General features: G+C 40.8%; 401 protein-coding genes, 16 tRNA genes, 5 rRNA genes, 14 pseudogenes, 9 riboswitches and 1 other annotated feature (2 of these 446 cut by a window edge). Of the genes and pseudogenes, 132 read left to right on the top strand and 304 right to left on the bottom strand.

What is annotated here, in order from left to right:
* Both NYE65_RS16990 and queG read right to left on the bottom strand, forming a co-directional pair.
* Window positions 1-18: the beginning of an amidase domain-containing protein gene (locus NYE65_RS16990; RefSeq protein ID WP_445670421.1), read on the bottom strand. 840 nt of this gene lie to the left of the window's left edge; only the first 18 of its 858 coding nucleotides appear in the window; the start codon lies at window positions 16-18; its stop codon lies beyond the left edge, outside the window.
* 192 nt (window positions 19-210) lie between these two features.
* Entirely contained in the window at window positions 211-1,350 is a 1,140-nt protein-coding gene (gene queG / locus NYE65_RS16985; protein ID WP_096340264.1) for a tRNA epoxyqueuosine(34) reductase QueG, read from the bottom strand.
* A gap of 105 nt (window positions 1,351-1,455) precedes the next feature.
* On the opposite strand from queG, the gene NYE65_RS16980 reads away from it, so the two are divergent.
* On the top strand, window positions 1,456-2,124 hold the full coding sequence (locus tag NYE65_RS16980) for a B3/B4 domain-containing protein (RefSeq protein ID WP_057275618.1): 669 nt from the start codon (window positions 1,456-1,458) through the stop codon (window positions 2,122-2,124).
* 1,154 nt (window positions 2,125-3,278) lie between these two features.
* Here the strand turns inward: NYE65_RS16980 and NYE65_RS16975 are convergent.
* The 4 genes from NYE65_RS16975 to mgtE all read right to left on the bottom strand — a co-directional run bounded on the left by NYE65_RS16975 (window position 3,279) and on the right by mgtE (window position 7,092).
* Window positions 3,279-3,352, bottom strand: a tRNA-Gly gene (locus NYE65_RS16975).
* Between the two features lie 191 nt (window positions 3,353-3,543).
* Window positions 3,544-3,957 (bottom strand): YbjN domain-containing protein, encoded by a 414-nt coding sequence (locus NYE65_RS16970; RefSeq protein WP_053533892.1) that lies wholly within the window; start codon window positions 3,955-3,957, stop codon window positions 3,544-3,546.
* Window positions 3,958-4,393: 436 nt separating this feature from the next.
* Window positions 4,394-5,422, bottom strand: coding sequence for an NADP-dependent oxidoreductase (locus NYE65_RS16965; protein ID WP_328176199.1), 1,029 nt, complete (start codon window positions 5,420-5,422; stop codon window positions 4,394-4,396).
* Window positions 5,423-5,733: 311 nt separating this feature from the next.
* A complete protein-coding gene (mgtE, locus tag NYE65_RS16960) occupies window positions 5,734-7,092 on the bottom strand; it encodes a magnesium transporter (protein WP_170956421.1) in 1,359 nt (452 codons plus the stop codon).
* Between the two features lie 268 nt (window positions 7,093-7,360).
* Window positions 7,361-7,526, bottom strand: a riboswitch (M-box (ykoK) riboswitch).
* Window positions 7,527-7,860: 334 nt separating this feature from the next.
* Here mgtE and NYE65_RS16955 point away from each other — a divergent pair.
* Complete coding sequence (locus NYE65_RS16955; RefSeq protein ID WP_328176200.1) at window positions 7,861-9,183, top strand: alpha/beta hydrolase family protein; 1,323 nt, start codon at window positions 7,861-7,863, stop codon at window positions 9,181-9,183.
* A gap of 82 nt (window positions 9,184-9,265) precedes the next feature.
* Entirely contained in the window at window positions 9,266-10,012 is a 747-nt protein-coding gene (locus tag NYE65_RS16950) for a 4'-phosphopantetheinyl transferase family protein (RefSeq protein WP_340861310.1), read from the top strand.
* A 405-nt stretch (window positions 10,013-10,417) separates the two neighbouring features.
* Here the strand turns inward: NYE65_RS16950 and NYE65_RS16945 are convergent, their stop codons facing one another.
* The 3 genes from NYE65_RS16945 to NYE65_RS16935 all read right to left on the bottom strand — a co-directional run bounded on the left by NYE65_RS16945 (window position 10,418) and on the right by NYE65_RS16935 (window position 16,951).
* Window positions 10,418-11,668 carry an MFS transporter gene (locus tag NYE65_RS16945; RefSeq protein ID WP_340861309.1) on the bottom strand — a complete coding sequence of 417 codons (1,251 nt, stop codon included), beginning with the start codon at window positions 11,666-11,668 and terminating at the stop codon, window positions 10,418-10,420.
* Window positions 11,669-11,692: 24 nt separating this feature from the next.
* Window positions 11,693-15,796 (bottom strand): non-ribosomal peptide synthetase family protein, encoded by a 4,104-nt coding sequence (locus NYE65_RS16940; RefSeq protein WP_340861308.1) that lies wholly within the window; start codon window positions 15,794-15,796, stop codon window positions 11,693-11,695.
* A 126-nt stretch (window positions 15,797-15,922) separates the two neighbouring features.
* Window positions 15,923-16,951 (bottom strand): hypothetical protein, encoded by a 1,029-nt coding sequence (locus tag NYE65_RS16935; protein ID WP_328176204.1) that lies wholly within the window; start codon window positions 16,949-16,951, stop codon window positions 15,923-15,925.
* Between the two features lie 1,373 nt (window positions 16,952-18,324).
* Between NYE65_RS16935 and NYE65_RS16930 the strand changes: the two genes are divergently transcribed.
* The gene (locus NYE65_RS16930; protein WP_258832991.1) at window positions 18,325-18,453 is read left to right on the top strand and encodes a hypothetical protein; all 129 of its coding nucleotides are present in this window, start codon (window positions 18,325-18,327) and stop codon (window positions 18,451-18,453) included.
* A gap of 294 nt (window positions 18,454-18,747) precedes the next feature.
* Here the strand turns inward: NYE65_RS16930 and NYE65_RS16925 are convergent, their stop codons facing one another.
* From NYE65_RS16925 to NYE65_RS16895, 7 genes are all read right to left on the bottom strand, one after another.
* On the bottom strand, window positions 18,748-20,247 hold the full coding sequence (locus tag NYE65_RS16925; RefSeq protein ID WP_340861307.1) for a sodium:solute symporter family protein: 1,500 nt from the start codon (window positions 20,245-20,247) through the stop codon (window positions 18,748-18,750).
* Window positions 20,244-20,444 (bottom strand): DUF3311 domain-containing protein, encoded by a 201-nt coding sequence (locus NYE65_RS16920; RefSeq protein ID WP_053344651.1) that lies wholly within the window; start codon window positions 20,442-20,444, stop codon window positions 20,244-20,246. Before NYE65_RS16920 ends, NYE65_RS16925 begins: the two co-directional genes overlap by 4 nt.
* A 12-nt stretch (window positions 20,445-20,456) precedes the next feature.
* Entirely contained in the window at window positions 20,457-21,644 is a 1,188-nt protein-coding gene (locus tag NYE65_RS16915) for a M20 family metallopeptidase (RefSeq protein ID WP_328176206.1), read from the bottom strand.
* Between the two features lie 176 nt (window positions 21,645-21,820).
* Window positions 21,821-23,119 carry a hypothetical protein gene (locus NYE65_RS16910; protein ID WP_328176260.1) on the bottom strand — a complete coding sequence of 433 codons (1,299 nt, stop codon included), beginning with the start codon at window positions 23,117-23,119 and terminating at the stop codon, window positions 21,821-21,823.
* Window positions 23,120-23,948: 829 nt separating this feature from the next.
* Window positions 23,949-24,182 carry a hypothetical protein gene (locus NYE65_RS16905; RefSeq protein ID WP_340861306.1) on the bottom strand — a complete coding sequence of 78 codons (234 nt, stop codon included), beginning with the start codon at window positions 24,180-24,182 and terminating at the stop codon, window positions 23,949-23,951.
* Between the two features lie 775 nt (window positions 24,183-24,957).
* Window positions 24,958-25,068, bottom strand: coding sequence for a YjcZ family sporulation protein (locus NYE65_RS16900; protein ID WP_340861305.1), 111 nt, complete (start codon window positions 25,066-25,068; stop codon window positions 24,958-24,960).
* A 137-nt stretch (window positions 25,069-25,205) separates the two neighbouring features.
* A complete protein-coding gene (locus NYE65_RS16895) occupies window positions 25,206-26,510 on the bottom strand; it encodes a hypothetical protein (protein ID WP_340861304.1) in 1,305 nt (434 codons plus the stop codon).
* 461 nt (window positions 26,511-26,971) lie between these two features.
* Between NYE65_RS16895 and NYE65_RS16890 the strand changes: the two genes are divergently transcribed.
* The 3 genes from NYE65_RS16890 (at window position 26,972) to NYE65_RS16880 (ending at window position 31,337) form a co-directional block, all read left to right on the top strand.
* Entirely contained in the window at window positions 26,972-28,516 is a 1,545-nt protein-coding gene (locus tag NYE65_RS16890; RefSeq protein ID WP_340861303.1) for an AbgT family transporter, read from the top strand.
* Window positions 28,517-28,636: 120 nt separating this feature from the next.
* On the top strand, window positions 28,637-29,896 hold the full coding sequence (locus tag NYE65_RS16885) for an amidohydrolase (protein ID WP_340861302.1): 1,260 nt from the start codon (window positions 28,637-28,639) through the stop codon (window positions 29,894-29,896).
* Between the two features lie 34 nt (window positions 29,897-29,930).
* The gene (locus NYE65_RS16880; protein ID WP_340861301.1) at window positions 29,931-31,337 is read left to right on the top strand and encodes a M20 family metallopeptidase; all 1,407 of its coding nucleotides are present in this window, start codon (window positions 29,931-29,933) and stop codon (window positions 31,335-31,337) included.
* A gap of 193 nt (window positions 31,338-31,530) precedes the next feature.
* Here the strand turns inward: NYE65_RS16880 and NYE65_RS16875 are convergent, their stop codons facing one another.
* The 9 genes and pseudogenes from NYE65_RS16875 to speB form a co-directional block, all read right to left on the bottom strand.
* Complete coding sequence (locus NYE65_RS16875) at window positions 31,531-32,052, bottom strand: topology modulation protein (protein WP_340861300.1); 522 nt, start codon at window positions 32,050-32,052, stop codon at window positions 31,531-31,533.
* Between the two features lie 141 nt (window positions 32,053-32,193).
* Window positions 32,194-33,240 (bottom strand): annotated as a pseudogene (locus tag NYE65_RS16870) (alkene reductase); the annotation flags it as partial.
* Window positions 33,241-33,442: 202 nt separating this feature from the next.
* Entirely contained in the window at window positions 33,443-34,870 is a 1,428-nt protein-coding gene (locus NYE65_RS16865) for an MDR family MFS transporter (RefSeq protein ID WP_340861298.1), read from the bottom strand.
* 61 nt (window positions 34,871-34,931) lie between these two features.
* Complete coding sequence (locus NYE65_RS16860; RefSeq protein WP_340861297.1) at window positions 34,932-35,504, bottom strand: TetR/AcrR family transcriptional regulator; 573 nt, start codon at window positions 35,502-35,504, stop codon at window positions 34,932-34,934.
* 613 nt (window positions 35,505-36,117) lie between these two features.
* Window positions 36,118-36,210 carry a putative holin-like toxin gene (locus tag NYE65_RS27270; protein WP_220126990.1) on the bottom strand — a complete coding sequence of 31 codons (93 nt, stop codon included), beginning with the start codon at window positions 36,208-36,210 and terminating at the stop codon, window positions 36,118-36,120.
* A 155-nt stretch (window positions 36,211-36,365) separates the two neighbouring features.
* Window positions 36,366-37,355: a D-2-hydroxyacid dehydrogenase gene (locus NYE65_RS16855; RefSeq protein ID WP_340861296.1), complete on the bottom strand. Its 990-nt coding sequence runs from the start codon at window positions 37,353-37,355 to the stop codon at window positions 36,366-36,368.
* Between the two features lie 89 nt (window positions 37,356-37,444).
* On the bottom strand, window positions 37,445-38,254 hold the full coding sequence (locus NYE65_RS16850) for a class II aldolase/adducin family protein (RefSeq protein ID WP_340862138.1): 810 nt from the start codon (window positions 38,252-38,254) through the stop codon (window positions 37,445-37,447).
* Window positions 38,250-39,689, bottom strand: a complete 1,440-nt coding sequence (locus NYE65_RS16845) for a sodium:solute symporter (protein WP_328176215.1) — start codon at window positions 39,687-39,689, stop codon at window positions 38,250-38,252. Before NYE65_RS16845 ends, NYE65_RS16850 begins: the two co-directional genes overlap by 5 nt.
* A gap of 99 nt (window positions 39,690-39,788) precedes the next feature.
* Entirely contained in the window at window positions 39,789-40,787 is a 999-nt protein-coding gene (speB, locus tag NYE65_RS16840) for an agmatinase (RefSeq protein ID WP_328176216.1), read from the bottom strand.
* Window positions 40,788-41,106: 319 nt separating this feature from the next.
* Here speB and NYE65_RS16835 point away from each other — a divergent pair, with 319 nt between their 5' ends.
* Window positions 41,107-42,510 carry a sigma-54 interaction domain-containing protein gene (locus NYE65_RS16835; protein ID WP_328109504.1) on the top strand — a complete coding sequence of 468 codons (1,404 nt, stop codon included), beginning with the start codon at window positions 41,107-41,109 and terminating at the stop codon, window positions 42,508-42,510.
* 225 nt (window positions 42,511-42,735) lie between these two features.
* On the opposite strand, the gene NYE65_RS16830 is transcribed toward NYE65_RS16835, so the two are convergent.
* The 3 genes from NYE65_RS16830 to NYE65_RS16820 all read right to left on the bottom strand — a co-directional run bounded on the left by NYE65_RS16830 (window position 42,736) and on the right by NYE65_RS16820 (window position 44,365).
* Entirely contained in the window at window positions 42,736-43,026 is a 291-nt protein-coding gene (locus NYE65_RS16830) for a hypothetical protein (RefSeq protein ID WP_328176217.1), read from the bottom strand.
* Window positions 43,027-43,267: 241 nt separating this feature from the next.
* Window positions 43,268-43,588, bottom strand: coding sequence for an antibiotic biosynthesis monooxygenase family protein (locus NYE65_RS16825; protein WP_340861295.1), 321 nt, complete (start codon window positions 43,586-43,588; stop codon window positions 43,268-43,270).
* A gap of 597 nt (window positions 43,589-44,185) precedes the next feature.
* On the bottom strand, window positions 44,186-44,365 hold the full coding sequence (locus tag NYE65_RS16820) for an IDEAL domain-containing protein (protein WP_034315231.1): 180 nt from the start codon (window positions 44,363-44,365) through the stop codon (window positions 44,186-44,188).
* A gap of 465 nt (window positions 44,366-44,830) precedes the next feature.
* Here NYE65_RS16820 and NYE65_RS16815 point away from each other — a divergent pair, with 465 nt between their 5' ends.
* Window positions 44,831-46,129, top strand: a complete 1,299-nt coding sequence (locus tag NYE65_RS16815) for an MFS transporter (RefSeq protein WP_048684312.1) — start codon at window positions 44,831-44,833, stop codon at window positions 46,127-46,129.
* 91 nt (window positions 46,130-46,220) lie between these two features.
* Here NYE65_RS16815 and NYE65_RS16810 read toward each other — a convergent pair whose 3' ends face one another.
* Entirely contained in the window at window positions 46,221-46,916 is a 696-nt protein-coding gene (locus tag NYE65_RS16810; RefSeq protein ID WP_340861294.1) for a YjjG family noncanonical pyrimidine nucleotidase, read from the bottom strand.
* Window positions 46,917-47,017: 101 nt separating this feature from the next.
* On the opposite strand from NYE65_RS16810, the gene NYE65_RS16805 reads away from it, so the two are divergent.
* Entirely contained in the window at window positions 47,018-47,437 is a 420-nt protein-coding gene (locus tag NYE65_RS16805; protein WP_340861293.1) for a hypothetical protein, read from the top strand.
* 189 nt (window positions 47,438-47,626) lie between these two features.
* Here NYE65_RS16805 and NYE65_RS16800 read toward each other — a convergent pair whose 3' ends face one another.
* From NYE65_RS16800 to NYE65_RS16760, 9 genes are all read right to left on the bottom strand, one after another.
* Window positions 47,627-48,349: an anti-sigma factor gene (locus tag NYE65_RS16800; protein ID WP_340861292.1), complete on the bottom strand. Its 723-nt coding sequence runs from the start codon at window positions 48,347-48,349 to the stop codon at window positions 47,627-47,629.
* The gene (locus NYE65_RS16795; RefSeq protein ID WP_268564265.1) at window positions 48,350-48,904 is read right to left on the bottom strand and encodes an RNA polymerase sigma factor; all 555 of its coding nucleotides are present in this window, start codon (window positions 48,902-48,904) and stop codon (window positions 48,350-48,352) included.
* A gap of 78 nt (window positions 48,905-48,982) precedes the next feature.
* Window positions 48,983-49,453 carry a COG4315 family predicted lipoprotein gene (locus tag NYE65_RS16790; protein WP_057275571.1) on the bottom strand — a complete coding sequence of 157 codons (471 nt, stop codon included), beginning with the start codon at window positions 49,451-49,453 and terminating at the stop codon, window positions 48,983-48,985.
* A gap of 22 nt (window positions 49,454-49,475) precedes the next feature.
* Window positions 49,476-50,213 carry an extracellular solute-binding protein gene (locus tag NYE65_RS16785; protein ID WP_445670456.1) on the bottom strand — a complete coding sequence of 246 codons (738 nt, stop codon included), beginning with the start codon at window positions 50,211-50,213 and terminating at the stop codon, window positions 49,476-49,478.
* A 433-nt stretch (window positions 50,214-50,646) separates the two neighbouring features.
* Window positions 50,647-51,753, bottom strand: a complete 1,107-nt coding sequence (locus NYE65_RS16780) for a GerAB/ArcD/ProY family transporter (protein ID WP_340861290.1) — start codon at window positions 51,751-51,753, stop codon at window positions 50,647-50,649.
* Window positions 51,754-51,853: 100 nt separating this feature from the next.
* On the bottom strand, window positions 51,854-52,963 hold the full coding sequence (locus NYE65_RS16775) for a GerAB/ArcD/ProY family transporter (RefSeq protein WP_340861289.1): 1,110 nt from the start codon (window positions 52,961-52,963) through the stop codon (window positions 51,854-51,856).
* A gap of 51 nt (window positions 52,964-53,014) precedes the next feature.
* Window positions 53,015-53,236 carry a hypothetical protein gene (locus tag NYE65_RS16770; RefSeq protein ID WP_340861288.1) on the bottom strand — a complete coding sequence of 74 codons (222 nt, stop codon included), beginning with the start codon at window positions 53,234-53,236 and terminating at the stop codon, window positions 53,015-53,017.
* Window positions 53,233-54,477, bottom strand: a complete 1,245-nt coding sequence (locus NYE65_RS16765; RefSeq protein WP_340861287.1) for a Ger(x)C family spore germination protein — start codon at window positions 54,475-54,477, stop codon at window positions 53,233-53,235. Before NYE65_RS16765 ends, NYE65_RS16770 begins: the two co-directional genes overlap by 4 nt.
* Window positions 54,474-55,997: a spore germination protein gene (locus NYE65_RS16760; RefSeq protein ID WP_340862137.1), complete on the bottom strand. Its 1,524-nt coding sequence runs from the start codon at window positions 55,995-55,997 to the stop codon at window positions 54,474-54,476. Before NYE65_RS16760 ends, NYE65_RS16765 begins: the two co-directional genes overlap by 4 nt.
* Window positions 55,998-56,438: 441 nt before the next feature.
* Between NYE65_RS16760 and NYE65_RS16755 the strand changes: the two genes are divergently transcribed.
* On the top strand, window positions 56,439-58,505 hold the full coding sequence (locus NYE65_RS16755; protein ID WP_340861286.1) for a Na+/H+ antiporter: 2,067 nt from the start codon (window positions 56,439-56,441) through the stop codon (window positions 58,503-58,505).
* A 72-nt stretch (window positions 58,506-58,577) separates the two neighbouring features.
* Here NYE65_RS16755 and NYE65_RS16750 read toward each other — a convergent pair whose 3' ends face one another.
* The 6 genes from NYE65_RS16750 to NYE65_RS16725 all read right to left on the bottom strand — a co-directional run bounded on the left by NYE65_RS16750 (window position 58,578) and on the right by NYE65_RS16725 (window position 63,586).
* Window positions 58,578-58,922 (bottom strand): hypothetical protein, encoded by a 345-nt coding sequence (locus NYE65_RS16750; protein WP_340861285.1) that lies wholly within the window; start codon window positions 58,920-58,922, stop codon window positions 58,578-58,580.
* Window positions 58,923-58,972: 50 nt separating this feature from the next.
* On the bottom strand, window positions 58,973-59,149 hold the full coding sequence (locus NYE65_RS16745; protein ID WP_340861284.1) for a hypothetical protein: 177 nt from the start codon (window positions 59,147-59,149) through the stop codon (window positions 58,973-58,975).
* Between the two features lie 280 nt (window positions 59,150-59,429).
* Window positions 59,430-59,915 (bottom strand): PaaI family thioesterase, encoded by a 486-nt coding sequence (locus NYE65_RS16740; protein WP_034305240.1) that lies wholly within the window; start codon window positions 59,913-59,915, stop codon window positions 59,430-59,432.
* 314 nt (window positions 59,916-60,229) lie between these two features.
* Window positions 60,230-62,020, bottom strand: coding sequence for a glycosyltransferase (locus tag NYE65_RS16735; RefSeq protein WP_340861283.1), 1,791 nt, complete (start codon window positions 62,018-62,020; stop codon window positions 60,230-60,232).
* Window positions 62,021-62,057: 37 nt separating this feature from the next.
* Window positions 62,058-62,381, bottom strand: coding sequence for a hypothetical protein (locus tag NYE65_RS16730; protein WP_134402175.1), 324 nt, complete (start codon window positions 62,379-62,381; stop codon window positions 62,058-62,060).
* 20 nt (window positions 62,382-62,401) lie between these two features.
* Entirely contained in the window at window positions 62,402-63,586 is a 1,185-nt protein-coding gene (locus NYE65_RS16725) for a glycosyltransferase family 4 protein (protein ID WP_340861282.1), read from the bottom strand.
* Window positions 63,587-64,023: 437 nt separating this feature from the next.
* Here NYE65_RS16725 and NYE65_RS16720 point away from each other — a divergent pair, with 437 nt between their 5' ends.
* On the top strand, window positions 64,024-64,860 hold the full coding sequence (locus NYE65_RS16720; RefSeq protein ID WP_057275561.1) for an RMD1 family protein: 837 nt from the start codon (window positions 64,024-64,026) through the stop codon (window positions 64,858-64,860).
* Between the two features lie 165 nt (window positions 64,861-65,025).
* On the opposite strand, the gene NYE65_RS16715 is transcribed toward NYE65_RS16720, so the two are convergent.
* The 6 genes from NYE65_RS16715 to NYE65_RS16690 form a co-directional block, all read right to left on the bottom strand.
* Complete coding sequence (locus tag NYE65_RS16715) at window positions 65,026-65,508, bottom strand: GNAT family N-acetyltransferase (RefSeq protein WP_340861281.1); 483 nt, start codon at window positions 65,506-65,508, stop codon at window positions 65,026-65,028.
* 2,014 nt (window positions 65,509-67,522) lie between these two features.
* Window positions 67,523-68,092, bottom strand: a complete 570-nt coding sequence (locus NYE65_RS16710; protein ID WP_340861280.1) for a YdhK family protein — start codon at window positions 68,090-68,092, stop codon at window positions 67,523-67,525.
* A gap of 257 nt (window positions 68,093-68,349) precedes the next feature.
* A complete protein-coding gene (locus tag NYE65_RS16705; protein WP_057275559.1) occupies window positions 68,350-68,973 on the bottom strand; it encodes a hypothetical protein in 624 nt (207 codons plus the stop codon).
* A 326-nt stretch (window positions 68,974-69,299) separates the two neighbouring features.
* Window positions 69,300-70,067, bottom strand: a complete 768-nt coding sequence (locus NYE65_RS16700; RefSeq protein WP_340861279.1) for an arylamine N-acetyltransferase family protein — start codon at window positions 70,065-70,067, stop codon at window positions 69,300-69,302.
* A 199-nt stretch (window positions 70,068-70,266) separates the two neighbouring features.
* The gene (locus NYE65_RS16695) at window positions 70,267-71,247 is read right to left on the bottom strand and encodes an NAD(P)H-quinone oxidoreductase (RefSeq protein ID WP_340861278.1); all 981 of its coding nucleotides are present in this window, start codon (window positions 71,245-71,247) and stop codon (window positions 70,267-70,269) included.
* Between the two features lie 180 nt (window positions 71,248-71,427).
* Window positions 71,428-72,273 (bottom strand): manganese catalase family protein, encoded by an 846-nt coding sequence (locus NYE65_RS16690; protein ID WP_034305265.1) that lies wholly within the window; start codon window positions 72,271-72,273, stop codon window positions 71,428-71,430.
* Between the two features lie 266 nt (window positions 72,274-72,539).
* Between NYE65_RS16690 and NYE65_RS16685 the strand changes: the two genes are divergently transcribed.
* The 3 genes from NYE65_RS16685 to NYE65_RS16675 all read left to right on the top strand — a co-directional run bounded on the left by NYE65_RS16685 (window position 72,540) and on the right by NYE65_RS16675 (window position 74,307).
* Window positions 72,540-73,058, top strand: a complete 519-nt coding sequence (locus NYE65_RS16685; protein WP_340861277.1) for a DUF2243 domain-containing protein — start codon at window positions 72,540-72,542, stop codon at window positions 73,056-73,058.
* Between the two features lie 46 nt (window positions 73,059-73,104).
* Window positions 73,105-73,830, top strand: coding sequence for a cytochrome c oxidase assembly protein (locus NYE65_RS16680; RefSeq protein ID WP_445670455.1), 726 nt, complete (start codon window positions 73,105-73,107; stop codon window positions 73,828-73,830).
* A 111-nt stretch (window positions 73,831-73,941) separates the two neighbouring features.
* Complete coding sequence (locus NYE65_RS16675) at window positions 73,942-74,307, top strand: carboxymuconolactone decarboxylase family protein (protein ID WP_034305272.1); 366 nt, start codon at window positions 73,942-73,944, stop codon at window positions 74,305-74,307.
* A gap of 57 nt (window positions 74,308-74,364) precedes the next feature.
* Here the strand turns inward: NYE65_RS16675 and NYE65_RS16670 are convergent, their stop codons facing one another.
* Complete coding sequence (locus NYE65_RS16670; RefSeq protein ID WP_340861275.1) at window positions 74,365-74,997, bottom strand: spore coat protein; 633 nt, start codon at window positions 74,995-74,997, stop codon at window positions 74,365-74,367.
* Between the two features lie 178 nt (window positions 74,998-75,175).
* Between NYE65_RS16670 and NYE65_RS16665 the strand changes: the two genes are divergently transcribed.
* Both NYE65_RS16665 and NYE65_RS16660 read left to right on the top strand, forming a co-directional pair.
* Window positions 75,176-75,319: a hypothetical protein gene (locus NYE65_RS16665; RefSeq protein WP_176548603.1), complete on the top strand. Its 144-nt coding sequence runs from the start codon at window positions 75,176-75,178 to the stop codon at window positions 75,317-75,319.
* Window positions 75,320-75,418: 99 nt separating this feature from the next.
* Complete coding sequence (locus NYE65_RS16660; RefSeq protein WP_063577312.1) at window positions 75,419-75,928, top strand: DUF3231 family protein; 510 nt, start codon at window positions 75,419-75,421, stop codon at window positions 75,926-75,928.
* An 86-nt stretch (window positions 75,929-76,014) separates the two neighbouring features.
* On the opposite strand, the gene NYE65_RS16655 is transcribed toward NYE65_RS16660, so the two are convergent.
* The 5 genes from NYE65_RS16655 to NYE65_RS16635 all read right to left on the bottom strand — a co-directional run bounded on the left by NYE65_RS16655 (window position 76,015) and on the right by NYE65_RS16635 (window position 80,533).
* Window positions 76,015-76,185 (bottom strand): hypothetical protein, encoded by a 171-nt coding sequence (locus tag NYE65_RS16655; RefSeq protein WP_153246124.1) that lies wholly within the window; start codon window positions 76,183-76,185, stop codon window positions 76,015-76,017.
* A gap of 22 nt (window positions 76,186-76,207) precedes the next feature.
* The gene (gene thiC, locus NYE65_RS16650; protein WP_053533829.1) at window positions 76,208-77,989 is read right to left on the bottom strand and encodes a phosphomethylpyrimidine synthase ThiC; all 1,782 of its coding nucleotides are present in this window, start codon (window positions 77,987-77,989) and stop codon (window positions 76,208-76,210) included.
* A gap of 135 nt (window positions 77,990-78,124) precedes the next feature.
* Window positions 78,125-78,239: riboswitch (TPP riboswitch) on the bottom strand.
* Window positions 78,240-78,355: 116 nt separating this feature from the next.
* Window positions 78,356-79,144, bottom strand: a complete 789-nt coding sequence (locus tag NYE65_RS16645; protein ID WP_063592066.1) for an HAD family hydrolase — start codon at window positions 79,142-79,144, stop codon at window positions 78,356-78,358.
* A gap of 151 nt (window positions 79,145-79,295) precedes the next feature.
* Window positions 79,296-79,841: a histidine phosphatase family protein gene (locus tag NYE65_RS16640; protein WP_268591560.1), complete on the bottom strand. Its 546-nt coding sequence runs from the start codon at window positions 79,839-79,841 to the stop codon at window positions 79,296-79,298.
* Between the two features lie 239 nt (window positions 79,842-80,080).
* On the bottom strand, window positions 80,081-80,533 hold the full coding sequence (locus NYE65_RS16635; protein ID WP_340861274.1) for a hypothetical protein: 453 nt from the start codon (window positions 80,531-80,533) through the stop codon (window positions 80,081-80,083).
* A gap of 418 nt (window positions 80,534-80,951) precedes the next feature.
* Between NYE65_RS16635 and NYE65_RS16630 the strand changes: the two genes are divergently transcribed.
* From NYE65_RS16630 to NYE65_RS16620, 3 genes are read left to right on the top strand one after another with little or no spacing between them, the layout of a single operon-like run.
* On the top strand, window positions 80,952-81,929 hold the full coding sequence (locus NYE65_RS16630) for a FecCD family ABC transporter permease (protein WP_225989166.1): 978 nt from the start codon (window positions 80,952-80,954) through the stop codon (window positions 81,927-81,929).
* Window positions 81,930-81,941: 12 nt separating this feature from the next.
* On the top strand, window positions 81,942-82,946 hold the full coding sequence (locus NYE65_RS16625) for a FecCD family ABC transporter permease (protein WP_371748484.1): 1,005 nt from the start codon (window positions 81,942-81,944) through the stop codon (window positions 82,944-82,946).
* 21 nt (window positions 82,947-82,967) lie between these two features.
* Window positions 82,968-83,882, top strand: coding sequence for an iron-hydroxamate ABC transporter substrate-binding protein (locus NYE65_RS16620; protein WP_340861273.1), 915 nt, complete (start codon window positions 82,968-82,970; stop codon window positions 83,880-83,882).
* 365 nt (window positions 83,883-84,247) lie between these two features.
* Here the strand turns inward: NYE65_RS16620 and NYE65_RS16615 are convergent, their stop codons facing one another.
* Window positions 84,248-85,387, bottom strand: a complete 1,140-nt coding sequence (locus NYE65_RS16615; RefSeq protein ID WP_328176243.1) for a zinc-dependent alcohol dehydrogenase — start codon at window positions 85,385-85,387, stop codon at window positions 84,248-84,250.
* Between the two features lie 159 nt (window positions 85,388-85,546).
* Window positions 85,547-86,476, bottom strand: coding sequence for a glycerophosphodiester phosphodiesterase (locus NYE65_RS16610; protein WP_445670420.1), 930 nt, complete (start codon window positions 86,474-86,476; stop codon window positions 85,547-85,549).
* Window positions 86,477-87,411: 935 nt separating this feature from the next.
* On the opposite strand from NYE65_RS16610, the gene NYE65_RS16605 reads away from it, so the two are divergent.
* Window positions 87,412-88,287, top strand: a complete 876-nt coding sequence (locus NYE65_RS16605; protein WP_340861272.1) for a HAMP domain-containing sensor histidine kinase — start codon at window positions 87,412-87,414, stop codon at window positions 88,285-88,287.
* A 61-nt stretch (window positions 88,288-88,348) separates the two neighbouring features.
* Here NYE65_RS16605 and NYE65_RS16600 read toward each other — a convergent pair whose 3' ends face one another.
* Window positions 88,349-89,182, bottom strand: coding sequence for an ABC transporter permease (locus tag NYE65_RS16600; RefSeq protein ID WP_445670419.1), 834 nt, complete (start codon window positions 89,180-89,182; stop codon window positions 88,349-88,351).
* 22 nt (window positions 89,183-89,204) lie between these two features.
* Window positions 89,205-89,972 carry an ABC transporter ATP-binding protein gene (locus NYE65_RS16595; RefSeq protein WP_340861270.1) on the bottom strand — a complete coding sequence of 256 codons (768 nt, stop codon included), beginning with the start codon at window positions 89,970-89,972 and terminating at the stop codon, window positions 89,205-89,207.
* A 381-nt stretch (window positions 89,973-90,353) separates the two neighbouring features.
* Here NYE65_RS16595 and NYE65_RS16590 point away from each other — a divergent pair, with 381 nt between their 5' ends.
* Both NYE65_RS16590 and NYE65_RS16585 read left to right on the top strand, forming a co-directional pair.
* Entirely contained in the window at window positions 90,354-91,343 is a 990-nt protein-coding gene (locus NYE65_RS16590) for an ABC transporter substrate-binding protein (RefSeq protein ID WP_340861269.1), read from the top strand.
* A 29-nt stretch (window positions 91,344-91,372) separates the two neighbouring features.
* On the top strand, window positions 91,373-92,266 hold the full coding sequence (locus tag NYE65_RS16585; RefSeq protein ID WP_340861268.1) for a TauD/TfdA dioxygenase family protein: 894 nt from the start codon (window positions 91,373-91,375) through the stop codon (window positions 92,264-92,266).
* A gap of 150 nt (window positions 92,267-92,416) precedes the next feature.
* Here NYE65_RS16585 and NYE65_RS16580 read toward each other — a convergent pair whose 3' ends face one another.
* A complete protein-coding gene (locus NYE65_RS16580) occupies window positions 92,417-93,004 on the bottom strand; it encodes a DUF6241 domain-containing protein (protein ID WP_340861267.1) in 588 nt (195 codons plus the stop codon).
* Between the two features lie 160 nt (window positions 93,005-93,164).
* On the opposite strand from NYE65_RS16580, the pseudogene NYE65_RS16575 reads away from it, so the two are divergent.
* Window positions 93,165-93,260, top strand: a pseudogene (locus NYE65_RS16575) (alpha/beta hydrolase); the annotation flags it as partial.
* A 124-nt stretch (window positions 93,261-93,384) separates the two neighbouring features.
* Here NYE65_RS16575 and clpP read toward each other — a convergent pair.
* The 3 genes from clpP to NYE65_RS16560 all read right to left on the bottom strand — a co-directional run bounded on the left by clpP (window position 93,385) and on the right by NYE65_RS16560 (window position 95,364).
* Entirely contained in the window at window positions 93,385-93,969 is a 585-nt protein-coding gene (clpP, locus tag NYE65_RS16570; RefSeq protein WP_034305312.1) for an ATP-dependent Clp endopeptidase proteolytic subunit ClpP, read from the bottom strand.
* 30 nt (window positions 93,970-93,999) lie between these two features.
* Window positions 94,000-94,707 (bottom strand): sigma factor, encoded by a 708-nt coding sequence (locus NYE65_RS16565; protein WP_340861266.1) that lies wholly within the window; start codon window positions 94,705-94,707, stop codon window positions 94,000-94,002.
* Between the two features lie 330 nt (window positions 94,708-95,037).
* On the bottom strand, window positions 95,038-95,364 hold the full coding sequence (locus NYE65_RS16560; RefSeq protein ID WP_340861265.1) for a hypothetical protein: 327 nt from the start codon (window positions 95,362-95,364) through the stop codon (window positions 95,038-95,040).
* Between the two features lie 358 nt (window positions 95,365-95,722).
* Between NYE65_RS16560 and NYE65_RS16555 the strand changes: the two genes are divergently transcribed.
* The gene (locus NYE65_RS16555) at window positions 95,723-96,244 is read left to right on the top strand and encodes a tyrosine-type recombinase/integrase (RefSeq protein WP_340862135.1); all 522 of its coding nucleotides are present in this window, start codon (window positions 95,723-95,725) and stop codon (window positions 96,242-96,244) included.
* Window positions 96,231-96,425: a hypothetical protein gene (locus NYE65_RS16550; RefSeq protein WP_053533812.1), complete on the top strand. Its 195-nt coding sequence runs from the start codon at window positions 96,231-96,233 to the stop codon at window positions 96,423-96,425. The genes NYE65_RS16555 and NYE65_RS16550 overlap by 14 nt, the downstream gene beginning before the upstream one ends.
* A gap of 128 nt (window positions 96,426-96,553) precedes the next feature.
* Here NYE65_RS16550 and glsA read toward each other — a convergent pair whose 3' ends face one another.
* Window positions 96,554-97,495: a glutaminase A gene (gene glsA, locus NYE65_RS16545; RefSeq protein WP_328176266.1), complete on the bottom strand. Its 942-nt coding sequence runs from the start codon at window positions 97,493-97,495 to the stop codon at window positions 96,554-96,556.
* A 479-nt stretch (window positions 97,496-97,974) separates the two neighbouring features.
* On the opposite strand from glsA, the gene NYE65_RS16540 reads away from it, so the two are divergent.
* Window positions 97,975-98,181 (top strand): hypothetical protein, encoded by a 207-nt coding sequence (locus NYE65_RS16540; protein ID WP_328176251.1) that lies wholly within the window; start codon window positions 97,975-97,977, stop codon window positions 98,179-98,181.
* A gap of 379 nt (window positions 98,182-98,560) precedes the next feature.
* Window positions 98,561-98,851, top strand: coding sequence for a hypothetical protein (locus NYE65_RS16535; protein WP_034305321.1), 291 nt, complete (start codon window positions 98,561-98,563; stop codon window positions 98,849-98,851).
* Between the two features lie 332 nt (window positions 98,852-99,183).
* Here NYE65_RS16535 and NYE65_RS16530 read toward each other — a convergent pair.
* The 19 genes from NYE65_RS16530 to NYE65_RS16440 all read right to left on the bottom strand — a co-directional run bounded on the left by NYE65_RS16530 (window position 99,184) and on the right by NYE65_RS16440 (window position 106,639).
* Window positions 99,184-99,264 (bottom strand) — tRNA-Leu (locus NYE65_RS16530).
* A gap of 8 nt (window positions 99,265-99,272) precedes the next feature.
* Window positions 99,273-99,346, bottom strand: a tRNA-Cys gene (locus tag NYE65_RS16525).
* A 9-nt stretch (window positions 99,347-99,355) separates the two neighbouring features.
* A tRNA-Gly gene (locus tag NYE65_RS16520) sits at window positions 99,356-99,430 on the bottom strand.
* A 3-nt stretch (window positions 99,431-99,433) separates the two neighbouring features.
* Window positions 99,434-99,508, bottom strand: a tRNA-Gln gene (locus tag NYE65_RS16515).
* A 35-nt stretch (window positions 99,509-99,543) separates the two neighbouring features.
* Window positions 99,544-99,619, bottom strand: a tRNA-His gene (locus NYE65_RS16510).
* Between the two features lie 17 nt (window positions 99,620-99,636).
* A tRNA-Trp gene (locus NYE65_RS16505) sits at window positions 99,637-99,710 on the bottom strand.
* A 10-nt stretch (window positions 99,711-99,720) separates the two neighbouring features.
* A tRNA-Tyr gene (locus NYE65_RS16500) sits at window positions 99,721-99,804 on the bottom strand.
* A gap of 16 nt (window positions 99,805-99,820) precedes the next feature.
* Window positions 99,821-99,896, bottom strand: a tRNA-Thr gene (locus NYE65_RS16495).
* A 7-nt stretch (window positions 99,897-99,903) separates the two neighbouring features.
* Window positions 99,904-99,979: transfer RNA gene (locus NYE65_RS16490), tRNA-Phe, on the bottom strand.
* A 12-nt stretch (window positions 99,980-99,991) separates the two neighbouring features.
* A tRNA-Asp gene (locus tag NYE65_RS16485) sits at window positions 99,992-100,067 on the bottom strand.
* Window positions 100,068-100,072: 5 nt separating this feature from the next.
* Window positions 100,073-100,146, bottom strand: a tRNA-Met gene (locus tag NYE65_RS16480).
* A 102-nt stretch (window positions 100,147-100,248) separates the two neighbouring features.
* Window positions 100,249-100,324, bottom strand: a tRNA-Val gene (locus NYE65_RS16475).
* Window positions 100,325-100,339: 15 nt separating this feature from the next.
* Window positions 100,340-100,414: transfer RNA gene (locus NYE65_RS16470), tRNA-Glu, on the bottom strand.
* A gap of 9 nt (window positions 100,415-100,423) precedes the next feature.
* Window positions 100,424-100,515 (bottom strand) — tRNA-Ser (locus NYE65_RS16465).
* A 5-nt stretch (window positions 100,516-100,520) separates the two neighbouring features.
* Window positions 100,521-100,595 (bottom strand) — tRNA-Asn (locus tag NYE65_RS16460).
* Window positions 100,596-100,604: 9 nt separating this feature from the next.
* A 5S ribosomal RNA gene (gene rrf, locus NYE65_RS16455) occupies window positions 100,605-100,720 on the bottom strand.
* A 119-nt stretch (window positions 100,721-100,839) separates the two neighbouring features.
* Window positions 100,840-103,772: ribosomal RNA gene (locus tag NYE65_RS16450) — 23S ribosomal RNA — on the bottom strand.
* 176 nt (window positions 103,773-103,948) lie between these two features.
* Window positions 103,949-105,499, bottom strand: a 16S ribosomal RNA gene (locus tag NYE65_RS16445).
* The 16S, 23S and 5S rRNA genes sit together here with 15 tRNA genes alongside, the layout of an rRNA operon.
* Before the next feature lie 264 nt (window positions 105,500-105,763).
* Window positions 105,764-106,639 (bottom strand): nucleotidyltransferase-like protein, encoded by an 876-nt coding sequence (locus NYE65_RS16440; protein WP_034305324.1) that lies wholly within the window; start codon window positions 106,637-106,639, stop codon window positions 105,764-105,766.
* 174 nt (window positions 106,640-106,813) lie between these two features.
* On the opposite strand from NYE65_RS16440, the gene NYE65_RS16435 reads away from it, so the two are divergent.
* On the top strand, window positions 106,814-107,167 hold the full coding sequence (locus NYE65_RS16435; protein WP_034305326.1) for a YgzB family protein: 354 nt from the start codon (window positions 106,814-106,816) through the stop codon (window positions 107,165-107,167).
* A 96-nt stretch (window positions 107,168-107,263) separates the two neighbouring features.
* Here the strand turns inward: NYE65_RS16435 and perR are convergent, their stop codons facing one another.
* The 6 genes from perR to NYE65_RS16405 form a co-directional block, all read right to left on the bottom strand.
* On the bottom strand, window positions 107,264-107,707 hold the full coding sequence (gene perR, locus NYE65_RS16430; protein WP_034305329.1) for a peroxide-responsive transcriptional repressor PerR: 444 nt from the start codon (window positions 107,705-107,707) through the stop codon (window positions 107,264-107,266).
* A 155-nt stretch (window positions 107,708-107,862) separates the two neighbouring features.
* Window positions 107,863-108,588, bottom strand: a complete 726-nt coding sequence (locus NYE65_RS16425; RefSeq protein WP_340861264.1) for a D-2-hydroxyacid dehydrogenase — start codon at window positions 108,586-108,588, stop codon at window positions 107,863-107,865.
* Window positions 108,549-108,806, bottom strand: coding sequence for a hypothetical protein (locus NYE65_RS16420; RefSeq protein ID WP_340861263.1), 258 nt, complete (start codon window positions 108,804-108,806; stop codon window positions 108,549-108,551). The genes NYE65_RS16425 and NYE65_RS16420 overlap by 40 nt, the downstream gene beginning before the upstream one ends.
* A 147-nt stretch (window positions 108,807-108,953) precedes the next feature.
* A complete protein-coding gene (locus NYE65_RS16415; RefSeq protein WP_340861262.1) occupies window positions 108,954-110,063 on the bottom strand; it encodes an aminopeptidase in 1,110 nt (369 codons plus the stop codon).
* 11 nt (window positions 110,064-110,074) lie between these two features.
* The gene (gene bcp, locus NYE65_RS16410; RefSeq protein ID WP_328176556.1) at window positions 110,075-110,545 is read right to left on the bottom strand and encodes a thioredoxin-dependent thiol peroxidase; all 471 of its coding nucleotides are present in this window, start codon (window positions 110,543-110,545) and stop codon (window positions 110,075-110,077) included.
* Window positions 110,546-110,607: 62 nt separating this feature from the next.
* Window positions 110,608-111,027: a potassium channel family protein gene (locus NYE65_RS16405; protein ID WP_340861261.1), complete on the bottom strand. Its 420-nt coding sequence runs from the start codon at window positions 111,025-111,027 to the stop codon at window positions 110,608-110,610.
* A gap of 236 nt (window positions 111,028-111,263) precedes the next feature.
* Window positions 111,264-111,455, top strand: a riboswitch (cobalamin riboswitch).
* Between the two features lie 149 nt (window positions 111,456-111,604).
* On the opposite strand from NYE65_RS16405, the gene metE reads away from it, so the two are divergent.
* Entirely contained in the window at window positions 111,605-113,914 is a 2,310-nt protein-coding gene (metE, locus tag NYE65_RS16400; protein WP_340861260.1) for a 5-methyltetrahydropteroyltriglutamate--homocysteine S-methyltransferase, read from the top strand.
* On the top strand, window positions 113,907-114,383 hold the full coding sequence (locus NYE65_RS16395) for an acyl-CoA thioesterase (RefSeq protein ID WP_063592101.1): 477 nt from the start codon (window positions 113,907-113,909) through the stop codon (window positions 114,381-114,383). The genes metE and NYE65_RS16395 overlap by 8 nt, the downstream gene beginning before the upstream one ends.
* Window positions 114,384-114,423: 40 nt before the next feature.
* On the opposite strand, the gene NYE65_RS16390 is transcribed toward NYE65_RS16395, so the two are convergent.
* Genes NYE65_RS16390 through NYE65_RS16380 form a run of 3 tightly spaced genes read right to left on the bottom strand, consistent with a single transcriptional unit; the run spans window position 114,424 to window position 117,061 of the window.
* The gene (locus tag NYE65_RS16390) at window positions 114,424-115,209 is read right to left on the bottom strand and encodes an ABC transporter permease (RefSeq protein WP_057278730.1); all 786 of its coding nucleotides are present in this window, start codon (window positions 115,207-115,209) and stop codon (window positions 114,424-114,426) included.
* Between the two features lie 4 nt (window positions 115,210-115,213).
* Window positions 115,214-116,005 (bottom strand): ABC transporter permease, encoded by a 792-nt coding sequence (locus tag NYE65_RS16385; protein WP_063596595.1) that lies wholly within the window; start codon window positions 116,003-116,005, stop codon window positions 115,214-115,216.
* Window positions 116,006-116,053: 48 nt separating this feature from the next.
* Window positions 116,054-117,061 (bottom strand): ABC transporter ATP-binding protein, encoded by a 1,008-nt coding sequence (locus NYE65_RS16380; RefSeq protein WP_057278728.1) that lies wholly within the window; start codon window positions 117,059-117,061, stop codon window positions 116,054-116,056.
* 151 nt (window positions 117,062-117,212) lie between these two features.
* Between NYE65_RS16380 and NYE65_RS16375 the strand changes: the two genes are divergently transcribed.
* From NYE65_RS16375 to NYE65_RS16360, 4 genes are all read left to right on the top strand, one after another.
* Window positions 117,213-117,542 carry a hypothetical protein gene (locus NYE65_RS16375; RefSeq protein WP_340861259.1) on the top strand — a complete coding sequence of 110 codons (330 nt, stop codon included), beginning with the start codon at window positions 117,213-117,215 and terminating at the stop codon, window positions 117,540-117,542.
* Between the two features lie 128 nt (window positions 117,543-117,670).
* On the top strand, window positions 117,671-118,960 hold the full coding sequence (locus NYE65_RS16370; protein WP_328176559.1) for a glutamate-1-semialdehyde 2,1-aminomutase: 1,290 nt from the start codon (window positions 117,671-117,673) through the stop codon (window positions 118,958-118,960).
* Between the two features lie 339 nt (window positions 118,961-119,299).
* The gene (locus tag NYE65_RS16365; RefSeq protein WP_340861258.1) at window positions 119,300-123,772 is read left to right on the top strand and encodes a glutamate synthase-related protein; all 4,473 of its coding nucleotides are present in this window, start codon (window positions 119,300-119,302) and stop codon (window positions 123,770-123,772) included.
* A 330-nt stretch (window positions 123,773-124,102) separates the two neighbouring features.
* On the top strand, window positions 124,103-125,194 hold the full coding sequence (locus tag NYE65_RS16360; RefSeq protein ID WP_340861257.1) for an FUSC family protein: 1,092 nt from the start codon (window positions 124,103-124,105) through the stop codon (window positions 125,192-125,194).
* A gap of 57 nt (window positions 125,195-125,251) precedes the next feature.
* On the opposite strand, the gene NYE65_RS16355 is transcribed toward NYE65_RS16360, so the two are convergent.
* Entirely contained in the window at window positions 125,252-125,710 is a 459-nt protein-coding gene (locus tag NYE65_RS16355; RefSeq protein WP_082196714.1) for a MarR family winged helix-turn-helix transcriptional regulator, read from the bottom strand.
* 326 nt (window positions 125,711-126,036) lie between these two features.
* Here NYE65_RS16355 and NYE65_RS16350 point away from each other — a divergent pair, with 326 nt between their 5' ends.
* The 5 genes from NYE65_RS16350 (at window position 126,037) to NYE65_RS16330 (ending at window position 130,456) form a co-directional block, all read left to right on the top strand.
* Entirely contained in the window at window positions 126,037-126,675 is a 639-nt protein-coding gene (locus tag NYE65_RS16350; RefSeq protein WP_057278723.1) for an HlyD family efflux transporter periplasmic adaptor subunit, read from the top strand.
* Window positions 126,676-126,730: 55 nt separating this feature from the next.
* Window positions 126,731-128,335, top strand: a complete 1,605-nt coding sequence (locus NYE65_RS16345) for a DHA2 family efflux MFS transporter permease subunit (RefSeq protein WP_371748515.1) — start codon at window positions 126,731-126,733, stop codon at window positions 128,333-128,335.
* Window positions 128,336-128,352: 17 nt separating this feature from the next.
* Window positions 128,353-128,883 carry an NAD(P)H-dependent oxidoreductase gene (locus tag NYE65_RS16340; protein WP_034305357.1) on the top strand — a complete coding sequence of 177 codons (531 nt, stop codon included), beginning with the start codon at window positions 128,353-128,355 and terminating at the stop codon, window positions 128,881-128,883.
* Between the two features lie 13 nt (window positions 128,884-128,896).
* Window positions 128,897-129,244 carry a hypothetical protein gene (locus NYE65_RS16335; protein ID WP_328176562.1) on the top strand — a complete coding sequence of 116 codons (348 nt, stop codon included), beginning with the start codon at window positions 128,897-128,899 and terminating at the stop codon, window positions 129,242-129,244.
* 294 nt (window positions 129,245-129,538) lie between these two features.
* Window positions 129,539-130,456, top strand: coding sequence for an EamA family transporter (locus NYE65_RS16330; RefSeq protein WP_048678324.1), 918 nt, complete (start codon window positions 129,539-129,541; stop codon window positions 130,454-130,456).
* 80 nt (window positions 130,457-130,536) lie between these two features.
* Here NYE65_RS16330 and NYE65_RS16325 read toward each other — a convergent pair whose 3' ends face one another.
* The 5 genes from NYE65_RS16325 to fabL all read right to left on the bottom strand — a co-directional run bounded on the left by NYE65_RS16325 (window position 130,537) and on the right by fabL (window position 134,816).
* Window positions 130,537-132,285 (bottom strand): ABC transporter ATP-binding protein, encoded by a 1,749-nt coding sequence (locus NYE65_RS16325; protein WP_328176563.1) that lies wholly within the window; start codon window positions 132,283-132,285, stop codon window positions 130,537-130,539.
* A 241-nt stretch (window positions 132,286-132,526) separates the two neighbouring features.
* Complete coding sequence (ntdP, locus tag NYE65_RS16320; protein WP_048685440.1) at window positions 132,527-133,057, bottom strand: nucleoside tri-diphosphate phosphatase; 531 nt, start codon at window positions 133,055-133,057, stop codon at window positions 132,527-132,529.
* Window positions 133,058-133,290: 233 nt separating this feature from the next.
* On the bottom strand, window positions 133,291-133,545 hold the full coding sequence (locus tag NYE65_RS16315; protein ID WP_048685443.1) for a YgaB family protein: 255 nt from the start codon (window positions 133,543-133,545) through the stop codon (window positions 133,291-133,293).
* Window positions 133,546-133,706: 161 nt separating this feature from the next.
* Complete coding sequence (locus NYE65_RS16310) at window positions 133,707-133,985, bottom strand: gamma-type small acid-soluble spore protein (protein WP_063592108.1); 279 nt, start codon at window positions 133,983-133,985, stop codon at window positions 133,707-133,709.
* An 81-nt stretch (window positions 133,986-134,066) separates the two neighbouring features.
* Entirely contained in the window at window positions 134,067-134,816 is a 750-nt protein-coding gene (gene fabL, locus NYE65_RS16305) for an enoyl-[acyl-carrier-protein] reductase FabL (RefSeq protein WP_340861256.1), read from the bottom strand.
* A 67-nt stretch (window positions 134,817-134,883) separates the two neighbouring features.
* On the opposite strand from fabL, the gene NYE65_RS16300 reads away from it, so the two are divergent.
* Entirely contained in the window at window positions 134,884-135,108 is a 225-nt protein-coding gene (locus NYE65_RS16300; RefSeq protein WP_034305377.1) for a hypothetical protein, read from the top strand.
* A 95-nt stretch (window positions 135,109-135,203) separates the two neighbouring features.
* On the opposite strand, the gene mutY is transcribed toward NYE65_RS16300, so the two are convergent.
* Window positions 135,204-136,319 carry an A/G-specific adenine glycosylase gene (gene mutY / locus NYE65_RS16295; protein WP_340861255.1) on the bottom strand — a complete coding sequence of 372 codons (1,116 nt, stop codon included), beginning with the start codon at window positions 136,317-136,319 and terminating at the stop codon, window positions 135,204-135,206.
* A gap of 208 nt (window positions 136,320-136,527) precedes the next feature.
* On the opposite strand from mutY, the gene NYE65_RS16290 reads away from it, so the two are divergent.
* On the top strand, window positions 136,528-137,505 hold the full coding sequence (locus tag NYE65_RS16290) for a metal-dependent hydrolase (RefSeq protein WP_340861254.1): 978 nt from the start codon (window positions 136,528-136,530) through the stop codon (window positions 137,503-137,505).
* A gap of 49 nt (window positions 137,506-137,554) precedes the next feature.
* On the opposite strand, the gene NYE65_RS16285 is transcribed toward NYE65_RS16290, so the two are convergent.
* Window positions 137,555-137,821: a YfhJ family protein gene (locus tag NYE65_RS16285; RefSeq protein ID WP_034305384.1), complete on the bottom strand. Its 267-nt coding sequence runs from the start codon at window positions 137,819-137,821 to the stop codon at window positions 137,555-137,557.
* A gap of 113 nt (window positions 137,822-137,934) precedes the next feature.
* Here NYE65_RS16285 and NYE65_RS16280 point away from each other — a divergent pair, with 113 nt between their 5' ends.
* Window positions 137,935-138,090, top strand: a complete 156-nt coding sequence (locus NYE65_RS16280) for a small, acid-soluble spore protein K (RefSeq protein ID WP_034305387.1) — start codon at window positions 137,935-137,937, stop codon at window positions 138,088-138,090.
* Window positions 138,091-138,131: 41 nt separating this feature from the next.
* Here the strand turns inward: NYE65_RS16280 and NYE65_RS16275 are convergent, their stop codons facing one another.
* Both NYE65_RS16275 and recX read right to left on the bottom strand, forming a co-directional pair.
* Window positions 138,132-138,443: a YfhH family protein gene (locus NYE65_RS16275; RefSeq protein WP_034305394.1), complete on the bottom strand. Its 312-nt coding sequence runs from the start codon at window positions 138,441-138,443 to the stop codon at window positions 138,132-138,134.
* 76 nt (window positions 138,444-138,519) lie between these two features.
* Window positions 138,520-139,317: a recombination regulator RecX gene (recX, locus tag NYE65_RS16270; protein WP_323602302.1), complete on the bottom strand. Its 798-nt coding sequence runs from the start codon at window positions 139,315-139,317 to the stop codon at window positions 138,520-138,522.
* A 126-nt stretch (window positions 139,318-139,443) separates the two neighbouring features.
* Between recX and NYE65_RS16265 the strand changes: the two genes are divergently transcribed.
* The 3 genes from NYE65_RS16265 to NYE65_RS16255 all read left to right on the top strand — a co-directional run bounded on the left by NYE65_RS16265 (window position 139,444) and on the right by NYE65_RS16255 (window position 140,831).
* Window positions 139,444-140,364, top strand: a complete 921-nt coding sequence (locus tag NYE65_RS16265; RefSeq protein ID WP_057278744.1) for a TIGR01777 family oxidoreductase — start codon at window positions 139,444-139,446, stop codon at window positions 140,362-140,364.
* Window positions 140,365-140,416: 52 nt separating this feature from the next.
* Window positions 140,417-140,539 (top strand): YfhE family protein, encoded by a 123-nt coding sequence (locus tag NYE65_RS16260; RefSeq protein WP_081088510.1) that lies wholly within the window; start codon window positions 140,417-140,419, stop codon window positions 140,537-140,539.
* A gap of 109 nt (window positions 140,540-140,648) precedes the next feature.
* Window positions 140,649-140,831 carry a YfhD family protein gene (locus tag NYE65_RS16255; protein ID WP_034306455.1) on the top strand — a complete coding sequence of 61 codons (183 nt, stop codon included), beginning with the start codon at window positions 140,649-140,651 and terminating at the stop codon, window positions 140,829-140,831.
* A 349-nt stretch (window positions 140,832-141,180) separates the two neighbouring features.
* On the opposite strand, the gene NYE65_RS16250 is transcribed toward NYE65_RS16255, so the two are convergent.
* The 5 genes from NYE65_RS16250 to NYE65_RS16230 form a co-directional block, all read right to left on the bottom strand.
* Complete coding sequence (locus NYE65_RS16250; RefSeq protein WP_340861253.1) at window positions 141,181-142,761, bottom strand: fatty acid--CoA ligase; 1,581 nt, start codon at window positions 142,759-142,761, stop codon at window positions 141,181-141,183.
* Between the two features lie 131 nt (window positions 142,762-142,892).
* Window positions 142,893-144,044: a thiolase family protein gene (locus NYE65_RS16245; RefSeq protein WP_340861252.1), complete on the bottom strand. Its 1,152-nt coding sequence runs from the start codon at window positions 144,042-144,044 to the stop codon at window positions 142,893-142,895.
* A gap of 25 nt (window positions 144,045-144,069) precedes the next feature.
* Window positions 144,070-145,215: an acyl-CoA dehydrogenase family protein gene (locus NYE65_RS16240; RefSeq protein WP_328176570.1), complete on the bottom strand. Its 1,146-nt coding sequence runs from the start codon at window positions 145,213-145,215 to the stop codon at window positions 144,070-144,072.
* A 70-nt stretch (window positions 145,216-145,285) separates the two neighbouring features.
* On the bottom strand, window positions 145,286-146,053 hold the full coding sequence (locus NYE65_RS16235) for a 3-hydroxyacyl-CoA dehydrogenase (protein WP_340861251.1): 768 nt from the start codon (window positions 146,051-146,053) through the stop codon (window positions 145,286-145,288).
* Between the two features lie 73 nt (window positions 146,054-146,126).
* Window positions 146,127-146,522 (bottom strand): MerR family transcriptional regulator, encoded by a 396-nt coding sequence (locus NYE65_RS16230; RefSeq protein ID WP_328176572.1) that lies wholly within the window; start codon window positions 146,520-146,522, stop codon window positions 146,127-146,129.
* Between the two features lie 118 nt (window positions 146,523-146,640).
* On the opposite strand from NYE65_RS16230, the gene NYE65_RS16225 reads away from it, so the two are divergent.
* The 3 genes from NYE65_RS16225 (at window position 146,641) to NYE65_RS16215 (ending at window position 148,689) form a co-directional block, all read left to right on the top strand.
* Window positions 146,641-147,114, top strand: coding sequence for a universal stress protein (locus NYE65_RS16225; RefSeq protein WP_328134204.1), 474 nt, complete (start codon window positions 146,641-146,643; stop codon window positions 147,112-147,114).
* 159 nt (window positions 147,115-147,273) lie between these two features.
* Complete coding sequence (gene cidR, locus NYE65_RS16220) at window positions 147,274-148,155, top strand: cidABC operon transcriptional activator CidR (protein ID WP_328176573.1); 882 nt, start codon at window positions 147,274-147,276, stop codon at window positions 148,153-148,155.
* A gap of 162 nt (window positions 148,156-148,317) precedes the next feature.
* The gene (locus tag NYE65_RS16215) at window positions 148,318-148,689 is read left to right on the top strand and encodes a hypothetical protein (protein WP_034305408.1); all 372 of its coding nucleotides are present in this window, start codon (window positions 148,318-148,320) and stop codon (window positions 148,687-148,689) included.
* Between the two features lie 63 nt (window positions 148,690-148,752).
* Here NYE65_RS16215 and NYE65_RS16210 read toward each other — a convergent pair whose 3' ends face one another.
* The 5 genes from NYE65_RS16210 to NYE65_RS16190 all read right to left on the bottom strand — a co-directional run bounded on the left by NYE65_RS16210 (window position 148,753) and on the right by NYE65_RS16190 (window position 153,906).
* Window positions 148,753-149,475 carry an amino acid ABC transporter ATP-binding protein gene (locus NYE65_RS16210; protein ID WP_048685484.1) on the bottom strand — a complete coding sequence of 241 codons (723 nt, stop codon included), beginning with the start codon at window positions 149,473-149,475 and terminating at the stop codon, window positions 148,753-148,755.
* Window positions 149,472-150,128, bottom strand: coding sequence for an amino acid ABC transporter permease (locus NYE65_RS16205; RefSeq protein WP_268592290.1), 657 nt, complete (start codon window positions 150,126-150,128; stop codon window positions 149,472-149,474). The genes NYE65_RS16210 and NYE65_RS16205 overlap by 4 nt, the downstream gene beginning before the upstream one ends.
* A 78-nt stretch (window positions 150,129-150,206) precedes the next feature.
* The gene (locus NYE65_RS16200; RefSeq protein WP_328176574.1) at window positions 150,207-151,028 is read right to left on the bottom strand and encodes a basic amino acid ABC transporter substrate-binding protein; all 822 of its coding nucleotides are present in this window, start codon (window positions 151,026-151,028) and stop codon (window positions 150,207-150,209) included.
* A 340-nt stretch (window positions 151,029-151,368) separates the two neighbouring features.
* A complete protein-coding gene (locus NYE65_RS16195; RefSeq protein ID WP_057278705.1) occupies window positions 151,369-152,388 on the bottom strand; it encodes an AI-2E family transporter in 1,020 nt (339 codons plus the stop codon).
* Window positions 152,389-153,675: 1,287 nt separating this feature from the next.
* The gene (locus NYE65_RS16190) at window positions 153,676-153,906 is read right to left on the bottom strand and encodes an excisionase family DNA-binding protein (protein ID WP_048687214.1); all 231 of its coding nucleotides are present in this window, start codon (window positions 153,904-153,906) and stop codon (window positions 153,676-153,678) included.
* 251 nt (window positions 153,907-154,157) lie between these two features.
* On the opposite strand from NYE65_RS16190, the gene NYE65_RS16185 reads away from it, so the two are divergent.
* A complete protein-coding gene (locus tag NYE65_RS16185) occupies window positions 154,158-155,084 on the top strand; it encodes a hypothetical protein (protein ID WP_340861250.1) in 927 nt (308 codons plus the stop codon).
* A 105-nt stretch (window positions 155,085-155,189) separates the two neighbouring features.
* Window positions 155,190-155,438, top strand: coding sequence for a hypothetical protein (locus NYE65_RS16180; RefSeq protein ID WP_328176577.1), 249 nt, complete (start codon window positions 155,190-155,192; stop codon window positions 155,436-155,438).
* A gap of 113 nt (window positions 155,439-155,551) precedes the next feature.
* Here NYE65_RS16180 and NYE65_RS16175 read toward each other — a convergent pair whose 3' ends face one another.
* The 5 genes from NYE65_RS16175 to NYE65_RS16155 form a co-directional block, all read right to left on the bottom strand.
* Entirely contained in the window at window positions 155,552-160,192 is a 4,641-nt protein-coding gene (locus NYE65_RS16175; protein WP_340861249.1) for a hypothetical protein, read from the bottom strand.
* A gap of 165 nt (window positions 160,193-160,357) precedes the next feature.
* The gene (locus NYE65_RS16170; RefSeq protein WP_340861248.1) at window positions 160,358-161,554 is read right to left on the bottom strand and encodes an MFS transporter; all 1,197 of its coding nucleotides are present in this window, start codon (window positions 161,552-161,554) and stop codon (window positions 160,358-160,360) included.
* Between the two features lie 486 nt (window positions 161,555-162,040).
* Window positions 162,041-162,835: a DUF4097 family beta strand repeat-containing protein gene (locus NYE65_RS16165; RefSeq protein WP_328144641.1), complete on the bottom strand. Its 795-nt coding sequence runs from the start codon at window positions 162,833-162,835 to the stop codon at window positions 162,041-162,043.
* Entirely contained in the window at window positions 162,828-163,382 is a 555-nt protein-coding gene (locus tag NYE65_RS16160; RefSeq protein ID WP_034305443.1) for an HAAS signaling domain-containing protein, read from the bottom strand. Before NYE65_RS16160 ends, NYE65_RS16165 begins: the two co-directional genes overlap by 8 nt.
* Window positions 163,379-163,699, bottom strand: a complete 321-nt coding sequence (locus tag NYE65_RS16155) for a PadR family transcriptional regulator (RefSeq protein WP_034305446.1) — start codon at window positions 163,697-163,699, stop codon at window positions 163,379-163,381. Before NYE65_RS16155 ends, NYE65_RS16160 begins: the two co-directional genes overlap by 4 nt.
* A gap of 232 nt (window positions 163,700-163,931) precedes the next feature.
* On the opposite strand from NYE65_RS16155, the gene NYE65_RS16150 reads away from it, so the two are divergent.
* On the top strand, window positions 163,932-164,990 hold the full coding sequence (locus tag NYE65_RS16150) for a DUF2157 domain-containing protein (protein ID WP_328176581.1): 1,059 nt from the start codon (window positions 163,932-163,934) through the stop codon (window positions 164,988-164,990).
* Entirely contained in the window at window positions 164,983-165,519 is a 537-nt protein-coding gene (locus tag NYE65_RS16145) for a GDYXXLXY domain-containing protein (protein ID WP_340861247.1), read from the top strand. Before NYE65_RS16150 ends, NYE65_RS16145 begins: the two co-directional genes overlap by 8 nt.
* Before the next feature lie 88 nt (window positions 165,520-165,607).
* Here NYE65_RS16145 and NYE65_RS16140 read toward each other — a convergent pair whose 3' ends face one another.
* The 4 genes and pseudogenes from NYE65_RS16140 to NYE65_RS16125 all read right to left on the bottom strand — a co-directional run bounded on the left by NYE65_RS16140 (window position 165,608) and on the right by NYE65_RS16125 (window position 168,940).
* Window positions 165,608-166,087, bottom strand: coding sequence for a C40 family peptidase (locus NYE65_RS16140; RefSeq protein WP_034305456.1), 480 nt, complete (start codon window positions 166,085-166,087; stop codon window positions 165,608-165,610).
* Between the two features lie 186 nt (window positions 166,088-166,273).
* Complete coding sequence (locus NYE65_RS16135; RefSeq protein WP_034305457.1) at window positions 166,274-166,546, bottom strand: phage holin; 273 nt, start codon at window positions 166,544-166,546, stop codon at window positions 166,274-166,276.
* Between the two features lie 262 nt (window positions 166,547-166,808).
* The gene (locus NYE65_RS16130) at window positions 166,809-168,002 is read right to left on the bottom strand and encodes an LL-diaminopimelate aminotransferase (protein WP_340861246.1); all 1,194 of its coding nucleotides are present in this window, start codon (window positions 168,000-168,002) and stop codon (window positions 166,809-166,811) included.
* 62 nt (window positions 168,003-168,064) lie between these two features.
* Window positions 168,065-168,940 (bottom strand): annotated as a pseudogene (locus NYE65_RS16125) (TIGR01777 family oxidoreductase).
* 519 nt (window positions 168,941-169,459) lie between these two features.
* On the opposite strand from NYE65_RS16125, the gene NYE65_RS16120 reads away from it, so the two are divergent.
* From NYE65_RS16120 to NYE65_RS16090, 7 genes are all read left to right on the top strand, one after another.
* The gene (locus tag NYE65_RS16120; protein ID WP_328176584.1) at window positions 169,460-169,873 is read left to right on the top strand and encodes a GNAT family N-acetyltransferase; all 414 of its coding nucleotides are present in this window, start codon (window positions 169,460-169,462) and stop codon (window positions 169,871-169,873) included.
* Window positions 169,874-170,417: 544 nt separating this feature from the next.
* Window positions 170,418-170,888, top strand: coding sequence for a DinB family protein (locus NYE65_RS16115; protein WP_340861245.1), 471 nt, complete (start codon window positions 170,418-170,420; stop codon window positions 170,886-170,888).
* Between the two features lie 604 nt (window positions 170,889-171,492).
* Window positions 171,493-172,077, top strand: a complete 585-nt coding sequence (locus NYE65_RS16110) for a YjgB family protein (protein WP_340861244.1) — start codon at window positions 171,493-171,495, stop codon at window positions 172,075-172,077.
* A gap of 249 nt (window positions 172,078-172,326) precedes the next feature.
* Window positions 172,327-173,901, top strand: a complete 1,575-nt coding sequence (locus tag NYE65_RS16105) for an S-layer protein (protein WP_340861243.1) — start codon at window positions 172,327-172,329, stop codon at window positions 173,899-173,901.
* Between the two features lie 280 nt (window positions 173,902-174,181).
* The gene (locus tag NYE65_RS16100; RefSeq protein ID WP_063595121.1) at window positions 174,182-175,006 is read left to right on the top strand and encodes an amino acid ABC transporter substrate-binding protein; all 825 of its coding nucleotides are present in this window, start codon (window positions 174,182-174,184) and stop codon (window positions 175,004-175,006) included.
* Window positions 174,990-175,694, top strand: coding sequence for an amino acid ABC transporter permease (locus NYE65_RS16095; RefSeq protein ID WP_328176745.1), 705 nt, complete (start codon window positions 174,990-174,992; stop codon window positions 175,692-175,694). Before NYE65_RS16100 ends, NYE65_RS16095 begins: the two co-directional genes overlap by 17 nt.
* A gap of 29 nt (window positions 175,695-175,723) precedes the next feature.
* Window positions 175,724-176,461: an amino acid ABC transporter ATP-binding protein gene (locus tag NYE65_RS16090; RefSeq protein ID WP_328176588.1), complete on the top strand. Its 738-nt coding sequence runs from the start codon at window positions 175,724-175,726 to the stop codon at window positions 176,459-176,461.
* A gap of 74 nt (window positions 176,462-176,535) precedes the next feature.
* Here the strand turns inward: NYE65_RS16090 and NYE65_RS16085 are convergent, their stop codons facing one another.
* Entirely contained in the window at window positions 176,536-177,711 is a 1,176-nt protein-coding gene (locus tag NYE65_RS16085) for an MFS transporter (protein ID WP_328176590.1), read from the bottom strand.
* 352 nt (window positions 177,712-178,063) lie between these two features.
* Between NYE65_RS16085 and NYE65_RS16080 the strand changes: the two genes are divergently transcribed.
* The gene (locus NYE65_RS16080) at window positions 178,064-178,774 is read left to right on the top strand and encodes a response regulator transcription factor (protein WP_262871096.1); all 711 of its coding nucleotides are present in this window, start codon (window positions 178,064-178,066) and stop codon (window positions 178,772-178,774) included.
* Complete coding sequence (locus NYE65_RS16075; protein WP_340861242.1) at window positions 178,771-180,159, top strand: sensor histidine kinase; 1,389 nt, start codon at window positions 178,771-178,773, stop codon at window positions 180,157-180,159. The genes NYE65_RS16080 and NYE65_RS16075 overlap by 4 nt, the downstream gene beginning before the upstream one ends.
* Window positions 180,160-180,214: 55 nt before the next feature.
* Here NYE65_RS16075 and NYE65_RS16070 read toward each other — a convergent pair whose 3' ends face one another.
* The 11 genes from NYE65_RS16070 to NYE65_RS16020 form a co-directional block, all read right to left on the bottom strand.
* Complete coding sequence (locus NYE65_RS16070) at window positions 180,215-180,568, bottom strand: YxeA family protein (protein ID WP_340861241.1); 354 nt, start codon at window positions 180,566-180,568, stop codon at window positions 180,215-180,217.
* A 5-nt stretch (window positions 180,569-180,573) separates the two neighbouring features.
* The gene (locus NYE65_RS16065; protein ID WP_340861240.1) at window positions 180,574-182,493 is read right to left on the bottom strand and encodes an ABC transporter permease; all 1,920 of its coding nucleotides are present in this window, start codon (window positions 182,491-182,493) and stop codon (window positions 180,574-180,576) included.
* Complete coding sequence (locus tag NYE65_RS16060; RefSeq protein ID WP_340861239.1) at window positions 182,480-183,247, bottom strand: ABC transporter ATP-binding protein; 768 nt, start codon at window positions 183,245-183,247, stop codon at window positions 182,480-182,482. The genes NYE65_RS16065 and NYE65_RS16060 overlap by 14 nt, the downstream gene beginning before the upstream one ends.
* A gap of 138 nt (window positions 183,248-183,385) precedes the next feature.
* Entirely contained in the window at window positions 183,386-183,676 is a 291-nt protein-coding gene (locus tag NYE65_RS16055) for a DUF3817 domain-containing protein (RefSeq protein WP_034305497.1), read from the bottom strand.
* Between the two features lie 234 nt (window positions 183,677-183,910).
* On the bottom strand, window positions 183,911-184,492 hold the full coding sequence (locus NYE65_RS16050) for an RraA family protein (RefSeq protein WP_340861238.1): 582 nt from the start codon (window positions 184,490-184,492) through the stop codon (window positions 183,911-183,913).
* A 184-nt stretch (window positions 184,493-184,676) separates the two neighbouring features.
* Window positions 184,677-185,975 carry a CitMHS family transporter gene (locus NYE65_RS16045; protein ID WP_340861237.1) on the bottom strand — a complete coding sequence of 433 codons (1,299 nt, stop codon included), beginning with the start codon at window positions 185,973-185,975 and terminating at the stop codon, window positions 184,677-184,679.
* A 71-nt stretch (window positions 185,976-186,046) separates the two neighbouring features.
* Complete coding sequence (locus NYE65_RS16040) at window positions 186,047-187,000, bottom strand: hydroxymethylglutaryl-CoA lyase (protein WP_328176596.1); 954 nt, start codon at window positions 186,998-187,000, stop codon at window positions 186,047-186,049.
* A 1-nt stretch (window position 187,001) separates the two neighbouring features.
* Window positions 187,002-188,210: a CaiB/BaiF CoA transferase family protein gene (locus NYE65_RS16035; RefSeq protein WP_328176597.1), complete on the bottom strand. Its 1,209-nt coding sequence runs from the start codon at window positions 188,208-188,210 to the stop codon at window positions 187,002-187,004.
* Between the two features lie 265 nt (window positions 188,211-188,475).
* Window positions 188,476-189,240 (bottom strand): IclR family transcriptional regulator, encoded by a 765-nt coding sequence (locus NYE65_RS16030; RefSeq protein ID WP_328176598.1) that lies wholly within the window; start codon window positions 189,238-189,240, stop codon window positions 188,476-188,478.
* Window positions 189,241-189,351: 111 nt separating this feature from the next.
* The gene (locus tag NYE65_RS16025) at window positions 189,352-190,416 is read right to left on the bottom strand and encodes a C45 family peptidase (RefSeq protein ID WP_340861236.1); all 1,065 of its coding nucleotides are present in this window, start codon (window positions 190,414-190,416) and stop codon (window positions 189,352-189,354) included.
* Between the two features lie 615 nt (window positions 190,417-191,031).
* Entirely contained in the window at window positions 191,032-191,997 is a 966-nt protein-coding gene (locus tag NYE65_RS16020; RefSeq protein ID WP_340861235.1) for a hypothetical protein, read from the bottom strand.
* A gap of 783 nt (window positions 191,998-192,780) precedes the next feature.
* On the opposite strand from NYE65_RS16020, the gene NYE65_RS16015 reads away from it, so the two are divergent.
* Entirely contained in the window at window positions 192,781-194,169 is a 1,389-nt protein-coding gene (locus tag NYE65_RS16015; protein ID WP_328176601.1) for a hypothetical protein, read from the top strand.
* A gap of 359 nt (window positions 194,170-194,528) precedes the next feature.
* Here NYE65_RS16015 and NYE65_RS16010 read toward each other — a convergent pair whose 3' ends face one another.
* From NYE65_RS16010 to NYE65_RS15945, 14 genes are all read right to left on the bottom strand, one after another.
* Window positions 194,529-195,281 carry a thioesterase II family protein gene (locus NYE65_RS16010; protein WP_328176602.1) on the bottom strand — a complete coding sequence of 251 codons (753 nt, stop codon included), beginning with the start codon at window positions 195,279-195,281 and terminating at the stop codon, window positions 194,529-194,531.
* Window positions 195,281-198,184 (bottom strand): non-ribosomal peptide synthetase, encoded by a 2,904-nt coding sequence (locus tag NYE65_RS16005; RefSeq protein WP_340861234.1) that lies wholly within the window; start codon window positions 198,182-198,184, stop codon window positions 195,281-195,283. Before NYE65_RS16005 ends, NYE65_RS16010 begins: the two co-directional genes overlap by 1 nt.
* Window positions 198,181-205,860 (bottom strand): amino acid adenylation domain-containing protein, encoded by a 7,680-nt coding sequence (locus NYE65_RS16000; RefSeq protein WP_340861233.1) that lies wholly within the window; start codon window positions 205,858-205,860, stop codon window positions 198,181-198,183. The genes NYE65_RS16005 and NYE65_RS16000 overlap by 4 nt, the downstream gene beginning before the upstream one ends.
* Before the next feature lie 79 nt (window positions 205,861-205,939).
* Window positions 205,940-210,658: an amino acid adenylation domain-containing protein gene (locus NYE65_RS15995; protein WP_340861232.1), complete on the bottom strand. Its 4,719-nt coding sequence runs from the start codon at window positions 210,656-210,658 to the stop codon at window positions 205,940-205,942.
* Window positions 210,659-210,684: 26 nt separating this feature from the next.
* A complete protein-coding gene (locus NYE65_RS15990; RefSeq protein WP_053533736.1) occupies window positions 210,685-210,951 on the bottom strand; it encodes a phosphopantetheine-binding protein in 267 nt (88 codons plus the stop codon).
* A 10-nt stretch (window positions 210,952-210,961) separates the two neighbouring features.
* Window positions 210,962-218,494: an amino acid adenylation domain-containing protein gene (locus NYE65_RS15985; RefSeq protein WP_340861231.1), complete on the bottom strand. Its 7,533-nt coding sequence runs from the start codon at window positions 218,492-218,494 to the stop codon at window positions 210,962-210,964.
* Window positions 218,495-218,506: 12 nt separating this feature from the next.
* Window positions 218,507-219,166: a hypothetical protein gene (locus NYE65_RS15980; RefSeq protein ID WP_340861230.1), complete on the bottom strand. Its 660-nt coding sequence runs from the start codon at window positions 219,164-219,166 to the stop codon at window positions 218,507-218,509.
* Complete coding sequence (locus tag NYE65_RS15975; protein WP_340861229.1) at window positions 219,157-219,867, bottom strand: 4'-phosphopantetheinyl transferase family protein; 711 nt, start codon at window positions 219,865-219,867, stop codon at window positions 219,157-219,159. The genes NYE65_RS15980 and NYE65_RS15975 overlap by 10 nt, the downstream gene beginning before the upstream one ends.
* A gap of 360 nt (window positions 219,868-220,227) precedes the next feature.
* Window positions 220,228-220,515 (bottom strand): transposase, encoded by a 288-nt coding sequence (locus NYE65_RS15970; protein WP_034305533.1) that lies wholly within the window; start codon window positions 220,513-220,515, stop codon window positions 220,228-220,230.
* An 88-nt stretch (window positions 220,516-220,603) separates the two neighbouring features.
* Window positions 220,604-222,196, bottom strand: coding sequence for a hypothetical protein (locus tag NYE65_RS15965; protein ID WP_340861228.1), 1,593 nt, complete (start codon window positions 222,194-222,196; stop codon window positions 220,604-220,606).
* On the bottom strand, window positions 222,171-222,887 hold the full coding sequence (locus NYE65_RS15960; protein WP_034305539.1) for an ABC transporter ATP-binding protein: 717 nt from the start codon (window positions 222,885-222,887) through the stop codon (window positions 222,171-222,173). The genes NYE65_RS15965 and NYE65_RS15960 overlap by 26 nt, the downstream gene beginning before the upstream one ends.
* A gap of 49 nt (window positions 222,888-222,936) precedes the next feature.
* Window positions 222,937-223,725 (bottom strand): ABC transporter permease subunit, encoded by a 789-nt coding sequence (locus NYE65_RS15955; protein ID WP_340861227.1) that lies wholly within the window; start codon window positions 223,723-223,725, stop codon window positions 222,937-222,939.
* On the bottom strand, window positions 223,722-224,627 hold the full coding sequence (locus tag NYE65_RS15950; RefSeq protein WP_340861226.1) for an ABC transporter ATP-binding protein: 906 nt from the start codon (window positions 224,625-224,627) through the stop codon (window positions 223,722-223,724). Before NYE65_RS15950 ends, NYE65_RS15955 begins: the two co-directional genes overlap by 4 nt.
* Entirely contained in the window at window positions 224,624-224,863 is a 240-nt protein-coding gene (locus NYE65_RS15945) for a PLD nuclease N-terminal domain-containing protein (RefSeq protein ID WP_034305547.1), read from the bottom strand. Before NYE65_RS15945 ends, NYE65_RS15950 begins: the two co-directional genes overlap by 4 nt.
* Window positions 224,864-225,269: 406 nt before the next feature.
* On the opposite strand from NYE65_RS15945, the gene NYE65_RS15940 reads away from it, so the two are divergent.
* Window positions 225,270-225,815: a helix-turn-helix domain-containing protein gene (locus NYE65_RS15940; protein ID WP_034305549.1), complete on the top strand. Its 546-nt coding sequence runs from the start codon at window positions 225,270-225,272 to the stop codon at window positions 225,813-225,815.
* 186 nt (window positions 225,816-226,001) lie between these two features.
* Here the strand turns inward: NYE65_RS15940 and NYE65_RS15935 are convergent, their stop codons facing one another.
* The gene (locus tag NYE65_RS15935) at window positions 226,002-226,562 is read right to left on the bottom strand and encodes a thioredoxin family protein (RefSeq protein ID WP_340861225.1); all 561 of its coding nucleotides are present in this window, start codon (window positions 226,560-226,562) and stop codon (window positions 226,002-226,004) included.
* Window positions 226,563-226,772: 210 nt separating this feature from the next.
* Between NYE65_RS15935 and NYE65_RS15930 the strand changes: the two genes are divergently transcribed.
* The 3 genes from NYE65_RS15930 (at window position 226,773) to NYE65_RS15920 (ending at window position 229,004) form a co-directional block, all read left to right on the top strand.
* Complete coding sequence (locus NYE65_RS15930; RefSeq protein WP_063592162.1) at window positions 226,773-227,624, top strand: GRP family sugar transporter; 852 nt, start codon at window positions 226,773-226,775, stop codon at window positions 227,622-227,624.
* An 18-nt stretch (window positions 227,625-227,642) separates the two neighbouring features.
* Window positions 227,643-228,428, top strand: a complete 786-nt coding sequence (locus tag NYE65_RS15925) for a glucose-1-dehydrogenase (RefSeq protein WP_340861224.1) — start codon at window positions 227,643-227,645, stop codon at window positions 228,426-228,428.
* 363 nt (window positions 228,429-228,791) lie between these two features.
* A complete protein-coding gene (locus tag NYE65_RS15920) occupies window positions 228,792-229,004 on the top strand; it encodes a hypothetical protein (RefSeq protein WP_034305596.1) in 213 nt (70 codons plus the stop codon).
* A 108-nt stretch (window positions 229,005-229,112) separates the two neighbouring features.
* Here the strand turns inward: NYE65_RS15920 and NYE65_RS15915 are convergent, their stop codons facing one another.
* From NYE65_RS15915 to NYE65_RS15905, 3 genes are all read right to left on the bottom strand, one after another.
* The gene (locus NYE65_RS15915) at window positions 229,113-230,462 is read right to left on the bottom strand and encodes an FAD-binding oxidoreductase (RefSeq protein WP_340861223.1); all 1,350 of its coding nucleotides are present in this window, start codon (window positions 230,460-230,462) and stop codon (window positions 229,113-229,115) included.
* Window positions 230,463-230,599: 137 nt separating this feature from the next.
* Window positions 230,600-230,770: a hypothetical protein gene (locus tag NYE65_RS15910; protein ID WP_340861222.1), complete on the bottom strand. Its 171-nt coding sequence runs from the start codon at window positions 230,768-230,770 to the stop codon at window positions 230,600-230,602.
* Window positions 230,771-230,834: 64 nt separating this feature from the next.
* Window positions 230,835-232,223 (bottom strand): amino acid permease, encoded by a 1,389-nt coding sequence (locus NYE65_RS15905; protein ID WP_340861221.1) that lies wholly within the window; start codon window positions 232,221-232,223, stop codon window positions 230,835-230,837.
* Between the two features lie 507 nt (window positions 232,224-232,730).
* Window positions 232,731-232,809: riboswitch (glycine riboswitch) on the top strand.
* A gap of 188 nt (window positions 232,810-232,997) precedes the next feature.
* Between NYE65_RS15905 and NYE65_RS15900 the strand changes: the two genes are divergently transcribed.
* The 3 genes from NYE65_RS15900 (at window position 232,998) to NYE65_RS15890 (ending at window position 236,291) form a co-directional block, all read left to right on the top strand.
* Complete coding sequence (locus tag NYE65_RS15900; protein ID WP_340861220.1) at window positions 232,998-234,338, top strand: amino acid permease; 1,341 nt, start codon at window positions 232,998-233,000, stop codon at window positions 234,336-234,338.
* A 277-nt stretch (window positions 234,339-234,615) separates the two neighbouring features.
* Complete coding sequence (locus NYE65_RS15895; protein WP_048685209.1) at window positions 234,616-234,816, top strand: DUF3311 domain-containing protein; 201 nt, start codon at window positions 234,616-234,618, stop codon at window positions 234,814-234,816.
* Complete coding sequence (locus NYE65_RS15890) at window positions 234,813-236,291, top strand: sodium:solute symporter family protein (RefSeq protein WP_096338936.1); 1,479 nt, start codon at window positions 234,813-234,815, stop codon at window positions 236,289-236,291. Before NYE65_RS15895 ends, NYE65_RS15890 begins: the two co-directional genes overlap by 4 nt.
* Before the next feature lie 706 nt (window positions 236,292-236,997).
* Here the strand turns inward: NYE65_RS15890 and argH are convergent.
* The 5 genes from argH to NYE65_RS15865 are packed head-to-tail and all read right to left on the bottom strand — an operon-like array spanning window position 236,998 to window position 243,616.
* Complete coding sequence (argH, locus tag NYE65_RS15885) at window positions 236,998-238,482, bottom strand: argininosuccinate lyase (RefSeq protein WP_340861219.1); 1,485 nt, start codon at window positions 238,480-238,482, stop codon at window positions 236,998-237,000.
* Window positions 238,483-238,497: 15 nt separating this feature from the next.
* On the bottom strand, window positions 238,498-240,186 hold the full coding sequence (locus NYE65_RS15880) for an ABC transporter permease (protein ID WP_340861218.1): 1,689 nt from the start codon (window positions 240,184-240,186) through the stop codon (window positions 238,498-238,500).
* Window positions 240,183-241,295 carry an ABC transporter ATP-binding protein gene (locus NYE65_RS15875; RefSeq protein WP_340861217.1) on the bottom strand — a complete coding sequence of 371 codons (1,113 nt, stop codon included), beginning with the start codon at window positions 241,293-241,295 and terminating at the stop codon, window positions 240,183-240,185. Before NYE65_RS15875 ends, NYE65_RS15880 begins: the two co-directional genes overlap by 4 nt.
* 15 nt (window positions 241,296-241,310) lie before the next feature.
* Window positions 241,311-242,390, bottom strand: coding sequence for an extracellular solute-binding protein (locus tag NYE65_RS15870; protein WP_098187097.1), 1,080 nt, complete (start codon window positions 242,388-242,390; stop codon window positions 241,311-241,313).
* Complete coding sequence (locus NYE65_RS15865) at window positions 242,390-243,616, bottom strand: ROK family transcriptional regulator (RefSeq protein ID WP_328176644.1); 1,227 nt, start codon at window positions 243,614-243,616, stop codon at window positions 242,390-242,392. Before NYE65_RS15865 ends, NYE65_RS15870 begins: the two co-directional genes overlap by 1 nt.
* Window positions 243,617-243,862: 246 nt before the next feature.
* Here NYE65_RS15865 and NYE65_RS15860 point away from each other — a divergent pair, with 246 nt between their 5' ends.
* Window positions 243,863-246,370 carry an NEW3 domain-containing protein gene (locus NYE65_RS15860; RefSeq protein ID WP_340861216.1) on the top strand — a complete coding sequence of 836 codons (2,508 nt, stop codon included), beginning with the start codon at window positions 243,863-243,865 and terminating at the stop codon, window positions 246,368-246,370.
* 243 nt (window positions 246,371-246,613) lie between these two features.
* Here NYE65_RS15860 and NYE65_RS15855 read toward each other — a convergent pair whose 3' ends face one another.
* The 4 genes and pseudogenes from NYE65_RS15855 to NYE65_RS15840 all read right to left on the bottom strand — a co-directional run.
* Window positions 246,614-247,348: an amino acid ABC transporter ATP-binding protein gene (locus NYE65_RS15855; protein WP_098187094.1), complete on the bottom strand. Its 735-nt coding sequence runs from the start codon at window positions 247,346-247,348 to the stop codon at window positions 246,614-246,616.
* Window positions 247,345-247,989: an amino acid ABC transporter permease gene (locus NYE65_RS15850; RefSeq protein ID WP_034305627.1), complete on the bottom strand. Its 645-nt coding sequence runs from the start codon at window positions 247,987-247,989 to the stop codon at window positions 247,345-247,347. Before NYE65_RS15850 ends, NYE65_RS15855 begins: the two co-directional genes overlap by 4 nt.
* 73 nt (window positions 247,990-248,062) lie before the next feature.
* The gene (locus tag NYE65_RS15845; protein WP_057278641.1) at window positions 248,063-248,839 is read right to left on the bottom strand and encodes a transporter substrate-binding domain-containing protein; all 777 of its coding nucleotides are present in this window, start codon (window positions 248,837-248,839) and stop codon (window positions 248,063-248,065) included.
* Between the two features lie 517 nt (window positions 248,840-249,356).
* Window positions 249,357-250,127 (bottom strand): annotated as a pseudogene (locus NYE65_RS15840) (YjiH family protein); the annotation flags it as partial.
* A 17-nt stretch (window positions 250,128-250,144) separates the two neighbouring features.
* Here NYE65_RS15840 and NYE65_RS15835 point away from each other — a divergent pair.
* Window positions 250,145-250,309 (top strand): annotated as a pseudogene (locus tag NYE65_RS15835) (nucleoside recognition domain-containing protein); the annotation flags it as partial.
* A gap of 151 nt (window positions 250,310-250,460) precedes the next feature.
* The gene (locus tag NYE65_RS15830) at window positions 250,461-251,513 is read left to right on the top strand and encodes a potassium channel family protein (RefSeq protein ID WP_340861215.1); all 1,053 of its coding nucleotides are present in this window, start codon (window positions 250,461-250,463) and stop codon (window positions 251,511-251,513) included.
* Between the two features lie 316 nt (window positions 251,514-251,829).
* Here NYE65_RS15830 and NYE65_RS15825 read toward each other — a convergent pair whose 3' ends face one another.
* The 6 genes from NYE65_RS15825 to NYE65_RS15800 all read right to left on the bottom strand — a co-directional run bounded on the left by NYE65_RS15825 (window position 251,830) and on the right by NYE65_RS15800 (window position 259,318).
* Entirely contained in the window at window positions 251,830-253,335 is a 1,506-nt protein-coding gene (locus NYE65_RS15825; protein ID WP_328176647.1) for a malate:quinone oxidoreductase, read from the bottom strand.
* A 595-nt stretch (window positions 253,336-253,930) separates the two neighbouring features.
* Window positions 253,931-254,851 (bottom strand): type I pantothenate kinase, encoded by a 921-nt coding sequence (coaA, locus tag NYE65_RS15820; protein ID WP_268590847.1) that lies wholly within the window; start codon window positions 254,849-254,851, stop codon window positions 253,931-253,933.
* A 95-nt stretch (window positions 254,852-254,946) separates the two neighbouring features.
* Window positions 254,947-255,240, bottom strand: a complete 294-nt coding sequence (locus tag NYE65_RS15815) for an RNA polymerase alpha subunit C-terminal domain-containing protein (protein WP_328176648.1) — start codon at window positions 255,238-255,240, stop codon at window positions 254,947-254,949.
* Between the two features lie 152 nt (window positions 255,241-255,392).
* Window positions 255,393-256,790, bottom strand: a complete 1,398-nt coding sequence (locus NYE65_RS15810) for an amino acid permease (protein ID WP_034305642.1) — start codon at window positions 256,788-256,790, stop codon at window positions 255,393-255,395.
* Between the two features lie 332 nt (window positions 256,791-257,122).
* A complete protein-coding gene (locus NYE65_RS15805) occupies window positions 257,123-258,082 on the bottom strand; it encodes an L-threonine 3-dehydrogenase (RefSeq protein ID WP_053533708.1) in 960 nt (319 codons plus the stop codon).
* A gap of 45 nt (window positions 258,083-258,127) precedes the next feature.
* Window positions 258,128-259,318: a glycine C-acetyltransferase gene (locus NYE65_RS15800; RefSeq protein ID WP_098864650.1), complete on the bottom strand. Its 1,191-nt coding sequence runs from the start codon at window positions 259,316-259,318 to the stop codon at window positions 258,128-258,130.
* A 374-nt stretch (window positions 259,319-259,692) separates the two neighbouring features.
* On the opposite strand from NYE65_RS15800, the gene NYE65_RS15795 reads away from it, so the two are divergent.
* The gene (locus tag NYE65_RS15795) at window positions 259,693-259,824 is read left to right on the top strand and encodes a hypothetical protein (RefSeq protein ID WP_340861214.1); all 132 of its coding nucleotides are present in this window, start codon (window positions 259,693-259,695) and stop codon (window positions 259,822-259,824) included.
* Window positions 259,825-260,340: 516 nt separating this feature from the next.
* Here NYE65_RS15795 and NYE65_RS15790 read toward each other — a convergent pair.
* Window positions 260,341-261,101 (bottom strand): annotated as a pseudogene (locus NYE65_RS15790) (SDR family oxidoreductase).
* A 194-nt stretch (window positions 261,102-261,295) separates the two neighbouring features.
* On the opposite strand from NYE65_RS15790, the pseudogene NYE65_RS15785 reads away from it, so the two are divergent.
* Window positions 261,296-262,200: pseudogene (locus NYE65_RS15785) on the top strand (3-hydroxyacyl-CoA dehydrogenase).
* A 171-nt stretch (window positions 262,201-262,371) separates the two neighbouring features.
* Here NYE65_RS15785 and NYE65_RS15780 read toward each other — a convergent pair.
* The 5 genes from NYE65_RS15780 to NYE65_RS15760 all read right to left on the bottom strand — a co-directional run bounded on the left by NYE65_RS15780 (window position 262,372) and on the right by NYE65_RS15760 (window position 266,512).
* Window positions 262,372-262,899: a YehS family protein gene (locus NYE65_RS15780; protein WP_034305651.1), complete on the bottom strand. Its 528-nt coding sequence runs from the start codon at window positions 262,897-262,899 to the stop codon at window positions 262,372-262,374.
* Between the two features lie 117 nt (window positions 262,900-263,016).
* The gene (gene rlmD / locus NYE65_RS15775; protein WP_057278632.1) at window positions 263,017-264,402 is read right to left on the bottom strand and encodes a 23S rRNA (uracil(1939)-C(5))-methyltransferase RlmD; all 1,386 of its coding nucleotides are present in this window, start codon (window positions 264,400-264,402) and stop codon (window positions 263,017-263,019) included.
* On the bottom strand, window positions 264,399-265,283 hold the full coding sequence (locus NYE65_RS15770; protein WP_106027551.1) for a DNA-3-methyladenine glycosylase family protein: 885 nt from the start codon (window positions 265,281-265,283) through the stop codon (window positions 264,399-264,401). Before NYE65_RS15770 ends, rlmD (NYE65_RS15775) begins: the two co-directional genes overlap by 4 nt.
* A gap of 122 nt (window positions 265,284-265,405) precedes the next feature.
* Entirely contained in the window at window positions 265,406-266,191 is a 786-nt protein-coding gene (pdaA, locus tag NYE65_RS15765; RefSeq protein ID WP_445670418.1) for a delta-lactam-biosynthetic de-N-acetylase, read from the bottom strand.
* A 135-nt stretch (window positions 266,192-266,326) separates the two neighbouring features.
* Complete coding sequence (locus NYE65_RS15760) at window positions 266,327-266,512, bottom strand: hypothetical protein (RefSeq protein ID WP_034306471.1); 186 nt, start codon at window positions 266,510-266,512, stop codon at window positions 266,327-266,329.
* A 111-nt stretch (window positions 266,513-266,623) separates the two neighbouring features.
* Here NYE65_RS15760 and NYE65_RS15755 point away from each other — a divergent pair, with 111 nt between their 5' ends.
* Window positions 266,624-266,761 carry a hypothetical protein gene (locus tag NYE65_RS15755; RefSeq protein WP_340861213.1) on the top strand — a complete coding sequence of 46 codons (138 nt, stop codon included), beginning with the start codon at window positions 266,624-266,626 and terminating at the stop codon, window positions 266,759-266,761.
* Between the two features lie 49 nt (window positions 266,762-266,810).
* On the opposite strand, the gene NYE65_RS15750 is transcribed toward NYE65_RS15755, so the two are convergent.
* Both NYE65_RS15750 and NYE65_RS15745 read right to left on the bottom strand, forming a co-directional pair.
* Window positions 266,811-268,379: a fumarate hydratase gene (locus NYE65_RS15750; RefSeq protein ID WP_034305659.1), complete on the bottom strand. Its 1,569-nt coding sequence runs from the start codon at window positions 268,377-268,379 to the stop codon at window positions 266,811-266,813.
* 291 nt (window positions 268,380-268,670) lie between these two features.
* Window positions 268,671-268,856, bottom strand: coding sequence for an SE1561 family protein (locus NYE65_RS15745; RefSeq protein ID WP_034305661.1), 186 nt, complete (start codon window positions 268,854-268,856; stop codon window positions 268,671-268,673).
* 150 nt (window positions 268,857-269,006) lie between these two features.
* On the opposite strand from NYE65_RS15745, the gene yfkAB reads away from it, so the two are divergent.
* A complete protein-coding gene (yfkAB, locus tag NYE65_RS15740) occupies window positions 269,007-270,134 on the top strand; it encodes a radical SAM/CxCxxxxC motif protein YfkAB (RefSeq protein WP_057278629.1) in 1,128 nt (375 codons plus the stop codon).
* A 33-nt stretch (window positions 270,135-270,167) separates the two neighbouring features.
* On the opposite strand, the gene NYE65_RS15735 is transcribed toward yfkAB, so the two are convergent.
* On the bottom strand, window positions 270,168-270,980 hold the full coding sequence (locus NYE65_RS15735) for a YfkD famly protein (RefSeq protein WP_034305665.1): 813 nt from the start codon (window positions 270,978-270,980) through the stop codon (window positions 270,168-270,170).
* 461 nt (window positions 270,981-271,441) lie between these two features.
* The gene (cax, locus tag NYE65_RS15730) at window positions 271,442-272,500 is read right to left on the bottom strand and encodes a calcium/proton exchanger (protein WP_262869818.1); all 1,059 of its coding nucleotides are present in this window, start codon (window positions 272,498-272,500) and stop codon (window positions 271,442-271,444) included.
* 189 nt (window positions 272,501-272,689) lie between these two features.
* Here cax and NYE65_RS15725 point away from each other — a divergent pair, with 189 nt between their 5' ends.
* Window positions 272,690-273,856, top strand: a complete 1,167-nt coding sequence (locus tag NYE65_RS15725) for an MFS transporter (RefSeq protein WP_340861212.1) — start codon at window positions 272,690-272,692, stop codon at window positions 273,854-273,856.
* Window positions 273,857-274,187: 331 nt separating this feature from the next.
* Window positions 274,188-276,107 carry a heavy metal translocating P-type ATPase gene (locus NYE65_RS15720; protein WP_328130042.1) on the top strand — a complete coding sequence of 640 codons (1,920 nt, stop codon included), beginning with the start codon at window positions 274,188-274,190 and terminating at the stop codon, window positions 276,105-276,107.
* 230 nt (window positions 276,108-276,337) lie between these two features.
* On the opposite strand, the gene NYE65_RS15715 is transcribed toward NYE65_RS15720, so the two are convergent.
* Both NYE65_RS15715 and NYE65_RS15710 read right to left on the bottom strand, forming a co-directional pair.
* The gene (locus NYE65_RS15715) at window positions 276,338-277,177 is read right to left on the bottom strand and encodes a YihY/virulence factor BrkB family protein (RefSeq protein ID WP_340861211.1); all 840 of its coding nucleotides are present in this window, start codon (window positions 277,175-277,177) and stop codon (window positions 276,338-276,340) included.
* 16 nt (window positions 277,178-277,193) lie between these two features.
* Window positions 277,194-277,586, bottom strand: coding sequence for a hypothetical protein (locus NYE65_RS15710; RefSeq protein WP_106027547.1), 393 nt, complete (start codon window positions 277,584-277,586; stop codon window positions 277,194-277,196).
* 230 nt (window positions 277,587-277,816) lie between these two features.
* On the opposite strand from NYE65_RS15710, the gene NYE65_RS15705 reads away from it, so the two are divergent.
* The 4 genes from NYE65_RS15705 (at window position 277,817) to NYE65_RS15690 (ending at window position 280,162) form a co-directional block, all read left to right on the top strand.
* On the top strand, window positions 277,817-278,041 hold the full coding sequence (locus tag NYE65_RS15705; protein WP_034305672.1) for a DUF1128 domain-containing protein: 225 nt from the start codon (window positions 277,817-277,819) through the stop codon (window positions 278,039-278,041).
* 97 nt (window positions 278,042-278,138) lie between these two features.
* Window positions 278,139-279,404, top strand: coding sequence for a molybdopterin molybdotransferase MoeA (locus NYE65_RS15700; RefSeq protein ID WP_340861210.1), 1,266 nt, complete (start codon window positions 278,139-278,141; stop codon window positions 279,402-279,404).
* Window positions 279,392-279,907 (top strand): molybdopterin-guanine dinucleotide biosynthesis protein B, encoded by a 516-nt coding sequence (gene mobB / locus NYE65_RS15695; protein WP_340861209.1) that lies wholly within the window; start codon window positions 279,392-279,394, stop codon window positions 279,905-279,907. Before NYE65_RS15700 ends, mobB begins: the two co-directional genes overlap by 13 nt.
* A 12-nt stretch (window positions 279,908-279,919) precedes the next feature.
* Window positions 279,920-280,162: a DUF2164 domain-containing protein gene (locus NYE65_RS15690; RefSeq protein WP_053533693.1), complete on the top strand. Its 243-nt coding sequence runs from the start codon at window positions 279,920-279,922 to the stop codon at window positions 280,160-280,162.
* A gap of 40 nt (window positions 280,163-280,202) precedes the next feature.
* Here the strand turns inward: NYE65_RS15690 and map are convergent, their stop codons facing one another.
* From map to NYE65_RS15670, 4 genes and pseudogenes are all read right to left on the bottom strand, one after another.
* A complete protein-coding gene (gene map / locus NYE65_RS15685; RefSeq protein WP_034305678.1) occupies window positions 280,203-280,949 on the bottom strand; it encodes a type I methionyl aminopeptidase in 747 nt (248 codons plus the stop codon).
* 106 nt (window positions 280,950-281,055) lie between these two features.
* Window positions 281,056-281,571, bottom strand: a complete 516-nt coding sequence (locus tag NYE65_RS15680; RefSeq protein ID WP_340861208.1) for a type 1 glutamine amidotransferase domain-containing protein — start codon at window positions 281,569-281,571, stop codon at window positions 281,056-281,058.
* A 261-nt stretch (window positions 281,572-281,832) separates the two neighbouring features.
* Window positions 281,833-282,625: pseudogene (gene motA, locus NYE65_RS15675) on the bottom strand (flagellar motor stator protein MotA).
* 384 nt (window positions 282,626-283,009) lie between these two features.
* On the bottom strand, window positions 283,010-284,107 hold the full coding sequence (locus NYE65_RS15670; RefSeq protein WP_340861207.1) for an AbrB family transcriptional regulator: 1,098 nt from the start codon (window positions 284,105-284,107) through the stop codon (window positions 283,010-283,012).
* Window positions 284,108-284,383: 276 nt separating this feature from the next.
* On the opposite strand from NYE65_RS15670, the gene mreBH reads away from it, so the two are divergent.
* The 5 genes from mreBH to NYE65_RS15645 all read left to right on the top strand — a co-directional run bounded on the left by mreBH (window position 284,384) and on the right by NYE65_RS15645 (window position 289,237).
* Window positions 284,384-285,391 carry a rod-share determining protein MreBH gene (gene mreBH / locus NYE65_RS15665; RefSeq protein ID WP_057278618.1) on the top strand — a complete coding sequence of 336 codons (1,008 nt, stop codon included), beginning with the start codon at window positions 284,384-284,386 and terminating at the stop codon, window positions 285,389-285,391.
* 265 nt (window positions 285,392-285,656) lie between these two features.
* Window positions 285,657-286,220, top strand: coding sequence for a tyrosine-type recombinase/integrase (locus tag NYE65_RS15660; RefSeq protein WP_063577433.1), 564 nt, complete (start codon window positions 285,657-285,659; stop codon window positions 286,218-286,220).
* A 52-nt stretch (window positions 286,221-286,272) separates the two neighbouring features.
* On the top strand, window positions 286,273-286,770 hold the full coding sequence (locus NYE65_RS15655) for a cation:proton antiporter regulatory subunit (RefSeq protein WP_034305691.1): 498 nt from the start codon (window positions 286,273-286,275) through the stop codon (window positions 286,768-286,770).
* 6 nt (window positions 286,771-286,776) lie between these two features.
* Window positions 286,777-288,003 (top strand): cation:proton antiporter, encoded by a 1,227-nt coding sequence (locus NYE65_RS15650; protein ID WP_063577434.1) that lies wholly within the window; start codon window positions 286,777-286,779, stop codon window positions 288,001-288,003.
* Between the two features lie 367 nt (window positions 288,004-288,370).
* Window positions 288,371-289,237 (top strand): YihY/virulence factor BrkB family protein, encoded by an 867-nt coding sequence (locus NYE65_RS15645; RefSeq protein ID WP_057278615.1) that lies wholly within the window; start codon window positions 288,371-288,373, stop codon window positions 289,235-289,237.
* Between the two features lie 48 nt (window positions 289,238-289,285).
* Here NYE65_RS15645 and NYE65_RS15640 read toward each other — a convergent pair whose 3' ends face one another.
* The 4 genes and pseudogenes from NYE65_RS15640 to ribE all read right to left on the bottom strand — a co-directional run bounded on the left by NYE65_RS15640 (window position 289,286) and on the right by ribE (window position 292,701).
* On the bottom strand, window positions 289,286-290,452 hold the full coding sequence (locus NYE65_RS15640; RefSeq protein ID WP_340861206.1) for a DHH family phosphoesterase: 1,167 nt from the start codon (window positions 290,450-290,452) through the stop codon (window positions 289,286-289,288).
* 405 nt (window positions 290,453-290,857) lie between these two features.
* On the bottom strand, window positions 290,858-291,328 hold the full coding sequence (ribH, locus tag NYE65_RS15635; protein WP_034305700.1) for a 6,7-dimethyl-8-ribityllumazine synthase: 471 nt from the start codon (window positions 291,326-291,328) through the stop codon (window positions 290,858-290,860).
* 77 nt (window positions 291,329-291,405) lie between these two features.
* Window positions 291,406-292,044 (bottom strand): annotated as a pseudogene (ribB, locus tag NYE65_RS15630) (3,4-dihydroxy-2-butanone-4-phosphate synthase); the annotation flags it as partial.
* 18 nt (window positions 292,045-292,062) lie between these two features.
* Window positions 292,063-292,701 carry a riboflavin synthase gene (gene ribE / locus NYE65_RS15625; RefSeq protein WP_034305702.1) on the bottom strand — a complete coding sequence of 213 codons (639 nt, stop codon included), beginning with the start codon at window positions 292,699-292,701 and terminating at the stop codon, window positions 292,063-292,065.
* A 146-nt stretch (window positions 292,702-292,847) separates the two neighbouring features.
* Window positions 292,848-292,979, bottom strand: a riboswitch (FMN riboswitch).
* Between the two features lie 202 nt (window positions 292,980-293,181).
* On the opposite strand from ribE, the gene NYE65_RS15620 reads away from it, so the two are divergent.
* Window positions 293,182-293,919, top strand: coding sequence for a TspO/MBR family protein (locus NYE65_RS15620; RefSeq protein ID WP_340861205.1), 738 nt, complete (start codon window positions 293,182-293,184; stop codon window positions 293,917-293,919).
* Here the strand turns inward: NYE65_RS15620 and megL are convergent.
* From megL to putP, 4 genes are all read right to left on the bottom strand, one after another.
* On the bottom strand, window positions 293,916-295,091 hold the full coding sequence (gene megL / locus NYE65_RS15615) for a methionine gamma-lyase (RefSeq protein WP_340861204.1): 1,176 nt from the start codon (window positions 295,089-295,091) through the stop codon (window positions 293,916-293,918). The genes NYE65_RS15620 and megL overlap by 4 nt on opposite strands.
* Window positions 295,092-295,313: 222 nt before the next feature.
* Window positions 295,314-296,450, bottom strand: a complete 1,137-nt coding sequence (locus NYE65_RS15610; RefSeq protein WP_057278610.1) for a DEAD/DEAH box helicase — start codon at window positions 296,448-296,450, stop codon at window positions 295,314-295,316.
* Window positions 296,451-296,497: 47 nt separating this feature from the next.
* Complete coding sequence (locus NYE65_RS15605) at window positions 296,498-297,565, bottom strand: ATP-binding protein (RefSeq protein WP_340861203.1); 1,068 nt, start codon at window positions 297,563-297,565, stop codon at window positions 296,498-296,500.
* Window positions 297,566-297,940: 375 nt separating this feature from the next.
* Window positions 297,941-299,410, bottom strand: a complete 1,470-nt coding sequence (putP, locus tag NYE65_RS15600) for a sodium/proline symporter PutP (RefSeq protein WP_034305814.1) — start codon at window positions 299,408-299,410, stop codon at window positions 297,941-297,943.
* 157 nt (window positions 299,411-299,567) lie between these two features.
* Here putP and NYE65_RS15595 point away from each other — a divergent pair, with 157 nt between their 5' ends.
* Entirely contained in the window at window positions 299,568-301,613 is a 2,046-nt protein-coding gene (locus NYE65_RS15595) for a molybdopterin oxidoreductase family protein (protein WP_340861202.1), read from the top strand.
* A gap of 312 nt (window positions 301,614-301,925) precedes the next feature.
* On the opposite strand, the gene NYE65_RS15590 is transcribed toward NYE65_RS15595, so the two are convergent.
* From NYE65_RS15590 to NYE65_RS15580, 3 genes are all read right to left on the bottom strand, one after another.
* Window positions 301,926-303,446 (bottom strand): aldehyde dehydrogenase family protein, encoded by a 1,521-nt coding sequence (locus NYE65_RS15590; protein ID WP_328176665.1) that lies wholly within the window; start codon window positions 303,444-303,446, stop codon window positions 301,926-301,928.
* A 215-nt stretch (window positions 303,447-303,661) separates the two neighbouring features.
* A complete protein-coding gene (locus NYE65_RS15585) occupies window positions 303,662-305,095 on the bottom strand; it encodes an aldehyde dehydrogenase family protein (RefSeq protein WP_034306540.1) in 1,434 nt (477 codons plus the stop codon).
* Window positions 305,096-305,113: 18 nt separating this feature from the next.
* Window positions 305,114-306,439 (bottom strand): aminotransferase family protein, encoded by a 1,326-nt coding sequence (locus NYE65_RS15580; protein ID WP_048685056.1) that lies wholly within the window; start codon window positions 306,437-306,439, stop codon window positions 305,114-305,116.
* A 382-nt stretch (window positions 306,440-306,821) separates the two neighbouring features.
* Between NYE65_RS15580 and rpoN the strand changes: the two genes are divergently transcribed.
* Entirely contained in the window at window positions 306,822-308,180 is a 1,359-nt protein-coding gene (gene rpoN / locus NYE65_RS15575) for an RNA polymerase factor sigma-54 (RefSeq protein ID WP_340861201.1), read from the top strand.
* 118 nt (window positions 308,181-308,298) lie between these two features.
* Here rpoN and bluB read toward each other — a convergent pair whose 3' ends face one another.
* The 3 genes from bluB to dacB all read right to left on the bottom strand — a co-directional run bounded on the left by bluB (window position 308,299) and on the right by dacB (window position 311,534).
* A complete protein-coding gene (bluB, locus tag NYE65_RS15570) occupies window positions 308,299-308,940 on the bottom strand; it encodes a 5,6-dimethylbenzimidazole synthase (RefSeq protein WP_063577443.1) in 642 nt (213 codons plus the stop codon).
* An 83-nt stretch (window positions 308,941-309,023) separates the two neighbouring features.
* Window positions 309,024-309,629 (bottom strand): uridine kinase family protein, encoded by a 606-nt coding sequence (locus NYE65_RS15565; RefSeq protein ID WP_340861200.1) that lies wholly within the window; start codon window positions 309,627-309,629, stop codon window positions 309,024-309,026.
* Between the two features lie 483 nt (window positions 309,630-310,112).
* On the bottom strand, window positions 310,113-311,534 hold the full coding sequence (gene dacB, locus NYE65_RS15560) for a D-alanyl-D-alanine carboxypeptidase/D-alanyl-D-alanine endopeptidase (RefSeq protein ID WP_445670454.1): 1,422 nt from the start codon (window positions 311,532-311,534) through the stop codon (window positions 310,113-310,115).
* Window positions 311,535-311,836: 302 nt separating this feature from the next.
* Between dacB and NYE65_RS15555 the strand changes: the two genes are divergently transcribed.
* The 5 genes from NYE65_RS15555 to NYE65_RS15535 all read left to right on the top strand — a co-directional run bounded on the left by NYE65_RS15555 (window position 311,837) and on the right by NYE65_RS15535 (window position 314,875).
* A complete protein-coding gene (locus NYE65_RS15555) occupies window positions 311,837-312,331 on the top strand; it encodes a PH domain-containing protein (protein WP_340861198.1) in 495 nt (164 codons plus the stop codon).
* Complete coding sequence (locus NYE65_RS15550) at window positions 312,331-313,803, top strand: PH domain-containing protein (RefSeq protein WP_340861197.1); 1,473 nt, start codon at window positions 312,331-312,333, stop codon at window positions 313,801-313,803. Before NYE65_RS15555 ends, NYE65_RS15550 begins: the two co-directional genes overlap by 1 nt.
* A gap of 199 nt (window positions 313,804-314,002) precedes the next feature.
* Window positions 314,003-314,290: a hypothetical protein gene (locus NYE65_RS15545; protein ID WP_340861196.1), complete on the top strand. Its 288-nt coding sequence runs from the start codon at window positions 314,003-314,005 to the stop codon at window positions 314,288-314,290.
* Window positions 314,287-314,649 (top strand): methyl-accepting chemotaxis protein, encoded by a 363-nt coding sequence (locus NYE65_RS15540; protein ID WP_340861195.1) that lies wholly within the window; start codon window positions 314,287-314,289, stop codon window positions 314,647-314,649. The genes NYE65_RS15545 and NYE65_RS15540 overlap by 4 nt, the downstream gene beginning before the upstream one ends.
* A 13-nt stretch (window positions 314,650-314,662) precedes the next feature.
* The gene (locus NYE65_RS15535) at window positions 314,663-314,875 is read left to right on the top strand and encodes a hypothetical protein (protein ID WP_340861194.1); all 213 of its coding nucleotides are present in this window, start codon (window positions 314,663-314,665) and stop codon (window positions 314,873-314,875) included.
* 50 nt (window positions 314,876-314,925) lie between these two features.
* On the opposite strand, the gene NYE65_RS15530 is transcribed toward NYE65_RS15535, so the two are convergent.
* Entirely contained in the window at window positions 314,926-315,432 is a 507-nt protein-coding gene (locus NYE65_RS15530; RefSeq protein WP_048685038.1) for a general stress protein, read from the bottom strand.
* Between the two features lie 163 nt (window positions 315,433-315,595).
* Between NYE65_RS15530 and NYE65_RS15525 the strand changes: the two genes are divergently transcribed.
* The 5 genes from NYE65_RS15525 to NYE65_RS15505 all read left to right on the top strand — a co-directional run bounded on the left by NYE65_RS15525 (window position 315,596) and on the right by NYE65_RS15505 (window position 322,055).
* Window positions 315,596-316,660 carry a M20 family metallopeptidase gene (locus NYE65_RS15525; RefSeq protein WP_340861193.1) on the top strand — a complete coding sequence of 355 codons (1,065 nt, stop codon included), beginning with the start codon at window positions 315,596-315,598 and terminating at the stop codon, window positions 316,658-316,660.
* A gap of 647 nt (window positions 316,661-317,307) precedes the next feature.
* The gene (locus tag NYE65_RS15520) at window positions 317,308-317,871 is read left to right on the top strand and encodes a 3D domain-containing protein (protein ID WP_063577450.1); all 564 of its coding nucleotides are present in this window, start codon (window positions 317,308-317,310) and stop codon (window positions 317,869-317,871) included.
* Between the two features lie 147 nt (window positions 317,872-318,018).
* Entirely contained in the window at window positions 318,019-318,939 is a 921-nt protein-coding gene (locus NYE65_RS15515) for a ketopantoate reductase family protein (RefSeq protein WP_340861192.1), read from the top strand.
* Window positions 318,940-319,157: 218 nt separating this feature from the next.
* On the top strand, window positions 319,158-320,426 hold the full coding sequence (locus NYE65_RS15510; protein WP_057278594.1) for a dicarboxylate/amino acid:cation symporter: 1,269 nt from the start codon (window positions 319,158-319,160) through the stop codon (window positions 320,424-320,426).
* Between the two features lie 210 nt (window positions 320,427-320,636).
* A complete protein-coding gene (locus NYE65_RS15505) occupies window positions 320,637-322,055 on the top strand; it encodes an NAD-dependent succinate-semialdehyde dehydrogenase (protein WP_340861191.1) in 1,419 nt (472 codons plus the stop codon).
* 55 nt (window positions 322,056-322,110) lie between these two features.
* Here the strand turns inward: NYE65_RS15505 and NYE65_RS15500 are convergent, their stop codons facing one another.
* The 9 genes from NYE65_RS15500 to NYE65_RS15460 all read right to left on the bottom strand — a co-directional run bounded on the left by NYE65_RS15500 (window position 322,111) and on the right by NYE65_RS15460 (window position 334,536).
* Window positions 322,111-323,217 carry an AI-2E family transporter gene (locus tag NYE65_RS15500; protein WP_063577452.1) on the bottom strand — a complete coding sequence of 369 codons (1,107 nt, stop codon included), beginning with the start codon at window positions 323,215-323,217 and terminating at the stop codon, window positions 322,111-322,113.
* A gap of 395 nt (window positions 323,218-323,612) precedes the next feature.
* Window positions 323,613-325,139, bottom strand: a complete 1,527-nt coding sequence (locus NYE65_RS15495; protein WP_034305854.1) for an acetyl-CoA hydrolase/transferase family protein — start codon at window positions 325,137-325,139, stop codon at window positions 323,613-323,615.
* Window positions 325,140-325,270: 131 nt separating this feature from the next.
* Window positions 325,271-325,921 (bottom strand): LytTR family DNA-binding domain-containing protein, encoded by a 651-nt coding sequence (locus NYE65_RS15490; protein WP_057278591.1) that lies wholly within the window; start codon window positions 325,919-325,921, stop codon window positions 325,271-325,273.
* 567 nt (window positions 325,922-326,488) lie between these two features.
* Entirely contained in the window at window positions 326,489-326,851 is a 363-nt protein-coding gene (locus NYE65_RS15485) for a P-II family nitrogen regulator (RefSeq protein ID WP_057278589.1), read from the bottom strand.
* Window positions 326,852-326,865: 14 nt separating this feature from the next.
* A complete protein-coding gene (locus NYE65_RS15480; RefSeq protein WP_230134450.1) occupies window positions 326,866-328,080 on the bottom strand; it encodes an ammonium transporter in 1,215 nt (404 codons plus the stop codon).
* 296 nt (window positions 328,081-328,376) lie between these two features.
* Window positions 328,377-328,580 carry a YbdD/YjiX family protein gene (locus NYE65_RS15475; protein ID WP_328176681.1) on the bottom strand — a complete coding sequence of 68 codons (204 nt, stop codon included), beginning with the start codon at window positions 328,578-328,580 and terminating at the stop codon, window positions 328,377-328,379.
* Between the two features lie 13 nt (window positions 328,581-328,593).
* Complete coding sequence (locus NYE65_RS15470; protein ID WP_057278586.1) at window positions 328,594-330,648, bottom strand: carbon starvation CstA family protein; 2,055 nt, start codon at window positions 330,646-330,648, stop codon at window positions 328,594-328,596.
* A gap of 374 nt (window positions 330,649-331,022) precedes the next feature.
* Window positions 331,023-332,813, bottom strand: a complete 1,791-nt coding sequence (locus NYE65_RS15465; RefSeq protein ID WP_340861190.1) for an ABC transporter ATP-binding protein — start codon at window positions 332,811-332,813, stop codon at window positions 331,023-331,025.
* Window positions 332,788-334,536: an ABC transporter ATP-binding protein gene (locus NYE65_RS15460; RefSeq protein WP_328176685.1), complete on the bottom strand. Its 1,749-nt coding sequence runs from the start codon at window positions 334,534-334,536 to the stop codon at window positions 332,788-332,790. Before NYE65_RS15460 ends, NYE65_RS15465 begins: the two co-directional genes overlap by 26 nt.
* Window positions 334,537-334,984: 448 nt before the next feature.
* Here NYE65_RS15460 and NYE65_RS15455 point away from each other — a divergent pair, with 448 nt between their 5' ends.
* Window positions 334,985-335,545 (top strand): nitroreductase family protein, encoded by a 561-nt coding sequence (locus NYE65_RS15455; protein ID WP_328176686.1) that lies wholly within the window; start codon window positions 334,985-334,987, stop codon window positions 335,543-335,545.
* Between the two features lie 412 nt (window positions 335,546-335,957).
* Here NYE65_RS15455 and NYE65_RS15450 read toward each other — a convergent pair whose 3' ends face one another.
* The 3 genes from NYE65_RS15450 to queF all read right to left on the bottom strand — a co-directional run bounded on the left by NYE65_RS15450 (window position 335,958) and on the right by queF (window position 338,202).
* Window positions 335,958-336,110, bottom strand: a complete 153-nt coding sequence (locus tag NYE65_RS15450; RefSeq protein WP_328176687.1) for a hypothetical protein — start codon at window positions 336,108-336,110, stop codon at window positions 335,958-335,960.
* Between the two features lie 41 nt (window positions 336,111-336,151).
* A complete protein-coding gene (locus tag NYE65_RS15445) occupies window positions 336,152-337,498 on the bottom strand; it encodes an aspartate kinase (protein WP_328176688.1) in 1,347 nt (448 codons plus the stop codon).
* Window positions 337,499-337,701: 203 nt separating this feature from the next.
* Window positions 337,702-338,202 carry a preQ(1) synthase gene (gene queF, locus NYE65_RS15440; protein ID WP_034305880.1) on the bottom strand — a complete coding sequence of 167 codons (501 nt, stop codon included), beginning with the start codon at window positions 338,200-338,202 and terminating at the stop codon, window positions 337,702-337,704.
* Between the two features lie 104 nt (window positions 338,203-338,306).
* Window positions 338,307-338,352: riboswitch (PreQ1 riboswitch) on the bottom strand.
* A gap of 130 nt (window positions 338,353-338,482) precedes the next feature.
* Here queF and NYE65_RS15435 point away from each other — a divergent pair.
* Window positions 338,483-339,340 (top strand): EamA family transporter, encoded by an 858-nt coding sequence (locus NYE65_RS15435; protein ID WP_230134444.1) that lies wholly within the window; start codon window positions 338,483-338,485, stop codon window positions 339,338-339,340.
* 247 nt (window positions 339,341-339,587) lie between these two features.
* Entirely contained in the window at window positions 339,588-339,722 is a 135-nt protein-coding gene (locus NYE65_RS15430; RefSeq protein WP_034305885.1) for a BA3454 family stress response protein, read from the top strand.
* A gap of 478 nt (window positions 339,723-340,200) precedes the next feature.
* Here NYE65_RS15430 and NYE65_RS15425 read toward each other — a convergent pair.
* The 8 genes and pseudogenes from NYE65_RS15425 to NYE65_RS15390 form a co-directional block, all read right to left on the bottom strand.
* Window positions 340,201-340,648: pseudogene (locus tag NYE65_RS15425) on the bottom strand (YfmQ family protein).
* 319 nt (window positions 340,649-340,967) lie between these two features.
* Window positions 340,968-341,252, bottom strand: a complete 285-nt coding sequence (gene qoxD / locus NYE65_RS15420) for a cytochrome aa3 quinol oxidase subunit IV (protein WP_034305888.1) — start codon at window positions 341,250-341,252, stop codon at window positions 340,968-340,970.
* Between the two features lies 1 nt (window position 341,253).
* Window positions 341,254-341,850: a cytochrome aa3 quinol oxidase subunit III gene (gene qoxC / locus NYE65_RS15415; protein WP_264640188.1), complete on the bottom strand. Its 597-nt coding sequence runs from the start codon at window positions 341,848-341,850 to the stop codon at window positions 341,254-341,256.
* Complete coding sequence (gene qoxB, locus NYE65_RS15410; RefSeq protein WP_340861189.1) at window positions 341,850-343,796, bottom strand: cytochrome aa3 quinol oxidase subunit I; 1,947 nt, start codon at window positions 343,794-343,796, stop codon at window positions 341,850-341,852. Before qoxB ends, qoxC begins: the two co-directional genes overlap by 1 nt.
* Window positions 343,797-343,869: 73 nt before the next feature.
* Window positions 343,870-344,793, bottom strand: coding sequence for a cytochrome aa3 quinol oxidase subunit II (qoxA, locus tag NYE65_RS15405; RefSeq protein ID WP_034305893.1), 924 nt, complete (start codon window positions 344,791-344,793; stop codon window positions 343,870-343,872).
* Between the two features lie 1,136 nt (window positions 344,794-345,929).
* Complete coding sequence (locus tag NYE65_RS15400) at window positions 345,930-346,244, bottom strand: hypothetical protein (RefSeq protein WP_057278575.1); 315 nt, start codon at window positions 346,242-346,244, stop codon at window positions 345,930-345,932.
* 255 nt (window positions 346,245-346,499) lie between these two features.
* The gene (locus NYE65_RS15395; protein WP_340861188.1) at window positions 346,500-347,735 is read right to left on the bottom strand and encodes a S1C family serine protease; all 1,236 of its coding nucleotides are present in this window, start codon (window positions 347,733-347,735) and stop codon (window positions 346,500-346,502) included.
* A 192-nt stretch (window positions 347,736-347,927) separates the two neighbouring features.
* Window positions 347,928-348,608 (bottom strand): hypothetical protein, encoded by a 681-nt coding sequence (locus NYE65_RS15390; protein WP_340861187.1) that lies wholly within the window; start codon window positions 348,606-348,608, stop codon window positions 347,928-347,930.
* Window positions 348,609-348,797: 189 nt separating this feature from the next.
* Here NYE65_RS15390 and NYE65_RS15385 point away from each other — a divergent pair, with 189 nt between their 5' ends.
* Window positions 348,798-349,154: a hypothetical protein gene (locus tag NYE65_RS15385; RefSeq protein ID WP_057278572.1), complete on the top strand. Its 357-nt coding sequence runs from the start codon at window positions 348,798-348,800 to the stop codon at window positions 349,152-349,154.
* A gap of 106 nt (window positions 349,155-349,260) precedes the next feature.
* On the opposite strand, the pseudogene NYE65_RS15380 reads toward NYE65_RS15385, so the two are convergent.
* The 3 genes and pseudogenes from NYE65_RS15380 to NYE65_RS15370 form a co-directional block, all read right to left on the bottom strand.
* Window positions 349,261-349,710 (bottom strand): annotated as a pseudogene (locus NYE65_RS15380) (helix-turn-helix domain-containing protein).
* Window positions 349,711-350,208: 498 nt separating this feature from the next.
* A complete protein-coding gene (locus NYE65_RS15375; protein WP_340861186.1) occupies window positions 350,209-351,192 on the bottom strand; it encodes a ketoacyl-ACP synthase III in 984 nt (327 codons plus the stop codon).
* Window positions 351,193-351,471: 279 nt separating this feature from the next.
* Window positions 351,472-351,822: a winged helix-turn-helix transcriptional regulator gene (locus NYE65_RS15370; protein ID WP_057278559.1), complete on the bottom strand. Its 351-nt coding sequence runs from the start codon at window positions 351,820-351,822 to the stop codon at window positions 351,472-351,474.
* 125 nt (window positions 351,823-351,947) lie between these two features.
* On the opposite strand from NYE65_RS15370, the gene NYE65_RS15365 reads away from it, so the two are divergent.
* A complete protein-coding gene (locus tag NYE65_RS15365) occupies window positions 351,948-352,571 on the top strand; it encodes a nitroreductase family protein (RefSeq protein ID WP_057278558.1) in 624 nt (207 codons plus the stop codon).
* Window positions 352,572-352,636: 65 nt separating this feature from the next.
* Here NYE65_RS15365 and NYE65_RS15360 read toward each other — a convergent pair.
* Window positions 352,637-352,958, bottom strand: a pseudogene (locus NYE65_RS15360) (ABC transporter permease); the annotation flags it as partial.
* Between the two features lie 317 nt (window positions 352,959-353,275).
* Here NYE65_RS15360 and NYE65_RS15355 point away from each other — a divergent pair.
* Window positions 353,276-353,806 carry an NAD(P)H-dependent oxidoreductase gene (locus tag NYE65_RS15355; protein WP_098184931.1) on the top strand — a complete coding sequence of 177 codons (531 nt, stop codon included), beginning with the start codon at window positions 353,276-353,278 and terminating at the stop codon, window positions 353,804-353,806.
* 71 nt (window positions 353,807-353,877) lie between these two features.
* Here the strand turns inward: NYE65_RS15355 and NYE65_RS15350 are convergent, their stop codons facing one another.
* The 6 genes from NYE65_RS15350 to NYE65_RS15325 form a co-directional block, all read right to left on the bottom strand.
* Complete coding sequence (locus NYE65_RS15350) at window positions 353,878-354,237, bottom strand: winged helix-turn-helix transcriptional regulator (protein WP_063595313.1); 360 nt, start codon at window positions 354,235-354,237, stop codon at window positions 353,878-353,880.
* Between the two features lie 292 nt (window positions 354,238-354,529).
* Window positions 354,530-355,534, bottom strand: a complete 1,005-nt coding sequence (locus tag NYE65_RS15345) for an ABC transporter permease (RefSeq protein ID WP_340861185.1) — start codon at window positions 355,532-355,534, stop codon at window positions 354,530-354,532.
* Window position 355,535: 1 nt separating this feature from the next.
* Window positions 355,536-357,038: a sugar ABC transporter ATP-binding protein gene (locus tag NYE65_RS15340; RefSeq protein WP_340861184.1), complete on the bottom strand. Its 1,503-nt coding sequence runs from the start codon at window positions 357,036-357,038 to the stop codon at window positions 355,536-355,538.
* Between the two features lie 56 nt (window positions 357,039-357,094).
* Window positions 357,095-358,207: a sugar ABC transporter substrate-binding protein gene (locus NYE65_RS15335; RefSeq protein ID WP_328176696.1), complete on the bottom strand. Its 1,113-nt coding sequence runs from the start codon at window positions 358,205-358,207 to the stop codon at window positions 357,095-357,097.
* A gap of 115 nt (window positions 358,208-358,322) precedes the next feature.
* A riboswitch (SAM riboswitch) is annotated at window positions 358,323-358,428 on the bottom strand.
* Window positions 358,429-358,522: 94 nt separating this feature from the next.
* Entirely contained in the window at window positions 358,523-361,264 is a 2,742-nt protein-coding gene (locus NYE65_RS15330; RefSeq protein WP_328176697.1) for a GTPase domain-containing protein, read from the bottom strand.
* A gap of 494 nt (window positions 361,265-361,758) precedes the next feature.
* On the bottom strand, window positions 361,759-361,932 hold the full coding sequence (locus tag NYE65_RS15325; protein WP_164468807.1) for a hypothetical protein: 174 nt from the start codon (window positions 361,930-361,932) through the stop codon (window positions 361,759-361,761).
* Between the two features lie 207 nt (window positions 361,933-362,139).
* Window positions 362,140-362,389 (top strand) — a binding site (T-box leader).
* 98 nt (window positions 362,390-362,487) lie between these two features.
* On the opposite strand from NYE65_RS15325, the gene brnQ reads away from it, so the two are divergent.
* The 4 genes and pseudogenes from brnQ to rluF all read left to right on the top strand — a co-directional run bounded on the left by brnQ (window position 362,488) and on the right by rluF (window position 366,737).
* A complete protein-coding gene (gene brnQ / locus NYE65_RS15320) occupies window positions 362,488-363,819 on the top strand; it encodes a branched-chain amino acid transport system II carrier protein (protein WP_095678684.1) in 1,332 nt (443 codons plus the stop codon).
* Window positions 363,820-363,911: 92 nt separating this feature from the next.
* A pseudogene (locus tag NYE65_RS15315) lies at window positions 363,912-364,866 on the top strand (aldo/keto reductase).
* Between the two features lie 148 nt (window positions 364,867-365,014).
* Window positions 365,015-365,914: a DMT family transporter gene (locus NYE65_RS15310; RefSeq protein ID WP_340861183.1), complete on the top strand. Its 900-nt coding sequence runs from the start codon at window positions 365,015-365,017 to the stop codon at window positions 365,912-365,914.
* Window positions 365,915-366,029: 115 nt separating this feature from the next.
* Window positions 366,030-366,737, top strand: coding sequence for a 23S rRNA pseudouridine(2604) synthase RluF (gene rluF, locus NYE65_RS15305; RefSeq protein ID WP_034305927.1), 708 nt, complete (start codon window positions 366,030-366,032; stop codon window positions 366,735-366,737).
* 179 nt (window positions 366,738-366,916) lie between these two features.
* On the opposite strand, the gene NYE65_RS15300 is transcribed toward rluF, so the two are convergent.
* From NYE65_RS15300 to NYE65_RS15230, 15 genes are all read right to left on the bottom strand, one after another.
* Window positions 366,917-367,219, bottom strand: a complete 303-nt coding sequence (locus NYE65_RS15300) for a hypothetical protein (RefSeq protein ID WP_340861182.1) — start codon at window positions 367,217-367,219, stop codon at window positions 366,917-366,919.
* A 56-nt stretch (window positions 367,220-367,275) separates the two neighbouring features.
* Complete coding sequence (locus NYE65_RS15295) at window positions 367,276-368,025, bottom strand: ABC transporter permease (RefSeq protein WP_340861181.1); 750 nt, start codon at window positions 368,023-368,025, stop codon at window positions 367,276-367,278.
* Window positions 368,026-368,787, bottom strand: a complete 762-nt coding sequence (locus NYE65_RS15290; protein ID WP_340861180.1) for an ABC transporter ATP-binding protein — start codon at window positions 368,785-368,787, stop codon at window positions 368,026-368,028.
* 197 nt (window positions 368,788-368,984) lie between these two features.
* The gene (locus tag NYE65_RS15285) at window positions 368,985-369,338 is read right to left on the bottom strand and encodes a DUF1048 domain-containing protein (protein ID WP_340861179.1); all 354 of its coding nucleotides are present in this window, start codon (window positions 369,336-369,338) and stop codon (window positions 368,985-368,987) included.
* Between the two features lie 66 nt (window positions 369,339-369,404).
* Window positions 369,405-369,725: a PadR family transcriptional regulator gene (locus NYE65_RS15280; protein ID WP_016131412.1), complete on the bottom strand. Its 321-nt coding sequence runs from the start codon at window positions 369,723-369,725 to the stop codon at window positions 369,405-369,407.
* 529 nt (window positions 369,726-370,254) lie between these two features.
* Window positions 370,255-371,223 (bottom strand): sugar phosphate isomerase/epimerase family protein, encoded by a 969-nt coding sequence (locus NYE65_RS15275; protein WP_278088478.1) that lies wholly within the window; start codon window positions 371,221-371,223, stop codon window positions 370,255-370,257.
* Window positions 371,224-371,244: 21 nt separating this feature from the next.
* Window positions 371,245-372,285, bottom strand: coding sequence for a Gfo/Idh/MocA family protein (locus NYE65_RS15270; protein ID WP_034305944.1), 1,041 nt, complete (start codon window positions 372,283-372,285; stop codon window positions 371,245-371,247).
* 17 nt (window positions 372,286-372,302) lie between these two features.
* The gene (locus NYE65_RS15265) at window positions 372,303-373,325 is read right to left on the bottom strand and encodes a Gfo/Idh/MocA family protein (RefSeq protein WP_063592249.1); all 1,023 of its coding nucleotides are present in this window, start codon (window positions 373,323-373,325) and stop codon (window positions 372,303-372,305) included.
* A gap of 13 nt (window positions 373,326-373,338) precedes the next feature.
* Window positions 373,339-374,067 carry a ThuA domain-containing protein gene (locus NYE65_RS15260; protein WP_328134283.1) on the bottom strand — a complete coding sequence of 243 codons (729 nt, stop codon included), beginning with the start codon at window positions 374,065-374,067 and terminating at the stop codon, window positions 373,339-373,341.
* 226 nt (window positions 374,068-374,293) lie between these two features.
* Window positions 374,294-375,328, bottom strand: a complete 1,035-nt coding sequence (locus tag NYE65_RS15255) for a LacI family DNA-binding transcriptional regulator (protein ID WP_328176705.1) — start codon at window positions 375,326-375,328, stop codon at window positions 374,294-374,296.
* A gap of 57 nt (window positions 375,329-375,385) precedes the next feature.
* Window positions 375,386-376,204, bottom strand: a complete 819-nt coding sequence (locus tag NYE65_RS15250) for a carbohydrate ABC transporter permease (RefSeq protein ID WP_057278543.1) — start codon at window positions 376,202-376,204, stop codon at window positions 375,386-375,388.
* Entirely contained in the window at window positions 376,204-377,064 is an 861-nt protein-coding gene (locus tag NYE65_RS15245) for a carbohydrate ABC transporter permease (protein WP_034305954.1), read from the bottom strand. The genes NYE65_RS15250 and NYE65_RS15245 overlap by 1 nt, the downstream gene beginning before the upstream one ends.
* A 148-nt stretch (window positions 377,065-377,212) precedes the next feature.
* A complete protein-coding gene (locus NYE65_RS15240) occupies window positions 377,213-378,502 on the bottom strand; it encodes an ABC transporter substrate-binding protein (protein ID WP_251542459.1) in 1,290 nt (429 codons plus the stop codon).
* Window positions 378,503-378,857: 355 nt separating this feature from the next.
* Entirely contained in the window at window positions 378,858-379,043 is a 186-nt protein-coding gene (locus tag NYE65_RS15235; RefSeq protein ID WP_034305959.1) for a hypothetical protein, read from the bottom strand.
* A 154-nt stretch (window positions 379,044-379,197) separates the two neighbouring features.
* On the bottom strand, window positions 379,198-380,037 hold the full coding sequence (locus NYE65_RS15230) for a YitT family protein (RefSeq protein WP_034305961.1): 840 nt from the start codon (window positions 380,035-380,037) through the stop codon (window positions 379,198-379,200).
* Between the two features lie 417 nt (window positions 380,038-380,454).
* Between NYE65_RS15230 and bioF the strand changes: the two genes are divergently transcribed.
* The 3 genes from bioF to bioC are packed head-to-tail and all read left to right on the top strand — an operon-like array spanning window position 380,455 to window position 383,211.
* A complete protein-coding gene (bioF, locus tag NYE65_RS15225; RefSeq protein ID WP_057278540.1) occupies window positions 380,455-381,654 on the top strand; it encodes an 8-amino-7-oxononanoate synthase in 1,200 nt (399 codons plus the stop codon).
* The gene (locus NYE65_RS15220; protein WP_340861178.1) at window positions 381,651-382,400 is read left to right on the top strand and encodes an alpha/beta fold hydrolase; all 750 of its coding nucleotides are present in this window, start codon (window positions 381,651-381,653) and stop codon (window positions 382,398-382,400) included. Before bioF ends, NYE65_RS15220 begins: the two co-directional genes overlap by 4 nt.
* Window positions 382,390-383,211 (top strand): malonyl-ACP O-methyltransferase BioC, encoded by an 822-nt coding sequence (gene bioC / locus NYE65_RS15215; RefSeq protein ID WP_340861177.1) that lies wholly within the window; start codon window positions 382,390-382,392, stop codon window positions 383,209-383,211. Before NYE65_RS15220 ends, bioC begins: the two co-directional genes overlap by 11 nt.
* A gap of 114 nt (window positions 383,212-383,325) precedes the next feature.
* Here the strand turns inward: bioC and NYE65_RS15210 are convergent, their stop codons facing one another.
* The 4 genes from NYE65_RS15210 to NYE65_RS15195 all read right to left on the bottom strand — a co-directional run bounded on the left by NYE65_RS15210 (window position 383,326) and on the right by NYE65_RS15195 (window position 387,258).
* Window positions 383,326-384,003 carry an ABC transporter ATP-binding protein gene (locus NYE65_RS15210; protein WP_057278537.1) on the bottom strand — a complete coding sequence of 226 codons (678 nt, stop codon included), beginning with the start codon at window positions 384,001-384,003 and terminating at the stop codon, window positions 383,326-383,328.
* Window positions 384,000-385,106 carry an ABC transporter permease gene (locus tag NYE65_RS15205; RefSeq protein WP_340861176.1) on the bottom strand — a complete coding sequence of 369 codons (1,107 nt, stop codon included), beginning with the start codon at window positions 385,104-385,106 and terminating at the stop codon, window positions 384,000-384,002. The genes NYE65_RS15210 and NYE65_RS15205 overlap by 4 nt, the downstream gene beginning before the upstream one ends.
* 98 nt (window positions 385,107-385,204) lie before the next feature.
* Window positions 385,205-386,584 carry a sensor histidine kinase gene (locus tag NYE65_RS15200; protein ID WP_328176712.1) on the bottom strand — a complete coding sequence of 460 codons (1,380 nt, stop codon included), beginning with the start codon at window positions 386,582-386,584 and terminating at the stop codon, window positions 385,205-385,207.
* A complete protein-coding gene (locus tag NYE65_RS15195; protein ID WP_053533625.1) occupies window positions 386,581-387,258 on the bottom strand; it encodes a response regulator transcription factor in 678 nt (225 codons plus the stop codon). Before NYE65_RS15195 ends, NYE65_RS15200 begins: the two co-directional genes overlap by 4 nt.
* A 314-nt stretch (window positions 387,259-387,572) precedes the next feature.
* Between NYE65_RS15195 and NYE65_RS15190 the strand changes: the two genes are divergently transcribed.
* Window positions 387,573-388,550 (top strand): bile acid:sodium symporter family protein, encoded by a 978-nt coding sequence (locus tag NYE65_RS15190; protein WP_340861175.1) that lies wholly within the window; start codon window positions 387,573-387,575, stop codon window positions 388,548-388,550.
* Window positions 388,551-388,820: 270 nt separating this feature from the next.
* Window positions 388,821-390,077 (top strand): DUF445 domain-containing protein, encoded by a 1,257-nt coding sequence (locus tag NYE65_RS15185; RefSeq protein WP_340861174.1) that lies wholly within the window; start codon window positions 388,821-388,823, stop codon window positions 390,075-390,077.
* A 192-nt stretch (window positions 390,078-390,269) separates the two neighbouring features.
* Here the strand turns inward: NYE65_RS15185 and NYE65_RS15180 are convergent, their stop codons facing one another.
* From NYE65_RS15180 to NYE65_RS15125, 12 genes are all read right to left on the bottom strand, one after another.
* Window positions 390,270-390,464 (bottom strand): hypothetical protein, encoded by a 195-nt coding sequence (locus tag NYE65_RS15180; RefSeq protein WP_340861173.1) that lies wholly within the window; start codon window positions 390,462-390,464, stop codon window positions 390,270-390,272.
* Between the two features lie 144 nt (window positions 390,465-390,608).
* Window positions 390,609-390,992, bottom strand: a complete 384-nt coding sequence (locus NYE65_RS15175) for a hypothetical protein (protein ID WP_328176715.1) — start codon at window positions 390,990-390,992, stop codon at window positions 390,609-390,611.
* Between the two features lie 55 nt (window positions 390,993-391,047).
* Complete coding sequence (locus tag NYE65_RS15170; RefSeq protein ID WP_328176716.1) at window positions 391,048-391,518, bottom strand: hypothetical protein; 471 nt, start codon at window positions 391,516-391,518, stop codon at window positions 391,048-391,050.
* A 601-nt stretch (window positions 391,519-392,119) separates the two neighbouring features.
* Window positions 392,120-392,356 carry a hypothetical protein gene (locus tag NYE65_RS15165; RefSeq protein ID WP_328176717.1) on the bottom strand — a complete coding sequence of 79 codons (237 nt, stop codon included), beginning with the start codon at window positions 392,354-392,356 and terminating at the stop codon, window positions 392,120-392,122.
* A 134-nt stretch (window positions 392,357-392,490) separates the two neighbouring features.
* Window positions 392,491-392,877 carry a hypothetical protein gene (locus NYE65_RS15160; protein WP_340861172.1) on the bottom strand — a complete coding sequence of 129 codons (387 nt, stop codon included), beginning with the start codon at window positions 392,875-392,877 and terminating at the stop codon, window positions 392,491-392,493.
* A 134-nt stretch (window positions 392,878-393,011) separates the two neighbouring features.
* A complete protein-coding gene (locus NYE65_RS15155) occupies window positions 393,012-394,034 on the bottom strand; it encodes an ADP-ribosylglycohydrolase family protein (RefSeq protein WP_264640157.1) in 1,023 nt (340 codons plus the stop codon).
* Window positions 394,035-394,360: 326 nt separating this feature from the next.
* Window positions 394,361-394,627, bottom strand: a complete 267-nt coding sequence (locus tag NYE65_RS15150; protein WP_328150884.1) for a hypothetical protein — start codon at window positions 394,625-394,627, stop codon at window positions 394,361-394,363.
* Entirely contained in the window at window positions 394,593-395,012 is a 420-nt protein-coding gene (locus NYE65_RS15145; protein ID WP_057278525.1) for a hypothetical protein, read from the bottom strand. Before NYE65_RS15145 ends, NYE65_RS15150 begins: the two co-directional genes overlap by 35 nt.
* Entirely contained in the window at window positions 395,012-397,138 is a 2,127-nt protein-coding gene (locus NYE65_RS15140; RefSeq protein ID WP_340861171.1) for a ribonuclease YeeF family protein, read from the bottom strand. Before NYE65_RS15140 ends, NYE65_RS15145 begins: the two co-directional genes overlap by 1 nt.
* Window positions 397,135-397,422, bottom strand: a complete 288-nt coding sequence (locus NYE65_RS15135) for a YwqI/YxiC family protein (protein ID WP_034306007.1) — start codon at window positions 397,420-397,422, stop codon at window positions 397,135-397,137. The genes NYE65_RS15140 and NYE65_RS15135 overlap by 4 nt, the downstream gene beginning before the upstream one ends.
* Entirely contained in the window at window positions 397,422-397,847 is a 426-nt protein-coding gene (locus tag NYE65_RS15130; RefSeq protein WP_063577498.1) for a YwqH-like family protein, read from the bottom strand. The genes NYE65_RS15135 and NYE65_RS15130 overlap by 1 nt, the downstream gene beginning before the upstream one ends.
* Window positions 397,848-398,082: 235 nt before the next feature.
* Window positions 398,083-399,486, bottom strand: coding sequence for a M28 family peptidase (locus tag NYE65_RS15125; protein WP_340861170.1), 1,404 nt, complete (start codon window positions 399,484-399,486; stop codon window positions 398,083-398,085).
* Between the two features lie 271 nt (window positions 399,487-399,757).
* Between NYE65_RS15125 and NYE65_RS15120 the strand changes: the two genes are divergently transcribed.
* From NYE65_RS15120 to NYE65_RS15110, 3 genes are read left to right on the top strand one after another with little or no spacing between them, the layout of a single operon-like run.
* Entirely contained in the window at window positions 399,758-400,906 is a 1,149-nt protein-coding gene (locus NYE65_RS15120; RefSeq protein ID WP_328110119.1) for an iron-containing alcohol dehydrogenase, read from the top strand.
* A 12-nt stretch (window positions 400,907-400,918) separates the two neighbouring features.
* Window positions 400,919-402,532, top strand: coding sequence for a GAF domain-containing sensor histidine kinase (locus NYE65_RS15115; protein WP_340861169.1), 1,614 nt, complete (start codon window positions 400,919-400,921; stop codon window positions 402,530-402,532).
* A 4-nt stretch (window positions 402,533-402,536) separates the two neighbouring features.
* On the top strand, window positions 402,537-403,964 hold the full coding sequence (locus NYE65_RS15110; protein WP_340861168.1) for a sigma-54-dependent transcriptional regulator: 1,428 nt from the start codon (window positions 402,537-402,539) through the stop codon (window positions 403,962-403,964).
* 42 nt (window positions 403,965-404,006) lie between these two features.
* Here the strand turns inward: NYE65_RS15110 and adhP are convergent, their stop codons facing one another.
* Window positions 404,007-405,020, bottom strand: a complete 1,014-nt coding sequence (gene adhP / locus NYE65_RS15105) for an alcohol dehydrogenase AdhP (protein ID WP_034306567.1) — start codon at window positions 405,018-405,020, stop codon at window positions 404,007-404,009.
* A 276-nt stretch (window positions 405,021-405,296) separates the two neighbouring features.
* On the opposite strand from adhP, the gene NYE65_RS15100 reads away from it, so the two are divergent.
* Window positions 405,297-405,596 (top strand): DUF3892 domain-containing protein, encoded by a 300-nt coding sequence (locus tag NYE65_RS15100; RefSeq protein WP_063577502.1) that lies wholly within the window; start codon window positions 405,297-405,299, stop codon window positions 405,594-405,596.
* An 82-nt stretch (window positions 405,597-405,678) separates the two neighbouring features.
* Here NYE65_RS15100 and NYE65_RS15095 read toward each other — a convergent pair whose 3' ends face one another.
* Both NYE65_RS15095 and NYE65_RS15090 read right to left on the bottom strand, forming a co-directional pair.
* On the bottom strand, window positions 405,679-406,491 hold the full coding sequence (locus NYE65_RS15095; RefSeq protein WP_340861167.1) for a hypothetical protein: 813 nt from the start codon (window positions 406,489-406,491) through the stop codon (window positions 405,679-405,681).
* A 104-nt stretch (window positions 406,492-406,595) separates the two neighbouring features.
* Window positions 406,596-407,117: a YbaK/EbsC family protein gene (locus NYE65_RS15090; protein ID WP_340861166.1), complete on the bottom strand. Its 522-nt coding sequence runs from the start codon at window positions 407,115-407,117 to the stop codon at window positions 406,596-406,598.
* 172 nt (window positions 407,118-407,289) lie between these two features.
* Window positions 407,290-407,334: riboswitch (PreQ1 riboswitch) on the top strand.
* 6 nt (window positions 407,335-407,340) lie between these two features.
* Between NYE65_RS15090 and NYE65_RS15085 the strand changes: the two genes are divergently transcribed.
* The 3 genes from NYE65_RS15085 (at window position 407,341) to NYE65_RS15075 (ending at window position 410,348) form a co-directional block, all read left to right on the top strand.
* Complete coding sequence (locus NYE65_RS15085) at window positions 407,341-407,826, top strand: QueT transporter family protein (RefSeq protein WP_034306030.1); 486 nt, start codon at window positions 407,341-407,343, stop codon at window positions 407,824-407,826.
* 123 nt (window positions 407,827-407,949) lie between these two features.
* Window positions 407,950-408,606, top strand: a complete 657-nt coding sequence (locus NYE65_RS15080; protein ID WP_328110112.1) for a TVP38/TMEM64 family protein — start codon at window positions 407,950-407,952, stop codon at window positions 408,604-408,606.
* A 116-nt stretch (window positions 408,607-408,722) separates the two neighbouring features.
* Window positions 408,723-410,348, top strand: coding sequence for a PAS domain-containing sensor histidine kinase (locus NYE65_RS15075; protein ID WP_098184966.1), 1,626 nt, complete (start codon window positions 408,723-408,725; stop codon window positions 410,346-410,348).
* Between the two features lie 59 nt (window positions 410,349-410,407).
* On the opposite strand, the gene NYE65_RS15070 is transcribed toward NYE65_RS15075, so the two are convergent.
* Window positions 410,408-411,901: a cadherin-like beta sandwich domain-containing protein gene (locus NYE65_RS15070; RefSeq protein ID WP_340861165.1), complete on the bottom strand. Its 1,494-nt coding sequence runs from the start codon at window positions 411,899-411,901 to the stop codon at window positions 410,408-410,410.
* A gap of 308 nt (window positions 411,902-412,209) precedes the next feature.
* On the opposite strand from NYE65_RS15070, the gene NYE65_RS15065 reads away from it, so the two are divergent.
* The gene (locus tag NYE65_RS15065; protein WP_340861164.1) at window positions 412,210-413,844 is read left to right on the top strand and encodes a copper resistance CopC/CopD family protein; all 1,635 of its coding nucleotides are present in this window, start codon (window positions 412,210-412,212) and stop codon (window positions 413,842-413,844) included.
* 18 nt (window positions 413,845-413,862) lie between these two features.
* Entirely contained in the window at window positions 413,863-414,525 is a 663-nt protein-coding gene (locus tag NYE65_RS15060) for a YcnI family copper-binding membrane protein (RefSeq protein WP_340861163.1), read from the top strand.
* Window positions 414,526-414,576: 51 nt separating this feature from the next.
* Here the strand turns inward: NYE65_RS15060 and NYE65_RS15055 are convergent, their stop codons facing one another.
* The 5 genes and pseudogenes from NYE65_RS15055 to NYE65_RS15035 form a co-directional block, all read right to left on the bottom strand.
* Window positions 414,577-415,575: a S8 family peptidase gene (locus tag NYE65_RS15055; RefSeq protein WP_340861162.1), complete on the bottom strand. Its 999-nt coding sequence runs from the start codon at window positions 415,573-415,575 to the stop codon at window positions 414,577-414,579.
* Between the two features lie 324 nt (window positions 415,576-415,899).
* Window positions 415,900-415,977, bottom strand: a pseudogene (locus NYE65_RS27265) (SEC-C metal-binding domain-containing protein); the annotation flags it as partial.
* A gap of 625 nt (window positions 415,978-416,602) precedes the next feature.
* A complete protein-coding gene (locus NYE65_RS15045; protein ID WP_328176728.1) occupies window positions 416,603-417,172 on the bottom strand; it encodes a nitroreductase family protein in 570 nt (189 codons plus the stop codon).
* A gap of 11 nt (window positions 417,173-417,183) precedes the next feature.
* The gene (locus NYE65_RS15040) at window positions 417,184-418,356 is read right to left on the bottom strand and encodes a toxic anion resistance protein (protein ID WP_340861161.1); all 1,173 of its coding nucleotides are present in this window, start codon (window positions 418,354-418,356) and stop codon (window positions 417,184-417,186) included.
* On the bottom strand, window positions 418,353-419,009 hold the full coding sequence (locus tag NYE65_RS15035; protein ID WP_328176730.1) for a 5-bromo-4-chloroindolyl phosphate hydrolysis family protein: 657 nt from the start codon (window positions 419,007-419,009) through the stop codon (window positions 418,353-418,355). The genes NYE65_RS15040 and NYE65_RS15035 overlap by 4 nt, the downstream gene beginning before the upstream one ends.
* 354 nt (window positions 419,010-419,363) lie before the next feature.
* On the opposite strand from NYE65_RS15035, the gene NYE65_RS15030 reads away from it, so the two are divergent.
* Window positions 419,364-419,696: a hypothetical protein gene (locus NYE65_RS15030; protein ID WP_034306570.1), complete on the top strand. Its 333-nt coding sequence runs from the start codon at window positions 419,364-419,366 to the stop codon at window positions 419,694-419,696.
* 544 nt (window positions 419,697-420,240) lie between these two features.
* Here the strand turns inward: NYE65_RS15030 and NYE65_RS15025 are convergent.
* Genes NYE65_RS15025 through NYE65_RS15015 form a run of 3 tightly spaced genes read right to left on the bottom strand, consistent with a single transcriptional unit; the run spans window position 420,241 to window position 422,192 of the window.
* Complete coding sequence (locus tag NYE65_RS15025) at window positions 420,241-420,468, bottom strand: hypothetical protein (RefSeq protein WP_340861160.1); 228 nt, start codon at window positions 420,466-420,468, stop codon at window positions 420,241-420,243.
* Between the two features lie 45 nt (window positions 420,469-420,513).
* The gene (locus NYE65_RS15020; RefSeq protein ID WP_340861159.1) at window positions 420,514-421,791 is read right to left on the bottom strand and encodes an ammonium transporter; all 1,278 of its coding nucleotides are present in this window, start codon (window positions 421,789-421,791) and stop codon (window positions 420,514-420,516) included.
* Window positions 421,788-422,192: a hypothetical protein gene (locus NYE65_RS15015; RefSeq protein ID WP_340861158.1), complete on the bottom strand. Its 405-nt coding sequence runs from the start codon at window positions 422,190-422,192 to the stop codon at window positions 421,788-421,790. Before NYE65_RS15015 ends, NYE65_RS15020 begins: the two co-directional genes overlap by 4 nt.
* Window positions 422,193-422,466: 274 nt before the next feature.
* Between NYE65_RS15015 and NYE65_RS15010 the strand changes: the two genes are divergently transcribed.
* The 4 genes from NYE65_RS15010 to NYE65_RS14995 all read left to right on the top strand — a co-directional run bounded on the left by NYE65_RS15010 (window position 422,467) and on the right by NYE65_RS14995 (window position 425,499).
* A complete protein-coding gene (locus tag NYE65_RS15010) occupies window positions 422,467-422,670 on the top strand; it encodes a DUF1657 domain-containing protein (protein WP_057278507.1) in 204 nt (67 codons plus the stop codon).
* Between the two features lie 513 nt (window positions 422,671-423,183).
* Entirely contained in the window at window positions 423,184-424,203 is a 1,020-nt protein-coding gene (gene spoVAD, locus NYE65_RS15005) for a stage V sporulation protein AD (RefSeq protein ID WP_063577515.1), read from the top strand.
* Between the two features lie 204 nt (window positions 424,204-424,407).
* Window positions 424,408-424,614, top strand: coding sequence for a DUF1657 domain-containing protein (locus NYE65_RS15000; protein WP_057278504.1), 207 nt, complete (start codon window positions 424,408-424,410; stop codon window positions 424,612-424,614).
* Between the two features lie 24 nt (window positions 424,615-424,638).
* The gene (locus tag NYE65_RS14995; RefSeq protein ID WP_268590917.1) at window positions 424,639-425,499 is read left to right on the top strand and encodes a DUF421 domain-containing protein; all 861 of its coding nucleotides are present in this window, start codon (window positions 424,639-424,641) and stop codon (window positions 425,497-425,499) included.
* 8 nt (window positions 425,500-425,507) lie between these two features.
* On the opposite strand, the gene NYE65_RS14990 is transcribed toward NYE65_RS14995, so the two are convergent.
* Together NYE65_RS14990 and rlmD (NYE65_RS14985) are read right to left on the bottom strand one after the other, a co-directional pair.
* Entirely contained in the window at window positions 425,508-426,032 is a 525-nt protein-coding gene (locus NYE65_RS14990) for a YitT family protein (protein ID WP_445670416.1), read from the bottom strand.
* Window positions 426,033-426,507: 475 nt separating this feature from the next.
* A complete protein-coding gene (gene rlmD, locus NYE65_RS14985; RefSeq protein WP_328176734.1) occupies window positions 426,508-427,878 on the bottom strand; it encodes a 23S rRNA (uracil(1939)-C(5))-methyltransferase RlmD in 1,371 nt (456 codons plus the stop codon).
* 189 nt (window positions 427,879-428,067) lie between these two features.
* On the opposite strand from rlmD (NYE65_RS14985), the gene NYE65_RS14980 reads away from it, so the two are divergent.
* Window positions 428,068-428,286, top strand: coding sequence for a hypothetical protein (locus tag NYE65_RS14980; protein ID WP_034306063.1), 219 nt, complete (start codon window positions 428,068-428,070; stop codon window positions 428,284-428,286).
* 43 nt (window positions 428,287-428,329) lie between these two features.
* On the opposite strand, the gene NYE65_RS14975 is transcribed toward NYE65_RS14980, so the two are convergent.
* The 16 genes from NYE65_RS14975 to NYE65_RS14900 all read right to left on the bottom strand — a co-directional run bounded on the left by NYE65_RS14975 (window position 428,330) and on the right by NYE65_RS14900 (window position 446,453).
* Window positions 428,330-428,905 (bottom strand): GNAT family N-acetyltransferase, encoded by a 576-nt coding sequence (locus tag NYE65_RS14975; RefSeq protein WP_340861157.1) that lies wholly within the window; start codon window positions 428,903-428,905, stop codon window positions 428,330-428,332.
* A 62-nt stretch (window positions 428,906-428,967) separates the two neighbouring features.
* A complete protein-coding gene (locus tag NYE65_RS14970; protein WP_034306067.1) occupies window positions 428,968-429,882 on the bottom strand; it encodes a diacylglycerol kinase in 915 nt (304 codons plus the stop codon).
* Between the two features lie 180 nt (window positions 429,883-430,062).
* Window positions 430,063-430,989, bottom strand: coding sequence for a hypothetical protein (locus tag NYE65_RS14965; RefSeq protein ID WP_340861156.1), 927 nt, complete (start codon window positions 430,987-430,989; stop codon window positions 430,063-430,065).
* Window positions 430,986-432,056 (bottom strand): hypothetical protein, encoded by a 1,071-nt coding sequence (locus NYE65_RS14960; RefSeq protein WP_340861155.1) that lies wholly within the window; start codon window positions 432,054-432,056, stop codon window positions 430,986-430,988. Before NYE65_RS14960 ends, NYE65_RS14965 begins: the two co-directional genes overlap by 4 nt.
* Window positions 432,049-432,516: a hypothetical protein gene (locus NYE65_RS14955; protein WP_187050405.1), complete on the bottom strand. Its 468-nt coding sequence runs from the start codon at window positions 432,514-432,516 to the stop codon at window positions 432,049-432,051. Before NYE65_RS14955 ends, NYE65_RS14960 begins: the two co-directional genes overlap by 8 nt.
* Window positions 432,513-433,055: an RNA polymerase sigma factor gene (locus tag NYE65_RS14950; protein ID WP_235568396.1), complete on the bottom strand. Its 543-nt coding sequence runs from the start codon at window positions 433,053-433,055 to the stop codon at window positions 432,513-432,515. Before NYE65_RS14950 ends, NYE65_RS14955 begins: the two co-directional genes overlap by 4 nt.
* Window positions 433,056-433,208: 153 nt before the next feature.
* Window positions 433,209-434,636: an Asp-tRNA(Asn)/Glu-tRNA(Gln) amidotransferase subunit GatB gene (gene gatB / locus NYE65_RS14945; protein WP_340861154.1), complete on the bottom strand. Its 1,428-nt coding sequence runs from the start codon at window positions 434,634-434,636 to the stop codon at window positions 433,209-433,211.
* Between the two features lie 12 nt (window positions 434,637-434,648).
* Window positions 434,649-436,109 (bottom strand): Asp-tRNA(Asn)/Glu-tRNA(Gln) amidotransferase subunit GatA, encoded by a 1,461-nt coding sequence (gene gatA / locus NYE65_RS14940; RefSeq protein ID WP_340861153.1) that lies wholly within the window; start codon window positions 436,107-436,109, stop codon window positions 434,649-434,651.
* A gap of 12 nt (window positions 436,110-436,121) precedes the next feature.
* A complete protein-coding gene (gene gatC, locus NYE65_RS14935; RefSeq protein WP_034306082.1) occupies window positions 436,122-436,412 on the bottom strand; it encodes an Asp-tRNA(Asn)/Glu-tRNA(Gln) amidotransferase subunit GatC in 291 nt (96 codons plus the stop codon).
* A gap of 370 nt (window positions 436,413-436,782) precedes the next feature.
* A complete protein-coding gene (locus NYE65_RS14930) occupies window positions 436,783-437,952 on the bottom strand; it encodes a CamS family sex pheromone protein (RefSeq protein WP_340861152.1) in 1,170 nt (389 codons plus the stop codon).
* A gap of 11 nt (window positions 437,953-437,963) precedes the next feature.
* Window positions 437,964-439,970: an NAD-dependent DNA ligase LigA gene (gene ligA / locus NYE65_RS14925; RefSeq protein WP_340861151.1), complete on the bottom strand. Its 2,007-nt coding sequence runs from the start codon at window positions 439,968-439,970 to the stop codon at window positions 437,964-437,966.
* 103 nt (window positions 439,971-440,073) lie between these two features.
* On the bottom strand, window positions 440,074-442,320 hold the full coding sequence (pcrA, locus tag NYE65_RS14920; RefSeq protein ID WP_034306090.1) for a DNA helicase PcrA: 2,247 nt from the start codon (window positions 442,318-442,320) through the stop codon (window positions 440,074-440,076).
* 61 nt (window positions 442,321-442,381) lie between these two features.
* The gene (locus tag NYE65_RS14915; RefSeq protein ID WP_096338804.1) at window positions 442,382-443,065 is read right to left on the bottom strand and encodes a heptaprenylglyceryl phosphate synthase; all 684 of its coding nucleotides are present in this window, start codon (window positions 443,063-443,065) and stop codon (window positions 442,382-442,384) included.
* Between the two features lie 220 nt (window positions 443,066-443,285).
* A complete protein-coding gene (locus tag NYE65_RS14910; protein WP_034306094.1) occupies window positions 443,286-443,600 on the bottom strand; it encodes a YerC/YecD family TrpR-related protein in 315 nt (104 codons plus the stop codon).
* Between the two features lie 26 nt (window positions 443,601-443,626).
* Window positions 443,627-444,664: a DUF3048 domain-containing protein gene (locus NYE65_RS14905; protein WP_340861150.1), complete on the bottom strand. Its 1,038-nt coding sequence runs from the start codon at window positions 444,662-444,664 to the stop codon at window positions 443,627-443,629.
* 43 nt (window positions 444,665-444,707) lie between these two features.
* Complete coding sequence (locus tag NYE65_RS14900; protein ID WP_340861149.1) at window positions 444,708-446,453, bottom strand: adenine deaminase C-terminal domain-containing protein; 1,746 nt, start codon at window positions 446,451-446,453, stop codon at window positions 444,708-444,710.
* Window positions 446,454-446,598: 145 nt separating this feature from the next.
* Between NYE65_RS14900 and NYE65_RS14895 the strand changes: the two genes are divergently transcribed.
* Window positions 446,599-446,865, top strand: coding sequence for a YgaP-like transmembrane domain (locus NYE65_RS14895; protein ID WP_328110096.1), 267 nt, complete (start codon window positions 446,599-446,601; stop codon window positions 446,863-446,865).
* Between the two features lie 45 nt (window positions 446,866-446,910).
* Here NYE65_RS14895 and purD read toward each other — a convergent pair whose 3' ends face one another.
* From purD to NYE65_RS14820, 15 genes are all read right to left on the bottom strand, one after another.
* A complete protein-coding gene (gene purD, locus NYE65_RS14890; protein ID WP_057278489.1) occupies window positions 446,911-448,185 on the bottom strand; it encodes a phosphoribosylamine--glycine ligase in 1,275 nt (424 codons plus the stop codon).
* 19 nt (window positions 448,186-448,204) lie between these two features.
* Entirely contained in the window at window positions 448,205-449,740 is a 1,536-nt protein-coding gene (purH, locus tag NYE65_RS14885) for a bifunctional phosphoribosylaminoimidazolecarboxamide formyltransferase/IMP cyclohydrolase (RefSeq protein WP_057278488.1), read from the bottom strand.
* Between the two features lie 18 nt (window positions 449,741-449,758).
* Window positions 449,759-450,334 (bottom strand): phosphoribosylglycinamide formyltransferase, encoded by a 576-nt coding sequence (gene purN, locus NYE65_RS14880; RefSeq protein WP_340861148.1) that lies wholly within the window; start codon window positions 450,332-450,334, stop codon window positions 449,759-449,761.
* Window positions 450,334-451,359, bottom strand: coding sequence for a phosphoribosylformylglycinamidine cyclo-ligase (gene purM, locus NYE65_RS14875; RefSeq protein WP_328176740.1), 1,026 nt, complete (start codon window positions 451,357-451,359; stop codon window positions 450,334-450,336). The genes purN and purM overlap by 1 nt, the downstream gene beginning before the upstream one ends.
* A gap of 42 nt (window positions 451,360-451,401) precedes the next feature.
* A complete protein-coding gene (gene purF / locus NYE65_RS14870; RefSeq protein ID WP_340861147.1) occupies window positions 451,402-452,817 on the bottom strand; it encodes an amidophosphoribosyltransferase in 1,416 nt (471 codons plus the stop codon).
* Window positions 452,802-455,021 carry a phosphoribosylformylglycinamidine synthase subunit PurL gene (gene purL / locus NYE65_RS14865; RefSeq protein WP_340861146.1) on the bottom strand — a complete coding sequence of 740 codons (2,220 nt, stop codon included), beginning with the start codon at window positions 455,019-455,021 and terminating at the stop codon, window positions 452,802-452,804. The genes purF and purL overlap by 16 nt, the downstream gene beginning before the upstream one ends.
* Window positions 455,005-455,691, bottom strand: coding sequence for a phosphoribosylformylglycinamidine synthase subunit PurQ (purQ, locus tag NYE65_RS14860; protein WP_048680628.1), 687 nt, complete (start codon window positions 455,689-455,691; stop codon window positions 455,005-455,007). The genes purL and purQ overlap by 17 nt, the downstream gene beginning before the upstream one ends.
* Window positions 455,688-455,942 carry a phosphoribosylformylglycinamidine synthase subunit PurS gene (gene purS, locus NYE65_RS14855; protein ID WP_034306118.1) on the bottom strand — a complete coding sequence of 85 codons (255 nt, stop codon included), beginning with the start codon at window positions 455,940-455,942 and terminating at the stop codon, window positions 455,688-455,690. The genes purQ and purS overlap by 4 nt, the downstream gene beginning before the upstream one ends.
* The gene (gene purC, locus NYE65_RS14850) at window positions 455,935-456,654 is read right to left on the bottom strand and encodes a phosphoribosylaminoimidazolesuccinocarboxamide synthase (protein WP_048680630.1); all 720 of its coding nucleotides are present in this window, start codon (window positions 456,652-456,654) and stop codon (window positions 455,935-455,937) included. The genes purS and purC overlap by 8 nt, the downstream gene beginning before the upstream one ends.
* 102 nt (window positions 456,655-456,756) lie before the next feature.
* The gene (gene purB, locus NYE65_RS14845; RefSeq protein WP_034306123.1) at window positions 456,757-458,049 is read right to left on the bottom strand and encodes an adenylosuccinate lyase; all 1,293 of its coding nucleotides are present in this window, start codon (window positions 458,047-458,049) and stop codon (window positions 456,757-456,759) included.
* Complete coding sequence (gene purK / locus NYE65_RS14840) at window positions 458,046-459,206, bottom strand: 5-(carboxyamino)imidazole ribonucleotide synthase (RefSeq protein ID WP_340861145.1); 1,161 nt, start codon at window positions 459,204-459,206, stop codon at window positions 458,046-458,048. The genes purB and purK overlap by 4 nt, the downstream gene beginning before the upstream one ends.
* A complete protein-coding gene (purE, locus tag NYE65_RS14835) occupies window positions 459,190-459,678 on the bottom strand; it encodes a 5-(carboxyamino)imidazole ribonucleotide mutase (protein ID WP_034306127.1) in 489 nt (162 codons plus the stop codon). The genes purK and purE overlap by 17 nt, the downstream gene beginning before the upstream one ends.
* Window positions 459,679-459,858: 180 nt before the next feature.
* A riboswitch (purine riboswitch) is annotated at window positions 459,859-459,960 on the bottom strand.
* 74 nt (window positions 459,961-460,034) lie between these two features.
* Window positions 460,035-460,235, bottom strand: a complete 201-nt coding sequence (locus tag NYE65_RS14830) for an NETI motif-containing protein (RefSeq protein ID WP_340861144.1) — start codon at window positions 460,233-460,235, stop codon at window positions 460,035-460,037.
* 475 nt (window positions 460,236-460,710) lie between these two features.
* Window positions 460,711-460,826: ribosomal RNA gene (gene rrf / locus NYE65_RS14825) — 5S ribosomal RNA — on the bottom strand.
* A gap of 64 nt (window positions 460,827-460,890) precedes the next feature.
* Window positions 460,891-461,373: ribosomal RNA gene (locus NYE65_RS14820) — 23S ribosomal RNA — on the bottom strand; it runs 2,450 nt beyond the window's last position.

The following is a 461,373-nucleotide window of genomic DNA, read 5'->3' as shown; positions in this document are numbered from 1 at the left end:
TTGCAATTGTTCCCTCAAGTTCATGCCCTCCTTCTTACCATCTATGCTAATGTGTATGTACGAGGGCATGGACAAAAACACAACTTCATAAATGTGGGAGTTTCAATGCTCCATAATGAAACTTTTTATAAAGATTTTCCTTGTAGCATCCGAAATATCTTAAGCAAAAAGCCGCCCCGTTATATTTACGAGGTGGCTGCATTTTAAATATTATTTTGTTTCCAAGGTAAACTGCAGTCCTTTCTCAATTTCCGCCAATACCTCTTCATCCTTTTCCTTCATTCGTGCTTCTTCCAATACGGAAACAGCCTGCTCCCGGCCAATTTTCCCAACTGCCCAGGCCGCCGTCCCCCTGATGACGGGTCGCGGATCATTCTTCATGACCTGTATCAATAGAGGCAATGCCGTTTCATCTTTGAAATGGGCCAGTGCTAAAATGGCATTTCGTTGGATTGGCTTTTTACCGCGCCAAGAGCCAGATACATGGCCGTATGTCTCTTTGAAGTCCCGATTTGAAATCGTAAGCAGGGGTTTTAACAGCGGTTTAGCCAGCTCGGGATCGGGTTCCATCTCTTCATGAAAATGAAAATCCATTCCTTTGTTTTTCGGACAAACGGTCTGGCATGTATCACATCCATACAAACGATTGCCTATTTTCGTCCTGAACTCATCCGGAAGGAAACCTTTTGTCTGTGTCAAGAACGCAATGCAACGCTTGGAATTTAGCTGCCCGCCCTGAACGAGCGCTCCAGTCGGGCAAACATCGACACATTTATTGCATGTCCCGCATTGATCTTCCATCGGTTGATCCGGTTCAAACGGCAGGTTGGTGATCATATCTCCCAAGTATACATAAGACCCGAACTCCGGTGTGATGATCATACTGTTTTTTGCACTCCAGCCAATACCTGCACGCTCAGCCACTGCCCTATCTGATAACTCACCCGTATCAACCATGGACTTCATCATTGCCCCTGGCACTTTATCTTTAATGAAATTCTCAAGTAACTGCAATTTATTACGGAGAACGGTATGATAATCCGTTCCCCAAGACGCCCGGCAAAAGATCCCGCGGCGTTCACTTTTTGTACTTTGCGGAGCATCCTTCAATTTCGAAGGATAAGCAAGCGCAATCGAAATGATGGATTGCGGTTTATCGAATATCAATTCAGGCCTTACCCTTTTTTCTATATCGGCTTCTTCAAACCCTGACTGGTAATCCAGTTCCTGTTGACGTATCAGCCGACCTTTCAGTTCGGTGAAAGCCGTAGCCGAAGTAAAGCCGATTTTATCGATGCCGATTTCCTTACTATATAAAATCACTTCTTGCTTGAATGAGTTCATATCCATATTAATCACCTACGTTCATTCAGTATTCCCATTGAAGCTTGAATCCATTTCAAACCATTGCTATCTATGATAAACTAATTGCAATCATTTTTGGAGGTGAAACGGTTGGAAATTACCGTATCAGCTAATCTTAGCAGTAAAATCCCTGAATTTAAAGTCGGGGTCATTACATATGAAAACATCGAAGTCGGTCCCTCCCCGCAAATGGTGAAAGGAAGACTTCAACTATTTCAGGAAGCTCTTTTCTTCGACCTTGAAGAAAAGGAATTGACCGACTTTTCCGGCATTAAAGTGTGGCGGGAAATTTTCAAGGCTACAGGAACAAACCCGTCACGGTATCGTCCCTCCGTGGAAGCCCTATACCGCCGCGTGAAAAAACAGAATTACTTGACGCCCATCCATTCGGCCATCGATTTGAATAACTTCTTCTCACTGTTATATGAAGTTCCGATCGGCATTTATGATGCTGAAAAATTAACGGGAGACATCTCGATTAAGATTGGCGAGGGGGCAGATGGGTATGACGGTTTGAACGGCCGCTTCAATTCCATGGAAAATATGATTACATCAGCCGATCATGCTGGCGCATTCGGAAGTCCCTACGTTGATTCAGAACGCACGAAAGTCACTGAGGAAACGAAAAAAGCCATCCAAATCATTTATTTACAACCCAATACTTCAACCACGGAAGCAAATCAGCTAACGAAATCCTTGATGGACATGTTCCTTGAAATCCACGGTGGTGAAGGGACTTACTCGATTATGGAAGGATAATTACGGAAATAATCCCTTTCCACAATCGGAAGGGGTTTTTTCATTATTGTTCCACTTAATAAAACCAGTCCGCGGTATTTTTTTATTTAACCGATCGATCCATACCCTGAAAAAGGTTCTTAAAATTTTCTTTTAGTCGATTCCAGAAATCCGCTTCCTTTCCGCCGACAGTCTGCCAAGCCTCCTCGACGTAAACGTCTCCGGGGTCTCGGCTAGCCAGTTACTCGGCAGGAGTGTCGCATATTTCTTCCATCCTTTAAGGATTATTGTAAAAAAACTCAAGGATCACATCGTAAACTTGGTTCGAGATGCCCAGCCTAAGGTTTTTTTCTTAATATTTCATTCCAGTCGATTCCAGAAATCCGCTCCCTTTCCACCGACTGTCTGCCGAGCCTCCTTGACGTAAACACCTCCAGGATCTCGGCTAGCCAATTCATCGGCAAGAGTGTCGCAAATTTTTTACATCCTTTATGGGTTACTGTAAAAAAACCTCAAGGATCACCTCGTCTTAAACTTTGTTCGAGATGAGTCTAGCCTTCGGTTTTTATTTATAAGAACGTTCCAGTTGATTGGAACGTAAGGTACGAGACTCCTGCGGGAAAAGCGGGGCCAAGGGAGACACCGAAGGCGAGAGCCAAGGAGGCTCCCGGACCGCCCGCGGAAAGCGAGTGCCTGTAGTGGAAATCAACGATCAGATTTGTTAACCCTCAAAAACACTTTCCGTTTTACCCCAGAAATTCATTCCCTTCCCTCCGACTGTCTGCGAGCCTCATCAAAGCAAACGTCTCCAGGGTCCCGGCAGCCGATTTGCAATGGTTACTTTCTGCCTTTCGATTGATAATCATCGATGCTACATAAGCCTGGTACGCCTTTCTCTTCCCCTTTAACAAAAAAAGCACAAACTTATTCAAACTGATTCTACTAACGTAGTTAAACATATTGACTAAGTTTGTGCTGCATCGAAATCCCCACACTCCCGGATGAAGGATTAATCAAAATTTTTTCGGGTATGACTACTGTATTACCGCTTCGATGAAATGCAGGGAATTTGGACAATAAAAAAATCCCACTGTAAACAGTAGAATTCTTGTAATAATATTTAAACGCAAAGCTTCGTTCTCCAGGTAACGAAACCCTACGTTATGAGTATGTATTGGAGCGGGTGAAGGGAATCGAACCCTCATCATCAGCTTGGAAGGCTGAGGTTTTACCACTAAACTACACCCGCATATTCTTGTAGAAGTTTGTCGAATTACCAATCAACAAAATTAATTATATAGTTTAATGTGAAAAAATGCAATAGTTTTTTTAAAAAAAATTAATAATTAGCGTATTGTAACGTTAATATATTCATTCACTCTAGTAAGTATGTTAAAAAGTCCTCTGATTCAGAGAACTTTTTTCATCCTATATGATGATTTAAGACCAAATGACTTCCATTAAACGCGGATAAACCTGCTGTGCCGTTTCTAGCAGCATGATTAACTTCCTGAACGCCAGATCCGGTACGATATCCCCCTCAATAGAGTATGAATAACGAATCGAAATGGTCCCATTTTCTTCATACAGCTTGGAATACCTGAAATTAGCATTAAATTCATTCAACAGTGTATGTACATCCTGTTTCTTTTCGGGGTTCTTCAACTCGGCGACATTAAAGCAAAATAAGTCCGCCACATTTTCATCTTGATTGAAAGCAAATACTAAAAGGACCTTCCACCCGTCCTTTAACTTTTGCTCGGCTCTAAAAAAGGTGGTGCCATCTTCATTCAACTCATTCATATAGATTTTCTCACTAGTTAAAAAATCACGAAATTTAGCAACGTTTGACATGGTTCATCACCTTTCTGTTTATAAGTCCATTTTATAATGAAAACAAGCATTTTTACAGACTTTTCTATTATCCTGCCAATTTCCTCCTATTAACAGGGGCGACCTTAAAAGGAAGGGAGTCATATATGAACTCCCTTCCTGGATTGATTATCCAGTTGCTTCTCCGCAAAACTGAAGCGCTACTTGCAGGTCCAAAATTACCTGGCGGATTTTTGAGTATCCTTCCATGTCAGGAACTTCTTTATTCGTAAGTGGTCGACCTTTATCTGCCGCTATCGATGGCTTATCCTTCAAATGGTTTAAGAGATGCCACTAATATATTTTACTTGAAAGGAAAACGGCCTTTTCCCGATTGAATATCGAAAAAAGGCCGCTTTTGTTATAGCTGCTTAAAAATCACAACGAAGAACCTTCCTCAGCTATATTTCCATAAAACTTATAGTTGAGCGAATTCGGGTTCCGCAACTTTCACAAGCTGTTTTCCAAGGTTCGTTCCTTTAAACAGACCTAAAAATGCATCCGGTGTGTTTTCGAACCCTTCAATAATCGTTTCTTCATACTTCAGCTTTCCTTCTTGAAGCCACTTACCTAATTCCGTAGCACCCTCCTGGAATCTAGCAGCATAATTTCCAACTGTGAAACCTTTCATTAGTGCACTGGTTTTGATCATTGCCGATTGCAGACGCGGTCCTAGATCTTTTCCTTCCGCGTTATATGAGGAAATCGCCCCGCATAATGGAATTCGGGCATTCGCATTCAAAAGTGTAAAAACAGCATCGGACACCTCGCCGCCCACATTATCGAAATAAACATCGACTCCATCAGGAACAGCATTGGCTAAATCTGTCGCAAAACTATCACTTTTATAATTTACGGCTCCATCAAACCCGAGCTCTTTCGTTAAGTACTCAAGTTTTTCATCCGAACCAGCGATGCCAACAACCTTCGCACCTTTAATCTTAGCAATTTGTCCGACTACTGAACCAACTGCTCCAGCTGCTCCTGAAACAACCACCGTTTCTCCTTCTTGAGGTTTACCAATATCAAGCAAACCAAAATAAGCAGTTAAACCGGTCATTCCAAGAATCCCCAAATGAGTTGTGACCGGAGCCACCTTGGGATCAATCACACGGATTTCCTTTTCAGTGACAACTGTGTATTCTGCCCAGTCGATATTCCCAACAACGACATCCCCTTGTTTGAAGGAATTCGATTTCGACTCAACAACTTCAGCAACAACGCCCCCCGTGATGACCTTATTCAATTCAAATGGAGCTATATATGATTTGGTATCTTGCATTCTGCCACGCATGTATGGATCGACAGATAAATATAGTGTACGTACTAAAATCTCATTATCCTTCGGTGTGGGAACTTCACTCTCAACAAAGTTAAAATCCCCTTTCGAAGGCATACCTTTCGGGCGATTTGCCAGGGTGATTATTTGTTGTTTGGTTTGTGCCATCATTGTTCCTCCTTGGTTTGAATACGTAATTTCGAAAAGAAGCGTATCACTGATGAAGTTCATAGGTCAAAGAATATGATTGGCTATTGCTTCCATAACACTATTTATGTATCCTTTCCAGAAACCTCAAACTTGCTACAGCCTATTATGTCCCATGTTTTTCATTTTAATAAACGTTTCGCTCACCAGAAAAATTTAACGGCCTTTCCCCGATTGGATACCGGGAAAAGGCCGTAGCTTGAAATACTCTTTTTTTATTTTCCGTTACAGGGCTACTGCCCCTTCTTCTTATGAACTAATTCATGGATAGTCTACATCAATTTTGAAATGAACATCGTTGCAATTCCAAAGTAAATTAGTAACGAGAGTATATCATTCAGTGTTGTAATTAGCGGACCAGACGCAACTGCGGGATCGATGTTGAATTTATATAATATCAAAGGAATAATGGTCCCAGCTAAAGTCCCGATAATCAGGGTCATCACCAATGAACTTCCAACCACTAATCCCAAAACGGGATTTCCCTGCCAAACATAAGCTATGATGGAAATTAATATTCCGCAGGTGATGCCTATTATCAAGCCAACTTTCAGTTCCCGTATAATGAGCCTGGTCACGACTCCTTTATCCGTATCACTAGTGATTAGGCCTCTTACAACAACAGCTAAAGATTGAGTGCCTGTATTTCCAGTCATCCCTGCGATCATCGGCATAAAGAAGGCAAGTGCAACAACTTTGGACAAGGTTTCTTCAAAACCGCTTATAATGGTTCCGGACACTAATCCGATGAATAAAAGTAAAATAAGCCAGGGCAGCCGACGATATGCGGCCACATGCGCCTTCGTGTCAAAGTCTATAGCTTTACCGGATGCCGATAATTTTTCAATATCTTCATTCGCTTCCTTAATGACAACATCAATAATATCATCGACGGTTACAATTCCTAATAACTCATTATTTTTTTCAACTACTGGAATTGCTAAAAAATCATACCGCTCGATAACACGAGCCACCTCTTCTTGGTCTTCATCTGCAGATACGGAGATAACCCGGCTGTACATAATATCTTGAATTTTTTCAGATTCATCATTTATTATTAAATCCCGATATGAGACAACACCTACTAATTTTTTATCATTATCTATTACATAAAGATAGTTGATCGTTTCCGAAAACTCCGCAAAGATTTTCAGTTTTTCAACTGATTCACGCACCGAATAATGTTGGGGGATCCATACAAAACGGTTTGTCATGATTCTCCCTGCCGTTTCAGGGGGATAATTCATGATATTTTGAACGATTTTTGATTCTTCTTGTTTCATGCCAGAAAGAAGTTCTTCGATTTTTCCAGGGGATAGGTCCTCTAACAATGAAGCTAGATCATCATTATCCATTAAATCCATTACATGGCCGGATTTTTCTATTCCCAATTTACTAAGGATTTTTAATTGATGGACTTTCTCAACTTCTTGAATCAGTTCAGCGATTTGTTCTGAATCGAGTAACAACAAGAAGCGTGTATGATGTTTTTCTGGGAGCCCCTCAAAAATACGCGCAATGTCATATGGTTGGAGTTCATCCAATATCGCTTGAAATTCTTTCTTTTTTCCTTCTTTTAATACCTTTATGATCTGTAAAGTCATTTGATCTTCCGTCAGGACTTTTATCATCCTGTCTCTCACTCCTTTTTAGGGGAGCCAAAAAATATTTCCCTTAAATATTAAAAGTAAAAAAAATATTATTATTCCCCTTCCAAAATCTTGTTTCCATTCACGAGTATGTCGTCGTGAATAGTTATCCAAATCCCTCACCTCCAGGAAAAAAATAAAAACACCTCCATTACAAATGAAGGTGTTAAATACGGTATATATGCGTACATTGTCTGGATGACAAATACAAACAGCCGTATATGACTGAATGACAAATACAAGCATAAATCCAGTTCCTCCATTCGTAGAGCTTTAGCACTGTGTGGCATAGGACAAAGCCAGCTACATTAAAAACCACCTTATGTCGATGGTTTCTGTTGACCCATTGGCGTCTTTCGACATTTTTGGGCAGTAGCGTATCTCCTACACAGGAGCCTCACCTAACGAGGATATTTAATTTACACATCCACTCTAAAAGAGTTTCATTTAGATGTCAATGGTTAATTCAAATAATTCTAAATTTGACCTGATATCCATCCCCAAAAAAGTTACCTGAAAAAAACACCGACTTTTGCTCTTCAGGTTATTATGCCTGATTGAATGTCCCTTTGATATTTTTTAAGAATTCCCTCTTAATAGCCACAATTGCCACCCTAATTAAAAGGATACAACGGAGAAATACATGCAACTACAAGGGAAAATATTGGAATTACATATTGAAACTTACTTATAATGAAGACGGATATCCAATGACTGAGTCTAATTATTTTAAGAAAGGAACTGGCTCAAATGAAAAAAATTTTGTCGATTATATGTATTATCGTAAGTGCTGCTTTATTAATGGCAGGTTGCAGAACCAAGGACGAGGTACAGGTGGAAGAGAAATCGAAGGAAGTGAGCTCATTGAATGCTATTGAAGGCAGATGGGAAGGAGATATTAAGATCCCAAATCAACCGCTTCCAATCATTGTTCATTTTACGAAGAAAGATGGAACGATAAGTATTCCTGTACAAGGGTTGAACGAATTCCCCTTAACAAGTGTAAGGTTAAGTGAATCAGACTTGTTTTTTGATATGAAAATCCAAAATCAGCAAATTACGTTTGATGGGAAAGTAAATCAGGATAAGATTTCAGGAACATTCGTTCAACAAGGGCAAGCCTTCCCCTTTGAATTGCTCAAGAAATCCGATCAGGCAGTTGAAGAAAAAGAATCAGGTGAAATCGTGCAGGCCGACTTAAAGAACGGAACCATTAAAGGCCTTTTAGAAACACCAAAACATGAAGGGCCTTTTCCTGTGATGATTATAATTGCGGGTTCCGGGCCGACCGATAAAGATGGTAACACCATTGCAAATCCCGGAAAAAATAATAGTTTGAAAATGTTAGCCGAAAGTCTTGCTGAAAAAGGGATTGCAAGCATCAGATATGATAAGCGCGGAATTGGTGAAAATATGAAATTGGCAGGAAAAGAAGAGAACCTGAGATTTGAACAGTATATTGATGATGCAGCTGCCTGGGTCCAATTTGCCAAAAAGGATGGCCGTTTTTCCAAAGTCGGCATCATCGGCCATAGCGAAGGCTCGTTAATTGGAATGGCAGCCGCAAAGAAAACAGAAACAGACATATTCATTTCATTGGCGGGTGCAGGCGAACCTATTGACCAAGTTCTCATCAAACAGCTTGAAGAGCAGCTTACACCGGCGTTATTAACGGAATCCAAAGATATACTGGCAAAGCTAAAACAAGGAAAACAAGTCGAGACTGTCAGTGCTGATCTGCAAAGTGTATTCCGCCCCTCTGTTCAGCCATACATGATTTCTTGGATTCAATATAACCCGCTAGAATCAGTAAAGGAACTGAATATCCCTGTTCTAATCGTAAACGGCAATAGAGACATTCAAGTGCCGGCAACTAATGCAAAAGCGTTACATGAGGAAAAAGGCGATTCAGAATTACTTATAATCGAAAAGATGAATCATGTATTGAAAGAAGCCCCTGCAGATCGAGCAGGAAATTTAGCAACCTATACAAATCCTGAACTGCCATTATCCTCTGGATTGGTGAGTGGAATCATTGAATTTTTAAATAAAAATGACATCACCCGAAATTGAGAATTGTGTCTCCCCCGGGTTTGCAAAGATCACTCAAATGATTCTTGTGCCTACAATATTAAGGTAAATAAGGAGATCAAAATTGAAAATTATCGCTTTAAAATTACCAATTGATTTGAATGAAAATACTTATGAAGAAATGCTCAATTTGTGTTCTCGACAAAGACAATTTAGCATACACAAATTACAAAAGGTAAAGGATAAATACCGTTCTTTATTTGGGGAGCTATTAGCTAAGTGGTTCATAAGTGACAGTTTAAAAGATCCGTTTCAAAATATCCAATTTGTCTTAGGTGAAAATGGGAAACCCCATCTAGCAGGAGGAAGAATTCACTTTAATATTTCCCATTCAGGTGATTGGGTTGTTGTTGGCATTCATAATGATCCCATAGGCGTTGATATAGAAGAGGTCAAAGATTTCAACATCTATGAAATTGCTAATAGTACTTTTAGAAGTGAAGAACTAATGTATTTAATTAAATCATCCAAAGCTAATCAAATCGAAATTTTCTTTAAAATGTGGACGCTGAAGGAAAGCTGGTTAAAATGTATAGGTTCAGGTTTTTTGGTTCCCCCAAATACTTTTTCAATCTTGAATAGAAGGAATCGTTATAATTTAGAAATACCAACTGAGGAATTTTCAAAAATAAAATCACTAGGTTTAAAAATTGGAAATACGTATGACTATCGTTTTAAGTTGTATCATCTTGGACCTGGGTATCCCATAAGTGTTTGTATTAATAACGGAAATGAAAATCATTTCGAATTCCCTGATAATATCGATATTATAGAATTGAATAGTTTAATGAATGAGTTGAAAACACTTTAAATAACTTTATATTACTATATAGAAGTTTTAAAGCGTCGTTCATGATTTTCCCTGAAGCTGAGAAAAGGCACTATCATGGAAACCATTGCCTAAGAACAAACGGTAAGCCCTATTTGTTTTCAACTTCTTCAATTTTTTTACGCCTCGCTGAATGAAATCATAATAAAAAAGCATCGTCATCACCTCAAGCTTTATTCATTCTATTTTTAAAAAATGAAGACTTTAGGCAATTCTATCTAAATGGTAAAACAATGTTGAGTGGAAGGTAAGGTGCGAGACGCCTGCGGGAAAAGCGAGTGCCTGGAGTGGAAATCAATGTTCAAAATGGCAACCGAAAAAAATGTAGACAACTCAAATTTCATCGAGTTTGTCTACATTCCGAAGGCAGAATATTTCTGCCTTTTTTTATATTTTCTCCGATATACTCTGTCCAACTTTTGAATTATAAGCTAATATACTTTTTTGAAAGAGCATGAAAAATAGGAAAGCGCTTATTAAGGAAGAAAAAGCAGCGACCAGAAAAGCTCCCTCATGCCGAATTAATGGTACAAATGCTAGTAACTGTGGAGCAAATATTCGACTTATTGAATAGCGTATATTTGCCGCAGCAAAGTACTGTGCTTTTTGGTTAGCAGGCGCAATGCCAGCAATGTAAGAATCCTGTGTACTAACAACAAGTAATTCAGCTACTGTAAGGATTAAGACTCCTATAAAAAAACCTATATAGTTTTGAGAAAAACCAAAGATAACCATGGAGAAAGCATACAAAATACTGGAACCTACAAACCCAAAACGGGTGCTATACTTTGAAGAAAGTCTAGCCGCCATGCTGCCTAAAATAATGACCAAAATCCCATTCGTCATTAACAAAGAAGCATAGTTTTGAGAAGCATTAATTGTAAAACCGAATATTGATGTACTTTCAGATAAACGATCTAGTAAAGTTGACGGAAGCAATATTTCTAACTGCATGAAAGCTTGAGCTGCAAATACACTGGCAACAACAAAAATTAAAAGACGTTTATCTTTTCCTATAAGCACTACTGCTTTTGTAAACTTACCATTTGCATTCATTCCTTCTTCATTACCTAATTTTCTATTAACCTGAAATTCCGGAGTTTTCCATAGTGATATATATACTAAAGTCAGTACAGATACCAAGGATGTTCCGATAAACCAAATAGGCATGGAATCAAATATAAAACTTCCTATAAGTGGACCAAGCGTCACCGCAACATTAAATATCTGGTAGGTGAATACATAAGCTTTTTTTTGTTCCTTTTCATCGAGCCAATCAGATATATAAGCTCTTCCTGCAGGTATATATGAAGAATAAGCTATACTCATTAAACCGAAGCTGCCAAACACCATTATATTGCTTCCAGCTATTCTTCCAATGATAAATAATATAGTCGCAACCAGAAAACCTATACTTGAAGATATCATCATAGGTTTTCTTCCTATCCTATCTGCAAAGATCCCACCCCAAATACCTGATATTACACCCAATACTGAAATTATGGCTAAAGCAAAAGATGCTAGGTAAGGGTTCCAGGCATCGTTTAAATATAAAACAATAAATGGAAATAGCATATAAAATAAAGTGTTTTGAATACCCTCAGCAAAAAATCTCCAACGCATATGATTTTTTTTCATACTAAAAACCCTTTTTCCTTAGATTTATACATACCTTATAGATGCAACTTGCTCCATAATAATCTTAGCAACATTTTCAGCATTTGGAGATTTATAGATCGTAAAATGTTGAGCTGGAACTGAACGCACTGTTAGTTCCCCAGCCAAGTAATTTTCCCAACCCACAGTGGTATCCTGCTCATTTTCTTCAGCTCGTATAAACAGAACTTTTCCATAAAAAGCTCCTGATATATTGTAACGATGAATAGCGACATTATTTGCTTCCCAAATTCCCAAGCCGCTCTTAACATCCTCAACTTCCGCGTCCATATGGAGATGACCGCCATCTTTTCCTAAGTTTAAAAGGAATTCCAATAGTTCCCCTTTGTCCATATGGGTTAACTCATCCGGATTAAACTTATCATTAGCTCCATTTGTAAACTTTAATGCATATGATTTAACAAACTCCATTTTGTCGAAATCACGGGCTTTACTGAAATGACAGTCTAATAATGTTAATAAACCAACGTCTCTTCCTTCAGCCTCAAAGGAACGAGCTATTTCATAAGCCACATTACCACCGAACGAATAGCCCGTAATATAATATGGCCCTTCATGTTGAACAGATAGAATATAAGAAGCATATCGTTTAGCCATATTTAATAAATCATCTTCATATTTATCACTTTCAGGAATCTCCGCACTTTCAATTCCCCAGACGTCAAACATTTCATTTAATTCCGCAGCCATTTCTTTATAACACCAAAGTGCTCCGCCAGCTGGGTGAATAAACCATATTTTTTGACGGTTCTCAGCTGGTGAGACGTGTACTACGCCATTAGGTTTAATGGAATTTGTTATAACATGAGCTATTCCTTGTATAGTGGGATAATCAAATACAATAGATACTGGCAAAGTTAGCTCGAATTGTTTATTTAGTAGAGCAATAAATTTCATGGCCAATAACGAATGGCCACCTATTTCAAAAAAGTTACTATTTATATTGTCGTCTGAGTTTCTGAAGATATCCTTCCATATGTTCTGAACTTTCATTAATGTTTCTTTATCCGCATGATAGTTTTTGTCATTTTTCAATGTTGTAGCTTCAATACTATTTTCCTGGATTTCAAATTTAGTGGTTTCATCAGCTATTCTTTGCATTTGAGAGATCCATTCTTGCTTCACTTCCGAGATTACATGATCCGTAAACAAATCGTTACAGTATTCTATTGTGAATGTTGAATTCTCTCCATCATGCTCTATGATGAAACTAAGATCGCATTTGGAAGTATCACTTAAAACCGATTCCATCTTAAATTGAGTATAGGGTTGTTTTTTCAAAAATCTATTATATACAAACATAACTTGAAATAGTGGCCGATAGTCACTATTTCTACTCTTCAGAACAGCAGGAATAATTTTTTCAATGGGAATATGCTCGTACTTTATTATCTCGGCATAATCCTGTGCAATTTTTTCGGAAATACTTTTTAATGTAGCATCCTCAGTAAAGTTTATTCTAAACGGAACAACATTAACATAATTCCCAATCGCTTCAAAATCCTGTTCGTGGGTTCTATTTGCTACTGGTACCCCCATGCAAATATCCCGTTGACCACTCATTCTGGCAAGGACATAAGCTGCCATTGCTAAATGAATGGAGAATTCTGTAATTGATGTATTCTGACAAAAAGAAAGTATCTTTTGCTCTAGTTCTTTTGGCAGCGAAAACTTTATATGATTACCATTTATTGTTTGGGTACTCCCCTTCATCATACTTGTTGAGAATCTTGATTGATTTGGAATCTGTTCTAGGTACTCCTTCCAAAATTTAAGACCCTCACTAAAATCCATTGAGTTTTGATGATGTGCAAATTGGAAGAATGCAGCATTCATTTCCGTATTTTCCACTAGATCGGTTCCAATAAGTTCATGCAACTCATCTACAAATAACTGAGATGACCAACCATCAACTATTAGATGATGGAAAGTTAATAATAAATATTCCGCCTTATCGGTACTAAATAATGAGGCACGAAATCCTCCCTTATTTAATTCAAACTTCCTTTCTGTTTCAGTTTGAATTTCTTCTCTTAAGCCCGTTTCCTCAACTGAACGTTCACTTATTTCAGAATTCAGCGTACTGTCATATTTCTGTATATATTCACCATTGTTAGTTAATATAATTCGTGATGATAAAATCGGATGTCTTCTTCGTAAATAGGAAATTGCTTTTTTTATTTTTGTAGTTTTACCTTTTTCAAAGTTTAACAGAAACGCTATATGATATTGAGATGCTCCTTTTTCTTGTTCAAAGAATAGTATTCCCTGTTGTCCCAACGATAATGGAGCTTCAAGATTAGCATCAAATTTTTGGTTTATCTTTTCCAATTTCTTAGGTTCTACTGTATTCTTGCCATTCTTTGAAATATTCTTTTTCAGATAATCTGCTTGTTTTCGAATTGTTGGATACAAGAAGACAAATCCATGTGTTAACGAAAGTTGAAACTCAGCGGAAAGAAGGTTTGCGAGTCGAATTGCCAGTAAAGAATGCCCTCCCGCTGAGGCAAATGCAGTTGTAGCAGAATGAACTTTTTCTCCTAAGACATCTTCCCAAATATTCGCAATGACTTGCTCCCATTTATCATGAATTCCGCCAAAATCATTATTACTTCTAAAAGGTACTAAAGATAATTGCCGTCGATTCATTTTCCCATTCTCTAAATAAGGGAAACGATCCATCTGGACAAAAAAATTAGGAATCATATAGGAAGGCAAACGTTTTTCAATATAGCTTCTCAATCCAATCTCATCCCAAGACTCAGTATCACAACGTATATAAGCTACAAGCCATTGTTCTTCGACTTCTTCACGAACCTCTACAACTATGTCTTTAACGAAAGATACTTCTCGTATGGTTTCTTCAATTTCACCAAGTTCAATACGAAGTCCTCTTAACTTTATTTGTAAATCTTTACGACCTCGAAATTCGTAATGACCATCTTCTCTAATATGAACAAGATCTCCAGAGAGGTAAGACAATTGGCCTGTAGAAGGACATATAACAAACTTTTCTTTTGTAGCATCGGGAAGACCAAAATAACCCAAGGCTAGACCCTCACCGGAAATCAGTAGTTCCCCTTCGCATCCAGTACCTAATAAATTCAACTCTTCATCCACAACATGTACTGAAGCATTATCGATTGGCTGTCCCAAATCGATTTCTCTAAAAAGGTGATTTTCACCTGGCAAACAAACTCTATAAGTAGTATCAATAGCTGCTTCAGTAGGACCATATAGATTTATAATCGGTATTGGTAAATTCGTTTGGATTTTATTTACTAATGATGTTTGCAATGACTCACCACCGCAAAACAATAGGCGCAAGGATGTAAAATTGGATAATGATTCCTGTTCTGACAGTAATTTAAGTACAGTTGGTACAAACTGTACAACTGTTACTTTATGCCTTTTGATATCAGTTGCAATATCAAATGGGTTGGATGAACCGATAATCATAGTACCACCAGACGATAGTGGTCCAAATATCTCCCAAACAGAAGCATCGAATCCCGATGCAGTTTTTTGTAAAAATACATCATCTTCAGTCCAAGAAAATTCTTTTTGCATCCATTGCATATGATTGACAATGGCACGATGCGGAATAACTACACCTTTTGGTCGTCCTGTAGAGCCCGATGTGAAAATAATATAGGCAGGTGTTTCATTATTAATCAGAACCATTGGAGGATCTTCCGCCCTAATTTTAGAATGCTCTCTTAAATCTATTGAATTCCGATTAAAGGCTAAATCCTTAACGGAACCGTCAGTCATTAATACATTGACTTCTGCTTTTTCAATACAATATCTCAGTCTGTCTAATGGATAAGAAGGGTCAAGTGGTACGTAAGCAGCACCCGCTTTTAGCGTTGCAAGCATGGCAGCTATTAATGAAATGGATCTTTCTGCTGCAATGGCGACCCGGTCTCCTTCGTTAATACCCTTTTTTGCAAGCAAATGGGCGAGAGCATTTGCCCAAGTATCCAATTCCTTATATGTTATAACCATATCTTTATCTTTTATTGCAATGTTATTGGGATATATAGTTACCATAAGTTCAAAAGCATTTTGAAGAAACCTATTATTCATAATAATTTAGCGTATTGGAAAATCAATAACGCTGTCCTCCTTTGGGCAACTTAGTATGTATTATAAAATTCAAAACTATTAGAGGAAACAAACCTGCCGGGAGCTAACTCCCGACAGATTTATTATTTATCCGTTTACAATGCAATCTGTACCATCTACATAGTGCTCTTTATGTTCTTCTAAACTCCACAAATTAACGGTTTTCATTATCCAACGAGTTCTTTGCTTTTCCACATCCGTGATTTCTTCAACATCTTTACCATGAATAGAATGATTGTTTGACAAGGAAATGAATTCACCCGCCTTTAGTAGGTGCGGAGCCTTTAATTCATGTAGTAAAACTTTTATTTTATCTACAACTCCCTGGGCTTCTTCCGTAAGACCCACTGTCCGATTTTCAAAATATGCAATATCAAATTCTTCTTCATTCAATAGGATGGCGTGATTTTTTGCACGCCCTAATTCAGTACGATTTCCATATGTCGATAAATCATCAAAAGGTGTATAGAAGAGTTCTTGACGCATCAAATTTAAATCAGAAGGATCAAGTTTCTGAATTAAATCAATATTTTTGACGAATGTTGTAAAGATTTGATTTCCTTCATAGGCCCTCATTGATAACATATTCACAAAATCAGGCCGAACGAAATGATTTGCTAAATCTTTATGGAATCCTAAGGCCACCAGTGCTTTTTGTGATTGTGTTTCTGATAAAGATTTCATGGGATAGATATCTTGAAAGACATCGCCATCATTTACATTTATATATCCAATAGCTGGCATTTCCATGGCTTGAGCATAGAATTGAAGAAAACCTTCCCCAACATATGTTTTTTTAAGTTCTCTTTTTGATTGAACTGGTGATTCATGGTCAAAAATAGGAACATCTTTATCTATAGGGCAGTTTTGTAGGTATAAGTAAGGTTCTTCCTTCCAAATCCTATTACCGGCTGCTTTTATTTTTTCCACAATATCTTTTACTTCAACATCGTTTTCGACAATGTTTTCGATTTCTGAACGAAAGGAAGTGTAATCTTCATAAGGATTACATTTTAACTCCAAAAATTTATTTGTAAGAAGTTGATTCTCTGCATCTGTAAACACATAATCAACTTTTAATTTATTCTTCGTACTTGCATTAGTATCTACACCCATTAACTTAGCTCCAATCTATTGATTTTATTTTTACGCAGTAAATCACTAAAGTCTAGATGTGAAAAAATCTAGCAATCTTCTGAATAATAGGGCCCTATTAATATGTAAATACGTAATATGATTGCTGGTGCTACCAAATTTTAACACGATAGTTTTCAGAATTCAACGAATGTTGAAAAAATACAACTTCTTGCTCATTACCACTCACATTAGAGCTTTCATTCTTAATATGGCAATGTCATGATTCGTCATTTTCTTAACACCTGGCATGGCAGTGTTACATGAGATCAAGAGGAGGATTTTAGTGTTTTATAACCTGATTTATGGTGATGGACCGCCTCGTTGATAACAGTTGAGAAATACAAGAAAATGCCTGAGCTTATATGTCATTAAGTCAGGGCTCTAAATCAACCGGGCATCGAATTTTTCTTCATTTTTTGAATATATGTAAGTAATGAAGAGTAAGTAGCATTCCTCTATTGACCTGATCGAGTAATGATCCTAAAACCCTGAGATCAGAAAAGCAACGTTGCGACTTCCTACCTAATTTAATCACCGTAAATGGAACAGGAACCTATGGACTGTAATTTTGAGTGGATAAAAGTAATCACCTATGTCATATTCCGTACTTAGGGTTAAAGAATGATGCCCCTTACCAAAATAGCAAGTGTTTATTGAGCCACGTAGAATAGCCTCCTCCATATACATGGCATCAGTTGGCCATGGTGAACGATCCTGTTTCAACAAAATCGTACATCCAGAAAAACAATGGCAGGTAATCTAACAAAGAGGAAGATTTTGTATAAATTCATTAGTATAATTGATGAAATTACAATAAGAAAGGAACGATCACTCATGCATGCTTTAAAAAAGAATGCCACATGTACCCTTGAGATCAGTTATCTGTATATACTGTTCTTTTTTTCAGAGCTACAAACCACTACCGCAAGCTTTTTAAAAATAAAGTAAGAATTATGTAATTAAAACCTCTTGAATGAACTATGTTAAAAGATCCTACGAACATTCCCTTACGAGTATTTTATCTTCATTATTAGCACTTTCAACGTCATAACAGCCAATTTGTACGCCTTGTCTGTGCAAGATCCCTCAAAGGCGAAAGGCAATTCCCCTTACGGTTCCAGATTGATAAACTGGATGCCCGACAAGCGTTTTAAGACATTAACTCAGTCCTTTGTAACTCCATAGGGCTGAGCTTTTTTCAACAGGTAATGATTATTCTACCTATCCTCCCTACTGAGCTACCTTACTAGCCGTGAATGAAAAATATTACAAAGTTGTTCCTTTCAAGTGAGAAACATAAGTTCTCCAAAAAAGGACAAACTGTATTTGAAAAAAGAAAGGAGATGTGAGACATGACAAAAAAATTCAATAAAGGCAGCCGTAACCAAAATTCGCCGCAATTACACGGACAAACCCCTGTTAGTGGGGACAACAGCAAAGGAAATAAAAGAAATAAAGATCAGAGCTCTAAATCAGAGTAACTATTGAAACAAACCGGTCATATTAGACCGGTTTGTTTCAAATGCAGGCACTCTTCATTGTTAAAAAGAACAATTCTCAAAGGTCCCCTTCTAGCGATCATTGAATTATCCTGTGTACACTGGACCAACTTTGATTCCAAAAAGCCCAATTCATTAAAAGCGTTCCAAACTGTAAATGGAGTGCTGCAAAACTGACCCTGGGAAAGTTTTAATTGGAAGGACTTCGTTTTACATATTTAAACCGGATGTGAATGTGAGAAATCATGTTGAGTTAGCTATTTTATTCTTTTTGCATTAGATCTTCTGCTCTAGTGTTGATGTCTCCAAATCGTCAGTATCTTGATGAGTATAAGTAAAGTTTTTTGTCATCAAACTGACCACAACTAAGACAACAATGTTAACAAATAGGGCGATAATACCCACATTCAGGTCTTTTATTGCTTGAGGAAGATAGGGAAACAGTTGACCAATTTTTATATTCCCCAGTTCCATGATGGAAACTAGCACTCCTCCTGTTATAATCCCGGCAAATGCTCCATGTTTTGTTACAAAATTATTTCTCATCAAACTGGCGAAAAAGGCAGGAGCAAGTTGTGTGATGAAATTATAGGCTATTAACGCGAGACTAAAGAGGGTATTTCCACCCTGAAAGGTCAAGTATATTCCTAAAAGAGAAATAAGCGGAACCATGTATTTTACCAGTTTTGCAATCTGTTTTTCCGTTGCTGATGGAGTGAATACGCTATATATATTTTTCGAAAGCAACGTTGATATAGACATCAACAGCATGGAACATGGAACTAGAGCGGCTAACACGCCTGTACCACCGATTAAGCCCACAAACCATGGATCAAAATCCTGTTTTGAAAGCTGCAGCAAGATCAGATCGGCGTCGCTTCCTTTTAATCCTGGTGCCTGTAAGATAGCGGCGAATCCAACAAAAAAGGCAAACAGTAAAATCAATTGGTACAATGGCATTAGGATTGCATTTTTTCTTAAGGCTTTCTCGCTAGAGGCAGCATAAATAGGAGAAAACCCGTGCGGCCACATATAAAATCCAATAGAGCTTAACACAACGGTCGATATATACCACGATACACTCATTCCTTGATCTGGGAGTATGGTAAAGTTCGGCTTTGCCTGTTCAATGGCCTCATACATAGGCTGGAGCCCGCCATAATAATGCATGGGGAAATAAACCCCTAGAAATACGATAATGCCTAGAATTAGAATATCCTTCAAAATAGCTGTCCTGGCTGAGCCATGAATACCGGAAACCATTACAAAAATGGTAACACCTATTGCTCCAACCCAAATGGCAGCTGTAGAAGAGATTGCCCCATATGATGTTGCAAACACGATATATCCTAATCCCTTCAATTGCAGGACCAAGTAGCAAGTACAAGCTATAACACCTATAACCGCAACAAGTACACCAAGGTAGGGACTTTGATATTTTTTTACAAAAAAATCAGATTGGGAAACTAATTGGTGCCTCTTTGCATACCTCCAGATTGCCGGAAATGTCCAATAGGAGATGACTGTAGCCAGACAGCCATATGTGACGATACTAAAGATGGAACCACCTTCCCCATAAGCCGAGCCACTTGCACCTAAAAAGGTAAAGGTAGTATACATTTCACCTGCGGATAAAAGGAAAATCAAAAGGGCTCCCATTCCGCGGCCTCCAACCGACCATTGTTCCAAGTCCATTTCTTTCCCTTTTTTAGCCTGGATACCGATCAAAACGGAAATGACGAAAAAAAACAGGATGAAAAGAACGGAAATATTCATCTTGAATCTCCCTTCTGATTAGCAGGATCGAGCAGATAAATAATCCCCATTATACCTGTGGTCAGCACAGACCAGAGTACAATCCAAAAATGAAAAAATGGCATACCCAGAACATAGGGAGTCACTTTATTTGTAAACAAGGCACCCACGATAAAACCAAGAAACGGGATAATTCCGAGCCAATATATTTTTTTCATTCTCTTAGCCTCCTAGTATGTTAGATTTAACATTTTTAAAGTCCCATGAACATATAATTTCACCCCATTTTGTAAAGCCTGTTCATCGACTGTAAATTTAGGATGATGGTGAGGATATATAATCCCTTTTTCTTCATTACGAGCCCCTATTCCAATATAAGTTCCTGGAACTACTTCTTGAAAAGCAGAGAAGTCTTCACTTCCCATAATTGGCTTTAAAATCTCTCGACTTTCTTCACCAAATACTTCACAAACCGTTTCGTCCATCAATCGGGTAACTTCTTCATCATTAATGGTAGGAGCATAACCAAACTGATAATCGAATTCATATGTAGCTCCATGTGCTTCAGTAATCCCTTTTACTATCCGTTCGATAAAATTCGGGATTTCTACCTGCAGCTGTGGATTAAAGCTTCGAACTGATCCACCAATGCTTACCTTACTTGGAATAACATTAATCGCACTTCCCCCATGGAACTGGGTCACTGAAATCACAAGGGCATCCTGGGCATCACGATACCGCGAAACAATGTGCTGGAGATTCGATACCACCTGTGTTCCAATTGCTATGGGATCGACGGTAAGTTCAGGCTGTGAGGCGTGCCCCCCTTTCCCCACAACGGTAATGTTAAATGTATCAGCTCCAGCCATCACCGGACCGTAGCCCAAACCAATTTTCCCTAAAGGAAGAGTCGACAAGAGATGGGTGCCAACGATCATATCCACTCCATCAAGCACACCCGCTTTCACCATTTCTTGAGCTCCACCTGGAGGCAGTTCCTCAGCATGTTGAAATAAAAAGCGCACCTCCCCTTTAATTTGCTCCTTTATCTGTGTAAGGATTTTTGCTGTTCCGAGTAGCATCGCCGTATGCCCATCATGTCCGCAAGCATGCATGACTCCTGAATTCCGTGACACAAAGTCAAAATCATTTTCTTCTTCAATTGGAAGCGCATCCATATCTGCCCGAAGTGCAATGACCTTCCCAGGCTGCTGACCGATCAAACGAGCCATTATACTCGTTTTTGTCGGACGTGAAATTTCCAATTCACCAAATGTTTGCAGCTTTTCATAAACAAATTGTGCTGTTTTTTCCTCCTGAAAAGACAGCTCCGGATACTTATGTAAATATCTTCTCCAAGCAATCACTTCATCTTTAACAGCCTCGATCAAATCATGAATCATTATGGTTTGAGACATACGCTACAACCCCTTTTCGTTTGATTTTACACAGCAACCCTTAATTTAGGTTAGTTTAAGGAAAAAATTCCTTAAATAGAGTATAATCTCATACAGTCTTCATTACAATATTTTTCGAAAATTCAAAAACGTTTTTCCCACACTAAAAAAGCACCCAAATTATGGGTGCCTGCAATTCATAATAATTGATAAATCTTACTCGGCCTTCCTCGGGTGGCATTAGCCTCTTCACCAACGCATTGTGCCAAATCAACTTCGCACATATCCGCAACGATTCGCCGTACATTGCGCTCTGTCATCTCTAGATGTGTCGCTAAGTCCTTTGTAGTAAAATCACTCCAGCCCATTCTTTGAACAAGCGCCGATATCTTCTTATACGTCTTAACACTGATATTTCCGTTTTTCAACTTTTCTATAAGGGGTTTATTATGGGTACGGGTATCATATTGCAGTTCTTTCTTTTTGCCTGGTGATTCAATTATTTTGCCATCATCTTGAATAATCACAATTTCTCGCTTCTTCATCTCTTTTGAACGTTGAATGGCACGAAAAGCATTGATTTCCGCCGAATAGGCAGTCTCGCCGAAGCCAATTCCAACTGCAACGGTTGTATCTGCTTCAAAAGCCAATTTTTCAATCGTTTCTTCGAGCGTAATGATTTCTCGTTCAATTGCGCCGCGAGAACTGAAAATCATGTACCTTCCATTCCCTTTCTCTGAAAAGGAACCATTTATTTTTTCACCGAGTTGAATCAACATTTCTTTTAGCCGAAGCTCCAAGTACTGTAAATGATATGGAGTTTTCATTTCCTCTGCCACTTTATTAAAATATTCGACTTCAATGATTTCGACTCCTATTTGTGTATCCTTAAAGTAGGATGCCTTTACTTTTTCAGAAAGAATTCGAAGAGTTTGCCTCACTTCCATCTTACTCATCGACATACGGTAGGCTGGAATGCCCAATTCCCTTAAAGCTTCACACACGGACGGAAAACAAGAAAAAGCGCCTTCTGTCTTTCCCATATTCCATAAGTCCAAATGAAAATGTACCAATTCATCCGTATCAACATCTGTCTCAAACACTTTCGTATATATCTTTTGGGTTTTTATATTCAACTGTGATAAAGCTTCTTCGCTAATATTATTTGAGGACATGGTATCGATACTTAGATGCTCAATGATTTTTCCTTGTTCATAGATCATCTCTAAAAAGGATTTATAAAAACCAGATTCCGTAGCTGGGACATGGACCATTATTTTATCTGTACGTAGTGTTTTTCCCGCAATTTCATAGGGAAGCGGACCAGAAAAAAGCCATGCATGTACATGTGAATCATGTTCCTTTACAATATTCTCTACCTCTTCGGTCCTTACATAGGGCAAAGAGATGAATTCCAAGTCATGTTTATATTCTTCTGCCGCGGCTAAAATTTGTTCTATAGAAGTTTTTAGACCGACAAGTCCGATTTTATACATCCAGTAATCGACTTCCTTTACCATCTGTAATAGATTCATTGTTATTTGTAGAATATCCTGGTTTAATCCAAGTCATGATATCGTATTCCTAATTCTTCTGCTGTCTAACTATTGTTCAAATTGTATGAGCCTTGTTTTTATTTTTTGTTACCTCTTGATCATACCAGCAGCAAAAAGAAAAATGTGGTAGCCAATGCTATAATATATAGTTTTATTCATACCCACGCCAAATTTTTTCTCTTATGTATCATTTTATCATGCAACATGAAGGAAAAATACGTTGTATACGTTATTCATCTATAATCACTGCACGGATAAATATAGTTAATGATTCACTACTCTATGTACTCAAAGTAGGATATAAAAGTTATTTAATAGTTTAATTATGTTTTTTAAAATAGGTGTTTTGAAGTAATATTGTTGCTTTATTTTATAGACGCTTCTCTGGTGGCCAATTCAAACTCATTAAATAGCATATTTTTTTGGGCTAGGGAGAGTTATATAAACCCCTAATATTAATGCAAAACAAAGAAGGGGATAGGGCCTTCCAGTCTCATCACCTCTTTAAATTTATTATTTTGTTAACAACTTTCATTCGAAAAATCTCCTCTTAGGTACGATTATAATGTCCGCCCATAACAATAAAAAAGCTGCCTCAATGACAGCTTCGCATTTCTGGAATCCTCTACGAATGACCCGATCCAGCCATACTTATTACTGGTCATAGGCAAATCCGCAGGAGCAACGATTTTTCCCAAATAACAGGTGATAAGATGCGGGGAATTCATGATTGACCCGTTGAACTTCATGTGCAAATTCCTTACTATCTTTAGGCTTTAGGCACTTTTGAAAGTGCATCCGCTTTTTCTTGTGAATCAATATTAGCTCCTGGCGGTACAAACCTACCAGGCGGTATTCGAACGCCATTTGTTACTACTGCATTATAAGAAATAAATGCGCCTCTTCCTACAATTGCCGTATAAACAATGGATTTAAAACTAACAAATACCTTATCTGCAATATAACAAGGCCCATGGACAATCGCACCATGAGCAATGGTCACTTCATTTCCAATGAATATTGAATAGCCATTTGTCCCAACTAAAATCCTTTTATTGAATAATCCATGTAAAATTACTCCGTCCTGTATATTTGAATGGGATCCTATATAAAAAGGAGTTCCTTCATCCGCACGTATAACTTACATTAGGCGCTATATAGACATTGTTACGAATGGTAACATCACCTATGACACTGGAAAACTGACTGACAAATGCTGTTTTATCAATTTTAGGAAAGCATTGAACAGGATTTAATGAAGGAATGGGGTTGGGGCTTATAAATGGTTCAAAACAGTGAGAATGGTTATTGGAAGAGGCGTTTGATCCTTTTTTTCACCCAAGCAATTACCTCCCTCACAATCTATCGGGCTTAATTATTTTATGCAGGAAGATGGGTGGCGAAAGGGCTATCATTCAGGTATCCATCCCTTTCCCTGCAGTACAGAGGATAGAATTTTTTAGTTTTTGCCTTGGTATAGAAATAGATATTTCGCGTGTTAGAAACTAAGGAAAATACCCATCGATCCTGTTATGCACCTGCCAGTTTGTAAATCAACCAAAAGAATCATGAAGTTTCTTCGCCACTGGGGATCTAAAACGTGAAATATACTTTACAATCAATACAGATATCAATGGAATTAAAAAGAATGACCCTTTTAAACAAAGATCATCCTCCTTAAACTAGCCTTATTTACTCTGTTCGTTACAGCGGGTGAGCTTTTAGCAGAAACCGCCATATCCTTGGACCGCTCCATTACCGCTACCATAACAAGCAGCTCAAACATTGATTAAGAGTATAAACAATACGGCTATAAAAGCGAAACCTCCACCAAATCCACCAACATCGTTATCAGAATCACAATTTAATTGATGACCACAATTTGACAATAAAACATCTCCTTATTTGTTTTAAGGAGGAATTAATTAAATGGGTTCCTTTGCTTTATGTTCTAATTGGGATATTGGCACAATAATCTCACCGGTTACCGAATTTCATTTACGTGAATACGAAGAACGTCGAGGTATTACTTTTTTAACATATAAATTTTACGAGGTCTTCCCCGAGGTGATTGAAGTTCTTCTCCTTTGTACTCCACTAAACCGCTTTCACTCAAACCACTCATGATTCTCTGGGCATTTCGAACGGTCATGGATAAATGGGATGCTAAGTCCGAGGAAGTGAAGCCGTCCCAGCCCATGCGATCAATCAATGCTTCTATCTTTTTATACGTTTTTACACTAATGTTAGCCTGATTCAATTTATCCAGCAGTTCTTTATCATTAGAACGGAAGGTGTATGCCAATTGTTCTTCTTGACCTACGGATTCGATCATTACACCATCTTCCTGAATAACAACAATTCCAGAACTTTCTTTCTTTTTTGAATGACGAATCGCCTTGCGGGCATTGATTTCTGCCGATGCAGCCGTTTCACCAAAACCAATGCCGACTGCAACAGAAACATCCATCTCTAGGGCCAGTTGTTGAACAGTACTTCGCAAGCTGCCAATTTCCCGTTCAATGGCCTTTCGTGAACTAAATATTTGATAGCGTCCGTTTCCATTTTCGATGAGGGATCCATCTAATTTTTCGCAAAATGTAAGTAATGTTTGTTTAATCTTAAGCTCCAAATGCTGCAGATGGTAACGAATATTTACCTCGTCAACAAATTGATCAAACTGATCAATTTCAATGATTTCGACACCTATCTGGCTATCCTTGAAATAAGTACTTTTTGCTTTTTCAATTAAAATCTTGACCGCTTGCCGAATTTCCATTTTGGTCATATTAATTTTGTAGACAGGCACACTTTCCTTCTTCAAGGCCTCATAAACAGATTGTAAAACGGTAAGGACCCCATGTACCTCCCCTTCACTCCACAACTGAAGATGAAATTGGACAATTTCTTGATAATCATATTGTTCATCAAATGTTTTTACATAAATATGTTCGGTGGAAATCCCCAGCTCTTGCAGCGACTCATGCAAAAAAAAGTCTTCCAATCGAATCATATCGATGGATAATTTATCGAAAAAATGTTTTTGATCTGCAGACATTTGTAATAAACATCGATATAAACTAGATCCTACAGGAGGACAATATGCAATATTGGCTTCTGAATCCAACATTCCTTTTGCTATTCTATAAGGTACCGGTCCAGAGAAAAACCAACCATTTACTGCACTTTGGTTATTTTTTATGATGTCAGTAACCTCATGTGCATCTTCATATGGAAAATCAATAAAATCAATTTCATGTTCAAATTCATTAGTAACATCCCGAATTTTCTCTATAGATGAAAGTGGACCTACAACCCCAATTTTATACAAGTTTTTTTCACCCCTACATCATACTATTCGTTTTATTATATCAAAATAACCCACCCTAACAGGGAATAAAAATGATATCCAAATATACAAGCAAGTAAAGCGCCGTTTGTCATGAATAAACGGTGATGCTTAATATGGTTTACTTATCTAACGTAAGTTCAAGAATGGCAGGATTTAATCATTCAATGATTTCGCATTCCATTGTTTACTTTACAACAATTACCAGAAAATATTTTCCCTTTATTCAGAAAATTGTATTGAAATAGATTATTCTTAATTATATAATACATTTAACGAAAATAGCGTTAAGTATTCGTTAAATAAAAATCGGTGTATTTGGAAGAGGATGTAAAGGATGAAAGACGCTAATTTGAGTTTAGGGCATGCTTAGAGAAAAAGTTTATTAATGGAATGCTGCAAAACGTAACTACAAATGGAAGAAGGTTTAGGAGGAGAATGTAATGGAACAAAAAGTAATCAAAGATACAACTAATATTCAAAATCAGAAAACGGGTGGTTTTTTCAATAGAGTAGAGCGAATAGGCAACAAAATCCCCCACCCCTTTATCTTATTTATTTATATGATTGCCTTTTTATTTGTTGTAACCGCTCTCTTATCCGTTTTCCATGTTTCGGCATCGGACCCCATTAGTGGAGAGAAAGTGGAAGTTCAAAACCTTTTAAGCCGTGAAGGCATCCAATGGATTTTGCCGAATATGATTAAAAACTTTTCAGGGTTTTTACCATTGGGATCTATTTTAGCCCTAATGCTGGGAGTGGGACTCGCTGAAAAGGTCGGATTGTTAGAAGTTTTGATTCGGAAAATGTCGTTAAAGGTCTCAGGGAAATACGCAAGTTATTTAGTTGTATTTGTTGCCTTCTTCAGTCATGTTTCTTCTGATGCTGCGCTTGTCATCATGCCTCCCCTTGGAGCTTTGATTTTCCTTGCTGTGGGACGGCACCCTGTTGCAGGGTTGCTCGCTGCCATTGCTGGGGTTGGTTCAGGTTTCACTGCCAACTTATTAATCGTCACAACAGATGTCTTGCTTTCAGGAATCAGTTCGGAAGTAGCGAAAGGCATGAATGCAAATTTGACCGTTAATGTTACGGATAACTGGTTCTTTATGGCGACTTCCGTTCTCGTACTCACGGTAGTTATATCCTTGATAACAGATAAATTTGTTGAGCCGCGTTTAGGAAAGTATGAAGGTGGCGGTAAACATAAAAAATTGGAGCAATTAACGAAGCAACAAAACAAAGCACTCCTGGCTACAGGTATTTCAGCATTGATTTTTATAGCTGTTATGGCCATTCTAGTCGTTCCAGAAGGAGCTCTATTACGAAATCCAGAAACCGGAGCCATCCTCCCTTCTCCATTCATGTCCGGAATTGTCGCAATCATCTTACTCTTCTTTTTTACAGTTTCCATTACTTATGGAGTTAAGGTGGGAGCAATCAAGAAACAAAATGACATTCCGGAATTATTGGTAGATCCAATTAAAGGCATGGCCGGATTCATTATTATGGTTTTCCCGCTTTCCCAGTTTGTCGCTTGCTTTAACTGGAGTAATATGGGTAAGTTTTTGGCTTTATCCATCACAGATCTGTTGGAACAGCTAAACATAGAAGGTGCACCTGTCCTAATAGGGCTAATGTTCTTATCTGGACTTCTTTCCATGTTCATTGCCAGCGGATCGGCAATATGGTCTATATTGGCACCCGTTTTTGTCCCAATGTTCATGGTATTAGGCTATCATCCTGCCTTCGCCCAAATGTTGTTCAGGGTAGCAGATTCATCTGTACTGCCATTGGCACCTGTATCTCCATTTGTCCCACTATTCTTAAGTTTCTTACAAGAGTATCGAAAAGATGCAAAACTAGGAACTTATTATTCTCTTATTTTGCCTTATCCGATTATCATCTTCATCATTTGGACATTATTGGTTGTGGTTTGGTATTTCCTTGGCCTCCCAATTGGTCCCGGAGTATATCCGAAATTACCGTAATTTGAAAAGTCCCAAGCGCCCTGTATGTCCCTTAAGCGACTTGAGGGGCTGGGCCGCTTGATATAGACAATAAATCGTATGTTACGAATTATCATCAAATAAAATTAGGAGTGAAACGAATTGGATATTATTTCTTTAAGACGTGATCTTCATCAACACCCGGAAGTTGGCTTTACGGAATTTCGTACTGCTTCAAAGATAGTGGAAGCACTAACATCCCTGAAATATAACGTGATATTTGGAAAAGATGCTTTAGATGGTGATTCTCGCCGTGGAGTCCCCCCTATCGAAGTATTAGAGGAAACATTTAATAGAGCATTACAGGATGGTGCCAATCCAAAGATCCTCCAAGAAATGGAGGGTGGATATACTGCCGTCATTGGTGTATTAAAAGGAAAAATGGCTGGCCCAACCGTAGCTTTCCGCTTTGATATGGATGCATTGCCTGTTACGGAAAGTACTGATTCTGACCACTTCCCGCAACTAAACGGTTTTCGTTCAAAATATGAAGGGAATATGCATGCCTGTGCACACGATGGCCATACAGCCATTGGCTTAGGACTTGCTGAAAAATTAGCGGATGGGAATTTTTCAGGAACGGTAAAGCTTATTTTTCAACCTGCTGAAGAGGGAGTACGCGGTGCCTATTCAATTGTACAAAAAGGAATTTTGGATGATGTGGATCATATATATTGTCTGCACCTTGGCACAGATGTCCCTCTAGGAGAATTTCACGGTGGGTCTTCCGGATTTTTAGCAAGTACGAAAATGGCTGCACATTTTCATGGGGTATCTTCTCATGCAGGTGCTTCTCCTGAAAAAGGTAAAAATGCATTATTGGGAGCAGCCACCGCATTGTTGAATATTCATGCCATTCCTAGATTCAGTTCAGGCTCGACCCGTGTGAACGTAGGTGTTCTTAATGGAGGAACAGCCGCTAATATTATTCCAGCGCATGCAAAAATGATCATTGAAACCCGATCTGTAACCGAAGAAGCAAATGCTGAAATGGAGAAACGTGTTCGAAATATCGTGGCTCATAGTGCAGGTATGCATGAGCTTGAACATGAAATTGAAATTATAGGACAAGCAATTACGATTCGCTGTGATCAAGAACTTGTCGAACTGGCCATGGAAGAAGCCAGGAATGTAGATGGTTTTTCAACAATCGAAGCATGCAGGAAATCCGGTTCTGCGGGAAGCGAAGATGCAAGTTTCATGATTCGAAGAGTACAGGATAATGGCGGGAAAGGGACATATATGATTATTGGGACTGATATTCCTGCACCACATCACCACCCTAAATTTGATATTCAAGAAGAGGTTTTACCAAGGAGTGTAGAACTTTTGAATCTTATTGCTAGACGGCTTTTAAAATAATCTTTCAGTATATATAGGAAGGAAAGAGTGAAAAATGACATATGTAAATAGACTATCGGAAATTATTGAACAAAAAAAAGAAAAATTCATTGAAGTCAGTGACTGTATATGGAATTTTGCAGAAACACGTTTTGAAGAATATCAATCTGCTGAATTGCTATGCAAAACATTAGAAAGCGAAGGATTTTCTGTTGAAAAAGGTGTTGGAAACATAGAAACGGCATTCATCGGCAGCTTTGGAACCGGTAAACCTATTGTTGCAATCATGGGAGAATTCGATGCATTGTCAGGTATGAGTCAAAAAGCGGCTACGGCTAAACAGGAGCCACTAGTACAAGGTGAAAATGGCCATGGCTGCGGTCACAATTTACTTGGTACGGGATCTTTAGCTGCAGCTGCTGCAGTGAAGGATTATATGGAAGAGAATCATATAAATGGGACAGTTCGTTATTATGGATGTCCTGGAGAAGAAGGCGGATCAGGCAAAACCTTCATGGTCAGAGAAGGTTTGTTCGATGACGTTGATTTTGCATTTTGTTGGCATCCACTGGATGTTAACGGCGTCATGTCGATGGATTCACTTTCCAATTTCCAAGTGTATTATAAGTTTAAAGGTAAAAGCTCCCATGCAGCAGCATCACCACATTTGGGACGGAGTGCTTTAGATGCCGTAGAACTTATGAATGTTGGCGTGAACTATTTAAGAGAGCATATTATCCAGGAAGCAAGAGTCCATTATGCAATAACGAATTCAGGTGGATTATCTCCTAATGTTGTCCAACAAGATGCTGAAGTTCTTTATTTATTACGAGCTCCAGAAGTTTCACAAGTTCAAGATATTTACTTAAGAGTTTGTAATATTGCTAAAGGCGCTGCCCTGATGACAGGAACTGAATTGGAAATCGTTTTTGACAAAGCCTGTTCCAATGTTATCCAAAACACTGTGTTAGATTCCGTCATGTATAAGAATTTTCAAGAATTAGGCATTCCACAACACGATGATGATGAAAAACAGCTTGCCAAAGAAATCCGCGCCACCTTAACCGAACAAGAAAGGAACAGTACAATCAATCCATTTAAAGATAATCAAGATGATGCACTGGCAAATTGGTTAGAACCCATTGAGGGCCTCCAAGCGCCATTAACAGGTTCATCGGATGTGGGAGATGTTAGCTGGATTGTTCCTACTGCCCAATGCACAACGGCTTGTTTTGTTCTTGGGTCACCTTTGCATAGCTGGCAGTGGGTTACACTGGGATCAACATCCATTGCCCATAAAGGAATGCTTCATGCCGGCAAGGTTATTGCGGCAACTGCAGTAGAAGTACTTCAAAATACGGAATTAATTGAAAAGGCAAAAACGGAACTAAAAGAACGATTACAAGGAAAAAGCTATATCTCCCCTATCCCGCAAAATGTAAAACCTTTAGTAAAAAGATGAAGACTAGATTACTGAGTTGCCGTAATCGTAAATTGTTCGCAGCCAAACTCGATTTCTTCGAATTTGTCTAAAGTCTCAGGGATCTTCGATTGGAAGATCCCTTTTCCATTCGTGCTTATGAGCTCGCTGTTAAGATCAGGAAAGACCCAGTTTCGAAAATCTTTATGATTCATAAAGATTAATGGTAAGAAGCTTATCCCTTCATATTCAACAAATATCCTTCAATATCGGGCTTACTTTTTAACATAACTATCACCTTTTCAGGGTCACTCTTTTGAAGATCTGCCAATTTGATTTTCATTTCTTTCTTGCGAGGAAAGTAAGTGGATATGATAAATTTGATAAACTCCCAGTCTAGTTTTTCATTGCAGCCTTTAGCCATATCAGGCCTTGTTTTACCTAGATTAGACAACCAGCGTTTTATCACACGGTAAAGGCAAACACCGAGGGGAAGTTCTAAATAAATAATCGTATCGGCTAGCTCCGAACGCAGGTTAAAAGAATGACTATAATTGCCTTCCATGATCCACTTGTCATGACTCACTACTTCCTTTTGAGCAGAAATAAAAGCCTCTAAAGGAGCCTCCACCCAGCCAGGTTTCCAGTAGAATGTATCCAAATGATATACTTCGATATTCAAATGATCTCCAAGCCTTCTTGCAAAAGTAGATTTCCCGACACCCGCGGACACTCCGATTACCAAGATACGTTCCATTGATATACCATCCACTCTCCCTTTTATGTTCATAAGAAAATGCGACCCTTCTTGAAGAAGAATCGCATCAGTTTTAGAAAATGAAGTTTGGTTGTTGCGGTGTCCTGTCAAAGAACAAGCCAGCCTTACATTTTATCTCTATTAAATCAGATGCCCTAAATGTTTCTTTACCTCGTAATCAACAAGTTTTTCATCTTTCTTAATTCGTGCCAGATAATCCGGGTTGGCTATAAGCGGACGGCCAATCGCCGCAACGTCAATGATGCCTTTTTCCAGTGCTGCTTCCGCTGTTTCAGGATCAAGCCCGCCCACACCGACTATGATTCCATCCCAGTGGCTGCGTACCAATTCATGCATGGTCAATCCTTTTGCAATCGGTTTGGTAAATTCCATCGTGGATGGGTGAATCATTTTGACTCCTGTTTCATTGAACGCTTCAATAAATGTTTGGATCGCTTTTTCAGGGTCTTCCCACATATAAGACGGCTGGTCAATTTTCAAAGCCGAGAAACGAATAAGGGTACGTTCCGCTCCTACCGCATCAATAACTGCTTTTAGCACTTCCTTCATAAATGTCAGACGCTGTTTTAAATCACCACCGTACCGATCGGTCCTTTTATTGGAGGTGTCAGAATTGAACTGGTCTATTAAGTAGCCATGTGCACCATGAATTTCAACGCCGTCAAAACCAGCAACCATTGCATTCTTTGCAGCTTCTTTATATTGGTTCACAACTTCTGCAATATCCGTCTCTGTCATTTCTTCAGGAGTGTCAAAAGGTTTGCCGAATCGTGAAACCTTACCTTCTGCAGCGATAGGTGACGGAGCCTGCGGAGGAAGTCCTCCTGCAATTTCATGGTGGCTTGCACGACCCACATGCCAGATTTGCGCAATAATCGTTCCGCCTTCAGCATGTACTGCTTCCGTTACTCTTTTCCACCCGTCGATTTGCTCTTGAGTATATATACCGGGAACTCCAGGATTGCCCTTTGCTCTTGGTGAAATCACTACACCTTCAGTAATGATAAGTCCGATTCCATCTTGAGCCCTTTTTCGGTAATATTCTACGGTCAGGTCATTCACAACACCAGTTTCGTTATCGGCAAACGACCGAGTCATAGGAGCCATTGCCGTTCTTGTTTTTAAGTTCCATGCACCTATTGTTACAGGTTCAAACATTTTGGTTTTTATTGTTTTCATTTGAATTCCTCCTGTTAACCGCTTTACCTGAGCTTAATTTTAGTAACTTTCATTGTGTAAGATTATCCGATAAGTGGTTAGTTTTCAAATAATTCACTCTGATTTTTTCGTTTTTTATGAAATATGGTAATAAAGACCAGTAAAAAAGCCAGACAGAGAAACTCCATTCCCTGCTGGCTAATTTATCTTATTAGTCTCGTGCTGTTCTGATAAAAAACGATACGATCAAACCAATGATTGCAAGGACAAGGCCGAAAATAAAGGCATCTTGAACACCTGCAGTCAATGAACCGCTAATGGCAGACGTATCGAACGGATCTTCTGCATTTGCCATATAATTTTTTTGGGATGCTGACATGATCGTAATGGCAACGGTTGTACCGATGGCCCCCGATACTTGTTGCAATGTATTCATTAGAGCCGTTCCATCCGGATAAAGATTTTTTGGCAGTTGATTCAGGCCATTTGTCTGGGCCGGCATCATGACCATCGAAACACCAATCATAAGGAGGGAGTGCATGACGATGACCATTATGATCGTCGTTTCAGTCGTTACGTTCGTTAAAGTCCATAACATGACAATCATGATAATGAAGCCTGGAACCACTAACCCTCTTGGACCGAACTTATCAAAAATGCGCCCTGTAACCGGAGACATGATACCATTAAGCACTCCACCCGGCAATAGTACCAGCCCAGCAGAAAACGCAGCTAATACAAGCCCGGTTTGCAGGTATAACGGTAAGAGAATCATGGATGACATGATGATCATGAAGGTGATGAAGACGGTTATTAACCCTAACGTGAACATCGGGTATTTAAAAACGCGCAAGTCAATCATTGGTTTATCCATATTGAATTGCCTCACAGCAAACAGGAATAACGCTATAAGTCCAACAATGATCGAGGATAAAACGATCGCATTGCTCCATCCTTGCTCTCCGACAATACTAAAGCCATAAACAATTCCCCCAAAACCAATGGTCGATAAAACAATGGATGGTACATCGATTTTAGGTTTGGTGATTATTGAAACGTTTTGCATATACTTGAGACCGAATAGTAAAGCAATCACAAAGAACGGCAAAGACACCCAGAAAATGTAATTCCATTTTAGATTTTCAATAATCAAGCCTGAAACTGTCGGCCCGATGGCTGGGGCAAACATGATAACCAGCCCCATCAATCCCATCGTCGCTCCCCTTTTATGAATAGGGAAAATCAATAAAATGGTATTGAACATGAGAGGCAATAAAAGACCCGTTCCGATTGCCTGGATGACCCGGGCTAGCATCAAGATGCCGAACCCGGGTGCAATTGCTGCAATGAGCGTCCCAATGATGGAGAACACCATTGAGGCAATGAATAATTGACGAGTATTGAACCACTGAATCAAGAGTCCCGAAACGGGAACCAGTATCCCCAATGTCAATAGGTAACCCGTTGTTAGCCATTGCACGGTTGAAGGACTGACATTGAATTCTTGAATTAGATCTCCCAGCGCCATGTTTAATGCCGTCTCGCTGAATAACCCGATGAACCCTGCTATTAAAAATGCAATTAATATAGGGGTCGTCCTAATGACAGGGTTTTGTTGCTGTGTTGCATCTGCTGACATAAAATAATTCCTCCAATTACTAACTGTTCGACCTAAGCTTAAGATAATTTTTCCGCATGACTTATTTATTTATCAGCAATAATGGTATCTGTTCCGCAATGGCTTGAAGAGGTTCCCCGTTTTTCGCCGTTAAGGATAAAAGGATACCCCCTTCAATCAAAGCATTAATTACGATACTCAATTCTTTTGCCCGTTTCTCACTGAAGTCCGCTTCGAGTAATTTCTTCACATAAATGGATTGCCAATCTTTCATCGCTTCTTGACAGGCCATTCTTATCTGCTCACTCGTCGTATATGTTTCCGCTGCAATCGTCCCGATTGGCAGTCCTAATAGATTTTCACTATGACCAAAAACCTCGGATAAATGAAAAATATGAGACTGAATGGCTTTAATAGGGTCTTCAATTTCATCAAACCCCCGTTTAATTTCATCTATCACGAATTCCTTTGTATGAATAATCGCCTCAATCGCCAATTCTTCTTTACCTTTCGGAAAATAATGATACAGCGAACCTTTTGGGATACCACTTTCCTCAATAATGTCCTTAAGCCCCACACCGTAATATCCACGTATACGAAAAAGTCTGGAAGCAGCTTCAATAAGAATGTCTTTCGAGTTTCGTTTCTCTGCCATAGCTGGATCACTCCTTGAAATTATATCAACCGGTCTATTAGAGACTATACTTTTATATCATCGTTTTGTCAAAGATGATACTTATGTATGCATGGGATATCGATTAAAACTCATTGGAAACAAAAAAGAACACCTCCTAATGGTGTTCGGATTCCGAATAGTAAGGTGAAGGTCGAAAACGCCGAATACTTGTGGTGAACGGCTGAGTAAAGTGCGGGTCAGTCGATAAATTGCGTCATCGGCCCAAGACAGTGCAACGGATCGAATAAAGAGCCCCCGTCTTTAGAGTTTTTTTACTGTAATCCTCATTGGATTGAAGAAATTTGCGACACTCCTGCCGAAAAACTGGCTAGCCAAGACACCACAGGCGCTTGCGCCGAGGAGGCTTGGCAGGCAGTCGGTGGAAAGGGAGCGGATTTCTGAAATCAACTAAACTTTTCAAAGAAAAAACTGCAGGCACACTGATTATTCATCGAGTTTGTCTACAATCTAAGGACTCCTCCTAATGGTGTTCTCTGCAAGTTTAAAAAATCAAGAAAATCAATACCTACAACCCGGATTTTTTTAAAACGCTTCCATTATTAATCAAACACAGCGGCCTGCCTCAATATCTTCAAGGATTCTTGTCATGATTTTTGAAATCAAGAATAGCAATTACAAACATGCCAAAGCTTAGCATAAGGGAAATAACTTCGAAAGTACCCATTCATACATCGCCTCCTTATATCCAGCTTTTCCTGATCAGAGATTGTCCTATACAAGAAAAAGATGAAGCAACGGCTTTTAAACAAAAATAAGCAAACCCAATCAGGGTCTGCCCTTGTACTCCATTCGAATTTCTTTTCAAAAGACCGATCGCTGTTAATAACCAAGTTTTTTTTCTATAACGTTCATTAGGGGTTTACCGTCAGAAAAAAGCTTTAAATTTCTAAGGAATAATTCCATCACACGATCTAGGTGCTTGGAAGAGTTGTAAGCATTATGTGGGGATACCATGACGTTTTCCAGCTGCCAAAAAGGGTGGTCCTTAGGTAAAGGTTCTACTTCAAACACATCCAGAGCCGCTCCTGCTATGTGCCCATTGCTCAAGGAATGAATTAAATCTTCATCGACAATCGTATTACCTCGGCCGACATTAATTACATAACTGCCTTTTTTCATTTTATTTAAGCGTTCTTTATTGAAAAAGTATGAAGTATCTTTTGTAAACGGAAGGGCCAAGACGACAAAGTCGGACATGGAAAGGACCTCATCCACTTGATCCATTCCCATTATCAAATCAGTGGGTTCATATTCGGTGTTCCTCTTGGTGGGATTCCGGCGGCACCCAATAACGGTCATACCCAGCGCTTTACATCTCTTGGCTATCTCATGGCCAATATCACCATACCCAATTATCCCCACTGTCGCATTTTCAAGATCTTTCACTGGAATTTCAACCCACGTTTTGTTTATTTGATTTCTGATCATTGTCGGTACGCCTCTTGCTAACGAAGATAGCATCGCAATTGTATGCTCGGCTATCGGGACAGATGTGCAGCCTTTGACATTGGTGATGATGATATCGCTGTTTTGTATATCTTCATTCAGCATGGCCTCCACTCCAGCACTGTCTGAATGGACCCATTTAATCTTTGGAGCTTTTTTTATAATGTTAAGATTATCATGAAGCCCCAGCGTATATAGGACATCAAACTTTGTTAAATCAACTGTTGGCTGTGGTTCGGGTTCGCCGAATTCCCATGGCTCGACAACAACTTCCGAACAAATCTCCTTAAACTGATTGATGTATTTTTCCGGTATATCGACCCTGATATAAAGTGAAGGTGCTGCTTTCTTAGAAGCGGACATTATAAAACCTCCTCAAGAACATACGATTCCTTTTTCCCTCTTTTACGGGAAGGTAATCCGTTGGGATTATACCATGCCGTACTTCATGGTCACTTCAAGAAATCTGGTTGCTCTTTTCTGATCCTTTCCCACAGAGGCTGGAAACTCAGCCATCCCTCATATTCCGTTCCCGTTTGTTCTGCAGTCAATTTTGCATACTCTTCTTCTATAAAAATCGGCTTACCTACAGATTCAGCCATTATCTGCGCTTGACATGAACGTTCCATCGTTATGAACCACCAAGCAGCTGAATCTACAGATTGGCCGACCGTTAACAACCCATGATTGCGGAGGATGACAGCTTTGTATTGACCTAAAGCCTTAGCAATGCGCCTACCTTCCTCGGATGCATAAACGACACCAGTAAAATCATCAAATAATGCATGATCATTGTAAAATTGGCAGGCATCTTGCGTAATCGGATCTAACAGTCTCCCTAAGGAAGACCATGTCTTTCCATAGACCGAATGAGCATGTGCCGCTGCAATCGCATCCGGCCGTGCTTTATGAATTTCAGAATGAATGGCAAAGGCCGCACCATTAATAGAATGTTCACCCTCTACAATATCACCTTTATGATTAACCAATATAAGATCCGAAACGGAAATTTGACTAAAATGCATCCCAAACGGATTGACCCAGAAATGGTCTGTATATTTAGGATCACGGACCGTAATATGGCCTGCTATCCCTTCATCGAAACCAAACTTTGAAAAAAGGCGGAATGAAGCTGCCAACCGTTCCTTCCTGTGAATGCGTTCTTCTTCCATTGTATTGAATGTTGCCGGTTGCAGGGAAATTGTCTTTGTCATATTTCGTTCCTCCTCGAATCTTTTCCGTCTTTTTGCTGAAACATCAATTAGCCATGGTATCCATGTCAGCTTTGCCCTTTATATCTTGCTTTACTTCACTTTCATTTTTATCATCATTATTGGAACTTAGGAGAGTGATCGTAGTAATGACGACAAAACTAGTAGCGAGCCCGTACAGAATTGGTTGAGTGGAGGAAGGTCCATTAATCACCAATCCGACAATGATAACGATCATGCTGGCGAGAATCGAGTAAAATGCCGCTGTAGCCGTGACCCTTTTCCAAAAGAAACCAAGGATGATCGGAAAGAACACAGCTCCGGATAAAATTGCGTAAGCTACATCCAATGCAACTAAAATATCTTGAATCCAAATCGAAACGATTATGGTCAATACACCAATCGTTAAAGTTGTAATTCGGGATGTTTTTAAAAATTGTCGTTCACTCATTTTTCGACCAATATATTTTTTAATGATGTCATTAACAACTAAAGTGGACGAAGCAAGCAAAGTACCTGAAGCAGTGGACATTAGGGCTGATACCACACTCGCAATGACAACCCCTAACAGACCAGCAGGTAAAGTTACCATCGCTATACTGGTAAATGCATTTTGGGGATCGCCTAAATCAGGAAGGATAATAAAAGCGCACATTCCAATGATACTGATTGCAATCGCATAAAAAACACTATATAACCCCGCTCCAATCGTTCCGCCACGAGAAACAGCTTTGGTTCGTGCGGTGAATAGACGCTGCCAAATATCTTGGCCAACAACTACCCCGAGGGTAAATAATAGGAAATATTGAAAAATCGTCTCTCCGCCAATGTTCCCTAACTCGAAATGTGATGCTGGGAGATTTTCTTTAAGCGAGCCCCACCCTCCTGCCTTAGAGATGCTCATCGGAAGCATGATAAAGAAAATACCGATCGTCATGATGACGAATTGCACGACATCAGTCATGGTGACTGACCACATACCTCCTAATATTGTATAAAATAAAACGATCCCGCCCCCGACTATCATGGAAACCGTTAAATTCCAGCCAGCCAAAACATGTAAAATTGTCCCCATCCCAATCACTTGCGTTACAGTCAGCATGAATGTATAGATAACAGAGACAAGGGCACTGATCAATCTTGTCTGAGAGTTGTAGCGTTTCTCAAGCATTTCACTGATCGTCAATACTTTTAAATTAAATATCTTATTTGTTAAAAACAGCCCAATAGCGATAATGCCGAGCCCGATCATCACCACTAGCCAAATACCGGATATCCCAAACTGATAACCTAACTTTGCTGTTCCTAGAGTGGAAGCCCCCCCTAATATCACAGCAGCTAAACAGGATAAATACATAAAATGACCAAGATTGCGCCCTGCCACAATGAAATCATCTGCTGTTTTTGCCCGTTTGGATCCGATTACTCCCACAATGATCAAAACAGAAAAATATAGAATCATGATCGATATATCCAAAATATGCATGTACACATCTCCTTTTGGGCTTGTATTGTTCTTATCGCTTTGTAAAAAGGGAAGAAAGGACTTACAGCTTCCTTCCTTCTCTACAGTTAAATGAGGAAACTAATTATTAAGCTGCGTTTCCAAATCTCCTACTCTCTCTGTCTTCTCCATTTTCCCTTTTTTTGCGAGTGCGATGAGTGTGATGAATTCATAGACAATATTAGCGGCTGCGGCAGCCGTGATTTGTCCGTGATCGTATGATGGTAAAACCTCAACAAGATCGAATCCAACAAAATCTATATTCGTCAATCCTCTCACCAAGGCTAAAGCATCATCAATGCTGGCACCGGAAACTTCTGGAGTCCCCGTCCCCGGGGCATAAACCGGATCTAAAAAATCAATATCAAAAGATAAAAACACCGGACCATTCGCAACACGTTCATGAATGACATTTAGCATCTTCTCGACCCCGATACGTTTATAATCGTTTGTCGTGTAAACTCCCAAACCTAAATCCCGGGCATCCTGAAGGTCTTCGGGTCCGTACAGACCGCCCCTCATACCAATTTGAAGAGATCGCGATACATCGATGAGCCCCTCTTCTATTGCGCGGCGAAAAACGGTTCCGTGATTATACTTTTGATCAAAATAACTATCCCAAGTGTCAGAGTGGGCATCGAACTGAAGCAGGGCAACGGGTCCATGTTTTTTTACGATTGCACGTAACTCCCCTAGTGTAATGGAATGATCGCCTCCCAATGAAATCGGAATGATTCCTTTTTCAATGACGGGAGTAAGCTCTTCTTCGATCTTTTTATATGTTTCCGAAATATACCCCGGGATGATCGGAACATCCCCATAATCTATTCCTGATATATAGTCAAAAATATTAATATCTTGTTCTGGATTATAAGGACGTAAAAGGATTGAAAAATCACGAATGGCTTCTGGTCCGAATCTCGCACCCGTCCTAAACGATTGCCCAGAATCAAATGGAACTCCCGTAATGACAAAATCCATATTTTCATCTATCTGTTCAACAAATGGGAGCCGCATAAACGTACGCACTCCACAAAAACGGGGTGATTTGAATGAGTCTTTCGGTTGATACTTCGTCATGTAACATCCTCCTAAATTCTAATTCTACTATTATTTTTTTCACTCCATTGCAATTGCAGATGTCATACAAACTTCCATCTTTTCTAATAGAATGGATATTCATAACACCCTTGGTTGGAAATTCTCTTCTTACCTTTTACATAAGCAAGATTCAGGCCAACTATTTCGCTGCGGTATATAAGGCTTTTCATTATTTTGTTTCATCAAATGATTAAAAACTTAATCATTTTCTTGTTTCTTGATTTAAATTTTGATTATTTAGACTTTTTGATTTATATTTTAATTAAGCAGCATCCCAAAACCCAAAGGAGCGCAACGTATGTACGATGATATGCTGGAGGAAGAACTAAATAAAATTATTGAAACATCGAATAATAACATTCTCATTACCGATCAAGATGGAATCATTTTATATTCCAACCCAAAGCTTTGGGAGATTTATGGTATGAAAAGTGACTCTTATATCGGTACCTCCGTCTATCAATTAGAAAGCGAGGGACTTCTTGCACCTTCCATCAATGCGATTGTTTTAAAGGAAAAGAAAGCGAAACGCATAATGCAAGAAACAAAAACGGGTCATGTTGTCATGTCGACTGGCTATCCCATTTTTAATAAGGAAGGGCACCTCGTTAGGGTAATCAGCTATGGTCAGGATCAAACCGAGATCCTGCAATTGCAGGATCAATTTGAACAATTACAACGAAAAGTTAAAGGCTATCAAACGGAAGTCGAGGATTTAAGAGAAAAAGAACTGGATAACCATTATCTGATTGCCAGAAGTAATGAAACGAAGCATATTTTAAAAACGATCCATAATGTTTCAAAAACCGATGCCACGATTCTCTTATTAGGACCTTCCGGCGTAGGGAAAAGCACTTTTGCCCGTGCTGTTCATGACCAAAGCAACCGAAAAAAAGAACCCTTTATCGAAGTGAATTGCAGCACGATACCTGAAAGTTTGTTTGAATCAGAAATATTCGGCTATGAGCCGGGATCATTTACAGGGGCAAATAAGCAAGGGAGGCAAGGCCTGATCGAGCAGGCTGACAGCGGTACTCTTTTCTTGGATGAAATTGGGGAACTCCCACTTGCCATGCAAGCTAAATTACTGAAAGTACTACAGGAGAAAAAGATAAAGCGCATCGGTGGAAAAAAAGAAAACCATATTAACTTCCGCCTAGTTGCAGCAACTAATCAAGATTTGAAGGAGATGGTAAGTCAGGGTAAGTTTAGATTGGACTTATTTTATCGTTTGAATGTGATTCCCATCCAAATTCCGGCATTACATGAACGTAAAGAAGATATCCCTCTCTTAATTCAGCATTACTTAGAAAAAACCAATGATAAATACCAGAAATACAAAAAAATCCATCCATCGACATATGAAGTTTTGACCCATTATCATTGGCCCGGAAATATACGGGAATTAGAAAACTTAATTGAACGGTTAATCCTGACCATCGAAGAGCCAATTATATTTCCCGAACACCTTCCGCAATCCATCACAGGGCAAATTGAACAGCCTGAAGACTCCAACTTCCTTGCAATCGAACAGGATTGTGAAGAAAATTTCGATTTAAAAAAGACACTGGAAAAGGTTGAAAGGCAATTGATTGCAAAAGCATGGAAAAAATGTAAAACCACATACGAAATGGCAGAACATTTAGGCATCAGCCAGCCAACAGTCATCTATAAATTAAAGAAATACAAACAGTATTTGTAATTCATCTGGACTGAAATCCCCCGTAATCCATGAATGGTCCTTAGCCTTTAGCCATAGATGCTATTCAAGCTAAGGGCGCTTTTTAATATTTGCCGGCAATTCGAAGTGAAACGTATGAAGATTAAAAGATTATTCCAATATAAAGGCCATCAAAAAAATCCACATTCAAGTTGAATGGGATTCACAATATCACGTTTCCATATTTTAATATTACACCTTTTTAATTCAAACGGATGATCTCCGTGAAGCTCCTGCCACACTGTAGATGATCCAAACTTTGGATTCCCGCCCCTGTAGATCCTGTTGCTCCCGCTTCTCCTGTCGCTTTCCCCTGGCCCTGATTGATCCGGTTATTCCTTTTACTCCTGTGGCACCCGCTGCTCCAAAGATTCGCGGATGGATCAACGCATCTTGCAGAATGAATTTTTTCTTTTCATGGTTCCGCCTTTCATTATGGGCAGTAATGACTCTGGATGAATCGACTTCATGTACTTTATAAGGAAATCCCGATATCAATTTCCCCCCAGAAAAATGATATTGTACTATATCAACAGACTTGGAATTACATAACCTATCCCGAGATTTCATCAATAAAAAGAGGCACCCATAATGGGAGCCTGAATTTTAGTGAAGGTAAGCTATTATATGTGAACGGTAACCATTCCGTATCCTTATGCTAACAAGATGTTTGAGAAATGGGATATTCCACCCAGTTACTTATTTGTACGGAATTTAAAACAGGTTATTTTAAGGTCAGTTATTTCACTGCCTTTTTAATAGCCTTCACTTCATATAATGATCCTTCTGAACTGACGATATATTCAGGCTTTGGTTTCCCTAGGTTTGCTTTATGGCCTGCGATATGGGCTTCACTCTTTTCCCACTGCTTCCAATGCGCCTCCGACTCCCAATTGATCATAATGATGACCTCTTCATCCCCGCGTCGCACTTTTTTCACCAGTACACTTAAATCGATGAATCCTTCCTGCTTTTCTATGATCCCTTCCCCGCTGAACCGTTTTACTACTTGTTCTGCATTACCTTCCTTTACCAACATTTTTCTCATCTGAACGAACAATATGAACAACTCCAATCGATATACTTGTATTGAATCATTTTATTCGATAACGATTCTCATTGTCAATTAATGAGACTTTTACTTAAGTGCACTACTTAAAATTCTGATTCCCAAAAACAAAATAAAAAAAAGGATCAGGAAGTCTTGCATATCTTCCTGATCCTTTTTTTATTGTCACTCACCTTTTATCTTTAAGACTTTTGGGAACATAGTCATTCAGTTTGTTAAATAAAGAAGTAATGTAGGAGCTAAGTTCGAATCGATCCTCCTGAACAAATTCAACTAAAGACACTCCATTCTTTTTCATAACTTTTCCCCCTTTAAGTTTTTATCCCGGTGCATGAACTTTTCAGCAACTAATACCTGTGAATCCCGCCATTAGCGCACTTACACTCTTCTCTCTCCATCGTTTCTTTATTTGATTATACAAGAAAGCGCTTACAATGTAAAATATTATAATTCTATAGATTGCTATTTACTTAGTATGTTCCAGGTAAATGAAGTTTTTTCATCAGCATATTTATGGTTATCAGCTTTGCTGGCTTCAGTGTACATTACATATCCTAACTACTTGTCTTGTTCACAGAGAATAAAATTTCAGGAAATGCCCTTCAATATTTCAGTTAAACGTAGGAACTCTTCCTTATCACGATTTCTTAATGAGTCATCGATTTCTTTTTCAATTTGTGCTTTCCGGTAATCACTAAGGGCCTTTTTTAAAACCATTTCAGCCATCTCTTCAGGTTCAAGCGATGTTCCTGGCAATTGCTTCTCCATACGAAACCAACTCCTTAACCTTTTTTCTATTATACTAAATAACTTGGAGATTATTATTATTTATTAAAATCTTATCCTTTCCTCTTTTTCATTTTTCATTTCCTTATCCACATGATTTCCACTTTGCCACTCTTCTATACACAAAATTTCTAAATATTCGGATTTCTAATCGGTAACACATTTTCTTTTTATCCACTTAGTCATTTTACCCGTGAAGATCGGATCGTTTATTTCCATTACTTTAGAATTAATTATATGCCATTACAGGTGAATGGAGCTAAGTTATTCGCTTCATTTTTTCAGAAAAGTCAGAAATATATTGACCGGTATAAATAAGCCCTCTAAAATAATTTAAACAATCCAGTTTTTTACTTATATTCATTTGCCATCATTTTTGTTCATTTCGGCTTTATTTATCGTTGAAAACAATTTGATGAAAAACTTAGCATTAAAGGAGCATTTATCATGAAAAAAAGTCGAGTTCTTTTCGCTAGTTTAGCGGGTTCCGTTATTGAGTGGTACGATTTCTATTTATACGGGACAGCAACGGGCCTGGTTTTTACGACGCTATTCTTTCCCAATCATGATCCAGCGATTTCACTTCTTCTCGCCTTTGTCACATTCGGGGCTGGTTATGCAGCCCGTCCAATCGGCAGCATCCTGTTCGGTCATATGGGTGATCGCATCGGACGGAAGGCAGCACTCATGTTCACCCTTATTGGTATGGGAGGGAGTTCAATGCTAATCGGTGTTCTGCCCACTTATGCCCAGGTTGGGTTGGCCGCCCCCGCCATCTTGGTGGTGCTGAGGTTGATTCAAGGAATTTCCTTGGGAGGTGAATGGGGCGGAGCCATCCTATTGGCAACGGAATCTGCTCCTAAAGGTGTCCGTGGGTTATATGGATCCATTCCCCAACTAGGGGTCCCCATCGGCTTGGTTGCCGGCTCGTTCAGCCTAACCCTCATCAGCTCCTTGACAACCGATGCCCAATTTTTATCTTGGGGTTGGCGGATTCCATTCCTTTTAAGCGGTGTACTGATCGGGTTGGCAATTTGGGTAAGGAGTGGCATTGAAGAAACGCCGGAATTTAAAGCGCAGAAAGATAGCGGCGATCTTGCGAAAGTTCCCATTATTGAAACGTTGAAACACGATTGGAGAAGTGTGCTGCAAGTGATCGGACTAAAAATTGGGGACGGCTTCTTCAATGTATTCATCATGTCCTATGTTCTCGTCTTTACTACGCTGTATTTTGGTTATTCCCAAGATTCAGCTCTTACCGGTTTAACGATTGGCTGCGCTACAATGCTGATTACCATTCCTGTCATTGGTTACATTTCAGATTTCATTGATCGAAAAATCATCTATTTTGGGGGCCTGACTCTCCTTTTCGTCTTGGCCATCCCATATTTCACAATGATTGGGCGTGGGGTTGGCTGGTTCTACATGATGCAGGCAGTTGTACTCGGCGTCATCTGGGGAGCCATTTTTTCCACACAAGGGACATTATTCTCGGAGCTCTTTCCAGCCAAGGTCCGTTATACTGGATTATCCGTCGGTTATCAGGTCGCGGCAGCCATTGCAGGTTTCGGTCCGCTCATCTGGACCGCCATGGCGGAATCATATGGCCCATCCCCTTTGGTATTTGGCGGATTCATGATGGCAGGTCTCGCGATTTCCCTGGCGCTTTGTATATTATCCCCGCATTTCAGCAGAAGAAAAGAAAAGGATCAAACACTCAAACCACATAAGCTGGATTTGAACTGATTCTAAAATCTCTTGCATGAGTAATAACAGAGGCTGCACGTCCTATCACTCGGACAAGCGGCCTCTGTTTTTTTAGAATGCAAATACCACCCTATACTTGTTTACTTCCTACAATCTCCAAAAGATCAGTGAGCGTCCGGATTTCATAGGTGGGCTTGATTCCCAGATCATTATCCTTTTGATGGGGATTGTACCAGCATGTATCCATTCCATAATTCAAGCCGCCCTGTATATCTGAAGTCAAGGAGTCACCCACTATCAACGCTTTCGATTTATCTGTGATCTTTAACTTGGAAAATGCATAATCAAAAATCCCTCTATCTGGCTTCTGAAACCCAGCCTCTTGGGAAACTATCAAGGTCTCAAAGGTGTTGCAAAGGGCTGACCCGCCGATCCTTGCTGTCTGCACTGCCGTGAAGCCATTTGTTATAATAGCAAGCCGGCATCCTCCAAGCTTCTCGCATACCTCTATAGCCCCGGGCAGAAGGTGTATTTCCTTTCCCAAATGTCCCAGGTACGCACGGCTGAACGCATCCGCATCCATATCAAGCCCATACTTCAGGAACAACCGCTTGAACCTTTCCACTCCCAGAATGGTTAAATCTATATGCCCCTGTTCCAAATCCCTCCATAATACCTTACTGATTTCTTGGTAGCATCCCGCATAATCCTCCGCCCCTGTTGGCAAACCAAACTCTAAAAAGGCTTCATGCAGCGCATTCTTTTCCGATATTCCAAAGTCTAGCAAAGTATCATCAACATCAAATAATATAATTTCGTATTTCATCGCTGCCCCCATAATCATTTTAGTCCAACTTAACACATTTCCTTTAATTACGTATTAATTATGCAAATTCATGGTAAATACATACTGCAAGCTTGGAAAAATTGCGGGAACGTAAAGAAGATATCATTCCCCTTACGTACAATTTTTTAAATAAGTTCAATGAAAGGTATCATGAAAATAAAGTCATTTCGGAAGAATGCTTGAACCTATTAATTCATTATTCATGGCCAGGCAATGTACGCCAGCTCGAAAACTTGATTGAAAGGTTGGTCTTAATAAGTGACTCCGTTATCCTGATGTCCGACTTGCCTGAAATGATAACCGAGAACGTTGAACAGGTCACACAGATTGATCTCCCCACTACTCTCGATAAAGCACTTGATGAAACGAAACGGATATTGATCAGGAAATCTTACCAAACATATAAATCATCAAGGAAAGTCGCGAAGGACCTCTCTATCAGCCAAACGAAAGCCTCAGCGTTGATCCGGGAGTACTGCGATGACTTAATGAATAAATAGGCACCATGAAAACGACAATCATTTCCCATCTTAATCCAACTGAAACATTGCGGGTATCCGTTGCTAGTTATGAAAGTATTCCATTTCATATGGGCTTCCATTGTAAATCCCGACTTCTTCTTCCTGATCCATGGTCCAGGTATGAACAAAAAATAAGGGACTTCCCCTTTGCGGGCAAGTCCCTTATTTTTATGAAGATCCTACTATTTTTTCGCCTCTCGGCTTTGTACTATTTGCATCTGGTTCTCTTGTGATGCCAATTTGATTGAATTTATCATTAATGGACAGTTTGTATGTCAATGATCCTGTGCCGGCTTCATCAGGCTTGAAAGTTCCTGCATTTGTCCGTTTTCCATCTTTCAGTAACCACACCTGATACACCTCGGACTTCTGAAGGCTAGGCAAATTCTGAATTTGCACGATTAACCTTCTTTCGTCACCTTGCTGCAAAATGTATGCAGCCCCGTCCGTATTCATATTTACAGCGGTCCTATCGGCAGGCTGCAAAGATAGCGACGTTTTAACCTCCATTGGCAGATTGATAGCTGCAAGTTCTTTTTTCAGTTGAATATTGGAATATAACAGCACAAATACCAAAACCAGAACAGCCAGCAAGAGACCTGAAGTGACTGGTGTAAACTGCTTAAAGAAAAAGCTACTCCAATTCTTTTCCCTTCTCACCGGAACTTTATCGTCAGTCTCAAAGACAAAACCCATGACCTCTGATTTCAGGGAAGATGAAGGTTCCATTTCTTCAAAATCCCATTTCAATGAATTCCAGGCTTCTGTCATTTGTTCATACTCCCTAGTGCATTCAGAGCAGTGCATTAAGTGTTCCGTGAATGCCTTTTTTTCTTTTTCTCCCAGTTCACCCGATAAAAATGAAAGCAGGTTAGCGCAATCTGTATTCATTTACAAACCACCTACTTCCAAATGCTTTTTCAACAATTTAAGCGACTGGTGAAGTCTGCTCTTGATGGTACCAACCGGTTCATTTTCAATTTTGGCAATTTCCGTTAACGAGTACCCTTTCCAATACAGTAAATCAATCAGCCTTTTTTGCGGCTTGCTTAACTTACTTTTTGCCTTGGCAATTTCACTGTGCAATAGCCCATTTTCTATATCATTATTAGGATCTTCTATGTCTATTGGATGACTCATGTCCATGTGTTTGTTATTCCGGATATGAACGCTGTCTTTACGGACATAATCCACACACACATTTCGTGTAACGGTCAAAAGCCAGCTTACAAAGTGTCCCTTTTCGGAATTGTAACTGCTTTTTGTGGTCCAGAGCTTTAAAAAGACCAACTGCACAATCTCCTTAGTTTTTTCAGCATTTCCATTTGTGAACTTAAAAATATAACCATAGATTAATTTAATATAGCGGTCATAAAGTTCTTCCAGAGCAGGACGATGCTTTTTCATGACTAATGCCATCAATTCCTTATCAAGTTTTTCTTTCAATCGCACCTGCAACTCCTCACAAGTAAATTTGGAAAAAAACGTGTAACAGGAACGACCATCACTGATCGCCCCTTTTTCTTATTTCGGAAAAATAGTCTTATTATTCACAATATACCAAACATTTTTCACACCTTCACCATTGACATCTCCCGCTGCCTTATCATTCGCAAAATAGTAGAGTGGAAATCCTTTGTACGTCACCTGCTCTTCCCCTGTATCTTCCCTTTGAATGGTTCCAAAGTCATTTTCCTCAAATCCTTTAGGGACAGCAAAATCCCTTTCCATGAACGGCGGCCATTTTTTCAGACAATCACCCATGCAATTGCTTTTTCCTGATTTATCATTCTTGAAATAGTAAAGTGTCATTCCCTTGGAATCAGCCAGGTATTCGCCTAATGGTTCACTTTCCAATAATTTTAGGGTTACCGCTTTTTCATCGGCAGTACCACTAACAGCTTGATCCTTTTCGGGTGAATCCTTCGCTTCATTTCCACATGCCGCCAATACTAGGACCATCATAAAAACTGAAAATACCATCCACTTTTTCATATACTCTCACTCCTCATGAATTTTACTTCCATCCCCATTTTTGAAATACTTGATGGGATTCTTCCGTTTTAAGATAATCAATGAATTGTTTTGCCTTTTTCTTGTTATTACTCTTACTTGTTATGCTTATCGGGGTCCCTCTATAGAGCTTGTCTTCCTCAGGGAGCTGAACCAGGTCCGTAACATCCGCCAGACGGTAATGCCAGGATTCATAAGTAATCCAGGCGTCCAATTTTGAATTTGCCTTCCATAAATTAATAGCTTCTGCACTGGACTTCACTGAAATGTCAATATTCCTGCTAATTCCAGGAATCAATCCTTTTCTTCCAGCCAAATCTTCCCATAGTCCCAGTTGCCCGGCTCCATTAACATCCACAATCTTTACGCCCTTCTTCGTTAAATCCTCCAATGACTGGATATTCTTTGGGTTTCCTTTTCTAACCAGGATTCCAGCTGACCGTGCATACAATTCTGTACGGTTTTTTCCATCAAGGACCTCCGGATGATCATGCATGAATTCAGTCAGCATATATTCGGACCCTCCGTAAATGATATCCGCATCCTGTTTGGCTTGATCAATCCATTTTTCTTCGGGTCCCGCTGTTACTTCAACTTTTATCCCCGTTTCTTTGGTGAATCGTTCCGCCACTTCCTTGATAGGTCCAAGAGGTCCTCCTGGTCCATATACTTTTACGACATCGTTGACAGCTTGCCCCCGATTCGAACCCATTTCCGGTGAAAATCCTAACAGTACTAGCATCAATGATATCCACCCTACAAAAATGACCTTTTTCAAATCTTTCTTCTCCCCCTTCTAAAAAGCCTTTGTACTATAAATAACGGGACAAACTTCCAAACGGTTTGAAAAAAATTGTTAATTTTTTTAAACTTTTGCAAAGTACATCTGATGATTTCCAGTTTTCAACCCGCAGCAAAAAAACCATTCGAAAACGGAATGGTTGCAGACTGTGGACAAACTCCATAGTAATTGAGTTTGTCTACTACTTGGCTTTTAAAATTTGACGGTTTGGAACGTAGGGCCCTTGCTTTCCGCGGGCGGTCCTCCCTTGGACACGCTTTCCCTCAGGTGTCTCGTACACTTAGTTCCAATCACCTTTGTTTTAAAATTAAATTAGAACTCCTTCTACCTGCTTTTATGCCTTTACGCTTTCAAAACCAATTGGCAGAAAAGGTTAGCTTGAATTGCTTCCCTTTCTCTGTCTTTTTCTTTTCCTTACAACAGCAATCACCAACAATAACAGAGGAATAATCGTTTGCATCAGAATTCCATGAAATGGGAAGGCGATGACATCATAGCGACTGACAGCCATAGAGCTAGGATACGACCAAAAGCTGAATTCTACAATCAATATCCCTATCGGCCATACAACAGGACGATAGTCGGAGAGATTCAGCCACTGCGCGGTACCTAAAGCAGACGCATAATAAAACACGGAAATTTTGACAAACGCTCCTACTATCCATACAGCCATGATGGCGGACTCCAAATGTTCAAAAAAGTCGGCCAAACTGATGTACCGAGATACATTCATCACGGGATAATTCTTTGTTGATGTTGTTGCCCCGAGTATAAAAAGAACCATAAGATTCACCACAATTAACGTAATCATCACGGCAAAAACAGACATCATCCCGGATTTCATCCCTTTTTTCATATCGGTTAAAAAAGGGAGGAGAAAAATCATCAGAAAAAACTCGCTGAACCATCCACCTGGTACAATCGAACCCTTGATTGGAGGCATAATTCCATTCCCCAATATCGGGAATATATTCTTAAATTCAAGATCTGGGCCAAGTAAGATGATTAAGAGGAGGATTGGAATGATAAAAACGGGAACAAACAATTGGGCAGCTCTCCCCAACACTTCTATCCCTCCGCGTACGATAAAGGCACAAAGGAGTACCATCGATGCCATGATAACGCTAATCGGGGTTTTGACCAGAAAAGAGTCGACAATGAATTCTCCGTAACTTCTTAGGATTTGCCCTGTGATCGGGATATAAAAAAACAAGAATAAAAAACCGAGAATTTTCCCCGGAATCCGACCAATGATCTGTTCACTGAATTGGATAACCGTTTGTTTCGGATAAAGTTTGTGCAGTTTATAAGCGATATACACCGTCGCATACCCGATGAGAGACGCCAAAATGGGGGAAAGCCATAAATCAGTTTTAGCATATTTCGCTGTGATGCTTGGAACACCCAGAACAGCCGTTGCCACAATCGTTGGATACATCATGAATGCCATCTGTAAAGATGAAATTTTTCCTTTCTCCATCATCTTCCTCCTTTCCTTGATAGTATGAAAATTTGAAATCACAAAGCCCACTGATCGTTTTACTTTTTCATAAATTCTTCAATCGGCTTAAAAAAGAATTTCAATCCATTCGGCTGGTTTCGGTTCCTTTACGATTTCTTTTCCTTACAACAGCAATCACCAACAATAACAGAGGAATAATCGTTTGCATCAACATTCCTTGTAACGGGAAGACGTTGACATCATTACGACTGACATCCATAGAGCTTGGCAACGACCACAAACTGAATATGACAATAAAAATCCCGACCGGCCATACAATAGGTCGATAGCCGGAGAGATTCAGCCACTGCGCTGTACCTAAAGCACATGCATAATAAAAAGCGGAAATTTTCACAAACGCACCTACAATCCATACCGCCATGACGGCGGACTCTACATGTTCAAAAAAGTCGGCAAAACTGATGTATCGAGATACACTCATCACCGGGTAAAGTTTTGTGGATGTGGTTGCCCCAAGTACAAAAAGAACCGTAAGATTCACCACAATCAACGTCATCATCACGGCAAACACAGTCATCATCCCGGATTTCATCCCTTTTTTCATATCCTTCAAAAAAGGAAGAAGAAAAATGATCAGGAAAAACTCGCTGAACCATCCACCAGGTACAATCGCACCCTTGATAGGAGGCATCATTCCATCCGCCAATATCGGGAATATATTCTTGAATTCAAGATCAGGAATCAGCAAGAGGATTAAGATACAGATTGGAAAAATGAAAACAGGTACAAACAATTCAGCAGCTCTCCCCAACACTTCTATTCCCCCACGTACAATGAAAGCACACAGAAGCACCATCGATACCATGATCACACCAATCGGGGTACGTACCAGAAAAGAGCCGACAAGAAATTCTGCGTAGCCTCTAACGAGTAGCCCCGTGTTCTGGATATAAAAAAATAAGAGTAAAAAACCGAGAATTTTACCCGGAATCCGACCAATGATCTTTTCAGTGAATTGGAAAACCGTTTGTTTTGGATAAAGCTGGTGCAGTTTATAAGCGATATACACCGTCAGATACCCTATGAGCGCAGCAAAAATTGGGGACAGCCATAAATCAGTTTTGGCATATTTCGCTGTGATGCTTGGAACCCCGAGAATGGCCGTTGCCACAATCGTCGGATACATCAAGAATGCCATCTGTAATGATGAAATTTTCCCTTTCTCCATCTGCTTCCTCCTTTCTGTGATAATTTGAAATCACGCAACCGACTGATAGACTCACTTTTCCATAAACTCTCCAAATGGCCTGAAAAGAACTACAATCCATTCAGTGGGTCCTGACATCTGTGGGAGATTGAACATGGACAAAGCCAAGCCAGTGAGGAGCAATGTAAGAAATGCCACTTTATCTTTTTTAGGATTTTGTTTCATTTTCGGCCATTCATACAAAATGATTAGCGTTACAATCGCAGCTGTAAATAAAAAGGCCCCCCATCTCACTTGTCCTTCACCTCTTTCTCAGACAACCCCGCCGGTTTGTTTATATAGCCCTGTCTTCGAATATGGGCCGCAACATCAACTTCCACTTCCATTTTCGCGAATATCTCATCCCAGTGGTTATCTACCTTATTAAACTGTTTAGGATATTTCCGATAGAAATCTTTACCCAACCCTAAAATGTCCGCTTTCTTATGCTGAATATGCAGAAAAGCCATCTCGATGCGTTTTTCTATATCTGTTTGATATGCTCGTTCTGCAGCTTTTAGAGACTTTGGATTTGAAAGGTTCAAATTCGTTCCATTTTGTATAACAGCTCCATCTGTATTTATTTTCACTAGTAATTTCCATTTTTCATTGATGATTTGCGGAATGATCTTGACTTTGGCTGACACTGGACTTAAAGATATTTTCCCTTTCACCCCTTTGGGTTGGAAGGTCACGGTGTATGATTCCACCTCATCCCTTAACCACAATAGCCCTCTGGTTTCCTTTTCAGTCATCGTCCCAGTCATTTTGTCTTTTTTGAACACGGCTGTCCCAACAATGTAAGGAATTCCCTGTAATTTCGTTTGCCCTTTCCCCGGCGGCAATATTTTAACGATTGGAATTGCGGCCGCCCGAGGCCTACCGGTTAACATTTCATCTAAATCCTGCAGTGTGACCAGCATCCCAATATGTAAATCAGATAGTTCTCTCAGCACTTCCCCTGAATAGTTTTCCAGGGGTGGCAAAGAATCAAGGATAGGCTTTGCATCCCCTTTGCTGACATACACATTTGCTTTCTCTCTTGGCTGCGGATGGCGCAGCAAAAAATCAAGTTGCTCTTGAATTCCTTCCTTCGCTAACTTTTCACCGAATACAAATACTTTACAATGTCCCCAAAATACTTTTCGCGGAAGCTTGCTTTGCAGCTTAGACAATGCATCTGAAATATTGGCGCCTTTTTCATATCTCACCATTGTCGTAGCCCCACTCCCCCCTTGACTGCTCCCTCCTTGACCGCCTCCACTAGTTATTGAACTTGGAATAAAGACCTGGACGGATAGTTCGATTTGATCATTATCGTTCTTATCGATGGCGGCTGCTGTGACAATCGCCAAATCAGTGATTTCTATTCGATCCCAACAACCGCTTAGAAAAGGGGTCGTTCCACAAATAACGAGCAAAAGAAGGACGCTTTTCATGAAATGACGCCTCTTTCCTTTCTCCAATATCCTTTTTCGCTTCCAGTTATTATTCACTCCGTTTCACTCCCCCTTTTTGGATTCGGACTCTGTTCCGGGGCCTGACGGTATGCATTAGATTCCCCTGTGAGGCGCGGGCGTGAATCCATCATCCACCAAGGAGCTCTCCACAGCACATCTTTCAGCTCTTGACCTTTTAACGGTGCCAGTGGCGCTAAGTATGGAACGCCAAAGGAACGCAAGCTGCATAAGTGAATGACTATGGCGATGATTCCCATCATGATGCCAAGCAGTCCTAAGGTACCGGCAAGCAGCATCATTGGGAAACGCAGCATCCGGAAAGCAATTCCGGCAATATAGCGAGGCATCATAAAAGAAGCGATTCCCGTAATCGCAACCACAATGACCATTGGCGCTGAAACCAACCCTGCTTGTACGGAAGCTTGCCCAATCACTAGCGCTCCAACAATGCTGACGGCGGAACCTACCTGCTTCGGCAAGCGAACCCCTGCCTCTCTTAGTGCTTCAAACGTAATTTCCATAGCCAATGCCTCTACAATTGCAGGAAAAGGGACCGATTCCCGGGATGCTGCTACGCTTAGCAGGAGTGCGGTTGGGACCGCCTCATGATGGAACGTTAAAATAGCAACATATAGTGAAGGAAGCAAAAGAGATAATCCCATAAAAAAATATCGTAACCAACGGATAAAAGTGCCTGCCATAAAACGTTGAGCATAATCCTCTTGTGATTGAATCAAAGAAAAGAAGGATATTGGTGCAATTAAAGTAAAAGGGGTTCCTTCTACAAGAATGACAGCTCGTCCCTCCAGCAAGCTGGCACAGGCTACATCCGGCCGTTCTGTCGACATGATCTGAGGGAAAGGTGAAAACGGATTGTCCTCGATCATTTCCTCGATGTACTCGCTTTCTAAAATTCCGTCTATCTTAATTCGTTCCAACCGAGTTGTAATCTCTTCAATCAGTGTTTTATCCGCAAGGCCATCAATATAAGCAATCGAAACATTCGTCCTGGTAAGAGTTCCGATCTTCATTGATTGTATTTTAAGGGCAGGACTTTTAATAATACGTCGCAATTGGGACGTATTTACTTCCAGAGATTCAATAAATCCCTCTCGTGACCCCCTAACTCCCCCCTCTGCCACAGGTTCTTCAATCGCCCGCTTTTCCCATTTGGACAATCCTAGAGAAAATCCATCGCTTCCCCCTTCATATAGAAGGATTGGGTTTCCAGAGGAAATCGATTCAATGCAATCCGCCAACATATTCACTTTTACCACTTTAGGAACGGGCATTTTATGTTCAATAAACTCATTTAATGGTTGTGGTTCTTTTGATGACTCCTGCATGAGTGGAGATAGCACATATTGCTCTATCGCCTCGATGTCTGAGAGTCCCGCAATGTAAATGAGCATCGCCCGCGTCTTTCCGAAAAGTAAGAACGAGCGGAACATGACATCCGAGCAATTATCATAAATAGAACGAAGTGTTTCTACATTTTGATTGAAATTCACATCAAGTGAATCTGAAGGCTTGGAATCCAGGTAATCATTTTGCATCAGGGATTTTTTTTCTTTCTTTTTTCTTAACAATTTGCCCACATTACGAATCAAGCTGAATACCCCCATTTTTTTGCAGGTCGCTCTAACTCCATTTTTCTATGTTTCTTCATTAAGGGTATTTTATACAGAAAATCCTGATCCCAGCATAAACTTATATTTAGCAGAATTAGAAAGCTATGTTATATGTTGATTTTGAATAGACAGTAAACTCTTGTGATATCCTGTTTGTAATTAATGACTAAGGGGTATATCAAAAACCGAGGCTATATATTAGTCGAAAACACTGTCTATAGCTAAGTATTGTTTTTGAATAAGCTACACAGGACCATAAAGTAGGGGTTACTTTTAAAAGGATGGATTTTGCTTTTTAAACACCTCTGTTTTTTTATACATTGCATGGGCAATCAGACTAAAACATTAGAAGATAAGGGAGATTCTATGTCATTCTTAATCACATTGCTCGGATTATTGGTGTCCACAATAATCGCTACAATATTAAATGCTATATGGCCTCGTATCCCACTTCCGATATATCAAATATCCATGGGAGCAGTGTTCTCATTATTACCATTTCAATTATCATTTGATTTTCATTCAGAATTATTTATGATCTGTGTCATTGCTCCGCTGCTTTTTACAGAAGGAAAAAATACGTCTCGTAAAGAAATGCTTGAATTGCGTAAGCCTATTCTGTTATTAGCCTTTGGGTTAGTATTTGTGACGGTTTTTGCAGGAGGCTTTTTCATCCACTGGTTAATACCTGATATGCCGATGGCTGTGGCTTTTGCTTTAGCCGCAACAATAACCCCTACGGATGCGGTAGCGGTACAATCGATTACAAAAGGATTGAAATTGCCTGGAAACATGATGCCCATCCTTGAGGGTGAATCACTTTTCAATGATGCTGCCGGAATCGTCGCTTTTAAAGTTGCCCTGGCAGCTGCCTTAACTGGAGTGTTTTCTATAAAAGATGCTTCGCTTAATTTTATATTTGTAGCTTTAGGCGGTATCTTTATAGGGATCCTATTGGGCTATTTAATCGTTAAATTACGATTATTTTTACGGGTTCATGGACTTGAAGAAATCCCAATGTCTATTGTCATTGAACTTATTACGCCTTTTGCCATCTATATGGCAGCTGAAGAATTCCATGTTTCCGGAATATTGGCAGTGGTTGCTGCAGGTGTCATTCATGGCATCGAGCGGGATCGCCTTCAGAGTTCCACGACTAAATTGCAAATTGTATCAACTAATACATGGTCTGTATTAGGTTATGTCTTGAATGGACTTGTATTTGCTTTGTTAGGATTTATGTTGCCGAGTGTTTATCAGGAAATTGAGTCCAACTTAAATAGGGGCATTCTATTTGGGATAAGTGTCTTGATCGTTCTTTTATTATTGGTGATCCGTTTTATATGGGTATACATCCTGCATGATACTTTTACGAAAAACAGAGTGAATCCATTAGAGCAATTCATTATGTCCAGGGTTCATCCAGAAGATAGCAATGACACCGATGAGAAGAATGTTTCAAGATCCCGATTTGCATTTTTGACATCCGTTTGCGGCATTCATGGAACCATTACATTAGCTACAGCTTTATCCATACCATATTTCATGCAGGATGACACTTTATTCCCGATGCGTAATACAGTCTTGTTTATCGCAGCTTGCGTTATATTGTTAAGCGTCACCTTGGCTACGGTTCTCTTGCCATTACTGGTAAAGACACCGATTGAATTCAAAGATGAGCGTCTAACCTCTGAGGAGGCTTATAAAATTGTTTTAAATAAAACGATCAATCAACTGAGCAAAGAAGCAACCATCGAGAATCAGAAAGCGGTCCATCAAGTAATGGAAGATTTAAATGAACAACTGATAGATTTGGAACGGGGAATAACGAATCGACCGGATGATCGGACAATACGCGAATTAGTGGAGATAGGAGCCAATAAAGAATTGGAAGTCGTTTCTGGATTAGTCGAAAAAGGGACTATATCTGAAACAGCCTTTGAACTATATAAAGTGTATCTTTCAAGAACCTCAAATTATATGCAAAAATCCTCCCTGAAAAGGGCTTGGATCAATTTGCAGGCTATTCTTTTCAAGAAAAAGATCAATGTCAAATGGGATAAGAAATGGGAAGCGAAATTAGAGGACTCCATCGTTAAAAATGCGGACCTGATCAGGGAGTTTCGTAAAGCACAAAAAGAAGCTTCAAAGGAAGCCATTTTATTGATCAAACAACAAACTGCACCTGAAAACCGCCATGAAGTCATGCTTGTCATCCAAAGATATAATCGTTATTTGAATCCGTTCGGAACATTAAGTGAAAAAGACGCAAAACACTTTGAAGAGATGGTAAGTCAATTTCAGTTGAATGCGATGCAAATCGAACGTGATATCATTGCGCAAATGGTTGAAGATGAGCAAATATCCATACAAACAGCAACTGAGATTAGACAAAACTTAATCTACGATGAAATGATAATGATACAAAAATGATTAGTGTTGAGAGACTCCGATGCAACAGGAAGCGGTGTCTCTTTATTTACATTTAAAGCAAGGATGAATTCCTCAGGAAAATTGAAATGAAAAAGGGCTTCGTCGAAATTCCAGAAGATCATGACATATGTTCCCATTATTCTTTATGGCCCTCACAATGGAGTTAAATAACTGTTTTGCGGCTTTTACAATTGAACCTAAAACAGTTAATACAAGTATCATTTTAAGCTGGCTGGTCAATACAACGAACTCTTCCTTGAATACAACATTCATCGTACATAACAAAGGAAAAAGGCATATTCGTTTCTGTGTTTCACGAGTATTCCCTCCAAACTCACGAGTAAAAGCATCAAACTCACGAGTATTCGCTCCAAACTCACGAGTATTCGCTCCAAACTCACCAGTAAAAGCCCGCATGCCCCCTTCCAATTAACTCTGATTCCATCAATCCTCTGTGTCGATCCTTCTCAATCCCTTCTTTTATGAATTCCTTCATTCATTATTTTCACTTGGAAGCGAAAGTAGAGATAAAAAGCGGTCCAGGTGAACAAACAGATGATTTCTTCTGCCCGGAAAACATGCTGCATTTCTCCTTTTCTGCCGACAAAATACGGTCTTTTCCTCTCCTTCAAGTTCTCCATCAATACCTACACTTCCTCATTCCATTCACGATTGCGGATAAGCACCTCTATCGCCTTGATCTCCTTATCTATCTCTACGTTTATTTTCATCCATGCGACCTCCCTTTGCTTATAATGTAAGTATATTAATATCTTACTATTCGCTTGTAATTTCCAGCTACATGCCACTTTATTACGATAACATGCCTGAAATGTATACTCAGATACACTAAATAACCGTCCAAATAATTGGACGGCCCTTTGATAGTACATTCCGAATTCGATGCGTATACATTAATTAAGATCACTCTTTGCTTGTAAAAGTACTTGGCATCACCACAGCGATTACCTCTCCACGTGCGCAAAGTTTATCGAGTGCAAATACCTCTGTTTCGATTCTCCATTTCTTAGGATGAATTTCATGAATCGTCCCGATGGCCATTAATGGCACATCATTTGGGGTTGGCTTTACGAACTCCACATTCAGTGACGCAGTCACGAACCTGGGTGGTTCCACTCCATCTCCAACTTCATGACCGTTTTTACGGTGTAAAGCCAATGCAGCGGAACCTGTTCCGTGACAATCAATTAAAGAGGCAATCAAGCCGCCATAAACAAATCCTGGAATTGCAATATGCTCTGGGCGTGGTGTATAGATAGTCCTTGTTTGCTCGTCTTGCCAACCCGTTCGAAAATGATGACCATCTTTGTTCAAGCGACCGCATCCATAACACCATGCAAATGCATCTGGATAATCATCTTGAATCGCTTTTAGCACATTCTCCTCCATCATCTCTCCCCCTTTTTCAGAATATTATAACACCATTAATGAATAAGGGGTCTATTAGGATACATGCTGAAAGGGTAGTTTTTTTTAATTCCATGATTCTTTATTGAGCTTACTACCAAGTTTTAATTTTCATAGAATAATAACCTGATACAGCTTTAATCGAAAACACACATAAAAAGTTTGCAAGAATCCCTGCTCCTTTTACTCGATATAATTGACAAAGGCCCCTGCAAGCCAGAAGCATTCAGGAGCTTTCCTTTGACTGATATAGAGTTAAGAAGTGTCTACCATTCTATTGCAGGCTTACCTTCTTATTAAAAGTTAAGCCTTTTTCTTAAATCCCAATACTTGAATGTCATTTTACCCATTTTCGACTTCGAAAGTGAATCATATTTACGTCCAAGTGCTTGATTTTGTTTTTCTAGCTTAGTAATTTGTTTAAGTTGAACTTTGTTCAGTTTTTTTAATTGCTTTACTTCTTTAGCTAATTCTTTATTTTTCCCTTTTATATCATATTTTTCTTTATCAACAATTGCCCGTTCTTTGATTGAAATCTCCACATCCTTTGGTTTTAGTTTAGGATTGCCAAAGGTTTCAAATCCCATCGTTTTTAAATAGGGGATGTTATTTTGAAAATTTCGTTCAAAGGTTCCATACCTTTTATGGATGTGGAGAAATGTATAGCATCCAGCTTTTTCTGCTGAAATGATTTGACCATACCCAGACAGTTTAAACAGTTTTTCGACTCGTTTTATTTCTTCAGGTATGTTTTTGACAATATAGGTGAAAACTTCGTCAACATTAAACTCCGCAGGCAATATTTTCACTTTTTTTAATGATGTATGCCTAATCAGTTCATCAAAGTCACCTTCATCAATATAAAACATATTCGCACTTTCATTCACATAATCGGTAATGCGCTTGCTCCATAATGGTCCTTGCAGTTTTTTTATTGCTTCCGAAAATAAAAACTGCCTGCTAACTTGATACATTCGTTGTGCCGCAAACTCATATATATCCTTATTACATAATGCTAATTTGACAGCGTCACGGAAATCCTTCTCTGTAACAGCATATAACGGGTAATCTTCGCCAAAAAGCTTCATATGCATTTTGGTTGGATTCATTATTACAGCCTTCCTTAAAATCCCATACTCCAATAGCTTTGTAGACAGTTCCAGACTGCTGTCCATTTCCTCACTTCTCCAGGTTATCCCAATATCACTATTCACGATTAATTGTTGGGCATTCTCCCTTGTCAAAGCACCGTACCATGTAAGCCCATCCGTATTTTTAAGGAGGTATGCCGCTTCTTCCTTAAACTGAGAATCACCTTTAACCCATTTGAATTTATCCCCCGCCACATCAAGTGATAGATTCGGGATCTCACGTTTTAATTCTTTAAAAGCAGTAATTATGGGAATGGTCTTCCAATCCGGGTCGAATTTCCCTGTATATACAAGTTTGTTTTTTAACCGGGTCTGCCCTTCCGCTGATTCAACGTTTGGTATCATCGGGGTAAGCAGGGAAACTTTGTTTTTTTCTTTATTCAAATTAAGTATCTCAATGACAAATTCGCACATCTCTTCTGTTTGACATAAGAAATAAGCACACTGATCATATATATTTTTGATGCTTACGAATTTCTCTTCATTAACATCCTGACCTATGTGAGTCAATCCTGTAGCATAAACTAATGTATTCTTTATGATATGCTTATGCTTTGCGATTTTTTCAACAGTCTCAATGCTTCTAACAAATAGCCAATCATAGTCATTTTGACTCCAATAATGAGAAATGAGCATTTCAGCTACATCGAAATCAATGACACCTTTTTTTACCCATTCATCACCGGCGGCATTAAAAAAAGGATCGACAAAAGGATTGAGAATGGTTATATTATCAAATTTCTCAAGTGGCCGAATTAAGATATCACGTTTGACCGGGCTAGCTAAAAGTAAGTCAACTTCGATGTTGGAATCTAACGCAATGGTCGATGCTAAGGAAGATAAAAATACTGCAGATCCATCCATTGAATTCATGTCAATAAAGCCAAATAGAAGTACCTTCATTTTTCTGTTTTCAACTAGTTCATGTGAATTCAAAGTTTTCACTCCAATGACTGAAATCTGATATGAATTTTTATTTCTTTATTTGTTCTTTAATAGATGATTTAAGCGCAAGATATTTTAATGTGAATTTCCCTGCATACGTAACGTTGAATTTATGTTCTAACAACTTAAGTCTTCGTATTTCTTTGTTAAGCTTAATATTTTCCATTTGGGCCATCTTACTTTTTTCTAATTCTTCTCGCAGCCTATTATTTTCTTTTGTAACTTTCTCAATGGTTTTTTGTTTTTCCATGCCGTTGCTCTCTATGAGCTCCAATGTCATGGACATCATGTCTTTCATTTGTAATTCGAGTTCCTCATACATCGTTTTCCAATATTCGTTTCGCTCGTCCATATTGAAAAAACTCCCCTCCATTAACCTTGGATGATCTCCAATTCTCTTTTTATAACAACATCTACAGCGCATTTTCCCCGAATCGACTGAGAAGCTTGTTTTGACACTCTTAAAAATACGTCCGAGTTGTAATATAAGCGCTCTATTGCATCGGCAATATCGGTAGGAGACTCAGGTTTTGTTAGAAGGCCAGAAACGTCATGTTTAACGAATTCCGGGATTGCCGTAATATCTGTTGAAATCGGCACTAGTCCGCTCGACATTGCCTCACACATGGAAACACCTTGAGAATCCAAACGGGTCGGGCAAAGGAAAATTCCATACTCCTTATGTAATGCAGCGATTTTCTCCTGAGAAAGGAAACCTTTATGAATCGTTACATTCTCAAAATCCCGGATTGGCTCAACGGTTTGGTCGAACAATTTTCCATCGCCATAAAATGCAAATTCCAACTTATCGAAGTATGGTCTCTTCGATAGTTCCAGCACTGCTTTCACCGATAGGTCATTGGCGTATTTTCGTGAAGCGTATGGCCTGATTGAAAGGACTTTTGTCCGCATTTCAGCTGGCTTTTCAATATAGGTAAACAGATTGTCATCTATGACATTAGGAATGATTACTGAATTTTTCGATTCTGCTCTTGCATCACATTCCGCTATATGCTCTTTGAACCATTTGGAAATATGAACAAAGGTTGTATCCAATTCATTCGTTTGATAAAACCAATTCATAAAAGAAAGCTGTGATACATAATAATCGTCCGACATTTCAAGTATCTTCCTCAAGCTTTCAGGGCTTTCAAGAAAATTAAACCATCTTCTATGCCATGCCTCCGTTTCAAATCCATGTATCCAGGTGATAATCGGTAAATCCGTGTTCGTTTCTTTTATCGCTTGTACCATTTTTGGATTAACAAAATGAATGAGCGCTTTTTTATGTATTTTATGATTTAAGAAAATGCGCAAATGCTGTTCAGTTCCTCGATAAACAGGCACATCTTCATACGTATACTTTTCCGCTTTTTTATAGGCAGGATGCAAAACAAAGACATCCACCTTCAAACCCTCATCCAGATAAGCCTTGACTCTTCGGTGGATAAACCCATTCCGATATAGCTGATCTTCATGTGGATAAGCATTCGTAATGATCACATATCTATCTTTTTCACTAAATGTAAGCTCATATAGATTTATAGATTCCTCCATTTTTGTTCACTCCTACTATTCAGTCATCTTCACTCAGCCTGCTACTTATCTGTAAATGAAGGATTTAAAAAAAAAGACCCTTTTCCAACCACTTTTTAAAACCGTCAATCGATTATAACAAACATGTATTACTGAATATTGACATCAATGTGAGAATTCTGTAAATAAAAGTAAAGTTTTCATGAACTTTTATATGTTTTTGTAAAGCTTCAGTATGTATAAACAAGCAAAATAAAGAAGGACGATCCAGTTACCGGAATCGCCCTTTTATATATTTCCCAAAAGCTTAGACTTGATTATTTTTATATCCATAATGGGGTTATTGGTTTAGTTACCAGTCAGTTACTTTTTTCTACCTTCCAGAATTATTCAAGCATGTTTTTGTAAGAATAGAATAGAATCGAAAAAAGACCAATTTGCTGAAGAGAGTGATATTGATGGAAGCAATTACCTTTAAAGCATGTGCAATCACTAATGAAATTGATTTGAACAAAATCGCCATTCATTGCGGCATCCCCAAAAAATTCACCTGGGAAGAGCCTTTAATTCTTAAAGGCGATATTCTACGTTCCATCCTTTATAAAAATGTGGACGAATCGCAGCAGGTGCTGGTTTTTTCCTTTGGCAGCATTGTCTTCATCAATTACTCACATGAGGATGAGATCAAGGCATTTTCCTCCTTTATCCAATCATTCGAGCCGGACATTGATCTCGTCAATGTAGATAGATATACGGATGATTACAGCCTTCACTTCAGTGAAACTGAAAACATCAATTTGACAGACGAATATGTAGTTGTTCCTAAATATGAATTTTTCTACCCTGAATTAATATCCACCATTCTCGCAAAATCGGTGGCTCTTGAAAAGACTGAGGAACAACTAGGAAAAATCCACGACAAGCTTGAAGCCATGATTGACCGACTGGAAAAAGGCAAGCTGAGAATCGGTAACAAGGAACTAGCGAGGACTACGGCAAAAATCGTACGTCACGAGTACAATACCCTGGCATATATCATGATTCTGGATAAACCTGATATTACATGGACAAGCAGCATTGCCGGCGAATTTTATGATAGAATGCTTGAATTTTTTGAATTGAATGATCGGTATAAAATCCTGAAAAGTAAAACAGAAATTTTATATAACATCATGGATGGATTTTCTAACATCAGCCATTCGATCAGGGGACTATTCGTTGAATGGATCATTGTAATTCTCATTGTCTTTGAGATTCTTCTGACGATTTTAGAAATTATAGGATGGATTCCATGAATTCTTAATCATATCGTTTGGAATATCTTCAAAAAAAATAAGCATCGTTTTGATGCTTATTTTGCGTTTAACCACTTCATCATATTTAAGCTGACTGTATACTGTCGTTTAATTACATGCTTTTCCTACCGGGACAAAGCACTCCAGAAGTTAGCTAAATTCCCCTTAATCCAGAGCAAAGTGGAAAATGAATTCCTCTCCTTCTTTCCCGTTAAATCTGTATCCTTTGTCAATGAATCCAACTTTCTTATACAAATTTATCGCTGGGACATTCGAATGATGCACCGTTAGAATAATCTCATCTTTATCTGGATGACTTAGTTTGATCATCTCAGGCAGCACTTTTAACGCCTTAAAAGCTAGCCCCTTTGTTTGATGGCGCAAATCCAAGGAGAATGATTTAAGAAGGATCGCATTCTCATTATTTGTATATTGATTTCCCACTTTATCCGTATATAAGGCAAAGCAACCAATCAAATCCTCATCTAAATAAATGACCATTGGGAGGTTATATTTATCCTTTCTGAAGTCTTCGATAACTTTTAAAGGTATAGAAGTATAGATTGCTTGTTCTATAGGTAAACAATAATTGCTCAGCGCCTCATGGTCAGTTTCCATAAAAGGTCTAATAATTAATCCAGCCATCATACTTGCACCCCATTTTCATATTTCTGATAAAGCCATATTAACAGAAACTAATGTTTTACACTCCAAGTAAAGAAATTCTCAAGAAAATTCATTCATACAAAAAAGGAATGGCTTTGTCTACCATTCCTTCAGACTGCAGACAAACTCAATGAAAATCAAGTTTGCATACATTTTTTATTTGAATGGTTCTGTTGATTTCAGAGATTCACTCCCTTTCCTCCGACTTTTTGCCAAGCCTCCTAGGCAGAAGCGCCTGTGGGGGCTCGGCTAGCCAGTTATTCGGCAGGGGTGTCGCTAATCTCTTCAATCCAATGAGGCATACAAGAAAAAAACTTAAAGGACCTAGCCTTAAACATAATTCGGTGTGAGACCCGCCTACAGTTTTTTCAAGAAAACACTCCAGTTGATTTCAGAAATCCGCTCCCTTTCCGCCGACTTTCTGCCAAGCCTCCTAGTTAGAAGCGCCTGTGGGGTCTCGGCTAGCCAGTTATTCGGCAGGAGTCTCGCATATTTCCTCCATTCAATGAGGATTACAGGGGAAAAACTTAAAGGACCTAGTCTTAAACATAATTCGATGGGAGATCTGCCTACTGTTTTTTCAAGAAAACACTCCAGTTGATTTCAGAAATCCGCTCCCTTTCCTCCGACTTTCTGCCAAGCCTCCTAGGCAGAAGCGCCTGTGGGGTCTCGGCTAGCCAGTTATTGGGCTGGAATGTCGCAAATCTTTTTAATCCAATAAGGCTTACAAGAAAAAAAACATCAATGAAAATCTAATCTTGTTTTAATTTCATGGTTCGGGGTGGGATCAATTCGAACTCCCTTTTGTCAAAAAATTGATGGAACAGCCAGACTGTTGACGAATTGGAAAAGAGCCAGTTTCCCTACAATATTACTTTTATAAAATTCCAGTTGATTGGAACGGAAGGTACGAGACTCCTGCGGGAAAAGCGTGGCCAGGGTGACCCCGCAGGCGAGCGCCGAGGAGGCTCCCGGACCGCCCGCGGAAAGCGAGTGCCTGGAGTGGAAATCATTACACATACCCCCTTTCGGAAATCCGCTCCCTTTCCTCCGACTTTCTGCCAAGCCTCCTCGGCAGAAGCGCCTGTGGAGTCTCGGCTAGCCAGTTATTGGGCTGGAATGTCGCAAATCTCTTTAATCCAATAAGGTTTACAAGAAAAAAAACATCAATGAAAATCTAATCTTGTTTTAATTTCATGGTTCGGGGTGGTCAATTCGAACTCCCTTTTGTCAAAAAATTGATGGAACAGCCAGACTGTAGACGAATTGGAAAAGAGCCAGTTTCCCTACAATATTACTTTTATTAAATTCCAGTTGATTGGAACGGAAGGTACGAGACTCCTGCGGGAAAAGCGTGGCCAGGGAGACCACGCAGGCGAACGCCGAGTAGGCTCCCGGACCGCCCGCGGAAAGCGAGTGCCTGGAGTGGAAATCATTACACATACTCCCTTTCCGCCGACTTTCTGCCAAGCCTCCTAGGCAGAAGCGCCTGTGGGGTCTCGGCTAGCCAGTTATTGGGCTGGAATGTCGCAAATCTCTTTAATCCAATAAGGCTTACAAGAAAAAAAACATCAATGATAATCTAGTCTTGTTTTAATTTCATGTTCGGGGTGGGGCCAATCCGAACTCCCCTTTGTCAAAAAATTGATGGAACAGCCAGACTGTAGACGAATTGGAAAAGAGCCAGTTTCCCTACAATATTTCTTTTATAAAATTCCAGTTGATTGGAACGGAAGGTACGAACTCCTGCGGGAAAAGCGTGGCCAGGGAGACCCCGCAGGCGAGCGCCTGTGGGGTCTCGGCTAGCCAGTTATTCGGCAGGAGTGTCGTAAATCTCTTCAATCCAATGAGGCTTACAGTAAAAGAACATCAATGATCATCTAGTCTTGTTTTTCAAATCATGGTTCAGGATGAGACTATTACGAATCCACTTTTGTCACAAACTGAAGGAGTTTCCAATCCTTTTTTCTTCTGTTTTTGAACTCATGATATTAAATCATTTAGACGCAGATAATTCGCTTTCGGTTACCCATTTATGGTTCTTCACTTTTTCTCCTCCCGTAGTCGGTGTGAAATCGACCATATAAACAGTCGTTTTTTCGGCAGATTCAACTTTAGCGACTGCCCCTTTCATCCCTTCCATATGAGAAGCATTTACTGTGACCTCCGCTCCGGGTTCATACGTCACTTCACCTGCATCTTTGATTTCTTCGTGAATGATCCATTTATGATTTTCCACTTTTTCTCCGCCAGTTGCAGGAGTATACGAAATTGCATAAGCAGTCGTATCAAAGGCACCCACTATTGTTGCTTCCGCCCCTTTCATGCTTTCCATATGACCTGATTCGATAATCGCTTGACTTCCAACTTCATAGGTTGGATTTTCTGCCGCTTTTAATCCCTCCGGAACATCATCCGAGCTAGAATGGTTCATGTCCATTTCACTATGTTCCTTTACTTCTTTCTCTTCTTTGTTTTTATCATCGCTGTTGGAACATGCTCCAAGGACTAAAAACAGGGCTGCAAATAATGATAAGATGATAGGCAATTTTGTTCTTATTTTCATATTGAATAAAACCTCCTTTATGATTACATCCATCTTACCAATTAAATATGCAGAAAATATGGAGTACACTCGTGACTGAATGTAACCTGATGGCGATCATATTAAAGGTCTGGATAAAAGTGAACAGCATGCCATCGAGCTTGGTTTAACGAGGAAAAAGAATGGTTTAGTGATAGAGGGTATTTGAGGTATTCAATCCTGCCGGATCGTGCTTGGAAATCAAGCAAGAAGGACTTGGTCAAAAGTCCTTCCTCTGTCTAGTCTTCCAAAGTTGATTGTTCGATTTTTTGCATGATATGTGAAAGGTTCAGGGAGGCATGTTTTTTATAATCCCTGCCTATGGATTTGAATAACCCTTTCGCTATACCTATTAACATGATTTTCGTATGTCCATCAGAAATAATGGACTTATTAGGGAAACTTGATTCAGCATGTGCACCGCCAATTTTATTAGCTGTTTCCTTAATAAAATCAATGACTTTAATTTCCTGGGTTTTTCCTTCGATATCGATTTTATAGATAATTTGATTTCTCCAAAGCTTTAGCTCAATCCTTTGTTTAGTATAATCGAAGAGTTCTTCCGTAATATGATCATGATCATTGCTCATTTGATTGGAGTCTTTAATGGGATACAATTTCGGGTTAGGATTGATTTTCTTTATTAAGGATTGGTCAATTGTGACCTTTTCCCGCTTTATGCGCGTATTTTTCGTTTCACATAGAATCAGCCTTAACTGTCCGGCAATTATATTGTTGAATTCTTGTAATCCAAAGAATTCAACAAGCATTACACTATATTCCAAAATGGTGATGGCTTCATCGAATTTTCGTTTAGCAGCTGCATTCGATCTAGTAAAAACCAATCGGTTCTTCTTCTCCATATCCTTCTCACCCCACTGAATTCTAATGTATTGAATAAATAGTAAAACATCCATAATGGATGTTTAAGACTGTAGACAAATTCGTAGTAAGACAGTTTGCCTACAGTTTTCAAGTGTTCTCAGAAATTCGCTACTTTTCCGCCATAAAGCATTCAGCGGGTTCTCTACCGGCCAACTATTCAGCAGGAGTGTCGCAAATTAATATAGTAATAGTTTTCTAAGTCTTGCATATCCATGACATCCTATGGAAAGACCATTCTATAAGAAACTGTCGCGAATGGACAACCTTTCGATAAGGATGCCTTTGATATTCAGATTTTTTTATACTATCTATCGAAGTGCTGTTTCATTAACTCTTTAAATCGTGTTCCATCTATTTCTTCTTTCGTCACTTTTCCATTTTCCCACTTTGTAAAGGAAGTATCGGTTAAAGTGATGTTCCCGCTGTTTGTCAACCGGGTGATTAATGGATGTTTATTGAATGGCGATTGGGGATTTTCCCTGATGATCGTTTGGACCTCATTAAGTTCCGCTACATTTCCCACGGGTTGTGAAGAATCGAAAGCATAGCCTATTCTCCAATCGCGATCTTTATGTTTCAGTTTTAATTCAAGGATATGATCTCCATGGACGGTACTTTCTTTTTTTATCCTGAATTTGCCATTTCCGGAAACGACCGTTTGCCCGTTCAACGGAACTGGTTTTAATGGCAGATTCCCGCCAAAACCCGTATCGATCAAATAGGTTTGGCCCTCATGGTTCAATAGAATGGTGACATGTGTCCTTCCTATGGTCATCCACCCCTGATTATAGATGACACCACGAACCAAAGATACATCAAAGTCATTTTCCAACAGGAAAAAATAAAGGGCTGAATTCAATTCATAGCATAATCCCCCCTCATTCCTCAGGAGGACTTTGTTCATGATATTCGCTTTATTGATATCACTCAGACGGGATGCCATGATTGATAAGTTTTCAAAAGGAATGGTTTTCGCTGTCTTATCGAGAATTTCGTCTAATTTCTCAAATGTCAGTTTCACATCTTCCTGGAGCCCTATTCTTTTCCTGAATAATGCATTCAGTTCATTCATTAAGATTCCCCCCTTAGACAGATACCGGCGAAGCGTATCTTGACTTTGTATATATTCATTATACTTTGTCCATATTTCATCCTTCAATCAATCTGCCATCAGCTCCACCTTTTGCTTATCACCTGAAAAGAGGTCGCCCAATCATGTCTTAATCCTGGGCAACCTCCCCCATTCATGCACCGAGGCAGTTTTTCTTTAATCATTCATTTACCTGTAAGATTATTTTACCTACATTCTTATTGGCTTCCATATGTTCATGCGCCCTATGTACCTCTTCAAAAGGGAAGACATGGTCCACAATTGCCTTGATTTCATTTTTGCGGAACAACGGCATTGCCTTTTTAACGAATTCTTCCGTTAACTCTTTTTTATATTCATCACTCCGGGGAGTTAGTAGAGTGCCTTTTAATTGAACTCTTTTTAAGAGAAGTTCCATCAGGTTCACCTTCTCGACTACAGTTCCGCCTAGAATGCCTATCAGTACCCATCGTCCATCAGTTTTTATGCTTTTAAGGTTTTTCTCCCAGTAAGAAGCACCGATGAAATCCAGGATAACATCCACTCCTTGATTATTTGTAGCTTTCAGGATTTCCTCATCAAAAGCTTGTTCTTTATAGTTGATACAGATATCCGCTCCTAGTGAGTGACAGAAATCCAATTTTTCCTTTGAGCCGGCTGTAGTGATGATTTTCGCTTTTGTCAGTTTTTTTGCCAGTTGGATAGCCGCAGTGCCTACACCGCTTCCGCCAGCATGAATCAATACCGTTTCTTGATCCGTCAATTCACCTAACCAAAACAAGGTTTGGTACGCAGTCAAGAATACTTCAGGAATCGCTGCCGCTTCTTCAAATGACAGGTTATCCGGTATCTTCATTGCACGATCAGCCGGCATCAAAGCATATTGAGCATAACCGCCGCCGTTTACAAGGCCCATCACCCTCGTCCCCGATTGTATATTTGCTCCTTCCCCTGTTTCCACCACTTCCCCGGAAACTTCAATCCCTAATATTGGATTGGCCATATAACCGGATTTCCCTTCCCGGGAAACTATATCCGTTCTATTTATCGCAGACGCTTTAACCTTTATTAATATTTCCCCTTTACCGGGCACGGGCTTTGAAAAATCTTTAAATAGTAATTGTTCTGCACCACCCGGTTCTTTAACCACTACTGCTTTCATTTGCCCCACTCCTTACCATTAAATTAGTGACCATCCTTTTAAAATGGTTTGTCTTGAAGATGGAAACTATCCTACTCCAAAAAATATCCACAAGCAAATAATTAGGTTTTGGCAAACAAGGCAGAATAAAAAAGTCGATGTCCCTTTCGGGGCCATCGAGCTTTTTTTGAAAAGTTTATATTATCTTTTATTAAGCGATTGACTTCTATCCAGGTCATGATGCAATTGTGCTGCCGGAACCTTAGGGTTAGGAATCTGTCCTTTTGCGACTGGTTCAGCTACATAAACAAAATCTCCCGTACCATCTGGGGCGCTTCCTGTTGCCCATAGGCCATCTGCCGATTCATTACCTTCCGATAAGTTCCAGAATTCGTACGCTTCCGGTTGAGATTCCATTTCCGCTTCCGGTGGGAATGATGCGGGAACAACCACGCCATTTTTTTCTTCAAGTTCTGCAATGGCCGCCATCCATTGATATTGGTGGTAACGATCACGGGCTAACATTTTACGGAAGGTAGCACGTACCCCTTCATCTTTTGTCATATGATATAAACGGGCCACTTGAAGGCGTCCTTGGCTTTCAGCATGCAGATTGGATCGCATGTCTGCTAATAAATTTCCGCTGGCTACGATATAAGATCCGTTCCAAGGCACCCCATTCGAGTTGGTTGGCAGTCCGCCAAGACCGCTTACGAGCAAATGCTGGGGATTGATACCACCCATGATCGCTGCTGTAGCAGGATCTTTTGCGGCTTCTGCTTGATCTTCCGGAGAAGCGCCATCAAGCAATTGACTAATGAGTGAACAAAGCATCTCTACATGTCCAATTTCCTCTGTACCGATATCCATCAGCATATCTTTGTATTTTTCTTCTCCACGGCAGTTAAATCCCTGAAAAAGGTATTGCATCATGACAGTCATTTCCCCAAACTGTCCACCTAACACTTCCTGAATTTGACGGGCAAGCATCGGATCTGGTCGATCTACCTTAACTTCAAATTGCAATTCTTTTTGATGGCGAAACATATTAACTCCTCCTTTTTTTATATGATGTACGGTTTTTTATTACCCGCCTGTACATGCTTAAAACCATAATTCAGTTATAATGAACAATAATTAGAAGAAATTTACATACCATTAACATTGATGACTGAACTAATAAGCCAAGGATTTTCTTTGTGCTATGAATCGCTCAATAAATAAGATATATAAAAGGTCCATTTACCTGTCTATAACTTTAAATTACAGGGTAAAGTAGAAAGAACCATATATAGGAAAAAGGAGGATGAAAAATGGATTTCAAGCCCCGAAATCAAAGAGATCAATCCATTTCAGAATTACGTTATACTTATTCCGCTCGTAACCAATGGTCCGGTTTTCTATTCGGGATCGGATTGGTTGCATTCATCGATGAAGCCATCTTTCATCAACTATTACATTGGCATCATTTCTATGACAAATCCACAACCAGTATCGGGCTTATCTCGGATGGTTTATTTCATGCCCTAAGCTGGTTCGCAACGGTCGGGTCGTTATTCATGTTCGCTGACCTTCGCCGTCGAAAGGGATTATGGCTGAAAAGGTGGATAGGGGGAGTTTTGCTCGGAGCAGGTTCTTTCCAGTTATATGACGGAATCATCCAGCACAAGCTAATGCGCCTCCATCAAATCCGTTACAATGTCGATATTTCCCCATACGACTTGACTTGGAACATTGCCGCCACAATCATGATCTTGATCGGCATTACCCTCGTCATTCAAACAAGGCGCAGCTTACTTAAAATGAAAGAAGACGCCAGCAATGCACAGTAATGGACATATTCATGATAACGGAACTGGTTTTGAACCGATTTTATTGATGCTACTCATGCCGAGTTTAGTGATTTATATCGCAGCTGTCATCATTTCGAACCACCGCTATAAAAAATGGCCATTATACCGTACCTTCTTTTGGATTCTTGGCACTCTCTGTGCAGCCTCTGCAATCATAGGCCCAATAGCCAATCGTGCGCATATGGACTTCACGGCGCATATGGTTGGTCATTTACTGCTTGGAATGATTGCACCCATCCTGCTCGTGCTTGCTGCACCCATTACGCTTGCACTGCGAACACTTGATGTACAATCAGCAAGACGCCTTTCAAAGGTGTTGAAAAGTTGGCCGCTGCGATTTTTAAGCAATCCAATCACTGCCTCTGCGCTTAATATTGGAGGGCTTTGGATCCTTTATACGACTGGTCTGTACGGGTTGATGCATCAGAATGCCCTTCTGCATGCATTAGTGCATTTCCACGTGTTCATAGCGGGCTATCTATTCACTGCGTCTATGATTTATATGGACCCTGCACCCCACAGGTTCAGCTTTATGTTTCGAGCTATCGTATTTACAATTTCACTGGCCGGCCATGATATCCTTTCTAAATATATTTTTGCCCACCCGCCAAACGGAGTCACCAAGGTACAAGCGGAAAATGGCGGAATGTTAATGTACTATGCTGGTGATGCGATTGACGTTGCACTTATATGCATCCTTTGCTATCAATGGTTCAAAGATACCCGGCCCAAGGGGTCACTTGCCTTATAGGAAGGAGGTTCCATGATTACTTCGGTAAACTCCTGCGTTTCTGTTTAATCGTCCAACATTTAGCCCATACTAATTTTTGATGAAAAAATTTTGGATGGAGCTGAATGAAAAATGGAATATGAAGCGAACAATTCTACTGAAAATGCTCTTCGTGATTATAAAGCTGGAATCGGTGTCTTTACGCATAAAATGCCAGATCTTGCTGAGAAATTCAATTCGTTTACGGAAGAGTGCTTTAAAGAAGGTCAATTGTCCAAGAAAGAAAAACAGCTTATCGCACTAGGAATAAGCTTATATTCACAAGATGAATACTGTATTATCTATCATACAAAAGGATGTCTTGATCAAGGCTGTTCCGAACAAGAAATTCTTGAAGCCATTGGTGTGACCGCGGCATTTGGCGGAGGAGCAACCATGAGTCAGGCTGTTACCCTGGTCCAGGAATGCATTCAGGAAATAAATCAGATGAAACAATGATAAAAAAGGGATAGGAGAATCAGTCCTATCCCTTCTTTATGTTATTAATAACTGCTTTTAATGACTCATGTTGTTGTTATTCCCTTGTGCGGGGGCATACGAATTCATCATTTGTTGCATATCCTGCTGTGCAAGCTGCGGAACTTGGTAATAATGATGTTTGTTTTGATATATCGAAATCTCATAGGCCATTTCAATGCAGTTCGGAACGGAATCTGCAAATACGCGGCGAACCACCGGATTCGTTATTTCAAGCGCTGCCATCGCCTTCATGGATGCCGCAGACTTAACAGCCGCAAGCATCAAGCCTGAAATGCATTCATCCGTAATTTCCGATACGGATTGCAAAGGTTTTTTTGGCTGAGTTGGTGTCAATCCATATATAAAATCGTTACCTTGATTCATTTTGTAGCTCTGAGTTGGTTTAGAAGGATCCTGGCCCGTTTGGAAGCACTCCAATGAAATATTATATTCATCTTGGATGAACCGATATTGACGATCCAGAATGTCGAGTAATTCCTGATCTTGGACATGCTGACGCAATAGAGTATACGTGTTTAAAGTACCGATCGCTCCCGACAGCACTTCATGTACATCGAATACTTCGTGACCACCGTGATTCAATTGTGGGGGGATGGCACCCGTTTGCATGTTCTGGTGTACTTGACCTTGTTGATATTGGTTTTGCATTGTATTTCCCTCCTCATTTTATCAATCAAGCGAACACGTTTAGTATGTTAAACCCCAACCGGATTATTCAATCTAAACTCTTCCAAGAAGACCAATAAACTGCTGCATCATTTTTTCTGTATAAAAAAACCGTGGCGCTTTAAACTATAAACACTTTATATACATGGGAGGATTTCTAATGACACATCAATGCTTCTATTGTAGTGATGTCACGGAAGAAAAAAAAATCCATATAGTAACATTTCAAATTACTGACACGGATAGAAATGAAATGCTCTGTGATGAATGTTACCAAGAATGGCTGCAAGGAATAAAAGGGTAAGCATTAAAAGCCCTCTAACATTTCCCAAACACCAACGATGCATGCTTGGATGAATTCAGGGTAACTTAAATGCGTTCATGAATTTCAAGGAGGATGGTTATGGGAATTTTAAGCGGAAATCCGAAAGATGAGCCTATGCATTACGGAGAGGTTTTTGGAACATGGGCATTTCTAACAACTACAAAAGGGTTGATTGCCTGTCATCAAACCATGCTTAATCATACTGGCGACAAGGACCTGCATAAATTGCTTGTTGAAGTGATCGATCAAGGGAAACAGGAACATGACCAACTTGAATCATTATTAAAAGAAAATAACGTAGGACTGCCTCCCTCACCACCTGAAAGGCCTAAAGCTAATTTGGAGGATATTCCCGTCGGGGCACGTCTTCAAGATCCTGAAATCTCCGCTTCAGTATCAATCGATATTAATGCAGGATTAGTTGCTTGCAGCCAAATGATGGGTCAATGCATCCGCGAAGATATTGCACAGATGTTTGCGCAATTCCATACCAACAAAGCTGCATTGGGTGCTGACTTCCTAAGATTGAATAAGGAAAAAGGATGGCTTGTCCCTCCTCCCCTTCATATCAATAAAACAAGTATGTAAATAGTAATGATAGATCCCTTAATCATGTTTTGTAATCGAATCAACATGATTAAGGGATTCATTCCATAAGGACGATTAAGGAATCATTACCATTGAAGACTTTCGATCAAGTGGCACTTTGTACATTGTTGACTATAATCATTTTTCACAAATTCATGGTTGCAATTCTCCCGAAAAATATTCAGCTCCCTTTTCAGCTGCTCCAATTGAGTTTCCAACTGTTTCATTTCAACTTTTATCTGGATTACCCGATTCATCGAATTCTCCCTCTCGTCGGAATCATTGATAGATTTTTCCATCCGTTTTCCTAAATTCATTCGCTTTTTCTTTAAGCCCTTCATCGATTACCGACTCAAAGCCCAAACCCTTTTCCTTCGCCAAATCACGAATGTCCTGAGAGATTCTCATACTGCAGAATTTCGGTCCGCACATTGAACAGAAATGGGCTGTTTTGGCACCTTCTGCCGGAAGAGTTTCATCGTGATATTCAACCGCCCTTTCAGGATCAAGGGAAAGATTGAACTGATCTCTCCAACGAAATTCGAATCTAGCCTTCGAAAGGGCATCATCCCGTTTTCTTGCCTGCGGATGGCCTTTTGCAAGATCAGCTGCGTGTGCTGCAATTTTATAAGTAATGACCCCTACCCGAACATCCTCTTTATTCGGAAGTCCCAAATGCTCTTTCGGTGTCACATAGCAAAGCATGGCCGTTCCAAACCATCCAATCATGGCAGCACCAATCGCAGAAGTGATATGGTCGTATCCAGGAGCTATATCCGTCGTCAATGGTCCCAGGGTATAGAATGGTGCTTCTTGACAGACTTCCAGCTGCTTATCCATATTTTCTTTAATCAAATGCATCGGTACGTGACCGGGTCCCTCCACCATGACTTGAACATCGTGCTTCCAAGCAATCTTCGTCAATTCCCCAAGCGTTTCCAATTCCGCAAATTGTGCCTCATCGTTTGCATCTGCAATGGATCCCGGACGGAGACCGTCACCTAATGAGAAAGAAACATCATACGTCTTCATGATTTCACAAATCTCTTCAAAGTGTGTATAGAGAAAGCTTTCTTGGTGGTGGGCCAAGCACCATTGTGCCATGATGGAGCCTCCCCGGGAAACAATACCCGTAACTCGCTTTGCTGTCATGGGGATGTATCGCAAAAGCACACCAGCGTGTATGGTGAAGTAATCGACACCTTGCTCAGCCTGCTCGATTAATGTATCCCGGAATACTTCCCAATTTAAATCTTCCGCGACCCCATTCACTTTTTCCAATGCTTGATATATCGGAACCGTCCCAACCGGCACAGGTGAGTTCCTGATAATCCATTCCCGCGTCGTGTGAATATTCTTTCCTGTGGAAAGATCCATTATGTTGTCTGCACCCCATCGTGTAGCCCAAGTCATTTTCTCCACTTCAGCTTCGATCGATGAACTGACAGCTGAATTTCCAATATTCGCATTTATTTTCACGTGAAAATTACGTCCGATGATCATGGGCTCACTTTCAGGATGGTTAATATTTGCCGGAATGATTGCCCGCCCGCTAGCTACCTCTTCCCTTACAAACTCAGGGGCTACATTTTCCCTGATCGAAATGAACTCCATTTCTGGAGTAATGATCCCTTTGCGGGCATAATGGAGCTGGGTTACGTTTTTCCCTTTCACCGCACGCAATGGTTTTCTTTTCAATCCCGGAAAAACTTCGGCATTGGATTGTGACTCCACTTTTCTATATCCGTTATCTTCCGGCTTTATTTCACGCCCTTCATACTCTTCAACATCTTCCCGTTCCAGAACCCAGCTGCGTCTAATCGGGGCAAGGCCTTTATGAATATCAATCGGATATTCTGAATCCGTATAGAAGCCGCTTGTATCATATACACGTAAAGGCGGATTCTCCTCTTCGCCGAATGCCCCTGTCGTCGGACTTAGCTCAATTTCACGCATAGGTACTTTAATATCGGGTCTAGATCCCTCAACATACACTTTTTTACTCCCGGCAAAACTGGACATAATTGAAACGTTCATGTCATTTACTGAATTACTCTTCATGATTTCATTTCTCCTTTTTAAGTTCATTTAAAAAGGACAAAATCCAATCCATTTCGCACGAAAAAGCCAGGTCTCATATTTAAGACCCGGCTAACGTTAGTATGACTACAGAAATGACCAATTGAAAGGTCATCGTTTAGTAGATTCTAACTTCCCCACGCTGGTATGAACCAGATCAGGTCCTGAGGGTTAAGAAGCTTAAGCGCTTCTCTCTCAGCCCAACTTTTATTGGACACCCCTAGTCTAAATAATTTAATTGATTACAGGGTAACTATATCTCACCCTTTTCATTCTGTAAATAATTTAAAAGACCTAGTATTTTCTCTGCAATCATCTAAAATTTGTTATTTGGAGGAGGACCGCCAATTAATTCCCCAAGCTCTCAAGGATAGGGAAAAGCTCCTCTAAATGCGTGATTTCGTAGGTTGGAATCACTTCATTCCGTTCCTTATCATGGCGATTTATCCAAACCGACTTTATGCCTACCCGTGATGCTCCAAGGATATCGGTCATTAAATTATCGCCGACCATCAATACTTCATCCTTATCTAGCTCCATGATTTCCAAAGCATGCTCAAAAATGGAGGCATCCGGTTTACCTCGTCCAAATGCGCCTGAAATCACGATTTGGTCGAAATAAGGAACCAGTTCAGGCGTTATTTCAAGTTTGGTATTTTGCAGCTCAGGAGATCCGTTCGTAAGCAATAGCAATTTGTACTTCCCTTTTAATTCATCCAGAACACGGAATGTTTCTTCATAGATAAATGGCTTTTTGCGTCTTTCGGCCGGGAAACGTTCTGCCAGTTCAAGCCCAAATTCCGGGTCATCGATCCCTAATGCCTTCAAGCCCCTCGTCCACGCTTCTTTCCGATAAGCCGGTACAATCCCGGCCATCTTCCGGAATTCATCATGATCATCCTGAAAATTCCCCCATAGTCCCTCAAATGGGTTGATTCCGATCATTTGAGTGAATGCATATGTATCGTAAGAAGAATAAAGATCACGCGCTTCCTTCCGCACCGCTTCTTCAAACTCGTCGACATTCAGACCATATTTCTCCTTGGCAACTTCGCATGTGGCCACAAAAGCCTCTTTTACACTTTTCTGATCCCATAGTAATGTATCATCTAAATCAAAAAAAACTGCCTTCAGCAAAATGTCCACCCCTCTTTCCCCAATATTGAATTCGTAAAAATTACACTATTACAATAATAAACCACAACCAATAAAAAAAGAATAACTATTCGGAAAATGCATGCCTCTTTCTTCACAAAATGGCTTACCTTTTCCGGTGGGAACCATATATTCATTTCCCTTTTCCGCTTTCAAATACATACAGTTTTCCATTACTGGCAATCTTGAACTTTGGACCGGTGAACCCGCGTCGGATCAGCTCTTTCCTCATATATACCATGAGGGCGGCATGACTCACGATCAGAACATTCCTTTCCCCCTTTGCAAAGACTTCATCCAATACTTTTTTGATTCTTTGCTCAGCAAACTTAATTTCCGCCCTTGTCTGCTTGTTGATCACCGAGCAGCAGCGAATCCAGATGGCCCAAAGGATGAACGGCAGCTTAATCCTTCCCCTCAGAGGGGGAGAAGGAATTTCCCGCAGCTCCTCCATCCGATGAACCGTGCCTGGAAAGATGTGTTCCGCTGTCTTGACGGCTCTCGACATATCACTGCAATAACATTCCTGCCATTCCTCCACGCCAAATAAAGTCGTTCCATAAATAATATCCGCTGCATCATAGTCCACAAACCATTGCTTCATATCATCCGCCGTCACAGATTTCCCAGTAGGAAATTCATGTGCCACCTTAAAATGCCGTACCAAACCAATTTTCATATATTCTCCTTTTTATCTTTTAAAATCGTTTCTATTTCTTATAAAAGCCCTTAACAATATATTAACCTATGTAAAGCAAGATAATAAATCAAGTTGAAACCATTAAAAACCTACTGAGCGCCCCTTGTGTATCGTTAAAGGTTCTCACAGATTGTGTCACTGCAAGCATTTAATTATCATAAGGAAAAATATTATGGCCATATGTAAAAAAGAGAAAGCATATCGCCTTCTCCTTTCGTTTAATCTATGAATTGGAGTTCTGTTATCCTACATCTTTTCCTGAATTTATATTTCCCGCTCAAATCACTGAATTGATAATCATTTAGGGATTTCCCCAGTTGTTCCTTTAGTTTATCCGCCGTGATGGATTCCTCAACTGTCTCTTTCCAATTTTCATTTCCCATTATCTCTTCGAACGGAATGGTAGTCAGGACTTCATCATATATCTGGATGCTTTGATCGATGCCGAAGCTGCCATAGATACTGCCATTTTCATCGGCAAAGATATGCTCCGATTCCAATTCTTCCACCAATACTTCCAGATATCCCTTTGCCTTAACAGGCTTGATGGCAATCTCCGCTTCTGCCTTTACAGTTCCCAATCTCTTATCGATGATCTCTATCGTCAATTTAACGTGAACGGGCGGATAACCAAACCCTTCACAAAGTTCTGCTGCCGAGTTATATACCATCTGAACATCCTCCTTTTGTCACTATCATTATATAATATAAATACTCCATTCCCTTACCAAAAACCCTTATTCAAGATCACTTGGCAACGTGTCTTTTTAGAACATCAACTCACTTTTCCCCTTATCATAATAATAGATTTTGAATGTTTCATCCGCTTATTTTTGTACTTCTGATCATCTACAAGTCTTCAATTCTTCCATGGGATTCTACTGTCTTTAGAAGCGTTATGGAAACATATATCAGTCATTCAATATTTTAATATATTGAAAAATAGTTTGATTTCAACAAAGAGTAAAGTTATACTCATCCTGAAAATGATTATCAATTTCATTTATTGAAAAGTAAAGGATGAACTAACGAATGTTACATACTCTCTCGCTAAAGGAATTTAAAAATCGTTCAAATGTTTTTCTGTTAATGTGTTTATTCATCCTGGTGATTCTTGGATTGGTGGTGTCCATGTTTTTGGCTGTAACATTTGGGGCAAAAGAGGTTACCTTCAATACCGTGTGGTCAGCGGTTTTTAATTATAATCCCACACTGACACAGCAACAGATTATCCACGAACTACGGCTTCCACGGGTTATTGGCGCAGCATTAGTCGGAGCAGCTTTTGCAGTTGCAGGAGCATTAATGCAAGGAGTAACCCACAATCCCTTAGCTGATGCAGGAATACTTGGAATTAACGCTGGGTCAATGTTTGTGGTAGCCCTTAGTTTTGCTTTCTTTCCAAACATTCCATATTCTCTTTTGATGCTTTTTTCATTTATTGGAGCTGTATTGAGTACATTATGCATTTTTGTTATTGGATCATCTGTGCCAGGAGGATTAACACCCATTCGATTAACAATCTCAGGTGCAGTGATAGCAGCTCTCTTACATTCACTTAGTTCAGGAGTGGCTATTTATTATGATTTGAGTCAAGATTTAGCATTTTGGTATGCAGGAGGTGTTGCGGGGATAAAGTGGAATCATTTGAAAGTATTAGTTCCTATCATTCTTATCGCTATTTTTTGGGCAATATCGTTAGGGCGGTCTGTGTCACTTATTTCAATGGGCAACGATATTTCCACCAATCTTGGTGTGAATACGAATCGTATCAGAATACTCGGAATGATAATAGCAGTTATTCTGGCAGGAGTTTCTGTTTCGGCCGTTGGTTCAATAGGTTTTGTTGGACTTGTAATCCCACATATTTCACGAAAATTGGTTGGAGGATATTATCAGCTCATCATTCCAATGTCAGCATTACTGGGTTCGATACTGTTAATACTGGCTGATTTGGGAGCACGTACGTTGAACCCACCTAGAGAGCTGGCTATTGGTATAATGGTAGCCCTTGTCGGTGTTCCTTTTTTTCTCTATATTGCTCGTAAAGTAGGGAGGAACTTATAGGTGAAATACCTTATGAATGCAGACAACAAGAGGGCATATACAGTTACCATGGTATTTATTTTAATGAGTATAGTTGCAGTATTAATAAGCTTGAATACCGGTACATTGCGGATTTCACCTTTAAAAGTAATCCAAACGCTTTTTGGATACGGTGATTTTAAAAGTTCTACTGTACTGTTTGATTACCGTATGCCGCGAATCTTGATTACCATGTTGGCGGGAGTTGGATTAGGAATTTCTGGTGCAATCTTACAAGGTTTATCACGTAACCCTTTGGCAGATCCAGGAATTTTAGGCTTACATGCAGGTGCGTCCTTTGGTCTCATTATCTTTGTTACATATTTTCATTCATTAGATGAAAAAGCATCAATTCTTATACCGTTATTTACCTTTTCAGGCGGAGTCTTAACTGCTTTTCTTATTGTTTTACTTGCCTTTGATCGTTACAAAGGCATACCGCCCATTCGACTTATTCTCGTTGGAATTGCGATTTCTGCTGGTTTTAGTGCTATTACACTTTTTCTGTCTCTTCGTCTTGATGAAGAAACCTACTCATTTGCTTCAAGATGGTTAGTTGGAAATGTTTGGGGAAGAGATTGGATTCATGTTATTGCCCTTTTTCCGTGGATCCTTATTTTAGCACCTTATGCCTGGTTCCAATCCAACACATTAAATGCCTTATCCCTTGGTGATGACGTAGCAGCTGGACTTGGTGCTTCCGTTCAAAAACAGCGTTTGCTGATGCTAGTAACTGCTGTTGGTTTGTCCTGTGCAAGTGTAGCGATGGCCGGTGGTATTGGATTTATTGGTCTCGTCGCCCCTCATCTTGCCCGTCGGCTTGTTGGCCCAATGTACCAACATTTCCTTCCTGTTGCAGGACTTATAGGGCTCATTATTTTGGTGCTTGCGGATACCATTGGTCGGTCCATATTTCAGCCAAATGCTATTCCAGCTGGTATAGTAGTGGCTGCTATAGGGGCTCCGTATTTTCTTTATTTGCTCACAAAAACAAAATAAATTTTCAATAAGGGGAAAAAAATGAACAAGAAACTTACTATTTTATATGGCATTATGTTAATTCTTATTTTGTCGGCTTGCGGACAAACTTCTTCAAATGATGGTAAATCAGCACAAAAAAATAAACCTGGGAGCGAAGAAGCTAGAATCGCTTCACTTTCCATTCACCTAACAAATGATTTGCTTGCATTAGGTATAACTCCAGTTGGTTCTGTTATTGGTGGAGAATTAAAGGATTTTCTGCCTCATGTGAAGGATCAATTAAAAGATACGGAAAAGCTTGGACCTGTGAAAGATCCAGATATGGAAGCGTTGATTGAACTAAACCCTTCTGTGATTTATCTTGATATGGAATTTTCAGGACAAGATGTATCAAAATATGAAAAAATCGCACCGACTCATGTATTTAATCTTGATGAAGGAACATGGAGAGATCATTTAAAGTCCGTAGGTAAACTTGTCGATCGTCAACAGCAAGCAGAAAAGTTCATTTCAGATTATGAAAAACAAACAAAAGAAGTGAAAGATTTAATTGAAAATAAACTTGGTGAAGGCAGTAAAGTTATGGCAATGCGCGTTACGGCGAAGGAATTACGAGTATTTAGTACTAAACGACCAATGGGACCTATCTTATTTCAGGATTTAGGTTTTAAACCTGCTAATGGTGTTGAAGACATTGATAAAAATCTGCCTTACGAAGTCATATCTCAAGAAGTTCTTCCAGATTTCGATGCAGATGCTATATTTGTCATTGTCAACGGTGACGATGAGTCCCAGACAGCTTTTAGGCAGTTAGAAGATACACCCATTTGGAAAGGTTTGAAAGCAGTCAAAGGAAAACATGTTTACGTAGTTCCGGACCAGCCATGGCTTGACTATTCAGCACTAGGAAATAAAATGGCCTTGGACAATGCAAAAGAAATCTTTTCAAAATAATAGATTGAGTTATTATTGTTGGTCTATTTTTATAGTATCTTTTAAGCATTTGAGTTACCATAAAATTCATCATTAAGGTTAACACCTATGGGATTATCTAGCCTGGTCTCAATAGATTCAAAAAAGGAAGAATCAGCCTTACTCGAATATAGAGTAATTATGCATGGAAAAAGGCTCTTATTAGTTAAGAGCCTTTTTGATGTTTATAGGTATATTAATTCTATCCATTCATTTAAAATTTTAGTTATCATCATTGACGGTTATTGGGGGAAGAGCAAAGAACAAGAACAAGAAAAAACAAGACATCTAACTGTGAATATCTTTCATTTCAAACGTGAATTGCTTTTTGTAAGTATACTATCACATTATGGCTTTAGCACCACTTTAATACATTCATCTTCGTGATCGTTAAAGATTTGATAAGCCTCACTCGCTTTTTCGAGAGGGACTTTATGGGATATGATTTCCGTGGGGTCGAACTTTCCAGCCGTGATTTCATCAAAAAGCTTTGGCATGTAGTGAATGACTGGTGCTTGTCCCATTTTCAGGTTAATGTTCCGCTCAAATATATTGCCTAATGGGAACATATTATATTTCGAACCGTATACGCCAGTCAGTTGGATTGTGCCGAATTTACGTACGGCGTTAAGGGCAATCTCGATCGCACTTAACGTTCCACCCTGAAGTTTCAGCTTTTGCTCAATCGCCTCTATCGTCGATTTCTTCCCATCCATTCCCACACAATCTATGACTACATCGGCCCCGCCTGAAGTGATTTCCTTAATGTAGCTGCCCATATCGTTATATTCATCGAAGTTATACGCCTCTACCTTATTCATCCGTTTAGCCTTATTGAGTCTATAAGGTAGATTGTCGATGGCAATGACCCTTTTTGCTCCTTTCATCCAAGCGAACTTCTGAGCCATCAAACCAATCGGTCCACAGCCCAATATCGCTACCGTATCATCTTTATTGACGCCAGCGTTCTCTACACTCCAATATGCGGTTGGCAGCACATCGGACATGAACAAAAGCGACTCATCTTCTAGTTCACATGACTCTGGGATGACAAACGGCATGAAGTTTCCATATGGTACCCTTAAATATTCTGCCTGCCCGCCTGGATAGTTCCCATATCGTTCCGTAAAACCAAAGTACCCGCCTGTATCCACCGCTTCATTAGTGTTGGAATTATCACATTGACTCTCCATATCATGTTCACAATAATAACAGTGCCCGCAAGAAATGTTGAAAGGCAGGACAACCCTATCCCCTTTTTTCACCTTTGTCACTTCCGGACCCACTTCTTCGACGATGCCCATCGGTTCATGGCCAATGACATAATCTTTATGCGTCGGCAAAGCCCCCTGATATATATGGAGGTCGGACCCGCATATAGCTGTTGAAGTCACTCGGACGATAATATCATCCTTTTCCTGAAGTTTCGGATCTTCAACCTGTTTTACCTGTATATCTTTTGCTCCTTGAAAAGTTACAGCCTTCATAATCAACCTCCTAAAATTTTCTTGATTTATTTTATATACCCGTCCGAAAGACTACTAAGCCTATGGACATCTAATTTCCCCAAGATTTAATCGCCCATTCTGCTGCACCTGGATGACAAAAAAAAAGCCCCGGAAACCGGAACTCACATTTGAAACCATTTATTTAGTAACTTTATTTCCATTATCTTTGTGCTTATACTCACTTAGTACCTCGTTGAACACATCGGGATAATTCGTAAACAGCCCCGTTGCACCCCACTCAAGCGCCTTTTTCATATCGGCTCTTTCATTTACTGTATATGGATGGAATTGGAGGTCATGGTTTCGAACCATCTTCACATATTGTCCGTCAACTTTACTGAAGTTCGGGCCAACGCCAACTGCATATTCCTTTATGGATTCCAATTCTTCATCGGAAATGGTTGCTTGGTTCTTGTAAGAAAAAAGTTGCACAAGAGGTAACCTTGGATTCAAGTCATGAACCTTCATAAGGCTTTCTTTACTGAACGATTGTATTAATACATTCTTTGTACGGCCCTTCGAATCAACCATTTTATATTCTTCCAGAACCTGCAGAAGTTCTTCTTCCATCCCTGGATACACATCAGGGGATTTTGTTTCGATATAGTAATTGGCCTTCTTTCCAAACTTCTTAAAGACTTCTTCAAGAGTAGGGACCTTTAACCCTTCATATCCCTCTTTTGCCAATTGTGGATATTTTTCATTGAACCAAGTACCGGCGTCCAGTTTCTTGATTTCTGCCAGCGTTAAATCCTTCACAAGTCCAGTACCATTCGTTGTACGATCCACTTTTTCATCATGCATTGCTACCAATCTACCATCTTTGGTCATTTGAAGATCGATTTCTATGTAGTCGCCTTTCATTTGTTCTCCCATTTGATAAGCGGGAATGGTATGTTCAGGTGCATAACCAGAAGCTCCCCTATGTGCGACATTCACAATTTTCTTCTCATGAATAGATGAATTGGAATGATTTCCATTTGCAGCGGAGGCCCCCATTGAAGTAGCCTGCAATATAAAGGCCGCACTCATCATACAAAAACCAAATTTCTTTATATTCGTTTTCATTTCCCTCTCTCCCTCCTTTTATTACCATTATTTTAAAAGGGGAATGTGAATCTACAGCGAATATAATGTAAAGAAATAATATAGTAGTTAAAATGGTTAAAATAACCTATCAAAAACAGGGCATTCATGCAGTTCGTTCTACCCAACCAAAAAGTTGAATGAAAACTTTATTGTTTGATTAATGATAACAAGCCTCCTAAAAGCCTCTTTTTCTAAAAAAATATAAAATGTTTCTTGGCATGTACATATTGAAATGGTAGAAAAAAACGATCGTCCAAATGATTATAACTAAATATTTACAAACCATCCACTTTTATGCAAGTCATGCTTCTTATTCAAACAATTTAAGTCTTCCATACCTATAATAAAACCAAACTTATAGGCGCTAAATTCCAGATATTAGATAGGATGTACCGATGTTGACACACCTTTGTGGCCCGGACAGGATGTTTTCCTTAAATCCTTTACCTTTCCAAAATATAGATACAAAGGTTATCGATGACAAAATCTATCTTTTTCTGATTTACAAAAAACTAGTATCATATTACTATTAAGCAAACAGAATATTAATACTAAGGGGAATTATGTTAAAAAATTATCAATATTATCAAAACAAACACCGATTTATACTGAAGGCTTTCATGGCAATGATATCCTTTTTACTATTAGTTGGGATTTCTGTATCACCTATAAGTTGGAAAGATAATCCCTACGAGATGACATTACAGGTCATTTTAATATCGGGGATGATAATTTCTCTGTTATTTTTCGTAAAAACAGAAGTCAATTTTTATAAAACCCTATTCATTTTTTTAATTACTGTTTATTTTTATAGCAAATTTTGGATATTTCCGGATACTGCCATCATGCTGGCCTTATTTGCTATAGCACCCTTGTTTCCCATTTTTCTCTTTGATAAGATCGGGTTTTATATTGTGGCCACTTTAAATATCATATTAGGTCCCGCTTCCATCTTGATCATTTCAAAAACGGATCTTCAACACACTTATGAATATGTCGCTTTGGATAGTTTCGGCAACACGCTTAATTTCATCGCTATACAAATCATATTGGTATTCGTATTCATAGGAACCAATAATAGGATGGAATCCAATAATGCATTTCATAAGGAAATACAGCAGGCCAAGCAATTGAACTCAGTCGGACAGCTAGCTGCCACCATTGCACATGAGATACGTAATCCGATTACAGTCGTTAAAGGGTTTGCCCAGCTATTAGATCAAGAGAAGGAACTGAATGAAACGGAAAAATTTTATGTACAGACCATGCTTACGGAACTTGAATATACACAAGTGATTATCAATGACTATTTGTCTTTAGCAAAACCGCAAACGGATAATGCACAGGTCATTCCTTTAAATGATGAAATCCAAAAGATTTCCGACCTATTGACCAGTTTTGCCAATAATCGCAACATCGGCTTTCTTCTCGATTTCCGTGACGACCTGCACATTAACATGAATCCCATCGAGCTTAAACAGATACTGGTCAATATCATGAAAAATGGAATTGAGTCAATGAACAAACCCGGATTCATCAAGGTGGAAACAGAGCAGGAACGCACTATGGCAAAAATACGAATAACGGATACAGGAATAGGTTTATCAAAAGAACAGCTTGAAATACTTGGCACCCCATTTTACTCGCTTAAAGATAGGGGAACCGGTATCGGTCTGACCGTTTGTTATTCCATCGTTCAAAAATACAAAGGGAAAATCGTGGTACAGAGCGAAGTGAACAAAGGAACATCGTTCACCATTTATTTGCCCTTATATAAAGAAATAGATTAAACATACATACCTAATAAGAAAAAGGATGACCACCCATCACCGGACGGTCATCCTTTTTCAATTAGGCTTTAAAGCTATCTTGCCATTTCAGCAAATAATTTTCTAAAAGGCGGACAAACGAGTCTGAGATTTTACCAGCGAGGGCAAATATGATGATGCCTACGAATACGACGTCCGTTTGCATGAATGAACGGGCATCCTGGATCATGAAGCCCACCCCTCTATCCGCACCAAGCAATTCAGCGACGACCAGGCACATCCAAGCCGCACTTAAGGCTAAACGGATACCAAGTAATATGTTAGGCAATGCTGCCGGGATCATGAGCTTCGTTATTTGTTCCCGACGGCTAAACTCCAAGATTAGGGCAACATCGTAGAGTTTTTTATCCACATTCCGAAGACCCAAAAAAGTTTGTAGATATAGAGGAAAAAAAGCACCTAAAGCAATAAGCAGCACTTTTGATAGTTCACCAAACCCGAACCACATAATGAATAAAGGCGTGATCGCGAGTAAAGGAACCGTTCGTAACATTTGAATGCTTGGGTTAAGATACTCTTCAGATTTTTTTTGCATCCCAACGATGACTCCAAACAATAAGCCTAAAAACCCACCTAAGGCAAAGCCAAGAAAAGCCCGCGTTAAACTGATCTGTAAATGCATGCCCATTTCCCCCGACTGGACGAGATCAATGAACGTCATGACGATCAATAAAGGGGATGAGAACAATTGGGCAGGCAGGATGCCAACCGAACCTAATGCTTGCCATGCAATCAACACGACTACGGGAAGGACCGAACCCCGCAATGCCGATTTGGCAAGTTTGGATTGTTTTGTCGTTTCTCTTATGACAAGGTGCTTGTTTTGTGCAACGGTCTGTGTAGACATAATTTTCATCCTTCCTTTTTCAAAAATTCAATTAAATGCTCCAATCTTCCACCTCTGCTGGATGATGTTCAAGTTGTGTTAATATGACGGACCTGAATTCCTGGAACGCTTTGCTTGTTCGGGTTCTTGGGTATGGCAAATCAATCGGAACAATAGCTTTAATCCGTCCAGGCTTTGCATCCATGACGACCACCTTCCCCGATAAAAAGATGGATTCATCAATATCATGGGTGACAAGCACCATCGTTGTCTTATTCCTCTCCCATATTTCCAGTAAAGCCTCTTGAAGATGCGTTCGCGTGAATGCATCCAATGCACCGAATGGCTCATCCAACAATAAAACTTCAGGATTACGCAATAAGGCCCTGGCAATGGCAACTCGCTGCGACATTCCTCCGGATAATTGGCGTGGATACGCCTTCTCAAAACCTTTTAGTTTAACAAGTGATATCAAATCATCCACCCTTTTTCGAATGTCCGGTTTCTTTAATGGAAGGTTACCTGCAATATTCTTCTCCACGTTTAGCCATGGAAATAATCGGTGCTCCTGAAAAATGAAACCACGGTCTTTAGATGGGGCGCTAACCTTAAGATCCCCTGCCATGATCGTGCCATCAAAGTCTGAATCAAGTCCTGCGATCAACTTTAATAATGTGCTTTTCCCGCAGCCGCTCGGACCAATGATGGTTACGAACTCACCATTGTTGACGGTCAGATTTAAATGATCCAAAACACGGACACTTTCATTTTCATTCTTAAATGTTTTGCTTACTTGATTAATTTCTAATGTCGCAACCAATCCCCTCACCCTTTCTCAAATAAAAAAAATAGAGATCCAGCAATAAGGCACAAATTGTCCCTTTGCTGAATCTCTAGTTAACTAGTCGATTCAATATTTCATTTTATACTAACTTATCGATTATTTATAATCAACACCTAATACCAATTTATTTTATCGGATTAATCGTAAAAAATAATTGACAGATAATTCTAACAGCTGTTAAGATGCATTCATACACAAATCCGCTTCACACTGGAGCCAATTAAATAAAGGTCATGTGAATCAACTGGACTACCGGAGATTCAATGAAGAGTAACCAAGCAAACTCTTCGTTGAATCTCTTTTTTGTCATTAGTCTGGCTATCCAGATGTGTATAGCTGTAAAAAAGGAGGGAATTCATGAAGGAATATCGTAAACATCTAACCGCAGTACTACTTGCCATCATTAGCATCGCTGTATTGGCAGGCTGTAATTCCGATGCCGGCAAAGCTTCTGGGAAAAGTGATCCACTAAAAGTTCATATTGCCTTAAATGGCAAGATGGGACCATTGGTCATTGCAAAGGAAAAGGGATTGTTCAACGAAGAGTTTTCTAAACTGGATGCCCAAATCGAATGGAGTGAATTCCAGAGTGGTCCCCCGCTTTTGGAATCCCTCGCTTCCAATCGGGTTGACCTGTCCTTTTTAGGGGATGGTGCACTGATTGCCGGCATTGATAAGAATCTGCCATTCGAAGTGATTGCACAAACAGGACGGGGTGAGTCATCTGTACGGATCCTGGCTCAAGCAGAAGGTAACATAAAGAAGATTGAAGACTTAAAAGGAAAAACGGTCGGTGTTGCCTCAGGGACAACGGGTCATGTGTATTTAATCAAGGCATTGAAAGCCCATGGCTTAACGACTGATGACATTAAACTCATCAATTTGCAACCAGATGATGCTCAAGCGGCTTTTGAAACAAAAAAATTGGACGCCTGGGCAATATGGAACCCCTATTACCTTAATAATATTGAAAAAGGGAATGCTGTCGCACTTAAAGTAAAAGGAAAAATATTAGCTCCTGGTGCAATCATTGCACGTAAGGGCTTTGCCGAAGAGCATCCTGAAATTGTCGAGGCCTATTTAAAGGTTTATAAAAAAGCAGCCGACTGGCAAATTGAAAATCCAGATGAAGCATCTGAAATTTATTCCAAAGAAACTAAATTGCCAGTCGGTACGGTCAAGACAATAATGACGGCCGAAGAACCAAATATCTTCTTTACCGAAGATGCCATCAAAGCACAACAAGAATCCATCGATACTTTAGCTGGTGTGGGTTATATCAAGAAATCATTTAATTTTAAAAATCACATCAACAATGAATACATTGATGAAGCCTTTAAAAAATAAAAAACTAACCTTACAGGAGGAGATTGATTATGACGGATACTAAAACACAACAATTGAAAGTGGTACCGGTAGCAGGAAGGATTGGAGCGGAAATTCAAGGAGTGCAATTAAGCGGAGACTTGGATTTAACTATTTTCAATGAAATCAAACAAGCGTTAAACGATCATAAAGTCATATTCTTCAAAGGTCAAAATCATTTGGACGATGCCAGCCAAGAAGCATTTGCCAAACTATTGGGTGAACCTTATGCACATCCTACAGTACCGGTCAAAGATAATACTAACTATATTTTCGAGCTTGACTCCGAACGCGGTGCTAAAGCAAACCATTGGCACACTGATGTCACTTTCGTTCCAGAGGTTCCTAAATACTCTGTTTTAAGAGGGGTAACCATCCCTGATGTTGGCGGAGATACAGTTTGGGCCAATACGAATGAAGCATATGAGGACCTGCCGGATGGATTGAAGAAATTAGCGGACGAACTATGGGCAATCCATACAAATGAATATGATTATGCTCAATTCAAACCAGCCGAAAACATTGATGATGAGGTTAAAAAGAAATATCGTGATATATTCGAATCGACCATTTATAAAACAAGGCACCCAGTCGTTCACGTACATGCCGAAACCGGAAAAAGGCATTTGTTATTAGGTGGCTTTGCTGGTAGAGTGGAAGGCTATACAACAAGTGAATCCGAAAGATTATTAAGCATCTTCGATTCATACGTCACGCGCTTAGAAAATACCGTGCGTTGGCAATGGAGTAAAGGCGACGTGGCCATTTGGGATAACCTAGCCACGCAGCATTACGCTATTGCCGATTACGGGAACCAGCACCGCGTCGTTCGCAGGGTCACAGTAGGAAAAGACGTTCCCGTAAACAAGGAGAACGAGTCCAGCAGACTAATTGTTAAGAAATAAAACTCCTGTATCGAAGGTAAGCTTCCATTACTTGACTGCCCCATAAGCGAATGAAAACATTCAAACGGCCTCATTGCAGGAAGTTTGAGTGTTTTCTTTATTGACAGGACTAGCCAACTCGCCCTTTGGCATTTTCAGTACTTTGTCCCCTCATTTAAAATTAACTTCAATGAATTCAACCTCTTCTGCCCGACTTAATGTTCCATGGGCTTTTCCAACGGTGCCTTCTTTATCTTCCCAAAAGAAGTTATGGTCCTGAACGATCGTGCTAAAATCAAAGTCTCGCCACCGGGCAGCGATGGACAGCAATCTATCTCTATGCTGAAAATCACTTGAATCCACTATTTTATAAACTTCTTCTATAATCTTAGGGGACATCGGTATAGCTCCCCATTTATCTTGCGAGCGAACCTTTTGATGAGTCATTTTATGCATGACGTCCATGACTTCCGTTTCGGTTGAGCCCTCATCAAGTCCCGTTTCAAATTCAATCCCATCATATATCGCCGTTTTCGCTTCAAGTTCCGCAGCTTTAGCTTTCGCTTCCCTTTTGGCTTCGATTTTTTCATCTTCTCTTTCTCTTTCAACTTGTTCTTTGGCTTCCCTGGCCTCCATTACGAGTTGAGCTTTTTCGTACTCATTGGAGTTCTCCATGATTTTAAAGGAAGCAACCCCCACCCCGAATAATGCAACAGCAGAGATTCCACTAATAAGTAAAACCTTTTGCGGTTTCTTCATAAAAACTTCCTCCAAGATTAATAATGTCAGATACTATTTATTTTAACATATTAAATGGATGGACTATCCAGAAAAGGAAGACATCCAAACCCAGATATCGATAATTACCCAACATACCATTCCATTTTTTCCAGAAGATTTTTTCGTCACTCATTGCATACTGGATGACACATATAATGCAGCAACAGTATACAAAGACAAATTGATAATACCGGGTGCCGGGCATTGTGAAGCTGAGGTAGTGGATTTGGAATAGTATTGAAACAAGGTATGGGGTTTTGTGGATAAATAGATGGAGTAATGTAAAAAGGTAAAAAAAACTGCCAATCTAATATCGGCAGTTTCTTTTCGTTTTCGTACAGCCAGCGTCTTTATCAGAATTAATTATCCTGAACGATTATTTCATCGATTATACCGTAATCCTTCGCCTCATTTGCACTTAAGAAGTAATCGCGATCCGTGTCCTTCGCCACCTTTTCGATAGGCTGACCGGTCCTTTCGGAGATGATTTGATTGATATGATCCTTTAGCTTCAAAATCCTTCGGGCAGAAATTTCGATTTCCGTTGCTTGCCCCCTCGCCCCACCAAGCGGTTGATGAAGCATGATTTCACTATTTGGCAAAGCGCACCTTTTCCCTTTCGTACCCGCCAATAAAAGCATGGCACCGAATGATGCGGCCATCCCCGTACATACAGTCCGGATATCAGGCTTAATATATTGCATCGTATCATAAATGGCGAAACCGGCACTGGTCGATCCCCCCGGACTGTTTATGAAGATGGTAATTTCTTTATCAGGTGCATCTGCTGCCAAGAATAACAATTGGGCAACCACACTATTGGCTAAATGATCGGTGATTTCTTCCCCAATCATGATGATACGGTCTTTTAGAAGTCTGGAATAAATATCGTACGAGCGCTCACCCTTGCTGGATTGCTCAATTACATATGGAATGGTGGTCATATCTCTTCTTCCTCCTAACAATAATATTGGCTATGCAGCCATTGAGAGTGTGTTTGAAGGAGTGAAGCTTGATTTGGAAAGATTCGAACGATTCATCGGTTTAGGAATCATCGACTCACTGTTCAGGGATTTGAAAGATGGGATGCTTTTAATGAGGATATCAGGATTTTGGGCTTTTAAAGCCTGTGTCATCAGGGACATGAGACGCTGCTCCTCCTCATCCTGCCAAACTTCCACGCAAGACAACCTACGATCTTCAACGTCATTCTCAAAACGCTTCTTCACACGGTTCAAGATTGCCTTTACAGCCGTTTCCGTGGTGTTCAAGTAATCTGAGATTTCTTTTGACCGGTAGAGGAATCCTTCCTTTAATATGAACACTACCGCTTGTTTCGGGGTAAGGGATTTTATTATATATTCAACAGTTTCAAAGACATTTCCCCCAACTGCCCCCAGTTGTTCGGTATCCAACAGATCGTCTAAAGATTCTTTTTTCCTTTTTCGTATCGTATCAATCCAGGAATGTCGGGCTATCGTCTTCAATAAAGCTGTGGTTATCACCGTTTTTTTCCCATAGCCCTGCATTGCCTTCAATATCGTTTCCTGAGCCAAATCATCCCCATCCCAATTATTTTGGGTCAGAAATCGGCAAAACCGAATCAATTCAGGATAAACTTCACGCAAAATTGTACCGTTATCCTTTTCTTCAGAAATATCTTCCCTCAATTTATTTATCATTTTTCTCACTCCTTCAACACCCTCTATCCTCTAAACGTTTCAGAAAGAGAAAAAGATATGGGGGTGAAAAATTTTCCTTCATGCTTCATTATATTCTATTCCATTTTTTCCATTGGATTTCCTTTCATACTAAAAACCTGTTTGGTTAAGATCCAAACAGGCTAATATAGGCCTCCCCCGCTGTGTACCCGGTTCATCACCAATCATTTCAGTGTAGACCATTACTCCCGTGCATTCCGCTTCATTCCAATAAGCTAGCCAGACGCTTGGATGTAACGTACCTGATGTCCATGGTGTGAATCCTGAATTCGATCCATAGGAACTCTGCTGCTATTCTAAGTGTTCAATGCATTCGACCGTGTATTCGCTAGGTTCCATTTCGTTTACTTCCATACCAAACCAACTGGAGGAGCGATTCTCATTAGCGCTATCTTTACAATAGTTCACCATAGAACCTGCTGGCTTTTCTTCAGTCTCTTGATCGCTCATCTCTTCAAAATTCACCGACCGCTCGTTATGACGCTCGCTGTCTGACTTTTCATTATCCAGGTCTGCGAACATGAACATGCAGTAAAAAACCAAAACCATAATTGCCATGGTAATCAACCTTGACATTATAGGGTGTAATTTTTTCAATATAGCCAAAACTCTCTTCATGGTGGTTTCCCCAATCCTGCTAAAGCATATTACATTCAGAATGAATTAATTCATCTATTAAATATCCATCAATAACACTAGTTTAGAAAAATATTACTATTTTCATTATATCAAGTTCCAGAAATTTTTATTGCCATTATTCAATAAACAACTAAAAATACTCCGAACCCTCTAAAATGGCCAGTCCAAAAAATATCAATATACCCCTCAAATTGACTTCCCTCCTTTTTCAGTGTTACTCTTAAAAGTATACATTCAAAATACTGATTCCATTGGCGTGAAATAAGGGTGATCACTTTTGCCAAAAGAACATTTAATAGACGTTCAACCAATCAGATCATCGGAAAAATTAGATGATATGAAATGGTCATTAAAAAGACATTGCAGCGAGAGAGACTACATATTGTTCTTGTTAGGCATCAATACCGGCTTACGGGTGACTGATCTATTATCGCTGAAGATAAAGGACATTGAAGGCAAGATGGAGGTCATCATCAAGGAAGGGAAAACAAAAAAGCCAAGAATGATACAGCTTAATACTATATGTAATGAATTGGGCGCCTATATAGCCACCATTGATGGTGAATGGCTATTCCCCTCACGCAAGGGAGATAAGCCAATAAGTAAGATACAAGCTTACAGACAGCTTAATAAAGCAGCTGACATGGTGGACATCGAGGGCGTCGGTACACATACCATGCGGAAAACATTCGGGTACTGGCACTATAAACGAAGTAAGAACCTCGCTGAGTTACAAATGATCCTTAACCATTCACACCCTGTAATTACACTTAAGTACATTGGGGTTGCTGATGAAGGAACAGAGGGCAGCTTATATGACTTTACACTATGGGAGGACGGAAGAAATGTCACTGACTGAATACAATGCAAAATATGAATCTATCATTCGCAGCAATATTTCCGACAGGCAAAAGGCATTGAAGTTAGCTGATCTAATGACCGATATGGAAGGCCAGCTAAAAAATGAAATCGGGGAACATCGAAATAAAGAGGTAAATGCATTATATAAAAAAGTATCCCTTTTCTCCAACTTGTTATGAAATAGTCCTAAGACCTTGCCCTTATGTGCAGAGGTCTTTTTTTTGCCTTGAAGGTAAATGATCTGTTTCCTTAAGGCTTTACACTGAACTCAATTAACATCCGACTGACTCGGTACTGGTTTCCATGTTTACAAATTAAACATACTTAAGGAATACTTTTTCGCCATCATTTCCAAGATTTTTATCCCGGCAACGCTGTTCCCCTTCTCATCCAGCGCTGCACCATAAATTCCAATCCCGCATTTTCCGGGGACGGCTCCCATGATTCCCCCTGACACACCGCTTTTAGCCGGTATGCCAACATTTATGGCAAATTCACCTGATGCGTTATACATGCCGCAGGTAACCATGAATGTCTTGCAAATACGGGCAATGTCCCCTGGGATGATTTGCTTTCCCGTCAGCAAATCTTTCCCATTCATGGCAAGCACACAGCCTATCCTCGCTAAATCCTGACTGTCCATTTCAATGGCACACTGCTTCGAATACAATTCGATTAAATCCTCCACATCCTCATTTATTACTTGATGCTGTTTTAAAAAATAACTTAACGACCTATTCAAGTCTGCTGTATTATATTCTGACCGGGCAACATCTTCATTAAAGCCGATATTCGGATTTTGCGTCAACTCCCGGATAAAATGTAAAATACGTTCAAATCGCTCGGTTACACTGGCACCCTCTATCATGTGGGTCACAGTCAATGCTCCTGCATTGATCATGGGGTTTAACGGCTTGGATGGCTTGTTTGTCTCTAGCTTGGCAATCGAATTAAAAGGATCGCCAGTGGGTTCCTTTCCTACATAGGAAAAAACATGATCCTCCCCTTTTTCCATTAATACAAGAGCAAGTGTCAAAACTTTTGATATGCTTTGAAGGGTCATTTTACCGCTTACATTCCCCGCACAATATCCTTTCCCGTCAGGATAGTAAATAGCAACAGACAAATCCTCAGGATTCGCCTTTTCAAGAGCCGGTATATAGTCTGCCACTGTTCCGTTACTCGTATATTTTTTTGCCTCATCAACCAGTTGCTGTAATTCGTCATTGGACCTGCATTGACATCCCATATTGTTCACAATTTTCCGCCCCTTAGAAAATATGTTTTGTGAAGTGTTCCTAGATAGTGTTTTTTTTATTTATTGCCATATTTCATCGATATTATTTATAAAACTGCGAAGCGGCTACTTTCCTGGTATTAGATTTCTTATATAATAATTCTTTAAAGAAATTTTTAAATGCTCCTCCATTTATTATTTACTGAATTTAATTACCCTTTATAAGGTCTTCCTATACCTCCCTCCTGTTTAATGCACAGGTTCTTTTTTAAAGAATAAAGAAAAACAACAACAACATATATAACAAAGGTCAAGCTGTAAGACTGGTGAGCTAACGTCTTGTAAAAAATCAGGAGCAACTTCTCTATTCTTTAAAGATTTAATTAAAAAAAGAAGGAATTAGAAGCGATCAGACGGAAATATAGACCATACGAATATTATCGCATAAGCTTTCATATGTATTTCACACTTGATGGAAAGTAGGAAAAGTCATGGAAAAATCAAAAAGTTTACAAGAAATCTATAACGCCAACCGTCCAGAAAATAATGTACTTTTCCGGGCGATACAACAGCAGCTACAACTGAAGCATCCAGACAAACGAATGACAGCTACGAGAACAATGCAAATAATTGTGGCTGATAGTGTTTCATCTGGAGAACTGCGTAATGTGGAAGCCCGCCTTCTTTACAGTTTATAAGGATCTGCTGTTTCATAAACCGTTTAAAATTTTCGAAAACAGAAACGAATTCATTGAAAGAATTTCTGAAAAAAATGGCCCATTTGTTGAATAAAGTAAATAGAAGAAGTATATAATCCAACTGGTTATGATCGAGCCTGAGACCTAACGATGTTCGTTTCGTAAACAAACTTCATTCTTTCGCCTACGTCGTGCACCCGGTGCAATGATTTTTGCCTTTGGAAAAGTCTCAGATATTTTATTACTCAATTTCAATATCTACCTACTTTCAACTGGTGAGTAAAAATGCTCAAAAGATAAAGATTGACAACATTTTTAGAGTGACTCATACTAGTAATGACTCGGGTGACAGAATATTATGAATAGTGGAGGGGTAATTATGAATAAGATTTTCGTTCCTAACGCAATCGCCACTTTAACAAGGCTTTTCTACAGTTCGACTACAACGAATGAGTATTTAGCTATGAGAACCGCTCAATTCTACATTGAAGACCTGAAGTTACTGCAAGACGTGGAGGCTGTTGCCTTGGCGATCGAAAATCAAAATGCTTTCGCATTAATGTCTAAATTCAAATTATTTGATTATAAGGCTGCTGAAAAAATTGAAATCGCACTCTCCGCTTCTGGCTATACCGAAGCAGACTTGAATGCTATGAATATTGAATTCTAAATCATTTATCAAAGTTAACGAAACGAATGGCAGAGTTAATACTCTTTGACCATTCTTTTTTTTTAATCGTAGTAACAAACGTGCTCCTTAATGAAGAATTTATGTATCGTTTTGTTGCTTCAATAGGCGTCTGTCACAGTGTATCACAGTGTATCACATGATATCCTAATACCCTTTAATCACTCCCATGATGTTTGTTTGCTCCTTCGTTTCACTTTCCCTTCATTCTTGAGTGATGGAAAATTATTTGATCTTGTAGTTCATGAACACAAAAAAGCTTCACACAATTAAGTGTGAAGCTTTTTGTAATAGCAATCCTTCGCTATTGGTGATACCGGTGGCCGGGGTCGAACCGGCACTCCAGAGGAACACGATTTTGAGTCGTGCGCGTCTGCCAATTCCGCCACACCGGCATGTATATTGGAGGCGGCAACCGGAATCGAACCGGTGGTAAAGGTTTTGCAGACCTCTGCCTTACCGCTTGGCTATGCCGCCAACTTTTTTTGGAGCGAAAGACGGGATTCGAACCCGCGACCCCAACCTTGGCAAGGTTGTATTCTACCACTGAACTACTTTCGCATATGGCTGGGCTAGAAGGGATCGAACCTTCGCATGACGGAATCAAAATCCGTTGCCTTACCGCTTGGCTATAGCCCATTAACGTTGTAATCATTATATCATATTTTTTAAAATGGGGCGACTGATGGGAATCGAACCCACGAATGCCTGAACCACAATCAGGTGCGTTAACCACTTCGCCACAATCGCCATTATAGAATTTAAATTGGCAGGGGTAGTAGGACTCGAACCCACACTGGAGGTTTTGGAGACCTCTGTTCTACCTTTAAACTATACCCCTGTAATAAAAATGGTGGAGGGGGGCAGATTCGAACTGCCGAACCCGAAGGAGCGGATTTACAGTCCGCCGCGTTTAGCCACTTCGCTACCCCTCCGCATATGGATGAAACATGGTGCCGGCAAGAGGACTTGAACCCCCAACCTACTGATTACAAGTCAGTTGCTCTACCAGTTGAGCTACACCGGCACTACTATGGTGGCTCAGGACGGAATCGAACCGCCGACACAAGGATTTTCAGTCCTTTGCTCTACCGACTGAGCTACTGAGCCAAACAATAAAAATGGCGGTCCCGACGGGAATCGAACCCGCGATCTCCTGCGTGACAGGCAGGCATGTTAACCGCTACACCACGGGACCATAGATTGCGGGGACAGGATTTGAACCTGCGACCTTCGGGTTATGAGCCCGACGAGCTACCGGACTGCTCCACCCCGCGACGGTAATAATGTTGCTATTTTGCATCAAGTTTTCGTGTTAAGCGTTTCAATGGGCTGAATAATCAATCCTTTATGCAGAAACAACCTGATCTTATTGAAAATGGTGGAGGATGACGGGATCGAACCGCCGACCCTCTGCTTGTAAGGCAGATGCTCTCCCAGCTGAGCTAATCCTCCAATATGTTATCTAAATGGTGACCCGTACGGGATTCGAACCCGTGTTACCGCCGTGAAAGGGCGGTGTCTTAACCGCTTGACCAACGGGCCAGGTATAAATGGCGGAGAGCAAGGGATTTGAACCCTTGAGACAGGGTTACCCGTCTACACGATTTCCAATCGTGCTCCTTCGGCCACTCGGACAGCTCTCCAATAATGGCTCCGCAGGTAGGACTCGAACCTACGACCGTTCGGTTAACAGCCGAATGCTCTACCACTGAGCTACTGCGGAACAATATAAGCTTGGCGACGTCCTACTCTCACAGGGGGAAACCCCCAACTACCATCGGCGCTGAAGAGCTTAACTGCCGTGTTCGGAATGGGAACGGGTGTGACCTCTTCGCTATCGTCACCAAACAATGTTAACATTTTTTCAAGACATATATTATTATAACGTCTTTTTGAGAAAATGCAAGAAGAAATTTTCATTCCTTCAAAACTAGATAATAAGAAGGTATTTCATTTTTTTAAAAGCGTTGGTTAAGTCCTCGATCTATTAGTATCAGTCAGCTCCACATGTCACCATGCTTCCACCTCTGACCTATCAACCTGATCATCTTTCAGGGATCTTACTAGCTTGCGCCATGGGAAATCTCATCTTGAGGGGGGCTTCATGCTTAGATGCTTTCAGCACTTATCCCGTCCGCACGTAGCTACCCAGCTATGCCTTTGGCAAGACAACTGGTACACCAGCGGTGCGTCCATCCCGGTCCTCTCGTACTAAGGACAGCTCCTCTCAAATTTCCTGCGCCCGCGACGGATAGGGACCGAACTGTCTCACGACGTTCTGAACCCAGCTCGCGTACCGCTTTAATGGGCGAACAGCCCAACCCTTGGGACCGACTACAGCCCCAGGATGCGATGAGCCGACATCGAGGTGCCAAACCTCCCCGTCGATGTGGACTCTTGGGGGAGATAAGCCTGTTATCCCCGGGGTAGCTTTTATCCGTTGAGCGATGGCCCTTCCATGCGGAACCACCGGATCACTAAGCCCGACTTTCGTCCCTGCTCGACTTGTAGGTCTCGCAGTCAAGCTCCCTTGTGCCTTTACACTCTACGAATGATTTCCAACCATTCTGAGGGAACCTTTGGGCGCCTCCGTTACTCTTTAGGAGGCGACCGCCCCAGTCAAACTGCCCACCTGACACTGTCTCCCACCCCGATAAGGGGCGCGGGTTAGAATTTCAATACAGCCAGGGTAGTATCCCACCAACGCCTCCACCGAAGCTGGCGCTCCGGCTTCTCAGGCTCCTACCTATCCTGTACAAGCTGTACCAAAATTCAATATCAGGCTGCAGTAAAGCTCCACGGGGTCTTTCCGTCCTGTCGCGGGTAACCTGCATCTTCACAGGTACTATAATTTCACCGAGTCTCTCGTTGAGACAGTGCCCAGATCGTTACACCTTTCGTGCGGGTCGGAACTTACCCGACAAGGAATTTCGCTACCTTAGGACCGTTATAGTTACGGCCGCCGTTTACTGGGGCTTCGGTTCAAAGCTTCGCTTGCGCTAACCTCTCCCCTTAACCTTCCAGCACCGGGCAGGTGTCAGCCCCTATACTTCGCCTTGCGGCTTCGCAGAGACCTGTGTTTTTGCTAAACAGTCGCCTGGGCCTATTCACTGCGGCTTTTCTGGGCTATTCACCCTAAAAAGCACCCCTTCTCCCGAAGTTACGGGGTCATTTTGCCGAGTTCCTTAACGAGAGTTCTCTCGCACACCTTAGGATTCTCTCCTCGCCTACCTGTGTCGGTTTGCGGTACGGGCACCTTACATCTCACTAGAGGCTTTTCTTGGCAGCGTGGAATCAGGAACTTCGGTACTATATTTCCCTCGCCATCACAGCTCCGCCTTAATGGAAACGGGATTTGCCTCGTTTCCGGCCTAACTGCTTGGACGCGCATATCCAACAGCGCGCTTACCCTATCCTTCTGCGTCCCCCCATCGTTCAAACGATGTATAGGTGGTACAGGAATATCAACCTGTTGTCCATCGCCTACGCCTTTCGGCCTCGGCTTAGGTCCCGACTAACCCTGAGCGGACGAGCCTTCCTCAGGAAACCTTAGGCATTCGGTGGAAGGGATTCTCACCCTTCTTTCGCTACTCATACCGGCATTCTCACTTCTAAGCGCTCCACCAGTCCTTCCGGTCTGACTTCAACGCCCTTAGAACGCTCTCCTACCATCGACACCATACGGTGTCAATCCACAGCTTCGGTGATACGTTTAGCCCCGGTACATTTTCGGCGCGGAGTCACTCGACCAGTGAGCTATTACGCACTCTTTAAATGGTGGCTGCTTCTAAGCCAACATCCTGGTTGTCTAAGCAACTCCACATCCTTTTCCACTTAACGTATACTTTGGGACCTTAGCTGGTGGTCTGGGCTGTTTCCCTTTCGACTACGGATCTTATCACTCGCAGTCTGACTCCCAAGAATAAGTATTTGGCATTCGGAGTTTGACTGAATTCGGTAACCCGTTGGGGGCCCCTAGTCCAATCAGTGCTCTACCTCCAATACTCTCATCTTGAGGCTAGCCCTAAAGCTATTTCGGAGAGAACCAGCTATCTCCAGGTTCGATTGGAATTTCTCCGCTACCCACACCTCATCCCCGCACTTTTCAACGTGCGTGGGTTCGGGCCTCCATTCAGTGTTACCTGAACTTCACCCTGGACATGGGTAGATCACCTGGTTTCGGGTCTACGACCTCATACTCATTCGCCCTATTCAGACTCGCTTTCGCTGCGGCTCCGTCTCATCAACTTAACCTCGCATGAAATCGTAACTCGCCGGTTCATTCTACAAAAGGCACGCCATTACCCATTAACGGGCTTTGACTACTTGTAGGCACACGGTTTCAGGATCTATTTCACTCCCCTTCCGGGGTGCTTTTCACCTTTCCCTCACGGTACTGGTTCACTATCGGTCACTAGGGAGTATTTAGCCTTGGGAGATGGTCCTCCCTGCTTCCGACGGGATTTCTCGTGTCCCGCCGTACTCAGGATCCACTCAGGAGGGAACGAAGTTTCAACTACAGGGTTTTTACCTTCTTCGACGGACCTTTCCAGGTCGCTTCATTTACCCCGTTCCTTTGTAACTCCATGTTGAGTGTCCTACAACCCCAAGAGGCAAGCCTCTTGGTTTGGGCTAATTCCGTTTCGCTCGCCGCTACTCAGGAAATCGCGTTTGCTTTCTCTTCCTCCGGGTACTTAGATGTTTCAGTTCCCCGGGTCTGCCTTCAGTACCCTATGTATTCAGGTAAAGATACTGTTCCATTACGAACAGTGGGTTTCCCCATTCGGAAATCTCCGGATCAAAGCTTACTTACAGCTCCCCGAAGCATATCGGTGTTAGTCCCGTCCTTCATCGGCTCCTAGTGCCAAGGCATCCACCGTGCGCCCTTTCTAACTTAACCGTTAAAAAAGATCTTACAGATGCTTTGAAAAAAATTAATTGCCTTCTATCTATTATCTAGTTTTCAAGGAACAAAGCAGAAAGAATCCATCACATCGTGATGTTCGTCTTTCCTATTTGAATGAATTACTCATTCAAAACTGAACAAAACAAAAGCGCTCTCGTAATTATCCTTAGAAAGGAGGTGATCCAGCCGCACCTTCCGATACGGCTACCTTGTTACGACTTCACCCCAATCATCTGTCCCACCTTAGGCGGCTGGCTCCATGAAGGTTACCTCACCGACTTCGGGTGTTACAAACTCTCGTGGTGTGACGGGCGGTGTGTACAAGGCCCGGGAACGTATTCACCGCGGCATGCTGATCCGCGATTACTAGCGATTCCGGCTTCATGCAGGCGAGTTGCAGCCTGCAATCCGAACTGAGAATGGCTTTATGGGATTCGCTTACCTTCGCAGGTTTGCAGCCCTTTGTACCATCCATTGTAGCACGTGTGTAGCCCAGGTCATAAGGGGCATGATGATTTGACGTCATCCCCACCTTCCTCCGGTTTGTCACCGGCAGTCACCTTAGAGTGCCCAACTGAATGCTGGCAACTAAGATCAAGGGTTGCGCTCGTTGCGGGACTTAACCCAACATCTCACGACACGAGCTGACGACAACCATGCACCACCTGTCACTCTGTCCCCCGAAGGGGAAAGCCCTATCTCTAGGGTTGTCAGAGGATGTCAAGACCTGGTAAGGTTCTTCGCGTTGCTTCGAATTAAACCACATGCTCCACCGCTTGTGCGGGCCCCCGTCAATTCCTTTGAGTTTCAGCCTTGCGGCCGTACTCCCCAGGCGGAGTGCTTAATGCGTTAGCTGCAGCACTAAAGGGCGGAAACCCTCTAACACTTAGCACTCATCGTTTACGGCGTGGACTACCAGGGTATCTAATCCTGTTTGCTCCCCACGCTTTCGCGCCTCAGTGTCAGTTACAGACCAGAAAGTCGCCTTCGCCACTGGTGTTCCTCCAAATCTCTACGCATTTCACCGCTACACTTGGAATTCCACTTTCCTCTTCTGCACTCAAGTTCCCCAGTTTCCAATGACCCTCCACGGTTGAGCCGTGGGCTTTCACATCAGACTTAAGGAACCACCTGCGCGCGCTTTACGCCCAATAATTCCGGACAACGCTTGCCACCTACGTATTACCGCGGCTGCTGGCACGTAGTTAGCCGTGGCTTTCTGGTTAGGTACCGTCAAGGTACCAGCAGTTACTCTGGTACTTGTTCTTCCCTAACAACAGAACTTTACGACCCGAAGGCCTTCTTCGTTCACGCGGCGTTGCTCCGTCAGACTTTCGTCCATTGCGGAAGATTCCCTACTGCTGCCTCCCGTAGGAGTCTGGGCCGTGTCTCAGTCCCAGTGTGGCCGATCACCCTCTCAGGTCGGCTACGCATCGTCGCCTTGGTGAGCCATTACCTCACCAACTAGCTAATGCGCCGCGGGCCCATCTATAAGTGACAGCGTAAACCGTCTTTCCATCTTCTCTCATGCGAGAAAAGAACGTATCCGGTATTAGCTCCGGTTTCCCGAAGTTATCCCAGTCTTATAGGCAGGTTGCCCACGTGTTACTCACCCGTCCGCCGCTAATCTCAGGGAGCAAGCTCCCATCGATTCGCTCGACTTGCATGTATTAGGCACGCCGCCAGCGTTCGTCCTGAGCCAGGATCAAACTCTCCGAAGAAATGTTTGACTTGCTCATTTGCTTTTTTGATAGTGTGTGCTCACTTAAAATTTAACGTTGGCGCTTTGTTTTGTTCAGTTTTCAAAGAGCATTTTTGATGTTGCCTACTTCGTAAGCGACTTTTACATCTTATCATGTTTTCAACTCTGTTGTCAACATGTTTTTTTTTTTGTTTTGATGAAGCTGCGAAAGCTGATGTCCCGCAGCGACATGTATTAATATAACACCTATATTATTATTGGTCAACAATAAAAATGCATTTTTTTAAAAGTTTTTTGATACACGATAAAACCGATGATATACCTCGTGCCCTTTTGTCTCCGCTTTGATTACATCGATTACCTTCTTCTCTATCAAATATTCCAATAAAACGCCTAGGTCTACTGAATAAAACTTAACTTCCGGATGCTCCATAAGCTCTGCAATCGTCCACGGATCTTCTTTCATTCCCATTATTTCGACCAAATGCTGTGAACCTGCATTCGTCCTCGAATATATAAGAAATTCGCTCGCAAGGAATAAAAGCTCCAATCTTTTTTCGAGCGTTTCCTCACTGCTGATCAATTCTTTATACAGCTTGTAAATTTCAGGTTCCATATGCTTCACTTGGTTCCAGACAGTAACCTCCGGATAAAAGCCCTGTTCTATTATCTCCAAACGTGCCAAATGATGCAGGGAATGAACGATATGATTGTATGCCTCAAGATGATGGCCTTTTTCAAAGAAGCTTTTCCCATCCATGTACCTGCGAATTAACTTCGCGAACTCCATCCCCATCTTTAACTTCCTTCCATAGAAGGGGAACTCCCGGATTTCGGTTTTCAAACGGTCCAGATATTCGTTCCGGTCAAAAAGGACCTTCCCGTTATATATCCAGTCAACCACTTTGCGGTTCGTGCCTAATAGGAGCCATTCTTTTAATTGGTCTTCCTTTACGATATGCAGGGCCGCCTTTTTATCCTGGTATGTGTAGTGTTTTAAAAACACGGCCTCTTCTGCTTCGTCTGCAATTACAAAAAGGATGTAGTCAAACGTATCGGTAATCGGGCTATTATCATCTCTTTTTTCTACTAACAAGATTCCAAGTGTAGATTTTAAACTTGCTCGCTCTTGATAAATCGGGCGAAGGATATCTTCCATCATAAATTCCTCCAAAACCTTTTTTTTAGATTTTCGACAATACTCTTCAAATTCCTGCTTAGTTCCCTTACCCCAAACCATTTCAATTCAAAAGTAATATGTATCCTTTATTTCTTTTTTGTTCCATCCATTGTTTATGTTATAGTTAAAGTTATATTTTAGGAGGGACAATCCATGGCTAAATATTCTAGCAAAATCAATAAAATACGCACTTTTGCTTTGAGTTTGATTTTCATTGGCTTTATCGTAATGTACCTTGGGCTTTTCTTCAAAACACACCCTGTTGTCATGACGATTTTCATGGGGCTGGGCCTTTTATTCATAATCGCAAGCACAGGGGTTTATTTCTGGATTGGAATGCTTTCTACAAAATCGATCCAGGTTGTCTGCCCTAACTGCAGCAAACCTACAAAAATACTAGGACGCGTAGATATTTGCATGCATTGTGAAGAACCATTGACACTTGACAAAAAGTTGGAAGGCGAAGAATTCAATGAAAAATATAACCGGAAAAGCCTGCATGATTAAGTCGATTAGCTGAATTCCCTTTCAAGAAGGCTTTAACAATTGTATCATTTCTTCATAAACATGAAAAAAAGTTCCAACCAAGTGGAGGAACTTTTTTTAATGCGATTCTTTTTTCGCACAATCCATACAGTCGCCGTAGATTTCCATCCGATGGTGACTAACATTGAAACCAGTGACTTGTGCTGCGAAATGCTCGACTTCATCCAATGCAGGATAATCGAAGTCCACAATTTTACCGCAAGTTTGGCAAATTACATGATAATGATTCGTCGTCACAAAATCAAACCTTGCCGAAGAATCCCCATACGTAAGTTCTTTTACCAAACCTACCTCACGGAACACACGCAGGTTGTTATAAACCGTTGCCACACTCATATTCGGAAACTTGCCTTCCAGCGCTTTATATATATCATCAGCGGTAGGGTGGGACATGCAGCTTATCAAATACTCAAGTATCGCATGGCGTTGAGGAGTTATTCTTACACCGGTATCTTTTAAGGAATCCAACGCTTCTTTTAACTGAACTTCAGACACCGTCATCCACCTCTTTTTCTCATTAAGTATGCATTCTTAAATTGTAATGTTTATAAATAGTGTACCTTTTATCCGTTGAATTTGTCAATAATTCAATGGCTTAACCATTCTTTTTTAGTTTATTCATGAAGACTTGATTCTTTCCCATTTTTGCATTGAACTTAGTATCCCCTAGATAAGTCGATTACGTTGGTGAAGTCTTTTCCAGCTTTCAGGTATTCACGCATATTTTTTTCGAATATAGCAAAGGTCCTTGGTAAATATTCTCCGCTTTTACTTGAAAGATGCGGTGTGACTGTAACATTCTCCATCCTCCAAAACGGATGCCCTTTTCCTAAAGGCTCCGGATCAAATACATCCAAGATGGCATGAGACAATTCCCCGGCATCCAGGGCTTCGATCAGCACTTCATCTTTAATCAAGTCGCCGCGGCCAATATTCACGAATACTGCAGATTCTTTCATGGCTTTGAAGTGTTCTTTTTGCAGAAGGCCCTTCGTTTCATCCGTACTTGGCAGGACGGATACTATATAATCGGCTCCCGGTATGGCTTCCAATAAATGATCCAGGTCATACACGTGATCAATGGATTCCACCGGTTTCCCGCTCCGGTTCACTCCTATCGTCTTCATCCCAAAGGCTTTCCCAAGACGAGCCACTTCCCCTCCTATTGCTCCTACACCCAATACGAGCATGGTCTTGCAATTTAATTCCCCTACTTCAATCTTTCTATCCCACAATTCTTCTTTTTCATTCTTCATAAGCAGCTTCAATTTCTTTTCATATTGCAAAAGCATCCCTATCGTATACTCGGCCATCGGGATTTTATGTATGCCTCTTGCGTTGGTCACCATAATGCCTCGTTCCTCGATGGCTTTAAATGGCATAGTTCCATCCCTGCACTCATGACCATGATCCATTTCAAGTTCGCTGCTTTCTCAATGATTTCTTCAGTTAAATCTTCACCATATGTAATTAAGATTTCCGCTTCACGAAGCGGCCCACCTTTCCATTCTTTTTGATAAATGAAGTTCAAATCAGGAAAAGCTTTCATCATTTTCATTTGGATACCTTCATTCGGAATGACAGTCGAAAGTATTAACATGTTTATCTCCCCCTTTTATTAACATAAAAAAACACGGGCTCTATGTGTCCCGCGCAACTTTCTCTGAGGAGGTATTCCCTTAATAAAGCATATTCGGGTGTCCCCTTTTTGAGTTGGACAAAAGCCTCATCCTTATTAAAAAAGGCTTTATTTTAAAGAATTTGGGTTTAATGCTTGTAATTCCGGCAAAACAAAAAAGCCATCCCTTCTGATCAGGACGTCGTCGAAATAGATGTCACCGCCCCCAAATTCCGGACGCTGGATCAAGACCATATCCCAATGTATCGATGACCGGTTTCCATTATCCGCTTCATCATAGGCAAGCCCAAGAGCCAAGTGCAGGCTCCCGCTTATTTTCTCATCGAACAAAATATCGTCCATAGGTTCCAATATGTATGGATTGATTCCAATAGCGAACTCCCCTATAAACCGGGACCCTTCATCAATATTCAGAATTTGGTTCATTTCAAGATCACGATTGGAAGTCGCTTTAATGATTTTCCCCTTTTTCAAGTTTAATTCTATATCACTAAAGGTAATTCCTTCATAGGTTGTGGGTGTGTTGAAGGATATCCTTCCATTGAGACTATCTTTTATGGGTGCCGTAAATACTTCCCCATCCGGTAAATTCTTTTTTCCGGCACATATGACGGCCGGCATGCCTTTGATGGAAAAGGTCAAATCTGTCCTTGGTGAAACGATCCTGACTTTGTCAGTACGTTGCATCAAATGTTTTAACGGCTTCAAAGCCGCCTCCATTTTCCCGTAATCCATCGTGCATACGTTCAAAAGAAAGTCTTCGTATCTATTGAAGGTCATGCCGGCTTTTTGCGCTGATGCCTTGGTGGGATAATTAAGTAAGACCCAACGTCGGTTGTTTACATAAAAAAGTGTAGGGGAATTCATGGCCTCCCCTTGAAGACGGTGCCTCTCGATGGGAACATCAGTCATTTCCGCATTGTTTTCTTCCCCAGTGATGATGATGACCGCATCGATATCCGTATATTTCTTCAAGGCCCATTGTGAAGCTGTGTCAAGCTGCTCCTTCACATTCCCTAGTAACAGGTGGCGGCTTATCTCATCGTCCTCGAGTTCCACATATGGATAAGCACCCACTCTGTATATTTCATCAATCAACTCTTTTAATAATGGTTTCGTGTTGATATGCCCCCGTATGAGGATTCTCTCTTTAGGCTGTAATTGTATCGAATGATGAACCAGCCTGGCTGCAAGCTTCGTTATCCTCTCATCCTTCATCTGCCTATCCCTTATTTTTCGAATTCGCGAAGAGTTTCAAGCGCTTCTTCGACATGGCCTTTAACCTTTACTTTACGCCATTCTTTGACTACATTTCCAGCCTTATCAATCAGGAAAGTTGAACGTTCAATGCCCATATACTCCTTGCCGAAGTTCTTTTTCAATTGCCAAACATCAAATGATTCAGCCGCTTCATGATTTTCGTCAGCCAGCAGCAGAAAAGGCAATCCATGTTTTTCGATGAATTTTTCATGACGTGCCGCTGGATCTGGGCTGATACCAAGGATGACCGCGTTCAATTCCTCGAATTGCTCATTATGGTCCCGGAAATCACAGGCCTCCGTCGTGCAACCTGGCGTCATGTCTTTTGGGTAAAAATATAATACAATGTTTTTCCCCTTAAAATCCGATAGGGAAACCATTTCACCATTGTTTGCAGGGAGTTTGAAATCAGGTGCTTTTTCGCCAATTTTAACAGTCATATTGAACCCTCCATTTCTTTCATTATGGTAAGAGTACCCAATAATCGAAAGAAACACAACTTTCATTTATCCTTCCTATCTTTCTGCTCCAGATCGATCACCGTACGAATCACGAACGCTGCCGGCAGTGTATACCCAATGAAGGCCTGAATGGTAGCTATCATCCTTCCCATGCCAATCGGGGCTATATCTCCATACCCTACAGAAAACATCGTCATCGCACTAAAATAAAAAGAAGTCTTCAATTGCTCATAGAAAGTCCCATCCAACCGATTGCCCATATCAAGAATCACCGAATGATTCTGAAGCTCGTATAATAAATATATCAGTGCAAATCCAACTAATATCGTCGCATATAAATTGCCAAGCCACAGCATATCTTCAAGAGAAAATTTCTTTCCTCTCGACTCAACAAGAAATAACGTACGAATGCTCATCACCATGCAAAAAATGATCCCTGCAATCAAGATGTAGAAAGTCATCCCCCACGCCCCATTTCAAAACGCCACTTCCTCTATACATACTCCCTGTCCAAACAATATATTCTTTTTAGGAATCAGCCTTATCACCGACAAACGCATTAAACGGAAACTTTCCCTAATCCTTTTTCCATGTTGACCCTTTTGGTCGGATATGTTAAGATTGTCTAAATTTTTATAATAGTTTTTATTTTATAAATCTTTGACCTGCAAACAGTTAACAAGGCAGGTTTTACAAAATTTCATATGTGGAAATAGGTTCCTAATTTTCATTAGGATTAAAAGGGAAGTCCGGTGTAATTCCGGCACGGTCCCGCCACTGTAATGGGAATGTTAGCGTCTTTCGATATGCCACTGATCAACGGATCGGGAAGGCCAGCCGCTAATGATATTCCCTAAGTCAGGAGACCTGCCTATTTCGACAACACTGTTTTAACCTACGGGAGATAGGGAGGTGTTAGGGACCTTATAATTGTAAGGGGCATTTTGCATGCAACTTTATTATTTTAAGCATTTCTAACTTTCTTTTTTGACGGTTAGGAATGCTTTTTTTATTGTTCGATCAATTGAATGTAGGAGGATGGGAATTTTGAAGAGCAGCAGTTTGGGTTACCCTCGAATCGGGGAAGATCGTGAATGGAAACGTACATTGGAAGCATACTGGTCAGGTAAAATCGATAAAGCGGAATTTACGGCACAACTAAAGGCCATCCGTATAGGCAACTTACAAAAACAGAAGCAACGGGGCATTGATATCATCCCTGTAAACGACTTCACTTTCTATGATCAAATGCTCGATATGTCCGTCATGTTCGGTCTTGTTCCTGAACGTTATTCAGCTTATGAAGGCGGAAGTGTCCCCCTTTCCGTTTATTATTCAATGGCCCGGGGAAACAATGATGAAATCGCTTCAGAAATGACGAAATGGTTCAATACGAACTATCACTATATTGTCCCTGAATTAAAACTGGCGCAGCTTACTTTAACAGAAAATAAACCACTTACAGCATATCGGGAAGCCAAGGAAAAGCTAGGGATTGAAACGAAGCCCGTGTTGATCGGACCTTATACTTTCATCTCCCTTTCAAAAGGCTTCAATAAAGAAGAAATCCCTGGCATCATCCTGAGCCTGCTTCCCCTATACACGCAAATCCTGCGGGAGTTGGAGCAAGAAGGCGTGAAGTGGGTACAAATGGACGAGCCTTCCCTTGTTTCATCCATTTCCAAGGATGATATGCAAACCGTTACTTACCTCTATGAAAAACTGAATGAAGCAGCACCAAACCTGAACATCATGCTACAAACATACTTTGATGCGGTGGAACATTACCAAGAAGTCATCGAATTACAAGTCCAAGGGATCGGTCTTGATTTTGTACATGATAAAGGGAGGAATTTAAGTAACCTTGAGGCATTCGGTTTCCCGAAGGACAAAGTACTTGCAGCGGGTGTGATTGACGGAAAAAACATTTGGCTATCTGATTTATCCAAAAAAATCGAATTGATCGAGACACTTAAGAAACAGGTAGCCGAGGACCAAATCTGGCTACAACCCTCTTGTTCCCTGCTTCATGTCCCGGTGACCGTTCGTAATGAAACCGCCCTTTCAAAAGAAGTGAAAGAGGCACTTGCTTTCGCTGATGAGAAACTTGAGGAAATCACACTTTTGGTCAAAGGGAATAATCAAGGCATTGAAGCAATCGCCGAAAAAGTCGATGCCAATAAATTTACGATTCAAACGTTAGCCAATTCGAATATCCGAAAACACGGGTCTGTACAATCCAATGTCGAAAAGGTTAAAAACAGGACCGCCGGCCGTCAGCTTCCATTTAAAGACCGTTACCAAAAACAACAGGAATTTTTCAAATTGCCTTTTCTCCCTTCGACTACGATCGGAAGCTTTCCGCAGACATCTGAAGTTAAACAAGCACGCGGGAAATTCAATAGAGGAGAATGGACAGCCAAGCAATATGAAACATTCGTTAACGAAGAAATCGGCAGGTGGATCGAAATCCAAGAAGAAATCGGTTTAGATGTTCTCGTTCATGGGGAATTCGAACGGACTGATATGGTTGAATACTTCGGTCATAAATTAGGTGGATTCATCTTTTTAGAAAAGGGTTGGGTACAATCCTATGGATCCCGCTGCGTGAAACCGCCAGTCATCTTCGGCGACATCCATTTCATCGAACCGATGACAGTCAGGGAAAGTGTATACGCACAATCACTGACGAAGAAGACGGTGAAGGGAATGCTGACAGGTCCTGTTACGATTTTGAACTGGTCTTTCGTCCGTGATGATATTTCCAGGGAGAATGTTTGCTATCAGCTGGCGCTCGCTTTAGAAAAAGAAGTCATTGCCTTGGAATCTGCTGGAATTAAAATGATTCAGGTTGATGAGCCTGCACTTAGAGAGGGTCTGCCATTGAAAAAAAGCGATCGCGACGAGTATTTGAACTGGGCAGTGAATTCATTCTTGATATCCACATCAAGCGTGGAGGATACAACCCAAATTCACACGCATATGTGCTATTGCGACTTCAACAGTTTCATGGATGTCATCTCCTCCCTCGATGCCGATGTAATTTCCATCGAAACATCCCGCAGTCATGGGGAGCTCGCTTCCGCATTCGAGGAAAAAACATATGAAAAAGGCATTGGCCTGGGGGTGTATGATATTCACAGCCCGCGTGTGCCGGCAGTGGAAGAAATGGTCGATATGATTGAACGGGGCATCAAGGTATTGGATAAAGACCAGTTTTGGATCAATCCCGACTGCGGCCTGAAAACAAGGGGTATCCCGGAAACCGTCGCTTCCCTGAAAAACATGGTCGAAGCAGCAAAAGTCGTCCGTAAAAACCTTTTAGTAAACCAGCAGGCAAATGATTGAAAAGAACGTTGCCCATCCAACACAGCAGTCACGGACTTTTTTAACCGACCTTGTTTTTCCACCGGATACAAATCATCATAATACCATCTTTGGCGGAAAAGTAATGGCCTATGTCGATAAAATAGCTTGCATTTCCGCTATGCGACATTGTCGAAAACCCGTTGTGACTGCTTCAAGCGACTCTTTTGATTTTTTGGCCCCCATCAAAACAGGGGACGCGATCAACCTTGAAGCTTATGTCACCTGTACTCATCGCACATCAATGGAGGTATTCGTGAAAGTGGAGCGAGAGAACCTATTAACAGGTGAAAAACAGCTTACGGCACGCGCTTTTTTAACGATGCTTGCCATTGATGAAGACGGTAAGCCGACAAACGTACCTCAGGTCATTCCGGAAACGGAAGAGGAAAAACAGCAATATGTTCAAGCCCAAGCAAGATATATCGAAAGAAAGAAAAAACGGAACTAAACAAAAACCCCTTCAACATGAATCTGTTGAAGGGGTTCTTTCAGTTCCCTGCCCCGCGGTATCTCTTCACTCCCTGATTCCATATGAAAATGGATATCACGAAAAAGGCAACCCCAATTACAGGTGTGGCAAATGCATATGCATACCATTCTTCTTTTCTTAGGAAATAAGATGCCGGATAGACACCGACAAACGCGAATGGCAGCACCCATGTAAGGACAAAACGGATGACCTTATTATAAATATCTACAGGATAGCGCCCGTAGTTCCCGATATTGTACATCATTGGCATGATGGATGTTTTCGCATCCGACCAGAACCCAATGCTTGCTATCGCAACGAATATGGCTGCATAGGCAAGTGCCCCGCCTATTGCAAAAACGATGAAAAGAATCGGGTCATACCACGCAAGCTGCAAATCCAATGAAATCGCCGAATAGAATATGATGATCAAACCGGTTACAACACCAAATAACGCTTCAAGCTCGATTCTTTCTAAAATGACTTGAAAAAGGCTATGTATCGGTCTTGTTAATATCCGGTCCATTTCACCTTTGACGATATAGCGGTCATTAAAATCCCAAATGTTGAAAAAGGCAGAAAAAAGGGCGAATGGAATAAGGAAAAACCCATAAATGAATATGATTTCTTCACGGCTCCAGCCGCTTAAAAATTGGGTATGCCCGAAAACGACCAATATAAATACCAGATTCACGACCTGATTCAGCAGATCTGATAGGATTTCCATGAAGAAATCCGCTCTATATTGCAATCTTGTTTTCATATACTGACTCACATATTGAAAAAACATCGATACATAAAACATCCCGTCAACCTCCTTGAATAATCAGCTGTTTTTTTGCGACTATCCATAAAAGCTGAATCGGTATTATGAGAATGATGCACCAAATTAACTGCTGTAAAAGCGCCATGCCAATTTCGCCTGAACTGTACCCATTCGTAAAAATCATGCTTGGTACATAGCTGATCCCTTGAAAGGGTAAATATTTCATCACTTCCTGCGCCCATATCGGGTAGAAACTGATTGGCAGCAGCAGACCGGAAAATAAATCAATGATAACCCTTTTAGCGCGGATCAATCCGGCATTATTATATAAGAAAAAGGTAGTGATTCCCGTCAATAAGTTAATTTGTGTATTGATGATGAAGCTGAACAGCAAGGAAATGCCGAAGATCCCCCACACAGCCGGATCGCGCGGCAATTCAATAGGAAAAATGAAAGCAACCAGCAGCATCCCCGGAATCGAGAAGAAGAAGAAACGGAATATCCCTTCCCCAAGTCCTTGCATCGTTTTCATGCCTAAATAGTTATAAGGCCGGATCATTTCAATGGCGACCTTTCCGTCTTTAATTTCAGTGGCGATTTCGCGGTCAATATTATTGAAATAAAAAGCGCGCGCCATCCATGCAACTGCAACATAGGTTGTCATCTGCATACCTGAAAGTCCTTCGATGGAGCTTTTTTCTCCATATATCGCATTCCATAAGAAATAATAAGCACCGATATTAATGCTATAAATTAAAATGCCGGTATAATAATCCGTTCGATACGCAAGCATCATCAAAAAACGCATGCGGATCATGGCAAGATACTTCCCCATGGCCCTCCCCCTTCTTGATAGACACGTTGTTTCTTAATGATAAGAGAGTCACACAGTGCCTTCTTCGTAAATGTTGCGAACAATTTCTTCAATGGACGTTTCATGAATTTTGATGTCTTTTATTTTAAAATGAGATACGACAGCCGAAACAAGCTGTGAAATATGATCACTTTCTTCTTTCAACAAGGCAATATAAGTTTGATTTTTTTCATCATGAACCCAGTTAGCGGTAAATGGGAGCGCTAATGATTGCAATTCCTTCAATGCGATCGGCTCGATGAATTGAAAATGGATCTGTTTTTCCTCTGCCCAGTTATCTTTTAAACTCTGCAATTCCCCATCATAGATGATCTGTCCTTCATCAAGCATGATTACACGCTCACATAATGCTTCAATGTCCCCTAAATCATGGGTGGTCAAAAGGATTGTCGTATTATATTTCTCATTGATTTCTTTCAGGAACTCACGAATCTTCATTTTCACGAGCACATCAAGTCCAATCGTCGGCTCATCCAGGAACAGCAAAGGCGGATTATGGATCAAGGCTGCCGCAAGCTCGCAGCGCATTCGCTGACCAAGCGAAAGTTTACGCACTGGTTTGTCCAGCAAAGGACCGATATCAAGCGTCTTGATGACATGTTCCATATGATCGTTATATTGTTCATCCGTTACCTTATAGACCTTTTTTAACAGCCGGAACGATTCTTGAACCGCAATATCCCACCAAAGCTGTGAGCGCTGACCGAATACGACTCCGATAGTCTGTGTGAACTTTTCCCTCTCTTTATGTGGATTCATGCCATTGACCGTGATTTCGCCTGCTGTCGGTTCCAAAATACCTGTCAGCATTTTGATCGTGGTCGATTTCCCTGCACCATTTTCCCCGATATAAGCTACCATCTCACCCTTTTTTACAGTAAAATTGATATCATTGACGGCAGGGACGACCTTATAATTTCTGGTAAGTAAATCCCGGAAGGCACCCTTTAGCCCTGAACGGCTTGATGCCGACTTAAATTCCTTCCGAAGCTGTTTCACTTGAATTGCATCACTCATCCTGTTACATCCTCCGTAATCTCTTGTCCTAATGAATTAGTTTATCCAAACCAACCTTTTTAGACAATAAAAATGCTTGGATGCCATATACCATTTTCAGGGAGGAAATGGCCATTGTACCAGATACATATATAAAGGAGACAAGTATGCTATGAATATCAAAAAATTATTACTATCCCAAATTGAAAAGGTCGTTTTCGATCTTCGATATGACTTCCTTTATGAAGATGAGTACGGTGAATTAATATGCCAGGTCATCCAAAGGGATTCCAGCGGGTCGATCGAAAGCACACCCATCAGTTTCCACCTTCGCATTAATGAAGAGAAAGGAACCGGGCAGCTAATCTATTACCGAGCCCAGGGCGAAATGAACCGCCAATCCTTCGACATCGAAAATCCTGACACCATCTTGGCCATCCTTACTTTCATAACAGGAGTTTTGGGATCCCCCCCCCCAAAAAATGTTGGCCCGGAATCCTGATTCTTCTGGGGGTGCTGCGTTTCCACCAGGTTACGAATCACATTTCCTAGCCTTCGACCCCAGATTTCCAGAGAGAAAAGTGCTATGATTAAGGGGAAATATGTTTATATTTATAGGAGGTTTTAAGATTGGAATTTAGAAATTCGGAGCTTTTACATAAAGAGGCATTGGAACATATCGTTGGCGGGGTTAACAGCCCATCCCGTTCTTACAAAGCTGTAGGCGGCGGTTCGCCAGTTGCGATGGATCATGCCAAAGGGGCTTATTTCTGGGATGTTGATGGCAATAAATATATCGATTATTTAGCTGCATATGGCCCGATCATCACAGGGCATGCGCATCCACATATTACGGAGGCTATCGTTAAAGCAGCGGAATCCGGCGTTTTATACGGCACTCCGACAAAACATGAAGTCAAATTTGCCAAAATGCTGAAGGAAGCCATACCATCCATGGATAAAGTCCGCTTCACCAATTCAGGCACCGAATCAGTCATGTCCACCATCCGTGTTGCCCGCGCTTACACAGGGCGCGATAAGATCATCAAGTTTGCAGGCTGTTACCATGGACACTCCGACCTTGTTCTCGTCGCTGCAGGCTCCGGCCCGTCCACTCTAGGTACACCGGACTCTGCAGGCGTTCCAAAAAGCATTGCACAAGAAGTCATAACGGTACCTTTCAATGATATCGGTTCATTTAAAGAAGCACTTGATAAATGGGGCAATGAAATTGCAGGCGTGTTGGTAGAACCGATCGTCGGCAACTTTGGAATCGTGGAACCAAGTCCTGGCTTCCTGGAAGAAGTCATTTCATTATCTCATGAAGCCGGATCACTCGTCATTTTCGACGAGGTCATCACAGCGTTCCGATTCATGTATGGAGGGGCACAGGACTACTTGGGAATTCAACCCGATTTGACCGCGCTTGGAAAAATCATCGGGGGCGGGCTTCCCATTGGTGCTTATGGCGGTAAGAAAGAGATCATGGATTCTGTCGCACCTCTGGGACCAGCCTACCAAGCTGGTACGATGGCAGGAAATCCGGCTTCCATGCTTTCCGGGATAGCTTGCTTAGAAGTACTTAAAGAAGAGGGGCTTTACGAAGAGCTTGACCGCCTGGGGAAAATCCTTGAAGAAGGTATCCTGAAAGCGGCTGGCCAATATAATGTTCCGATCACCATCAACCGCCTTAAAGGGGCATTGACGATTTATTTCACGACAGAAAAAATTGAAAACTATGAGCAGGCGGAAAATACGGATGGCGAAATGTTCGCCAAGTTCTTCAAACTCATGCTCAATCAGGGAATCAATTTGGCACCGTCCAAATACGAAGCCTGGTTCTTGACAATCGCTCACACGGATGATGATATCGCTTATACTCTAAAAGCGGTTGAACATGCATTCAAAAACCTAATATAATAAATCGAATCAGCATAATTATGCATTTTTTATACACCCTCAGGATGTGCATCTATCTTGAGGGTTTCTTATTTACCTGTAATAAATCTTTAATATTAGCATTTGAAGCCAATCTTCACAAAAATCCCATCAATCACAGCATCCACCTCATTGTATAAAAAATTGATTTCTGAATATTTAAATGATATGATATGGATACATTTATATACATTTATACACTTTCTTTCAATCTATCAAAACTTGGACTATTGTTCGGGTTTACTAATATTTCCCCCATTAAACACATGCTACAGGAGGTGAAAGGCAGAGAATAAGGGTAACCTTATTCAAGCCACAAATATGGCCCAACAATGGACACCTGCTACATTCAAAGAATTTCACAAGGAAGAACATGATGCCTGCGGAATCGTTTCCTGCATCGAAAAAAAGAAGATCCCTACTAACGAAAACATCTTTGCCTGTATCGACGCCCTGGTTAAAATGAACCATCGCTGCGGCTTCATCAATGGTGAGGGCGATGGCGCCGGCATCCATATCGATATTCCCCGGGCTCTTTGGAAAAAGAAGCTTGAAGCGGCAAATGTCGATTCAGGCATCGTCGATCAAGATACCTTCATAGTCGGCCACTTATTTCTAAGCAAAAAAACAGAAGCGAACGACTTAAAGGTCGAAGTTAAGGAGAAACTGCTCCAACATGGTCTCTCATTGATATTCGAAACGGATAAAGCCTACCGTTCCGAGGCATTGGGACCGATTGCCATTCAAGAAGACCCAGTGTTCTGGCAATTTGCCTGTTCCTCAACCATCAATAACAACCAAGAGCTTTCAAATGTTCTTTTTGAGCTGACTTCCGACATCGAAAAAAGCGATTTCATCCATGTTGCCTCTTTAAGCCAGCATCATGCGGTATACAAAGTGATGGGTGCGGGGGATACGCTCCCTGCCTATTATCTTGATCTTGCCGATCCTTTGGCTGCCTCCACCATGACACTGGGACATAATCGTTTTTCAACCAATACTCTATCAAGCTTCTTCCGGGTCCAGCCTTTCAGCGTGCTTGGTCATAATGGCGAAATCAATACCATCGCCAAATTGCGTGATGAAGCGAAAATGATCGGAGTTCCCATCGCTAAAGATGGAAGCGACTCTCAGGATTTAAACAAGACGATCGAAACTTTCATCTGCCGTCATGGCTACTCTTTATTCGAAGCTGTCGATCTTATGTTTCCGCCAATCATCAATGAAATCAAGGAATATCCCGAGCACTTACAAGACTTATATACGTATTTAAGGGAAGCATGGGGTCATTTTGCACAAGGTCCGGCAGGCATCATCTCCCGTTTCGGCGATGAAGCCGTATTCTCTGTCGACTCTCTAGGCTTGCGCCCGCTTTGGAATATTGAAACGGAATCATCCTATATGTTCACTTCCGAACCAGGAATCATCCCTTCCAGTGAATATACCGGAGATCCGAAACCGATGGGTCCAGGGGAAAAAATCGGTTTGAAATGGAACGGCGACCGAATTGAATTGTACACATACAAGGATTACCAGGATAAAGTGTTTGAACTATTCAATGATCGTTTCGTCCTTTCCAATGACCGAGTCCGCTTACAGCCACAGGTTTTTGAAAAGGTTGTCTCCATGACAAACACGCAAGCCATTCATAATGGTCAGTATAAAGCCTTTGGGTGGGAAAGGGAGCATGTCCAATTAGTGGAACAGATGGCCGAAAAAGGCGCTGAGCCAATTCGTTCCCTTGGTCATGATGCGCCGCTGGCAGCACTTAATCCCCAAAGGACCAACATTGCTGATTTCATCAAGGAAAGCGTGGCCGTTGTAACCAACCCGGCGATCGACCGGGACCGGGAAACCGAGCACTTCTCAACAAGGACGATCATCGGAAAGCGCCCTTCCCTATTCGAAGCGAATAAGGCAGGAAAGGTGACGGAGCTGCTGACTCCCTTATTGATCGAAGGATCAACGGGTTATGAGTGTTCATCCATCGTATCGCAGCCAAGCTACGACCAGTTCATTAAATTTAACCAAGATCTAAAACTCGTGCACATCATTTCAAGTACATTCAAAGAGGATGAAAACATCACGGATGCGCTGACCAGGATTACGGATGAAAGTGTCAATGCTGTGGATGAAGGAAAAACGCTGCTCGTTCTGGATGATGCCCTTGCCCATCAAAACGGCAACCTTTGGCTTGATCCACACCTGGTCACTTCAGCCGTCGACCAAGCGTTGGTCCATACAGGCAAGCGTCGTGATTGTTCCATCCTTTTACGTTCAGCATCGCTAAGGTCACTGCATGATATCATCGTTTCTTATGGTCTTGGGGCCAACTTAATCAGCCCCTATTATATGTTCCTTTCCTTATCTTCAGATGACCATAAGGGGGTTACCAATCTATATAACTCCTTGACGAAAGGGCTTGAGAAGGTCATCTCAACCATTGGCATTCATGAGCTGCGCGGCTATGGAAGACTTTTCTCAAGCATCGGTTTACATGAGGAAATCGCGAAATATCTAAATGTGGCTAATTTCTTCGGATCCAATGATCTTGACTATGATTTTGATAAAATCAAGGCAGATGCCATCCAGCGTGCAGAGGATTACGGCAATGAAAAAGAACGGATGGGGAAGACCTTCCATCTATTCCCTAGAATCTGGAAATCAATCGGGGAAGTTGCTTCAACCGGGGACTATGATGCTTATCGCGAAAAGATCACTGAACAGGAAGAATCCAATCCGACGACGATCCGCCACTTGACATCATTAAAAACTTCAGATGCTTCCGTCCCTTCTGAAGAAGTCAGCCTTTCGGTCGGTGAACAGGAATTGCCGTTCGTCATAGCCTCCATGTCCTTTGGATCACAAAATGAGATTGCTTTCCGGGCCTATGCAGAAGCTGCCGAGAGGCTAGGCATGATCAGCATGAATGGCGAAGGCGGGGAAATAAAGGATATGCTGGGCAAGTACCCGAAATCCCGCGGACAGCAAATCGCTTCAGGACGTTTCGGTGTCAATGCAGAACTCCTGAATTCTTCAAATCTATTGGAAATTAAAATTGGTCAAGGGGCAAAACCCGGTGAAGGCGGTCACCTTCCCGGTTCCAAGGTCACAGCCAAAATCGCAGAAGCCCGAAATGCTACAATCGGTTCCGACTTGATCTCCCCTTCCAATAACCATGATATATACTCAATTGAAGATTTGGCCCAGATGATCCATGAGCTAAAAACGGCAAATGACAAGGCAAAAGTTGCCGTCAAAGTACCAGTCGTTCCAAACATCGGTACGATTGCTGTCGGCGTCGCAAAAGCCGGGGCCGATATCATAACGCTTTCTGGTTTTGATGGCGGAACGGGTGCTGCCAGAATCCATGCACTCTCACATGTCGGCCTGCCAGTTGAGATAGGTGTGAAAGCGGCCCATAATGCACTGCTTGAATCAGGTATCCGGCAGAACGTTGAAATTTGGGCTGACGGTGGGTTAAAAAGCTCGATGGATGTTTTGAAGGTAATGCTGCTTGGGGCAAATCGTGTAGGCTTTGGGACCCTTTCGATGATTGCCGTCGGCTGCACAACGTGCCGCGGATGTCACCTTGATACTTGCCATGTGGGCATCGCCACCCAAATTGAATCGGAAGCTCAGGCGAAAGAACACGGGCTGCGCCGTTTTGTTCCACGTAAATTTGATTTAGCCGTACAGGGGTTAACGAATATGTTCAATGCATTTGCAAAAGAACTCAAATCTTTGACCGGATCACTTGGGGTGAAGAATCTTCAGGATATCGTCGGGCGTTCTGATTTGCTGCAGCAAGTTAAAGGTCAACAATCATTGGATTTAACCTATTTATTAAAAAATCTGGATATAACACCGTTCTCGCATAAGGAAGCGGCGGCATATTTGAATGAAGGCTCCATGCAGGTAGCCGTTGGCGCAGAATATCTTGATTCGCATGTAGATGAACTGCAGCAATCCCGCAGCTATAGCTCGATTACATCCGAGCAGCGTGTACTCGGCAGCAGGGTCTCCTGTCACCGCGTTAGGGGCAGATTGGATGGGTCATACAAAAAACTTCCTCCCGTTCACCTATCCTACCAGGATGGTTCCATTCCGGGTAATGGACTTGGGGCATACAATACAGAAGGAATTTCAATCAGCGTGAATGGCGGTGCCCAGGATGGTATCGGTAAAACATCGATTGGCGGTAACATTGCCATCTTTAAATCTCCAGGAAAAGATGGGAAGTTCTACAATGGCTCTGTCGGTAAGGGCTTTGGTTACGGTGCACAGCATGGTCTCCTAATTGCCCAGGGTGATGCCGATGCCAGGGCGGGAATCCGGCTTTCCGGAGCGGATATGATCATTGGCGGATTATTGAAACGACCGCTTCCTAAAAAGGAACACGGGAATATAGCGGTAACATCCAATATTAAGGGATTCGCTTTTGAATACATGACAAATGGAAGAGGTTTAGTTCTAGGTGATCCCGGTCCATGGATTTGCGCAGGGATGACAGGGGGTGTCGTTTATTTACGGCAACAGCCTGAATCTGGATTAACCAAAGAGGTCATTAAGAAACGGGTTGCGAAAGGGGCAAAGATATCCATTGAGTCCCTATCTGCAAAAGGCCTGCAGGATGTGGTTGAACTCCTTGGCAAATACACGGCCCTCTTGAAAGACCATGGCCAAACCGAAGAAGCGGCCTCTTTAGAGACACTGCTTCAGAATCCTGGAGAGCATTTCCTTCAGGTCGTTCCAGTTAAAGAACAGGCGGATCCTGCTGTATCCACGGAGTAATGCCGAAAATAAATATAAAAAAAGGCTGATGCTCTTCATTTCGAGCATCAGCCTTTCCCGTCATTTACCTATGGGATCGTCTTCAAACGATTGAAAAACAATGCTGAAAGCAATCAAGAAATTGCCTAACGTTTCTTTATATATTAAACTTGATTTTAACTATTGTATCTTTTAGGAAAATCCTGTATATTACTTTTTGTTTACATCATCTTATTTTAGTGTAAAGTACTAACAAATAAGTTAGAATACAACTTTAAGCAAAGGCCTATATATTAATAGAGCCTTTTCTTGCCAGACCCATCACAACTCAAAGAAAGGATTAACCCATATATGAAGTTTGGTGCCCGCATTCTCAAAACAGGAATAGCAATTGTTTTAGCGCTTTACCTATCGGAACTGCTTAACCTTCCTGCTCCTGTCCTTTCTGGGATTGCTGCAATTTTTGCAATACAGCCGACCATTTACCGTTCATATCAAACGGTATTGGAGCAAATTCAAGGAAATATCATTGGCGCATTGGTTGCTGTCTCCTTCGTTTTGTTGTTCGGAAATGATATTTTTATAATCGGTCTTGCCGTAATGGTTGTCATAACCATCAATTTAAAACTGAAAATGGATAAAACGATTGTCCTTTCCATCGTGACGGTCATTGCCATCATGGAAAGCCAGGACGGGGAATTCCTTAATTTTGCCTTTATTCGTCTCTCATCCGTTTTGCTTGGAATCGTTTCTTCGTTTATCGTGAATCTTGTTTTCATTCCTCCAAAGTACGAAGCAAAGCTTTATACACGCATTACAGATGTAACGGAAGACATCTTGAAATGGATCAGAATCAGCACAAGACATGCTACAGAACACACTTTATTGAAAAAGGACATCAGCCGGTTGAAGGCGGAGTTACTCGATTTGGAACATATCTATTCCATGTACAAAGAGGAACGGGAATATTTCAAGAAGAACAGTGTTGCTAAAGCAAGAAAGCTTGTCGTTTATCGGCAAATGATCATAACGACGAAAAAAGCGTTTGAAACCTTGAAGAGAATCCATAAATTCGAGAATGAAGTATATCAAATGCCTGAAGATTTCCAACGGAGCATCTTACAGCAGCTTGATTCATTGATCCGCAAGCATGAGCAGTTGATATTACTGCATATCGAAAAAATCAAGTCAATCGAGGAGATTGAAGATTGGGACCAGGATTGTTTAAGTCGTAAAGAGCTGCTCGCCCATTTTTTCGAACAGCAGAATCAAGTGGACGAAATTCATGATAACCTAGGCCACCTCTCTGCCCGCCTTGTACCATTGATTTCTGCAGTCATAGAATATGACGAACAATTGGAACACCTTGAAAAGCTGATCGTCAGCTTCCAGTCGTTCCATAAGGAAGATAACGAAATATCTGTCCAGTACGAAGAAGATTAAAAAAGACGGTTCCCGGGAACCGTCTTTTTTTCGTCTCTATTTAGAGCATGCTCTCATTCAATCATCCAAAAGGTTCTTATCAGCAGCCTTTTCAATCGTATCCAATTTCTTCAAAAGATCCTGCAGCTCATCTTCCGAGAATGAATTGAAGTTCTTGCCCATCAATTTGTTATGATCCGCAAGGACTCTCCCCAAAATCGCTTCCCCAGCCTCTTTCAATTCAAGGTTGATGACCCTGCGATCCTTATCAGAGGGCTGCCGTTTCACATAATCCATTTCGACCAGCTTATCTACAAATACTGTAATCGCACTTGGCTTTACGGTTAAGAAGTCAGCCAGCTGGGTCGATTTAATCGACCCCTCTTTTTTCAATATCAATAAAATGAAAAACTGAGGCGATGTTAATCCATAAGGCTGAAGATTTTTTGCTACGATGGCCCTAAGCTTCTTCCTAATCCGAAAAATCTGCATCTCTATACTATTAGTTACTTCCCATTTAAATTCCAGCCTTCTCACTCCTTATATAGGACAATCCTACCTCTTAAATTTAATTAAATGGCATTCCAATGTCAACTTTACTTTCCATATATCCTTAAAACTAAAAAAAATTCAAATTTTTACTATTTCATTGTATTTATTTCCCACCATTTTTCCGAATAAATTACATGACAAAAAATAATTAAACTGGTAAACTCTTTACTTAATAATATTAATACTTATAAAAATTAATATTTATTAAAATTAATAAATAAACATTAGAATAGGAGGTTATTTCATTTCTAGCTAATGAACGTAAATAAAAAAAGGAACACATCATCAATATATTTTTGGAGGCGAAACAAGTGAATAGAGGACGTTTAGTTTTAATCAATGTCATTGGTTTGGTTATTATAATAGCGGCATTGGCCGGTGGGGCTTATTACTATTATGAAAGCACGAATTTCATTAAAACGGATGAAGCGAAAGTGTCAGGTGAGCTATATACCATCGTTGCCCCCGCTGCCGGTAAACTAGCAGATTGGGACTTACACGAAGGAGACAGTGTAAGTAAGGATGACAAAGTTGCCAATGTAACCACCTTAGACGGTAAAGAAGCGGTAAAAACCGCAGCACAAGGTACGATCGTTAAAACACAAGTGCATGATGAGCAGCTTGTTCAAGCAGGTCAAACGCTAGCTCAAACCATCAATATGGAAGATTTGTCCATAACGGCTAATATTGAAGAAAATAAATTGAAGGATATCGAAAAAGGTGACAGCGTCGATATTATCATCGATGGAGATCCCGATACGGTCTTCGAAGGTACATTGGAACAGATCGGTTATGCTACAACGTCTGTCTTTTCAGTGATGGGCAATCAAAACAGCAGCGGGAACTATACGAAAGTCACTCAAAAAGTACCAGTGAAAATTTCCATCAAAGCACCATCCGATAAAGTTCTGCCTGGAATGAACGCAGAAGTGAAAATTTCGACTAAATAAACCGGCTACACAGTTATACAGAAAGGAGGCTTTTCTTTACATGGCTTCTCAAACCATCACAGTAAATGAAAACAAGGGAATGAAACAGTTTGCCCCCATGTTAATTATCCTAATGCTAGGTTTGTTCATGGTCATTTTGAATCAAACCCTGCTTAGTGTCGCCATGCCTAGGATGATGGCAGAATTCAATGTAGCTGCGACTACGATTCAATGGTTATCAACTGGATTCATGCTCGTGAATGGAGCCTTGATCCCACTTTCCGCTTTTTTAATAGAACGGTTTGGCACGCGCATTTTATTCCTGGCTGCCATGTTTCTATTCACCGTCGGGACATTCATCTGCGGCATCGCACCAAATTTCCCCGTCATCCTTACAGGCCGGCTGATTCAGGCCGCTGGCGGCGGAATCCTGCAGCCTTTGGTCATGACGATCATTCTTTTCATCTTCCCTCCGGAAATGCGCGGGAAAGGGATGGGGATCTTTGGACTTGCCATTATGTTTGCCCCTGCAATCGGCCCGACTTTATCAGGTTGGGTTATTCAGGAATATAGCTGGCGGGTCATGTTCTACGCAATGGTGCCATTAGGCATGATCGTCATGACACTCGCCTTTTTAAGTATGCGTAATGTAGCGGAACCAAGGAAAATCAAATTGGATTTGCTGGGTGCCTCTCTATCCTTGCTAGGTGTTGCATCATTACTATACGGTGTCAGTGAAGCAGGTTCCAAAAGCTGGACGGATCCAATTGTTCTGGGAACGATCATCATTGGGCTGATCCTTTTGACGCTTTTTGTGGTTCAACAGCTAAAATCGGAAACACCTATGCTCGACTTCCGTGTATTTAAGTATGACATGTTCGTATTATCCAATATCATTTCTGCAATCGTCACAGTGGCCATGTTTACCGGGATATTCTTATTGCCTATATATTTGCAGACTTTAAGAGGCTTCACACCAGTTCAATCCGGCCTGTTGATGCTACCCGGAGCCCTTGTGATGATGGTTATGTCACCCATTTCAGGAGCATTATTTGACAAAATCGGACCTCGTCCATTAGCACTAATTGGGTTGGCGATCACTGCCGTCACAACCTTCGAATTCGCTAAATTGACTACGGAAACAACCTATTCGACTTTGGTCATCATCTATGCCATCCGCGCACTTGGAATGTCTTTACTGATGATGCCGATCATGACAGCTGGGATGAATCAGCTACCTAAGCATTTGAATACACATGGTACGGCAATGAGCAATACGCTGAAACAAGTGACCGGAGCCATTGGTACGAGCTTCGTGACGACCATTTATACAACCCGTGCTTCTTTCCATGGAACTGCTTTAGGAACGGAAATGAGTACGAGTGATCCTGGTTTTGTTCAGAATTTCCAGACTATAGTTCAATCCATCATGACTTCGATGAATCAAACTAGTGAACAGGCACAGGAAACTGCCATGTCGCTGATTTCTTCTCAAATCCAGGGTCAAGCAAATGTGATGGGAATCAATGATGCATTCTTTTGGGCAACAGGCTTCGCAATTGCAGGCATCGTTCTCTCACTATTTTTGCGCGACGTTCGGAAGGATAAAGCAATGAAACAAGCTAAACAAGAACCTTTGGATGTACCTTTGCTTCCTTCGCCAGTAAAAAAATCTGTTTAATTAAATGGAGGAATAAAATGAAGATCTATGTTGTTTACGACAGTGAAGGTAACCATACGAAAGCACTTGCCGAATCAATAGCTCAAGGAGCCGCTGCGGTTCCTGGGGCTGAGGTTCTCATTGACCATGTAAACGAGGCGGATGTTTATAAGCTCCAGGAAATGGATGCGATCATTTGGGGCTGTCCCGGTCATTTCGGAACCATCAGTTCGAGTTTGAAAACATGGATCGATAAACTTGGGTATCTATGGGCGGAAGGTGCGCTGATCAATAAAGTGGGTGCTGTGTTCTGTACCACGGCCACCGTACATGGCGGACTCGAGGCTACCATGCTGAACTTAATCACCCCTATGCTTCATCAAGGCATGATCATTGTCGGCTTGCCCGGCACTGTCCCGGAAAATGCCTTATATGGTTCCTACTATGGAGTAGGGATAAGCTGTCCGCCCGGTGTGGATGACAATATCACCAAAAATGACTTGAAGCTTGGAGAAGCATTAGGAAAACGGGTAGCCCATGTCACCCGTTCATTCATAAACGGGCTCTAGGAGGCTTGATTCAATGGGCATAATTCTAATTATCATCGTTGCCATATTAGCGGTTACGGGCTTGATCACATTCAATATCAAAGCCTTATCACCTGAAGGTAAGCCGCCTGCAGTCGAGGAAGAGAATTCGTCGGAAGAGTCCGCTTTCCCGACTGCAGTTGATTCCATTACCGAAATCATCTCCCCCACAGACAATGATGAATTGAAAATGAAAGATCAGGATTATCGTTTGGCTCTTTCCAAGCTTCATAAACAAAAACCAAATGATGAGCCAACTGCAGAAAAAAAGCCTGATATTCGCAAAATGAAAGACAAGGAATACCGTGGTACATTGGAGGACTTCCGACAGAATGGCGATTAAAACACCCCCCCCATTAGGCTAATTTGCCATTTGGGGGTTTTTGTTTTATATGCCATTGAATGGATCTTCTCCTATTCTGCGGCGACCTTCAACTTAGTGATCGACGTGCAGTCTTTAACTTTATTTTCTGGTTGACAAATATTCACAAAGACTTTAAGCTAAGGTAATGCAACGCATACAATTTGTTAAACTCAGCTTTTGTTGAGAGACGGAATTTTAAAAGGATTTCCTTTTTTCGTTCGTCACTTGCCTTTTTGGCAGGTGGCGATTTTTATTTTTATAGGGGTGAAAAATATGCAACTTTTGAAGTATTCCATAATGGTCTTAATCGGTTCGATTTCATATGGCACTTTATCCACCATGATGAAGTTTGGATTCATGGATGGCCATTCTTCTGGAGAACTGGTCGGCAGTCAATATCTTGTCGGTTGGCTGATTGTCTCCGTTATATTTCTCTTTTCGTTTAAATATAAAGTTTCATGGAAGAGTGCCGGATTACTTTTAATCACGGGCATGATGTCCACTTTCGTCGGAAAGGCATATGCCGTTTCCGTATCCGAGCTTCCCGCTTCGATTGCCGTTGTCTTTTTATTTCAATTTACCTGGATAGGCGTCCTTATTGAAAGCTTCTTAAATAAAAGACGCCCGGATAAAAATAAACTCATTGCCATTTTCGTTCTTTTCATCGGTACATTATTGGCAGGGGCAATCTTTGGTCAGCCTCTATCTGGCCTAAGCCTGAAAGGCGTATTGTTCGGACTATTGTCTGCATTGCTTTTTGCGCTGTATATGTACTGCAACTCTCAATTCGCTGTTGGGGAATCTTCCATGAAACGGCTGTTTTTCATTGCAACGGGTGGTATGCTGACTGCTGTATTCACGACTAATCCCGTCACACTTGTAACGAATCTTGTCCAAACGAACCTATGGTACTACGGTCTGCTGCTCGGCACATTGGGTGTTTTAGTTCCTTTCTTTTTCTTTGCTGTCAGTTTACCGAAAGTGGGGGTCGGGCTTGGAACGATTCTTTGTGCTGCGGAACTGCCTTCAGCGATGGTCGTTTCCGTCATCTTCTTGAATGAACAGGTTACGTCATTGCAATGGTTCGGGATGTGCTTGATCATCGTCGGCATCGCCTTGCCTGAGGGAATAAAGCATCTGCCGCATTTCCTTCCTGGAAAAAAAACGCTGCATGAAAAAAGGATTTCATAACGCTCATGCACAAGTTCGTATCAGAATAAAAAAGAAGGCCATTCCTTTAGCGGAATGGTCTTCTTTTTTATCTTGTATCCTTAAGAATCCAATTGTTGTACTTGAAATAGGTTGTAGTAATGCCCTTGCTTTTTCATAAGTTCTTCGTGTGTTCCCATTTCCGTAATTTCCCCATTATCGATATGAATGATCCGATCTGCATGGGTGATGGTTGATAACCGATGGGCGACGATGATCGTGGTCCGGTTTTTCGCCAAAATATCCAGCGCCTCCTGGATAAAGTGTTCACTTTCCAAATCCAATGCGGAGGTGGCTTCGTCGAGAACAAGGATTGGCGGGTTTTTCAAAAATACCCTCGCAATGGCCACCCGTTGCTTTTGGCCCCCGGATAATTTTACTCCCCGCTCCCCGACTTTCGTTTCATATCCTTCTTTTAGACCCATGATGAAGTCATGGGCATTCGCCGCCTTTGCCGCTTCAAATACTTCTTCATCACTTGCATCAGGTCGTCCCATAAGGATGTTGGCCTTAACCGATTCACTAAATAAGATATTATCCTGTAGAACCATTCCTATTTTATCTCTTAGGCTGCGGACTTGATATTTACGGATATCCGTCCCATCCAATAATACCCTTCCCTCCGTCACATCATAGAAACGGGAAATCAAACTGACGATCGAGGATTTCCCGCCGCCGCTCATACCGACAAGTGCAATGGTTTCCCCTGGTTTAACATCCAAGTTTATATGTTTCAAAACGGGTGCCTCTTTCTCGTCATAAGCAAACGATACATCCTGAAAGGTTATTCGGCCATCTACATGCTTCAGCTCTTTCGCCCCTGGTTCATCATCGATATCATACTTCTCATCCACAAACTCAAAAACCCTATCCATGGACGCCAATGTCTGGGTCATTGTCGTCGAAGAGTTAACTAAACGTCTGAGGGGATTATATAGCCGGTCAATGAAACCGACGAAAGCAACCATGGTACCCAGTGACAATTGTTCATGAATGACCTGATAACCGGCAAATCCTATCACGAGCAAGGGGGCAATATCCGTGATCGTATTCACGACAGCAAATGACTTGGCATTCCAGCTCGTATGCTTTAGGGCTTTATCGAGGAAATTCTTGTTCTGCTTTGCAAACAATTCCTGTTCCCTGTCTTCTATCGCAAAGCTTTTGATGACTGACATCCCTGAAACCCGTTCATGAAGGTGACTCTGTACATCCGCTAAGGCTTGGGACCGAATCCTTGTATACGTTCTCAGCTTGCCAAAGAAATGCTTAATCGAAAATACGTAAAATGGAAGCATGATGATGGATACAATGGTTAATTTCACATCCATCGTAAACATGATGACTATCACTATGATGATCGTTGCGATATCGAGCCAAAGGTTCATTAAACCCGTGATGACAAAGTTCTTCGTTTGTTCCACGTCCGTGATCATCCTTGAAATGACCTCGCCCACCCTTGTATTGGAATAATATTTAAAACTCAGTTTCTGTATATGGGTAAATAAATCATTACGAATATCATATAAGATTTTGGTTCCGGTCCATTGAGCGAAATATTGTCTGTAATACTCAATCGGCGGTCTAACTGCAACAAAAATGAATATCATGATGGCCATCGCCCATATAAGGCGTTCGGACTTCACGGCTTTGGACAGATCACCGTTTCCGATGATGTCATCCACTATATACTTACTGAGCAATGGAAGCAAAAGCGGAATCGCGAACTTTAGAAGTCCAATCAGTACCGTTCCGATTATCTGCCATTTATATGGTTTGACGAATTGCAAATATCTCTTAATGCTCCCCACGGAATTCCTCCTTTTCTTAATCAATAAATCCAAATGCTAAAAAAGCCCATAACGGTCATTTGGGAATCTTATATGCACTATTCAATTATATTTTCCTTTTCGGTAATTAACTATCAAAAGGATCACTTTCATAAACATTTGTAGGAGGTTTAATGGTTCCTGCGTATTGAAAGAGTGAATCAGATGTGTAGGTAAGATACACAATGAAAAAGCCTGCCAATTATGCAGCAGGCCTTTTCTATCATCGATAGGTTAAAAAGCGTTCATACCAACTATCAATAAACTCTGCGGAGAATGGTCCTTTTCGCTGGCGTATCATATAAATCAAATAGTCTACGTTCTGTTTCAATATTGAATCGATGGCATCCGGGTAATTCATTTCTTTCCGATGCCTTTCATATTCATCCTCATCCAGCAAATTAAACGTCATATCTGGGAATACTTTAATGTCCAGGTCATAATCAATGTATTTCAATGCTCCCGAATCGTATGTGAACGGCGAACTGATATTGCAATAATAATAAACCCCGTCCTCTCTCAACATACCAATAACATTAAACCAATACTTTGAATGAAAATAGCAAATCGCCGGCTCTCTCGTAATCCAGGTCCTTCCATCTGATTCCGTTACCATAGTACGGTCATTCGCTGCTATCACCAGATTTTGGGTCCCTTTTAAAACGGTTGTCTCTTCCCAGATACGATGGATATGTCCATTATGTTTATAGCTATGGATTTGGATTTTTCCTCCTTCGGCAGGAACAATCCCCATTTATCTCTCCCTACTTTCTATAGACACCCTGACAGCGTACTGTGCCCTATTCCGTTTGCAGTTGTTTTGTGTATTTAAAATATATACTTTTTTCCATTTACCCTATATTCCTATATTATAGCGATTTATTCATAAATTTAAAACAAAAGTGGCTAATCTCCCAGTGAAAATGTGTAAATAAGTCGAAAAAGTCTGACCATCCACCCATTTCATCTAAGAAATTAGCCGGTTATTTATCGTATGGCTGCCTGTCCTTGCTGAAAATAACGGATTACTTCTTCCGTTTGCTTTTCGAACATTTCATGGATACTTTTCAATTCCTGCTTTTTAAGTTGAATCTCTTCCTGAATGGTGACCGCTTCACTCTCCTCTTCAAGAGCAAGGAGTTGCTTCTCTATATCTTGGCATCTTTCGATTTCGGATTGTAAAAGTAAAAGCTTATCCATCGTTTTCAACTGGTTGTTTATAAGCCGGTTAAATTCCTCCATGAATGCACCTTCCTAATCTGTATTTTTTCTATAGTATGTATATTCTATTTTTATCAGCTTTCTCCTTTGACATAAAATGTAAACACGACGAAACATTTGTCGAATCCAATGGAAAGCAAAAAAAAAGCACCCTTCATAAGAAGGATGCTTTTCATCGGCAATTAGCCTTGGTTTTTATTGCTTTGAGATCTTTGGTTTTGTTGTTTCACTTCTTGAACGTTAGTTTCAGAAGCAAACTCTGTACCGAATTGGCCTTGTGCTTGACCTTGGCCTTTTCTTTGCTGAGATTGCGCGTTTTGTTGTCTTACTTCTTGAACGTTAGTTTCAGAAGCAAATTCTGTACCGAATTGGCCTTGGCCTTGCTGAGATTGCGCGTTTTGTTGTCTTACTTGTTGAACGTCAGTACCTGCTTGTGATTTATTCATGTTGTTTTTAGCCATTGATATCACCTCCACGATAATAAGATAACCATTATCCCGGAGTGCTATCCCACAAAAATCATTTAAATTTTTCCAGTTACATTAAACAAGCAATGAAATGCCTCCATCAACTATTACGGTTTGTCCACGAATCATCCTGGCTCCATCGGAAATTAAAAACATGATGGTATTCACCATATCTTCCACCTCGACCATCCGTCCAGCGGGAGTCTGTTTTGCCGCCTCAGCAAGCATTTCATCCCGATTCGGGAAAGACTTCAGGGCATCCGTATCGATCACACCGCCTGAAACGGCATTGACACAAATATTTTTAGCAGCCAATTCGACCGCTAAATATCTTGTCAGGGCTTCAAGCGCAGCTTTGGAAACTCCAACAGCTGTATAATTTTTCAAATAGCGAATGGATCCTAGTGAACTGATGCTGACGATTTTCCCCCCGCCGTTCCTCTCCATTAGTTTCGCCGCTTCCTGTGCGCAGAAAAGGAGGGCTTTTGTATTGATGTCCATGGTCCAGTTCCAATGGGATTCCTCCAGCTCCATCAATGGACGCTGGACACCAGAGGCCGCATTATTGATGAAAATATCCAAACGTCCGTAATAAGCATCGATTTCCTCGAACATGCCTTTCACTTTCGCAACATCACCGACATTTGCCTTGACTACAAGGGCTTTTCGCCCCAACGCTTCAATTTCGGCTGCCACTTCTAATGCTTTCGACTTGCTCCGGGCATAATTAATAACGAGGTCGTAACCCTCCTCCGCAAGCCTTATTGCCGTGCTTCTGCCTAAACCTTTACTGCTACCTGTAACGAGTGCCACTTTTTGTTCCATTCGTTTATTCATCCTTTCTGAGTAAACACCGAGTAATAAAAATCATTTTTTAAGGAGTGTTACTGTTATGTATGTTGGACGTGATATGACTGAGTTGTCGATGATGAAAAAATCGGATTGGGAAAATAGTGAACTTGCCTATTTTCATCACTCCCTTCAACAAATGGTACCTTATTTAAACCAAGAAGGACAGAGTATCCATAGCGAAATCGTCAAAGAAATTGAAAATAGAGGCGGACTTAACAGGCAAGAAGCCGATTATACTCATGGAACGAAAACCAGTTACGAATGATTTTATACGGATATTGCTTTGAAAATCAACAAAAGGAAGAGGATATCTTATCGGATATCCTCTTTTATTCATATATCACGATTTCATTCGCTTATTCAATGCACTCCTTTTTCTTTATACGCCTTCATCATTTTTTGGTGGGAGACCGGAAATGCCAACTGCTCCATCTCTGCTTCACTCACCCACTTAAGTTGCTGTTCTTTTAGCGTCTCTTCACCGATGTCCTCTTTGACCACTCCGATATACGTGTCCATTTTCCAAACGAGATGTGAGAAAACATGTTCAATTCTCACAAGTGATTCATTGATTTCCGGTTTGACTCCATACATTTCCTTAAAACGACTCTCGAAGAATCCCCGCTTATGCAAGAGGGGTGTATGGTTTTCGAAATTCGGAAATTCCCAAAGATTAGCTAGCAATCCTTCTGACGCTCGCTTGTGAATTAAAAATTCACCTTTTTCATTCGTTAAAACGGCGGCTACAATTGGTACATCCCTTGTTTTTTTCTTTTGGATTTTTACCGGCAATTCCGACTGAACCCCTGCTTCAAATGCTAGACAATGACTTTGAACGGGGCATAATAGGCAGGCAGGCTTACCAGGTGTGCAGATTAATGCTCCAAGTTCCATCAAGGCTTGATTGAAGGCAGAGGTATGTTCATGATTGATCAGCTTCCTGACTGCAGCTTCGAATGTTTTTCTTGTCTTTGGCTTTGCTATGTCTTCATATATCATTAATATCCTTGATAAAACACGCATGACGTTTCCATCAACCGCTGGCTCCGGCTTGCCGTATGCGATACTTAGAATCGCACCGGCAGTATATGGGCCGACACCTTTCAATTTGGAGATTTCCTCGGGATCATCCGGTACAATCCCATTGTAGGATGCCTTCACTTCCTGAACGGCACTATGCAGATTCCTTACACGCGAGTAATATCCCAGCCCTTCCCAAGCTTTCAGGACCTTCTCTTCATCTGCATTGGCAAAGTCCTCGAGTGTCGGGAACCATTCGATGAACCGGTTGAAAAAAGGAATCACCGTATCCACTCTCGTTTGCTGCAGCATTATTTCAGAAACCCAAACGCGGTAAGGGTCCTTATTTTCCCTCCATGGCAATTCTCTTTGTTCTTCGAGAAACCAGGAAACCAAATCTTTTTGAAATTCATCGATTTTTATTTTTTCTATTGTCGGGATCGTTATTTCTTTCACATCAGTTCCTCCAAAGATGTTACACTCTAATCAAAATTGGGAATACCTATAGTAGGCCATTCTTTTTTTAATATCATGTTCATATCCATTTATTTGTAACGGGTCACTTGAAATAAATCAAAATTATATTCATTTGATGGTTAATATATAAATACGGTATGATAAAAGAAGACCATTTTTTTCAAATTGTGGCAGGGAGGTTAGTTTTTTGGATACAGGTACTCACTTTGTCATGGGAATTGCTCTTGGAGGTCTTGCCACATTAGATCCCGTCATTGCGCAGAGCCCAGTTACTGCAAGTGCAGTCATAGCAGGTACGATATTGGGATCACAAGCTCCGGACATTGACACCGTTTTAAAATTAAGGAATAACGCTGTATATATACGTAACCACCGTGGAATCACGCATTCCATTCCCGCTGTTTTACTTTGGCCCTTGATTATCAGCGGAGCAATTTTCGCCATCATACCTGAAGCACATTACCTTCATCTTTGGCTTTGGACCTTTTTAGCCGTATTCCTTCACGTATTCGTGGATATATTCAATGCTTATGGGACCCAGGCTCTTAGGCCGATTTCGTCAAAATGGGTAGCTTTAGGGGTCATCAATACATTCGATCCATTCATTTTTGGAATACATGTTGCAGGCCTGATATTATGGGGCTTCGGATTTCCTCCAGGCTATTTATTTCTTTCCATTTACGGGATACTCGTCATTTATTACATTTCCAGGTTCAGGGAACAAGCTTTTATAAAAAGAGTGGTCAAACAGCAAATTCCTGGAGCAAGGAAAATTCTTTTATCACCGACGATGCGTTTTCACCGCTGGAAAATTGCGGTGATTACCGAAAAGAATTATTATGTGGCACGAGCCGATAATGGATATGTGAAGATTCTTGATACGTTCGATCGGGTGCCATTGCCTGAAAGTGAAATTCTCGAAGCCGCCAAGAAGGATATCAACTTGGCAGCCTTTCTGTCCTTTTCTCCGGTTTACCGATTCGAAATCGAACAGATAAAAGAATATTACGAAGTCCGTTTTATCGATCTAAGATATCGCAGCAATGGATATTACCCGTTTGTGGCAGTGGTCCATTTAGACAGCGAATTAAATATCTTGAATTCTTATACCGGCTGGATCTTTAGTGAAGCGAAGCTGCAGAAGAAATTGAATATTATTTTATAGTATATTGAAAAAGAGCTGATTCCAGGGAACTCCTCTGGAATCAGCTTTTTTAATGCAGTCGATTCTGCTGATTTAATAACTGCTGATATTTAGGGTTCTTTGCAATGAATTCGTGGAATTGCTCACCGTAGTTATCAATCCAGGTCCTTACAACGCGCGATGTCATTTCTTCACCGGCATATTCATGCCCAGCCTTTGCATAGGTCGCTTCGAAATCTTCCCATAATAATTCCACCCAAGTCAAAGCTTGCTCATACGTGATGTGTTCATTTTTCTCAAGCAGTATCTTGGTTAATCTTTCATGGTAATCATTCATTAGAACCACCTCATTGCCAATATTTTTACAGAATGAACTATACTGTCCCATACCCATACTAGTTGTAAGCGGAAACGCTTCTTTCTTAATCTGATGCTTGGAGGAGAAAAAATTTGCGAAATAAACAAAAAGGATTCCCCAACCAAAACAATAACAAATTCCAAGGCGAGCCTCGTGCAAAGGCAAGATATGCTTCAAAGCGTGCAGATGGAAGTATTAATACACACCCTCAAGAAAGAATGAAAGCTTCAAACGAGCGATCGAATTAAAAGGTACATCAGAAGGAACCGGGTACTTCCCCGGTTCCTTTTTATTTCAGCATTGAAATCGGGAGTGCTTCTTCCTTACCGCTACCGCCCAAGCGGTAACCCCAAGCGAATACGCCGTTCATATAATCAATTTTGAAATAGACACCGGGATCTCCGTCAATTTGATATATTTCACCTTTTTTGAAATCATCAGGATTTAACAAATAGGCCTTGGCCATCGTCACTTTTCGTTCCAATACTGAATATTCATTAACCATTCCCAATTGCTCTGCTTTTCTCGCTTTTTCAGTCAACGCTGCGATTTCCTGTTGCAGTTCATAGGCAGACAGCTTGCTGTATCTTACGTCGCTCATATATATGACTCCTCAAATGAAATAATTAATTTACTTCTATATTAAACAAAATTTTGTGATTTGGCTATTGATGCACTTAATCACCATCAGGATTGGAAAGATAACGCTCAATCAATTCTATTGGAAAACCTTTTCGGTATAATGCCTGCTTCATTTTTTGTTCATATTCAAAGCCTTCATGGTTTTTATATCGGCGTTGCATTTTTTCGGCATGGTGGCAAAGGGAATCCCATTGTTCATCCTCATCCTTTTCCACCGTCACATCTTCAAGTGCTTCATGGATGATATCTCTTGGGAAACCTTTCCGTAACAAGGTTTGTTCAACCTTCAGCCTTAAGGCTCGTTCGGAAATGTTTTTTTCCTTTTTGACCGCTTTTCCAGCCAGATTCCTTGCATGTTCAATTTGAATGTCATAAGGGTATTCCTTCAATGCCTCGACAATCAACTTATCTTGCACCCCTTTTTCCTTAAGCTCAAGCTTAAGGGTAGTGGGCCCTTTATTCCCTCCATTCACATGGGTCCGCACGTAAGCCTTGGAAAATTCAAGGTCGTCTAAATAGTTAAAACTGTATAGTTTATGTATCGCTTCCTTAATGATCGGCTCTTCCGTTTCCTTCTTTTTTAAATAAAGGCGAATTTCCGATTCCGAGCGCATCCGGTATGATAAATAATTAAGTGCATCGGTAAATGCTTTTTGGATTTCATCATGGAATTGTATTTCGGCCAAAAGCAGGTCATCAAGTTCCATACCCTTTTTCAACTGAAATTTCAATAGCACTTCTTCGTCTACACTGAAGGCATATTTTTCGTCAACGAAGATGTTATAACGATCTTTACGTTTCTTTTGGGTTGTTATTTTTGTTATGTTTGGCATAAATCCACCCCCCACACCTACTTTACCCCTTTACGTTTACCATTTCTATATATAGCATGCCAAAAAATGAAAAAAGAACATGGGCATGTTAAAGTGAAGGAAAGACAGGGAAAGGAAGTGGTTTTCATGAAAATAGCCATTGCTGGAGGAAGCGGTTTTGTCGGCACAGCCCTAATTGATGAATTATCAAAAGAAAATCATGATATATATATTTTGACCCGTCATCCCGAAAAATTTAAGAAACAGACTAATTTGACATATATCGGCTGGTTGACCGAGGAGGCAACGCCGGAAATGCACTTGGAGGGGCTCGATGTGTTCATTAACCTTGCTGGTGAATCTCTGAACAGCGGCCGTTGGACACCTGAACGAAAGCGCCGGATTGTTGAAAGCAGGATCGAGGCTTCCAAAGAGATGAACCGGATCATTTCCATACTGCCCTCCAAAGTGTCCGTCATCATTAATGCAAGTGCAATCGGATATTATGGTATTTCGGATGATGAGACCTTTACCGAAACCTCTGAATCCATTGGTGATGATTTCTTGGCCCGTACTGTTCAACTATGGGAAAAGGAAGCGGCTAAATCACGCTCTTACAGTAAAAGGTTAATCTTAACAAGATTCGGGGTGATTCTTGGAGAAAAAGACGGAGCACTGCCAATGATGGCCTTCCCCTATAAACTATTTGGCGGAGGAAAGATTGGCAAAGGGAATCAGTGGCTTTCCTGGATTCATATCCATGACGCGGTCCGTGCAATCATCTTTAGCATGAATGATGCTAGGATAGAAGGTCCAGTCAATTTTACGGCACCGAATCCCGTCCAGATGGATACATTCGGAAAAACGATAGGAACTGTCCTGCACCGGCCCCATTGGTTAACTGTCCCCCCTTTCTTCCTCAAGAAATTGTTGGGGGAAATGAGCATCCTTGTACTTGAAGGGCAAAATGTCCTTCCCACTAAACTTAAAGAAGAAGGATTCACCTTCTCCTTTCCAACCCTTAAAGAAGCCTTACAAAATATCTTAAAAGAAGATTCCCACGTATGAAAGGGTCATTTTAGGAAAAAATAGGGATATTAAGTGAATGGAGATGATCTAATTGCTCAAAAAACACGATAAAGAAAAAAGTAACTTAACTAGTACACAAGCGATTCTTTATGCTCGCGAATTTAAAAAAGCAGATCGAGCTGGTGGATATACCGAGAAGAAATCCCGTCGTTAGGTTTGGAGTTTTTTCCCTTACATTTTGAACAGCCACTCAACACAAAATAAGCTGGAGATGATTAGTGAAATTCATCTCCAGCTTATTTTATATTCCAGGGGGCGATAACATGGGACGAAATAACATACACCATAATCGAGATAAGAACAAACAGAAACTTCCTCAGGTTCCCAAAAACCTGAAAAGTGACGGACTTGACGTTGAATATTCTTCCGAACTGGCTGACCAGGAAGATATCGAGGCACAAGCCCGTGCAAATGCGGCTGACCGCCGTGCTCATAATCGCCGATAAGCAGAATAAACCAATCCAAGGGGCTGAAAGTTAGCCCCTTGGTCCTCCTTATTTACATAGCTTATCCACAACCCTGTGTATATTGTGGATATATTCTGAAAATACTGACAAAAAATAAGTCCATTAACTCACCTTATCAACATGAAAATAATGTTATTTCTGGATAACCCTGTGGATTATGTGGATAAAGGAGAGGTTGGGCTAACCACGCTACATTTTCGTTGTGGATAACTATTCTCTCTCCTTCATTTGTTCCACAAGGTTATTATTTATTAAATAATTTATCCAAATCTTTTTACAGCAATTCTAAACCCTATCTTGGTATTTCATCGGCTGCTGACCCCGGCATTTAAAGAAGGTTCCCCAAACCTTTGCCATCAACATTTTCTTCCAACTGTTTACGAAGCAAGAACTTTTGTATCTTCCCACTTGCGTTCCGAGGCAGCTCATTACAGAAGATATATCTCCTTGGACGTTTATAGTTCGCCAAACTATTACTGTTCTTACACCAAGTTTCTAAATCGCTTTCGGCAAGCATTGGGTCTTTGGCTACGATGAATGCCGTTACCGTTTCCCCCCATTGATCATCTGGCTGACCAAGTACCGCACAGTCGAGAACTCCTTGATGCTCATATAGTGTATCTTCCACTTCACGCGGATAAATATTTTCCCCTCCAGAAATAATCATGTCGTCCACACGGTCCTTGACCCACAGATATCCATCTTCATCTAGGAAACCGATGTCACCGGAATGGTACCAGCCTTTGTAAAGCGCCTTTTCGGTCTCTCTATCTTTTTGAAAGTAACCCTGCATGATACACGGACCCTTTACAAGGATTTCCCCTGTTTCCCCAGGTTCCAGCATATCCTCGGGATCTGATGGCCCTTCGTCATTCGGACGGGCAATGATGATTTCATGTTCGGAACATGCCTTGCCGGCAGAACCCGCTTTCCTAATTTGATCTTCCTCCAATAGGAGAGTTATGGCCGGCCCCATTTCAGTCATTCCATAGGCCTGGATGAACTGGATGCCGAGTTTCTCCTGACAGGCACGTACAAGGGATGGAGCCATCGGGGCTGCTCCATAAAGCCCTAACTTCAAGCTCTGGAATTTATACTCCTCCAATTTTTCCTGAATGAGCATGTTCCACATCGTAGGTGCAGCAAAAAACTTCGTGACCCCCTCGGATTCAATCAGTTCCATGACCTTTTTGGGATGAAACTGATGTAATATGACATTAGCTGCACCGACCTGTACACGAGGTAAAAAAGAGCAGTGCAATTCAGCACAATGAAACATCGGTGCTGTAATCAAACCGATATCAGAGCGTTCATACTTCATGGCCTCTATTAAAATCTCGGCTTGTTTGACCATGTCTTCATGAAGGTGAATGACCCCTTTGGGACGTCCGGTAGTTCCGCTCGTATACATGATGGCATAAATGTCATCTTCGTGAACTTCGACTTCATCTGGCTTTGAGGAGATACTGGCCAATTTTTGGCGGTAACCTTTGGCATACCCAGGCACATCCTCATCAATATACCAGAAGGCCGTTTCCGGAAATCGCTTTTCAACCGCGGCGACGTTCGTTTCCAATTCGCGTTCGAATAGAACGACCTTTGGAGCAGCGTCATTCAAAATGAAGGCCAACTCTTCCGGCATTAAACGGAAGTTGATCGGATTGAAGATTGCACCGATTTTTGCACAGGCAAAGAACGCTGTTGCAAGCTCTTCATTGTTGTAAAGGTACGTAGATACCCTGTCACCTTTTCGCACCCCTTCCGCTTGAAGGGCCGCCGCCAACCTATTCACCTGTTCATTCCATTGGATGTACGTATAGCGGATATTTCTTCTCACGTCGTAGATAGCTTCTTTAATGGGGAATTTCTGAACCGTCTGATCAAAGATATTTTTAATCGTTACTGACAAATCATTCTCCTCCTCAAGTAACCACCATCAACAGGAAGAATTCAGCAAAGCCTGCCGATGGTCGACTTCATCCCTTTTTCAGCTTTTACTTTCGTGCGAATTACGAATATTCATAAATGGATAGTCCATCTTCAGTCCATTCTTTCAATGATGGTGGCATTCGCCATGCCGTGGCCTTCACACATTGTTTGCAGCCCATAACGGCCGCCCGTCCTTTCTAATTCATGGATCATGGACACCATCAAACGGGCCCCGCTGCCGCCAAGAGGATGCCCCAATGCAATTGCCCCGCCATTTGGATTCAGCTTCTTTGGGTCTGCCCCCGTTTCTTTTAGCCATGCAATCGGTACAGGAGCGAAAGCCTCGTTCACTTCAAAGATATCGATATCATCAATTGTAAGACCCGCTTTTTCCAAAGCTTTTTGGGTGGCGGGAATCGGTCCCGTTAGCATCAGGGTGGGATCCGACCCGACAACAACCCGTGTATGCACTTTAAAGCGCGGTTTCAATCCAAGTTCTTCTGCTTTACTGCGTTCCATCAATAATAAAGCGGCAGCACCGTCACTGATCTGACTAGAATTCCCTGCATGGATTAAACCTCCTTCTTGAAATACCGGTTTCAATCCAGCCAGCACTTCAAGCGTAGTTCCGCCCCTTGGGCCTTGATCTTCCGTAACTTCGATTTGATTTCCTTCTTTATCAGTACCCATTACTGATATCATTTCACGGTTAAAATGTCCTTCTTTTTGAGCAAGTATTGCCTTGGCATGACTTTCAACGGAAAACCGATCACAATCTTCACGTGTTATTCCCCACTTGTCTGCGATTCTTTCAGCTGATAAACCTTGGTTGATCACCTCGTAAAGGTCCATATACTTTGGGCTTATTACAGCACCTTGAAGATTTGACCCCATGGGAACTCGTGACATGTTTTCCACTCCACCTGCCACTACCACATCCATATCCCCCGACAGGATGGCCTGGGAAGCAAAATGGACTGCCTGCTGACTTGATCCGCATTGACGGTCAATCGTCGTTCCCGGCACTTCAATCGGAAATCCGGCTATCAGTGCGGCAACCCTTGCTATATCACCGGCCTGTTCGCCCGACTGTGAAACACAACCTAAAATGACATCATCGACAATAGCAGGATCGATGCCCGCCTTTTCAATCAGCTTCTTCAATACTTCCCCTGCCAGATCATCAGGGCGAACGTCTTTCAAGACACCGTTCCTTCTGCCTACCGGCGTGCGAATTCCTTCAACGATAACCACTTCCCGCATATACTCTCTTCCCTTCTCATCTTTACTATAGGCCCAGATTCTTAGCGATGATTTTCTTCATGATTTCATTTGTGCCGGCATAGATGCTTGCTACCGGAACATCCCGATACCTTCTGGCAATTTTGTATTCCTCCATATATCCATAGCCGCCATGGAGCTGCATGCATTCAATGGATATTTTTCTGGCAGTCTCCGTCAAACGCCATTTCGCCATCGAAACTTCCGTTACAACCTGTTCACCAGCCATATGTTTGGTGATCAATTGATCTAGGAAAGCACGCCCCATTTTTATCTCCGTAGCCATTTCCGCGATTTTGAATTGAGTATTTTGAAACTGACTTACAGACTTTCCGAACGCTTCCCTGCCCTTCACATACTCAATCGTATCGGCCAGCATATCCTCAGACGCGGTTTGAGCACAAATTGCCACCACAAGGCGTTCCTGCTGCAGTTTTTCCATTAAATAAATAAACCCCTTGCCTTCTTCACCAAGCAGGTTTTCCTTTGGAACACGGCAATCCTCGAAGATGAGTTCTGCTGTATCCTGACTGTGCAAGCCAAGTTTCCTCAGTTTTCTCCCCCTGGAAAATCCGGGTGTATCCCTTTCGACCACGACTAAGCTAACGCCTTTATGTTTCGGAACGGCACTGGGATCCGTTTTACAGGCAACAATGATCAAATCCGAATGAATGCCATTTGTGATGAATGTCTTTTGACCATTTAATATGTAATGATCTCCATCCAAAATGGCAGTCGTTTTAATATTGGCCAAATCCGAACCTGTACCAGGCTCTGTCATGGCAATGGCTGTAATGATTTCCCCTGTCGTACATTTTCGAAGCCAGCGCTGTTTCTGCGACTCATTTCCGTAGGCGGAAATATACGGTACGGTGATATCACTGTGAAGTCCGAAACCAATGAACCCAGAACCAACCCTTTCCAATTCTTCATTAATGATAACGGCAAAGCCCCAATCTACCCCGGAACCCCCATAATCTTCTTCAAGGTCCGGACATAAAAAACCCTGTTCCCCCATTTTCACCCAAAAAGACCGGGGAATGATCCTCTCTTCTTCCCAACGTTCATAGTGGGGAACTGCTTCTTTCTCTAAAAACTTTCGGAAGGACATACGGAAAATTTCATGTTCTTCACTTAGGTACGGATGCTTCATCTGTTTTATCTCCTCTCCATTCCTTTGTCGGAGGCTCTTTTTCTAGATTTACAATGGTTTGATTGACAACTTACCTTGGTGACATTCTAATGGCCCCATCCAGTCTGATTGTTTCCCCATTCAGCATTGGATTCGTTATGATGCTTTCCGTTAGTTTAGCGTACTCTTCTGGATACCCGAGCCTTGATGGGAATGGCACGGTTTTCCCTAATGACGTCCTGGCTTCTTCAGGTAATGAATCGAACATCGGTGTATGGAATAGACCCGGTGCAATCGATACGACACGTATCCCTTTGATGGCAAGCTCCCTTGCGATTGGCAGAGTCATACCGACAATCCCTCCCTTGGAGGCACTATATGCGGCTTGTCCGATTTGTCCTTCAAAGGCAGCGACCGAAGCTGTATTGATGATGACTCCACGCTCCCCCTCTTGATTCGGTTCATTTTCGACCATTTTTTCAGCCGCAAGCCGGATTACGTTAAATGTACCGATCAAATTGATTTGCACGACTTTTGAGAACGCTTTCAATTCATGGATGCCTTTCCTGCCTATGACCTTCTCTGCAATGGCAATGCCTGCACAGTTGATGACAGTATTGATGCTACCGAATTTTTTTAATCCTTCATCCAATGCTACAGATACGCTATCTTCACTAGTTACATCCGTTTTAATAAACAGGACCGAATCGCCCAACTCCTGAGCCATTTTAGCGCCATTTTCTTCCGAGAGGTCGAATATGACCGCTTTTCCACCTTTTTTAATGATGTTTCTTACTGTCGCCGCTCCCAGACCTGAAGCCCCGCCTGTCACAACTGCAATGGTTTCTTGAATTTCCAAATTCTCACCCCATCTGTTTCTAGAATATATATTCATCTTTCACTATCATCAAAACCTATTTTCAAGATTAATTTCACAGCTTGCCTGTTTTATCGTTCATTTTCAACTCATGAAGGGTTTCGGTAAAGCCTTTGATTACCTGTTCAAAATCCTGCTTCAACCCATCCAGCTCTTTAATTCGTTCATTAAGTTCGTTTAACTTCTGTCCTGCAGTTTCAATCGTTTTTTCCAATTGCTTAATGCCTGTCCTATCCTTATCGAATAAAAGGACTATATCCTTTATTTCCACTAAAGAAAAACCATACTTCTTACCGCGCATTATGATTTTGAGCTGTGCATATTCTTTCTTTCCATAAACTCTTTTTCCCGTTTCGGTACGCATTGGCCTAAGCATACCCAGTTCCTCATAATAACGGAGGGTCCTTGTCGTCAATTCGAATTCTTTTGCTAACTCAGAAATGGTGTACATGTTAAAACCACACTTTGCAAAGGGATTATTTACCTTTATTCTAACATTAACGTTAACGTAAACTTCAATGAAATATTCACAAAATTTATAATATATGAATCTGCATGGAAGATTTATATTGATATACTATGGGTATATTCTTTTTATAGAAGGGAATGATCGATCAATGCTATGTTCAAAAATATTAGTTGCTTATGATGAATCTGAGTTGGCACTTAAGTCTTTAGAAAAAGCGATTGAATTAGCAAAGCTGGATCCCGCTATCGAAATCCAGGTGCTTCACGCTGTTACACTGCCAATCAAGCCAAATATATATGGCAGTGCTTTTCAGGAAATTGAAGAATCCATGCTTAAGTATGGCAAGGAAGTGATTAAAAAAGCGGAAGCCCTTTTATCCGAAATCCCGAATGCATCCCAAACATTTGTCGTAGAAGGTTCAGCCATCACGACTTTATTGGAACATGCAAAATCCGAGAATTGTGACCTTATTATCATGGGCAGCCGCGGATTGAGCGGCTTCAAGGAATTCCTGGGCAGCGTGAGCCACTATATCGTTCAACATTCTCCAGTTCCTGTCTTGTTGGTCAAATGAAATTTACGGCAGATATGGCCAGCCCCTTCATAGGCTGGGTTCCCCTTTGGAATCCAGTTTATTTATGCGTGCATGAACTCCAAACTTATCATGTTTTACAAACACTTCCGTTTACGGGTAAAATGAAACTAATTTCAAACGAGGATAACAGGTGACGCAATGGATATTAAACATTTGCAATACTTTATAGAGGTTGCCAATTTCAATAGCTTCACTCGGGCTGCCGATCATTTATTCATTACACAGCCGACCATCAGCAAGATGATTAAAAACCTAGAAACCGAGCTAGGTGTTGAGCTTTTTGATCGTTCACGTAAGCAACTGATCTTGACCGATGCAGGCAGGGTTGTCTTAGACCAGGCAAAATTGATCGATAAGGCCTTTCACAATTTAGAAACGGAAATGGACAATTTATTAGGTTTAAAAAAGGGACATATACGCATCGGGCTGCCGCCGATCATCGACGCTTCTTTCTTCCCCCGAATTCTTAGCCGTTTTCACCAGGACTATCCCAATATCACCTTTCAATTAGTAGAGGATGGTTCAAAGAAAATAGAAGAATCCGTCCAAAATGATTTAATCGATATAGGCGTAATAGTCCTGCCAACCAACAACGCCCTTTTTCACCATTTTGCTTTTTTGGAAGAAGACATCAACTTGATAGTTCATCCCTCCCATCCCCATGCTTGTGGGGAAGAAATTGATTTGGCCGACTTGGAAAATGAATCTTTCATCTTATTTAATAAAGATTACGTCCTTCGAGATCTCATCGTTTCATCCTGTAATGAAGCTGGTTTTACTCCACATATCGTAACTGAAAGCTCACGCTGGGATTTTATTGAGGAAATGGTTTACTGTAAACTTGGCGTTGCTCTGTTACCGGAAAGCTTATGCCGTCATGATGAACGCGTAAAGACAATCAAGGTTAGAAACCCCTCCATTAGCTGGAATTTAGGATTTATATGGAGTAAGGACCATTACCTTTCATACGCTGCAAAAGAATGGCTGAAATATACTAGGGAAGCATTGTCCCATAAGTAGTGGATTATCCAGCATGATTGGTGAAAGCACTATCATAGATTTGGGTTATGCACGCGATAACATCTAACCATTTTACAATGAGTTACGGCGGGGTTAGACTAGTATGAGTAAAAAGCACGTTGAATGCTGATGGATTCCATATGTTCTAAAAAGGAGATATTCATGATCACTTTATCTAATGTCGATGAGTTACAGGCATCAGAAGCAGCTCTGGAGAAAATTAAATATTCATACCCCGAATTATTTAATAAACTGCTCCATGTCGTTGCCTTAACACGGGCTCTCCAATTTAAATATCAATTTATGGGCACATTAATCATGGATGAAAACCCTAACGAATACACCCCTGAATTCGTTATGCCCTCCGTTATCGAATTATATATTGAGGAAGTTCAAAAGTTAAAGGATGATCCGAATATCCAGGTATTACTTCAGACCTTCTCCCAAAGTAAAAATATTGGATATGCAAAAATCAGTATGCTTGTGCTCGGTAAAAGCCCTGAATCGCTTTTAGGAGCTTCATGCATAAAATGAAGCCCCCTGATATGCCCCGAAAAAAAACCTCCCATAATGGAAGGTTTTTTTCTTTACGTGTTATTAAAGCACTTTACTCAAAAAGGCTTTAGTTCTTTCCTGCTGGGGATTATTAAAAATCTCACTAGGAATATTTTCTTCAATAATATAACCTTCGTCCATGAAGATCACGCGATCTCCAACTTCTTTTGCAAACCCCATCTCATGGGTCACAACTACCATGGTCATGCCTTCCTTGGCCAGTTGCTTCATGACCTCAAGGACTTCACCGACCATTTCCGGATCCAGGGCGGAAGTGGGCTCGTCGAATAGCATGATTTTGGGTTCCATCGCCAACGCCCTGGCAATTGCGACGCGTTGCTTTTGTCCACCTGATAATGAATCCGGATATGCGTTCGCTTTCTCTGCAAGTCCCACTTTCTTTAGCAGTTCCATCCCTCTTTGGGAAGCCTGCTCTTTGGATATCTTGCGAACCTTTATAGGCGCCAGCATTATATTCTCAAGAACAGTCTTATGCGGAAATAAGTTAAAATGCTGAAATACCATGCCAACTTCCGTCCGGACTTTATTGATATTGACCTTCTTGTCTGTCGTATCAAGCCCTTCAATGAAAATATGGCCCCCCGTAATCGTTTCAAGTTGATTGATGCATCTGAGAAAAGTGGATTTACCCGACCCAGAAGGACCAATTACCACGACTACTTCCCGAGGGGAAACGATTGCATTGATATTTTTCAATACATCATTTTCGCCAAATGACTTCTTTAGATTCTCCACCTTTATCATTCTGTTTTCAACCTTCTTTCGAGTCTATTTAATACGAAACTTAAAATGAGGGTCAGGAATAGATAGATGAAGGCACAAGCCAAGTATGGCTCCCACACTTTAAAGTACTGACTCCCCATCGCTTTCCCCCAGTACATTAATTCCGGGGCAGCAATGACACAAAGCAGGGATGAATCCTTCAATAATACGATGAATTCATTTCCTAACGGAGGAATCATTCGTTTGAAAGCTTGAGGCAATACAACATGTATCATTGTTTGGGCATGGGTCATCCCCAATGAACGCGCCCCTTCCATTTGCCCTTTATCGATGGATTGAATGCCCGCCCGGAAAATTTCTGCGATATACGCGGCTGCATTTAACGATAAAGCAATGACACCGGCGGTCACTGCATTCGTTTCCCCGGTAAAAAAGGGCACGATTCCAAAATGGATTAAAAAGATTTGAACTAAAAGCGGTGTTCCGCGAAAAACCGTGACATAACCGTAAAATGGAAAGGCAAGCACTTTGTTTTTCATGATTTTCCCTAAACCGATCAATAACCCCAAAAAGGTTCCGATCAGGATGGAGGAAACCGAAAGCCCAATAGTAAGCAATGTCCCTTTTAATAAGAAAGGAGCATACTCAACAATAATATCCCAGCGAAAACTCATTTCGTTCCCCTCCTAAAGGCCAAAAAAACTGCGTAACTTCATACGTAAAGTTACGCAATCTTTTACTATCCATTTGTTTTATTGTTGTGCTTTCAACGTTTCAATATCTGGGTCAGTACCAAACCACTCTTTATAAATTTCTGCATATTTCCCATTTTCATAAATGGCATTCACGGCTTTATCGAACTCCGATTTCAATTCACTGCCTTTTGGGAACATAAGACCATAAAACTCCTCATTGAAGCTTTTGCTGTCTTCAACGACTTTCAGTTTTTGATCGGGGTTATTTTTCACATATTCTTCAACAACCGTATTATCAGCAACGACAGCTGATGCTCCGCCCTTCAGTAATTCCTGAATGGCCAGGTTATTATTTTCGAATTTTTTGATATCCTTGTGATTCTTTCCAAGGAGTTTCTCTACCGCTTCCTGTCCAGTAGTACCGGTCTGAACGGCAATGACGTTTCCTTTCAATTCATCTCCAGATTTTATATCACTATCCTCAGGAACGAGAATTTTGTTTGTGGATAAGAAATACGGAACCGAGAAGTCATAAGATTGTTTTCTTTCGTCATTCACTGTAATCGCAGATATGGCGACATCCGCTCTCTTACCTTCGATTTCAACAAAAATCGGATCCCAGCCAACACTTTCCAATTTAACTTCATATCCCGCTTCTTTTGCAACGGCATTGATGAAATCAACATCGAATCCTACAATCTTATCGCCTTCAAGATATTCAAATGGAGCATAGTTGGCGTCAGTCACGATCCTGAGTGTTTTCCCATTTGACTCTTCTTCTTTACCAGTTGTCGAGACTTCCTTATCCTTCCCGCATCCTGTCATGACTAGTAACAAAGAAGCAACCATGGCAAGCACTAAAAAAGAAACCTTTTTCAAAATAATCCCCTCTTCTCTCTCGTAAACTCTCTTTTTTTTTAAAAAAACAGATAAATCTAACTTTAGAGAACTTTCAGTTTATTCTTTTAAGAATATTATACGTTTATTTGTTTTTTTATGCAATAAAAAGTCGATAAATAACTTTAGTAAAATAAAATTTCAATCAATTAACTCGGTAAATTAAAAACGCAACTGTGCTCTAATGGGGAAAGAGGCAACTTTCTCCCCTTCACTCGAGTTAATGGATATTATATTGAAAACAGATAGTGCCACCGTTCAAAAGATTTAATGGAACAAAAATAAGCAGCGGCCATATTAGCGGCCGCTGCTCAAAAGATTATTATGGTACTTCCGTATTCCCCTCTTCAATATCCAACATATCCAACAGGAAGATGAATATCGGTATTCCGATGATCAATCCCCATATTCCAAGGAAATGCTCGGAAAACAATAGGATGATGAAGGTGAAAAATGTTGGAAGATTCGTTTTTGCCGACATGAATTTCGGATTTAAAATATAGCTTTCAATTGCATGGATCACAACAATCATGATTAATACAGCAATCACTTTGGGCATGCCGCCGATGCTATAGGCAATCATGCTAAGCGGGATGAGCGAGATGATGACCCCTGCAACCGGAATCAAACCCAGGAAGAAAATCATGATCCCTAGACCGAGCAACTGCGGGAAGCCAAGGATCCATAAGAAAGTGACGGATAGGACAGCATTCGTGATGGCTATCAAGAACTGGACCTCGATCACCTTTCCGAATGAATTGATGAATTTGACGCCAAAGTGGCTTAAGTTTATAAAGAAAGATTTAAATTTGGCGCGCTTGAATTTAGAAGTGAAACGAATGATTTTATCTTTTTCCAATAAAAAAAATAGACTAAGCAACATGGAAATGAAAATTTGAAATGCCAGTTTACCGAAATCGGATATATAAAGATAGAGTGTATTCATCTGTTTTTGAAGATCGAGCGGAGATTTCAGCTCGTTCATTATATTAATGGCATATTGAATGACCCTGCTATCTGGTGGATGTTGAAAGAAGAAAACGATCTGTGTCACTAATTCCGTGAATTGTAGCGTGATGACCGGTAGATATTTATAAAGAACGATGGCTAAACAAGAAATGACGACTGCATATAAAAAGCTTATAACAACCTTGGAATTGATATGCATCACTTTATTCAGCCGAATCATGATAATTTGCTCCAGCCTTCCCATCAAGAAGGTGAAAACAAATGTGAATAACACGATATTAACCATACTGCCGATGCTTATTAAAAAGAGGACTAACACAATTAATGTAATTAACCTTGAAAAACCTTCGCTTTGCAAATACTCTTTTACCACTTACCTATCTCCTAACTACCATTCTGCCGTGATAATTCCATCTACCTTTCATTTTACACGGAATTGAGGAATTCTACTACAATTACCTTCCATTGACAACAAAATTATTTGAATTCAGTATGACCCAGGATAGAGACGTAGTTAAGACCTTTTTCGGAAATTCGACAATTACTTTGACAGCCATTTCTGCATGAAAAAACATCTGACAAATCGGTAGATGCCAGACCTTGGACAAACTCAATGAAAATCGAGTATGTATAAGGTTTTTTATTGGTTTGTACTATTTGGACGTTGATTTCCGCTCCAGGCACTCGCTTTCCGCGGGCGGTCGGGGAGCCTCCTCGGCTTGCGCCTGTGGGGTCTCCCCTAGACACGCTTTCCCCGCAGGAGTCTCGTACCTTTCACTTCAATCAACTCTGTTCTTAAATTTAGAACGAACCTACCTATGGAGTTGAAGGTGTTGTTTTGGGGCAAATGATTCGGGAACTTCTTTTGATGAAAGGTACGTTACGTTTTCCGACCCCCATTTGCCTCCGCTTTGGCTTGTACGATTCGAACGTTGATTTATGCTCCAGGCACTCGCTGCGGGCGGGCGCGGAGCCTCCTCGGCTTGCGCCTGCGGGATCTCCCCTAGACGCGCTTTTCCCAAAGGAGTCTTTGTACCTTTTGCTCCAATCAACTCTGTATAAAATTGAGCTAGAACCATACCTTTGGAATTGAAGGTGTTACTTTGGATCAATTGGTTCGGGAACTTCGATGAAAGATATGTTTTCCGGGCCCCCTTCTATCTACAAACTAAAGCTGAAGCATAAGGCCTCAGCTTTTGTTATGGCTGTACAATTTGGACGTTGATTTCCGCTCCAGGCACTCGCTGCGGGCGGTCGCGGAGCCTCCTCGGCTTGCGCCTGCGGGATCTCCCCTAGACGCGCTTTTCCCAAAGGAGTCTCGTACCTTTTGCTCCAATCAACTCTGTATAAAATTGAGCTAGAACCATACCTTTGGAATTGAAGGTGTTACTTTGGGTCAATTAGTTCGGGAACTTCGATGAAAGATATGTTTTCCGGGCCCCCTTCTATCTACAAACAAAAGCTGAGGCTATGGCCTCAGCTTTTGTTATGGCTGTACAATTTGGGCGTTGATTTCCGCTCCAGGCACTCGCTTTCCGCGGGCGGTCGCGGAGCCTCCTCAGCTTGCGCCTGCGGTGTCTTCCCCTAGACGCGCTTTTCTAAGCAGGATTCTCGTACCTTCCTCCTTTTTGAAACTCAGCATCAGCCAAATGGACAGATGCTAATCTTCATCTTTCACATCGATATCTTCGGGGATGGGTTCGTTATAATAATCCGCTAAATCCTTCTTATATTTCTCCATCTGTTCAAGATGCATATTAAACTGATCTTTAAAAATCAAATGCTGCTCACCATCATGAACGGTGCGAATTTTATTTTGAACGATTAAACTTTCTATATAAGATTCCGGCATCGATAGATATTCCGCAGTCTCTTTTACTGTCAAGTACATGCCTTCACCCCTTTTCCCCTCTAACTATACTAGATATGAGGCATTATTTGAAGCGCTTGATTTTTAACTGAAAATCCCTTACATGCCAAGGAAAGGACGATACCCGATTCAGGGTATTGTCCTGCAACCTCACGAGATTAATCAATTTCCGCCAAAGGAACATTTTAGATAAAACAACTTACAATCCCTTCCATTAACATGTAAGATAATGTTAAAGCAATATATCCATAGATTAAGAGGAGTGGACAAAAATGACCTTCTTTTATGTCATTCTTGCGGCAATTTTTACTGTTTTACTGGTCAATTTCGTTAAAGGGCTAAGTGAACCGGCTAAAATGGAACGCTATCAAAATGAATTCCGTAAATACCGTGAAGAAACTTTAGATCTTCATGCAACTGAAGTCGTTTCAGAAGCATTGATAGAAAAGCTTAATAAAGCACTGGATTTCGATTATATGGAAAAGGTCAATACTGAATTCCGCCTGAAGCATCCACGGTACTCACAGTTAAAGGTCAATCAGGCCTGGCGTGAATTGAAACGCTATTTGATTATGGCTGCAGTGTTTGGAAAAGTTGAAATGTTTAATTCAGTCATCGATGAGTTATGGCATATCATGCTGAACTATAGTCAGGAATATGATGAGTTTTGCCAGGTTTTCATCGGTAGGACCATTCAGCACCATCCTCATTCAGAACCCGTTTTCAAACCCGAAGAGCGCACTCTTTTTGACTTTTACTATGTACAGCTATTTACGGTGGACTCCCATTCCATTCAAAAATGGGGCAAATTTTTCAAACATGATAAAGGGCTAACACTTCTCCGTGATTTTGAAACGTTGGAGCTGGAGCAGTTAAAAGAGAAATATATGCGGAAACCGACCAGTATACAGGCGGAACGGACCTTTGAAGCTTTCACTTCCCAATTTAAAGAAAATCGCCCCATGACAGAATTGAATTGGCGGAAAACGTACGATCAGACTGACTACGCAGCTCCTGCCTATTTCACTTATGCAAGCACCGGTGATTTTGACAGCGAATTTAAAGATATATTCGGGAATGAACCGAACACAGTTTCCTCCGGATCCGGCCATGCCGATCATGGTGGCCATACCGGTTCCCATGACAGCAGTTCTGATTCCTCTTCCAGCTGTTCTTCATGCAGTTCTTGTTCGTCTTGAGCTTTTCGCTTGGAGAAATCCAAGCGTTTTTGTATACACAAGCATTAGATGAACTGATTGATTGTGCTTAGTTTTTCACTCGATCTTAAAGGAGTTACAACTGATTTGGATGATAATGAGATTCGAAAATTCAGGCCAGTTTTTGTATATGCAAATTTGGAAAGTAAAAAAAAATTAGTACAAGGTTTAACTGAAGATCGAGTGAAATTGATTCAAGAACTAGAAAAATACAGAAATGTCCTTTCACCATTTTTAATTAATGTTTTGCAAACTAATATAGATCAATGGGAAATAGAAATTCATGATTGGGATGAGGAAATAAAAAAAATAGAAGCAGAGAAAGAGAGCTTTTAAGTGCTCTCGGTTTACAGGCAAAAGGGGTTCGGAATAAATAAATTCCGAACCCCTTTGAATTTTCGTCCAAGGTTTTGAGCTTGGGTATCTGACGCATTCCATTTCCTTCTTCATTAATTCCACCGATTGAACCAATTCTTGATCCTTTGTTTATTTTTCTCAAGTACCTCCTTCGATGTCCGGTTGTCTTTTTGTTTTTTCCATTCAAAGAAAGATGCAATTCCGATAAGCAGCCCTCCGCCGATGATTAAATACAGCCACCATGGCATCTCGCTCCACATCGAATTGGTATTCATATAGACATTGAATAAAATCGTCCCAGTTCCAGCGATGAAATAGGATTTGTATTTCATCATGAATCCAAAGAGCATTGCTGCCAATGACACGGTTCCGATAATGAGGGCATCATATAAGGTGTTTCCTGCCATTGCATCAATGATCAGGGCTAAAAACAAAAGGAAAACAATGCCGCTTTCGATATATTGTGTGATTTTGCCTTTAACAAATATTTTCCTCAGCAGAGTGGTGCTGACAATGAACAGCGGCAGAATATTCACCTCCTCCTCAAATACAGGAGGGATCGTGAGCTGATCGACAATGACCCAATACGGATATAGGCTGAACAAAATCGCTGCTGCCATCTGGGATTTTCTTTCCAACATGCCTGTTGTCGTGCTTCTCATCAAAATGAAATAGGCCGGAATCAGAAGTGCCACGATGATTTCCAAAATGAAATGTGTCGGTCCCCCCGTCAAAACATCCATGTTCATGGCAATAAGAAACAGCAGACCATAGACTCTGTAAAAATCCAATTGAAGTCCTGCCCCGCCTTTATCAAGCAAGCCTTTAAAGTATTTCCTGCTTAGCAAGACCATTATGGCCGTACATCCAAAAAGGACTGCCGTTCCAACGAAAGGCTGTAATGTGTCCGCGTACATGATGATGATCCAATACGGATACAAACTGAGAACTCCCGTCAGCCAAACGTAGATGCCCTTTTCTTTTACATCCTTTGAGAAACTTCCAATCAAGATGAAGTAAACCGTGATCAAGAGCGAGACGAAAACCTGAAGTAACGGGCTTGATGTTTCAGTTGCTAGGATTCCCCTATTCATGGCCAGTAAAAACAGCAGGCCATATATCCTGTATGCATCGAAGGTAATTCCTGTTTCTTCCTTTTTGATTAAACCATCGAAATAACGCCAGCTTAAAAGCAGCATCCCTGACATACAGCCAAAAAGGAATAGCAAGCCCATTACAACAGATAAGCTGTCGGCATAGCCAACTATGATCAGGAAGGGATACAGACTGACTAGTGCAGCAATATTGGAATAGATTTTCCTTTCTAGCTTTTCCGCTGTCAAGCTTCTCAGGAAAATGAAATAAGCGGTTAACAGCAGCGATACAAAGACTTGGAGTAACTGATGTTTAGTATCATTAAAAACCTCTGCATTCATATCGATCAAAAAGAGTAAACCATAAATCCTGAAAGGATCAAAGCTGATGATGCCTGATCCGTTTTTCTTGAGTAATCCGCTGGAATACAGCCTGCTTAACAACAACATTCCTGCCATACAGCCAAAAAGAACAGCCAAACTCATGACGATTGGAAGTGTATGGGCATAATCTATGATATTGATGAATGGGAAAAGGCCGATGATTGCCGCTATTCCCGAGTAAATGCTTTTTTCTTTCTTATAGATTGTGAATCTTCCTATCAGGATGAAGTAGCTAGGCAACAGCAGGGAAACAAAAATCCCCAAAATCACAGAATCTGAGTCACTCGTAAACACTTCCAGATTCAGAGTACACAGATATAGCAAGCCAAAAATCCGATAATAATCAATGACTCTCTTCGTTCCCTCTTGGTTGAGCAATCCTTTGAAAAGGCGTCTGCTAGCCATCATCATCACAACCATACATACAAGCAATACGATAATCGCCATAACCAGAGGCAATGTATTTACATACAAATTATAGAAAATGAACGCCAAGCCTAGAGGAACCGCAACATAGTTCCGCCAGTTCCTTTGCATGAGCAGATACCAGGCAAAAAAGAGCTGTACAGTCATCACTCCTACCCAGACTAACTCGCGGTTAAGTGGAAAGTCCCGGATCGCCGTTTCCAAAATGGATATGCTTATCCCTAAATGAATGAATGGAATAAGGTAATACTCCATGATGCCTTTCCAATTCTTATTGGATAACCCCCACAGAATGGTTATGAGTCCTGCTGTAATCATCATGCATATTGATGTAATGAATACTATTTGTTCGATGTTTACCACAAATAAATGGACCTGTAGGAAAAGGGTCGAAAACCCTAGGTAAGTAAAAACGTATTTTTCCCATTTCACATGTGCCCTTAAATCACTCAAAATATAAATCAAGAGTTGTGCAACATATAGGAACGGAGAACTTTCCGTATGGATGATGAGCAAATAGCCAACGGGAATCGCCAGTAAATTGGCAAGGTGACTCGTATATTGGAAGTACAATTTCCCATTTTTCGAATATTTCCCAAGCCATTCTCCTAAAAGGAAAAAGACGATAGGACCTTGGAGCACAAACGCAATCTTCAGCACCATTGAACCAAAATCAAAAACATCGTAGAGTGAGGCATATAAGCTGGCACTTGTAATCACGACAGGCACCCAGAATATTTGCTTCCGATGTATATGGACGGACCAGCCGTTCATTGCAGTAGCTATGGCCATCACTCCGCTTGCCTCCAAAGGATTCATTGAATCAAAGGGAATCGATATCAAGGAAAGGTAGGAAAGAATCTGTCCGCTATACGCAAAAACTGGAAACAATTTATGGTATCCCTTTTTAAATGTGTAAGCTGCACCGATGGAAATCAGTGAAACACCCATTAAATAGACGCTGAGCGGGATATTTGACCGAACCCATTCTAAACTCTCCGTCAAATATGGATAGAAAGCAACCAAAGCCAGTATGAAAGTAATCGGAAATCCGTATTTGGCGTTTTCCTTCATATGCTTTGATTCGTCTTTTATATAGGTGATGAAGAAAAGCCCAGAGACCATGGCGAGCTCTGCACTAACAGCAAGCCAAGCCATTTCGCTCAATTTACTGGTCAGTATCACTAGCATGATCATTGGGGAGATAAGTAAGATACTCTTCTTAAACAGGCTGTACCTTGGGTGACGGTTATATAGATATACTCCAAGATATTGAATGACCTGAACAACAAATAACAGATTTAAAATGGTAGAAAAAGAGACTGGCAAGGCAAAGAAAAGATATAGGAACGCTAAGTCGAAAACAACAACAGCCGGGTACGTGAAGCTTGAATTTCCCGAATGAAGGGAAACATAAGCAAGCTGGGCGGATACTAACATGAGCGCGATGAATATTTGCGCAAAGTTATCCTGGTACACCATCGCGTTACTATATAAGAAAACGATCCCGCTCTCAATCAAACTGGTAATCATGAAGTTCTTCGAAAGATTAGTCCTTTTGGCTTTAGCCAGATATTTCGATAGCATAGTAAAAATGATTGGAACAAGTGCAAATGCAATGATCATGTATTCACTTATAAACGAGTTATAAACTAGATGGATATATCCATACGTGAAAATGGCGCTAAAAGCCATTTCATAATATTTTTTTTTGAATTTGACCGAAAAAATTAAAAACAAAACAGAAAAGACCATCAACGTTAGGGAATACACCAAGTTGCTTGAAAATAACGTCAGGATCACAAAGGCTTCCACGATGAGCTTAAACTGGATGAATTGAAAAATGAATGGTTTGAATAGCGTTAAGGCTTTTTGATTTTTCAATTGCTCCATATTCCATACTAGTATTAAATTAAGAATGCCAATCGCCAAAAACATCCACTCGATAGTCGGTGTCACAAAAGCCAATCCGAAATAATAGGTAATGGCAAAAGTGAATATTGAAATGAAAATGAATATTTTCGACTTGAAGTAGTCAGCAATCCTACAATAAATGGCTAAGCAAAGTAATCCCCCAAGAAACCCCAGAAGCCCCCGCCCATCACCATTAAGTGAAAGGTACTCTCCAAAAATCCGATAATATGAAGCTGATAATATCGTAATCGGAATGAACAGCCCCGCTAGCGTCAGGAATGCAAAAGCGGTTTGTTTAATTTTCAGCTTCGACGCGATGAAGGCCATCCCTGCAAAAATGACGGAAACCATTCCAATGAAGAGAACTTTCAAGACCGCATTCAGATCCCCCCATGAAGTGGTTGCTAAAATCAACCCGCCAAACAGAAGCAATATGACCCCAGTGAGCAGGATGACAGAAATATTCCGTTCCCTGATTTGTTCAGGTGTTTTCTTCGGCTTTGCCGGTTTTACCGGTTTCTCCCGCTTGATGGCCTGCTTTTGAATAACCGGTTTCCTATCATTGATCTCCTTGACAGGTTCAAGGCTCTCCTCGAAACCAGATTCAGTAGGCACTTCATTCAATCCACTGGATTCCCGTAATTGGAATGAAGATTCTTCGATCAGGCTATCCTGAATCCTCTTATCGGCACTTTCACCGATTATCGTTTCAGTTCCATGGGTGGATTTCTGCTTTTCTTGCTCTAAGCGCTTTTGTTTATGGAGGGCTAATTGGAAATGCCGATTGTAAGCCCTGCTAATCCGGATATATTCTGATTTAGGGATGAGCCGCCTTTCCCATAAAACATCCAGCTCTTCTTGGAAAATACGCTTCCTTCTTTCTAATGTCATTTCTTCGTTTGAAGAGTCATTCATTCCAAGCTTCCCCTTCCTTCAAATAGACCTTCTATCATCTTATGTATAATCACTTTTCGATAATAACAAAGTTTTTCCATTTTTAAAATATTTAGGATAATGCACCAAGCGTGTTCCTGCTGACTCAAAAAAAAGAATGACTTCCATTGAAGCCATTCAACATCCTTATATTGATTTTCCTTTATCCTCGCTCCTGATGATGAATAAATAAACGATCATCGAAATGAAAATCGAGGCGGCTGCCGTGATATAGATGCTCCTATATCCGAAGAGGAAGCCAATCTGCCCGAACACGATGGCACCTATGCCCACTCCAAGATCGAGAAATGAAAAGTATGTGGCATTCGCCATCGCCTTCCGATTGGGTGCCGTCTTTTCAATCGACCATGCCTGCAGCGCCGGCTGAACAGAACCGAATCCAAATCCATAAAGCACTGCCGCAATGTAAAGTACTGCTTCACTCGGCATCCATGCAAGCAGCAGCATTCCAGCCATGATGAGTACCGTTGAAGGCACAAATACGGCTCGATGTCCCCTTCTGTCATATAGTCGGCCCGCGAATAATCTCGTGACCATAAGGGCCATTGCATATACTAAAAAGTACCACTGAATTCCATCTACACCTTTTTCCGCTGTATATAGGGGAAGGAAGGTTGCAATTCCACCAAATGTAACGGAGATGAAGAAAATGAGCAAAGATGGCTGAAGGGCACTTTTTTCATAAATATCAAACCTTTTGGCTCTGACAGCCGCCGAAGGATCACTTTCCACTTTTTGATACCGAATAAGTGATGCTGCAATGATGGCAAGCAATCCTAATAAAGAGCAGATCAAAAACAACTCTTGGAACGGAAGTACCGTAACTAGGAAAAGACCCAATGATGGCCCGAATGCCAGTGCTAAGTTACCCGATAATCCGTAATACCCCATCCCCTCACCCCGCCGTTTCGCAGGGATTATATCGGAAGCAATCGTTCCTGAAGCCGTTGAAGAAAATCCCCAGCCGACGCCCTGTACAATCCGCATCATGAATAACAAGCCGATGCTCCCCATGAAACCGAAGGAACCCACTGACAATGCAAAAATGGCTAACCCAGCAAGAAAAACGATCCGCCTTCCTTTCGTCTCCAATAATCTTCCGGCAATTGGCCGGACAAGCAAGGCCGAAAAAGTGAAGATTCCAAGGACAGCCCCCACAAGACGATCATCACCGCCAAGCTGTTCCACAAACAACGGGAGGGTCGGCATCGTCATTTGAAAACCCATGAAGATGCACATATTTGCCAAACAGATCATGATGAAATCACGTGTCCAGATTTTATCAGTCCCTCTTACCCGTTCATCCACTAAGGTTTGCCTCATATTCCTTCACCTTCTAATTATAATAGTCATTGCCAGTTTACTAAAATTGGTTAAAATAAGCGAATGATTTATTTCGTGTAACTAAATATATATATATATATATATATAAATAAAAGCCCAATATGACATAGGGCTCCCCCTTTAACATTCATGATCATTTCCGTCCACTTACCTTCCGTATGCGAACCAATAATTTAGATTCTCCATGCTGTAATGCATTAAACCATTGCTCTATTCATCCGTAACGGCTCTTAGCTGAAACGCATCCCTCCAGCATAATGGATTTTCCTTACATTCAGATTTTCATAAAACATCCCCTGAAACAACCATTCTGCAAGTGAAGGATAGTTCTACACCCTATCTTATTAAATTCCAAAAACATCTAAAAGGAAAAACTTTAAATGTTTTTCCTTATCTCCTTAAGAAAAGGGGATGCATAACTGAAAAAAGCCGATCTCAATTGGATCGGCTTTTCATGCTTCACGACTATTTCGTTATCTCGATTTTCCCATTATTCGTTTCCAATTTAACTAGATTTTCACCTTTGCCAATGACAGTATCGCCCTCATACTTACCAAGGATATCCACTCTCCCATTGTCAACATGAACATCGAAAGTTGTATTCGTCGGTTCATTCTCCGTTTTGATCATGATTTTACCATTATTACTTTCGAGTTCGATCTCCCTATCCAAGTCTTTCGTGACTAATGTGATTTTACCGTTATTCGATGAACCAACCAGTTTTCCCTCCACATTATTAAGCTCTACTTTTCCATTAGCAGATTTCACTTCAACTTTTTCGGTTATTATATCATTTAATTCTACCCGGCCATTTTGAGATTTTACATTTAGATTTTCACTTTTCAATCCTGATATTTGCAATTTTCCATTATCGGATTCGGCGACAAAGGATTTATAAGATTCATCAGGCACATACACCTTTAAATGTAAGGATTGAATATGAAAACCAAAGCTAAACGTACGTCGATCCTTTAATTGTACCGAAAGCTTCTTCCCTTCCACATCTGCAGTGAAATCCAACTTGGAAACATCCATCCCTTTTGAAACCAACTCTATCCTGGTCTCCTTATCCTTCGTTGGCACGATCTCTACAGCTGCATTGTCAGCGTCGATCTGAATGTCCGTCACGATTTCCGAAATCGTTTTTTCCTCTGTAGTCGTTTCCTTATTCGTCATTTGGGAAAACGTAAACAGACTTCCTATTACCCCGATCAATAACAATACAAGTGCAATGATCGATAATTTTTTTACATTAATCATTTTTCAAACCGCCTTTCACAAGGGAAGCGTTAAATTTTAAATAGCGAATGAATCCTTTAGTTAAAGCACTCGTAGCGACAAACATTCCCATGGCAATGAAAATGCCAATCCCGCATAGTCCCAATGCGAAGAAAAGATCGAATAATTGAAAGTTACCTAACACAAGGTTAAACAGAGCGCCAAGCGGAGCAAGAATGAACGCTATCGCCGAAACCCAACCTGCAATGACAACTCCGATCAAGGCTATAAATGGTCCCAAAACGATCACTAAATTAAAGAACCCCAAACCAATGACTGCCCAAACTGCCCGCATAACATTACCTGCAGAAGTCGTTTGTTCAACCTGACCAAGATGATAGGTTGCCATCAGTTCCTTGGAAATCTGTTTAGGATTCCCAAGGGATTTGGAGATTTCCTGCTCTGACTTCCCTTCTTCCATTCCAATTTCGAAATACTCTTCGTAATCTTGAAGGATATCTTCCCGTTCCTCTAAGGAAAGTCTGGTTAAAGAGGCATTCAATTGTTTTAAAAATTGTTCTTTATTCATTGGTTCACACCTTCCTTGATTAATTGGTTGACCCCATTGGAAAATTCATTCCATTCCATCAGCAGTTCTTGAAGGTATCTCCGGCCTTTTTCGGTTAATGTATAATATTTGCGCGGAGGCCCTTCTGTTGATTCTTGCAAATATGTCGTAAAATACTCTTCCTTCGTCAATCGTCTTAAAAGTGGATATACCGACCCTTCCGATATTTCAATTTGATCCGAAATCTTCTGTACAAGTTCATACCCATAGCGATCCTGCTTATCCAGTAACACCAGAACACACAGTTCCAGGACACCTTTCTTAAATTGTACATTCATAGCACCTTCACTCCTTCCAAAAGTTTTTTGGTATAGTTCAATAAACAGTACTGAACACAGAACAATACATCTTATGTGAATAATTTACCACATGGTACTGTTCATTGCAAGGTACTATAAATATTTTTATGTCTTACACACATTCCAATAAGGGTAGAAGAAAATTAGCATTATATTCAAAGCTGCAAGAGAATACGATGTATAATAGTAAAATGTGGAAGGAGGAGTTACTTTGGCCAACAAAGCAATAACAAAGAAGCAATTCGATTTTCTTGAACATGAATTTAATTACCTTGAAAAGGAAGGAGTCATCTCCCGGCAAGAGAAAGTGAGGATGTTAGGTTCCTATGATGTAAAAGGCAATTTGAACTTCATCACGATTCTATTATCCATTGGGGCACTTCTTTTAGGTTTAGGCGTATTGACCTTCGTAGCCAGCAACTGGATCTATTTAAGTAAAGCGGTTAAATTCCTGCTTATCATTGCATGCCTAATCGGAGTGAACTTTGCTGGCGTGAAGGTGCAGGCACGCTTTCCCAAAACGTCACGAAGTCTGCATTATGCAGGTATCCTGATCTTTGGTGCAGGGATATTTCTAGTCGAGCAGATGTTTAACATTAGCATCAATTTCAACAATTCCTTTTTATTATGGGCGATTGGAACGGCATTCATTGGATACTATTTGAAGGATGTTTTCATCCTCCTTTTTACATCTTTCCTGCTTTTCATTTATTTGAACGGAAGTATATTCGTTGATGAAACATCTTATCCGCTTGCCATTCTTGTGTTTCTACCGGCTTTATACATTCTGTTAAAGAAATTCGATTACCCTAATTATCTGACCTTTTTCATTAACGCTTTAGCCATCAATACAATTGCCTTATTTCTTATGGAATTCGTGCCGAAACTAGGGTTTGAAAATTCGAATACGATTGTCCTTTCCATCTTGTTTGTACTGGGTATCGTGCTTGCCTATATTCCGGTAAGAGCCAAATTACAAAACATCACACACATACAAGGGCATATTTTACATGGTTTAACCGCACTCTTCCTTACCTTTGATTTTTCAATCTGGTTTCCTATAGCTTATTTCGTTTTTCTGCTTTATCTGATTCTAAAAGGCAGCTTGACCAGCATCGTGATAATATGTGCACTGATTTTCAGATATTACATCTACTCCTTTGACTTCCTGCCAAAATCGCTTACATTCATCATCGGTGGAATCATGCTCATCGGTTTTGGCTTCTTCTTTGAAAACCAACGAAAAAAAGGAGGGGAACTCAATGAGTAATCCATCATTCCGGCCACTCATCGTATTTTCCATTCCAGTCTTGATTTTGTTAATCTTGGCGTTTCCCCCGGTCTGGACAACAATGACAGGAGATGTAATCAAAATCAAAACAGCCCCGGTCGACCCGACTGATTTGTTTAGGGGAAGCTATGTGGCTTTGAAATACGAAATTGAATCAGTAAAGCCGTCGCAAGTCGATGACTCGATTAAAACCGAGTTCAATACAAGGAATATGGGTGATTATAAAAAGGTATATGTACGTTTAAAACAAAATAAGGATGGACTATATGTTGTCGATTACGTAACGAAAGAAAAACCCGTCGAAGGCGTGTACCTAAAAGGGGAATTGGAAGTCCCTTATGACCTGCAAAATGCTAAAACCATTCAGGTCAGATACGGTCTGGACAATTATTTCGCATCCGAAGAAAAGGCAAAGGAAATGGAGAAGGAAGCATTGGCCAACCCTTCAGTGGCCGTCGTAAAAGTTCGTAATGGCCATGTTGTTTTAACCGATATCATCATTGAATGAATGGCCCCCGGATATGACTAGCAAAAAGAGCATCGGTTTTTCGATGCTCTTTTGTTTTCTGGACTATTATCATGTGGAATTCAGATTGTTACTTAATGACCCGTTTTGCCCCTATATATTTTTCTTTCCAATATTCATCACTCATTTTCACCACTTTGACCCCTTTGGTGGTGGTCCCGACAAATGTGCCATTTCCATAATAGATTCCTACAAAAGAGACCTGCCCTTTCTTACCTGTCGCATAGAAGACCAAATCGCCCGCTTTCAAATCTTTTTGCTTCACGGCCTTTCCGGTTTTATACTGGTCCGCACTCGTTCTTGGAATCTTCATTTCTGTGGCGGCATTTTTATATACATATTGGGTAAGACCGCTAGCATCAAACCCTTTAGGGGTCGTCCCCCCATATTTATATTTGCTTCCCACCTGCTTCTTTGCCAAAGCGGCAACTTCATCACCATAATTGATAGAAGCTGAAGCATTAGCCGGACTGAATATGAATGCCGTCAATAATGCCCCGACTAAAACTATGGCTGCAAACCATTTTGAAACTGGTAAACGATAACTCATCCTTTTTCCTCCCCAAACTGAAAATGAACCACAATTTTAAATGTATGTTACATTTCGGTTCTTAGACCAAATCATTTTCGGCGATCGTCATCCCTGCAAAAAAAATAACCAGATAACGCCGTTGTCTAGCTAATACGGTGTTGTCTGGTATACTCTACTTTTCAGTAGCTGAAAGAATAGTGTCCATTACTTAGGTTCCTCGTATTGTCGTGCATTTTCACTGTCACTTAAACCTTTAGTTGTATGATCGACCACACCGCCGATCCCAAAGAATGTAAGCGCTATGAAGTTAATGATGCCTAAAGCGCCGTTCAATGCATCATCAGAAATGGTAAAGCCTATAGGAGTAATGAAATTGTTTATGAACGCGGCAACCATCTGCGCCAATATTAAAAGCCCAGGAAGGAGTACAGTAAATATAAACGTAGGGTTCTTAAGACGCACTTTCCAGTTGATCATTGCTTTTCCCCCTCTCTATCCTATTAAGTCCGCTTCATGAAGATTGTCGCGGACCTGCTATATTTTATGCGGCTTGTCCTTCTTACGTTCAAAAATTCCATTATCATCTATCACTCTAGTATCCACATAAACATAAAAAAAGCCCATCAGAGGATGGACCTTCAAAGTAGTTCTTAAAAACACTAGAGAGCGCCACACTTTAACAAGTAAGTAACAGCTTCCTCGAGCTCTATTTACTCCTCGGTGTGCCCGTGATCGAACATTAAATGCTAGATTTTTCACACTCCATTTTTTCCTGCAAAAACACTCCGATCCGTTCAGCAGCTTCAGTCAATCTCTCGGCCGGCTGGACCAAGGCCATCCGGACATAACCTTCACCCTGCTTCCCAAAAGCATCGCCTGGAACGACCGTTACCCCTGCTTTTTCAATCAATGCATAGGCAAATTCCCGTGATTTCCAGCCAACAGGAATTTGGGCCCAAATAAACATCGTAGCTGCTGTTTTCGGTACATGCCATCCTCCTTCCGCAAGACCTGAAATCAAGGCATCACGTCGGGACTGGTATTCCTTAACCTGTTCGGATAGCAGCGAAAGATTGGAAGTTAGCGCCATTTCGGCAGCTTTTTGAATAGGATAAAAAACCCCATAATCGATGTGTGATTTCAGCGTTCCCAGGATGTTCAGCGCCTCTTGATTGCCCACTGCATACCCAATGCGACAGCCGGCCATATTAAAAGTTTTGGAAAGTGAGTTAAATTCAATCCCCACTTCCTTGGCACCAGGAATGGACATAAAACTAATTTGCGGATGATCATCAAAAATCAATTCCGAATAAGCAAAATCGTGAACCACCATTATTTCATTCTTTTTCGCAAACGATATAACGTCCGAAAAGAAAGTCTCATCAGCAAGGGCCGTGACAGGATTTCCTGGATAACTGATGATCATCATTTTCGTCTTTTTCAGTATTTCATCCGGAATTTCGTTGAGCTGCGGCAGGAATCCATTTTCGGCAGTAAGCGGCATCGGATGAATGATTCCGCCGGCAAGTTCCACACTCGCTTCATAAATTGGATATCCCGGATCTGGCACCAGCACATAATCTCCAGAGTTTATCATCGCCGTTGCCAAGTGCGCAAGGCCATCCTGTGACCCCATCAGTTGGAGGACTTCCCTTTCTGCATCCAGCTCCACTCCATAGCGCATCCGATAAAAATAACGGACTGCCTCATGGAATTCAGGCGTACCTTTTAACGTATACCCGTAGGAATTGCGATCCTGCGCATACTTCACAAGCGTATCCACTACAAAATCAGGCGGTGGTAGATCCGGACTTCCAACACTCAAATCGATAACATCCAGCCCCCGTTTCATTGCATCCTGCTTGCGGGCCGCCAACTCTGAAAATATTCCTGTTGTGAATCTTCCGACTTTTTCAGATGGAGTCATATTCATTCTGCCTTTCCCCTCCATTAATGATTTTCTATCTATCATTATAGCAATCTTTCACGAGTATTTTAAGACTTCATCAGTATCTGTTCGAGAGCCTCATCAAGATGATCGAATTTAAATGCATACCCCGCCTTTTCCAATCTCTCAGGTATGACCCACCGGCTTTTTAATATCAATTCCGTTTAGGTCCCCATAAAGAAAGTCCCATCTCAAGAATGGGAGTTGGACAGGGAAGTCCTATCCGAATATTCATGAGCTTTCTCAAATGAGCCATCAATTCACGATTTGTAACTGGATGCAGCGATGAACAGTTGAACACCCCGCTCAGCTCCTGATTCTTTCTAAGAAAATGGACAATCTTCTATATGTATCCATCTGAATTTCTGATTTCCTGATCCTTATGGCCCCAGTCCGAATTTAACCAAATTCCTATATGGGGTCATCATTCCCCCGTCTCCCAATATAATGGCGATCCGTAAAGCGATTTGCCTCGTCTTCGGTAATCGGAAATCGAAAAATGAGCGCTCCCACGCTTTCGCAACATCTACGGAAAAGCCTGAACCGATTACACCATCCTCCTCCGTCATTGGTTTATCCTCAGCATGCCTGTATATCGTTGCCGTACTTGAGTTTATCCATAGTGAAGGGGGATTTTCACATTGTTCAATCGCCTTACCTAGCACTTCAGTCGTATCGGTTCGTGAATCCAATATTTCTTTCTTATTCTTGGGATTGTAGCGGCAATTGACCGTTTTTCCTGCTAGGTTGATTAACATATCCGATTTATCGATCATTTCCCTTATTCCTTCTTTATCTTCCCAGCCAATATGCGGGGATTGTCTGGAGATGATCCTTACCTCATACCCTAAATTCCTGAAATACTTTTCAAAGTATTGACCGACAAAACCAGTACCTCCAGCTAAAACCACTTTCTTCAGCATATAACCAACCCACTTTCGTTTATGAGTTAATAGTATGAATAATAACGAGCGCCTTCTATGTGAAATAATTCACATAAATTATACCATGTTATTACATTAAATGGTAGCAGCACCTGCCGCTGTACAATAATTGGTGAACTTGTCCAAGCAAAAGGGAAAATTACACATAAATTAGTAATGTGGAAATTTATAAAACAAAGGGGATGAGTTCAGTGTCAAACAAAAAGCTAAGAAGAGCTGTTAATTCCGGAACTGGCAATAGCAGCCTTAGGTCTGCCTTGAGAAGAGTCTTACAAAATTTATTAAACAATAATAGAGGTACTTCAATTAAGGAACCTACTTCCATCAAGCAACCCACTTCCGTCAAAGAATTTGAAAATTAGAAGGTTGCTTTTTTGAGATTACATGGAATCCCTTTGGACTAGTCTAAAGGGATTCCATTTTATGTATTTACATGTACCAGCTATATATGTCTAGTGAATAACTGTTATATCTAATAGAGATAAAGGAGAAGTTATGATGTATTTTTTTCGAGACTGGAAACCTAAAAAGGATATAAAGAAATTAACGGATATCACCGTAAAAAATTTTCGGGTTTCTTCCGATAAGGTGAATGAAATTCTGCAAAAGTCACACAAGGTACTTGTGATTTGTAATGATAAAGGTAAAGTAGTGGGATTCATTTGTTATAATCTTTATTTATATAAAGTGGCTCATATTAATTATGTAGTCATTGACAAAAAATATAGAGGAATGGGAATTCTGCAAGCACTTTTACCCGAATTAGTAGAATATGTGAGAAATAAAGGAATCCTTGTAGTGTCCGGTTTCGTGAACAAAAATAACCATGAGGCATTGCAAAAGTTTAGAGCCCTTGGTTTTAAACCGATTTTTATTTATCATGATGACATTCTAATTCAATCACTGATTTAAGAAGGTTCTCTTGAAGCTTATAGCGTAAATAAGAAGAAAGATCGATCAAAATACATTCTGTTTCACCCCCTATTAACTGGAATTTCATTCCTGATACCAATACAAATAAGCGGGAATAGGATTATAGGGATATATGAATTCCCTGTTCCTCCATACAATGAATAACTAGGGAAGGAAAGCCTGTAAATTCTACACGGATCCATAGGCATTTTCCCTGTAGTCTCTTCAACCTTACTTATAATCTTAATTCACTCTCCGGTGCTTCTTTTTAATGCAACATTTCATATATTCAAGGCAATTCTATTAAAAAAACAGTATGCAACGTTTGTCATTCATAGGCTTGATCGTAGAGTTCCCATTAAAAAGGTCAACCAGTAAACACTAGTGAACCTATCATATGTTTATCTTTTTGAATAAAACTGGAGCGGTACTATATTGGAAGGAATCGCAATAATTTATTACCCTAGTCATAATATTTTTCTATATTTTCAAAATAAACCCATTCCTGTATAGTGAGTGTATACCTTTTAAAAGGGGAGATATAATGAAATCGATAGAACTAATCATCTTAAATCTGGAAGAGGTTAGAAGAAGAAACATTAAACTATGGACTTCAATACCTAAAGGCACACTCCATTGGAAACCGGACGACAAGGCAATGAGCAGTTTAGAAATGGTTAGACATGTCCTTGATAGTGAGCATTATTATCATTTATCCATTAAAAATCAAGGCAGCTTACCAGTTTATGAATCACCATATGAAAAACAGCCGCTTATCTCCGTGGAAGCGGAATTAAACTTTGCTGAACCATACAGGCGTGGTTTTTTGGAAACAATCATGTCCTTCAGCGAAGACGACTTATCCACTATTAAAATTGATCGATCTGATGTAGGATATATCAGGGATTTAGGAGACATGTTGCTAAGAATCGCTTATCATGAGTCTGTACATACTGGTCAATTATTGGACTATTTAAGAACTTCTGGAGTCCCTAGAATAAGCGTTTGGGATTAATCAAATCATTTTCAAAGGTGTTTCATCATCCTGAAGCACCACACTGTAGGCAACTCGATGAAAATCGTGTTTGTCTGCAGTTTTTTTATTGCTTGTACGATTTGGACGTTGATTTCCGCTTCAGGCACTCGCTTTCCGCGGGCGGTCGGGGAGCCTCCTCGGCTTAAGCCTGCGGGGTCTCCCCCAGACACGCTTTTCCCGCAGGAGTCTCGTACCTTCCGCACCAATCAACTTTGTATTAGCATTTAGTTAGAAACCATACCCGGGAGTTGAGGGTTGATTTGATGAAAGATATGTTTTCCGCCTACAAGCTGCGGGGACCGGTCTGCATGGACTGCAGTTTTTATTGCTTGTACGATTCGGATGGTGATTTCCGCTTCAGGCACTCTTTATTGTTTTAAATGGAAGTATTTAAACTTGTGATGATGAGGATGCTTGCTATGATTCTAGAGATCAACTTGATATGTTTACTTTAAATCAACTGTTGCCGCAGCAGCTTATACATCTCATGATGCTCCACCATGATCAAACAATCCAATTATCTTCAAGAAAATGTTTCATGCAAGAAAGTTGTGGAAAAGTAATGATATAGGAGGGATAAGAAATGTTATCAAAAAAACCGGCGGCCAGAATGGTCAGCGCCTTTATTCTGACCGGTTCTCTTTTAGGGGCAGGTGCATCGTTTTCAACAGAGCCTGTTGAGGCTGCATCCACAATGGATTCCGCTTCTGCCATGGCTAAGGATCACGCTCTTACCACCTTACATGAAATCTACAACAAAGCTTTTTCGGGAGAAATGCCTTATACAGCCATGGGTTTGAAAGTTAATGAAAACACCCAAAAAGAAGTATATGAGACATTTGGTTCTCCCCCAGAACCAGGTAACACAGATGAAACTTTTGACTATTACCATGCAGAAATGGGGCATCCAGGTTTTGCATTTGCCTATAACGCTGACAAGACCATCTCACAAATCCGATATTTCGGGACAAATGTGGAACGGGACCATAATCTAGGAAGCATCACACCTAAAGTATTAGGAAATCAACTCGGCAGTGCTGACGAAATACGCCATATTTCCAGTACGAATGAAATCAACTACATTTACAAGACAGGGAATTATGAACTGCAATTCATTGTCGGTGAAAATCAAACTGTAGATCATATCAATCTACTCGAAGCTAAATAATATGTACGATAAAAATGGTTGTCGAAGGTTGCAGAGAATGAAAAAGTATCTCTGCAACCTTTTTTGTTTCAAGCCCCTCCCCTTCTTTCCCTTTCAACCTCAAAGCCGTGTACTGCCAAAATCAGATAATGGAAGCAAAACGGTCATTTCATTTACGTAAACCATACTCACCCCAAACGGATTCTTAATATTTTTACAATAAAATTAGCTTGTTCAATATTATTTCAATATATGGAGGGTGTCAGTAAAATGATTAATAAGTTCAGGGCTTTCACAGTATCGGTTCTAAGCCTGGCCATCCTTTTTCAGGGTCTTCCGGCTGCGGTTTCAGCAAAAGATGCAGAAGACAATCAGACAAATCCAGGAGGCAGATGGATGAAGGGGGAATATCATGCCCATACCACTCAGTCCGATGATGCCGAGGGATCACAGAGCCTTGAAAGCTTGCTGAATAACGCATTTGATAATTATGGCATGGATTGGATGGGAATTTCCGATCACTTGAGGATGTCTTCGAGGGATGATGAAGGTAATTTGATTCCAGGAGGGCCGATACCGCTGTCTCAGGGAATCATTCAATATCAAGCCCCAAAAATAAAACAACTGCAAAAAGAGGGCAAATTTAAAAATAAAGTCATCTTTTCAGGCTTCGAATGGGACATGCCCACATACGAGCATGTCGGCATAGGCATTTTGGGAGATCAGCCGGGCTCGCCCAAAAGTCTGAAAGCTGGCAATCAGTTCGAATATCTGTTCACCAACCAGGAAGAAAAGATGTTTGATCCTAAGGATGTAGTCATTTGGAAGTCACAGGATCAAAGAGCCAATAAAACATCCGAGGATGCCAGAACGGCATTGGCATGGCTTGAAAAAAATTATAAGAATACAAGTTATGCCATATTGAACCATCCATCAAGAAAGAGGGTGTACAGCATATCTGATTTTCGCGACTTCAACAATATCGCCCCGAATGTCATGTTCGGATTTGAAGGTATGCCAGGTAACCAGATGGAGCCGGACAGAGGCGGTTTAAATCTGACAACACCAGAAAACCGGACCTATGGCGGTTCCGATTACATGCTTGCTAAGGTAGGAGGTGCATGGGATGCGCTACTTGGGGAAGGACGCAAGTTCTGGAATTTTTCCAATTCGGACTCCCATTTTGAAATCAGTGAAAACCGCCTATACTCAAGCGGTTACTGGCCAGGAGAATATTCCAAGAATTATACATGGGTAAATGGCTCATCAATAAAATCTGTCCTTGATGGCATGCGATCCGGAAAATCCGTCTCCGTTTTTGGTGACTTGATCGATGCCCTTGAATTCCAAGCTAAAAACGGAAACAATACGGTGGATATGGGCGGGGACCTTAAAGTGAAGGAAGGACAGATGGTCAAGATCACCGTCCGATTTAAGAGCCCCGAAAAGAACAATAACGGGGACCCCGTCAAGGTAGATCATGTGGATCTAATTTCCGGTGAAGTAACCGGGAAAGCAGAGCCTGGAACACCTGCTTATAATAAAGCCACCAATGATACGACAAAAGTGGTTAAACGCTTTGCAAGTAAAGACTGGAAAACTGATCGCGATGGTTTTCATGCCATCACTTACAAAGTCAAAGCCGATAAGGATCAATATTTCCGTTTGCGCGGCACGAATCTAGGGGAAAATGTCTCTGGAGAAACGATGGACGGTGAACCGCTGATCGATAAAAAGACTGAAATCGGGGATAACGAAACGCGTTTTTCAGAAATAAACAACCGTAACTATAAAGATCTTTGGTTTTATTCAAACCCTATATTCGTCAGCGTAGAGGATAAATAATCATGGTAAACACTAAGTTAAAAAGAATACTGCAATAGTTCTGGACGGCTTCAAAAAGCCCCTCTCCCAATTAGCGGAAGAGGGGCTTTTTGCCCCCTTAGAATTTTAATGTACACTTCCCTTCCCTTTCGTTTTATTTCACTTCCTTGCATGAAAACCGTATAATTCACCAAGTTTCATTAACACTAATGATATAAGTTATTTTCATTGACTTTTTTCCTTTTCTTGTTTAGTATCACAGAGTATCAATCCCTATCAGATTACTAGGAGGTTTACCCAAATGAAAAAAATGGTTGCACTTTTATCGCTATTGTTAGCTTTCACGGTTGTACTTACCGCTTGTGGTACCGATACAAAAAATGAGGCAAACGATACCGGCAATAAATCTTCTTCACAAGAAAGTCTATATGATAAAGTCAAAAAAGATGGCGTATTAACTGTTGGAACAGAAGGTACATATCCTCCTTTCACATTCCACGATGATTCAGATAAACTAACGGGGTTTGATGTTGAAATTGCTAAAGAAGTGGCAAAACGCCTTGGAGTGAAAGCTGAATTCAAGGAAACACAATGGGACGGCATGTTTGCAGGCTTGGATGCTAAACGTTTTGATATGATCGCAAACCAAGTGGGCATCGATGAAGACCGTCAAAAGAAATATGATTTCTCTGACCCATATATTCAATCAGGGGCCGTATTGCTTGTACACAAAGATAATTCGGATATTAAATCCTTCGATGATTTGAAAGGCAAGACCTCTGCACAATCTTTAACGAGTAATTACAATGATCTAGCCAAATCTCATGGTGCTGAAGTTACAGGCATTGAAGGATTTTCTCAATCCGTACAGCTTATTGGTTCTAAACGTGTAGATGCGACGATTAATGACAAATTATCGTACCTTGATTATAAAAAGCAACACCCGGATGCACCTATCAAAGTCGCTGATGAGGAAGAAAGCGGAGTCGCAAGCGGTTTAATGTTCAGAAAAGACAGCGGCAAATTAGTGGAAGAAGTAAACAAAGCACTTAAAGCAATGAAAGACGACGGCACGTACGCGAAAATCTCGGATAAATGGTTTGGTGAAGATGTTTCTCCTAAGTAATATTTTCACCGACCCCGAGCGTATGAACCAGCTTGTTTCCATCGCTCAAACCTCCCTCTATCCAATGATAGAGGGAGCTATTCAATATACGATTCCACTAACATTGATCACATTCGTTCTCGGCCTTATTCTTGCTGTACTCACAGCATTGGCTAGATTATCTTCCATGAGAATTCTTCAAATAATTGCGCGTGTATATGTGTCAATCATCCGCGGGACACCATTACTTGTGCAATTATTTATCATTTTCTATGGACTTCCAAATTTAGGTGTAACTATCGATCCTTTCATTTCGGCTATTATAGGATTCTCTTTAAATGTAGGAGCATATGCTTCGGAAATTATACGAGCAGCCATTTTATCGATACCAAAAGGGCAATGGGAAGCAGGCTATTCGATCGGGATGACATATACCCAAGCTTTAAAGCGCATCATTTTGCCGCAAGCAGCACGGGTATCCATTCCCCCATTATCCAATACGTTCATTAGCCTATTAAAAGATACATCGCTTGCATCACTCATTCTTGTAACGGAATTATTCCGTAAAGCCCAGGAAATCGCTGCAAAAAACTATGAATTTCTACTACTTTACATGGAAGCGGCTGCTTTATATTGGATTTTGTGCACCATTCTATCTTTCATTCAAGGAAGTTTAGAGGACAGACTTAATCGTTATGTAGCAAAATAAGAACCACAGTTGTTAAAGGGGATTTTAAAATGATCAACATTAAGAATCTTCATAAATCATTTGGTGACCTTGAAGTATTAAAGGGCATCGATTTGGAAGTGGAGCAAGGTAAAGTCATTGTATTGATCGGTCCTTCCGGTTCAGGTAAAACAACCTTTCTTCGGTGTTTGAATCTCCTTGAGGTGCCCACGGACGGGACGATTGAAATCGATGAAACGGTAATGGACTTCAAAAAACCGGTTAGAAAAAATTCGATTACTTCTTTTCGCAGTTTGACAGGGATGGTTTTCCAAAGCTATAACCTTTTCCCTCACAAAACAGCATTGGAAAATGTAATGGAAGGCCCCATTATCGTAAAAAACATAGGCAAACATCAAGCGAAAGAAACGGCGGCTACCCTGCTTACAAAAGTGGGCTTAGGTGAAAAAGTCGATTTTTATCCATTTCAATTGTCCGGCGGTCAGCAGCAACGGGTCGGAATTGCAAGGGCTCTGGCCATGGAGCCTAAGGTCATGCTATTCGATGAACCCACTTCCGCTTTGGATCCCGAACTAGTGGGGGACGTCCTGCAGGTCATGAAAGACCTGGCGAAAGATGAAGGCATGACAATGATCGTGGTAACCCATGAAATGCGTTTCGCCCGCGAAGTCGCCGATGAAGTCATTTTCATGGATGAAGGAAAAATAATGGAGCGGGGAACACCCGAGCAGATTTTCACAAACCCTAAAGAAGCGCGTACACGAAAATTCCTCAATATGATTCAATAAAAAAACGGTGCTATTCAAGCACCGCTCGCAAAACCCCCCATTTTTAGAAATGGGGGGTTTTGCCCATCATTATATCAATGAGATGCTTGGACCTGTTTAGCCTGTGTCCGTGCATGGTATAGCTGAAAAAGAATCAAAGCAAAAACGGAAAGGATGGCACCCGATATAAATGGTAAATCAATCGAAATCGAAAATAACCAACCGCCGATCGGAGGACCTGCAATCCTGCCGAACGAGTCGAAGGAAGATAGCAACCCCGTGACACTGCCATGGCCCGACATGGAACTTTTGGTAAGCAGGGCCGAAATGGCAGGCCGGATGAACCCATTACCCACTCCGAAAATCGTCAGGAAGACCGCCGATGTCCAGAAGCCGGAAGAAAACAGGATGAGAATGAAACCGACTGCCGAGACGATGATTCCCATTCGAATGACCGCGCCTTCCCCATATTTCTTTGTCATCCTGCCCACTAATCCACCTTGAACGATCGCACTCCCAAACCCCATGATCATAAAGATATAGCCTAATTGCACAAGACTTATATCAGCCTTTTTGGCTGCAAAATAGGCGAAAGTCGTTTCTAGTCCTGCCATTGAAAGGGTGACGATCATTTGCAAAAAGAACATGGTTTTAAGAGGCCCTCTAAAGGCTTTCCACATGGACTCTTTATTTTTTGACTGTTGGGCCCTCTTCTCTACTGTATGTGATTCCTTCAGTATCGCAATCACTAAGAATAAAGTAATCAAAGAGGATATTCCAGCAATGTAAAACGGCAAGTTCAAACTTGATTTGGAGAATACCCCGCCAATCGCCGGTCCAAAGATGAATCCAAGCCCTGTGGCGGCCCCGATGATTCCCATCCCTTTTCCCCGATCTTCCGGCGTCGTGATGTCAGCCACATATGCCATTGCGGTTGGCATGTTTGCCGATGACAAAATCCCGCCAATGATTCTGGCTGCAAATAATACCCATAGGGAATCTGCCGAAGCCTGGATGAAAAACGAAAGGGCCAGTCCAGCAATCCCGATAATCATGACAGGCTTACGCCCTATCCGGTCAGATATACGTCCCCATATCGGGGCAAAAAATAATTGCATCAGTGAATAAACAGCCATTAAAAGGCCAAGCTCTGTAGGACTGCCACCAACCTTTTCAGCAAGGAACGGAATGACGGGAATGATGATCCCAAATCCGACCATGACTAAAAACATCACTAAAAAAAGTACGGGTAACACCTTTTTTGTTTCCATTATATTTTTCTCCTTTTATTTCTTCCACATTCGCTACGTACATTGGAACGAATTCCTAAAATCCCATTACTTAGCATAATCTACCTGGCAATACTTTAAACAGTTTATCATACAACCTTTACCAAATCAGTATGAAGCACGACCTTCTTTCGGAAACTCCCTTAAATAAATAAGAACCAGGCATAAATATCCTCGACTCTACAGTCATTTCTCATGTAATGGCACTTCGTTATTTTCACTGTGTTTCGTGAAATCAATGGCATGAGTTCGTTAAAAATCTTTTCCTCCCCTTATTTTTTCTTAAGGGGTACTCTATACTGTAGGGTATGATTGATGTTTGGGAGGTAGAAGAATGTCTAATGATCAGTGGATTTTAATTATTGACGATGAAGAAGATTTGGCACGTCTCATGGAGACAGTTTTACATAAAGAAGGTATCCCCAATATTATTACGGCGGGGACGATTGCGGATGGGTGGGCAAAGTTTCAGAAGTTCGATCCATCACTAGTCTTGCTGGATATCATGCTGCCAGATGGAGAAGGCTATGACTTATGCAAGCAAATTCGTGAAGTGTCGAATGTGCCGATTTTATTTTTGTCGGCAAAGGATGAGGAAATTGATAAGCTTTTGGGGTTGGCGATTGGCGGGGATGATTATATTACCAAACCATTCAGTCCGAAAGAAGTTGCCTATCGAGTAAAGGCGCAGCTTAGGCGGGCGGGCTATACAGAGGAAAAAACCTCACCGAAAAAATTGCAAATTGGTCCATTTGAGCTTAGTTCAAATGAAAATGAAGTGAAAAAGGATGGCAAAACCCTTGAGCTGACAGCTAAAGAAATCGGTCTGATGAGCTGTTTTATGCATCATCCGAATCAGATCTTGAGCAAGGAAACTTTGTTTGAACATGTATGGGGCGATGATTTCTTTGGCTCTGATAATACAGTGATGGTCCATATTCGCCGTTTACGCGAAAAAATCGAAATAGATCCTTCAAAGCCAACTTTTTTAATAACCGTTAAAGGGCTTGGTTATAAATTACAGACCAAGGGTGAAACAAGATGAAGTGGAAATTGACACGGCGCTTTTTAGGATCCGTTGTGACAATTGTCGTAATCGTAGGAATCGTAAATACAATTTTACTTTTATGCTTACTCTTTGTTCATTTCGACACGGAAGAGGAATCTGCGGAGACCTTTAGCCGATCTTTTTCAAAATATGTAGAACTAATAGATGAAAAACCAATGGTAAATGAAGAAGGACTGGAAAAACTGCGGAACACGAACGCCTGGATACAATTTTTGAATGATAAGGGTGAACAAGTAGCAGCCTATTACACACCTCAAAAATTGCAAACCGTATATTCTCCAGTTGAAATCGTCCAAATGTATAAGTATAAAGAAATTGATGCAGAGACGACTGTTTTTGCCGGCGAAGCTCATGATTTCAGCTATTTTGTAGGGGTTAAAGATCGAGGAATAGGCCGATATGTACTGTCCTATAATTATGTTCACATTTTAAAGTACTTCAACATCATACTTTTACTGTTTTTAACGGTGGATATCATTATTGCCCTAGTCATTGGACTATTATTTGGTAAAGGATTAACGACACCACTTAACACTTTAATAGAGGGAATTCAGCAGCTTCGTGAAAGACGTTTTAAAAAGATGAGTATACCAAAAGGCGTCTATGAAGATGTATTTCACAATCTGAATGAACTATCGGTAAAGTTAGATCAGTATGAAAAAGAACGTGATCAACTCGACCAAATGCGTGAGGAATGGATTAGCAATGTTTCTCATGACATGAAGACACCACTTGCATCCATCCATGGTTATACAGAATTGATGAAAGACAATGCCACTGAATTAACACCACAAGAATTGTATGAGTTTACATCCATTATTAATAGACAGTCCGTATATATGAAAAATCTGTTGGATGATCTCAATTTAACGATGCGTTTACGCAACCAACGACTTCCCTTGCAATTTGAAGATGTTGATATCGTTGGGTTTATAAGAGAAATGACGATAGCGCTCTTAAATGATTCACAATTTGGTGATCGACAGGTCGAATTTGAGGCAAATGTGGATAAAGCAATGCATAAAGTCGATAAAAATTTACTGAAACGGGCAATTTTTAACTTTATCTACAATGCGCTCGTACATAATGATGAACATGTCGTCGTGAAAATACAAATTGATGATGTTCATCTACAACCAGAACATCATACCCAGATTACCATTGCCGATAATGGCCGCGGTATTCCCTCCAAAGATTTGGATCAGGTTTTTGAACGCTACTATCGAGGTACGAATACTGCCAGTAAACATGGGACCGGCTTAGGAATGGCCATTGCAAGGGACATTATCCTGGCTCATAAAGGTAAACTGGATTTGACTAGCATTGAAAATAAGGGAACAACCATCACGATACTTATATAATTTATTTTTCCTACAGAGAAAGGGCTGTCCATAACAGACAGCCCTTCTTTCCTATTTATTTTGGTTGTGCCTTTTTTGGAATATCCTCAAATTTCACTTCATCATATGACGAAACTTCATCACCATTTTTCACGTACATCTTTAAGTAAGCATTTTTTCGAAGATTTTTTTGTGCCGTGAATTCAAGCGATATCGTTTCACCATCTGCATTTTTGGCGTCAAGTTTATAAGAATAGTAAGTCATCACTGTACCATCATCCAGTTTGGTTTCATGCTGCACCCCATCCTCTGTAATTTGCAAATAATAATTATCGGCATTCATGCGATTAAAGTCAATTTTAGTAAGCGCGAATACTCCTGCCGCTCCAAGTATGAACAATATGCCAACTATCATAAAAAATTTCTTCATTTAGATCATCCTTCTGTTTTATTATTTTGTGTGATAATACGATTATAAGAAGCTACCGTTAAGATATAATACAGACCGTAAATAATCGTATAAGCGATCATCCAGATCAATACAGGTTTTGCCAGATTCATCATCAATAAACCCGAGAAGGCTTTTAACGCAACCGCACTGTGCAATAGCCCGACTGCCAGCGGGACGAAAAAGATTACAAACACTTGGGATGCAATGGATTTCCGCATTTCTTTTGCGTTAACGCCCATTTTATGAAGCATATTGTATTGTGATTTATCTTCCTCAGCTTCCGTTAGAACTTTAAAGTAAATGATACTGCCTGTTGCCGCTAAAAAAACCAGACCAAGAAAACTGCCGATAAAGAGCAATGATCCTACACTTTCAATGCTTGCTTGAAAATCTTGAGGCGCACTGGAAAATAGAGCTTCTTCAGGTATTTGTTTTGATATTTTTTCAGATAAATCCACGGAGGCTTGATCAACACCGATAGCACGATAGTTCAGGGCTTCCCCTTCTTTTTGCAATGATTTAAATTGATCATTCGATACAACCACGACAATGCCTGCTGTTTTGGCATTTAAAACCGTTTGTGTTTTAAAGCTTTGGAATGTTATCGCCGTGTTGTCTTCTGTCCTTATCGTCTTGTCCTTGTATTCAGGTGAGAATCTTTTGTCATATCCAATATCTAAAATGACTGCTTTGCCATGATTCACATGCAATGCTTCCTTACCTTGTACATCTGCCAATTTGTTATATGTTCTTTCATCGATTACCGTGTAAATCCTTTTATCCGAGTTATCGAATGCTGATTCCTCGCTAAGTTCTTTCGTATTAAATGTGATAGATAGTGCTTCAACATTTTCATCATACTTTGTATCTGGCAATATGGCGGTGACTTGATGATCGCTTTTTACATCCGTTTGCTGATACATGAAGGTATTCGGATCAACGGTCATAACTTGGTCATTCGCGTTGTAATAAAGACCATAAACCGCACCGCCAGCCGTTACCGTTGTAGCACTTAACACCGCAATTACGGTCAATGTCCTTGCATTCCCCCGAATGCGATAAAGCAATTGCGAGATCGTCATCAGATGCAGGCCTTTCCATAGCCATTTTTCATTTTTCTTGATCACGGCTAACACAAAGCCTGTCACGCTATGAAACAATAAAAATGTACCAGCAATAACAGTTGTCAAAATAATGAGTGCCGTCATCAAAAAGCCAATCTTTCCCCACACTTTAGAAGTAAAAAGATCTTGCATCGCCAACCAATATCCGATGACAATCAGGAAAATTCCCAGAAAGGCTACAATCATAGATGGCTTCGGAGCCGCTTCCCCCTTTTTCGATGCATGGAAAAGATCAATTAGTTTAAATTGGTATATTAAACGATAGCCCTGGAATGATGTCACCAAGAAAATAATAAGAAATACGATAGAGGTGTTCAAAGCTGCAGATCCTGAAAATGTAAAAGGTGCGATGACATCATAGCCCATTAAATAGATCAAGATCGTCATGAACCCTTTTGAACATAGAAATCCAAGTAAAATCCCTACAACTAATGAAACCAAGCCTAGCAATAGATTTTCAAAGAAGAGCATAAAGCCAATCTGGCGATTACGTACGCCAAGCAATGCATATAATGCCACTTCTTTTTTACGTTTTCTCATGAAAAATGAATTGGAATAGGCAATAAAAATGGCAACGAAAAAAATCAGGATGACGGCCGCACCACTCATTAATGAACCTAATTTCTGTGATGAAGCCGTTTGTTCTGCAACTGCATCACTATACTTCAATGTTACAAATGTGAAGTAGATGATAATGCTAAATACCATGGATGCGATATATAAAAAATATTGGGAAAGGTTCCGGGCAATATTTTTTCTCGCCAGACTAAATAACGTCATCTACCTCACCTCCAATTGTTGCAAGGACATCCATGATTTCTTGGAAGAAAGCTTTACGTGATTGGCCACGACGATAAATTTCTGTTGAAAGTGTACCATCCTTGATGAAAATGATCCGCCGGCAGAAGCTTGCGGCATATGCATCATGTGTCACCATCATGATGGTGGAATTATTATTTTCATTTAGTTCACTTAAGCTTCCCAGCAGACCTGTTGCAGATTTTGAATCAAGTGCACCTGTTGGCTCATCTGCCAGGATCAATGCAGGCTCTGTCACAAGCGCTCTGGCTGCAGCTGTTCTTTGCTTTTGCCCACCGGAGATTTGGTATGGATATTTAGCTAATAAATCTTCAATCCCAAATACTTTAGCAATACGATTCACCAATGCAGTAATTTCTTTCGCTGGAATTTTCGCAATCGCCAGTGGCAATAATATATTTTCCTTCACAGTCAATGAGTCTAGCAAATTGTAGTCCTGGAAGATGAAACCCAGATTTTCACGTCTGAAATCCGTTAATTCCGCCCCTTTCATATCGTGAATGCTCGTATCATTCATATAAATTTTCCCCTCAGTCGGCGAGTCGATAGTTGCCAACATATTGAGCAATGTCGATTTCCCCGCTCCAGAAGGTCCCATGATTCCTACAAACTCCCCTGCATGAATGTCAAAAGATATATTTTCCAACGCCGTATAGGCAGCGCTTGATTTACCATATGTTTTTTTTATATTTTCCACTTTTAATAATGGTTCCATTTGTTTCACCTCTTCAGTATTGTTGATACGTTTATCTTACATGCTCATTCTTACAGCATCTTTGTGCCAACCTTACAGCAAGCTTAAATCCATCAAAAAAACGCCTTCCACTTATGGAAGACGTTAACGTAAAAGTATTTAACTTTGCTTCAGAAGCCTGCGATCGATAACAAAATTACCAAATGGAATGAATGAAACGATGAAAATCATCGCCATTTTTAAAAAGGACCATTTTGATATGATGCTCACATAAAGTAATAAAAGCCCAAACACGACAAACAGGAAACCATGGATGCTGCCTAAAATGAGTGTTGCTTCCCCGATATCCAATATGTACTTAATGGGCATACCAATGGCAAGCAATAAAACATATGAGATTCCCTCAATTATTGTAATAAACCGAAACCATCCAATAGCTGTCGAAAACATTCTCTCATCCCCTTATTGTACAAGTATGGCATACAAATCCAGCTTCCTGTCCCAATCCAAAGCCCGTTACTCTATCATATAATATTACGGTGACACCCACTAATAAATAGTACCAGGTTTTCCTAAAAGTAGAACAACAAAAGAAGCCCAATCAAAGGATTGGGCCTGAGTTTAAAAGTGACTTCTTTTCCAATGACTGCCTAGGAGCGGAAGTTAGCACAATAGCTTATTACGTCACATATTGAAATTCCCTATTTTATTTTTTAACCAGGAAGGTTCAATATTTCCTGTCGTAACACCTTTTTTACGTTTACTTCCATATTCCACAATTTCTTCGAGACGCTTTTGTTCATAAGCTAACTTTTTCTCCGCTTTGGAAAAAACATCTTCAATTTTAATCTGGGAAACAACAACTACACCATCATCATCTCCCATGACTAAATCACCAGGATGAACGGTTACACCGCCACAAGTAATCTTCGTATTAATTTCTCCCGGTCGATCTTTACACGGTCCGTTTGGCGTGAATCCCTTTGCAAAAATCGGAAACCCCAATTCACAAAGAGCCTCTTTGTCACGAACAAACCCGTCAATGATAATTCCCTCAAGTCCTACTGCGTGCGCAGCTCCAGCCATTAACTCTCCAAGGTAAGCATTTTTTTTGTGACCCTTCCCATCCGCAATTAAAACATAGCCTTCACTTCCAGCATAGATGGCTTGATGAAGCATTAAATTATCTCCCGCCTTCATATCGACTGTTATGGCTGTTGCTATCACTTTCATTCCGGATGACACAGGCTTTATCTTATGATCCATTACTCCAGTATTAGAATCATACAAAGCATCTGCTATAAGGGTCGTATTAAATTTTTTTCGCTCTCTCAATGATGGACTTTGGTATTAGAGGAGGCTTTGATTTTAATCTACTCAAATGATTACACCTCTTTTTATTATTCAAACATAGAAAAATTGATCGTTTCAATTCTGCATAGAAATATGGCTAAATTGATAATGCACCGAAAAGGATTGCTGTAATTATCATAACCAATGCTGTTCCGACAGCGTATTTTAGTGAAAATTTTATATGCTCCCTAAACTCTATGCCTACAAGTCCAATCAATACGTATACCGACCCGACCAATGGACTTAATAAATGTAATGGCTGCCCTAATAAAGAGGCTTGTGCTATCTCCAGTTTATCGATACCGAATCCCGAAGCAGTTTCAGCAATGATTGGAATAATACCAAAATAATAGGGGTCATTTGCCATTACAAACGTAAATGGCATACTGGTCAGTCCTACAATTACAGGCAATTGTGGACCTAGGAAGTCAGGTATAATTTGTACTAATGTTGAAGCCATGGCATCGACCATTTCTGTTCCCTCTAAAATCCCTGCGAAAATACCCGCAGCAAAGATCAAGGAAGTAACAGTTAGAATATTTCCTGCATGTGCTTCCACTCTTCTCTGTTGATCTTTTAAATTTGGATAGTTTACAACCATGACTATGACAAATGCAATCATAAATAGAGCTGGTAATGGCAAAATTGCTTTGACTAGTGCAAAAATCAATAATAGGGTAAGAACGATGTTGAACCAATACAGCTTGGGCCTTTTTAATGATAGGTCGGCAGCGCCCTCAAATGATACGGCTATTTCATCTTCGGTATCTGTATAATGACCATATACACCTAATCTTTTGCGTTCTCTTAAACCAAAAAATGCGCCTAGTCCAATGATATATAATGCCCCAGCAATGATAGATGGGATAATTGGTCCAAGAAGTTCCATGGCGTCGTACCCAAATAATGACATTACCCTTGCAGTCGGTCCTCCCCAAGGAAGAACATTCATGATTCCCATCGACATTGCTGGGAGACAAGCCAATATTAACTTATTCATCCCCAACTTCTCATATAATGGCAATAATGCTGTAACGACGATAAGATACGTGATGGTTCCATCCCCATCCAATCCTACCAATAAAGACAATACTGCAGTTGTAACGGAAATCTTTAATGGATCCCCTTTTGATATCTTCACCATTCTAGTCACCAATGGATCAAACATACCTGCGTCTATTAATATTCCAAAATATAAAATGGCGAATATCACCATGATTGCGGTTGGTGCAATTGTTTCAATCCCACTCATCATCATAGGTCCTAAATCAGTGAATCCGCCTATCAGAGCAAAAATTACCGGTATGATAATCAGGGCATTAAGGGCACTTAAACGCTTACTCATTATTAAATACATAAAAACAACAATCATCATGAATCCTAAAATGGCTAACATATATACCCCCCTTTTTTTGTATCCGTTTTCATTCGGAATTTTTTTAGGGATTCTCTTGAATCCCTTAGTAATCACCCCAGTTTTTTTTGGCCTTTTGGTTTTGAATGCAGCCTGTCGTTCGGTCCTGCCTTTAGAATAAAACTTCCACCATCATGCCCGATTGTACATTTGATGCTAGTGGCGATATCGAGTAATGATTCGAGATTAATGTTAGTCTGGATGCCCATTTCATGAAAGCCATGTACAATATCTTCTGTGGGAATATTTCCAGCAGCGTTAGGGGCATAAGGGCATCCTCCCAATCCAGTGGTGGAACTATCAAACTCAGTGACCCCTTGCTGCAAGGCTGCCACTGCATTGGCAAATGCCATTCCTCTTGTATTGTGTAAATGTAAAGTGAACTTGAAACTAGGGAATAATCCTCTAATGATCCTTAACATTTCGGATACTTGCTTTGGGTTTCCCATTCCAGCCGTATCAGCCAAAGAAACTTCGTTAACCCCCATAGCTTTATAGCCTTCAAGAATGGATACTATCTTTTCCAGAGGTACCATCCCTTCAAATGGACAGCCAAATGCTACCGCAATTGAACCTCCCACTTCTACACCATATTTTTCAGCTAGTTCTACTATTGGCAAGTGATCCATTTGTGCTTCTTTAACTATACAGTTGGAATTGGATAGGCTATGTGAGTCTGTTGCCGATAGTAATATCTTTATTTTTTTCATTCCCGCATTAATGGCACGTTCCGCGCCACGCAAGTTTGGAACCAGCGCTCGGAATTTTACCCCATCCAAGTCCTGAACCCCCTTTACCACCTCTTCAGCATCTTTTAATTGAGGTATTGCTCGAGGATGTACAAAAGATGTAACTTCAATGTGTTTGATCCCTGTACTTGCCAGACCACGAATAATGCGAATCTTTTCTTCAGTAGGAATCCATTTGTCTTCCATTTGAAAACCATCTCGCGGGAGAACTTCCCATATATTCACTTTATTAGGTACGATCATTTGTTCATTTTTCATGTTAGATGACCCCTTTGGCTTTTAGATTCGTTAATTCCTCTTCAGATAAACCAAGTTCTTCGCCATAAACCTGTTTGTTGTGCTCTCCCAGCTCTGGTGCACGATGACGGATACGCCCTGGTGTTTCTGAGAACTTCGGAACAATCCCGGGAACTTTAATTTTTCCTAACCGGGGATGATCAACTTCCAAAATATTTTCCCTTGCTTGATAATGAGGATCTTCAAAAATATCTTTTATGTTTAATATAGGTGAAATGGGAACACCAAACTCATCCATTTTCTTCACAAGTTCTTGTTTATTAAGAGAATTCATAAAAGACATAACAAGTTTTTGAAGGAAGCTATCGTTATTCATTCGTTCTTTATTTGATAGATAGTCAGGATTTTCTATCAAATCCGACCGACCCATAGCTTGAGCCAGACGTTCCCATGTTTTTTGTGTACTGCAAACCATGACAACCCAATGTCCGTCTTTTGTTTGGTAAGTACCGGAGGGACTTGAATGACCATGAAGCATAGGTGCTCTCTCACGTACTTTACCGAGCTGGTCATGTTCAGCAATTAGGAAATCCATCATCCTGAACATTCCTTCATATAGTCCCATCTCAACGATTTGACCTTTGTCTGCGTTAGAAATTTCACGATGAAAAAGAGCGCTTACAGTTCCAAAAGCAATATAAATGCCAGATATATAATCGAGTAGTGAAAATGAAGGACTTACTGGGTGGCGGTCCTGAAATCCTTGTAAATAGGTATATCCAGAAAAGGCGGTACTAGGCGTTCCAAACCCTGCCTTTTCTGCATATGGTCCCGTTTGACCGTAACCCGATTGCCTAGTCATAATGAGACGGGGATTCACTTCTCTCAATTCTTCATAGCCCAGTCCCCATTTTTCCATCGTTCCAGGCCTGAAATTTTCTATCAATACATCTGCGGTAGTAATTAATTTTTTAAATAACTCCCTCCCCTCAATGGTGCGAATGTCCAAAGTTATAGACTGCTTATTACGTGCAAGACCTGGCCACCTCAATGGCTCAGAACCCTTCCACGGTCCAAGACCCCTTAGTGGATCCCCTTTATCCGGAAGTTCCACTTTTAACACTTCAGCTCCCAAGTCCGCTAATAAGGTAGCTGCAAACGGAGCAGCAATCACAGTCGATACATCGATGACGCGAATTCCAGTCAAAGGTCCATTTGTTGAATTATCCATAATTAATACTTCCTCCTTGAAATTATGAGTCTGGCATTTTTGTTAAATAAAATGGGAATAAGAACTTTTTCATAAAACTATTTATTTTTTCAGTTCCATCTAACGGAACAATAAATTTCATTAAATGGAACTTTATGAATGAATTATAACAAAGCCACTTATATCTGTCACGATAAAAAATTAAAAAATTCTGTCTTTGATCATTAAAATAAAAAACAGCGCCCAGTAAAAAAGGCGCTGTCAATAAATCTTGTCCACAATGTGGCTATTCTTTTGGGTCATTAAAACATTCTGAAATTTTTAAGGCATTCAGCTTCACTTCATTTTTTATTGAATCCATTACAGCTTGCGTAAATCTTGTACTTGGCCCAGATACGCATAGACAAAAATTCACTTCTTGTTCCACCCCAAAAATAGGTGAAGCAACTGAATTAACTCCGGCCCCTCTTTCGTCTAAACTCATGGCAATAGATTCTTTTTGAATAATTGGCAATTCGTCTGATAGACTAATTCGTAATGCTTCGGAATCTAAATTTTTTAGAATTGATTCAACAAACGCCGGAGACTGAAAAGCCAATAATGCCTTACCACCTGAACCTTTCTCCAATGGAAGTGCCTCTCCAATACTTACTACATGACGGATAGATTGATTACTGCCGTATCGTGCAATACACCTTCGTTCCTTATTTTCAAGCATATATAAACTCACTGATTCTCCAATTTCATTTCTTAGCTTCTTCATGAATGGTTTTGCAAGTTCCGTAATTTCAAATGAAATGGTATTTTCGGCAATACGACCAAACTGATACATTTTATAGCCAAACTGATACTTTGAATTGGAGAATTTTTTTTGCAGAAGACCATTTTGTACTAGTGTATCCAATAGTCTGGAAGTTGTTGATTTCGCCAAATCGATCTTTTTCGAGATCTCCGTTAAGGATAATTCCGACTCTTCCAAAGTAAAGCAGTTCATTATATTAATAGACCGTTGAACTGTTCTTGATCCTTTCAAGCTTTCATTTTCATCCATAAATGCCCCCCCTTTTCAAGTTATTCACCAACTGATTCTTGGCCATTTAAATGTACTTCATTAATAAAATGAGTGGTATTTCCACTACATAATGATGGTTTCAATATACGCTCAATTCCGAAACCAATTCGCTCCCTCATCCATGTGCACGAAGGGAATATCCGTATCAATTACACCTTTGATTTGTCTTAAATCAACATCTTCCCCTTCGAGCCATTTCGCAAAATCTATGGAAGTCGGCTCTTGGTTCCCTCCCAAGGCAATCCAAGCTTTCATCTCTTTAGGTAAATAAGCGGATGTATGAATCGTTCCCGCCCAGCTGCTATATAAATCCGAGAAGACACCTTGATTGGTATCATTAAACAACCGATAAGCATCGTAGGCTGAAGAAAGTTTCCCTTCATGATCTTGTATGATCTCCAATCGGCGTTTCGAATCGATAAGATGGTTCCGGTTTTCATTTTTCATGATTTCAAAGTGATTGGTACAGGCATTTGACGTGCGCACCTCTACATTTCTTGGGGAGGTTTCCACAATATAGGTACTTCCGCTTTTATCATAGACGACGTAAGTGAAAGAATGACGATGCGGGATTTCCTTCAACATCGCCACCGCTTCCTGAACGTCCGCACAAGATTCAACAATCAGTCTGCCAATCATGCAGCAGATGAAACCATCACCAGGGTTCTTGCGATTCATGAAGTTATAGCCTATCACCAACCCTTTTTCGTTCATTCCATCCATCCGGCCAGTCCCTCGCTGACTCGGGCCGATGCTTGAATACCCTTGATCGGTTGGCTGGAATAAGACATACCGTCCTTCATAAGTCTTCGGGTGGTAATCATAATTGCGAATGAGATAATCATCGCCTGTCATGATGGAGCATCCCGACCGAACATAATCCAATCGGTATCCACCGAACTCTTGCAGCACGCGGTCCATTGGCCATTTCAATGCTTCTTGCAATCCCAGTAATTCTTCCCAAACCCCAGGGGCGAATCGTGTAATGGCTCTCTTGACCTCTTCTTCTTCAACCGTAAACCGAGGCTGCCTGATCTTCCACTGATCTTCACGGTTTTTTACCGTTAGTGAATCTTTTAATTCCTCCCCTTGCATGCATCCAAACTCATAATGTGTACCCCGAAATTGTATGACATCACTATATATTTGCTTCACGGCTTATCCCTCATTTACAGTAGTTGCTATTCAAATTAAGGATACTTGAACTATTGTTGAAAATAAAGAAGATAAGCCTTTAAAATTCATGAAAAAACTCACTCCACCGTACCTCCTTCATAACCTGTAACTAGGCACATTTATGAGGGGGACGGATCATGGAGATGGAATTAATGGCACTCCATTGCAAGGCGTGGCGATGGCGATGAACCTTTTTGGTCACGGAATAGCATTATCAGGGTAAACAAGAAATAGAGATAGTTGACACGAAGAATTCACTTTAATAAGAAGAACTTATACTGTATTTGAGGAGTCCTGCTTATGGAAAACTTATTCGAAAATAGAAAAGACCTGCTTCATGTTGTAAGGGTATATGAATTCTCCTTTTGATTTTTGACTCATCTTACAATGCTATATAAGTAAGGAACAAAAAAAGGCCTGGTAATCCAGACCTCTTATCGGGGAAAGTGATTCCACTAATAAAACCAACTACCTTTTAGATTTATCTTTTATAGTTTTTGCTATTGCTAAAAAAACTATAAATCCGATGGTACCCACGAAACCTAATATATTAATTATAGTGGACAATCCGATTCTTCCTTTCCGTTAATAGTCTTATTCTTTATTTTGAATAACAACCCTAAAGGAACCAAAAGTTTGTTGACTCTCATAATTATCAGCATTTACTTCATAAGGAAATGGGAAGGCGATGAGCTGGAAATTATTTTCTCTTTCAACGTCGGGTAGATTAAAATCAAAAAGATGTCTAGTTTCTGGTGGAACAGTGGTATATAAGACGTCTGTGTTATCTCTAACTGCAACTTGTTCCCAATCTTTTAAAGCTATGATTGCATATCTGATCTCAGCATTTGTCTCATTTCCGGCAGAGAGCTTAAGTTCCTTGCCTTCTTTTTCAGTCATAATTGATTGCAACTTTTCCTGACTATTTGTGATAGATATATTTTCATTGAATCCATCCTTTACAATAGCATCAGGTTTTACTTGCTTTACTTTTTTTTCACCTTTCCCGCTGTCAGCTTTGTTGATGGAATACCGCATACTTAAAACTTGTTCTAAAATCCCTGCCCTATTTAGGTCGAGCTCCTTCAATTTATACTCTGGCTTTTGAACGATTACAAAAGTCAATTCACTGGAATCGGAACGAATGGGAACAGAAACTTTGAAGTTTATGGAGGAGTTAGGTTTCGTATCAAAGAAAAATTTATCTACTTCCTGCTCCTTATTTTCAGCTTTGAAATTTACTTGTTTATAATCTTCAAAAATAAGTAAAGCATACTTTCTGTCCTCATCAATGTCATTGTCTACTGAGGCAACAACTGTCACTTCATTGTTTTTACTATTAAGTGCACTTCCTTCATCGATAAGTTTACCATTCAAATCTATCAAACCATACCCAACCGAACCATACTCAGCCGCATTCGTTTCTTTGCTTTCTTTTTCATTATCATCATTATTAGACGTGCTTAATCTTAATTCTTTAGGTGGAGATGAAGCATAAAACCAGTAAAAAACCCCAAGCAATATCAAAACAGATAACGCAGCTATGTAGTATTTTTTCATAAAACCAATCTTCTCCTAATTAAAAGAGATATGCAATGAGCATATCTCTTCATTATTTTTCTATTACCAATTACCAATAGGCCTTTGTTTGACCATTAACAGTTTTATACCCTTTAAGTTTAAAAGTATGAGTCCCAATAGCGAAATCATCCTTAAGTATATTGAATCGTTCAATGTTTTAACTCCAATATAGTCCGTCTTTGTAGAACTTGCCGATTTAGCTTTGATTAAAGAACCATCACCATTAAAGGTTTTAGCTCGTGCGTAAATATAGTCCTGTATCTTATCAGAAGATGATTTAGCGACTGCATAATTAGTCGATAAAATTGGGTTGTATGTACTTAAACTCATACGAACTTTATTCTTTGCTAGGATGGTACTACCTGTACCATCTGGTTCTTGAGTAAATGATGTTCTTGTGAATTTACCAGACCTTCAGTTTCAGCTGCACTTGCCCCCGTAGCCGAACCTAGTATTGATAAACCTAAGGCTGTAATAATGACCTTTTCAACTTCAATATAATAACATCTTTGGATACAAATTAATCCTTTAATGCATAAAGCAAACAGACAAGGAATTGAAGTTAATCAGATGTGGAGAGACTAAGTTGCTCACCACACATAATAAACCAAATAAATACGCTAACCATGTAATCTCCTCTTAAACTCGTTATTTATATCATAAGCTGAAAATAAGATAAGCCTTTAAAATTTATGAAACAACTCACCACCCCGTACCTCCCTCATAATCTGTAACTAGGCACATTTATGAGGGGGACGGATCATGGAGATGGAATTAACGGCACTCCATTGGATTTATGTTGTATTTATTGCATTGATAATCGGGTTTATGGTAAAACGTCGTGATACTACCCTCATCTGCATAATTGGCATTTTTCTTTTGGCTTTAGTGGCTACAGGAAGTTTAGCCTCTTCCATAAGCGGGATATTCAACAGCTTCATTTTCGCAATAACGGAATTAATGTCCACGATTTTAATCATTTCCATCATCGTTGCCATGAGTACGGTTTTAACGAAGGCGGGCATTAATGATGTCATGATTGCACCCTTTGCTAAATTCATTAAGAACCCTACACTCGCCTTTTGGGTAATTGGAATCGTCATGATGGTGATATCCTGGTTTTTCTGGCCATCACCTGCCGTTGCCTTACTTGGGGCAGTCCTGCTCCCAGTTGCCTTACGGGCTGGTTTGCCTGCACTTGGCGTGGCGATGGCGATGAACCTTTTTGGTCACGGAATAGCATTATCAGGGGATTTCATCATTCAGGCTGCCCCTAAACTAACGGGCGATGCGGCTTCCATACCAGTCGGTGATGTCATCGCTGCGAGCATACCCCTTGTCATTACAATGGGGGTTGTCACCACCCTCTCCGCCTTTATCCTTTTAAAGCGGGATATAAAGCTTGGAAGAATCAAGACGGATAATGAGGGATTTGTCCAAGATCAAACAACCAGTGAAAATCTGCTTACACTGGGACAAAAGAAATTTTTTGCCGTTTTCATTCCGATTGCCTTTCTGTTGGATGTTGTGGCATTGTCGATTTTGAAGTTGCAAGGCGGAGATGCAACCGCGTTGGTTGGCGGTACAGCGGTTTTCATTTTGCTGATTTTATCCCTTGTCGCACATAAACAGCAAGGGCTTGAAAAATCAACGGGCTATTTGATTCAGGGTTTTCAATTTGGCTTCAAAGTATTCGGACCCGTCATTCCGATCGCCGCATTCTTCTATTTAGGTGATTCTGGATTCAATCAGATCATCGGTGACTACTTACCGAAAACATCCCTCGGCATCGTCAATGACCTCGGTGCCGCATTGGCGGCCTCTGTTCCTTTAACGAAAGAAATAGCCGCCGTCACATTAACCGGCATCGGTGCCATCACCGGCTTGGATGGATCGGGCTTCTCAGGCATTTCTTTAGCGGGGTCTGTCGCCAAACTTTTTGGCACGGCAATCGGAGGAGGAACCGCCACCTTGACTGCACTCGGGCAGATAACCGCGATTTGGGTTGGCGGAGGTACCCTGATTCCATGGGCACTGATCCCGGCAGCTGCCATATGTAATGTCAGTCCCTTTGAACTTGCCCGCCGGAATCTGCTTCCGGTAACCATTGGTTTAGCAGTGACTACAATAGTCGCGATGTTTCTCATTTAATCGATTTGTACGGACTCTAAAACACGGAACGCCCTTTAAATTTCCGCTTTCATATTTAAAAGACGGTTCGATTGGTTTTTACTTTTTTATAAGGATGGACCCATCATTTATTGAAGAAATTAGCGACATTCCTGCCGAACTACTGGCTAGCCGGGACCCCACAACGCTTCCGTCGAGGAAGCTTAGCAGACAGTCGGCCGTGGGAGTGGATTTCTGAAAATAACTGGAGCTTTTTAAATTTGTCTACAGTAAAAAGGACTGAAATAAATCAGTCCTTTTTTAGATGAAGATTGGGTTTCATTGGTATCCAAACGAATGCTTACATTAGAGCAAGTTTTGGTGCAAGACAGTCCGCTATCTTATATCAGAACTTCACAACGACTATTAAGTACATACTCTTGAATGATTTTTAAAACGATATCCTGGTTTTGCTTTATATAGAAATGATCACCCTTTAATATATGCAATCCTTCAATATGTTCAATGTATTCATTCCAGCTTTCGATACTTTCCTTCGTCACGGTATCATTCGATCCCAATAGTAAAACGGCTTTGTTTCCCACCTTTTTATCGCGTTTTTTTTCATGGTGATAGTTGGCTAATACATTCAAGTCGGACTGGATTATCGGAAGGAATATATTCATGAAATCTTCCGTTTCCAGGAGTTCCTTGTTTGTTCCCCCGATTTTTTCAAGCGATTGTTTTAAATGTTTTGTATTAGAGCAATCGATTTGGTCTACTTTATATTTTGGAGACGACTTACTTGAAATGAATAAATGTTCAACTTTATTATCATCTCTCTCTTCTAATTTTGCCGCAATTTCATAGGCTACGATCGCACCCATGCTATGTCCAAACAAAGAGATGTTTTCCAGTGAATTCATTTGATGTTTCGTTTCCATTTCCTTCAATAATATATCCGTCAAATCCGTCATATGTTCACATAATGGTTCACTATATTTACTGCCATGTCCAGGGTATTCCAGCGGGATTACCTCTATCACATCATCGTCATATTTCCATTCTCTATAAAAAGATGCACTTCCCCCAGCATAAGGGAAACAAAAAAGTGTTTTCTTCAGTCCTTCCATCCCCCTTCTCTTACGATCCATTATTTCAACATGTACTTCATAAAGCTTTCAACATACCTTGAATCGATTTCCGGCATTTTCATTGATAGCAGTTCCATTTCCTTCTTGGTTTTTCCTTGCAGGATTTCCGACTCTTTTAATTTTGTTGATTCATCTATTAACTGGGACAAAGCACTTAATGAATGAATCTCGTTAGATTGTGTCTTTTCTTTTAAAGATTGTAACCACTCTTCCAAATCCATATTGGAGTAAGGTATTTCATTTTTTTCGAAGAAGGAGGTCACGAATTCACTTGAAACTCTCTGATCATTGAACATATGATAGATCCCGAGCTTCTGATTCTCTTTCAATCTAGATATTTTGTAAATAAACTCACTTACAAAATCGACTGGCATCAATTCAAAATGAATTTCCTCTTTAAATGGCAATATCCTTTGTTCAATAAATGATTCAAAAACCTTGTACAACATATCCTTCTCGTTCCAAACCCCATTTGAATTAGATGAAATCCTGCCTAACCGGAAAATATCGATTGTCAGTCCAAGTTCCCTTGCTTGAAGAAGCAATTTCTCGGCAACCCATTTGGACTGGCTGTATCCGATCATTAAATCGGGGGAATAAACCAATTCGTCTTCCTCGTCCCATTTCCTTTCTCCAGTCAAGACAGAAAGCGTTGATGCATAATAAATGTTTTTACGATTGGATGATGAAGCAAACTTAATAACTTCCACTACACCATCCACATTCGATATTTTTGATTTGCTATACGGCTCGAAGAAATTCGTTTCAGCACCGACATGATACACATGAGAAACATCATTGCTTAATTTCTCGTATGTCACATCATCCAGACCGAAATGATGTTTACTAAGATCCCCTTCAATTACAACGATTCTACTTACGAATTCATCCTGCCAAAGACCATATTTCATTAAAGTATCTTTCAATCTATTTCTCGAAGGAAATCTAACCAAACAATAGATTTTGACATCTTCCAATTCCAGTAATAATTTGTTTAATAGGTGTGCTCCCAAAAAACCTGTTCCACCTGTAATCATCATATTTTTTTCAATTTGAACGGGTTTAGCTGATATTTCCCTTATTTTCTCCATCAATTCTCGATCGAGCACGGAATCCTTTTCCATCACTGTTTCCATGCTGCAAGAATAGTCGACTTCAAGTGCTTCAACAAATGTATTCACTGTATTATTTTCCAATAAGATTTGTAAAGTGGCTTCAGGAAGTACAGTTTCCTTCATTACATAGACCAGTTTGGTAGCTAAAATGGAATGGCCTCCATGTTCAAAGAAGTTGTCGTCCAATCCTAGACTTTGATTTCCTAATACATTTCTCCAAATCTCCAATACTTCTTTTTTCTTTCCAGTTTCTTGATTGGCTAAGGAAGTTTTATTTTGCACGATCTCCATTTCCAATAATTTCTCTTTATCGACTTTACCGTTGGCATTAAGCGGGAAATCATCCACCCTGACAAAAAAGTGGGGAATCATATATTTCGGCAATTCATTGTTCAGATAATCTTTAATATCCTTTTCAGCGTTTTCCGCTTTTTCACCTTCATGTTTGTAATAAGCGATCACATAATTTTCATCATTGATGTTTTTAACAGCAACGACTGAACTTTCAATCTTCATGTATTTATCAAGCTTGTCTTGAATTTCATTCAGTTCAATTCTAAAACCGCGAATTTTCACTTGACTGTCTTTCCGACCTTTATACAGGATCTCACCATTTTGTAACCGGATGCCATGATCACCTGTTTTATACCACTTCGTCTGATTCAAATCATCCTTGATCAACGCTTGTTCCGTTAATTGCGGCTGATTTAAATAGCCTCTCATGACCCCTTGACCGCCAATGTAGATTTCGCCTATTTCCCCATCTGCTACCTCGACTAGTCCTTCAGATAGAATCCTGATTTCTACATTGCTCAATGGCTTTCCAATAGGAATAACATCTGCATCTTTGTCTTCGACCTCATGACAAATGGCAAAAGTCGTGCATTCAGTTGGTCCATACCCATTAATCAAGGATAAATGACCGATTGTTTGCTTCAATCTTCTCACATGGGAAACCGAGATTTTATCTCCGCCAACCACAATTTTCTTTAATCCTTTAAAAATTAATGGATCCTCATCTACCATTGCATTGAAAAGACCTGTCGTAAAAAAGGCTACATCCACCTTTCCAATGGATATCGCTTCTTTCCAATCATCAAAAGAAGTGAACTCATTCGGCATCAGGAATAAAGTCGCTCCATTCAATAAAGCTCCCCATATCTCAAAGGTTGCGGCGTCAAAACATGGGTTGGAAAATTGGGCCACTCTATTATTTTCGTTAATTTCTAGTATTTCAGAGTTCAGTACTAAATTGACTACACTTTTATGCTCTATCATTACACCTTTTGGCTTTCCGGTCGTTCCTGATGTATAGATGACATATGCAAGACCATTCTCCGAGGAACGGTTAACGGGGATATGGCAGTCCCTGCCTAGTTCATTCATCTCAAATGGAATTGGTTCAATATCCAATTCCCGGAGCTTCCCTTCTTGACCATTAAACGATAAGAAGAACTTCATATCCGTATCTGCAAGCATATATTCCAATCTTTTTAATGGGTAATTTTCGTCGATTGGAACATAGCAACAGCCTGACTTTATTATGGCAAGCATCCCTATGATCAGTTCCATGGACCTTTTGCTTGGAATACCGATCATTGTTTCTTCTAGAATCCCCAGATCTATGATCCTTTTGGCAAGCTTATCTGAAAGCATGTCTAATTCTTTATAAGTAATTTGACGTTCATTTTCGCAAAGTGCCGCTTTTGATTGATTATCTTCCACGATTTTTTTAAAAGCTTCAGTTATTGACATCAATTTATTCGTCGTCATCGATTTACTTATCATCGGGCCCCAACTTTCAAGTGATTTATTAATTTTTCAATAGATGGCAGTGTTTCATTTTCTGTTAGTTTTAAGAATATTTCCTGCATGGAATCCATAAAACGTAAAATTTCATTTTCGGCAAATTCACATTCTTTATAAATGATTTTATAATGCAGCTTGGTTTGCACTACAGCCGCAGAGAACGTAAGATCAAAATTGGTCGATTCACTTCCGACTGAATTTTCGATCATGATTCGTGAATCCTCTGCCAGTTCTGTGCTCGGATAATTTTCGAATACAAATATATGTTGGAATAATTCCTTATCCCAAGGAATTTCAGCGTATCGCTTTATATCCGTAAGTGCACTGAACTCATACTCTCTCATTCGTAATTGCTTGTTTTGAATCGCAGTAAGATAGGATTGCAAATCATCATCCCAATCGATTTTCAACGAGAATGGCAGAGTATTGATCAATAAGCCTACAGCTGTTTCAATATGCGGAATGCTGAGGTTCCTTCCCGAGCTTGTCACCCCATAGCATACTGAGTCGCTCTCACTTAGGTACGATAGAACGATGCTCCAAACTCCTTGAACAACGGTATTGATCGTCTTTCTATGCCGCTTGGATAATTCTATTAATCTATCGGTAAGCTCTTCAGGCAGGCTATATTCAATAACTTTATCCGCTGTAAAAGCTTCCTTATCCGTTTTCTTACCTACTAGTGCTTTTACTTGTTCAAAATCCCTCAATTCTTCATTCCAAAAAGCTGCTTCATCCTGTTTATTCATATTCCTGACATGATTCATTACTTGCTTATAGGCAATCTTATGTTCATCACTGTCTTTTACCATATTGGATGGGTTTCGATAATTATCCAAAAAATGATTAATGACGATTTGCAGGCTCCAGCCATCCATTAAAGCATGATGATGTGTCCATATGAATTTATAGCGATGATCCGATAGCTGGATCAAGGTGATGTTCATGAGCGGACCATTCTCTAAATCCATTTGTCTGTTTTTGCTATGCTCTAAAAGATTTTCTATCTTGGATGCCGATTCGTCCTCATTAAACATCGTTAGATTCACATGATTGAACACATAATAAATGTCATTTAGTATGATTTGGTAACGGTCCCCCAATTGATTGCGCCTGAAAACGGATCTAAGAACGTCGTATTTTCTACAGGTTTCATTCCATGCTTCTTCCAATTTGTCCAAGTCCAGATCACCTATTAAATCAATGGATAGCTGTGAAATATATTCAGGACTTTGAGTTACTTCACTATGGAATAACATCCCTTCTTGAAGTGATGTCACTGGGTAAATCTCTTCAATGTTATTAAACTTATTAATGAAATGGGTGATCGTACTTCCATCGACTATCTTCTCAGCTTGAAAGTCCGTTTCGACAATGGAGTCATTCAAATTTGCGCTTCCACTTAAAATATTGTTTAAGTGTACTTCAACTTCTTTACATATCATTTGGTAGTTTTCATTGTTGCTATCGCCAATAATATTCAGCATGAGCCTATTGTTTACGATGCTGGCGACAAAATTGAGCTTATATGGAAATGTATAGTTCAAATCGATATTGCTGCTATTGGTTTGTTCCATATCACCAGTGTTATTAAATTGACCTAGATAGTTGTAACTCACAAGGCTGTCTGGATAGTTATGATTCCGAGTGGAAATATACTTTAGGATTCCAAAGTCAAACCCTTTGTTTGGCACACTTCTTAATCTGTTTTTTGTATTTCTCAAGGTTGAGCCCAAAGACGGCATTCCTTTAATCCTTACTGGATAAATGGAGGTGAACCATCCTACTGTCCTTGATAGATCAATATCATCTTCAATATCCTCTCTGCCATGACCTTCTAAATCGAGCCAAAATTCACCAATTCCCATTATATTGGAAACTGAATGGGCAATAACGGATAATAAAACCTCATCAATCGTCGTTTTATGTTTTCTTAAAGTGTTTTTAATGAGGTTTTGCGTTTGGTCCTCATCCACTTGTATTTTGTACATGTTTTCAAAATCACATGTTTCACCTAAGCTATGCGTCAGCGGAGAAACTGGTATATTCATTTCCTTTTCCCAATATTGAACGGCATCTTCCGGTAGGCCAGTGTTCTGATACTCGTTCAGTTTCTCGGACCATTGTTTATAAGAAGTCGTTTTTAAAGGCAGTGATGGTTCTTGTCCATTCTTTATCTGTTGATAGCATCTTTCGAAATGATCAAGAAGTATCCTCCACGAAACACCATCAACCACAAGGTGATGAATCACCCAAAAAATCCTTACGTCCTTTTGATCCCTGAATAGAAGGAACTTCATCATGGGGCCGTTGTGTATGTTTAAACTTTGTTGGGCGTTTTCTTCCAGCTCCTTAATTACTTTCAGACTATTTTCATCTGTAAAACTGGAAACATGATACTCATGAAAACCGCATGCCGTATCAGCATTTGATATATTGCCAATATAAGAATCACCATGTTTTTCAAATAATGTCCTTAATATGTCGTGCTGATCAATTAATTTCATGATGATTTGTTTATATTGTTCGGTCGCCAATGCATGATCTTTCATCAAAACGACTGACTGATTCCAATGATGGATATTGTCATGATTTTCATTAAAAAACCAAGATTGAATAGGCGTCAACGGTACATAACCTGATATTTTTTCTTGGACCACTTGTTTTTGTTCCAGCTCATTTACAATATTCCCTAGCTCACGGACCGTTTGGTATTCAAATATATCTTTAGGCGTTATAAATAGATCTTTTTCTTTTGCAGCCGAGCATATTTGAATGCTGATGATTGAATCACCGCCACATTCAAAGAAGTTATCTTCCGGTCCTATAGCGGGATCGTTTAATACATCTCTCCATATTGTCAGAAGCTCTGTTTCAGTTTTGGACAGCTCTTGCACATCCGGCACTCTTTTCTTCCTCTCATCCAACTGTTCCGTCCATTTCGGCAGGGATTTCCGATCAACTTTTCCATTCGGCGTCAAAGGGAATTTATCCAGTTGCATAAAATGAGCAGGGATCATGAAAGCAGGCAGTGTTTCTTTCAGTCTTCTTCTGATTGAATCCACCGAAACCTCATCATTCACCGTATAATAAGCAATTAGCCTTTTATTCTCAAATCCATCTTCCATTGCCGTTACATAACTATCTTTGATTTCTGCTAGTTTTCGTAATGAAACATTAACCTCCGATAGTTCAACACGGTATCCTCTTATTTTCACTTGGTCGTCCGCTCTGCCTATATAAACTAATTCCCCAGCTTTGTTATGCTTAACTAAATCCCCGGTTCTGTATACTTTTTCAGCAGGGTTGAATGGATTGGGTATGAATCTTTCATTTGTCAGGCTCTCATTATTCAGATATCCCCTCGCTAACCCAATTCCTCCGACATAAAGTTCACCAACCGCTCCTGCCGGCACTAGTTTCCGGTTTTCATCCAACACAAGTGCAACCGTGTTAGTCAGTGGCTTCCCAATTGAAACAACGAATTCATCTGTAGCATCCTCATTCGGGGGAAACATTTTAAAACTTGTACACACCGAATATTCAGTAGGCCCGTAGCCATTGAAAAACGATATATGCTTAAACTTCGAAACGAGCTCGACTGGACATTCAGAACCTGCAGACCCCAACACTTTAAGCGTGCTCAAAACATTGATTGGCAGTTCCTTCAACACAGCAGGCGGTAAAATGATATGAGAAATTCCTTCACGCTTAATTTGTTCAACAAGTTTACTCATGTCAAATTGATTTTCTTTATCTACGCTTATATGCAGCTCGGCACCGAATAATAGTGTGCTGAAAATCTCTATGACGGATGAATCAAAATTAAACGTAGCGAATTGCAGCACTTTAGCAGATGTATCTAAACACATCATTTTATTTTGGTTATGAACTAAGTTAATGATTCCTCTATGTTCCAACATGACTCCTTTTGGCCTGCCTGTCGTTCCAGAGGTATAAATGACATATGCTAAGTCCCGCTGATCCGCAATGTGAAGATTCTCTGTCATTAACAAATCCGGTTCATTTTCAATATTTTCAAAATATATTATTTTGGATGGGTCAATCAAACCATTCTTTCCGAGTTCTTTGTGACTCAAGCAATAGGAAATGGACGAATCTTCAACCATATAGCTTAATCGTTCATTAGGATAATGAGGATCCAATGGAACATACGCAGCACCTGCTTTAATTACTGCCAACATCCCTGTCACCATATCAATTGATCGATTCACATAAATTCCGATTCTTTCTTCTTTAGAAATCCCTTTGCTTAGTAAATAGTGTGAAAGCCGATTGCTCTTATCATTCAATTCGCGATATGTAATGGTTTTGGAACCATCAACAATGGCTATCTTATCAGGAAATCGCTCAACAACTTTATGGAAGGCTTGTGGGATTGTGTCATTGATCCCCTCAAAGCGAATGGTTTCTCCCTGCCATTCTTCCAATAATACTTTCTCCTGCTTCTTACTAACGATGGATACCTTGTCAATGGATTGTTCAGGCTGATAAGTAATCTTCCTGATCCACTCCAGGAAATTTTCAGCTAATGATTGAATGGTTTGTTCATTGAAGATCCCTGAATTATACTCGAAGGCGAATAATAGCTTATCTTCATATTCTTCTGCAGCTAAACTCAAATCGAATTTTGCTGCCTTTGATTTTAATACTTCAGGCGTTAGCTTTATGTATTCACTTTCCAATGCAGCTTTGGCATTATTTTGTAAAATGAAGACGGTTTGAAATAAAGAAGTGCTTGCTAAATTTCTTTCAGGGTTAATGACTTCAACGATTTTCTCCAATGTCATTTGCTGATGATCATAGATATCGATGATATGGCCTGTATTTCTTTGGAGTATCTCTTCAAATGTTTCCTCATGTCCCAGCTTTAATCTAAAGGGCAGTGTATTGACAAAATAACCTATCGATTTTTCTGTCCCTTCAATCATTCTATTCGCCAAAGGACTACCAACGATGATATCGTTTTGACCTGTATATTTTGCTAGGAAAGACTGGTACATCGTTAGCAGTGTCATGAATAATGTCGAGTTTTTTTCCAGGGACATCCGCTTTAAACCCTGGAGCTCTTCCCTTGATAGTTCCACTATAAAACTACTGCCATCATTGCGATTTTCTTTTGTACGAACCGTATCTAAAGGAAGCTCCAATTTAGGTAATTCCCCAGCTAAGTTTGTTTCCCAAAATTGCGATTCTTCTTTCATGTTATTTTCCAACCAGTTTTTCTGCTCTAATGCAAAATCCTTATATTGTTTAAAGTCATTTCCAAGGATAAGTTCCTTTTCATTCACTTCACTGTCATAAAACGATAACCATTCATCTAAAAATATACTCACTGACCATCCGTCAAAAACGAAATGGTGGAGATTCACAAATAAAACAAAATCCTTTTCACTCAATTTAACAAGTTTCACTGTCAGGAGAGGACCTTTTTCAATTTCAAAAATTTCCGATTGGACATCGTCTTCAATTTGCAGCATACGAGTCTTTTGCTGTTCGGGCTTTAACGCAGAGAGATCGATTTCATCTATTTTAATGTATAAATCTTCCCTGATTTCCTGATAGCCTTTACCGGCGTTTTCACGGACAGTGGTCCTCAAAATCTCATGTCTAGTAACGACATGATTTAAGGCTTTTTCCAGCATTGAAGTATCCACTGTTCCCGTAATTTTATATTTCTGAGGGATATTATAATTGGCTGTCTTACCGTTGAGTTTTTCGTTGAACCATAAAGCCTCTTGGTTACTGGATAAAACATGATTTTCTTGTTGCGCTTCTATGTGCTCCTTGTCATGATCTGAAATTTCATTAATGATGAAGTCCGTCAACGAATCGATTGTTGAATTTTGAAAAATATTTTTCAAAGTTAGAATTTGATTGTATTCTTTGTTTAATTTGGTCAATAACTTCATGGCTAAAATCGAGTGTCCGCCCATTTCAAAAAAATCGGCATCTTTATCGATTTGACTTGTTGATAAGACTTCCAAAAATGTCTTTTCCACGAAAGAAGAAACGACCTGCGTTTCATTTCTTGGAGGTGTACTCATTTCCGGAAAGATCTTATGATTTAGCATTTTCAATGTAGGATTTTCAAACAAATCAGCTAATTTCATATTCGCATCAAGTCTTTTATTTATTTTAGACACCATTTTCATGGCTGTTATCGAATGCCCGCCCAATTGAAAGAAATCACCATTAATATCGCTGTTCAAGAAAAACTCTTGCCATATTTCTTTAAGTCCTTGATTAACGGATGTGGATGTGAACGAGTGGGCATCCGTTGCTTGATCGTCTTTACTCACATTATTTTTTAGTTTTGAAAAATCAATATCCACATATATTTCATCAATTTGCTGAGCATCAGTAATTTGATGGGCAACCTGCATGAAGGCTGATTGGATATCATATACTAGCGAACGCTGTAAGAAGCAGGTATTAAAGTACAATTTGCATGTAATCGTTTCTTTATTATCCTGGGCTTGTAACGATAACGGAAAGCTATGTGACTCTTTTCCGCCTTCGACCTCCCAGTTAATGCTAAAGCCTTCATCTTTCGCTTCCGGATAATTTTCATAAACAAATAAAGTTTCGAAAATCGGATCTTCCTTCTTTATTTTCGTATGCCGTTTGATATCCACTAAAGAAATTTGAGAGTAATCCAGCATATTGTTCAATGTTTCCTGGAATCGTTTCAGTAAATCGGTAACGCTGTCTGTATCGTTTATTTCAGCTATCATAGGAATCGTATTAATGAGCATCCCAACGATTTCTTCCGATTTGAATAAGTTGTTCGACCTGCCAGAGCTGACGATTCCAAAGACGATTCGATTTTGATTGGACATTTCCTTTAGGACGATTGACCAAATTAACTGCAGTAATACATTAAGCGTTACATGGTTTTTAGCGGCAAACTCTCTTAAAATCTTACTTTGTGTTTTATCCAGCTCCCAGAAGAGATCATTGTCCTGGTGGTTTTCCTTCACATGTTTCAAGACGGGAAATGTGATCGTCGGCTGCTCAATATCCTTTGCAAGCTCTTTCCAAAAACGATTTATATCTTCCACATCTGTTTTATTCATATACCGGATAAAATCTCCATATTGCTTTGGCTTTTCAATAAGTTCTTTGGAGTCTTTTCCTACAATTCGGCTGTAAATAACAAAGAGTTCATCGATGACTATGCTGGTACTCCAGCCATCCAAAATTATATGGTGATGAGTCCAAATCAAGTTAAACTGATTTTCTCCAATTTTCACTAACTGGAGTTTCATCAAATTGGAGTTATTAACTTCCATCTCCTGGGATTCGAAAGTCACTCTTTGAATTTCCATTAATTGTTCATGCTCACTCAACTCTGTCATATCGATCAATTCTGGTTGATATTCCATTGTATTGAAGACAACCTGAACATTATTTTCAATATTTTTAGAGATGACCTTCATTCTTAATGCTTCATGTCGTTCTACAACCTGACTCCACGCCTCGAACAGTGCAGCTACTTCAAGAGCGCCCGTTATCCTGATTCGCATTTGAGAAATGTAAAGGTTCTCTGTTGAATTGTTCATTTCCAGTTCATAAAGGATTCCTTCTTGAAGCGGAGTTAATGAGTAGATATTCTGAATAGATTTCTCCAATTTTGCGCCTCCCGATTCCATTATCTTCGTGTCATCCATACCCGCTGACCACAATCATTCTATTAAACCAGTAATCACCTTATTTGTTAGAATTCAATATATGAAACAAATCTTCCTCAGTGAGCATCGCATCCGGGAAATCACTTTCTATTAAAGAACCTTGGTCAAATTCAGTTCCCTTGATTTCCATGACAATATCACCAATAGCTTCCATTATTAGATGCATCTTTTCTTCGGCTAATTTTGAAATTATTTTTATGATTAGTTTTCCATCCTGGATAAATGACAGGAAATGCAGTTTTGGTTTATTTTCAAACTCACCAAAGTCCCTGCTATTGGATGATTCAAATTGAGAATCCAATCTTCCTAAGTAATTAAAAGTAACGTAGATATCCGGCTCCTGAATGACCCCAGATCGTAAATACTTGATGACGCCATAATCAAAACCTTTATTCGGGATTTCCCTTATAGCATTCTTCGTGTTTTTTAAAGTATCGTCAAACGTCCCATCTGAATGCAGCAATATTGGATACATCGCAGTAAACCAGCCAACGGTCCTAGTAACATCGATTGTTTCATCCACCATTTCCCTGCCATGCCCTTCTACTTCCAACCAGAAGTTCTTCACTTCAAATGATTGTTTCAAACCCTTTGCGATTAATGACAACAATATTTCTTCCACAGTCGCTTTTGATTGCCTTGATAATTCCTGGATCAAGAATTCAGTTTCTTCCTCACTGAATGATTTCTCCATCGTTCTTTCTTCTTTAGCTATAAAGTCTTCCGCTAACTTAAAATCCGTTATTTCACTTTTTGTTTTTTGTTCCCAATAACGGAGTGTTTCAGGGTCCATCAACGATTCATTGTATTTCTTCAAGAAGTTTGACCAGTCTTTGAATGATGATGTTTTATGAGCAAGCCTTCCTGTTTGATTGTTTAATGCCAGATCATGGAGAGTATTGAAATCCTCAAGTAAAATCCTCCAGGAAACGGCATCAATCAATAAATGGTGGATTACCCAAAAGAAGCGATACTTTTTCGGCTGTTCTTTTAAAACAAGCATTTTCATGATCGGTCCATTACTTATGTCCAATGATCCTTGAGCCTTACTTTCCCATTCATCTCTCACCCTTATTCGCGTTTCCTCATCCAAATGATGTATATCCTTATAGACTAACTCCCATGTTTTGTGTTCGGAGTCTATATTCCCGATATATTTATCGTCACGTTTTTCAAATAGGGTTAACAATCCATCATGATGTTCCACGATATGTGATAGAATTTTTTCAATGTCCTCCATTTGAGCACAGGAATCTTCACTAAAAACAATGGACTGGTTCCAATGATTGATGGAAGCAGTGTGCTCCCCAAAGAACCATTCTTGGATGGGGGTCAGTTCCACATTCCCTCTAGTGGCTATAGGTTGAATCATGACCTTGTTTTCAGTTTTCGCTATCGCTGCCAGCTCTGCTACCGTTTGATTTTCAAAAATTGATTTTGGACTGATGATTATACTTTCCTGCCTTGCTAGTGAGCATATTTGAATGCTCTGAATGGAATCTCCGCCAAGTTCAAAAAAGTTATCCCGGATACTGATGTCATCCAACCCTAAGACACTTTTGAATATTTGAAGAAGCACTTTCTCATTGAACGTCTCAGGTTCTTCCAATGTATTGCTTCTGGTTACGGGTACCGGAAGAAGTGCTGAATCAATTTTCCCATTTGCATTTAACGGAAATTTGTCCACTTGCATAAAGAATGAAGGAATCATGTAACTTGGTAATCTCTCTTTTAAAAATGCTTTTAAGTGATCGTAATCAACTTGTTGTTTGGATGTGAAATAAGCGATTATGTGTTTATTTAAGTTTGGCTGATCCTGAACCTTAATGAATGAGTCACTTACTTGCGGATACGCATTGAGGTTGACCGAAATCTCATCCACTTCGACACGGAAACCTCTGATTTTCACTTGATTATCTTTACGCCCCAGAAAAATCAACTCACCATCGCTCGTGAATTTTGCAAGGTCACCGCTGCGATATAAACGCTTTCCAGCTTTAAAAGGATGTTCAATGAACTTTTCTTTTGTTAAATCATCATTATTCACATATCCAACAGCTAACCCTTCACCACCAATATATATTTCCCCTGCAGCACCGATTGGTGCGAGTCTTTGCTCAGGACTCAATAAATAAACGTCAGTATTCAGGATGGGTTTGCCTATCGAGACTTTATTGTTGGTAGTCCCATCGTTTTCATACGCTTTAAACATTTCAAACGTGGTCCATACTGAATATTCCGTTGGACCGTAGGCATTATAGAAATTTATACTTTGATAGCGATCCAGCAAGGTTAATGGACATTCAGACCCGGCTGAACCGACGAATTTCACATGGGAGCCCTCTATATTGAGCTCTTGCAATACTGCTGGCGGCAATACTAGATGTGTTAATTTTTCACTTTTGATTTGATTTTCCAATGCGAATAAATCAAACATTTCCTCCTTATTATTCCCGATATGCAGCTCTGCACCATTTAATAAGCTTCCAAAAATCTCATATATAGAAGCGTCAAAATTAAAAGTGGCAAATTGTAATACCTTTGAGGTCTCATCAAGTTGTAAATACTTGTTTTGGCTTATTATTAAATTCACTACGCCTCTATGGGACAACATGACACCTTTTGGTTTTCCTGTAGTTCCCGAAGTATAGATTATGTAAGCTAGATCGGAAGGTGCAATAGATTCGTTACAGCACTTGGTAGCCACGTAATGTACGGATTCAAGATCAATCACCTTAGCTATTTTTTTAATGGCAGGAGCCTCAATTTGATTCGTAATGCATATATCCATTTTCGAATCATTGACGATATATTCCAATCTTTCAGCTGGCATCATAGGATCAAGCGGAACGTATGCACACCCGGCTTTAATGATTCCCAACATGCCGATTACCATATCAATCGATCTGTTTACATGCAGGCCTACCTTATTAGAACCGTTTTCGGTATGATTCCTGACCAATTTCGCAATCACATTCGATCTTTGATCTAATTCCGAATAAGTAATGGCCTGACCATTATCAGCTACGGCTAATTTGTTTGAATGCTTCTTAACGATTCCTTTGAATATGGAGGTGATCGTCTCATTTTGATGCGCATCCGAATCCTCACCTTGCCACTCAAATAACAATTGATTCATTTGATTGTCATCTAAATACTCCAGATGACAGATAGGTTTATCCGTATTTCTGCAAATTTGGAATAACCATTTTTCGAAACTCAGCATGAGTCTTTCAATTGTTTCCCGCCTGAAAAGTTCATCGGAATACTCGAATTCCAGGATTAAGTCATGAGAACCCTTCACCTTTATAGTCAGGTCATAATTTGAATAAGGAATTTCGAATTTGTCTTGTTCAAGAGTGAAGAATGCGTTGCTAAAGTTCCCATCAAAGCTTTCTTCCATTGCCAAAGCTGTTTGGAACAATGGGGAATGACTGAGATCCCTGTCTGGATTAATGATTTCAACGATTTTTTCAAATGGAAAAGCCTGATGTTCCAATACATCCAAAATCACTTTACGATTCCGGTTCAATATTTCATGAAATGATTCTGATGGATCAACGGTCAGCTTCAATGGCAGCGTATTGACAAAGCATCCAACTGTCCGGGCAAATTCTTCTTGGCCACGGTTTGCCACGGTACTCCCGACAATGATTTGATTCTTTCCGGTATACCGACTTAAAAACACTTGATAGGCAGTCATCATAAAAGCATATAAAGTCGTACCATTCTCCTTTAAAACCCTGTCAATCCATGCACGAAGTTCATTCGTTATGGCCATTTCCAGTCTTTCGCCTGAGTATGAAGGTGATTTTGGACGTTGAAAGTCAAACGGAAGTTCTAATGCTTCTTCCTCTTGATCTAAATAACTTTCCCAAAACCTCCTTTGGCTTGGCGTACTTTCCTTGACCCACTCCTTATGCCAGACAGCATAATCTAAATATTGCATGTCCAGAGGGGGAATATCCCCAACCCTGCCTGTTTGAATTCTTTCATAAATCTCCAATAACTCTTCGAAAAAGGTGACAAACGATACTCCATCAAAAATGATATGGTGAAAATTGCATACCAAATAATGTTTTTCTTCATCAACTCGAAATAGTTTCATATTAAATAAGTGATCATTTTCCAGGTCGAAGCATCTTTCCATTTCTTCAGTAAGATGGGAGGTGACCATTATATCGCTGACTTCTGGATCTAATCCCCGGCAGTCTTCATAGGCAATCATGTTTCGGCTTTTTTTTGATAAGAATTGAAGGATTTGATGTTCTTCTCCTTTGAAATTAGTTCGCAAAGTTTCATGGCGTTCAATCATGAAATCTAATGCCTGTTGCAGGTCATCAATGTCCACAACGCCATTTAAAATGAATTTAAATGGCATATTATAGAGCATTTTCCTTTCATCCAGGCTGTCGAACAGATACATTCTATCTTGATTATGAGAAAGCATTCCTTCACTTTTCCCACGTTTATAAGGCTTATTTACCTCGTCTTCCCTCATGTCGAGGAGCATGTCTAGAAAACTTGCCAGTTTTTCTATATTCCATTGACTTGAAATGATTTCCGGTGTTAATTGAATACCAAACTCCTGTTTTATCGAAGACAAAAACTCATCTTTTTTTTCACTTGTGCTTAGTGATTCATTCATGTCCTCTACTAGTGATAGTTTTAAAGGTTCAATAACAATTGAAATCAAGTTTAATAGCCTATTTTCCGTTTCACTGATCATCCTGTTCATAGAAAAACACCTCAATTCTTTTCCATTCAACTTAACTTATGCATATCGTCCAATTGTTTGATGAGTACAGATAGTTCCTTGATGGTGGATTGCTCGAACATCACCTTGATTGGTAATCTCACTCCCAGGTTATTCTTCACCATTTGAATAAATTGCATCGCTAAAAGGGAATTCCCACCTAAGTCAAAGAAGTTGGAATCTGTATCTATTGTCTCTTGTTCTAAAATTTCTTTCCAAAACCCAATAAGTTTTTCCTCAATTAACCTTTCCTTCACCGCAATTGTTGTCTCCATATATTTCCCCTCATTTCACTTTCGATTTTTCCAGCATTTCACTTAAGATTTGATTAAATATAGAAAGTACGGATGACCTTAACTTTGGATTGACCGCTGCCTCATTAAATTTAATTTGAACACTTGAACCAGGGGTGATGATGATGACGATTGGATAATGGGTCGTTTCCCGTCCTTCTTTCAAACTCACATTGATTTCATCATTATTAGCTAGTTTCATCGGATAGTTTTCAAAAGCATATAATGATTCAAATAGTTGGTTTTCCAAATTAGCCCACTCATAAATCTCTGATAAAGGTGTATTCTCATAGGCACTTAATTCCAAAAATTCATTTTGAACCTCATCCAGTATTTCCATGTAGGTCTTTTCGTGGCTGATATGCTTGATGAACGGCACAGTGTTGATAAATGGACCAACCATTGCCTCAATATTTTGGATAGGAATATTCCTGCCGGATGTCACTACGCCGCAGCATACATTTTCCGTACCTTTTACTTCTTTCAAAGTAGCTAGCCAAACGGTTAGAAAGAAAGTATTCATGGTAATCTTGTATTCCTGACAGAATCGTTGAATGGAATCACTTAATTCCTCATCCAATACTTTCAAATACCTATTCTCAATGTACCCCTCGCCTTCTTGCACTCCCATTAAACTGGATCCGGAATTCCGGGCACCTTCCAACTTTCCTGCCCAATAGTCCCGCAGTTCCTTATTACTTGTATAATCTTTCATATATTCAACATACTTTTTAAATGAAGGACTCACGGATGATGTTGGTGTTATTGAATGATAAGCAGCAAAAATGTCATTAATCACCATCGAGTAACTCCAGCCATCCATAATAATATGATGGAATGTCCATATTAATTGGTATTGATTTTCCGCAAGCTTAACGATCATGAAGCGATTCAGCTTATTATTCTCGATATCAATGATCTTATATTGATCTGCTAACAACTTTTCCAACTTCTCTTGATGATCGATCATTTCTTCATATTCAATCTCGGTATCCATGGAACTCATTAACAGTTGGTAGAATACCCCTTTTCTGCTTGAATACAATTTGGTTTTTAAAATGTCATGTTTCCCTGCAGTTGTCACAATGGCATTGGTTAATTTTTCGACGTCCAGAAAACCTTTAATATCAAAAATGAGCTGCACTTTATACTGGCTGCTTTCACTATCAAACAAGCTATGGTACAACATCCCTTTTTGCAAAGCCGTCAATTCATAAATATCAATAATGCCTGTTTCGTTGTGCAATAGTTGGTTAAGTTCCTCTTCAGGCATATCCACCAATGGAAAGTCTTCCGGACGGTACATTTGTTTTCCCCTTGTTTCTTCTTCCAATGTCCGTAACAATTCCGGCATATTGAGTTGCATATATTGCTCAAAATCTTCTCTTACGAAATGTCTGTTATAGTTTATTTTTATGGTTTGCTCCTCATTCACTACAAGCAATTCGATATCGACTTCATGTTCGGTATAGGAATTATGTTGAATATCTTGTTCACTAAAAAAGGTGACCTCTTTTGCAGCCCATTCATTGTTTTGGTGAAATCTACCTAGATTATTGAAACTGATGATCGGCCTATTTTGTTTCATATGTGTCTCGTTGCATAATTCGGTTATGATCCCATACTCAATCCCTTTATTAGGCAGGGTCCTTAATTTTTTCTTTGTACCTTGAATCGTGTTCGAAATCGATTCTTTATTTTCTATATAAACCGGGCACATGGTCGTAAACCAGCCTACTGTCCTGGACAGATCGACACCTGCAAATAACTCTTCGCGACCATGTCCCTCCAAAGTAAAATGAATATCTTTTTTATTAAAATATTTCCCGATTAGCGCTGCGAAAATGGATAAGTATATTTCATCGATAGATGCTTTATACGCTTTTGTCATATCATTATAGATTTTGCTTGTAATCTCTTTATTCAGCTTCATTTCAAATGATTTTCCATCGTAAACATTTCCTGTTTTAACCAGGGCGTTTTCATATACCGTTTCATGTTCATTCAGCCAGTGCTCTTTAATGCCTAAAGGAATGCGATTTTTATATTCATTGAGGTTATTCGCCCATTCCTTATATGATGTCGTTTTATTATCCAGTTTTAGTTCTTGATTGTTTATATCTTGAATATATAGCCGGTCAAAATCTTCGATCAAGATTCTCCAGGAAACCCCATCAACAAGTAAATGATGAATGATCCAAATGATTACATGCTCGTTTTGCCCAGTATTGATGCATACTATTTTCATTAGTGGTCCGTTTGAAATGTTGATGCCCTGTTGTGCACCAATCCCGAGTCTAGCTATTTCCCGTCCCTGCTGGTCCTTATTCAGGTTTGATAGATTTACGTAATTCAAAGTCCAATTTTCAGACGGGCCGATATGCTTTTCCACCTGCGAAAATGATTCTTCTCTATTGAACCTTGATCTGAGCCCATCATGATGTCTGACGATATGGGCCATGATTCTTTGCAGCCGTTTCTCATTCAATTGCGGGTAGCCCTTTAACGTTACAGATTGATTCCAATGATTAAAATTATTTATTTGTTGAGTAAAAAACCAACTTTGAATAGGTGTAAATGGTGCCTTTCCAAAAACATCAGACTGATTTATCGTTACATCGCCCGTCAATTCCACAACCTTTGCCAGCTCTTCGATACTTTGTTTTTCAAAGATGTTTTTTGATGTGATGAGAAGATTTTCTTTCTTGGCAAGTGAACAAATTTGAATGCTTAGGATGGAATCTCCTCCACATTCGAAAAAGTTATCAAAGATGGTTATTTCCTGATTATTCAGTACCTCTTTCCATATCTTTAACAATTTTTGTTCCGTTCCATTCATGACACTTTTACTGTTAGTTCCTTCCGGGTTCATTTTTGTATCCGGCAAGCTCTTCGCATCCACTTTGCCGTTAACGGTTAGCGGAAAGGACTCCATTTTAATGAAATAAGAAGGAATCATATAATGGGGAAGATGATTCTTCATATAATCCCGGATATAATTTTCTTCAAGGTCATTGTCGGAGATATAATAGGCCATGATGAATTTCTTCGATTTAGATTCATCTTTTATCGCTATAAAGCAATCCTTTATACCAGGGCATTTATTTAGAACTGCACTGACCTCCCCAAGTTCGATACGATATCCGCGTATTTTCACTTGGTCATCAGCCCTGCCTGCAAAGAGTAGATTTCCATCCTCAGCATACTTAACCAAATCTCCAGTTTTATATAGTTTCCTTGAGGAATTGAACGGATTTTGAATGAAGCTTTCATCGTTTTTCCCCGGATTATTTATATATCCCCTTGCAATGCCTTTCCCGCCGATATACAGCTCGCCTATTTGACCTTTGGGAACAGGCTTCAACCTGGAATTGAACACGTATGCTTCTGCATTTAAGATTGGCTTTCCGATCGGAATCACTGTATCATCACTTGGAAGTACCTTATATGCTGTTGCAACGACAGTGCCCTCCGTTGGACCATAATTATTATATAAATCAAAGCTCAAACGATCGGGTATCGTTTTTAAACGATCTCCCCCTGTCAAAATGGCTCTGATTGATTCTGGAAATTTCATATCGTTAATAAATAATTGCTCGAGCAGCCCCGTTGAAAAAAACGCGAGTGTGACCTTCTCCTTTTCCATCTTCTCCGAAAGGATCTCTACATCCAATAAATCATAGTAATCCAGTATCAGGAGTTTATTCCCATTCGTCAAATAAGGGAATATTTCCCAAACGGAAGCATCAAAAGATGTATTCGAAACCAGTACTGCTGCATCCTTTCCATCTACTGAATAATAATTGATATGCCAATTACAGAGGTTGGCCAACCCTCCATGTTCAATCATGACCCCTTTAGGTTTTCCCGTTGTTCCTGAAGTGTAGATGATATAGGCCAGATCACTTTCCGATATCTTTGTTGAATCGACTGTGCATTCAATTTCTGGTTCTTTTAGTATGTCTTCGATACATAAAAGTTTTCCTTCATCACCGGGATACTTTGGAAGTCCTTCTTCATTACTTAAACAATATGTGATTTGAGAATCCTCAATCATATGTTTCAACCGTGACACTGGCTGTGAAGGGTCCAAAGGCACATATGCCGCCCCAACTTTCATAATGGCTAAAATGGCCGTAACCATATTGATCGATCGATCCATAAAAATCCCAATTCTATCCTCTACACCTACATGATTTAGGAATAAGCGTTGTGCCACCTGATTTGCCCGGACATTTAACTCGCTATACGTCACTTGATCATCACCATGAACAATGGCAACATCATTGAAATTTGTACTCACTTTATTCTCAAACCTGGTTATTACATCTTCAAAACGATGATCTTCCACTACTTGAGTTACATTGCCTGTCCCCATTTCGATTAATGATCGCAACTGTGCAGGCTCTAAGTAGGTAATGTCCTTTATCCGCTTGCTTGCCTTGGTTGTAATCTCTAACAGCCAATGCTGAAAATTACTAGCCATTCTTTGAATCGTCGTTTTATTGAATAATGCTTTGTTATATTCAAACGAAATGAGTAATTCATCCTCATCCATTTCTTCTGCCTGAACAACCAAATCAAATTTAGCTTTAAAGGTATTGATTTTTTTCGGTTTTAACTTGAAATTCCTATATGCCAGCTTTCCTTTTTGGTTATTTTGCAGGACGAATACTGTATCGAACAATGGCGTATTTTCCATGGTTCTTTCTGCCGATAAATATTTCAAAATCTCCTTAGTAGGTAAATTTTGATGGTCAAAAACACCTGCAATATTTTTTATGTTTTTTCGTAAAATCCCTTCAAATGAATCTTCCTGAGATACATGTAATTTAAAGGGTAAGGTGTTGACGAAATATCCTATCAATTGTTCAGTATCCACATGGTTTCTCTTCGCCAAAGGGCTGCCGACGACAACTTCCTCTTCATCAAAGTAAACCGATAAAAAGGTTTGATAGGCGGTAAGTAAACTCATGAACAAAGTCGATTTCGTTTTTTTATGAAGACTTTCCAGGTTGTCTTGAATTTCTTTAGGTAACAAAAAGCTGATAATATCGGACGTGCTTTTACCTTCTCCGGTTTTTTGATGATCATATTGTAAAAAAGACTTTTGCCGTAATGCCGTTATTTCATTACTCCAGAACTCATTATCCTTACCTGTTACATAATTTGGTGAGTTTTTTTGCCATAAAGCATAATCTCCATATTGGATTGATTGGTTATCTCTATCATATCGGTCGCCATTCTCGATTTCCTCATAAATGGAAAACCAATCATTGATCAATAATGGAATCGACCAACCATCAAAAATAATATGGTGGATGTTACATAATAATTGATATTCACTTTCATTCCTCTTCACTAACGTAATTGATAGGAGGGGACCATTTACTAAATCAAATTGCCGTTCCGTTTCTTCCTTCACAAAGTGATTCATTTTTTCTTCCTGCATGTCTAAAGGAAGATCCGAAACATCGAAATAATTAATATCATGATGAATCGACTCATCGAAAACCAAGATGCCCCTTCCAGCTTCTTCCCTAATGACACTTTTTAAGATTTGATGTTTATTGCTTAGCTTATCTAACGATAATTCCAGGTTTCCTTCATTCACTTCACCTGCTATTTCATACGAAAAAACGATGTTATATAATGATTTGTCTACATTGGTTTGATGAATGAACCACAAATTTTCTTGCTCATATGTTAAAGGATATGTATTTCTGGCATTGATATGGATAGGTGTATAATCTTGCTTTACCTCTTCTTTTTGACGAGCTTCTATGACTTCGGATAATTTCATAATCGTATCGTTTTCCAATAAAACGGAAGGAGCAATTTCAATATGAAATTGCTTTTTAATATTGACAATCAATCTCATTATCGATAATGAGTTCATTCCACTTTCAAGTAGCGACTTGTTTTTTTTTATAACCCCATTGCCTATGATGCTAACCACTAATTCCCTTACTTTTTCACTTATTGTTTCATCTGCTGGATTCTTGAAATCCGGTGTAGTTTCACGGTCTTTTATTATGAATTTTGGTAATGAAGATTTATCCAGTTTTCCATTTACAGTTAGGGGGATGTTGTCCACCTTGATAAAAAAGCTTGGTATCATATACGCTGGCAATGAGCTTTTTACACTTTCCCTCAAATAATCAGCAGCTAATTCTTCATCAGCAACATAGTATAAAAATAAATGCATATCATCATTAAACGCTTTATCCATCGTAACAACTGCGTTCTTGATGTTTTGCAATTCATTATACGCGCTCTCAATTTCCCCTAATTCAATCCTGAAACCTCTTAGCTGCACTTGCTCATCATTTCTGGAGATATATTGCAGATCACCATCATCCAACAGTTTCACTATATCCCCTGACTTATAGTAGCGGACTTTATCGATATCCGTAAATTTCATCTCATTCATCATCGGGTTTTTATAGTAGCCAAGCGATACACCTTTTCCTGAAACGTATAACTCGCCCTCTTCATCTCCAGTTACTTCTTCTCCATTTTGATTCATCACTTTGAACCCAAGATGAGGCAGGACTTTTCCGATATTGGTCATTCCTTTTTCAACATCACCCTTAGCGATTTCTTTGTACGTTACATGAACGGTGGTTTCAGTTATTCCATACATATTTATTAGCTTTGGCAGCCTGCCATTTTCGGGTGAAAACCACTGCGCCAATTTCTTGAAGTTTAATGCTTCCCCTCCAAAAATAATGTATTTTAAACTTAATTCATTTTGACGATTTATGAGCTCACCACTCACTTCGAAGAAGGCGCTTGGCGTACAATTAAAAACGGTTGCTTGTGTATTTATCAATAATTCAACAAAGGATATTGGATTTCTGCTTTCTTCAAATGAAACCACAACAACTTCTCCGCCATATATCCAAGCCCCCCACATCTCCCATACGGAGAAATCAAATGCGTAGGAATGGAAAAATGTCCATTTATCTTTATTAGTAAACTCGAACAAATCGTCGCAGCCATAAAACAAATTCATGACGTTTTCATGTGAAACACAAACTCCTTTAGGCTTTCCTGTTGAGCCCGATGTAAAAATGATATAGGCTGGATCTTCTGGTTCAATTAAAGTATGTACATTCTCACCTGTCATACCTTTTGATTTATCCATCACTTCATCAATGGATACATAATTACAACCAATGTCGCCATTCCGGCTTTTATCCCCAATTAATAACTTCAATTCTGAATTCTTTATTATATGCTTTACTCTTTCATCAGGACTTTTAGGGTCGATAGGTACATAAGTAACACCCGATTTAAGCAGGGCTATGATCAAAAATAAAACCTGCTCGGATTTTTCAATATAGATTCCGACATTGTCCCCTTTATTTATCCCTTTGTCCTTTAAGTACATTGCCATTTTATTTGCCAAGATATTCGTTTCTTTATATGTAAATTGCATACCCTTATTTCTTACTGCAATATTGTCTCCATATTGCCTGACACTTTCTTCAAATAAATTCGCTAAAGAATTCATATTCATCATTTTCCCCCATTATTTTAAATATGTGCCTGATGCAACTGTCAACATATGAAAAACCAAAGAAACCAAAGCGATTACAATCGTTATGATCCATGCATTTCTTCTCTTAATGAGCGCCAATTTTTCCAGACTATAGCTGAATAGAATTAAACTGACAATGTAAAACAACTCAAACTCAGCCATGAATGTGTGAAGGATGGAGCTTTTATCATGCACCAGTAAGGATAAACTAGTGAAAGTCGTTTCCTTGCTCTTAACCAATAATGCGATGATTGCATTAACACCGGATCCAATCACGATGCATACCCCTGCATTTATGACAGCTTGGCAAACCCCTTTTATATTTACCGGTCTTTCTTTTAAAACTAAAAATAATAGGCACACAATTAATATTTGAATGATGAAGGTAACCAATAATCCAAGAGCTCCCATTACAATTGTGTTAATGGCAAAACTAAGGGCTCCAATCTCTGAAATGGACATGCCATTTAATACGTTCATCCCTTTTTGATCTGCAGAATATAACAAAAGCGTCGTTTCGATACCTGCTATTAAACTGAGTATCAATAACGAAATGATTAACTTGTGAACTCTATCCTCTTTATTAAAAAGATATTGTACTAATTTGTTTTTGTTTTTTAATTCAGCATTTGCTGCCATTTTTAATTCCATTGGTATTCCCCCTCAATTATTTTCGTAGAATTTATCGGAAAGGTAACACTTCTTATTTCATCATTCACGAGTACAACCGTTGATTTATATTGGGTAAAATTTTTATAGAAAAGTGAGACGTTATCTTGATCCATGTCAACCTTGGAAATTTCATAGATTTCAAGTGGAGAGGTCAATCCTGTTTTTAGTATCTTTGATAGACTTTCTTTTGCACTAAAGAAAACTTCTTTACTTAAAACACCATCGCTTTCCTTAATCATTTTTTTCTCGGATTCCGTTAAGTAGGTTTCTAAAAATTCAGAATCGGATTTCGTTTTAGTCTCAATATCGATTCCCATTGGATGCAGTTGATCAAAAAGCAATATTCCGAATGTTTTATCCGTATGTGTGATGGATATACCTATGTTCATTAAAAAGAACAAGCTTGTAACAATGACCGGCTGTCCAAAGACTCCTTTCAACAGGGAAACATTCTTTATTTCATCCAAACCAATACCAAAAAACTCCATAATTGTTTTTTTTCCAAAGTACAAACTTTTCTTTGCTTCGATGGATCTTTTGGGACCATTTTGCAAATTTAAATAATTCCATTCTTTTTCGTTAAAAATATCATCAATATAGTCCAAATTGACTGAATTCGCTTCATAATACTTGATATAAGATTTATAAATTTTTTTCTTATTCATAAAGTATTCAATCATTTATAATTTTCCTCCCCTCTTTTTTCTAGAAACCCCGCATTTTTTCTCCATATTTTTCCTCTAAAATTTCTTTTTTTAAACAATTATTTCATTTTCTGGGTTAAATATTACCTATTATCATTATCGATAACACTTTATCACAACAATTTTGCCGAGTCCATTAAAAATTTGTAAATTATCTACATTACATAGTAACTTTACCATTTTTTATTATTTTTCTACTTTAGTAGTATTTTCATAGGACTTATCGTGTGAAATTTAGAATGAAAAAATCAACTTGAAATTTTCTAATTAAAAAAGCCATATTTTATTTTTCACTATAATTTGTGAAAAATAAAATATGGCTTTAATACTGTTCAATCATTTTGGTTGTTTAATGAAAATGTGCATGGCCTTTTTTAATATCTCATTCTCTTCTTGTAGATCTTTAATTATTTTATCCTTTTCCTCTTTCATACTGAGCCCTGAAAAACCATTACTGGAGTCAGCCGAGCCAACTTCATTTGTTTCTTTATAGATATTGATCCAATTTCTTAATGTAGGTATGGATATGTTAAGTTCTTCGGCCAATTCTCTAGGCTTTCTGCCTTCTTCCAATACTAATCGAGCAGCATAAATTTTAAAATCTTTATCATGGTGCTTCCCCATAATAAGACACTCCTTTTTTAAATTTATTTAGTGCCGATTTTCTGTACTTCCTTTATCAAACGAAAATGTTTTTCTAATATAAAGATTTTCATAAATTTAATTTCAATCTATTAATCAAAATGGAATTGATCGCTATTGCGATCACTAAAATCATTAGCGCTCCAATCAGGGGTTGGACACTGAACCAAACCAAGGCAAAATGAATCGCTGTTACCAAGATCAATAATGGCAATCCATAAAGCAGGCTTATTAATACATTGGGGTTGGATTTAATTGCAGCAGATGGGTTCTCCCATTCAATACTAGGATTTTTCATATCATATAATGGTGTTAGAAGATTATAGCAAACCACTAAACAAGAAGTGATTAATAACATGACTGCATTTTCCATTTCCCAATAGCCAAATAGGGCAAATATCAAAAAGCTGATCACCACGGCTATAATACTGATTATTGATGAAAATATCACTTTAGAAAAATAAACATATTTTTCATCAAACGGGACGCTTTTCAGTAAATAATGGTATTTACCTTCTCTTGAATATGGGGTTCCGCTTATATTATTTATACAACACAAGAAAAGGACCGAATAGGAAAAGTATTTATCGAAGACTCCCTCTTTCGTTATATTCAAATAATTCGGGAATACTTCATTCTGAATCAGCAATAACATGACAAGTGAAAAGATCGGAGGCAAAAGAAGACCTAAAGCGATTTGCAACTTAAAATATGCTTCAGACTTAATGATCCATATCTCTCTTTGTAAATAGTTACTCCATTGATTTTTTGATATATTAACCTTTGAGTTTTTCATATTCGTTTTGTTGTTTCCCAATATCCCATTTTTAAAGTAATGAACAGAAATGTTCTCTATAATCATTGAATACAAAAGGAAACCTATTACCATTATCGAAATATAAATAATGAAAAATTGAACGGTTATTTCATTTGATACAAAAGCATCCAATATCCATTTGATCACTGGAATCATATTTGCGGTTTCAAATATATGTCTCATCAACAATTCCAACGAGTTTTTTAGCCCTTCAAAAGAATTCAATTCTATTTCCGAGATGACCTTTGAAATGGCAACTGATGATTTTCCTGCAAAATATACAATGGAAATAATCATAAGCGTTAGGATGATAGCAATGTTAACCATTAAGTATGCTACTTTACTTTTGAATCTATAATAATGCCTATTCATGCACGATAGGATAAAAAGCAGGAACAAGGCCGTTAAACCATTGACAATTGGTAAAAACGTGATTAATTTAATCGCTTCGATAAACTTTAGATCGACTATCAAGAAGCCTAATGTTGGCACTTGGATCATCATTGATAAGATGATCGGGACCCATAAGCTACTTAACACTTTGGCCCTTGATATTTCCTTATAGGTGAGTGGCAGAGGTGCCAATACTTTAAATTCATCATAAGAAAATATTTGTGATGTGGACAAATAGCAAACCAACGCAAAGACGAGAATGCTGGAAATGGTTAAATTATAAAACAGGAAGACCTGGGTATCTCCAAGAAAATAAACAAAGGCGTTAACGACAGTCAGCTGCAAAAACATATAAAAAACGGCTATTATCAGGACAGCCTGTAACATTGTCTGCTTGGGCATTTTATAGAAGGAAGAAACGAAAAATCTAGTTAACTGAAGTTTTTCCTTCATATACCTGAGCCTCCATAAAGGTAGATTCTAATGAACTTTCACCTATTATATTTTGTATCTCATCATGCAGGATGATTTTTCCCTCTTTTAAAATAGCCACTGTATTACAAATTTTCTCTGCCACATCCAGCAGATGCGTCGAGAAGAACACTGTACCGCCCATTTCAACATATTGTTTGATTAACCCCTTAAAAACTAAAACAGCGTTTGGATCTAATCCGTTCAATGGTTCATCCATAATGATGATCGGGGGATTAATGGTAAAAGCCGCTATCAGGGATACCTTATGCATCATTCCATAAGAATAACTTCCCATTGGCTTTTTAATGGACTCCTGCATCCCAAACCGATTGATATATTTCCCCAACCGTTCTTTGTCATCATTTCCATATAGGTTCATCAAGAAACGAATCCAATCAAATCCCGAAACATTGTTAAACACATTGATAGTATCAGGAATGAAGAAAAATTGTTTTTTATATTCTATGCCGTCTTCTTTGGTCAGGCCATTTATTTCAACCTTTCCATTTTCTGAATCTAAAATGCCTGTAATGATGTTCAGCGTCGTGGTTTTCCCTGCACCATTCGCTCCTATAAAACCTAAGGTTTCCCCTTTTTTGATTTCTAGATTTACACCATTCAAAATCTTCTTGGCCGAGTAGCTTTTCTCCAAATCTGTGATGCTTAACAAAGTTATCATCCTCCCATCACTTCATGATTAACACATTTCCATCCTCAACTTATTCATTATTGAATTTCTTTTTAGAAATCCATATGTTCGTTATCAATATCGTTACTGCCGTCCATGCAAGTGCAGCTAATGCACCCCAAACCGCCTGTGAATTGACTGTGCCTAAAATCAGTACTTCCATGGCATGCTTACTCATGCTTGCCGGATTCACATTGTCTATGACCGGACTTAATCCAACTATGATTCTGCAGCCGAGGAGAAATACTATCGAAATTAATGCAATGATACCCTGGCTATTAAAAATGGTACTGATCATCGTCGTGAATGAAACGATAAATAGGATCCACAGCAGATAGAACAGTAAAGCCACTATTAAATCCCCAAAATCAACACTCGTAAACAAAAAAACTACATACAGATATGAAACCAAATATCCCAATGCCACACTGCAGGCAACAAACAGGTAATTGGAAATGATTTTCCCGCTTATATAAGATCCAACCGTCACAGGCCTTGTAAGTATGAAAGCAAGCATCCCATTTGCTTTATCGGATTGAACGACTCCCATCATGGAAACGATGATGATCATGACCCCTAACTGATCAAATTGTGACCCTAAAGTACTGGCAAGAACTTCGCCGCCTTTTTGGGCAGCCATGCTTGGATCAATGGTGATCCCTTGGCCCCCGCCCAGTGCCTCTAAAATTGAAGGTAAATAATAGCTTACAACTGGTTGAGTTATCCCTAAAAATATAAATACAAGCGGCAGCCAAATCACTTTAAATTCACGTACCATCTGAACAAATTCCTTTTTAGCTAAAACGGTAAAGTTATTCATTTTTCCACCACCAATTTTAAGAATATCTCTTCCAATGTATCGTTATCTATTTCGAACCTGACAAGATCAACATTATGCTCCAAAGCATTCGCCAGTAACATATTCTTGTTTGACTCAATATCTTCCACTTCTATCTTCAATTTGTTCCCCATTACCTCTACACCTTTGACGAAGTTCAAGCTTTTAACGTTTTCAATCCATTTTTGACTTTTAGAGGTTATATCGACATTGATTTTATTTCCGCTATTCCTGTTCAATAATTCTGACATCGTTGTGTCCTCAATTTTTTTACCGCTTTTTATGATGACAAACCTCTCACATATTTCTTCTGCATCGCTTAATATATGCGTCGATAATAAAATTGTCGTATCTTTCTTTATCTCTTTTATGATATTCAACACTTCTCTCCGGCCGATGGGATCTAATGCCGAAACCGGTTCATCCATGACAATCAATGCCGGTTTATGTAACAGCGCCTGTGCAATTCCAAGCCTTTGTTTCATTCCACCCGAAAAAGTCCGCACCTTTGAATTCTCTTCCCCGCTCAACCCAACTTTCGACAATATCTCTGGGATGCCGTTTAATAATTCTTCTTTCTTGATACCCGAAAGCTGCCCCATGAAAGTAAGGGTTTCTTTGGCGGTCATCCATTGAAAGAAGTTAGGGTATTGTGGTAAGTAGCCTATTGCCTTTTTCATTTTTGAAATTTTCTTACCATCAAGCAATACTTCTCCCATACTTGGATCTATAATATCTGCAATCACTTTTATCAGTGTCGATTTACCAGCCCCATTCGGCCCAATCAATCCAACACATTCCCCTGATTGCAATTCCATTGAAAAATTATTGACCGCTGTTTTTTCTTTGAATTTTTTTGTAACATTTTTAATTTCTAATTTCATATTCTTTCACTGTCCTTTCTACCGATAACGAAGTACAGAATTGGACCGATAGTATTTGCAAAAATAATGATGAGTGTCCACAATAAAACATTTTTCCTCGTCTTTCGATTTCTGTATAAATCAATTAATGCTATAAGCACTAAAATCATTCCAATTGCAATTACCGGTAAAATGATCGGCAGAATAGACATGAAGTCAATATCTTTCAATTCGTTCCATCCATAATGCAATTCCATATATACCACTCCTTTGGTAACGAAATATTATTATCATTATCGATAATGATAACATCTAATTTGGAATTTTGCACCTATTTTTTTTCTTAATAAAATATTGTTTTAGTTTTTATTGTTATTTATAATGATAATATTATCATAATGAATAATAATAAAAATATAGCGATATTTATTAACTTTCATTAAATGTAGACATTTTTTTCAAAAATTAAAATAATTAAAAAATAATTATTATTTACTTAGAAAAAATATTTAGGTACTATTATTTTTCGAACCGTGTCATTTTCATGTAAATGACAATGATTCAAACATTACAATATATGAAGGATTAAACTTATTATTCATGACCAACAGGAAAGTTCACTAAAAATTATCCAGTTATAATTTCCAATGTGAGGAGAATAAGATGATTAATAAAGCTGAAATTTTAATGCACCCAGTAAGAATAAAGATTACCCAAGCTTTAATGAGAAATAGGGAAAATGGTTTAACACCATTAGAAATGTTAAAAATCATTAAAGATGTACCCCAAGCAACATTATATAGACATATACAGGTTCTCTTGGATTCAGGGGTCATTCGCATAGTAAAAGAGAAGAAAGTGAGATCCGTTTCCGAAAAATACTACGTTTTAAATGAAGAAGAAGCACGACTTAGCGGGGAAGAATGGAAAAAATCCTCTAATGAAAAAAAGGTGAACTATTTTTCTTATTATCAATTATCCCTTATGACCCAATATCAAAACTATCTTACTAAATTGGAAGAAAGAGACTGCGCAGAAGATGGTTCAACCTTTTCCCTTTTAGAACTAAAGCTTGATGATGAAAGCTTCCTTAACTTCCAAAATGAATTGAACGATTTAATGTTAAAATACTACAAAGCAACGAATCAAAGTGCCAAACAAGACTCTCCTATTCGAACAATCGGCGTTACAATTATTCCAGAATCATAAAAAAATGAAAAGGCTGTTCCAAATCCTTGGACTCAAAAACGAATATTATAGAAAAAACCGTTAGGAAACATATCTATATATTCACCAACCAATCAGGTTGCAGTCCATGTTTTGAAACAGCCCAATAAATTCCATAATGGGTTTACCACCCGTTATGGGACATGACTAGAAGTGATGCACCCGCAATCAGCAACTCCCCAATGTTTCCTTGATACTGCTGTATACTTCGTCCCACAGGTGTTTTTCTTCAGCAAAAGCCGCAGTTATCTTTTTAATAACTGCTTTTTGCTCTGCCTCGAAACGTTCATCATCCTTGGCAGGCAGGTCAGACCTTAACTCCATTACGAACTCTTGTACCTTTGGTGCACGAGGTCCCCAAACAGCTTTTTCTTCACCATCCTTATCAATGAATATAAAAATGGGAATCGAACGCGCTGTTCCATTCGTTAAATATTGATCCATCAGTTCAAGATTTTGATCTCGTAAAATCATGCGAGTTTCGATATTTGCCGCTTCAGATATATTCAGCAGTATAGGAATATTCATCATCGCGTCTCCGCACCAGTCTTCAGTAATGACAATAACTCGAAGTTCCTTCTTCTTTAATGCATCAAAAAAATCTTGGTCCTCTGCAGAAGTGGAAAAACCTTGCTGGATCGATTGTAAGTTTTCCTTATGAACTTTCATCGAAGATACAAATTCTTGAGCAGGAATCCCCTTTTCAAACCATTCATTCAGTTTCGTCATCGTATTTCTCCTAACTATTTTTTAAATTAAAAGTACCATAAACCACTTATTATTTCATTGTTTCCACCCCGAAAAATAAAATGTCAAATTGGTAAATTAAATCCATGTTTTCTTTCCCGTGTAAGGGGAAAACTATACATACATTCAATAGCTTACTAACTATTTTATATTGATAGAAACATTGTTTTCTAGTTTAGGAGATGAAATTTTGTGGAAGGCTTTCTCTTTGCGCTACTCCCTGCATTGACATGGGGCAGCTTAGTGCTTGTTTCCGAAAAACTCGGAGGCAACTCTTATAATCAAACACTTGGCATTACAATCGGTTCATTACTGTTCGCCATCATGATGTCTTTCATCAATCCGCCGGAATGGAGCAGTTTAGTGTGGATTGTCGGCATCATTTCCGGGATAGGCTGGGCATTCGGGCAGTTATTTCAATTCAATAGCGTCAAGGAAATCGGGGTATCGAAAACCGTTCCAATCTCAACAGGACTGCAAATTCTAGGAAATACATTTTTTGCGGTCATCATTTTCAGGGAATGGAATGACAAGATGACAATCATCATCGGCATTGTTGCAATCATCTGTTTGATTACAGGTGTCTTGCTGACAAGCTATGGCGATGGTGATAACAAAAAAGAAGGAAGCATGAAAAAAGGGGTTTTTTACCTTGCCATTTCTACGGTGGGTTATGTTACATATGTCATCGTCGTCAGATGGAATGAGGTTGACGGATGGTCGGCGATCCTGCCGCAAGCAATTGGCATGTTCCTGGCTGCCTTGCTCCTTTCCATCAAACATAAACCGTTTAATAAGTATGCCGGACGGAATATCCTTACCGGAATGATGTGGGCTGTCGGCAATATCGGTCTCCTGCTCGCTAATCCCAAAGTGGGCGTGGCCATCGCATTCTCATTTTCCCAAATGGGAATCGTCATTTCCACTTTAGGCGGCATCTTTCTTTTAGGAGAGAAAAAATCCAAAAAGCAAATGGCCTTTGTCATCATCGGGTGTGTACTCGTAATTGCTGGCGGAATCATGATTGGCTTTACAAAAGAATAGTCAAAGGAGAGCTGAATGATGTATGAAGATTTAGAGAAAAAAGTCGTCGTGATCACTGGCGCGGCAAAAGGATTAGGAAAAGCCATGGCCGAAAGGTTCGGTAAAGAAAAAGCACATATCGTATTAAATTATCACACTGAAAATGGAGACCATAAGGAAATCATCAAAACGATTGAAGCTGCAGGCGGGAAAGCCGCAGCCATTCAAGGTGACGTTTCAAAGGAAGCTGATGTGAAGAAATTGCTTTCTTTCGCTGTGGACACCTTTGGTACAATCGACATCATGATCAACAATGCTGGTATTGAAAATGAAGTGCCCAGCGAAAAATTGACTCTTGAAGATTGGCAGAAAGTCATCGATGTAAATCTAACGGGGATGTTCCTGGCAAGCAGGGAAGCAATCAGTTATATGCTCGATCATGGCATTAAGGGCAATATCATTAACATGTCTTCCGTTCATGACCGGATACCTTGGCCTCATTTTGTCCACTATGCAGCAAGTAAGGGCGGAGTCAAGATGATGACAGAAACCCTTGCACTTGAATATGCTCCTAAAGGGATTCGCATTAATAATATTTCACCTGGTGCAATCGACACACCCATCAATGCCGAAAAATTCAATGACCCGAAAGCTAAACAAGAAGTCATCAACCTGATACCGATGGGATACATCGGAAAACCGGAACAAATTGCCGCTTGTGCCGCTTGGCTCGCTTCCGCCGAATCGAGCTATGTAACGGGAATGACCTTATATGCTGATGGCGGGATGACCAAATATCCAGGTTTCCAAGCAGGAAAAGGCTGAACTGAACTAATGAAAAGAACCACTCCCATCACAAACTTGGGGTGGTTCTTTTCATGACCCTGGACAAAGATGCTGCACAAGCTAGAAGCTTGCGGTCTTTTTCTCGGATTGGTTGTCCCTTTCGGATCAATTTCTGCATTGGAACCAACAAATCCTAAGTTATAATGATGTCAGTTATATTCGTTCAAGAGAAGGAAGTGACCTTGTGGATCCTTATTTTATACAAGTGAAAGCAAAAAATGGGGCATCCGTGATTCACTATATACAAATAAACCCGTAGAATAAATTTTACTCCTTATAAAATAGAAAAGAACGGTCATCCTAATGGAGTAATTTCAAAAATGACATAAGGAGAGAAACTACATGCCTCAACAACAAATTGATATCAATCAATTAAATCAAGCAAAAGCTAACGTTACCCTTACGCAAACCTTACTTTCACAAGCAATTGAAAAATCTTCCTCGGATCCAACGTTGGCACAAGAAGCCATTAAACAAGCGGCTCAAGAAATTGCCCAAGCCCAATCTTCCGTAAATCAGGTTTATAGTACAGTACAAGCTCAGCAAGCGGAATGATTTTGGGGATTATCGATTAATTGATTCAAAACAAGAATAAAGAGGCCTATATCCAAATTCAGGATTAGGCCTTTATATAACGAATGTATTGGGTGAATCCAAGCTTTTTCAACCCCACTTATTTAATGGCGGTATGCTTTGTGGGAACTTAAACGCATTGTATGGATCATACCTCGTTTTCACTTCCCTAAGCCGTTTGAAATTTTCTCCATAATATGCAGTTGGCCAATCTTTGATTAGAGTATCCGGCCAATTCACATAGTCACCGGTAGTAAATGGTGACAAGGCATGCTTCAGGTCCTTGATCCAACGAATGTTTAGCCGCTCTTCTTCTGGATTGGTCCATGTAGCCTGATACTCCTGGGCGATGATGGCATCTCGATAATAAAAAGCTGTCTCCTTTGGATCTTTAAGGCCCGCCACTCCTCCTAGGGATTGGTGCCAAATGGCTGCATTTTCATTTGGCGCATTTCCTAAAAAATGTTTCATAGTTACGATTGCTTGCTGTGGAAAAGCTTTTTCAATGAAAGATCCTGACCTCTTTCGATGCGCCGGTTGATTTCCAGCTGGATAATCAAAGAATCTTACGGCTTCAATATATGGGACTTCCTTTATCATGACATTTATTGGTGAGCCGGTTCTTGTCAAAGGCTTTAATAGCTGCTTCAATCTATGTGACGTTCCAACAAACTCACCTTTAGCAAAAATTTCGTTTGCTTCCTTTGCCTTGAATTCTATTTCTGAAGTTAAGCCTTCATCAGCTTTAGTGGCCCAATCCTGCCAGGCTTCAAACACCGCTTCGAAATCTTCCCACCCCCATGTGACGGAGAAAACGGAAACCCTTGATACAGGGGTTACCCTGAAAGTAAGAGAAGTGACTATGCCAAAGTTTCCCCCTCCTCCCCCGCAGCATGCCCAAAATAAATCACTATTGATTTTCCTATTCGCTTTAATGAGTTTGGCTCCCCTCTTTCCACAAGCCCTTACCATTTCTATTTCAAGCAGATTGTCACAAGTAAGTCCAAAGCGCCTCGTTAACATACCTATTCCACCGCCGAGCGTAAGACCTACAACACCAACACTGCTTTCGGTCCCTGCCGGAATCGTCGTGCCATAGTTCCATAACGTATTATATACTCGCCCTAAATCAGCTCCGGCTTCAATTTTTGTGATCATTTTTTCACGATTGACCTTGATATTGTACATTTCACTAATATCAATGACTAGACCGCCATTCACTAATGAAAAATTTTCATAACTATGCCTGCCGCTCCTAACCCGGAAAGGTGCATGATTTTCCCGGGCCCACTTCAATGAATTCAACACATCATCGGAATCTTGACAAAACACAATGACCTTTGGGAATTTAGAAAAACTTAAGTTATTATTTATCCTGGCACGCTCATACTCAGCATCATTAGGTGTAACGATACGCCCGGTAAGCTTTGTTCTTTCCAAAAGATAAACCCCTCCTCGGGTAAATATGTAACATCCTATGAAAAAAACTGGCATGAAGATACATTCCCCCTGCTCCTCCCCCTTGTTACGGGGGCAAATTAGCTACACCCGTGAGTTTTGCTGTTTTACTCGTGAATTCAACGTCTTCTCGTGAATTCGACGACTTTACTCGTGAGTTCAGCTGTTTTACCCTTGAGTTCGACGACTTTACTCGTGAGTTTCGCTGTTTTACTCGTGAATTCGACGACTTTACTCGCGAATTCCGCTGTTTTACTCGTGAGTTTCGCTGTTTTACTCGTGAATTCCACCATTGGTCTACAAGGACAAAAAAGGCCCTTCTCGAATTAGAGAAGGGCTTTTTACTAGAATTTCTTATCCTGAAATCTCATCATCGGATTTAACATCCAATGGTGTTCGTTTATCCATTTTCAGCATGTAATAACTTGCTATTACCAAGGCTAGGAAAACGATCCCGACAACCAAGGAAATTCTTGTACTAGGATTGATCCACATACCTACCAGCACCATCAGTAAAAAGGCTATTGTCGCATAGTTACTGTAAGGGGCCAACGGCATTTTGAACGGATGTTTCTCCATTTCAGCGGCATTTACCTTTCTGAACTTAAGCTCACTGATAAGTAAGACAAACCATGGAATCATCCCAGGCAAAACACTCGCACTGTACACATAAAGGAATACTTGCGGCGGTGCAAGGTAATTCAGGATAACCCCGATGCCCAACCCTAATAGTACAGCGATCGTGCAATATGCCGGAACTCCATTTTTAGATACTTTAGCAAAGACTTTCGGAGCTTGGCCATTCAATGCCAGTGTGTAAAGCATACGACCTGCACTGAAAATCCCACTGTTGCATCCAGACATCGCCGCAGTGATGACGACAAAATTAATGATGCCTGCCGCTGCAGTGATACCTATTTTGGCAAAGGTCGAAACAAACGGACTGCCTAAGTCATCCAGTTGATCCCAAGGGAATACTGTCACAATGACGAAAATGGCACCAATGTAGAAAATTAAAATGCGCCATATAATTGATTGAATCGCTTTTGTTACGGTCTTCGTTGGGTTTTTCGCTTCCCCGGCTGTGATGCCGATAAGCTCAACGCCTTGATAGGAAGCCACGACAAGCGAAAGCGCAAAGAAGAATCCTGTCCAGCCTCCCGTAAAGAAGCCGCCATTTTCCCAAAGATTCGATAATCCAATCGCATCCCCGCCATTCCCTATTCCAAAGAAGATAAGGCCCAGGCCGGCAACGATCATCAATATAATCGTTATGATTTTTATAAGTGCAAACCAGAATTCAAATTCCCCAAAGGATTTAACGGAAATGAGGTTGGCCGCTCCCAAGATGATCATGGCCACTACACCTGGTATCCAGGCCGGTAACTCCGGGAACCAATATTGCATATACAGCCCAACCGCAATGATTTCGGACATTCCGACGATTACCCATTGAAACCAATTGCTCCAAGCAGTCATATAACCTGCCAAAGGATGTATATAGGTGCTCGCAAAGGTTGCAAAAGAACCTGTAGTCGGTTCTAAATAAAGCATCTCACCCATGGAACGCATGATGAAAAATATAAAAATACCTGCAATGGCATAAGCAAGCATTACAGAGGGCCCGGTCCATTTGATCGTGCTCGCAGATCCCATGAATAACCCGACTCCGATGGTTCCGCCCAAAGCTATCATTTGAATGTGACGTGCTTCCAGCCCTCTCTTTAATTCCTTGTTCGACATGATTAACTCCTCCAGATGCAATATCGGTAATGCTTTTCTATCCTTACCACGAACTTATTAATTATTGCAGTTAGAAATGCTCTATCGAAAAAATATCAATAACACTTCATTTATGATTTCTTATCTTATAATAGTAAATATTCTGTAAAAATACAATTGTATTTTTGAAATAAACAGTTGCCAATAATATCTTGTTGATTTTTCAAATCTGAAAATATCATTTTAAAAAAATGATGTTCAGTATTTTATTATAGTGATCGTTCATAATGAGTAGAAAACAATCACTTCTGCTTAGACCTTATGTTAAATACAGACCACTATTAAACTACAGATAATGCCTGTTTCATTTCAAAAAATTTGTTGACCTACCGAAAAATAGATGATAGAATTCCAATATTATTTTATAAGCATAATGAAATGATCAAGCAGTGAAAAATCATCACTGACTGACATTTCTTCACAACCGCATACAAGCAAGCGATGAATGCTGTGGATGACACTATAGCAGGAGCAGCTTCTGGAGAGACTGTACAAGATGCAGCGCCGAAGGATTCACAATCTCAGGCAAAAGGACAGAAGAGTAACGAATGATATATTGTTATTCTGAGCCCTTTAAGAGATTGGTATTATCCAATCTCTTTTTTTAATGTCCATTTTGTGATTGGACTAAAACAACAAATGGGAAAGGCAAGCTGGACGACAATCACGTCCCTCTCTCCAAGACCATGCAGGTAAACATTCACTACCAAGACTATAAAAACGGGGGCGTACGAATTGGCTAAACAAGAATTAAAAAGAGATTTAAAAAATCGACATGTACAACTGATTGCAATAGGAGGAACCATTGGCACCGGTTTATTTTTAGGTTCCGGAAAAGCCATACAATTAGCAGGTCCTTCCATATTATTCTCTTATATGATAATAGGGATTGCCTTGTTTTTTGTGATGAGGGCCCTGGGGGAATTGCTTTTATCCAATGCAGGGTACACATCATTCACTGAATTCGCAACTGAATATGTCGGTCCATGGGCCGGCTTCGTGACCGGTTGGACATATTGGTTTTGTTGGATTATGACCGCAATGGCCGATATCATAGCTGTCGGTGTTTATATGCAATATTGGTTTGATGTCCCTCAATGGATTCCGGCTCTGCTTTGTCTGGTCATTCTGTTAGGATTGAACCTATTGACCGTTAAGATCTTTGGCGAATTGGAATTCTGGTTTGCCATCATTAAAGTAATCACGATCATCGCCTTGATCATCGTAGGAATTTTCCTTCTAATCCTCGGCTTCAATACCAATACCGGAACGGTTTCCCTAACGAACCTTTGGAATCATGGCGGCATGTTCCCCAATGGCATTTCCGGATTCCTGTTATCTTTACAGTTGGTCGTCTTCTCATTTGTCGGTGTCGAATTGGTCGGGGTTTCTGCAGCAGAAACGGCGAACCCGCGAAAGAACATTCCATCTGCCATCAATAAAATCCCTGTCCGGATTTTGCTTTTCTACGTTGGTGCACTATTCGTCATTCTCTGCGTCAACCCATGGACACAACTGGATGCCACAAGCAGTCCATTTGTAGAGGTCTTTGCGTTAATCGGCATTCCAGTCGCTGCAGGGATCATCAACTTCGTCGTTTTGACATCCGCTGCTTCTGCATGCAACAGCGGTTTATTTTCAACGAGCCGAATACTTTATACGTTAAGCAGGAATGGCGAAGCCCCAGCTAAACTGGAAAAATTAAATAAACACGCTGTTCCGGGCAATGCCTTATTCACATCCACAATCGTTGTATCAATAGGGGCATTATTAAGCAAGCTGATACCGGAACAGGCATTTACTGTCGTGACTACCATCAGTGCCATCTGTTTCATATGGGTATGGAGCATTATCTTGATCTCCCATATCAAATATTCGAAAACAAGGCCCGACCTAAGAGCCGAATCGACTTTCAAGGCTCCTTTTACACCTTTTATCAATTACGTCATTTTAGGCTTATTCCTGTTCATCCTTATTGTTATGCTATTCGCTGAAGCTACACGGCTATCACTGCTCTTGACCCCAATCTGGTTCATCCTCTTGGTGATACTATATAATTATCGGAAAAAAAGATAGCTAAAGGAAATAAAGCCTTGAACTCAATATGAATTCAAGGCTTTATCTGCATATGAACATATTAGGCCTTCGGCTTTCTGCACACTTTTGCTAAAATATATCAGGCAACTGCATTAAATTTTATATCAAAATAGTGTAAGCTAATATAGATTATCGGACCTTTTCCGTCATGTATGAATTTTCCATCCGGTTTGGTTCACCCATCCATCAGTGGCATTGAAGAATAAACACCCATTGGTGGGCGTTTCACTTTATTTAAAACGGAGGGGGTTGTTTAATGAAGATTATATATATTCTTACACTAGTTCCTTTTATAGGCATACTGGGATTTCTACCTTTTGTTAATAAAATAGAACCATATGTATTAGGGATGCCTTTCAATATGTTCTGGATGGCTATGTGGGTGGTCCTTACCTCTGCCATACTCGGCATCATGTATAAGCTGGATCCCAGGAATCGGGAAGGTGACCAGGAATGAATATTGCTCTCTTAATCATTTTAGCATTTTTACTTCTATCGATATTTTTAGGAATACGCTCTTCAAAAGGAAAAGATATGGACTTGGAACAATGGACGGTCGGCGGACGCGGTTTTGGTGCGATATTCGTCTTTCTGCTGATGGCTGGGGAAATCTATACGACCTTCTCCTTCCTTGGCGGCAGCGGCTGGGCTTATGGCAAGGGTGCACCCGCTCTATATGTTCTAATTTACATTACTTTGTCTTACGTATTATCCTATTGGCTCCTTCCGGAAATATGGAGATATGCCAAAGAAAATAAACTGATGTCTCAATCCGATTTCTTTGTAAGCAAATATAAGAGTCCCAGTTTAGGTATTTTGGCTGCACTTGTCGGTGTGGTGTCGATGATTCCAGTGATTGTCGTGCAGCTGAAAGGATTGGGGATCATTGTCTCAGAAGCATCTTATGGTGCCATCTCAATGTCTGAGGCAGTTTGGATGGGGGCGATCAGCCTTACCATTTATGTGATGATCTCCGGTATCCACGGTTCAGTTTGGACCGCTGTCATTAAAGATATCATGATGGTTGCCATAATAGGATTTTTGGGGATTTATCTGCCGATTCATTACTTTGGCGGATTTCAGCCGATGTTTGAAGCGGTTGATGCCGCCAAGCCTGGTTTTCTAAAGTTCCCTGATCAGGGGCTTAGCGTATCATGGTTCATCTCCACGGTAATATTGCTCGTATTCGGTTTCTATATGTGGCCACAAGTTTTCAGCGCTGTTTATTCAGCACGCAGCGGCAAGGTATTTCGAAAGAACGCCATCATCAGCCCTTTATATACACTCATGCTTTTATTCGTCTTTTTCGTTGGGTTTACAGCTATATTGAAAGTGCCCGGACTCGTTGGGGCAGATGCAGACCTCTCATTGCTGCGCCTTTCAATCGAGACCTTTGATCCATGGTTTATAGGCATAATCGGCGGCGCTGGATTGTTGACCGCACTGGTGCCGGGATCCATGCTTTTGATGAGCGTCGCTACACTGCTCGCGAAAAACGTTTATAAGGAATTTGCACCTGACGTATCCGATCGCCATATTGTACGATTGGCAAAGTTCCTTGTGCCAATCATTGCCCTTATAGCCGTCTACTTCACCTTAAACGGCGGTGAAACGATGTCGGCATTAATTCTTATGGGATACAGTCTCATCACACAGCTCTTCCCATCCCTTCTCTTTAGTCTGAAAAGGAATAATCCGATCAATAAATTTGGCGCAATCGCCGGCATCATTACCGGATTGGCCATCGTAATCTGCATTACACTCAGTCAATCGACAATAGGGACCTTGTTTCCATCCTTGCCGCAAGCAGCAAAAGATTTGAATGTGGGAATCATTGCATTGGCAGTCAATTTCATTGTGATGATCACGGTGAGTATTGCTTTCAGAAAGCACGCGGTTCAGTTGGAACCTAAATCCGTTAACGATATATGAAGCAAATTTTGAAACTGGTTATGGATCAATAAACATTGGAGGCTCAGTCAAAAGACTGAGCCTTCCTTATTCTCGGCTTCCAAGCATAGTGTCCTTTATCTCAATATTGTTGATGGGAAACCTCATTTTAGACTATTAATCTTTTCTGTTTATAAACAAATCCCCTATTTTAACTAATAAATACAACGAAAAAATAATCATCAAGGTTCTGGATACTACCAGGCCATCAATAGCTAAATCATATCCACCTCTTAATAAGACTTCCGGATTCAAACAAAAAGTAATCGATATTACGAAAGCTATTAAAATCAAGATAACACCGAACTGAGATCTATTTGACATTAACATTCCGCCTCACATTATATATTCTCCAAATAATAGAATTGCTTTTAGGAATAATCTACATTCATGGTCACTGGGGATGACTCAGTTGCATTAAAAATCCAAAATAAATAGCCACCCTGATAAAGAATGACTATATATCATAAAATATGAAGCTTTCTCAGTAAAATGCATCGTATTGCTTCCGAGCCAACAAAAAATACTCTCTTCAGAAGGTTCGGGCTTTTATTCGTCAGTTAGGAGCAAATACTCGGGAGTTTCATGCTTTTACTCGTGAGTTTGAAGCAAATACTCGGGAGTTTCATGCTTTTACTCGTGAGTTTGAAGCAAATACTCGTGAGTTTCATGCCCGTTAAAGCTCATTTCAGTAATCCACTAAAGCCTTCCTGCCATCATTCAATTCTTTGATCACTTTCTTATATTTCTGCAACTCTTGTTCCAGTTTTTGTTTTCTATTTAAAATCATTCTCGTAACCTCTTTAGGGGAGGGCCCGCCTTGAATGCTTCTGATTTCCACAAAATATTCGGGAGAGATTATTTTTTTCCATTCATCTTCTGCTATGTTCACTGATACGAATTCATTGATGATCTTGTTGATTTCTTGTGTGTCCCAATCATATAGCTCTTTCCCTTCACTAATCGACTTTTTTGCAATATGACTGGCTATGGAATGGGCTTTTCTAAAGGATATGTCGTAATCTCTTGAAAGGGTATCCGCTAATTCAGTAATCGTTATACTGGATTTTGCGGCCATTTTCTTTGTATGTTCTTCATTTACTTTCAAAGTCGACATGACGGCATACATTAGTTTCATAACACGGCCTGCATTCGAAAAAGCCCGATATAAATGTGGCTGTAAATCATCTTCCGTATCGACGATATCACCAAATGGTGTATTGTGAATCATATTCATGGCAGCAAGTGCATCACCATACGCACTGCTTGCAATCGAACGGGAATGTTCAACGGAGACAGGATTCCTTTTTTGCGGCATGATGCTGCTCACTTGAACATAAGGGTCCGCCACGTGAAATGTACCAAACTCCCTTGTCACATGCTGCAGGAAATCTTGGATCCACCTTCCGGTATTGACCATGCACGTCATGATGGCAGTTGCGGTTTCCAATAAATAATCTGCCCCGCCAATCGAGTCATAGGAATTTTCAATCACCGAATCAAACCCAAGCAGTTCAGCCGTACGGTTCCGACTGATCGGAAAACCGGTGGTCGTTAATGCGGCTGCACCCAAAGGGGATTGGTTAACCGTTACATAGGCTGCCCATAACCGGCCAATATCCCTTTGAAGCACATCATAAATGGCTAAAAAGTAATGTCCTATTGTAGTCGGCTGAGCCGGTTGGGTATGTGTGTAACCTGTAATATAGGTTTCTGTATGTTTTTCAGCCTGCACCAAGAATGCTTCACTCAATTGGTTTGCATAGCCAACCAATTGGAGCAGATGACCTCTCAAAACAAGCCGGTACATCGCAACCCCCATATCATTACGACTGCGACCGATATGAATCTTCCCTGCAAGTTCATGGCCGATTTCCTCACCGATCTTTGCCTCCATCATGAAGAATAAGTCTTCGAATTGGGGCTGATAGATCAACTGCGCGAGATCTGTTTGGGCCACTTTCCGAATCCCATCAAGCATGGTTTTCGCCTCTTCATCTTTAATGATCTTTTGTTCCGAAAGCATGATGACATGTGCCCGATGAATATCGAACATTGCATCAAATAAGTAATCTCTTTGATCATTAAAAACAGGCATCAGAAGCTCTCTAACATAGGTTTTTCCGGGAAAGACACTACCTTCATTTTTGATAAATTGTTCAAGCCTGCTCATCTTTGAACCTCCGATTTATAAAGCTTTTTCCGCTTTGATTCCAAAAAACTTGTTCGAAATAAAGAGAACGATTACAATCAGCGTGATTTGAATCATCCCATAGGCAGCGGCCTGCCCCATATTGAACATCCGAAGCTGATTCATGATTTCAATGGATATGGGCCTGTTTGAAATCGTGTACAACAGGACCGAGGTCGGGAATTCCCCCACAGATTCGATAAATGCCAATAATGTCCCTGATAAAACACCAGGCATAATAATCGGAAATATTACCCTTCTGAAGGTATAAAACCACTTAGCCCCCAAGTTTCTGGCTGCTTCCTCAATCGAATCATCCAGCTGCTCCAGAACGGCATTAGTCGACCGGACAACGAGTGGAATATGCCTGATGAAATAGGCAAGCGGCAAAATCCAAAATGTTCCTACCAAAATTTGACCAAAGGAAAAAACGCTAGGTTCATTGAATGCGAATATCAAGTTCATCCCTATGACCGTTGCAGGCAACGCCCAAGGAATCATGACTAGAATATCGACAAAGCTTTTCCCGACGAATTTCCGTTTGACAAGTACATAAGACGCTATGACCCCAAACACCAGATTTGCCAACGTTGCAATAACCGCCATCAGTAAACTATTTCTTAACGGCTTGAAGATATTAGGGTCTTCAAACAAAAGCCTGTAATTTTCCACATTAAATACTGTGGGATACGTTTGAAATGTCCAGGTTCCATCCGGCACAAGTGAAAGCAAAAGAATCGTAAAGTGCGGTAAAAGCAGAATAATTACGCCGATGACCCCCGTTACGACCATCACATATTTCATAACCGGGTTCTTCACTTCACTCCTGTGTGCCCCAATCCCTTTCGAGGCCATTCGATAATCCTTCCTATTCTGATACCAACGCATGAATAATAGAAATGAAATCGAAACGATGGATAGAATGACCGATTGGGTAGCGGCAATTTCCATATCACCATTGATTTTTGAAAAATAAATTTGCAGGCTCAACACCCTGTATCCGCCAGCTAATAAAAACGGAGCACTGAAAGAAGCCATCGATATCATGAAAACAAGTAAAGAGGCGGCAACGATTGCAGGTGTCAATAATGGAAATGTCACCTTCCAAAAAACCTTTAATTTATTTGCTCCTAAGTTATAAGCGGCTTCTTCAAGTGATGGATCTACTTTATTGATTGCAGCGGATACGGTCATATAAAAATAAACATACATCGTATAGGCATGCACGATAAGAATTCCCGGTACCCCGCCAATCTTGAATGGAACCTTATCGAGACCGAACAGGTCCTTGATGGCATTTGGAATCAATCCCGATTCTCCATATAAAAACATAAAGGCCATTACCCCTACCAATGATGGAAGGACAATCGGCAAAATCGCTGCTGATGAAAAGAAGCTTCTGCCGGGAAAATCGTAACGGTTAAAAATGAATGCGAGCGGAATGCCAATCAAGGCACTGACCAATACACTCAAAAAGGATATATAAACAGAATTCCAAAGAGCCTCTAAGTTCGTTTTCGATTCCTGTACGAAGAAGTCCTGATAATTTCCAAGGGATATCGTTCCGTCTTTTTGCAGACTTTCAATAAAGGTCCTCAATGACGGGTAGAGTACATATGCTATGAGCACCAATACAACTGGTATAAGGAGCCAAACCGTCAATCTCGTATCACGATTTTTAATCATGGCGCATCACCGCTTATGACAGGGATAAGACGCAGCCGTTTCTCGGGAAGCTGGACATACACTTCCTTTCCTTGATAAAAGTATCCAAAAACATGGGTGTTAAATACGTCGACCCTTAGTAACACGTCTTGAACATCCACCATGACATTCACAACAGATCCAAAGAATTGGACGGAATTTATTTTACCTTTAAAGATATTCGTTCCTTCTTCGGTCACATCCAGAATCCTGATTGCTTCAGGACGAATCGAAACAGCAAGGTCAGCATCACTCTGTATGATTGAAATTCCGTCCCTAGCTTGATTTTCCACCTTCAATTTAATCGGTTTTTCACTATTCTTAAGGACAATCTCTATATTATCTTGTTGAACTTTTTCAACTTGAACGGGCAAAAGATTAATCTCGCCTATAAAACTCGCCACAAAATCATTGGCCGGCCGATTATAAATTTCTGTTGGCGTCCCGACCTGGTGACATACACCATAATTGAACACAGCGATTCGATCACTCATGGATAATGCCTCAGCCTGATCATGGGTGACATAAATGGTGGTAATCTTATAATCACGCTGCAGCCTTAAGATTTCCACTCTCATTTCATCACGAAGCTTGGCATCCAGATTACTTAATGGTTCATCCAGCAGTAATATTTCCGGTTCAATGACCAGTGCTCTCGCCAGGGCCACCCGCTGCTGCTGCCCTCCGCTTAACTGGCTCACTTGACGATCCGAATAGCTCTCCAGCCTGACCTTTTGGAGGGCATCCAGCACTCTCTTCTTTAATTCAGCAGAAGAAACCTTTCTCACACGCAAGCCAAACGCTACATTTTCAAAAACAGTCATATGGGGAAAGAGGGCATAGTTTTGAAAAACCATGCCTGTATTTCTTTTCTCCGGAGGTACACGCGTCATATCTTTGTCGCCAAATCGGACGACACCTTTAGTTGGATAATAAAAACCGGCAATCATCCGAAGTGTTGTCGTTTTACCGCAGCCGCTTGGACCAAGAAAGGTAAAAAACTCGCCTTCTTTGATGTCCAGATTTAACTGGTCAACAGCTATCGTTTTCCCGAAGGCTTTTTGGACATTCTCTATTTTTATTGACGCCATCCCAACGACACTTCCTTATTCTTTAATTTCTTTATCTCCACTTTTAATATTTTCGTCCCAGTATTTCATCCACTCGTCACCTTTTTCTTGGAATGCATTCCAATCAATATCCATCGCTTTAATTTCCGTTTCCGTGATCCATTCAGGTAAACCCTTAACATCACTTCTGGTCGGAATCCTGTAAAATTCTTCTGCCAAAGTTTTTGCGGCTTCTTGTGAATTCACGAACTCATAAAAGGCTTCAGCCGCTTTTGGATGCTTGGCACCTTCAACGATGGCGATACCTTCTGTCAATACTGGCGTTCCGCTTTCTGGAATGACGAACTCAAATGGATAATTTTTATTTTCTTTCAGCATGACGACATCCGGCATTGCCCAAACGGAAAGTGAGCCCTCTCCTTTGGCTACCTTGTTATACATCATTTCCGGATTCGCTGAATATTCCTTCGTGTTTTGGTCGAGCTTCTTTAACCAGTCATACCCTTCTTTTGGATCATTTGTATCCTTATACGTACGATAGATCATCGCAGAAAAAATTGTCCTCATCGTTCCGGAGGCTAACGGATAGCGGATGATGATTTCGTCTTTCCATTTCGGATCAAGCAGCTCATCCCAATCTTTCGGTACCTCGTCTTTTGATAATTCTTTGCTGTTATACATGATGACTTCCGGTGTCTGGCTCGTTCCTGTCCAATACCATTCCGAATCGCGGAATCCTTCATCGAGACTATCGGAATAGCTAGGCTTATAAGCGGCCAGCAGCCCATCATCCTTTGCTTGATTGAAGTTCGTGGAAGGTGCACCCCACCAAACGTCTGCCTGCGGATTACTTTTCTCTGAACGAACACGGTCAAGGATTTCCTGAGAACCCATATCAAGCCACTCAACATCAATACCATACTTATCTTCGAACTGCTTTTCGAATTTTGATAAAATATCTTTGCCATGCGGTGAATAAACAACGATTTTATCTTCGAGCTCACCCTTTTCGCCAGCATCCGAATTCGTTTTCGTATCTGTACCGTTACATCCCGAAATTAATAGTGCTGCCGATAAGGTCAGTACTGAAACAAGCGACTTTTTCCTATTTTTCATTAATATTCCCCCTCATCGCGAAAATTCAAAATGCCATCATGTTCCCTTAAAAATAGGGAAACCGCTCCAAGCACCCCTGCGTTTTCTCCCAGTTGTGAAGTTTTCATTTCTACTAAACTTGGAAGATATCGATCAACGACCTCCCGAATTCTAGGTAAAATGTATTCAGCAGAATTTAATACACCACCTCCTAAAATGATCACCTCCGGATTTAGCAAACTAGCCGCATTGACAATTCCGCAGGCTAAATGTTCGATAGCTTCATTTATGATGGCCATAGCTGCAGTGTCTCCTTTTTTTGCTGCCAAAAAAGCATCCTCCCCCGATAGTTCGGAAGATTTGGCCCGTTCGAATAAAAAATGGTGAGGATCCTTGAGGACCTCCCTGGTGAAGTGACCGCCAATCGACTTGCCTCCAGCGACACTTTCCAAATAGCCGTATCTATGGAAAATCGGCTTGAATTCACGTTTTATATCCTCTTTGTCCGTCACCATATATCCCATTTCCCCAGCGGCACTGGAAGCTCCTCTGTATAACTGGTTATTCAAGATGATGCCGCTTCCGATTCCCGTGCCAACTGCAATGAACAGTAAATTCCGCTTATTTTGTGCATTACCCAGCCATTGTTCACCTAGTGCAGCCGCGTTTACATCATTGTCCAGAAAGATGGGGAAATCAAAATAACGCTTCGCTTCTGCTATAAATGGATATTGTACCCAGCCTAAACTCGGTGCCTCTATTACTAATCCGCTTGCCGTTTGCGTAATGCCAGGGATCCCGACTCCCATCCCCAATATCCTTTCCTTCGCAATCTGATTCTTTGCAATTAACCGCTCCGTTTCAATCGCCATTTGTTTAAGCAGCCCTGAATTTAAATAAGTGTTTGTTGAAAAGCTAGTGTCAGCAAGGATGTTGCCGCTTAAATCGCTTAAAATGATTTTCACTTTCGTCCCGCCTATATCGACACCGATGATATAGGCAGCCTTTTCATTAAAAAAGAGCTGGATGGGCCTCCTCCCGCCTTGAGATGAGGATACTCCTATTCCTTTCTCGAATACCCATTTCTCCTGTATAAGTTCATCCACAGCCTGAGAAACAGTTGGTTTACTTAGCTGAAGCTTAACGGCGATTTCAGCTCTTGAAATGGGTGAACATTCTTGGATGCATTGAATGATTCTTTTTTTATTTACATATTTTTGATGACTGGGTGTCCTTTTAAAACTCATCACATCACGGCCTTACATTATTTAGTTAGTAAATCTTCCTAATTAAGTAAAAATATAACTTAAATATTTTCAACGCACAAGTTTTTTTCGGAACATTTAAAATGTTCAATTTTTAATAGTTACTTCGAATTGTTTACATTTATAACCATTAGTGCTATTTATTAGATAGGTTTTTTATCTGGTTAGTTAGAAAACATTACTAACCTACATTTTTTTTTATAAAAGTTGAAGGGGGTTAAAAGAAGAATGAAAAAAGCTTTGTTATCGTTGTTTTCCCTTTTGTTGGTTCTTGCCTCATTGCCGCTTGGAGGCAGCGCTGCAAATCCTGATGATACCAACGTCGAATTATGGAATGCGGTCAAGCCGCTCGAAACGACTGTGACATTCTTGAACAGCGGTGCTCATCCCGATGATGAACGTAGTGACTTTCTCGCTTATCTATCGAGAGGGTTAGGGGTGAAAACATCCAGCCTGATTGCAAACCGTGGTGAGGGAGGACAAAATGAAATTGGGGATGAACTGGACAACGCTCTTGGAATCATCCGTTCGAGGGAAATGATAGAAGCTGCAAAAATCACCGGGGTTAAAGCCTATCATCTAAGCGAAACCACCTCTGATCCCATTTATGATTTCGGTTTCTCTAAAACACCAGAGGAAACATTACAAAAATGGGGCGAGGAACTCACATATGAACGGCTTATCCGCTTTATTCGGACGTATCAGCCAGATATATTGATGCCATCCTTTCAAAATGATGATACCCAGCATGGACATCATCGAACAATGACAATCCTAAGTGAACGTGCCTTTACGGATGCCGCCGACCCAACTGTGTTTCCACAACAATTGAAACAAGGCCTATCGGTATGGCAAGTGAAAAAGTTATATTTGCCCGTTTCCTCGGCAGATCAAGCAACCACTTCGATAGAAATCGGTAAATATGACCCAATATACAAAATGACTTACCCACAGCTTGGAGAACAATCCCGCTATCTGCACAAAAGCCAAGGCATGGGTTCTGATATCCCTGCAGCACCGCGCCAGATCCATTTGGATTTGAAGCAAAGCGCGGTTGATACAAAAAGCGAGTCGGACCTTTTTGCAGGTATACCTTACAATTTTACTGAATGGGCTGAAAAACTCCCCCGCTCAGCTTCAAAATTAAAAGGTGAATTTAGGTACCTGCAACGGAATCTGGACGCTGTTATTGAGTCTTATCCCCATGCTAAACGTGTTTTTACAACATCCCAAAAAGCTCTTTCCAATGTTCGTTCAATGACTGCGCAAGTCAAAAAGGCAAAGCTAAGCCCTGCCATCAAAAACGACTTGCTTCATAAGCTCTCATTAAAAGAAGAGCAATTGCAAAACGTCAGTTATGTCTCCTCAGGGCTCGAGGTTCAAGCTGAAGCAGCTTCAAAGATTCTTACTAAAGGACAAAATACGTACGTAACCATAACCATGAAGAATAACGGGAAACAAACATTGAAAAAAGTCGCTGCTGCATTGAACGTGCCTAAAGGATGGAAGACAAAAATAAAATCAAAAGATGTCAATCTGGCACCCAATAAATCAGCGACAATGACCTACCTGGTTGAAGTCCCTGAAGATGCAGCTTATTACCATTCCTATGATGAATCAACCATTACGACCAGCATTTCTTATAAATACGGGAGCACAAAAACTTCCATCAAGGAAGAATTGGATGGAACGATCGCCGTCCTTCCCGACATTGCCCTTACCTTATCTCCTGAAGATATCGTCGTAAATACAGCAGATGTAAAAGAGGAAATCCCAGTGGCGGTGACCTTGAAAAACTATACAGAAGGAAAGGCATCTGCAACGGTCGCTTTAAAAGTCCCTGAAAATTGGGGAGTTCATCCCCAAAATGCCACTGTATCATTTAATGAAAAGTCAGAAGAAAAACAAGTGAAGTTCACCCTCAGACCGCCTAAGGCCATCCAAAATGGTGAATATCAGGTGAAGGCAGCTGCCACTGTCAATGGGAAAACCTTTGATTCGACCATTCAGGAAATTTCCTATGACCATATCGGAACATTCTATTACCAATACCCAGCAGCTATCAATACCGTTGCATTTGAGCTTTTGAAGCCAGCTTCATTAAAAGTGGGGTACATTGAAAGCGGATTCGATAAAGTGGCAGATTACTTAAGCAATGCAGGGCTGAACATTACGAAGTTAACTGCAGCTGATTTAGCTGAAGGTGATTTAAGTCAATATGACACGATCGTTACAGGCATCCGTGCCTATCTATCGAGGGAAGATTTAAAGGCAAATAACGCGCGCTTACTTGAGTATGTGGAAAACGGCGGACATCTCGTTGTACAGTACCATAAACCGGGTGATGGATGGGATGCCTTGAAGACGGCTCCATATCCCCTTACCCTCGGGAATCCTTCGATTCGCTGGCGGGTAACCGATGAAAGAGCCACAGTAAACGTGTCGAAACCAGATTCGGCGCTTTTTACCTATCCAAATAAAATAACAAGTGATGACTGGAGCAATTGGGTCCAAGAAAGAGGATTGTATTTCCCAATGGAATGGGATGAACGGTATGAAACATTCATTTCCATGGCTGATCCGAATGAAGAACCATTTGATGGCGGTATCCTTATGGCTAAATACGGTAATGGTACCTACCTCTATACCAACCTTGTCCTATACAGGCAAATTCAAGGCCAGGTTCCAGGCGGATATCGAATCATGACGAACTTGATTAGTTACGGAGCCAAATAAATAGAAAGAAACCTATGCATGTGTTAAATGCATAGGTTTCTTTTCTGTGACGTTTGCCCGATTGAAGCTGATATGAATAAAAACATCTCCTGACTGATAGGTTCCTGCTCTAAAAACCAAAAAAGTTATGCACAAAGATAAGGGAAAGGCTCATGCGTTTGGGTTTCCCCTCATTTCCCGCATTCCTTTGTCCACACTTTATGCACAACTTCAATCATGATTTACGATCTTAAAAGCATCCCGTTAAAGCACTTTGCTCAAGAATGCTTTAGTTCTTTCGTGCTGAGGGTTACCGAATAATTCATTCGGCTCATTTTCTTCCACGATATACCCTCCATCCATGAATATCACCCGGTCCCCGACTTCCCGGGCAAAGCCCATTTCATGCGTAACGACGACCATTGTCATCCCTTCTTTAGCAAGTTGTTTCATTACCTCCAAAACATCACCGACCATTTCAGGGTCAAGGGCAGAAGTCGGTTCATCAAATAGCATGATCTTCGGATTCATCGCCAATGCCCTTGCGATGGCGACCCGCTGTTTTTGTCCGCCGGAAAGTTCCCCCGGATAGCTACTTGCTTTTTCCTTTAGACCAACCTTATCCAATAACTCAAGCGCTAATCTTCCTGCTTCCGCTTTATCGGTGGCACGAATTTTAATAGGGCCCAAGGTTATGTTCTCCAAAACGGTCTTATGTGGAAATAGATTGAAATGTTGAAAAACCATTCCAACTTCTTGCCGGACTTTGTTTATATTGATTTTCCTTTTAGGATCGGTAATATCATGTCCGTTAATGACCACCTCGCCGCCGGTAACTTCCTCAAGGAGGTTCAGGCAACGCAGGAATGTACTCTTTCCAGATCCAGAAGGGCCTATTACGCAAATTACTTCCTTTTCCTGCACTTCTGCATTTATATCTTTTAAAACCTCGACAGTTCCAAATGATTTTCTTAGGTTTTTTACTGTAATGATGCTCATCGAACTTGTACCCTCCTTTCTATGAAATTAGCAATTAGGGTTAACAAATAGATGATGATAAAGTAAATTACACCCACGGCCAGCCAAACCTTGAATGCTTCAAAGGTTGCCGAAGCTTGAATCTGACCTTGCTGGGTTAAATCGGCTATACCAATTACGGATAATAGAGAAGTGTCCTTCAAGCTGATGATCGATTGATTCGTAATGGTAGGGAGCATCCTTCTAAAGGCTTGCGGAAGCACGACATATCTCATTGTTTGAGCTCCAGTGAACCCGATGGATCTTGCCGCCTCCGTTTGCCCTTTATCTATGGATTGTATCCCCGCCCTTATTATTTCAGCAAAATATGCCCCTGCATTGATTGCAACGGTAATTATTCCAGCTGTTGTACTGTCCAAAGAAATCAAATTCAATGAATTCACACCAAAATAGATAAAAAATAACTGAACGATGAACGGTGTCCCTCGTATTGCATCCACATAAACCTTTGCAATCCAATTCAAGATTTTGATGGGGGCAAGTCGCAGCAATGCGACAAGTAAACCAATCAAAAAACCTAGGATAATGGCAATCACAAAGATATAAAGTGTCACCTGAAGTCCTTTTAATAAAAGTGGCAACGCCGCAACAATTATATCCATTTCTTTCACCCCTTTGAAAAAGAAAGCGCGCCATAAGCGCGCCTAATGAGCTTTAATCCATTGTTTATTAACCTTATTCACCAAGATACGTTTTTATAATTTCATCATATGTGCCGTCTTTTTTAAGATTGGCAAGACCATCATTTATTTTTTTCAATAAATCCCCGTTTTGCCCTTTCAATACAGCAATTCCATATTGGTCACCATTCAAACGGTCACCTACGATTTTCAACCCAAGATCTTTTTGGGCGATTGCATATGAGATGACAGGATAATCTTCTATAAGGGCATCCGCATTACCGTTGGCCACTTCCTGGAACATCGCTGGACTATCATTGAATTGAACAACTTTGATCCCCAGTTTCGTAGCATTATCCTGTGCATATTTAGCACCTGTTGTTCCTTTTTTCACTGCTATGGTTTTTCCTTTAAGATCCTTAACGGTTTTAGTGCTTGTATTATCTTTCTTAACAACTATTGTTAACCCTGCATCAAAATACGGTGTTGAGAAATCCACTACCTTTTTTCTTTCCTCTGTAATGCTCATTCCTGCAATGGCCACATCAAGCTGATTGGCTTGCATAGCCGGAATGATTCCACCGAAATCCATTGGAGACAATTTGATTTTGAAATCCTGGTCTTTCGCGATTGCATTGATCAATTCGATATCGATACCTTTATAGTCGTTCCCCTCTTTAAATTCAAAAGGAGGATAAGTCGTATCCACACCAACTTTATATACCTTTTCAGGTTTCTTTTCCTCACCTGCATTTTTTCCTTCATTGGTTCCACAAGCCGAGATAAAGATAGTTAAAATCAAAAACATACTCAATAAACCAAGTTTCTTCATTTAAATCACTCCAATTCTTAATTATACGTGATAATAAATAATTCTCCCTATAATATAGCATAAGAATAAAGTATTATAATATGAATTTTTAGAATAAATATTATTTTCTTTAAATAATTTTTATGGACGTTTTTCCTAATATTGTTACAGTGATGGAAAACACAAAAAGGCTATGGGATCCTTCTCGATAAAAATAGCCGATCATGTCATCAATACCTGTAAAACAAGACCATTGGAGGGTGGTACTCACCAGGGTTCCTTTGGTCATCCCTAATAGGAGATGCCCCATTAGTTGGATAAGAAAAAAACTAAATCAATTAACTTTTGATCCTTTTAAACTAGAATATAGGAATTGTTTTTCCGCCTCCACTCCCCCTGATTCAAATGTCCCGCACAACCGTGAGTCCTACCATGTCTACTTCTATCAAAAAGGCCAACCAGTAATTTTTACTAGTCGACCTTATAATACGAACGCATCCGTTCGATTTGTGATCGAATTAAGATTCATTGATTTGCACTAAAGCAGCAATATTGCGATGGGTGCCGTCATAATTAACGTGATGAGTGTCCGTTCAAACCAGATAACAATCAACTTCGTAATGCTGATCGGGATTTTTGTTGATAGGATACAAGGTATCGTCGCTGAAAAAAACAATATGGATGAAACAGAAACCACGGCAATGATGAACTTAGTTACCAGTGGTGCATCAACTACAAGAAGCGCCGTCAGGAACATTTCTGCAATTCCTATAGCTGAAGCTTTTGCAGCCAAAAATGGTTCAGGTATTTGCAATGCCCAGGTAAATGGGTAAAAAAGATAGCCAAGTAAATTAAATACTGAAGTGTACTCCGCTAATACAAGGCTGATGAGACCAATGGATAAAATGGACGGCATAATGCTCATTGTCATAAGACAACCGTCCTTTAAGTTTTCCCATAAGTTTCTGCCAAGACTTACTTAATTATTTGCTCCTACCATCGCACTGTTCCAGACACTTCGGAAAAGTCCTTCTTTGATAACTTCTTCTGGGTCCGCATTATCCGAATAATATTCGTCGCTCATTTTATTTATTGGCCAAATACGTACGGTAATGGCAAGGTACGTGATCGCTAAAGAAACCCAAAAGAAAAGCGACCATAGGTCCATAAGCCCGAGGGTTTTTGCTACAACGATCATAAACGTTGCTGAAACCGTTGAAAAGCCAGTTGCAATAATAGCTGCTTCTTTAAAGGTGTATTTTCCTTCTTTATATAGTCGATTCGTAATAAGCATACCAATGGAATAGCTCATACCTGTAGGTCTTGTCGTTCCTTTTGGCGCTGCTCATTGGATACGGGCTTCTCGAATTTTCAGGTGTACTGATGCAGCCGATCATGAGGCCGATATTTAAAACGCCGGGGCGTTCAGCTGTTGATATGGTTGCTAATTTAGCAGGAATGTTCCTGCCCCTTTTATGCATAAGAAACAGAGCTAAACGTCACACATCCAACCAAACTTTCATTTATATGCTTTTTTGCTCCTAACTTGGGAATAAATAGTTCATACACTTACGTTTATTTATCAGTTAAATTGGGGAAATATAATTCAATCGACGATGACTTTATAACTAGGATGGGTATGATGAGAATTAAGGTAAAAAAAATAATATATTACCTGATTAAATTAAGAGGGAAAATCTTTATACCATTTGCCATTTTATACATATTAGTTGCAGCATATATTGCTTTTTCTATAGAGCCACAGACGTTCGAATCATATTTAACTTCAGTTTACTGGGTTCTTACAACGCTTGCTACGGTTGGTTTTGGTGACTATGCACCGGTCACCGATCTTGGAAAAGCATTTACCATCGGTCTATACATAACGGGTATTGGGCTTGTTAGTCTTATTATTGGAAAAATCATTAAATCTGTATATCTTATCGAAAAACGTAAAGTTGGTGGAAAAATGAAATATACAGGTAAAAATCATATCATTCTGATTGGATGGAGTGAAAAGTCAAAATCAGCAATTCAAGAAATTTTTAAATCTGATGAAACCATTGATATTGTTATCATTGATAACCTGGAAAAATCACCCATGATGGAGGAGCGTCTGTTTTATGTTCGCGGGGATGCCACCGATGAAGAAACATTACTCCGTGCAAATCTGCCTAAAGCAAAAGGCGTTATCATTTTTGCTGACCAAATAACACAAGATAATTATGCTACAAAGGATCCGTTACTTGTCGATGGAAAGACATTATTAGTTGCCACTGCCATAACGTCCATTGAAGAAAAAACCAATACGCCAATACACGTCACCGCTGAGGTAATCAATCAAAAGCATATTCGTTTATTTGAGCGTGTAAAGGTGGATGAGTTTATTCCTACACAAGAAATGATCTCCCACGCAGCAGTACGATCATTATTTTCTCATGGAGTCACTCACATGTATTCAGAACTCATGAGCTCAAAGTATGAAGAGGCGATGTATGAGATTTCTAAACAAGATGAATGGCGAACCTATCGAGATGCATTCATGGACCTTCTTAATAAAGGGGCCACACTGGTAGCAGATCGCGGTGATCTTAACATAAACCAAAAATTAGATGCACGAATTCCTGATGATGCACAGCTTTTCATTATTTGCGATAAAGAGACCATTTCCAAAATAAATTCAAAAATACATTAGAATCAGAAATCTTTAGGGATGCTATAATAGCATCCCTCAGTTTGTAGGCAAAAGGGTTTTATTTAAGTTAAAACTAAGTTGATTGGAGCGGGTGTTCGGGCCTCCTGCTTAGAAAAGCGAGTCTAGGGGAGACCCCGAAGGCGCAAGCCGAGGGTGGATCGCCTGCGGAAAGCGAGTGCATCTCGTTCCCAATCAACTTGCCTACAAATATGCATCCTTAATTGAATAAGCTTTAAAACAAAAAAAGAACCTTCAATCAAAGATCGATTAAAGGTTCTGTTGTTTTTAATTTCAATGATGCTTCGATATCCAAAAATTAACTATAAACTAGCTCTTTTTTTTTGCTCAGACCAAGCGTCTCTGATGTTGAAGTTTGAATTTCGTGCAAAAGCTCTGTATTTTCCATCAGTGACTCTCCATAAGAAGGAATCATTTCTTTAATTTTCGGTTCCCACTCTTTCATGCGTTGCGGGAAGCATTTATTAATTACCTCAAGCATAACGTGAACAGCAGTAGAAGCCCCTGGAGAAGCACCTAGCAATGCTGCAATAGAGCCATCGGATGCACTTACAACTTCCGTACCAAATTGAAGTGTACCTTTACCGCCTTCAGCAGTATCTTTGATAACTTGTACACGTTGGCCAGCTACTACTAAATCCCAATCCTCGCTCTTAGCGTTCGGGATGAACTCTCGTAACTCTTCCATGCGCTGTTCTTTCGATAACATAACTTGCTGGATCAAGTATTTTGTCAATGGCATCTCTTTTGCACCTGCCGCCAACATAGTTAAAACATTATTCGGTTTTACGGAAGTTATTAAATCGAACATTGAACCTGTTTTTAAGAACTTCGGTGAGAAGCCCGCAAATGGTCCAAATAGCAACGATTTTTTATTGTCGATAAAACGTGTATCAAGATGCGGAACAGACATTGGTGGTGCACCAACTTTAGCTTTTCCGTATACTTTCCCATGATGCTGTGCAACAACTTCCGGATTATTACATACCATGAAGTATCCACTTACCGGGAATCCTCCGATATGTTTCCCTTCAGGAATGCCGGATTTTTGCAGTAAATGCAAGCTTCCGCCCCCGCCTCCGATAAAGACGAATTTAGCATTATGACGTTCTACGCTACCGGTATCGACATTACGCACTTTTAATTCCCAAGAGCCATCACTGGCACGTTTAACATTATCAACACTATGTTTATATTTGATATCGACGTTTTGAGTCTTTAAGTGGTCAAACAACATGCGTGTCAGAGCACCGAAGTTAACGTCTGTACCGTAATCAATTTTTGTTGCCGCTATAGATTCATTCGATGGACGGTCTTGCATAATAAGTGGAATCCATTCCATCAGTTTTGCTGGGTCATCGGAATACTCCATACCTTGGAACAGAGGATTTTTGGACAGCGCTTCAAAACGTTTCTTTAAGAACGCTACATTGTTATCCCCTTGCACCATACTCATATGAGGCAATGGCATGATAAAGTCTTGCGGATTATCAATCAGCTTACAGTTTACAAGATACGACCAAAACTGCAATGAAACTTGGAACTGTTCATTTATTTTAATTGCTTTGCTAATATCTATAGATCCGTCAGCTTTTTCGGATGTATAGTTAAGCTCGCACAGCGCAGAATGTCCCGTACCCGCATTATTCCATTCGTTAGAGCTTTCTTCTCCTGCGTTTGCAAGCTTCTCAAATACTTTGATTTCCCATTCCGGTGCTAACTCTTTCAGTAATGATCCCAAAGTCGCGCTCATGACTCCGCCGCCAATTAAGATAACGTCTGTTTGTTTCTGTATGTTGCTCATTATAACCTTCCTTATCCCCTATATTTGCAAAAAAGATGTAGGCGCTCCTGCTTAGGTGTCAAAAAAAGCCCGGCACGAACTAGGAACACACCTTTTCTGTCTCCTTATAACTATATCATAATCTATTATTATTATTTCATAGATTAAAATATTCTACTATTACTTTTTTTGTTAAAATGTTGATTTTGAAAAGAAATTAGCTTAAACTTATCCGCCCCGATAGTCGCATTAAAAGATTTCTTCAGCAACTCCCCATCATTGAAGGAAGAAACTGTTAGTGAAATAATATTGACAGATTCAAAAAAGCCAGGAAAATACACATTTATTGACAAAAACAGAAGGAAAATTAGAACTTTCTGTAACCATTCCCCTAAAAAACTATGACCTTCCTGAAATTGCTAAACTCTTAACTTTTTAACTAGTATCATAAATTCCACCCAATTATTAGATATTATAACAATACCAATAATTACTGAAAATTAAACCAGTATAAGGTAATATCACCGGTAATATTCTTAATTTTAAGACTTATCTCATAGTCCCTCATTAATATAATTTCTTAACTTATTGCTATTACAAAAAAACATTATTTCTCTTATTTTCGCAAAAAGATATTTTCAACTTTATGTTCCGACCCTTTTTTCAAGATGAGTTTTGCCCGTCCTTTTGTCGGCAGTATATTTTCATGTAAATTTTTCAAATTAATTTCTTCCCAAATTTGAGTCGCTTTTTTTATGGCCTGTTCTTTAGAAAAGTCAATATAACGATGGAAATAGGATTCGGGACTTTGAAATGCAGTCTTTTGAAGTAAAAGGAACCTTTCGACATACCACCGCTCTATGTCGTTAACATCTGCATCTACATAGAGTGAGAAATCAAAAAAGTCACTGACGAATACTTGATTTTCCTTGTCAACTTGAAGAACATTAACACCTTCCACTATTAAAATATCCGGATTACAGATCGTCTGCACTTCATTTGGTAAAATGTCATACTTCAAATGTGAGTAGATTGGAACTTCCACTTTATTTTTTCCCGCTTTTACATCTCCGATAAGATTGATTAATTTTTGGGTATCATAACTTTCAGGAAACCCTTTTCTTTTCATCAATCCTTTTTCTTCTAAAAGATCATTTGGGTACAAAAAACCGTCGGTAGTGACAAGACCTACGTTTCTGTGATTATCCCATCTGGATAATAAAGTCTGAAGCAACCTTGCAGTCGTACTCTTTCCTACAGCAACACTCCCTGCAATCCCAATGATATAAGGTACTTTTTTAGCATCAGTTTTTAGAAATGAAGAAGTGGCTGTGTTAAGCTGCTGAGATGCCTCAACATGTAAATTGATCAAACGGGTCAAGGGCAAATAAACCTCTTCCACTTCCTGAATGGATATTTCTTCATTTATTCCTTTTAAGTTATCCAATTCTCCTTCAGTTAAAGGAAGAGGGGTATGGTTTCGCAAAGATGCCCACTTTTTTCGATTGAATTCAAAATAGGGAGTATAGGAACTCATGATTTTTCGTTACCTCACTTTTTAGAGTTACTATCAGTTTAACAAGGATGATGTCCATAAAAAAGAAGTTCCTGATCCCTTATTCACTAAATTGATTAAGCTTTGAATGATAACCCACCTGTCTCCAAAGCTTCCCTAAGTTTCGGTAAAGAAGCTGGTCCCATACCGTGAAATTTCAAAATCTCTTTTTCACTATATGCTGATAGCTGTTGTAAAGAGGTTACCCCATTGCTTTCCAATGCACGTCTGGCAGGTGCCGAGAGCACTGAAAGGAATCCTGTATCAGGTTTTCGTTCCTGCTCACATACAGGGCAGGTCGGACATTCGCTGGATTTATAGTATTTGTGTCCCTTTTTGCAAGTCCTCAAATTCTTCTTTGAAGTGGTCATTGTCAATTTCTCCTTTTCTTCTGAATTTTAAGTCCAAACATAAAAAGTTCACCCTTCACAATGAAGCAACCATTTTAATCCATTTTATCATTAATTTCATTGGAAAAGGGCTGCCGCAGCAACCCTTTGCAAAACGCAAAGTGAATGATGGATTAACCCACTTTGTCCTCCTTCTTAGCCTCTGTTTGAGCATTTGCTTGTACACGCTTGTCTATTCCAAAAGCGAAATAACTGATTGCTACGATAGCCAGAAAACCTATTCCAACCATAAGAGATATACGTGTGTCATCATTAAACCACATACCGATCAATACCATGATCAAGAAAGCGATGGTCAGGTAGTTTGTAACAGGTGCAAACGGCATCTTGAATGGATGATTGTGCATTTCAGCTTTTTTGACCTTCCTGAATTTAATTTGACTGATCAGAATGACAAACCATGGAATCATTCCAGGAAGTACACTCGCACTGTATACATGCACAAATAAATTTTCTGGTGCAATATAACTTAAAACAACCCCAATCGCTAAACCGACGATCACTCCGAACGTACCGAATAAAGGGACACCGCTATTAGATACTTTTGCAAAGAACTTTGGCGCTTGTCCATTCATCCCTAATGTGTAAAGCATGCGTCCTGCACTGTAAATACCACTATTGCAGCCAGACATTGCAGCCGTGATTACGACAAAATTAATGATTCCGGCTGCTGCCGTGATACCAACCTTCGCAAAGGTCGCAACAAATGGACTGCCAATCGAACTTAATTGATCCCAAGGGTAAACGGTTACAATAATGAAGATCGCACCGATATAGAAGATTAAAATACGCCAAATGGTACTTTGAATCGCTTTGGTTATCGTTTTTTGCGGATCTTTTGCTTCACCAGCAGTAATCCCGATTAATTCTACACCTTGATAAGCGGCAACCACCAGTGAGAGAGCAAAGAAGAAGCCCTTCCAGCCACCTGTAAATAAACCGCCATGTTCCCAAAGATTCGATAACCCTAAGGCTTCCCCACCGTTACCGATCCCAAAGAAAATCAGTCCAAACCCTGCAACGATCATTAAAATAATCGTTACGATTTTAATCAGTGCAAACCAAAATTCAATTTCCCCAAAGGACTTAACGGAAATTAAGTTCGCTGCTCCAAGAATCACCATTGCAATTAAACCTGGAATCCAAGCAGGGAGATCAGGGTACCAATACTGCATGTACGTCCCCACTGCAATAATTTCTGCCATCCCGACGATAACCCACTGGAACCAGTTACTCCAAGCTGTCATATACCCTGCCAATGGATGAATGTACTTATAACCAAATGTTGCAAATGAACCTGTACTTGGCTCTAAGTACAACATTTCCCCCATTGCGCGCATGATCAAGAATATAAATAAACCAGAGATCGCATAAGCTAACATTACAGACGGACCTGTCCATTGAATCGTGCTGGCTGAACCCATGAATAAACCGACACCAATCGTTCCGCCCAAAGCGATCATCTGAATATGACGACCTTTCAAGTCCCTATTCAAATCTTTGTTTGCCATTCCATTTCCCCCTATACTACTAATAGTCGAAATTTTATGCAAGATGCTTAATACACTCCCTATTTAGTATAGAAATGATATAGCAGGCACCACTTTATTTAATCTTTCTTAAAGCCGCCTCATAAAATCACTCTTCACTTTTAAGCATTCCTGACAGTTAGAAAGATTACTCTCCATTTTCATGTTAATTCTTTATTCTGTCCGAGGTGCCATAGAAAGCGCTTACTTTTTACCGGTTATAACAAGTTCACCCCTTAAACGTAAAAATTCCCCTGTATAAAATAACTCGAATAAAAGAGTTTTGCAACTCTTTTATTCGGCTGGCAGGTTTATTACGCTGTTACCAAAAGGGACTTTAATCTCAGCTTTAACAACATATCATTGGTCATTTTCTCCAAATCATATTCCGCCTTGAATCCCCACTCTTCCTTTGCACATGTTGAATCAATTGTATTTGGCCAACTGTCTGCAATGGATTGTCTTACAGGATCGACTTCATAATTCATGACAAATTCCGGTATATGCTTTTTAATTTCGGCTGCAATTTGCTCCGGATCAAAGCTCATGGCAGAAACATTGAAAGAATTCCGATGTTTCAATTTTGAAGCATCTGCCTCCATTAAAGCAATGATGGCAGCTAAAGCGTCCGGCATATACATCATGTCCATATACGTTCCCTTATCAATGTAAGAAGTATATCGCTTGTTTTTAATCGCTTCATAGTAAATTTCAACTGCATAGTCGGTAGTTCCGCCGCCAGGAGGCGTGACATACGAAATCAGTCCCGGGAATCGAAGCCCCCTCGTATCAACCCCAAATTTATGATGATAATAATCACATAATAACTCTCCGGATACTTTATTCACGCCGTACATCGTATTCGGCCGTTGAATGATGTCTTGCGGTGTCCAATCTTTAGGAGTGGTTGGACCAAACGCACCAATGGAACTAGGTGTGAATAATTGGCAATCGAGTTCTCGTGCCGTTTCCAAAGCATTGACCAATCCGCCCATGTTTAAGTGCCAAGCTAAAAGCGGCTTCTTTTCAGCTGTTGCCGACAATAAAGCGGCCAAATGTATAATCGTATCCACTTCATGTTTTTTTGCCATGTTAAACATCGCTTTTTCATCCGTAACATCCAAAACTTCAAATGGACCTGATTGAGCAACATCGCTGTCCGTTTTTCGGATATCTGTCGCAATGATATTGTCAGCTCCATAAACCTCTCTCATTTTTAGAGTCAGTTCTGAACCAATTTGACCTAAAGCTCCCGTTACCAAGACCTTTTTCATCAAAAATCCCTCCCCATGTTTTAAACTCTGAAACAAGCAATCTACTTATATGATCGACATCTCTTTTCCTACTTTTTCATAAATGGCCAATGCGCTATCCAACATCTCTTTTGTATGAGCCGCAGTAGGCATATTCCTCACTCTTCCTGTACCTTTTGGAACGGTAGGGAATACGATGGATTTAGCATACACACCTTCTTCATTCAGCCTCTTGCTGAATTGCTGCGTTTTTGCTTCATCACCTATAATGCAAGGCGTGATCGGTGTTTCACTCTCCCCGATATCAAACCCTATTTCTTTTAGGCCTTTTTTCAAGTAATCGCTATTTTCCCAAAGCTTATTTTGAAGTTCTGAGCTATTCATCAAAATATTGATGGCTTCTATGCTAGCTGCAACTGCTCCCGGTGTGGCAGCCGTTGAAAATAAAAATGGACGGCTTCTCACCTTTAACCAATCAATCAAATCTTTCTTTCCTGCTACATAGCCCCCCACAACACCAATGGCTTTGGATAATGTTCCAATTTGGAAATCCACTTTATCCGATAACCCAAAATGCTTAACCGTTCCTGCACCATTACCTAATACACCCGAACCATGCGCATCATCAACATACGTAATTAAGTCGAACTCTTCGGCAATCTTCACAATTTCAGGAAGTTTGGCTATATCCCCATCCATCGAGAACACTCCGTCGGTAATGATCATGATCTTGTTATACAATCCGGACTCCTTTGCTTGACGTGCTTTTGTCCGTAAATCATCCATGTCGGAATGGATAAAGGGAATGATTTTCGCCTTGGATAGTCGGCATCCATCAATGATTGAAGCATGATTCAGTTCATCTGAAAGAATGGCATCATTTTTATCCATCACTCCTGAAATCGCTGCCATATTACAGTTAAATCCAGATTGATAAGCAATGGCTGCTTCTGTATGCTTAAACTCGGCGAGCTTTTCTTCCAATTTGACATGAATATCTAACGTTCCGTTGATCGTACGAACGGCACCTGCACCGACACCATATGTTTTCGTCGCTTCTATGCAAGCCTCTATTAATCGTCTATCTGTTGCTAAACCTAAATAATTATTGGATGATAAATTAATTAGCTCCCTGCCCGCAATCGTGATAACCGGACCATTAGCACCTTCCACTGGATCAATAACGTTGTAAAGTCCCTTTTCTTTTAAATCTTCCAAATTTTCTTTCAAAAATTCATTTAATATTTCACTTGACATTTAATATACCCCCTTATTGATGGTTGGAATAAATGCAGGATTTTTTTATGTTTTACACCTATTTTAAAAATATTGTATTTTTTTCCTTTTTTCCAAAAATACACGTGTCTTCTCCAAAAATACACACAGTATTAGTGCAAATCCCTTTATACTAAGTGTTATAACAATCATAATAATGGATAATTTTAATGTTGTCCATATTGTGCGGACAAAAAAATTTGAATTTTTGTAGTTCTTACAATCAACATCCGCCTAAAACGCGTTTATATCAATGAAAATACGAAGAGAATTTCATCAATTTTCCAAGGCAAACGATGTTATATCTACTGGTTTTTTGGAGACCTTAACCATTAACCTAATTAAGGAGGGGTATAGTGAAAACGGAAGATGAAAAAACCTCAGAAGGCCTAAATGAGATTTTTGAGATTATCAATGCAAAAGGTGACATTGGAGAATTAAAAGAAATCATCCAAAAACCTGATGAACATACAAATGAAGACAAGTAAACCAAGGGGAGAAACCCTCTTTCAGTTTGTTGACAAAAGGAAGTTCAGAATGGTTCATTCCTGATCATGAACTGTTTTTGGGGCTTATTTCCCTCCCCAGGCAATCGCTTTCCTTGGTGGGCTTTGCGCCTGAGGGGTCGCTTTTTTAAGCAGGAGTCCCGTTCACCCGCTCCAATCAACTGGATTGTTTTTTAAAGATAAAAACCGCAGGCAAACCCGAGTTCTTCCAATTCGCCCATAGTCAGCAAGGGGATTAATTATCCTCTTTTTTGTCTGTTTTACATTGTACTAATGGACGCTTAAGTCCATTACAACAATACAAAATGAGCTGATGATCAGCTCGGATATTGTATTTAATCTCACGTCCAAAAAACAAAAAAGTCATGCAAAAGAATGGGATAAAGGGGCTAAGAATAAGGATTTTCCCTATTTCTCTTCCTTGTCCACAATCGATGCATAACTAACAAAACTACTCCTCTACTGCACTAATCCTATGACAATAATGCTCCCCATAAATCAGATTTCCATGTCCCACCGTTTCTTTTCGGTCTCCTTCATCTGTTTTTCCGATTTCTCGGGATGAAAGTACGGAATTTATGGTGGTCAGCCGGGATGATTTCGATCATCTTTTCTATCATATCTTCCGGATCGAATTGGTTTTTTAATCCCTTTTATTGCTTTTTCAGATCATCTGCTCTTGTAAAATTCCTTGCTGCCCTGTCGTTAAAACCGGTATTGTATGCTCCCGGATTGATGGTCGCAACCTGCACCCCAAACTCCTCCAGCTCATCCTTTAAGGTTAATGCCATTCCCTCGATGGCATGTTTGGTTGCTGCATACGGGCCGCCGTATGGTGTCGTTATGATCCCAGCCATTGAACTTAAGAACACGATTTTCCCTTTTCCTTTTTTGACCAGCTTTCTTCCAGCATACTGAACGGATTCTAGTGTAGCGAAAACATTCACTTCGAAGATCGCCCTGAATCGGTCCATCGGCATTTCTCCGAGCGGCCCTCCTTCATTGATCGCCGCATTTGCAACAAATACATCAAAGTCATGATTATCAATTCTTGCTCGATCACGTTCATTTGTAATATCCAATTTGAAGACTTCTATATCCAAGCCCCGTTCCCGCACCTCCCTCATAAGATCCGTTTTCTGGGAGGTGATTTCCGTTGTGGCAATTACACGATGCCCCTGCTTTGCTAACCCGAGTGCAGCACCTCTTCCAAGCCCGCTGCCCGCTCAAGTAATGAAAATTGTTTTACCATCTTTCATTCCTCCTATCAAGCTTCTCTATGTCTCTTCTTCCCATAAAAGAATGGTATAAACCATTTAAAATGGTCTGCCTATATGCGTGTTTATCCGTTCTTTTAAAAGGGGAAAAAAACTATTTCAAGTTTATTCCTGCATCTATATTCAAGTTAAGTGCATAATTAACAAGAAGAGATATTCAGAGAAATAAAGGAGAAATGGCCAAGCATGATAAAAATATCACGATTGCCGGCAGCGGCGTTTTAGGAAGTCAGATCGCATTTTCAAACTGCATTCAAAGGGTTCAACGTGTCAGTTTATGACATCAATAATGAAGCATTAGAACGTGCAAAAGATAGGATCATTAATTTGAAGCCATACTAAAGAAGACATAGGAGCTACAGAGGAAAATCTTAATACTGCTTATGCCCGCATATCTTTCCACAGTGATTTATCTGCGGCAGTTGCCAAAGCTGACCTTGTGATTGAAGCGATTCCGGAAGTGATTCAAATCAAAACGGATTTTTACACAGAGTTAGGAAAAGTCGCTCCTGAAAAAACCATTTTCGCTACAAACTCTTCTACATTATTACCAAGCCAATTTGCCGAAGCGACAGGCCGCCCAAAAAAATTTCTGGCTTTACACTTCGCTAATGAAATCTGGAAAAACAATACCGCAGAAATCATGAAACATCCTGGAACGGATAATGAAGTGTTCGAGGAAGTGATTGAATTTGCAAAAGCGATTGGAATGGTTCCTTTGCCTTTACATAAAGAGCAGCCAGGCTATATATTGAATTCCTTATTGGTTCCTCTTTTGGATGCTGCCCAAATGCTCTTATTAAAAGGAGTGGCTGATACGGAGACCATCGATAAAACTTGGATGGTCGCAACAGGAGCACCTCTTGGACCTTTCGCCATTTTAGATGTGGTAGGAATCAATACCGCTTATAATATTTCACTAGCAAAAGCGAAAGCGACAGGTGATCCAGAAGTTGAAAAGCTGGCTAACTTATTGAAAACGGAGTATATCGATAAAGGGAAAATCGGAAGAGAAGCAGGAGAAGGCTTCTATAAATATCCTAACCCCAATTTCGCAAAACCAGACTTTTTAAGAGGCTAATGAACTTGTATTTAATATGCAGAGGGTGTCCTGGGGGTGCCTTCTGTTTTTAAATTATTTCTCACTTCCTAATGTCTTCGAATAGAAAAAGACCCTGAAATCGGAAAAGTACTTTTCACGAAATCAAGGCCTAAATATCATGATGTACACGATAAAAACAGTACCGAACCCTTATCCCCTATATCTCAAAGTTAATCCTTTTAAGAAATTCCTGGCGTATCGATCTCCGCACTCTTTATAATTCCTATGACCCACTTTTCTTAATATAGCACTTAATTCCCCTTTGGTTATCATGACTCCTGCTTCTTCCAAAATATCAATCATATCCTCACTGGTTAATGATAATGCTATTTTCAGTTTCTTCAGAAGGATATTATTTACACTTTCCTTATGCTTTACAGCCGGTGCCTGACTTTGAGGCTGACCAGGTTTTGGCTCTTGTCTCCCTCTTTTAAAAATGATCAAACCATTTAAAAAGGACTCTAGCATCATGTTATTGCAGTTTACCCCATCATCAGCTTCATCCAAATCATCATATTCTTCATATTCATCATAATAATCATCTTTTGGTTTTGTGAGCATCTGCATGACTTCTTCCATTGTCACTTCGATCTCCCCAAGTTTAAATATCTCAACCATATCTTTATTTTTAATATCCAACGCATATCTTAATCGAATTAATATATCATGATTATGCATCCAAAACCCTCCTATGTATTTCTCGATTTTCACAGTACTTTCATTATTTCACAAATGGTTGGAAATAAACGCAGATTAAAATCCGGGAACCTTTTACAGATTCCCGGATCACTCTGCTTATTCTTTAATCAGCTTCAATGAGGTTACTACTTCCACATGGCTCGTTTGCGGGAACATGTCCACGGGCTGCATGGCCTCCACTCGATATGATGAGCCCAGTTCTTGTAAGTCCTTCGCCAATGTGGACGGGTTGCATGATACGTACACTATGGTTTTCGGTTTAACTTTCAAGATTGTCTGCAGTAAAGATTGGTCACAGCCGGATCTTGGCGGGTCGACGACCAGTACGTCCGGTTTCCAGCCTTCTTTGGTCCAGCGTGGAAGGATATTCTCGGCTTTGCCTGTTTCATAGTATACATTGTTGCGTTTATGTTTTTTGGCATTTTTCTTGGCGTCCTCAATGGATTCTTTGATGACGTCCATTCCTCTGACTTCCTTGGCGTTTTCAGATAGCCATAGCCCAATGGTTCCAACACCGCAATAAGCGTCAACCACTTTTTCCGTGCCGGTTAAGGCTGCTGCTTTTTTCACTTCATCATATAAGCGAACAGTTTGAACCGGGTTAAGCTGGAAGAATGTACGGGCCGATAGTTCGTATGATAGGTCACCCAATGTTTCGTTGATGACTTTTTCGCCTGCCAGGTGAATCGTTTTTTCGCCAAAGATCAGTGATGTGTCCCGGTTGTTGATGTTTTGTACGACCGATTTCACTTCTGGCAATTGGTCACGAATTTGTTTTAGCAACTGATCTTTTTGTGGAATTTCCTCCGCTCCCGTAACAAGGACAACCTGGACTTCACCTGTTTCAAATCCTACCCGTGTAATGACAGTACGGATGACACCTTTTCTTTTTCTTTCGTTATAAATCGAGATATTGAGGTTCTTCAGTATCTTTTTCACTGTACGTGTTACCTTATTCGTTGCCTTATGCTGTACAAGGCAATTCGGGATATCGATCAGTGTATGGGAATTCATTCCATAAAGGCCTGCAATCAACTTGCCATCTTTTTGGCCGACTTGGTACTGACTTTTATTGCGATAATTCCAAGGATCTTCCATGCCGATCGTTTCTTTTATATTTAATGAAGAAACTGGGAATTTTGAATGACGTTCCATCGCTTGAATGACGATATCGCGTTTTTCAACAAGCTGCTGGTCATAGCTCAAATGCTGCAACTGACAACCGCCGCATTCAGCGTAAACCGGACATGGCGCAGCAATGCGATGCGGTGATTCTTTACGGATGGTTTTTATTTTCGCCTCGGTGAAGTTTGGCTGAACCTTTGTAACCAAAGCTACAATTTCCTCACCAGGTAATGCTCCTGGGACGAAGACGACTTTCTTTTTGAAATAACCGACTCCCTCTCCGTTAATTCCCAGCCGTTTAATCGTAAGGGGAAGGGTTTGATTCACTTCTAGTTTTGTATCTTGAATATTTGTCATTTCTTTTCACTCCGTTTTTCAATGCTTCTCCACAAATAGAGGGAAGCGTAGCTTAGATATGGAGCCCATTTCACACTATAGGACTCCATTTCTTCTTGGGTTGGCTTTTGCGGTAAGCCATATAATATTTTCAAGGCATTTTGAATGCCAATGTCGGCTTTAGGAAATAGGTTCGGCCGGCCAAGTCCAAAAAGCAGGAAGTTTTCAGCCGTCCATCTACCGATACCGCGTATTTTTATTAGTGTATCCATAACCTCTTGATCGGATAGCTTTTCCATTATATCAAGGTTGAGATGGCCCTGAATGATCTGCTCGGAAAGTCCGATGACGTATTCCGCTTTCCGGCCACTGAATTGAATGGCTCTCAATTGCTCGATTTGTAGTTGGGCGGTTGTTTCCGGTGTCGGATAAAACCAGGCGCCTTCCATCTGGAAGCCAAAGGTTTTTACGAATCGTTCCGTGAGCGTATGGGCAAAAGATAAGTTCAATTGCTGATGTATGATGCATTTCACGAGGCAACTGTAGTAATCGAAGTCCAAGACGATGGCAGTACCGCGGTGCTCTTCGAAGATTTCCCGCAAATCGGATTCCCGGAAGTGCCGGGAAACGCCTTCCAATGGCTCATGCCAATGAAAAACCTTTTTTAACCGTTCGATTGCTTTTGACTTGTACACCTCTGATTGACCTTTGATGATAAAAGATGGTTCATCGATATTTCCTATTGCCTGAACCTGCAAAACGATCGGTTCTTTTTCTATATATAGCGGAACTTTTACCGTCCTGTTAGTAAAATCAACTACCTGAAGTGGGTCCAACGATAATCGTTCGAGAACAAGATCGAAATTATAGGGTCCTTGAACCTGTAATTTTTCTGTCCACACAAGCGATCCATCCTTTAGCAGTTTTCCACGTATTATAGCATGTTTCCTGAAATATTACTTGAAATTGAGAAGAATGGATAAAAGCGGGACCTGAAATATCACGACAGGACCCGCTTCTCATTTTAATAAAGCATTCGGCTCGGCAACTGTTTCTCAATCATTAATTCATCAAGGCTACCAAAAGTGTACCCCTGTTTTTCAAGATCCGTCAGAATCGAGTCCAATGCTTCCGCATTATCCTTCGATACGGTATGCAATAATAAAATCGCGCCGGGATGAATCTGCTTAAGCACTTCATCATGTGCAAAAGCGGCACCCTTTTGTTGATCTACAATCCAGTCCCTATATGCCAGTGACCAGAAGATGTGGTAATACCCTTCTTTTTTTGCGACCCTCATTGTTCTCTCATTAAATACGCCACGAGGCGGCCTTAAATAGTTCATTCCCTTTTGCCCCGTTAATTTTTCCGTTGCTTCTTTTACCCGCTCAAGCTCGGTGCGGATCACATCGTCCGTCACGCTGGTCATATCCGGATGGTTCCATGAATGGTTTCCTACGATATGCCCCTCATTGGCCATACGGACAACAAGCTCAGGTGCCGTTTTTAAGTAATGACCCGTGACAAAAAAAGCCCCAGGAGCACCATGTTTCTTCAGAACATCTAAAATCTGGGCCGTATAGCCATTTTCATAACCGTTATCAAAGGTTAAATAAACGACTTTTTTCTTTGTATCCCCCTTATAAATCGCTTCATATTCAGGCAGCATTTCATTGAATTTTTTTCCGGCATCGGCAGGTGTACCATTTTTCCCTTTATTGAATCCCCAATTATAGGATTCTGCAAAAGCTGGACTGGCCAAAGAGCATATCAAGCATATAAAAGCGGATAAAATCACCATTTTTTTCATTGGAACATCCCCCATGTCTTTTTTCTTATTGTTTGGAACATGGAGATTTATATGCATGATATTGTGAAGGTCGAATTCCCTCCGCAAATCAAAAAAAGGCCGTTCCTCCGAAAAGGATAGGCCTCCATGTTCTGTTTATCCTTTAAATAGCGCTTGTGCCGCCTTCCAAATAATGGCGATAGCGAAAATGAGAACGATTACAATTCCGACTACGTCAAGGAATGTTTCAAGACCGGAGAAAATCGTGTTTGCCACAGGAAGTTGGATGAAAGCAAAACCAGTTATCATGGCGAAAAAGAATAAGATGTAGTTATTCTGCATGAAAATCCCTCCTTTCTCTTCTAATGTATGTGCGACCATTCCAAAAGATTGTACTTTTCTGAGGTAATTTTCGCCTTTTTTTTCATATACATGTACCAAGGGGGGAATGTAATGCTGGAATGGGTTATCACTCTTGGCTTTGTTGGTTGTCTTGGTTTAAGTGGTGGAGTGTTTGTTCATTTTGTGAAAAGCGGATTGAATTTGGAGGATCCATCAAGGATCGATCCACTGCCGGAAATCAAAGAGTAAGATATGCAAAAGACGCTCAACCTTTTGGTGAGCGTCTTTTGCGAAACATTTATTTAAATACCGGTTCTTTGAATTGTGCCAATTTTTCCAATGAAGATTGCTGAACGTCTTTATGCAGGCTGTTTCCATGTGAATCCATGGTAACTACTGCAGTGAAACCTTCAACATTCAGATGCCACATTGCTTCTGGAATACCAAATTCAGTGAAGTTCACACCCTCGACAGATTTGATGCAGTCTGCATAATATTGAGCAGCCCCGCCGATTGCATTTAGATAAACGCCGCCGTGTTCACTTAATGCCTCTAGTGTTTTTGGACCCATTCCGCCTTTACCGATAACTGCACGGATGCCGAATCGCTTCATGATATCGCCTTGGTATGGTTCTTCACGAATACTTGTTGTTGGTCCGGCGGCCTTCACATGCCATTTGCCCTCTTCATCCTTCAGCATAACTGGTCCACAGTGATAGATGATTTGTCCATCCAGGTCGATTGGTGCAGGATTTTCAGATAAGTGCTTGTGGATGGCGTCACGGCCTGTATACATTCTGCCGTTAATATGAACTACGTCACCCACTTTTAATTCACGGATTTGTTCTTCCGTGATTGGTGCTTGCAGGGTGATTTCACGGGAAGCTTCAACGTCCGATTCTGCAGCGGCTGCCACTTCATCCTTCGCTGCTTTTTCTGCTTCCAGAGCAAAGTCGATTTTCTCGCCTTCTTGATACAACCACTCATTGATTTCGCCTGTTTCAGGATTGACTTTCACTCCTAAACGGCGGAACGCCCAGCAGTTGTAAGCAACGGATACGAAAAAGCTTGCCGGAATACGGTGCATGACACCGATTTTACATCCAAGCAGTGTAGTTTCGCCGCCAAAGCCCATCGTGCCGATGCCCAATTCATTGGCAGTCTTCATGATGTAATCTTCAAGTTGACGAAGATCTTCATTCGGATTCACATCTTCATTACTGCGGAAAAGTTGAGCCTTAGCCAGATCATATCCGGATGAACGGTCCCCTCCGATACCCACGCCGATGAAGCCGGCACTGCAGCCTTGTCCTTGTGCTTGGTAGACAGAGTGAAGGATACATTTACGGATTCCGTCCAAATCACGGCCCGCTTTTCCCAATCCTTCAAGTTCCATAGGCAGACTGTATTGGATGTTTTTATTTTCACAGCCTCCGCCTTTTAAGATGAGACGAACATCAATATAGTCTTTTTCCCATTGATCGAATTTAATGACAGGTAGACCTTCCCCAAGGTTATCCCCGCTATTTTCACCCGATAAAGAATCAACTGCGTTTGGACGAAGTTTTCCGCCTTTTGTCGCTAAAATGATTGCATTTCGAATTGCTTTTTTTATTTCAAGTTGGTTCACGCCAACTGGAGTTTTTATTTTGAAAGTCGGCAGACCAGTATCCTGGCAAATCGGTGATACATTGTCGTCGGCCATTGTAATATTATTCGTGATGGTGGTCAGGCTCAATGCAGAACGAGTACCTGCATTTTCACGTTGTTTTGCACTTTTGACCGCACGACGAACATCCTTTGGAAGATTCGTTGAAGTTTCAACGATAAGACTGTACATACTTTCTTGGAATTTTTGAATATCCAAATTTCTCTTCCCCCTCTTATTTCCCCTAGATTAGATTTAATCATTTCCCTGCTTCTCTATAAATAGTGAATGATTCACACCCGTTTTATTATACATCTAACATAATCTTTCGAAAACAAGTAATTATTTTTCTTAATGAACAGCAATTTAGAGAGAAATGGGTAAAGCGCCAGAAATAGCCCATATGTTAAATTTCATCACCAAACATTTCCATCAAAAAAGGACGACGAAGTTTCTCGTCATCCCTTCATGAATATTAACATTGAAAAAATCATACTATCGAAACAGATATTAGTCTTCGCGGGTTTTGAATTGTTCCACTTTGCCTTCCAAATCATCTATCATGCCGATTAAACGGTCTATATCTTCCAACTCCGTATTTTCCGGTTCGATATGATCAAGAACTTCCATGAACATCGTGAGGCGTTCTTTTAAGTATGTTAATTGTTCGTTTTTACCTGTAATGGATTTTCCCATGAGGCACTCTCCTTCCGTTCTTCTTTCATCGTAACGAAATCTGCTTGAAAGTGCAATGGCAAGCTATAAATGCAGCTCTCCGCCATTTGACAATTTTTGTCCCCATTGTTCATAATGGGTTAGTGCATTATTACGTAAGGAGTTTTAAATATGTCAATAATCAAGCAAGATCTTTTAACACCAATTACACCCAAGTATGATCCTTGGGAAGCATATATGGACGTTGAACAATATGGAAAACTCAGCCTTACCAATGTGGAGTTCACCACCACCACCCTTTGCAATATGCGTTGTGAGCATTGTGCCGTCGGTTACACACTCCAGCCCAAGGACCCGGATGCACTGCCTCTGGAATTACTGATCCAGCGCCTTGATGAGATCCCTTTGCTTCGCTCGCTCAGCATTACTGGTGGGGAACCGATGCTTTCAAGAAAACAAGTGAAGAATTATGTTTTGCCTCTATTGAAATATGCCCGTAGTCGCGGGGTCCGGACACAAATCAATTCCAATTTGACCCTTGACTTGGAACGGTATGAGGAAATCATTCCTTATTTGGATGTTCTTCACATTTCCCATAATTGGGGAACGATCGATGAATTCATTGATATCGGCTTTGCCATGATGGACCGAAAACCATCCCGGGAACAGCGAAAGAAATTATTTGATAAAATGATCGAAAATTCCCGTGCCCTGACAAAGGCTGGTGTACTGGTATCTGCGGAAACGATGCTTAATAAACGTACATTGCCTCATCTTGAGCATATACACAGGCAGATCGTCGATGAAATGGGATGTCAAAGGCATGAAATTCATCCGATGTATCCAAGCGATTTCGCTTCGGCACTTGAAACTTTATCACTGGACAAAATGCGTGAAGCGATTCATCATTTGCTTGATATCCGAGATGAAAATGTTTGGATGCTTTTCGGTACCCTGCCATTTTATCCTTGCAATAACAGTATAGAGGATATTAAGCTGCTTCAACGCCTTTATGGTTCACATAAAGTGACTGTGCGAAATGATCCTGATGGACGATCACGTTTGAACATCAATATTTTCACCGGGGAAGTGATCGTGACCGATTTTGGGGACGCGCCTACATTAGGGAATATCAAAGATCAGCCCTTGACCGAATCCTATGAAACATGGATGAATTCGAAACTGGCCAATGAATTGAATTGCCACTGCCCGGCAGTCAAATGTCTAGGCCCGAATGTACTCGTCAAAAATGCATACTACCCGAAAGAGGACTTCAGGATCAGGAAGTCAACCATATGAAGAAAAACTCGCCAATCCGGCGAGTTTTTCAATTTACCTGGGTTGCTGTGAGACTGTAAAACTGAAGGAAACATGGTCCTGAACCGGTATCCATGCACCGATGCCTTGGGAAGTGATGTTCTTTATCGTAATGGTTCTTTTATTTCCTTTTAGGTTTAAATACACTTCCCCATATGTGACCTTGCCTTTTTCATTTACGGCGGAAGCAAAACTGGATAAGTAACCAATCCTATTTGACGCAACATTGTATACTTGATCTTTTTTCGTACCAGCTCCAATGATCGTTTCAAAAGCCAAAGGCAAATTCGTTTTCTCGGTGGCTTTTAACAGCATCATCTTTTGAACATCCTCAGCCTTAGGAATTTTCGCCGTCAGACCGCCACTCACTGCCTTCTGACTTTCCTGGACATAACGGATCTTATATGGAACTTCACCGCCGCGATTATCATAGTAATTCGTATTGATTTTTTGGTATTCCCAGTTTGGTGCCGTTTCCGAAGACTCATAATTCAAGGCCCAATGACCAAGGTATATGGTCGCCCTGTATCCAAAAGCAAGCGGGGCCTTTGCAATTGCGGATTCATTCAACATTTGGATAAGTTCTGGATTTTCAATCTTGATATCCGACGATTCGATCAATTGTTCGGCAAGATTACTTGGCTGCAGCATCGGAAGATCCTGGGTCGGGTTCGGATACGTATTCTCCTTTGCAATATTCAATACGGAAGGAGGAATATTCACCTTGTTCGGATTTGCTTTGACTTCTGGTATATCTGCTGCAAAACTTACATTCGCCTGTATGAAGGCAATTAGGGCAATCATCGTAATAAGAATAGTTCTTCTCATGCTGTCGCACTCCTTTTGAGGGGTTCAATCATTTGTTTATAGATTTTGTTTTTAGCTAACATTCTATACATTTCATTCAGATTTCAACTTTGTAATGAATTTGTAAGGTTCAGAATATTTACTTTTCTTTTCAAATCGGTTATACTTAATTTACATTATAAAAAGGAGGCGAAATCGTTCATACCTATTAAACCTTCAGGAGGTATGCTTATCGAACAATCCATGACACCCTTTTAAAGGATGACAGAAAACGAATTCGCCAATACTTAAATCTGATGTAAAAGGATGGTGTGACACTCTAGAATATTTTCTCAACTTTTACAAAAGCATGATGAAAAATTTTGGAATAACTTATGAATGGTAATTTACTAATATAGAAATGACTCTGCTAAATCTAACCTGAGCAGAGTCATTTTTATTTTATTAAAAGAAAGACCTTCCACATCGGAAGGCCTGCATTCTTATAATAAATAAAATCCAATTCCCATAATGAAGTAAGCGGCCAATAAGGTAAGGCCTTCAAACCAGTTCGTTTCCCCGTCATTGGAAATCATGATCATCAAGAAGACTGCTGTAACCATGGAAATCAGTTCTGGCAGTGTGAAGACGAGCGGCATATGCGTTGGATACATTAACGAAATAAGTACGAGTACAGGAGCTACGAACATCGCTACTTGAAGCGTGGAACCGACGGCTATCTCCACTGCGACATCCATTTTGTTTTTATAGGCCATTATGACGGCGGACGCATGCTCTGCCGCGTTACCCACGATTGCAACGATAATGACACCGATGAATAACTCAGACCATCCGAAGGTTTCCCCCACTTCGCTGAACGTATGGACAAGTTTTTCCGATACGTACGCAACGGCCAATGTAGCGGCAGCAAGTATTATAATTGCCTTTTTCCTGCTCCACTCCGGTACTTCCTCCTCATGTTCCTCGGTTTTCTCCGTATGCTGATATACCCCGCGGTGAGTAACCAACTTAAAGAATAATGCAGCAAGATATAATAAGATCAATATAATGGAAATTCCTACACTTAACGACATCGTGCTTGATTCACTCATGTCTTGTGTGAATACTTCCGGTATGACAAAGGCTACAATAACCGCAAAAATCAATAGACCGGCATTATGCCTCGCATCGAATACATTAAACTTCTGCCGTTTGTATTTAGTCCCTCCGACAAAGAATGAAAGACCTGCCACCAACAATAAGTTCCCTAATACGGAACCTGTCAAAGAAGCCAACACGACCCCCACAAGCCCCGCCTTTAATGAAAAGATGGATATGATCAATTCCACTGCATTCCCAAAGGTTGCATTCAAAAGACCGCCAATCCTTGGTCCCATGACGATCGCTAAGCTTTCAGTCGCCCGGCCCATGAAGCCTGCAAGCGCGACGATGGTTAAGCAATAAACGATGAACATGATCACACTCGGCCAATGCAATAATGACCCGATGACTGATATAGGGACGCCCAGCAGGACAAGCCCCAAAAATATTTTATTCACGATACTTCTCCTCACAATCCTATAGTTCTTTTTATGTAACAAAAACTATCATACAAAATCTTCGGTCGAAGACAAAGGAAAATTTTATCATCTTCTCTCTTCTTGTCAATATTTACCCAAATTTCTATTGCTTAATCCTCTTCCTAAGATGTAACATCAAGAAGGTATACATTTCTTAGGAGACTTGATTTTATGAATAATAAATTGCTTTTTAGCGTTTTAATCTTAATTGTCGGCATATCGGGGTTTTCTCAAGGGATGCTTCTGCCGATCATTGCCATCATTTTTGAAAATGACGGACTTAGTTCATCCCTGAACGGGTTTCATGCAGCCTCGCTTTATATTGGAATTCTGTTGATTTCCCCTTTTATGGAAGCACCGCTCCGTAAATACGGCTATAAGCCATTGATCATATTTGGCGGGATAACGGTCATTCTATCGCTTGCCTTATTTCCTGTTTGGAAATCATTCTGGTTTTGGTTTGTCCTTCGTTTCTTCATTGGTATCGGGGATCATACACTTCACTTCGCTACCCAGACATGGATCACTGCCATTTCACCAATAAAGAAGCGCGGAAGGAATCTTGCCATTTATGGACTTTTCTTCAGTCTTGGCTTCATGGTAGGCCCGCTGATGACGAAGCTTCTCGAGATTAATCAATCTTTGCCTTTCATCATCACATCCATACTTAGCCTTCTCGCCTGGTCTGCTGTTTTCCTTATTAGAAATGAACTTCCTGAACAGGATGATTCTGAAAGCACATCATTCCTGGGCACACTCCAAAGGTTTACGAAAGTAAGCCGCATAGCCTGGGTCGCATTTTTACTTCCGTTCACATTTGGCGTGCTTGAGGCATCATTGAATAGCAATTTCCCTGTATTCGCCCTGCGCTCCGGAATCGATTTAACGGCAGTTTCCATCATCATTCCGGCATTTTCCGCAGGGACCCTGCTTACCCAGATTCCCTTAGGGATGATCAGTGACCGTTTTGGCCGGCGAAAGACCTTGCTGACGATCCTTTTTTCAGGGTTTGCGATATTCACGCTTGCAGGGATTTATTCCGATTCAGTGCTTGGTCTATTCATCTGCTTTATGTTTGGCGGAATGATGGTTGGTTCGACTTTCTCGCTGGGAATCAGTTATATGGCAGATCTTTTGCCTCGAAACCTATTACCTGCAGGAAATTTATTATGCAGTATTTTCTTTAGTCTCGGCAGCATCGGCGGTCCATTTTTTGGCGGCCTGGTCATTGAACATATCAAAGGCGGGAATTTTTTCTACATGATCAGCATCATGCTTATCCTTGTCTTCATTTCATTGGCCATGTTTAAGGAGAAAATGCCTGCTTCAGTTATGTAATATAGTTTATTATCTGGACTACTTCTTTTATTATTCAATTTGAACGGATTTATCAAGAGTGCCTGTATATTGGAGATTCGATACTTTATATTTTTTACTAGATTAGAATCATTCTTCTTTATTTTTGAATAGGATATGTGGTAATATAATATTAACAAAAGGGACATCACCTTAATAAACCTTTGAAAACATTGCTGTCATCGCAATTACGGTGGCAGCTTTCATATTTTATCCAGAGAAATGACGTTGATTATCTTTCTCAATTAGATATAAAGGAAATGATAATCTATATCATTTACACAAAATAGAGAAGAATGTGGGAGGGAATCTTATGACTACAGATACTAAACATTTAACCCAACCGGCTACATGCAAAACCACTTGGTTGGAAAAAGCAAAACCTCACTTAGAACTTATTGCTGCATTATTCAGCGGTTTATTAATAGTTTTGGGCTGGGCCCTTTCAAAGAACGGAATGGAGTCCGCTTCCATCGTCATTTACTTAGCCTCTTTCTTGATTGGCGGATATGCCAAGGCAAAAGAAGGCATAGAAGATACGATTGCCGACCGGGAGTTGAATGTTGAGATGCTGATGATTTTTGCGGCCATCGGTTCTGCGGTCATCGGATATTGGACGGAAGGTGCCATATTGATTTTCATCTTCGCTTTAAGCGGTGCCCTTGAGACATACACGATGAATAAGAGCCATAAAGAAATTTCGGCACTTATGGACTTACAGCCTGAAGAAGCACTGCGCGTAACTAACGGATATGAAGAAACCGTGTCCGTTTCCCAACTGCATGTCGGGGATCTGATTTTAGTGAAACCAGGAGAAAGAGTTCCTTCAGATGGAAAAATCACGGACGGACGTACCAATATCGATGAAGCCGCCATTACTGGCGAATCCATACCAGTCAGTAAATCATTGGATGATGAAGTTTTCGCTGGAACGGTTAATCTCCGTGGTACGATTACCGTGGAAATCACCAAACCGGCAAGTGAAACTTTATTTCAAAAAATAATCACTCTCGTTCAATCCGCACAAAGTGAAAAGTCGCCTTCCCAGCTGTTCATTGAACGGTTTGAAGGAACATATGTAAAAGTGGTATTGACGGTCGTCGGTTTGATGATGTTCGTACCCCATTTCCTATTGGAGTGGAGCTGGACTGAAACATTCTACAGAGCGATGATCCTGCTCGTTGTCGCTTCTCCTTGCGCCCTTGTGGCCTCTATTATGCCTGCTACACTTTCAGCCATTTCAAATGGTGCTCGTCATGGCATTTTGTTTAAAGGCGGCATCCATCTTGAGAATCTAGGTAACCTGCAGGCAATTGCTTTGGATAAAACCGGTACATTGACAAAAGGAAAACCAGAGGTAACGGATGTCATTATCCGCGAAGATTTAAACGAGGAAGATTTCTTATTTCACATTGCATCTGTTGAAAATTATTCGAACCACCCTTTGGCAACTTCGATCGTTCGTTATGCCAAAACGAAATTGCAAAGAGATATCATTAAACCGGTTAACATGGAAGATATCTCCGGTAATGGGGTTCAAGCATACATCAATGGCGTGCTTTGGCAAGTCGGAAAAGCTGATTTCGTCGGTCGCAGTGAAGCAGAACGATTCCAAAATGGCATTTCGCTGACATTGGCTGAACAAGGTAAGACAATCGTGTATGCTAAAGATGATCACGGAATTGCCGGTATACTCACTTTGAAAGATGTCGTGCGTGATGAAACCGTAACAGCCATCGAAGCTTTGAGGAATGAGGGCATCCATACCGTCATGCTGACAGGCGATGGTGAAAAAACGGCTAAAGCGATTGCCTCGGAGAGCCATATTGATGCATATATTGCCGAATGCCTGCCAGAAACGAAAGTGACTGAAGTGAAAAAGCTTAAAGAACATTTTGGCACTGTAGCGATGGTTGGGGATGGAATCAATGATGCACCTGCTCTGGCAACAGCATCTGTTGGAATTGCCATGGGTGAAGGAACGGATGTTGCCTTGGAAACAGCGGATGTCGTTCTGATGAAGAATGACCTGCCGCGCATCGCGGAAGCAGTCAAATTATCCAAGAAGATGAATCGGATCATCAAACAAAACGTCATCTTTTCCATTTCGGTCATCATGATCCTGATAGCATCCAATTTCCTTCAATTCCTGGACCTCCCATATGGCGTCATTGGCCATGAAGGAAGCACAATCCTCGTTATACTGAACAGCTTAAGACTTTTGAGAAACTAAACCATGAAAAAGGAGCCATCCAAGGCTCCCTTTTTTTATGTTCATTTAATGATATCCGTTCTTACCGTTTGCAGAACCTGATGTTTTATGGTTCGATCCTTTATTTTTTCCTTTTTGTTTTGTGCCGCCATCCTTTTTACTCATGAAAGAACTCCTCCTCTTTTAAAGTGGTCATTTCTTGAATAGTATCCGCAGCATGATAATCCGCTATTACGGAAACTCCAGGAAGCTCATGCACATTCTGGCTTTTTCCTTTCACTAATGAGCGCATTTATTTCCCCGCCCAGTATAATTATGAGACCCGATAAATAAAACCAGACCATTAATACGATTATTCCTCCAAGACTTCCATATGTTGCGGAATAATTAGCGAAGTTCTCCACATAAAATGAAAACAAAAAAGAAGCGAGGCTCCATCCTGCCGTTGCAAAGATTGCACCAGGCAGTACGGTTATGCACTTTAGCTTAATGTTGGGCGCAATCCAATAAAGGATGGTGAACACAATTAAAAATACAAGCGTACTGACCACCCAGCGAAGTTGGTTCCAAATCGTAAGAAACTCATCGGATTGTCCAATTTCGGCAAATAGGAACACTCCAATCTGTTTTCCGAATACCGGCAGCAATAAAACGACAATAAAAACAAAAATCATCGCTAAAGTGAGAAGAATCGACATTCCCCGGGAAATAAAGAAAGTTCGACTTTCTTTTACACCATATGCATGGTTAAATGCTTTAATGATTGCATTCATCCCATTCGATGCCGACCATATCGTTCCTATGACACCAAACGACAATAAAGTCCCATTCGCTTCCAACACTTCCGATAGGTTAGCTTCAATAATTTTCATCGAATCGTCAGGTGCATATGTACGGACGGTATTTAATATATCTTCTTGTGAAAATGGCAGATAGGCCAATAAAGTGAATAAAAAAATAAGCAACGGAAACAGGGAAAGTAAGAAGAAATAAGACAGCTGTGCGGCAAGCCCCGACACATCATCGACCTGTAACCGTTTTACCAAAGTCTTGAAGAATGAGCCTTTCAGCCATTCTTTTTTAGTGGCCATACCCCCACCCCATTTTCTAATTTAAGGAAATTCGTTCGTGGTTTCTAGAAGACGGCTCTTCTTCCTCTGCAGTAAAAACTTCCTTCGTCTCCATCACCACTTGGGCAACTTGTGATGGAATATCTTTCATTTCCTCAACCTTTTGGGAAATGAAGGATACATCTTCGGAAATTTTTTCAACAGTGGAACGGACCTTGGATGATGTTTCACGCACTTGTGTAAGCACCCCATTGGGATTCTTCACGAATTCCTTCATATTACTCATGCAGCTTTTGCTGTTTTCCAATACAGAATAACGCGTTTGCTTGTCAAAAAGGCTTATTGCCGCCCCAGCTAACGCCCCAATAAAGACCGCTTGCATAAACTTACTTTTCTTGGCACACTTATATTCTTCTCGAATGTTGCTCATATATTCTCCTCCTCGGCATATATTAGTTGATGGATAATGGTAGCTCTCTCCATTATACAATGTTTAAAAAAGTTTTTTCCTATCTTTTCCCAAACTCTCTCACTTTAAAACGCAAAGATCACCAAGATTATCGGGGTCAAGCTTCATATCCCACCCGAATACTCATTGACTTCCAGCGGTAATCATGCAAAGATGAAAATAATTTAGGAACGTATGAAAGGATGAAGGAAATGGATTTAACGCAAAACACAGCCGAAAGTGTCGAGTTTATGATCGAGGCAATCAAGGATAAATTAAAAGTAATGAACTTCGGTGCAATCAAATCAACTCATTTTGATATTGAAATGTACGAAGAACTGCACGATATTTATACAATGGTGATGAAAAAAACGAATTTCAGTGTCCGTGAAATGGAAGCGATCGCTGAAGAACTTGGAAGACTGCGTAATAAGTAACATTCAAATCCTCCCCTACCGGTGAGGATTTTTTTCATTTTCAAAAAAATTCTGCTACATTTGATATAGAAATTGAAAACGGACAGGAGTTGTAGGCATGGTAGAAAGAAGAAAGCCCATCAGCATCGCAGAAGCAGTGGAAAAAGTGATGAAGCATAAATTAACGGGACATGTGGAACTGATACCCCTCGAGGACAGCCAAGACCGCTTTTTAGCTCAGGATATTGTAGCTACAAATGATGTTCCACATTTTAACCGCTCCCCATATGATGGATTCGCCCTCAGGTCCAAGGATACTTCTGAAGGTTCCATAAATAACCCCCTCGAGTTCGAAGTGGTGGAAGAGTTGGCTGCGGGTATGGTATCGACTATTCCCGTTCAAAAAAATCAAGTGGCAAGAATCATGACTGGAGCCCAAATGCCAGCTGAGTGTGATGCCGTAATCATGCTTGAACTTACGAAGGAATTCGAAAAGGACGGAAAGAAGTACATATCATTTAAACGCTCACTTAAGGAAGGCGAAAACGTTTCTTTTCAAGGCGAGGATGCAAAGAAAGGCGATGTTCTTGTAAAAAAAGGAACAGCGATCAATCCAGGGATCGTCGGCTTGCTGGCAACATTCGGTTATGCCGAAGTGCCAGTTGCCAGGAAGCCTGTCGTCGGATTATTCGCTACGGGATCGGAACTGCTTGATGTTCATGAACCGTTGCAGCCTGGGAAAATCCGCAACAGCAACTCACATGCCATCTGCGCCCAAATTCGGAGGGCCGGGGGGGAAGTCCGTTTTTATGGAAAGCTTAAGGACGAATTCGAATTAAGCTACGAGGCCATTTCAACTGCGTTGGAGGAAGTGGATCTGCTCATTACAACAGGAGGAGTTTCTGTCGGTGATTTTGACCTTCTCCCGGATATTTATCAAAAGATTGGCGCTGATGTATTATTCAACAAAGTGGCCATGCGCCCCGGCAGCGTGACGACCGTAGCGGTATATAATGACAAATTTTTATTCGGTTTATCCGGCAATCCATCCGCCAGTTATGTCGGCTTTGAACTATTTGCAAGACCGATCATCCGCACCATGCTGTTTTCGAAATATCCGCATTTAAGAAAAGAGACGGCCCAATTGGCAGAGGACTTCTTAAAACCCAATCCATTCTCACGTCTGCTTCGCACCCGATTATTTTACGAATCCGGCCAGTTGAAGGTAATTCCAAGCGGTGTGGATAAATCGAATATTACAACAAGCTTGGCAGGTGCCAATTCACTGACCGTCTTACCTGGGGGGACACGTGGTTTCCAAACGGGAGACTTCGTGGACATCCTGCTCCTCGATGATCAGGAAGGTTCCAAATGGCCTTGGTGAAGCCCTTTATTTTTCAGGTGGTCGGCTACCAAAATAGAGGAAAAACGACCTTCATAACGAATTTAATCAAAAAGCTGCGCGAAGCAAAATTAGAGACAGCCGTTTTAAAACATCATGGACATGGCGGAAAACCAGATGTTACAGGCACGAAGGATTCCAATAAACACTTTCTTGCTGGGGCGGCCGCTTCACTTGTTGAAGGAGATGGAACAATCGAGCTGCTCGGCAAATTCAGGGCGAGCGCCCCTATCACTGAGCTGATTCAATTACTGTGTCTATTTCTCCCTGATGTGATTTTAATTGAAGGGTATAAGCAAGAGGATTTTCCCAAGGTCATTTTAATCAAGGAAGAAAGTGACCTCCCGTTATTGGAACGGCTTACCAATGTCAAGGCAGCGGTGGCTTGGCCCGAATGTCTTGAGCGAACCAGGAATCATGCTTCAGTACCTGTCTTCCCTTTGGATTCGGATCAATTCATTACATGGTTTTTAGAACAAATATGAAGGAGTGGGACAATGTTCATTCAATTCCCCATAGAAAAACGCCGTAAAATGATTGAAAGTATCCAAGAATATGTTTATCAGGAACATGGGAAGGAAATCGGTGAAATTGCTGCTGAAAATCACTTGCAGTACATTTTCGAAAATATCGCTCCCTTTATTTACAATGAAGGGATCAAAGATGCTAAAAAAGTCATGGAGAACAGATTAGGAAATATCGAAGAGGATTTGTATTCATTGGAACGCCCCATTGATTAAAATGAAAAACAGCATCATAATCGATGCTGTTTTTTAATGTTCACTGTTCGGTTAGAATCAACGGACCGTTTTTCGTTATGGCAATCGTATGCTCATATTGAGCCGAGTATTTCCCATCTGCTGTGGATGCCGTCCATCCATTCGGATTCCGGCTTGCTTTATATGTACCTACGTTTACCATTGGCTCGATGGTGAATACCATTCCTTCCTTAAGACGCGGACCTTTATTCGGCAGTCCATAATGCGGAACCTGAGGCTCTTCATGAATGACATTCCCTATCCCGTGTCCGATGAAATCACGAACGACAGAGAAGCCTTCCGCTTCGACATATGTTTGTATGGCATGACCTATATCTCCAATCCGATTGCCTTCCACACATACTTCAATTGCCTTATATAAAGATTCCTTCGTCACATTCACTAAATGTTCGGTTTCCTTTGAAACCTTACCGACCGTATACGTCCAAGCAGAGTCAGCAAGGGCCCCATTATAATTGACGACCATATCAATCGTTACGATATCTCCGTTTTTCAAAGGGGTCTTACGAGGGAAACCATGACAGATTTCTTCATTTATGCTGGCACATGTCGCATACTCATACCCTTTGTAACCCTTTTGTTCCGGCTTCGCACCATGTTTTTTTAAAAATCCTTCAACAAATTCTTCTATTTCCCATGTTGTCACACCAGGAACAATCAACTTTGCAATCTCCCTATGACAAGCTGCCAAAATTTTACCCGATTCATGCATCGCTTGAATTTCACGTGCAGATTTTAATACGATCAATCGTGACACTTCCTTTTTTATTCGTCTCTCCTTTTATTTTACTGCAAAGATTGAAGTATATGAATCCTTTAAAATGAAAAATCCCGGCAGCCGCCGGGATTTTTCATTATTTCAATAGATTGAGCGATTCCCGGTTAAATGCCGGTAGATCTTCAGGAGTCCTGCTGGTTACAAGCTGGTTGCCGCAAACCACAACCTCTTTGTCCAAATATGTGGCACCTGCATACTCCATATCGACTTTAATGGATGTATACCCTGTTGCTTGGCGTCCTTCAAGTGTTTTGGCCGTAATCAGCAACTGCGGTCCATGACAGATCGCAAATACAGGCTTTTTATCATCCATGAACGATTTTGCGAAAGATACGAAGCGTTCGTCAGCACGCAGTTGATCAGGCGAGAATCCACCGGGGATGAATAACGCATCGAAACTTTCCGGTTTCACCGAGTCGATGCTTTCATCAATCTCGACTTCCACCTCCCCTTGTTTCCCTTTAACCGTTTTCCCTTTCACCATTTCAATCGTCGTTACCTTATGGCCAGCTTCTTCAAATGCTTTTGCCGGTTCACTATACTCCGAGTCCTCAAACATATTCGTTACTACACATGCGATTTTTTTACCCATAATCATTCATCTCCTCAATTTTTGAATCGAATGAACCTACTTTGCACTTTATTTATGTTCCCTCTGACACGATAAATAAAACACATAATTAATAGTTGACCCTTTGTCCATGAGTAAAATACCGCGAATCAATGTTTAGGATACTGGCCAACAACGTGTATTGCATTGATGATTCTTTTATTGATCCATTTCCTGTTTTAGGCATAAGGAACCAGCCATGATTCATCGATATGCTCTTCATGCCTTTGTTTCTTTTTGCGCCTAGCCATCATCTCTCACATCGCCTTCCAACCACTTTTTACGTTCTCCAGCAGGCAAATATGATGTTAATTTCTGTTCGATCGTTCTCGGCGCTTCCCCTTCGATGATCGATAAAATCCCTTCAATCATCATTTCTTTGATCCTGACTTCCTGCTGCGATTTCCGTTTGAGCTTATTGGCAAATGGATGCCATAACACATACCCCGTGTAAATCCCCATCAAGGTCGCGACGAACGCTGCAGATATGGCATGTCCCAATGCCTCTGTGTCAGCCATATTCCCCAATGCAGCAATCAGCCCGATTACGGCACCCAATACGCCAAGCGTCGGTGCGTATGTACCGGCTTGACTGAAAATCGCCGCCGCACTTAAATGACGTTCTTCCATCGCGTCTCTTTCTCCTGCTAAAATATCACGAATATAATCGGCACTCTGACCTTCGACTGCAAGGTTCAAGCCATTTTTCAAAAAGCCATTATCCACCTGATCCGAAATGCTTTCCAAGGCCAATAAGCCTTCCTTCCTGGCAATGACCGCCCATTCCGAAAAGGTCTTTATTTAATTCTTCCGGCTTTGTCAATTTTTGTTCAAAGAATAAAATCTTGAATATTTTTGGCAGTCTTTTTAATTCCGACAAAGGGAAAGCCGTTACGATAGCAGCTATCGTCCCTACAATGATGATCAAAATAGCCGCCGGATTAATCAGCGCCGTTACACTAACACCTTTCAACACCATTCCGACTAAGATGGCCACAATACCAAGAACTACGCCCAAAACTGATGTTATATCCATAATACTCACCCATTCATTTAAAGTCTCGTCTCCTCCTTATATCGGATGAAGTTCAAAAAAAGTGAGGATTATTTTACTATTCAATTTCAATTTTCATTAAATCATCACAAAATCCACCACCTTATTGCCTGCATGAGCTTATCAACAGCACAAAATATTCCTTCAAGAATGGAACCTCAAGCATGTTCCGTACATGATTTTCTCATAACATCTGGAATATACGAATTTACTCGTTGTTTTCACGCTTTTACTCGTGAGTTTCACACTTTTACTCGTGGGTTTCGTGCTTTTACTCGTGAGTTTCACGCTTTTACTCGTGATTCCGCATATCGCTGACATTTTTTCTCACTCTTCAGTTTTTCCGAAAGAAAAGGACAAAGCTTGTCAGCTTTGTCCCTGTTCTTGTTTTCCATGATTTCTTCCGGCCAGCCATTTTATGATGGGGGACAGAAAAAATAAAATGAATAAGATCCTGAATAAATGAAAGCTTGTGACAACGGATAAATCCACATGCACAGACATGGCTGTGACTGCCATTTCGGCTACGCCGCCTGGCGCCATGCTCAAAAAAAGTTCATTCGCCTGTAAAGATAGGGTCGGGGCAAACTGAATGGAAAGATAATAGCAAAATCCAATCAATAGGACATTACTGACGAATACGGCTCCGAACATCTTTCTGAAAAGTCGGGGATTATCTACCTTCAGTGTGTAGCCTAAATGTGCGCCGATCAACAATTGCGACAGGTTCAACCAAAAGTCAGGAATCTGCGGGGCACCTGGGCCTGCTAAATTGAATAGTGCTGCGGCCATGAGAGGTCCTAGCAAAAAAGGCAGCGGAAAATTGGCTTTCTTTGTGATGAAAATGAACACTATCAAGGTTAACAACATCATGATTGCTAATTTCCCATCATATTCAAAAAAGAAAAACGGCCGCTCCGTTACGGCCATTACCGCACCTGGTTCAACTGACATTACATGAGTCACAATCCAAGGGACAATGGAAATTACCAGGATGACCCGCAGTGTTTGCATAAAACCTACAACCGTTTCATCACTATCCTTCATTTCCTCACTTAAGACCACCATCTGGGAAAGACCTCCCGGGAAACTGCCAAGCATGGATGTGCCCAAGGATAAATTCATTCGTTTTCCGATAAACCAGCCAGTCAACACTGTAAATGAAATGATTGCGATTGTCGTAAAAAGCATTACAGGCAGATATTCAATCATCTCATTTAACGATTGTTTCGTGAATGAACTGCCCAATTGTAAACCTAGAATGACCAATCCAGTACTTCTAAAGGTTTTGGACCAATATAAGTACTTCCTTAACTTCACTTTCGCAATCATCACGACGAATAATGGTCCTAGCATCCATGGCAGGTATATGCCATGGCTATTAAACGCGTAACCACCCAGGAATGCTAGAAAAGCTGTAAAAATGATTCTAAAACTCTTACTCTCGATTAAATTTGCACTCACAAAATTACCTTCTTTATCTAAGCGGTTTTTCATCTATATCTTAACATAAAATAAGTTGGTTCAAAGCTGTCATCCACGCTTGTTTTCGACTGAAGCGAGGAGCGCAGCAGTGATACCTTCTCCAGTGCAATTTTTTATATTTAATCATGTTTTCGCTCCATGAAAAGAAACAGCATGGCACTTCCACCATTTACTAGATTTCCCACCCCCACAAACTCGCAATAAAAGGTAGAATAATATATATAGGGGGTCAAACTCTTATGGAGGGGTGACTAGATGTTATCAAATACAGAAATAGGCATTGACTTAGGAACTGCAAATACGCTAGTTTACAGTAAAAATAAAGGAATCGTATTTAATGAGCCATCTGTGGTGGCCATTGATATAGAGACTAATAAAGTATTGGCAGTCGGTGTTGATGCAAAAAACATGATCGGGAAAACACCCGGAAATATCGTGGCAATCCGTCCGCTTAAGGATGGTGTCATTGCGGATTTTAATGTGACCGCGCAAATGCTTAAGGAAATCATGAAAAAAGCAAGCAAGGCCCTAGGTTTATCGATTCGCAAACCTAGTGTAGTGGTCTGTACACCATCAGGTTCCACTTCAGTTGAGAGAAGGGCCATTCAGGATGCAGTCAAAAGCTGCGGAGCGAAACAGGTCCACCTTATCGAGGAACCGGTAGCGGCAGCAATAGGTGCGGGCCTGCCTGTCGAAGAGCCCGTTGCCAATGTCATCGTTGATATCGGCGGCGGAACGACTGAAGTCGCAATCATTTCTTATGGCGGCGTCGTTTCCTGCAATTCAATCAGAATTGGCGGAGATCAATTGGATGAAGATATCAGCCAATATGTCAGGAAAAAACATAATGTGCTGATTGGGGAAAGAACAGCCGAGGAAATAAAAAAAGAAATCGGCTACGCACTCGTTGAACATTCCGTGATCACCATGGAAGTCAGGGGCCGCGATCTTGTAACAGGGCTACCAAAACCGATTACAATATCATCCACTGACGTCCAGGAAGCCATCCAGGAATCGCTTCTTCATATACTGGAAGCAATAAGGGCCACTTTGGAAGATTGTCCTCCTGAATTGAGCGGCGATATCGTCGATCAAGGAGTCATCCTATCCGGCGGGGGTGCACTTCTCAACGGGGTACAGGAATGGCTGACGAATGAAATCGTCGTCCCTGTCAAACTTGCGGATAACCCGCTTGAATCAGTTGCCATCGGAACCGGGCTTTCACTTGAGGTCATTCACAAATTACAAAAAGCCGTGTACTAAAAAGATTAGGAAACCCCAACTTGGGGTTTCTTTTTTTATCATTCCAGACCGATTCCCCCCCCATGATGCAAACACAATCTCCACATTAAATAACTTCCCGGAAATATTTTACCTCGTTTGAGCTGAGAATAAGGAAAAGGATTTTTTACGTTCGAAAGCAAGCATTACTGATTGGGTAGGCATCACGTGCAGAACTAATTGCATGCGATGTTACATAACTTGTGTTATAATATAATTATGTTACATTGGTAAGAGGAGAAGTTCTATGGAATATGTAGAAGCCTTTAAGGATATCAATCAAATCAGCAAAATAAAAACATACTTACGCGCACACTCCAGTCGGGATTATTTATTGTTTGTACTCGGCATCAATACAGGTATGAAGATAAATGAAATGCTCGAAATCACCGTCGCCAGCGTTCTGGATGAAACGGGCAAAATCAAGGAGTTCTATGAGCAACGGACGGAAACTGACGAAGTCAACCAAATTTATTTGAACCTGAAAGTCCGTACCGCCCTACAAGAATACCTTAAAGGCTCGAAGGTTATCGAAGGTCAGTTTTTATTTCTTTCCCCTAAGACAAAAAAGCCGATTACACGTCAACAGGCGCACCGAATCATCCATGATGCTGTGGAAGGTGCAGGGCTTACAGGCAAATTCGGAGCAAGTTCGATGCGTAAGACTTTTGGCTACCATGCCTATAAACAAGGCGTGTCTCTGGCCTTGATACAGAAGCATTACCATCATTCCAGTCCATCGGAGACATTAAAATACATCGGTTTATCCAAGGAGAAGAAATTCAAGACGAATATTGACGTTAACTTATAAACATTCTGCTATCTTCTATTAACTCTAACCAACATTTTAAGGAGGAATTCCAGTGAAAATTAGAGAAAGTGAACTTCCTGGTATTGGCCAAAAATTCGAAATCATAACGAGAAATGATGAAAAGTTAGTAATCGTCATTCACGATGATGGCCGTCGGGAATTATACCATTTTGATAATGAACATGAAGACGTCATATCGAGCATCACCCTTAATGATCAGGAATCCCGGCAACTGGCTTCCATCATAGGCGGCATGGTCTATAAACCACAAGCACTTGAAACAATTGAAATGTCCTTGGGTGACTTGGTGATCGAATGGTTCAAAGTCGAACCCGGTTCAAAGGCCATCAATCAAACGATCGGTTCGATTGATATCAGGAGCAATTATAACGTGACCGTCATCGCCCATTCTAAAAAAGGCAAAAAACAACTGAATAATCCTGGTCCAGACTCCATCATCGAAACAGGCGACACCCTTGTAATATCCGGTGAAAGAAAAGATATTCGTAACCTGATAAGAGAATTATTGACCGACGAAAGGAGTGACTAAGCTCATATGGATCATTTAGTCTTTGAAGTGGGAACTGCCCTACTTCTAGTGGCATTAGCCGCTCTCGTTGCAGGTAAATTCAAAATATCAAATGTTCCGTTATTAATTATCATCGGGATGCTCGTTGGACCCCATGCCCCGCACTTCGGATTAATTGACCTGCGTTTCATTGAAAGTGATGAAATCATAGCATTCCTCGGTCGTGTCGGTATTTTATTCCTTCTGTTTTACCTTGGGCTTGAATTTTCCGTCAAAAAGCTTATGAAGTCAGGGAAAAATATCGTGACAGGCGGAACCTATTACATTTTAATCAACGTGGGAATGGCCTTGCTGTATGGCTTCCTGCTAGGTCTTCCATTAAAAGAGGTCCTGATATTAACCGGGATCATCAGTTTTTCTTCAAGTGCCATCGTGGCAAAGGTACTTGTGGACCTTAAAAGGACCGGTAACAATGAAACGGAGTTAATCCTTGGCATCATCATGTTTGAAGATATCTTCCTCGCTGTTTATTTATCAGTCGTATCCGGATTGGTATTAAGCTCTTCTGGTTCCGTTTGGGGAACATTACTTTCTACATTTATCGCGATTGGGTATATGCTGATATTTTTCGTTATCGCCCGGAAAGCATCTGGGGTCCTTAACAAATTATTCAATATAACCTCCGATGAGATTTTTATCATCGTCGTGTTCGCATTACTATTCTTCATCGCCGGTTTCTCGGAAACGATTCATGTTGCGGAAGCCATTGGTGCATTACTGCTCGGCCTGGTCTTTTCTGAAACGGAGCATAGCGACAGGATCGAGAAACTTGTCATTCCCTTCAGAGACTTCTTCGGGGCCATATTTTTCTTCAGCTTTGGCTTGAGTATCGATCCGACGACCCTTGGCGGAGCTGTCTGGATGGTTCTTGGTGCCGTCATCATCACCATAATCGGTAACTTTGCAGCTGGTATGATTGCCGGACGCAAATCCGGTTTATCTCACAGAGCTTCCGCAAACATCGGTTTAACGATCGTTTCACGCGGCGAATTCTCCATCATTTTAGCCAACTTAGGCATTGCAGGAGGTTTAATGCCTATACTAACCCCGTTTGCGGCACTTTATGTTTTAACCTTAGCGATTCTTGGGCCGATCCTTACAAAAGAATCCAAACACATCTATAATATCCTAAATAAAGTATTCAAATGGACCCCTCCGAAAGTTCAAAAGAAACAGGAAAAAGAAGTCCAATAGAAGAAAAAGGCCGGAAATTGCTTTCTGGCCTTTTTTCTGCTTACCTTTCATAACTCACTAACATGATAATACTTGTAAGAAAGCCGGCATAAAATCATACCTAGTAGTAGTATGGTTGCCTTACTTGAAGTTTCAACAGCACCTATTCACAGTGATTCTAGAAACTTTCGAGATTGAGGGATATTTCTTTACTGAGGATTTAAAACTTGCCTCTCTCCAAATTTGTTTTACGGGCTATGTCATTGTCACAAGCTTCTACAAGTGCCCGGATTAGAGGTTTCAATTTCTTTTCTTTTGAGGATTAACTTACATGAACAAAGGGAATAGAAGCAGATAACCTAAGTAACTATTCAGGAGTGATGCCCAGATGAATAAGTCGATCCAATTTTCAAAGAAACTTATTAAAGAAATAAAGGAAGATCGTGTGACCGGGCTGGCAGCAGAACAAGCTTATTACTATTTACTGGCACTATTCCCTTTGCTCATATTACTGCTGTCCATATTACCTTATCTGAATATCGATATTCAGACAGCCCTCGACACGATAAAAACCTTCATGCCTGCGGAAACGATGGAAGTCATCGAGAAAAATATCATCAACATATTATCTGAACGGAACGGCGGCTTACTGACCTTTGGTATCCTTGGAACGATATGGTCCGCATCCAACGGAATGAACGCGTTCATCCATTCCATGAATATCGCCTATGATGTGGAAGAAACAAGGAATTTCATTAAAGCCCGCTTCATTTCCATTATACTGACATTAGGCCTGGTTGTAGCATTCATCGTCATGTTAGGTCTCCCCGTCTTTGGAAAGGTCATCATCGAATTATTACAGCAGGTCATTCCGATCCCAGAAGAAACGCAAATCTTATTCAGCTTATTACGGTGGGTCATCGCGGTTGTGGTCATCTCACTTGTCCTGGCCTTTTTATATCGCTTTGCACCGAATAAAAGTTTCCCCATTAAACATGTCATCCCTGGCGCAGTTACCGCAACTGTACTTTGGCTTGGAATATCACTTGGATTTTCATTCTATGTCAGTAACTTTGCCAACTACTCTTCCACTTACGGCAGTTTAGGAGGCGTCATCATCTTGATGCTATGGCTGTATTTGAGTGGTCTGATTTTTGTGATCGGCGGAGAAATCAATGCAATTCTTCATCGCCAAAATTCCATTCCAAAAAAACAGTCACGCACGATCGTTCATCCTGTCCCGCTTAAAAGATAAAATCAAGATTGAAAAGCGGCTGTCCCATTCGGACAGCCGCCTTTCTAATTAACCCTTATTGACAAACTCTTCATATCTTTCATCATGGGCCAGCCATGCAGCGTATTTCCGCTTCATGTATTTTTCCGCATCCGCAAATGTATCGAATGTTTTTTTCTGTTGTTTTCCGTTGATTTCAACAATCCATTCCTCTTCTTCATCTTCATAGATGAATATATCCTGTTTGTCTCTTGTTGAATATAGGCAACCCTCTGGGGATCCTTTTACATTCAATTGATTCTTATGTGCGTCTCGTTTAAGGGGCTCGGCATAGAAGGTCTTTTCGACATATTGGCTATATGCCTTTTCGGACATCGTACAACCGGCGGCTTTTTGGTGGCCGCCACCATCGTACTTGCCAGCAACCTCAGAAACATCTATATCATCGTGGATTGTCCGGAAGCTGATTCTTTTGCTTCCTACCATCAGGATGGCTATATAATCCAGATGTGAGAACTCTTTCGACAGTTCATTTCCCAATTCCGAGTGGTATGACTCTGCATGGACCACACCAGCTGTATGGGGACCGACCGTAGCTTGATAAACTTCTCTTTTTTTCCTGTTTATGTACCGATCCACTCGACTCTCTTCAACATTCAGAAGCGTTTGCTCCACTTCGTCAAAAGTGAAACTTTCAGCCGTGGACAGCTTATTTGCGATTTTCATTTCGAATTCCTCTATCGGAATCATGAAAAACAGGTCATTCAATCGCTTTGCCGTTGTATTTTTATTGACTTCCCATTCCCAAGTATCATATTGACGGACCAATTCAACGAATTCAGCGACAATGCTTGAAGGTTCCAGCAATTTATTTTCAACTGCATACTGATAGAATAATGATGTGGCTGCCGTCTGTTTACCATCTTCCTGTTCGACAGTTACAGATGCCCAATCATGTTCGTTCAAATGCAGTGCTGACTTATGATGATCGATCAGCAGCGCCTTGCCTCCATCTTCCACAAACTGAGTAATCATTTTTTCATTATCTTCATCAACCGATAGATCAGTAACGATCAATGTATCTTCAATCTTGGCCTGCTCAAGAAATGCACCTACATTCTGATTAAGGCGACCAATTGAATTATAACTAACCACTACTTCATCTCCGAATGCCAGCTTTGCTACAATGCCGCACCCGACTCCATCCAAATCATTATGTGTAAAGAGATGGTACACACAAACCCCTCCTAATAACTAATAAATTTACTTTTCCCTAAAGACATGAATTTCAATTGCAATCTTTACAATTGTAGCATAATCATATCTGCATATTTTATCATGCTTCCATTACGTGACGCTTTTGTTCGTTTTTTTTTCGATGAATTACCTAATCATTCCTTATTCCCCATGATTTATAATAATAAATAATGAAAAAACACATTACTTTGAAATCGGGGTATTTCCAGTGAAGGAGTTTCGGTGAGTGTCGAAGAGCAGCATTAGCTAATCGATCAATGGCTAACTTTACGAACTTTAAAGAATTGCCAGATGGTTGAAGAAAGTTGACTCAATCAGACCACGATCCGGCACATCAAAAAAAAGCCGCAGGAATGTTATTCCCCGCGGCTTCCTTATGTGAAATCACTGTTCAATCAATTTTCCAAGGTTGGCCATTTCAATTGCACTAACGGCCGCTTCATAGCCTTTATTACCTGATTTTGTTCCAGCACGTTCAATGGCTTGTTCAATATTCTCAGTTGTCAGCAAACCGAAGATAACCGGTACACCTGTTTCCAAAGAAACGGAAGCCATGCCTTTAGCTGCTTCATTGCAGACATAATCATAATGTGAAGTAGCACCCCTGATTACCGTTCCAAGACCGATTACCGCATCATATTTACCTGTATTCACAAGTTTCTTAGCAATTAACGGAAGTTCAAAAGCACCCGGGACCCACGCGATGTCAACGTCATTCTCATCAACGCCATGACGCTTAAGGCCATCCATTGCCCCTCCTAAAAGCTTGCTTGTGATAAACTCATTAAATCTTCCTACCACGATTCCTACTTTCAATCCTGATCCGATTAATTGTGCTTCAATAGTTTTCCCCATGTCCAATTCCTCCTAATTTTTAAAAACAATAATTTTTTTCATGTTAAGATTTCATTCCTAAAAATCCTTCAAGCTTTCGGGATGTTCAGTTCAAGTTCCTGTTTCCCGATTGGATCATTATGTTGAAGATACCGAATCAAATCGGCTATCGTAATGAACTTCAGGTTGAATTTATCAGCGATGACTTCTAAATCGGATACGCGGGCCATCGATCCATCTTCATTCATGATCTCACAAATTACACCGGCTGGAGCGGCACCGCATAACTTCGCCAAGTCCACCGATGCCTCCGTATGTCCTGCCCTTCTTAATACGCCGCCTTCTTTAGCGACTATCGGAAAAGTGTGACCTGGCCTTTGGAAATCTTCAGCGACCGAATCTTCATTAAGAAGCTCAAGGATGGTCAAGGACCGTTCAAAAGCACTGATTCCTGTAGAGGTGCTTTTATGATCGACACTTACCGTAAAAGCAGTGCCATGATGATCGGTATTTTCGCCTACCATAGGATGCAGTTTCAATTTTGCTGCAAGTTGTTCAGTGATGGTCGTACAAATCAAACCACGTCCATGAGTCGCCATGAAATTAATCGCTTCCGGTGTCGCCTTTTCGGCCAACACTACAAAATCCCCTTCATTTTCACGATCTTCATCATCGGACACGATTACTACCTTGCCAGCCTTCAAATCTTCTATTGCTTCTTCTATTGTATGGAACATCATTACACCGCCCTTTTATTAGAATCCATGCTCTGCCAAAAACTCTAAATTCAGTCCTGGTTTTGGATTACCATTTTTCATTTGATGTATTATATATTTCCCAATCATGTCGTTTTCGATGTTAACGATATCGCCAGCCGCTTTTTGTCCCAATATGGTGTCCTGATGAGTCAATGGAATCAATGATACCGTCAAAAGGTTCCTTTCGATCCCAAATATCGTCAAGCTTGTTCCATCAATGGCCACGGAACCTTTTGGAATGCAAAAGGCACTAAGCCCTTCTTCCAGTTGGATTACATAATATACGGCATTTTCTTTCCGTTCTTTTTTTATGATCGTTCCGGTTCCGTCGATATGACCTGAAACAAAATGACCGCCAAATCTTCCCTGTGCACTCATGGCTCGTTCGAGATTAACAGGTGATCCCAATTTTAACGTCCGGATCGAGGAAGCTTTGACCGTTTCCGGCATCACGTCGACCGTAAATAAACTTTTCGTGAAGGACGTTACCGTTAAGCAGACCCCGTTGACTGAAATACTATCCCCCAGATGCACATCTTCAAGGATTTTTTCAGAACGAATCGATAACTCCATACTGCTTTTTCCTTTTTTCAAGGAATGTACGGTACCGATATCCTCAATGATTCCCGTAAACATGTTTTTCCCCCTTTTATAAAATATAAAAAACCCCTTAGGATGGCCTAAGGGGTTAGCAGGAGAAATGAGTGAAAAAAATTGTATACCTAAAAAGCCTAATATTTTCATTTTCGAAAAATTAGGCGTACGTATACACTTGGGTTCCACACGTCCTTCTCCCATCCAGACTGTACTGTCGGCTTTGGAATCTCACCAAATCCTGCCTTTTAACAGGCTCGCGGGCTTAGAATTTCTTCATCACCGCCGGTTGGGATTTTCACCCGACCCCGAAGGACTAAAATAATATGAATCTTTGAATATTTTATCACCATAAAGTGAAGATGTAAAATTTCTAACCTTAAATGGTTCAATTGTTACAGGAACTTCCTACTTTTTTATAAAAATGGTCCCTCATTAACCCCGATGTGCTCCAAAAAGGTTAGGCAGGCTAAATATGTGGAATAGGATTAGAGAATCACACTTCATATAAGGAGGAAGACCATGCTTATTTCCATCATCAACCTGATTTTCTATCTGTTCGTCGTCACGATGAATTTTTTAGCCAATTTCCTGCCATTGAACGGCCAGACATCAGGAGAGATTTCCGATAAACTTCATGTCGTTTTCACTCCTGCCGGATATGTATTTTCCATATGGGGCTTAATCTATTTCCTGCTCGCCATCTGGGTATTCAGGCAGTTTTTAAGTAAACATCAAAACAGCCCTGCTTATAAGGCATCCTTCCCTTGGTTCGCTTTAAGCTGTGTCTTGAATGGCGCTTGGCTTTTGGCTTGGCACTATGAGCACTTTTTGTTATCCGTATTCATCATCATTGCTTTGTTGGTTACTTTAATGGTCATTTATACAAGCATAAAAAAAGTGGGACACACTACTTTTGACCTATTTCCATTCTCCGTTTATACAGGCTGGGTAAGTGTCGCAACTATAGCTGACATTTCTTATTACCTAACCTATATCAGATGGGACGGTTTTGGGGTTTCCGAATCAACCTGGACGATCGTCCTGCTGATTGCAGCAACAATCCTGGCTTTTGTCTTCGCAGGTAAAAACCGGGATTGGTGCTATCCTCTCGTATTCGTTTGGGCGTTCATAGGCATCGGGATACGATATAGCTCCGCCTATCCTGTAATCACGGACATTTCTTATATCCTCGCTGCCATCACTTTTATCATATCCATAACCATTTTCATAAAAAGTAGAAGGAATATGGTAGCCTAAAATGCTTGCTGAAGATCTTGCCATACATCCTGCCAAGCTTCTAGACCAACAGAGAGACGGACCAGCTGGTCACTGATGCCCATTTGTTCCCTTGAAGCTTCAGGAACGGCAGAGTGCGTCATGGTAGCGGGATGCTGGATCAATGTTTCGGCATCCCCAAGACTTACGGCAATTTTAATTAGATTCAATTTATTGAGGAATTCCTGCGCATCCTGTTTTGTGCCATGCAATTCGAAAGAGATAAGGCCGCCGCCATGTTTCATCTGTTTTTGCATGATATAATGATCCGGGGAAGCTTCATCACCTGGATAATATACCTTTTTCACCTTTGGATGTTTCTTAAGTTCATGAAAGATTTCCATTGCATTGGCCGAATGACGGTCCATCCTGACGGGCAAGGTCTTTAACCCCCGCAATAGTAACCAGGCATCGAAAGGTGAAATGATTCCACCGATATCCTTTTGTGTAGTCCCTGCTACCTGATTCATGAATTCCTTCTTACCGACGACAAGTCCCGCAACGACATCCCCATGCCCGCAAAGATATTTCGTAGCGCTATGAAGGGCGATATCACAGCCATACTCAAGCGGTCTCTGTAGGTATGGCGTCGAAAACGTATTATCGACTACGACCGTCACATTATATTCCTTCGCAACTTTCACCACCATCTGTAAGTCAATCATTTTCATCGTCGGATTGATCGGGGTTTCTACATAGATGCAGGTCGTTTCCGGCCGGATCATTTTCCTAACCTGTTCTTCAGTATCCATTTCACAAAAATCATGAGTGATCCGGTATTTATTTTTCATTAGCTGCAGAAGGCCAAATGTACAACCATATACCCCCTGTGAGCAGAGGATGTGATCATCTGTTTTAGTTAACGCAAAAAGTACTGCTGAAACGGCAGCCATGCCTGAACCGAAAGCAAGGCCAGCTTCCCCGCCTTCCAGTGCGGCAATCTTTTCCTCAAGCACCTGTACTGTTGGATTTCCAAGGCGAGAATAAATATATCCATCTTCGATACCGGCAAAACGCCTCTCCCCTTGCTCGGCATTTTCGAAAGTGAATGTTGAGGTTTGGAATAAAGGTGTTGCCAAGCTTCCCAAATGCTTCTTCGAGTCATATCCTTCATGGATGACTGCCGTTTCAAATTGTTTATACTTTCTTGTCATACCGTCTCCTCCTAACCTATGTCTATTGCTATCATATGTCAAAAACCCATATAAAGGAAGCGTTTTCATTCATGATTATCACCCATAAATGAACCCTGAATTTAGTAAAAATAAGCTTCATTCTGTTCAGTTCGATCCTGCAAATTGAGCACCTCTTTTAATTTTTTCTAACGTGAATTCCAAAAAAAGGGACAGCCGCCATGGCCGTCCCTTTTTTACGAATCATTCATCGACTACGATGTTTCCACCATAGAAGGTTACTCTCGTTAATGGTAACTCCAGTTCACGAGCCATTTTTTTCAACTCTCGCTCTTCTCTTTCCGTTACGATTGAAATGACCGTGCCATCTGCACCTGCACGCCCAGTTCTCCCGGATCTATGGATATATTGTTCGATATTGTCAGCCATATCAATATGAACGACCGCAGTAAGGCCTTTAATATCGAGCCCCCTTGCCGCTACATCCGTTGCTATCAGCATCGGGGATTTTCCGGAACGAAGCTTGCGCAGTGCTTTCTCCCTGTCGACTTTATTGGATTCACCGTGAAGCACGCCCATTTCAATACCTTTATAACTCAGCTTTTCATGTAAGACGCTAAGCTCCGCAATATCATTCAGGAAGGCAAGTGCCTTCACATCTTTAAGTCTTGTGATTTTCTCGAGAATCTTGGACTTTTCCCGTCTCTCAACCACAAAGTATAGATGGTCCACCTTGGATTCCATTTTTTCATTTTTATCGACCTTAATCATTTCGGGTTCATTCATGAATCCCCTGGCCGCTTTTTCCGTTTCCTCTGGCAGGGTTGCTGAAAACACCATGATTTGCCGATCCTTTAGTGTTGTTTTGATAATATTATTGATCGTTCCCATATGCTCTGGAATGATCAATTGGTCACCTTCATCAAGTACTATCGTCTTAACTTCATGCATCTTCAGTTTCTTTTGGGCAATCAATTCGTAAATCCGCCCCGGTGTTCCAGCAATCACTTGTGGACGCTTCTTCAGTTTGTCCAACTGCCTTTTCACATTAGCACCGCCGATGAATGCTGCACCCATTATGCCGCTTCCCTCTGACCAAATGCGAATTTCTTCATTGATCTGCATGACCAGTTCTCGTGATGATGCCAGAATCAAAGCTTGGGGCGATTTTTTTTCAGGATCAATCTTTTCCAGCAATGGCAGTAAATATGCCAATGTTTTTCCTGTACCTGTCGGTGATTCGGCCATGATATCCTTTCCCTCGACAATCACGGGAATCGCTTTCGTTTGTATCGGGGTAAGTTGTCCGAATCCGGACTTTTTCCAGGCTTCTTGTATATATGGTTTTCTATCGTTTATTAATGCAGGTAATTCGCTCATATCGTTCTCCTTTAATATAAAACTTTTCCTATCTTTCATAGTACCATTTATTCTTGTCCAGTAGCCAACGGAATACGAATTGTAACCGTCGTCCCTTTGTTTATCTCACTTTCAAAATCCATTTCCCCCTGAAGGCGATGAACGATTTTCCGGCAAATTGCAAGCCCGATCCCTGAACCTTTTTCCTTCGTCGAGTAAAAAGGCTCACCAATCCGTTCAAGGCGCTCGGGTCCCATTCCCATGCCATTGTCACTCACGCTGACTACAGCATGTCCATCGATGATTTGCAGCGATATATCAATTTCCCCATTATCTTCGATCGCTTCAATGCTATTCTTGACGATATTGATTACCAACTGTTTAAGTTCAATTGAATCAGCCATAATATAAATCGGTTCGGCGGTTTTAATCCTTAGCCCCATTTCGATATTATTCAAATTCGTTTCTGCTTTCATCAACGTGAATACCTGTTGTAAACTGTCGGCAAGATCGGTCCTACAGAATGCGACATCCTGTTTCTTCCCGAGAACCAAAAGTTCACTTGAGATAATATTAATTCGGTCAATTTCCTTCAACATGATATCAGAATGCAGCGGGTTCACTTCCTGGGTCATATCCATTAACTGTACGAATCCTTTTAAAGATGTCAGCGGATTCCTTATCTCATGTGCGACGGCTGCAGCCAGATGTCCGATAACAGATAGCTTTTCAGACATGATCATCAATTCCTCTTCGCGCCGCAATTCGGTGATATCCCTTACGATAGCATATACTCCAAGCATTTCCGAGTGGACGATGATCGGTAAAAAAGTTACACGGATTATCCGTTGTTCATCACTGCTATTCTGAATGGTCGTTTCGAATTTTACAGCCTCCCCTTGAAGGGACTGTAGAAAGAATTCAGCTACTTTATCACTTTCATTCCAGTTGATGAGATGATTCGCATTCTTGCCTTTCAAATTGTCACTATGATGACCTAACAGTTTTTCTGCTTCCGGGTTTATCGAAACGACATTTCCTTCGAGATTCAGCTCAAGGACACAATCCGGGTTATGCTTGAACAGCGACCGATACTGTTCATCCTTCAGAATGAATTCCTGTTGGGACCTCAGCATTTTCCCCGTCCAATACCTGATTATGAAGTACAGGAAAAGTCCGGTTATGAATATGAACATCCACCCTTTGGAATGTTGAAACATTGCATATATCCGAACATCTGACCTTGCCTGCGTCATAGAGATATAATCCGTAATGATAATCCATAAGACCCCAATGAATATATATATAAAAGCCACTTTACATGCAATTTTATGAGATTGGTTCATATTTTTTCCTTTGTATTGTTTTTTGGTTTATTATTCCCAAATCACTCAAAAAAAGCCCTCATGTTTTCAACATAAGGACTCTATCGATATTGTAACATATATATAGTAATCATTGTTTTATATCGTTAAAAAATCCAGCAGCATTACTACTGGATTTTCAATAAATCAAGAGAGGTCTTTAATGGCTTGATTGAATTCTTCTTCGATATCTTTTGTAGGCTTGGCCGATAGTAAGCTGAAAACGACCACCGCTATTGAACCAGCGATGAAACCAGGAATGATTTCGTATATTTCAGCAAACCTATCGATCATATCCCAGACGATCACGGTTGCCGTACCGACAATCATTCCCGCCAAGGCTCCCCATTTCGTCATCCGTTTCCAGTACAGGCTTAACAAAATGACAGGACCGAATGCCGCTCCAAAACCAGCCCATGCATAACCAACCAATTTAAGGATTGTACCGCTTGGATTAAAAGCCAATAATAGGGCAATGGCAGATATCGCCAATACGCCAAACCGACCTACCAGCACTAATTCCTTATCAGATGCGTTCGGCCGAATGAACTGCTTATAGAAATCATCTGTCAGAGCACTTGCCGATACTAACAGCTGTGATGCAATCGTACTCATGACCGCTGCTAAAATCGCAGCCAACAAGAAGCCAGTAATTAAAGATGGAAACAGTTCTTTAGCTAATATGATGAAGACGGACTCAGCATTCCTATCCCCTAAAGGACTATTTGTCAGGTTAAAATATGCTATCCCCACCAATCCGGTGAACATCGCTCCTACAATAGCAAAAATCATCCATCCCATGCCGATTCGCCGTGCACTTTTCAATTCTTTAACAGATGAGACCGCCATGAAGCGGACGATTATATGAGGCTGCCCGAAATAACCAAGCCCCCATGCCAGAAGAGATATGATGCCAATGGTTGATGTTCCCTCAAAAACATGCAATAAATTCGGGTTAATCGATTTTATTTCATTGAAGGTAGGATCCCAGCCCCCAATATTTACAATCGTGACAACTGGTACTAGAATTAAGGCAATGAACATGATTGTACCTTGTACGAAGTCCGTCCAGCTGACAGCCAGGAATCCGCCAAATAATGTATAAAGAATAACAACGCTTGCCGTCAGCCAGATACCCCACCGGTAATCTAAATTGAAAGCCGTACGGAAAAGCTCACCGCCTGCCACCATGCCTGAAGAGGTATAAAAGGTGAAGAAAATTAAAATGACCGATGCTGATACCACTTTTAAGACGCGGGAGCCATCTTTAAACCGATTTCCCAAAAAGTCGGGAATCGTAATCGAATTGCCGGCAATTTCCGTATATGTCCGAAGCCTTGGTGCCACAAATAACCAGTTTAAATAAGAGCCTGCACACAGGCCGATGACAATCCAGCCAGCACTCAACCCACTAATGTACATCGCACCAGGAAGACCCATCAACAGCCAGCCACTCATATCGGAAGCCCCTGCACTCAATGCCGTTACAGCCGGCCCCAAGTTCCGGCCGCCAAGCATGTAATCGGTTAAGTTAGCCGTTTTCCGATAGGCCAAATAACCAATTAAAAGCATACCTGCCATGTATATTGCAATTGATATTATAATTCCATATTCCAAAAATGAATCCTCCTATTTATAGGTTAATTTTCATCTTGTAAGCTTATCAGAAAAAAAAACATATGTTAAGAAGTTCTTGCACCTTTCAACGATTTCACTTTCAATATAAGTAAGAAAATTCGTTTTATTAGAATAAATCATTTAGGAGGAATACGCCATGCAATCCTATATCAATCAGCCAGATGGAGTCTTTCCCTCTGTTTGTTCTCTCGACTGTCCTGATCAATGCGGTTTACTGCTGCACAAAAAAGATGGGAAAATCATTAAAGTTCAAGGAGACCCTGATCATCCAGTCACAAAAGGGAATATTTGCAACAAAGTCCGCAACATGACTGCCCGCCTATATGACCCCAATCGCTTAAAACAGCCCTTAAAGCGCATCGGTCCGAAAGGAAAAGGGAATTTCGTTCCAATCAGCTGGGAAGAGGCCATTGACACAATCACTTCCAAATGGAAAGACTTGATCGAAATGCACGGACCGGAAAGCATACTTCCTTACAGCTTTTACGGAAACATGGGCAACCTCAGCGCCGAGGGGATGGATCGCCGCTTTTTCCACAAACTCGGCGCAAGCATGCTCGAGCGTTCCATCTGTAATGCGGCAGGCTCAGTCGGATACAGCTATACAATGGGTGGTTCATTCGGCATCGATCCAGAAGAAACAATCCATACGAAGCTATTCATCATGTGGGGCATCAACGCTGTGAGCACAAATATGCACCAAGTGACGCTTGCCCAGCAAGCCCGAAAAAACGGGGCCAAAGTAGTTGTCATTGACGTTCATAAAAACCAAACTGGCAAGTGGGCAGATTGGTTCATTCCGATTCTGCCTGGCACCGATAGTGCACTTGCCCTCGGATTAATGCATATTCTTTATGCCGAGAATCTAGTCGACCAGCCCTTTCTCGATGAATACACAGTGGGTGCTGCTGAATTGCGCGAACATGTCCGCCAATATGACCCTGCGACCGTCTCCGCGATAACTGGCGTTCCCATTGATGACTTATATGAACTTGCCAGGATGTATGGCACCACAAGCCCATCATTCGTTCGGATAGGCAATGGCCTGCAGCACCATGACAATGGAGGCATGGCGGTACGTACCATTGCCTGCCTGCCTGCCCTTACCGGCCAATGGATGGAGGAAGGCGGCGGAGCCATCAAAGGGAATTCAGGATATCTGGCCTTTAATATAAATGCCTTAAGACGTCCTGATTTATTGCGAAATAAAGCTACCCGGACCATTAATATGAACCAAATCGGCCAAGCTCTTATGGAAAAAGAAAACCCGATTCGCTCTATGTTTGTATACGGCTCCAACCCAGCACTTGTCGCTCCGAATGCAAATAAGGTGCAGGAAGGTCTAATGCAGGAAGATCTATTCACAGTGGTACATGATCTATTCTTAACCGAAACGGCCATGTTTGCCGACCTCGTCCTTCCTGCCACGTCATCTTATGAAACGGAGGATTTTTATAATTCATATTGGCATAATTACGTCCAAATACAAAAACCTGTAGTCGAAAAATATGGCGAATCGAAATCGAATGTTGAATTGTTCAAACTGTTGGCTGCTGGAATGGGATTTGGGGAACAAGCATTTGGAGATTCAGAGGAAGATATGATACGGCAGGCTCTGGATTTTCCCGACAACCCGCATTTGGAAGGCATCACCTATGACTCCCTTTCAAGGAATCAATTTGTCAAAGCCAAAATGCAGCCGATTTTCCCAGGCAAACTCCCGACACCAAGCGGTAAAATCGAACTTTATTCCGAACGGATGAAGCGGGATGGATTCGAGCCATTGCCCACATATACGCCTATCATAAAAGACAGCGACCTGCCATTTTTATTCATTCCGGCACCTAATCACAATTTCTTGAATTCAACCTTTTCTAATAATGCCAAACATATCTCCATGGAAAAGGAACCGAAACTGCACATGAATGCCGCTGATGCCAAAACAATGGGGATAGCCGCCGGAGATATGGTTAGAATCTGGAACGGTCGCGGTGAATGCTTGCTTACCGCTGCTCCCGGTGAAAATGTGTTACCAGGCGTTCTTGTCAGCCAAGGCTTGTGGCAGAATACGCCCGAAACAAAGCAACACATCAATTCCCTTACCCCAGATCGCCTCGCGGATATGGGTAATGGCGCCGTTTTCTTTTCAGGACGGGTTGATCTTGAAAAAGTCCAACAATAGTAAAGAAATGTTTAGCAATCTTTAACATATCTGTGATTTTCGGATTATATCTGCGATTCTCGGATTATATCTCCGTTTTCAGATTTTTATCTCCGATTCCGGATTATATAACTGCGGTTCTAGAATTATATCTGTGATTTTCGGATGATATATCTGCGATTCTCGGATTATATCTGCGATTCTCGGATTATATCTGCGATTCTCGGATTATATCTGCGATTCTCGGATTATATCTGCGATTCTCGGATTATATCTGCGATTCCATAGAAAAAAGGCTGTTCCACAAGGAACAGCCTTTTTTCGTCAAGCTATTTACTCTGCATCAAACCAGCCTGTTGGCTGGATATCCAAGTTATTATTGATTTGCTTCACTTCAGTGTAAGCTTCGTAACCGAAAGTTCCCAGTTCGCGTCCATTTCCACTTTGCTTGAACCCTCCCCAAGGAGCTTCGTTATAAGTCGGATGATATGAGTTTATCCACGTGATGCCGGCACGCACTTTTTTAATGACACGGTACGCTTTTGAGATATCATTCGTGAACACCGCTCCCGCTAAACCATATTTCGTATCATTGGCAAGTCGAAGAGCTTCCGCTTCATCCTTGAACTTTTGAACGACAAGCACCGGTCCAAAAATTTCTTCCTGCACAATCCGCATATCCGGTGTCGTATCAACAAAAATAGTAGGTTCGACAAAGTAACCTTTATCCATGCCTTCTTCTTTAATTCGATTTCCACCAACGATTAATTTGGCACCTTCTTCTTTTCCGATTTGGATATACGATAATATTTTGTTCATATGGGCTTCTGAAACGATAGGTCCCATCTGGCTGTTTTCATCAGAACCTGAACCTACTTTGATTTTTTTCGCCTTCGCAGTAAGACTTGCAATGAACTGATCGTAAATGGACTCTTCCAATAGTAAACGGGAGCCTGCTGAGCACACTTGTCCTTGATTACAGAAAATCCCGTATAGAGCATAATCAACTGCAGTCTCAAAGTCAGAATCCGCAAATACGATATTAGGCGATTTGCCGCCGAGCTCCAATGTGACTTTCTTTAGGTTACCCAGCGAAGCCTCCATGATCTTACGTCCTGTTGCCGTGCCTCCTGTAAAGGCTACTTTATCGATTTCCTCATGCTCTGCAATGGCTTGTCCGACAACTGGCCCCGCTCCTAACACAAGATTCGCAACACCTTTTGGCAATCCTACCTCATCCATGATTTCAAATAGTTTGACCGCCGTCACCGGAGTGATCTCAGATGGTTTGAACACAACGGAATTTCCTGCAGCAAGCGCCGGAGCAAGTTTCCAGGCTGACATCATTAGTGGGAAATTCCAAGGAACGATCTGCCCGCATACACCGATCGGTTCCCTTACGACCATCGCTTGCTGGCCGTCAGGAACTTCAAAAGTCTGACCTGTCGGTTTTGTGGCCAATCCTGCATAATATCTAAAACATGCTGCCGAATCAGCTATATCAAAACGAGCCTCACGCAATGGTTTCCCATTATCCAATGTTTCCAACGCAGCTAGTTCTTCAGCTTTTTCTTCTATTTTGTCGGCTATTTTGAATAAAATGCGAGCTCTTTCGACGGCAGGAGTTCCCCACCAACCACCTTCATAGAAAGCATATTTTGCTGCCTCGACCGCTGCATCCACATCTTCCTGTGTTCCTTCCGCTGCTTTGGCAATAACTTCCCCCGTGGCCGGATTCAATACATCCCTCTTCTCACCCGAAGTCGAATTCACCCATTCCCCATTGATGAACATCTTTAAGTCCAATGCTCCCGTTCCTTCTTTTTTCGTATTATTTTGCAAAGTTTCCTGCATGTAATTTCCTCCTCTGTTTTAAGTTATCTACCTATATATAAATATGAGCAAGATTCATGCCAGTTTGAAATTTTAGGTAACTCACGTTTTTTTGCCCTTTCCTGTCATAATTAAATTCAGTCGTGAATTACCTATTCATTTTTGCATAGCTCATAGGCAAGACTTCCAAGTTTCACAGAAAAAAAGAGATGAGCAGCTGCTCACCTCTTTTCTGATTAATTCCGATTAATAATGACCAATTTCATTTCCGTCATTTCTTCAATGGCATATTTCAATCCTTCGCGCCCAGTCCCGCTTTTTTTGACTCCGCCATATGGCATGTTGTCAACACGGTAAGTTGGGATATCATTAATGATAACACCGCCGACTTCCAATTTTTCTGCGGCAGAAAGAGCTAGATTGATATTTTCTGTGTAAATCCCGGCCTGCAATCCGAATTCGGAATCATTGACAAAGTCAATCGCTTCCTCAACGGAAGAAACCTTATTGATCAAAACTATTGGAGCGAAGACCTCCTGGCAAGATACCTTAAGCATGGCATCCACTTCCAGCAACACAGTCGGATGCAGAATATTACCTTCTGATTTACCTCCTGCTGCAACTATCGCCCCGTGTTGTTTAGCTTCACCAATCCAATCCAGGCTTCTCTGTACATCCCCGGCGCTGATCAATGCTGAAATATCCACAGACGGGTCCAAAGAATCTCCCAGTTTCAAGCCATTCGTTGCTTCCGTGAATTTTTTGACAAACTCATCATACACCTCTTCATGAACATAAGCGCGCTGTAAGGAAATGCAGACCTGCCCTTGAAAAGCGAATGCTGCCGATACACAGCGTTGGATGATTTTGTCAATATCGATCCCTTTATCCACAATGACAGCCGCATTCGAACCTAGTTCAAGACTCACTTTCTTTAACCCGGCCTTATTACGGATCCCGATTCCTACAGCCGGACTTCCTGTAAATGAGATGCTCTTCACCCGTGAATCGGTGACTAATTTATCACCGATTACCGAACCGCTTCCAGTAACTAAATTAAACGCACCTGCCGGCAAATCCGTTTCGGCCAATAATTCAGCAAGAAATAGTGAAGATAGCGGTGTTTGGCTCGCAGGTTTCAGGACGAGTGTATTTCCGGCAGCAATGGCCGGGCCCACTTTATGGGCAACCAGGTTCATCGGAAAATTAAATGGCGTAATCGCACCCACAACGCCTAGAGGCTCACGGACCGTGTATCCTATCCTTCCTTCTCCGTCAGCTGTGGCATCCATCGTCAATGTTTCTCCATGAATCCTTTTTGCTTCCTCTGCTGCAAATTTATATGTGGCAATCGTCCGGGATACTTCAACCATTGCCGTTTTAATCGGTTTCGCTGCCTCTTTTGCAATAATTTCAGCTGCCTCATCTTTGCGGCTTTCCAAAAGGCTCGCAAGCTTTTCAAGTATGGCAGCGCGTTTATGACTAGGTAAAGCTGCCATCGTTTTTCTAGCTTGATAGGCTGATTCTATGGCCAACTCGACATCTTCAAGGCTTGCCGAGGGAATCTCCGCTAGGACCTCCCCGCTATAAGGGGACTTTAGTGTCGTGAACTTTTCAGCTTCTTGCCATTTACCATTAATGTATAATTTCTTTTTCAGCGTTTCCGTCATGACCATCACTTTCACCTCTTATAAAATTTCTTTTTCGACTGCAGTAAATGTCTCATCAAGGATTTCAATCATTCTTTCGACTTCTGCTTTAGTAATGATTAAAGGCGGTGCGAATACGAGTGTATCTTGATCAAATGTAACCGAACGGCAAATCAAGCCATTCTTCGCAGCTTCAGCAACAAGTCTTGGAGCAAGCTGTGTCTCAAAGCCTTCACCTGTTTGTTTGTCCTTTACGATGGAGATGCCCCCAATTAGTCCAAGTGCCCTCACATCACCAACAATCGGATGTTTGCTTTGGAGCTTCTTAAAGCCGGCAAGCAACTCTTCACCACGCTGTTTCGAGTTTTCTATAAGGTTTTCACGTTCAATTATTTCAATATTTTTCAAAGCAACCGCACATGCCATCGGATGGCCACTGTATGTGTAGCCGTGTAAAAGCGTACCTTTTGAAAGGGCAATGAAATCCTGATGCATCTTATCATTCAGGACGACCCCGCCTAACTGTGCATATCCGCTCGTCACACCTTTTGCAAAGCACATCATGTCAGGCACAACACCAAAATGTTCAATCCCAAAATAAGTCCCTGTTCTTCCGAAACCTGTAATGACTTCATCCGTCACCATCAAAATGCCGTATTCATCACAAATTTCCCTTACTTCCTTAAAATAGCCTTCAGGAGGAAGGTTCACGCCACCGGCCCCTTGAATCGGTTCAGCGATAAAGGCCGCAATCGTTTCCGGTCCTTCCTGTTCTATGACCTTACGCAACTCCTCAATGGAGGAACCGTCCACATGATAAAAATCAGGTGCGATTGAATTCGTGAAATCCCGGAACGGCTTCAGGCCAGTCGCACTTGTAGCTCCCATTGCCACTCCATGATAGGATTTCGAGCGGGAAATGATTTTTTGACGATTAGGCTGCCCTTTCAAAAGCCAGTAATGACGAGCAAGTTTGATCGCCGTATCATTCGACTCCGATCCACCTGAAGTGAAGAAAACTGCATTCAAATCCCCAGGCGCGATGGATGCGATTTTGGCCGCCAAACGGATTGCCGGCTCATTGCTGAAAGTGGCGAAACTTGAGGTGAAAGCTAATTTGGCCATTTGTTCCTTCGCGACTTCAGCCATCTCTTCTTGTCCATGTCCAATATTCACATTCCAAAGTGAAGCCATGCCATCAATGACAGTCCTGCCCGTGACATCCGTAAGATATATTCCCTTCCCTTCCTTAAAGATGAAACTTGGACCATCTGCCTGCTGCTGTTCGATTGCCGTGGTCGGATGAATAAAATGCTTTTTATCCAAATCGATTAATTCCTGAATACTCGTAGTCTCTTTAATCATGTAAAAAACACCCTTCTCATGTAATGGATTTTTTCAAGCTAGTTTATTTTTATATTTATAGATGTAGCAAGATGCATGCCAAATTATATGAGCCTGATATTAAAGGTATTCAAGTTAAAACGATTCATATATAAATCAATAGGAGCATGTGTTGATTCATATATAAATCATTTGATTCACATTCGAATCAATCAACTCCCATTCATTTGATTAACTACTGAATGACAAGCATTTTTTCGAATCCCCCTCTTTATTTCTAATTGATGTTACAAAACCTGACACACAATGTTGAATTTTCGGAAGATTTGTATTATTATCGTGTTAATATTTTTTCATTCCTTTTGAGCCGCTATGTTAATCTAAATGAAAGAAGTTGATATATATGCAGGTAGGATTTGAACTGTACCAAAAACAAACCTTGAAGTTGTCATTAACCCCTGAATTACAGCAATCGATCAATATCCTTCAATATTCCACCCATGAACTGATAGATTTCCTTAACCGACAGGCTTACGAAAATCCCGTTCTCGAAATTAGCTTTAAAGAACCCCCCTCAACGCACAGTATTCGTACAAATAAAATAAATTCTCTGATACGTGGTTCTTCCTCTAAAAGTAAAGGTTTCAACGGAGACAATGATTACAACCCTATCAACAATCATTCAGTCAGCACAGAAACACTTGAAAGGCATTTACTGGAACAATTGAGTTTACTAAGTTCATTGAATGCATTTGAAAAGAAGATTCTCCAATTTTTGATTGGAAACTTAAATGATTATGGATTTCTAGAATTGGATGTCCATTGGACTGCTTCGCATTTTTCCGTACCCGTGGAAGAAATCAAAAATATGATTCAAATATTGCAATCCCTTGACCCAATTGGAGTCGGTGCTAAAGATCTGGCCGATTGTTTACTCATTCAGCTGCGTGAGCATGAGAATCACAATGAATTGGCGTATGAGATCGTTAAAAAGCACTTAGAAGATTTAGCAGAAAAACGCTACAGGAAAATTGCCGCCCTTCACCAAGTGACCGTTCAGGAAGTACAAGAGGCCTCGGATTTCATCCGTACGTTAAACCCGCGTCCTGTCAGTCACTTTTCCGATGATATGACTCATTACATCGTTCCGGACGTTTACGTGGAAAAAGATAAAGAAGGTTTTCTGATAACGGTCAACGATAGCTGTACACCTAAACTTTCCATCAATCCTTACTACAAGAACCACGTCGCCATCAATTCCGTTAATCCAGCTAAAGATTATATAAAAGGGCACATAAATGATGCCCAATTACTGTTAAAAGGGCTCGAACAAAGGCAAATGACGCTTTACAAAGTGACCGCGTCAATCGTGGAGGAGCAGCATGAGTTTTTCATGAAGGGAATTACAGGATTAAAACCTATGACACTGAAGGATATTTCGGAAAAACTTCAGCTTCATGAATCAACGATCAGCAGGGCTACGAGCAATAAATATATCCAGACGCCGCATGGCCTCTTTAAACTAAGGAACTTCTTTACTAGAGGGTTACACCGCGTGAACAGCCCAGCAACCGAATCAACGGCCACCATCAAAGAAAAAATAAAGGTCCTGATTGCCGATGAAGATAAAATAAAGCCTTTTTCAGATCAGAAACTTTGTCAAATATTCGAAAATGAAGGGACGAAGATCTCCCGCCGCACTATTGCAAAATACCGTGAAGACCTCGGTATACCTGGATCTTCAAAACGGCGCAGATTTTAAAATCAAACCGAATTTTTAAGAAGACTCTTACAAATGAGTATCTATTGTAAGAGTCTTCTATATTTTACACCCCTGAACCAGGGGCTTAATAAACAGTTTTGGATCATAATATATCGGTTTATTTATTCCCCCATTTATCCTCGAAAATAAGTTCATCCATCAGCCTTCTTTTTTCCCAATTAGCAAGTTCAAGAATCGGTTTATCCGGATATTGATCCGTATAGCCAATCGACAGGAGTGCAACAGGTTCTATATGCGGCGGAATCTCCAAAATATCACGAATATCATTTTTCTTATAAAAGCTTACCCAGCCCATTGCCAACCCTTCCGCATAGGCAGCCAGCCACATATTTTGAATGGCGCAGGCAGTGGATAGGATATCGGTTTCCGGAATGGAGTTCCTCCCTAAAACATGGGAGCCCCCCCGTGTCGGGTCGCATGTAACACAAATGGTATATGGTGCTTCTTTTAACCCCTCCACTTTCAAACTAAGAAACTTATTTTCTTTACCTCCTTCATAATGAATAGCGAGGGCCCTTCTTTCTTTATCCGCTGCCCAAGCCAAACTGTTCTTGGTTTCCTGAGACGAAATCACGATGAAACTCCAAGGCTGCATGAATCCTACAGACGGCGCATGATGTGCAGCATCCAAAATTCTGCGGAGTATATCCTTTGAAATGGGCTTTGGCAAAAAACTCCTGATATCCCTACGGTTATAAATGGCTTTATATACGGCAGCTTGTTCTTCATTAGTAAACATAGTTTCCCCCCTGTTTCCGGCTCCCCGGAAATTTATCTAAACATACAATATATTTTATAGGTAAACCCTTAATATCCTCTGGCTCAGCTCATTCCGTCCACAACAAGATCCGCTCTTTCTTGAGGCCTTTGCACACCCACATAGAGATCTTCATGAACCATCCAATTATCCTCCCACATTTGACGCGCATCTTCACCATCCCGCTCTAGGCCACGTTTCAAACGCTGATCACGGGGACATTCCACCCAAATCGTGAAATCATGGTACCCTGCCAATTCTTTACGGATGGAATACGTTCCTTCTATAATCACAAGGCCCCCAGCAGGAACTTCATGCCATTCGGCCATAGTGTCCGTTTCCCAATCATACCTTTGATATCTTGCTTCCTTCCCCTTTTTAAGCGGTTTTAGGATTTGGTTACAAACCCGTTCCCAATCATAATCCGCCCCGATAGGCTTTTGGGATGGAGGCAGTTGAACCCTTTCCGATGACGGCAAATAAAAATCATCCATATGAACGGCCACGCTACCTGGACATTCTGCTTGGATACGGGCAGCGAGTGTACTTTTTCCAGATCCGCCCCGGCCATCTATGGCCAATATATAGAGTGAGCGTTTCTTGGAAATTTCGTGAATTTCAGCTATAAGACTGCTGATCTTATACTGTCCATTAAGTGTTGGAAAGTTCATAAGCATTCCCCCCCTATATACTTATTTCTATTAATCCTCCCTTAAACTCCTTCCTTGAGGGGGATAATTTAAAAAAATAAGAAGAAGGTGCTGACATTGAATAAAAACCAATTTGCCCCCAGCCTCATGTCTGATTAAAGAAACAGAGGAGGAAAAGGGCCCCTTTCCCTCCACTTCATGGAGAAACTGTCTACGATCAAACGGCTAGGACTTTCCATGTAATGGACTTGAAAACTTCTTGTTATAGACATATATATCGGAGAAAGGCCTTCGAATGTTCGAATGCCGTCTTGATTCAATGTTATATAATGACCATCGAATTGAATACTCCATTCGGATCTGCGTTTGAAACCTGATCGGGTCAGCAAATAAAATGGCTTAGCGGCATTATGCTGCCAATTCGGACTTGCTGAAGAAAATGATTTGGCTGATACCGACCTCTTTCTCGCAGATCCTGAACTTCAACTTAGCTTTCCATGGATACTAATGGCCGCTTCCCAATAGGTTTTCCTGTTCTGCGAGCATTACGGCTATCTTATCCTGGATTGCCGTAATGCCTTTTTCTTCTACAAAATTATTCATGATGATTGAAAATATGATTTTTTCCCCTCTTTTGGTCGTCACATAACCTGATAAGGAGCTCGTACCTGAAATTGTCCCTGTTTTCGCGCGGACATTCCCGGCTGCAAGTGTCCCTTTCATCCTCTTTCTAAGAGTACCGCCCACCATCCGATTTTCGTTGCCTGCAATCGGTAAAGCATTCAAGTAAGCAGGAAACCACGTTTTTTCCTGAATGGCATACAGCAGCTTCGTTATTTCATTCGCTGGAATCATATTGACTTGGGAAATTCCAGACCCATCACGCATCATGATCGTTTGCATATCGAGACCCATACTCTTCAGCTGATTTCGAGCAACCTTCAAACCATCCTTCCAGCTTCCCTCCCCATCTGCCTCTTTGCCCATTTCCTTCACCAAAACCTCGGCATGGCTGTTATTGCTCAATTTCATGAAAGGAATAAGCAGTTGTGAAAGCTGCATGGACTGATGAGTGGCAATCATATGCGCTCCTACTGGCGTTTTCCCTTTTTTCCTTTTTCCCAACACTTTAATTCCATGTTCCTTCATTGATTTTTCAAACAGGCTCAAGGCATAATCTGTGGGTTCTTCCACCGAGACCCACTCTTTGGTCACCCCGGCATCTACCGGAATGGTCCCGGTCACCGTAATGACTTGTGTGCCATGGGACCGTTCGATTTCAATTTTATTATTAGCATTTGCCGATACAGTTTTCGTTTTGTTGATGACCTTCACGTGATCGGTTTCGGGCTCCAGCTTTACCGTTGCCCTCTTTCCAGCCTTTTCCCCAGGAGCTAACTCCACGATGATGGTACCGGTATCGTAATCTTCATTCGGGGAAGCAGTTAAAGCCGAAACGGCTGCACCGTAATATTCCTGTTCATCGCCCCAAACTAAGTCTTGAGAATAACGAACATCATCATACCAAGAATCGTCCCCTATAAGATCCCCGTGAACGAACTTAACTTGCCTTTGCTTCAGTGAAGCTGCCAGCTCATCAAAATCCTTTTCCAATAATGTGGGATCCCCTTTTCCCTTCAGGTATACATTGCCCTGCAGAACATGGCCAACCTGCACTCCTTTTATGTATAGTTCCGTTTGAAAAGTATGATCTTCCCCTAAAGTTTCCAGCGCAGCTGCTGCTGTCAAAAGCTTAAGATTCGAAGCAGGCCGCAATCTTGTTTGCGATCCCCGTTCATAAATCATTTCCCCCGTTTCAGCTGAACGGATGGAAATTCCCGTCAACGCCCCAGCCAATCCTGGCGATTGCTCCAATATTCGTTGAATTTCCTGCCCTAGGTTTCCATCATCATTCGCAGCCTGCATCGACTCTCCATTAAAAAAACAAATCAAAAACAGGAAGAATATAAAACTCAACTTCCTTTTATACGTCAAACCTATCACTCCCACTCTAGAAACTCACCACTTTATCTTGTCCATTTTTCGGTCATATAAAAAGAAAAGATCCACTGGAAAACTCCTTATTTATACATACTCGGGAAACTGCAGGATTATTCGCCCGCCACTCCATGGCATGGGCTGCATAATTTCTATACATATACCTATCATAGGGAACTTTTTTGCAAGATAATCCGTATAAATATAAAGACATAGTAAGGAGTGAATATATGTATTCCAAGATACAGCCACCAACGAAGAAAATATCCAAAGAATCAGTGAAGGTGTGGCGGATGACTGAAGCCATTACCAATCTCATTATCCTCGCCGTCCTTGGCATCCTATTATTTGTTGATGATTATTTCACTTGGAAAGAATGGATTGGATGGATTTTAAACGGACTTATCGTATTATCTTTTTTCCATGCTATCTGGTCCATCTTCATTGAACCGATACTTTTGCAAAAGTATTGGCGTTACGACGTGAACGAAGAATTCATTCAAACAAAACGTGGAGCCTGGAGTGAAACGCATGAACTCATTCCGATGACGAAGGTTCAATCCGTCAAATTGAACCAAGGACCGTTTTTGCGAAAATACAACCTTTATTCCCTAAGCATCGGAACAATGGGCGACTCTCATGACATACCGGCCATTTCCGAGAAAGAGGCGTATGAATTACGAGATAAAATTGCCCATTTCGCAAAAATTAAGGAAGTGGATTAATGATGGAAGAACACGCAAAACGATTACACCCTATCAAAATCCCTTTCGAATTTTGGAAATTGCTGAAAGGAAATGTGTTTTTCATAATCATGCTTTATATCCTTAATTTCGGTTCTGAAAAGATGTATATGAAATTACTCCAAATTGGCTTTCTAGTTTATCTGGTTTGGAAAGTCATTTCTGTCATCCTTAAATGGTATACATACAAATACCAAATCAAAGATGGTACCTTATACATTACTTCAGGGCTTATCTCAAAATCGTATCGAACTGTCCCGCTTCATAAGGTTCAGAATGTCCAGCAACGCACGACGTTATTTCATAAGATTTTCAGATTGACCTCTTTAACATTCGAAACGGGAATGACTGGTGATCAGGGTAGCGTACCTTTCGAGATTATTTCCCGAAAAGAGGCCGAAAGGCTTGAGGGGGAATATGCTTCAAAACAAGAACTTCCGGTTATTGAAGCGGATATTTCCGAAGAACGAATTGCTGAGGATATGGAACCAGCCATTGAAAAAACGATCCATTTCACTCCTAGCAAACATGATGTGCTGAAAGCTTCCTTTACATCACTCAGTTTCCTGGCTCTTATCCCGATATTGGCTACGTTATATAATACACTCGATGATTTTATTGATTTGGAGAACACCGAAGGGTTTCTTGCCAAGTTATTGGATACATGGTGGATCATTACCATCGTTATTGCAGGCCTCATATGTGTCGCCGTTGCCTTCGGAATCGTTTCCACATTCGTTAAATATGGAAAATATGAAATTTCATCCGATCACGAGCGCATATATATCAAGAAAGGTGTACTGGACGAATCCGCTTTTTCCATTCGGAAAGAAAAAGTACAAGCAGTCGAAATCACCCAATCAATCATTAAAAGAGTGCTGGGGTTGGCAGAAGTGAAACTGATCAGTGCAGGAAGCACCGGTGATGAAGAGCTGGAAACGAACACCCTCTATCCCTTTTTATCAATTGAACGGGCATATGGGATGGTAGAAGAGATTTTACCCGCTTACAAAGTGGAACGATCAATGAGGTCACTATCGAAACAGGCCTTCAAAATCCGAATGCTGCGGCCTAGCTTTTTCTGGATTCTCACAACATTGGCGATTTATTATTTCAAACCCTCCCTATGGTATATCTCGCTGATTCTACTCGTCCTCATTTATACATTGAGAATAATGGATTACAAAAATAGCCGTTACTTGTTAAATGATGAGTTCATTCAGTTCAAATCCGGAAGTTTGGAAACATCACTATTCATTACCAAAAGAAGCAAGGTCATTCAAATTGAGGTGGAACGTTCGAAGCTGCAAAAGTTTTTCGGGCTTGCCACAATTGAAACGATCAACCGCTCCAAGCCTGTACACCATACAAAGCTCCAAGATGTATCCGTTGAATATGCAGACGAGTTTTACACATGGTATATGGACAGGACAAAAAGTATCCAATTCGAATAGTATTAAATGAATGAAAGAGTTGACCATGGCAGTCAGCTCTTTTTTTATCCACTATATTCCACCCCCTTCCCACCTTTGCACTTCACGACAAAATTAATATTGGAATTTTCTAACTTGCCCCTTCAAAAAAAGCGAAAGAAGACCGAAATATCAAATAGAAGTCAAAATTAATTAGAAGTATATAAGGAGAATTTTACAGATGAAAAGACTGACAGACTGGTATTTTAATTCGCTAAAAAAACAAATATTGATTCCTTTTTTGGCTTTGATCATGATAAGCGGAATGGCCATCTCTTACATGAGCTATAAAAATAGTATCGAGTTGATGACCAAGGAACTTACCGGAACGACGGAAGAGCAAGCCAAGTCAATGAACGATTCTTTCGAAATCTTCTTTCATAAAACGGAAAATCAATTGGATAGAATCAGTAAGTATCCTATCATGAGTACTTATGAAATGAAACGTCCCAGATATCCAATAAGATGAGCACGGCAGTCAAATCATTGGATGCACGATCCAATGATATCAGTGCGATCGTAAAAACCATAAGCGGGATTGCAGGACAAACGAGTTTACTCGCCCTGAATGCTGCCATCGAAGCAGCGAGGGCTGGTGAACACGGAAAAGGGTTTGCAGTTGTTGCCGATAAAGTGAAGAAATTGGCCGAACAAACGGAAAAATCACTGAAAGAAATTTCAAGCCATGCAAACAGATACAACCAATACCGTTCATTTGATTGGTCAAGTCAATCAAAAAATCCATCTTCAGGATACTTCTGTAACGGATACGGAAAATGCTTTCAGTCACATTGCATCCATCATCACGACCACATTCAGCAATTTTGACGAAATAAAAGAAATGATGAACGATATGGTAAACGAGGTCACACGGATGGCGGGCAATGCAGAAAAATTAAATTCAATCAGTCAGGAAACTGCGGCAGGAACTGAAGAAGTATCAGCTTCCGCAGAACAAACGAATGCTTCCATGGAACAATTAAATGCCCTGGCTAGTGAATTGGATGCCCTATCCCAGGAAATGCACAAAGAAATAAAGAAATTCACATTCTAATCAAAAAAAGGACGGCCCCCTAAGGGATCCGTCCTTTTTAAAAGTACGCCTTATAGAGTTCTTCTGCCATTCGTCAGCGTTTCATCGGTTTCGGTTATTCCCGAGTAAGAAGAACTGGATTTTCTAGCATCCGAATCGACTAATACAAGCAATTTGCCGCTCTTTACATCCGCTTCATAACGATTCGCCTCGTCTTCAGGTATGCCCATTCCGATTAATGTACCGGCCAATCCTCCTGTTCCAGCGCCTACAGCCGCTCCGGCTAATGTTGCAGCAAGCGGTCCAGCAGCCAGTACCGGCCCGATTCCCGGAATCGCCAACGCACCCACACCTGCCAATAATCCGGCAGCACCGCCCAAAATGCCTCCAGTCGCCGCACCAGCTGCGAGCCCCTCTTCAACTTTTGTACCCGTTTCTTCATTCACTGCATTTAATTCTTCTTTATCTTTAGCTACCACTGAAATATCTTCACGATTATACCCTTGGGCCTGTAATGACTCAACAGCCTTTATGGCTTCTTCTCCAGTTTCATATACACCAATTATACGTTTATCCATATCTATCATCCTCCTTAAAGAATGTAAATTGTCGCTCCCCCTTTACATACCCCAGGGGATGAAAATGCTAAACGTTATTTAACAGGAAAATATTTTCGAGTTAACCCTTACTCAGAAAGGGTATATATAATAGTAGTATGCATATTTTTAGGAGGTTTTCTTTTTGCTCATCGAGTTACTTAAAGATTTAGTATCCATCGACAGTTCATCGAAAGAAGGAGCCAACCAAGCGGTTGATTACTGTGCGGACTGGCTTAAAGATCAAGGACTTACCGTGAATGTAATCGTAAATAACGGTTATAAAATGCTTGTTAGCGAGATTGGCAGCGGAGATAAAACCCTAATTTGGAATGGCCATGTCGATGTTGTCAGCGGTACGCCGGATCAATTTTTCCCTGAGGTTCATGAAGGAAATTTATATGGACGCGGAACTGCCGATATGAAAGCTGGAGTTGCAGGGATGATGTGTGCATTTACCGAACTGAAAGATAAGGACTTAGGTTTAAAAATCCAGCTACAGATCGTATCGGATGAAGAGATTGGCGGGTTGAACTGTTCCGGATATTTAGCGAAACATGGTTATCGGGGAGACTTTGTAATTTGTGCTGAACCGACGCAATTGGGAATCGGACTACAGGCAAAGGGTGCCCTTCGTCTCGATATTGAAGTATCCGGCAAATCTGCACACGGAAGCCGTCCATGGGAAGGCGTGAATGCAATTGAAAAGGCCTATGATCTCTATCAAAAAATAAAGGAACTTCCATTCACCCGGGATCATACTCCCCTTTATTCTTCCCCTTCACTTAACCTAGCAAAAATAAAAGGCGGGGATGTCTATAATAAGGTACCGGATGCTTGTTTGCTAAGTCTTGATATTCGTTATCTTCCTACGCAAACAATGGAAGATATCATTGCTCAGATCGAAAGTGTGACAGGAAAAAATGTTCATCTTAATATGTACAGTAAACCTGTAAAAACCGAAGAGTCAGACCCATTCATCACTTTGCTCCGACCGATTATCGAAAGAAACACCAAGCAAGGCGCTGTCATTTTCGGACAACATGGCTCCGCAGATACCGTCTTTTTTGCGGCATATGATATCCCAGCGATTGAATTCGGACCAAAAGGCGAGAACTGGCATGGAGATAGGGAATGCGTCAATCTTGAATCAGTAGCAGTCTATCAAAAAATGCTGGTCGATTTCGCTTCTGAATTTGTTTTACATTAATCCAAATCATGAAAAAAGCCTGCATCACATATAGACAAAAGGAAGTCTATCTACATTTTAAAAACAAAGTTGATTGAAACGAAAGGTGCGAGACTCCTGCGGGAAAAGCGCGTCCAAGGGAGACCGCACAGGCGCAAAGGCGCCGAGGAGGCTCCCGGACCGCCCGCGGAAATCGAGTGCCTGGAGTGGAAATCAATGTTCGAATTTTAACAAGCTCTCAAAAAAATTAGACAAACTCGATTTTCATCGATTTTGTCTACAGTTTGAGCCGGCATCACATAGATGTCGGCTTTTTTCATGTTCCGAATATCCTCTCCTACTAAAATAAACAGCATTCAATCGCCTAATATTACGTTGTTTTTTTACAAAATATACAGGACTTTAAAACCAGGTATTTCACATCCATATATTACCTCATTAAACAGGATACGCCATTACATCAACACTATTTAACAAAAACACGCTTATACTGACATAATAAATAATATATTTACATTAATTAGATAAGTACTTTTGACCTAGTTTATATTACATTTATTTATCAAGGGATACCTTTTTGTAACACAATTACTATTTCACCGAAACATTATTGTCATAAAGACCTGTTATTCTAAGTCTACGATTTAAAACAAAGGAGACTATTCATTTTGAAAAAAATACTACTTCCACTATTCACTGCTTTCTTTTTGGTATTTAGTTTTTCCGGAGTTTCATCGGCTGCTACTACTACATACAAAGTTAAAAGCGGCGACACACTATGGGGTATCGCCAATAAACATAATATAACAGTCAATCAACTCAAAAGTTGGAACAACCTGAAAAAAGATAACATCCATCCAAAACAAGTTTTAAAGGTCAAGAAAACATCAACCTCTGCTAAACCTAAAGCTAAAGCAAAAACATCATCATCATCCAAGAAATATAAAACGATCACGGTGAAGGCAACAGCTTACACTGCGAACTGCAAAGGCTGCAGCGGGATTACAGCATCTGGTCTTAACTTAAAGAAAAACCCTAACGTAAAAGCCATCTCGGTCGACCCTAAGGTCATTCCACTAGGAACAAAAGTTCATGTAGAAGGATACGGGGATGCCATTGCGGCAGATAAAGGCGGCGCAATCAAAGGGAATAAAATTGACGTCTTCTACTCTTCTCACTCAAAAGCTATCAATTGGGGCAGAAAAACCGTTAAAGTAAAAATCTATAAATAATGATAAGCACCAGCCTGAAACCTTTCAGGCTGGTCTTTTGTTTTTCCCATTCTTACAAACATCTAAACAACCAGTTGACCTTCAAACGGAAATATTTACTGAAATTTCAGTCAATGTTATGATTAGTACATCTTAATCAAAAGAGAGGTGTACGCTTTGAATATTGTCATTATAGGGGCCGGGGCACTGGGCTCCTACTTTGGGGGCAGGTTGCAGCAGGCCGGACAGGATGTTCAATACCTTGTCCGAAAAAAACGCGCCAAACAATTGAAGGAAAACGGGATCAGCATAACCAGCCCACATGGAAACCACCAATTCAACGTCCTTCATATCACAGAGAATGTAAATGACATCGAAAAGGTCGACCTCGTGATTCTCGCCGTAAAAGGCCAGCATCTGCAAGGCACCCTTACAGATTTAAAGGTGCTTGTTGAAAAGGGCGCAAAGGTTCTCCCGCTTTTGAATGGATTGGAGCATATATCCATTTTACAGGAGGCGCTGGGCGATGAAGCCGTCTTAGGAGGAAGTGCCTTCATCATCGCCACCCTTGATGAAAAAGGGCATGTCATTCACTCCAATGAAAATCACGATTTAATCTATGGCCCGCTTCATCCGTCACAAAAAAAGATATGTGATGAATTCGAACAGGCGGCGGGATCAGCTATCATGAAGGTAAGCAGAACGGAAAACATATTGATCAGGATGTGGATCAAATACATGTTCATCACCGCGTTTTCCGGTGTGACAACAGCATCGAACCTCCCTATCGGCACGATACGAAGATACCCGGAAACCAATGGATTGCTAGAAAAGGTCCTTGTTGAAATGAAGGAGCTTGCAAATGCTTATGACGTCGGAATTACTGTGGAGAATATTGCTCAAGCGTTGGAAAACATGGCAGGCTTACCTGATGAATCCACCTCTTCGATGCACCAGGACCGCCGGAAGGGCCTAACCCTCGAAGTGGAACATTTACAGGGCGGTGCACTGCGCCTAGCCGACAAGGTCGGTTTGAAACTTCCTGTGATTGGAACCCTATATGCACTAATAAAACCATTTGAAAATTGATTTTCGCCAATACCGGTGCTCCACCGGTATTTTTTACTGCTTAGTAATCTCTTTATATCCTGATCTTCACTTTTAATTCCTCTTCGGTTATTCAAAATCCCCAAGACCAAAAAGAACAAAAAGAAAACAATATCACCAAAAGAATATTCTGATTCTTTCTTCTGTTACACTATTATCAAGTTAAGAAAGCGCTATCATATAACAAAGGAGAATGCCCCTTGAAAATATTAAAAAATTTAACAGTTCAGGTCATCATCGGTATCATTCTGGGTATAACAGTCGGTTTCTTCTTCCCTGCTTTCGGTGAACAACTAAAGATATTGGCTGATTTATTTATTAAAATGATTAAAATGGTCATCGCACCAATCATCTTCTTAACCGTCGTAATCGGAATCGGCGGTATGGGTGATATGAAAAAGGTTGGCCGCATCGGCGGAAAGGCCCTGCTTTATTTTGAAATCGTTACCACTTTCGCACTTGCCATCGGAATCATCGTGGTCAATCTGCTGGGACCTGGTAAAGGCTTTAACATCGATTCAGTCGAGGGCGGAGATGTATCACAATATACGACAGCCGCTTCCGAAACGGAACATGGCGCCGTTGCTTTCATTTCTAATATCATTCCTGATAATGCCGTTGCCGCACTGGCTGGCGGAGACTTACTCCCTATTCTATTCTTTGCCGTATTATTCGGATTATCGATGGCAGCAATGGGACCGAGAGTGCAGCCAGTCGTTTCTTTCTTTCAGCATATTGCCGACATTTTCTTCGGCATCGTCGGTATGATCATGAAAGTTTCTCCATTGGCCGCATTTGGAGCAATGGCTTATACAATCGGTAAGTTTGGCCTTGGTTCTTTATCCTCGTTAGGACAATTAATGGGCAGTGTTTATATCACAATGGCACTTTTCATCGTTCTTATCCTTGGCTCGATTGCAAAAATGTATGGCTTTAATATTTTCAAGTTCATTGCCTATATAAAAGAAGAGATCCTCTTAGTTTTAGGAACCTCTTCATCGGAATCCGCCCTGCCAAGCGTGATGAAAAAACTCGAAAAATACGGTTGCTCAAAATCGGTAGTCGGTTTGGTTGTCCCAACCGGTTATTCTTTCAACCTTGATGGCACTTCCATCTACTTATCCATGGCTGCGATTTTCATCGCCCAAGCCTATGGTGTCGATTTAAGCATCTGGCAGGAATTGACCCTTCTAGGAATCTTGATGTTAACATCCAAAGGTGCTGCCGGTGTAACGGGATCCGGTTTCATCACACTTGCTGCAACATTAGCTGCCTTCCCAATGATTCCAGTTGAAGGAATGGCATTACTGCTTGGAGTCGACCGCTTCATGTCAGAAGCACGCGCCATCACCAATCTAATCGGTAACAGTGTCGCTACGGTGGTCATTTCTAAATCAGAAGGTGAATTCAATCCAAACCAAGCCATCTCAGATGATATGAATGAAGTGGCTGTTTCATCGGAAAAATAATCGAACCTTGAATGAAGAGGTGTGCAGCTTGCACCTCTTTTTTTTGTGTATTCCTCCCTTTATAGCAATGAAAAGCCATTTTCCTATAAATAGCCAATCAAATAAATTTCAGAATCACTGAAAAGTGTTTATACTTTTATGTAACAGGTAAAAGTATAAAGTTAGAAGTTTAGTAGTTTGATGGATTTAACCAAATTAGGAGGTTTTATCATGAAGGATTACGGATTATTTATTAACGGTGAGTGGTCGGATTTTGGATTGGATAAAATTGAAGTGAGAAACCCGGCAACGGATGAAGTAGTTGCCACCGTTCCTAAAGGCGGTGCAACTGAAGCGGCGAAGGCTGCAGATGCCGCATATGAAGCCTTTACGGGCTGGGCTGCACTCTCAGTCTACGAACGTGCTGAACTAATTTGGAAATGGCATCGATTGATTGATGATCATAAAGAAGAACTGGCAAAGATCATGACTGAAGAGCAAGGAAAGCCCCTTAAAGAAGCTCTTGGTGAAATGATATATGCCAATGGCTTTTTATCTTGGTTTGCCGAAGAAGGAAAAAGGGTGTACGGCGAAACGATTCCTGCTTCCGTGTCCAATAAGCGGCTTTTCGTGACTAAACAGCCTGTCGGAGTTGTAGCTGTCATTACGCCTTGGAACTTTCCTGCTGCCATGATTACAAGAAAAGTGGCACCAGCGCTTGCCGTCGGCTGCACAGTCGTCATTAAACCGGCAAACCTGACTCCCATAACAGCTTTAAAAATGGCTGAATTAGCCGAAGAAGCTGGCATCCCAAAAGGAGTCATCAACGTCGTGACAGGAAAATCCTCAGAAATCGGCGAAACTTGGCTTCAAGATACGAGGGTTCGTAAATTGACGTTTACCGGTTCTACAGAAGTCGGCAAAACCCTGATGAGGGGCTCCGCAGACACGGTAAAGAAAATCTCGCTAGAACTCGGAGGTCATGCACCAGCAATCGTTCTTGAGGATGCCGACCTTAATAAAGCGGTTGATGGCATCATCAGTTCAAAATTCCGTAACGCAGGACAAACATGCGTCTGTTCAAATCGCATTTATGTCCACGAAGCCATTCAAGAGGCCTTCATCGAAAAGCTCGTTGCCAAAGTCAAGGAACTAAAGGTAGGAAATGGACTGGAAGATGGCGTCGATATCGGTCCGCTTATCGATCAAAATGCAGTGGATAAGGTTCAAAAACAAATTGATGAAGCAATCAGCAGCGGCGCTAAGCTCGAAGCTGGCGGTAAATCAATAAGCGGCCTGTTTCTTGAACCGACCGTATTGTCCAACATTGATGACAGCATGCTCTGCATGAAGGAAGAAACATTTGGTCCACTAGCTCCCATTGCCTCCTTTAAGACTGATGAAGAGGCAATCAAGAGGGCAAATGACTCCATCTTCGGTTTGGCAGCTTACGTCTTCACTGAAAACATCACAAAGGGCATCAAATTCACCGAGGCACTTGAATTCGGTATTGTTGGCTTGAACGATGGACTTCCTTCCGTTCCGCAAGCTCCATTCGGCGGATTCAAGCAAAGCGGACTCGGCCGTGAAGGCGGACACCAGGGCATCGAAGAATTCCTGGAAGTAAAATATATTTCCTTAGGTTTGTGACCTATTTACCACAATAAGAAAACGGGCCCGACTCAATTGAGTCTGACCCGTTTTTTCATTCCAATATATCTTCTTCAAGCTTTTCCTCTTTTCGGATCCTAATGAATTTTACGATATTCAATACGATCGTTTTAACAACAGAGTAAGTCGGAACCGCCAAAATCATGCCGATGATACCGGCAATGTTTCCGGCGACAAGCAATAGGATTATGATGGTAAGCGGATGTGTGTTCAATTTCTTCCCGATGACTAACGGTGAAATGAAATTACCATCCAATTGCTGAATGACCGTTACAACCAGAATGACCAATAATGCCTCTGTCGGTGAATGGATCAACGCCACAATGACGGCAGGAGCGGCTCCGATAAACGGACCTACATATGGAATGATATTGGTTACAGCGCCAATCAGCGCGAATAAGAACGCATAAGGCAACCCAATGATTAGATATCCGATGAACGTTCCGATCCCGACAAACATGCAAACAAGCATCTGCCCTTGTATGTATGTAGTAAGCGTCCCGCCAGTTTCCTGAAGAACTGTTAAAGCTGGTTTTCTATAGCGAACCGGTACGAATTTCATAATGGCGGCCGGAAGCTTATCCCCATCCTTCAACATATAAAACAGGATGAAAGGAACCGTTACGACAACTAAAGTGATATTCGTCACCACGCTGAAAACGGAAGTTAAACTGTTCGTTATATTACTAGGTAAGTTCGTCAAATATTTTTGCAGCGAATCCCCTACTTCTTGCAGAGGTACATAATCTTGTTCCACCGTCCATAAAAACCATTTTGACTCCGCTGAGTCTTCAATGAACTTCCTTGTTTGATTGAAATAATCCGGAAGGTTATTGAGTAAATCCGTAACCTGTTTGGAAAGTGACGGGCCAACCAGACCGACCAGTAAACTAATCAACCCAAGGAAAAATACGTAAAGCAATAAAATCGCCAATCCCCTTGGCACTCTTCTTTTAACGAGGAAATCAACAGTGGGATTGAATAGGAAGTAGAGAAAACCCGATATCAAGATTGGAAAGAACAATGTAGATGTAAAAATGACTATTGGTTCAAAAAGAAAAGAAATCTTTGTACCAACATAAAAAAGTAAAGACAATAGTAATAACTCTAACGTCCAAAAATGCAGTTTTTGCTTGAACAAATTATCTCCTCCACTATAAGCAATTCTATTTAACTCCCTATTTCTAAGGAAACAACATCATAAATGCGAAAAATCCTATGTATGATAATCATTCATTGTTAGCAGTTTACCATATTTCTATAACTTGGATGAATAATTATATATAAAAATAATTGAAAAAAGCCTAAAGATACAGTTCCCTAACTTTTTGATGGTTAAGCATCATTTTACACTTTAAATCTGTTATTTGTGGCAGGAAAAAGAATCAATAGGAAACACCATACAAATTACTTAGGAGAAATAATCTATTTACCTTTCAATATTCCATTGATGTGACGAAAGATTCATTGGTTTTCACCTATATCGGACACGGACCCAATAAAAAACCCCGCTTTTTATCGGCGGGGTTTTGAGTCTTATTTTTGATCTTGAAGAACCGCTTCAAGCATCGTACCGTTTTTAGCTAGGTTCGTATGCCATGAAAATGCTTTTTCAAGAATGTGCGGAGTTTGATGCCCGCCCGTTTGCGCAACAGCTTCAGTGAAGTATGCACGTAGCTGTGGTCGGTAATCAGGATGAGCACAGTTTTCTATGATTAACTCTACGCGCTCTTTTGGTGCCAAGCCACGTAAATCAGCGATCCCTTGCTCTGTCACTAATACGTCCACATCATGTTCAGTATGATCCACATGAGAAACGAAAGGAACGATACTGGAAATTTTGCCGCCTTTTGCATATGATTTCGTTACGAATATTCCTAGGCGTGAATTACGGGCAAAATCTCCTGATCCGCCAATTCCATTCATCATTCTTGTCCCAGAAACATGTGTCGAGTTTACGTTACCATAGATATCACACTCTAACGCTGTATTGATTGAAATCAAGCCCAAACGACGGATGATTTCAGGATGATTAGATATTTCTTGTGGACGAAGAACTAGCTTATCACGGTATTTTTCAAGCTCACCGTAAACTTGTTTCCCTTTTTCTTCAGCTAATGTAATCGAACACCCTGAAGCGAATTTAACCTTTCCAGCATCGATCAGATCAAATACCGCATCTTGCAGGACTTCTGAATAAACTTCCAAATCTTTGAATTCAGAATCAAGGAAGCCAGCGAATACTGCATTTGCCACTGAACCTACACCCGACTGAAGCGGAGCAAGGCTTTCAGTTAAACGGCCAGCCTTTATTTCTCCACGAAGGAAGTTAATGAGGTGGTTGGCGATTGTTGCAGTTTCTTCATCCGGCGGCACGATTGTGGAAGGTGCATCCAGATCTGTAGAAACGACGATTCCCATTACTTTTTCAGGATCAACCGCAATGCCGATCGATCCTAGGCGATCACTTGCTTTAGTCATAGGAATCGGTTCGCGTTCCCCTTGTTTAGCCGGTGTATATATATCATGCATCCCTTCCAATCCTTCTGGATGGGATACGTTCAATTCAATGATCACATGTTTAGCTTCTTGAACGAATATGGCTGAGTTGCCTACAGAAGTTGTCGGGATGATCAATCCATCTTCCGTAATCGCCAATGCTTCGATGATTGCAAAATCGATTGGTCCGACAATGCCTTGACGAACTTGTTCAGCCGTATGAGACAAATGCTGATCCACATAAGTTACTTCATCAGCATTGATTTTATTGCGAATGCCTTTATCCGCTTGGAACGGCAAACGTTTATTTATGATACCTGCTTCCGCCATATGTTGGTCGACTTCCGGTCCTAATGAGGCACCAGTATAAACGTCAACTTTGAATTTTTCAGTTTTAGCTCTTTCAACTAGAGCCATCGGAATAACTTTAGCATCACCAGCACGGGTAAATCCACTCATACCGAGTTTCATCCCATTTTTAATCCATGATGCTGCTTCTTCCGCTGTAACTACTTTCCCCTTAAATTGTTCGTTGCGAATTTTTTTGAAAACGCTTTCGTTCATACAAAAGACCCCCATTTTTCGCTTTTCTTACACTTAATTTTACCAATCCTGTGTAATCGTCACATTCATTTTCGAATGAAAAGCCTTAAATTGGGCATAAACCAGCATTTCTTTCACACAAAGGAGAATCACTAAAACCCCAAAGCCCTCCTGAATTGACTTGCATATGTTTGACTGACCTGGATTTTGGAGTTGTCTTTCATTATCAATAAAAATGTAGAATGGAAATCAGGGAGGATCTCTTGTATATAGTTGATATTGACGATGTACGAACGGTGCACACGAATGAATAAATCACTAGGTAAAATGAATTCCAATTCACTTAAATTCATTTTATGAAATCCACTCACACGTTCGGACTGAATTTTAGTTTTCCTATTTTGAGCTTCCAAATACATAATTTCATCGTATGGAAGCGGTATCCAGCGATCATCTGTTTTAATGGTCAGGAATGATGTCGGTAAAATCAATGGCTTTGACGGCAAGATGGCCGTTACCGCCCCTAAAGGGTTGCCCTCGTCCATGATAGGCACACTCAGCCCATAGTAAGGTACGCCAAATACATTACTTTCAACTTGCACCCCTATTTTTTTACGGATGCTCAGCGCTTTATATGTCGCCGTATTTTCACTGATTAAATCACCTGGTTTTATTCTTAAGTCCACTTGTTTGCTCGGTTGATAATAAATGTATTTTTCGGAATCAGCCACAGAAATTGAAGCATCCTTCGGTACAAACTCCCTGATGATATTTAAAACGGATTCGACCGTAAATTGATCCATTTCCTTTCACCTCTTAAAAGAACATATTAATAATTCCCCTATTTTTAAGCAGGGCATTCATGAAGTAATTCATAGTTTTTTGGTAAACTTACATTTTTTTGAATTCACTTTTCGGAAAATTAAAGAAAAATTGAAGTAACTAAGCGAAAAGCGTCGAAAAAAGCAAAAAAATCGTATTTAAATTTATGTCCTTATTCATTATAGTTGGAATGCTCCCCGATTTCCATGGGGGATTCAAGAAAAAAGTTTCCTTATTATACAAACATTTAAATATCAAAATCCAGCGGACATCAAACAAAAAAGCCGCTCTCCCCTAGGATAACGGCTGAAAGGTTATTTTTTTGAAGGGGGATTTTGAAACGGGGATTTTAATCGGAGTGATAACATCTCTTCTAAATTTTTCAGTGGCAATTCCAATAAAAAGGGTCGGTCATCAGGTTGATATACATCCTCTGAAATGAGCGTATTAACGATCTTCTGTTTTTTTGCATTAACAATTCGGACCAGTCTCCCCATTTTCAGCTCCCTTTCTTTTATCTTCTGTATCCGGCGGAATTGATCACAGCATCAGATGTCATTCTTTAACGCATCATGACCTTCTTTACCGGTACGGATATTCACAACATTCGCCAATTCATGTATGAAGATTTTACCGTCTCCCGGTTTACCGGTACTCAAGAATTTCCTTGCTACATCCACAACATCCTGAACTGGCACTTCACACACGACGATTTCGATTTTCATTCGATCATGCAATGACATTTCACGATTTCTGCCTCTATATGTTTCCACATAACTTTTCTGAAGACCCGTTCCTTTTACTTCCGATACCGTCATTCCGCTTACCCCTATTTTCGCAAGTTCCGCTTTGAATTGTTCAAATTGGATAGGACGTGTAATGATTTCTATTTTCGTTAAAATCCCGGACATATGTGCCCCTCCTTTTAGATTGATTCGTGATAAGCTTTTTCTCCATGAAGTGTAAGATCAAGCCCCATTGACTCATCTTCTTCACTGACACGCAACGGTACGAAAAGGTTAATGGCTTTAGCAACGATATAAGTGACCACGGCAACGAAGATATAGGTCGCAATGATCGCTACAAGCTGCTTCCACAACAAGTTGAAATCTCCATAGAATAAACCATTTGCACCGCTTTCGTTTACGGAAGTTGTCGCGAACAAACCTGTAGCGATGCCACCCCAAGTCCCGCCGATCCCATGTAATCCGAAAGCATCAAGCGCATCGTCGTAACCCAGTTTATTCTTCAGGAAGAATACGCCCCAGAAACAAACGGCACCGCCGATGACACCGATGATGATTGATGATGCGGGCGTTACGAATCCGCAAGCGGGTGTAATGGCCACCAAACCAGAAATGGCTCCGGATACTGCACCCAGCAATGTTGCCTTTTTATTAGCCATATATTCGACGATCAGCCATCCAATGATACCAGCAGCTGCTGCAACAGCTGTATTAACGAATACATTCATCGCCACTCCATTGATTGTCAGTGCGCTTCCGACGTTGAAGCCGTACCAACCGAACCAAATTAATGATCCTCCAAGAAATGTTAAAGGAAGATTATGCGGCGCACTGTCCCCCGACTCTTTCCTTTTACCTAACATGATTGCCAATACCAAACCTGCAACCCCTGAAGATATATGAACAACGTTGCCACCTGCAAAGTCAAGTGTACCCAGTTCCGCTAACCAGCCTCCACCCCATACCCAGTGTGCAACGGGAGCATATACGAATAAAGACCATAGGATCGTAAAAATCAGGAATGCTGAAAACTTCATCCGCTCGGCAATGCCACCAGCAATGATCGAGACCGTTAAAACGGCAAAAGTCATTTGGAATAACATGAACAAACTATGGGGAATTGTTTCACTGTAAGGTCCAGGTGCAAAACCCACATCCTTTAAACCAACCCAGTCCAGACCGCCCAGAAGTGAATTACCAGGTGAAAATGATAATGAATACCCAATCAGCACCCAAAGAATAGAAATGACAGCCAGAGGCATATAACTATGCATTGCCGTATTCAAGACATTTTTACTTTTTACCATCCCTCCATAAAATAGGGCAATCCCTGGTGTCATTAGCCAAACCATCATCGTCGCCAAAAACATGAATACCGAATCTGCCATTTGCATACTGTTTTTCCCCCTTTTTTATTTATGTTATGTTTATTAACACTATTGTGTTATATTTTTTATCATATATTTAATTTTCTAATAATTCAACTTAATTTTTGTATTTTTCAGAAAAAATGTTAGATTAAATAACATCAATAAGAATAAAGGACCAGCAAATGTGATTTTTTTGGTTTAATAGTTACTTTTCCATCTTCACGACTCCACGTCTGTCACATTTTACCCTCCACTTATTCCCCCCTCGAAAACCATTAAAAAAAGGGCCCTCCTATTGAGGGCCCTTCAATAAATATTCATTAACAGCAACGAGACACTTTCCCACCCTTTGCGTTATACCGTTCATCCTGGGCTTCGCAGAAAAATTCTTTCCTGGTTTTCACGGGATCTTCAGGATGATGCTTTCTCATATGTGACACATACGTATCATAACTTGGCACGCCGACGAGCAAACTGACGAATTGCTTTCTGTAGCTGAGAATTGTAATTATTCTTTTCAACATCGCTTTCCCTCCCTTATGACGACCTTGATACATAAGGCGTTTCATGTAAATCTATTTTCTGGTTCTTCAAGACTTTTATCCATAACCTAATGGCAGAAATCAGGACCGTGATCACCACGATCATGAAGATGGCACATAGGGCAGCATCCACATAATCATTGACGATGACCCGCTTCATCTCGGCCAGATTGGCTGCCGGAGCAAGAACTTCCCCACTATCATAAGCCGCTTTAAATTTATCCTTATGTGCTAAAAAGCCAATTGCCGGGTTTTCGTGGAACAGCTTTTGCCACCCTGCCGTCATGGTCACTATCAACAAGAATGTAGTGGGCACAAGAGTGACCCATGTGTACGCTTTTTTGCCCATTTTGAAAAGGACCGTCGTCCCAAGCAGCAACGCAATGGCGGAAAGCATCTGATTCGCGATTCCAAACAATGGCCAAAGGGTATTGATTCCGCCAAGAGGATCAATGACCCCTTGATAAAGGAAGTACCCCCAACCAATTACACAAATGGCAGTCGCAATTATATTGGGCAGCCATTTATTCGTTTCAGCAAATGGTTTATAAAAGGTGCCGATGATATCCTGTATCATAAAACGTCCCACCCTGGTTCCTGCATCAATGGTGGTCAATATGAACAATGCCTCGAACAGTATCGCGAAATGATACCAGAACGCCATCAGGGACGCCCCCCCAATCACTTGCGAGAAGATATGGGCCATGCCGATTGCAAAGGTTGGAGCTCCTCCAGTACGGGATATAATGGTCTCTTCCCCAACATCGTCTGCAAGGCCGGTAATCATCTCAGGTGTCACAAGGAAACCCCAATCTGATATCGTTGCAGCCACTTGCGCTGGTTCCGTTCCCACAACGGCCCCCGGGCTGTTAATGGCAAAATAGATACCTGGCGTCAATACACAGGCGGCAATCATCGCCATGATGGCTACAAAGGATTCAGTCAACATCGCCCCGTATCCGATTGGACGTGCATGCGATTCGCGTTCAATCATTTTAGGAGTCGTACCTGAGGAAACGAGTGCATGGAATCCCGATACCGCTCCACAAGCGATCGTAATGAATAGGAACGGGAATAAATTTCCGGAAAATACAGGTCCCGTTCCATCGATGAATTGAGTGACGGCAGGCATTTCAAGGCTCGGCATGACAATAAAGATGCCTAGTGCAAGTCCGATGATCGTACCGATTTTCAAGAATGTACTTAAATAATCACGCGGTGCCAATAACATCCATACTGGCAAAACGGAAGCAACGAAACCATAGACAATCAACATGATGGCAATCGTTTCCCCGTCGAAAGTGAACATCGGCGCCAATGTTGCGCTCTCGGCTACAAAACGGCCGAAATATAACGCGAGCATCAAAAGTATGATTCCGATAATCGACCCTTCACCAACCCGTCCCGGCCTTATATAACGCATGTAAATGCCCATAAGGACTGCAATCGGTATGGTCGAGGCAATCGTGAACATTCCCCACGGACTGCCCACCAGCGCTTTTACGACAACCAGGGCAAGTACCGCCAGTAAAATGATCATGATACCGAGGATACCGACCATCGCTATCAAGCCTGTAATCGGTCCAATCTCCTCTTTGATCATTTCTCCCAAAGATTTGCCGTTACGGCGCATCGAACCGAAAAGAATGATGAAATCCTGTACGGCACCAGCCAAAACAACTCCGACTACAAGCCATAGCGTCCCTGGCAAATATCCCATCTGAGCTGCAAGGATGGGGCCTACGAGAGGTCCGGCTCCGGCAATTGCTGCAAAGTGGTGGCCAAACAACACCCATTTGTTTGTAGGTACATAATCTTTCCCATCATTATTCGCTTCCGATGGAGTCTGGCGATTGTCATCTAGCTCAAACACTTTCCGTGCAATGAATTTACTATAAAAGCGGTATGCAATTGAATAAACACAGAGTGCCGCAGTAACAATCCACATGGCATTGATGCTTTCCCCCCGGTTTAGCGCGACGAAACCAAAACTCACCGCACCCAATGCAGATATGATCCCCCAAAGAATAACAGACTTAAGCGCTTTCAATTTTTTCCATCTCCTCTCTATCGATCTAGTGTACAACTATAAAAAACCTTCATTTATAAGGGGCCAGGGCTGTATTTTCCCCCTACCCATTAAATTTAAAGAATTTTATATATATTCTGAATTATATGTTACCGTAAGGTTTTTTAGCAATAGCAATTTAGTCAATTTGTAAAGTATTTTCCATTATTTTGTCGATAATTCCCTCTTTTCCCACTTTGGTGGAATCAATGATTTCAATGCTTTATAAAAATCGTATTGTGTGAACGCATTTTTATAGGGTTCATCATTAAATGTACGGGATGCGATCTCCAGGTTTATGATGCTCATTATGGGACCAACACAAAAAATGTGCGCCGGATGGCACACATTTTTCTTTATCCTATTTGATTTTCCCTTAATGAGCTGCGGTTTAAATCGTAATAAAAACCCCTCTGCCGCAACAATTCATCATGGGATCCTTTTTCAATGATCCTTCCTTCATCAAGTACGAGGATTTGATCACTTTGCTGAATTGTATTCAATCTGTGGGCAATGACAAAACTTGTCCTTCCCTCCATCAAGCGGTGTAATGCTTCCTGAATTTTAAGCTCGGTTATCGTATCTATGCTACTTGTCGCTTCATCCAAAATCAATAAAACGGGATCCGCTAAAATAGCCCTTGCAATCGATAATAGCTGGCGCTGCCCCTGACTTATTCCACTGCCATCTTGATTCAAGATGGTATCGTATTGATCTGGCAGTTTCATGATAAAGGAATGGGCATTGGCAAGCTTGGCTGCATTCACCACTTCTTCATCTTCTGCCTCCAGCCGGCCGTAGCGGATATTTTCACGAATCGTACCTTGAAACAAGAAGGAATCCTGTAAAACGAAGCCCATATGCTTACGGAGGCTGGACCTCATCACCTGTTGGATATCCTGGCCGTCAATCAATATCCGGCCGCTGTTCGGCTCGTAAAAACGGGCAAGAAGATTAATGATCGTGGTCTTACCTGCCCCCGTGGGACCTACAAGCGCGATGGTCTCCCCTTTTTTTGCATGGAAACTAACATCATATATCGTTTGCTCTTCATTATTATACGAAAAGGAAACACCCTCAAAGTCCACCTCACCGCGGACTTCACGAAGTTCAGAAGCCTGTTTCTCATCCACTTCTTCTTCTTTTTCATCAAGTATGGCGAAAACCCGTTCAGCACCGGCAACAGCTGAGAGGAGTGTATTGAATTGGTTAGCCAGGTCATTGAGCGGACGGGTGAATTGCCTTGAGTACTCGGTGAAAATGACAATGACCCCGATGGAAACCGTACCTATGCCATTCAGCGCCAAAAACCCTCCGACAGCGGCTATTACCGTGAAACTTAAGTTGTTCAGTAAATTCATCAGTTTTGGAATCAGCCCTGAGTATGATTGTGATAGGAATCCGGCTTTCTTTAAATTTTCACTCCGGATGATAAAATCACGGATCACTTTATCTTCCTGTGAAAAAGCCTTTACGATCCGTTGTCCGGAAATCGTTTCTTCTATAAACCCATTCAGTTCTCCAAGGTTCTTCTGCTGTGCTTTAAACAGCTTTCCCGTCCTGTTCGTTATCCACCTCAGACCGAAGAACATGAGAGGAACGATGAATAAGGTTAGAATAGTTAATAAAGGGCTCAAATACAGCATGACTCCGATCGTCCCGACAAGTGTCAGCACACTTGAAAAGATCTGGATGACGGAACTATTCAAAGTGGAACTGACATTTTCAATATCATTCGTGACCCTACTCATCAACTCCCCGTGCTGACGCCGATCAAAAAAGGGAATGGACAACTGGTGAAGTTTTTTGAATAGTTGATTGCGCATCGCATAAACCGTATCCTGTGCAATTCCGATCATCCAATAATTCTGAAGCCACATGGATAGGGAATAAAATATGTAGACTCCGAGAAGCCCTAAAAGAAGGCTGATAAGCCCCCCGCTATCTCTTGTGACAATATAATCATCAATGGCCATCCCAACAAGAAAGGGGCCAAGCAATCCCAAAACCGAGCTTATCAGTACCATGAAAAGGACACATAATAGCAGGCTTTTATTCGTTGCCAAGTAGGGAATGATCCTTTTTACCGTATTCCAGGAGTTGACCGGTTTAGACTTTGCCTTATCGGGAGATATTCTTCGACTCAAGCGAAATCCCCTCCTCCCCAAACTGTGAGCGAACGATTTTTCGATAAAGATCGCTTGTTTGCATCAAATCCTGATGTTTCCCCAGCGCAAGGACTTGACCGCTTTCCAGCAACAAGATTTTGTCAGCCTCCATGGCTGTACTGATTTTTTGTGTAATGATGAGCGTTGTGCATGTATAGTCCTTTAAAGCGGCAAGCAATTTACTTTCCGTCTTCAAATCCAGCGCACTTGTACTATCATCCAGAAGGAGAATCTTCGGTTTACGCACCAATGCTCTTGCAATCGATAAGCGCTGTTTTTGCCCTCCAGACAGATTCACTCCTTTTTGCCCTAACTGGGTTTCATATTGCTTCGGAAGTTTCATTACGGTCTCATGGACCTGAGCATGCATGGCCGCACCCATGATTTCCTCCATCGAGGCACCCTCTTTTCCCCAAGCGACATTATTTTTTATGGTCCCCGAAAAAAGCAGGGCCTCTTGCGGTACATAGCCAATCCTGTTCCGCAGCGAATTCAAGGGAATATCTTTCAGATCTTGGCCATCAATTTGAATGGAGCCGCTTTCAACTTCATATAATCTCGGAATCAGCTGAAACAGTGATGTCTTCCCTGATCCTGTCGCTCCTATGATGGCAAGCGATTCTCCCGGATCGATGGAGAAGGTCAGGTTTTTCAATATCGGGGTTTCGGTTCCAGGATAGCGGAAAGATACATCCAGAAACTTAATGCCTCCCCCATTGACGGCCCCACTCTTGCTTGCCGCTTTACCTTCATCAATATCTATCGGGGTTTCAAATATTTCCGTCACACGTTCCGCTGAAGCCTTTGCACGGGAAATGACCATGATCAGCCATGAAAAAACGGAAAGAGATGCCGCTATCCTCGTGGCATAGTTGACAATCGCCACAACTTCCCCTACCTGTATATCTCCCGTTGTTATAAATTCACTTCCAAGCCAGAGAATGATCAGAATCGCCATATTCATGACAAGCATCAGCACAGGCATCGTCGTTTCAATTAAACGAAGGGAAGACACAGTCTTTCTTTTCAACTCTTCATTCGCATCGTCAAATCGGCCGATTTCATGCTCCTTACGAAGAAAAGCTTTGATCAAGCGCATGCCTATCAGGTTTTCCCTCATGACTCCGTTGACATTATCGAGTTTTTTCTGGACGAGCTTAAACAGCTTAGCCGCCCGTTTCATAACCCATCCCAAGAAGAAAACAAGAACCGGAATTGAAATGACCAATACAAGGGATAATTTCAAATCGACCGCAATAGCCATGATCGCTCCGCCGATTACGATCAACGGCGCCCTTGCCATGATACGCAAGCCCATAAAAACCGTATTTTGAAGTTGGGTCACATCATTCGTCATCCTTGTGATCAACGAGGAAGTCGGGATATTATTCAAGTTCGCAAAAGAAAACGCCTGTATTTTACCAAAAAGGCTTGTCCTGACATCATGTCCAAAGCTTTGACTTACATGTGATGCCGTAAATGAATTAACGATCCCGCCAAGAAATGAAAAAACGGAAAGTCCAACCATGACACTTCCCCATTTAATCACCACCGATAAATCTTTCTGCAAAATGCCATCATCAATGATTTTTGCTATAAATAGAGGTTGTAATAGCTCTACCCCGAGCTCGACAATCATTAAAGATAAAGCAAGAATGATCAAAAGCCAGTATGGCTTAAGAAATGAGGACAATTTTTTCATCTATGACACCTTCGATTCTCCGTATGTAAATAGCATCTTTTCATCCTCTCATTATACATTTTTATACAGATTTTTTAAAAGATTTTAACTGTTTTAAAGCATTGGTAAATATCTTAATTTTTTTTTATAAATACCCTTGACAAATAACAGGAAATAAGCGAAAATTCTAATTGATAATGATTTTCAATTTCATTATCGATCTCTGAAATTTGATAAGCAATTACGATATTCTCTTATCGTACCCTTTTGATATTGTACATAGATACAATGTCGCCCCGGCTTCTCTGTGCCTAGTAAAATTATATGCTCATTAGCGAATGCAAGTCACTAGAATATTGCCCCCTCTTTATTCAAGTAATTTATTCACATTGGAAGCATATTAGGCAGCCGGGGATTATTTTTTTTCAACTATTAAACTTACATATATGATTAAAGGAGCAGGATGATCATGAAACTAGAAGATATCATTAAAGAACGGCGCAGCATCAAACGATTTAAGGACATTCCTGTTCCTATTGATACCATCCAATCATTATTGGAAACTTCGACATGGGCACCGAACCATAAAATGACCCAGCCATGGCGCTTCGTCGTGGTGCATGGTGATAGCCGTTTAAAACTCGCAGAAGCAACACGTGCATTCATGGAAGGCAAAGAGAAGGACCCTGAAAAGAAAAAAGCAGCCGGACAGCGAGGATATAATAAACTCATAGGTGTACCGATGTTTGTCGCAGTGATTATGGAAGAGAATCCGAATCCCAGTACACGTGAAGAAGATTATGCGGCTACAAGTGCCTTGATCCAGAATTTCAGCCTGCTTGCCTGGGAACAGGGAATCGGGATGATATGGGAAACATACGGCATGATACACAGCATGGAGTTTCGTGAAGCTTTGGGCGTGAAACCAGGCGAGAAGATCGTCGGCAGCCTTCACGTTGGCTATCCCGATATGATTCCTGCCCCTCGTCCAAGGAACGCGATCGATCAACTCCTGACCGTCATGGACTAACATAAAAGGAAGGCCTCCAATCTTCCAGTTGGAGGCTCAGACTGTAGACAAACTCGATGAAAACCGGGTTTTCTACAGTTTTTTTATGGCTTTTTACAATTTGAATGTTGATTTCCGCTCCAGGCACTCGTTTTTCCCGCAGGAGTCTCGTGCCTTACACTCCAATCACATATAGATAGAACTTATTCCTACATTTTTTTGTATTATATAGAAGTATTTAACCAGGTGATAAGGATGCTTTTTAAACATGATTCTATTCAGCAAGATCAACTTGAAGTAATTACTTAAATCAATTGGTGCCAGTGAATCATTTGGCTCGTAAACTTGATGTGCCATTGACATCTATTTCATTTATAATTTGGTGTAAGATATGTATGGGGTTGGACGTCCCTTTTTATCCGTTTCAAGAGCGTCAACTCCGTTCTCCTCCTATTGCTTTAGCCACCTGAAACAGACGCTCTGAACCCTGCAGCGCGTCTGTTAGCTTGGAATGATTATCCCCACGGTCATTGCCACTACCAAGAAAAAAATCCAGCGTATGTATAGTGATTAAAAGATCAATCACAAAAAACCCCCTTCTAAAAGGAGGTCCCTAAACGCTCATACTCAAAAGAACTCGTGATATAATGCCTGAATTGCCGTCTCTTCGTTGTGCCCTTTCACACCGAACATCATGCTTACCTCCGAAGAGCCTTGATTGATCATCTCAATATTCACCTTTGCTTCAGCCAAGGCTTTTGACGCTCTTGCCGTTGTACCGACATTATGGCGCATTCCTTCCCCTACAACCATGATCAAGGCAAGATCATGTTCCACATTCACTTCATCGGCATGAAGCTCTTTCTTGATTCGGGAAATGATTTTCTTTTCGGTATCCCCTTTCATCTGGTCCTGCCTTAGAATAAGCGTCACATCATCGATGCCTGATGGAATATGCTCATATGAAACTCCATAATCCTCGAGGATGTGCAGCAGTTTCCGGCCAAAACCAACTTCCCGGTTCATCAAATATTTGCTAATGTAAATACTGCAAAATCCTTTATCACTTGCAATCCCAATAACAGGCCCGTTCGTATTATCCCGTGTATTCACAATGCGGGTCCCTTGTGCCGCCGGATTGTTCGTATTCTGGATATGGACAGGTATTCCCGCCCGGAATGCAGGAATCAGCGCCTCATCATGAAATACCGAGAAACCTGCATAAGAAAGCTCACGCATCTCACGATAGGTTAGTTCCCGGATTCCCTTCGGATTGGAAACCACATTTGGATTCACCGCATAAACGGCATCCACGTCCGTAAAGTTCTCATACAAATCAGCTTTGACCCCATTAGCAAGAATCGAACCCGTAATATCGGAACCGCTTCTTGAGAAGGTTAACACATCACCATCTAACGTATATCCGAAGAATCCTGGGAATACAACGATTCCCGGCTCATCACGCAGAGCATATAACCGATCATAAGACTCTGGCAGCACCCTGGTAAATCCACCTTCATCCGTTACGATCAAGCCTGCCTTCTTCGGATTGATATACTGTGCCTCCACTCCAAGGCTTTGGAAATAACCTGCGACCAGCTTCGCATTATTATCCTCGCCACCTGCCTTCAAGGCATCCAGATAGCGCTTTGGGTTCGTTTGATCTGCATGCAGCAGCGCCATTAAATTTTCATGAATCCCTGTGATTACACTCTCGGATATATCCAACTCTTCAGCAATGCTCGCATAGCGGGATACAACATCTTCTATCAAATGCTCTCCGTTATCCCCGCGCAGCTGCTGTTCCGCAGCTTCAATCAATAAATCCGTCACCTTTATATCATCGGAATTGCGTTTTCCTGGAGCAGAAACGACCACAATCTTCCTCTCTGGATCAGAAACAACAATTTCGAATACCTTCCTCAACTGATCACCTGACGCAAGTGAACTTCCACCAAACTTTGCAACTTTCATCTCGACATCCCCTATTTTCGTAAATATTCTGTCAAAATTAACTCTCCCTATTATTACGCTTTTTCTCGAAACAATCAAGTGGAAATTCCATTATGGGAGGACATTTGTACTCTTAAAAAGGACAGAATGACAGAACCACTGATCGAAATTAGCTATAAACTAAAAAAAGACAACGGGCATATGCCCATTGTCCCTCCTATTCTTTAGCGATTATCCACGGTTTCCGGGTATAAGTCATGATTCATCAAGCGGTAATTCGCCATTTCCTCATACTTCGTACCTGGTTTCCCATAATTCGTGTAAGGGTCGATGGAAATTCCGCCCCTAGGTGTAAACTTGCCCCAGACTTCAATATATTTAGGGTCCATCAATTCGATTAAATCATTCATGATGATGTTCATGCAGTCTTCATGGAAATCACCATGATTGCGGAAGCTGAATAAGTAGAGTTTCAAAGACTTACTTTCCACCATTTTCACACTGGGAATATAGCTGATGTAAATGGTAGCAAAGTCCGGCTGGCCCGTGATTGGACATAAACTAGTGAATTCCGGGCAATTGAATTTGACGAAATAGTCCCGGTTCGGATGCTTGTTATCGAATGACTCAAGGATTTCAGGAGCATAGTCGAATGTATATTTTGTTCCTTGATTCCCAAGCAGTGTGATATCTTTTTTTAATTCTTCTTCTTTTCTTCCAGACATGAAAAGTCCTCCTAATCCCACATTTCAGGGAGATTCATAAAATGGGCCTCTATATAACAAAAACCATATCTCCTCAAAGATATGGTTGATTCGCAAAAAATATCAAAGCCATAGTTTTTTTAAGAGGGTGATGCTATGAACCTCTCCCGTTTATCGGGAAATATTTTAAAATTGTCATAGTAAATATAGAAAAAAATATCTAATCTGTCAATCATACATTTTAAATTTGGTTTGATTCCTAAGGGCATTCAGCTTAAAATGTAGAAGAAGTTTATCCTACATGAAGGAAGAGATTAAGTCAATGTGGATTTTTGCAGCACTCATCACGAGTTTATGTTTCGGAATCAATAACAGCATTTTTAAATGGAGCAGCGGAAAAGGGTATTCCAAGATACATATCCAATTTTTCTTTTATTTTTCAGCTTTTATTTTGTCCATTGTTTATGGAGTATTAATGGATGGTTTGCAGCTGAACTGGCTGTCCATCATGCTTGGTGCAGCAATTGGTGTACTGAACGCCAATGGTAACATCCAGATGGCAAGCGCCTTTGAAAAAGGTCCGGCAAGCTTGACATCTCCATTAATCGCAGCGAATGCCATATTCCCCATTCTCTGTGCAGCTTTAATTTTTCACGAACATATTTCTTCCTTGCAGTGGAGTGGAATCGCCTGCATGTTTATCGCTACATTAGTCATCCAATATACACCTAATGCAAAAGGTAATCATCAATATGTCCCATGGATGATGCACACATTACTCTCCATCTTATCTTTTGGTGTGCTCGGCATTCTTATGACGACATCAACACGTCTTCAATTAAACTCCCTTGATATCCTTGTATCAATGTATGGAGGCGGAATGCTTTATCTTCTTTCGGCTCTAGCCTTTAAAAAAGAAAAAATCAAGCTAAAGGAAGTCAAAATCGGTTCCTTAGTAGGCTTTTTAAGCATGATAGGCTATGGATGTTATTTCTTTGCGTTGAACACTGGCATCGCAAGCATCATTTTCCCTGTCGTCAGCCTGAACTGTTTGGTTGTCGTATTCGCTGGATGTTATATATTCAAGGAAAAACTAAAAAACTATCAAATTGCTGGTGTCCTTGCAGCATTAATCGGTATTATTTTAACTAAAATATGAATATAGTTCGTTTTAAAAAAACAACCTGGCTGTCATGTATACAAGCCAGGTCGTTTTTTAAAAAACCTGAAAATGGGGCATGTCAAAAAAAAAGTGTTGACACTTCACTTAAAATATCAGATAATTTTGAATATTAATTCTCACGATTTTAGCTTTTGAAATGTTTGATTATCCTTCTGCTACGGGTATAAAAGAAATAGGTACAACCACCTCATTTAATTCTGAATTAGGAAAGGAAAGATGCATAATGGTAAAAGTTACAGTAACAGTTGATTTCCAAGGAAAATCTTATCAAACTAACGTCCTTGCTAAACCGGGTACTGATCATGAAGTAATTTTACAACAAGCCCTTCATCAAGTTGAAAAACAATGGAAAGCATAAAAAAGCAGGCATCGCAATAGATACCTGCTTTTTTATTCCCTTAAATACTATCCCAAATACTTTTCATATGCACGATTAACGACCCTCTTGCAATCCCCTCCTACTTAATAACACTTTTAATTGTTTTTTTCAAAAGGCACTAAAATCAAGATACCAGTTTGTGTACCAGAATTTTTATAATGAAAAAATATCTTTGAAATGGAATTATATTAAAAGCCTTATAAAAAAGAAGGTATTTTTAAGACGCGTCTCAGCTGCAGACAATTTAACCGTTAATTTCCACTCCAGGCACTCGCTTTCCGCGGGCAGTCCGGGAGCCTCCTCGGTGCCTTTGCGCCCGCGGTGTCTCCCTTGGACTTGGACTCGGACTCGCTTTTCCCGCAGGAGTCCCGCACACCCGCTCCAATCAACTATGTTTTAACCCTTTTGTTTACAAACTCAAAGACGGTCTTTTAAGGACCGTCTTTTTAATGTTCTATTAAACTAAATTTCTTATTAATGGCATGGAACGTTCTTGGAGGCTATCGGAAAACAGACTATAAGATATGAGCTTCTTCTTGTACCGTTTAACTACATCCACGCGGTCGCTGTAAATATATACAAATAAACTAACATCCTTTTGCCTCTTTTAGTATCAATGACCAATGGAGTCCCACTATTTTCTGGATGTAAAAACAATTCCTCATCCCCGGGAATATTTAATTTTCCTTCAAAAATCTAGCGCTATTAACATAATTAATAACTTGAGTTTTTTCTTCACCTTCCAAACGTTTTCCGTCAAAGGTTACGATTGCATTCCCGCCACTAATTTCTGAATGTATTTTAATTTTACTGATAATCCAATTAACTGCATCTGTTTGAAGACAGGAAACCAATATTTTTAACAAACTTAAGATAATTGTCACAATCAAAACCGGCAATGTCAATTCATCATCTCCGCTACATTTATAAATTAATTCTTATATAACTTATTATATCAAGAGTGGCTGATCGTTTTCTTAGTTGATGTGTCCGTTCTATTAACGTTTTACCCCAGTAACACATTGCACTTAAAAACACGGGAATGCTTCAAAAGTGAAAATCACCATTTATAAATATAATGTTGTGAAATGGTTATACTAAACAAATAGATTCAGCCACATCCTTGTTAAACAAACTTCCATGAATGAAATGGATAGGCCAGTATAAGAATTAACATACAAAAAAACTGGACGTCATCAAGACGCCCAGCTTTTCCAGAATCGATTATTGGTATCCCCAAATCATTGTTAGCATTGTACCGAAAATTGTAACCAATGCAACGAACAATCCGTAATAAACGTTTGTGTAAATCGATGCTTTATCTTCAGACTCACCTGCGTGCATGAACATAACTAATTGAAGTGCAGCTTGCATGAAAGCTGTAACAAGAAGGATGATCACACCCATTTTAAGTGAGAGATCAAACATAATAACTGATAGTGCGACCAAAGTCAGGACTAGTGAAAAGGCAAATCCCATAACTTGGCCCCGTGGGAATAATTCTTTCATATTACATCATTCCTTTCAGGTAGACGAAACTGAAGATGAAAATCCAGACAACGTCCAAGAAATGCCAGTAAAGTGAAAAGATGAAAGCCTTGTTTGTTGTTTCTGGAGTCATACCGCGCTTTTTGATCTGCATGATGATGAAGGTTCCCCAGAATAAACCAAGTGTAACGTGAGCTCCATGCGTACCTAGTAATGTAAACAAACTAGATAAGAAAGCACTTGTTTGAATGGTTGCTCCTTCATGTACATACTCCACGAATTCATAAATTTCGACTCCCAAGAAGCCTAAACCAAGAATAAGGGTGATGATGAAGAAACCAATCGTTGCTTTCTGCCTGCCAAGTCTCATTGCATTGATTCCAAGACCAATGGTAAAACTACTGGTTAAAAGAAAGATTGTTTGAAACATCAGGGTTGGCACTTTAAAAAGATGTTCCCCTGTTGGACCATTTCCAGTACCACCAACTAAGACAAAATAAGTGGCGAACAGTGTAGCGAAAAGAGCTATTTCTGCTCCTAGGAAAATCCAGAATCCAAAAATCTTTAAGCGATTTTCTTCCGTGCTATATTCTAGTGGCAGCGAGTTATCTATTTTCATTACTTAGCACCTCGCAATTTATTTTCAGTTTCTTCGATCTCTTCAACAGAGATATAACGTCCGTGATCTTTTTCGAATGAACGGTGAATCATACAAGCAAAGATACCGATCGTTGCAATGATTGCAATGATCCACATGCTGAATACCAATGCAAAGCCCCAAACGAAGAAGATACAGCTCATGATAAACGGCACGCCACTGTTATTTGGCATATGAATCTTTTCTACTTTACCGCCAAATAATTTAAAGCCTTTTTTCTTTGAATCCCAGAATGCTTCTGTAGAAGCAACTGTTGGCACAACTGCAAAGTTATATTCAGGGATTGGAGTATGTGTAGCCCACTCTAGAGAACGTGCATCCCATGGATCGTTTGAAATATTTCTTGATGCATAACGAGTGCTCCAATAGATATTGTACACAATAAGTGCAAAACCTATTGCCAAGCCAATCGCTCCAACGAAAGAGAGCATATTCAATGGACCATACCCTGTTGATTCAGAGTACGTATACATACGACGTGCCTGCCCATCTAAACCAGTGATGAACATCGGGAAGAAGGTTACATTAAAGCCGATTGTAATGAACCAGAACGACCATTTTCCAATTTTTTCGCTCAACATGAAACCGAACATTTTTGGCCACCAGTACGTGAAACCGGCAAGTACGGCAAATACAGTACCAGGGATTAAAACGTAATGGAAGTGAGCTACTAAGAACATTGTATTATGGTATTGGTAGTCAGCACTTGCCATGGCAAGCATTACCCCTGTTACCCCACCGAGCGTGAAAATCGGAATGAAAGCTAAAGAGTATAGCATTGGAACGGTAAATACGATTTTACCTTTCCAAAGTGTGAACAGCCAGTTGAAGATCTTAACACCAGTCGGTACGGCAATTGCCATCGTGGTAATCGAGAAGATTCCATTAACCATTGCACCGTGACCCATTGTATAGAAATGGTGAGCCCATACAATGAAAGATAGAGTAGAAATAGCTACCATGGAGATAACCATCGAATTATACCCGTACAGGTTACGACGTGCAAATGTCGAAATGATTTCACTGTAAATACCGAAAGCTGGAAGAATTACTATATAAACTTCAGGATGTCCCCAAACCCAGAACAAGTTTGCCCAAAGCATATCGCTACCGCCATTGGCCATCGTAAAGAATTGAGTTCCGAATAGACGATCCATTGTCATCAACGCAAGTGCCACTGTCAATACAGGGAAAGCGAAAACGATAATGAAGTTTGTAATCAAGATAGACCATGTGAACATTGGCATTTTCATTAAGTTCAGGCCAGGTGCTCTCATTTTCAAGATGGTTACGATAAAGTTGATACCAGTCAGTAATGTACCGATACCTGCTATTTGAAGTGAAATCGCGTAATAGTTCGAACCGACTGATTCACTGAAATCGTTACTTGCCAGCGGGAAGTAAGATGTCCAGCCTGCATCAGGAGAACCACCGACTACGAAAGAGATGTTAAATAGCATTGCCCCCATGAAGAATAACCAGAAGCTTACTGCGTTCAGACGTGGGAATGCTACGTCACGCGCTCCAATTTGCAATGGAGTAACAATGTTCATTAACCCAATGATAAATGGCATAGCCATGAACAGGATCATGACGACCCCGTGTGTTGTAAATACCTCATTATAATGCTGTCCATCCAAAAGACCGTTATCTGGAATAGCCGTTTGAGCACGCATCATAAGAGCATCGACGCCACCGCGGAAAAGCATAAGCAGTGCTGCCAGGATGTACATGATACCAATACGTTTATGGTCAACCGTTGTTAACCATTCACGCCATAAGTAACCCCATTTTTTAAAATAGGTAATTCCGGCAACAACCGCAATCATGGTTAAACCAATGGCAACCATGGATGCATAAATCGCAGGACTTGGATGAGGTACGGCAAATCGATCAAAGTAATCCATACTTTTGTGACTCCTTTCAGGAAAATATTCCTTATCTTGTAAACCTAGTTGTTTTATCGAACGAAATTATTTCTTAGTGATTCATGTTGCTGTGTTCTGAATGTTCCTCGTGTGAATCCTTGGAATCATGTTCTTCAGTATCAGAAGATCCGTGGTCATGACCAGCATTTTCCCCTTCAGGAGCTGGTGAAAACTCTAAGTGAGTTCCAGTGTATGTGGATTGTCCCACATGACCAGGTTTTAATAATTCATTGAATTTTTCCTCAGTAATCGGTTTAGCAGTAGCTTTAATTTCATCTACCCACTTATCGTAATCTTTTGCTGACAATGCATTAACGTTGAACGTTTGCTGAGCAAAACCTGAACCACTGAAGTTTGAATTTCGACCCATATACTCACCTGGTACATCAGCTGCTAAGTGCAACGTATTAACCATGTCCGACATCGCGTATTTTTGTCCTCCAAGTTGCGGAATCCAGAAACTTGAGATTGGACCGAATGAGTAAAGTTTAAATTCGATTGGTCGGTTAGTCGGTATAAACAGATAGTTGACCGTTTCGATATCTTCTTCCGGATAACTAAAATGCCACTTCCAGTTGGAAGATGAAGCGTAAATAACTAAAGGTTCTTGATCTCCGTATCCTTTAGGTGTTGCCTCAACTTCATTTGTTGTTTTAACAGTAACAACGGATAGGAAAGCGACGATTATAATTGGGATCGCAACCCAAATTATTTCAAGAACCTTACTTCCTTCAATATGAGGCGGTTCATAATCATCACGTTGTTTGGAAGCACGATATTTCATTATCATGAAGATATACAGTACCATAACGACAAGGACGACAAAGGCCATTGTCCATATCGAAATCATAATAACATCTGCTTGTGTTGCAGCTACTGGCCCTTTAGGGTCCAAGACCATTAATGGGTTATCGCAACCGGTTAGCACAGTGGCAATAGTAAAAAGTATAGTTAATAGAGCCCATTTTATTTTCATAGTACTACCCCTTTCTTACATAATAAAATTCCAATTGGTAATTATTCGGACAAAGTGTTACCATGTTCACAAACCCCGACATACCAATATTAATCCCAAGTCTAAAAAAAGACAATACAAAGTGACATCTGTCACATAAAGTTCAATAAAGAGCAGTAAGAAGATGGTAAATGAACGGAAATGTTCGAAAATCTTCAGCAAATGAAATATAATAATTGTTTAATAGCATACCTATGGAAATTCACTTATCAGTACAGGATTGTATATATTACCGGTCCACTATCCATTTATTATTACTCTAATATAATGAAATGAAAATTTCACATTATATTCTCCGTGTTTATTGCCTCAACCTCCCTCAAGAATATGAATGATATTACCTATCCTGTCAAGTAGGTATTTATCGTTGGAAACATGATTTAAAACTGATTTTTTACACTCGGGCAGGGAAGTTGGTAAATGGTAGCCGCATTGGATATGATGTTGAATCCATGCTTCCAAACTCTATTGATCCAACACTGGCCAATATTATATGTATATAAGGAAACAACGAGTGGGTAAATTGGGTTTTTTCTCCTCGTAATACTTATTGCCCTTTCAGTTTTCCTAACCAGCCGTTTACCAGTAGTCATGAGTGAAATAATTCAGGGGTCGGTCAAACTTGTTGCAACTAGTGATGTTTATCGGTCAGCAGGACAGGACTGAATTACAGAAAAGGACATTTGGTTGTTCAATAAACTCCGCCTTTGTAACCCACACTTCCTCATTGAATGAAACTTCAAGTAAAAGTGCAAAAAAAAACACAAAAAAAGGACTTTTAAAAAATGTCCTTTTCTCGTGGATATAGTTCAAAGTTTAAAGTTAGAACTTCCTGCGTTCGGGCAGTTCGGTTTGGATACCCGAGCACATCGTGTGTATTCCATTAAATGAAAGGGTTGGTCATATTTTTGATACATAACGAGTGCAGTATATTGTATTGAATTAAAAAGTAACCAACTGATAATTAATCCAAGTACTCCACATAATGAAAGCGCATTCAATCATTCGGATCACTTTGACTCAAATTCTTTAGACAGGCGTTCATCCAATGTTAGTAAATCTGATGATAGAATGCTCATTATGCTATATTCCTCGTTTTAGTTACTGAATTCTGTACTTCTTTTTGTTTGAGTGTTAGCCTTTGACTTCATTTTTATGATTTTAGTCGTTTCCGGTACAATTCTTTCACCTTTATGTGTTTTCATTACCATTTCTTCTGTCAGGACAAAAAATATACCAACTAGAAAAATTGCAGCTGCACTTAGTGTGATGGCGATTCCAACGGAGGTAAATATATAATCTTTATTGTAATCGCTTACAATGAAACTTAAAGCAAAAATAATAATTCCGATTACACAACCTGTGCCCGATACCCATTTCACTGCATCTAACATCTTCTGATTAGCTTCCATAATTTCATCCCCTTTCTTTCTATTTTATGACATTTCACAAATTTGTCAAATCTTTTCTATATTTTAACATATTCACAATGGAAACCTTGACAAATAGAACACGCCACTATTAACTTTTAGGTATTAAAGACTATATGAAGAATTCGAAAAAAGGTGCAAATGCACTACCTATTTTTCCGATATTAACCTTGTGTTTACTATTAAAAACTTCTAAATAAAAGGCCCCTGATGAATGATCAGGGGCCTTACCTCTTTCTATGGTTTTTGCAAGGTTATCGTTACCGTTTTCTCTTCAGTACCTCGGTATACTTTAATTTTTACTTTATCGCCGATTTTCTTATCTGTATATAAGTATTTCCTTAATGCTGCGGAAGTATTTATTTTCGTTCCATCAATCTCAACAATGATATCCTGTTGCTTTAGCCCTCCATTCGCCGCAGCCGATCCCGCTTCTATACTCGTCACCATTACACCGGACTTTACGGCTTCAGGAACATTTTGAATGTAATATTGCGGCAGTTCTTCCATACTGGCCAAGCTGACTCCTAAATATGGACGTGTGATTTTTCCATTTTCAATCAGTTCCGTAACAATCGGAATCACATCATTACTTGGTATGGCAAACCCTAAGCCTTCCACACCGTTTTCAGAAATCTTCAGACTGTTTATGCCGATCACTTCCCCAGCGGTGTTGATCAATGCACCGCCGCTATTGCCAGGGTTGATCGCTGCATCGGTTTGAAGGACATCAAGTGCCCACTCCCCGTCCGAGGTATCGACTGAAATGGTGCGTCCGTTGGCACTGACGATTCCTTGTGTAACCGATCTTGAAAAATCAAGTCCAAGTGGGTTGCCAATTGCCAATACTTCTTCACCTGGACGCATGCTATCAGAATTCCCGAATTTAATTCCCTCTGGTGCTTTCGAGGCATCAATTGTCAAAACCGCTAAATCCGTCAAAGCATCGGCCCCGACAACAGCTGCCGTTGCCTTTTGTCCGTCATACAATGAAATTTCGACTTCCTTAGCTCCTTCAATAACATGATTGTTCGTGATGATATAGGCTTTCCCATCAGCTTTTTTATAAATGACCCCTGAGCCAGTTCCGCTCTCAACCGTTTCGCTCTCCGTGCTTTGCCGCTGGTACGGGTTCTGGCTTTGCATCTCCTGTAAATTCACGACCCCTACAATCGATTTGGATGCTGATTCGACCATCTCTGCCCTATCATTTGAATCCGTACTTGTCGATAACTTTTCCGCCGTGACATTTTTATCCTTTTCAACACTGTCCGTTTGCTGTACACCTGCCGTTTCGGTTGACTCATTCACTGAACTTTTCCCTTGATCTATAAAGTCTCCGCCAAATAGAAATACAGATGATGTAACCATAGAAGCAACCGTTCCGGAAACAAGGCTAGTTATCCAGAGAGACTTACCCTTTTTCCGTTCTGCCTTGATTCTGACTTGATCCTCACCATTATAATTCTCCATCTTTATCCCTCCTATGATTGTCCTTTACTTGCCTCAATCATAAACAGGAATTATTAAAAAATCCTTAAGAAAATAAAGAATTCGGCTATCCTTTAACAAAAAATCATAAAATTTTATCGAATCCTGTATGTTGCCGCACAACAAAATAAAAAGGCCACAACAGGGGCCTCCCATTCGACCATTCAGTTATCCTTACATGACTTCATAAACTTCTTTGGTCTCCTTATTCACACCATACCAGCCCCAAGTGGTTTTGTGTCCGCTTTTCTGAATAGGTTCCTCTACCTCGAAAACATGAAAAATATAATCTCCCTTTTCGGCATCATGATCATATTCGATTTGCAATTGCGGAAAGTTTTCCATATCCACGTAATCCCTCACAAGCTTCTCCGCCTGAGATTTACTTAATGAACGATCCGAATCCTTGCTTCCTTCTTTGCCTTTTGTATCCGTTGCCGCCTCATCTTCTGCTTTGGATCCTTCCTCGGTTGTTTCCTCCGTGGATTTCACTTCATCATTTCCCACTACTGCTTCTATCGTGGCGGAGTCTGATACCGGGTGCATTTCCGCCGCCTTTGAAACCAGTTGTTTACCTTCCCGGTATTTTGCTTTATATGCGGTTGCTTCTTCAAAATCTTTTTTGGCCGATTCAAAATCCTGTTCGTCGTATTTCTTCATTCCACTCGCCAGCAAACCTGAAAGATCCATTAACTCCCTTGATTTAGGTGTTTTTGCTTCTTTATAAGCTAATTCAAATGCCTCGTGGGCTTCTAAATAATTTTCCTCATTCAACTGACTTTTCCCTAAATCCATATTGGAATCATAATTCCTTGTTACGCAGCCTGAAGCAATCAACACAAAAAAAACAACCATGATTGACCTCTTCACTATATCACCACTCCATTTACCATATTATTCTGTAAATCCATCTTAAACCATTTGATAAGGAGTCCGATACCTTTACTTCCTATCTTTTTCATTAAGGAAATGTTTACTTTCATGAATATTTTTTTACAAATAGTGGTACAGAATAGATAAATGCCGGAAAGGGTGATGTGCAGAATGATACAGGAAAAACATACCTACCATGTCGATTTGGTCAGCGGTGACGTACTCGGACAAAAACTTGAAGAGAATCCGAGTTTCACGGTGCACGCAACTGATGAGGAACTTGCAGAATTGAAACAATGCTTGGAGGAACACCGAAAAGATGACCTGGAGGCATATGCCCGATCACATGTGCCCTACCTTCTCTATCATCATGACCGGGCAAATGATAAATACGATGCAGCCATGAAAAGGCTTTATGCCCTCATTTATAAATTAGGGGATGAAACGGCACGAAATCATATTGAAGAAATTGGCATATTGAAAGATAACAAATTCGAGGGAAATGAAGAAGTGCAAAAGTTCAAATAATAAATAGAACAGAACCTGAAATTCAAAGGTTCTGTTCTTTTATGATCAGTTTACCAAAAGGTTTTCATTCACTTGAATCACTATCCCTTTTTAGAAGAGAATATTTTTAATCTACATATTTATCCTTCAAATAATCTGTACAGATACCGCCAATAACCATCAAAGCTAATGGTAAAAAATTAGATACAACGGCATGCTTTTTAAAATGGTAATATCCGTGCCATCAAATTTGTTAAGACCAAAAATAATTAATTTGGACACTAATAAAAGTGCTCCTATTAGTAACACGATATCAAAAACATTTTCCAATTAGGAAATGCTAACTGCTTACTTTCCCGTATTATTTTTTCTTTCAATTCCTCGTCACTCCTTAATAATTCATCTACCGTAATCTGAAATAAATCACTTAGATTAATGAGTACTTCAATACTTGGATAATTTTTTCCCGTTTCCCATTTGGACACAGATTGGCGACTCACATGAATCTTCTCTGCAAGATCATTTTGTGAACAGTTTCTTTTTCCCGTTCTTTTTTTAAACGTTCGCTAAAAATCATAATGAGTTCATCGCCTTTCCTACTCCTAGTATTGTGAGATGAATCGTGCAAAGTAAAGATAGTAATAAGCGCAATACTATGCAACCTATGAGTGACACCGAGGAAAACCTTGATATATCAAGGGTATCCCTTTAATTTTGTGGAACTGCTGCAGAAAGTTAAAATTTTACAAAATAGCAGCCAGCTAACACGAAAGTGGGTGAGAAAAGCCTTGTAAGATCGCTTCCTAATTTCACGAAGCATTTTTTGACTTTTGCAAGCAATTCCCAATTCTTCAGGATGATTCCGTGAGTAAAAAACATAACGGAAATTGTTCTTTATAGATATCTTTTCCTCATTATTTGTAGTTTAAATGAAGATCATGTTCCTGCATCGTTTTCTAGATGGTTTTTACCTTACCTTGAATATATATTTCTGCAAAGAATCATACTTTAAGAAGGCCCCCGATGAGAGGCCTTCTTCTGGAACAAACTCAGTTATTAGTTATAGAAAATAGCTTTATAGGGTCCAATCGATAAGCAATCCAGCTTGAGCTAATCCACCGCCGAAACCATATAATAAAACCTTCTCACCACCACGGAGCTTCCCTTCTTTTATCCCTATTTCCAAAGATAAGGGAATTGTTGCTGAAGAAGTATTTCCATACCCCACTAAGCTATATAAAGTTCGTTCGATTGGAAAGCCGCTTCTTTCACATATTGACTCGATCATTCTTAAATTTGCACTATGCGGTACGAACCAATCAACATCATTCAATTGATATTCGGCATTTTTCATCACAGTTTGCATTCCTTTTGGAACGGTCGTGACAGCCCATTTATAAACCTCACGTCCATTTTGTACAAGGTTGCCGCTATTATTTAAGTCTTCACCATTTATTCGTGTCGACAGGTTTGTACTATATAAATGTTTTCCGCCTTCTCCCTCAGAATATAAATGTGAAGAAATAAAACTTGGCTGTTTTTCATCATATTCTACAAGAACTGCTCCTCCGCCATCTCCAAATAAAATACAAGTGGCTCGATCTTCATAGTCCATAAGTTTAGATAAAGTATCAGCTCCAATAACTAGAACTTTCTTGTTTAAACCAGATGTTACTAATCCATTAGCTACATGCAGCCCATAAGTAAATCCTGCACAGGCAGCGTTTAAATCAATAGCTCCAGTATTCTTAATGCCTAGCTTTGCTTGGACTAAAGATGCTACACTTGGAGTGTTGAAATCAGGAGTAAAGGTACAGACAATGATCATATCTACATCTTCGACAGATTTATCATACCGTTCCATTAAATCCTTTACAGCTTTATAACCGATATCACTAGTAAACTCCTCTTCATGTGCAATTCTTCGTTCTTTAATACCGGTACGTTTAACAATCCATTCATCATTGGTTTCAACCATTTTTTCTAAGTCTTTATTTGTTAACCTTTTTTCAGGAACATACGAACCTATCGCAGTAATACGTGCTTTGGATTTGAACATAGAATAGCCACCTCGTGTGTATGAATTGCATCATTTTATAACTTGATATTAACACCTGGTACTAATTATAAAGCAAAAAAAATCTTATGCAACTAACCGTTACATTTAAAAAAGAGCGGGCGGGGCAAAGCAACTTTAAAGGAAAGCACCTGTTAGTTCAATACAATCTTTAGAGAGAATGCCAAAAGTCATCTTCAAGACATTTCCTCTAATAATATTAAATTCTGCTTGCCTTACTGAACTTATCAAAAAAATCCATACTACTAGTTGATGCAGATCTTATTTATGATGACGACAGATTTGATCTTGCCTTTCGAGGTTTTGTTCGACTGCATATGTAGTGCCCCATTCACACATTGTATTTAATACAGGTACAAATGATTGACCTAACTCAGTTAAACTATATTCTACTTTTGGTGGTACTACTTTATATACTTCTCTTCGGACAAGCCCATCTCTTTCCAGCTGCTTTAATTGGTCGGTTAAGACTTTCTGGGTTATGGTCGGTATTAGAATATAAAACTCTTTTGTCCTCATTGGTTTTTGACTCAGAAAAAAGAGGATTAAGCATTTCCACTTTCCTCCTACAGTATTCATGAAAATATTTATTCCCGTATTTAGACTCTTCATTCCTCATTCCTCCTGAATAGGCACATAAAGGTGGCTATGCCACTTTATTGTGCGTTATTTTCTTCTACATCATGGGTCCATTATACTCTGATTATAAAGCAAATATAACATTGGGAGTGAACACGATGAGTGTAAGAGAGACTATAGAAAAAAGACGTTCCGTAAGGCAGTATGATCCCCATTATAAAATTAGTCCAGAAACGTTGGCGACACTTATTGAAGGAGCCAGTAAATCTCCTAACGGAAACAATATTCAAGCAACACGATACCTGGTTATAGATGAACCATATTTAAAGAATTTGTTACTGCCCATCGCTTTTAATCAACAACAGGTAATTGAAGCCTCAGTACTGATTGTTATACTAGGTGATTATCAAGCATTTGAAAAAGAAAATATCATAATGATACATGAGGATGAATTTCAAAAAGGTTATTTTGACGCATCTGTAAGAGATTATCTAACAAACGCGGCAATCAATTATTATCTAAATAAATCAAAAGAAGATTTAAAGGTTGAATTAATAAGAGACGCAAGCCTGGCGTCAATGTCGTTAGTTTTATTGGCGAACGAGGCAGGTATAGAAACCATTACAATGTCCGGGTATGATTCCGAACAATTAAAGTCAGCCTTAAACATTTCCGATAGGTATTTAGATGTTATGCTTATTGCCATGGGGAAAGGAATGAAAGAAGGTCACAAAACAGTAAGACACGATGTTAGCAAAGTCATTTATAAAAACAAAATATAGTGAGTGTATTGGAAAGAGGGTTAAAAAGACCCTCTTCCTCTTTCTTCTTAATTTTTCGTAAAACTTTAGTGTTTTAGCTTGTAATAGGTTACCGCGAGCGCAAGGGCAAGAACTGTTCCCTTTGATGATATCAATCGCATCCATGATAAGGAATCCGCTCAGGACTGCACCGCTGAAGCCTCCAAAGGCATTCGGTTTTCCCGCTCCTAAAACGGAGGAACCAATGAAGGCTGCTGCGACGGCATAAATAGCGGGATCCTGAATTGATTTCCGATGTCATGCCCTTAATGCAAGGACAATTCCCCCGATTGCAGCAAATAGAGCTGAAATCAGATACGTATTAACTGATATCCTGGAAAGTCTAGCCGCTTCCTTATTTCCCCCAATCTAAAAAGGAATCAATCACATCTCTTACAAATTCCCATTCCAGGCGCTTTTGTTTAAAGCCTTCTTCCCCCACTGATGTAAGTCAATTTGGGCTAATTCAAAGCCGTACATATCCCTCCTATATAAAAGTGACTATCTGACCTTTTAAGATTCCCTTATCAACATCTTCTTCATATTGGAATTTACAGATCGTTTTTTTAGTTAAACCTGATTTAACACTCTCCTTTAGGTAAGTACCTATACTAAAAGTGCATACTTACGCACTTGCAGAGTGCACTTTATACTTAAAATAAATAATAGTTAAGGAGGAGAAATCTTTGAAAACTCTTGTTATCGTAGCACACCCCAGTCTGGAAACATCCGTCATAAATAAGCGATGGGTAGATTCGCTAAGGAAATATCCGGAGAAGTATACAGTACACGAATTGTATAAGGTTTACCCTGACGGAAACATTAATGCGGAAAAAGAACAGCAATTAATCGAATCGCATAGTAATCTTGTTTTACAGTTCCCTTTTTATTGGTTTAATTGTCCGCCTCTCCTAAAAAGATGGCTTGACGATGTTTTTACTTATGGTTGGGCTTATGGTTCAAATGGAGGCGATAAATTAAAGAATCGCAAAGCTGCTTTAGCTGTATCTGCCGGAATTAACGAAGAGGATTATAGTGAAGAAGGAAGATATCGCTATACACTTGACCATTTATTATCTCCCTTTGAAACTACCTTCCTATACTGCAATGCAGATTATCGTTCATTCTTTGCGTTTTATGGTGCTGAAAATGAGCCATCCGTGAGCGAATTGGAAAAAAGCGCACAAGATTATTTGAATTTTGTCGATAACCTTTAATAGGCAGTTCATTAAAAAAGTATTTCCTTGTCAGGGAAATACTTCCTTTGATTTAATCAAAATAGCTACACCTACGGCTGTTTAGTCTCCTGAACTGGCAAACTGTTTTTCTCTCCCCACTCGCACATCATATTTAACAATGGGATGAGAGATAGACCACGTTCAGATAATGAATATTCTACTTTTGGAGGTATTTGGGGAAATTCCTTGCGTATGATAAGGCCGTCTGCCTCCAACTCTTTTAACATGATGCTTAGCGTTTTAAAGGAAATGGTACCGATACTTCGCTTCAGTTGATTATGACGCATGACCTTATTTTCAGACAGCCAATACATTATGATCATTTTATATTTGCCGCCTATCAAGGACAGCGTATATCCAAAGCCAGTTTCATTCGGTTTCACACCTGCCGGAACACAGGTTTCGCGCATAAGTTTACACTCTCCTTTAGAAAAGTATATGATATGAATGTTCATACTTTACAATAGATCATTATCAATCTTATTAAAAGGTAAATAAGGTTCCTATAAAAATTACAATTGCGGTCAATCTTTATACTCCGACAATGAGGGTTCAAAAAGTGCTCCTGCCACCATTTTAGCGTAAGTAAAATGATGACGATCTCCTTAACCCATCCCTTTTTAAAAAGGAAAAATCCTGTTGCATTACAACAGGATTTTTTCATATTTTTGGATTTTTGTAGAGTAAAGTAACGAATTCATTTTAATGTTTTTGCTTGTAATAGGTTACAGCGAGTGCAAGGGCCAGCACTGTTCCTTTGACGATATCCATCGCATAATACGGAACGGACATCATGATGAGCCCATTTTGTAGGATTCCGATCAGGACTGCACCGATGAAGGTTCCAAAGGCATTCGGTTTTCCCGCTCCTAAAACGGAGGAACCAATGAAGGCTGCCGCGACGGCATCCATTAAATAGGGTGATCCTGAATTGATTTCCGATGTCATGACCCTTGAAGCAAGGACAATTCCCCCGATTGCAGCAAATAGAGCTGAAAGCAGATAGGCAAGTATTTTGTATTTATTAACCAATATCCCGGAAAGTCTCGCCGCTTCCTTATTCCCCCCAATAATGTACATATAACGACCGTGCTTCGTATAAGTCAAAAAGATATGGGTCGCTATCACAATGACGGCCATGATCAGGATTATCCACGGTACCTGGCCTATTTTGGCGAAAAACGGGCTGATCAGTCCTGTTGCGAACGTCCCGTCTGGCATGACCATATTTTGCGAAACCGTGGCCCCTTTTGTATAGGTAAGGGCAATTCCCTGGATAATGAACATGGTAGCCAAAGTCATCAGCATGTCGGGAATTCTCAATTTAACGATCATGAATGAATTCAAAGCCCCTACGAAAAGTGAGGCACCGACCGCAGCTAATATGGCGATGAATGTGTCCTGAGAAAACCAGACAAACATCGAGATGACGATGGCATTGGCCAATGATGCGACGGAGCCGACGGAAAGGTCGAAGCCATCCACGGTCAGTGATATCGTAATGCCGATCGCAATGATGGTCACGATTGAAATGGAACGCAGGATGTTTATCAGGTTAGAAGTTTGGATGAAAGATGGATTGGATACGGCGAAAATTCCAATCAGAATGATAATCGTCAATATTGTGCCGTATTTATAGAAAAAGTCGAATAGTTCCACCTTTTTCTTCGCTTTCGCTGTCTGTGTAACAGGAATGGGTATGCTCATCCTATTTACCTCCTGTTGAATAGAATAGTAGTTCTTCTTCATTCGTTTTGCTTGTTTCTAATTCGATGACAGTGCTCCCGTCATATAACACATAAGTCCGGTTGGTAATGCCAATGATTTCGGAAAGCTCGGAGGATGCATAAATGATTGCTTTTCCATTCCTTGCAAGCTCTGCAATCAATTCGAATATATCCTTCTTGGCTCCGACATCGACCCCTTTCGTTGGTTCATCGAATATGTATACATCCGCATCTGCCATAAGCCATTTTCCAATGGCAACTTTTTGCTGGTTACCACCGGATAGGTTTTCAACCTTCACTTCCCCTGAAGGAGTTTTAATGCCGAGACTTGCGATCATTTCCTTCGCCTTTTCCTTTTCCGCCTTACGATCGACGACACTGAATCTTTTGCAGAATTTGCCGAGACTGGCTGCAGTCAAGTTTGCCGAGACTGATTCCTGTACAAGGACCCCTTCTTTCCTGCGTTCCTCAGGTACAAGTGCCAGCCCGCTTTTTACTGCTTCATGCGGTGATTTCAGAGAAAGCTTTCGACCATTCAGGATGACTTCACCCGCTGTGATGGACGTATGACCGAAAAGGGTTTTACACAGCTCCGTTTTCCCAGCCCCGACCAACCCAGCCAAGCCGATTATCTCGCCTGCTTTAATATTCAGACTGACATTCTTAACTTTCTCGGCATCTGACAATCCGTTCACTTCCAGAATTACGTCTCCAATCGAAGCATTCACTTCAGGAAATTGTTCATCCATAGTTTTCCCAAGCATGTTCTCTACCACTTCGGCACGGGTTATGTCCTCGATTTTTCGACAAGTGACACGCTCCCCATTCCTCATGATCGTAATTTCCTCACAGATTTCAAAAATCTCAGGCAGACGATGTGAAATGAAAATGATTGCCACGCCTTTTTGCTTTAATTCATTTACAATACGAAAAAGTTCCGTCGTCTCCGTATGACTTAACGGAGCAGTTGGCTCGTCGAGAATCAAGAATTTGCATTCTGTCGAAACCGCTCTTGCTATCAGGACCATCTGTTTTTCAGCCAAGGTCAGGTCTCTAAGCAACTTTTTCGAAGGGACATGAATTTTCATATCTTCAAGAATAGAAGTGGCTTTGTTGTGCAGTTCTTTCCAATGTACCCTTTGTTTTTTTCCCATGTTTTGGACCATATCATTCAACATTACATTTTCCCCAACTGTTAAATAAGGGATGAGGGCGGTATCCACTTCCTGATGAACTATTTGAATGCCCTGTTCCTGAGCAGCTTTTGGCGAGCGGATATCCCGCTTCATCCCATCAATAAAAATGTCACCTGAATAATGAACATGGGCTCCCGATAAAACTTTCATTAACGTCGATTTCCCTGCCCCGTTTGCACCGACCAATGCGTGGGCTGTTCCTGATTGTACGGAAAAATCAACATCACTCAGCGCCTTCACCCCCGGAAATTCAATTGAAATTTTCCTCATTTCTAGTTGCTTGCCCATGTCCATTCCCCCTTATAGAACAGACACTCCCTTCGCTGGAAAGAGAGTGTCTCTTTTTATTTTTTATAATGATCTTTCAAAACCTTCATCCAATCTTCTTCAAATTCCGTCGATACACCCCAGCCATCGACAATATCAGACAGGTTTGCCATGTTCACCGCTTCTTTTGAAGCTTGGATTTGCTTTTGCGAAATGAGTGATGCCTCCAAATCATATGTTTGCGGTGTTTCTTCACCCGCTAATTTTTTAGCCAATATCCTCATATTCACTGCACCGATCAACTTGGGATCGACTGCTGCCGTGTAGGACCATGAGCTATCAGCAGATTGGATTTCCTGGAGATCTGCATTCGAAACATCAATTCCATATATCTTCACTTCATTGCGGCCCGCTTCTTTAATCGCCCGGGCTGCACCGATAGCAAAGGCATCCCATGTTGCGAAAATGGCATCCAATTTACCTTTAGGGTATTTATTCAGCATTGCGGCTACAGCATTTTGTGTCTGAACCGAAGTATCAGCGGATGCCACTCCGAATCTTTCGACTTCTTTAATCCCGGGATTTTCTTTTAGTTTTTCCTGATAGACTGCATTTCTTCTTACCATTGGAGGAAAACCATCCACCCAAAGATATGCAATTGCCGCTTCACCTTTCTGTTCTTTTATCAGTTTATCGAAAGCCAGTGTTGCCAGCGCTTCATCATCTTGTGAAGTTAATGTCACGCCCTCTATTTTAGATAGATCGCTTATTGAATCGAATGTGACAACGCTTTTACCTGCATCAACCAACTTCTGAACGTCATTTACAGTTGCGGCATCATCACCATGTGAAATGATATAGCCGTCGTAATCTTCCTCCAAAGCCTGTGCTATTGCATCATGGAATTTAGCCGTATCACCATTGGCTGTGTACGTATCGACTTGAAACCCCAGTGCTTCTCCTTCTTCTTTCGCCCCCGCCAGGTATTGGGCAGTATGATCATCACCGCCAATTTTACGGATCACTTTGATTTTGGCTCCATCGCCATCAGCAAATCTCTCCGGGACATTTTCAAATGATACTTTTTCTTCTTTCTTCGATTCTGTGGAACTCTGCCCTGCAGAGCAACCCGTTAAAAGCAAAGCCGAAGCGATGGCAGAAATGAATATCCCTTTAATAGACCTTCTCATCTTGTTCCCCTCCATGTTTTCTAATTAGTCTTATCAGTTAAGTCGGTGTAAATCCCAAAATAAAAACCTCTCTAATATAGAGAGGTTTAATCGGCTGTTTTGCAGACTTGTCCCTCTCTTATCTGTCAAAACATTTCTGTTTTGCAGGATTTAGCACCAATTCCTAATGGAACGGTTGCTGGGCATCTTAGGGCCAGTCCCTCCGCCACTCTTGATAAGAGATATATTGTGTTACGTTTTCGTAATTATCACTTTATAGGGATATAGTCGTAAAGTCAATAGATTTTTGAATATTTGAAATGTTTCCTGTTATTTTTATTTTCTTTGAAGCTGGGCTAGACGCTTTTTCTCGATTTTTTCAAGCCTCTCCAACTGCCTTAATTTCACTTCGAACAACGTGATCGGATCACGGTAAACCTCAGGATTTTCTTTCATATGCTCCAATGCAGCCTGGTAGTCTTTTATTTCAGTCTGCGTCTGCTCTATCGTTTTTTGAAGTAAGGCAAATGAACTGCGATAGAAAAGTGAGATGTCCCGATCCAATGATTTTTCAAACAATCCAAATTGGGTTAGGAAACGTTCCGTGATCATTTCGGCAACATCCAGGTAATCTTCACTTTCCAGGTATTTCTTGTAACGATTGTACATATTGGCCTTATTTTGCGGTATCGCCCCAAATAGCTTCCCTGCTCCTTTAAGCAGCAATTGTGATGGAGTCCTGCGCAAAAGGATATTAACGTTTTCGATGCGGATACTGCTTGTCATCCGGTCGGCATCACGGCGCCAGTCATCCAATACCCTGAAGTCACCTGCCAGTGTAATCCGTTCTTCTTTGTATAATTCATTGAATCCGGCACTCATCTCATCCATGAACTGCTGGCTTTGTGAGAACTCCATTTGAGAACTGGCAATCCAGTCTTGAAGAGAACGGTAATATTGAGGCATGATCTTGTCAGAAATGAAGTTTTGAATCCGCTCATTCATTTCCTGGTTTAACTGTACATGGACCTGACTGAAATCACTGCTTTCCGTTAACGATTTAGAGCAATCCCTCAGTAATTCAGGAATTTTTGAATAAAGCTGACTTTTCACTTCGTCCTTAAGCGAACGATACGACCTTATGATATTTTCACTTTTTTCTTTTTCCAGATCAGCCAGTTGATTGACCGCTCCATTCAGTTTGACTTCCATCTGCTCATTCCAAGAGATGGAATGCTCGCATTTCCGCTCATTGGCTACCCGTTTTTCTAATAGATAAGATAAGGTTTTTCGAATGAATGCCAGGATTTTTTCAGATCTTCTTTCCTTCCAATTATCATCTTGATAATTCGATTGAAGGAAGGCTGAAAGATCCTTCAATTGCTGCCTGCTGTCATAATGTTTGGAGAAAGCGAACACCTTCGCATTCGGGAAATATGCATTAACTTTATCCCATGTTTCGTCTTCCATCCGGACTGCGACCTGATCACTGTATATCGTATCCATTTTATTTAATAGGAAATGGATCGGCAGTTTAGGTGCCATCATTTGAATTTCCAATAACAGATCCCTTTCGCTGCCGGTGAAAGGAGCCCGGGCGTCAAGAACGAACATCAGGCCATCACTGCCATGTAAATAGCCTTGGAAATCGGATTCCACGCTTTGTTCCCCATTGAACCCCGGTGTATCCAATAATCGCAAATGATTATTTCTTAGGTAGTCACTGATGATTGTCACATCGACTATAGTCCCGCGCTGACGGCGTGTTTCATCCAAATCAGTTAGCTCCTCGACAACTTTGCTATCTGTATCGGTAATTTCAAGGATTTCCAAATCATCCCCGTCTTTGACACTGACTAGGGAAGAATGGTCCTCAGCAGCAATGCTCTCTCCAACGATTGACTGAATAAAGGATGTCTTGCCATTTCCTGTACTTCCTGCAAGAAGGAGATTGAAATTGCTGGTATCTTTAAGCCCCTCCACCATCCATTTAAGCTTATTTCCAACCCTTAAATCATTATCTTCAGCCCACTGGATAATGGAATTGAACAGTTTCTCTCCCGCTTCCAGTCCGCCTCCCAATTTAGGCGATTTCGAAAGCAGGCTCTCCGCATCCTGAATGACCAGCGCATTGATCGTATCCGGGAAGATTTCATTCCAGGACAACGTGGATGCCGCCGCAAACAGCGAAAGCTCCCCGTCTGCGATTTTGAGCCAGTTTTCCAGCAACCTTGGCACGACAGGACTTAATTCTTTGATTAGATGCGTTCCTTCTAACAAACCTGCATATGCATCCCTGTAATAGACGGAAAGCTCATCCCATACATCCGCATGGTTCAATTCGATGGTATCTATCAAATTATTAATCACTCTTAACCATTCGAAATAAGCATCCGTATATTTATAATTTTTCCAAAGGGCAACCGTCATTTTCTCGAAACGTTCCTGGTCGAGTGTGTATAGCGAACCAAGGACAGTTGAGAAATAATCCGGATCCATCGATTGGGCAACACCCTGCTGGATATACGTTTTCAGCACATCGAACCAGCCCATTGACTCTGTACGGATACTTTCATTCGCCGCTAATACCACCGCACTGTTCCAATCCTTTTGTTCTTCAAAAAAGGCGCGTGCAATTTCAGTGACATTTGGGTAGTCTGGTTGAAACTCGACTGCTTCTTTCACGACTTTGGAAGCCAAATCATTTCTCGATTCCACTATGTACAGGGAAAACAGCTGCAAAAGAACTTCTGTTTTCAAGACAGCTTCATCCGTATCGACGGATTTATAGATATCCTCTGCGGTTGAATACATTTCCAATTCAAAATACGCATCAGCGATGTTTTTCTTCGCCCATGAACCAAGTTCCCCTTCTATGTTTTCCCATTTAAAAATGGCTGCTTCATAGTCATGGTGCTGAAAATATACCTCTCCTTGAGCAAATCTAATTGCGGTTAAATCGGATCTTTCCTTTTTTTGTTCCACGAGGAACATTTCACCCAAAGCTTGAATGGGATGCTTCCTTGTATCCTCAAGCATCGTTTCATAATATTTTTTTCCGATCAGACGTTCGTCCATCTTTATTCCCCCGATATATTTCATATTTTCAATTAAAGGATCATCACTGATTCTATAAGACTCATAGCAGACCTAATATTCAATTTATAGGTTCCTTTAGTTAAAAAATCATTTACAAAACCTTAAAATGTTATTTTAACAAAACAATATGGTAACAACATGTCACCACTCTTACAATTTTAAAACAGAACCAACTAGAACTGTAATGTTTTTAATAAACCGATACAGAGATGTCATTTCCATTTTCGAGAAAATATGTTTTTCTAGTTTTACCACATATCAGCTAGAAGTGAGCGAACCATTCTCCATCCCTCTAAATGACCAGAAGCCCAACCCTTCAACTTACCTATAAACGGTAAAAACCAAATCACTCTGGCTCGTCCATTACTTGATCCCCATTTTTGCATTCATATAAAAAAGCAGTACCCTCATTCATAAAAGGTAACTGCTCACTGATAAGCTCCGAACAGTACTTGTCCTTTGACGAATTAGGATTATACCCCTGTACGCTTACGTTGGTTATTCGGCTTTTTGGTCAACTGGCTTTTTAGCTGTTTCGTTTTCTTCACAACGCCTGTTTCCAGTTTATCTTTACTTGATCCTGCTTGCTTTTGAGCCAGTTTTTGTTTGACTGCATCCGCCAGGCTTAATTTTTTATTTTCAGACATGTTGTTGTCTCCTTTAGTGTTCTGCCTTCTATTATAATATAGTTGCGATTAGAAAGATAATAGGGAGTAATATCCTATTCTTCTCCAAAAAACACTCTTGATAAAGTTGGTTTCGCCAAATAGGGACTAATTTCCTGCTCCTTTGAAAGGATTAATGATAAATTATGTTGACTTCATAATCAGAATTTGCTAAATTATCTTTATATTATAAAATCTATGAAGAGAAAGAGTAAGATGAGAACCCTGTTCCACAGAGAGTCGACATGTGGTGGAAGTCGATGTCCAAGGCCTATCCGAAAATCATCTCTGAGATGCAAAGCTGAAAATGCTGCAGTAGGCTTTGACGGGTTTCCGCCGTTACAATGGATCACGTATGAATTCGTACGTTGACTGAGTGCCGCAGCTTCTTTGAAGTGCGGAATATGGGTGGTAACGCGAGCACAAACTCGTCCCTGATTTTTCAGGGGCGAGTTTTTTATTTGCACAAAACACTTTAATTAGCCTTTTTCAGGCCAGTCGGCGGGAGTTATCATTTTAAAAAAAGGAGAAATCACCATGAAAAAAACAGACACATTATTTATCGGCCTTATGCTTTTCTCAATGTTTTTCGGAGCCGGGAATCTCATATTCCCTCCATTTTTAGGAGCATCTTCTGGAACTTCTTTCTGGCCAGCCATCGCCGGCTTTGTCGCCACCGGAGTCGGCCTGCCAATTTTGGTGCTTCTTGCAGTCTCACTTGTTAAAGGCGGCGCACAAACCATCGGTGCCCGAGTACATCCCCTATTCAGCACGTTGTTCATGGTCGTAATCTATTTAAGCATCGGGCCGTTTCTGGCCATTCCGCGGAATGCGAATGTTGCCTATGAAATGGGCTTCAAGCCGTATCTTGGCGACTCTGTGGATCAACCACTATTTCTATTCATGTTCACAACCATATTTTTCATCATCGTTTATGCCATTTCATTGAATCCGGAAAAAATGGAAACCTTCATGGGACGCTGGATCACGCCCGTTCTACTTTTGTCCATGGTCATTCTCTGTGTCGTTGGGTTCGTAAAGCTTGATGCTCCTTTCCAAGCTCCAACCGAAGCATATGCTGCAGGGGCCTTTTCGAAAGGGTTCATCGAAGGCTACAACACGATGGATGCTTTAGCTGCCTTGGCCTTTGGGATCGTCATCCTTACTTCAATCCAGCAAAGGGGGATTTCCGAACGAAAACAATTGACGAGATATACAGTAAAAGCGGGTCTCATCGCTGGCGTTTTGCTTTCTTTAGTTTATATCTCCTTAGGTGTAATGGGAGCACGCATGGCGGCCGGTGGGTCATTCGAAAACGGAACGGATATCCTCACTGTCGCTTCCACCCTTTTACTAGGAACCGGCGGGAAGGCCCTTCTTGGCATCATTTTCACTTTGGCATGCTTCACCACCGTTGTCGGGTTGACGACTGCTTGCGGACAGTATTTCTCGAACCTTTTCCCCAAGCTGAACTATAAAACCGTCATTCTGATTGTAACAATCGTCGGTTTCATCCTTTCAAATATGGGTCTGAATCAAATTCTGAAAGTATCGGTACCATTTCTTGTGATGGCTTATCCGCTAACGATCGTCCTGATTGTCCTGACATTCTTCAGCCGTCATTTCAAAAATCCGAAGAAGGTTTATCGCAGTGCAATGACTTTCACAGGAGTCTTCGCCTTGATGGATGGGCTGAATGCTTTCGGCTTACAATTAGGACCCGTACAAACCTTAACTGATGTCCTTCCCCTTTCCGCTTACGGCATGGAGTGGGTCATCCCTGCTCTCGTCGGTACAGCCCTTGGCATTCTGCTCAGTCAAATCGGACAAACAGCTCCCGCTGAGGAGTTGGAAGTCGAAACACTATAATAATGAAGTAAGCAGGTGATCTTTCCGGTCATCTGCTTATTTTGTACACACCTTCATTTCTTTATTTTGGAAATCGGCAACGGCTTTTTGTTATGATGGTGTCAAAGGAGATGATAAGTAATATGTCTAAGCAAACCCGTATTGGTAAAACAGATCTGTATGTAAACCCGATTGGCCTTGGCACGAATGCAATTGGCGGACATAACCTTTTCCCTAATCTAAGTGAGGATACAGGAAGGGATGTTTTGAGAACGGCATTGGAAGAAGGAATCAACTTTTGGGATACAGCTTACATTTACGGTCCTGAACGTTCAGAAGAACTTATCGGTGAAATCCTTAAAGAGAGCCGCAAACGTGAAGACATAGTCCTTGCCACTAAAGGGGCACACAAATTTGTCGATGGCAGCATCGTTTTTGATAACTCTCCCGCTTTTCTGAAAAATGCCGTGGACTCGAGTCTAAAAAGGCTCCAAACAGACTACATCGACTTATTCTATATCCATTTCCCTGATGGTGATACCCCTAGCAGTAGGTGCCTTAAAGGAATTGAAGGATGCAGGCAAGATAAAGTCAATCGGCGTCTCTAACTTTTCGTTTGAACAATTGAAGGAAGCAAATAAAGACGGCTATGTCGATGTCCTGCAATCCGAGTACAATCTATTCAAACGGGAGGCAGAACAAGAACTGCTACCATATACAGCCGAAAATGATATTTCCTTCATTCCCTATTTCCCCCTTGCTTCCGGTTTGCTCGGCGGCAAATATAATCAGGAATCAACATTCGATGACGGCCGGGCAAAAAGTCCGCTTTTCCAAGGACAAGCCTTTGTAAGCAACCTGCAAAAAGTGGAAGAAGTTCGGGCGATCGCCAACAGGAAGCATACCGATGTCGCCGATGTCGTACTAGCTTGGTATTTAACCAGGCACTCGATAGATGTACTGATTCCCGGAGCGAAAAAACCAGAACAGGTCACACGCAACCTACAAGCATTGGACGTTGATCTAACCATGGATGAAATCGCCGAAATCAGTGCCATTTTCGCTTAATATAGATGTGTGAAAAGGCTGTTCAGCTAAAGTTGAACGGCCTTTTTATCCTGTCCAAAATTGACTGATAAGGCCCCCTATATTGCTTAGGTACCCCTATTTTGCTATATTTAGTGAATATTCCATAAATTTAGGGAGAGGCAGTCTGATGAAAAAATCTATTGTTATTTTATTTCTTATCTTGGCAAATTTGTTCTGGGCCGGTAATTATATATTCGGAAAGTACGTTGTGACCGAACTTTCCCCGATCCAACTAACATTTGCGCGATGGCTAATCGCCGTTTTCTTATTGTTTCCTTTAGCGCAATGGATTGAAATACCAGACTGGAAGAGTGTATGGAAAGCCTGGAAATTACTATTAGTCATGGGTATGCTCGGAATCATCAGTTATAATTTTTTCCTTTATTGGGCTCTGACCTATACAACTTCTATAAATGCAGCTCTTGTCAATTCCATGAACCCTGCATTAATTGTTCTTTTTTCCGCTTTGCTGTTAAAGGAGAAAATTTCATCCCTACATGCACTCGGACTTATCATATCTTTATTAGGCGTTTTATTGGTCTTGACAAAAGGACACCTTCTGGATATATTCCAGCTCAATTATAATAAAGGCGACCTATTGATGATCCTGGCGATTCTCGTTTGGACCTTCTATTCTATAATCGGTAAAAAACTGAAAAACATTCCGATCATCTCAGCTACTGCCGTTTCCGTATTTCTCGGTTTGTTTCTCATTGCTCCATTTGCCATTGGCTCGGGAATGAACTTTGATTTAAGCAGTAAAGCCATCATCGGTCTTTTATATATCGGGATTTTCCCTTCTGTCGGCTCATTTATTTTCTGGAATATTTCCCTTCGCCATATCAATGCCGGCCAGGCTGGGATTTATCTAAATCTGATTGCTGTATTTACCGCCATTCTTAGCCTTATTTTGGGTCATGCGATTACGACCATCCAAACCCTCGGTGGCCTCCTTGTTTTCCTCGGCGTCTACCTGACAAGCAAAAAGAAAAAAGCAGATCCGTCAGCTGTCACGAAGAACATGTAAAGGGCATCCAGTGATACACATCAACGAGCGCTTTCTTCTCTTTTCCCCTTGTCTATGCACCATGATTTACGTTATCCTTTAAAGAAGAAAATCTGAATGTAAAGGTGTGCTTTAGTTGAGGATCAATAAATTTATCAGTGAATCCGGAATTACCTCGCGACGAGGCGCAGACAAATGGATAGCCGAGGGCCGTGTTACGATTAATGGCACTGTAGCTGAGCTCGGCAGTCAAGCTGAACCCGGCGATGATGTCCGGGTGGACGGCAAGCCGATAAAAGTCGAACAGCAAAATGTCTATATTGCACTGAATAAACCGATAGGGATTACAAGTACGACCGAAAAACACATAAAAGGGAACATCGTTGATTTTGTAAATCATCCGCTTCGCATTTTTCATATCGGACGGCTGGACAAAGACTCAAGCGGTCTGATCCTTCTTACAAATGACGGAGATATCGTTAATGAAATCCTTCGTGCAGAAAACAAGCATGAAAAAGAATACATCGTAACCGTGGATAAGCCACTTACCGCTTCCTTCATCAAAGATATGTCATCCGGAGTGGAGATTTTGGATACGAAAACACTTCCTTGTAAAGTCGAGCAGTTGACCAAATACACATTTAACATCACTTTAATGCAAGGACTGAACAGACAAATCCGCCGTATGTGCTCCGCACTAGGTTATGAAGTCCGTGATTTACATAGAATCCGGATCATGAACATCCATCTGGACGGACTGGCGATCGGACAATGGCGCGACCTGACCGAGGATGAATTGACGGAACTATTTAAGGAATTGGATTATTCCCCTAGGAAAAGATGATAATGAAGATGCCCCCAGAATTCCGGGGGCATCGCTTTTTTAATTTCAGGATTATTTTCAGCAATCATTTTGCTTTTATTCGTAGTTTTGCAGATTTACTCGTGAGTTTTGCACTTTTACTCGTAAGTTTCGCACTTTTACTCGTGAGTTTTGCACTTTTACTCGTGAGTTTTGCACTTTTACTCGTGAATTCCGCGGGGAGCTCCACGCTTTTTATGATAATAAAAGGAATCTATTTTTAAAGACATTGATTCCCAAAGCGGTTTTGTTTCTGAATCTACTCTTTTCCTGTCAATTACATCTATGTGCTTTATTCTTTTCATTTTTCCTCTGCGAACGACCACTACCCTTTTGCTGTAAATTCTTCTAAAGCAAGTATGGAAAATCCCATGATGGGATAAGCGGCCGCCACCAATCACACCAATTTTGAAGGTTTCCATGATTTCATCGATGGTTGCCCCGGCATTTAAGCAGACTTCCAAGTGATGCATTCATCGCATCGGCTGACTATGAAATGACCAATCCGATAATGGTGTACTTACCCGAACTGGCGTTTAAATACTTTACTGGCGAAGAAGTAAGCGATGACCATGATGCCGATACACCAGGCAAGCGAAATCCAGATATCGTTCCCAACAGACCCTTCATACAAAAGGGCACGAATCGCATTCACGATTGAAGTCACTGGCTGGTTCTCGGCGAACGCACGGACAATTTTAGGCATGGTTTCGGTGGGGACAAAGGCCGAACTGATAAACGGCAGGAAAATCAGCGGGTACGAGTAGGCTGTCGCCCCTTCCAAAGACCCCGCTGTCAATCCAGGAATGACCGCCAGCCATGTCAGCGCCAGCGTAAACAGCACGATTATCCCAGCGACCGCTAGCCAAGCCAGGATATCAGCGCTGGAACGGAAGCCCATCAAGAGTGCGACGAGGATAACCACGACGACAGTAAGCAAATTGGATATTAGCGAGGTCAACACGTGAGCCCACAATACCGACGAGCGCTTGATGGGCATGGTAATGAAACGCGCCATCAACCCGCTCTTTACATCCGTAAACAGCCTTACTGAAGTGTAAGCGACTCCGGATGCGATAGCCATCAGCAAGATTCCCGGCAATAAATAATTGACGTAGTTGTCCGTGCCTGCCTCTATGGCGCCGCCAAAGACGTAGACAAACAGCAACATCATCATAATTGGCGTGATCGCCACCGTGATAATCGTATCCGGGCTGCGCATGATGTTGCGCATTAAACGCCCTAGTAATACCCCTGTTTTGCTATTCATTTACATCTCCTCCTTTTTGCCGATGATTGCGAGGAAAATTTCCTCCAATGTCGGCTGCTTCTCGATGTACTCTACTTTCGCTGGCGGGAACATCTCCTTGAGTTCGGTAAGGGTCCCGATCGAGATGATTTTTCCGCCATGCAGGATGGCGATACGGTCCGCCAGTTGTTCGGCTTCCTCCAGGTACTGGGTTGTCAGCAGAATTGTCGTGCCGCCGCCAGCTAGCTCCTTGACCGTATCCCAGACTTCAATCCGGGCTTCGGGGTCAAGCCCTGTCGTCGGTTCGTCGAGAAAAATGACTGCTGGCGTCCCGATCAGGCTCATGGCGATGTCAAGCCGGCGCTTCATCCCGCCGGAATATTTATCCGCCCGGCGGTTGGCCGCATCGGTCAGGCTGAATCTCGCAAGCAGATTGTCGGCGACTTGAGCGGGATTGGAAACTCCCCGCAACTTGGCGACCATCAGCAGGTTTTCCCGCCCGGTGAGCATGCCGTCTAAAGCTGCAAACTGTCCTGTCAGGCTGATGCTCTGGCGAACATGATCCGGTTCACGCTGAACGTCAAAGCCGCAAATACCTACTTCGCCGCCATCGGACTTCATCAGTGTCGATAGGATGTTGATCGTCGTCGTCTTGCCCGCTCCATTTGAGCCCAGCAGGGCAAAAATTTCGCCACGCCGCACCTCAAAATCCATCCCCTTTAAAACTTCATTGTCTTTAAAGGATTTTTTTAACCCTTTTACAGTAATCACTGCATGGCTCATACTTTTTTCCTCCTTTTAATAGGCAGTAATGCCGCTTGTAAGATTCGAATTTATCCTTCCGAGCGCCCAGCGGACTAGGCTGCCCATTCTCCCCTATTTAGTCTGACTGATAATCTGTATAACTTACTACCGGGTTAAAAATATAACTGAATAGCGAAGGTGGCATTTCACATTTGTAACCAGCTATTCAGTCGGAATTATTTATTGAATTTATTTTTTCCCAATCGATTCATGATACTGTCATTCAAATCCTCACGATACTTGGCGAAATAAGTTCTAGCATTTGCCACTAGTTCGTCGGCAAAGGACGCCACATCGTCCCCAGTGATTTCCAGCACTTGCCTGCCTTCCGCAGCACCGGCTTCGAACAACTCGATTAATTCATACTGCATGTGCAGCATATCCATCCCGTTGCCCGCTGAGAAATTCCACATATAGTTTTGAATTTTCTTAAATACAAATTGGTAGTCCTCTGGCAGAGCTTCAACCCGTGCCATCATCATTTTATACTCTTTTTTATCACCAATCATTTTTTTGAATAATTCCATCATGTTATTCATCCTCCTTTTTTATAAACAAGACACTCCAAAAAATAGCGTACGGAATATCTTATGAAGCTAGATTGACTTTAAGACATTGATTTTTGATGAAACAAAATCCCATTTTTTCCAAAACAATTCAAGTTCCTGGCGTCCAGCCTCATTAAGTGAGTAAAACTTGCGGGGCGGCCCCATATCTGACGGTTTCTTCTCTATGTTCACCAGTTTTTTCTTTTCTAATCGCACGAGGATGGTATAGACCGTCCCTTCCACGACTTCAGTAAACCCAAGCTCGTTCAGGCGGCGGGTAATCTCGTAGCCATAGGTTTCATGGCGGCTGATGATTTCCAGCACGCAGCCTTCCAGCGAACCCTTCAGCATTTCAGTTAAATTTTCCATGCTCAGCCTCCTCTATTTTGTGACTTATATTAAAACGTAGTTCCGAGGGAAATTTTTATACTGAATAGCTTTTGGGAAGCACGCTATTTAGTATTACTTATTACAACTAAACTGTAACACCGAGTAGCAGAAGTGTCAACTTTCTTTCTTAAAAAATTTCTGCAACTTCACTACTCAGTGTTATCGGTATCTTGTGTTACTTACTACAAGGTATGCTGTAACACGCAGTAGGGTGACTCTCAAATTGATTTTTTTAAAAAACTAGCTCTCTCCATTGGATACAGCCGACGTAAATTATGACTCGTGAATATCACTTTTATCCGTGAGTATCACGCTTTTACTCGTGAATTTTATGCTTTTACTCGTGAGTTTCGCACTTTTACTCGTGAATTATGCTGTTTTACTCGTGAATTTCACTTTTACTCGTGAGTTTCACGCTTTTACTCGTGAATTCCACTTATCTACTTTTGCACGAGTAAGGGCGAAAATAAAAAGCAACCTGCATTAGGCTGCTCTTTTCGGCTCTAAATTATACCCACCATAAATCAGTTGGACTTTCGTTGATGAGTACAGTTTTCAGATTGGTTACGGCCCGTTGGAATCCTTCTTCAACTGACATCAGCGGATCTTCGTGTTCGATGCTGACGACGTAATCGTAACCGTATGTGCGAAGGGCGCTCATGATGTCGGACCACTCTTGCAGGCTGTGGCCGCATCCTACAGAGCGGAAGTTCCAGGCACGGCTCTGGATATTGCCATAAGGCTGCATGTCGGTCAATCCATACATATTGATGTTATCCTGATCAAGGTATGTGTCTTTTGCGTGGAAGTGGTAGATTGCTCCCGCTTTCCCTAGGATTTTGATGGCTCCGACTGGTTCGATGCCCTGCCACCAAAGATGGCTTGGATCAAGGTTGGCGCCTATTGCATCAGATGTAGCTTCCCGCAGTTTTAACAAGGTGTAGGGGGTGTGGACGAGAAAGCCCCCATGCAGTTCAAGGCCGATTTTTATATTGTGTTCATCGGCAATGGCAGCCACCTTCGTCCAATAGGGGATCAATTTTTCTTCCCATTGCCATTTCAGCACATCTGTATACTCATTCGGCCATGGGGCTACGGGCCAGTTTGGATATTTAGCTCCTTCGTGATCACCCGCTGTACCAGAAAAGGTATTGACGACCGGGACGTTCAGTAAGGATGCAAGTTTGATTGTTTTGATCAGTGTTTCATCACTTTCTTTAGCGAAGGTTTCATCAGGAGAGATTGGATTGCCATGGCAGCTGAATGCACTGATCGTTAACCCTCTTGTTTGAACGGCTTCGAGGTACTTTTGGCGCTTTTCTTCACTTTCCAGCAGTTCATCGAGTGGACAATGGATATTCCCTGGATACCCGCCTGTACCGATTTCAACTGTTTTTAATCCGGAATCCGCGACATAATCAAGCATATCCTCGAATGATTTTTGAGCAAATAGCACTGTAAAGATCCCTAATTTCACATGCCCCACCTCACCTTTTCATTAATTTATGCTCATGACCTTCCCACTTGCCGAGCTTTGATAAATCGCTTCGATTATTTTCGAAACTTTCATGGCTTCCGATGGTTTTACCAATGGTTCCGCTAACCCCAGGCAGCTGTTGATAAAGTTCTCTGCCTGTTGCAGGTCTGGTGTATCCTCTCCTGGCATCCATACAGCCTCACTGTTTAAAAGCATGCCGTGCTTAGCCTGATTCAAGACCAGCGGAAATACATCAAGTCCGCCCTGCGTTCCGGATAAACTCAAAACAGTTGCTTCTTCACGGATATTCGCGGCCCAAGATGTTTCGAATAATAGAGATGCTCCGTTGGCAAATTTGATATATGCCGTGGCATGGTCATCCACTTCAAATACCGAGGCATCGAAATTGCCCCATAAATTGACCTGATCGACACCCTTACTGACATAATTATATGTCGAACCTACGATTTCAATCGGTTCTGGGTCATCCATCAGCCATAATGCCAAATCGAGCAAATGGCAGCCGTAATCGATCACGCTTCCCCCGCCTTGCAATTCCTTGCTTGTAAAAACTCCCCATCCAGGGACTTTGCGCCGCCTGATTGCCTGTACACGCGCTACATACGGTTCACCGATTTCACCGGCCTGAATCATTTTCTTTGCAGCCTGGGCTTCCTTCATGAAGCGGTAATGATAGGCAGTCGATAACACTTTACCGGATATGTTTGCAGCCTCGGTTATCGCTAAACATTCCTCGGTTGTAATGGCCATCGGCTTTTCGCATAACACATGTACACCCGCTTGCAGGGCAGCAATGGAAATCTCAGCGTGAAACTTGTTTGGCGTTGCGATTGTAACAGCATCCACTTCAGCAAACATTTCTTCATAATTCGTGAAAACCTTTTCGATATGAAATTCCCGCGCCACTTCCCGCGCCTTCATTTCATCTATATCCTGAATGGCGTATAAAACCACTTTATCTTGAAATTTTTGAAAAGCTGGGATATGCCTTTTTTGGGCAATTCCACCAGCACCGATAATACCCATTTTTAATTTGTACATGATGACTTTTAACCCCTTTATAAGCGGATGATTTTTCGGGATGCATTTGATTCCATCGCGCCAAGAATGACTTTTAATGACTTTAATCCTTCAACTCCTGAGACAAGAGGCTCCTCATTGTCCACCACACATTTTACAAAGTGGCTGATCACTTCGGAATCATGCTGTCCTTCTGAGTCATTAGTCTGGATGCTTCCTAATTGGATGGTTTCTGTCTTTCCATTATCATGATGGATGATCAGTGAGTATTTCGGATCGTCTTCAAGGCGCAATACCGCTTTTTCCGCATAAATGACCGTAGCATTGTCTTCTTTTGCATAAGACCAGCTGGCGGTAAGAGTTCCGATGATACCGTTCTCCGTCCGGAGGATACAGGCCGCACTGTCATCAACGTCCGTGTTTTTCTTGGCAGTCGTTTCCACAAAGGCTCCCACTTCAACAAATTCTTCTCCAAGGATATACCGTAATAAATCAGCTTTATGAACGCCTAAATCGCCCATTGCACCAATGACCGCCTGATCCTTTTTAAAAAACCAGCTTTCCAGTCCGTCCACGCTCCAGGTTTCCGGCCCGGAATGTCCAAAAGCCGTCCGGAAGCTATAGATCTTCCCTAGCTCCCCGCTCTCAATAAGCTGTTTCGCTTTTTGATGAGAAGGAACAAATCGCTGATTATGGCCAATCATTAGTATTTTGCCGCTTTTCGCTGCTGCTTCATTCATTTTTTCAGCGTCTGCTAAAGAAGTAGCCATTGGTTTCTCACATAGGACATGCTTACCCGCTTCCAAGGCCGCAACCGTGATGCGCGCATGCAGGTAATTCGGTGTACATACACTGATCGCTTCAATCTCCTCATTCTTCAAAAGTTCTATATAATCAGTATATGCTTGCGCTCCATACCTTTGTGCTGCTGCATTCGCCCGGTCCGGCACAATATCACAAACGGCAATGATCTCCGTTTCCTGATGTGATTCATACTCCGGAAAATGCCTGTTTTTTGCGATACTCCCGCATCCAATGACTCCTACCTTCACTATGCCCATTTTGTTCTCTCCTTCACTTCATCTCTTTGGATGAGATGGATTCCAACGGTTCGGCTTTACCATAGTTCGTTGCGATTCCGAATTCCGGCTTGACCCAATCAACGGCATTTTTAATCACACGTTGAATCTCCGGATTATGGTAGGTAGGATATGTTTCATGTCCTGGACGGAAATAGAAAATCCTCCCTTTACCCCGCTGATACGTGCAACCGCTTCTGAATATCTCCCCGCCTTCAAACCAACTGACGAATATTAATTGATCTGGTGCAGGAATATCAAAATGTTCCCCGTACATCTCTTCCTTTTCAAGCTCGATATATTCTCCGATTCCATCAACGATAGGGTGACTCGGATCGACTACCCAAAGCCGTTCCCTTTCATCCGCCACCCGCCATTTCAAATCACAAGTCGTTCCCATCAATCGTTTGAAGATCTTTGAAAAATGACCAGAATGGAGGACGATGAGACCCATTCCCTCAAGTATTCGCTTGTGAACCCTTGCAATGATTTCATCCTGAACTTCATCATGTGCAACATGCCCCCACCAAAGCAGTACATCGGTTCGTTCCAGTACTTCCTCGGTTAATCCGTGCTCTTCTTCATCGAGAGTAGCGGTCCTCACTTCGACCTGTTCACTTTGTAAAAAGCCGGCAATTGCACCATGGATGCCATCCGGATATACTTTTGCTACTTCAGGCTTTGTTTTCTCGTGGCGAAACTCATTCCATACAAGGACTCTCATGAACAACCTCCTCCATTCAAGAATCATTTCACGGCAACTTGTTTTAATGTTTAACTATTACCTCTTTATTCAAAACGCAAACGTTTGCGTTAGGGATGATCAAAATATAAGAACATACTTATCGACCTTAGAAAGTATGAATTTTCAAAAATAATAGTGATAATCTATATTGTAAATTTATGTTAGCAAAAATCAAGCTTTAATTGGTAAAACTTTTCTACAATTTTCATTTAATTTCCTTTTCAGCAACAAAATGCGACTCCCGCTTTATGATTTTGGTAGGAATGCTGATGCTCTTTTCCATCATTTCCGGATTCGCAATAAGATCGAACACGCATTTTGCGGCTTCATACCCTAACTGATACGTATGGATATCAACCGTTGTCAGCGGGGTACTTAAAAATTCTATGAATTCTGAGTGGTTAAAACAGACGACGCTTATTTGCTGCGGCACTTTCAAGTTCTTTTCGGCTAACACTCCAAGTAAGAGCACACCCAATAAAAGATCCATAACCAAAAAAGCGGTTGGTGCCTCCTTCAATTCCAGCAATTCGTCAATCGCCTTTATTCCATCCGTTCGATTTAAAGGAATCAATTTGATATATTCCTGTCGCACATCCACCCCGGCCTGTTCCATCGCTTGTTGGAAGCCTGTCAATCGGTCCTGGATCACTTCAAACTCGGGGCTGCCTCCTAAAAAGGCGATTCGCTCATGTCCAAGATTGATTACAAACTCCGATACTTCCCTGGCCGCTTGAACATTATCGTTATCAATGAATGTGATACCGCTCATGTTCGTACTTGGCTTCCCGATCAAAACGAACGGGAAGCCCTGCTTCAATAAATACGGCACCACTTTATCGTCCTTTTTAGAGTACAAAACAATCATGCCATCCACTCTTCTGCCCTGGACCATTTTCACGACATCCTCAAAGATGGAATCCTCCGTCTCGCCGGTAGTCAGAGAAAGACTGTACCCTTCTTTATTACAGAAATCTCCGATGCCCCGGATCACTTCGGGAAAAAAGGGATTATAAAGTGATTCCCTTGCCGAACTTTTCATGACGATCCCAATGGCCTTAGTTGACTTCGTGACTAAGTTCCGGGCATTTTCATTCATATGATAGCCCATTTCCTTTAATACCTTGCGTACCTTGCGCTTGGTCTTTTCACTGATTGTCGGGCTGTTATGGATTACACGCGATACCGTTGATGGAGCGACATTTGCTTTTTTGGCAACGTCTTTTATAGTAACAGACAAATTCATCAACACTCCCCGTTCACCGCACATGGTTTAATATTCCCTATATTTAAATAGTTATTTAACGGCTCCATCTGCAATTCCTTTAATAATTTGCCTCTGAGCAAAAAAGTACGCAATGATGACTGGAATGATGGATAAAGTAAGTCCAGCCAAGGCGAGATGCCATTGCTTCGTATATTGTCCGAAGAAGAAGAATAATTTAAGTGGAATGGTCTCCGATCCCGCGCCGCCAATAACAAGGGATGGCAGCAAATAGTCGTTCCATATCCAAATGACATTCAAGATCCCAACTGTAATGGACATCGGCTTTAATAGTGGAAATATGATATACCAAAATACTTGAAATCGGTTTGCACCATCAATCTTTGCTGCCTCATCTAGTGAGAGGGGAATCCCTTTTAAGGTACCATGATATAGGAATATGGATAGACTGCAGCCAAAACCTAAATACATGAAAATCAGTCCAGCCTTGTTCAGCATCCCAAGCTGTCCGAATTGGGCAACGAGCGGTATCATCACAGACTGAAACGGGATCAGCATGGCTGCTACAAACACAAAGAAAAGCAGGGAACTTATTTTACTTTTGTTTCGGGAAAGAGCGTATGCAGCCATCGCAGAAAAGATGATGATGATGACTACGCTGACGCCCGATATCAATAAAGAATTGAATAAAGTCCGGAGGAAATCCAATTGCTCGAAAGCTTGAGTGAAGTTTTCCAATGTCCAGGTTTCAGGCAGTCCCAATGTATCGGCAAATATATCCCGTTTCATTTTAAAAGCATTGACAAGCATTAAATAAAACGGAGTGAGCCATAATATGGCCAAAATGAATCCGATGAATCCAATCAGCCACAATTTCCATTTTCCCCTCATTACAGCTCAACCTCCCGTTTTTTATTGAAATAGACTTGTGTCAGCGAAACGACCGCCACGATTACGAAAAAGATAACGGCTTTTGCCTGTGCATATGCCATATCGTTTTCGGTGAAGGCGGATTTTACAATGTTCATCGCAACCATTTCAGTTGAATTATAGGGAGCTCCATTCGTCAAGGAAAGGTTTTGATCATAGATCTTGAACGAGTGGGAAAGCGTCAAAAACAAACTGACGGTAAAAGCAGGTGCCACTAGCGGAAAAGTTATATGGCGAAAGCGCTGGAAACTGTTCGCTCCGTCAATTTTTGCCGCTTCGATCAAGTCTTCAGGAACTGCCTGCAGATAGGCGATATAAATGATCATGATATATCCGGCCATTTGCCAGGACGTTAGAATGATCAATCCCCAAAAACCTGTATCAGTCGTCGATAACCAACCATTAAATGCTTCGATCCCCGTCAAATCACCAATCGCACCGAAGACCTTAATAAAAATGAACTGCCAAATAAAGCCGAGTATCAAGCCGCCAATTAAATTGGGCATAAAGAAAACTGTCCGCAATATGTTGCTTGATTTAATTTTCGAAGTCACGATGAGAGCCAAACTTAATCCGATGATATTGATTACCACAATTGCCGCTACGGAAAATTTAATCGTGAACCAAAATGTATCAAGGAACCCTTTATCCGTAAACAAGTCTATATAATTCTTAAAACCGATGAAATCCGGTGTCCCTAAACCGTTCCAATTCGTAAAGGAATAATAAAATCCGTAGATGAGTGGCACGATCACAACCAAAATGAGTGCAGCAAGAACAGGTGTTAAAAACAGCCAATATGCGGCATCCCGATTTCTCAACGAAACCGACCTCCTTGAAATGATTTAATAGTTAATGGGTTAGATCATGACTGGGTAATTTGATGAATCCCTTAGCGGCTTTTCTATAAGAAGGAACAACCAATCGACACTTTTTTCTTGCCGATTGGTCACTTGCATTTCCCAACTCTTATTTGCTATGAATCTTCTCCCAATTTTCAATGTTCTGTTGGACAAGTTCCTCCCAAGTCAATTTACCAGTTACGTATTTTTGGACACTTGCACCAAGATCATCATTCCAACCGACCGGATATCCATTAAACACCCATCCAATCGTATTTCCTTCTTGAGAGTATTTATAAATTTCTTTTGAAATTGGATCGGCAATTTTTTCTACATCATATCCTTCATAAGCAGGAATGAATTTAAAATCTTCCAAAACGGCTTTTTTCCCTGCTTCGGATGTATACATCCAGTCCAGGAACTTCTTCGCTGCTTCCTGTACCTTTTCATCCGATTTCTTGTTCACTGCCCAATAGTTCGGTACACCGACCGGCATGCCTGCATTGTCTCCATTTGGAATCGGGATGATGCCAATTCCCTTTTCAGCTAACTCAGGATCCATATCATAGACTGTGTTATACACCCAGTTACCTTGCTGAATGATCGCAACCTTTTCAAGCGAGAACAGCTCCTCCACTTGTTGGGAGTAATCAAGACTTGCTGTCGGCTGGACGGAATACTCATTTTGGATATCGACCAATTGTTTAAACTTGTCACCATCCGTGAATTTAACCGTCGATGCCTTACTTGCTTCTAACACATTCCCATCAAACTCCGGTGATAAGAATACATTGGATAAATGGTTTCCTGTCACCCACTTCTCTTTGACCGGATAAGCGAAAACTGCATCGATTTTCAATTTGTCTTTTTGTGAATCGATTTTCTTAACTGCCGCCTCTAAGGCTTCATAACTTGTAATTTCATCAGGATTGATTCCGGCTTCTTTAAATATCCGTTTGTTATAAATCAAGCCGTATCCTTCCTGGTTAAATGGAAGTCCAAGGACTTGCCCGTCCTCTTCCACGCCATCCAAAGTACCGTCAAGCGCTGCAGCAGCAGCCTTCGTGTCCTTTAAATCTGTTAATCTATCTTTATATTGTGCGACATCTACCGGTCCGCCAATGTTAAACACCGCTGGCTCCTCACCTGAAGCGAACTTTGCCGTAATGGCTGATTTATAATCATTTCCGCCGCCGACTGTCGATACCTTGATCTTCACATTTGGATTTTCTTTTTCATATTGTTTTGCCAATGTCTCGAATTGCGACTTGAATTCTACCTTGAATTGAAATATATCCAGCGTCACGACGTCCTTTGAGTCACTGTTTCCGCCAGTTGAAGAAGAGCATCCAGCCAAAATCACACTAAAAATCAATAAAACAGTAAGAATTCCCCCGTACCATTTTTTACGCTTCATGCCTACCCACTCTCCCCTTTTCTCATAATATTCATGCAATTTTAAGAAAACGTTTGCATAAAATTAGTAAAATAAAAGCCATTCATTCTATAAAATTCATAGTCTATCGTACTTCTTTTACATCACCTCCTCACAAAAACATTGCAAACGTTTACATTTATGCGCTTTATATTACCACCAAATCCCATACTTTACAATAAAATTGTAGTATATTGTAAAAAAAGGATGTTAAGAACTCTCTTAAATTATATGATTCAGAAACCTTTGATTATTCCTTTATCCGATTATTTATTGTACGGGCATTTTCATTCCCGGCATTATACGAAAAAAGGGAAACCCGTCGGTCCCCTTCTTTTCACTTCAATATCATCTTCACATTGGAAGGACCGTATTCATCCTTCAATTCATAATATTTATCGCTTGCTTGTCCAAATTCCTTAAACACACCGCTAATGATCAATTCATTCGTTTCCTTATCAACGACACTGTACTTGATATTGCTTTTCCCAAACTTTCTGTCATCCACTTTTAAAAGGATCATCTTGGACACCTCCACATTTAATGGCTGCACTCCTCAGGGTGTGTGGTTTCTTCCTTACATAATATAACAAATTATTCAGAATTTATAGATTTTTTGCCATGCAAAATAAAAAAGCCTAATTAGGCCTTTTCATTTCGCTTATACATTATTACCATCAGGACTTCGATATATCCAGGAAACCTTCACCGAATACGTCCCGAACGTCATGTATGGCTATAAAAGCATTGCTATCCGTTGACTGCACTATTCTCTTTAACTTCAGTACCTCTTGCTTACTTATAACGATATATAAAATATCCTTGGATTCTTTTGTATAGTATCCATGACCACTAAAAACAGTGACTCCCCGGTCCATCAATTCGGTTACTTGTTTTGCAATCTGGTCCGCTTCTTTTGAAATGATGGTGATCGCTTTTTTCGGATTCAATCCCTCAATGATGAATTCCATCGTTTTTGTTCCAATATAAAGCATTAGTATAGTGAGCATCAGACCTTCTGCGCCAATTATGAAATAAGAGGAAAACGCAACGATTAAATCAAAAAACAGAAGTCCGTAGCTTAAACTCCATCCCAAATACTTATTCGTAATTCGGGCAAGGATCGTCGTACCGGCAGTAGTTCCTCCAACACGAATGATCATGCCAATACCTGCACCGGCAAAAACCCCGCCAAATATGGCATTGATGACCAATTCATCTGAAGATATCGTCCAGCTTTCAGTTAAATGGAGGAAAAGTGAATTAAAGGCAACGGCTACGATTGTATATACAGTTGTCATTTTCGACAAAAATTTATAACCGACAATGAGCAGGACAGCGTTAATGATCAAACTTAACAGCCCTGGTGACCATTCAAAAAGATAAAACAGAATGATGGTTATCCCTGTGACTCCTCCCTCACCAAGCTCATTGGGAATGACGAAAAGATTTATTGCCAAAGCGAAAATAAAAGCTCCTATTAATATAAAGAAAACATCCAAAGAAATCTTTTTCATATTTATACCCTTCCTTTATGTAATGGTTAATGTGAATTCTGTTAAATTTCACTGCTCTATAGTAACATGGAATCCCATTTAATCCTTCAAAGATTTGAAGGTTTAACAAAAAGACTACCTTGGAAGTTAGATTATCTTCAATGAATGAGCTTAATACATATTTTTATACATTAGCTTAACAAAACCACCGCTGCCCGGTTCTCCTTAAACTGATTTTTCTGGTTAGATTCATGTTCCTGGCTGGTATCTAAATAATCCACCAGCCTTTTCCGACCCTTGAATTCTCCAAGATTAATGGAGCATTACTTTATTCTCATGCTCGTTTTCAAAGCTTGACAGTTTCATTGAGTCATGATTAGAATGTTTTATGTGTTAACCTATATTATTTTTAGTTGACATATAAAAAGGAGAATGGCCATGCACAGTGAAAAACGTTTACTTTGTTGGGAAGAAAAAATAAAAAAAGAACTGGCTCATTTAGAAGAGATTTCGCAAAAGCGCGAACTCGTATCAACCGTATGTGCCGAGCAGCCTTGGCTTACGATCAACGGGTGCAGGATGCTTAATCTAGCTTCTAATAACTATTTAGGATATGCAGGAGATGAGCGGCTGAAAACGGCTATGGTTGATGCCGTACATACATATGGTGCAGGAGCAACGGCTTCACGTTTAATTGTTGGCAATCATCCTCTTTACGAGCAGGCGGAACAAGCTCTTGTCAATTGGAAGAAGGCCGAAGCAGGACTCATCATCAACAGTGGTTATAACGCGAACCTTGGAATAATCTCCACCCTGCTGTCCCGTAACGATATTATTTATAGCGATAAATTGAATCATGCAAGCATTGTCGATGGAGCTCTTTTAAGCAGAGCAAAGCATGTACGCTATCGTCATAATGATTTAGATCATTTAGAAGCATTTTTGAAAAAATCACCGATTGAAGCACGTAAATTAATCGTGACGGATACGGTCTTCAGCATGGATGGTGACTTCGCTTATCTAGAAGACCTAGTTCGGTTAAAGGAACGTTATAACGCAATGTTAATGACAGATGAAGCACATGGAAGCGGCATTTACGGTAAAAACGGTGAAGGCTATGCCGGTCATCTCCATCTTCAAAATAAAATAGATATCCAAATGGGAACATTCAGTAAAGCGCTTGGTTCATTCGGGGCCTATGTTGTCGGGAAAGAATGGCTCATCGACTATTTAAAAAATCGCATGCGCGGATTCATCTATTCAACTGCACTTCCCCCTGCCATACTCGGTGCTATAAAAACAGCGATTGAACTTGTACAGCAAGAACCAGAACGCCGCTCACTGCTCCAAACACATTCAGAATACTTTAGAGAAGAACTCACAAATTACGGGTTTAACATTTGCGGAAGCCGATCACAAATTGTTCCTATCGTCATCGGGGAAAACGAAAAAGCGATGGAATTTGCTGCACGTTTGCAAAAAGAAGGAATTGCCGCTATTGCTGTCAGGCCGCCGACCGTTCCTGAAAATGAAGCGAGAATCCGGTTTACCGTAACGGCTCTCCACGATAAAAAAGATCTTGATTGGGCAGTTCAAAAAGTTTCGATCATTGGAAAAGAAATGGGTGTTGTTGAATGAAGCAGCCGAATTTAGTCGTGCTTCCTGGCTGGGGAATGGAAAAAGAGGCGTTTCAACCGTTAATCAAACCGCTATCAGAACTATTTCACCTTTCATTTATAGATTGGAGAGATTTGAAGGCACTAAATGACTTTGAAGAACGGGTCATAAACACAATCGCTTCCATCGATGGTCCTGTTTATTTATTGGGCTGGTCATTAGGATCACTAGTATCACTTGAACTTTCAAGTTCTTTTCGAGAAAGAATAAAAGGTTTTATCCTTTTTGGCGCAACAAGTCGGTTCACTACAGGGGAAAATTATTCAGTTGGCTGGGATCCGCGAATGGTCGAGCGCATGAAGAAACAACTGCCGCGCAATAAAGAGAAGACTTTGACTTCCTTCTATGAAGCGATGTTTTCCGATGCTGAAAAAGAAGCAGGTTTTTATCATCAATTCACCAAGATCAGTCAAAGCGAGTTTCATGGAGATGATGTGTTTTCGCTTCTGATTGGATTGGATTATTTACTTCAGAAAGATGCTCGAGCAAGACTCGACCGGATTGAAGTCCCCTTTTTAATGCTTCATGGGAGGGAAGACAAAATTTGTCCACTTGAAGCTTCATCTTTCATTAAAGAGAATTTGGGTGAGAAAGCCGAGGTTCGTATTATCGAAGGTACTGGTCATATTCCATTTTTCACAAAACCAGAGGAATGTATGGAGCATATAAAAACATTTATTCAAAAGGAGTACGTTCATGATAGATAAACGATTGTTAAGCAAGCGATTCAGTGAACACGCGCAAACATATGATGCGTATGCCAATGTTCAAAAAAACATGGCAAAGCAATTAGTGGATTTGCTTCCTCAAAAAAACACCAATCATAAAATCAATATTCTTGAAATCGGCTGCGGCACCGGTTACTTAACCAGGTTACTCGTCAAAACATTCCCTAATGCCGCCATTACGGCTGTTGATTTGGCACCCGGTATGGTTGAAGTGGCAAAAGGATTGACAAAGGAAGACCGTGTTACATTTTTATGTACGGACATCGAAGAAATGGCGCTAAATGAAAATTACGACTTGATTATTTCCAATGCAACGTTTCAATGGCTGAATGATCTTCCTGCAACCCTTGAAAAACTTTTTACACGATTAACGGCGGAAGGAAGCCTGATATTTTCAACGTTCGGAATAGATACCTTTCAAGAGCTTCATAGTTCATATGAACAAGCGAAAGAAAAGCTTCAACTTTCAATGGATAGTTCACCAGGCCAAACGTTTTACACTCTGGAAGAATTATCCCAAGTTTGCGAAGCAGCAATCCCCTATTCAGCAGCAGCTCCATTCGAGATTACAAAAATAGAAAAGCTTGAACTGGAGTACTTTCAGACAGTTCGTGAATTTTTCACCTCAATCAAAAAGATTGGCGCTGCTAACAGCAACAAAGAAAACTACTGCCAGCGCCCTTCCTTTTTTCGCGAGTTAATCAACATATACGACACAGAATACCGAAATGATTCAGGTGTGAAAGCAACCTATCACTGCTTGTTCTTTAAAATAAAAAAACATGAATGACCCGAAGATTATTATTCCATCCGCTTACTGTCGGTTAACCATCCCCTTCAAGCAATTCAGTCCGCCGCCACTCCTAATTCCTTTGGAGAGGCGGCGGACTTTTTACGTATAACTTCATCCAAATACCTTGCCATCCGTAATATTGACCACTCGATCACATAAATCCAACATTCTTTCATCATGCGTTACCATGATGGCCGCTTTATTTCTTGATTTCACCTCATGTGCAAGCATTTCAACAACATCCCTGCCTCTTTTGGAATCAAGACTTGCGGTTGGTTCATCCGCTAAAATGATTTCTGGATCATTCATCAGCGAACGGGCGATTGCTACACGCTGCCGCTCACCGCCCGACAGTGCTTCTGGCAGGTGATCTGTCCGATGTCCAAGTCCAAGGTGGCTAAGCAATTCGTCCGCTTTTTTCACAGTTGTTTTATCTCGCTTGCCGATCAATTCAGAAAGCAGCAGAAGCTGATCTCGTACGGAGAGATATGGCACAAGATTCGACGATTGGAATACAAACCCGATCTTTTCAAGGCGCACCCGAGTCAATTCTTTTGGGGATAGTGTTGTAATATCCTCACCATTCAGCAGTAAGCGGCCTTTGCTCGGGGATAGTAACGCACCTGCTATCGAAAGAAAAGTACTTTTTCCTGAACCTGAAGGACCGACGATGGCGACGAATTCCCCCGCTCTTACATTCAGGGAAATATCATCAAGGGCTTTCACCTTATTATCGCCTTCCCCATAAACCTTACTGACGTTTTCAAATAATAGTTTATCCCCCATCATGATACCCTCCCTATTGCTTCGATCGCATCTATCTTCGCTACTCGGTATAGTGATAGCAGCGAACCCAATACGGATACAGCCAAAAGTAATACGGAATATTTAATGACCAAATCGGCACTCAATTCAAATGGCATTCCTTCTGGCATGATTAAAGTGACGCCGTATGTCAGGGCAACACTGATGGCTATGCATGTCACGGCAAGCAGCATTACTTGACCAACGATGCTTTTTGCCAGGTAGCCCGTATTGGCCCCGAGTGCTTTAAGGACTCCAAATTGATTCGTCTTCTGCAAAGTAATCACATAAAAGAATACGGCCAAAACGAAAGCTGCGATGACAAACAAGAAGGCAATCATCATCTTCAACGTCCCCTGTTCCTCTTTGTAGCCTGGTATACTCTGAAGTGATTCTTCTTTCGAAATGAGCGTTACACCTTCAGGCAATGATTCACGTACATTCACTTCTGCCTTCGAATCCATTTGCACGGCTATTGTGCTGATTGAGTCTTTTCCGTGATTTCTCAATCCAGGATTAATCTCCTGCCACCCCTTAACATTCATGTAAACTACCGGTGTATGGCTATAAGACTGCTTTTCAGTAAAACCAACAATGGTGAAAACCTTACCTGATAGGTCATCTTTGAGTGAATCACCCAATTTATAACCGGCTTCTTTTAAAGAACGATCTGCAATGACTTCACCTTGTTCCTTATTGTCATAGCTCTTTCCTTCTATGACCTTCGGTGCTAAAATCCCACTGGCATCGGTCGCAAAAATAGTGGCATCCGTTTTCTCCGAAGAGCCGATTTTATTCAATGTGATCATCATTTGCCCAAGTCCTTCGGCTGCTTTAACATCCGATATAGCCCGGACTTCATCCAGCTTTTCCATCGATATGATCGATCGATTCAATTTATTTTTAGAGTCATGCTCCATAACGAAATAGTCAGCCTTCATGTTTTGTATGGATGAGGCATTATCTGAAGAAAGTCCATTAGCTAATCCTGAAATGATAAAGACAAGCAAAGCAACCAATATCATGATCAGTCCAATCAGCAGATAACGTAATTTGGAATGCTTTAGTTCACGTATTGCCAAAAACATCATTTCATCTCCCATTACTTTTGTTTACCGATCAAGTCCTGTTTGATCGGTATGACCCGATTGTAAACAATCAATATGAATGGAAGATGAACAACTGATTACATAAGGGGCAGCCGTATATAAAAGGTGGTCCCTTTACCAAGTTCGCTTTGAACTTCGATCGTTCCCCCATGAAGTTCAACCGTCTTCTTCGTAATCGAAAGTCCTAATCCGCTTCCGGTTTCACTCCGGTTCCTCACTTTGTCGACTTTATAGAAGCGATCAAGGATATAAGGAAGGTCTTCTTCTGGAATTCCGATGCCCGTATCCGCGATCATCACTTCAACAGTACTGTCTATTCTTTTAATCCGAATATCGATCGAACTGCCGCTTTCCGAGTATTTAATGCTATTGGTTATCAAATTCGTCCAAACTTGGTTTAAAAGCTTTTCATCTGCAGAAATGACAGTGGACGGCAAATCCATTTCGATCACCATATCCTTTTCCCGCCAATTCCATTCCAGCATGAACAACACCTGCCGGATTTGCTGCGCTAAATCGAAATTTGACCGTTGCAGCGGATCATCTACTTTATCCAACGAAGCAAGCATGAGCAGCTGTTTGCTTAACGACGACATGCGCCTGCTTTCTTTTTCAATGATGGACAAGTACTGATTTCTTTGTTCCTTTGTTAATTCCTCCGATTGAAGGGTTTGGGAAAAACCTTGGATGGATGCAAGCGGAGATTGAATTTCATGAGATACATTCGATACGAACTCCTGCCTCATATCATCCAACCGCTGTATACTATGTGTCATTTTCGAGAAATGCTGTGCCAAGTCCCCTATTTCATCGCTTCGGGAGACATTCAATTCACTACTATAATCCCCATCGGCGATTCTTTTTGTAGCCTCCGTTAATTTCGTAATCGGCTTAACGATGAAACGCGTATTAATGATCACAAATAAAAAACTAAGAAGGAGCGTCAGTACGAGCAAAACTGCAAGGAAAAAGCGAAATTCGCCAAACTGCAGCTCTATATTTGGCCTTACAAACAATGCATGCTTTTCGCCATTCACGGTCATCGGGACCCCAACGCTATTAATTAATACATCTTCAAAAAACCCCGTAATAAATAACCCATTATTATAATTGGCGATACCTTGATAGGTATTCCCATTCAAAACCCCGGAAATCGTGTCGCGGTCCAAATTCGTTTCCCGAAACGGCTCACCATATAAAGTTCCTTCACCCTGCTCATTAAATAGATACATTTGATAGTGCAATCCTGCAATATGATTTAAATACGCATCAATATCCTGATCAGGATTCTCCTCATATAAAGAGACGATCTCATTTGCGACTTTGCTTATCTTCTCACCATTGTTGGGTTTTTGAACCTGATGATAATAAACATTGGAAATTAAAAAAGCGATGACACTGGCAAGCACCATGATCAAAATGGTTTGAATAACTATCCTGAAATAAAGTGTTTTCACTTCTTGTTGACCTCCAGTTTATAACCTAAGCCACGGACAGTCGTTATGACAAAGTCATCTGTCCGGCCGGCAAAACGTTCCCTCAACCGTTTAATATGGACATCAACCGTTCGATCATCCCCTGCAAAATCAGCACCCCAAACCAGTTCAATAAGCTGCTCACGCGTGAAGACCTGATCAGGAAAACTCCCCAGCTGGGCCAGCAGCTCAAATTCCTTAAGCGGCAGGAGCAGCGTATTCCCCTTTATTCGCACTTCGTAACTTTTACGGTCAATCACCGTTTGGTTCAATGAAATGGATTCAGAATTCACCATACGGTATCTTCGCAATAGCGCTTTTATCCGAAATAGAAGTTCCCTTGGCTCAAACGGCTTCACGAGGTAATCATCCGTACCCGCAAAGTACCCCTTTTCCTTATCGATAAGTTGATCTTTTGCTGTCAATAAAATGACGGGCAAATCATATTGATCCCGGATTTCCTTACAAAGATCCAGTCCGTTTTTATACGGCATCATTATATCGACAACAGCCAGATGGATCCGTTCCTTCTCCAGTAACAAGGAAGCTTCATTACCGTCCTTAGCTTCCGATACCATGTACCCTTCCTTTTCCAAGTGAAATTTAAGCAACTCCCGAATATGCCGATCATCATCCGCAATTAATATATGTATCAAAGAAACCACATCTCCACTTCTTTTATAGCCCTGGCTAAACATACAATAGCAATAATTAAACCTGTAAAACAACAAATAATAATTCAATTTCCGGTTCCTTATAAACTAGTTTGCCGCTAATATACAGCACCCTCTTATTTTTTAATAAAAATAAAGTCAAAAGCGGACAGAATCTAAAAACCCTGTCCGCTTTTTAGTGAATCGTCATATTCACACTAGTTCAGCCCTAGTGATATTTTTATTGTTCAAAATGGTTTTAAATATTCTGAATATAAATTATAATTGTTTTATTTTAAAACATCTAGGAGGTCACTATGGGAGTAGTAGAGAAAATCAGCGGATTTGCTGGTAAAACGTTTACCTTATGGGTCATTTTATTTGCAGTTATTGCGTATATCTTACCTAATCAGTTTATATGGATTGGAGACTATATTGTTCCATTACTAGGAATTGTCATGTTTGGCATGGGACTTACATTATCAGCAGCGGATTTTAAAGAAGTATTCCGACGGCCGAAAGAGGTCGCACTAGGGGTAGCAGGTCATTTTATCATTATGCCCTTATTGGCATTCGGATTAGCAATAGGCTTCGATTTGCCCAAAGAAGTCGCTGTTGGTGTTATTTTGGTAGGATGTTGCCCTAGTGGAACGGCTTCGAATGTCATGGTGTTTCTTGCGAGAGGAAATGTTGCGCTTGCAGTTGCCATTGCTTCTGTTTCCACTATTCTAGCGCCTATCGTAACGCCCCTGCTTATTCTGCTCTTGGCAAGTAAATGGGTCAATATCAGTATTGGGTCATTATTCATTTCTATCATTCAAGTGGTGATTATCCCACTGATACTGGGATTTCTTGTTAAAAAGTTTTTCGGCAAACAGGCAGAGGCCGGTGCAAAGGCTTTACCTCTAGTATCTGTCATTTCCATCGTTCTGATCGTATCTGCCGTAGTAGCTGGCAGCCAAGATCAGCTGGCTAAAACAGGTTTGCTGATTTTTGCAGTAGTCGTTCTTCATAATGTTCTTGGTTTTTTACTCGGCTTCTTCTTTGCTCGTTTATGCGGGATGGATTTAGCTAAACAGAAAGCTGTTGCAATGGAGGTCGGTATGCAGAACTCTGGTTTAGGTGTAGCCATAGCAACAGCCCACTTCTCGCCTTTGGCCGCTGTTCCAAGTGCCATTTTCAGTGTTTGGCATAACATATCAGGTTCCGTTCTGGCCTATATCTTCAGTCTCATGAAAGATAAAAAAAATGTAGGCACCGATAAAAATTATTCGATAAAAACAGACGCATCATAATATGTTGGAGATGAACAAAAAAAATGCTTTTCAGTAAATGAATAAAAAAAGCCGATTGAGTGAATCGGCTTTTTTTGTGCATTTATCATCAGAATATTGAACATTCAAGGGAAATGACAATATTCAATGCCCAAAAATAATGAACTTACTGCCTTGTTGTGGTTATTTTTTTGTACTACCTGCTATACTACTAGATGAAAGTAAGTTATAAAATTTGCTAATGATTCGGGTTATAGTAATTGACTATCATTTTAAGGATGAGGGAATATAATGTCACCAAAAATAAAATCTTCAAGAAAAATAGCTAGATATTCACTAATTATCATGGGGGCGGGTTATATTGCAACCACTCCATTTCAAGGTACATTGCCTTTAGATTTATTACATGGAGGGTTTGAGGCTGGTTTAGTCGGCGGATTGGCAGATTGGTTTGCAGTCACTGCATTATTCCGCCATCCGCTTGGATTACCAATCCCCCATACAGCGCTTTTGCCCAACAATCGTAAAAGAATGACAAATGCACTTGTTTCGATGTTAAAAAACGACTGGCTTTCTAAAGAAAGCATTCAGGACAAAGTAAAACATATTCCTTTTACTGAAAAATTGATCCCTATTTTAGGAAAAGAGATTCAAAGTGATACTTTTAGAAAAGTCCTGATTAAACTGATCAAGCAAATGATTGGTTATATAGATATAGAAAAGATTACGCCTTTCGTTGCAAAAAAAATTAAAGTATCACTTTCCAGCATAGACATGAGCAAGATTCTACATTTAGTAAGTTCGGAGTTACTTAACGAAGAGTTTGATAAGAAGGCTTTGGATCATGTTTTGAAAAAAGCTGAAGATTGGTTAGGAAAAAAAGAAACCAGTCACCGACTTGGCACTGTTTCCATGGATGTACTCAGCAAGATTGAACTGGAAGGTATGCTTCAGTTCGCCGTTAAGTCCATTCAAAGTCTACTTAACGAAGAGAAACTTGGGAATATAATCCAAAACCTGCTATTAAGTGTCGTAAATAATTTACAAAACGAGAAAGAACCAAATAGAGAGGCTTTAATCTTATATATCAGGAAAGAGATACAAGGCATTAACCATAACCGGGAACTGTTAGAAGGAGTTGAAAAATGGAAAAAACAACTTCTGACAAAATGGGAGCCTGAGGCGACAATAAAGGGAAGCCTAAAACAAATTCAACAAGAAGCATTGGATTTCGTCGAAGAAGAACATTTCATGGATACTTATCTGACTCCAATGATTCATCACGTACTGGACAAAATAAAAGAAAATAGCACACACATCGATCAATGGATACAGAAACAAATTACTGTTCTCATTGAAAATAATCACACTCAGATCGGCAATCTTGTACAAGAAAATTTAGATAAGCTAGACAACGAAACACTGATTGATATGATGGAAAATGGTGTAGGAAAAGATTTACAATGGATTCGTGTGAACGGAGCGGTCTGTGGATTTATAATAGGGCTTATCCTAACAGGTGCACAGGCTTTGCTTAAGCTATTATAATCCAGGCATAACGGCAGTATACTGTTGTTACCAAATCAACCGGGACTGATTCGTTTTTCTGAAAATGAAGAGATAAACAAAAAGCCAGCCAAGGTTTTCATGAAACACCTCGGCTAGCTTTTCCTTTTTATCAATAGACTTAGATTACAGGTACACATATAAATCAAAGCTCCACTTAAAGCAAGGCTTCAATTAACTAAGGGTGGATTGCTGATCACTAAGCCAGCCATCAATATGATCTAAATTAAAAATCAGCAAATTATCGATGGGTCTGAGATGGGGGATCTTTTTATTCAATATTAGATCTTTGATTTCCTCTTCTCTAATTGGATAATTTACCGACTCAAGGTAAATCATCAAACTTTTTATACCATAGGCTTTCCTCATTTAATCACCTCCCACCAAATTCTCCTTATTCAACATAAAGAAAACTTAGTGCTAGATATTAAATGAAAGACCGCTTAATTCTTAATACCCACTTTTTGAAGAAATAATCGCTTTTACTTTATGTAGGCACTTTAAATCAGGAAATTAATCTAATGTATAGGGTTTCCTCTCCTCGATTATCTCCACTTCATCCCATTCCACAGATTTGGAGTACATATATTTATCTGTTCGTTGAAACCCCATCTTTTTAGCAAGTTCAGTGTTTGTTGTATCCAACAATACTTTTCCAGTTCTTCTTTCTTCAGATGCTGGAAACACCTCTCCCTTATATATTGCCTTTGAATTTATCTTAAATAAATCTACCTCTTCTACAGAAACATTTTTTATATAGATATTTTCATCTAAATGTTTGAAACCTTGAGATAGATCAGCATGCTTATTACTTATTAACCTTATAGACTTATCTTCCAGTAGACTAAAACTATACTCGCTACCATTATGTGTTGCATACTTTCCTTTTCTTATCATAGGTTCCTCCATTTTTCAGGTAAGTATTTATCATAAAAATAAAATTCCATTTCATTCATATACTATTCAACTTCATTATATAGGCTCTAACTTCTCCCCTAGGTATAACCTTCCTACTTTCAGGTAAATCTTCAAATATTAATAGTGGTTTTTTCACCTCAATAATCGATTCTATGTCGTTAAGAGGCACGTCCTTTTTAAAAACAAATTGCTCTTGCTTTTCGAATTCATAGCAGTCTACATCATTACTATCCATACTAAATAACGAAATCTCATTTTCATCCAAGATATGCCTGCCTAATGAATATGGCTCAAACTCTTTACCTTTGTAAGCTACCAAAAACTTTAATTCATAAACTAAATCAACTTCTTCTTTAGTCACATCCTTGATAAATAGATTTGTCTTATTCCCTGTTTGATCAAAAAATTCACGAAATCCTTGTTCAGGTTCATGGGTTCTTAGTCTTAACCTGTCGTTACGGATATTTAAGAGGTAATCCTTATGATTATATATGGCATATTTCACCTTTAGCTTCACCTCGTCTAACTTGATCTTATTTAATATTTTATAATGTCACTTGTATTGAAGAATGAATATTAATTCAGAAGTTCCAAAACTGTTTTATAAAAATATTCACATGCATCATCTTCTGTATCAAATTTCTTTAAATTTGATTTCAACCCACGTTCACTATAATAGACTTCCAAAATATTATCTCTTTTATTTAAGCAAAGTACCTCATTAGGTAGTCCATCATTAAGGAAGGCTATATAGATTTTTTGTAACATTATCTTTAATTAATAATTTCTTCAACTTCAAACTTTTCAAATTAATTCCCTTCCCGTCTAATTATGTACATTTTCTTTTATATACTTAACCTCAAGAAATATATAATCCGAGTTATCTTCTTACACGATTCGGATATATACCTTTTTCTTTTTATTTTTGAAAATATAGTATGCTGATTCCTGCATCACATGACCTTGGATCATACCATTGCATAATCTTACCCCATTCAAATACATTTTCAGACAATATACCTTCTGGATACCCAATTTGCTCTGTAAGCCATTCGCCATGCTGCGAAAGTTTTTCTTCATAGTCCCATTGGTTAATGGATGGATCACTAACTTTTAAGCATATTCCTTGTATTATGTTTTTCGAAAGAAATTCTAATAGAAAACTTTTTGCTTCCCAATTGTATAGGCCTTAAAGATCCAACTGTTGCTGCTTCATCAGACTGGCTTTTCCTAACCTCAAAATTAGGATTTGTTACAAAAGACTTCTCCAAAAAATCCAAATTTGTATCTTGTTTTACTTCAATTCCCTCTATTGTCAATATTCCATTATTCAAGTTATTCATTATCGAATCCCCATCTCAAAAATAAATCAACATTTCCTAACGCTTCAATATGTTCAGCTTTAGTTAATTTGAAATTGTTTAGTAACACTAGGAGCCTCTTTTTTCTCTATATGTTTTATTGATTTATATATAATCTAATCTAACGAAAACGGTTTTCGTTCTTCTATTATTTCAACTTCATCTAAATTTACATTTTTAGAATAAAGATATTTATCTGTACGTCCAAATCCATACTTTTCGGCGAGTTTTAAATGAGGAGTTGCTAGAAGAATTTTTCCATTCTCGCCATTAGAAGCTCCAAACAACTCTCCTTTATATTTTGCAAAAGAATGAATTAAAAATAGCTTTTCTACTTCATTTAAGGAAATAACTTTAGTATAAATATTATCTTTATAATGGATAAATCCATAATTCATGTCTTCCTTATTATTGCTTATTAGTACTATAAAGCCTTTGCTTTCAGATTCTATGAATCTATACTCTTTACCATTATAGATCGTATACTCACCTTTTCTTAGCATTTTCCCACTCCATTATTTAATTTTCCATCCCCCAATTCAAACTGCTTGCTTTCCGTTTAACATCGCATAAACCGGACCCTGTACACAAAAAACTCCTATAATTTTATAGGAGTTTTTTTTATTGGGGATTTACATCAAGCCCCATACTTTTCTTTAATGGCTTTATCTGCACAAAAACTATGGAATTGGTTGATTAATTCATCAATATCTTCTTTTCTGATGATTTTCTCAAGCCATTCTTTAGGAATGTCGTCCATTTTATAGTACATACCTGCCATTGTCCCTGTAATGGCACCTACTGTATCCGTATCATCCCCTAGATTCACTGCTGTTAAAACGGCATCGCTAAACGAATTTGAATTTCCTAAGCACCAAATGGCTGCTTCCAACGTATGAACGACATAACCATCTGACTGAATTTCTTCTTGTGGTAATGAAAAGAAATCTTCCTCAAAAATCCTTGAATAGGATTGCAGCTCTTTTTGGTATATATGACCTTTATCAAAATTCTCATCAAAAAGTTTTTTTGTTTGTCTTATTGCATCTTCAGGAGAATTATTATAATAAAGTCTAAGTAAAAACTCGACATAAATAATGGAACCTACCACAGAACGCGGATGTGCATGTGTTACTTCCGTATACTTTTTAATGGTTTGGATTTTTTCAATGAAATTAAAGTTATTAATAAGGATAAACGCTACTGGAGCGACCCTCATCAACGCCCCATTTCCATTATCAAACATGGCATTTCCGCCACATTCTGGCGCTGGGGCTCCATTTTTAAACTTAATTATGGCTTCACTGGTCGTTCTGCCAATATCGAACATTTCATGATGTGGTGTCCAATAGCCAGATTCCATATACTGAACGAATTTTTGCATGAGCTCCGCTGAATCGCCTTTTTCAATTAAGTTTTCAATTAAACATAAAGTTAACGAAGTATCATCCGACCAAGTGCCTGGCGGCTGATTATAGGTTCCATATCCCGATATATCATTAATAGTGAAAGTCCCTCTTTTTTTAAATTCAACAGGAACACCCAGCATGTCTCCGATAATACTGCCATACATACTCGGTAATAATCTTTTCTTAATGGCTAAACTCATAAAAATCTTGTTATCGTCTTCCCATCTGTCTACCATTCTTCTGCCTGTCATTCTTTACACCTACTTTTTATTTAAGTACTATTTCGTCAGCCTTCAGTAATCCTTGCTTAATTCAATGCACTACGGATTGATTAAGGTAACACTTTGGTTTTATATACACTAATACCTATACTACAAAATCACTTTAGGTTTTTTTCCTTTTATAAAAAAACCTTGAATGGCTTTAGCCACTCAAGGTTTCCTTTTATTCTAGCAAAGTACGGTTTTCATTTTCGATAATCTTAACTATATTACCAAGGCTTGCAATGGTTTTGGTGCTTTTGGATGAGTAGTCTGGTATTCAAATAAATATGATTACCACCTATAATTCTATTTTCCTATTTTCCCATCGTTATCATATATAAAAATTTGAAAATTCGATCCTCATTACCCTTTTCTATAATTGAAAAATCTTGTCTTTCATCCACATCATACAATATCCAATTTCCATCTTCAAAGTAACAACCTGTTGATAATGGTACATTAGTTTTTCTTCCAATAACGATATTACGTTCTTGTAAATCTATTCCTAACTCTTTTATCTTATTTTCATATTCACTTCGTGTCATTTTACCTTTGGAAATATAGTATGCTGATTCCTGCATCACTGGACCGCGGATCATACCATTGGGTTATCTTACCCCATTCAAATACATTTTCAGACAATATTCCCTCAGGATAACCAATTTGCTCTGTAAGCCATTCTCCATGCTGAGATAGTTTTTCTTCATAGTCCCATTGGTTAATGGACGGATCATTTACTTTCAGATCAATCCCCCATATTAAATTATTTTTAAATGATAATCGGACATTAAAATATTTACTACCTAATTTAGGTGCTTTTAAAAACCTTAAAGATTCATTATGACTATCGAGGGTTATAGCTTTAAACTTACTTGAAGATTCTTTTGTTTTTATATCAACTAATTTACAGTTAGGAAAAATAAAAACACCATCTATTTCTAACTCTCCCTTTTTAAGATTACTCATCACTTAATCCCCCCTCCACTTTCTTCTAATAATTTCACAGCTTGTTTGATCTTTAACAATTCTTCTTCAGTTAATTTAAAATTTTTCAATTTGATAACATTTGGATCCTCTGCTATCTCTACAAAAGTCTTACTGATAGTTTCGTATATGTACTTACCACTTTCATCTTTTTGTTGTAACAATGTTGGATTAAATTCTATTCCATTTTCTTTTAATTTTTGTTTAGTTACATCGTCCAGTATAGGGTTTACTTTTCCTTCCCTAAGTAAATCTTCAAAATCCGGTGTGAATATTTGCTCTAAACCGCCTGATCCTAATTGAGGATTCGCATCTGTCATACCTCTAGCTGATGGTAAATCATCCATTAATTCGAATTTAATGACCTGAAATTTATAATCTCCCGTTCCATCATCAAATTCTCTAGGATTAACTTGAACACCTTGAAATAATTTTTTTGAATCCCCGTCTACACTGTCTAAAACCTCTTTTGTAAAACAATAACCAGTTGGTCTTGGATATCCAGCAAATAAGATTGTGCCTTTTTTCAAAATAATATCCTCATATGTATCTATACCAAAGTAAGGATGAGAACCTTGCCATAACCTTGCTCTCTGTGAAGCTTTAAGAATGGACTTATTTTTTAAAGTAGCTTCCTCTATTACACTCCATTTTAAATTTTCCAGTTCTCTTATCGTGATATTCGGCTTAACTTCCTTTAAAACTTTTTCAACAACTTCTCCATCGAGCATTACCTTAGTTCCTATGGAATTTTGTTTCTTAATTACATACTTTAATACGTCTTCAACAGGTTTAGGATTTGGATGTTTCGCTATTTCCTTAGCATATTTTCTTACTACTTTATTTCCCTTTAATAAGTCAGTAGTTTGATAGAGTGCATTCTTAGCCTGTAAATGATCCACATACTTAGCCGCACCTGCCACACCGCCGATGCCAAGTGCCATTAACAGCCCGTTCTGGCGCTGTTCCTCGGTTAGCTGGTTGCCGAACATGTCTTTGCCTGTGGCCGCTTCACCGAGGCCGTTGGCTGCGAGGAGTCCATATATTCCGTATTCGGTTTTCTGGAGGAGGCTAAAGCCTTTTGTCGTTTTATAGGCATCGAGCGCGTGGTCCGCTGCATTGAGCCCTTTCGCCGTTTTGTAGATGGCGCTGCCGCCTTTGATGGCCCGTCCGGCCCAGCCAACGACGGGGATGAATCCAGCGGCGGCCATGGCGCCGGCGGCGATTCGTTCGGCATCGGACAGCTTACGGCCCGTTACTAGATCGACTCCGGTTGAGGCCCTGATTGAATCATAATATCCCGTGAATTCCCCTGTAAAGGTTTTTGTCGTATCCCAGGCTTTTTCGTACCATGGACGATTTTCGAGTTCTTCCATTTCCTGTTCGATTTTCCGGGCTTCTGCTTGTTCCTGTTTGAAGGTTTGATAGTCTTTCATCTGACCGGCGACTTCATCCTTTACTTGATAGACGTCACTGCTCTTGAATGCCGATTGGTTGAATGTCATCGGTGAAATGTTTCCGTCCTGCTTGGTGGCATCAAGCAAGGCACGGAAGAGGCCAACGGCCACGTTTTCCTGCCCGATGGACACATCATATTCCTCGACCAATTGCCGGTCGACATTCTCGACCTTTGTCACGGTGTCATCCAGCCTGTGCCCGGCCAGCGTGATTTTTTCATTAAAGTCCTTTTGGTCGAACATATCAAGAGTCAGGATATCGTCAATGCTGCTCAGGATCCTTTGAAGATCGTTCGCTTGTTGATCAACAAGCGACTTCGCTTGGTTGATGCCGTTTGAGACTTCGCCATCTAAAAAGGGGACCTCGACCACCGTATTTCCGGAGAGGTCCGCTTCTTCCAGACTGGCCGGTATGCCTTCCAAAAAACTGATCTGGGTCGTGAATAGTTCCATCCAGGCGTCCGCCACCTCGATTTGTGCTTCATAGAAGCTTTTGATGGCGGTAGCACCGGCTCCCTGGAACTCGTTATCCAGGCCGACGATGCCCTGAAATTCCTTTTTCAGGGCTGTGACTTCCTTCTTTAGTTCTTCATATTGCTTGGCGCGCGACTTGGTTGCGGCCGTCAATGTCTCGGCTTCATATATCTTCATCGCTGATACCCATGTGAAGACGTATGGGCGATGGCTTCATCCTGTTCTTTTAATAAGTCAATGTTGGCACGGGTATCTTCCACATTTTTCTGGACGATTTTGATATATTGCTCGAAGACCTTCTCCAGGTTCGTTTCGCGATCGATCCATTTCGAGGTGAATTCCAATTTATTGTTGCCAAGCTCGCCTGCCGGCAAATTTCCAAGCGTGACTGTACCAAGTGCCGTCTTCACTTGATCGACTTGCTTCGTTACGGCAGGATGATTCAGTTTGATTGTCGTCATTAAAACAACCACCCTTTTAAATATGATATTTTGCTTTCCAATTGATCTATGACGGCTTCTCCTTTGCCTAAAAGAACATCCGCTTCATGTGCTATCGTACCTGCTGCACTCAGAGCCTTTTTCTCTATATTAAGCATCATGATTTTACCGTCGATTTTCTCTTGATAGTCATCATAATCATCATGAATGATCGTTGACATTGCCTTGTATGCATCACTGCGGGCATCTTGAAAGTCTTCTGCCCGGTTTCCCGTCCAGCTTTTTGCCAAGTCCGGGTTTTTAATTTTGGCTATTTCCCCAAGACAAGCATTCTGTTCTTCTTTGATTTGTCTTTTTGCCTGCTCCAAACGATTGATTTTTTCATTCACATCGGAAGTTTTACTGGAGAGGGCAGAGTGAATTTCACTCAATGAATTTGCATACACCTAAAAAATCACCTCAAACATACTATTCTCATTATGTAGACTGTCATATTTTTCATAATTTTTATTATAAGGATTATAGTCTTAGAGTTAAATAGGGATAAATAAGCTATTTATGCTACGGAATTAGGAAATTCAGCCCGCACGCTCCAATTCCAAATTAGACTTTTCACCCTCGCATTTCCATTTTTAAACATAAAGAAAGGGTGCAGGCTGCACCCTCTGAATATTTACTGCATTATTTGAATTCCTTTTCGCCAAATAAATACGGAACTTTCACCTTTTTCCCTTTTTTATGATTGAAATCAGGTTTTTTAGCTTCAATTTTTGCTTGGTCATAGACAGCTGTGCCGACAATTTCAGCAACATCTTGAAGCTTTTCTTTTGAGATTTTATCAATGTTATCATCAGGAGTATGATACCAAGGTTCTGATGGACTGTGGATGAATAAAGCAGCGGGTATTCCAGCCTCAGCAAATGACACATGGTCACTTCTGCCGCCTTGTCCATATGGAGTCGGCTCACCATTCAGTCTTGTACTTGATGACTGGGCCAGATCGGTTACAAGGTTCGTTTCTCCATCATTAGTCAAAATGACCAAATCTCCGGCATCCTTGCTTCCTACCATATCGAGATTGAAATTGGCAATGGTCCGCTTGATATCATCATCAGGGAGATTGTCCACATAATGCTGCGAACCCAACAATCCATTTTCCTCTGCCCCAAAGGTGACGAAGCGAATTTCCGTATCTGTAGGAAGATTCTTCAGAACACGGGCAAGTTCGAGGGTGACGGATGTTCCAGATGCATCATCATTCGCTCCGGGTGCCCCCGCGACGGAATCATGATGTCCGGTAATATAAATGATATCGCTCTTTTTTGCTTTATTGTTCTTTGTTGCTTTTTTCGTTGCCACTACATTATAAGAGGTTTTTTCTCCGGAATGGGCACCTTCAATTTTTAATGATGCTGTCAATTTGACTCCATCATTAAATTTTTCCAAAAGGGCTTCTCCATCCTTTTTGGTGATCGTGACGGATGGAATAAACTTGTCATTATCCTCTCCGAGTGTCCCGTTTAATTCCCCATCTGCATTATTGAATAGGATGACGCCCGTTGCCCCTTTTTCCGCTGCATTCAATACTTTCTCTGCAAAAGTGAGGCTCCCTCTTTGTATAAGGGCAATCTTCCCTGCAACATCGGTTTGCTCAAGCTCTTCTTTTGTTCCTAAACCGGCATATACCACTTCACCGGACAGGTCCCCATTAACTGAGTAGGTTAAATGATTCGCTTGGATTTCCCCATCAAATCCGGCAACGGATAGCTCGACCAGATTTGGGTCTGTATAAGATAAAAAACTGAACTCTTCGATATCGGCTTTATAGCCATAAGATTGGAATTGCTTTTTGATGAATTGGACGGCTTTATACTCAGAATCCGTACCGGCCACCCGAGGTGTTTGTGAGAGGTATTCAATATTCTTGTAGATTTTATCGACATCGATTCTTTTAATGACTTGCTTGTCCGTGGATGGCTCAGATATCACCGCCGATGAATGCGGCGCTGCTAAAGCGGTGGTTGTCCCGGCTGTCCCGAGTGTCAATGCTGTGATTAATGTTAACGACAGAAATTGTTTTTTCATAGATTGCCTCCCAGTTTAATAGTTTCTACCATGATTTTACAATATATAGAAAATACTAACTAGGTAGGTTTATCCCTATTCATACATGTCTAAAGTACTGAAATTACAAATACAAGAAATTACCAAGCTATTTGACCCGCATCAAAAGACCTTATCCATTCGATATTTTGTCATATTATATAAAAATACCTGTAATCCAAACAGGATTTTCGCACTTTTTCGGGAAAATAATACAGAAGATATTGAATTTTTACAGGGAGAAGGCGCAAAGATGTCGATAACTAAATTCGTGATGCCGGAAGTGATTTTCGGTAAAGGTTCGATTGAACAAGCTGGCGAGGCCTGCTTGCGGCTGGGTGCCAAAAAGGCGCTGATCGTAAGCGACTCCGGGGTAGCCAATGCTGGCTGGTTGGATAAAGTCATTGAATCCTGCCAAGATGCAGGCCTTGCTTTTGCTACCTTCATTGAAATGACGACCAATCCGAAGGACAGGGAGATTGAAGCTGGCTGTTTGACATTTAAAGAACAAGAATGTGATGCCATCATCGGCTTGGGCGGAGGCAGTGCTTTGGATGTTGCCAAAGGGGTAGCCCTTTTAGTAACGAATGGCGGCATCATCAGTGATTATGAAGGTGTTGATAAAGTCCACTCTCCCCTCCCACCCATGGTGATGATCATGACCACTGCAGGTTCAGGTTCGGAAGTATCCCAGTTTTCGGTGATCGTCGATTCATTCCGCGAGAAAAAAATGACGATCATTTCAAAATCACTCGTCCCCGATATTGCAATAGTCGATCCTGGTACCTTAACCACCTTGGGACCGGATTTGACCGCAGCTACCGGAATGGATGTTTTAACCCACGCCATTGAATCCTATGTTTCAATCGCTGCGACACCTTTGACCGATGTACAAGCTAAAAACGCGCTTTCCATCGTTTCCCGCCACTTACGCCCCTCTGTTGCATCCAGGCATAATGAGGAAGCAAAAAAAGCGATGGCGATGGCGAGCCTCCAGGCTGGACTGGCTTTTTCCAATGCCATTTTGGGAGCTGCCCATGCCATTTCACATGCCATAGGCGGCAAGTACCTCCTTCCGCATGGTGAAATCAATGCGATACTCCTTCCCCATGTCATGGATTTCAATCGAATTGCCTCACCAAGGCGATTCAGCGAGATTGCAGACATCATGGGCATCGATACACGGGCATTGACGGAGCAGCAAGCAGGAATGGCTGCCATTCACTTCGTAAGGGAATTATCCCGGGATATAGGGGCTCCCAAGAGTTTAAGTGATGTCGGCATTACGAAAGAAATGATAGATCCCATAGGGATGACCGCTCTTGAGGATGCCTGCATGATCACAAACCCCCGTGATATGTCATTAGAACAGATTAATCAGCTGCTTCTTACAGCCCTATAAGAGGTGAAAATCATGAACAAACATGAATTGATAGATTTAATGACAGGCGTTAAATCTTCAAAAAAAACGTATTACACGGAACTTAAGAAAACCGTGGATCAGCTGAAAAAGAAGAATATGCAGCTTGAAATCATGAATGACATCACAAAAAATATGAATATGGAAATCGACATCCAAGAGATTCTCCGAAATGTTATTGAAAAACTTAAGCAGCTCATTACCTTCGATGACAGTCATTTTGTCATATTGTATGAGGAAGAACCTGCCCTGCTTCACATCTGCCCTAATGGTCACTGCGATCTTGAAATGGATCCCAAAAACCTGTTACACCCTTTTCAGGAATTCTCATCGGCCTTGAAAGAAAAGCAGCCGATTCAGGTGGAAGTTAACCAGTTACCGGACTTTCCAGAAAAGGATCGTCTATTATCCCTTGAGATCGAATCACTTCTATTAGTCCCTTTATACGGAAAAAGTAAAAAAATCGGAATTTGGACTTTCGGCAGGAAGAAAAAGAATACATGGCATGAAGCTGAACTCGAATTTCTTGAGCAACTATCCAATCAGCTTGCATTAACTTTGGAGAATGCCCAGCTTTATAAGGAAGTTCTTCATTCCAAACAGGAGTGGGAGGATACATTCAAGGCAGTTGAAGATATGATCATCGTCTTCGATCACAAAGGAACGGTCTATCAATCCAATGATTCAGCCAGGGGCTTTTCCAACTTGGTTCCTTTAATTGAAAAATCGCAAAATCTGATTCAAGATACCTTTTCATTTAATAAGCCAGGGTTTCAGGAAATACTCCTTCAGCATGATACCATCTTGGAAATGCATGCTTACCCGATTCAGAATAAGGAGCATCAAGTATATGGGGTCATTGCTTATTATAAAAATGTCACCGAAAGAAGACAGATGGAAGTCCAGCTATTACATGCCGGTAAACTTGGGGCGATTGGTGAAATGGCAGCTGGGATTGCCCATGAGTTGAACAGCCCATTAACGGCCATTCTTGGTAACTCGCAACTTTTATTACGGAAAACCCCACAGGACAATCCGGATTATATGCTATTGGACGACATTAAGATTTGCGGGGACCGATGCAGGCAAATCGTGAAAAGTCTGCTTACCTTTTCTAGGCAGGATGAGTATAGGTTCCACTATTACTCTATTAACGAGGCCATTCACCAGGTTCTGAACCTATTGAAGTTCCAACTTGGGAAGAAGCAAATCTCCCTCCATCTTAGCCTTCAGGAAGACCTTCCTTTCATAAAGGGCAGCCAGCCGCAGATCGAACAGATCATCATCAACTTGCTATTGAATGCCAAGGATGCATTGGATGAGTCCGCGCAAACGGAAAAATCGATCGCGATCGCTACCTATTCAGAAAACAAGTTCATGGTGGTTCAGGTGACTGATAACGGATCAGGGATTGAAAAAGAACGCCTGCCCTTCATATTCCATCCCTTTCATACGACTAAAGACCGTGAAAAAGGTACAGGTTTGGGGCTGTCTGTAAGCCTTGGCATCGCTAAAGACCATGGCGGAAAGATTGACGTTTTGAGCACACCAGGACATGGAAGCACTTTTTTCCTGAGGCTTCCTATACAAGGAGAGGAAAGGGGATGATAAGGTGATTCATTTACTTGTGGTAGACGATGAGAAAGAGGTTGGGACTTTTCTATCCCGCCTTTTTACGATGAAAGGTTACCTCGTACAAGTTGTGAATAGCGGGAAGGAGTTTCATGAAATCGACTGGAATCAGCAGCGTTTTGATGTCGCAATGATAGATTTGAAGCTTCCGGATTGCGATGGACTTTCCCTCCTGCAGCATCTAAAACAACTTCAGCCGCGTTGCAAGGTACTGATCATGACCGGATACAGCACCGTCAAGACCGCTGTTGATGCCATGAAACTCGGCGCGAGTGATTACATGGAAAAACCCTTCGTGGATATTGAAGTACTGGAAAGGCAGATTGACAACCTATTGAATGAAAATGAAGCTTTGAACCAGCATTTCATCCAGAAGCTTGCCGAGGATTCAGGACTCATTGTCGGTGGAAGTCCTTTAATGAAGAATTTGATTGAAACGGCCTTCAAGGTTGCCCAAAAATCCGTCAATGTATTAATCGAAGGAGAAACCGGAAGCGGGAAAGAAGTGCTTTCACGCTTCATCCACATAGCCAGCCCCCGAAACCATGAACCTTTTATCGGCATCAATTGCGGAGCGATCTCTGAATCCCTGCTTGAAAGCGAATTATTCGGTCATGAAAAGGGCGCTTTCACCGGAGCGACCCAGCTGCGAAAGGGTTTTTTCGAAATTGCTGGGAACGGGACGCTTTTCCTTGATGAAATTGCGGATGCAAGTCCGGCCATTCAAGTCAAATTGCTTCGGGTTTTGGAAACGCGGGAATTCATGCGGGTTGGCAGCAGCGTGACATTACGGACGAACGCCCGGTTAGTGGCGGCCTCCAATGAAAACCTGCAAAAGGCAGTGGACAAGAATAAATTTCGGGAAGACCTATTTTACCGACTGAACGTCGTGACTCTGGATATCCCGCCATTAAGGAGCCGAAAAGAGGATATTCCGTTGCTTGTCCGACACTTGGTTGAGAGAAATGGTCATGGAGATATCTCATTTTCCAATGAAGCCATTGAAAAATTACAGCAATACAACTGGCCAGGCAACATACGCGAACTATCTAATGTGGTCTTGCGCACGCTAACTCTTGCAGACAATAAGTCAGTAATAACCGCCAATGATATCTCACTATCCAACAGCCAGATCACACCTGACAAAAATGTGTCACCTGAGATACAGTCAACAGAAAACCTTCTTGAAGAGTGGCGAAAAAGGCTGGTGGCTGATTTTAATGAGAAGGATGAACTGATGCTTGAAGAAATCCTTACGGAAATCAAACAGCTTCAATCAACAATTGGAAAGGAGCTCGTCATGCAGGCACTGCAAAAAACCTACGGCAACCGGAATGAAGCTGCCAAACGCTTGCAAATATCCATAAGGAAATTGCGCTATATATTAAATGAAAAGAGCCAGACATAATAAAAAGGAGGATGCCCCGTTCCAGGGCTTCCTCCTCTTTTCCTATTCTAGCGTCAATACGATGCGGCCGTTGATTTCTCCGTTTTCCATCATTGAAAACACGTCATTGATTTCATCAAGCTTTCTTGTTTCAATATTCGTTCTGACTTTACCCTCAGCCGCAAATTGAACAGCTTCCTGTAAATCTTTTCTCGTCCCGACGATAGACCCTTTTACAGTCACCCCATTTAACACTGTATCAAAAATCGGGATTGGAAGTTCATCATTCGGCAATCCGACTACGACAAGTGTGCCGCCCCTCTTGACTGAACTGTAAGCCTGTTCGAATGCTTTTTTCGTAACCGCCACAGAAATGGATGCCTGCACGCCGCCAACCTTATCCTTAATGGCCTGTACAGGATCGGTCTTAAGCCCATTAACCGTGTAATCCGCCCCCAGTTCCGTTGCCAGATCAAGCTTATCATCTTGAATATCGACAGCAATGACATTAAAGCCCATCGCTTTTGCGTATTGCAGGGCAACATGTCCCAATCCGCCAATTCCATAAATCGCTACCCAATCGCCAGGTTTTGCTTCTGATACCTTAAGCGCCTTATAAGTCGTTACACCTGCACAGAAAATCGGTGATACCTCCGCAAAGTCAAGCCCTTCAGGAACCTTCACCACATACTTGGCTGGTGCTTTACAATATTCCGCATACCCGCCGTCCACGGAATAGCCTGCATTCAATTGATCCAGGCAAAGCGTTTCCCTACCGGTCAGACAATATTCACAATCGCCGCAGGCCGAATAAAGCCAAGGGATCCCAACACGGTCACCCACTTTCAAGGAAGTTACGCCTTCCGCCACCTTTTCTATAATGCCCACACCCTCATGTCCCGGGATAAGCGGAAGCTTGGGTTTTACCGGCCAATCACCATGTGCAGCATGTAAATCGGTATGACACACGCCACAGGCTTTAATTTTCACTAATATCTCACCATATTCCAATTCCGGAATCGGTACTTCCTTAATCTCAAGTTTTTGGTTAAATTCATTGACGACCGCCGCTTTCATTGTCTTGACCTGTTGTTTTGCATTTACAGTGCTTGCCCCTTGTTTTACATTCATGATTACTATTCCTCCCTTAATCTAGTGGATATTATTTCTTGCTACTACTTATACAAGATGCAAGTGCCATGCCACTGCAAAAAGGCCAAGACGACAGCATTCACAAAAAAAAGTGCCGAAAGATCGGCCCATTTGGACGAATTAACGGCTCAAGTTGGACGAAATCCGGTTTGTATATTGCAGGAAAAATGGTTCACCCTATAAATAGGAGGTGCCTAAAACATGGACAAATTTGAAGAAGCCTATGAGTCATATAAACAGCAGGGAACACCGCAAGCAAACCAAAGTGATTCAGCAGCAGGAAAAGAAGAAATCATCGCCGTAAGGAAAAATGAAGAGGACAATATTATCGCCATCAAGACGAACTCCGGCCGCGAACTCGACTACCCCTCAGCCCTTGCGGAAGCCAAAGCTGGCAACCTGGCCAACGTTGACGTCTTTCATAAATATGGACGTGACATATTACGGAGTGAGCCCGATGGGATAAAAGAAAATAACCTGGATCAACTGCCGGAGTTTTGAATTTTTCGGGAGACTGCCTGATACGGGCAGTTTTTTTCTATCTGGATGCGCAAAAAAAAGAACCAGCATGATTAGCCAGATCTTATTTTTCATAAGGATAGGATTCAGAGATTTCGAGCATTCGGCCGCAGGACTCGACAACCTCGATGATTTCCATCCATGACATGTCCAGACCCAGTTCATTAGCATGGGAAATCTTATCCCGTAATTTTCGGATGGCATTCGCATCCTTCTTCCCTTTACTTTTCGAAGGGATTTGGAAGAAGTGCCTCAATTCTTTATCTTTATGTATAATATCGAATTTATCACTGATTTGCAGGCACTCTATTATATTGATATCCTCATTTTTATCGATTCTCCTTTTATATAATTCGGTTGCCTTTTCTAAACGGTCTTCGCTGATCATTGGATACCAGCTGCCATCGCCGAATCTATCCAGGATGATATCGCTCATCCTCATTTCCAATAAGGTAATATATCCGAATATCAGCATCCTGATCGGAGGCTTTTGGAGGTCGGCATGGGTAATCAACATTTTAATTGAATTATTCTCTAATACGAACACCCTTGTCTTATTCTTAAAAATATGGAGAAGCTGGATCAAAGGGGTTGAATTCGAAACCATTTCCCTTGGTGAGAAGTTTCTCATATATTCAGAAATACTTCCCTCACCTAGTTCTTGCCTTTCGATATATCCGATGATTTCCCCTTGATCTTGGACTGCCAATATATCAAAATTCTTTTTTTTCATTGCTTTCTGGATATCCAGCGCCAGATCGTTTTTATGGCAAAACTCAAGCTCCTGGGCAATGCTCTTAACCGTTATATTTTCTTCATAAAGAGTTTTAAGACTCAGATAGCTGCTATTACTTTTTCTTTCGCTTCCATTTAACATCTTTCAACCTCCGATCAGGAACACTTTCTGCCCGTTTTCCGCTTTAATAATAGAAATGAATGCGGCCCCAAATAAAGTTCACTTAGTGGACTCCATCCCATTCATCAAATGCCATCAACTGCATTTCCTGCCGCCGTTTCCACATTCTCCTTTTCTTCCCACCCCTTACAAACATCCACCCAATCCTTGGCACCTGAATATTCAAATAATTCAGCGAGTGTAAGTTCTATTGCAGAGTTTGAACTGCCGCAAGCCGGAAACAATGACTCGAAGCGCTTCATCGATACATCAAGAAAAACAGCTAAATCGTTTGCCAGGCCAAACGGGCAAACGCCTCCGATTGCATGGCCGGTCTGTGCAAGCACTTCATCAGGTGAAAGCATTCGTGCCTTGAAACCGAACGTCTGACGAAATTTCTTATTATCCACTTTCGCGTCCCCTGTGGCAACGACCAAAATCGCGTGTTCACCTTCCCCTTTAAAGGAAAGGGTCTTGGCAATCCGCGCTGGGATAACACCGATGGTTTCCGCTGCCTCAATCACCGTGGCACTAGATGTTTCGAACTCTTTTACGTCACCTTCCCGATTCCATTGTTTAAAATGGCTTTTGACACTTTCGATCGACATATTAATATTCACTCCTTTTTATGTACATATTGAAATAATATCATCCTTCATTGCAATAATTCAAAATACAATTGTGCTGCTTCATCTGATTGGAAACCTATAAATTAAAACCATTCTTTACAAATTGACGAAACAAGCTTACGTGGGATACTATTAATCATCGGGTAAACGCCTGCACGTGGTTCGTAACCATCCCACGATAAAAAACTAGGGAGAGAGTAAAATGAATGTTCGTACACTCGTGATAAACGGGTTATTGGCTGCCTTGTATGTGGCGGTCTCATTGGTGTTTAAACCAATAGCTTTTGAGATGTTCCAATTCCGTGTACCGGAAATGTTGAATCATCTGATTGTATTCAATAAAAAGTATATCTACGGTATCGTTGGAGGAGTCTTCATATCGAATCTGCTCTTTTCGCCGATGGTGCCATATGATTTGATTTTTGGGGTGGGCCAATCCCTGCTCGCCTTATTGCTTGTCATTTATGTTTCTCGTTTCATAAAAGGCATTAAAGGACGTATGGTCGCTACGATTATCTTTTTCACGTTCACAATGTTTTTAATTGCAATTGAACTGAACCTTGCCTTTGGCTTGCCATTCTGGCTAAGCTGGATGACTACAGCTGTCGGTGAGTTCGTTGTCCTTTTGATTGGAGCGCCAATCATTTATGGAATGAACAAAAGAATTCAGTTTGAAAAGTGGCTTTAAAAGGAATCTTCGCGCCGTTAAGCCACTATAATGGAAAAGAGCTGTCTGCATGATGCGGCAGCTCTTTTTTTTCACCATTGAACTTGAAAATGATAAACTATTAGTAAGAATGGTGGTGGCCCTTTGAAAAAAGTCCTGACCATAATCGGTCTACTTGTAATCGCAATTTTTATATACTCTAATGCAGAACTGTTCACTTTGGTTTGGAAAAGTGATTTGGATTCTGTTATTGGCATATTGAAGGAAAATCTTTTGCTTACATTTATTGTGACATTCGTTTTGATGTTTGTACAAAATTCTTTTACAATCATCCCCTTAATTTTGCTCCTGACCATCAATGTCACGATATTAGGATTCATATATGGCTATCTATGGAGTTGGTTTACAAGTGTTGTTGCCTCAGGATTCATTTTTTATGCAGCAAGAAACTGGTTTCAGGAGCTTCTTTTAAAGAAGATTGGTGAAAAATGGCAAGAATCTGTAGTGGAGCATGGCTTCATGTACGTGTTTACAGGCAGGATTTTCCCGCTTATCCCAACAAGCTTAATTAACTTGGCGGCCGGAGTCAGCACCGTCACTTTCAAAGACTTTTTATTGGCGACGGCACTTGGCAACCTTATATACTTTTTCTTCCTATCACTGATTCCCTATGGACTGCTATCTGTTGAAATGAACCAATATACGCTAGCGGCTCTTGCACTCCTCTTCTTACTATTCTTCATGGTCTATAAGCGTGCAAAAAAGAAGAAGAAACTAACCTTCTTCAGAAAAAACAGGTGACCACATTGGCCCCTGTTTTTTTATTTAGAGATTCTGCATATATTTTTTTCCGATAGTTTGTTAAAATGTGTATGTAATTTTACCTTTGAAATGTCTTAAAATCAGGGAGAATCTCCATGTCCAAACGCTCCATCTTAGCAATATATATCCTATCCGGGATTCTTACATTAGTCGTATTCGACTATTTTTTAACTACAAATATCCATAATAAAGAGGTCTTCATTCAACTCCAAAGGGCGGAAGGCATTGTTTTCCTTTTATCAATAGGCTTAATTCTATATCTTTATTTAGCTAAAAAGGAAGAATTCAAACGATTAAAAGAGGCGGAACAACGTCGGCGCACACTCATCAATTCAATGGTGGATTTCGTTAATTTCAAGGATGGGGATGGCCGATGGCTTGAATCCAATACCTTCGGGCTGCAATTATTTCAATTGGAGCATGTAGATTATAAGGGGAAAAGAGACAGTGAGCTCGCAGAATACACCGAATTTTATAAAGAATCGTTGATCTACTGTGAAGTTTCCGATGAAGAAACGTGGGTAAAGGGGGAAATTACTAGGTGCGAGGAAATCATCCCTCTTCCCGATGGCAATCACAAGACCTTTGATACGATTAAAGTTCCCCTGTTCAATGAAGATGGTTCACGTAAAGGCTTAGTCGTCATTGGCAGGGATATATCTGAAAGAGTTGTCGCGGAGAATCAATTATTTGATAGCGAACAACGCTATAAATCATTGTTTGAGCACAACCCTTATCCGATGCTGATGCTTGATTTAAATGGAATGATCACGACCGTGAATCCAAGGTTTGAAACGGTAACAGGCTTTCAACAGGAAGAAATACATGGCGCTTCATTCATTAATTTGAATTTTTCAGCAGAAGACGCGGAATTGATCCGTACCTCATGCCAATATGTCATGGAAAACCAAAAGGGGATCAAAAAAGGGAAAGATATAGAATTTCTGACGAAGTACGGGAAGTCCATCTTACTTTCTTGTACGTTTGTCCCAATGATGGTTGGCGAGGATTTAGTCGGAATCATTACTTATGCTAAAGAAGTCACTCAAATTCGAGAAACCGAAGCACGCTTAAGAAGAACCGAAAAATTATCGATAGTCGGCGAACTTGCCGCAAGTGTAGCCCACGAGGTACGAAATCCGCTGACTTCTTTAAAAGGTTTCGTCCAACTGCTTAAAAAGAGCGACCATCCCTATGAACAATACTACACGATCATGTTAAGTGAATTGGACCGGATCAATCTTATTGTAAGCGAGTTACTCGTTCTGGCAAAACCACAGGAACTTCCATTCAGCAAACATCAAATCATCGACCTGATGAACGATGTCAAAACCTTGTTGAAACCAGAGGCGGACTCGTACCCCACCAAAATATCAATATCTGTCAAAAATGAAATACCGCTTCTATTATGTGAGGGAAACCAATTAAAACAAGTTTTCATAAACATGCTCAAGAATTCCATGGAGGCATCCGCCGACCACATTTGGATTGATTTTGAACGAATGAACAATAACCTTTCCATCACCATCAAGGATAACGGTAGCGGAATAGAAAAAAACCGCATAAAACATCTTGGAGAGCCTTTCTATTCTTCAAAAGAAAAAGGAACCGGATTAGGACTGACAGTCAGTTGCCGAATCATTGAGGCGCATCGGGGAAAGGTCCGGTTTAACAGTGAACTGAACCAAGGAACCGAGGTCCAAATCATTTTGCCCATATAAATATGAACTTCGAGGACAAGCCTGAACCTTGTCCTTTTTTTGCAGGATTCAAAACCATCCTATTTTATCAGAGAGGTGAAGAATTCCTTTATATTCCCAAAGAATGAAACCGTCTCAACAGGTTGTTTCCCATTAGTCTGGCCTCCTGAATCATTGGATGTTTCGCTCTCCGTCATACCAGCTGTAATCGTTTGCGCTGCCTCAACTTCCACCTCTTTTGTTTTGACATCATCCACGGTTTCTTCCTCATCCATTTCAACATCCATGTCCTTTTCAAAAACAAGGACGTAAGTAAGACGCTCCCCATCCTTTGAAACGGTAACGGAAATGGCCGTTTTCGCTTTATCCTTGATCTTCACTTTTGCACTGCTCGCACCGTCATATTCAATCGTTGCTCCGCTGGCATTTGTCGTTGCATTCAATTTGACTGAAGAAATATCATTATCGACCTCTATATGATAGGTATGCTCATTAGATTCAAAAGATTTGTTCCATACGCCGGATGATACCGTCAGACTGTTCAACACTGGTCCATTATTGCCTTCCTCGCCTAAAGAATCTGCGGACGTTACTTTCTCAACAGAATCCGTTTTCACTTTTTGTGTTGAAATACTTTCAATTTGCTGTGCATTCGTTACTTCACTGACACCACTGCTTGGCTTTTGATTATTGGAGGATTCCGCTGATGTTAAAGATGTTTTACTCCCCTTATCCGAGGATTCTGCTGATGATAAAGAAGATTTATTCCCCTTATCCGAGGAAGGTTGGGCTTTACTCGTTCCTGTTGAGGGCTCCTTTTGAACTTCATCCTCTTTTGGAGCAGCTTTCGATTCCGTTTCCTTTGCTGTGGCTGCAGCCCGTGTAATCGTGAGTGTATATGTTTTTTCATCACCATTTTCCGCTGTAACGGTTATCTTCACCGTTGTCTTACCGACTGGAAGGGTAACCTTTACACATGCACTGGTTGCATCCTTGCCATTTACCTTTACAATTGCCTTACTGTCACTCAATGTCGGAGTTACCGTAACCGACTGGACTTCATTTTCAACTGAAGCATGATAAGCTGTCACCTTAGAATCGAATGTTAATGAGCCTTTTGATAATCCAATCGATGTTAAAAGGTTATCATCACTTTCATGTTTTTCGACCTTGAGAGTATAGGTTACGGTTTCATTTTCCCCATCGCTGACGGTGATTACAAACGTATTCATGCCAGTTTGAAGAGTTAAATCCTTCAATTTACCCTCCGTCATTTTGACACCATTCACATATATGGCTGCATTCTCGTTAGGGCTTGCTGCAAGCAAGGTGATCTTTTCCACATCATTCCCCACTGTTGAACTATAGTCGTGTACATCTTCTGTAAACTTTTGATCCAGTGCTATACCCTCTATCTCTAGTTTTGAAAGACTATTTACCGTTTGTGCCTCTTCCAAAATGACAGAAGTGCCTTCCGCAGCTTCTGTCGCTGGTATATAAGTGGATGTTCCCATCCCCACAAGGGAACCAACCAAGATCACCTTCACACTTGTTTCTTTTAATCCCTTCTTCATCAAAACCTATCCCTCCAAATTCCTTAAACATGATAGGCTCAGATTACTAAAGGAACCTTAATTATTTATTAATGGAGTTTATATCAAAAGGAGGATGCCTATTTGATATAAACTTTATGCAAAGTGGAATTCCCACCACTTATTTATGGCTATACTGGAATGGAAGGCAAAACTAAAACTTATTGTTCTCATTTTCTAGCGAACCTCTTAAACTGCCTTTAGATAACTAAATTATTTTCACTGTTTTTTCACATTTTCCTTTTATAATGGGCTTACATAATCGGATGAAAGGATGATGGCACACCAAGATGAAAAAATATTTATGGCTGGTAGTCAGCCTATTCAGTTTGCTTTTATACCCGGCAATGGCTTCTGGGCATGCTACAGTAATCAGCTCTAATCCTAGCCCGAATGAAGCGATGAATACTCTTACTGAAAAGATCACCATTCAATTCAGCGAGAATATACAACCAGCTTTTCATTCGCTTGAGGTATTCAGCCAAGATGGAGACAAAATTCAAACTCAAGACAGTACAATCTCTGAACAGAGTGAAAAAATATTGGAAGCTAAGTGGAAGGGCACGATCGATGAAGGGATTTACTATATTAAATGGAGAGTGGTTTCGAGTGATGGCCATCCTATAGAAGGAACTATCCCCTTTCAATTCGGAGATTCGGCAGGCCTATCAGATCAAAATAATTCCGAAGTGAATGAAAGTTTTCCGAATTCCATCAACGTTATTCTGCAAAGTCTACAATACATATGCTTCGCTGCCCTTACCGGAATCCTTTTTTTCAGATTATCGCTAATGAAGGATTCCCGACTTTTTGAAGCAAGCAGAAGAACCCGTCTATACCTTTGGCTTTCATATGCTGGTTTAGCATTTTCCATCTTCTGCAGCCTGCCTTTAAGAGTTACGATCGATGCTGGCGTAGGTTGGACCGATGCATTTAATGTTAGTTATATAAAGGAAGTATTGAATGCTACAAACTTTGGGACGATCTGGATCATGGAAATTCTAATATTGCTCCTTCTATTTTTAGTAATTTATTTCATGCTCGAGAACTCATTGAATAAATCACTACCTTTCATTTCATTCATCATAATTGCCAGCTTGATGATTTGTAAGGCATTCACCGGACATACAGCAGCCGTTCCTAATCAGGCTCTGGCCGTTTTGATGGATTTCCTTCATTTATTGTCCATGGCTTTATGGCTCGGCGGCCTTATGGCCTTATTGGTGATTTTGCCTGGGCTTGCAGATCGGCAGGCAGTCCAACAAGATAAGAAAACCTTTTACTGGTCGATCATTCAAAGGTTTTCCAAATGGGCATTTCTGTTTGTAATCATCCTGATTATTAGCGGAATATATAGCAGTTTACAGCATGTGCCAACTATCCATTCAATGTTTAACACAACATATGGCCAATTGTTACTAGCGAAAATCAGTCTCATGTTAATCATGATCGTTTTAGGCGGCTTTCATTTTCTCAGAGGGAAAAAGCAAACGAAAAAACTTGGTTATAGTGTGGGAATGGAGTTTGGTTTAGGAATCGTCATCCTTCTCGTTGCAGCTTTATTAACAAATGTCCAAACTGCCATGTCTTCTCCCGGCCCCATTGAAAAAACGTTACGGACTGAAGAAAATAACGAGGTTACATTAATGGTGACGCCCAATGAAGTCGGGGATAACATGATTCAAGTAAATCTATCCAATGAAGGCAAGCCAATTGCTGAAATAGAGCAGCTTACGATCACGATGCAGCCATTGGATACGCCACGCGGTGAAATAAAGCTGCAAATGAAGGAGAAAAACACAGGGACATTTACATCAAAGTCTATATTAACCATGCCAGGAAAGTGGAATATCCATGTTCATGGATTGACTGAAAGCCTGGATTCAATCAATGCTGATTTTATAATTTTCATAGGGAATTCATAATAGGAGGGATTTATAAAAATGAAAAACATTTCAAAGCTACTTATTTTTACATTTGCTGCATTATTCATTTTTTCCGGTTCAGCATATGCTCACGTTACGGTCAAGCCTAGTTCATCTGCACCTGAGGCGTGGGAAACTTATACAATTAAAGTACCCGTAGAAAAAGAAACTGCCACTACAAAGGTGACTTTAAAAGTACCTGAAGGGGTTACTTTTGAAAGCTATCAGCCTATACCGGGATGGAAAGTAACGACAGAAGGTGACAAAGATGGGCATGTAAAAACGGTAACTTGGGCAGCAACTGACAAAGGAATAGCTGCTGGACAATTCCAGCAATTCTCTTTCGTAGCACAAAATCCTAAAGAAGAAACGAAAGTTGCCTGGGATGCATTTCAATATTACGAAGATGGTGAAATTGTTGAATGGAGCGGTGAAGAAGGCTCAGACCTACCGCATTCTGTAACGGAAATCACGGTTGCACCCAAGGCTGATGCTGAACCTGCGGACCATGGTCACGAAGATGAAGCTGACACTAATGATTCCACGACACCTGACAATTCAAAGGAGGCAGCAACAACAGAAGGTGATGGCAACCAAACGCTGATCATTACCCTGGCTGTCATATCATTAATTCTTTCCATTGTAGCCCTTTTTGCAGCTCTAAGGAAAAATAAAAAATAAAATAATCATTATGGAAGGTGCCCCAAAAATTTCTTGGGGCACCTTTTTTCTCTAATATTCCATGACCACCGATTTACTCGGTAACTTTAGATTTTCTGATTCTATCGTAATCTTAATCGATTTTTCAGCTCTTTGTTCCGTAATCGTTAAGTTAAGCAGTCCATTTCCCTGCGCTTTTTTGCTTATTCCCAGATCTTCCGTACTTTTCACCAGCTGTGCATATAATTCCGCTTCAGTTAAATTGCGCTCAAATTCTTTTTCAGCAATCACTTTCAAGAGAGCTGCCGCACCGCTTACATGAGGCGTAGCCATTGACGTTCCGCTCAACCTGGCATATTTATTTCCTGGATACGTAGAGAGAATATCAACCCCTGGCGCCACCAAGTCAATTTCATCATTCGTATTTGAAAAATCCGCTAAATTTCTGCTTAAATCCACAGCCCCCACTTCCACTACCTCGGGATATGCTCCTGGATAATCCAATTCATCCGTTTCATGACGCCCATCACCGCTATTTCCTGCTGCACAAACAACAAGGATATCGTTCTGAAGGGCCTTTTGAATGAGTTTGTGTTCAGTCTCATCGGGAGGTCCGCCAAGTGAAAGTGAAATAACCGAAACCTTTTCTTCATTTGGCCCCCGCCAATTGATGGCATACTCTAGAGCACCATTAATCCAATCAATGTCGCCTTGTCCTTGACCATTTAGGGCCTTTAACGCTAATATGCTTGCTTTCGGAGCCACTCCCACTACACCAGCATTATTAATGGCAGCAACAACCGTACCGCTAACATGTGTCCCATGTCCGTTATCATCTTGATAATCCCCGGTATTGGTAAAATTCTTCCCGCCAATGATTCTTTCCTTGAGGTCTGGATGTCCTTTGTCTATGCCTGTATCAATGACGGCAACTACCACGCCCTCACCATAACTGCTTTTTTCCCAAATTGCCGGTGCTTTCACAAGCTCGACACCCTCAGGAATCTTCTCTTTCACCGTTTCCATCACTTCAAGAACTTTGTAAGGTATTAATCTTTTTTCTCTTGTCATTTGATTACCCCTTCCTTCGTTCAATAAGTTAAACTGCCATCAGTGTAGGGATTTTCATCCCGTCTGGTTGCCGTCTACCGTTGAAAGAGATGAGATCAAAAAACTCTTCTCTCTTATATATACCAGATTTATGAAAATAAAAAAGAAGTTTTCGGAAAATTCCGTCTAAATAACTAGTTTTTATTTCTTTTTGTGTTATTATCTGGTACTCTCATTATAGAACAAATGTTCGTTTTATGCTACACTTTTTTTTCATTTTTTTCCCAAGCACGCACTTTTCCAATAAAAAAGAAGCGACTCCGAATCGAGTCAGCTTCCAAGATGTTAAGCTGCACCGCAGCATTTTTTGTATTTTTTCCCGCTTCCGCAAGGACAAGGCTCATTTCTGCCAATGACCGGTTCTGCATGAACATGCGGCATTTTAGCTGCCTTTGCACTTTCCGTGATAATTTGCGTGCCTTTTTCCTTCATTTGCTGATACCGCTGTTTAAATAACTCCATTACATCTTTACTGTACTTCAGCGTATCTTCCGCGATATCCATCGCCTTTTGCTTTGAAATATTATAATCCTCCAGGACGAATTGATTATCCCCGAAAGAAACCCTCACTCCAAAATGCTGTCCCGCCTGTTTATTGCCTTTAAGCTCCTCAACGAATTCAAGGTATACTTCCTGGCAATCACAAGTCTGATGCATGCAGTAATAATCATATATCCAATACGATTTATCTTCGTATTTACTTTTTAAAGCAATGCCATCCTCAACGCCAAATACATCCAAATATTTTATCGCTTTTCCATCGAGTATCTCAAATGGATCAATCGTTCTCATCTATAGACACATCCTAATTCATCAAAATTTATTCTTCCTTTGTATTGTACAACCTAATTCACCAATCGTCACTTGAAATGAAGCCTGCCAAAGCCAAATCCTTTTCAGTAAAATCATAATTAAAGAAGCCTTATTGAAGGCAATAAAAAAAGCTGCATCAGTGTCTATAAACTGATGCAGCCCCTAATCCTAATCCTCATCCGATCCATGTGGTCAATTCGTCAATCGGTGTTTTCTTAGCAGGTTTCGGCTCCATGTCAGGATAACCCAAGTATATGAAAGCCAATACCTCTCCCTTAGAGGATAAATTGAAAAATTCACGGACTTTGTCATGATAAGTTATTTTCCCCGTTCTCCATACTGCTCCCAAACCTAGAGAATGTGCTGCAAGAAGCATATTTTGGATGGCACTGTTCACAGCCGCATATTCTTCTGCGACGAGGACATTATTCTTATCACTAGGCTCTATGCCCACCGCGATGATGACTGGAGCCCTTAATGGATTCTTTTTTTGCCTTTCGAGCTTGCTGATTAAACTTTCAGGGGTATCATCAGCATTTTCGATTCTTGTTATTTCTTCGAATACCTGCCCAAGTTTATTTCTTCCTTCCCCTGTCAAAACAAAAAAACGCCAAGGCTCCGTCCGATGGTGATTAGGTGCATATGTTCCGGCTTCAATGATTTGCTCGATTATTTCTTTAGGAACCGGATCTTGCTTAACGATTCCAATGCTTCTTCTCGTTTTTATAGCCTCGATAGTCTCCATGTTATCTCCCCTTATCCCTTTATCTCTAAAAGTTTCTGTTTCAGTTCATTTTCCATTGACGCCAGTTCCTGTTCAGCTTGACGGCGTTTATGCCTGCCTTCTTCTTGAATCCGCATGGTCTCCTCAAGCGTGGATATCAAGTTAGCTTGAGTTTTCTTTAATGTTTCAATATCGACAAGTCCGCGCTCATTTTCTTTTGCGGTTTCAATGGTATTCGTTTTCAGCATCTCGGAGTTCTTCAATAATAAGTCATTTGTAGTCTTGGAAACCTGTTTTTGGGCTTCTACAGCATGCCTTTGCCTGATTAGGGTCAGTGCAATCGCAACCTGGTTTTTCCAAAGTGGGATGGCTGTCATGATCGAAGATTGGATTTTTTCGACTAGTGCCTGATTCGTGTTTTGGATCAGCCTGATCTGCGGTGCGCTTTGAATCGTGATTTCACGGCTCAACTTCAAATCATGAAGCCTTTTATCCAACCGTTCAGCAAATTGCAGCATATCATTTACTTCTTGAAACTTCATTTGATCATTACTTGATTCAGCGGACTTCCTTAGCTCCGGAATCGTTTTCTCATGGATTTCTTCGAGTTTGATTTCCCCAGCTGCAATATAGACATTCAATGCCTGGAAATATTCCTTATTCGTTTCATATAGCTTTTCGAGAATTACGATATCCGATAACAGGATATTCTTGCTCCGTTCGAGTTTTACGCTGATTCGGTCGATTTGGGCACCGGTTTTTTGATACTTGGATAGCACCTCCTGTACAGATCCCGAGAGCTTCCCGAACATACGCGCAAAAAATGAGGGCTTATCCGGTTTTAACTCATCCGGGCTGAGTTCGTTTAACTTTTTCATTAAATCATTGATAATGCTCCCCACTTCACCCACATCTTTTTTCTGGACATGCTCAAGCATGGAATTAGAAAAGGTCAGGAGCTTTGATTGGGCGGGTGTACCATAGGATATCATTGCCTGATGATTCGTTGGGTCGATTTGTTCGGCAAGCTGATAAGCTTTGGCCCTGTTCTCTTCAGGAATGACATCAATCAGTTTAACCGGTTTCGCTTCCTGGGAAGATACTTTCTCAAGCTCCTGCACCCCATCAAATGGATTGGCTAAAAGGTCATCGATCAAACTGGCGTTATTCGTTTTATTCAACAGGTTTGGATCATTGTTATTCATTTTAACCTCCTGCTTTCATCAATTACTTGTGACTCTTTTCTAGTTTTAATGGATTGCTTAGCAACATCCAATTCGAAGTTAAGGTCATCGATATCATCGGCAATCACTTTATATAAATCCTTTTCTATCGTATTAGTAAGTTCCTTTAAAGTTTTACGAGTCTCCGTTAAGGAAAGTTCAAGTTCCCTATTCTTTTTTGGCTGCTGGGCTAGAAAAACATATTTCTCCGCAAGCTCCATGGCAGAATCCAGATGCGAGTAATAAAACTGTTCCGCTTGATAAAACCGCTTCGGTTCTTTTTTTGTCAGACTGTATATTTTCCTGATCATTTTAATCATCTCTTTCCTCTGTTTAAAAGAAGAGATATGCCTGACCGAGATTAGTGCTTTTTGCACCCTCCATATCTTCGGTTTTGCTTCAATTAAATTTTTCTTTATATATTGATATTCTTTTCTCGTCAATTCATGTTTTTTGAGGTATCTTGATGAAAAATATACGGAACTCAGCCAGTATGCAAGTACCCCTCCTGCTAAAGATATGACAACGGACAGGGCAAACGGTTGATTCAATACGAAATAGCTAATCATCCAAACCGGCAAAACCATTGGAAATGCAATCAATATTGGAACAATATCAGCAACAAATCGATTCATTATCATTACACTCCTGACTTACACTCTTTTCTTTATATACGGATTATCCTTGAAATTGGTTTCAAGATGAAAAAAAGAATTTCTCCTACCCTAAACGATATATGAACCGGATGGTTTCTGCAAATTTATTGAAATTTTTTCTGTGAATTCCCTCTTCTTCCCATTCATATGGGCTAACGCCTAGTCACTTCACCGGAACTGACATAAGTTATAGGGTATCCATCCTGATTTTAAAAAGGAGAGTTGACCATGAATTCATACGGATTTTATCCTTATCCACAACAAAACGGAAATCATCAGTACTTTGAACCAAATTTTAACCCATACTTCCAACAGCCTGAACGATTTGATTATATGCCACAGCAAGATTGGAACTTTCAGCAGGTACAAGAAAATCCATATAGCCAGGTGCCAGACCAATTCGATATTGAAAGGCAGCCTCAACAACTTGAAAGAAGAATCCGGGAACTTGAGCGTCAAAACGAGCGTCAAACGAGGGAACTCAATCGGCAGAACCAAGAAATCACGCGGATAAATCGTGAAGTGAACCGCATTAACCAGGAAATCACCAGGCTAAGTCAAGCGGACCAGCGACATACGAATAGGTTAAACAGACTGAATCAAAGACTTCGGGCCGTGGAAAGAAACCTTAACATCCCCTTCACCGCAACAGATGATGGTTTTTAATGAAGGAAATAGCAGGGGCTCATTGTGAGCTCCCGCTTTTTGCTTTGAGATTTAATCAAACGATTGATTAATCTTTAAAGGTTCACCAAACCCTTGTCCAGGGTTACAAAGCTTTATGATTTTCACTATTTGTCATATACACAATTGTTTTCGCCGCCTTAAATATGAATCCTGCTACTTGCTTTAAAAAAGTAGTTACACAATACTGATCTGCAGAATAAAAAATAGGAATCTGCCATATTCCCGCAGAATTCATCAAGTTATTTATAAGAAAATGGCTATTTTCACATACTTTGTTGCTATTTACCAAGTAGTGAGGTGTGGTTGATTTCCCCTCCAGATGCTCGCTTTCCGCGGGGCGGGCGGTGAGCCTCCTCGGCGTAAACGCCTGTGGGTTCTCACCTGTCCCGCTGCTCCCGCAGGAGTCTCGCACTTCCGCTCCAATCAACCTTAGATAGTTTCGTTTTAAAAACAACAACCTTTACGAAAAGAGCCAAGAAAATAAAAGAGCGGGAGTCATATTTACACTCCTGCTCTTTCTAATTTACAACATGATCCGTTTCAACTTTTCATTTCTAGATCCCTGTTCCTCCTGGGTAGACAAGTCATACTTCTTCAATAGATGAAAAAGTTCATTCAATGTTTCCTGCGAATTCCCTTTTTCAAGATATCGATCTAATGTTTGACTCAATTGTGTTGGTAAAAATGCCTTTTGGCTCTCAAATTTCAGCCTGACATCTTGCTGCGAATGATTAAGATTGCATACACCCATTTAAAAATTCACCTCTCACTTGATTTTACCATTGTATTATAGACATTACCTTGTCAATTCTTCATCCTGCTTATAGTATTCCTCTACCTTGATGAATTCCGGCGAGGTATGTGTGGCCATGATGCCATGATAACTGATATCCAACCCAAGTTCTTCTTCTTCTTCAGTCGATCTTATCGGCAGCCAAACATTAATAACTTTAAAAACAATCCAAGTCACTGAAAAGCCCCAGATGCATAACACCACTAATCCTAATATTTGAACTCCGAGCAAATGCCATCCCCCGCCGGCAAACAATCCGTTTTCAGTGGAGAAAAGCCCTACCGCTAGCGTCCCCCACATTCCTGATGCCGCATGAACAGGAAAGGCACCGACCGGATCATCGATTTTCCGGGCTTCCAACCAATTTGTCGCAGCTAACATCAACATTCCAGAAACTGCTCCAATCAGCAACGCCGCCAGATCACTAACGAATGCACATCCAGCTGTAATCCCGACAAGACCAGCAAGTGAGCCATTGATGACGGAAGGTGCATCCGAGCGTCCATATCTAAACAGTGTATAAAGCAGGGTAACCGCTCCCCCTGATGCCGCTGAGAGCATCGTGACAATGGCAATATGTCCAATTCGGACATCTGTAGCTTGCAAGGTGCTTCCTGCATTAAATCCAAACCAGCCAAACCATAAAAGGAATGCCCCGACAGATGCCAAGGGGAGATTACTCGGCAGCGAAATGGAGCTGGTCCCCCTTGAAGTGAATTTACCTGCTCTCGGCCCGATGACAATGGCAGCCGCAAGTGCTGAAAAACCGCCTAGTGCATGAATGACAGCAGACCCTGCGAAGTCCTGCATGCCCATCCTACTTAACCATCCGCCACCCCATACCCAGTGACCGGCAATCGGATAGATGAATGCTGTCATCATTACGACAAAAATGAGATACGCCCGAAAATTGATCCTTTCCGCAACTGCACCCGAAACGATGGAAATGACGGCGATGACGAATGCCCCTTGAAATAACCAATATGCATCCATGGAAATCGTAAGGTCGATGTGCGACAAATCACCTTTAAGCAGAAAGCCACTTGCCCCGATGATTCCAAATACATCCTTTCCATACATTAAGCCAAAACCAACGACGAAATAGCAAAGCGTTCCGATCGTAATATCGGCAAAAACCTTCATGATGATGTTCACATTATTTTTCGTACGGACGAACCCTGCCTCCAATAAGGCAAACCCGCCCTCCATCAATAGTATCATGGCTGCTGTAAGAACCACCCAAATCGTATCCAGGCCAGCGTTTAACGTTTCTAGAGTCATCTCGGCGTTCCCTCCGCTTTCTGCCAGGCCATTATTTCTTTAATGATGTCTGATGGTAAATTCATTTCCCTTTTTTTCGGTTCAGCCTCAAGTAAACCGATCACCTCATTTAATAAAGCGACCCGCTGTTTTATTTTCTCGATTTGTTTATATCTATCTTTCACATTAACCAAATGTTCAACCGCCTGGTGATGACTTGGGGCACGCCCTGTAAAAAAACGTTTAAATGGTGACAGGGATTGATACCAAGCTTCCTCAGCTCGTCGTTTTTGCTCATATTTATGAATTTTACCTTTGATCGATTCAATTTCCGACTCCTGTTTGCTTTTGTGGAATAGCAGTCCTTTTATCACTTCTTCAGATGGAATTTCAATAACAACCCTACTATATAAATCGTCCATAATATAAATGTCATATCACCTCACGTAACAACGTTATGTTTTTTACAATTATATTTAAAATTCTGAATTCGGTCAATGATTAAACAATAAAAACGAGTCGCACAACGAAAAAGGAGGATTAAAACAATGAATTCTGCCTGTTTCCATTCCATTAATCAAACGTTTGATTAATGGAAGAAGCTAAGTGATTTCAATCATGGATATATTTAGAAGGTATGTATATTCATTTTTTCCTCACTCTAATAAGGCAGTTAAAAACTAGGAGGGTTCATATATGACAGTTATAAACGATGTCAAAACAACTATAGCAGGGTTAAAAAGCGCTCAAGCGAGCTTTGAAACCTTCGCCCTTTCAACAGATAATGAGCAAGCCAAACAATTGTACCAACAAGCTGCCCAACAAACACAAACGATCGTCGACAGCATCACTCCTCGCATAGAAGAGATTCAAAACGAGGAACCTCAATACAAACAATGATCATTCTTATAAAAAAGGTTGGTTAAAGCAACCAGCCTTTTTTATATCTTTCCATAACCAAGAATAAAATTTTCATTCCTTTTTCTATATCAAAAAATAATGTAGAACAAAATCTTTAAGCCAATCCCAAACTTCAAAGGGTTACATACCTGACTTGAACTGCGGATAAAAGAGCTGTAATTCTTAAATTATGATCGACTACAACTTAAGAATCATCGTAGAAGATCGTTTTGAGAATTACGATTGTCCTGGACTTCAGAAAGACTTTTAACGCCGAATGATGTGATACAAGGATGTTAAATGATAAAAAGTAAAAGCTGACTGCTTTATCTCCGGATTTTGTTTGATCGAATTGGCCGCTTTGTTACTTTCAGGTTGCGGTGACCGTTGAACACCGAGCCAAAGGTTTCCTTTAGGTAATGGCTGTACTATATTCAAATCGGCCAAAGGGTTTTTATGTTATTCCTTTGTTTAATCATACTGACAATACTCATACAATGGGGTGGTTTAATAATGCTTACGGGGCATCGCACATGGGTGTTTGATCAAAAGCCTGTCATCGTCTCCACAGGAACCGTTGGCGGTCCATTTGAAGCAGACGGTTTGCTTGCGGATGATTTCGATCTTCTCCATTCCGATTTATGGATCAACCAAGATACCTATGAAAAAGCACATAAAGTCTTATTGGAGGAAGCGAGTACAAAAGCAATCGAGAAGGCGGGTCTACAAAAGGAACAGATACAATTTTTCCTAGGAGGCGACCTAATCAATCAAATAACCCCTACCAGTTTTGCCTGTCGAACACTAGGAACACCTTATCTCGGCTTATTTGGCGCCTGCTCCACCTCCATGGAGGGACTGGCTCTTGGTGCATACCTTGTCAACACCAAAGGGGCAGAGTACTTATTGACAGGAGCATCAAGCCATAACGCTGCAGTGGAAAAGCAATTTCGCTATCCAACGGAATACGGAGGGCAAAAACCTCCGACAGCCCAATGGACCGTTACTGGGGCAGGAGTGGCTTTATTAAGCAGTGCCGGGGAAGGCCCAAGGGTCACTTCAGCTACGATAGGCCGTGTCATCGACATGGGATTGACCGATCCTTTCAATATGGGAGGTGCCATGGCTCCGGCCGCTGTAGATACGATTGAAGCACATCTCAGAGAAAGAAACCTCGACCCATCCTATTATGATTTGATAGTGACTGGGGATTTAGGAAAGATTGGACATGAAGTTTCTTTGGCAATATTTAAAAAACATGGCACGCCGATTAAAGAAGAGCAATATAAAGATTGCGGTTTAATGATATACAGGGATGGTCAACCAGTCCTGGCCGGGGCAAGTGGCCCTGGATGCTCCGCAACCGTCGTTTATGGTCATTTATTAAATCGCATGAAAAAAGGAGAAATTAAACGATTGCTCGTCGTGGCTACCGGTGCCTTGCTATCTCCCCTATCCTTTCAACAAAGTGAGACGATTCCATGCATCGCCCATGCCGTATCGATTGAATATGACGGAGAAGCACAAAATTAAGGGTTGATGTTTGAACATACACCTGCTCATATTGGATGAATATTCTTGGCTGCGGAGATTGTTTCTGTAGCGTTAGCGGATGTGGAAAAGAATCGATTGATCGGTTGTTGCCGCTGGCATGCTGGAAGCAACCAGTGCCTGGATAACAGCCGCTCATGGTTCCGAGTCATTATTATAGACCTAAAAAGATAAGGAGGTTGCTGCATGACGATAGCTTCCAATGTCAAACAATGTGTCTCCAGCCTAAAAGGAATTGAAGCAGGCTTATCCAGCTTAGCACTCAGGACTCAAGATGATGAATCTAAACGGATTTTGCACGAAACGATGCTGGTGGTTAATGAAGTTAGGAAGGATGTACAGAAGCGCGTGGGCGAGTTAGAACGGGAAGAACCACAATATAAAGGTTTTTAATGATCAAGCAGGAGGTGATTGGTAATGCCGGGTTGGTTAGAAATTGTTTTGCGTTCATTTTTCTTTTTAATTGTTCTTTTTTTAATCACTAAAGTGTTAGGAAAAAAACAATTGTCCCAGCTCTCCTTTTTTGAATATGTAACGGGCATAACCATCGGTAATGTTGGGGCAGAATTAGCTACAAAAGTGGAGGGCAATATTATACATGGCGTCCTGTCCATTCTTGTTTTTGCCATAGCACCTTTCATTGCAGGATTAATATCCTTAAAAAGTAAAACATTCCGTGATCTTGTGGAAGGAAAAGCATCGGTTTTCATCAAAGATGGGAAAGTCATGGAAGATAATTTAAAAAAAGAGAAATATACCATCGATGAATTGCTGGGATTGCTCCGAAAAAAGGATGTCTTTGATATTTCTGAAGTTGAGTTTGCCTTATTGGAAGCCAATGGGGATTTTTCCGTAATGTTAAAGAAGCAAAATCAACCTGTAACACCTAAGGACCTTAACATGCCAGTGGCTGCAGTAAAGGAGCCACAAACCATAATCATGGATGGCCGTATACTTGATGAACCACTCTCCACGATTGGTCTGAACCGAAATTGGCTTCTTACTGAACTGGATAAGTTGGGGGTAATCCTAGATAATGTTTTTCTTGGTCAGGCCAATTCTAATGGAGAATTAACCGTGGACCTTTTTGATGATAAACTTAAAGTTCCTTCTCCTCAAGAAAAACCTCTTTTGCTCGCGACCTTGAAGAAATGCCAAGCGGACTTGGAGTTATTTGCACTTGGAACTGAATCAAAAGAAGCTAAAGAGATGTTTAGCAAAAATAGCGAGAAGCTGCAAAAGGCAATAGATAACGTAATCCATATCTTAAGGAACTGATTATATATTCATTCCCTCACTTTCATAAGCGATGTGACCAGTCCAATGATCACGATCGTCACACATGAAAAAAGAAAAATTTCGATACCTAAGGTGAATGCTGCAGCTGAAATGATTAATGTATCTATGACGATAATCGCCAAAGCAATATCCATGGAGGTGGATTTTGAGATGATTTTGGCTAGCATATCCGTCCCCCCGCTGCTTGTCTCAAATCGAAGCATGAGTCCTATGCCCATCCCAATGATGACACCGCCAATCAAGGAGCTTGTCAGTATTGAAATGGAAAAAACCTTTTTCAATGGATTAAGCCAATCCATAAAAAGGGATGTCAAAAGCAATCCGTGAACGCTGCTATAGAAAAAAGGGCGTTCATAATACCAGGCATATAAAAATATAGGAATGCTAAGGACCAACATGGATAGTCCCGTTTGAAAACTAAAGAAATAATGAAGGATGAGTGCAATCCCAATTACGCCGCCATCTATTAAATGATGAGGAACCAAAAATCCATTTATTCCAATACCTACCAAAAAGCTACCAACAATGACAGCCACCGCTTTTTGAAAATTAATAAGATCACCTTGCCTCCCAATCCATATATTTCTTAATATATGTCCAAGTCAGAGCGTCAAGAATAATCATGCAAAAAAAAAATCCCCCTCCCTTTTCTTCAATTTAACTACGTGAATAAGGTCCCAGTCATTTAGACCGGGACCAACAGTTCGTTGACAAAGGTTCGGGAACCTATCTTTCTTCAAATATTCTCCCGAAACAACCTGACCCAAAGCAGCCCTGCAACTCCTTTAGGCATGGCTCCTTTCTAACTCTGTTGTAACTAAGTTGATTGGAGAGACTCCTGCGGGAAAAGCGCGCCTAGTGAAACCCCTCAGGCGCATGCCGAGGGACGACCGCCCGCGGAGAGCGAGTGTGTGGATCGGAAGTCAATCCATATTGTACAAACATAAAAAATGCGGACCCAGTCAATTAGACCGGGCCCACATTCAATCATTTCAACTCTAATAACACTACATTTTCAACATGTGTCGTCATTGGGAACATATCGACAGGCTGGATATCAACTGCTTTATATCCGCCTTCTTCCAAGATATGAAGATCACGCGCTAGAGTGCCTGGGTTGCATGATACGTATACGACTTTATTAGGCTTCATCTCGATGATCGTATTCAGAAGGGATTCTTCACAACCTTTGCGTGGCGGATCCACCACGATGACATCAGCAGTGTTGCCCTTTTGATACCATTCAGCAATAACGTTACCTGCATCGCCGACCATGAATTCTGCATTTGAGATTTCATTCAATTCAGCGTTGCGCCGTGCGTCTTCGATCGCTTCTTCGACCACTTCGACACCGATTACTTTTTTCGCTTTTTTAGCTAAAAATAATGAGATGGTCCCAATGCCGCAATAGGCATCTATCACCGTTTCTTCACCAGTCAGCCCTGCATAGTCAAGAGCTTTATCATAAAGGACTTTCGTTTGATCTGGATTGATTTGGTAGAAGGATTTTGCTGATATAGCAAATTTCACATCACCGATCATATCATGTATCACTTCGTTGCCCCATAGCACAGTCATTTTATCGCCTAAGATAACATTCGTTTTCTTGGAATTCACGTTTTGAACGATGGATTTAACTTGTGGAAGACGTTCAACGATTTCCTTCACTATGGTTTCGATGAAAGGGATACTTTTCGTTCTAGTAACAAGAACAATCATTAATTCCCCTGTTTGCTTGCCATAACGAGCCATGATGTGCCGCAATACACCTTTATGTGCCTCTTCATTGTAAGCGGGGATACCAAGTTTACTGAAAATCTCTTTAACGACTTGAACGGCTTCATTAATCACTTCATTTTGGATAATGCTTTCTTTCGTTTCAACGATTTCATGTGTCCGCGGTTTGAAGAACCCTGCTATTAGCTTGCCATCCTTTTCACCAACAGGCACTTGCGCTTTATTGCGATAATGGGTTGGATTCTCCATCCCGATGATCGGATGAACCTTCACATCCTCAAGTTTCCCAATGCGTGTCATCACTTCACGTACTTGCTTTTCCTTGAATTCCAACTGTCCTTCATAGCTCATATGCTGCAGCTGACAACCACCATACTTATGGTAGTCTTCAGTCGTGACCTCAACCCGGTATGGACTGTTTTCGATAATCTCCATCAAGCGTCCGAAGCCATAACCCTTATTAGCCTTCATCACTTTGATTTTTGCTTTTTCACCTGGAAGGGCGCCCTGAACAAAGATCGGGTAGCCATCGACTTTAGCGACGCCAGCTCCTTCATGTGTTAAATCTTCAAATAAAACCTCTACTATATCATTTTTAGCAACTGGTGCTGTTTTTTTCATATCATCTTCTCTTTTCTTTTTTATGCTAGCCTGTATTTTACCACAATAGAGGCCTTGCCACAAAACCACTCACCAATTTACCCTGGTTTTCATAAAAATATAGTGGAAGGAATTACGGATTTTTCATAGTTCCATGAATAAAAGTTCAATAAAAAAAGAAAAATAAGGAAAAACAAAAGAGGTGAGGAAATGGGTTTATTTAACTCTATATCGGCCTGGAATGCTACAAGGATAGAAAAACATCGAGCGAGTATGGAGGAAAAAGGCCTCTGTCCGGATTGTTACGGACGTGGATACAGCTCCTTCGTACCTACGGAATATCATTTTTCCGATATACACGACTGTCCCGGCTGTAATGGCACCGGAGCTTACGCTGATTGGGCAGCCATGAATGGGCAGCAAATGTAATCGCATACAATACAAACTTCAAAGAACTAAAAAGGACCCCCTGTTAAACAGGAGGTTCTTCTATTTCCTTTACCATATAGCGAAATTCATGGCCGCTAATCGAAATGGTTTTCATTTCTATATATCCTAATCTGCCATAGAGACGATTCGCCGCTTCATTTTCAATTTCAACGACTAAAGAAATTCTTGGATACCCCTTATGTTTAGCGTATTCCTCCACATATTGAATCAGTGCACTGCCAATTCCTCTTCCTTGAAAATTCGGGTCGACGGACACGGTATCCAAATAAAAGTCTCTCATTTCCGCTTCCTTATCGAGCGTAACGCTTGGGTCTTTCATTTTCATCCTTAATTGTTTCACTATCGGTTCATCCAAGCTCTCGGCATCCTTGCCATGGTAAGCAATGATCAATCCAGATACTTGTCCATCATGTTCACTGACAAGCGTATTTTCATAGCTGACCCGATTCCCACTTTTCCTGAACAAATCGGCAAGAACGGAAAGTATTCTTTCTTCTTCCGTTTCACCTGTCAAAACCTCTGCAATTTCCTTAATCGCTAACCGGGTCAGTATCGCTGCCTTGTCCGCATCCTCCGGTGTCGCTTTCCTGATATACATGTTGCAATTCTCCTTGCCTTCATTAAACTGAAAAGGCCACCAGATTCAGTGGCCTTTTCACCCTATTTATTTGCCGGATCATCCGGCAGTAGTCCTTGCGGGATGAATACATCAAAATGACGGTACTGATTTACGAATTCAGCTGGGGCCATCCCGCCAAATTCCCCATCCAAATTGAGCATCATATCCTTTTTGGCCTGTACTTTAATTCGATTGGCTTTTTCATAAATGACATTTTTATCATGGATATGCTCACCGCGCATTGCCAATGTTGCGACACGGACAATATCAGCCAGGTTTGCCTTTTTTAAAATAAGCAACGTGAACATACCATCATTCAAAGAGGCGTCAGGGGCCAGTTTCTCGAAGCCGCCGACCGAATTCGTGTTAGCCACCAAGAAAAGCATGATCTCCCCTTCAAAAAGCTTTCCATCATATTCAATAGAAACTTCCGTCGGCTTAATTGAAGGAAGCATTTCAATTCCTTTAATATAGTACGCTAGCTGACCGAGCATCGTTTTCAGCTTGATCGGCACATCGTAGGTCAATTCGGTCAATCTGCCCCCGCCAGCAATATTGATAAAATACTTATCGTTCATTTTCCCGATGTCGATCGGCATCGTATGCCCGCCGGCAATAATTTCGGCTGCCCCTTCGATCGACTTCGGTAAATGCAGCGCCCGGGCGAAATCATTGGTCGTTCCCGTCGGGATGATTCCTAGTTTCGGACGTTTCTCTGCAGTGGCCAGTCCATTAACAACCTCATAAATCGTACCGTCGCCCCCTGCTGCAATAACTACCTCATAGCCGCGTTCAATCGCTATCTTTGCCGCTTTCGTCGCATCCCCAGCACCAGTCGTCGCATGTGCAGAAGCTTCATAACCAGCTTCTTCAAGCTTCGCTAGCACACCTGGCAGGCTCTTCTTAATGGCTTCCCGGCCCGAAGTCGGGTTGTAAATCAACCTTGCTCTTTTCATTTCCCATCATCCTTATACATATTGATTCCATAATTTACATCTTAATCCTTCATTACATGAAAAGCAATATTCGAAAAAAAGAGGACCGTATTTCGGTCCATATCTTTTACATTTTACTAGAAATCTTATCAGGGAAAATTATAATGCTTTTTACAATTTTATTCTAGTAAATGATTTCAATCATGGATATTGAACGTTCACGTTAAATGTATCGGTAACCGTTAAAGTATGTTTCCCATCACCATTATTGAATATCCCATTCTTTTTTACAATGCCTTCATCACTTGTTCCTTTTTTCACTTCAGTCATCTTCCAGCCACTCTCGGGGCCTTCAAGTTCCTCGACCCCTCTAGCATCTATCTTGATATCACTATTATCCTGAAGGACTATACTTAGATTTCCGCTGTCCTTCACACTCCAGTCATTCAAGAGCTTTCTAGGCTTCAAGACAAGATCGGTACTTTGACCGTCTATCTCCACTGCCAACTCAGCAGGGATTATAAGGGTTGCCTTAAGATTCCTTGTACCACTGTCCAAAAGTCCATTTTGACTCGGTAAATCCTTGAAGCTAATATAAAGAGTATCACCATTTCTTTCAACAAGTAAATAATCTTCCGCATTGTTCAACAATGAATCATCATCTTCCATTACCCGCTCACCATATGTTCCAAAAACGGAAACTTCTTCGGCCTTACCACTTTCAATTGTCAATGGGTATGAACCAGTGTCTAGGACAACTCTCTGTATGCCCTTTCCTGCCTTTTGATTGAAACCAGGCAAATTGACCGTTTTCTCTTCACTATTAACGGCAGCCCTAACTTGATCCAACAATCCGCTGGATGTAAGCAGAATTAAAACTATTCCCGTCGTTCCAAGCAATCCAACGAAAAGAATGCTAAGAATATCATATTTTACAAAAGAACTTTCTTTTCTGGAAAAATAAATATAGAAGAGAATCTCTGTACCCAAGATCATGAGCAGCAACGGCCACCATGATAGCAGAATCGTCGTCAAATTCATATCCAAAGTTTGAGAAACGAGTAAAACAAAACCCAAACCAACCAGGGAGATTCCCATTGAAATCGTTCCGACTCTCCATGTTCTCATTTTGTCTCCTCCTTGACGCTCCCTTTTTTACTTCCCGACAGCAATTTGATTCCTCCGCCTATTAGAAGGATGCATACAAGGCCTTTTTGAAAATAATCCCTAAACCAATATTCCAAGTTGCTTCCAATCCATTCATCTAAATGGGGAGCGATGGCCGGGACGATCATATTACTGGCCAAGAAATAGATTCCAATTCCCACCAAACCCGATCCTAACCATTTTTGATGATTGACCATTCCCGAAATGATGGGCGTATCTTCTACTGGACCCTCTTCCATTTTCGAAGCTTTTTGCAATCCATCAAAAAAACTATAAAACCAGATAATCGGAATAAGGAAGAAGAAGAAACCCAACCGGAGTAAATCCAGTATGTAAATGGCGAATAAAAAGCCGGCCATCAATTGTATCCCGCGTTTTTGCAGCCCCAAATATAAGTGACCTGCACCAGGGAAAATAGCGAATAAAGTCGCGACCGCTTTACTCTTCTTCCCGGATTCCCGTCTCTCCTCGAAATCTTCCAAAACAGTCCGATCGATAAGCTCCTCACCTCTTTGCTTTTTATTCAGCTGTTGAACAGAATCAAAAAAGCTGTAAATCCAGATAACAGGCAATAGTGCCATGAATATTAACAGGCCTTCCATTTGTGTCATCACACTGATGAATATCACCATGATGCCAAAGCCTAAAAAGCTGATGAGAAAAATGAGCCCACGGTTCATGAGGCCTAGCTGAAAATGCCCTAACCCAGGAACGAATGAAAGGATGATTACATAAAACCTTTCCGCTTCCGGCTGATTTGCCATTCCCTCCATATCCTCTTCACTTTTAGGATTCCTCAGTGAGGTGACCACCAAATCAAATATACTGATGAAATAAAACACCATTCCAATAACGGAAAATGCCAGAAACGCATCCGATTGACTGATCAACGAAAGAAAAAGACCTCCAAGCCCCAATCCAGCTGTGGCAAGAAAATAAAATAGCCCTTTATATTGCCTTCCTAGGTAAAAATGTCCGAAACCTGGCAGAAAGGATAATAAAAAAGCTAATACCGGACCTTTATTCATTTCTAAACCCCTCCTTATTTTTCTTTTCGATTGTATCCATCCAAGTAAATGTTTTATCAATAAGGTCCTCGGTCAAGGACTGCGTTTTCTTATCACTGCTTGATTCCACAGAATCCACGTATTCTGTCAATGATTGAAATACCCCGCCTGCCATTAATAAAATCGTAAATCCGGCCGCAATCAGGTAATGTCTTGTGATTGTCCGAAGCGACTTCTCTTTTCGGTGTGGCCAAGACTCTTCAACAGAGCCACCTTTCAATCGGCTAATCGAGTCCATGACTGGACCTGCAATATCAAATCCTTCAAGGTCCAGACTTGTTTCTTCTTTTTCCATCGCTTCCATATAGACGGACAAACACTTGTCACAGGAGTATAGATGATTTTCATATTCAATTTTTAAAGCCTCTGGTATTTCATCTGCCAAATATGCAACCCATTGTGCCTCTGAAACATGATTCATGAAAAATCCTCCTCTTTCCAATGTTTTCTCATCCAATTTCTTGCCCGATATAGTTTTACTTCCACAGATTTCACTTGAATCTGCTGTTCCTCTGCAATTTGCTTGAATGTCTTTTCCTTTATGTAATAGCCATATACAACGTCTCGATATCCCTCTGGAAGGTCATTCAGCTTCCGTAATACTTGCTTTCGCCTTTCATTCCGAAAAAATACTGCCTCGACATCATCCGTTAAGCCCAAATTAACTTCCGATGAATGTTCGTCCTGTAATTCTTCCTTTTGGCGTTCCCTCTTTCTCTTTAGATCGATTGCATGATTGACGGCAATTCGGGTAATCCAAGTTTTGAAGCCTTGGTTCTTATATTGAGGAAGAGAAGTGTAGATTTTGATAAAGACTTCCTGGGTAACATCTTCTGCATCCTTTTGATTCCGCAAGACGGAATAGACGGTTCTATAAATCGTCTGTTTATAATTTTCAATCAACATTCGGAATGCATGATCATTCCCAGCCCTTACCTTCTCAACTAACTCATCGGACACTTCTCTTCCCCCTTTCCTGATAAACATTCATGTAATAGACGACACAAAAAGGAGTTACCCCTACAGATAACTCAAAATTATTTTTCCGCTTATTATTTTTCTCAGCCTTAATCAAGAGAAAACCGTACCACTTTAAAAGTGATACGGTCAACATTAACGTTTATTGATTTCTTCCACCAAAATTTTATTAACAAGTTGTGGATTGGCTTGTCCTTTTGTCGCTTTCATAATCTGCCCGACAAGGAAGCCGATTGCCTTTTGTTTACCGGCTTTAAAATCTTCAATGGATTGCGGGTTATTATTCAATGCTTCTTCAACGGCTGTACGCAATGCGCCTTCGTCGGAAATTTGGACTAGTCCCTTCTCCTTGACGATCGTTACAGCATCCCCGCCGTTTTCAATCAATTCTTTGAAAACCTTTTTAGCGATTTTAGACGAAATCGTGCCATCTTCAATCAGCTTGATCATTCCAGCCAATGATTCAGAAGTCAATTTGACATCATGCAGCTCTTTGCCTTCTGCATTCAAGAAAGCGGAAACCTCACCCATGATCCAGTTAGATGCTAGTTTTGCATCGGCACCTGAAGCAACTGTCGCTTCAAAGAAATCCGCACTTTCTTTCGTTACCGTTAAAACGGCTGCATCATATTCAGGTAAGCCAAATTCTTCGACATAGCGTTTTTTCCGGGCATCCGGAAGTTCCGGAATTTCGGCAGCGATACGAGCTTTCCATTCTTCATCAATATGGATAGTCAATAAGTCCGGTTCCGGGAAATAACGGTAATCATCGGAGCCTTCCTTAATTCGCATTAGTACGGTTCTGCCTGTAGCTTCGTCGAACCGGCGAGTTTCCTGTTCGATTATGCCGCCTTCATTCAAGATTTCCGCTTGGCGGATTTCTTCATGCTCCAACCCTTTGCGAACGAAGTTGAATGAATTCAAGTTTTTCAATTCGGTTTTCGTACCGAATTCCTTTTGGCCAACAGGTTTCAAGGAAATGTTAGCATCACAACGGAGTGAGCCTTCTTCCATTTTACAATCGGAAACGCCCGTGTATTGAATGATGGATTTCAGCTTTTCCAAATAAGCATACGCTTCTTCCGGGGAAGTGATATCCGGTTCGGATACGATTTCAACAAGAGGCGTACCTTGGCGGTTATAATCGCAAAGCGAATAGTTCCCTTTATGTGTCAGCTTTCCAGCATCCTCTTCCATATGAATGCGGGTAATGCCAATTTTCTTTTTCTTGCCGCCCACTTCGATTTCAATCCAACCATGTTCACCGATCGGTTGATCGAACTGTGAAATTTGGTATGCTTTAGGATTATCCGGGTAAAAATAGTTTTTCCGGTCGAATTTCGTAACTTCCGCCACTTCGCAATTCAGGGCAATTGCAGCCTTCATTGCAAAATCAACAGCCTTTTTATTGACGACAGGCAATACACCTGGGTAGCCTAGGTCAATTACAGTCGTGTTACTATTTGGAGCGGCACCAAAATGATTTGGGCTCGCTGAGAAAATTTTAGAATCCGTTTTTAATTCTACGTGTACTTCTAGACCAATCACCGTTTCAAAGTCCATTATTTTCACCCCTTACAGCTTAGGAAATTGTTTATGAAAATCTGTTGCTTGCTCAAATGCGTGAGCCGCGCGGTAAATCGTGCTTTCATCAAAATGCTTCCCAATCATTTGCAGTCCAAGCGGAAGACCATTCGCTGCGAATCCACATGGCACGGATATACCCGGTACGCCAGCAAGATTGACTGGAATCGTCAGGATATCATTCGCATACATCGTTAATGGATCGTCGACTTTTTCACCAATTTTAAATGCAGACGTAGGTGTAGTCGGCCCAACGATGACATCGTATTTTTCAAAGACATCTTCAAAGTCTTTTTTGATTAATGTACGTACTTTTTGAGCCTTTTTATAATAAGCATCATAATAACCGGAACTTAAGGAGAACGTTCCAAGCATGATACGGCGTTTCACTTCGTCACCGAATCCTTCTGCACGGGTTTGCTTATACATTTCTATAAGAGTTTCTGCATTATCTGTCCGATGTCCGTAACGAACACCGTCAAAACGTGAAAGGTTAGCCGAAGCTTCCGATGAAGATAGCAGATAATAGGCAGCTAAAGCATATTTGGAATGCGGCAAGGAAACCTCTTCCCATTGAGCTCCAAGACCCTCTAGTACTTTTAACGCTTCAAGTACGGAATTACGTGCTTCTTCACCAACGCCTTCACCAAGGTATTCTTTAGGCACAGCTATTTTCAATCCTCTTACATCGCCTGTTAATGAATTCACAAAATTCGGCACGTCAACATTAGCAGAGGTCGAATCCATTGGATCTACTCCGGAGATCGCTTCAAGCAAATAAGCGTTATCTTCAACAGTTCTTGTAACAGGTCCGATTTGGTCCAATGAAGACGCAAATGCTACAAGTCCGAATCGGGAAACCCGTCCATATGTAGGTTTTAAGCCGACGACTCCACAATATGCCGCTGGTTGGCGGATCGATCCACCCGTATCGGAACCTAAAGAGAATAGGACTTCCCCGGAAGCGACAGATGCAGCTGAACCACCCGAAGAACCGCCTGGCACATATTCCGTATTCCAAGGGTTGCGTGTTGCTTGAAATGCTGAGTTCTCATTGGAAGAACCCATCGCAAACTCATCCATATTCAATTTACCGATCGTAACCGTTTCTGCCTTCTGTAGCTTTTGAACAACGGTTGCATCATAGATTGGATCAAAGTTCTCCAAAATTTTGCTCGCGCAAGTCGTACGCAAATTTTTAGTGACAATATTATCCTTCACTCCGATTGGCATACCAAATAAAGCGCCTTCGTTCTCGCCTTTTACCAATTGATCATCCAAACGTTTTGCTTGATTGCGGGCGTTTTCTTCATCAAGTGTCAAAAATGCCTTCACCTTGTCCTCTACCTGTCCGATTCGCTTGTACGATTCGTCAACAAGATCAGTGACACTTATCTCTTTCTTATGTAATCGTTCATGAAGCTCAGAAACCTTTTGTTCGAACAACGACATCATTGTCCCTCCTTATTCAATTATTGATGGTACACGGATATATCCTTCTTTGCTATCCGGTGCATTTTTAACTACTTCTTCCACTGGCAATCCTGGTTTTGCGACATCTTCGCGCATAACATTCTTCATATCCAAAACGTGAGAAGTCGGGTTTACTTGATCCGTATCAAGCTCATTCAACTGCTCCGCGAATGAAATCATTTGGTCAAGCTGATGCTGAAACTGTTTTGCTTCTTCTTCCGTAATGGCCAATCGGGCCAAATGGGCAACGTGTTTAACTTGTTCCATAGAAATACGTGACATTCTCTTCACCTCCGAAAAAATATCCAAATCGACTGAATTTCGTCGCTTTTCTCCATATAATCATCGTTTAAATCATATCAAACTATTGCACAGTAAAGCAACAAGAGATACAATGTCGAAATTCAATTATTTCATAAGGAAAAAGAGATATTTTCCGGGAAATATGGGAAAGTTGCCGGAATTTCCGGGGAAATGACAATAAGGCTTTTAAAATTCGACAAATGTTGCCTTTTTAAAGCACTTGTTCCCTAAGATGGAAGGGTTTACTTTCCATTATATATCTTTGTTCATTGTTAAAGATTATTTTGACATTCACAAGAAATAGATTCCAGTCGAAAAAAGGATGAAGCCGCTAAGCTTCATCCTTTTTTCATTCGTATATATGAACGGTTGGTTCGTCCTGATTCGCTTCACGGACTATGAGCGCTTCAGGTCCATTTACAGACGTAATGGATACCTGTACGGCAATATAGTTCGGGAAACGTTCCATTATGAGCCCAGCAACATATTGGGTAAAGCCTATCGCTTCCGAGTTCCCATAAAATTGAATGGGGATATCGATGTTCAGGCTTTGCAATTGATCATCCATATAGAACGCCCTGCCGATGACTCCGTTAAAGTTAGGGAAGTATTCTTCGACATCTTCTTTAAAGTTCGTGAAAGTATTGACGTCATCACGGTATTTCTTTTCAGCAGCAGAAGAAGGAAATAGGAAATACTCTTCGTCCAAGTTCGTCCATTTCCCAATATTGTTCGAGTTTTTATCGATATTTGTATAGGAAATGAAATTCCCAGGGACTACTGAAGATTTTTCATTTTGCTCGAATAAGGCAATCGTAATCGGAACATTTTTCAGCTTGTCCATTTTACGCAGCCTTTTTAAAACTTCTGCCGCAATTTTTTCCCCTTCTTGCTTTAGCTTTTTACTATCGATTTTATTTTCATAGGTGGCACCGAATGCCTCTTTTTGATAGTAATGCACTGAATTCAACGCAAGACCGATTACAACTCCGCCAAGGCTCACCGAATTATCTTTTGTTTTGACCAAGTAATTATGTTCTAAAATATGAGCAAGATAAATTGGATTTTCTTCATTCCGTTTATCAATGTCACCTTTACCTGGATCAACCGGATTTAAGCCAAGGTTCTCTGAGGCCTTCATCTTCTTTTCTTTCAACTGACTATCGGTATATTTTCTGTTCAGCCAGGAAGATATCTTGGAACTATCTAGCATTTGCCCCTCTTGAAACAGGTAATCTTCCGGGTCGAATTGGGTTTGGGCCAACCGCATCAATCCATTTTCGAACTCTTCAATGTCGTATCTGGTATTTAGATTGGATACGACCAAACCGCGTGCCTTTGATGGTTCAAACGGTAGGATTGTTTGATAATATTCTTCCGAAATTTTATACTTCGGAATAATTGCCGTTTCTTTTTTGTCTTTGGAGTCTTGAACTACCTCTTGCTTATCCTCGAAACTAGGCGCACATCCAGCAAGAAGCAGTATAAGAATCATCCCCAAAATGGAGTGTTTCCTCATTGCTACACCTCTTATTTATTTAGTTCCTCAATCAGTCTCTCTTCATCCCATACCATGACGCCTAGGCTTTCGGCTTTTTCCAGTTTGGAACCGGCATCTTCACCAGCTACGACCAAATCGGTTTTCTTGCTGACACTTCCAGCAACGTTAGCCCCTAGCGCCTCTAATTTCTCTTTAGCTTCGTTACGTGTTAACTGATGCAGTTTTCCCGTTAAAACGACTGTTTTACCGGCAAAAAAAGAGTCGATATCTTCTAAAGCAACAGCTCTTTGCCCTTTGAAAGTAAGATTCACACCAGCTGCATCCAGCTCATTCAATAATGCATGGACTTCTTCCAATTCAAAATAAGCTACGATGGAATCAGCCATCTTATCACCTATTTCATTAATGGCCGTTAGTTCTTCACGGCTCGCCTTGCTTAAGGCTTCCATCGTCCCGAATTCCCTCGCAAGCGTCTTGGCAGCTTTGGAACCAACATGGCGAATACCCAGCCCGAATAGTAATTTTTCCAACGAGTTGGTCTTCGAAGCTTCGATCGCTTGAAGAAGTTTAGTGACGGATTTATCCCCCATCCTTTCCAAAGCAATCAGTTGATCATATGTAAGCTTATAAATATCAGCCACATCTTGTATGAGTTCTTCTTTAAATAACAAGCTAATCACTTTTTCACCAAGACTGTCTATATTCATTGCTGTTCGGGAAACAAAGTGAATCAAACCTTCCCGTATTTGTGCAGGACACTTCGGGTTGATGCAGCGTAAAGCAACCTCCTCGTCCAGCCGGACAAGTTCACTGCTGCACTCAGGGCACTCAGTCGGCATCTGAAACTCGACTTCTTCCCCTGTACGGCGCTCTGCCAGTACATTGACTACCTCTGGAATGATATCGCCCGCTTTTTTCACGACCACTTGATCTCCGATTCTGATGTCCTTTTCACGAATTAAGTCTTCATTGTGAAGTGAAGCTCGCTGCACAGTCGTACCTGCTACCCGGACTGGATCCAAAACTGCGGTTGGGGTCAATACACCCGTACGGCCCACATTCAGCTCGATATCCCTTAGGGTTGTAATGACTTCTTCAGCTGGGAATTTATAAGCAATGGCCCATCGCGGACTTTTTGCAGTAAAACCTAATTCATCCTGCTGTTCAAGGGAATCCACCTTTACGACAATTCCATCAATATCATAGGCTAAGTTTGGACGTTGTTCCGTCCATTCTACTATATAGGCCAGTACTTCCTCTATATTCGAGCATGTTTTTCTTTCCCGGTTCGTCTTAAACCCGAGTCTATCCAATAAATCCAGACCCTCGCTATGGGAACGGACCCCCGTTTCGCCCAAATCGGCAATCGCATAAAGGAAAATATCCAAGTTACGTTTCGCAGCAAGTTTCGGGTCAAGCTGCCTTAACGAGCCCGCAGCTGCATTTCGCGGGTTGGCAAATGGTTCCTCACCGCGTTCTTCCTTAGCCTTGTTTAATGATTCGAATGATTTTTTTGGCATGAAGGCCTCACCGCGCACTTCAATGGCAACTGGCTCCCGCAGCTTCAATGGAATCGATTTGATCGTTTTTAAATTAGCGGTAATATCTTCACCGATCGTTCCATCTCCACGGGTTGCCCCTCTTACGAAATATCCATTTTCATATTGAAGTGTGACGGCAAGTCCATCAATTTTCAATTCACATACATAGGAAAAATCGTCACCTACAGATTGTCTGACCTTTCTGTCGAAATCCCGTAAGTCACTTTCACCGAAGGCATTGCCTAAACTAAGCATCGGTGTGGTATGCTCCACCTTTTCAAACATATCCAAAATGGCGCCACCGACCCGTTGTGTCGGTGAGTCCGCCGTTTGCAGTTCCGGAAATTTCTCCTCATACCCAATAAGTTCACGTAGCAGCCGATCATATTCAGCATCAGGTACTGATGGCTGGTCCATCACATAATATTCATAGCTGTATTGGTTCAATAACGTTTGCAGTTCCAGAACTTTCTTCTCTGCAGCTTGTATGTCCATACGTTCAATCCTTTCTAAAGAAGACTCCACCGCACTTCTGATAGAAGAGCGGTGTCTAAAGTCAGATATCCCTATTCTTTACCAGCAGGAGCATATTAATAGCTTATGCTTTTTCAACTGGTGCAAATTTCGCCAATAGGCGTTTGATGCCGATTGGACTTGGAAAGGCAATATCCAATTCCTTTCCTTCACCTTCCCCTTTTACGCTCACCACGGTTCCTATACCCCATTTTTTATGGGAAGCACGGTCACCGACAGCCCAGCCGATTTCTTCACCGCCCGTTGCGGATGGTGCAGAAACAGCTTTTCCAAAGGCAGGCACTTTTCTTGTTGAAGCCGTTGAAGGAGACCCGGTCCTCGAAGAGCTGAAAGGCGTTTGCCTAGCTCTAGGAGCAGGTTTCGGTTTTAGGTCTTCTAGAAGTTCCTCTGGTATTTCACTGATGAAACGTGAAACGGGATTCATGCTCGTCCGTCCATACAATGTCCGCATTTGGGCATTGCTTATGAATAGTTCATTTTCAGCCCTTGTAATTCCCACATAAGCCAGACGGCGTTCTTCTTCCATCTCCTCTTCATCCATGAGAGAGCGGCTGTGAGGGAAAACCCCTTCTTCAAGGCCCAATAGAAAGACTACCGGATATTCAAGTCCCTTCGCTGAATGCAATGTCATCAACGTTACCGTATTTGTAGCTTCTTCGGTATTCTCGTCAAGTTGGTCTATATCGGCAACCAACGCCAGGTCAGTTAAAAAACCCACCAATGATTTGTCCTCGCTGTTATCTTCGAATGCTTTAGTAACAGATAAAAACTCATCTATATTTTCAAGCCGGCTTTGTGATTCAATCGTTTTTTCTGCCTGCAGCATCTCACGGTAACCGGTTTTCTCGATGACTTCCTCCACAAGTTCCGTCACGGATAAGTACTCCTGCTGATTTGTATAATTAGTGATCAGCGTATGGAATTCCCTTGCCGCTTTGGTGGCCTTCCCGCTTATCCCTGCCATTTCCACAGACTCCAGTGCTTTATATATGGAAACATCATATTGATCTGCATAATCTGCCACTTTGTCCATCGAAGTTGCACCAATTCCGCGTTTTGGCACATTGATTACACGGCGAAGACTAATGTCATCATCAGGGTTCGCAATAAGTCGAAGATAGGCAAGTAAATCCTTAATCTCTTTACGGTCATAGAACTTGGTGCCCCCGACTATTGCATAATTAATATTGGATTTAAGCAGAACTTCCTCCATGACACGTGATTGTGCATTCGTTCTGTAAAGTATTGCTATATCTGAATATTTCCTGCTGCCGTCCTGAACTAACTCATTTATCTTTCCGGCTACGAATTGCGCTTCCCCTTGTTCATTGTCCGCACGGTAATAGAATATCTTATTGCCATCTGCATTCTCGGTCCAAAGATTTTTCGGCTTACGGTTTTGATTGTTATCGATGACCTTATTCGCTGCTGCAAGAATCTTTTTCGTCGAGCGGTAATTCTGTTCAAGGAAAATCATGTTGGCATTAGGATAATCTTTTTCAAATGAAAGGATATTCGCAATATCCGCACCGCGCCAACGATAGATCGATTGATCGGAATCCCCGACAACACAGAGATTACGGAAGCGTGAAGCCAATAATTTAACAAGCATGTATTGAGCCCTGTTTGTATCTTGGTACTCATCAACATGAATGTATTGAAATTTACGCTGATAATATTCAAGCACTTCAGGTACGAGCTGGAACAATTGAATCGTCATCATGATCAAATCATCGAAATCGAGCGCTGAATTTTTGCGCAGCCGTTTTTGATATTCCGTATAAACATCCGCCGTTACTTTAGTGAAGTAATCAGACGCCGTCTTCAGGTACTCTTCCGGCCCGACCAATTCATTTTTCGCTGAACTGATGCTGCCCAAAATGGCACGATAATCATATTTCTTTGTATCCATATTACGGTCTTTCATGATTTGTTTTATGACCGATTGCTGATCCGTCGTATCCAATATCGAGAAGTTCCTATTAAATCCGATACGGTCGATATCTCTTCGTAGAATACGGACACACATCGAGTGGAAAGTCGAAATCCAGATATCTTCGGATGCACCGCCAAGTATGGCACGGATCCTCTCCTTCATCTCACGTGCCGCTTTGTTGGTGAACGTGATTGCAAGGATGTTCCAAGGCGCTATTTCCTTCTCGACCATCAAGTAAGCTATTCGGTGAGTCAGCACACGCGTCTTTCCACTTCCTGCCCCAGCCATGATTAAAAGTGGACCATCTGTTGCTTTCACTGCTTTTTGTTGCTGTTCATTCAAACCAATTAATAATTTTTCCGCTAAATATTGCATTATCACACCACCTATACGAACATTCGTTTCTGTTTTAATATACTATATTTCTTACATGTTTTCATTTAACTGCCGTAACTGTTGCAAGGGCCACTTTCAAATCTTCATAAATCACATTGCCGACAACGATGACATCCGCAATCTTGGACATCTCTTTGGCCTGTTCAACCGATTTTATCCCACCGCCATAGAATAGTATGGTATCTTCCAAACTCTCTTTGGCCGCTTCCACCATCTGGACATCGCCATAATCACCGCTGTATTCCAAATAAAAGATCGGCAGGTTGAACATCTTTTCCGCCATCATCGCGTATGCACCCACATCATCCATATCCAAATCAGTATTGGCTTTCGTCAATTGGGCCGCCTTGCACCCAGGGTTCAGGATACAGTACCCTTCAACGAAAATTTCATCCCAATTCAAAAGGTATCCGTATTCCTTGACTGCTTGCTGATGCAATTTCATCATCCAATCCGGGTTGGCGCTATTCAGGACACTCGGAATGAAATATAAATCAAACCCTGGCGTCACCGTTTCAACTGAAGAAATTTCCATCACACATGGGACCGTATATCGCCTGACACGTGCCATTAAATGAAGTACATTCTCAAGCGTGATACCATCCGTTCCCCCGACCATGATTGCATCAGTACCGGATTCACAGACTTTCTCAAGGGCCTCATCACTTATTTCTTTATTTGGATCGAGTTTGAAAACATGTTTCCACTCGCGAAAATCGTACATTATAATCCTCCATTCACACTTCCCATTACACCATTATAGCATTAAGATTTTTCATTAAAAAAGAGAAGTATCGATAAAATGTTATTACCAAATGGAACCTTTTAATCTAAAATCCAATATAACATGGATACGACTGAAAGACAGCCGGCAATGAGCGTGCTGGACACAAAATAAAAAGCCGGGAAATGAATTCCCCAGCTTTTTATTATAATCGAAAGAATTATGATTCAGTTGTTTCCTCTACGTTATCCTTAATACGGTTCAGAGCCATGGAATAAGCATCATTTCCGTAGTTCAAGCAGCGTTTGACCCTGGAAATCGTAGCCGTGCTTGCACCTGTTTCCGTTTCGATTTTATGATAGGTTTTTCCTTCTTCAAGCATGCGGGCTACTTCAAGACGCTGTGCCAATGATGAAATTTCATTAACTGTGCATAGATCATCAAAAAATCGATAGCATTCGTCCAAATCACGCAAGGAAAGGATCGACTTGAACAGCTGATCCGTTTCTTTTCCTCTTAACTTATCAATTTGCATGTTACTCCCCCTCAATTTCATGGGTATCAAAATGAGACGTCTCCTACTAAACCAGGTTCATCCGGAATAATATTGATCCAAGTTTTCCCTGGAACCAACCCTACCTCTTTATCGTTTTTCACTGGTGTAATACGACCATCCTTATTCACCCATTCTACTTCATTCGCTTTTCCTTTTTGAAGTAAATAACCATTTCCGCCACTTTTCAAGTCGATTTTTCGACGCCCTTTGTCGTCGATCACTTGATGAGCAGCCTCAATGATCAATATATTATCCAGTAAAATAGGTTTATTCGATTTATGCTCGACTGTTTGCTCTCCATTCGAATAACGTTTATATTTCTCTTCCGTGGCTTCGTATTCATACTGTACATCATACTCGTCTGATCCGTAGGAAACCTCGGTTTTCAATGCCGGTTCCCCTTGAAGTCCAGCTGCCTCTTCCTCTGTAAGGAAAGCATAAGGCTTCGGTGCACCATTCAACTCATAACCCTTTTCCTTTGCACCTTTTTCGATATCCTCGAAGGAGGTGTAGGAATTATGCGGTGCTTTTCGATCTGCCGAACGTTGAAACAAAGTACCATCATAATATAATCCGTTCAAGTTATCAATATCCCCTCTGTCCAGCATGGTCTTTGCCTCGGGGCTATACCCATGACAGACATAGATGCAATCAAGGCCTTTAGCCAATTCGATATAATAGTCCCTTGCACTCCGAATCGGACCGATTTGACTAGGCATTTCACTTTGGAAGATAGCTAAAAATCTGGTTATGTCACCTTCTGCGAGCATTTCGTAAACCATATCGGCTTCTGAGAGGCCCGATTGCGGGCGTGCTTCCGGATGATTATTAATCATCACTGCTGCAGCCCTTCGCTCACTGCCTGCTTCGGTGGCTATACCTGTAAGTGGAAACTCATTGGAAGGTTCATTTTTCACATCTGTATTTTTGATGACAGCTTGGTCTTTCGGCTTACTGTCATCCGATGCAGGATCCTCTTTCGTCGAACAGCCTGCCAGCAGTAAAATAGCAATAACGATGAAAAGAACTCTCTTAAAATTCATCTTTCCACTCCTCTGATTTATTAGCCATTTCTTCTCTTATATTTTAACGCATTATAGTGGGAAAGAGTATAGTTTTATTCATTACATCATATACTCCTCGCTGGGTCAGCCTTATATATGGCAGATGGGTTGTCGAAAAGAATGAAAGGGTATACACAGGATCGGCGAAGCGATAACCTCTCTCCCGCAGCAAATGTTTCAATTCATTTTCTTCTTTTATCAATTCAGGAACCTCCTTGGTCGACATGACTCCCTTTAATTTCAGAGGAAGTTCATGAATCACCTTGCCTTGTTCCGTCAAAATGATTCCACCGCCAATTTCCTTCAGCCGGTTAAATGCCAAATGCATATCCTTTTTCCTTTTACCGATCAGTATGATATCACCTGTATTTGTATAAGAGCCAGCAAAGCCACACAATTTGTCCGCAAACCCTTTTAATATCGTATTGATGCGCCATTTCCCTTCCCGGTCGATTAGCATGAAAAAGCATTCATCATCCTCAAAGTTCAGTTCTTCATGCCCAACATCATTGGCAAGGGAGTACGGTTTCGTAATTACATTATTAACCAGTTCTATCCCGAACGGCATGGAAAATTCAAAATCTTCCTTTAAACTGAGATCCCAATCAAGATCGAGCGGTTTAAAATCGAAATCACTCCATTCGATTTCCTGTTTATCCGGAATGATCTCACCATCCCTTTTCACCCATTTCCCTTTCGCCATTACCGAAACCGGTGCGGGTTCCTTTACATCGGTCAGGAAGTTGATGTTCGCCACCCTCCCTGTGGCAATATTGCCATGAAGGTATTCAATGTTATAATATCGTGCGATGTTGATGGTCGCCATATTGTAGGCATCGATGACCGGAACGCCATGCTCTATCGCTATTTTGATTAAGCAGTCTATGAAACCACCTTCATAAAAGGACGGCGGTGATCCATCTGTCGTATAAAAGAATTTGTCATAATGATCAATGCCCAGTTCATGGATTTCCTGTATCAGCTTTGGTAAATCCGGACGGATCGAAGAATGTCTTAACGATACATAATAGCCCTGCAGCAAGCGTGACATGACTTCATCACCTGTCATTGCCTCATGATCACAATCGGCGCCGAACAAGGTCATTTTTGCTAAAGTCTTCTCTGAAGCACCTGGAAAGTGTCCTTCTATTTTCTTCCTCATTCGCTTGGCTTCCTGAATCCAGTGCAACATCATGTCATCCCCATCGAGAAGCTTCGGCCATCCAGTTAGTTCCCCGCCCTGTAATACGGCATCATGCTCCAGCCATGATTTGACGGCCCCATGGGAAAAGACCATATCTTCATCGATCAATTCCGTTTGTCCGTCAAAACGGCTCCACCAATACATTGTTACAGGAATGTTACGTAATTCTTTCAAAAGAGAAAACGCTTTCTTTTTATCTAACTGCAATAGAAACGGCAAGTTATCATTGATCAATGTCGTTGTGCCAAAATGAGATGCATAACGTGAAAAAGAAAGGGGATTATATAATTGAGAAGGGTGTGAATGCGGCTCAATATAACCCGGGACCAAGTACTGGTTTGTACAGTCGACCATTTCACAGCGGTCTATATTATCAGGAAGCTTATCGCCAACATATATGATGCGATCTTCATATATCCATATATTCGCTTTTACCCATTTTCGTAAAGCCTGATTTAAATAAGGCGTATTTTTTAGCAGAATGTGTGGTGCCCTATTGCCATCCAGCACATCTATATGTTCTCTTAGATGTTTATTTTTCCATCTATAGCGCTGTTCAAGCATAAACATTCCCCCATAAGTTATTAGAAACAGTGTATGAAAAAAACCATTTTCAATCCAATTTTATTTCATAGTAACATACTTGCCCCATTAGAACAGTAATGTTATCCAGATTATTGTTAAATTTTTGTGAAGGGATGGATTTTATATGAAGTTTAAACAAAATATCAGTATAATAAATGCTTTAATGCGAATTACTTGTGGTTTTACATTTCTAACATGGGCTACGGCTAAAATGGTGAAAAAACCATGGAAAAACCAATCTTATATAATCGTGGCCATGCTTTCCGCCATGAAAATAGGTGAAGGGATCCTCCGTTATTGTCCTGTCGTCGATGCGATGGAAAACGGACAAAACTTGATGGCAAAAGAACCAAAACAGGAAAATGAATCGAATCAATCTGATTCATATTAAGTCTTATAGAAGAAGCTGACTCCGCTTAGAGTCAGCTTCTTTATATTATGATGAAAAATTGTATTTTATTGCTCGGTAGCCAATATCCGTCCGCCAAAATAAACCGTCTTTCTCAATATGCCCTAACTCTTTATATACTTCAGCTTGCGCAGAGGCCAAATCTTTCCCTTTTGCAGCAACCAGAAGTACACGTCCGCCATTCGAGATGAAGTTCCCTTCATTATTGAGAGCTGTTCCAGCATGATAAACATGGGCTTTCGGATCAATCTTTTCCAAACCTTTAATGATAGATCCCTTTTTATATTCCCCTGGATATCCATCAGCTGCGACGACCACTCCGAGTACGGCCTCTTCATGCCATTCAAGTTGTAAATCCTCTCCAGAAAGAACCGCTTCAAGCGTATCTACGAAGTCTGTCTTTAGACGAGGTAAAACGACTTGCGTTTCCGGATCGCCAAAACGGGCATTGAACTCAATGACTTTTGTGCCTTTTTCAGTGGCGATCAACCCGGCATATAATATTCCTGTAAAACTCCGATTCTCAGAAATCATCGCATTTACCGTGGGTTTAAGAATCGTTTCGACTGCAGTCTGGATCATTTCATCGGATATTTGCGGTACCGGTGAATATGCACCCATTCCACCTGTGTTCGGACCCTGATCTCCATCAAAAACCCGCTTATGATCTTGAGCAATGACCATCGGATACACTTTTTCCCCATTAACGAATGCCATCAATGAAAATTCCTCGCCATCAAGGAATTCCTCAATAACGACTTTGGCAGATGCTTCCCCGAACTTTGCTCCGACTAGCATATCATGGATGGCGTCTAACGCCTCTTCCATCGTCATAGCGACTACGACACCTTTTCCTGCTGCCAAACCATCCGCTTTTATGACAATGGGGGCACCCATTTTTTCGATATATGCTTTTGCTGAATCATAATCAGAAAATGTTTCATATTCCGCTGTCGGAATGCTATAGTTCTTCATTAAATCTTTAGCAAAGGATTTACTTCCCTCGATGACAGCAGCACGGCCATTAGGGCCAAATACCTGTAATCCTGCCTCCGCAAAATCATCTGCAAGTCCATTCAACAATGGTGTTTCGGGCCCGATCACCGTTAATGCAACTGCATTATTCTTGGCAAAGGCAACCAATTCCCTGTGATTATTTTCATCAATTGGAACAAGAGTCGCTACATCGGTCATCCCTGGATTTCCCGGTGCTGCAAAAACAGTCCCAACCCGTTTACTTTCAAATAGTTTGCGGGCTATGGCATGCTCCCTGCCGCCCCGGCCAATTACTAGTACATTCATTATCGCACCTCGTTTTTGATTAATGTTTAAAGTGACGAATTCCTGTAAACACCATTGTAATCCCATATTCATCAGCTTTCTTGATTGAATCCTCATCTTTAACAGATCCACCAGGCTGAATGATTGCCGTGACGCCCGCTTTTGCTGCCGCTTCTACAGTATCATCCATTGGGAAGAATGCATCTGATGCCAATGCACTTCCTGTCGCTCTTTCCCCAGCTTGTTCCAGAGCAATTTTTGCAGCTCCCACACGGTTCATTTGACCTGCGCCAACACCTAATGTCATTTGATCGTTACAAACCACTATTGCATTCGACTTGACATGTTTCACGATTTTCCAGCCAAGTTCCATGGCTTTCCACTCTTCAGGTGTAGGCTCACGTTTCGTTGCCACTTTTACCTCTGCATCCTTTAAGCTATGTGCGTCCCGATCTTGAATAAGCAATCCGCCTTCAATGGATGTCAATTTACGTTCAGGCTTTTTAACCGCGTCAAAATCGATCGTTAATAAACGTAGGTTTTTCTTGCTTGTCAATACTTCCACTGCCTCTTGTGTAAACCCAGGGGCAATGATGATTTCAAGGAAAATTTCATGAAGCTTTTCCGCAGTCGCTTTATCGACTTCACGGTTCAAAGCGATGATCCCACCGAAAATGGAGGTGGCATCTGCCTCATAAGCTTTTTCATATGCTTCCAAAATAGTCGCACCGACGCCGACGCCGCAAGGATTCATATGTTTGACTGCAACTGCAGCAGGCTCATTGAATTCTTTTACGATTTGAAGTGCTGCATCAGCATCATTGATGTTGTTGTATGATAGTTCTTTTCCATGTAATTGCTTCGCTTCTGCAATTGAGAATACGGAACCAAGCGGTTTTTTATAGAATGCGGCTTTTTGATGTGGGTTTTCCCCATAACGAAGCGACTGTTTCAATTCATAGGTAACAGTCAATGATTCAGGATTTTCTTCATCGGCAAGCTCTGTCATATACTCTGAAATAACTGCATCATATGCTGCTGTATGACGGAAAACCTTTGCAGCCAGGCGGCGATTCGTGGTTTTTGTTACCCCGCCGTTTTGTTTCAGCTCAGCCAATACGGTAGGATAATCATTGGAATCAACGATAACAGTCACATATTCGTGGTTTTTAGCAGAAGAACGAAGCATTGTCGGTCCACCGATATCGATGTTTTCAATAGCATCTTCCACAGTGACTTCCGGTTTGGAAATAGTCGCTTGGAATGGATATAGGTTTACACAGACAAGTTGAATGGGTTCAATGTTATGCTCAGCAAGCTGTGCTGCGTGACCTTTGTCATCATGTTTTGCCAACACTGCTCCATGGACATTCGGGTGAAGCGTTTTAACACGTCCATCCAAAATTTCCGGGAAACCGGTGACGTCACTGATTCCAATTACCTCAATACCATTTTCCTGAAGCGTTTTTTTGGTACCGCCTGTAGAAATGATTTCAAAACCTGCTTCAATTAAACCTTGAGCAAATTCTACGATACCTGTTTTATCCGATACACTAATTAATGCGCGTTTCTTCATGTTATGTTGGTCCCTCCATTAAGTAAGTTTCTTGTGGCATAGCTCCTGCAAAACTGATGGATACAGGTCATGCTCCATTTCCTGTATCCTTTTTTGAAGGATGTCTTTCGTATCCCCTTCAAGAATCGGCACTGTTTTTTGGGCAATGACCGGTCCTGTGTCCATTCCATCATCAACATAATGAATGGTTACCCCCGTTTCCTTCACTCCGGCATCAAAGGCCTGGCCAATTGCATCCTTGCCTGGAAAACTTGGCAGAAGTGAAGGGTGGATGTTCACAATCCTCTGTGAATACTTTTGTAATAATGTCGGACCGATCAAACGCATATAACCAGCAAGAATGATGAACTCTATCTCATACTGGCGAAGTTTTTCCAGGATTTCCGATTCGTATTCAGTCTTGTTGGAGTAATTCTTTGCTGAAAAGGAGAAAGAGTCAATATTTTCAAGCTTTGCTCTCTCAAGCACATATGCGTCTTCACGATCGCATACGACAAGACAGATTTCCGCCTCCAACTTTCCACTTTTTATTGCTTCAGCAATTGATTGAAAATTACTACCGTTACCTGATCCAAAGACAGCAAGGCGTCTCATTATTTGAACGACACTCCATTTCCATCCACGATCGTTCCAATAATTGAGGCTTCTTCACCGCAAGACTTTAGGTGGGCTAGCACATCCGATGCCACTTCTTTTTTGACGACAGCCGTCATCCCAATACCCATATTGAAGATATTGAACATTTCCTCTTTTACAAGATTCCCTTTTTCTTCAAGGAATGAAAATATAGTTGGAATTTCCCAGCTTCCAAGCTCGATTTCAACACCGCATCCTTCAGGAAGGATACGCGGAATATTCTCGATGAATCCTCCACCGGTGATATGGGCAAGACCATTAACCTCAAATTTTTCCAACGTCGATAAAAGGGACTTCACATAGATTTTCGTCGGTTTTAATAATTCCTCACCTAACTTGCAATCCAGTTCCGGTACGAAGTCATGAAGCCCCATGCCTGAGTCTTCAAGAAGGATTTTACGAACAAGTGAATACCCATTACTGTGGATGCCGCTTGAAGCGAGTCCAATAACGACGTCACCAGCCGAAATCGCTTCACCAGTAATCAGACGTGATTTTTCAACGGCACCTACAGTAAAACCTGCCACATCGTATTCTTCCGTCTCATACATGCCCGGCATTTCTGCCGTTTCTCCGCCGATTAAAGCACAGCCCGCCTGCTCACAGCCATCTGCAATCCCTTTAACGATCATTTCAATTCGTTCAGGATCTGCTTTACCGCAGGCAATATAATCTAAAAAGTATAAAGGTGCAGCACCTTGAACGACAACATCATTGACGCACATAGCTACACAATCCACTCCAATTGTATCGTGTTTATCCATCATGAACGCTAACAAAAGTTTTGTTCCCACTCCATCCGTACCAGAAATGAGCACAGGTTCTTTAAGGTTCAAGGAAGATAAATCAAACATGCCGCCGAAACCGCCCAGACCATTCATTACTTCTGGACGAAATGTGCGCTTTACATGTTTTTTCATTCGATTTACCGCTTCATAACCAGCCTCAATATCCACACCAGCCTGTTTATATGCATTAGCCATTTGAAATCCTCCTCCGAAAATCAATCATCATTGCCGACTTGATTAACATTTTGTTTTTTCTCGTTCGTATTCAAAAATTTCAGTCGGATAATTTCCGGTGAAACAAGCTAGGCATGAACCGCGCGTTTCTCCAGGAAACGGTCGTCCAATTGCTTCGACCATACCTTCGACACTTAAAAAAGTTAAGGAATCAGCTTCAATGATTTCCCTTATTTCCTCCACCGATTTTGAGCTTGCAATCAGTTCTTCCTTTTTAGACGTGTCTATGCCATAAAAACATGGATTCTTGATCGGTGGTGAGCTGATTACTACATGCACTTCTTTTGCTCCGGCATCTTTTAACATGCGGACAATCCTTCTGCTCGTTGTCCCGCGGACGATAGAATCATCAACCATTATGACCCGCTTGCCTTCCACTACCCCTCTTACAGGTGATAGTTTCATCTTTACGCCTTGTTCACGCAGACTTTGTGATGGCTGAATGAAAGTCCGTCCAACATAACGATTCTTTATTAAACCCATTTCATAAGGAATGCCTGCAGCTTCAGCATAGCCAATCGCTGCCGAGATGCTGGAATCAGGTACACCTGTAACTACGTCTGCTTCAATTTTGGTTTCGAGTGCCATTTGCTTACCAAGGTTTTTCCGTGCCGTATGAACATTGATACCATCAATGTTGCTATCCGGACGGGAAAAATACACGTACTCCATCGTGCACATTGCCTGTTGGCTGGAAAGCGAGAAGTATTCGGATGTGATTCCCTCATCATTAATGACAACGAGTTCACCTGGCTCAATATCCCGGATGAATTCTGCACCTACAATATCAAGTGCACATGTTTCAGATGCAGCGAAATATGCATCGCCTATTTTCCCCAAGGAAAGTGGACGGAAGCCATGCGGATCTCTTGCCATGATCATTTGGGTTTCGGTCATGATGACAAAGGCATAGGCTCCCTTCAGCATACTTAAACTGTTCTTCACAGAATCTCTTACATCCGAGTAGCCGGAACGTTTAATCAGATGTGCCAGAACTTCCGTATCAGAGGTCGTTTGAAAAATGCTTCCTTGTCCTTCAAGCTGTGCTTTTAATTGATGGGCATTGACGATATTCCCATTATGAGCAAGGGCCAGCCCTCCTGTATGAGAATTGAACAGGAAAGGCTGAACATTTTGATACCCGCCGCCGCCTGCCGTTGTATAACGGACATGGCCTATTGCCGCTTTACCGCTACCGGAAAGTGCCTGCATTTTTTCCGCAGTGAATATCTCTGTGACAAGTCCTTCGCCCTTAGTGATGGACATCTGCTCACCATCCGTCACGACGATGCCCGCTCCCTCTTGACCACGATGTTGCAAGCTATGCAAACCGTAGTAAGCAAGCTGCGCTGCATCGGGATGTCCCCAGACTCCAACAACACCACACTCTTCGTTTAGGCTTCTTATTTCAGCAAGCATGGTATGGCTCCCTTCCAAGCTGTTTGTAAATCTTCAATGTCCGCTTCCAATACTTTGCTATCACTTGTTGCCACGACTAATTTATTATCAGCCGTTACTGAGCCTATGCAAATCGCATCTTCAACAAGAGCTTCAAATGACGCTTGATTTTCAGGTTTGATGGACAGTAAGAATCGTGATTGCGTTTCACTGAATAATTCAGATACAGGTTCCCCGGATATATTCACTTTTGCCCCTAGTTTGCTTGCCCCGAATAAAGATTCAGCTAAAGCCACTGCCAAACCGCCTTCCGAAAGGTCATGGGCTGATGCAACAAGTCCTTTTTGGATTGCTGTCAGAATTTGCTGCTGACGTTTTTGTTCAAGGTCCAAATCAAGTTCTGGAGCGCGTCCAAAGATTTTACCCTCGAGCATTTTCTGTAATTCACTGCCTCCGAATTCCACTTTCGCTTCACCGACCACGTAAATCAAATCGGATTCATTTTTAAATGTTTGTGTTGTGATGTGCTTAAGGTCATTGACTAGACCAACCATTCCAACTACAGGCGTCGGATAAATCGCTTCACCATTCGTTTCATTATAAAGGGAAACATTTCCGCCGATTACAGGAGTACTTAAGCTTCTGCAAGCTTCACTCATACCGTCTGCCGCTTTTTCCAGTTGCCAGAATATTTCTGGTTTTTCTGGATTCCCAAAATTCAAGCAATCCGTAATCGCTAAAGGTTCCGCACCCGAGCAAATGATGTTACGGGCTGCTTCAGCCACAGCGATTTTGCCGCCTGTTTCAGGATCTAAATAAATAAAGCGGGAGTTACAATCCGTCGTCATGGCAAGGGCTTTATTCGTACCACGTACACGCACTACCGCTGCATCCGATCCAGGTGAGACGACTGTATTCGTGCGGACCATGTAATCATACTGGTCGTAGACCCATTCCTTACTCGAAATTGTCGGTTGCTTCAATAGTGATACCAATGTTTCTTTATAATCTTCAATGACTGGCACTTCTGCCGTCATGCTTTGGAAGTCACGGAAATATTGCGGCTCTGCAGATGGCTTGTGATAAATAGGAGCTTCTTCAGCCAATGCATCAACCGGAACCTCGGCAACGATTTCACCTTGATGGGAAAGTGTTAGATTTTTATCATCCGTTACTTCACCAACAGCAACCGCTTCTAGGTCATATTTCGTAAACAAGTCGACGATTTCCTGTTCGCGTCCTTTAGTGACAACGATCAGCATCCGCTCTTGTGATTCAGAAAGCATCATTTCATATGCTGTCATTCCCGTTTCACGCTGCGGTACCAAATCCAGATTCATTTTTATTCCTGAGCCAGCTTTACTCGCCATCTCGGCAGATGAGCTTGTAAGACCTGCTGCTCCCATATCCTGAATGCCAACAAGGGCATCATTTTGAATCAATTCAAGGCATGCTTCCAAAAGCAGTTTCTCCATGAATGGATCGCCTACTTGTACGGCAGGCCGTTTCTCTTCCGAAGACTCTGAGAGCTCTTCAGATGCAAATGTTGCTCCATGAATGCCATCACGTCCAGTTTTTGCACCCACATACATCACTGTGTTGCCCACTCCATGCGCTTGGCCTTTTTTAATGTCCTTATGATCGATTAAACCGACACACATTGCATTGACAAGGGGATTTCCTTCATACGATGGATCAAATTGAATTTCTCCGCCGACAGTTGGAATTCCGATACAATTCCCGTATCCTGCAATCCCTGCAACCACTTCTTTAAATAAATATTTCACGCGATCATTGTCTAGCTCACCGAAGCGAAGTGAGTTCAACATCGCGATCGGACGGGCTCCCATGGAGAAAACATCACGGATAATTCCGCCGACACCGGTAGCAGCACCTTGATAAGGCTCTATTGCCGAAGGGTGGTTATGACTTTCAATTTTAAAAACGACAGCCTGATCGTCACCGATATCAACGATACCTGCTCCTTCACCAGGACCTTGCAGCACTTTCTCCCCTGTAATCGGGAATTTCCTTAAGATGGGTTTTGAATTTTTGTAGGAACAGTGCTCTGACCACATAACCGAAAACAAACCAGTTTCCGTATAATTCGGCAGTCTGCCTAAGATTTTCTCCACCATTGCAAATTCATCATCGGATAGTCCCATTGTTGCGTACAATCGATCCGATTTAATTTTTTCCGGACTTGGTTCAAGCTGTAATAACATGTGATTCCCTCCAGTTTTTTACGATGGATTGAAAAATCTTTAAGCCGTCTTTACTGCCAAGCAGCGAATCAACAGCACGTTCGGGATGAGGCATCATTCCGAGGACATTTCCTTGTTCATTTGTAATTCCCGCTATTTGCTCCAAGCTTCCGTTTGGATTTTCACCATCATACGTGAACAAGATGCGGTTATTTTGTTTTAATTCAGCCAATGTTTCATCATCGCAGTAGTAATTCCCTTCACCATGTGCCACAGGGATCGTAATCGTTTCATTTAATTCATATCCTGTCGTGAACATCGATTGGTTATTTTCAACCTTCAGTCCTACATTGCGGCAAATGAATTTCAAGCCTTCATTACGGCGCATCGCTCCAGGTAAAAGTCCTGCTTCAAGTAAAATCTGAAAACCATTGCAGACACCCAAAACAGGCTTTCCTGCTTGTGCCGCTTTTACGACTTCAGCCATTACATTCGAAAAGCGTGCAATTGCTCCAGAGCGTAAATAGTCTCCATAAGAGAAACCTCCAGGAAGGAGAATCCCATCATACTGATCTAGATTGTCTGTAGAGTGCCAAACATACTCCACTTCTTCCCCCAGTGCATCCTTTATCGCATGGTACATATCGACATCACAATTGGAGCCAGGGAAAACTATGACAGCAAATTTCATTGGGTGATAACCTCCTCAACATCATAACGGTAAGCTTCAATTACCGTATTGGCCAATAGTTTTTCACACATTTCCTTCACAAGTTGATCTAAATCACGATCCGTATCCTTAATTGTAAGTTCAATGTATTTCCCCACTCGAACATCACTAACTTCGTTATATGTCAAGCTATGAAGTGATTGTTGCACTGCTGCTCCCTGTGGATCTAATACACTTTCGCGTAGTGTGATATATACCTTAACCTTATACATGTTGAGTGCCCTCCAACTTTGCTAGTATTTTTTCGTAAGCATCTGTTAAACTTCCTAAATCACGGCGGAATACATCTTTGTCTAATTTTTCGTTCGTGTTAATATCCCATAATCGGCAGGTATCAGGTGAAATTTCATCTGCCAGCAGAATGTCACCATTCGGGGTTTTGCCGAACTCTAATTTAAAATCAATCAATTTAATGTCCAACTCTTTAAAGAAAGACGTTAAGACGATACTGATTTCTTGTGCCTTTTCTTTTAAAATCGCTACATCTTCCTTGCTTGCAAGTTCCAATTCTTCAATATGGTCTTCCGTTAACAGAGGATCGCCGAGCTCGTCGTCTTTATAGTAAAACTCAATCAGCGTTTTCTTGAGCGGCTGGCCTTCTTCAATGCCAGTCCTTTTAGAAAAACTGCCGGCAGCCGTATTTCTGACAACGACTTCTAGCGGAATGATGGATACCCTTTTGACTAGCTGCTCCCGTTCGGAAAGCATTTCAATAAAATGGGATGGGATATTCTCTTGGGCAAGCTTTGAAAATAGTAAGCTAGTAATTTGATTATTCAACTTACCTTTTCCGGCAATCTCTGACTTCTTCTCACCATTGAATGCCGTTGCCGAATCCTTGTATTCCACCCATACTATTTCACTGTTGTCCGTTGCAAAAATCTGTTTCGCTTTTCCTTCATACAACAATTCTCGTTTTTCCATCTGTCCAGACCCCCACATTGTGAATATTATGAATCTTCCTGCCATTAATCAGGCTTGGCAAACATATCACCATTAAAGGTACCATGTTTGCCGCCTTCACTTTTATAAACCTAAACGATCAAAGATTACATCAACATTTTTCAGGTGATGTGTAGGATCGAAACAATCATCAAGTTCTTCTTTCGTAAGCAAGCTTGTGATTTTATCATCCTTTTCGATCAGGCTTCTGAATGGAACCTGAAGCTCCCATGCTTCCATCGCTTTTGGCTGAACCGTATCATAAGCTTCTTCACGGACAAGTCCTTTATCGATAAGGGATAGCAGCACACGTTGTGAGAAAATCAATCCCAGTGTACGGTCCATATTGCGTTTCATATTTTCTGGATAAACGGTCAAGTTCTTCACTATGTTGCTGAAACGGTTCAGCATATAGTTTAATGCGATCGTTGCATCCGGCAAGATGATGCGCTCAGCAGAAGAATGCGAAATGTCACGCTCATGCCATAATGGCACATTCTCATATGCTGTCATCATGTAACCGCGGATTACACGAGCCATACCCGTCATATTTTCAGAACCGATTGGATTCCGTTTATGAGGCATTGCAGAAGATCCTTTTTGTCCTTTTGCAAAGAATTCTTCCACTTCGCGTGTTTCACTTTTTTGCAAGCCGCGAATTTCCACTGCAAACTTTTCAATAGATGTCGCAATTAAAGCCAATGTACTCATATAATGTGCATGGCGATCGCGTTGCAATGTTTGTGTTGAGATTGGCGCTGCTTCAAGGCCAAGCTTTTCACAAACGAATTTTTCAACGAACGGGTCGATGTTTGCGTAAGTTCCGACAGCCCCAGAGATTTTCCCAACCTCTATGTTCTTTCTTGCTTCTTCAAAACGTTCGACATTGCGTTTCATTTCTTGATACCAAAGTGCCAGTTTCAACCCAAATGTGGTCGGTTCCGCATGAACTCCATGTGTACGTCCCATTTGAACCGTGTATTTATGTTCTTTCGCTTTGTTTTTCAGGATCTCAACGAAGTTATTTAAATCCTTGGCAAGGATCTCATTCGCCTGCTTTATCACATATGAAAGAGCTGTATCCACCACATCAGTGGAAGTCAGTCCGTAATGGACCCATTTCCGTTCTTCACCCAACGTTTCGGAAACCGCACGTGTAAAAGCAACAACATCATGGCGTGTATCTTTTTCGATTTCATTGATACGGTCGACATCGAATGTAGCATTTTCGCGAAGAAGCTTCACATCTTCTTTTGGAATGACACCTAGCTCTGACCATGCTTCACAAGCTAAGATTTCAACTTCCAACCACGCATTAAAGCGGTTCTTTTCTGTCCAAATGTTTCCCATCTCTGGGCGGGTATAACGTTCAATCATTTTACTTCCTCCGTTTCAACCTGTTGATTCCATATTTTGCTTCGATCACTTTCCAAAAGAGCTTCCTCAATCGTTGGACGTAAAATATTCACATGACCCATTTTCCGCTTCAGCTTGGCTTCTTTCTTACCGTAAAGGTGAACCTTCCAATCTGAAAGCGTCGGAATTTCATCCATCAAGGATTCGATATGCTCACCAAGGATGTTTATCATTACCACAGGCTTCAATAACGCCGTATTTCCGAGAGGCCAATTGCAGACAGCCCTTATATGCTGTTCAAACTGTGAAGTCTCACATGCCTCCATTGTATAATGGCCTGAGTTATGTGGTCTTGGCGCCAATTCATTAATGATGATATCATCCTGAGCGGTTAAAAACATCTCGACTGCCAATGTCCCCACCAAATCAAGTTTCTCTGCAAGCTGCAAAGCTTCATCAATAGCTTTCCGTTCAGCTTGGATACTGATACGGGCCGGAACAATGCTTTTATGAAGAATGTTTTCAATATGAATGTTTTCCGCAATCGGAAAATGACTTGTCTCGCCATCAGCCTTACGCGTCACGATGATGGATATTTCTTTCACGAAAGGAATCCAGGCTTCCAGCACACATATACCTGTTTTGAGCAGGGATTCAGCCTTTTTGATATCGGCTTCTTCCTTAATGACCAACTGCCCTTTTCCATCATAACCGCCCCGCGTCGTTTTTAACACACTAGGGTACCCTAATTTCTCTATATGAAGGTAAATTTCTGAAATATCCTGTATTTCCTGATATGGAGCAACGGAAGCTCCTGCATCGGATATAGCTTTTTTTTCTGTCAATCTATCCTGTGTCAACTTTAATAATTCTGAGCCCTGTGGAAGAAATGCATGTTTCTTTAACCAATCCAAGGCTTCCGAACTGATATTTTCAAACTCGTATGTTATGACATCACTGACGTCAGCTAACCTTTTCAATGCTTCGATATCATCATAAGCACCAATGATTTCAATATCCGCCACTTGAGCACATGGGCCTTCTGCAGTCGGCTCAAGGACCGCTATCTTAAAGCCCGATGCCTTAGCTGACAAGGCCATCATCCTGCCCAATTGCCCACCGCCGATAATTCCAATGGTCTGTCCCGGTAATATGATTGTATTATTTAAGTTGTTCACTGCTCTGTAACACCTTTTCTCTGGTTTCGTCTCGTAAAGCCTCTAGCCTATCAGCAATGTCAGAATCAAAAGCCGCTAACATTTGAGCCGCTAACAAACCGGCATTGACTGCGCCGGCTTTTCCGATCGCAACCGTTGCAACCGGTACGCCACCAGGCATTTGAACAATCGATAATAACGAATCCATCCCATTTAATGCCTTCGACTGTATTGGCACGCCAATCACAGGGACAATCGTTTTAGCGGCGGTCATACCTGGTAGATGTGCAGCCCCGCCTGCTCCGGCAATAATCACTTTAATATCTCTATCTTTTGCACTCTCTGCATATTCAAATAATAAATCCGGCGTCCGGTGGGCAGAAACGACTCTTTTTTCATAGGGGATCTCAAGCTGTTCCAATGATTCACAAGCGTACTTCATCGTTTCCCAATCCGAGACACTACCCATAATAACCCCAACTTGCGGTTTCATATCATCTTTCCCTCCAACACTCATATTATGGCGTCCCGAGTATGCAGACAGACGCTTATCATTTATCTATAATTCATTGTAAATTAAAAAACCGGACAGGTTGCTTCCTCATAGAGAAAGCAACCTGTCCGGAAAAGAAAGCCCTTTTGGAAATACAAAAAGACTTGGCTAGTTTCCGAAATAGTCAGATGCTTTTCTCATAGTCCGATGATTTACGGTCATCAGGTAGAAACTTTTGGGCCATATCCCCATGATTATATGAGATGTATTAATGTAACTTCATCTTACCTTCCGGCCATTTTAATGTCAAGTTAAAATCGAATATTTTTACATGATATTAATTAATCGTTCGTGTTTTACTCAATTAGCTTTGCTTCATATACAATTTTTCGATTAACTGGCACATAATGGACTTTGCCATTCTCAATTCTCTCGGCAAAGATAGGCTCTTCCGTTCGCCTTACGGGAAAGTAACCTGCCGCTTTAATTCGATCTAAACATGCATCGATCGTCTCGCCCTCGATAACTTCAAACTTTTCCTTAATCTTCTTACTCACAATACCGATCCCTTCATGGTTCTATATTTGTCAGCCTTCTTCCTTACCCATCCAACTTGCATATTATCAATTAAATTCTTCCTAGTATAATGAAAAGAATAAGTAAAGACAAGAATGCATGTAAATAAAATTGATTACTTTATAATGGTAATTCCATAATACCTCAGAATATGATGCCCCTGTCTTCCGTAAAAACATCAACACTCATATACTGTACATCTCCTTCAATATCCTGCCCTTCTCCCCCCTGAATTACAATCGCTTGATTCATGAAATTCCCTCTGCTCCATGATACATATTCGTATCTTGCTCCCATGAATTATTTCAATTCAAATTTCGGCCGAATAAATAAGCCAGCTGTTGGAATTAATTAGCCTGCAGGTTGATTTATCTGTTAATTCACGTCACTCCTCCCTGAAACTGAAAAATATCACAACACAAAAAAGACCAGCCGGATGGCTGATCTTTTTAAATGGCTTGGCGGCGTCCTACTCTCACAGGGGGAGACCCCCAACTACCATCGGCGCTGAAGAGCTTAACTGCCGTGTTCGGAATGGGAACGGGTGTGACCTCTTCGCTATCGCCACCAAACATAAAAGGAACGTTGTTCCTTCAAAACTAGATAATAAGAAGGTATTTCATTTTTTAAAAAGCGTTGGTTAAGTCCTCGATCTATTAGTATCAGTCAGCTCCACATGTCACCATGCTTCCACCTCTGACCTATCAACCTGATCATCTTTCAGGGATCTTACTAGCTTGCGCCATGGGAAATCTCATCTTGAGGGGGGCTTCATGCTTAGATGCTTTCAGCACTTATCCCGTCCGCACGTAGCTACCCAGCTATGCCTTTGGCAAGACAACTGGTACACCAGCGGTGCGTCCATCCCGGTCCTCTCGTACTAAGGACAGCTCCTCTCAAATTTCCTGCGCCCGCGACGGATAGGGACCGAACTGTCTCACGACGTTCTGAACCCAGCTCGCGTACCGCTTTAATGGGCGAACAGCCCAACCCTTGGGACCGACTACAGCCCCAGGATGCGATGAGCCGACATCGAGGTGCCAAACCTCCCCGTCGATGTGGACTCTTGGGGGAGATAAGCCTGTTATCCCCGGGGTAGCTTTTATCCGTTGAGCGATG

The sequence above is a fragment of the Peribacillus sp. FSL R5-0717 genome (genome assembly GCF_038002945.1).
Classification (GTDB): domain Bacteria; phylum Bacillota; class Bacilli; order Bacillales; family DSM-1321; genus Peribacillus; species Peribacillus frigoritolerans.
Note: the sequence above shows the minus strand (reverse complement) of the source record. Positions and strands in the feature narration are given on the sequence as shown.

Bases quoted from the DNA above. Each gene is read 5' to 3' on its own strand.
- NYE65_RS16420 (WP_340861263.1), bottom strand. From the start codon at position 108,806: ATGTTAATACTTTCGACTGTCATTCCGAATGAAGGTATCCAAATGAAA.
- NYE65_RS15120 (WP_328110119.1), top strand. From the start codon at position 399,758: ATGTCGATAACTAAATTCGTGATGCCGGAAGTGATTTTCGGTAAAGGT.
- NYE65_RS15595 (WP_340861202.1), top strand. From the start codon at position 299,568: ATGCAATCCTATATCAATCAGCCAGATGGAGTCTTTCCCTCTGTTTGT.
- glsA (WP_328176266.1), bottom strand. From the start codon at position 97,495: ATGGGATGTCAATGCAGGTCCAATGACGAATTACAGCAACTGGTTGAT.
- NYE65_RS15090 (WP_340861166.1), bottom strand. From the start codon at position 407,117: ATGTCGATCGAAAGTGTCAAAAGCCATTTTAAACAATGGAATCGGGAA.
- NYE65_RS16085 (WP_328176590.1), bottom strand. From the start codon at position 177,711: ATGGAAACAAAAAAGGTGTTACCCGTACTTTTTTTAGTGATGTTTTTA.
- NYE65_RS15710 (WP_106027547.1), bottom strand. From the start codon at position 277,586: ATGAGCAACATTCGAGAAGAATATAAGTGTGCCAAGAAAAGTAAGTTT.
- queF (WP_034305880.1), bottom strand. From the start codon at position 338,202: ATGTCTGGAAGAAAAGAAGAAGAATTAAAAAAAGATATCACACTGCTT.
- NYE65_RS15035 (WP_328176730.1), bottom strand. From the start codon at position 419,009: ATGAATCGATTTGTTGCTGATATTGTTCCAATATTGATTGCATTTCCA.
- NYE65_RS16920 (WP_053344651.1), bottom strand. From the start codon at position 20,444: ATGAAAAAAATATATTGGCTCGGAATTATCCCGTTTCTTGGTTTTATC.
- NYE65_RS16565 (WP_340861266.1), bottom strand. From the start codon at position 94,707: ATGATAAATAAATTGAGGGAAGATATTTCTGAAGAAAAGGATAACGGT.
- NYE65_RS15460 (WP_328176685.1), bottom strand. From the start codon at position 334,536: ATGAAAAAATTGTCCTCATTTCTTAAGCCATACTGGCTTTTGATCATT.
- NYE65_RS16580 (WP_340861267.1), bottom strand. From the start codon at position 93,004: ATGAAGAAACCGCAAAAGGTTTTACTTATTAGTGGAATCTCTGCTGTT.
- NYE65_RS16115 (WP_340861245.1), top strand. From the start codon at position 170,418: ATGAAATCGATAGAACTAATCATCTTAAATCTGGAAGAGGTTAGAAGA.
- NYE65_RS16175 (WP_340861249.1), bottom strand. From the start codon at position 160,192: ATGAATGACTCTTCAAACGAAGAAATGACATTAGAAAGAAGGAAGCGT.
- purS (WP_034306118.1), bottom strand. From the start codon at position 455,942: ATGTATAAGGTTAAGGTATATATCACACTACGCGAAAGTGTATTAGAT.
- NYE65_RS16655 (WP_153246124.1), bottom strand. From the start codon at position 76,185: ATGAATCGGGTAATCCAGATAAAAGTTGAAATGAAACAGTTGGAAACT.
- NYE65_RS16275 (WP_034305394.1), bottom strand. From the start codon at position 138,443: ATGAGCGACGTAAGATACAGCAAGCTGTCTGCCTATGAACTGCAACAG.
- NYE65_RS15310 (WP_340861183.1), top strand. From the start codon at position 365,015: ATGAAAAAATCTATTGTTATTTTATTTCTTATCTTGGCAAATTTGTTC.
- NYE65_RS16005 (WP_340861234.1), bottom strand. From the start codon at position 198,184: ATGATAAGTAAATCGATGACGACGAATAAATTGATGTCAATAACTGAA.
- NYE65_RS16615 (WP_328176243.1), bottom strand. From the start codon at position 85,387: ATGAAGGCTGTAACTTTTCAAGGAGCAAAAGATATACAGGTAAAACAG.
- ribH (WP_034305700.1), bottom strand. From the start codon at position 291,328: ATGGGGAAAACTATTGAAGCACAATTAATCGGATCAGGATTGAAAGTA.
- NYE65_RS14930 (WP_340861152.1), bottom strand. From the start codon at position 437,952: ATGAGGAAACACTCCATTTTGGGGATGATTCTTATACTGCTTCTTGCT.
- NYE65_RS15235 (WP_034305959.1), bottom strand. From the start codon at position 379,043: ATGATCCTTTTAAAAGTGGATGACAGAAAGTTTGGGAAAAGCAATATC.
- NYE65_RS16100 (WP_063595121.1), top strand. From the start codon at position 174,182: ATGAAAAAAATGGTTGCACTTTTATCGCTATTGTTAGCTTTCACGGTT.
- NYE65_RS16720 (WP_057275561.1), top strand. From the start codon at position 64,024: ATGGAAGCAATTACCTTTAAAGCATGTGCAATCACTAATGAAATTGAT.
- NYE65_RS15250 (WP_057278543.1), bottom strand. From the start codon at position 376,204: ATGAGGGGAAAATGGAAATTGTGGCTGATTGGATTCATCGGATTCATT.
- NYE65_RS15365 (WP_057278558.1), top strand. From the start codon at position 351,948: ATGAGTGTAAGAGAGACTATAGAAAAAAGACGTTCCGTAAGGCAGTAT.
- NYE65_RS15755 (WP_340861213.1), top strand. From the start codon at position 266,624: ATGCTGGAATGGGTTATCACTCTTGGCTTTGTTGGTTGTCTTGGTTTA.
- NYE65_RS16835 (WP_328109504.1), top strand. From the start codon at position 41,107: ATGTACGATGATATGCTGGAGGAAGAACTAAATAAAATTATTGAAACA.
- NYE65_RS14980 (WP_034306063.1), top strand. From the start codon at position 428,068: ATGGGTTTATTTAACTCTATATCGGCCTGGAATGCTACAAGGATAGAA.
- NYE65_RS16015 (WP_328176601.1), top strand. From the start codon at position 192,781: ATGGAGATGGAATTAACGGCACTCCATTGGATTTATGTTGTATTTATT.
- ntdP (WP_048685440.1), bottom strand. From the start codon at position 133,057: ATGGGGATTGTTCCTGCCGAAGGAGGAAAAATCCAAATCCATAGCTAT.
- NYE65_RS15175 (WP_328176715.1), bottom strand. From the start codon at position 390,992: ATGATAAGAAAAGGAAAGTATGCAACACATAATGGTAGCGAGTATAGT.
- NYE65_RS16435 (WP_034305326.1), top strand. From the start codon at position 106,814: ATGGCTAAATATTCTAGCAAAATCAATAAAATACGCACTTTTGCTTTG.
- NYE65_RS15165 (WP_328176717.1), bottom strand. From the start codon at position 392,356: ATGAATAACTTGAATAATGGAATATTGACAATAGAGGGAATTGAAGTA.
- dacB (WP_445670454.1), bottom strand. From the start codon at position 311,534: ATGCAGGCTGCGAATGATGATGGAAACCTAGGGCAGGAAATTCAACGA.
- NYE65_RS15760 (WP_034306471.1), bottom strand. From the start codon at position 266,512: ATGCAGAATAACTACATCTTATTCTTTTTCGCCATGATAACTGGTTTT.
- NYE65_RS15700 (WP_340861210.1), top strand. From the start codon at position 278,139: ATGGTAGAAAGAAGAAAGCCCATCAGCATCGCAGAAGCAGTGGAAAAA.
- NYE65_RS15810 (WP_034305642.1), bottom strand. From the start codon at position 256,790: ATGGCAAACAAAGATTTGAATAGGGACTTGAAAGGTCGTCATATTCAG.
- NYE65_RS16665 (WP_176548603.1), top strand. From the start codon at position 75,176: ATGACACATCAATGCTTCTATTGTAGTGATGTCACGGAAGAAAAAAAA.
- NYE65_RS16880 (WP_340861301.1), top strand. From the start codon at position 29,931: ATGACATATGTAAATAGACTATCGGAAATTATTGAACAAAAAAAAGAA.
- NYE65_RS16670 (WP_340861275.1), bottom strand. From the start codon at position 74,997: ATGCAAAACCAATATCAACAAGGTCAAGTACACCAGAACATGCAAACG.
- NYE65_RS15875 (WP_340861217.1), bottom strand. From the start codon at position 241,295: ATGGCGTCAATAAAAATAGAGAATGTCCAAAAAGCCTTCGGGAAAACG.
- perR (WP_034305329.1), bottom strand. From the start codon at position 107,707: ATGACGGTGTCTGAAGTTCAGTTAAAAGAAGCGTTGGATTCCTTAAAA.
- NYE65_RS16695 (WP_340861278.1), bottom strand. From the start codon at position 71,247: ATGAAAGCAGTAGTGGTTAAAGAACCGGGTGGTGCAGAACAATTACTA.
- NYE65_RS14960 (WP_340861155.1), bottom strand. From the start codon at position 432,056: ATGAATAAAGGTCCGGTATTAGCTTTTTTATTATCCTTTCTGCCAGGT.
- coaA (WP_268590847.1), bottom strand. From the start codon at position 254,851: ATGAGTTCCTATACTCCCTATTTTGAATTCAATCGAAAAAAGTGGGCA.
- NYE65_RS15240 (WP_251542459.1), bottom strand. From the start codon at position 378,502: ATGAAGCGTAAAAAATGGTACGGGGGAATTCTTACTGTTTTATTGATT.
- NYE65_RS16600 (WP_445670419.1), bottom strand. From the start codon at position 89,182: ATGAAAATTATGTCTACACAGACCGTTGCACAAAACAAGCACCTTGTC.
- NYE65_RS15645 (WP_057278615.1), top strand. From the start codon at position 288,371: ATGAATAAGTCGATCCAATTTTCAAAGAAACTTATTAAAGAAATAAAG.
- purD (WP_057278489.1), bottom strand. From the start codon at position 448,185: ATGAATGTACTAGTAATTGGCCGGGGCGGCAGGGAGCATGCCATAGCC.
- NYE65_RS16070 (WP_340861241.1), bottom strand. From the start codon at position 180,568: ATGAAGAAATTTTTTATGATAGTTGGCATATTGTTCATACTTGGAGCG.
- gatA (WP_340861153.1), bottom strand. From the start codon at position 436,109: ATGTCGTTGTTCGAACAAAAGGTTTCTGAGCTTCATGAACGATTACAT.
- NYE65_RS16145 (WP_340861247.1), top strand. From the start codon at position 164,983: ATGAGTAATCCATCATTCCGGCCACTCATCGTATTTTCCATTCCAGTC.
- NYE65_RS15975 (WP_340861229.1), bottom strand. From the start codon at position 219,867: ATGATTGAATACTTTATGAATAAGAAAAAAATTTATAAATCTTATATC.
- purF (WP_340861147.1), bottom strand. From the start codon at position 452,817: ATGCTTGCTGAAATAAGAAGCCTAAACGAAGAGTGTGGTGTTGTTGGA.
- NYE65_RS16700 (WP_340861279.1), bottom strand. From the start codon at position 70,067: ATGAATGAACTGAATGCATTATTCAGGAAAAGAATAGGGCTCCAGGAA.
- NYE65_RS15680 (WP_340861208.1), bottom strand. From the start codon at position 281,571: ATGGGTAAAAAAATCGCATGTGTAGTAACGAATATGTTTGAGGACTCG.
- NYE65_RS16265 (WP_057278744.1), top strand. From the start codon at position 139,444: ATGAAAATAGCCATTGCTGGAGGAAGCGGTTTTGTCGGCACAGCCCTA.
- NYE65_RS16080 (WP_262871096.1), top strand. From the start codon at position 178,064: ATGTCTAATGATCAGTGGATTTTAATTATTGACGATGAAGAAGATTTG.
- NYE65_RS16120 (WP_328176584.1), top strand. From the start codon at position 169,460: ATGTATTTTTTTCGAGACTGGAAACCTAAAAAGGATATAAAGAAATTA.
- NYE65_RS16075 (WP_340861242.1), top strand. From the start codon at position 178,771: ATGAAGTGGAAATTGACACGGCGCTTTTTAGGATCCGTTGTGACAATT.
- NYE65_RS14915 (WP_096338804.1), bottom strand. From the start codon at position 443,065: ATGTACGATTTTCGCGAGTGGAAACATGTTTTCAAACTCGATCCAAAT.
- NYE65_RS15945 (WP_034305547.1), bottom strand. From the start codon at position 224,863: ATGGAATTGCATTATGGATGGAACGAATTGAAAGATATTGACTTCATG.
- fabL (WP_340861256.1), bottom strand. From the start codon at position 134,816: ATGGAACAAAAAGTGGCACTCGTTACAGGTAGCAGTAAAGGTTTAGGC.
- NYE65_RS16375 (WP_340861259.1), top strand. From the start codon at position 117,213: ATGAATATCAAAAAATTATTACTATCCCAAATTGAAAAGGTCGTTTTC.
- NYE65_RS15335 (WP_328176696.1), bottom strand. From the start codon at position 358,207: ATGAGAAGGTCTATTAAAGGGATATTCATTTCTGCCATCGCTTCGGCT.
- NYE65_RS15585 (WP_034306540.1), bottom strand. From the start codon at position 305,095: ATGACGGAAACGCTGAAAAAGAAATTATACATTAATGGTAAATGGCAA.
- NYE65_RS15505 (WP_340861191.1), top strand. From the start codon at position 320,637: ATGAAGGATTACGGATTATTTATTAACGGTGAGTGGTCGGATTTTGGA.
- NYE65_RS16020 (WP_340861235.1), bottom strand. From the start codon at position 191,997: ATGAAAAAATACTACATAGCTGCGTTATCTGTTTTGATATTGCTTGGG.
- NYE65_RS16155 (WP_034305446.1), bottom strand. From the start codon at position 163,699: ATGAATGTACAATTTAAGAAAGGTGTCCTGGAACTGTGTGTTCTGGTG.
- NYE65_RS15555 (WP_340861198.1), top strand. From the start codon at position 311,837: ATGTATTCCAAGATACAGCCACCAACGAAGAAAATATCCAAAGAATCA.
- NYE65_RS16140 (WP_034305456.1), bottom strand. From the start codon at position 166,087: ATGAGTTATCGTTTACCAGTTTCAAAATGGTTTGCAGCCATAGTTTTA.
- clpP (WP_034305312.1), bottom strand. From the start codon at position 93,969: ATGACCACCATTCCATATGTAATTGAGCAATCCAGCAAGGGTGAGCGC.
- brnQ (WP_095678684.1), top strand. From the start codon at position 362,488: ATGAAAAAAACAGACACATTATTTATCGGCCTTATGCTTTTCTCAATG.
- NYE65_RS15010 (WP_057278507.1), top strand. From the start codon at position 422,467: ATGACAGTTATAAACGATGTCAAAACAACTATAGCAGGGTTAAAAAGC.
- NYE65_RS15535 (WP_340861194.1), top strand. From the start codon at position 314,663: ATGATGAACGATATGGTAAACGAGGTCACACGGATGGCGGGCAATGCA.
- NYE65_RS16860 (WP_340861297.1), bottom strand. From the start codon at position 35,504: ATGGCAGAGAAACGAAACTCGAAAGACATTCTTATTGAAGCTGCTTCC.
- NYE65_RS16800 (WP_340861292.1), bottom strand. From the start codon at position 48,349: ATGAATACAGATTGCGCTAACCTGCTTTCATTTTTATCGGGTGAACTG.
- NYE65_RS16675 (WP_034305272.1), top strand. From the start codon at position 73,942: ATGGAATATGAAGCGAACAATTCTACTGAAAATGCTCTTCGTGATTAT.
- NYE65_RS15825 (WP_328176647.1), bottom strand. From the start codon at position 253,335: ATGAGCAACATACAGAAACAAACAGACGTTATCTTAATTGGCGGCGGA.
- NYE65_RS15660 (WP_063577433.1), top strand. From the start codon at position 285,657: ATGGAATATGTAGAAGCCTTTAAGGATATCAATCAAATCAGCAAAATA.
- cidR (WP_328176573.1), top strand. From the start codon at position 147,274: ATGGATATTAAACATTTGCAATACTTTATAGAGGTTGCCAATTTCAAT.
- thiC (WP_053533829.1), bottom strand. From the start codon at position 77,989: ATGAAGAGTAATTCAGTAAATGACATGAACGTTTCAATTATGTCCAGT.
- NYE65_RS15940 (WP_034305549.1), top strand. From the start codon at position 225,270: ATGATTAATAAAGCTGAAATTTTAATGCACCCAGTAAGAATAAAGATT.
- NYE65_RS16755 (WP_340861286.1), top strand. From the start codon at position 56,439: ATGTCATTCTTAATCACATTGCTCGGATTATTGGTGTCCACAATAATC.
- NYE65_RS16010 (WP_328176602.1), bottom strand. From the start codon at position 195,281: ATGGATCGTAAGAGAAGGGGGATGGAAGGACTGAAGAAAACACTTTTT.
- NYE65_RS14965 (WP_340861156.1), bottom strand. From the start codon at position 430,989: ATGAGAACATGGAGAGTCGGAACGATTTCAATGGGAATCTCCCTGGTT.
- purL (WP_340861146.1), bottom strand. From the start codon at position 455,021: ATGTTATTACAGCTTGAACCAAGTCCGGAAAAAATTAAATCGGATCGA.
- NYE65_RS15435 (WP_230134444.1), top strand. From the start codon at position 338,483: ATGAAGGAAGAGATTAAGTCAATGTGGATTTTTGCAGCACTCATCACG.
- NYE65_RS16105 (WP_340861243.1), top strand. From the start codon at position 172,327: ATGATTAATAAGTTCAGGGCTTTCACAGTATCGGTTCTAAGCCTGGCC.
- NYE65_RS15295 (WP_340861181.1), bottom strand. From the start codon at position 368,025: ATGAATAGCAAAACAGGGGTATTACTAGGGCGTTTAATGCGCAACATC.
- NYE65_RS14995 (WP_268590917.1), top strand. From the start codon at position 424,639: ATGCCGGGTTGGTTAGAAATTGTTTTGCGTTCATTTTTCTTTTTAATT.
- NYE65_RS15935 (WP_340861225.1), bottom strand. From the start codon at position 226,562: ATGACGAAACTGAATGAATGGTTTGAAAAGGGGATTCCTGCTCAAGAA.
- NYE65_RS16330 (WP_048678324.1), top strand. From the start codon at position 129,539: ATGCAACTTTTGAAGTATTCCATAATGGTCTTAATCGGTTCGATTTCA.
- purB (WP_034306123.1), bottom strand. From the start codon at position 458,049: ATGATTGAACGTTATACCCGCCCAGAGATGGGAAACATTTGGACAGAA.
- NYE65_RS16590 (WP_340861269.1), top strand. From the start codon at position 90,354: ATGAAGGAATATCGTAAACATCTAACCGCAGTACTACTTGCCATCATT.
- NYE65_RS15100 (WP_063577502.1), top strand. From the start codon at position 405,297: ATGGACAAATTTGAAGAAGCCTATGAGTCATATAAACAGCAGGGAACA.
- NYE65_RS15565 (WP_340861200.1), bottom strand. From the start codon at position 309,629: ATGAACTTTCCAACACTTAATGGACAGTATAAGATCAGCAGTCTTATA.
- spoVAD (WP_063577515.1), top strand. From the start codon at position 423,184: ATGCTTACGGGGCATCGCACATGGGTGTTTGATCAAAAGCCTGTCATC.
- NYE65_RS15580 (WP_048685056.1), bottom strand. From the start codon at position 306,439: ATGATTAAAGAGACTACGAGTATTCAGGAATTAATCGATTTGGATAAA.
- NYE65_RS16035 (WP_328176597.1), bottom strand. From the start codon at position 188,210: ATGGATAATTCAACAAATGGACCTTTGACTGGAATTCGCGTCATCGAT.
- rlmD (WP_057278632.1), bottom strand. From the start codon at position 264,402: ATGACAAATATTCAAGATACAAAACTAGAAGTGAATCAAACCCTTCCC.
- NYE65_RS16055 (WP_034305497.1), bottom strand. From the start codon at position 183,676: ATGTTTTCGACAGCTATTGGATGGTTTCGGTTTATTACAATAATTGAG.
- NYE65_RS15540 (WP_340861195.1), top strand. From the start codon at position 314,287: ATGAGCACGGCAGTCAAATCATTGGATGCACGATCCAATGATATCAGT.
- NYE65_RS16685 (WP_340861277.1), top strand. From the start codon at position 72,540: ATGGATTTCAAGCCCCGAAATCAAAGAGATCAATCCATTTCAGAATTA.
- NYE65_RS15905 (WP_340861221.1), bottom strand. From the start codon at position 232,223: ATGTCGAACAAGGAATTAAAGAGAGGGCTGGAAGCACGTCACATTCAA.
- NYE65_RS16940 (WP_340861308.1), bottom strand. From the start codon at position 15,796: ATGAATAATAGGTTTCTTCAAAATGCTTTTGAACTTATGGTAACTATA.
- NYE65_RS16855 (WP_340861296.1), bottom strand. From the start codon at position 37,355: ATGTCCGCTTCTAAGAAAGCAGCACCTTCACTTTATATCAGGGTCGAT.
- NYE65_RS15340 (WP_340861184.1), bottom strand. From the start codon at position 357,038: ATGGGCAAGCAACTAGAAATGAGGAAAATTTCAATTGAATTTCCGGGG.
- NYE65_RS16205 (WP_268592290.1), bottom strand. From the start codon at position 150,128: ATGAGTTTTCGCTGGGATATTATTGTTGAGTATGCTCCTTTCTTATTA.
- NYE65_RS16300 (WP_034305377.1), top strand. From the start codon at position 134,884: ATGTATGTTGGACGTGATATGACTGAGTTGTCGATGATGAAAAAATCG.
- NYE65_RS16065 (WP_340861240.1), bottom strand. From the start codon at position 182,493: ATGACGTTATTTAGTCTGGCGAGAAAAAATATTGCCCGGAACCTTTCC.
- NYE65_RS15145 (WP_057278525.1), bottom strand. From the start codon at position 395,012: ATGAGTAATCTTAAAAAGGGAGAGTTAGAAATAGATGGTGTTTTTATT.
- NYE65_RS15345 (WP_340861185.1), bottom strand. From the start codon at position 355,534: ATGAGCATACCCATTCCTGTTACACAGACAGCGAAAGCGAAGAAAAAG.
- NYE65_RS15135 (WP_034306007.1), bottom strand. From the start codon at position 397,422: ATGACGACAATCAAACTGAATCATCCTGCCGTAACGAAGCAAGTCGAT.
- NYE65_RS15045 (WP_328176728.1), bottom strand. From the start codon at position 417,172: ATGGAGACTATCGAGGCTATAAAAACGAGAAGAAGCATTGGAATCGTT.
- NYE65_RS15205 (WP_340861176.1), bottom strand. From the start codon at position 385,106: ATGTTTTTGGCAATACGTGAACTAAAGCATTCCAAATTACGTTATCTG.
- NYE65_RS15720 (WP_328130042.1), top strand. From the start codon at position 274,188: ATGACTACAGATACTAAACATTTAACCCAACCGGCTACATGCAAAACC.
- NYE65_RS16030 (WP_328176598.1), bottom strand. From the start codon at position 189,240: ATGGATGAAAATGAAAGCTTGAAAGGATCAAGAACAGTTCAACGGTCT.
- NYE65_RS15550 (WP_340861197.1), top strand. From the start codon at position 312,331: ATGATGGAAGAACACGCAAAACGATTACACCCTATCAAAATCCCTTTC.
- NYE65_RS15060 (WP_340861163.1), top strand. From the start codon at position 413,863: ATGAAAAACATTTCAAAGCTACTTATTTTTACATTTGCTGCATTATTC.
- NYE65_RS15800 (WP_098864650.1), bottom strand. From the start codon at position 259,318: ATGTCAAGTGAAATATTAAATGAATTTTTGAAAGAAAATTTGGAAGAT.
- NYE65_RS14895 (WP_328110096.1), top strand. From the start codon at position 446,599: ATGAAGTTTAAACAAAATATCAGTATAATAAATGCTTTAATGCGAATT.
- NYE65_RS15650 (WP_063577434.1), top strand. From the start codon at position 286,777: ATGGATCATTTAGTCTTTGAAGTGGGAACTGCCCTACTTCTAGTGGCA.
- NYE65_RS16945 (WP_340861309.1), bottom strand. From the start codon at position 11,668: ATGAAAAAAAATCATATGCGTTGGAGATTTTTTGCTGAGGGTATTCAA.
- NYE65_RS16635 (WP_340861274.1), bottom strand. From the start codon at position 80,533: ATGGTATATAACTCGGCAGCAGAACTTTGTGAAGGGTTTGGTTATCCG.
- NYE65_RS15375 (WP_340861186.1), bottom strand. From the start codon at position 351,192: ATGTTCAAATCCAAAGCACGTATTACTGCGATAGGTTCGTATGTTCCT.
- qoxD (WP_034305888.1), bottom strand. From the start codon at position 341,252: ATGAAAGAATTATTCCCACGGGGCCAAGTTATGGGATTTGCCTTTTCA.
- NYE65_RS15350 (WP_063595313.1), bottom strand. From the start codon at position 354,237: ATGCGCGAAACCTGTGTTCCGGCAGGTGTGAAACCGAATGAAACTGGC.
- purH (WP_057278488.1), bottom strand. From the start codon at position 449,740: ATGAAGAAACGCGCATTAATTAGTGTATCGGATAAAACAGGTATCGTA.
- NYE65_RS16380 (WP_057278728.1), bottom strand. From the start codon at position 117,061: ATGAGTGATGCAATTCAAGTGAAACAGCTTCGGAAGGAATTTAAGTCG.
- megL (WP_340861204.1), bottom strand. From the start codon at position 295,091: ATGACAAGAAAGTATAAACAATTTGAAACGGCAGTCATCCATGAAGGA.
- NYE65_RS15955 (WP_340861227.1), bottom strand. From the start codon at position 223,725: ATGAATAACTTTACCGTTTTAGCTAAAAAGGAATTTGTTCAGATGGTA.
- NYE65_RS16560 (WP_340861265.1), bottom strand. From the start codon at position 95,364: ATGAAGAGAGTTTTGGCTATATTGAAAAAATTACACCCTATAATGTCA.
- NYE65_RS15530 (WP_048685038.1), bottom strand. From the start codon at position 315,432: ATGGATAAACGTATAATTGGTGTATATGAAACTGGAGAAGAAGCCATA.
- NYE65_RS15390 (WP_340861187.1), bottom strand. From the start codon at position 348,608: ATGGTTGTTTTTTTTGTGTTGATTGCTTCAGGCTGCGTAACAAGGAAT.
- NYE65_RS16130 (WP_340861246.1), bottom strand. From the start codon at position 168,002: ATGAATATGACTCCATCTGAAAAAGTCGGAAGATTCACAACAGGAATA.
- NYE65_RS15620 (WP_340861205.1), top strand. From the start codon at position 293,182: ATGCTTATTTCCATCATCAACCTGATTTTCTATCTGTTCGTCGTCACG.
- NYE65_RS15455 (WP_328176686.1), top strand. From the start codon at position 334,985: ATGAAACTAGAAGATATCATTAAAGAACGGCGCAGCATCAAACGATTT.
- NYE65_RS16680 (WP_445670455.1), top strand. From the start codon at position 73,105: ATGCTACTCATGCCGAGTTTAGTGATTTATATCGCAGCTGTCATCATT.
- NYE65_RS16060 (WP_340861239.1), bottom strand. From the start codon at position 183,247: ATGGAACCATTATTAAAAGTGGAAAATATAAAAAAAACATATGGTAAA.
- NYE65_RS16360 (WP_340861257.1), top strand. From the start codon at position 124,103: ATGAAGTTTGGTGCCCGCATTCTCAAAACAGGAATAGCAATTGTTTTA.
- NYE65_RS16955 (WP_328176200.1), top strand. From the start codon at position 7,861: ATGAAAAAAATTTTGTCGATTATATGTATTATCGTAAGTGCTGCTTTA.
- NYE65_RS15855 (WP_098187094.1), bottom strand. From the start codon at position 247,348: ATGAGCATCATTACAGTAAAAAACCTAAGAAAATCATTTGGAACTGTC.
- NYE65_RS15025 (WP_340861160.1), bottom strand. From the start codon at position 420,468: ATGGGTGTATGCAATCTTAATCATTCGCAGCAAGATGTCAGGCTGAAA.
- qoxB (WP_340861189.1), bottom strand. From the start codon at position 343,796: ATGGATTACTTTGATCGATTTGCCGTACCTCATCCAAGTCCTGCGATT.
- NYE65_RS16095 (WP_328176745.1), top strand. From the start codon at position 174,990: ATGTTTCTCCTAAGTAATATTTTCACCGACCCCGAGCGTATGAACCAG.
- NYE65_RS15030 (WP_034306570.1), top strand. From the start codon at position 419,364: ATGCCACAGCAAGATTGGAACTTTCAGCAGGTACAAGAAAATCCATAT.
- NYE65_RS15990 (WP_053533736.1), bottom strand. From the start codon at position 210,951: ATGGAGACAACAATTGCGGTGAAGGAAAGGTTAATTGAGGAAAAACTT.
- NYE65_RS15860 (WP_340861216.1), top strand. From the start codon at position 243,863: ATGAAAAAAGCTTTGTTATCGTTGTTTTCCCTTTTGTTGGTTCTTGCC.
- NYE65_RS16690 (WP_034305265.1), bottom strand. From the start codon at position 72,273: ATGTTTCGCCATCAAAAAGAATTGCAATTTGAAGTTAAGGTAGATCGA.
- NYE65_RS15325 (WP_164468807.1), bottom strand. From the start codon at position 361,932: ATGTCTGAAAATAAAAAATTAAGCCTGGCGGATGCAGTCAAACAAAAA.
- bioC (WP_340861177.1), top strand. From the start codon at position 382,390: ATGATAGATAAACGATTGTTAAGCAAGCGATTCAGTGAACACGCGCAA.
- ligA (WP_340861151.1), bottom strand. From the start codon at position 439,970: ATGGACATACAAGCTGCAGAGAAGAAAGTTCTGGAACTGCAAACGTTA.
- NYE65_RS14900 (WP_340861149.1), bottom strand. From the start codon at position 446,453: ATGCTTGAACAGCGCTATAGATGGAAAAATAAACATCTAAGAGAACAT.
- gatC (WP_034306082.1), bottom strand. From the start codon at position 436,412: ATGTCACGTATTTCTATGGAACAAGTTAAACACGTTGCCCATTTGGCC.
- NYE65_RS16845 (WP_328176215.1), bottom strand. From the start codon at position 39,689: ATGCATATTTTGGATATATCGATCATGATTCTATATTTTTCTGTTTTG.
- bioF (WP_057278540.1), top strand. From the start codon at position 380,455: ATGCACAGTGAAAAACGTTTACTTTGTTGGGAAGAAAAAATAAAAAAA.
- NYE65_RS14975 (WP_340861157.1), bottom strand. From the start codon at position 428,905: ATGTATATCAGGAAAGCGACACCGGAGGATGCGGACAAGGCAGCGATA.
- queG (WP_096340264.1), bottom strand. From the start codon at position 1,350: ATGGATATGAACTCATTCAAGCAAGAAGTGATTTTATATAGTAAGGAA.
- NYE65_RS16925 (WP_340861307.1), bottom strand. From the start codon at position 20,247: ATGAATATTTCCGTTCTTTTCATCCTGTTTTTTTTCGTCATTTCCGTT.
- mreBH (WP_057278618.1), top strand. From the start codon at position 284,384: ATGTTATCAAATACAGAAATAGGCATTGACTTAGGAACTGCAAATACG.
- NYE65_RS16540 (WP_328176251.1), top strand. From the start codon at position 97,975: ATGGAAAAATCAAAAAGTTTACAAGAAATCTATAACGCCAACCGTCCA.
- pdaA (WP_445670418.1), bottom strand. From the start codon at position 266,191: ATGAAAAAAATGGTGATTTTATCCGCTTTTATATGCTTGATATGCTCT.
- NYE65_RS15830 (WP_340861215.1), top strand. From the start codon at position 250,461: ATGAGAATTAAGGTAAAAAAAATAATATATTACCTGATTAAATTAAGA.
- NYE65_RS16425 (WP_340861264.1), bottom strand. From the start codon at position 108,588: ATGCCATTTAAAGCCATCGAGGAACGAGGCATTATGGTGACCAACGCA.
- NYE65_RS15805 (WP_053533708.1), bottom strand. From the start codon at position 258,082: ATGAAAAAGGTCTTGGTAACGGGAGCTTTAGGTCAAATTGGTTCAGAA.
- metE (WP_340861260.1), top strand. From the start codon at position 111,605: ATGGGAATTTTGAAGAGCAGCAGTTTGGGTTACCCTCGAATCGGGGAA.
- NYE65_RS14970 (WP_034306067.1), bottom strand. From the start codon at position 429,882: ATGAAAAGAGCAAGGTTGATTTACAACCCGACTTCGGGCCGGGAAGCC.
- ribE (WP_034305702.1), bottom strand. From the start codon at position 292,701: ATGTTTACGGGAATCATTGAGGATATCGGTACCGTACATTCCTTGAAA.
- NYE65_RS16385 (WP_063596595.1), bottom strand. From the start codon at position 116,005: ATGGGGAAGTATCTTGCCATGATCCGCATGCGTTTTTTGATGATGCTT.
- NYE65_RS15995 (WP_340861232.1), bottom strand. From the start codon at position 210,658: ATGAACAGGATGATCAGTGAAACGGAAAATAGGCTATTAAACTTGATT.
- NYE65_RS15895 (WP_048685209.1), top strand. From the start codon at position 234,616: ATGAAGATTATATATATTCTTACACTAGTTCCTTTTATAGGCATACTG.
- NYE65_RS15180 (WP_340861173.1), bottom strand. From the start codon at position 390,464: ATGAGGAAAGCCTATGGTATAAAAAGTTTGATGATTTACCTTGAGTCG.
- qoxC (WP_264640188.1), bottom strand. From the start codon at position 341,850: ATGAAAATAGATAACTCGCTGCCACTAGAATATAGCACGGAAGAAAAT.
- NYE65_RS15890 (WP_096338936.1), top strand. From the start codon at position 234,813: ATGAATATTGCTCTCTTAATCATTTTAGCATTTTTACTTCTATCGATA.
- NYE65_RS16185 (WP_340861250.1), top strand. From the start codon at position 154,158: ATGACCTTCTTTTATGTCATTCTTGCGGCAATTTTTACTGTTTTACTG.
- NYE65_RS15690 (WP_053533693.1), top strand. From the start codon at position 279,920: ATGTTCATTCAATTCCCCATAGAAAAACGCCGTAAAATGATTGAAAGT.
- mobB (WP_340861209.1), top strand. From the start codon at position 279,392: ATGGCCTTGGTGAAGCCCTTTATTTTTCAGGTGGTCGGCTACCAAAAT.
- NYE65_RS15985 (WP_340861231.1), bottom strand. From the start codon at position 218,494: ATGAATATGAATTCTTTAGCGAATTTATTTGAAGAAAGTGTCAGGCAA.
- NYE65_RS15590 (WP_328176665.1), bottom strand. From the start codon at position 303,446: ATGCAGGAAACTTTGCAAAATAATACGAAAAAAGAAGGAACGGGAGCA.
- qoxA (WP_034305893.1), bottom strand. From the start codon at position 344,793: ATGAAAATAAAATGGGCTCTATTAACTATACTTTTTACTATTGCCACT.
- NYE65_RS15070 (WP_340861165.1), bottom strand. From the start codon at position 411,901: ATGAAGAAGGGATTAAAAGAAACAAGTGTGAAGGTGATCTTGGTTGGT.
- NYE65_RS15085 (WP_034306030.1), top strand. From the start codon at position 407,341: ATGAATGTTCGTACACTCGTGATAAACGGGTTATTGGCTGCCTTGTAT.
- NYE65_RS15385 (WP_057278572.1), top strand. From the start codon at position 348,798: ATGATACAGGAAAAACATACCTACCATGTCGATTTGGTCAGCGGTGAC.
- gatB (WP_340861154.1), bottom strand. From the start codon at position 434,636: ATGGACTTTGAAACGGTGATTGGTCTAGAAGTACACGTAGAATTAAAA.
- NYE65_RS15980 (WP_340861230.1), bottom strand. From the start codon at position 219,166: ATGGAATTAAAAATGGCAGCAAATGCTGAATTAAAAAACAAAAACAAA.
- NYE65_RS16970 (WP_053533892.1), bottom strand. From the start codon at position 3,957: ATGTCAAACGTTGCTAAATTTCGTGATTTTTTAACTAGTGAGAAAATC.
- NYE65_RS16740 (WP_034305240.1), bottom strand. From the start codon at position 59,915: ATGGAGGAGAATGTGCTAAAAGCGATTCAAGATGATTATCCAGATGCA.
- NYE65_RS15185 (WP_340861174.1), top strand. From the start codon at position 388,821: ATGTCACCAAAAATAAAATCTTCAAGAAAAATAGCTAGATATTCACTA.
- NYE65_RS16910 (WP_328176260.1), bottom strand. From the start codon at position 23,119: ATGTATAAAATCGGACTTGTCGGTCTAAAAACTTCTATAGAACAAATT.
- NYE65_RS16210 (WP_048685484.1), bottom strand. From the start codon at position 149,475: ATGATAAAGGTGGAGAATCTAAAGAAGTCATTTGGCGAAAATGATGTA.
- NYE65_RS16395 (WP_063592101.1), top strand. From the start codon at position 113,907: ATGATTGAAAAGAACGTTGCCCATCCAACACAGCAGTCACGGACTTTT.
- NYE65_RS16660 (WP_063577312.1), top strand. From the start codon at position 75,419: ATGGGAATTTTAAGCGGAAATCCGAAAGATGAGCCTATGCATTACGGA.
- NYE65_RS15735 (WP_034305665.1), bottom strand. From the start codon at position 270,980: ATGAGAAGAACTATTCTTATTACGATGATTGCCCTAATTGCCTTCATA.
- NYE65_RS16365 (WP_340861258.1), top strand. From the start codon at position 119,300: ATGGCCCAACAATGGACACCTGCTACATTCAAAGAATTTCACAAGGAA.
- NYE65_RS15190 (WP_340861175.1), top strand. From the start codon at position 387,573: ATGGGAGTAGTAGAGAAAATCAGCGGATTTGCTGGTAAAACGTTTACC.
- NYE65_RS15745 (WP_034305661.1), bottom strand. From the start codon at position 268,856: ATGGGAAAATCCATTACAGGTAAAAACGAACAATTAACATACTTAAAA.
- NYE65_RS15610 (WP_057278610.1), bottom strand. From the start codon at position 296,450: ATGAGCGAATTACCTGCATTAATAAACGATAGAAAACCATATATACAA.
- NYE65_RS16760 (WP_340862137.1), bottom strand. From the start codon at position 55,997: ATGCAAAATGATTACCTGGATTCCAAGCCTTCAGATTCACTTGATGTG.
- NYE65_RS15160 (WP_340861172.1), bottom strand. From the start codon at position 392,877: ATGCTAAGAAAAGGTGAGTATACGATCTATAATGGTAAAGAGTATAGA.
- NYE65_RS15715 (WP_340861211.1), bottom strand. From the start codon at position 277,177: ATGGCCACTAAAAAAGAATGGCTGAAAGGCTCATTCTTCAAGACTTTG.
- NYE65_RS15815 (WP_328176648.1), bottom strand. From the start codon at position 255,240: ATGACCACTTCAAAGAAGAATTTGAGGACTTGCAAAAAGGGACACAAA.
- NYE65_RS15705 (WP_034305672.1), top strand. From the start codon at position 277,817: ATGGATTTAACGCAAAACACAGCCGAAAGTGTCGAGTTTATGATCGAG.
- argH (WP_340861219.1), bottom strand. From the start codon at position 238,482: ATGAGCAGGCTTGAACAATTTATCAAAAATGAAGGTAGTGTCTTTCCC.
- bcp (WP_328176556.1), bottom strand. From the start codon at position 110,545: ATGACTGTTAAAATTGGCGAAAAAGCACCTGATTTCAAACTCCCTGCA.
- NYE65_RS16875 (WP_340861300.1), bottom strand. From the start codon at position 32,052: ATGGAACGTATCTTGGTAATCGGAGTGTCCGCGGGTGTCGGGAAATCT.
- NYE65_RS15075 (WP_098184966.1), top strand. From the start codon at position 408,723: ATGTCCAAACGCTCCATCTTAGCAATATATATCCTATCCGGGATTCTT.
- NYE65_RS15485 (WP_057278589.1), bottom strand. From the start codon at position 326,851: ATGTCCGGGATTTTAACGAAAATAGAAATCATTACACGTCCTATCCAA.
- NYE65_RS16890 (WP_340861303.1), top strand. From the start codon at position 26,972: ATGGAACAAAAAGTAATCAAAGATACAACTAATATTCAAAATCAGAAA.
- NYE65_RS16340 (WP_034305357.1), top strand. From the start codon at position 128,353: ATGAAGATCTATGTTGTTTACGACAGTGAAGGTAACCATACGAAAGCA.
- adhP (WP_034306567.1), bottom strand. From the start codon at position 405,020: ATGAAAGCGGCGGTCGTCAATGAATTTAACCAAAAACTTGAGATTAAG.
- NYE65_RS15490 (WP_057278591.1), bottom strand. From the start codon at position 325,921: ATGGATCAATTTACGGTCGAATCCGTTTTAAATATCATCAGGGAGTTT.
- NYE65_RS16240 (WP_328176570.1), bottom strand. From the start codon at position 145,215: ATGAAGCATCCGTACCTAAGTGAAGAACATGAAATTTTCCGTATGTCC.
- NYE65_RS15150 (WP_328150884.1), bottom strand. From the start codon at position 394,627: ATGCAGGAATCAGCATACTATATTTCCAAAGGTAAAATGACACGAAGT.
- NYE65_RS16625 (WP_371748484.1), top strand. From the start codon at position 81,942: ATGAATGCAGACAACAAGAGGGCATATACAGTTACCATGGTATTTATT.
- NYE65_RS15400 (WP_057278575.1), bottom strand. From the start codon at position 346,244: ATGGAAGCTAATCAGAAGATGTTAGATGCAGTGAAATGGGTATCGGGC.
- NYE65_RS15370 (WP_057278559.1), bottom strand. From the start codon at position 351,822: ATGAAGAGTCTAAATACGGGAATAAATATTTTCATGAATACTGTAGGA.
- NYE65_RS16135 (WP_034305457.1), bottom strand. From the start codon at position 166,546: ATGATCAACTGGAAAGTGCGTCTTAAGAACCCTACGTTTATATTTACT.
- NYE65_RS14910 (WP_034306094.1), bottom strand. From the start codon at position 443,600: ATGCAAATTGATAAGTTAAGAGGAAAAGAAACGGATCAGCTGTTCAAG.
- NYE65_RS15850 (WP_034305627.1), bottom strand. From the start codon at position 247,989: ATGGATATAATTGTTGCGGCGTTGCCACTTTTATTAAAAGGACTTCAG.
- NYE65_RS15445 (WP_328176688.1), bottom strand. From the start codon at position 337,498: ATGAAAGTTGCAAAGTTTGGTGGAAGTTCACTTGCGTCAGGTGATCAG.
- NYE65_RS16405 (WP_340861261.1), bottom strand. From the start codon at position 111,027: ATGACTTTCTACATCTTGATTGCAGGGATCATTTTTTGCATGGTGATG.
- NYE65_RS15230 (WP_034305961.1), bottom strand. From the start codon at position 380,037: ATGAAAAAGATTTCTTTGGATGTTTTCTTTATATTAATAGGAGCTTTT.
- NYE65_RS16230 (WP_328176572.1), bottom strand. From the start codon at position 146,522: ATGTACACCATTTCTGAGTTAGCAAAAGAATTCGAATTGACGACAAGG.
- NYE65_RS16915 (WP_328176206.1), bottom strand. From the start codon at position 21,644: ATGTCTCAAACCATAATGATTCATGATTTGATCGAGGCTGTTAAAGAT.
- NYE65_RS15285 (WP_340861179.1), bottom strand. From the start codon at position 369,338: ATGATGGAATTATTCAAAAAAATGATTGGTGATAAAAAAGAGTATAAA.
- NYE65_RS16045 (WP_340861237.1), bottom strand. From the start codon at position 185,975: ATGTTAGCCATTTTAGGATTCATGATGATTGTTGTTTTTATGTATTTA.
- NYE65_RS16810 (WP_340861294.1), bottom strand. From the start codon at position 46,916: ATGAAATACGAAATTATATTATTTGATGTTGATGATACTTTGCTAGAC.
- NYE65_RS15065 (WP_340861164.1), top strand. From the start codon at position 412,210: ATGAAAAAATATTTATGGCTGGTAGTCAGCCTATTCAGTTTGCTTTTA.
- rlmD (WP_328176734.1), bottom strand. From the start codon at position 427,878: ATGAAAAAAACAGCACCAGTTGCTAAAAATGATATAGTAGAGGTTTTA.
- NYE65_RS16820 (WP_034315231.1), bottom strand. From the start codon at position 44,365: ATGGAGAAGCAATTGCCAGGAACATCGCTTGAACCTGAAGAGATGGCT.
- NYE65_RS15495 (WP_034305854.1), bottom strand. From the start codon at position 325,139: ATGAACGAAAGCGTTTTCAAAAAAATTCGCAACGAACAATTTAAGGGG.
- NYE65_RS16550 (WP_053533812.1), top strand. From the start codon at position 96,231: ATGTCACTGACTGAATACAATGCAAAATATGAATCTATCATTCGCAGC.
- NYE65_RS16705 (WP_057275559.1), bottom strand. From the start codon at position 68,973: ATGGAGAAGAAGAACCGATTGGTTTTTACTAGATCGAATGCAGCTGCT.
- NYE65_RS16555 (WP_340862135.1), top strand. From the start codon at position 95,723: ATGAAATGGTCATTAAAAAGACATTGCAGCGAGAGAGACTACATATTG.
- NYE65_RS15280 (WP_016131412.1), bottom strand. From the start codon at position 369,725: ATGGAAAATTTAACTGAAATGCTGAAGGGTTCGCTGGAAGGCTGCGTG.
- NYE65_RS16315 (WP_048685443.1), bottom strand. From the start codon at position 133,545: ATGGAGGAATTTAACCGGCTTATAAACAACCAGTTGAAAACGATGGAT.
- speB (WP_328176216.1), bottom strand. From the start codon at position 40,787: ATGACGAAGTATCAACCGAAAGACTCATTCAAATCACCCCGTTTTTGT.
- NYE65_RS16815 (WP_048684312.1), top strand. From the start codon at position 44,831: ATGAAAAAAAGTCGAGTTCTTTTCGCTAGTTTAGCGGGTTCCGTTATT.
- NYE65_RS15015 (WP_340861158.1), bottom strand. From the start codon at position 422,192: ATGGACGATTTATATAGTAGGGTTGTTATTGAAATTCCATCTGAAGAA.
- NYE65_RS16730 (WP_134402175.1), bottom strand. From the start codon at position 62,381: ATGGACGAGCGAAACGAATATTGGAAAACGATGTATGAGGAACTCGAA.
- NYE65_RS15845 (WP_057278641.1), bottom strand. From the start codon at position 248,839: ATGAAGAAACTTGGTTTATTGAGTATGTTTTTGATTTTAACTATCTTT.
- NYE65_RS16630 (WP_225989166.1), top strand. From the start codon at position 80,952: ATGTGTTTATTCATCCTGGTGATTCTTGGATTGGTGGTGTCCATGTTT.
- NYE65_RS15290 (WP_340861180.1), bottom strand. From the start codon at position 368,787: ATGAGCCATGCAGTGATTACTGTAAAAGGGTTAAAAAAATCCTTTAAA.
- NYE65_RS27270 (WP_220126990.1), bottom strand. From the start codon at position 36,210: ATGGGTACTTTCGAAGTTATTTCCCTTATGCTAAGCTTTGGCATGTTT.
- NYE65_RS15475 (WP_328176681.1), bottom strand. From the start codon at position 328,580: ATGTTGAAAAGAATAATTACAATTCTCAGCTACAGAAAGCAATTCGTC.
- NYE65_RS15605 (WP_340861203.1), bottom strand. From the start codon at position 297,565: ATGCTGAGGTCCCAACAGGAATTCATTCTGAAGGATGAACAGTATCGG.
- NYE65_RS16390 (WP_057278730.1), bottom strand. From the start codon at position 115,209: ATGTTTTATGTATCGATGTTTTTTCAATATGTGAGTCAGTATATGAAA.
- NYE65_RS15880 (WP_340861218.1), bottom strand. From the start codon at position 240,186: ATGATTAAAAATCGTGATACGAGATTGACGGTTTGGCTCCTTATACCA.
- NYE65_RS15950 (WP_340861226.1), bottom strand. From the start codon at position 224,627: ATGAAATTAGAAATTAAAAATGTTACAAAAAAATTCAAAGAAAAAACA.
- NYE65_RS15220 (WP_340861178.1), top strand. From the start codon at position 381,651: ATGAAGCAGCCGAATTTAGTCGTGCTTCCTGGCTGGGGAATGGAAAAA.
- purN (WP_340861148.1), bottom strand. From the start codon at position 450,334: ATGAGACGCCTTGCTGTCTTTGGATCAGGTAACGGTAGTAATTTTCAA.
- NYE65_RS14905 (WP_340861150.1), bottom strand. From the start codon at position 444,664: ATGAATTTTAAGAGAGTTCTTTTCATCGTTATTGCTATTTTACTGCTG.
- NYE65_RS15430 (WP_034305885.1), top strand. From the start codon at position 339,588: ATGGTAAAAGTTACAGTAACAGTTGATTTCCAAGGAAAATCTTATCAA.
- NYE65_RS16110 (WP_340861244.1), top strand. From the start codon at position 171,493: ATGTTATCAAAAAAACCGGCGGCCAGAATGGTCAGCGCCTTTATTCTG.
- NYE65_RS16440 (WP_034305324.1), bottom strand. From the start codon at position 106,639: ATGGAAGATATCCTTCGCCCGATTTATCAAGAGCGAGCAAGTTTAAAA.
- NYE65_RS16255 (WP_034306455.1), top strand. From the start codon at position 140,649: ATGGGACGAAATAACATACACCATAATCGAGATAAGAACAAACAGAAA.
- NYE65_RS16090 (WP_328176588.1), top strand. From the start codon at position 175,724: ATGATCAACATTAAGAATCTTCATAAATCATTTGGTGACCTTGAAGTA.
- purM (WP_328176740.1), bottom strand. From the start codon at position 451,359: ATGGCTAATGCATATAAACAGGCTGGTGTGGATATTGAGGCTGGTTAT.
- NYE65_RS15725 (WP_340861212.1), top strand. From the start codon at position 272,690: ATGAATAATAAATTGCTTTTTAGCGTTTTAATCTTAATTGTCGGCATA.
- NYE65_RS16040 (WP_328176596.1), bottom strand. From the start codon at position 187,000: ATGAAAAATGAACAAATGATCGTACCTAATAAAGTGAATATATGGGAA.
- NYE65_RS16535 (WP_034305321.1), top strand. From the start codon at position 98,561: ATGAATAAGATTTTCGTTCCTAACGCAATCGCCACTTTAACAAGGCTT.
- NYE65_RS15115 (WP_340861169.1), top strand. From the start codon at position 400,919: ATGAACAAACATGAATTGATAGATTTAATGACAGGCGTTAAATCTTCA.
- NYE65_RS15395 (WP_340861188.1), bottom strand. From the start codon at position 347,735: ATGGAGAATTATAATGGTGAGGATCAAGTCAGAATCAAGGCAGAACGG.
- yfkAB (WP_057278629.1), top strand. From the start codon at position 269,007: ATGTCAATAATCAAGCAAGATCTTTTAACACCAATTACACCCAAGTAT.
- NYE65_RS15270 (WP_034305944.1), bottom strand. From the start codon at position 372,285: ATGTACAAATTAAAAATGGGTATTATCGGTGCTGGTGGAATTGCCCAA.
- NYE65_RS16640 (WP_268591560.1), bottom strand. From the start codon at position 79,841: ATGAAAATTGGTTTGGTACGGCATTTTAAGGTGGCACATGAATTTCCT.
- NYE65_RS15095 (WP_340861167.1), bottom strand. From the start codon at position 406,491: ATGTTAAATGGAAGCGAAAGAAAAAGTAATAGCAGCTATCTGAGTCTT.
- pcrA (WP_034306090.1), bottom strand. From the start codon at position 442,320: ATGCAATATTTAGCGGAAAAATTATTAATTGGTTTGAATGAACAGCAA.
- recX (WP_323602302.1), bottom strand. From the start codon at position 139,317: ATGCCAAACATAACAAAAATAACAACCCAAAAGAAACGTAAAGATCGT.
- NYE65_RS16415 (WP_340861262.1), bottom strand. From the start codon at position 110,063: ATGAAGGATGAGAGGATAACGAAGCTTGCAGCCAGGCTGGTTCATCAT.
- NYE65_RS15055 (WP_340861162.1), bottom strand. From the start codon at position 415,575: ATGACAAGAGAAAAAAGATTAATACCTTACAAAGTTCTTGAAGTGATG.
- NYE65_RS15870 (WP_098187097.1), bottom strand. From the start codon at position 242,390: ATGAAAAATAGGAAAAAGTCGCTTGTTTCAGTACTGACCTTATCGGCA.
- NYE65_RS15330 (WP_328176697.1), bottom strand. From the start codon at position 361,264: ATGGACGAACGTCTGATCGGAAAAAAATATTATGAAACGATGCTTGAG.
- purE (WP_034306127.1), bottom strand. From the start codon at position 459,678: ATGAAACCGCAAGTTGGGGTTATTATGGGTAGTGTCTCGGATTGGGAA.
- rpoN (WP_340861201.1), top strand. From the start codon at position 306,822: ATGCAGGTAGGATTTGAACTGTACCAAAAACAAACCTTGAAGTTGTCA.
- NYE65_RS15920 (WP_034305596.1), top strand. From the start codon at position 228,792: ATGCCTCAACAACAAATTGATATCAATCAATTAAATCAAGCAAAAGCT.
- NYE65_RS16170 (WP_340861248.1), bottom strand. From the start codon at position 161,554: ATGAGGCAAACCTTAGTGGATGAACGGGTAAGAGGGACTGATAAAATC.
- NYE65_RS15780 (WP_034305651.1), bottom strand. From the start codon at position 262,899: ATGCATAATCATGATATATTAATTCGATTAAGATATGCGTTGGATATT.
- NYE65_RS16310 (WP_063592108.1), bottom strand. From the start codon at position 133,985: ATGGCTAAAAACAACATGAATAAATCACAAGCAGGTACTGACGTTCAA.
- NYE65_RS15140 (WP_340861171.1), bottom strand. From the start codon at position 397,138: ATGAAGATATATGAAGCCGAGACATTGACGGCCGCAACCAAGTCGCGC.
- NYE65_RS16245 (WP_340861252.1), bottom strand. From the start codon at position 144,044: ATGCGGGAAGTGGTTATCGTTGAAGGAATTCGCACGCCGGTAGGCAGA.
- NYE65_RS15260 (WP_328134283.1), bottom strand. From the start codon at position 374,067: ATGAGAGTCCTTGTATGGAATGAGTTTCGCCACGAGAAAACAAAGCCT.
- bluB (WP_063577443.1), bottom strand. From the start codon at position 308,940: ATGTTTACTAATGAAGAACAAGCTGCCGTATATAAAGCCATTTATAAC.
- NYE65_RS15545 (WP_340861196.1), top strand. From the start codon at position 314,003: ATGAAAAGACTGACAGACTGGTATTTTAATTCGCTAAAAAAACAAATA.
- NYE65_RS16785 (WP_445670456.1), bottom strand. From the start codon at position 50,213: ATGCTAGTACTGTTAGGATTTTCACCGGAAATGGGTTCGAATCGGGGG.
- NYE65_RS16775 (WP_340861289.1), bottom strand. From the start codon at position 52,963: ATGGAGAAAGGGAAAATTTCATCATTACAGATGGCATTCTTGATGTAT.
- NYE65_RS16725 (WP_340861282.1), bottom strand. From the start codon at position 63,586: ATGGAGGAATCTATAAATCTATATGAGCTTACATTTAGTGAAAAAGAT.
- NYE65_RS16865 (WP_340861298.1), bottom strand. From the start codon at position 34,870: ATGTCAGCAGATGCAACACAGCAACAAAACCCTGTCATTAGGACGACC.
- NYE65_RS15125 (WP_340861170.1), bottom strand. From the start codon at position 399,486: ATGAAAAAACAATTTCTGTCGTTAACATTAATCACAGCATTGACACTC.
- NYE65_RS15480 (WP_230134450.1), bottom strand. From the start codon at position 328,080: ATGCAAATGGCAGATTCGGTATTCATGTTTTTGGCGACGATGATGGTT.
- NYE65_RS16610 (WP_445670420.1), bottom strand. From the start codon at position 86,476: ATGAAAACGAATATAAAGAAATTTGGTTTTTGTATGATGAGTGCGGCC.
- purC (WP_048680630.1), bottom strand. From the start codon at position 456,654: ATGGAAAAACGAGAATTGTTGTATGAAGGAAAAGCGAAACAGATTTTT.
- NYE65_RS16285 (WP_034305384.1), bottom strand. From the start codon at position 137,821: ATGAATGATTACCATGAAAGATTAACCAAGATACTGCTTGAGAAAAAT.
- NYE65_RS15865 (WP_328176644.1), bottom strand. From the start codon at position 243,616: ATGAGTTTTAAAAGGACACCCAGTCATCAAAAATATGTAAATAAAAAA.
- NYE65_RS14955 (WP_187050405.1), bottom strand. From the start codon at position 432,516: ATGAATCATGTTTCAGAGGCACAATGGGTTGCATATTTGGCAGATGAA.
- NYE65_RS16160 (WP_034305443.1), bottom strand. From the start codon at position 163,382: ATGAATAAAGAACAATTTTTAAAACAATTGAATGCCTCTTTAACCAGA.
- NYE65_RS16930 (WP_258832991.1), top strand. From the start codon at position 18,325: ATGACAAAAAAATTCAATAAAGGCAGCCGTAACCAAAATTCGCCGCAA.
- NYE65_RS15020 (WP_340861159.1), bottom strand. From the start codon at position 421,791: ATGACTCTAGAAACGTTAAACGCTGGCCTGGATACGATTTGGGTGGTT.
- NYE65_RS16335 (WP_328176562.1), top strand. From the start codon at position 128,897: ATGGGCATAATTCTAATTATCATCGTTGCCATATTAGCGGTTACGGGC.
- NYE65_RS15925 (WP_340861224.1), top strand. From the start codon at position 227,643: ATGTATGAAGATTTAGAGAAAAAAGTCGTCGTGATCACTGGCGCGGCA.
- NYE65_RS16165 (WP_328144641.1), bottom strand. From the start codon at position 162,835: ATGATTAATGTAAAAAAATTATCGATCATTGCACTTGTATTGTTATTG.
- NYE65_RS15265 (WP_063592249.1), bottom strand. From the start codon at position 373,325: ATGGGCATAGTGAAGGTAGGAGTCATTGGATGCGGGAGTATCGCAAAA.
- purQ (WP_048680628.1), bottom strand. From the start codon at position 455,691: ATGAAATTTGCTGTCATAGTTTTCCCTGGCTCCAATTGTGATGTCGAT.
- NYE65_RS15155 (WP_264640157.1), bottom strand. From the start codon at position 394,034: ATGACAGGCAGAAGAATGGTAGACAGATGGGAAGACGATAACAAGATT.
- NYE65_RS16780 (WP_340861290.1), bottom strand. From the start codon at position 51,753: ATGGAGAAAGGAAAAATTTCATCTTTACAGATGGCATTCATGATGTAT.
- NYE65_RS15040 (WP_340861161.1), bottom strand. From the start codon at position 418,356: ATGAATAACAATGATCCAAACCTGTTGAATAAAACGAATAACGCCAGT.
- NYE65_RS16710 (WP_340861280.1), bottom strand. From the start codon at position 68,092: ATGAAAATAAGAACAAAATTGCCTATCATCTTATCATTATTTGCAGCC.
- NYE65_RS16790 (WP_057275571.1), bottom strand. From the start codon at position 49,453: ATGAAAAAGTGGATGGTATTTTCAGTTTTTATGATGGTCCTAGTATTG.
- NYE65_RS16965 (WP_328176199.1), bottom strand. From the start codon at position 5,422: ATGGCACAAACCAAACAACAAATAATCACCCTGGCAAATCGCCCGAAA.
- NYE65_RS16715 (WP_340861281.1), bottom strand. From the start codon at position 65,508: ATGATGGCTGGATTAATTATTAGACCTTTTATGGAAACTGACCATGAG.
- NYE65_RS16215 (WP_034305408.1), top strand. From the start codon at position 148,318: ATGATCACTTTATCTAATGTCGATGAGTTACAGGCATCAGAAGCAGCT.
- NYE65_RS16750 (WP_340861285.1), bottom strand. From the start codon at position 58,922: ATGCGGGCTTTTACTGGTGAGTTTGGAGCGAATACTCGTGAGTTTGGA.
- NYE65_RS16620 (WP_340861273.1), top strand. From the start codon at position 82,968: ATGAACAAGAAACTTACTATTTTATATGGCATTATGTTAATTCTTATT.
- NYE65_RS15970 (WP_034305533.1), bottom strand. From the start codon at position 220,515: ATGGGGAAGCACCATGATAAAGATTTTAAAATTTATGCTGCTCGATTA.
- NYE65_RS16050 (WP_340861238.1), bottom strand. From the start codon at position 184,492: ATGGATCATAAGATAAAGCCTGTGTCATCCGGAATGAAAGTGATAGCA.
- NYE65_RS16935 (WP_328176204.1), bottom strand. From the start codon at position 16,951: ATGGGTGTAGATACTAATGCAAGTACGAAGAATAAATTAAAAGTTGAT.
- NYE65_RS16190 (WP_048687214.1), bottom strand. From the start codon at position 153,906: ATGTACTTGACAGTAAAAGAGACTGCGGAATATCTATCGATGCCGGAA.
- NYE65_RS15965 (WP_340861228.1), bottom strand. From the start codon at position 222,196: ATGAAGGAAAAACTTCAGTTAACTAGATTTTTCGTTTCTTCCTTCTAT.
- mgtE (WP_170956421.1), bottom strand. From the start codon at position 7,092: ATGATAAAAGTCCTGACGGAAGATCAAATGACTTTACAGATCATAAAG.
- NYE65_RS15210 (WP_057278537.1), bottom strand. From the start codon at position 384,003: ATGATGGGGGATAAACTATTATTTGAAAACGTCAGTAAGGTTTATGGG.
- NYE65_RS15000 (WP_057278504.1), top strand. From the start codon at position 424,408: ATGACGATAGCTTCCAATGTCAAACAATGTGTCTCCAGCCTAAAAGGA.
- NYE65_RS16585 (WP_340861268.1), top strand. From the start codon at position 91,373: ATGACGGATACTAAAACACAACAATTGAAAGTGGTACCGGTAGCAGGA.